Origin of the sequence: Frigoribacterium sp. PvP032 (genome assembly GCF_017833035.1) — a bacterium.
Classification (GTDB): Bacteria; Actinomycetota; Actinomycetes; order Actinomycetales; family Microbacteriaceae; genus Frigoribacterium.
On sequence record NZ_JAFIBM010000001.1, the window covers coordinates 339,022 to 795,154 of the forward strand.

Below are 456,133 nucleotides of genomic sequence, written 5' to 3' on the forward strand. Positions count from 1 at the left end.
GATCGGCATCCTCGGAGCGCTCATCCCGCTCGCCGTGCCCCTGCTGATCCCCGGCGGAGGCCTCGAGATGACCGGCTTCATCTACGCGCTGGCGATCTCGGCCTCGCTGGTCGACTGCGCCCCGTTCGGCACGACGGGCGCGACGATCGTCGCCTCGGGAGTCGAGGAGGAGCGGCCGCGCCTCTACCGCCACCTCATGCTCTGGGGGCTCTCGATGGTGATCATCGGACCGGTCGTGACGCTGCTGCTGTTCGTGGTGCCCTTCCTCTGGGCGTAGCTCGGCGGGGCCGCCGTCGACCCTGACCCGACGCAAGAGCGACGAACCTCCGTGATCTTCCACGGAGGTTCGTCGCTCTCGCGTCGGTACCCGCACCTACTCGCCCTCGACCGCTGTGACCCGCCCTCGACGGAACGTGGTGCGTGCGGACCGTCAGCCGCAGGAGGCGCGGGTCAGGCCGCGGGGGACCCGCCCGTCACGGGACGCAGCAGCGCCGCGACGACGTCGCCCATCAGGTCGCCGGGCGCGACGTCGCCGGTGGCCGGCGCGTCGAAGGCCGAGCCGACCGAGATGGTGATGAGGAGGCGCGCCAGCTGGTCGGAGGAGAGCCCGGTCGCGTCCGGGGTGCGTCCCTGGAACACCTGCTCAACGAGGCCGCGCAGCGTGTCGAGCACGGCCCGCCGCTGCTCGACGAAGACCTCCATCACGCGGGGGTCGGCGAGCGCCTGCGAGCGGATCTCGGACATCAGGCTGAAGTCGTCGGCCGTGCCCGGCCCGTAGGGGGCGAACGCCGCACGGATCGTCGCGGGCAGGTCGGGCAGGTCGGTGCCGGGCACGCGCATCTCGTGCAGCGCCCGGAGCGCCCCGTCCGTCTCGCGCCGCAGCAGGGTCACCACGAGGTCGGCCTTGGAGTCGAAGTTCGAGTAGACCGCGCCCTTGCTGAACCCGGCTGCCCTGGCGACGTCGTCGAGGGTGGTCGTGTGGACGCCGTGCCGGGCGAAGAGCCGGCTCGCGGCCTCGATCAGGCGCTCGCGCACCTCCGCGCGCGGCGGGCGCTTGGTGGGGGCGCTCCCCGTCGTGGACATGCCGTCACCATAACGTCCGCACGACGGCTGTCGTCTGCGACGCGCAGGACGCCGACTCTTTGCATACTCGCAGGTATCGAGGCGCTACGATCGTCCTGCCTGGTGGACCCGAAGCACCAGGACCGACCGAGTGCGCGTCGAGCGAGGCCGCCCGAACGAGCCTCGCTCCGCGCGCTCGGTCCCCTCCTCCCGCTGTGGACGGAGGAGGCGCCTGTCCCTGTGCAGTTGTCCACAGGCCGGCCGTCGGCAAAAGTCCAGATCAGGGCCGTGTCCGTGAGTTACACCCGTGTAATTTCCACATCTCGATCCACAGTTCGCCGTAGTTATCCCCGGAAACGGTCCCTCACGACACAAGTTCTCCACACAGTTCTCCACAGGCTGTGGGGAGGCAGGCCTCGTGCGCCCGTCACCCCCGTGCTGGGTGTGCCGACCCCTCGCGTCCGGGCATGGGCGCTCGCTAGGCTCCCGACCGTGTACGTCCTCTTCACCGTGGCGATGTTCGCCGTCAGCCTCATCGCCCTCGTCGACATCGTGTCGCGCGACGACTCGCAGGTGCGCGGCTTGCCCAAGCTCGTGTGGGTGCTGCTCGTGATCTTCGTCCCGCTGCTCGGCAGCGCCCTCTGGTTCATCGTCGGCCACGACTGGAGCGCCGCCCGCGGGGGCGGGTCGTCCGGGGCGGGATCGCTCGGCGGGCTCTCGTTCGGGGACCCGCGCCGAGCGGAACGGCTCGGCTCCGGGGGCTCGCGCCGCGCCTCATCGTGGTCGTCGCAGCCGACCGCACCGCGGCAGAAGACGACCGAGGAGCAGCTCGCCGACCTCGACCGGGAGATCGAGTTCCACGAGCAGCAGGCTCGCCTGCGCGCCCTCGAGGTCGAGGTGGAGAAGCGCAAGCGCCTCGAGTGACTCCGGGCTCGGCCTGACGTGCCGCCGGGCTCGACCCGCGACGCGGCCTGACCAGGCGGCCGGCTCGACCGCGATCGGGCCTCAGTCGTAGACGCGCCCGAGCACCCACTGCCCTGCGTCGTCGCGCAGCACCTCGAACATGTGCGTCGTGCCGACGCCGTCGGTTGCCTGGAACCGCCAGCCCACGAACTGCTGCGGCGGGTGCGTGATCAGGGCGGGCACGAAGGCCGGCTCGTGCCACATCTCGGTCGGGGTGTCCGTCACGCGCCAGCGGGTGCCGTCGTGCACGAGCCGGTCGGGCGTGCCGTCGACGAACCAGAGCGCGACGGCCGACCGGGTGGTGGAGATGTTCATCGGGGCCGCCTCTCTCTCGAACACGTGTTCGAACAGGAGGCGAGTGTAGGCAGGCCGGATCGGCTCGCGCAACCGCCCCGGCGTGTCGCCAGCCGCGCCTTCTCGATGCCGGCCTCAGCGTGCCTCGAACCACGTTCCGAACCATGAACCGCGTTTTATCGCAGTTCATGGTTCGGAACTCGGTTCATGGTGTGAGGGGCCCGCTCACCGCGCGGGCGGGCAGCGTCAGCGGCGCGCGGGCAGCGCCCCGAGCGGCATCCCGAGCGCGGCCGCGACGCCCGGCGCGACTACCGCGCCCGCGACCACGTTGAGCCCGGCGGCCAGGGCCGGGTCCGCCGCCGTGGCCGCCTCCCACCCCTGGTCGGCCAGCGCCACGACGTACGGCAGGGTCGCGTTGGTCAGCGCCCGCGTCGACGTCTCCGGCACGGCGCCCGGCATGTTGGCGACGCAGTAGTAGACGGTGTCGTGCACAGCGAAGGTGGGGTCGTCGTGGGTGGTCGGGCGCGACCCCTCGAAGCAGCCGCCCTGGTCGATCGCGATGTCGACGAGCACGGCGCCCGGCTTCATCGTCGCGACCATCTCGTCCGTGACGAGCTTCGGCGCCGCCGCGCCCGGGATCAGCACGGAGCCGATCACGAGGTCCGCCTCGCGCACCTGCGCGGCGATCTCGAACGGCGACGAGTGCCGCGTGGCGACCCGGCCGTCGAACCGCGTCTCGAGCGCACGGAGGCGCGGCAGCGACAGGTCGACCACGGTCACGTCGGCGCCCAGGCCGAGCGCGTTCGCGGCCGCGTGCTCGCCGGCGACCCCGCCGCCGATCACGACGACCTTCGCGGAGGGCGTGCCGGGCACGCCGCCGAGCAGGGTGCCGCGACCGCCGGAGGCGCGCATCAGGTGGTACGCCCCGACGGTGATCGACAGGCGCCCTGCCACCTCGCTCATCGGCTGCAGCAGCGGCAGCGAGCGGTCGGGCAGCTGCACCGTCTCGTAGGCGATCGCGGTCGTGCCGGACGTGACCAGCGCCTCCGTCAGGGCCCTGTCGGCCGCGAGGTGCAGGTAGGTGAAGACGACCTGGTCGGCGCGCAGGTGCCGGTGCTCGGAGCTGATGGGCTCCTTGACCTTGAGCAGCAGGTCGGCACCGGACCAGACCTCGTCGGCGGTGTCGACGATCGTCGCGCCGACCGCGGCGAAGTCGTCGTCGTGGATGCGAGAGCCCAGGCCCGCGCCCGCCTGCACGAGCACCTCGTGGCCGCGACGCACCAGGGCGTCGGCCCCGGCAGGCGTGAGCGCCACCCGGTTCTCGTTGTTCTTGATCTCGGTGGGGACTCCGACGCGCAAGGCTGCTCCGATCTTCGTCAGGGGCGCCTCGTCGCGACCCTGCTCATCCAGTGTGACCCGATGCTGGCGATCGTTCGTTTCGGACCTGTTTCAACCGAAGGATCTTCTGCGAGGATGCCCCCATGGCTCCCTCCGACCCGAGAGAAGACGTCCCCGCAAGTGCAGGGCCGAACGATCTTCGCGCCTCCGGCCCGCTCGACGAGCTCGACCTGCGCCTCCTCGACGTGCTCGGCACTGACGCGCGCATCTCGAACGCGGCGCTCGCCGCAGCGGTCGGCATCGCGCCCTCGACGGCGCACGTGCGGCTGCGGTCGCTGATCGACCGCGGGGTCGTGACGGGGTTCCTGACGAGCATCGACCAGCGGAGCCTCGGGCTGCCGCTGCAGGCGATCGTCGGCGTGACGCTGCGGCCGGGGTCGCGCCAGGCGGCGATCACGGCCTTCTCGGAGGCGGTGCGGAGCCTGCCCCAGGTGCTGCAGGTGTTCTTCCTCGGCGGGCACGACGACTTCATCGTGCACATCGCCGTCGCCGACTCGAGCGAGATTCGCACCTTCGTGGTCGACCACCTCTCGGCCCAGCCGTCGGTCGCCTCGACCCGCACGAGCATCGTGTTCGACTACCACCGCAACGGGGTCGCGGCTTCGTTCCGCTGAGGTCGGGCACGAGGAGGCGCGGGTCACGACCCGGCAGGAGGCGCGGGTCACGACCCGGCAGGAGGCGCGGGTCACGGTCCCCTGGGAGTCGCGGTCGGCCCCCGCCCGGCTCGCCTACCGTCCGCCCCATGAGAACGACACGAGCAGCCCTCATCACCAAGACCCCTGCCCGCACACCCTCCAGCCGCACGCCCTCCGCCCGCGCGGCCCTCACCGGCGCGGCGCTCGCCGTCGCCGTGCTCGGCGTCACCGCCGGCTGCACGTCCGGCACCGCGGAGGCGGAGGGCACGGCCCCCACGGTGACCGTCACGTCCACCCCCGATCCCGTCCCGTCCGAGTCGGCGACGTCGACCGCGTCGCCGGCGGTCGAGCTCGTCCGCGAGTACCTCGACGCCGCGGCGGCCGGGGACGCGGCCGCCGCCTGGGCCCTGCTGACGCCCGAGGCGCAGGCCTTCTACCCGTCCGAGCAGCAGTTCACGTCCGCCTTCGGCCGCGACGGCACGGTGACGCCCGAGGCGGCCGGCCAGCTCGCCGGTGCGACCTTCGACGAGGCCGAGGCCCTCGAGGGCGCCGTCACCGTCGTCAGCGCGACGACCGACGCGGAGGCCGACGCGTGGGTCGTCCGCGAGTCGTCGGCGGGCCTCCGCATCGACGACGCCGGGGTGCCGTCGACCGGCGACTCCGTCTACGAGTGGACCAACCCTGCCGCAGGGGCGGAGGACGTGCAGTCCGACGCGGGCGCCGCCTCCTTCGACGACTCGGCTCCGGCCTCCCTCTCGTTCGCGTCGCCGGCCTCGGCCGACGCGACGGGGCCGTCCACGGTGGGCTACCCGACCGGCCTCTTCGCCTTCGTCGACGGGGTCGAGACGCCCGTCGACGAGCCCGTCTCGGCCGGCTCGGGCAGGGAGTTCACGATCCCGGTGGGCTCGGCCTCGACCGACGGGGCCCCACGCGGGCTGACCGTCGTGTGGCAGGTGGGCGACGCACCGGCGTCCTTCCGCAGCAGCACGGTGCTGCTCTGACGGCGACGGTGACGGCAGCGGCGGCGGCGACGGCGGCAGCTGCCGCGCCCGCCGCTGTCCGTCCGGCGCACTGACCCCCACCGTGCCCGTCCAGGCAGGTAGCCTCGCACTCATGGACGACAGCGACCTCGCGGGCTCCCTGCTCGCGGCCCTGCCCGTGTCGGGGGTGTCCGTCGCGACGATGGGCGGGCTGCTGCGCACCGAGACGGTGTCGGCGAGCGACCCGGTCGCGGCGCGGCTCGACGAGCTGCAGTTCGACCTCGGCGAGGGGCCCTGCTGGGACGCCGTCAGCGAGCGCCGCCCCGTCTTCGAGGCCAACCTCAGGATCGCGCCGCGTCGCACCTGGCCGGCCTTCTCCCGGGCCCTGCTCGAACACGGCTCCGTCGAGGCCCTGCACGCGTTCCCCCTGCTGCTCGGGCCCCTCGCCCTCGGCGCGATGGAGCTCTGGTGCGACCGCCCGGGCGACCTCCCCGACGAGAGCGCGCGCCGCGCCTCCGCCCTGGCCGGGCAGGTCAGCCGCCACCTGCTGCGGCGCGCGGTCAGCGACGTGGCGGACGACCAGGCCGAGGAGGTGCGGGTCGACAAGTACTCCCGGCGTCGCATCCACCAGGCGACCGGCATGGTGCTCGCCCAGGCCGACCTCTCGGCCGAGGACGCCGAGCTGCTGCTGCAGGGCCACGCCTTCGCGGAGGGCGTGCCGATGAGTGAGGTCGCCGACGCCGTGCTCTCGGGCCGGCTCCGCTTCTCCTCCGAGCCCGACGGGATCGAGGAGCGATGAGCGACGCCGGCCGCGACGCCACAGGGGAGGCCGGCCGCGAGGCCGTGCTCGTCGACACCTTCGCCGCCCTGGCCGACAGCCTCGTCGCCGGGTTCGACGTCATCGAGCTGCTGCAGACGCTCGTCGAGACCTGCCAGCGGGTGCTCGACGTCGATGAGGCGGGCATCCTGCTGGCCGACGACGAGGGCGACCTCGAGGTCGTCGCGTCGACCAGCGAGGCGAGCACCCTCGTCGAGACCATGCAGCTCGACGCCCGGTCCGGCCCCTGCTGGACGAGCTTCACGACCGCCGAGCCCGTCTCGCTGCCCGACGTCGACGTCGACGAGGCGCGCTGGCCCGAGTTCGCGGGCGTCGCCCGGCAGCAGGGCTTCCGCTCGGTGCACGCCGTGCCGCTGCGCCTCCGCGGCACCGTCATCGGCACCCTCAACCTGCTCCGCACCTCCGTCGGTGCCCTCAACGAGCGCGACGTGCGGGTCGCTCAGGCGCTCGCCGACGTCGCGACGATCGGCATCCTGCAGGAACGCACCCTGCGCGAGAGCGCCGTCGTGCAGAAGCAGCTGCAGGGCGCCCTCGACACCCGTGTCGTCATCGAGCAGGCCAAGGGCGTCGTGGCGCACGTGCGGGGCGTGACCACGGACGAGGCGTTCGTCCTGATCCGCCGCCACGCCCGCGACCACCGGCTGAAGCTGGCCGACGTCGCCGCGCAGCTCGTGGAGCGCCGCCTGACGCTGTAGCGCTGCGCTGCACTGCGCTGCGCCGCGACGCGCCGTGCGCCCACGTCGTGCTCCGCACCCGGCGAACCCGCGCACACCCCTCGGCGCGAGCGCGGGTCTGCGCGGGTCCCGAGGGTGCGGACGCCGCTCGCACGGCGAACGGAGCGGCGTCGGGTCGCGCCTCCGTGAACCGCGACGACGGCAGCGCCGTACATTCGAGAGATGCTCCTCTCGCACGAGGTCGATCCCCGGTCGGCCACGGCTGTCGTCCGCGCACGCCTGCCGCGCACGGTCGCCGACTCCCTCGCCCTCGCCGCCGACCTGACCAGCCGAGGAGGTGCGGCGCCCGTCCCCGGAGCAGGCTCCACCGCCGACCTGTGGCTGGCCCTCGCCACCCTCGCGGCCCACGACGTCGGAGCGGCCAGGGCCGTCGAGCCGCACCTCGACGCCGTCGCGATCCTCGACCAGGCGCGGGAGGCAGGCGTGGTCGCGTTGCCGGCCCGCGCCTCCTCGTCCGAGCGGTTCACCTGGGGAGTGTTCGCGGCCGAGGGGCCCGGCGCGAAGCTCGTCGCGGAGCCGGTCGAGCCGTCGGCCGACGCGGGTGCCGACGCGGGCGCCTCGGGTGCTCGCGAGCCGGCCGGCGCCTCCTGGACCCTCAGCGGCACGAAGCCGTGGTGCTCGCTCGCGGGAGTCCTCGACGGCGCCCTCGTGACCGCCTGGGTCGGCGACGAGCGTCGCCTGTTCGCCGTCGACCTGCGCCAGGCCGGCGTCGAGGTCGTGCCCGGCGCCTGGCACGCGCGCGGGCTCGTCGAGATCCCGTCGGGGCCGGTGGCGTTCGAGGCCGTGCCGGCGACGCCTGTCGGAGAGCCCGGCTGGTACCTCCGCCGCCCCGGCTTCGAGTGGGGCGGCATCGCCGTCGCCGCCTGCTGGTACGGCGGGGCGGTCGGCGTGGCCGGCGCCCTCCTGAGGTCGGCCGTCGCGCGTGAGCCCGATCCGTGGCTGCTGCGGGCGCTCGGCGTCGTCGACGAGCGTCTCGGCGACGCGCGTCGCGCACTCGAGGAGGCGGCCGTCGCCGTCGACTCCGGCCGTGCCGTCGGGCAGGAGGCGCGGCTCCTGGCGAAGAGGACGCGCGCGACGGTCGCCTACGCGGCCGAGGACGTGCTCGCCGCCGTCGGGGGAGCGCTCGGCCCGGCGCCGCTCGCTTCGGACCCGGAGCACGCCAAGCGCGTCGCCGACCTCGAGCTGTACCTCCGGCAGCGGCACGCCCTCAAGGACGACGCGTCGCTCGGCGGAGCCGTGCGCGACGCGGCCGTCGCCTCTGCTGCCACCGCCGGCACCGCCGGGATCGCCCCGTGGTGAGCTTCGACGCCCGCGAGCCCGGCACCTCCGTGGCGACCTGGCGCTCCGACCCGCGCTGGGCGACCCTGCCCGCACCGCGTCCCCTCGATCCAGCGACCGTGCCCGCCGTCGCCGAGCCGGACGTGCCCGGCGCGTTCGACCTGGTGGGCGCCTCCGGGCCTGTGGTCGTCCTCGCCGCGCACCCCGACGACGAGACCCTGGGCGCCGGCTCCCTGATCGCGCAGCTCGTGCGGCACGGCCGTGCCGTGACGGTCGTCGTCGTGACCGACGGGGCGGCGTCGCACCCGCGCTCGACGTCGACGTCTGCCGGGTCGCTGCGCGAGCTGCGCCTGGCCGAGGCCCGGGCCGCGCTCGACGAGCTGGCCGGGCTCGGCGGTTCCTCCGAGCTCGCCGGTCTCGCCGGCTCCGGCACCGCGATCGAGCTCATCGCCCTGGGCGTCGCCGACGGAGCCCTTCGTGAGGCCCGCGACGACGTCCGCCGCCAGCTCGGCGACCTGCTCGCCGAGCGTCGGCCCGTGCTCGTCGTCGCCCCGTGGCGGGGCGACGGGCACCGCGACCACCGGGTGCTCGGCGAGGTCGCGGCGGAGCTCGTGGGAGGCGACGGGTCCGCACTGCCGGACGCCCGCCTCCTCGAGTACCCGATCTGGATGTGGCACTGGGGCGGGCCCGACCACCCGGACGTGCCGTGGGACGCGCTCGTGCGCGTCGACGGCGACGAGGAGGCGGGCCTCGCGAAGCAGCGCGCGCTCGCCCGGTACTCGTCGCAGGTGCAGCCCCTTAGCGACCGGCCCGGAGACGAGGCCGTGCTGCGGCCCGACTTCGTCGAGCACTTCGTCGGCGGCGCGGAGGTCTTCGTCGAGGCTCCCGCTCCCGCTCCCGCTCCCGACCCCGCGCCTGCGCCTGCGCCCGCGCCCGCGCCCGCAGTTTCCCTCGAGGGCGGGTCGTCTTCGTCGAGGGCGGGTCGTGCGGAACCCGCCCTCGACGCAGCCGACCCGCCCTCGACGGACAGCACGCTCGCACTCGCACCTGCGCCTGAGCGCGTGCCCGCCGACACGCTCGCGCCCTCGTTCGACGCGACGCACGCTCGCCGCGACGACCCGTGGGGCGTCACGACGCGCTGGTACGAGCGCCGCAAGCGCGCGCTCGTGCTCGCCTCCCTGCCCGACGAGCGACTCGGCCGTGTGCTCGAGATCGGCTGCTCGATCGGCGTCGTGACCGAGCAGCTGGCCCTCCGTGCGGACACCGTCCTGGCCGTCGACGTGTCGTCGGTCGCCGTCGAGCGTGCCCGCGAACGCCTGGCCGCCCACCCGCACGTGCGCGTGGAGGTCGCCGACGTCTCGTCCGGCCTAGCCCAGGACGACGACGCCCTCGACCTGGTCGTGCTCGGCGAGGTCGGCTACTACCTGGCGCCCGAGGCGCTCGCTACGCTGCTCGCCGACGTCGACCGGGTGCTCGCGCCCGGCGGCTCGCTCGTCGCCTGCCACTGGCGGCACGGCGCCGACGACTTCGCGCAGGGAGGCGACGAGGTGCACGAGCAGCTCGCCGCCTGGGCCAGGGGCGCCGGCCTGACACGCGTGGTCGGCCACGTCGAGGAGGACTTCCTGCTCGACGTCCTCTCGCGCGACCCCCGCTCGGTCGCGACCCGGACGGGCCTCCGATGACCGCGCAGCGCACGACCCCGCAGCGCACGACCCCGCCGCGGATCGCGGGCGTCGCGGTCGTCGTCCCCGCGCGCGACGAGGCCGAGCTGATCGCGCGGTGCCTGGCCTCGATCCGGGAGGCGCGCCTCCTGCTGGCCGGTCGTGTCGCAGCAGGCAGCCCGGCAGCCGGCAGCCCGGCAGCTGGCAGCCCGGCCGCTGGCAGCCCGGCCGCAGCGGCAGGGCAGGCCCGAGACGAGGAGGTGCGGGTCGTCACGGTCGTCGTCGCCGACGACTGCTCGGACGACACGGCCGCGATCGCGGCCGCCGTGCCGGACGTGACGGTGGTCGAGACCCGCCTCCGCTCCGTCGGTGCCGCCCGCTCGGAGGGCGCCAGGGTCGCCTTCGCCCGGCTCGCCGAGCTCGGCGTCGCCCCCGACGCCGTCTGGCTGGCCGCGACGGACGCGGACTCGGCCGTCCCGCCCGCGTGGCTGACGTCGCAGCTCGACCTCGCCGACCGCGAGGGCGCCGACGTGGTCGTGGGGACGGTGCGCCCCGACTTCGCCGACCTGTCGGACGCCCAGGTCGCGGCCTGGCTGTCGCGGCACACCCCCGGTCGCCCGAACGGGCACGTGCACGGCGCCAACCTCGGCCTGCGCGCGACGGTCTACGACGCCGCCGGCGGCTTCGGCGACCTCGACCTGCACGAGGACGTCGAGCTCGTCGCCCGCGCCCGCGCCGCCGGGGCGGTCGTCGTCGCGTCGGAGGCCGGGGAGGTCCTCACGTCGGGCCGCCAGGTCGGCCGGACCCGCGGCGGCTACGCCGGCTACCTCGCGCACGACCTGCTCGCGTAGCCGCGGCCGCGGCCGCTTCCGCGTCGCCTAGGCCTGCTGCGGCAGCGCCGCCTCGATCACGCCGACGATCGCGGGGTCGTCGGGCTCGGTCGTCGGCCGGAAGCGGTGCACGTCGCCCGACGGCGTGACGACGAACTTCTCGAAGTTCCACTTCACCTTGCCGGCCTTGCCCTCGGCGTCGGCGGTCTTCTTCAGCTCCGTGTAGAGCGGGTGCTCGGAGCGTCCGTTGACGCGCACCTTCTCCATCATCGGGAACGTCACGCCCCACGTCGCCGAGCAGTACTCGTCGATGGCCTCCGACGAGCCGAGCTCCTGCAGGAACTGGTTGCTGGGGAACCCGACGACGGTGAAGCCGCGCTCGCCGTAGGTCTTCTGCAGCTGCTCGAGCTTCTCGTACTGCGGAGCGAGCCCGCAGCGCGACGCCACGTTCACGACGAGCACCACCTTGTCGGTGAAGGCGCCGAAGCGGGTGTGCTCGCCGCGGAGGGTGGTCAGGTCGATGTCGTCGAGGTCGCTCATGGGCGCGACGCTACTCGCACACCCGACGAGCGACCCGACGAGCGACCCGACGAGCGCGACCTGCCGAACGACTTGACGAGCCGCCTCCGCCACAGCACGTCCCCCGTCCTCTCGTCAACCCCCTCCTCGCGACTTGTCCCGGCCCCGGCGGCCCGCCAAGATCAGAGGGATGTCCGCCGACCCCCGACGCCGAGTCCTGGTGGAGGCGCAGGGCGACGACCTCGCCGGGGCCGCCCGGTTCTTCGGCTCGGGCTACGGCGAGGTGGGCGGGCTCCGCTTCGCCGAGAGCGGCGGCGTCTTCCACTGGCGGCACACGACGCGCGGCGACGGCGAGCTGACGATCCGCACGACGCACTTCTCCGGCGACGTCACCGGCACCATCCAGCCCAGGGGCGAGCGGATCGTCCAGTGGCTCGGGCGCGGCTCGGCCGTGATGGACATCGGGCGCGACGAGGTCGTGCCCGAGATCGGGCAGCCCGTGCCGTTCCCGCACGCCCGGCCCTTCTCGTTCCGGATGACCGACGTCGAGCAGAACCTGCTGCACCTCTCCGACAGCGTCCTCGACGAGGTCGCGTCCGCACGCGAGGACGCCTACCCGGGCTCCGTGCGCTTCGACCACACGGCCGTGATCGACGACGAGGGCCGCGCCCGCTTCAACGCCGCCCTGCGCCGCATCGCGCGGGCCTACCTCGACGACTCGTCCGACGACGCGGTGCGGGCCGAGACGGCGCGCTACGCGGCGATGATCCTGCTCGACACGTTCCCGCACACGTCCCGGCGCCTCCCCGAGGAGGTGCTGGCGCCGCGGAACGCGTCCCTCCGACAGGCGGTCGAGTACGTGCACGGCCGCGCACACGAGCCGATCACCCCGAGCGGCGTCGCGAAGCACGCCGGCCTGACGCCGCGCGGGCTGCAGCAGGCGTTCAGCCGGCACCTCGACACGACCCCGTCCGAGTACCTGCGCGCCGTTCGGCTCGACCGCGTGCGGGACGAGCTCGTCGAGGGCAGGGCGGACACCGTGACGGTCGCCGAGGTGGCCCAGCGGTGGGCGTTCGCGCACCTGGGACGTTTCTCCGCCTCCTACGTGCAGCGCTTCGGCGAGTACCCGCGCGAGACGCTGCACCGAGCCTGACCCGGCCGCACCCGGCTGCGCCCGGCCCGCCGGGATCCCGACCAGGTCGCAGGAGGTGCGGTGCGCGTACCGTGGGACGCTCGCCCCGAGAGCCGGAAGAGCCCCATGAAGCGCATCAGCTACGCCGAGGACCACCTGGTCACCGGCGACGACATCGCCGACGCGGTCATGGCCTACGCGCAGGCCCTCGCGATGAAGGGGCGGTCGGACTCGATCGAGGTCCCGGCCGTGGACGCCGGCGGCTCACCTCGGCTCTTCACCGTCCTCATCGGGCCCGCGAGCCAGATGCTGACCTCCGACGCGCTGACCGTGGACGAGGCCAGGGGCGACGAGATCAGGGACGAGCGCATCGTCGCCGACCTCATGGCTCGTACCGCTGCGCTGGCCGGCCCGTCGCCCGTCGCCGTGCCGCAGGGCACCGACGTCGTCGACCTCGAGACCGAGCAGTTCGGCGTCGCCGAGCTCGGCAGCGTCGCGCCGGACCAGGACGGCGACCGCCCCAGCCGTTAACCCGGCGGCCATCTCCGCGGCACGTGTCGTGCATATGGTCGTGGCGTCCCGACGCCCGACCGCACCAGAGAGACTTCCCGCATGCGCGCACGCCGCCCGGCCTCCCGCCCCACGTCCAGCACCGCGAGCGATCCGCGCGCCCCCCGTGTCCGGCGGCCGCTCGGCGCCGTCGCGCTCAGCGGCACCGCGGCCCTCGCCGCCGCCGGCCTGATCGGCCTCGCGGCACCCGCGAGCGCGGCCGTCGTCGCTGCCCCGGTCCAGGTCTTCGCCGACCAGGAGGCCTTCGACCTGCAGCCGGTCGGCTCGTACGAGACCGGCACCTTCGACGCCAGCGCGGCCGAGATCGTCGAGCACTGGACCGGCCCGGCGCGGGACGCCTCCGGCACGACGCTGCACCGCCTCCTCGTCGTCAACGCGGCGGAGGCCGTCGTCGAGGTCCTCGACGTCGGCACGCCCGCGGCGCCCGTCTCGGCCGGCTTCACGGTGCAGACCACGGGAGTCGTCGCCGCCGACGGCTCGGTCGTCCCCGCGGGTGCAGTCGCCAACTCGGTCTCCGTGCGTGCCGACGGCCTCGGCGCCGTCGCGGTCGAGTCCGACGACAAGACCGACCTCGGCTGGGTCGTCTTCTTCGACGCCGCGGGCGACGGAGGCGCCCTGGGCGCCGTGCGCGTCGGCTCGCTGCCCGACATGGTCGCCTTCAGCCCCGACGGCACCCGGGTGATCGTCGCGAACGAGGGGGAGCCCGCCGAGGACTACTCGGTCGACCCCGAGGGCACGATCAGCCTCGTCGCCGTGCCCGCCACCGTCGCCGCGCCCGCGCAGTCCGCGGTGAGCACGGCCGACTTCCACGACTTCGAGGCGGGCGGCAGCTCGGTGCTCGACCCCGAGGTGCGGATCTTCGGCGGCCGCGAGGACGCCGGCACGGTCACGCCCGAGTCGCCCCTGACGTTCCCCGTCTCCGAGAACCTCGAGCCCGAGTACGCGACGTTCTCGGCCGACGGCGCCACCGCGTGGGTGTCGCTGCAGGAGGCGAACGCCCTCGCGATCGTCGACGTCGCCGCGGCGACCGTCACCGACGTCGTCCCGCTCGGCACCGTCGACCGTTCGGTCGTGCCGTTCGACCCGTCCGACCGCGACGGTGCCGACGGCGGCCCGGCGATCGCGATCGACACCTGGGCCGGCGTCGAGGGCTACCTGATGCCCGACACGATCGCGAGCTACGAGGTCGGCGGCTCGACCTACGTCGTCACCGCGAACGAGGGCGACTCGCGCGACTGGGACGGCTACAGCGAGGTGTCCCGCGTCAGCGCGCTCGGCCGCGGCGGCGTCCCGCCGGTCTGCGCCACGTCGCCCGCCGCCGGGTCGCTGGCGCCCGCCGCCCTGGGCCGCCTCAACGTCACCACGGCGAACGGCCTCAGCGCCGACGGTTCCTGCTACGAGACGCTGTACACGTTCGGGTCGCGGTCGTTCAGCATCCTGGAAGCCAACGGCCAGCAGGTCTTCGACTCGGGCTCCGACTTCGAGGAGATCACCGCGGCCGCCGCTCCCGACTTCTTCAACTCGAACCACACCGAGTCGAACCTCGACGGACGCAGCGACGACAAGGGCCCCGAGCCGGAGGGCGTCGCCCTGGGCGAGATCGACGGACGCACCTACGCCTTCATCGGCTTCGAGCGCGTGGGCGGGATCGCCGTCTACGACGTGACCGTGCCGACCGCCGCCTCCTTCGTCGCCTACGTCAACGACAGGGACTTCACGGCGCCGCCGGCCGACGCCTCTCCTGCCGCGCTCTCGGCCGCGGGCGACCTCGGGCCGGAGGGGCTCGCGTTCATCCCCGCCGCCGACTCGGCGACCGGTGAGCCCATGCTCGCCGTCGGCAACGAGGTCTCGGGCACGACGACGCTGTTCGCGATCACGGTGCCCGCGGCGGTCGAGCCGCCCGTCGTCGTGCCGCCGGTCGACCCGCCCGTCGTGGTGCAGCCGCCCGTCGTCGCGCCGGGCGACGGCGCCGGTGCTCCGGGCGCGGGTGCGCCGGGTGCGGGTGCCGGTGCCGGGAACGGTGCAGGCGCAGGAGGCGCGGGCACGTCGACCGCAGCCGGCACGACCAGCGACGGCCTCGCCTACACCGGCTCGGAGCTTGCCGCCTGGGCCCTGCCCCTCGCCGGCGGACTCGTCGCCCTCGGCGCCGTGCTGCTGCTCCGCGCTCGTCGCAGGGCGGCCCGCCTGCGCGGCTGACGCCTCCTCGGCCCTCACGAGAGGCCCCGGATCTACCTCCCCTCACGGGCGACGGTCGATCCGGGGCCTCTCGTCTGTCCGGGGCCTCTCGTCTGTTCCCTGCCGAGGAGGTCGGGGTCGGGCGTGCCGAGTGGTCCGATCTGGTTCCCCTCGACCTGCCGGCCGGGACGGGAGGAAGAGGAGGGGCGGTGCGAGGCGCGCCCTCAGGCAAGAGGTGTCAGGTGCGAGGCGCGCCCTCAGGCGGAGGCCGAGGAGGCCGGCGCGATGACGTGCAGCACGCCGGGGGCGACCTCGACCGTGACGGGCAGCGGCCCGACCCGCTCGCCGTCGGCGTAGGCGATGATGCCGTCCTCCGACTCGATGACGACCTTGCGCACCCGGTGCACGTGCACCCGCGGGTCGGCGAGGTGCGTGCCCTTGGCGACCTTGAGGAACAGCCGCAGGAACTGCAGCCGCCCCAGCCGCTCCACGATCAGCACGTCGAGCAGGCCGTCGTCGAGGCGCGCGTCGGGCAGCACGGTCATGCCCCCGCCGAACGAGCGTCCGTTGCCGACCGTGACGAGCGTGCCCTGCACCTCGCGGGCTGCGCCGTCGAGCTCGAGCCGGTACGACAGCGGCCGCAGGCGGAGCAGCTCGATCAGCAGCGCGAGGTCGTAGCGTCGCCGCCCCTTCGGCCAGCGGAGTGCGTTGGTCCGCTCGTTGACGACCGCGTCGAAGCCCGCCGAGACGATGCAGCCGAACCAGGTGGACTCGTCGCCGCGCGTCACCCTGCCCGCGTCGATCACGAGGGGCGGCCGGTCGAGCAGCGAGACGAGGAGGCGCGTCGCCGCCTCGGGGTCGTCGTGCGGGATCCCGAGGGTGCGGGCCATGTCGTTGCCGGTGCCGGTCGGCACGATCCCCAGCGCGACCGGCACCCCCACGACGAGCCCGACGCCGAGGTTGACGACGCCGTCGCCGCCCACGACGACCAGCGCGTGGGGGAGGGTCAGCACCTGGGCCCGAGCGGCCGCGGCGAGGGCCTCGACGGTGGGCTCGCGGAGCGGCACGACGTCGTGGCCCGCCGCGCGGAGGGCGTCGACCACGGCGTCGCCGACGCTCCGCCCGCTGCCGGCGGACGCGGACGGGTTGATCGCGACGACGACGCGACGGCGGGGAGTCGGTTCCATCCCCCGATCATGTCAGCGCGGGCGCGGCGCCGCCCCGGCGGCTCGGCCTGGCGGCGGCTGCGCCCGCCGGGCCGGAGGGCCAGCGGGGCTCTGTAGGCGAGAAGGGAGGCAGGAGGCGTGGGCCCGCGCCGTCCCCGTCCCTTCTCCCCACCGATCTAGGCCCGCGGTGCGCGGCAGCGCACTGCACCGGGAAACGAACACTGCACCGGGTCTGGACCCGGTGCAGTGCACGAAACGCGGTGCGATGCCGCACGGCAGCGGCGGCGGCGGCGGCAGCGCGGCGGCTCAGCGGCGGCGGCAGCGCGGCGGCTCAGCGGCGGCGGCGGCGCTCCGCACCGATCGCGGTGAGCAGCAGCACGGCGCCGGCGACCAGGTGCAGGATGTCGTCGCCCAGGTTGAGCGCCAGGAAGTTGACCTCGGTGTCCCGAACGAGGAACCCGGCGACGCCCAGCACCACGAAGAGCAGGCCGACGGCGGCGTTGATCGTGCGGGCAGGGGCACTGCCGGAGGCGCCCGCGATCAGCAGCGCCGCGCCCGAGAGCACCCAGATGACGACGAGCGCGGGGTTGACGTTGAGGAATCCGAACGCCGCTCCGGTCGTGTCGAAGAACGAGCCCATGTTCTCCGCGAGGAAGGCGCAGGCGCCGACGAGGAGGACGATCGTGCCGATCGTCAGTGCGGCCGCGCGGTTCGGCGACTCGCGGATCGTGGGCTCGTAGGCGGCAGGAGTCGTCGTGGTCATCCCCCGATCATGCCAGAGCACCCGCGTGGGAGGTGCGGAGCGGCTGCCGCCGCGGCCCCTCCTGCCGCCTGCGGCACCCCGGAGCTCTCGTGCACCCGCACCCAGTCGCCGCGTCGACGATGTGCACCGCACCGCACCGAGTCTCGTGCAGTGCACCGCGTCTAGTCCTGGTGCGGTGCACGGAACGCGGTGCGGCTCGCGCCGCGGCCCTCAGCTGGCGGCGTCCGCCGCCGCAGCGGGCGCGGCGGCCGCCCCGGCCGCGCCGCCCGCGCCGCCCGCTCCGCCGGCGTCCGCGCCCGCCGCGCCCGCGCCCTCCGCGCCGCCCGCAGCCGCGTCCTCCGCCGCACGGATCGCGGGCACGCGCGTCGCCTGGCTCATGAACCGCCGCACGTCGAGGTCGACGATGATGTCCGCGGGCCGCAGCGGCCGGGTCAGGTACAGCCCGTTGAGGGCGGTGATGCGGCTGAGCGCGACGTAGGTCTGCCCGGCGCTGAAGACGCGAGTGCCCAGGTCGACGATGGCGCTGTCGTAGGTCTTGCCCTGCGACTTGTGGATCGTCACGGCCCAGGCCAGTCGCAGCGGGAACTGGGTGAACTCGGCCACCACGTCCTTGCGGAGCTGCTTGGTCGACGCCGACCACGAGTACGCGAACTTCTCCCACACGGCGGGCTGCACCTCGTGCTCCTCGCCGTCGACCTCGACGAAGACGGTGTCGCGCACCTTCGTGACGGTGCCGGTGGTGCCGTTGACCCAGCGCTGGTCAGGGTCGTTGCGGAGGAACATCACGCGGGCCCCGCGCTTCAGCTCGAGCGCCTCGTCGGCGGGGAAGGTGCGCCCGCCGAACTCGCCGCTGACCTCGGCCTTGGCCGTCAGCACGCGCCCGGGCAGCCGCTCGAGCTCGACCTTGTTGATGCGGGTCACGGTGTCGTTGCGGGTCGCGAGCGTGATGGCGGTGCCGTCGGTCGGCGCGGGTCGTGCACCGGCCCCGTTCAGCGCGCCGGCGATCTCGGCGGTGACGCGGCCGTGGCGGACGGCGTTGAGCATCTCCTTGAAGTCGCCCTCGGTCTGCCGGTGGATGAACGCCAGCTCGTAGATGCGCAGCGAGGCTTCTTGCCAGACGTGCGCGTCGAAGAACCACATCGACCGGTAGTTGTCACGGAAGTATGCCCGCTCCTCGGCGTCGCCGGGCACCGGGGGCAGCTGGTACGGGTCGCCGAAGAGGACGACCTGCACGCCGCCGAACGGTTCGGACCGACGCTGGCGGGCCTGGCGCAGCGAGCGGTCGATCGCGTCCATCAGGTCGGCGTTGACCATCGAGACCTCGTCGATCACGAGGGTGTCGATCGTGTTCAGCAGCTTGCGCAGCTCGCTCTTCTGCTCGATGTCGTGGTCGGCGATCAGACCGATCGACAGCCGGAAGAGCGAGTGGATCGTCTGCCCGCCGACGTTGAGGGCGGCGACGCCGGTCGGCGCGCAGATGACGACCTGCTTCGACGTGTTCCACGACAGGTGGTTGAGCAGGGTCGACTTGCCGGTGCCGGCCCGGCCGGTGACGAAGATGTGCTCCTTCGTGTCCTCGATGGCGTCGAACACGGCCTGCTGCTCGGCGGAGAGGGCGACGGACACGGGCGGCACGGACCTTTCGGGCGGGGGGAGGCGGAACACCCAACCTACCCGCGCCTCCTCGGCTGCACGGCGGATCGTGACCTCGGCCGACCTATGCTGTGGACATGTCTTCGTCCGTGGGGGAGAGGAGGCGACCGTCGTCGTGGTGGCCCTTCGTCGCCATCTGGGGCGGCGCCGCGCTCTTCGTGGTCATCGGGTTCGCCGTGACCGTCGTGGCGCTGAACGCGACCGTGTACAGCGCCGGCGGCTTCGCGCGCGGCTACCTCGACGCCATCGACCGCGGCGACACCGCCAGCGCGCTCACCCTCGCCGGCATCGAGCCGACGGGCGAGCTCGAGGACGCCCTGCTCACCGTGCCCTCGCTCGGCGGCCTCGCCGACGTGCAGGAGGAGAGCGAGCTCGACCTCGGCGACGGCACCCGCACCGTGACGCTCTCGTACACGCTCGACGGCACGCCCGGCCAGTCGCAGTTCGTCGTGCAGCAGGCCGGCACGCGCTTCGGCTTCTTCCGTGCCTGGAGCTTCGCGCAGACCCCGACCGCGACCCTCGACGTCACGCCGATGAACGACCCGCGCTTCACGGTCGACGGCCGTCTCGTGACCACCGAGAGCGGCGACGTCGCGACGCGCTTCGAGGTGCTGGCGCCCTCGCGTTTCGTGCTCTCGCACGAGAGCGCCTACCTCGAGGCGCCGACCGTCGGGGTGACGGTGATCAGCGCGGGAGGCACCTCCTCGGCCAGCGTCGCGACCGTGGCCCGCGCCTCCTTCTCGCAGGTGCTGCAGGAGCAGCTCGACACGATGCTCGACACCGACTGCGTGACGCAGCCGGTGCTGCTGCCCGCGGGCTGCCCCTTCGGACGGCAGGTCGACGACCGCGTCACGGGCGAGCCGGCGTGGAGCATCGTCGCCTACCCGCAGGTGGACGTGCAGCCCGGCACCGTCTCGGGCCAGTGGCTCGTCACCGACGCAGCGGGCACGGCGCACCTCGTCGTCGACGCGCAGTCGCTCTTCGACGGGGGCCGCTACACGATCGACGAAGACGTCCCCTTCACCGTCAGCTACACGATGAACATCGGCACCGACGACGTCCTGACCTTCCAGCAATAGGCCCCGAGGTGCGTGTCGTGAACCGCCACGAAGCGCTCGCCATCGTCCTGCGAGCAGCAGTTCGTGCCGGTTCACCGACGGCCGGCGAGGGGCCGGGCCGGGCCGGGTCCGATCAGGCGCGGGACGCGACGTGCGCGGCGAGGACGTCGCGGGTCGACGTCCACTCGCGGCCCTCGCCCCAGCGGTCGTTGTCGACGCGCCGCAGCTGGCCGTCGCCGCTGTACATGCTCACGAGGTACTGCATGCCCTGCCAGGCGGGGAACGCCTCGTCGGTCTCGCGCGAGAACCGGCGCATGCCCTTGCTCATCGCCGAGAGCAGGCCCGTCGTGCCGGCCCACTGCACACGGAACGACTCGCCTGTCAGCGACGACATCGTGCGGGCGAGCTCGCGGGCGGTGACGCGGTCGCCGGCCACCTCGACGTAGCGCGGAGCCGAGGCGTCGAGCGCGACGGCGGCCGTGACGGCGGCGGTGTCGTCCTTCGAGGTGAAGTCGAGCACCTGGTCGGCGTCCGACCAGAACAGCACGAGCTTGCGGTCGGCCAGCACGATGGGCGCCTGCCCGGTGAGCATGTCGGCGAACGCGCCGTTCAGCACGGACGAGGCGCGGATCGGGGAGGCGTCGAGCACGCCCGCGAACTCCCGCCGGAACTCGAGGTTCCGGTTCGACCGCGGCGGCAGGGACCGGTAGTCGGCCGAGTAGTCGGACGGGACGAAGCGCGGCACGCCCTCGGCGACCGCCGCCTCGAGCAGCGCCGTCTGCGCGTCGACGATCACGTCGCGCACCCCGCTGACCGTCGACACGACGACGTCGACGCCGCGGACCGCGCCGCGCAGCGCCGCGGGGTCCCCGTAGGAGGCGCGGGTCACGACCACGCCCTCCGTCCCGGCGAACAGGCGGTCGGTCGCGCTGCTCGCGGGGCGGGTGAGCACGCGGACGTCGGCGCCCCTGGCGAGCAGCTCGCGGACGACGCGGCGACCGAGGTCGCCGGTCGCTCCGGCGACGAGGACTGTGGGCATGGGGGCTCCTGACGTGGGTCCCCACACGACGTGGGTCCTCCATCAGTACGCGCCCCGCGCCTCCTGCGCCTGTGCGCGCCGCGCTGCGCTGCGCTGCGGCTGCGGCTGCCGCCCGCCGGCGTCCGTCCGCACCCTCGGAACCCGCGCACACCCGCGCTCGCGCCCGCGGGTGTGCGCAGGTTCGGAGGGTGTGGGGCCGGGCCAGCCGCTGCGGAGTGCGTGCTCTGGCGCTGAGACGACGGAAAGCGCCCTCCGCGTGGTCGCGGAGGGCGCTTCTCGTCGTGTCGCCGGCTAGGCCGGAGCCGGGGTCAGTCGGCGTCGATGACGACCGTCGTGATGACGGGCGTACGGCGGTGGCGACGGAAGAACCAGCGGCTCAGGCCGTCCTCGATGGCGCGCTCGGCGGCCTCGCCGTCGACGTGGCCGCGAGCGGTGGCCTGCTCGAGGGCCTTGGCCGCGACGTCCTCGGCCTGGTCCTCCCAGCCGACGGCCTCGACGAAGCCGCGCGGGATGAACTCGACGGGCTCGACCAGCTTCTGCGTCGCGAGGTCGAAGATGCCGAGCACCGTGATGTGGCCCTCCTCGGCGAGCGACAGCCTGTCCTTGAGGGCGTCCTCGGTGGCGACGCCGATCGTGGCGCCGTCGACGAAGACGTAGGGAGCGGGGATGCGCCCGGCGATGCTGGCGCGGCCGCGGTCGAGGTCGACGACCACGCCGTCCTCGACGACGAGCACCCTGTCCTCGGCGACGCCGGTGGCGATGGCGAGGTCGGCGTTGGCCGTGAGGTGGCGCCACTCGCCGTGCACGGGCAGCACGTTCTTGGGCTTGACGATGTTGTAGCAGTAGGTCAGCTCGCCGGCGCTGGCGTGGCCGGAGACGTGCACCTTCGCGTTGCCCTTGTGGACGACGGTCGCGCCCCAGCGGATCAGGCTGTTGATGACGCCGTAGATCGCGTTCTCGTTGCCGGGGATGAGCGAGCTCGCGAGGAGGATCGTGTCGCCCTCGCCGACCTTGATGATGTGCTCGCGGTTGGCCATGCGCGACAGGGCCGCCATCGGCTCGCCCTGCGAGCCGGTGCAGATCAGGACGATCTTGTTGTCCTGCATCTTGCTGAGCTGCTTGAGGTCGACGACCAGGCCCTTGGGGATGTTCAGGTAGCCGAGGTCGGAGGCGATGCCCATGTTGCGGACCATCGAGCGGCCGACGAAGGCGACCTTGCGGCCGTGCTTGTGGGCGGTGTCGAGCACCTGCTGGATGCGGTGCACGTGGCTGGCGAAGCTCGAGACGACGATGCGCTTCGGCGCCTCGCGGAAGACGCGGTCGATCGCGGCGCCCAGGTCCTTCTCGGCGGTGGTGAAGCCGGGGACCTCGGCGTTGGTCGAGTCGGTCATGAACAGGTCGACGCCCTCGTCGCCAAGGCGGGCGAAGTGGTTGAGGTCGGTGATCCGCTTGTCCATCGGGAACTGGTCCATCTTGAAGTCGCCCGTGTGCAGCACGAGACCGGCGCTCGTGCGGAGCGCGACGGCGAGGCCGTCGGGGATGGAGTGGTTCACGGCCACGAACTCGAGGTCGAACGGGCCGGCCTGGTGGTGGTCGCCCGCGGCGACCTCGTGGGTGATCGGCGTGATCTTGTGCTCCTGCAGCTTCGCCGTGATGAAGGCGAGGGTGAGCTTCGAGCCGACCAGGGGGATGTCGGGGCGCTCCTTGAGGAGGTAGGGCACGCCTCCGATGTGGTCCTCGTGGCCGTGCGTCAGCACGATGGCCTCGACGTCCTTGAGGCGATCGCGCAGCGGCGTGAAGTCGGGCAGGATCACGTCGATGCCGGGCTGCGTCTCTTCGGGGAAGAGCACGCCGCAGTCGACGACGACGAGCTTGCCCTTGTGCTCGAAGAGGGTCATGTTGCGGCCGACGTCGCCGAGGCCGCCGAGCGGGGTGACGCGCAGCGCGCCGCGCTTCAGGGGCTGGGGCTTCTTGAGGTCGAGGGAGTGCTTGGTCGCTACGTTCGGCATGCTTGGCCGCTTTCTGTGGGGGAGTCGCGCGAGGTGTGCCCGCACGGAGGTGTCGGTGTTCTGCCGGCGTCGGCCCGCGCGGCGGGCTGCCCGGCCCGCTGTGGCGGGACCGGCGAAGGAGGCTCAGGTCTCGTGCGGCGGCTCGCTGTCGAGTGCCGTCGAGATCGACCACGTGGCGATCCGCCTCGCCGCCCGTGTGGGTTTCGGCGGAGGCGTCCGTTGCGTCCACTGGCGTGGTCGCGCCGACCACAGAGAGCGTGGCCTGACGAACTGTTGGACCGCAGTCTAGGCCACCCGGCCCTGCACCCGCCTCCTGCTCTCCCCCATCTCTCCTCCGCCGGCCCGCCCCGCGCCTCCCGCCCCTCTCCTCATTCAGGAAGATCCGTCCTGATCCGCGCACCGGGGGGACTCGCAGTCCTGAATCGCGCACGACTCAGGACCCGAGCCCCCCGGCTTCCTGCATCAGCCCTTCGCGAGCTGCGGGTACAGAGCCTCGAGCGGTGCCGACAGCGCGGCCCGCACCTGACGCGAGGTCTCGTCCGCGAGCACCTCGTACTCGCCGGCCTCGAGAGCGTCGAGGACGTCGGAGACGAGGGCGGCGGGGTCGGTCTTCGCGTCGGTGACGCCCGCGGCCATGGCGGTGTCGACGTACCCGACGTGCACGCCGACGACCTGCACGCCTGCGGGCTGCAGCTCGAGGCGCAGCGAGTTGGTCGCCGACCAGAGCGCGGCCTTCGTCGCCGAGTAGATGCCGGCGACGGCGTACCAGGAGAGGGCGGAGTGGATGTCGATGATCGCCGTGCCGCCCCCGTGGGCCGAGAGGAGGGGCGCGTAGGCCCGAGCGAGGAACAGCGGCCCGAGGAAGTTGGTCTCGACGTTCGCGCGGATCTCGTCGTCGGTGTGGCTGAGGATGCCCGGCGTGGGGGCGTTCGCCCCGGCGTTGTTCACCAGGACGGTCACGTCGGGCGCGGCCTCGACGACCGCGGCGATCGAGGAGGCGTCGGTCACGTCGAGCGTCAGGGGCACGACGCGCTCGTCGTCCCAGGTGCGCGGGGTGCGGGCCGTGGCGTAGACCTTGGCGGCGCCGCGGGCGAGGGCGGCCTCGACGAAGCGCGTGCCGATGCCCCCGTTCGCTCCGGTGACGAGGACGACGGAGCCGGTGATGTCGGTCATGGGTGTTCCTTCCGAGGGTGGTGCGAGGATGAGGCGACCCGAGACCGGGTCGTCGTAGCTGACTCATGTCATAATTGAGTTTAGTCAGTTTCTATTCCGACCAGCGTGCATCCGAGGAGAACCCATGTCGTCGTCCGCCCCGTCGCTCGGCCGGCGCGAGCGCAACAAACAGGAGAAGCTCGAGCGCATCACGCGCGCCGCGTCCGACCTGTTCTCCCGGCACGGGGTCGACGAGGTGACGACGCAGCAGATCGCCGAGGCGGCCGACGTGGGCGCCGGCACGCTGTTCCTCTACGCCCGCACGAAGGGCGAGCTGCTGCTGCTGGCGCAGAACGCGGCGTACGCGCGCGCCCTCGACGACGGGATCCGCGCCTCCTCGGCCGCCTCGACGGCGCTCGACGCGGTCGTCGCCGTCCTCGAGCCGATCGTGCACTGCAACCGGGCCCAGGTCGAGAACGGCCGCACCTACCTCCGCGAGATGGTGTTCGGCGACGCGACGGAGCCGCACCACGCCGAGGCGCTCACGATCGTGGCCCGCACCGAGGAGGCGGTGGCCGGGATCGTCGAGCGCCTCACCTCGGCGACGCCCTCCGACGCGGCCGCGCTCGCGCACGCGGTGTCGGCGGTCATGATGCTCGCGATGTCGTCGGCGGTCGACGAGTCCGTCCCCGACGCGGAGATCGTCGCCGACGTGCGCCGTCAGCTCGCGGTGATCCTGCCGCGCTGACCGCTCGCTCACGTCCAGCCCGCGGGAGGTGGGCGCCGAGTGGTCAGTTGCGGTCGCTCACGGCATCGGCGACGACCGGAACCGACCAGTCGGCGCACGGACGCGGCGCAGACGCGCGCGGGAGGCGCACGCCCGCCGACCCTGGGCGCCAGCCCCGCTCCCGCCGAGGCCCGAGGTATATCGTTCGGGCATCGCTCGACCCTCGACAGGAGATCATCATGGGCACCTCGCGCACACCCGGCACCTTCGGCATGGACCTCGACGGGATGTGGCAGGCCATGGACCAGCTCCGCTCCACCTTCGACCGTCGTGACGGCGCCCGTGCGCCGCGCGGCGAGGTCCGCGCGGCGATCCTCGCCCTGCTCGGTGAGCGGCCGATGCACGGCTACCAGATCATCCACGAGATCGACGAGCGCAGCGGCGGCGACTGGAAGCCGAGCGCCGGCTCCGTCTACCCGACCCTGCAGCTGCTCGCCGACGAGGGCCTGATCGTCGCCGAGGAGACCGACGGCCGCAAGGTCTGGTCGCTCACCGACTCGGGCCGCGCCGCCGCCGGCGTCGATCCCTCCGACCCGTGGGCCGCCCCGCGCTCCTCCGGCGACCGTCGCACCGCCCTGCCCAAGGTCGGTGTCGAGCTCGCCCGCGCGACCGCCCAGATCGGCCGCACCGGCACCTCCGCGCAGGTCGACGAGGCGGTGGCGGTCCTCGACGAGGCACGTCGGCGCATCTACTCGATCCTCGCTCGAGACTGACGCGGGTGGCGTCGCCCCGTCCCGACGAGGCCAGCTCCGCGGCAGGAGACCGCGGCCCCGCGGACCGCGACCCCGCGGTTCGTGACCGGGCCGGTCGCGCCCGCTACCGCCGCATCCTGCGGTTCGCGTCCCGCCACCTCGCGGTGACGTGGTGGTTCGAGCTCGTGCTGCCCCGGTTCGGCCTGCGCTGGGTCGCCGAGCGCACGCGTGCCCGGCGGATGCAGCGCTTCGCCCGTGGCTTCCACGGGCTCGCGCTCGACCTCGGCGGCCTGATGATCAAGGTCGGACAGTACCTGTCGTCGCGCCTCGACGTGCTCCCGCCCGAGATCACGAAGGAGCTGGAGGGGCTGCAGGACGAGGTCACGCCCGTGCCCTTCCCCGAGATCCGGGCGCTCGCCGAGGCCGAGCTGGGCATGCCCCTCGACCGGGTGTTCGCCTCCGTGTCCCCCGAGCCGATCGCGGCCGCCTCCCTCGGCCAGGCGCACCGAGCCGTGCTCGGTCCGGTCGACTCGGCCGACACCGGTCTCCGCGACGTGGTGCTCAAGGTGCAGCGCCCCGGCATCGACCGCATCGTCGACGTTGACCTCGCCGCGCTCCGCAAGGTGGGCGGCTGGCTGAGCCACGTCCGGCTCGTCTACGACCGCGTCGACGCGCCCGCGCTGGTCGAGGAGTTCGCCCGCACCAGCCTGGAGGAGATCGACTACCTGCACGAGGCCGCCAACTCGGCCCGCTTCGCCGCGGACTTCGCCGACGACGACCGGGTCGGCGTCCCCGACGTCGTCTGGGAGCGCTCCACCCGCCGCGTGCTCGTGCTCGAGGACGTCTCCGCGATCAAGATCACCGACGCCGAGGGCCTGCGCGCCGCCGGCATCGACCCGGCCGAGGTCGCCCCCGTCTTCGCCGCGGTGATGTTCGACCAGCTCTTCGGCAACGGCTTCTTCCACGCCGACCCGCACCCCGGCAACATCTTCGTCACGCCCGTGGAGGCAGCCGAGGGCGAGCGCCCCTGGCGCCTCACCTTCATCGACTTCGGGATGATGGGGGAGGTGCCCACCGGTACCCGGAACGGCCTCCGTCAGCTGCTCATCGCGGCCGCGTCGCGCGACGGCAGCGGCATGGTGAACGCCATGCGCGACCTCGGGGTGCTGCTGCCCACCGCCGACACCGTCGGCCTCGAGCGGGCCGTGACCGCGACCTTCGCCCGCTTCGGCGGCATGGGCTTCGCGGAGCTGCGCGAGGTCGACCCCCGCGAGTACCGCGAGTTCGCCGGGCAGTTCGGCGACCTGATCCGGTCGTTGCCGTTCCAGCTGCCCGAGGACTTCCTGCTCGTCCTGCGGGCGGTGACCCTCACCTCCGGCGTGGCCAGCGCCCTCGACCCCGTCTTCAACCTCTGGGACTCGGTCGAGCCCTACGCCGCCCGGCTCGTCCGCGACGAGCGCGGCAACGCCGTGCAGGACGTCGCACGCCGCGCGGCCGACGCGGTCGGCGTCGCCGCCCGCCTGCCCGGCCGGCTCGACCACCTCGTCGGCCGCCTCGAGGACGGCACGCTCGAGGTCGGCAGCCCCCGCATCGAGCGGCAGCTCGGCCGGATCGAGCGCACCGCCCGGCGCGTGCTGGCCGCCGTCCTGTTCGGCGGGCTGCTCATCGCGGGTGCCGTGCTGCGCTCCGACGGCGACGTGCTCGGCACGGTGCTGATGGCCGCCTCCGCGGTGCCGCTGCTGTACGCCCTGCTGGCAGGGCGGCTCCCCGGGTAGGAGGCGGCGCCTCCTTCGCTGCCCGCCCCCGCCCCGCGTACGGCTGGCGGGCATGTCCGCCTCAGGCGGTCGCGGTCTCGTGCAGCACCTTGCGGGCCACGACGTTGCCGAGCAGCTGCGCTACCTGCACCAGCACGATGATCAGCACGATCACCGTCACCATGACGAACGTGTCGAAGCGCTGGTAGCCGTAGGTGATGGCGAGGTTGCCGAGCCCGCCGCCGCCGACGAGGCCGGCGACCGCCGTCGCGTCGACCAGGGCGACGAAGATGTAGGTGAGGCCGAGCACGAGGGGGCCGAGCGCTTCCGGCACGACGATGGTGACGAGCACCCGCAGGGGCGACGCTCCCATGGCGGCGCCCGCCTCCACCGATCCGCGGTCGACCGCGACGAGGTTGGTCTCGGCGATGCGCGCGATCGAGAAGGTCGCGACGATCGTCAGCGCGAAGATGGCGGCGCCCGTGCCGATGCTCGTGCCGATCACGACGCGGGTGAGCGGCGAGATGGCGACGATCAGGATGATGAACGGGATCGGCCTGATCACGTTGATGACCGCGTTGAGGGTGGTGAAGACCGCCGCGTTCTGCAGCAGGTTGCCGCGCCTCGTCGAGTAGAGCACCAGCCCCAGCACGACGCCCAGCACGGTCGCCAGCACGAACGACACCGTCACCATCTGCAGGGTCTGGAGCAGCGCGGTCCAGATCTTCGGCCAGAGCACGGCCGGCTCGATGTCACGCACCGGCGACCACCTCCGTCACGCTCGTGGTGCGGCGGAGGTCGACGACGGCCGCGTCGATCGCGGCGTCGTCGCCGAGCAGCTCGACCGTGAGGTCGCCGAACAGCCGCGACTGCAGCTCGCTGACGCCGCCGTAGACGACGTTGAAGTCGACGCCGTGGGTGCGTGCGACGCGGGAGAGGAACGGGTCGTTCGACTCGCGGTCCTCCACGTGGAGGCGCACGATGCGTCCCGTGTGCACCCTGCGGATGCGCTCGAGGACGCCGGGCGTCGCCTCGTGGTGCAGCACGGACGACACGAACCGCCGCGACGTGGGGTGCTGCGGGTCGGCGAAGAGGTCGTAGACCGAGCCGGTCTCGACGACCTCGCCGCCCTGCATCACGGCGACGCTGTCGGCGAGCTCGCGGATCACGTCCATCTCGTGGGTGACCAGCAAGATCGAGAGGCCTTGCTCGTCGTTGACGCGGCGCAGCAGGTCGAGCACCTCGCCGGTGGTCTGCGGGTCGAGGGCGCTCGTCGCCTCGTCCGAGATGAGCACGTCGGGGCGGTTCGCCAGCGCGCGGGCGATGCCGACGCGCTGCTTCTGGCCGCCCGACAGCTTCGCCGGGTACTCGAGCGCCTTGTCGCTCAGCCCGACGAAGTCGAGCAGCTCCTCGACCCGGTCGACGGTCTCGTCGCGGGAGAGGCCGGAGAGGCGCAGCGGGTAGGCGACGTTGCCGTAGACGGTGCGCGACGAGAGCAGGTTGAACTGCTGGAAGATCATGCCGATCCGCCGGCGGGCCGCGTACAGCTCCCCGCCGCGGAGGGCGGAGACCTCGCGCCCATCGACGACGACCCGGCCGCTCGTCGGCCGCTCGAGGGCGTTCACGGTGCGCAGCAGCGTCGACTTGCCTGCTCCGGACCAGCCGACGATGCCGAAGACCTCGCCGCGCGCCACCTCCAGGCTGACGTCGCGGAGGGCGTCGAACCGGCGCCCCTGCACCGTGTACGACTTCGAGACGTGCTCGAACGAGACGACCGGGTCCGCGCTCACGAGGTCAGCTCGCGGGCGGCGGTCTCGAGGTCGGCGAGGGTGCTGCGCAGGTCGGCCGCAGAGACGTCGACGAGCACCGTGTTGCCGAACGACTCCTTCTCCAGGGCCTCGGCGACGCGCGGGTCGGCGTAGGCGTCGGCCAGCTTCGTCCAGGCCTCGTCGTCGGCGTTGTCGGCCCGTGTGACCACGGCGTTGACGTACGGCCGCGACTCGTCGCTGAGCGAGTCGTCGAGGTAGAGCGCGTCCTCGGCGTCGATCTGCTGCGAGGGGTCGAAGTACGAGGTGCCGACCACGACCGCGTCGAGGCTCGGGTCGTCGAACTGGGTGGGGATCGTCGTCGCGCCGATCGGCACGAACTCGAGGCCGAGGTCGTTCGAGGTGACGTCGTCGACGGTCGGGTAGACGCCGACGTCCGGGCCGAGCTCGATCAGCCCCGCCGCCTGCAGGATGAACAGTGCTCGCGCGCCGTTCGAGGCGTCGTCGGGGATCGCGATCCGCGCGCCCTGGCCGAGGTCGGCGAGGTCGTCGATCGTCGCGGAGAAGATCCCCCACTGGGTGATCGTCGTCGAGAACACCGGCGTCAGGTCGGTGTCGTTCGCGACGTTGTAGGCGCTGAGGAACGCCGTGTGCTGGAACGCGTTCGCGTCGACCTCGCCGGCCACGAGGGCCGAGTTCGGCAGGGTCCAGTCGTCGAAGTTGACCCAGGTGACGTCGAGGCCGTCCTCGGCGGCGACCGTCTTCACGGCGTCCTGCAGGTCGCTCTCGCCGCTGCCGGCGATCTTCACGCTGATGCGGTCGGCGCCGCCTCCCGCGCCTCCTCCGGTGGCGGCCTGGGCGCCGTCACCGGCCCCTGCGGTCGCCGACCCGGCCCAGAATCCACCGCCGACGAGGGCTGCGGCGACGACCACGCCGAGCCCGGCCAGGAGGCCGCGTCGGCGCTTGCGGCGGGAGTCGTCGAGGGAGGCGCGGAGCCCGGCCGGCGCACCGGTGGGCGGGTCGGCCGGCGGGCCTGCGGCGGGGCTGGGCTGCGGTGCGTCGTGATCGGACATGGTTGCTCCTCGGGGCTGTGGGCGATGTGCTGTGGACGGTGCTGCGGGTCGTGCTGTGGCCGGTGCCGGGGTGATGGCTGCCGACCCTGCCACGGCCCCGGAGCCCTCCGCGAGGACTCTTGCGACATGTGTCGTGACGTGTCGTCATGTGTCGTCGGCCCTGTCGCAGGAGGCGCGGGCATGACACAAAGGAGCGCATGACCCACAGCACGAGCGACCCCACGGCAGGCCCCGGTACGCGGCACCTCGACGACCGCATCGAGGCGGTCTTCGGCCCCCTGGTCGACGAGATCGCGGCGGGCGCGGTCGCCAGGGAGCGTGACCGCCGCCTCCCCGTCGACGAGGTCGACCTGCTGCGCCGCGCAGGCTTCGGCGCGCTGCGGGTGCCGGTCGAGCACGGCGGCTGGGGAGCGTCCCTGGAGCAGGAGTTCCGCCTCCTCGTGCGACTCGGCGCCGCTGACTCGAACCTGCCGCAGCTGCTGCGCGGGCACGTGGCGTTCGTCGAGACGCAGCGGGCTCAGCCGGACGGCCCGCTCCGCACCGAGTGGCTCGAGCGGCTGGCGGCCGGCGACGTGCTCGTCGGCAACGCGCAGGCCGAGCGCGGCGACGCGACCGCCGTGGCCACGCGCCTGACGGAGGTGGACGGGCGGCTCCGTCTCGACGGACGCAAGTTCTACAGCACCGGCACCCTCTACGCCGACTGGATCTGGGTCGGTGCGGTGCGCGGCGACGAGCCCGTCGCCCTGGCCGTGCGTGCCGACGCGCCTGGCGTCACGCGGCTCGACGACTGGGACGGCTTCGGCCAGCGCCTCACCGGCAGCGGCACGACGATCTTCGACGACGTGACGGTCGACCCGGCCCAGGTGCTGCCCTGGAGCGACAACGCCGAGCGCCGCCCGCTCGCCTACACGCAGGCGCTCTACCAGCTGGTGCTGCTGGCGGCCGAGACGGGGATCGCCCGTGCGGTGCTGCGCGACGCCGTCGAGTTCGTCCGGCCCCGCACGCGCACCTTCGGCGTGGCCGGGGTGTCGCTGCCGCGCGAGGACCCGCTCGTGCAGCGCGTCGTCGGCCGGTTGTCGAGCATCGGGTCGGCCGTCGAGGCGGTGACGCTGTCCGCGGTGCGCGCGCTGGAGGCGGCGGACGACCGCGCGTCGGGCGACGCGTCCGGCTCGGGCGGCACGTCTGCCTCGGACGACGACTACCAGGAGGCGCTGGCCACGGCCTTCGAGGCGCAGCAGGTCGTGCTGCCGCTCGTCCTCGAGGCCGCGACCGCGCTGTTCGAGGTGGGAGGCGCCTCCGCCGTGGACTCCGACCGGGCCCTCGACCGGCACTGGCGGAACGCCCGCACGATCGCGTCGCACAACCCCGCGATCCACCGCGAGCGGGCCCTCGGCGACCGGCGCCTCAACGGGACGCCGTTCCGCACGGGCCCGCAGGCTGCTGCCGTGGCGTCCGCTGCCGCTGCGCCGGCCACCTCGCACCCGGACCTCGTCCGCACCCCCTAGACCCGCGCGCACCCTCCGGCGCGCACGAGGGTGTCCGCGGTTCCCGAGGGTCCGTCCCCGTCCCGGGCACGAGCGACCCGCCGAACCGGCAGGAAGTGCTCTCCCGGCGGGCAACGAGAGCGCATCCTGCCGGTTCAGCGCGCGATGCCGTGGAGCTGGGGGCGAGGAGGTGGTGGTCCCGTCGCCGACGCCCGCCCTCGACGGCAGCGGGGGTCGTCGGTACGGTGGGCGGACGTCGTCGAGGGGACACCCCATGAACACCGCCACAGTCGTCATCGCCCTGATCGTGCTCGCGATCGTCGCGGCCGCCGTCGCCGTCGTCGTGCGCGAGCGTCGCGACCGCGCACTAGCCGCCCGGCTCGACGAGTCCGACCCGGGGGCCGGGGTCCGCGCCCAGGCCGACGCCGAGCGGCAGCAGGCCGGTCCGCGGGGCGAGGCCGGCGGTTCGTCGTGGTCGGCCGCCGGCCAGAACTCGGCCTGATCCAGGGCCGGGCCGGCTCCGTGCACCAGCACCAGCACCAGCACCAGCACCCGCACGACGACGGCCACGAGGCTGTTGCCGCCATCGAGTCGGACTCTTCTCCTGAGCCCGATCCGGACGAGCCGTCCTTGGTCTCCTTCGCCGCCCTGGCAGTCGAGAAGCTCGTCTCTCCCGCTCGCGGCACCCGGCAGGGCGCCCTCCTGCCCGGCGTCGACACCCACGTCGTCCGGATCTGGGGCGACGGCGTCGACGTCGTCGTGCGCACGCCGCGCGGTCCCGTCGGGTCGGCGCCCGACACCTACCCGGCCGAGCGATGGGCCGCCGAGCACGCTGCACGCCACGGAGTGCCGACACCTCGCGTGCTCGCCTACGAGCCCAGGTTCGGGGAGGGGCCGCTCATGATCGTCGAGCACGTCACCTCGATCGCCTCCGACCGCGACCCGTGGCACGACCTAGGCCGCGTCGCCACGGCGCTCGCCGAGGTGCCGCTCGACTCCGCCACGGCGGGCGCGTCCAGGGACGTCGACTCTCGCCTGCCTGACGCGCTCCTCACCCGCTTCGGCCCCGACCTGCCGGAGGCCTGGCGCCGCCACCTGCGGTACGGCCTCGACTCCCTGGTGCCTGGCGACCGCCTCCTCGGCCTCGGGGTCTACGCCGAGCAGCAGCGCGATCCGCTGCGGGCGGCCCTCGAGCAGCTCGCGGTCGAGAGCGCGAGGTGGCGGCACGGACTCGTGCACGGCGACCTCGCACCCCGCAACCTCGTGCCCCGTGGTGCCGACGATCCCGTGCTGATCGACTGGGGCACGGCGCGGACGGGCCCTGTGCCGTGGCTCGAGCTCGACCGCGTGCACCGCTGGAGCGCCCTCGACGGCATCGTCAGCGCAGACGAGCTGCGGCGCTTCGCCGACGGACTCGGGGTCGACCTCGACGCCTCCCTGCCGACCCTGCGACGGCTCGCCCTGCTGCACCACCTCGACCTGGTGCGCTGGGCCCTCGAGCGCCGGCCCGACCGGCTCGCCCGTGAGGTCGAGGAGGCGCGGCGAGCGACCGCCCGCTGCCTGCGCTGACGGCCCGGCCGGCCCGGCAGCCGTGGTCCCCGTTCTGCCTGGTTCGGCTGGCGAGTGGTCAGCAACTGCCCTTCCGGCCTGCCTCATGGACACTTCCAGACCACTCGGCGCTGCGCAGCGCGTCCGGCGGGCACAGGGGCGCCCGCACCCGCAGGCGCACGCGCAGGCTCGACATTTGCATGCCGTGCATGATTCTCCCGTTGTTCACCGACGCGGCCCGCAGCCGGGCCTAGCGTCGCCGGTGCAGGAGGAGCGCCCGTCACCGCGACGGCCCCGCACGCCTGCCTCCGGACGGGCACCTGCCGCGGAGCGGACGACAAGAGGGGCGACATCGATGGACGTCTTCGTCACGGTCACGCTGGTGATCGTCGTGGCGCTCGTGTTCGACTTCACGAACGGGTTCCACGACACGGCCAACGCGATGGCCACCTCCGTCGCCACCGGGGCCCTGAAGCCCAAGGTGGCGGTGCTCATCTCGGCCGTGTTGAACCTGGTCGGGGCGTTCCTGTCGACCGAGGTCGCGAGCACCGTCTCGAACGGCATCATCCGCGAGGGCGACGGGGGAGTGCAGGTCACCCCGACGATGATCTTCGCCGGGCTCGTCGGCGCCGTGATCTGGAACCTCGCGACCTGGTACCTCGGCCTGCCGTCGAGCTCGTCGCACGCCCTGTTCGGCGGGCTGATCGGCGCCGCCGTGATCGGTGCGGGCGTCGGCTCGGTCGACTTCGGCGTCGTCCTCTCGAAGGTCGTGCTGCCCGCGCTCATCTCGCCCCTGGTGGCCGGCACGGTGGCGCTGGTCGCGACCTACGCGGCGTACCGGATCACGAAGCAGGCGACGCTGCGTGGCTCGACGGCCGGCTTCCGGCACGGCCAGACGATCAGCGCCTCCCTCGTCTCGCTGGCGCACGGCACGAACGACGCCCAGAAGACGATGGGCGTCATCACGCTGACCCTCATCGCCGCCGGCTACCAGGGCGCGGGCACGACGCCGCAGCTCTGGGTCGTCCTCGCCTGCGGCCTCGCGATCGCGCTCGGCACCTACCTCGGCGGCTGGCGCATCATGCGCACCGTCGGCAAGCGCATCACCGACGTCCAGGCGCCGCAGGGCTTCGCGGCGGAGACGAGCTCGGCCGCGACGATCCTCATCTCGTCGCACCTCGGCTTCGCGCTCTCGACGACCCAGGTGACCTCCGGCTCGATCGTCGGCGCCGGCCTCGGCAAGAAGCTCGCGACCGTGCACTGGGGGGTCGTCGGCAAGATCGCCTCCGCCTGGGTGATCACGCTGCCCGCCGCGGCGCTCGTCGGCGGCGTCAGCGCCTGGCTCGCCAGCACCAGCACCGTCGGGCTCGTCCTCGTGGCGGTCCTCGCGCTCGCCGGGGGCTCGGCATTCGTGTTCCTCGCCCGTCGCCACCCGGTGACGCACGAGACCGTCAACGACAGCGAGGAGGCGCCCGCCGCTGCCCAGCCGGCCGGCGCCTCCCGCGGACAAGGAGAGTGACCGTGTTCCTCGGAGTGGACTGGGGCGCCTTCGTGGTCGTCTTCGTGGTGGCGCTCGCCGCGACCGCCGTCATCGTCACGTTCTTCGCGCTCGGCATCCGCCTCTTCGCCGCGGGCGCGACCGAGCCCGTCGACTCCGGGCCGGTGCCGGCCGGGGCCGGAGGTGCCGGCGGCGCAGGTGCTGCAGGAGGTGCTGCGCCCGCAGGAGGTGCTGGTCGCCTCACCGGAGCGCCGGCGGCCCCGCGGTCCCTCCCCGCCACCGTCGGAGGTGCGGCCTGCTTCGCGGTCGGCATCGCCGCGGTGCTCGCCGGGCTGTGGCTGATCGTGCCGCAGTTCCACTGACGCCGGTCCGTGGTCCCTGCCCGCGCCTCCTCCGCTCGGTCCGCGGGGCCCGCGCAGGTCAGGCGGCGGCGTCCGCGTCCACGTCGGCCCCGCGGAACGTCGCCCTGTACGCGCGCGGCGTCGTCCCGAGCACCCGCGCGAAGTGGTGCCGCAGCACCGCGGCCGAGCCGAACCCGGCCTGGCCGGCGATCGCGTCGAGCCCCAGACCGGTGACCTCGAGCAGGTGCTGTGCCCGCAGGAGGCGCTGCCTCGTCAGCCAGGCAGCCGGCGTCGTGCCCAGCTCGGCCCTGAACCGGCGGGCGAAGGTGCGGGGCGACATGTGGGCCCGCGCGGCGAGGGCGTCGACGGGCTGCTCGTCGCCGAGGTGCGCGAGCATCCAGTCGGTGAGGGGCGCGAGGGAGGTGTCGGCCTCCTTCGGCAGCGGAGTCTCGATGAACTGGCTCTGGCCGCCGTCGCGGTGCGCGGGGACGACCATGCGGCGGGCGACGACGTTCGCGGCGGCGGCCCCGGCGACCCGGCGGACGAAGTGCAGGCACGCGTCGATCCCGGCGGCGGTGCCGGCGCTCGTGATGACCTTCCTGTCCTCGACGAAGAGCACGTCGGGGTCGACGGTCGTGCCGGGGTGCTCGCGCTGCAGCCGCTCGGCGTACATCCAGTGCGTCGTGGCGCGTCGGCCCTCGAGGATCCCCGCGTCGGCGAGCACGAACGCGCCGCTGCAGACGCTGATCAGCCAGGCTCCGCGGGCCTCGGCGTCGACTAGCAGGTCGCGGACGGCAGGCGAGAGCGTCCCGTCGGCCCCGTAGCTGCCGAGCGCCGGGACGCAGATCACGTCGGCGTCGGCCGCCGCCGCGAGGTCGTCGACGACGGTGATGCCGAAGCCCTGGTTCGTGGTGACGACGCCCGGCTGCTCGGTGACGATCCTGTGCTCGAACAGCGGGCCGCCGTCGGCGCTGCGGTCCAGGCCGAAGACCTCGCAGAGCACGCCGAACTCGAACGGGGCGACGCCGTCGGCGACGAGGGTGGCGACCTTCATGCGGTCCATGGTGCCTCCGGAGTGATCTGGCAGGAACGGGCAGCTCGTTGGCGATCCTGCCACTGGTCGGGGCGCTCGTCCACTCCTAGGTTCGGGGCATGACCACTCCCAGGGCCGCCGCCTCCCCGTCCGCCGTCGCGCGCCTCCTCGTGCCGCCCACCGCGGTCGCCGCCCGCGCCCGCGAGGTCTCCGCGGCCCACGCCAGCCCGGCCCTGCTCGGCCACAGCGAGCGCTCGTGGGCGCTCGCCGCCGAGCTCGGCCGGAGCGAGTCCGTCGAGTTCGACGCCGAGCTGCTCTTCGTCGCCTCGCTGCTGCACGACCTCGGCCTCGTGCCCTCGTTCGACGCGCACGCCGTCGACTTCGAGCACGCCGGAGGGGCCGTCGCTCGGGTCTTCGCCGCCGGAGCCGGCTGGTCCGAGACGCGGCAGCGCCGCCTCGCCGAGGTGATCGAGCGACACATGTGGGAGTCGGTCGACGTCGCCCTCGACCCGGAGGCGCACCTCCTCGAGCGGGCGACCAGCCTCGACGTCAGCGGCACAGGAGGCGCGGACTGGGACGACGCGTTCGTCGCCTCCCTGGTCGCGGCCGTCCCGCGGCTCGGCTTCGCCGCCGAGTTCGCCGCGGCGATCGGCGACCAGGCCGTGCGCAAGCCCGCGGGCCAGGCGGGGCGCACCGTGCGCGGGGGCATGCCCGGCCGCATCGCGGCGAACCCGCTCGACCGCCTCCCCTCTGCCTGACCCGTGGCCCCTCGGGCCCGATCCGCGCTCGGGCTGAGGAGTTCGGCGGGTTCCCGTAGCTCCCGGCGGGTCAGCGCCCGCCCGCCGCGGGCTCCGGGAGCCCGCCGCGCGCGACAGGAACCCGCCGACTCCCGCGCCCGCCCGTGGAATGCCGAGGGCGCACCCACGGTTCATCCCGTAAGATCATGCGCACGCATGAAACGCAGCGGATCGGAGCGCACCCCATGGCACACCCCCTCGAGTTCGGACTCGACACCTTCGGCGACGTCACCGAGCGCCCGGCCGGCGTCGACGGCGCCGGCGAGCTCATCTCGCACGCCCAGTCCATCCGCGACCTCGTCGACCAGGCGGTCCTCGCCGACCAGGTCGGCCTCGACTTTATCGGCGTCGGCGAGCACCACCGGGTCGACTTCGCGGTGAGCGCGCCAGAGGTCGTCCTCGCGGCGATCGCGGCCCGCACCGAGAAGATCCGGCTGGGCTCGGCCGTGACCGTGCTCAGCTCGGACGACCCCGTCCGCGTCTACGAGCGCTTCGCGACGGTCGACGCCCTCTCGAACGGGCGGGCCGAGGTCATCCTCGGGCGCGGCTCGTTCACCGAGTCGTTCCCCCTCTTCGGCCTCGACCTGCAGGACTACGAGGTGCTCTTCGAGGAGAAGATCCAGCTCTTCGCCGAGCTCCTCAAGGACGAGCCCGTCACCTGGCAGGGCACCAAGCGCGGTGCGCTGAGCGACCAGTGGGTCTACCCGCGTCCCGAGAGCGGCACGCTGAAGACCTGGGTCGGCGTCGGCGGCTCGCCCCAGTCCGTCATCCGGGCGGCGCACTACGGCCTGCCCCTCTTCCTCGCGATCATCGGCGGCCAGCCCGCCCAGTTCGCGCCCTACGCCGACCTGTACCGCCGTGCCCTCGGCGAGTTCGGCAAGGAGTCGCAGCCCATCGCGATGCACTCGCCCGGCTTCGTCCTCGAGACCGACGCCGAGGCGAAGGAGGTGCTGTTCCCCTACCAGGAGGCGCAGACGAACCAGCTCGGCAGCGAGCGCGGCTGGCCGCCCTACTCGCGTGCGCAGTACGAGCAGAGCGCGGGCCCGCAGGGTGCCCTCTACGTCGGCGCGCCCGAGACGGTCGCGGCGAAGATCGCGCAGAACATGGCGCTGCTCGGGGCCACGCGCTTCGACATGCGCTACAGCATGGGCCGCCTGCCTCACGCGGAGATGATGCGCAGCATCGAGCTCTACGGCACGAAGGTGGTCCCCCTGGTGCGCGAGATGCTGGCCTAGCCGACCCGCGCCTCCTCGGACCCTGCGCCCGGCCCCGTGCGCCTCGCACGCGGCCGGGCGCTCTGCTGCCTGCCCGGCCCCGGGCTCGACGTCGATGGCCGCAAATGCCGACAGCCAGGCATCGAAACGGCGTTCTGCGACCGGAAATGCCACTATTACGGGCTCGCCGGTCGGCATTTGCGGTCTTCCCTACGCCCGGCTCCGTGGCACCTCGCACGTGGCCGGGCGCACTGCTGCCCGCCCTGGTTCGACACCGTGGCGGCAAATGCCGACCGTCAGGCCGCGAGAACCCGTTCTGCGACCGAAAATGCCACTGTCGCGGGCTCCCCGGTCGGCATTTGCGGTCCTCCCTGCGTCAGAGCTCCGAGAGCGGCGAGGAGGCGGCAGCCGCGTCGGGGGACCCGCCCGCGTCCCCGAACGCTCCGGCGGCGCCCACGGCTCCGACCCGCAGGAAGTCGAGGGCAGCGGCCGCGGGCGACCCCTCGGCGGCCGTGTACGCGACGATCGCGAGCTCGCTGCCGGGCACGGTGAAGACGTCGCAGTCGAGCTCGAGCGGGCCGACGAGCGGGTGGTCCATCACCTTGCGGGCAGATTCGTGCACGCCGACGGCACCCTGGGCCCAGAGCTCCGCGAAGGCGGGCTCGGAGGCGAGCAGGCCGTCGACCAGGCCCCGGAGGTGCGGGTCGGCCGGGTGGTCGACCAGCGCCCGGCGCAGGTCGGCGACCAGCGCGGCCCGGAAGCGGGCTCCGCTGGCCCCGTCGAGGTGACGGGTGCGGACGGCCGTGTCCGCGCCTCCTGCGGGCTCGGGCGTCGGCGGCTCGCCGTCAGGGCCCGACGCGCGACGGGCGTCGCGGAACGCCCGGACGACGATGTTCCGCTCACCGGCGGGCCAGCCCTCGGGGTCGCCGAGCAGGGCGCCCCAGAGCGGGCTATAGGTGAGCAGGTCCCAGGAGGCGCTGAAGACCGCCACGGGCGTCTCGCGCAGCCGTCCCACCAGCCGCTGCACGCCGGGCGGGATGTGCCGCGACACGACGGCCGACGTCGGGGGCAGCAGCCCGGCGCTGCGGAACAGGTGGTCGCGCTCGGCGTCGTCGAGCTGCAGGGCGCGGGCGAGTGCCGTGGCGACCTGGTCGGAGGGGTGCCGGGCACGACCCTGCTCGAGGCGGACGACGTAGTCGACCGACAGCCCGGCGAGGGCGGCGAGCTCTTCTCGGCGCAGGCCGACAGCGCGGCGTGCGCCCCCGGCGGGCAGGCCGGCATCGGAGGGTGCCAGGCGCGCGCGCCAGGTCTTCAGCAGCCAGCCGAGCTGGTCGTCCTGTGCAGGCATGCGCTCATCCTCTCCTCCCCAGGGAGGCGCTGCCTGGTACTGGCAGTCCTCCCGCCGGGCCGGGCCACGCGCGTGTCGGCGGCTGCGCGCAGACTCGTCCCATGACCACGACACTCATCACCGGATCCAACAAGGGCCTCGGCCTCGAGACCGCCCGCCGCCTGCTGGCCGAGGGGCACACCGTCTGGATGGCGGCACGTGACGCCTCGCGGGGCCAGGCGGCGGCCGACGAGCTCGGCGCGCGCTTCGTGCAGCTCGACGTCACCGACGACGCCTCGGTCGCGGCGGCCGCCGAGCTCGTCGGGGCCGAGGGCGGGCTCGACGTCCTCGTCAACAACGCGGGCATCACGGGGTCGCACGCCGACCCCGCCGACCTGACGGGCGCCGACGCGCTGCACGTCCTCGACACCAACGTCGCCGGCATCGTCCGCACGACGCACGCGTTCCTCCCGCTGCTCCGCGCCTCGTCGGCACCGGCGATCGTCAACGTGACGAGCGGGCTCGGCTCGTTCACCGCGGTGCACGACCCCGACCGCGTCGAGTCGACCGTGGTGGCACCGCTCTACACGGCGTCGAAGTCGGCCGTGACGATGCTCACCGTCCAGTACGCCAAGGCGCTGCCGGGCATCCGGGTCAACGCGGCCGACCCCGGCTACACGGCGACCGACCTCAACGGCAACAGCGGTCACCAGACCGTCACCGAGGGCACCGACGCGATCGTCGAGCTGGCGACGCAGGGGGCGGACGGGCCCACGGGCACGTTCATCGACCGCGGCGGTGTCGCGCCCTTCTAGGCGGTCGCGCTGCGGGCCCCGGTGCTAGCGCGAGCCCGCGTCGGGCGTCTGAGCCGTGTCGGAGGCCGACTGCTGCTGCTGCGCTGGCTGCGGCGCGGCGGTCCCTCCTGCGTCGCGGTGCGGCAGCGTGCCGCCGAACAGGGTCGCGGCGGCGATGCCGAGCACGACGACCCCGAGCTGAGTGCGTGCGATCGTGCTCGCCATGGGGCGTCCTCTCGGTCCGGAGCGCCTGCTGACGTCCGGGTCCGATCCAAGCCGCCCCGCGCCTCCTGCACGACCCCCAGAGGGAGCGCCCCTCGCACGGGGTGCAGCCGGGAAACACGCTCGAAGGGACGAAACACCCTCGGGCCCGGCCGTGTCTCGTCCCTTCGAGCGTGTTCCTGGGGAGCCAGGTGCGCGGCGCGCACGCCCGCGCACGCACGCACGCCCGCAGCTCAGCCCCGGTCGCTCCGCGCCAGGGACTCGAGCTGCTCGTTGTAGGCGGTCAGCTCGGCGTCGCCGTCGCGGTCGGCCTGGCGGTCCTTGCGCTTGGCCTCGCGCCCGTCGCTGCGGCTCCACATGATCGCGACGATGATCGCCATGGTGACGGTCGGGATCTCGCCGACGCTCCAGGCTATGCCGCCGGCGGCGTACTGGTCCTGCATCGGGGTCGGGCCCCAGGTGCGGCCCATCGCACCGTACCAGTCGGCCAGGAACAACCCGGTGGCCGTCATGATGCCGATGCCGAAGAACGCGTGGAACCCCATGGTCGCCAGCAGCACGACGAGGCGCATCGGGTACGGCAGGCGTCCCTTCACGGGGTCGATGCCGATCATCGACTGCACGAAGAGGTACCCGACGATCAAGAAGTGCACGATCATCCAGTAGTGGCCGAGGTGCGTCGTGGTCGCCCAGCTGAACAGCGACGTGTAGTAGAAGACGAAGAGCGACCCGGCGAAGAGCACGGCGGCGACGATCGGGTTGCTGATCACGTGCGCGTAGCCCGAGTGCACCAGGATCATGATCCACTCGCGCGGCCCCCGTGTGCCGTCCGTCCGCTTGCGGATCGCCCGCAGCGCGAGCGTGGCCGGGGCACCGGGGACCAGCAGCAGCGGGATCACCATGCCGAGCACCATGTGCGACAGCATGTGCGTGCTGAACAGGTACGACTCGTAGACGTTCGGGGCGCCGCTCGTCACGTAGAACAGCACGACCAGGCCGGCGACCCACGAGACCGTGCGGCCGAGCGACCAGCTGTCGCCGCGGCGTCGCAGGCGCACGACGCCCGCGATGTAGAAGAAGATGCCGAAGGCACAGACGAGGGCCCAGAGCAGGTCGACGTTCCACTCCGTCAGGTAACGCATCGGCGTCAACTCAGGAGGCAGCGGCTCCTCCGTGAGGATCTCTGCCGGTGACGGGGCGGCCAGGTCGGTGACCGCCACCTCCTCGACCGGGGTCGCCGTGCGGGCGAGCGCCGACGCGACGCCGGAGGCCAGGCCCATGAAGGCCAGCTCGGCCGTGACGAACCACCAGAAGAACCGGGCCGTCCTGGCCGGCTGCGTCTCCATGCGGCGCACGAGGTACTGCCGCTGCACCACGCCGAACAGCCCGAGCGCGACGAGGGCGAAGGTCTTGACCAGCACGAGCACGCCGTAGCCCGTCGACAGCGCGGCCCAGTCGCCGATGCGCAGCGCCGCGCTGCCGATGCCCGAGACGGCGACGACGACGAAGCAGATGATGGCGATGGTCGAGTACCGCGCGAGGACGACGCCGATGCGGCCCTTCTCGAGCGTGCTCCGCAGCAGGACGAGCGCGACGAGTCCGCCCAGCCAGACGGAGGCGCCCTCGAGGTGCAGCGCGAGGTCGGTGACGGCTGCGTCGTGGCCGCTCGAGCCCGCGGCGTGGCCCTGCTGGGCCAGGGGGATGAGCCCGCCGCCCGCGAGCACGGTGAGGGCGACGAGCGCCCAGATGTTCCGCAGCACGAAGCTGAGCACGGTGACCGCCGCCGCGATCAGGGTCGTGATGAGCCAGGCGCGGCCGAGCTCGGTGTCGGTGAGGAAGAACGCCAGCGTCCGGCCGAACTGCTCGTCGAGGGTGACGGGCACGTTGGCGACGCTGAGGAACGTGAAGAAGCTGGTCGCCGCGGAGGCGACGGTCCAGAACCCGGCGGCGCCGGCGGCGATGTCCATGGCCCGCTCGAACTCGGGCCGGTCGCGCGAGAGCGCGAAGCAGGTGAGGAACAGCGTGCCGATCGTGACGGCCGCACCGATGTTGCCGAGCATCTTGGCCATCGGCAGCCCGTAGCGGACGACCTGCCCGGGGTCGACGACGAGCGGCGCGTCGGCGGCGCCGCCGAACTTCAGGGCGGCGAGGAGGGCCGCGAACGCGACGACCACGAGCAGTGCGGGCCCGGCCGTGCGGGAGAGTCTGGGCATCGCTCCCATGGTAGGTCGCCCCGACTGGGAGCGGGAGCGGTCCGCTCGCCCCCGAGCGACCTCCTCCTCATTCAGGAAGATCGCTCCTGATCCTCGCGACGGGGGAGGCGGAGTCCTGATCCGTGCACGGATCAGGAACCAGGTGTGGCGAGTTCCTGCGTTCGGCGGCGGCCCCGGCAGCAGCGAACGGGAGGCGGCCCCGGCAGCGGAAGGACCCCGGGCGCACGAAAGAGGGCGGCGACCGGAGTCGCCGCCCTCTCCCGGGTGCTTCGTGAGAAGCGGAGGACTACTTGACCGCAGCCTTGAGCTTGCTGCCGGCGCTGACCTTGACCGAGTCGCTCGCGGCGATCTCGAGGGCCTCGCCCGTCTGCGGGTTGCGACCCGTGCGGGCGGCGCGGTGCGTCTTCTCGAAGGCGATCCACCCGGGGATGGTGACCTTCGTGCCGTCGGCGACGGACTTCGACACGACGGAGAAGAAAGCGTCGACGACGCCGCTGACGGCGGCCTGGCTCTGGCCGGACTCGGAAGCGACAGCTGCGACGAGCTCGGTGCGGTTCAGTGACTTGTCAGCCATGTGGTGTCCTCCTCGGACTTCGTTCGGTGAGACATGACACGGCGTTCACCGTGCCTGTTCGGATCAGGCGGCAGGGCCGAGGGCCCTTCGCCCGTGTAGCTCAACCCCGGGGCCGAGGCCCCGGGAAACGGCTCGAACCTACCAGGAAGACTTCGTGATGCCCGGAAGCTCACCACGGTGAGCCATGTCGCGGAAGCGCACACGGCTGATGCCGTACTCCTTGAGGTGGCCGCGGGGACGACCGTCGATCGCGTCGCGGTTGCGGAGGCGGACCGGCGACGCGTCGCGCGGCAGCTTCTGCAGGCCGAGGCGAGCGGCCTCACGGCTCTCGTCGGTGCCGGCCGGGTCGACCAGGGCCTTCTTCAGCTCGAGGCGCTTCTCGGCGTAGCGAGCGACGATGACGGCGCGCTGGTCGTTCTTGGCGATCTTGCTCTTCTTGGCCATGCTTAGCGCTCCTCGCGGAATTCGACGTGCTTACGAATCACCGGGTCGTACTTCTTGAGCACGAGGCGGTCGGGGTTGTTGCGACGGTTCTTCTTGGTCACGTACGTGAAACCGGTGCCCGCCGTCGAGCGGAGCTTGATGATGGGACGGACGTCCTGCTGACGAGCCATTAGATCTTCTCCCCACGAGCGAGCAGGTCCTTGACGACCGACTCGATGCCACGAGCGTCGATGACCTTGATGCCCTTGGCGCTGAGCTGGAGGGTCACCTTCCGGCGCAGCGACGGCACGTAGTACGTCTTCTTCTGGATGTTCGGGTCGAAACGACGCTTGGTGCGTCGGTGCGAGTGCGAGATGTTGTGGCCGAAACCAGGAATGGCTCCGGTCACCTGGCAGGTTGCTGCCATGATTTCCTCCGTAGGTACCGTAGGAGCTCGCCGTCCGTGGACGACCGACTCCTACCCAAGGTCACTTGTCGGCGCGCGTCACCCCGCTCGGTCCGCATGGCGGGCCGTGGTGCTCAGGGATCGGTGCACATGGGCGCAGAGAGCGCCCAACCAAAGAGCGAGCTTACGCGACGCGCTCGGCCCCGGTCAACCGCAGGAGGCGCGGCTCAGCCGCCGGCCCCGCCGCGGGTCACGGCAGGGTCGCGTCCCGCGGCCTTCTCTGCCGTGCACGCCGCGCAGGTGCCGAACACGTCGACGATGTGCTGCGCCTCGGTGAAGCCGTGCTGGGCGGCGACCTGGCGGGCCCAGGTCTCGACGGCGTCGGCCTCGATCTCGACGGTGGTGCCGCAGGTGCGGCAGATCAGGTGGTGGTGGTGCGTGCCCGGCGTGCAGGCGCGATAGAGGCTCTCGCCCTCCTGCTGCAGCGAGTCGGCGGCGCCGTCGGTGGCGAGGTCGGACAGGGCGCGGTAGACGGTCGCGAGCCCGATCGGCGACCCGGTGTCGCGGAGCTTGCCGTGCAGCGACTGGGCGCTGACGAAGCCCTCCGACCGGCCCAGAGCCTCGCGCACGGCCTCGCGCTGCCAGGTGTTCCGCTTCGCTACCACTTCGCTCCTCCGTGCATCGCTCGTGCAGGTCCGGCCACGTCAGGCCTCCTTCGTCGTCGCCGAGGGTACCGGGGCGGCCTGGGGTCGCCCGGCGGCGCCTCCTCGGCGGTCGCGTCGCCCGCCGACGATGCGGCAGACGAGCCAGATCAGGAACGAGATGGTGGTGACGTACGGGCTGATCGGCAGGCCGCCGCCCAGTGCCAGCAGGATGCCGCCCACCACCGACACGACGGCGAAGACGACGCTGAGCACGGGCACGAGACGCGGGTCCACGGTGAGCCGCAGGGCGGCCGCCGCCGGCGTCACGAGCAGCGCGAGCACGAGCAGCGCCCCCACGATCTGCACCGAGACGGCCACGGCGAGCCCGAGCACGAGCATGAAGACGAGCCCGAGCGCCCGCACCGGGATGCCCGCGGCCGCTGCGACGTCGGGGTCGACGCTGGCGAACGTCAGCGGCCGCCAGATCACGAGCAGCACCACGATCACGACGGCGGAGATGGCGATGAGCCAGCCCAGCTGCGGGTTGTCGACCGAGACGATCTGGCCGGTGAGCAAGCCGAACTTGTTCGCCGAGCGCCCGCGGTACAGCGCGAGGAAGAGGATGCCGAGGCCGAGCCCCGCGGGCATCAGCACCGCGATGATCGAGTTGCGCTCGCGTGCCCGTGAGCCGAGCAAGCCGATCAGCAGGGCTGCGACGACGCTGCCGACGACCGAGCCGCCGACGACGTTCGCGCCGATCAGCAGTGCCGCAGAGGCCCCGGCGAACGAGAGCTCGCTGATGCCGTGCACGGCGAAGGGCAGGTTGCGCGTGATGACGAACGGCCCGATCAGGCCGCCGACGAGGCCGAGCACGGCGCCCGCGATGATCGAGTTGCGCACCAGGACGACGAGCTCGCCGAAGTCCTGGAACGAGAACAGCTGGGTCCAGAGATCGGTCACCGTACGAGTCCCCCGTCGTCGTCGTGCCCGTCGGCGTGGTGGTCGTCGTGCCCCTGGCCGCCGACGATCACGATGCGCCCCATGGTGCGCACCACGTCGACGGGCGTGCCGTACAGCTCGCTGAGCACGGGCGCCTGCAGCACCTCGTCGGGCGTGCCGACGCGGAACCTGCCGCCGGCGAGGTAGAGCACCCGGTCGACGACGTCGAGGATCGGGTTCACGTCGTGGGTCACGAACACGACTGCGGCCCCGCGTGCGCGTCGCTGTCGGTCGATCAGCTCGGTGACGCCGCGCTGGTGCCGCAGGTCGAGCGAGATCAGGGGCTCGTCGCAGAGCAGCAGCGCCGGCTCGGCCGCGAGGGCCTGGCCGACACGGGCGCGCTGCTGCTCGCCGCCCGAGAGGCTGGCGACGGGGGCCGAGGCGAACGAGGAGGCGCCCACCTCGTCCACGAGGGCGTCGATCGTCGCGCGCTCGGCGGCCGACTCGCGGCGAAGGCCCCAGCGGTGCCCGGTGACGCCGAGGGCGATCATGTCGCGGGTGCGGAGCGGGGTGCCGGCCTCCATCAGCCGCTGCTGCGGCACGTACCCGATGCGGCGGTGACCGCGGCCGACGGACCGTCCGAGGAACTCGAGGGTGCCCTCCGTGAGCTGCTGCTGGCCGAGGATCGCCCGCAGCAGCGTGGTCTTGCCTGCGCCGTTCGGTCCGAGCACGGCGAGGAACTCGCCCGGGGCCACGTCGAGGTCGAGCCCCGACCAGAGCGTGCGGTCGCCGAACGAGACGCCCGCGCCGCGCAGGCGCAGCACGGCGTCGCCGCCGCCCCCGGCCGAGGAGGCGCGGTGGGCGGCGGCGACGGAGGCGTCGGTCGTGCCGGGGGTCACTTCTCGAGCGCCGCCGTGATCGCGTCGATGTTGCTCTGCTGCCACGAGACGTAATCATCCCCTGTCGGGAGCAGCTCCGTCACCGGGACGATCGCGACGCCGGCGTCGGTGGCGGCCTCCTCGACCTGCTCGGTCTCGGGGCTGGAGGTCTGCTCGTTGTAGGCGAGCAGGTCGACGGACCCGTCCGAGAACAGCTGCAGGGTCTCGTTCAGGGCGGCGGGCGACACGTCGTCGCCCTGCTCGATGGCCTCGGTGAAGTCGGCGGGGGTCACGTTCACGAGGCCCATGGCGTCGAAGAGGTAGCCGGGCACGGGCTCGGTGTAGGCGACCGACTCGCCGTCGTGGGCGGTCTTCACGTCCGCGGCCTGCGCCTCCAGGTCGGCGATCTGCTCGCCGAACGAGGCCGCGTTCACAGTGAACGTGTCGGCCTGGGCAGGGTCGACCGAGCCCAGCTCGTCGGCGATCGCGGTGGCGAGGGCGGCCATCGAGGGGAGGCTGTAGAAGACGTGCTCGTTGAACTCGCCGTGGTCGTCGCCCTCGTCGGCCCCGGCCGTCTCGTCGGAGTGCTCGTCGGCGCCGTGCTCGTCGGCGCCGTGCTCGTCCCCGTCCAGCCCGCTCACCTCGACGGCGTCGATCACTGCCGCGTCCGACCCGCTGGCGTCGAGCAGCGTGTGCATGAACTCGTCGTAGCCGCCGCCGTTCTGGATCACGACGTCGGCGCGCGAGACGGCGAGCTGCGTGCGGGCGTCGGCCTCGTACGAGTGCGGGTCCTGTGAGGGGTCGCTGATGACGCTGGTGACGTCGACCGCGTCGCCGCCGACCGTCTTCGCGATGTCGCCGAAGACGTTCGTCGACGCGACGACGGCGATCGCGCCGCCGTCGTCCGACGACGAGCCGGCGGCACCGGCGCCGGCGCCCCCGCCGTCGCCCGAGGCGCAGCCGCTCAGCACGAGTACGGCGGCGGCGGGCAGGGCGAGCAGCGACAGGGCGCGCGGTGTCTTCATGCCGCCACGCTATTGCTACTGATAATGATTGTCAAAACAGGCTGCCGCGACGGGCGGAGCCGAGGAGGCGCCCGCTCAGTCGAGCAGCAGCGCCGGCTCCTCGAGCACGCTCGCCACGTCGGCCACGAACCGGCTCGCCACGTCGCCGTCGACGACGCGGTGGTCGAAGCTCGCGCCGATCGTCGTCACCATGCGCGAGCGCACCTCGCCGTCGACGACCCACGGCTTCGGCTTGATCGTGCCGAGGGCGACGATCGCGACCTCGCCGGGGTTGAGGATCGGCGTGCCGGTGTCCATGCCGAAGACGCCGATGTTCGTGATCGTGATGGTGCCGTCGCGCATGTCGGCCGGGCTGGTCTTGCCGTCGCGGGCCGTCAGCGTCAGCTGCTCGAGCGCCTGGGCGAGCTCGAGCAGGCTCATCGACTGCGCCTCCTTGACGTTCGGCACGATCAGGCCGCGGGGCGTCGCCGCGGCGATGCCGAGGTTGACGAAGTGGTGCACGAGGATCTCGCGGTCGGTCCAGGCCGAGTTCACCATCGGGTTGCGGCGCACCGCCCAGATGATCGCCTTCGCCATGATCAGCAGCGGCGAGACCTTGACGCCGGCGAACTGCGGGGACGCCTTGAGGCGCTTCACGAACTCCATGGTGCGGGTCGCGTCGACGTCGACGAAGAGGCTGACGTGCGGGGCGGTGAACGCGGACGAGGTCATCGCGGCGGCGATGGCCTTGCGGACGCCCTTGACCGGGATGCGCTCGACCCGCTCCTCGCTCCACTCGGGCGTCTCGATGTTGCGGAAGACGCTGGCCTGCTGCGCGTGGCGGATGACGTCGTCGCGCGTGACCTCGCCGGCGAGGCCGGTGGGCTGCACGGTCGTGAGGTCGACCTCGAGGTCTTTCGCGAGCTTGCGGATCGGCGGCTTCGCGATGATCGGCAGCGCGAGCGCGGCAGGAACCGAGGTGGTCGGCCGGCGTCGGGCCTGCTCGGCCACGCGCAGCTGGCGTGCGTCGACCTCGCCCTGCGACGGCTTGCGGCGGCGGGTCTGGCCGCTGCCGCCCGCGGCGCCGTAGCCCACGAGCACGGCTCCCGAGCCGGAGTCGGCGTCGGCCGACCCGGCAGACGCAGGCGACGCAGACGCGGGCGACGCGGCGGACGGCACGGAGCCCGTGCTGCCCGACGCGGCCACCTCGTCGGCCGAGGGCGCAGGAGGCGCGGGCGGGGCAGCAGGAGCGGGCGCCGACTGGCGGGCGCGCTGCTCGGACAGGGCCGCCTCCTCCTGCGCGATGATCTGGGCGGTGCGGGCCAGGGCGCCGGACTCGCCCGACGCGGCCTCGGCGGCCCGGTCGGACGGCGTGGCCGGCCCGGTCCCGTCGGCGATGGTGATGATGGGGGTGCCGACGTCGACGGTCTCGCCGCTGGCGACGAGCACGCTCTCGACGACGCCCGCGTAGGGCGAGGGCAGCTCGACGAGCGACTTGGCCGTCTCGATCTCGACCAGCACCTGGTTGATCTGGACGGTGTCGCCCGGGGCGACCTTCCACTCGACGATCTCGGCCTCTGTCAGGCCCTCGCCGACGTCGGGAAGGGAGAACTCACTGGTCACGGAGGTGTTCCTCTCAGTACGCGAGAGCGCGGTCGACGGCCTCGAGCACGCGGTCCGCGTCGGGCAGGTAGAGGGTCTCGAGCTTGGCGGGCGGGAAGGGCGTGTCGAACCCGCTCACTCGCAGCACCGGCGCCTCGAGCGAGTAGAACGCCTTCTCGGCGACGGTCGCGGCGATCTCGGAGCCGACGCTGACGAAGCCGGGCGCCTCCTGTGCGACGACGAGGCGGCCGGTCTTGCGGACCGACTCGAGGATCGGCGCGTAGTCGATCGGCGAGAGCGACCGCAGGTCGACGACCTCGGCCGAGATGCCCTCGGCGGCGGCGATCTCGGCGGCCTGCAGCAGCACGCTGACCATGGCGCCGTGGCCGAGCAGGGTGACCTCGGTGCCGGTGCGGACGACGCGGCTGGCGTGCAGCGGCGCGTGCGGCTCGGCGAGGTCGACCTCGCCCTTCGGCCAGTAGCGGCTCTTGGGCTCGAAGAACATGACCGGGTCGTTCGACGCGATCGCCTCCTGGATCATCCAGTAGGCGTCGTGCGGCGTGCTCGGGCTGACGACCCGCAGGCCGGCCGTGTGCGCGAAGTAGGCCTCGGGGCTCTCCTGGTGGTGCTCGACGGCGCCGATGTGCCCGCCGTAGGGCACCCGGATGACGACGGGCATCGTGACCGAGCCCTCGTGGCGGTTGGTCATCTTGGCGAGCTGCGACACGATCTGGTCGAAGCCGGGGTAGATGAAGCCGTCGAACTGGATCTCGACGACGGGGCGGAAGCCGGCCATCGCGAGGCCGATGGCGCTGCCGATGATGCCCGACTCGGCGAGGGGCGTGTCGATCACCCTGTTCTCGCCGAACTCGGCCTGCAGCCCCTCGGTCACGCGGAAGACGCCGCCGAGCGTGCCGATGTCCTCGCCCATCAGCAGCACGCGCGGGTCGTCGGCCATCGCGCGGCGGAGGCCGGCGTTGATCGCCTTGCCGAGCGGCATGGTCTCGAGGGAGGCGCGGGTCGGCTCGACGACGTCGGAGCCGCCCTGCGGACCGGCGGCCGGCGCGGCGGCAGCGGGGGTGGTCGTCACGTCGCTCATGCGCGTCCTCCTGCGGGCTCGGAGCCGGCGTCGCCGCCGAGGCCCTGTTCGTAGTGGGTGAGCCACTCGTGCTGCTCGCGCATCACCGGGTGCGGCTCGCTGTAGACGTGCTCGAACATCAGCGACGGGTCGGGGGAGGGCAGGGACGTCGTGCGGGTGCGGACGTCGTGGCCGAGGTCGTCGCCCTCGGCCTCGAGCTGCGCGAAGAACGCGTCGCCCTCGCCGCGCGAGCGGAGGAACGCCTCGAAGCGGTCGATCGGGTCGCGGGCGATCCAGCCCTGCAGCTCGTCGTCGGTGCGGTACTTCGTCGGGTCGTCGGACGAGGTGTGCGCACCGATCCGGTACGTCATCGCCTCGATGAACCGCGGGCCGGAGCCCGAGCGGGCGGCCTCGAGGTCGCGGCGGCTGACGGCGTAGCTCGCGAGCACGTCGTTGCCGTCGATCTGGGTGGCAGGCAGGCCGAAGCCCGCGGCGCGGTCGACGAGCGGCGTGCGCGACTGGCGCGACACCGGCACGCTGATCGCCCACTGGTTGTTCTGCAGGAAGAACAGCTCGGGCGTCTGGAAGCTCGTCGCGAAGATCATCGCCTCGTTGACGTCGCCCTGGCTGGTCGCGCCGTCGCCGAAGAAGGTGACGACGGCCTCGTCGACCTCGGGGTCGCCCGTGCCGCTCTTGCCGTCGAGGCCGAGGCCCATCGCGTAGCCCGTGGCGTGCAGCGTCTGCGACCCGATCACGAGCGTGTACACGTGGAAGTTCTGGTGCTCGGCGGGCACCCAGCCGCCGTGCGTGTGGCCGCGCAGCAGGCGGAGGATGTCGACCGGGTCGACGCCGCGGGCGAGGGCGACCGCGTGCTCGCGGTACGAGGGGAACAGGTGGTCCTGCGGGCGGGTGGCGTGCGCCAGGCCGACCTGGGCGCCCTCCTGGCCGTGGCTCGGCACCCACAGGGCGAGCTGGCCCTGGCGGGCGAGGGCGGCGGCTTCGCGGTCGAAGCAACGCGTCAGCACCATGTCGCGGTGCATCGCGCGCAGCTGGTCGTCGCTCAGCGCGTCGACCCAGGGCAGGAACTCGGCCGTGTCGTCGGTGCGGACCAGCTCGCCGGCGGGCGTCAGCAGCTGGACCGTGCCGGGGCGCCGGCTCGTTTCGCTCGGGGACATGCGCACCAACCTACTAGGGCACGCATGCCCTCACACGGATGTGTTGCCCAGCACTTCCTGCGCCGCCCGCAGCACCCGCTCGGCCGACTCGGGCTCGCCGATCGTGATGCGGAGTCCCTCGGGCGCGAAGGCACGCACCACCAGGCCGTGGGCCTCGAACACCTCGACCGCGTGGGCCGTGTGCTCGCCGGTCGGCAGCCAGACGAAGTTGCCCTGGGCGAGCGGCGGCTCCCAGCCCTGGTCGACCAGGGCGCGCCAGACCTGGTCGCGCTGGACCGCGATCCTGTCCACCCGCGCGAGCAGCTCCTCCTCGTGTGCCAGCGACGCCAGGGCGGCGGCCTGGCCCTGCGCGGTGACGGCCAGGGGGATCGCCGTCGAGCGCGCGGCGTCGAGCACCGAGGAGGCGCCGATCGCGTACCCGACGCGGAGCGCCGCCAGGCCGTGCGCCTTCGAGAACGTCCGCAGCACGACCAGGTTCGGGTGACGCTCGGTGAGCGACGGGCCGTCGACGGCGTGCTCGTCGGTGACGAACTCGGCGTAGGCCTCGTCGAGCACGACCAGCAGGTCGTCGGGGACGGCCGACATGAACTGCTCGAACTCGGTCGTCGTGACGACCGTGCCGGTGGGGTTGTTGGGCGAGCAGACGATCACCATGCGGGTGCGCTCGCCGATGGCCGCGGCCATCGCGACGAGGTCGTGGCTGCCGTCCTCGCGGAGGGGCACCTGCACGCTGGTCGCGCCGCTGACGGTGACCAGCCCGGGGTAGGCCTCGAACGACCGCCACGCGTAGACGACCTCGTCGCCGGGGGCCGCGGCGGCGAGCACGAGCTGCTGCAGCAGCGAGACGCTGCCGGCGCCCACGTGTACCTCGTCGGTGGTGACGCCGAACTTGTCGGCGAGGGCGGCGCGCAGGCCGGCGGCCGTCGCGTCGGGGTAGCGGTTGACCGCGACGGCGTCGCGGAGCGCGTCGATCACGGCGGGCAGCGGCTCGAACGGGTTCTCGTTCGACGAGAGCTTGAACGCGTCGGGCGCGGCCTGCTTCCCCTGGCGGTAGGCGGGCAGGGCGGCGATCTCGGGACGGAGCCTGACGGGAGCGTTCACCCGGCCACCTTAGGACGGCATGATGGACCCATGCGATTCCTCGTGCGGCTGCTGATCAACGCCCTCGCCCTCTGGGCGACCACGTTCGTCGTCGGGGGAGTGCGCGTGGACGCGTACGGCGACGGCGGCACCACCGAGACGGTGCTCACCTACCTGCTCGTCGCGCTGATCTTCGGCATCGTGAACGGGATCGTCGGCACGGTCATCCGCGTCGTCGCTTTCCCCCTCTACGTGCTGACCCTCGGTCTGCTCTCGCTGATCGTCAACGGCCTGCTGCTCGGCATCGTGGCCTGGATCTCGGGGCAGATCGGCTTCGGCCTCGTCGTCGACGGCTTCTGGTGGGGCGTGCTCGGCGCGCTCGTCCTCGCGGTCGTCGCCTGGCTGATCGGGATCGTGATCCGCCCGATCGTCGAGCCGAGCGACCGCCGGCGGTGAGCCGCCTCAGCGTCGTCTTCGTCTGCACCGGCAACATCTGCCGGTCGCCGATGGCCGAGGTGGTCCTCCGCGAGGTCGCCCGCAGGGCCGGCCACGCCGACTCCCTCGACGTCTCGTCGTCGGGCACGGGCGACTGGCACGTCGGCGAGGGGGCCGACCCGCGCACCGTCGAGGCCCTCCGGGCCCGTGGCTACGATGGCTCCCGGCACCGGGCGCAGCAGTTCTCGACCGCCGACTTCGCGCGTCACGACCTCGTGGTCGCGCTCGACCGGGGGCACGAGCGCGTGCTGCGGTCGTGGGCCGAGAACGAGTCTGACCGCTCGAAGGTGCAGCTGCTCATGTCGTTCGACCCGCAGGGCGCGGCGCAGGGCGGCTCGGACGTGCCAGACCCCTACTACTCGGACCCGGCCATGTTCGACACCGTGCTCGCCATGGTCGAGCGAGCCTGCACCGCCCTCTTCCGCCAGATCGAACCCGCACTCCGCAAGGGACCCTCATGACGTTGCCCCCTCAGCCCCTCAGCCCGCTCGACGGCCGCTACCGCGCCTCCGTGGGGCAGCTCGGCGACCACCTCAGCGAGGCGGGGCTCAACCGGGCCCGCGTGCACGTCGAGGTCGAGTGGCTGATAGCGCAGACCGACCGCGGCGCGTTCGGCGCCCAGGCGCTCGCCGCCGACCAGAAGGAGGCGCTGCGAGCGATCGTCACCGACTTCGGGCAGCCCGCGATCGACGAGCTCGCCGGGCTCGAGGCCACGACCCGTCACGACGTCAAGGCGGTCGAGTACTACGTCCGCGCCCGCCTCTCCGAGCTGGGCCTCGACCCGATCGCCGAGCTCACGCACTTCGCCTGCACCAGCGAGGACATCAACAACCTCTCGTACGCGGTGACCGTCAAGGCCGCAGTGGCCGAGGTCTGGCTCCCGGCCCTCGACGCCGTGGTCGACGCCCTGACGACCTGGGCCACGGATGCCCGCGACGTGCCGATGCTCGCCCACACCCACGGCCAGCCCGCGACCCCGACGACCGTCGGCAAGGAGTTCGCGGTCTTCGTGCACCGCCTCCAGCGCCTCCGTGCCCAGGTGGCCGGCACCGAGTACCTCGGCAAGTTCAGCGGCGCCACCGGCACCTTCTCGGCACACGTCGTCGCCGACCCGGACGCCGACTGGCCCGAGATCTCGCGTGCCTTCGTCGAGGACGCCCTGGGCCTCAGCTGGAACCCCCTCACGACCCAGATCGAGTCGCACGACTGGCAGGCCGAGCTCTACTCGCGCGTCGCCCACGTCAACCGCGTGCTGCACAACCTCGCGACCGACGTCTGGTCGTACATCTCGATGGGCTACTTCACGCAGATCCCGCAGGCGGGCGCCACCGGGTCGTCGACCATGCCGCACAAGATCAACCCGATCAAGTTCGAGAACGCCGAGGCCAACCTCGAGCTGTCGTGCGCCCTGCTCGACTCGCTCGCGGCGACCCTGGTCACGTCGCGCCAGCAGCGCGACCTCACCGACTCGTCGGCGCAGCGCAACATCGGCGTCGCCCTCGGCCACTCGGTGCTCGCGCTCGACAACCTCCGTCGCGGGCTGGGCGAGATCGCCGTCGGCACCGCGGCCCTCGAGGCCGACCTCGACGGCAACTGGGAGGTGCTCGGCGAGGCGATCCAGACGGTGATCCGTGCCGAGGTCGTGGCCGGCCGTTCGTCGATCGCCGACCCCTACGCGATGCTCAAGGAGCTGACCCGCGGCAAGCGCGTCTCGCAGGCCGACCTCGTCGCGTTCGTCGAGGGGCTCGACATCGGTGCCGACGCGAAGGCCCGCCTCGTGGCGCTCACCCCCGCGACCTACACGGGCCTCGCCTCGGACCTCGTCACCCGCCTCCGCTAGCCGCCCCGCGCGCGGGCTGCCCGTCCGCGCCCACCCACCCACCCGCGCACGGCTCGGTCCCGGCCCGCAAATGCCGACCGCGGTTCCTCCGACAACGGCATTTCGCTGCTCCCGAGCGTGCTCGGCGACCTATCCGTCGGCATTTGCGGTGCGGACGTCCGCACGAGCAGCCCGCACGTGGTCAGTGGCCGCAAATGCCGACAGTAGAGCACGCAATAGCTGCTTTTCCCGGTACACGGAGTGGCCCCTTCACCATCGGTCGGCATTTGCGACAGAAGGCCGGGCGCAAGCACGCGGGGTTACCCGGCGGGGCAGCGGGCGCGGGTCAGTGGCCCTTGGGGCGGTCCCGGTCAGACTCGTCGATCTCGTGGCGCTCGTCCTCGTTGGGCTTGGCGGCGAGGGCGAGCATCGCGATGACGACGAGCGCGACGATGAACGCGATGCAGAGGAAGATCAGCGCGAGCTCGAGCTCGCGGGTGGTCATCAGGACGACGAGTCCGACGAACACGGCGAACACGCCGCTGAGGCCCAGGAACTCGGCGGGACGGACGCGCTCGCGCCAGCTGGGTGTGGTCATGCGTGCTGTCCCTCGTCGGAAGTCGGTTCGGTGCTGCTGGTGCTGCTGGTGCTGCTGGTGCTGCTGGTGCCGCTGGTCATGCTGGTGCCGCTCGTGTCGCCGGTCCTGCCGACGCTGCCTGCGTCCGTCTGCCACCGGAGCGACAGCCCGGCGATCACCAGGAACACCCCGACGACCGCGGCCCAAGCCCCGAGCACCCCGACGAGCACGGTGGACGAGGTGAGCTCGCCCTCGATCTGCTCGACCCCGCCGAGCGGCTGCGCGTAGTCGAGCGGCACGACCAGGAACACCACGGCCAGCGCGAGCGTGAGCACCGCCACGCTGATCCAGTCGCGGGCCAGCGGCGAGCGGCCGCGGCGGCGCAGGCCGGCGACGAGCTCGAGGGCCCCGGCGACGAGCGCCCAGCCCGACACGAGGGCGACGAAGAACGCGAGCCCGGCCGACGAGGCGGCGAGGGCGACCACTCCGGCGACGACGGTCGTCACGCCCTGCACGACCTGCAGCGTGCGGCTGCTGCGGTCGTCGAGGCGCAGCAGCACGCCGACGGTGAGCAGCAGGCCGCCCACGACGGCGGCGACGCCGAACGAGACGAGGCCGACGAACGGCGAGTGGTCACGCGAGAAGGTCACGACGGCGGCCGTCACGAGGAGGGGCACGGCGCGCACCAGGGGCACCGGCCAGTAAGACGAAGAGGCACCCGAGGAGGCGCGGCCCCGGTCGGCCGTGTCGGCGCCGGACGGCACAGGAGGCACGGAGGCAGACGGCACGGTACTTCTTCCTTGGCGGGGCGGACCCGAGGAGTTTACCGCCCCCTCCTGGCAGGACCCGTTCCGCACGGCGGCGGTCGCTCGCCGTCGAGCGAGGGCACCTCGCCGGCCCGGTGCGCGACCGTCCGTTCCACCTGTGCATCCGCCCGGCATCGCTGTGCATCGCCGCCTGCGGTGGCGCTGCCCCCGCCCGTGCCCCTAGCGTCGGAGGCATCCGGGCACATCGCTCACGTCACGCGGCTGGGAAGTCGACCATCCCCGCGGGAGCTCCATGTCCGTCATCGCACCCCCCACCGGCGCCTCCGGCCCGGTCTCGTCCGGCTTCCGCCCGACCGTCGCCGGTCGTGCCAGCAAGCCGACCAGCACCTACTCGGCCCTGCTCGCCAGCGTGCGCGAGGCGGGCCTGCTGCGCCGCCGCACCGGCTTCTACGTCACGGTCTTCGCGATCCTCGTGGCCTGCCTCGGCGGCGCCGCGACCGGTTTCGTCCTGCTCGGCTCGAGCTGGTTCCAGCTGCTCATCGCCGCGGCCCTCGGCATCATCCTCACGCAGTTCGCGTTCCTCACCCACGAGGCCGCGCACCGCCAGGTCTTCGACTCCGGCACGCGCAACGACAAGGTCGGCCGCGTGCTCGCCGCCGGCGTCGTCGGCATGAGCTACGCCTGGTGGATGTCGAAGCACACCCGGCACCACGCCAACCCGAACACCAAGGGCAAAGACCCCGACATCGCGTTCGACACGGTCTCGTTCCTCGAAGAAGACGCGGCGAAGCAGACCGGCCTGATGAAGCACCTGACCCGTCGACAGGGATACTTCTTCTTCCCGCTGCTGCTCGGCGAGGGCGTCAACCTGCACGTGCACTCGTTCAAGGTGCTGCTGACCAAGGAGAAGATCGAGGGCCGTGCGCTTGAGATCTCGCTGATCGCGACGCGCATGGTGCTCTACTTCGGCGCCGTCTTCTTCTTCCTTCCCGTCGGGATGGCCTTCGCCTTCATCGGCGTGCAGATGGCCGTCTTCGGCCTCTACATGGGCTCGTCGTTCGCGCCGAACCACAAGGGCATGCCGATCATCCCCGAGGGCGCCAAGGTCGACTTCCTCAGCAAGCAGGTGCTCACCTCGCGCAACATCACGGGTCGCTTCTCGACCGCGTTCATGGGCGGCCTGAACTACCAGATCGAGCACCACCTCTTCCCGAGCATGGCGAGGCCGCACCTGCGTGCCGCGTCGAAGCTGGTCAAGGCGCACTGCGCCGCGCACGAGATCCCCTACCAGGAGACGACGGCCGTCAAGTCGTACGGCATCGTCATCCGCTACCTGAACCGCGTCGGCCTCGCCGCGGGCGGCGACCCCTTCGACTGCCCGGCCGCGGCCCAGCTCCGCCCCCGCTGAGCGACGCACGGTCCTGAGTGCGACGGCGCCTTTCCCCCAGGGGGCAGGCGCCGTCGTGCTGTCCGGCTCGGCGGCTAGCCCTGCGGCGTCGGCCAGGCCTCGAGCTGCCAGCCGAGCCACGGGCTGAACGCGAACGGCGTCGCGGCGACCGCGTCGCGCAGCGCCGCCGGGTCGGTCCAGGCCCACTCGGCCACCTCGTCGGGCGACGGGTCGGGCACGCCGACCGCGCGTGCGGTGAACACGGGGCAGATCTCGTTCTCCACCACGCCGGAGGCGTCGGTCGCGAGGTACCGGAACTCCGGCAGCACGCTGGTCACGTCCGTGACCTCGATGCCGAGCTCCTGCGAGGCGCGCCGGGCCACCGCCTCCTCGGGGGTCTCGCCCGGTGCGGGGTGTCCGCAGAACGAGTTCGTCCAGACGCCGGGCCAGGTCTTCTTCGACAGGGCGCGACGGGTCACGAGCACGCGGCCGCGGTCGTCGAGCACGTGGCAGCTGAAGGCGAGGTGCAGCGGCGTCGTCGCCGTGTGCACAGTCGCCTTGAGGTGCGTGCCGCAGGGCTCGCCGGCCTCGTCGAGCAGTACCACGAGCTCGTCGCCGCCGCTCGCGACGGGGCTGCGGAGCGCCTGGGGATGCACGGAGGTCTCGGGTGTCATGAGAGGTAGTCTGCCCTGGTGAGCGGTGAACACCAGCGTGCGGCGGCGCACGACCGGCAGGGCCGCGTCGACGGCGACCTCGTCGAGCGTGAGGCGCGAGACCAGTCCCGTGTCGACGCCGTGCTCGACGACTTCTTCCGGCTGGCCAAGCGCCGGGCCGAGTCGGTCGGCTACCGGTACGTCGACCTCTGGAAGGTCCTCGAGCGCAACACCAGCGGCGGCAAGCGGTTCCGCCCCCGCATGGTCTTCACGACCTACACGGCCCTCGGCGGCCGCGACGACGAGGCCGCGGCCCGCGTCGGCGCCGCCTTCGAGCTGCTGCACACCGCGCTGATCGTCCACGACGACGTCATCGACCGCGACTTCTCCCGCCGCGGCATCCCCAACGTCTCGGGCAGCTACCGCGACGAGGCGACCACGGCGGGCATCCCCACGCCGACCGCCGAGCACCGCGGCATGTCGGCCGCCGTGATCGCGGGCGACCTGGCGCTGACGGGTGCGAGCCGCCTCCTCTTGCAGGTGCCCTGCGACGGCCCGGTCCAGGCGCGTCTCCTCGACCTGCTCGACGAGGCCGTCTTCGTCAGCGCCGGCGGCGAGATGATCGACGTCGAGCTCTCGCTCTCGGACGACCTGCCGACCGTCGACGAGATCCTCGACATGGAGCGCGCGAAGACCGCCGTCTACTCGTTCGAGGCGCCGCTGCAGGCCGGCGCCGTGCTGGCCCAGGCTCCGGAGGCGGTCGTCAGGGCCCTGGGCGAGTTCGGCCGCGAGGTCGGCGTCGCGTACCAGGTCGTCGACGACCTGCTCGGCGTCTTCGGCACGCAGTCCGACACCGGCAAGACCACGCTGGGCGACCTCCGCGAGGGCAAGCGCACGGTGCTCGTCGCGCACGCGGCCACGACGGACGACTGGTTCGGCATCCAGCCCTTCATCGGCAAGGCCGACCTGTCCGAGGCCGAGGCCGAGGTGGTGCGCGGCCGGCTCGAGGCCTGCGGCGCGCGGCGCTTCGCCGAGCAGCTCGTCGAGGAACATGCGCGACGCGCCCTCGACGTGCTCGACGGGCCCGACGTCGGCGGGGCCCTGCGCGACGCGCTCGCTCCTCTCGTCCAGGTCGTGCTGGAGCGCGTGCGATGACCGGTCTCTCGCTCTACGACGCGACCGCCGACGGCACCGCGTCCGGCGTCATCCGCCGCTACTCCACGTCGTTCGGGCTCGCCTCGAGGCTGCTCGGCCCGGCCGTGCGCCAGCACGTCGAGAACGTCTACGCGCTCGTGCGGGTCGCCGACGAGGTCGTCGACGGGCCGGCGACGGAGGCGGGCCTGACGGCAGACGAGTCACGTCGCTGCCTCGACGAGCTCGAGGCCGAGACCGAGCGCGCGATGGCGCAGGGCTTCAGCGCCAACCTCGTCGTGCACGCCTTCGCGCGCACCGCGCGGGCGACCGGCTTCGGCGCCGAGCTGACCCGCCCGTTCTTCGAGTCGATGCGCGCCGACCTGAGCGCGAGCGAGCACGACCAGGAGTCGTTCGACCGCTACGTGCACGGCTCGGCCGAGGTCGTCGGGCTGATGTGCCTGCGCGCTTTCCTCGTCGGCCACAGCTACCCGGACTCGACGAGGGCCCTGCTCGACGAGGGCGCCACGCGGCTCGGGGCGGCGTTCCAGAAGGTGAACTTCCTCCGCGACCTCGCGGCCGACTTCGAGCACCTGGGACGCAGCTACTTCCCCGGTGTCGACGTGACGACCTTCGACGAGGCCACGAAGCTGCGGCTCGTCGCCGACATCGACGACGACCTCCGCGTCTCGGGCGAGGTGATCCCCGTGCTGCCTGCCTCGTCGCGCCGCGCGGTGGCGCTCGCCCACGGCCTGTTCGCCGAGCTGAACCGGCGTCTCGAGGCGACCCCCGCCTCCTCGCTCATCAGGGCGCGCGTCCGCGTGCCCGATCCCGTCAAGGTGCGGATCGCGCTGCAGGCCACGGCCGGCCGCGTCGCCTCCGTCCCCGACCACCGAACCCCACCTCCTGGAGCATCCCTGTGACGACCCCCTGGCTGAAGCGTGCCGTCGGCGACACGAGCGTCGAGCGGCACGGCCGCCGGGTGGTCGTGATCGGCGGCGGCATCTCCGGGCTCGCGAGCGCCGCGCTGCTCGCCCGCGAGGGGCACGACGTCACCGTGCTCGAGAAGAACGACCAGGTCGGCGGTCGCGCGGGCAGCTGGGAGCAGGACGGCTTCCGCTTCGACCTCGGCCCGAGCTGGTACCTGATGCCCGAGGTGTTCGACCACTTCTTCAGGCTCATGGGCACGTCGGCCGACGAGCAGCTCGACCTCGTGCCGCTCGACCCCGGGTACCGCGTGCTGTTCGAGCCCGGAGCGGACGGCACCCGAGAGGAGCCGATCGTCGTGCCGCGCGGCCTCGAGGAGAACATCGCGCTCTTCGACGGGATCGAGCCGGGCAGCGGCGACCGCATGCGCGGCTACCTGCGGTCGGCGCGCGACACCTACGAGCTCGCCAAGCAGCGGTTCCTCTACACGAGCTTCGAGACCGTCGGCCCGCTGCTGCGCGGCGACGTCGTCGTGCGGCTGCCGAAGCTCGGCCGGCTGCTGCTGCAGGATCTGGACGCGTTCGCGTCGCGCGCCGTGAAGGAGCCGCGCCTGCGGCAGATCCTCGGCTACCCGGCCGTGTTCCTCGGGTCGTCGCCCTTCGCGACCCCGAGCATGTACCACCTGATGAGCACGCTCGACCTCGACGACGGCGTGCTCTACCCGCAGGGCGGCCTGACGACGGTGATCCAGCGCATCGCGGCGGTCGCCGAGGAGGCGGGAGTCCGCATCGTCACCGAGGCTCCCGTCACCCGTGTCCTCACGTCGCCGGGGCCAGGGCGCTCCGCCGTCGTGCGCGGCGTCGAGCACGGCGACGCCGACGGCGGGCAGCACGTGCTCGAGGCCGACGTGGTCGTGGGCGCTGCCGACCTCGAGCACCTCGAGACGCAGCTGCTGCCCGAGGGGCTGCGCACCTACGACTCCGACTACTGGGCCACCCGCGACCCCGGGCCGAGCGCCCTGCTGCTGTACCTGGGCGTCGAGGGCGAGGTGCCGGAGCTCGAGCACCACACGCTGTTCTTCGCCCGCGACTGGCACGAGAACTTCGACCGCATCTTCGGCGACGACAAGCGCATCCCCGACCCGCCCTCGCTCTACGTCTGCAAGCCGAGCACGGTCGACCCGTCGACGGCGCCCGCCGGGCACACGAACCTGTTCGTGCTCGTGCCGCTGCCCGCCGACCCGGCCCTCGGCCGCGGCGACGTCGGCGGCGACGGGGACCCGCTGATCGAGCGGCTCGCCGACCAGGTGATCGAGCAGATCGCCGACTGGGCCGGGATCCCCGACCTCGCGTCGCGCGTCGTCCTTCGCCGCACGCGAGGGCCGCGCGACTTCGTCGACGACGTCAACGCGTGGAGCGGCAGCATGCTCGGCCCGGCGCACACGCTCTCGCAGAGCGCGATGTTCCGCGCCGGCAACACCTCCGAGCACGTGCAGGGCCTGTTCTACGCGGGCGGGTCGGTGCGACCGGGCATCGGCCTGCCGATGTGCCTGATCAGCGCCGAGATCCTGCTCAAGAACATGCGCGGCGACACGAGCACGGGGCCGGTGGCCGAGCCGGTCGTGGGCGCGCGCGCGGGCGCGGGATCCGGGGTCACGCCCGGCGCGAGCGGCGACGCCTGATGGGCTTCGCGTACCTGATCGCCCTGCTGATCTCGATCTTCGGCATGGCGATGCTCGACCGGCGCTTCGGCCTGTTCTTCTGGCGGGACGGCTGGCGTGCGTTCGTCACGCTGCTCGTCGGTGTCGTGTTCTTCCTCATCTGGGACATCGTCGGCATCGACGCGGGCGTCTTCTTCCGCGGCGAGACGTCGTTCATGACGGGCGTGCAGCTGGCGCCCGAGCTGCCCGTCGAAGAGGTCTTCTTCCTCGTGCTGCTCTGCTGGCTCACGATGAACCTGCTCGCCGGCTCGCGCCTCGTGCTCGACGCGCTCGAGCGACGCCGGGCCGCGTCGGCCGCCATCTCGACGGGTGGTGACCGCTCGTGACCTACTGGGCGATCAACGCGGTGTTCCTCGGGCTCGTGGCCGTGACGGCGGGGGCCGCGCTGCTGCTGAGCTGGGCGCGCACCCGGTCGACCCGCGCCTCCTCAGCCCGTGGCTCGCTCGCGCCCGTGGTGCGCGCCGCCGGTCTCTCGACGGCGGTGCTGCTCGTGATGACGGCCGTCTTCGACAACGTCATGATCGGCGTCGGGCTCGTCGGCTACGACGAGTCGCGGATCAGCGGCGCCTTCGTCGGCATCGCTCCGCTCGAGGACTTCGCCTACGCGGTCGCGGCGCTCGTGCTGCTGCCGAGCGTCTGGACGCTGCTCGGGTCGCGCCGCGAGACGGAGGCCGCGAAGGCCGCGAGGGCGTCCCGTCGCGCCGGCAGCGGCGCCGGCACCAGCACGGCAGACGCCGAGGAGGCGCGGTGACCGCGACCCTGAGGGCCCTGTTCTGGTCGTCCCGGCCCCTCAGCTGGATCAACACGGCGTTCCCGTTCGCGGCGGCGTACATACTGACCGCGGCCAGTGCGCCGCAGGTCGTGGCCGACGGCGCGTACGTGCCGCTCTCGCAGGTGCAGCAGGCGACGGCTGAGGGCACCTCGGCCACCATCGTCTTCAGCGGGCCGAGCCCCGCCTTCGACTTCGCGCAGGTTGACTGGCTCGTCGCGGTCGTCGGGATCCTGTTCTTCCTGGTGCCGTACAACCTCGCGATGTACGGCATCAACGACGTCTTCGACTACGAGAGCGACCTGCGGAACCCGCGCAAGGGCGGGGTCGAGGGCGCCCTGCTCGACCGGAGCATGCACCGCACGACCCTCTGGGCGGCCGTGCTCACGTGCCTGCCGTTCGTGCTGTTCCTCGTGGCGGTGGGCAGCCCGCTCAGCTGGCTGGTGCTCGCCGTCAGCCTGTTCGCGGTCGTGGCCTACTCGGCGAAGGGCCTGCGCTTCAAGGAGCGACCGTTCGTCGACTCAGTCACGTCGAGCACGCACTTCGTCAGCCCGGCCGTCTACGGCCTCGTGCTCGCCGGGGCCACCTTCACCCCGCAGCTCTGGGCGCTGCTCGGGGCGTTCTTCCTCTGGGGCGCGGCCAGCCACGCCTTCGGCGCCGTGCAGGACGTCATCGCCGACCGCGAGGGCGGCATCGCGTCGATCGCGACCGTGATCGGCGCCCGCACCACGGTCCGGCTCGCGGTGGTCGCCTACCTGCTCGCGGGCATCCTGCTCACCTTCACCGACGCTCCCGGCCCGTTCGCAGCGATCATCCCCGTGGCGTACGCCCTCAACTGCGCCCCCTGGTGGAACATCACCGACGCCGAGGCCGAGGGCGCGAACAAGGGCTGGAAGCGGTTCCTCTGGCTCAACTTCGTGTCGGGCTTCGTCACGACGATGCTGCTGATCGGGTGGGTGGCCCTGCGCTAGCTGCAGCCGCCTCCCTCGCCAGCCTCCTCATCCGCCGAGGTTGGCGGCGGCCCTCCGCAGCACGCGCAGCGCCGTCTCGCGGTCGTCGGCAGTGACGCCGGCGAAGGCGTCCGCGCCGATGCCGAGCACCACGTCGCGCAGCTTCGCGTGCGCCGCCGTGCCCCGCTCGGTGAGCGAGTGGCGGCTGGCGCCGAGGCCGTCGGTCTCGACCGCGACCCAGCCGCTCTCGACGAGCTCGCCGAGGTCGTCGACCAGCGACTGGTCGTCGTCGGCCGGTCCGTCCGCCGACGCGGTCGAGCCGCTCGCAGCCGCGAGGGACTCGTCGGCGCCGGGCTGGACGCCGCGCTCGAGGGCCTCGAGCACCTGCCACTGACGGCGCGTCACGCCGTGTTCGTCGAGCGCCTCGGCGAACCGCTGGTCGAGCAGCCTCTCTACCCGGGTCAGCCACCAGCCGACCGGCCGGTCGTCGTCGCGCGTCGGCTGGTCGTCCTCTGGCCCTGGCGCAGCCGTGCGCGGGTCGTCGTCGGAGCTCCGTCGGTCCATGCGCGGCATCGTACGCCCGACGTTCACCTCGTCGAAAGGTGCGCGCCCTAGCGTCCGCAGGGTGAGCTCGCGAGCGCCCTGGACCACCGCCTCCTCGTCCCGTCGCGCCCGCGAGGGCCTGGGCCACCTGGGCCGGGTCTGGGAGCTGTTCCGCCAGCAGCCCCGCGCGATCTGGTGGACCTTCGCGGCCCTGCACGCCGCCGTCTTCGTCGCCCTGACCCCGCTGATGCTGCGAGGAGGCGCGGAGGGCGACCTGCCCCTGTACCGCACCTGGGCCACCGGAGCCCTCAGCGAAGGGCGCTGGCCCGTCATGGACTTCGCCTGGGTCTACCCGGCCGGCGCGCTGCTGCCCGTCGTGCTGCCGAACGTGCTGGGCGAGTCGCTCTACCAGCTCGTCTGGCTCGTGCTGGTGACCGCGGCGAACGCCGCCTCCCTCTGGCTGCTCACCGACCGCGGACGCCGCACGGTCGACGCCCCGGCGGCGTGGTGGTGGCTGCTCGTGCTGTTCCTGCTGAGCCCGGTCGCGTTCCTCAGGCTCGAGGCGTTCAGCGCCCCCGCCGTGGTCGCGGCCCTGCTGCTGCTCGCCACCCGGCCCCGCGTCGCCGGCGCCCTGCTCGCCGCGGCGACCTGGGTGAAGGTCTGGCCGGCGGCCGTCATCGCGGCGGTCGTGGTCGCGAGCCGAGGCCGTGCGGCCGTCGTGCGGGCCTGCCTCTGGGTGACGCTCGTCGTCGTCGCGGTCGTCGCCGTCGGGGGCGGCCTCTCGTCGGTCGACAGCTTCGTCACGATGCAGTCCGACCGGGCGCTGCAGCTCGAGGCGCCGCTCGCGACCCCGTGGCTGTGGATGGCGATGCTGGGGTTGCCGGGCGCCTCCGTGTACGAGAACGTCGGCCTCGCGACCCGAGAGGTGATGGGGCCGGGCGACACCTGGGCGGTGCACGGCAGCACACAGGCCATGGGCGTCGTGATGATCGCGCTCGTCGGGCTGCTGGCGGTCGCGGCGGCCGGGCGGGCACGGGCCGGTCGTTCCCAGGCGGGTCGTGCCGGGCGCAGCTCCCCTGACGACAGCGGCAGCGGCACAAGCACCGGAACCGGCACCGGGCACGAGTCGCGCCTCGTCCTGCTGGGCGCGCTGACGCTCACGATCACGCTGATCGTCTTCAACAAGGTGGGCTCGCCCCAGTACGTCCTGTGGATCGCGCCGGTCGTCGCGGCGGGCCTGTGGGCGGATGCCGCCGCGTTCCGCACCCCGGCGCGGATCGTCGCGTGGGCGGCCGGGCTGACGACGCTGGTGTTCCCCGTGCTGTACCTGCCGTTGATCGACCTGAACCCCGTGGCCGTGGCGGTGCTCGGTGCGCGCAACGTGCTGCTGGTCGCGCTCTTCGGCTGGTGCGTGCTGCGCCTGGTCGAGGAGGCGATGGCCGCGTGGGGCCGTGAGCTCCCGCCCCGCTGGTGGTCGCGACGGGTGCGGTCGGTCCCCGTCGCCGTCCTGGCGGACGCGACCGCCGCCTCCTCGGCCCCTTCGCTGCCCGTCGTCCACAGCCGGGGTCGTCGTCCCTCCTCCTGAGAGCCCGTCGTTGTACCCCTGGCCGCGTCGCCGCACTGGGAATCTGGTCTCTGTCCGGGGGTCTGTGCCAGCGTTGGTGTCCTGGGCCGCTGGGGCCCGGTCGACCTCGAACTGAATGGAGCACTCATGAAGGGCAAGATCCTCTTCGTCGCCGGAGCAGCTGTGGGCTACGTGCTGGGAGCACGTGCCGGACGCGGGGCCTACGTCAAGATCAAGTCGCAGGCCGAGAGCCTGTGGGAGAACCCCTCCGTGCAGAAGACGGTCCACCAGGCCGAGGGCTTCGTCAAGGAGAACGCCCCGGTCGTGGGCAAGAAGCTGCAGGACGCCGCCGGCGACGCCGCCTCGAGGGCCAAGTCCGTCGCCTCGAAGGCGTCCGACAAGGCCGACGACGTGAAGGACAACGCCAAGAGCGCCGCGTCCGACGCTGCCCGCTCCGACAGCGAGGGCGCCGCGAAGCTGCCCGGGGTGAACGTCGGTGAGTGACCTCAAGGCACCGGAACAGAGCACCAAGAAGTCGCTCGGCTCGCTGCTCGGCAGCCTGCCCGAGCTCATCTCTCGTCTCGTCAGGGGCGAGATCCAGCTCGCCAAGACCGAGCTCGTCACCAAGCTGAAGGAGGCGGGGGTCGGCGCAGGGCTGCTGGTCGGCGCCGCGCTCTTCGGCTTCTTCCTGCTCGCCGTGCTGATCACCGCCGGCGTGCTGGGGCTCGCCACCGTGGTGGCGCCGTGGCTGGCCGCGCTGATCGTGGCGGCCGTGCTGTTGGTGATCACCGGCGTGCTCGCGCTGCTGGGCGTGAAGGCGCTCAAGAAGGGCGTCCCGCCCGTGCCACAGCAGGCCGTCGACAGCGTCAAGGCCGACGTGGCCGCGCTGAAGGGGACCAGCACCAAGGGCACGAGCACCAAGGGGGCGAGCGACTGATGAGCGACGACAAGAGCGAGCAGAAGCCCGGTCCTCGCGAGGGCGCGAGCATCCCCGAGATCGAGCTGGACATCGCTCGCACCCGCGAGCAGTTCAAGGAGACCCTCGACGCCATCGAGGACAAGCTGAGCGTGCCGGCTCACGCCCGGCGGCTCAAGGCGAGCGTGAAGCGTCGTCTCGACGACGACCCGGCGCCCGTGATCGCCACGGCGGCCGCGGGGGTGGCCGGCGTCGCCGCGATCGTCGCCGGCGTCGTCAAGATCGCCCGCCGCTGAGCCGGCACTCGGCGCGACGCTGACGGACGGCAGGGGGCGCGCCTCCTGCCGTCTTCAGCATCACCGGCACCGCATCCGGCCGCCCGGCGACACCAAGCCGGCAAGGCACCCCACCCGGCAACACCCCTCTCCGCATCACCTCTCGTCCACAGGACAGGAACACGAGACCCCATGGCACAGACCAGCACGCGCCGGGACCAGACGGCGCCCGAGCCGAACGACTCGCGCAAGCCCGACAGCCCCGACGACCTGCACGCCCGGTCGTGGGGCTACGTGCTGAAGAAGACCCTGCGCGAGTTCGGCTCCGACCAGTGCACCGACCTGGCGGCGTCCCTGACGTACTACGCCGTGCTGGCGATCTTCCCCGGCCTGCTGGCGATCGTCGCTCTGCTGGGCGTGGTCGGCCAGGCCGGGCCGACGACCGACGCCGTCCTCGAGCTCCTGACGCAGCTCGGCGGCGCCTCCGTGGCCGCCACCCTGCGCGGCCCCATCCAGGAGCTGATCGGCTCGCAGGCGGCGGGCTTCGCCCTCGTCGCCGGTGTGCTCGGCGCGCTCTGGTCGGCCTCGGGCTACGTCGGCGGCTTCGGCCGCGCGATGAACCGCATCTACAACGTCGACGAGGGGCGCCCGATCTGGAAGCTCCGTCCGACCATGCTCGCCATCACGGCCTTCACCGTGGTGCTGATCGTCGTCGCGGGGCTCATCCTCGTGCTGAGCGGCGACGTCGCGCAGACGGTCGGCGACGTGGTCGGCCTCGGCTCGACGACGGTCTTCGTCTGGGGCATCGTCAAGTGGCCGGTGCTGCTGGTCATCGTCGTGGTGGTCGTCGCGGTGCTCTACTACTTCTCGCCGAACATCCGCCAGCCGAAGTTCCGCTGGATGAGCCTCGGCTCGGTCACGGCGATCGTCATCTGGGGCCTCGCCAGCGCCGGCTTCGGCTTCTACGTGGCGAACTTCTCGAACTACAACAAGACGTACGGCTCGCTCGGTGCCGTCATCGTGTTCCTCCTGTGGCTCTGGATCACCAACCTCGCGCTGCTCTTCGGCGCGGAGTTCGACGCCGAGATCGAGCGAGGCCGCGAGCTGCAGGCCGGCATGAAGGCCGAGAAGGACATCCTGCTGCCGCCCCGCGACACCGCCCAGAGCGAGAAGAAGCAGGCCGTCGCGGCCCAGGACGAGCTCGACGGCCTGCGGCTGCGCCAGGCGGCCGCCGAGTCGATCGAGCGGCAGGAGGCGGAGGAGGAGCGCGCGGGCCACGGTCGTCGTGGCGACGACCACGCCGACGCCGACTCCGACGACCTCGACCGCGCGAAGGCGGAGGACGACGCCGCCGACGACACCGCGAAGGCGAAGGCCAAGGCGAAGCGCAAGGCCGACAAGGCCGAGGCGAAGGCAGCCGCGAAGGACCGCGACTGATCCCGTCGCCCACGCACGCACGAGGCCCCGACGACGTGAGTCGTCGGGGCCTCGTGCGTGCGTGGGCCGCTTGCTGTCGACGGGCGAGAGCGGGCGAGTCCGTCGTGCACGGTCCGTCACGACGGACCGGCTGCGACGAACCCGCCCGCCGGCGCCGCCCGCTGCCGGCTAGAAGCTGAAGCCGAGCTCGCGGGGGTAGTCGCCTCGGGCGGTGAGCTGCTCGGCGGCGTCGCGCAGGTGCGACAGCGTCAGGCCCATCGTCATCGGGCCGAAGCTGACGCGTGAGACGCCCAGCTCGGCGAGGCGCGCGAGCGGCACGGAGTCGGGGCCCGAGATGACGCTGACCTTGCCGTGGATCTCGTCGAGCGCCCGCTTCACGAGGTCCTCGGTGCCGAGGCCGAGCACGAAGGCGCAGTCGGCGCCGGCGTCGAGGTAGGCGTTCGCGCGCAGCACCGCGTCGTCGAAGCTGTCCGGGTCGCCGGCCAGCGAGTCGACGCGCGCGTTGATGACGATGGGCACGCCAGCGCGGTCGCCGGCCTGGCGGGCGGCGGCGACCTTCGACACCTGGGTGTCGACGTCGTACAGCGGAGCCTTGGCCTGGCCCACGCTGTCCTCGATGTTGAGGCCGGCGGCACCCTCCTCGATCAGGCGCCACACGTTGTCGAGCGTGCCAGCGGCGTCGGTCGCGTAGGCCTTCTCGAAGTCGACGGACACGGGCAGGTCGACCGCGCGGATCACGAGCCGGACGGCGTCGAGCATCTGGTCGACGTCGAGTCCCTCGCCGTCCTCGACGCCGTGGGCCTCGCTGATCGAGTGCGAGGCGGTGGCCAGGGCCTTCACGCCGGGCGCCCCGGCGACGACGCGGGCGGTGATGCTGTCCCACACGTTGGTGACCACGAGCGGGTCGCCGGGCACGTGCAGCGAGCGGAGCAGGTCGGCCTTCGCGGCCGTGGAGGAGATCGACATGGTCCCAGCCAACCGCACCCGCGCCTCCTGCGCCATCAGGGGACGAGGAGGTGCGGGTGCGGTCGGTGCCCCGGCCCGGTCAGCGGACGGTCCAGTCCCAGGTCGTGGTGACGCTCGTGAGCGCGCGCTCGGCGGCGGCACGGGCGGCGGCGGTACGGGCCGCGGCGGACGCACCGTCCGCCGAGCCGTAGCCGAGGTCCGTGTCCGTGTCCGTGTCCGAGCCGACGGTCACGAGGGTGAGCGAGGAGGCGCCGGTCGCGTCGGCGGGGGACCACGCGACGACCACGGCGGCGGGCGTGCCGAGGTCGTTCCCGGCAGCGAGCCGGACGAGGGCGGCGGGCTGGCCGTCGAGCGTGGTCGGCTCGGGCTCGCCGAGCACCGTGCCGACGCCCGGCAGCCAGCTCGGGCGCAGGGCGGCGACGGCGTCGGCGACACGGTCGGCGCTCGTCGCAGGGACGAGGTCGGCAGCGACGGCGGCGGGCACGGTCACGACCTGCACGGGCGTGACGGCGGTGTCGTCGGCCACGCCGAAGGACGTGGCGCAGGCGTCGGCGTCGCTGTCGTCACCGGACACCCAGGCGTCGTCGGGCAGCGAGAACGACCAGCACGAGGTCGTCACCGCGACGGGGTCGGCGGCGCCGTCGCCGTCGGCGTCGTCGTACCCGGAGCCCTGGCCGGACCCGTACGGGTCGCCGTCGAGGCCCTGCCCGGTGTCCCAGCCGTACCAGCTGCTCGCAGCCTCGTCGGCGAGGCGGGCCCCGACGGGCACGGCCACGACGAGCACGGCCACGACGGCGACGTTCGTCACCGCCGCGAGGCCCGACAGCACCACGCCCGTGACGCCGAGGCCGAGACCGGTCTGCGCTCGGCGCCGACGGACCAGGGCCACGACACCGAGGGCGACGCCGGCCAGCGCGACCAGCAGGCCGACGACGGGGACGAGCCCCAGCAGGAACGCCCCGATGCCGACGACGAGCGCGGCGACGGCCCAGCCGCTCGCTCCGCTCCGTGGCTGCGAGGCCTGCGTGGCCGGCGCGGCCGGCGCGGGCTGTGCGGCCTGTGGGCCCGGCGCGGGCTGCGGGGCCAGGTCCGGCACCGGGTGCCCGAGGTCCTCGGTCGCCTGCCGGTCAGCGTCCCGCTGGTCGGCGTCCTGCTGGTCGGCGTCGGCGTCGTCGGAGGGCGTGCGGTCGTCGGTCATGGTGTCTCCTCGCGTGCGCGGCCGGCGTCCACCGGCCCGTCCTCGACGCTACGGAGCCGCGCCTCCTCGGTCGTCCGCCGCCGGTGGCACGGGGGCGGTCCTGCAGGATGACCCGCGCCTCCTGCGCCGTCGCCCCAGCGGATGAGGCGGCGCCGAACGGCCGAGACCCCTCGGACCCGCGCGCACCCTCGCTCGCGCGGAGGGGTGCACGCGGGTCCGAGGGGTTCGGACGGCAGCGCTCGCTGCGGGCTAGTCGCGGCGCAGCACCAGCTCGTCGAGCGACAGGCGCACGCGGGGAGCGGTCTCGCGCTCGGCCAGCGCCTCGATCAGCTTGTCGGCCTCGTCGACGACGCCCACGGCGGTGACCGTGACGGGCTTCAGGTTCGCGGGCAGGTCGAACGCCGCGACCAGCTTCTCCCACTCGACGCCGGCCATCTGGTGGGTGTGGAAGCCCTCCGCGTGTGCCTGGACGCTCAGGTGCGCGACGGCCTGGCCGAGGTCGTACTCGGCGGTCGGGCGGTCGTCCCCCTCGACGGTCGACGTCTCGGCCAGCGCGACGATCAGCGCGGAGGCGTTGCCGGCCCACATCGCGTTGAAGCTGAGCAGGGCGCCGACGATCGTGTCGAAGGTCTCGGTGCCGCGGCGGGCGACGACGAAGCGGCGGGGCTGGTGGTTCTGCGCCGAGGGAGCCCAGCGGGCGGCCTCGAGCAGGGCGTCGAGCTGACGGTCGCTGATCTCGGCGGTCGGGTCGAACGAGCGAGGGCTCCACCGCTCGTCGAGCAGGTCGACGATCGGCACGCTGGTCTCGGCGGTGCGGATGGTGGAGGGAGAAGAGGTGGAGGTGGTCTCGGAGATCGACACGGTGAACCGGCTTTCGTGGTGGGGGTGACGGGGGAGCGGCCGGCGCGTCGTCGGGCCACCGAGGTGAACCGTTGCCCTGCGCGCAAGATTCCCGGGGCGCCCCGTGGTGTCCCGGCGCGCCGCGACCGCACCGAGTGGTCAGGAAGTGTCCCCCCGTGCCCCGGGAGGACGTCTCCTGACCACTCGGCGCCGCAGTGCCGACAGGCGACCCTAGGAGGCGCCCCGCACCTCCTCGAGCACCGCAGCGATGCGTCCCGGCACCGACGAGTCCTGCAGCGACGTCGTGTCGCCGAGCTCGCGCCCCTCCGAGACGTCGCCCAGCAGGCGCCGCATGATCTTGCCCGAGCGGGTCTTCGGCAGGTCGGGGACGACCAGCACGGTCGCGGGCTTCGCCACGGGGCCGATCTTTTCGGCGACGTGGGCGCGCAGCAGGGGCGACAGCGAGCCTGGCGCCGACCCCGAGAGCGGGGCCCACACCTGCGGTTCGGAGGCGGTGCCGGCGTCGCGCACCGCGCCTCCTGCGGGGCGGGTCGCGGGCACGACGAACGCGGCGATCGCCTGCCCGGTGCGGGCGTCCGAGACGCCGACGACGGCCGCCTCGGCGACGAGGGGGTGGGCGACGAGCGACGACTCGATCTCGATCGTCGAGAGGCGGTGGCCCGACACGTTGATGACGTCGTCCACGCGGCCGAGCAGCCAGATGTCGCCGTCGTCGTCGTACTTGGCGCCGTCGCCCGAGAAGAACCAGCCCTGCCGCCAGTACTTCGCCCAGTAGCTGTCGCGGTAGCGCCCGGGGTCGCCCCAGACCGTCCGGGCCAGCGACGGCGGGGTCTGCTGCACGACGAGGTAGCCGCCCGAGCCGTTCGGCACGCGCTCGCCGGCCTCGTCGACGATCGCCGTCGAGACGCCGGGCAGCGCGCGCAGCGACGACCCGGGCTTGAGGGTGTCGACGCCGGGCAGCGGCGCCATCACGGCCGCGCCCGTCTCGGACTGCCACCAGGTGTCGACGATCGGCAGCTCGCCCCGGCCGAACTGGTCGCGGAACCAGACCCACGCCTCCGGGTTGATCGCCTCGCCGACGGTGCCGAGCAGCCGCAGCGAGCTGAGGTCGAAGTCGGTGGGCAGCCCGTCGGGGAACCACGACGCCAGCGTCCGCACGAGGGTCGGCGCCGTGTAGTACGTCGTCACGCCGTAGCGCTCGATGATCTCGAGGTGCCGGGCAGGGTGCGGGGTGTCGGGCGTGCCCTCGTAGATCACCTGCGTGAGGCCGTTCGAGAGCGGGCCGTAGATCTCGTACGTGTGCGCCGTCACCCAGGCGAGGTCGGCCGTGCACCAGTGCACGTCGTCGGGCTTGGCGTCGAAGACGGCCCAGTGGGTCCAGCTCGCGGCGGTGAGGTAGCCGCCGCTCGTGTGCACGAGCCCCTTCGGCTTCCCGGTCGTGCCGCTCGTGTACATGATGAACAGGGGCGTCTCGGCGTCGAACGCCTCCGGCTCGTCCGTGTCGGGCTGCGGGTCGACCACGTCGTGCCACCAGAGGTCGCGGCCCTCCGTCCACGGGACGTCGGGGGTCTCGTCGCCGGTGCGCCGCACGACGAGGACGTGCTCGACCTGGTTCTCGCCGCTGACCGCGTGGTCGGCGTTCGCCTTGACCGGCACAGCGCCTCCTCGACGGAACTGCCCGTCGGTGGTGACGAGCAGCTTCGCGCCCGTGTCCTCGACGCGGAACTTCAGCGCCTCGCCCGAGAAGCCGCCGAAGACGAGCGAGTGGATCGCGCCGATCCGCGCGATCGCGAGCGTCACGACGATCGTCTCGGCGATGACCGGCAGGTAGACGACGACGCGGTCGCCCTTGCCGACGCCCAGGCTGCGCAGGCCGTTCGCGGCCTTCACGACCTCGCGCTGCAGCTGCGCGTAGGTGACGTCACGCCGGTCGCCGGGCTCGCCCTCGACGTGCAGCGCGACCTTCTCGCCGGCGCCCGCGGCGACGTGGCGGTCGACGCAGTTGACGGCGACGTTCAGTCGGCCGCCCTCGAACCAGGTCGCCTCTGGCACCGTGAGGCTGCCGTCGGCGAGCTCGCGCACCGGCGACCAGGTGTGGGCGGTGTGCCACGGCGTCTCCCACTCGAGCCGGCGGGCTTGCTCCTCCCAGAAGGCGACGGGGTCGGCCGCGGCACGGGCGTGCTCGGCGCTGGTGACGTTCGCGGCGGCTACCAGCTCGCTCGGCGCAGGGAACGTCCGCCGCTCGTCGAGCAGGTTCGAGATGGTGTCGCGGGCGGTCGTGGTGGTGTCGCTCGGGGCCATCACCCGAGCGTACGGAGGTGCGGGCCGGCCCACCGGGACGGCGTCACGCCGCGTAACCGCCCGCGCCGCCTCCTCGTGGTCGGGTGCGGTCCTCAGGACGCGGAGGAGCGACCCTTCCTGACCACTCGACCGCTGGGACGGGCGCGCGGACGCGGGGTACAGCGGGCAGGCCAGATCGCGCATCTGTAACGCGGCCGAAACAGCAGCCCCCTACTCTGGGGTACATCCGGCCTCGGGGGCCGCTCGACCAGGGGGCCGAGCGACCTGGTTCCCCAGGCTCGCGCCCGTCGCCGTGCGCCCGACATCAGGAGTCACCACGTGATCAGAACCACCCGACGCCGGGGAGCGCGCTGGGCGACCGCCCTGGCGCTCACGAGCGCCCTCGTGCTCGCACCCACCGCCGCGTTCGCCGCCGACGGCGACGACGTCGCCCCCGCGACGACCGACCCGGCCGCGACGCCCGTGACGGTCGGCGCGACCGGCGGCGACGCCGTCGAGCCCGCCGCCGCGGCACCGGAGTCGTCGGCCCCGGCCGCCGCTCCGGAGGAGGCTGCGGCACCTGCCGAGGCCCCCGTCGTCGAGTCGTCCGCAGCGCCGGCGCCCGCACCCGAGGCACCCGCTGCCGACAGTGCTGCCGGCAGCGCGGCCGAGACCGAGGCCGTGACGGCCGAGGTCCCCGCCGCGTCGGCCCTCGTGGCCGACGGCATCGTCATGAACTACGTCGTCAACACCACCGTCCGCAGTGCGGACGCCGTCGCGGACGCCTCCGCCGCGGTCGTCGCCGCCGGCGGCGTGGTCCTCTCCCAGTACCCCGAGATCGGCGTCGTCACGGCCCAGTCCCGTGACGGCGACTTCCTCGCCGAGATGCGCGCGACGGCTGGCGTCGAGTCGGCCGGGCCGACCCGCACGGCCGAGGTCGTCGGCGACGAGGTCGAGGTGCCCGCAGAGGCGCCCGCGACCTCCGGCGCGACCGCGCCCGCCGCCGGCGCGACCGGCGCCGGCCCCCAGTCCCTCGACCGCCCCCTGGGAACCGAGGTCGCCCCGGTCGACCCGCTCGAGGCTCAGCAGTGGGACATGGACGTCATCGGAGCCCCTGAGGCCCGCGAGCTCGACGCGGGCGACGGTGTCGTCGTCGGCGTGCTCGACAGCGGCATCGACGTCTCGCACCCGGACCTCGCGGGCCAGGTCGACGCCTCCGAGTCGGTCGGCTGTGCCGTCAACGGGCAGCCCGACCAGACGCAGGCCGCCTGGGTGCCGGTCGACGACAGCGAGTCGCACGGCACGCACGTCGCCGGCACGATCGCCGCGGCCGACAACGGCGTGGGCATCGTCGGCGTCGCGCCCGACGCGACGCTCGCCAGCGTCAAGGTCGTCAACTACGACGGCTTCATCTACCCCGAGTACGCCCTCTGCGGCTTCATGTGGGCTGCAGGCCAGGGCTTCGACGTGACGAACAACAGCTACTACGTCGACCCGTGGGAGTTCTGGTGCACGACCGAGCCCGACCAGGCCCCGGCGCTCGAGTCCGTGACCCGCGCCGTCGACTTCTCCGAGCAGCAGGGCGTGCTCAACGTCGCCGCCGCGGGCAACTCGAACTACGACCTCGCGAACAAGACGACGAGCGACTCGGGCCCGAACGACACGACGCCAGTCGTCCGTGACGTCTCGACCGGCTGCTCCGACATCCCCGCCGAGATCGACGGAGTGGTCACGGTCGCGTCCGTGGCGCAGCAGGCCGACGGCTCCGTGGTCAAGTCGTCGTTCTCCAACTACGGAGAGGGCGTCATCGACGTCGCCGCCCCGGGCTCGAACATCCTCAGCACCGTCTTCGGCGGCAAGTACGAGAGCTACAACGGCACCTCGATGGCCTCGCCGCACGTCGCCGGCGTCGCCGCGCTGCTCGCCGCGACCCACCCTGGTGCCACGCCCGCCGAGCTGCAGGTGCTGCTGAAGCAGCAGGCCTCGCCGATCGGCGACAGCGCTCTCTACGGCTCGGGTCTCGTGAACGCCTTCGCGGCGGTCTCGGAGGGCGTCGTCCCGGCACTCGGCCCGGTCGCGGCCGTGGCCGACGGCACGGTCCAGGCCGGTCGCCCGTTCCGCGTGCTCGGCGCGAACTTCGTGCCCGGCGAGACCGTCACGGTCCGCGGCCCTGGCGGGCAGCCCCTCAACGGTCCCTTCGTGGCCGACGATCGCGGCCGCATCTCCGACGTCACTGCCCTCGAGCCGTTCGTGCCCGCCGGGGTGAGCACCGTCGTGCTCACCGGCGACGCAGGCAGCCGCGTGACGCTCGACCTGCTGGTCGAGGAGGCGGTGGCCGGGCCCGCGATCACCGCTCCCGTCGCCGGGTCGACCGTCGAGACCGGCACCGTGACGGTGACGGGCACGGCGCAGCCGGGCGCCCTCGTCACGGTCGTCCTCGCCACCGCCGACCAGTTCGAGGGCCTGGAGCAGTTGGGGGCGACCACGTCGCCGTCGGCCAGGGCGCTCGACGTCGCCGCCGACCCGGTCGCCTTCGACCCCGAGCTCGGGTTCGCGGTGTCGACCATCCAGACGGACGGGACGGGCACGTTCTCCGCGACCTTCACGGGCGTCCCCGAGGGCGACTTCGGCGTCACGGCGCTCCAGGTGCTCCTGGACGGCACCTCGTCGACGTTCGCTGACCCGGTGCTGTTCGCCGTCACCGCGGCCGCCGTCGTGCCCCCGGTCACCACGCCCGGCACCGGAGTCGACCCCGGCGTCCCCGTCACCACGCCCGCGGGCACCGGCGTCGTGCCGGTGACCTCGACTCGTGCCGGCGCCCTGGCCTACACCGGCTCGGAGCCGGCCGCGCCCCTGTCGGCCGCGTTGCTCCTCCTCGTGGCCGGTGCCGGGACGCTCGTCGTGGCCCGCCGCCTGGGCCGTCGCGCCGCAGCGCGGACCGACGGCTAGGCTGCCGGGCCGCCCTGCGACCAGGTCAGCACGTCGGAGCCGCTCGTCCCTCCCGGGGCGGGCGGCTCCGTCGTGCTGCACCTGCACCTGCACCTGCACCGTGACCGGCACCGGCACCGGCACCGTGGCCGGCACGGCCCCCGGCTGCCGACGCCGGCCCCCGGCCCCCGGCCCCGCCGCGTCCTCGTGCCTAGGATGGACGCCATGCCCTGCGCCGGACGGACCCCGTGACCAAGGCCCCCACCGTCTACGACGTGGCCGCCCACGCCGGCGTCTCGATCGCCACCGTCTCGCGGGTGCTCCGTCGCCCCGACGACGTCCGCCCCGAGACCCGTGTCCGCGTGCTCGACTCGGTCCGGTCGCTCGGCTACGTGCCGAGCGGCGCCGCGCGCGGCCTGGCGGGCCGTCGCCACGGCGTGCTCGGCCTGTTCCTCCCCGGCCACGACGGCATCGACCTGCCGGAGCCCGACTGGGAGCGCGTCGCGGACGCGAGCCGCATCCCGCTGATCGACGACCGCGAGGGGCGACCGACGCCTCCTGCGCCGGCCGGCACCGGCACCGGCATCGACGCCCCTCGCACCGCGTCGAACCCGGCAAACCTCTACTTCGACGAGGTGCTCCGCGGCGCCGAGGTCGAGTCCTGGAGGCGTGGCTTCGCCCTCATGGTCGCCGCCGGCCGGGGCTCCAGCCGCGAGGTCATGCTCAACGACATCGCGGGGCGGGTCGACGGCCTCGCGGTGCTCGCCCAGACCGTGCCCGACGACCTGCTCGCGCACGTGTCGCGGCGGATCCCCGTGGTCGTGCTCGCGGACTCCCGTCCGGGCGACGAGCTCGACCACGTCAGCGTCGACAACGCCGCGGGCATGCGCGCCCTGACGGAGTTCGTCCTGGGTCGTGCGGCGGCGGACGGGGCGCCCGGGGCGGTCGGCCGTGTCTCCGACGTCGTCTACGTCGCCGGCCCCGGCGACTCCCCGGACGAGGCAGACCGGCACCGCGGCTTCGACGAGGCCGTGGCGGCGGCGACGGCCTCAGCCTCGACGACGACGACGACAGCCTCGGCCGTCGACCGCGACCGCGGCCCGATCCGCGTCCGGGTCGAGCGTGGCGACTTCTCCCGCGAGGGCGGCAGGCGAGCCGGGGAGGCGCTGGTCGCCTCCTCCGACCCGCTCCCGCAGGCCGTCGTCTGCGCCAACGACCAGTCGGCGCTCGGCGTGCTCGACGCGTTCGTCGCGCACGGGGTCGACGTGCCGGGCCGCGTCGCCGTGACGGGCTTCGACGGCATCGAGGCGGGCCGCTTCTCGACGCCGCGCCTGACGACGGTGCGCCAGCCCATGAACGACCTCGGCCGGGTCGCGGTGCGCACCATCGTGACGCGGCTGACCGACCCGACCGCGCCTCCTCAGCGGGTGACCCTGCCCGTTGAGGTCCTGCTGCGCGAGAGCTGCCCCGCCCGCTGACCTGCTCGGCCCCGCCCCGCCCCGCGCTGCCAGCGCTGCCCTGCCCGCCCCGAACCGCATTCCGAACCATGAACCGCGTTTTATCTCGGTTCATGGTTCGGAACGCAGTTCATGCCACCGCACTGCGGGCCTACCGCGCTGCACCGCCGCCGCGCCGCAGCTGCGCCCCCGCCACACCGCCGTTGCGCCACACCGATGTATGCGCTTACACTGACGATGCTCACCTCGACGACGAATGAGAGAACCGTGGCGATGACGCACACGCACAGACACCGCGCCCGAGCGCGCACCGCCGTGGCGGCCCTGGCCGCCGCCACCGCAGCGGTCCTCGTGGCCACCGGCTGCAGCATCCAGATCCGCAGCGAGCCCGACCCGACGATCGGCGCCGACACGATGCTGATCAACGCCGACAAGGGCAACCCGCAGTTCGAGCGGAACTTCAACCCGTTCCTCACGAACAAGCGCACCGCCTCCACGTGGATCTACGAGCCCCTGCTCGAGATCAACCCGCTCGACGGCGAGATCACGCCGTGGCTCGCGAGCGAGACGACGCTGCCCGACGCGCGCACGGTCGACATGACGATCCGCGACGGCGTCGAGTGGTCCGACGGCGAGCCGATGACGCCCGACGACGTCGTGTACACGTTCGACCTGATCAAGGCGAACCCCGCGCTCGACCTCAAGGGCGCCTGGCAGCACATCGACACGATCGAGCAGCAGGGCGACCACGTCGTGTTCCACCTGCAGACCGACGACGTGCCGGCGATGGAGATCATCGGCCAGACGACGATCGTGCCCGAGCACCTGTGGAGCAAGGTCGCCGACCCGACGACGTACCGCAACCCCGACCCCGTCGGCACCGGCCCGTTCACGCTCGGCAACTACTCGGCGCTGCAGTACTCGATGGACAAGAACGAGTCCTACTGGCAGGCCGAGAAGATCGACATCGCGCACCTGATCCTGCCCGCGACCAACAACCAGCTCGACACCGTCACGCGCGGCTACGACTGGGCGTACTCGTTCATCAGCGACGTCGAGGGCACCTGGGGCGCGGCCAGCGACACCAACTCGTACTGGTTCCCGCCGGGCGGCGTGATCGGCCTCATGCCGAACCTCACCAAGGCGCCCTTCGACGACGTCAACGTGCGGAACGGCATCGCGCTGGCGCTCGACCGCGACCAGATCGCCGAGTCGGCGACCGAGGGCTACCTCGAGCCCGCCGGCCAGACCGGCCTGATCCTGCCCAACCAGCAGGACGACCTCGACCCGTCCATCCCCGACCAGGGAGTGATCGGCCAGGACGTCGACGGCGCCCTCGCCGCCTTCGCCCAGGCCGGCTACACGCAGCAGGGCGACCAGCTGGTCGGCCCCGACGGCCAGCAGCTGCGCATCACGATCCTCACCGCGAACGGCTACACCGACTGGCTGAGGGCCGTGCAGGAGGTGCGGGCACAGCTGGGCGCGATCGGCATCGACGTGCAGATCCAGGCCCCCCAGCCTGCCGGCTACCAGTCGGCCATCGCCAACGGCGAGTTCGACATGGCGCTCGGCGGCATGGGCAACGGCAACACCTACCAGGCCTACAACACGCTGCTCAACAGCGCGTTCGCGACGCCGGTCGGCGAGACCACGGCCTCGAACTTCGGCCGCTTCAGCGACCCTGCCGTCGACGAGCTGCTCGACGAGTGGAAGGCCGCGATCGACCCCGCCGAGCAGCAGCGCCTGTCGTACGCGCTGCAGAACGTCGTCTACGAGCAGAAACCGGTCATCGGCCTCTACTACGGCGGCCTCTGGGGCCTCTTCAACGACTCGAAGTTCACCGGCTGGCCGAGCGAGAAGGACCCGTACATGGCCCCGCAGAACTACGACCAGGCGCCGCTGCTGATCTTCACGAAGCTGAAGCGCGTCGACCAGGGAGCTGAGGGCTGATGAAGTACGCAGCCCAGAAACTCGGCCTCTTCGTCCTCACCCTGTGGGCGGCGGTGACGCTCAACTTCATCCTGCCGCGGCTGATGCCCGGCGACCCCACCGACGCCGCCATCGCGAAGCTCTCGCAGAACGGCCCGGTCACCGAGGCGACCCGCGCCGCCATCGAGGCCCAGCTCGGCGTGCCCGACGGCAACGTGCTGCAGCAGTACGTCGCCTACCTCGGCCAGGTCGTCCGGCTCGACTTCGGGACGAGCTACACGTTCTTCCCCGAGACGGTCGGGCACCTCGTCGGGCAGGCGCTGCCGTACACGCTGATCCTCGTCGGCGCGTGCACCGTGATCGCCTTCGTGGTCGGCACCCTGATCGGCGTGGCCGCGGCCTGGAAGCGCGGCACCTGGCTCGACTCGCTGCCCACGCTCTCCGGCAGCTTCATGAGCACGTTCCCGTACTTCTGGACGGCCCTCCTCCTCCTCTTCTTCCTGGGCTACGTGCTGCACTGGTTCCCGACCACGGGGGCCTACGGCGCGACGACCACGCCGGGCTTCACGCCCGAGTTCGTCGGCGACGCCCTGCTGCACGCGGTGCTGCCGGCGGTGACGATCCTCGTCACGAGCCTCGGCGGCTGGATCCTCGGCATGCGGAACGCGATGATCAACACGCTCGGCGACGACTACGTCACCTTCGCCGAGGCGAACGGACTCAAGGGCCGCACGGTCGCGGTCCGCTACGCCGCCCGCAACGCGATCCTGCCGAACCTCACCGGCTTCGGCCTCGCCCTCGGCGGGGTGGTCGGCGGCTCGATCCTCGTCGAGCAGGTCTTCGGCTACCCCGGCATCGGCTACCTGCTGTTCAACGCCGTCATCGGCCAGGACTACCCGCTGATGCAGGCCCTCTTCCTGATGATCACCGTGAGCGTGCTCGTCGCCAACTTCCTCGTCGACATCTTGTACGGCGTGCTCGACCCAAGGACCCGCCGATGACCTCCACCGTGTCCGTCCGCCTCCCCGAGGGCGGCGACCCTGCCGGCCCCGCCGCCGAGCAGGCCGCGCCCAGCACCTGGAAGACCGTGCTGCGCACCGCCGGCGTCGTCTGGTCGAACCCCAAGGCCAAGATCGGCATCGTCATCCTCGGCGTCTTCGTGCTGATGGCCGTCTTCGCCCCGCTGATCGCCCCGTACGGCGGCAGCGAGAACGGGTTCGAGCGCAACCAGGACGCCTCCTGGGCCCACTGGATGGGCACGACCGCCGCCGGCGAGGACGTCCTCAGCCAGCTGATCTGGGGCGCCCGCATCAGCGTCTTCGTCGGCTTCGTGGCGGGCATCGCCGCGACGCTCGTCGCCGTCGCGATCGGCCTCAGCTGGGGCTACATGCGCGGCCCGGCCGCCGAGGTGGTCGGCTTCGTCGTCAACCTGTTCCTCGTCATCCCCGGCCTGCCGCTGATGATCGTCATCGCGGCCTACCTGCAGAACGGCGGCATCGCGGTCATCATCGCGGTGATCGTCGTCACCGGCTGGGCCTGGGGCGCCCGCGTGCTGCGCAGCCAGACGCAGTCGCTGCGCTCGCGCGACTTCGTCGAGGCCGCCCGGTTCTCGGGCGAGGGCGCGACGCGCATCGTGTTCCGCGAGATCCTCCCGAACATGACGTCGCTCATCGTCGGCTCGTTCTTCGGCGCCGCGACCAGCGCGATCCTGGCGGAGGCGGGCCTCGAGTTCCTGGGGCTCGGCGACTCCTCGATCGTCAGCTGGGGCACCATCCTCTACTGGGCGCAGAACTCCAACGCCCTGCTCACCGGGCAGTGGATCCTCCTGTTCGCCCCCGGCCTCTGCATCGCCCTGCTCGCGATGAGCCTCACGCTGATCAACTTCGGCGTCGACGCCGTCAGCAACCCCCGCCTGCGCGAGGGCACCGCGAAGAAGAAGACGAAGGAGGCGCGTCGATGACCGCCGCAGACCTCACGAACCAGCCCGCCGCCTCCTCGACGACGGCCGCTGGCGACGCCCCGTTGCTCGACGTTCGCGACCTCAGCGTCGTCTACGAGTCGGCCGCCTCGACGCCGGTGCAGGCCGTCGACCACGTCTCGTTCTCGCTGCGCCGCGGCGAGTTCGTCGGCCTGGTGGGCGAGTCCGGCTCGGGCAAGTCGACGCTCGGCTACGCGCTGACGCGGCTGCAGAAGCCGCCGGCGCGCACCAACGGCGGCAGCATCGTCTTCGACGGCTCGGACATCCGCGACCTCGACGCCGAGGCCCTGCGACAGCAGCGCCAGGGCGGCTTCGCGATGGTGCTGCAGTCGGGGATGAACGCGCTGAACCCGGTGCGCACGATCCACAAGCACTTCGTCGACATCTTCAAGGCGCACGGCCACGTGCCGCGCGAGCGCTGGGACGCCCGCGCCGCCGAGCTCGTGCAGAAGGTCGAGCTCGACCCCAAGGTGCTCGCCCGGTTCCCCGGCGAGCTGAGCGGCGGCATGCGCCAGCGCGTCTCGATCGCCCTCGCCCTGTCGCTCGAGCCGCAGCTGATGGTCTTCGACGAGCCGACGACCGCCCTCGACGTTCTGGTGCAGCACGCGGTGATGGACACGATCATCTCGCTGCAGCAGAGCGAGGGCTTCACGGCCGTGCTGATCAGCCACGACCTCGGCATCGTGCTGGAGGCGACCGAGCGGGTGCTCGTCATGCACGAGGGCCGCATCGTCGAGGACGGCCGCTCCGCCGACGTGCTCGCCGACCCGCAGCACGAGTACACGCAGATGCTGCTCTCGCACTACGCCGACCCCCGCGCCGAGGTCGTCTCGCTGCCCGGTTTCGAGGACCGCGCGGTGCGGCGGGCCCGAGGTGAGCGCCGCGTCGACACGACCACCAGCACGCCGAGCGTCAGCACGCGCAGCACGAAGGTGGCCCAGAGCGCGATCACCGTGACCGGTGTCAGCAAGACCTACGCGCCTCCTCGTCGGGGCGAAGATCCCGTGCGGGCCGTCCGCGACGTGTCGTTCACCCTCGAGCCGGGGCAGTCGCTCGCGCTCGTCGGCCAGTCGGGCTCGGGCAAGAGCACGATCGCGCGCATGGTCACCGGCGTCGAGAAGCCGACCGAGGGCACGATCACGTTCGGCGACGTCGACGTCACGAAGGTCCGCGGGCGCGGCCTCCGCGACCTGCGGAGCGACGTGCAGATGGTCTTCCAGGATCCGTACTCGGCCCTCAACCCGCTGCACACCGTCGAGTACACGCTCACCCGGCCGGTCGTGAACTACACGGGGCTGCGAGGGCAGGAGGCGCGGCGCCGCGTCCTGGAGCTGCTCGAGACCGTCGGTCTGACGCCGGTCGAGCAGTTCGCGGCGAAGCTGCCGCACCAGCTGTCCGGCGGTCAGCGGCAGCGCGTCGTCATCGCCCGCGCGCTCGCGAGCGACCCGCAGGTGATCATCGCGGACGAGCCCGTCTCGATGCTCGACGTGTCGCTGCGGGCCGGCGTGCTCGCCCTGCTCGAGGACCTGCGCGAGCAGTGGGGCGTCTCGATGCTCTACATCACGCACGACCTGCTCAGCGCGCGGCTCATCACGGACGACGTCATGGTGCTGCACGACGGCGCCGTGGTCGAGCGCGGCCGCACCGCCGAGGTGCTGCAGCGGCCGACGGATCCGTACACGGTGCGCCTGCTCGACGCCGTGCCGAATCCGCGGCGCACGCACCGCGCCTCCTGACCCGCGCCTCCTCCCCCTCCCGCGCCTCCTCCCCCTTCCCGTCGAGGGCGGGTCATCTCGGTCGAGGGCGGGTCCGCCGCGACCCGCCCTCGACGCAGACGACCCGCCCTCGACCCTCACGACGCAGAACGGACACCCGATGCTGACCTTCCCCGACGGCTTCCTCTGGGGCGCCGCGACCGCCGCGCACCAGATCGAGGGCAACAACGTGAACTCGAACTGGTGGGTGCACGAGCACGCCCCCGGCACGACGATCGTCGAGCCGAGCGGCGACGCTGCCGACAGCTACCACCGGTTCCGCGACGACATCCGGATCCTCGCCGAGCTCGGCCTCAACAGCTACCGCTTCAGCATCGAGTGGGCGCGCATCGAGCCGGAGCGCGGCGTCGTCTCCAAGGCCGAGATCGCGCACTACCGCCGCATGGTCGAGACCTGCCACGAGTTCGGCATCGAGCCGATCGTCACGCTGATGCACTTCACCGTGCCGCGCTGGTTCGAGCGCGACGGCTTCTGGCGTGCGCCCGACGCCGCCGACCTCTTCGCTCGGTACACCGAGCTCGCGCTCCCCGTCGTCAGTGAGGGCGTGAGATACGTCTGCACCATCAACGAGCCGAACATCGCCGCGATGCTCGCCGGGGGAGAGGACGCCTCGAACCTGGTCGCGTACGGTCTGCCGAACCCCGACCTGCAGGTCGCCGACGCCCTGCTCGCGTCGCACAGGCGCAGCCGCGAGGTGCTGTCACAGGTCGACGGCCTGAAGTCGGGCTGGACCGTCGCCACCCAGGCGTTCAAGGCCGTCGACGAGCCGGGCGCCGCGGAGAAGACCCGCGAGTACGGCTACGTCCGCGACGACTGGTACAGCGAGATGGCGGCGGGCGACGACTTCGTCGGCGTGCAGGCCTACACGCAGACCTTCGTCGGGCCGGAGGGCCCGCGTCCCGTCGCCGAGGGGCTCGAGACGACCCTGACCGGCTGGGAGTTCTGGCCCGCCGCCGCCGCCGAGGGCATCCGCAGCGCCTGGGAGCTCAGCGGCCACGTGCCCGTCATGGTCACCGAGAACGGCATCGCGACCGCCGACGACAGCCGCCGGATCGCCTACACGCAGGGCGCGCTCGAGGGGATCCACGCGACGATCGAGGAGGGCATCGAGGTGCTCGGCTACCAGCACTGGAGCGCCCTCGACAACTACGAGTGGGCCAGCGGGTTCCGCCCGACCTTCGGGCTCATCGGCTGGGACCGCGACACGTTCGAGCGCACGCCGAAGCCCAGCGCCCGCTGGTACGGCGAGGTCGCGAAGGCGAACGGCCTGCCCGCGGCGTCTTAGCGGCGCCGGTCAGAACGACGTGACGCCGTAGAGCGGGCGCTCGGGTCGGAGCATCGCGCGCAGTTCCTGCACCGCTCCGGCCCGCAGCTCGCGCACGAGTCCCGCTGCGGTCAGCGTCACGGGGTCGACCCCGCCGAGCCACAGCGAGCCGAGGGTCGCGACGTCGAGCTGCAGGTCTGCGTGGCCGTCGGCGGTGCGCTCGGCCGTGCCCGCGCCTCCTGCGCTCGCCAGTCGCCAGGTGCCCCTGGCGTGGCCGAGACCGTCCGACACGGCGACCGTCACGACGCCGTCGGCAGCCCACGGGCGTGCGGAGAACGCGGCGGCCACGTCGAGCAGGCGCAGCCAGATGTGGTCCTGCTCGTGCGTGACCCGGACGGCCCGCGCGTCGTCGATCGCGTGCACGAGCGGGTCGTCGAGGGGCGCGGCCGCCCACGTGACCGACGTGACGAGGTCGATCGTGAGCAGCAGTTCCCACAGGGCGAGGTAGGCCTCGTCGGTGGACGTCACGAGGTCGACGACCTCGAGCACGGTCTCGGTCGCCCTCTCGCCCGCCTTCTCGGTCACCCGGTAGGTGACGTACCCGTCGACCTGACCCGAGGAGGCGCGGTGCACGGCCGCCCGCAGGCTGCGGTCGGGCTTCTGGTCGTCGCCCGTCGCGAGCCCGAGCCGCCCGTTCCAGCTGCCGGCGTGCCGGTCGATCGAGCCGGGCGTCCGCGCGTGGAAGCCGGCGAACACCTCGCGGGCGACGGGCTCGAGGCCGGTGACGGGGACGAGCTCGACGGTGCCCGTGGTCGGGGCGAGCAGCCGGACGGGCCGGCGGCGGTCGATCGTCACGGTGCGCTCGCGGGTCGCCGTGCCGAAGCCGAACCGGCGGTAGATGCTCGCCTCGCTCGCGGTCAGCGCCGCGACGGCGAGGCCTGCCTCAGCGGCTCGGGCGAGGTCGTCGGTCATCATCCGCCGCAGGATGCCGCGACGTCGGTGGGTCGGCTGCACGGTGACGCCCGAGATCAGGTGCGCGGGCAGCAGCGTGCCGCCGCCGACGTGCAGGGTCTTGGTGAACGACTCGAACGTCGCGACGGGCCAGGCGTCGTCGTCGAGGCTGCCGGGACGCGGCTCGCGCGGGTGCACTCCCGTCAGCACGCGGCCGTCGGCGGCCGCGCGTCGGGCGTCACCGGCCGCCCCCTCGGCGGTGTCCGTGCTCTCGTGGAACCCCAGGCGGCAGGAGGCGAGCCAGGCGTCGGTCGCCGCGTCGTCGGTCGCGGCGGGGAAGGTGCGGAGCTCGTAGGCGTCGTCGAATGAAGTCACCCGACCAGGCTAGGGCGCGGGCCGCCCGCCGTGCGGTGCCGGGCCAGACTCGTGCTCTGTGCCTGTGCGGGGCATGACAGGTGCACGCCCCCTCGCCGCCGCCGCCGCCTCCTCATTCAGGAACTCCTGTCCTGAGCCGTGCGGCGGTGGGAGTGCGAGTCCTGAGTCGTGCACGAGTCAGGAACCGCGCAGCCTAGGTTCCTGAATCCTGCGCAGGCGGAGGAACCCGGGGCACTCGATCGTCACCGAGCCGCATTCAGGAACGCGGCCCTCGTGCTTCCTGATCTGTGCACAAGACAGGAGCCACGATCCTGATTCCGCACGACTCAGGACCGATCTTCCTGAATGAGGAGGGGGCGGAGGAGGCGGAGGAGGGGGAGGAGGAGGAGCGGCGGCAGCAGCAGCCGGGTCAGTCGATCGCGCGCTGCACCGTCTTGACCGGCAGCATCAGCACGAGGCCGGCGAGCAGCACGAGCGCGATGCCGATGATCCCGAACCGGGTGTCGCCCGTCAGCCCGACGAACAGCGTGAAGAGCCCCGGCGCCAGGAAGCTCACCGCGCGCCCGGTCGTCGCGTAGAGCCCGAAGATCTCGCCCTCGCGTCCGGGAGGCGTCACCCGCGCCAGGAACGACCTGCTCGCCGACTGGATCGGCCCGACGAAGAGCGCGAGCGCGAGCCCGAACACCCAGAACAGGTTCGTCGAGGTGCCGATCGCGAGCACTGCGAAGGCAGCGACGACGAGCCCGGCGAGGGCCCCCACGATGATGGTCTTCGCGCCGACCTTGTCGTCCAGCCAGCCGCCCACGAAGGTGCCGATCCCGGCGACGAGGTTCGCCCCGACCGCGAAGTAGATCACCATGCTCGGCGTGAAGCCGAACACCTGGGCGGCGATGATCGCGCCGAAAGTGAACACGGCGGCGAGCCCGTCGCGGAACACCGCGCTCGCCAGCAGGAACAGCAGCACCTGGCGGTTGGTGCGCCAGAGCTTCGCGATGGTCGAGCCGAGGAGGCGGTACGAGCCCACGATCCCGACCCGCGGTCGTCCCGGCGCGGCAGGCAGCTCGGGCACGCTGAGCAGCACCGGCACCGCGAAGACGGCGAACCACACGGCCGCGACGACGATCGAGAGGCGGACGTCCCACGCGCCGCCCTCGGTGCCGGTCGCGACGCCGAACAGGCCGCCCCGCCCCTCCTCGCCGAAGCTCTGCAAGAACGCGACGAGCAGCAGCAACAGCAGCACGATGCCGCCGACGTAGCCGAGGCCCCAGCCGAAGCCGGACACCTTGCCGATGGTCTTGGGCGTCGAGACCTGCACGAGCATCGCGTTGTAGCTGACGCTCGCGAACTCGAAGAAGAGGTTGCCGACGGCGAGCAGCGCGGCGCCGAAGACGAGGTAGCCGGGCGCGGGCGCGACGAACACCATGGCGAGCATCGCCAGCACGACGAGGCCCGTGTTGATCGCCAGCCAGAGCTTGCGGCGGCCGGAGCCGTCGCTGCGCTGCCCGAGCACGGGGGCGAGCAGCGCGATCAGCACGCCGGCGATCGTGAGCGCGGTCGAGATGACCGTCGCGTTCTCGGCCTTGGCGAGCACGAGCGCGGGGTTGCGGGTGTCGTCGCCCGCCGCGGCGACGATCTCGGGGTCGACGAAGGCGCCGCTCGCCAGGTACGTGCTGAACACGAACGAGGTGACGACGGCGTTGAACGCGGCCGAGCCCCAGTCCCACAGCGCCCACGAGACGACCCGGCGGCGGGGGATCGGGGTGGCGTCGGCGAGCGTCTGCGCTGCGGTCATGGGGGTCAACCTAGTCGGCGCCGGTGACGCGCAGGAGGTGGTGCACCTGCACTGGGGGCGAGGGCGGGTCCCGCAGACCCGCACCGCACCTCCTTGAGTCGTTCTGGCTCAACTTTCAGGTTCACGGCTTGACTCGAACGGCACCGTGAGTAAAGTTGATGCCAGCGGACTCAAGGTCCGCGGACCACTTCCCGGCGAGCCGGGCGAAGCACCAGAGACAAGGAGAGCCACCCATGGCACGTGCAGTAGGAATCGACCTCGGAACCACCAACTCGGTCGTCAGCGTCCTCGAGGGCGGCGAGCCCACGGTCATCGCGAACGCCGAGGGCCTCCGCACGACCCCCTCGGTCGTCGCCTTCACGAAGGACGGCGAGGTGCTGGTCGGCGAGACCGCCAAGCGCCAGGCCGTCACCAACGTCGACCGCACCATCGCGAGCGTCAAGCGCCACGTCGGCACCGACTGGAAGGTCGAGATCGACGACAAGAAGTACACCCCGCAGGAGATCAGCGCCCGCATCCTCGGCAAGCTGAAGCGCGACGCCGAGCAGTACCTCGGCGAGGACGTGACCGACGCCGTCGTCACGGTGCCCGCGTACTTCAACGACTCCGAGCGCCAGGCCACGAAGGAGGCCGGCGAGATCGCGGGCCTCAACGTGCTCCGCATCATCAACGAGCCCACCGCTGCGGCGCTCGCCTACGGCCTCGACAAGGGCAAGGAGGACGAGCTCATCCTCGTCTTCGACCTCGGTGGCGGCACGTTCGACGTGTCCCTCCTCGAGGTGGGCAAGGACGACGACTTCTCGACGATCCAGGTCCGCAGCACCTCCGGCGACAACCGCCTCGGCGGCGACGACTGGGACAACCGCATCGTCGAGCACCTGATCAAGAAGTTCAAGGACGCTCACGGTGTCGACCTCTCGGCCGACAAGATCGCGAAGCAGCGCCTGAAGGAGGCGGCCGAGCAGGCCAAGAAGGAGCTCAGCTCCTCCACGTCCACCTCCATCCAGCTGCCGTACCTGACGCTCACCGCCGACGGCCCGCTCAACCTGGACGAGACCATCTCGCGCTCGCAGTTCGAGCAGTGGACCTCCGACCTGCTCGACCGCACCAAGAAGCCCTTCAACGACGTCATCAAGGAGGCGGGCGTCAAGGTCTCCGACATCGCGCACGTCGTGCTCGTCGGCGGCTCCACCCGCATGCCCGCCGTCACCGAGGTCGTCAAGTCGCTGACCGGCGGCCAGGAGCCCAACAAGGGCGTCAACCCTGACGAGGTCGTCGCCGTCGGCGCCGCGCTGCAGGCCGGCGTGCTGAAGGGCGAGCGCAAGGACGTCCTCCTCATCGACGTCACCCCCCTGAGCCTCGGCATCGAGACCAAGGGCGGCGCGATGACGAAGCTCATCGAGCGCAACACGGCCATCCCGACCAAGCGCAGCGAGACCTTCACCACGGCCGACGACAACCAGCCGTCCGTCGCGATCCAGGTCTTCCAGGGCGAGCGCGAGTTCACCCGCGACAACAAGAACCTCGGCACCTTCGAGCTGACCGGCATCGCACCGGCCCCCCGCGGCGTGCCGCAGGTCGAGGTCACCTTCGACATCGACGCCAACGGCATCGTGCACGTGTCCGCGAAGGACAAGGGCACCGGCAAGGAGCAGTCGATGGTCATCTCGGGCGGCTCGTCGCTCTCGAAGGACGACATCGAGCGCATGGTCCGCGAGGCCGAGGAGAACGCGGCAGAGGACAAGGCGCGTCGCGAGGCGAACGAGACCCGCAACAACGCCGAGCAGCTCGTCTACTCGATCGAGAAGCTCATCAAGGAGAACGACGACAAGCTGCCCGACGACGTCAAGTCCGAGGTCCAGGCCGACGTCGACTCGCTGAAGACCGCGCTCGCCGGCGACGACGACACCGCGATCAAGCCCGCCTTCGACAAGCTGAACGAGAGCCAGTCGAAGCTCGGCCAGGCGATCTACTCGCAGAGCCAGGGCGACCAGGCCGGTGCCGCGGGCGCGGCCGGTGCCGACGGCGCCCCCGCCGACGGCCAGGCCCAGGGCGACGACGAGGACATCGTCGACGCCGAGGTCGTGGACGACGACGACAACGACAAGAAGTAGGGGCCCCCGATGGCAGACCAGAACGACAAGACGCCTGACGAGCCGGTGGTGAACGACAAGCGCCGCATCGACCCCGAGACGGGCGAGGTGCGTCCCGAGCCGGCCGCCCCCTCCGAGGACGGCGGCACCGCCGCGGTCACCGACCCCGACGAGCTGATCGAGGCCGAGGCCCCCGACGTCGAGGTGCCCGAGGGCGCCGAGGCGCCGGAGGGCGCGGCCGAGGCGGCCGCCGAGATGGCAGCCGAGGGCGAGGCCGAAGGGGCCGAGCCGCTCAGCGCCGACGACGAGGCCATCCTCGACGCGGCCAGCCGCGACCTCGTCGCGGACATGCGCCAGGACATGCTGCGGGCGCAGGCCGAGCTGGTGAACTTCCGGAGGCGCGTCGAGCGCGACCGCGAGGCGAACCGCGAGGCGGTCGTCGCCGAGGTCGTGCGCTCGCTCCTCCCCGCGCTCGACGACCTGGCCCGTGCCGAGAAGCACGGCGACCTGGCCGAGGGCCCGATGGTGATCGTGGCGCAGAAGATCCGCGGCGGGCTCGACAAGTTCGGGCTCGTGCAGGTCGGCGAGAAGGGCGAGGTCTTCGACCCCACCATGCACGACGCGCTGGTCCAGCTGCCGAGCGCCGACGTCACGGTCAACACCGTGGCCGACGTGATCGAGCCGGGCTACAAGATCGGCGACCGGGTCATCCGGGCCGCCAAGGTCGCGGTGCACACGCCGCAGTAGCGGCATCCGCGACGCGAGTCGCGACGGGCGGTGGGCTCCTCGAGAAGGGGCCCGCCGCCTCCCACATTCCCCGGCCTTCCGCTCTCGAGCGGGGCCGCATACACGAGAGAGGAGGTGCCGGATGGCCAGCCAGGACTGGTTCGACAAGGACTTCTACGCCGTTCTCGGTGTCTCCAAGGACGTGACTCCGGCAGAGCTCAAGAAGGTCTACCGCAAGCTCGCCCGCAAGTACCACCCCGACTCCAACCCGGGCGACGCGGCCTCAGAGGCGAAGTTCAAAGAGGTGAGCGAGGCCAACTCGGTGCTCTCCGACCCCGAGCAGCGTCGCGAGTACGACCAGGTCCGTGCCATGGGCTCCGGAGCGCGCTTCACGGCGGGCAGCGGCGGCCCAGGAGGCGGTGGCGGCGGCTTCGAGGACGTCTTCGGCGGCATGTTCGGCCAGGGCGGCCAGCGCCCGCAGTACCGCCAGCAGGGCGGCGGTGGCGGCGGCTTCGACGACATCTTCGGCGGCATGTTCGGCGGCGGCGGCTTCGGCCAGACGAGCGGCGGCTTCCGCGGCTACGGCGGCCCGCAGAAGGGCCGCGACATGACGGCCACGACGACGCTCGACTTCCAGACCGCGGTCGTCGGCGAGACGATCTCGCTGCAGGGCGCGAACGGTCGGCCGATGAAGGTCCGGATCCCCGCCGGCGTGCACGACGGGCAGAAGATCCGGCTCCGCGGCAAGGGCGAGCCCAGCCCCGACGGCGGCGAGGGCGGCGACATGGTCCTCACCATCGCCGTGCGCAAGCACCCGGTGTTCGAGCTCGACGGCCAGAACCTGCGCCTCGACGTGCCGGTCACGTTCGCGGAGGCGGCGCTCGGCGCGACCATCGAGGTGCCGACCCTCGGCGGCGATCCCGTGCGGCTGCGCGTCGCGCCGGGCACCCCGTCCGGGCGCGTGCTGCGTGTCAAGGGCCGCGGCGTCGTCACCAAGACGGGCACCGGCGACCTGCTCGCCACCGTCCAGGTGGCCGTGCCGTCGCACCTCAGCGACAAGGCGAAGGAGGCGGTCGAGGCCCTGGCCGCGGCCCTCCCGGCCGAGAACCCCCGCGACGACCTCATCGTCAGGGCCCGCGCGCAGGCGTGACCACCATGGACACCGTGGACGAGAACTCGCCGCTCTTCGCCATCGCGACCGCCGCGGAGCTCGCGGGCATGCACGCCCAGACGCTGCGGCAGTACGACCGGCTCGGCCTCGTCGTCCCGCAGCGGACGGCGGGCAAGTCGCGTCGTTACTCGATGCGCGACGTCGTCCAGCTGCGCGAGATCGGCCGGCTGGGCGGCGAGGGAGTCTCGCTCGAGGGCATCAAGCGCATCCTCGAGCTCGAGAACCAGGTGACCTCCCTGCAGTCCCGCGTGCGCGAGCTCGAGCGAGCCCTCGCCGACGAGCTGGTCAACCGGCCCGGCGCCCGGGTCTTCGCGGCGGGCGAGAGCGGCGTGGTGCCGCTGCGCCAGGGCATGCGTCCCCGACGTCAGACGGCCGTGGTGGTCTGGCGCCCCGAGCGCTGACCCGGATCCCGGCGTCGTGGACGGTGCACCCCGAAGTGGACCATGCACCGCGTCGTTCGGGGGTGCACCGTCCACTCCGGGGTGTCTCGCCCCGCGTGCCCGGTAGCCTCGTGGCGTGATCGACTTCGACCAGCTCCGCCGGTGGCCCGACGTCGAGGCCCCCGAGCTGGTGGCGCACGACGCGACCGACCGCCTCCTGCTCGACGAGGCCGAGCCGCGCCTCCTCGACGGCCCGCCGGTCGTGGTGATCGGCGACCGGTACGGGGCGCTGACGCTCGGAGCGATCGCAGGAGGCGCCTCCTCCGTCCGCGTGCACCAGGACGCGCTCTCGGGTGAGCGTGCCCTCGTCGCCAACGCCGCCAGGCTCGGCGTGCCGCTCGACGCCGTCGTGCACCACGACCTCGACCCCGCGCTCGTCGACGGGGCCCGTCTCGTGCTCGTGCAGCTGCCGCGTTCCCTCGACGCGCTCGACGAGGTCGCCGCGCTCGTGGCGGCCCACGCCGACCCCGGCGTCGTCGTGCTCGCCGGCGGCCGGCTCAAGCACATGACCCGCGCGATGAACGACGTGCTCGGCCGCCACCTCGGCCAGGTGTCCGCGGGGCTGGCCCGGCAGAAGTCGAGGCTGCTGACGGCCTCCGGACCGCGCCCGGGCGGCTCGGCGCCGTGGCCGCGGTCGCAGCACCACGCCGACCTCGGCCTCACCGTGGTCGCCCACGGCGCCGCGTTCGCCGGGTCGGGCGTCGACATCGGCACCCGCCAGCTGCTGGCTCTCGTCGACCGGATGCCAGAGGTCGCCTCGGTCGTCGACCTCGGCTGCGGCACGGGCCTCCTCGCCGCGGCCTACGCACGACGCGCACCCGCGGCGCTGGTCGTGGCGACCGACCAGTCGTCCGCGGCCGTCTCCTCCGCGCGGGCGACGATCGCCGCCGCAGGGCTGGCCGACCGGGTGGAGGTGCGGCGTGCGGACGGGGGCGACTCCCTCCCCGAGGGCGCGGCCGACCTGGTGCTGCTCAACCCGCCGTTCCACGTGGGCGCCACGGTCCACACCGCGATCGCGCAGAAGCTCTTCGACGACGCCGCGAGGCTGCTGCGCCCCGGCGGCGAGCTCTGGACGGTCTACAACTCGTCGCTCGCGTACCGGGCTGCGCTCGAACGCACCGTGGGGCCGACCCGCCAGGTGTCGCGGTCGCCCAAGTTCACGGTCACGGCCAGCACGCGCCGCTGAGCAGCACGCGCCGCTGAGCAGCCCACGCTGCCGAGCGGCCCACGAGTGCGCCGTCAGTCGACCTCGCTGATCTCGTCGATCCGCAGGGAGGCGTCTAGGTAGGCGAGCAGGGCTAGCGCGTAGGCGCTCTCGGCGTCGTCGGCGACGTGACGGCTGTCTCCGTCGCCGACGGCCTCGGGGCGGAGCAGCACGGTCCACGCGATGTGCTCGCCGTCGTCGACCTGGTGCGTCAGCGACACGAAGGCGGGGCCGAGCAGGGTGCGCAGCTGGTCCTCCCGCGGCAGCCAGAGCGCGACGTCCGCGGAGACGGAGTCCAGTGCCCACTCGGTGGTGCCGTTGAAGCCGAGCTCGGTGCCGGTCGGGTAGTGGTGCGCCTCGATGGTCATGTCGCTGAGGGTGAAGACGTCGAGGGGCTCGTCTACCTCGGCGAGGTGCTCGACGACGAATCGGTCTCCGGAGGCGGGGCGCCAGCGCAGCCCGGCGGTGCGCAGGCTGCGGGCGAGGTCGACGGTGATCATCGAGTCATCGTGCCCCTGCCGCCTCCGGCCTCGCTGAGCGGGCGTGGACGGCGTGGCCGACCCGCGGGACCACGGAGCACGGCCCCCGACTCGTGGTCGGGGGCCGTGCGGGTGTCGCGGGGGTGTGGGGGCTCGGCGGCCCTTCGCTCTGTCAGCTGGCGGTGGCGGTGTTGCCGTCGCCGTCGGTGGTGCCGCCGATCTCGGGGGCGTCGCCGGTGTAGGTGACGGTGTTGCCGGTGCCCTCGAAGAACAGCTTCGTGACGGGGCCGAGGTCGACGGTGGCGTCGCTGGTGACGATGTAGACGGTGTCGCAGCCGTCGGGCAGGCTCACGGTCTTCTCGCCGCCGGAGATGACGGCCTGGCCGTCGACGCACTCGTTGACGGTCGGTGCGCCGTCGTCGGCGGCGTCCGCGCTGGCGTCGGCCTCGGCGGTGGCGGAGGGGGTCGTGCTGGGCGTCGGCGTGGTGTCGGCGTCGCTCGAGGTGCAGGCGGCGAGGCCGGCGACGAGGGCGAGGGCGGCGAGGCCGCCGAGGGCCAGGCGGGTGGTGGGGCGAGTGCTCATGGGTTCGGGGTCTTTCTCGGGGAGGTGGCCCGCGGGGGCAGGTGGTGTGCCTGCCCCCGCGGTGGGGTGTCGGCGCCCGGGGTGCCGGGCGCCGACGGGGGAGTGTCGGCGCGGAGGGTTACTGCGCGGCGACGGTGACGGTGACGGTGCCGGTGGCGGGGGTGCCGCCGAGGGCGCCGGGGGTGTGGACGTACGCCAGCGGGTAGGTCTGGAACCCGAGGCCGCCGGTGGCGGTCCAGGTGCCGTCGGACTTCACCGTGGCGCGGGCGACGACGCGCTCGAAGCTGCCGCCGAGGTCGTTGATCAGCTCGACGGTGGCGCCGGCGGCGCCGGTGCCCGTGAAGGTGACCATGTTGTTCGGCGCCACGACGGTGGAGCCGTCGGCCGGGGTCTGGATCACGAACGGGTTGATGACGTCCGCGCTGGCGAGGACGGTGAGGGAGGTCTTGCCGGTGACGGGGGTGCCGCCGACGAGGGTGTAGCTGGTGCCAAGCTCGTACCACTGGTGCGAGAGGAAGCCGGTCGCCGACCAGTTGCCGTGGCCGTCGACGATCGTGTTGATCACCTGTCGGCCGGTGCCGGCGGTGAAGATCACCCGGGCGCCGGTGGTGCCGGTGCCGCTGAACGTGACGCGGTTGTCGGGGGCGACGACCGTGCTGCCGTCGACGGGAGCGGTCAGCGTGTACGGCTGCACGATGCCGGCGGTGGGGTTCACCGTGATGGTGAGGGGGTGGTCGGTGCCGACGCCGGCGTGGGTGACGGTGGCTCGCAGGTTCTGCACCCCGAAGCCGACGCTGCCGATGCCGGACCAGTTGCCGGCGCCGTCGATGGTGGTGCTGGCGACGACTCGGCCGTTGTAGGTGTTGACGATCGAGACCGTGTCGCCGGTGGTGCCGGTGCCCGTGAAGGTGACCTGGTTCGTCGGGGCGATGACGGTGGCCCCGTTCACGGGTGCGGTCAGCGCGAACGGCTGGTCGACGCCGGCGGAGGCGTTCACCGTGATGGTGAGGGGGTGGTCGGTGCCGACGCCGGCGTGGGTGACGGTGGCCTTGAGGTTCTGCACGCCGAAGCCGATCATGCCGGTGCCGGACCAGTTGCCCTCGTCGTCGATCGTGGCGGTGGCCACGACGCGGCCGTTGTAGGTGTTGACGACGTCCACGGTGTCGCCGGTGGTGCCGGTGCCGGTGAAGGCGACCTGGTTCGTCGGGGCGACGACGGTGTCACCGTCCTGGGGTGCGGTCAGCGCGAAGGGCTGGTCGACGCCGTCGCCCTCCGGGTTCAGGGTGACCGAGGAGGTGGTGACGTTGTTGCCCTTGCCGGCCTGGGTGGCCTCGAGGACGTGCTTGCGGTCGTCGACGGCGGTCGTGCTGAGGTTCCAGCTGCCGTTGGCGAGCACGGTCGCGTTGCCGATGACGGTCGTGCGTCCCTGCTCGCGGACGGTGACCTGGGCTCCGGCCTCGCCGGTGCCGCGCATGGCGACGGGGCCGCCGTCGTGGGCCATGTCGTCGACGGGTGCGGTGATCGACACTGCGGCGCCGTAGGCGACGGTCTGACTGATCTCGCCGTTGGCCTCGCCGTCGATCTCCTGGTGGATCGTGACGGGGTAGTCGCCGCCGGTGTTCGGGGCGGGGATCTCCACGCTCCAGGCGCCGTCGTCGTTGGTAGAGGCGGTGGTGCGGGCGATCTCGGTGCCCTCGGCGTCGCGGATCACGACGACGGCGCCGGGGTGAGCGGTGCCCGAGGTGATGGCGTTCTGCGCGCGGTCGGCGGGGAACGACGTCGTGGCGATGACTGGGGCGACGTCAATCGTGGCGTCGACGCTGAAGTCAGCGGTCTTGACGCCGTCTTCCCACTGCTCCAAAGTAATCGTGTTCGTGCCGAGGTTGAGACCGCTCACGCTGGCCGACCAGGTTCCGGTCTCACTGGGGACGACCTGCTGGTCGCCGTTGACGATCACGGTCGAGCCTGGAGCGGCTCTGCCCGAGAGATGGGCGACGCGTCCGGCCGCGTCAATGGAATCGACCTGGCCGCGGAGGGATACGCGCAGTGCCTCGAATCGAAGAGCCGAGTTGAGACTGGAAGTCATAGTGAAGTAATTCCAGTCCACAACGAAGGCGGGAGCGGCTACCATGCGGCCGGTCATCTCGGAAACGACCCGCCCCTCGCCGTCCGTGCTGAACAGGGTTGCCTCTGTGCCACATTCCGTACTGAGGGGTACCAGGACGCCACCATTACCATAGTTAGGCATAACCGAGAGGCAGCCTGCGCGCGGGCCGTTCACCATCTTCATGGTGAAGTGGGCGCCCTCGTCCTCGATCTCGAAACTTGCAGCCTGGGCTTCTGCTGCTGCTCGGGTCGAGAAACGCCGAACGTCGAGCGGTTGTCCGGTCCTTGGGTCGACGAATGCCCAGAACGTGGAGGGACCTGCTTCGCCTACCAGCTTGATGTGGCGGGGGTCGCCGGCTACGGCGGAGGCTGCGATTGGGGGATCCGTGGGTGTCGCGTTCGCTGCGCCAGTGCCGAATGACAGCCCGGTGAGGATGGTGGCCGCGGCGAGCCCGAGGGCTCCTGCGGTCTTGAGGTTCTTCTTCATGTGTATGGGGGGTTCTCCCGGTCGGGGCAGCAGGCTGCCGCGGTGATCAACTAGTGAAATGTTAGACACGGCATGAGCAATGCACAACCTGACGAGTGCTATGCCTTGCGCCGCGCCTCCTTCGGCGTAAACTTGAGCCAGATCAACTCAAGTTCGAGAAAGGCACACCCGTGGCGAACATGCAGGGCGCTCCCGCCTCCACCGAGAAGCAGAAGAGCGCGCTCGAGAAGTACGGCGTCGACCTCACGGCGATCGCCCGCAGCGGCAAGCTCGACCCCGTCATCGGCCGTGACGCCGAGATCCGTCGCATCAGCCAGGTGCTGACCCGGCGCACGAAGAACAACCCTGTGCTGATCGGCGAGCCCGGCGTCGGCAAGACGGCCGTGGTCGAGGGGCTCGCCCAGCGCATCGTCGAGGGCGACGTCGCCGACTCCCTCAAGGACAAGCGGCTGATCAGCCTCGACCTCGCCGCCCTCGTCGCCGGCGCGAAGTACCGCGGCGAGTTCGAGGAGCGCCTCAAGGACGTCCTCAAGGAGATCACCCAGAGCGACGGCCAGGTCATCACCTTCATCGACGAGCTGCACACCCTCATGGGCGCGGGCGGCGGCGAGGGCTCGGTCGCCGCCTCCAACATGCTCAAGCCGATGCTCGCCCGCGGCGAGCTGCGGCTGATCGGCGCCACCACGCTCGACGAGTACCGCCAGTACATCGAGAAAGATGCCGCGCTCGAGCGCCGGTTCCAGCAGGTGTACGTGGGGGAGCCGACGGTGGAGGACACGGTCGCGATCCTCCGTGGCCTCAAGGAGAGGTACGAGGCGCACCACGGCGTCACCATCACCGACGGCGCCCTCGTGGCTGCCGCCTCCTTGTCGAACCGGTACATCCCCAGCCGCCAGCTGCCCGACAAGGCGATCGACCTCGTCGACGAGGCGGGCTCCCGCCTCAAGATGGAGATCGACTCGTCGCCGGTCGAGCTCGACCAGCTCTACCGCGGCCTCGTCCGCCTGCAGATCGAAGAACTCGCGCTCAAGAAGGAGAAGGACGACGCCTCGCTCACCCGCCTCGCGACCCTGCGCGAGACGATCGCCGAGCAGCAGGCGGCCTTCGACGACCTGAACGCACGGTGGCAGGCCGAGAAGGCGGCGCTGCAGGGCGTCGGCACGCTCCGCAGCGACCTCAACGAGGCGCGCATCGACGCCGACCGTGCCCTCCGCGAGGGCCGCTACGAGGACGCGGCGCGCATCAGCTACGAGCGCATCCCCGACATCGAGAAGCGCCTCGCCGACGCCGAGTCGTTCGAGCAGAGCGACGAGCGGCTCGTGAGCGACAGCGTCACCGACTCCGACATCGCCGAGGTCGTCGCCGCCTGGACGGGCATCCCCGTCGGCCGGCTGCTCAGCGGCGAGACCGAGAAGCTGCTGCACCTCGAGAGCGAGCTCGGGAGGCGCCTGATCGGCCAGCGCAAGGCGGTCGCGGCCGTCAGCGAGGCCGTCCGCCGTACCCGCGCCGGCATCAGCGACCCGGACCGCCCGACCGGCTCGTTCCTGTTCCTCGGCCCGACCGGGGTCGGCAAGACCGAGCTGGCGAAGGCTCTCGCCGACTTCCTCTTCGACGACGAGAAGGCCCTCGTCCGCATCGACATGAGCGAGTACGGCGAGAAGCACAGCGTGTCCCGGCTCGTGGGCGCGCCTCCTGGGTACGTCGGCTACGAGGCCGGCGGCCAGCTCACGGAGGCGGTGCGCCGTCGCCCCTACAGCGTCGTGCTGATGGACGAGGTCGAGAAGGCGCACCCCGAGGTGTTCGACATCCTGCTGCAGGTGCTCGACGACGGCCGCCTGACCGACGGGCAGGGTCGCACGGTCGACTTCCGCAACACGATCCTCGTGCTCACGTCGAACCTCGGCTCGCAGGTGATCACCGACCCCGGCCTCAGCGACCCCGAGAAGGAGGAGCTGGTGCAGGGCATGGTCCGCCAGGCCTTCAAGCCCGAGTTCGTCAACCGGCTCGACGACATCGTCGTGTTCTCGACGCTGTCGACCGACGACCTCGGCCAGATCGTGTCGCTCTACGTCGACCGGCTCGGCCGTCGCCTGACGGACCGCCGGCTGTCGCTCGCGGTCACGCCCGATGCCCGGGCCTGGCTCGCCGAGCGCGGCTACGACCCGATCTACGGCGCCCGGCCGCTGCGTCGGCTCATGCAGAGGCAGATCGACGACCAGCTCGCCATGGCGCTGCTCGGGGGCTCGATCGCCGACGGCGACACGGTGCTGGTCGACGTGGCGCCCGACGGGGAGTCGCTGAGCGTCGCGCAGCAGGTCGTGGCGGAGCCGTCGGCAGAGGTGCTCGACGACCTCGACTGAGCCGCGGCCGGTCCGCACGCAGGGCACACTGGGGCACATGAGCACCTGGGTGAAGATCTGCGGACTGTCCACTCCCGAGACGGTCGACGCGGCCGTCACGGCGGGTGCGGACGCCGTCGGGTTCGTCTTCGCGCCGGGCAGTCCGCGCACGGTCGACCCGGCGACCGCCCGTGCGCTGGTCGCTCGCGTGCCCGAGGGCGTCGAGACCGTCGGCGTGTTCCGCGGCCAGGGCGTGGCGGCGGTGCTCGAGCTGGCCCGCGCCTCCGGCGTCTCGACCGTCCAGCTGCACGGCGACGAGACCCCTGCGGACGTCGCGGCCGTGCGCGCCGCGGGGTTCCGGGTGATCCGCGCCGTCAGCGCGTCGCGCTACGCCGACGAGGCCGAGGAGGTGCGGGTCGCGTTCGGCGAGGACGCCCTGCTGCTCGACGCGGTCGACCCCGGTGCCGGGGCCGTGTTCGACGCGGCGCCGCTGCTCTCCTCGCCGCCATCGCGCCCGTGGTTGCTCGCGGGCGGTCTCACGCCCTCGAACGTCGCCGGCCTGCTCGGCTCGCTCCGCACCTCCGGTGCGGTCGGGGTCGACGTCAGCTCAGGCGTCGAGGCGTCCCGCGGCGTCAAGGACGTCGCGCTCATCGCCGACTTCGTCGCCGCGGCCCGCACGCCCTGACCGCTCTCGGTCAGCCGAGCAGGGCCCGGAGGTCGGCGACCAGGCGGTCGACGTGCTCCTCGGTGGTGTCGAACGAGCACATGAGGCGCACCTCGCCGGTCGCCCTGTTCCAGTCGTAGAAGTGGTGCGCCTCCCGCAGCGGCTCGACCGTCGGGCGCGGCAGCACGACGAACACGGCGTTGGCCTCGACCGCCTGCGTGATCGTCACTCCGGGCAGCTCTGCGAGCGCCGCCGCCAGGCGGGTCGCCATCGCGTTGGCACGGGTCGCGGAGCGCAGCCAGAGCTCGTCCTCGAACATCGCGAGGAACTGCGCCGACGTGAAGCGCATCTTCGAGGCCAGCTGCGCGTCCATCTTGCGGAGGAAGACCAGGCCGGCCCGCGCCTCCTCGGTGAAGGTCACCACCGACTCGCCGAGCACGAGCCCGTTCTTCGTGCCGCCCAGCGAGACGGAGTCGACGCCGGCATCGCGCGTCAGCGACCGCAGCGAGACCCCGAGCGAGGCGGCCGCGTTGGCGAGCCGGGCTCCGTCGAGGTGCACGGCCATCCCGTGCGCGTGTGCGCGGTCGGTGATCGCCCGCAGCTCGTCGGGCGTGTAGACCGTGCCGAGCTCGGTGCTCTGCGTGATCGTGACCGCGAGGGGCTGGGGACGCTGCTGGTCTCCCCAGCCGTAGGCCTGGCGGTCGATCAGCTCGGGAGTCAGCTTGCCGTCGGGCGTCGGCACCGTGAGCAGCTTGATGCCGCCGAGGCGCTCGGGCGCGCCGCCCTCGTCGGTGTAGACGTGCGCGGTGGTCGCGCAGATCACGGCGCCCCAGCGGGGCACGAGCGCCTGCAGAGCGGCCACGTTGGCCCCCGTGCCGGTGAGGACCGGGTCGAGGGAGGCGCCCTCGCCGAAGACCTCGCCGACCACCTCGCCGAGACGGCGCGTGTAGGGATCGGCACCGTAGGAGGCGACGTGCCCGCCGTTCGCGTCGACCATCGCCTGCAGGACCTCGGGGTGGGCCCCGGCGTAGTTGTCGGAGGCGAAGGAGTGGGCGGCAGGGTCGTGGAGTCGTGTCACGGGTCCATCTTGCCGTCCGCCGCGGGGGAGGCGACCGGAGGCGCGGATCTCGACGAGAACTCGATGATCTCTTGTGAAATGCGAATGTCACACATAGAGTGATGCCCAGCACCGCAGCTCGTCTCCTCGGCGGTGCGCCTGGCGCCTGCCCCACCCGAGAGGTCCGCCATGTACTTCCTCCACACTCCCAAGCTCGTGCTCACCGGCTCGTCGCCCTCGCTCCGCGAGACGGCCGACCGAGCCGCCGCCCTCGGCGCCGAGGTCGTCGTCGTCGATCCGGCCTCCGTCGCCGCCGTCGGCACCTCGACGGTCGGCGCCCCGCCCGCCGATGCCGCGTCCGCGGAGGCCGCGTCCGCCGATGCCCCGCTCGCGGAGGCCCTGCTGGCCGTCGCCGACCTCGACGGCTTCGACGTAGCCGTGGTCGGGATCGCGCCGACCGGCTCGGCGGGCGACGACCTGCCCGCCGCAGCGGCCCTCCTCGGCCCCGGCCTCCGTCACGGGGCGCTGGTCATCGTCAGCAGCGCGTCGTCCGTCGAGCTCGACGGACGACGCCTCGCTCACGACCTCGCGGAGCGTTCCGGCCTCGAGCCCGGCGTCCAGTTCGACGTCGTCGGGGTCGAGGGTGTCGACGTGCGCTGGTCCACCGGCGACGAGGGGGAGCAGATCACCCGCTTCCTCGTGGCCCAGCTGGGAGTGGGTGCGCCCGTCCAGCGGGGCTGAGTCCGCGACCGTCCTGCCCGGCGAGGTCCGCCCCACGGCGTCCGCCCCTCCCTCTTGCGCCACCCGTGTCGGTCGCCGACGTCGGCGGCCTGCACCAGGATGGTCACATGGGCGGAGTGCTGATCGGGTTCGGGATCATCGGGGTGATCATCGCCGCCGGCTGGGTGGTCGGGCGCATCGACCTGCTCGGCCCGACCGGACACCAGGTGCTGTCCCGCCTCGTCTTCTTCGTCCTCACCCCGTGCCTGCTCTTCTCCACGATCTCGCGCGCCGACGTGCACGTGCTCTTCTCGGACCTCCTCGTGGTCTCGGCCCTCGCCTCCTTGGCGGCTGCCGTGATCTCGGTGGTGCTGCTGCGGTTCGTGCTGCGCCGCTCGGCCGCCGAGACGACCATCGGCACGATGGGCGGCGCCTACGTCAACGCGAACAACATCGGACTGCCCGTCGCGACCTACGTGCTCGGCAGCGCCACCTTCGTCGCCCCGGTGCTGCTGTACCAGCTGCTCGTGCTGACCCCGATCGTGCTCTCGGTGATGGACACGGTGACGAACCGAGGCAGCAGCCTGGGGCGCGCGATCGTCCGGCCGCTGCTCAACCCGCTGTTGATCGGGTCGGCGCTCGGGGTGCTCGTCGCGGTGCTCGAGATCGAGGTGCCCGACCCCGTCATGCAGCCGTTGCTGCTCGTCGGCGGCGCCGCGGTGCCCGTCGTCCTGATCTCGTTCGGCATGTCGCTGTCGGGCTCGAAGCCGCTGCAGGCGCGCGAGGGCCGGGTCGACATCGCGATCGCGACCGCCTTGAAGCTCGTGGTGATGCCGGTCGTCGCGTGGCTGCTCGGTGCCTTCGTCTTCGACCTCGGGCACGACCAGCTGTTCGTCGCGGTCGTCCTGGCCGGCCTGCCGAGCGCCCAGAACGTCTTCAACTACGCCCAGCGGTACCAGACCGGGGTCACCGTGGCGCGCGACACCGTGCTCGTGACGACCATCGGGTCGGTGCCCCTGCTGGTGCTGGTGGCGGCGCTGCTCAAGTAGGAGGCGCCTCCTCGGCTGGCAGGCCGGGTCAGAAGATCATCGGGCGGTCGTCGTCGAGCTCGGTGTCGAGCTCGAGGTCGACGACGACGGGCACGTGGTCGCTCGGGGCGTCGCCCTTGCGCTCGTCGCGGTGGATCGAGGCGTCGGTGACGAGGTCGGCGAACGGCGCCGAGCCCATGATGAAGTCGATCCGCATGCCCTCGTTCTTCGGGAACCGCAGCTGCTTGTAGTCCCAGTAGGTGTAGCCCTCTGGCAGGCGCGGGCGCACGACGTCGGTCAGGCCGGCCGCCTCGAACGCGGCGAAGGCGTCGCGCTCGGGCTGGCTGACGTGGGTGTGGCCCTCGAAGACGGACATGTCCCACACGTCGGTGTCGAGCGGCGCGACGTTCCAGTCGCCCATCAGCGCCAGCGGCTGGTCGGGGCGCTCGGCGATCCAGGCCTCGGTCTCCGCGGCGAGGGCGGCCAGCCAGTCGAGCTTGTAGTCGTAGTGGGGGTCGCCGAGCTCACGGCCGTTCGGCACGTAGAGCGACCAGAGGCGGACGCCCTCGACCGTGACGCCGATCGCGCGCGCCTCCTTGGGCTGGTCGGGCCCCTCCTGTCCCTTGGCGAAGCCGGGCTGGGTCGGGAACGTGATCGTGACGTCGTCCATCGGGAGGCGGCTCGCGAAGGCGACGCCGTTCCACTGGCTGAGGCCGTGCAGCTCGACCTCGTAGCCCGCCTCGCGGAACGCGTCGAACGGGAACTGCTCCGGCTTGCACTTGATCTCCTGCAGGCCCACGACGTCGACGTCCTCCCGGACGAGCCAGTCGACGACCCTGCCGACTCGGGCACGGACGGAGTTGACGTTCCAGGTCGCGACGCGCATGCCGACCACGCTACCGGCAGGAGGCGGACCCGGCCTGGGCGGAGCCTCCTGCCCTACCATTGGTCACCGTGACCGACGCACGAACGCAGCTCATCGACTACATCCGCTCCGAGGCCGTCTTCCACGGTGACTTCACGCTCACGAGCGGCAAGAAGGCGAGCTACTACATCGACCTCCGCAAGGTCAGCCTCGACCACCGCGTCGCGCCCCTGATCGGCCAGGTCATGGTCGACCTGATCGCCGAGGTGCCCGACGTGTTCGCCGTGGGCGGCCTGACGATGGGCGCCGACCCCATCGCGTCCGCCGTGCTGCACCAGGGCGTGGCGCTCGGCCGCGACTACGACGCCTTCGTCGTCCGCAAGGAGCCCAAGGACCACGGCCGCGGCAAGCAGGTCGAGGGCCCCGACCTCGAGGGGAGGCGCGTCGTCGTCCTCGAGGACACGTCGACCACCGGGGGCTCGCCGCTGGCCGCCGCGAAGGCGCTGGAGGCGGTGGGCGCGGTGATCGCGGGCATCGCGGTCGTCGTCGACCGCAGCACCGGCGCCCGCGAGGTCATCGAGGCCGCGGGCTACCCCTACTACGCGGCCATCGGGCTGGACGACCTGGGGCTGCAGCCGTGAGCGATGGCGACGACCGCCGCGGACGCGACGACGACGAGGAGGCGGGCCGCGACCCGGCCGCCGACACGTCGGGCCTCGACGCGGGCGACTGGCTCGCCGCGCAGTTCGACGACGACGCGGACGAGGCGGACGCGGAGGCCGACGCGGACGCAGAGGTCGACGCGGCTGACGAGGTCGATGCCGGTGCCGACGAGGTCGACGGGGGCTCCGACGGCGCCGGGCGACCCGAGCCGGTGACGGCCGCGACGCCGATCTCGCCCGAGACGGTCAGCTCGCCGCCGTTCACCGTGCCGCCGGCCCCCACCGCCGAGTCGGACGTCGTCAAGAACTCGGGCCACCCGATGGCGCTGGACCTCTCCGCGCTCGCCGGGGCCGTGCCCCCGCCGTCGACCGAGCCCACGCTGTCCGCCGAGCCGGTGCCGTCCGCCGATGAGGCCGAGGGTGACGAGCACGTCCCCGCCGAGGAGGCGGCACCTGCTGCCGAGCCCGCTGCGCCGCCGCGCCGTCAGGTGCCGCTCGCGGTCGCCCCGCGCCCCGTCGTGGCTCCTCCCGTCGAGCCGCCGCACGCACCCGCTGAGCCGGCAGCTGACGAGCACTCCGACGCTGTCGCCGCCGATGCGTCGGCGCACCCCGACGAGCCCGGCCCCTTCACGGCCCTGATCTCGCCTCCCGTCGCTCCGGAGCCCGTCTTCCCGTCGTCCTTCGACTGGAGCGCGCCGGCTGAGCCCGACGACCGGGGCGAGGGCATCGACCAGGCCGAGCACTCCCCGGACGACGACGACCTGGGCGCTGCCGAGATCGAGCCCGCCGAGGAGGCGCCCGTCACGTCGGACGAGGCTGCCGACGACGCGCAGACGCGCGCGTTCGACCTGCCGGCGGCCGAGGCCGAGCCCGAGCCTGAGGCCGAGCCCGAGCCCGAGGTCGAGGTCGAGGTCGAGCCTGAGCCCGAGCCCGAGCCCAAGCCCGAGGTCGAGATGCCCGCCTCGGAGCCAGAGGCAGCGGAGACTGCGGCTCAGCCGGAGCCCGCAGCTGAGCCGGAGCCCGCAGCTCAGCCGGAGCCTGCAGAGGAGCCGGAGCCGGAGCCGCCGTCCGCCGACGAGGCGACGACCCCGGAGCCCTGGTGGATCGCCGAGCACCACGAGATGACTCGTCGTGAGCGCCGCGAGGCGGAGGCCGCCGGGGTCGTCGTGCCGCCCGCGGTCGCGGCCGAGCCGGACGGTGGCCCCGCCGCTGCGGGAGCCGACGACGTCGGCGACCAGAGCGGTGCCGGCACCGTCGCCGCGCCTCCTGCCGGGCTGCCGTTCGGTGCGCCGACGTCCGCGCCGCCCGCGTCCAGGCCGTCGGGCGTCGAGCAGGAGCCCACGTTCACCGAGCTGCTGGGAATCGTGCGTCCCTCGTCCGACACGCCCGAGACCGTCGAGGACACCCCGGGCGACCCGTCGGCCGACGCCGGTCGCAGCGACCTCGTGGACCCGGGGCCGCTGCCCACTGGCGGGTCCTGGGCGCTGAGCGACGAGCTGCCTGCGGAGGAGACCGCGGCCCGTGCGGGCGAGGAGCCGGTGACCGAGGCCGTCGCGCCGGTCGACGAACGGGCCGAGGAGCCGGTGGAGCCGGTCGATCTCGACGATCCCTTCGCCGCCCTCCGGGTCGAGGCCGAGGAGGACGCTCCGGACGCCGCCACGGCGGCGCTGCCCCTGGCCGGCGCCACGACGGCGACCCCGTCGGCCCCGGCTGCGGAACGACCCCGCTCTGCGTCGCACGGCGAGGGCGAGCTGCCCGGGCTGAGCGTCGGCGGGGCGTCGGCAGCGGTGCCGGCGACCGCCTCCTCGGCTGCCGCGCCCGCCGTGAGCCGAGGCGGTCAGTCGGCGTCGTCCGCGGCGTCGGGTCTCGGGACGGGCTCGTCCGCGACAGGGTCCGGGGGCGGCATCGCGTCGTGGTCTCGAGGCCGCAAGGTGCTGCTCGGCGTGGCCGCGGCACTCGTGATCGTCCTCGCTCTCGTCGCGCTCTTCGTCCTCAGCAGGTCGCTGTTCGCCGGCACGCCGCAGCCGACCGAGGCCCCGGCTGCGGCCGTCGCCACCCGCACCGTCACCGCCGTGCCGGCCGAGGTCGCGCAGGAGGCGCCCGTCGGGCCGCTCGCCACGGGCACGCACCCGTGGAACGACCTGCTGGGAGGCGAGTGCTTCTCCGCATTCGAGAGTGCGTGGCAGCAGGACTACGAGGTCGTCGACTGCGGCCAGCCGCACGTCGCCCAGCTCGCGTCGATCGGTGCGCTCGACGCCGACCCGGCTGCGCCGTACCCGGGGAGCGACGCGCTGCAGTCGCAGATGTCCGTGCTCTGCACCGGGGCGAGCGCCCTCGACCTCGCGGCCGCTTCCACCTACCCCGACGCGCAGTTCAGCGCGAGCTGGCCGTCGACCGATGCCGAGTGGGCCGCCGGGGTCCGCTCGTACTGGTGCTTCGTCGACCGCGCCGGCGGCGAAGCGATGACGACCAGCGTGGCGCCGACCGCGGCCTGATCCGGCCGACCCGGCCCGCGCCTCCTGCGCTCTGCCGCTCGCGGATGCCGACGACGAGGCTCGATCGCCGCAAATGCCGACCGCGGGGCCTGCAACAGCGGGATATCCACTCGATGCAGAGGCGCAGCGGGCCGATCGGTCGGCATTTGCGGCGCCCGCTCCCGCGCCCGCGCCCGCTCCCGCCCCCGCTCACTCTCAAATTTGAGAGTGATCGGTCGTGCGGCGGCCGCGCCTGCAGGGCTGACGGCCGTGTCGACCGTGGATCTGTCTCGCTTCGGGGAGGCGGCAGCGGAGCCGGAGGCGGCTGAGGCGGCACCGGCGCCCGAGGCGGCAGCGGAGCTAGAGCTCGCTCGGCACCACGTCGGTCTCGAGCGGCTCCGCACGGACCAGCTCGTGCACGCCGCTCAGCACCTCGTTCGGCCTGAACGGGTAGCGGTCGATCTCGGCCTGGTCGCTGATGCCGGTCATGACGAGGATCGTGTGCAGCCCCGCCTCGATGCCCGCGACGACGTCGGTGTCCATCCGGTCGCCGATCATCGCCGTGTTCTCGCTGTGGGCGCCGATCCGGTTCATCGCCGAGCGGAACATCATCGGGTTCGGCTTGCCGACGACGTAGGGCGACTTGTTCGTCGCGGCCGTGATCATCGCGGCGATGGCCCCGGTCGCGGGCATCGGGCCGTCGGCGCTCGGGCCGGTCGTGTCGGGGTTCGTGACGATGAACCGGGCGCCGCCGAGGATCAGCCGCACCGCCTTCGTGATCGCGTCGAACGAGTAGTTGCGGGTCTCGCCGACGACCACGTAGTCGGGGTCGGTCTCGGTCATGATGAAGCCGGCCTCGTGCAGCGCGGTCGTCATGCCGGCCTCGCCGATCACGAACGCCGAGCCGCCGGGCATCTGCGAGCGGCAGAAGTCGGCGGTCGCGAGCGCGCTCGTCCAGATGCGCTCCTCCGGCACGTGCAGGCCGGACGCGCGGAGCCGCGCGCTCAGGTCACGCGGCGTGAAGATCGAGTTGTTCGTCAGCACGAGGTAGGGCGTCCCCTCGTCCTGCCACTGCTGGATCAGCGCCGCCGCACCGGGCAGCGCCTGGTTCTCGTGCACCAGCACGCCGTCCATGTCGGTCAGCCAGCATTCGACCTCGTCGCGAGTACCCATGGGCACACCTTACTGAGGGCAGGCGAACGCAGGAGGCGCGGTGCTCGTCGGCCCTGCACCCTACGCTGGCCGTCGTGACCGACCACGACGCCCGACCTGCCGAGTCCGCCGCCGACCCTGCCGCCGAGCCTCTCGTCGAGCACGGCGTCGGCCCGTGGCCCGGCGGCGAGGCCGCGTGGCCCGCCGGCGACCACTGGGACCCCGAGCTGCTGCGCGAGGGCGACCGCCGCAACGTCGTCGACCGCTACCGGTACTGGTCGCTCGACGCGATCGTCGCCGACCTCGACCTGGTGCGGAACCCGTTCCACGTGGCGATCGAGAACTGGCAGCACGACATGAACATCGGCTCGATCGTGCGGAGCGCCAACGCGTTCGCGGCCGAGGCGGTCCACATCGTCGGGCGCCGACGCTGGAACAAGCGGGGCGCGATGGTGACCGACCGGTATCAGCACGTCCTGCACCACCCGGACGTCGCCTCCTTCGTGGCCTGGGCGAAGGAGGCCGGGCTGGTCGTCGTCGCCGTCGACAACGTCGACGGCTCGGTGCCGCTCGAGACGACGGCGCTGCCCGAGCGCTGCGTCCTCGTGTTCGGCCAGGAGGGCCCGGGCCTCAGCCCTGCGGTGCTGGAGGCCGCCGAGCTGGTGGTCGAGATCTCGCAGTTCGGCTCCACCCGCAGCATCAACGCCTCCGCCGCCGGGGCGGTCGTCATGCACGAGTGGGTGCGGCAGCACCGGTTCTAGGACGCCGGGGCGGGCGGCGAGGCCGAGCCGAGGAGGCGGTCGGCCAGCAGGTCCCGTGTCGCGAGCGACGTCGCCTCGGTCAGGTGCGAGCGGTCCGTGCGCACGAGCCTGCCGCCCAGCACGGCCGGGCAGCGCCCGTCGACGCAGAACCACGCCGTCACATCGACGTGCTCGACCCGGGCCCCCACCGCCGCGGCCGCGGCTCGCTCGGCCGCGACCTGAGCGTGCTGCGACGCGGTGGTCGTCACGACGCAGGCGTCGGGACCGTCGTGGCGCGTCGCGCAGTCGCGCACGGCCGGGCCCGCCGGAGGGGCGCCGAGGAGCACCACACGCGGCGCGGCCGCCGTGAGGCGGCGCAGGCTCGACTCGGCGGCCTCTCGCCACTCGCGCTCCGCCGCCTCGGGTCCGATCGCCTCCGCCCGGCGGTCGAGCACGTTGACGCCGCCCGTGACGACGACGAGATCGGCTCCCTCGTCGGCGGCGAGGGCGAACATGGCCTCGCGGTCCGTGGCGCAGGCGGCCTCGAAGTCCTCGTCGTCATAGCGCGCGCCCGGTGGCAGGTCGACCGGCGTGCAGCCCGCGAAGGCGAGTGCGACGACGGCCCAGCCCGCGGGGACGAGCGCCTCGGCCACCCCGCTCGTCCAGCTCGCGGCGACGGAGTCCCCGATGACGACGGCCGTCCGCTCGGCGTCGACGGAGCCCCAGCGGCAGACCCGTGCGCGCGCGGGATCGGGGGTCGGGTCGTGCCGGCAGCCGGTGCGAGGGTCCATCGCCGGGGGCAGCGAGCGGGCGAACGCCGTGTCGACCTCGCGGAGCTCGCCCTCGGACCAGGTGGTCGCCTGCAGGCCGGCGAGCGCCGTCTGCTCAGGGGCGGACACGGGGAGCGGCGGCACGTCGGCGACGCCGGGCGGGGCAGCGGAGAGGCCGAGCGCGCCGGCGAGCGCGGACGGGTCGCCGAGCTTCGTGGGCGAGCGGACCTGGGCCGCGGAGGCGGCCACGACGACGAGGGCGACCGCGAGGGCCACCGCGAGGCCGCGGGGAGCTCGGGCGGGCGCGGACGTGGTCGCGGGTGTGGGTGTGGGTGTGGACGTGGGTGTGGGCGCGGCGACCGGCTCGGGCGCCGGTGAGCGGCGCCTCCTGCCGGGGCTCTCCACCCACCGGTAGGAGGCGGCGCTCAGCACCAGGGTGAGCACGACCGAGACGGGCACCCGCCACCACGTCTCGACCAGCGCGCCGCCGATGACGGCCACGGGGAAGTGCCACAGGTAGATCGAGTACGACCGGCGCCCCGCCCAGACGAGGACGGAGCCGTTCAGGAGGCGGGGCAGGCCGCGCAGCTCGGTCGACCCGAACGAGACGACGAGGGCCGCGCCGACCACTGCGGGCAGCGCACCCGGCCACGGGAAGGCGACGGTCGGCTGGGTGGCGACCAGGGAACCGGCGATGAGGAGGACGCCGAGGCTGGTCGCCGGGCCCCGCCAGGTCGCCAGGCGCCTGGCGACGACGGGTACGAACGCGGCGCAGGCGGCGCCGACGCCGATCTCCCAGGCCCGGCCGAAGGTGTCGAAGTAGGCGGCCTCGATGTCGGTCGCCGTGACGTGCCACGACCAGGTGGCCGAGGCCACGGACGCGACGAGGGCGACGCAGCCGACGACCACGCGCCTCCTCGCTGCGTCCCCACGCCGGACGGCAGCCAGCACGAGCACGAGCAGGAGCGGCCAGACGGCGTAGAACTGCTCCTCGACCGCGAGCGACCAGAAGTGCTGGAGCGGCGAGGGCAGGCTGTCGTGCTGGAGGTAGTCGGTGCCCGCCGCGACCAGGTGCCAGTTGGCGCTGGAGGTCGCGGCGGCCACCGCGTCGAGCACGACGTCGAGGGCCTTCGGCGTCGACCAGACGATCCAGGACGCGGCGACGGTCACCACGAGGACGACGGCGGCGACAGGGAGCAGGCGACGTGCCCGGCGGACGAAGAAGGCGCGCAGGTCGACCCGGCCGGCGCGGTCGTGCTCGTCGAGGAGGAGGCGGGTGATCAGGTACCCCGAGATGACGAAGAAGACGTCGACGCCGATCACGCCGCCGACCGGCACGAAGAGGAGGTGGTACACCACGATCGCCAGGGCCAGCCAGCCCTTGAGCCCCTCGAGGTCACGGCGGTGGCTGAGCGGCGCGATCGTATCCGGGCATCTAGGCATGCAGCATATGTACCTGATCCGCCGCTCTTCTGCAATTCATGTTCCACAGGTAGAATATCGGCGACCGTGCCGGTGGATCAGACCGGGATGCCCCCACCCGACCCGAACGGCCCCGATGACGACCACGCAGCGCACCGCCTTCCGACCCGACGTCGAGGGGCTCAGGGCGATCGCCGTCCTCGTGGTGGTGGCCGAGCACCTCGTCGGGTGGCCGGCGGGCGGCTTCGTCGGGGTCGACGTCTTCTTCGTCGTGTCCGGCTTCGTCATCACCGCGGTGCTGCTCGCCGAGCTCGACGCCGCGGGCAGCGTGTCGCTGACCGCGTTCTACGCTCGTCGCGCCCGGCGGGTGCTCCCCGCGGCCGGGGTCGTCGTCGGCGTGGTCGTGGTCGCGGCGTGGGTGCTGTGGCTGGCGCCGCGTGCCTGGGCGACCGTGCTCGACGCGGTCGCCGCGGCGCTGTTCGTCGAGAACTGGCACCTCGTGGCCCTCGGCACCGACTACCTCGCCGCGGACGGGGCCGTCTCGCCCCTGCAGCACTTCTGGTCGCTGGCCGTCGAGGAGCAGTTCTACCTCGTCTGGCCCCTCCTCGTGATCGCGGTCGCGCTGGCGGTCCGCGTCCTGCGGAGGCCAGGGGCGGCCAGGGCCCTGCTCGCGGTCGTGTTCTCCGGCGTGCTGCTGGGCTCGGCCGTCTGGAGCGCCTGGCGCACGGACGTCGCACCGTCCGCCGCCTACTTCGACTCCGTCGGCCGTGCGTGGGAACTCGCGGCCGGCGGCCTGGCCGCGCTCGCCGTCCCCGTGGCACGTCGTGTCCCCGTGACCGTCCGCCGGGCGCTGACGCTCGTCGGGCAGCTCGTGATCGTCGGGTCGGCGCTGTTCGTCGGGTCCGCCCTGGCGAGCGGCTCGGAGGCGGCCGGCGCCGTGACGGCGTTCCCGTGGCCGTGGGCGCTGCTCCCCGTCCTGGGGACCGTCCTCGTCGTGACCGCGGGGTCGGGCACGCTCGGCCGTGTGGAGGCCGTTCTCGTCTCCCGACCTGCCCGGTGGGTCGGTCGGCGGTCGTACTCCCTCTACCTCTGGCACTTCCCCGTGATCGTCTTCGCCGCCTCCTTCGGGCTCGACGGCCCGGCGTGGGTCGTCGCCCAGCTGGCGCTGACCCTGGCGCTGACCGTCGCCTCCTACCGCCTGGTCGAGCAGCGCGTGCAGCGCTCCGGCTGGCTGCGGCGCGCTGCGCACCCGGCCCCGGCCTCGGCCCCGGCCTCGGACTCGGGGAGGCGCGGTGCCGGAGGGCCTGTCGCCCAGGCTGCGCTCGCGGTCCTGGTGGGCGTCGTCGTGATCGGGACCTCGGCGGCACAGCTCAGGGGGCCGGCGTGGCTGGTCGACCCCGCGGCTGCGCGCGAAGTGAGCTCGGCTGGCGCGCCCGGCTCGGCCGGGGCGCCCGAGGCACCGGGTTCGCACGGTTCGCTCGGCGACGGCCCGGTCTCGTGGGACGCGGCGTCGCTCCGAGCTGCCCTCGACGCTGCCGTCTCAGGCTCGGGAGACGTCCCGGTCGACGTTCTCGACGAGGCCTTCTCGTCGTCGTCCGTGCCGCAGATCGGCCCCGGGGGGTGCCGCTACGACGTGGGGACCGCCCCGGACCTGCTCGAGCCGTGCCTGGCCGGACCGGCCTCCGCCGAGCACGTGGCCGTCGTGGTCGGCGACTCGATCGCCCTCAGCTGGATGCCTGCCGTCGTCGAGGCCCTCGGCCCGGGCTGGCGGGTGCTGGGGCTCGGCATCGGGAGCTGCTCGACCGTGGACGCCCGGTTCCACGGCGGGGACGGACGCACGGCCTTCGCCGACGAGTGCGCGCGCAGCCGCTCGCACCTCGCGGAGCTCGTCGAGCGCACCGCGCCCGATCTCGTCGTCACCTCGTCGAGCGCCGCGGGCGTCGAGCGCCTCCTGAGCGGCGCCGACGGGGCAGAGGCGGCCGCCGAGTGGCGGCGTGGCACGACGTCGGCGGTGGCGAGGCTCTCCCGAGCTGGCGACGGTGCTCGTGTCGTGGTCCTGGGGGCGCCTCCTCGAGGGGCCTCGCCTGCGGACTGCGCGACGCGCGCGACCCGTGCGGGGCTGTGCTCGACGCAGGTGGAGCCGCGGTCGATCGCGGCCGCTGCGGCCGAGGCCGCGGGCGTGGCGGACGCCCTGACGGCCGGAGTCGACGCCGACTGGGTCGACGTCACGGACTGGTTCACGTCGGCCGACGGGCTCGTGCCGGTGACGGCAGGGCCCCTCCTCGTCCGCTCGGACGCACAGCACCTCACCACGGAGATGTCGCGCTCGCTCGCGGGCCTCGTCCGCCCGCACCTCGTCCCGGGGGCAGCCGCCGGAGGCTGACGCCCGCGGGCACGGCGGGGCCGCGCCCGTGAGCACGACGGGGCCGCGCCGAGAGGTGCCGTCGCCCGGCGCGAGCTTTCGACGTGTCCGTGTGGCCCGCCGTCCCCTGCGCGAGCCCGTTGAGCACGCGTGAGGCGCGCGGGTTCGGCGGGTCGCTGTCGTCGGTGGCGGGTCCGCGGCCGCCCGCCGTGCACAGCGGGAACCCGCCGCACCCGCGGGCAGCCCGCCGCACGCGCGTGGCACGCGCGTGTGGGGCACGCGCCTGGCGCCCGCCGCACGCGAGTGGCGGCCGCCGCACGCGCGGGGCAGCCGCCGCACGTGCGTGAGGGCCGCCGCGCGTTCGGGAGCTGCAGGGGTTCGGCGGGTCGCTGTCGTCGGTGGCGGGTCAGCGCCCGCCCGCCGTGCACGACGGGAACCCGCCGTGCACGACGGGAACCCGCCGCACCCGCGGGGAGCCCGCCGCACGTGCGTGAGGCCCGCCGTGCACCACGGGGACCCGCCGACATCGGCGGTGACGGGTCAGGGGCGGGTCGCCGCCCGGCGTCCGTGGCCCGGGTCGGGGAGATCGATCCCGGACGCCGCCGGATCGGATGCCGCAGCGCGCACGCGCGGACTCTGAGCCGATGCGCCCGAGACCCCCGCGCTGACCGTGCTGGCCGCACTCGGCGCCCCGACCGCGCTGGCCGCGCTCGCCGCGCCGACCGTGCGGGCAGGGCCTGTGGTGGCGACGACACCGTCGACGGCCGAGGACTCGTGCCGGCCGTCCTCGCCGCGCCGCCAGCCTCGGTCGGAGAGGCAGACCACCACGGTGAGCAGCAGCACCATCGTCGTCATCTTGAAGAAGTCGAAGGTCATCAGCGCCGACGCGAAGACGATCAGGCCCGCACGCACGTCGCGACCTCCGCGGACGGCCGCGACGACGAAGAGCGCGACGACGAGCCCGGCCCCGACGAGCCCCTGGGTGGCGAGCGACGACAACAGCTGGTTGTCGACGACGTTGAAGCCGGTGCCGAAGAAGTAGCCCTGGGCGAAGAGACGGCTCTCGCTCGACTCCCCGCTGCCGAAGAGCGCCTCGGCGGCGGGGCGGCCGATGAGCCGGGGCACAGCGGCCAGGTGGCCGGAGCGGTTGAGGAACGACCCGGACGACAACAGGGCGTCCACGGTCTGGGCGATGACCGTCCAGCTGACGAGTGTGATCGCCGCGGCGGCGGCGGCCAGGACGGCGCCGCGCTGCCAGGTCGCCGCACGCCGCGAGCTCAGGAGGAGGTAGGCGAGCGCGAGGACCGCGGCGACGACCGCGCTCCGCGACCCCGACAGGACGACGCAGGTGCACAGCAGGGCGAACGCGGACCAGCGTGTGCCGGGCCCCCGTCGGTGCCAGGTGGTCAGCAGCAGCACGAGCCCCACCAGCAGCAGTGTGCCGTAGGGCAGGGCGTGCGACATCGTGCCCTGGACACGGACGAGGTCGCCGCCGAGGAGGTGGTTCTCGTTCCACAGCCCGCGTCCGGTCGCATAGACCTTGTAGCCCCAGAGCAGCGGCGCGCCGCGGGCGAACTCGACCAGGCCGGCGAGCGCCTGGAGCACCGCGACGACGACGACTCCGTCGACCAGGCGACGACGGTCGGCGGGGCTCGCCTGGCTGAGCACCAGCACCACGAGACCGGAGAGCAGCGCCATGCGCAGGACGAGGCCGAGCCCCGCCGGGTAGGCGACGAACGTGATGAGCGAGGCGCTGGCGAACAGCGCCACGAGCACCAGGGGGGCGGCCGTGACGTGGATCGCCGCCCCGCCGCGCGGCGAGGCGGCCGTCAAGAGCAGGAGCACCAGGGTCGCGACGACGACGGCGTCGCACACCGGCTGGGGCACCAGCGGCGACCAGGCGAAGCAGTGCACGCCGAGCACCAGCGCGACGACCGTGCCGCGGAGGACGTCACGACGCACCATCCTGGCCAGCACGAAGAACAGGGGGACGGCGAGGCCGCCGGCCGCCGCCGCGAGCATCACGAGCCCATGCCCCGGTGGGAAAAGAGGGCCGTGACGGGCACACCGTGCGCCCGGGCGGCGCCCTGTCGTGCGGCGGTCTCGAGGCGGACCCGTGCCCGGCCCTGCAACGCGCGCCGCAGGTGTGCGCCCTGCACGGCTGCTCCGACGCCCTCGGCGAGGACGAGGGCGAGCACGGCGCCGACGGCCCCGCCCGTCGCGCCCCCCAGCACGAGCGCCGGCAGGCCCACCAGGGCCGCGGCGGTGACGGCGGCGGTGATGCGCTCGGCCTCGCCGAGCGAGACGAGGCCGAGTGCGGTGCCCCGGGAGACGGACATCACGAGCAGCAGCGCGGCGACCGCGACGAGGAGGGGCGTCTCGAGCGCGACGGTCCCGCTGAACAACACGGGCGCGACGACGGGCATCAGCAGGACGAAGCACGCCGCCGCGACGGTGCCGGCGACCGTGTTGAGGAGGATCGCGACGACGACACGGCGTGTCCGCTCGGACGCCGGTGCGGAGCCGAGCCAGTTCTGCAGACGGGCCGGGAGTGCCCCGAGCACGGCGAAGCCCATGCGCATCGGACGGTCCGCAGCCGAGAACGCCGCCACGGCGGCCGGGGAGACCAGGCCGAGCACCGCGGCCGGCAGCATCGTGTAGACGGTGCTGATCGCGCGGCCGCGGAGGATCGTGACCCGTGTGCCGACGATCCGGGGCGCAGAACGGACCGCGTGGAGCGAGGGCAGGGCTGGGAGGCGCCCCACGAGGGAGGCGACCGTCACGCTCACGACGGGGACCACCAGGAGGAGCAGCCCGTAGACGACGAGGCCGGCGCCGGCCGTCATCGCGGCGGCGGCGACGAGCAGGAGCGCGACTCGGGGCAGGGCGTCTGAGACGAGCGACGCTCCTGGTCTGCCGGCCCCGATGAAGAACCAGGCCGGCGACGCGGCACCGGTCAGCACCGTGCCGCCCGCGACGAGGGCCGCGGCGAGCGCGTGCTCGCCCACGACGAGCGCGGCGACCAGGCCGCACGCCGGCGCGACGACGGAGGCGGCGACGAGCTTGGCCGCGAGGCCCGCCTCCCACAGCTCTCGGCGTCCCTCGGCGTCGGCCCGGGCGACGGCCTGCACCTGGTCGAGCGACCAGCCGAGCTCGGCCACGACGTGGCCGGCGCCGCCGACGGCGAGCGCCACCGCGACGGCGGCCCAGCCGGCCGCCCCCGCGGTCGCCGTGACGGCCGGCATCACGAGCACGGGAGCGAGCGAGGCGACGAGAGGCGCGAGGACGAACAGGCCGAGGTGGCGCGCCTGTGCCGCGGCGCGCCTCATCGGGGGGACCGCACGGCCAGGCGGGACCAGCCGAGCCGGACCACCTCGGCGAGCCGTCTGTCGACGTCGGGCACGGCGCGCGACGCGGCGACGGGGTCGACCGAGCACAGCGCGTCGGCGAGCGACGCCGCCGACCCCGGCGCGGTCGTGACGAGCAGGGGCCCGGCGGCCTCGGCGATCTCGGCCAGGGCCGGCGTCTCGGCGGTGACGACGACGCGTCCGCACGAGAGCCCCTGCCACACCTTGTTCGCGATGACGGAGCGCGCCTTCTCGGACGACCCGAAGATGCCCAGGGCGACGTCGGCGGAGGCGATGAGGCCGGCCAGCTCGCTCTCGGGCACCGGCCCCAGGAAGGTGCAGAGGCCGTCGAGGCCTCGTTCTCGGACGGCGTGCTCGGTCGCCGCGCGGGTGCCGCCGTCGCCGACGAGGGTGAGGTGCACGTCGCGGCGGCCCACGGTCAGGGCCAGGGCCTCGACCACGAGGTCGAGCCCGTGCAGGGGGATGTAGTTGCCGTACCAGAGCAAGTGGAGCGTCTCGCCGGGACCGCGGGGCGGGACCGCGACGGCCCAGTCGGGCGCGCCCACCGGCAGCGCGACGACGCGGGTCCGGACGGCGGCGCGGCTCGCGGCCGCCCGGCGCGCCCTGACATCGGTGTCGACGAGCCAGACGTGGGCGGCGCGGAGCGCGAGTTCGTCCTGGAGGCGGAGGGCACTTGCGCGCAGCGAGCCGGGGCGCACGCGGCCCCAGTCGCCGACCTCGGTCTCGTGCAGGCCGACGAAGCCGTCGACCACCACCGTCGACCGGGTGAGCCTGCCGACCACGCCCACGTACGGGGCGTGCGCCAGGCGCAGCTCGCTCAGCACGACGACGTCGTGCCGCAGACAGCCCCTGGCGAGGCGGACGACGTCGCGGAGGAGGCGCAGGGCGCGCGGGCCCCCACGGCTCGCCGTCAGCACGGTCACCTCGCACCCCTCGGCGCGGAGGTGCTCGCGGAGGCGGCGGTTGCGCGGGTAGGACGTGTCGTGGACCCGGTACTGCAGCACGCGCAGGGGGCGGCTCATCGTGAGCCCGCCGACCTGTGCAGCCAGCGCGAGACCGACTCCACGGCTGTCCCGACGAGGAGGTGCGCTGCGTCGTAGGCGCGCTCGTCGCGGCCCCAGGGGTCGGGGACGTCGTCGAGGTCGGGAGCCGAGGGGGGCACGGTCGAGCCGCGCTCGGCGACGGCGAGCCGGACGGCCTCGCGGAGCCGCCCCTCGGCGTCGGGGGCGGCGGACCGGGCCTCGTCGGCGATCACGTCGCCGTGCTGCCCGACGACGCGGGCGAGCTCGAGCAGGGTCATCGCTTGGCGGACGACGCGCGGGTGCAGCTCGATGGCGGCCCGTCGGTGCTCGCGGGCGAGGCCGAGCACCAGGTCGGCGCCCGCGAGGTGCTCGACGGTGACCTGTGCAGCGACGTGGGCCGGGTCGAGCCCCGCCGCGGCGACGGCGACGGACACGTGCGGTGCCATGGGCTCGCCCACCACGGCCCGGGTGCCGGCGCTCGTGACGACGACGGGGAGGTCGGCGAGGCGGTCGCGGAGCAGCACCTCGGCGAGGGGAGATCGGCAGATGTTGCCGGTGCAGAGCACGAGCAGGGCGACGGGGGCGGTCATCACGAGGAGGTCGTCAGGCCGGCGGTGCCGGCGGGGACTGCCTGGACCGCGGGGACGGCGGTGCCGCGATCGCCGCGTCGGCCCGACCCCGGCAGCACGTCGACCGCCGTCGGCACGGTCGCCGTCGTCGGCGAGTCGCCGTAGTACGACTCGTAGCTCGTGTAGCCGTACGCGGCGGCCCCCTTGGCGGGGACCATGGTCAACACGATGCCGAGCACCCTGCTGCCGACGCGGTCGAGCACGCCCAGGGCGTGCGTGAGCTGCCCGCCGGTGACCCGGCCGGCCCCGACGACCACGATGGTGCCCGAGGTCATCGTGCTGATGACGGCGGCGTCGGTCACGGGGAGGAGAGGCGGGGCGTCGATGATGACGTGGTCGAAGGTCGCGGTCAGCTCGTCGACGAGGGCGGCCATGGCGCGGGAGCCGAGAAGCTCGCTCGGGTTCGGCGGCGTGGTGCCGGCCGCGAGCACGGACAGGCGTCCACGGCCCCAGGGCTGGAGCACGTCCACGAGCTCGGTCCGCCCGATCAGCACGTCGGTGAGGCCCACCGCCCCGTCGAGGCCCATCACCTCGGCGAGCCGGGGGCGCCTCAGGTCGCCGTCGACGACGACGACGCTGGCGCCGGTCTCGGCGATGGCGATGGCGAGGTTCGCGCTCGTCGTCGACTTGCCCTCTGAGGGCAGCGCAGAGGTGAGCACGACGCTGCGGCCGTGCGTGTCGACGTCGAGGAACTGCAGGTTGGTGCGGAGGCTGCGGAAGGCCTCGGCACGGGGGCTGCGGGGGTCGGTGTGCACGAAGAGCGGGCGAGAGACGACGGTGGCGTCGTAGCCGACGGCGCCGATCACGGCGGCGTCGGTGACCTGTGCCACGTCGGCGAGGCCGCGGATCTTCGTGTCCAGCACGGCTCGGAGGGCCGCTCCGGCGAGGCCGAGCACGAGGCCGCCGAGCAGGCCGAGGCCGAGGGTGGTGGCCAGCCGCGGGCTCGCCGGATCGGTCGGCGCGGAGGCCGGCTCGATGGTCTCGACCCTGACGGGAGTCGGCCCCCCGCCGACCGGCAGCTCGAGCTCGTCGGCCACGACCGTCGTGAAGCTGGCCCCGACGGCGGCGGCGATGCGCTGGGCGACCGCGGGGTCGCTGTCCACGGCCGACACGACCACGATCACCGTGTTGGCCGGTGAGGTCGCCGTGACCCGCGAGGCGAGCTCGGTCGTGCTCGTGTCGAGCCCCAGCTCGTCGATGACCGGCTGGAGCACCCGTGCGCTCGTGGCCACGGCGAGGTACGACGTCACCTTCTGCTGGGCGGCGCTGCTGCCCTGCACGATCTCCTGTGCGCTCGACTGGTCGACGCCCTGGACGGACACGAACACCTGCGTCGTCGAGACCCAGGAGGCGGGCAGCAGCACGAGGGCGAGGACGCCCGCCCCGAGGCCGAGGAGCACCCCGGCCGCGACGAGCGACCATCCCTTGCGCACGATGCGGACGTAGTCGGAGAGCTCCATGTGATCCTCGCTTCGGGGCGACGGCCCGCCGACGATCATCGACTGGGGCACGCTCAGTGCGGGATCAATCTAACATTTCTCATTCAGATGTCAATGGTCGGGCCGGGGTCGGGTCCCGGCCGTCGGCTCGCCGTCAGCGGCGCAGCGACCGGCGGAGCGCCTCCTCGTAGGCGTCGCAGACCGACTGCCAGGTGTACGCGGCCTCGGCACGTGCCGCCGCCGCCTCCCGCAGGCGCTGCTGCTCGGCGGGGTCGTCGAGCAGGGCGACGACCGCCTCCGCGATCGCCTCCGGCTCGGGCGGGACGAAGACGCCCGCGTCGGCGAGCACCTCGCGGTTGTAGACCGTGTCGCGCGCGATCACCGGCGCACCGGTGAACATCGCCTGGACGAGGGCGGGGTTGGTGCCCCCGACGCTGTGGCCGTGGAAGTACGCGCCCGCGTGCTGCCAGAGCGCGAAGAGCCGGTCGTCGTCGCTGACGTGGCCGAGCCAGCGGACCCGGTCGTGCTCGGCGGCGAGGTCGCGGACGAGGTCGTCGAGCTCGCCGCCGTAGCCCGTCGACCCCACGATCACGACGTCGTGGTCGACGGCGATGCGTCGTGCGGCCTCGACGAACTCGACGATCGAGTTCTCGGGCACGAAGCGGGCGACGACCAGGGCGTAGCCGCCGTGGGTCAGGCCCGGCTCGACGGGCAGCTCGCGCACGGGGTCGCCGCCGTAGGGGATGAAGGTGCCCTCGACGCCGAACTCGTCCCGCCAGCGGCGCACGATCTCGACGGCGTCGCAGACGAGGGCGTCCGCGAACCGGGCGGAGGCGCGGGCCCCGAGCTTGAAGACGGTCTTGGCCGCCCGGCCCCACTTGGCCCGCTCCCACTCGATGCCGTCGACGTTGATGATCACGGGCACGCCCCGGAGGCGGAGCAACGGCAGCCAGAACCCGTTCGCGACGTTCATCATCAGCACCGCGTCCGGCCTGCGCACGACGGCGTCGAGCACGGCCGTCAGCCCGTAGCTCAGGGTGCTCAGCGACCGGCTCTCGACGCCGCGCGTCGTGCGGGTGCGGACCCGGGGGTCGCGGGCGGGGTCGTCCTCGCGAACCGCCCCGTGCCGGCCGTAGACCGTGACGTCCCACCCGGCGTCGACGAGCGCCGGCGCGATGCGGCGGACGGCGGTCTCGAAGCCGCCGTAGTAGCTCGGGTAGCCCCGCGTGCCGATCACGGCCACGGAGCGCCTGCGGCCGTCGGGGCGGCCGTCGAGGTCGCCGGAGGAGGGGCGGGGGCGAGGCGACATGGACGTCCGTTCCGAGAGGGGGCGCGCGGCGCACCACGGTACCGCAGGGCTGCCCGCCGACAGTGCTCGACCCGGGTGGGGACAGCTGCCGCGGGGCGTGTGCTCCTCCCCGTCCCGGGCTCTCCCCATCTCGGCCTCTCCTCATTCAGGAACGTGAGTCCTGAGTTCGCACTGCGCAGGAGGCGCGCTCCTGATCCGTGCACAGCTCAGGACCCGAGAGGCGCGACTTCCTGAATCCCGACGCCGCGACGCGAGAGGATGGGCGCATGTCCTCCACGAACCTCCTCGGCGTGCCCGAGACCCTCCTGCCCGCCGACCCTGCCGTGACGGCCGACCTCGAGACGCTGTCGCTCGCCGAGGTCGTCGTCGCCCACCCGACGTCGTCGCTCGCCTGGGCCCTGCTCAGCGACGAGGCCTCCGCGCGGGGCGCCGACCTCGAGGCCTACGCGTACGCGCGGGTCGGCTACCACCGCGGTCTCGACGCGCTGCGCGGAGCCGGCTGGCGCGGACAGGGCCCCGTCCCGTGGTCGCACGAGCCGAACCGCGGCGTGCTGCGCTCGCTCTTCGCCCTGCGCCGCGGAGCCGCCGCGATCGGCGAGACCGCCGAGGTCGAGCGGCTCGGCACGTTCCTGGCCGACGCCGACCCCGCGGCTTCCCAGGCCATCGAGGCCGAGGAGGCGGGCCGACGCTGACGACCGTCGGTCGCGCCTCCTGCGCTCTCACGATCCAGGACGAGGCCGCTCGCGCCTCCTGCCCTCTCGCAATTCAGGACATGGCTGCTCGCGCGTCCTGATCAGTGCACGGTTCAGGACTCGCGATCCTGAGCAGTGCGGACTCAGGACTGATGTTCCTGAATGAGGAGAGGCAGAGGCAGAGGCAGAGGCGAGGCCCGGGCAGCGCGCCCGCGCCTCAGCCGATCAGCGAGGGGCGCAGGTCGCGCAGCGTCCGCTGACGCGTCATGCGGGCCGTGGCGAGCAGCGACACCAGCAGCGCCCCGAGCATCCAGAGCGCGAGCACGCCCGCGTCGGTCCAGGCGGTCGCCGTGCTGCCGCCGTACATCAGCTGGCGCAGGCCGTCGGTCGCGTAGCTCATCGGCAGCACGAAGTGCAGCGCGGCGAGGGGCCCCGGCAGCGTCTGCCACGGGAACGTCCCGCCGGCGGTGACCAGCTGCACGACCATGAGCACCAGCCCGAGGAACTGCCCGACGCTCCCGAGCAGCACGTTGAGCATCATGATGATCGCCGCGAACGTCACGCTCGCGAGCGCCATCAGCCCGAGCATCCCCCAGGTGTGGGCGACCTCGAAGCCGAGCGCCCCGCGCACGATCGCGAACAGCGCGACCATCTGCAGCACGCCGAGCAGCGCGGGCGTCAGCCAGCCGGCCGCGACCACCCGCACCGGCGCCTTGACGGCGGTGATCGCCCGCTTCGACACGGGCTTCACGATCAGGAACAGCGCGTAGATGCCGATCCACGCGGCAAGGCTGATGAAGAAGGGGGCGAGCCCTGCGCCGTAGGTCCCGGCGCTCGTGAGCGGCTGGTCGGCGACGTCGACCGGGTCGCTGATCGCAGAGGCCTGGTCGTCGCGGCTCTGCTCGGTGCTCGCGGGGATCTCGCCGAGGCCGCTCTGCAGGCCGTCCCGCAGCTGCACCGCGCCGTCGTTGAGGCTGACGAGCCCGTCGCGCAGGCTGACGGTGCCGGTGCTCAGCGTGCCGAGCCCGGTCGACAGCGAGGCCGCTCCGGTCTCGAGGGTGTCGAGCCCCGACGACAACGAGGAGGCGCCCGAGGCAGCGCTCTGCGCTCCCGTCGCCAGCGTGGCGGCTCCCGAGGCCGCGTCGGAGATGCCGCCCGTCAGCGCCGGCGTCGCCGAGGCCAGCGCGGCCGCGCCCGCTGAGACCTTGTCGGCGCCCGCCGAGAGCGTCCCCACCTGCCCGTTCAGCTGCTGCACCTGCGTGTTCGCGTCGGCCAGCCCGTCGGTGACGGGGGCGAAGTAGGAGGCGACCTCGGCCGCCGAGGCGAGCGCCTCCTCCTGCGTCTGGCCTTGTGAGACGAAGAGGGCGACGAGCTGGCGGCCGATGGCGGCCTGCGTCTCGGGGGCGGCGTCGGCGGCCGCCTGGCTGGCCGTCGCGGCGTCGCCGACCGCGGTGGCGAGCTTCCGGTTGCCGTCGGCGACCTGGGCCGCGCCGTCGGCGAGCTGCTGCGTGCTGGCGGGCAGGCCGGCGGTCTGGTCGCGCAGCTGGTCGAGCCCGGTCGACAGGGTCGACGCGCCCGCGCTCAGCTGGGAGGTGCCGGTCGCGAGCGAACGCGCACCCGTCGCCGCGGTGCTCGCGCCCGTCGAGAGCTGGTCCGCACCCGACGACGCGTCGGCCGCCCCGGTCACGAGCTGGTCGGCGCCCGACACGGCGGAGTCCGCTCCGCTGACCAGCTGCGACGCCCCGTCGACCGCGCTGCCGAGGTTCGTCCGGATGTCGGCGAGGCCGACGAGCAGGGTGGAGGCCGCCTCCTTGCCGACCTTCTCGGCCACCGAGGCGCGGATCGTCTTGCCGGCCTGCCCGGCGATCGTCGTCGACAGGTAGCTGTTCGAGTCGTTCGTCGCGAGCACGATCTGGGCGCGCTGCGGGTCGTCCGAGCTCGCCGAGGTCAGGTCGGCGCTGAAGTCGCGCGGGATGGTGAACGTGAAGTCGTACGTGCCGTCGCGCAGCCCGGCCGCGGCCTCGGCGGACGAGACCGTGTGCCAGTCGAAGTCGCCGCCGTCGACGACCTCGTCGGTCACCTGGTCGCCGTAGTTCGTGGCGCTGCCGTCGACGACGGCGCCCTGGTCCTCGTTCACGAGGGCCGCGGGCACCTGGTCGAGGTTCGCGTACGGATCCTGGTTGGCCCAGAGGTAGAGGCCGCCGTAGAGCAGCGGCACCGTCATCAGGGCGACGAGCGCGAGGCGCGCCAGCCCGGTCGAGGTCAGCCGCTGCAGCTCGGCTCGGACGATGGCGATGATCTTCACGGTCAGCGGTCCTCTCGTGTCGAGGCGACCGCGTTGTCGTCGAGGGTGGTGTCGAAGGAGGTGGTGTCGAGGTCGTCGGGACCGGTCGCGTCGTCAGCGTCAGCGTCCGCGTCCGCGTCCGCGTCCGCGTCCGCGTCCGCGTCTCCGGCGGCGTGCTCGCCGTGCTCGGCGAAGTCGGGCACCGGCAGCGCCTCGACGGCGGCCAGCGCCGCGAACCCGGTGATCGTCAGCACGGTGACCCCGCGCGCGACGAGGTCGTGCACGACGGCGAGCCAGGCGGCGACGTCGCCGCCGTGCCGCTCGGGCGACGTGAGCACGAGGCCGTCGACGCCCTCTCGCAGCACGGCGAGCTCGCAGAGCAGGCGCACGCGCAGCTCGGTGGGCAGTGCCTGCAGCCGGGTGCTCCGGTGCTCGGCGAGGCCGATCTCGTCGAGCAGCAGGGCGGTCGAGGCGCGGTCGCTGCGGAGGCCGGCGAGCGCCAGCTCCTCGCGGGCGACCTGGGCGACGGTCAGCGAGCTGAAGGGCTCGGCGACCGACGGGGTGTCGACCAGCGCGAAGGAGGCGCGGATCGCGGCCGCGTCGTCGCTCCCGTCGAGCGTCACCCGGCCCTGCGTCGGTGCCATGCGCCCCCCGGCGACCAGCGAGGCGAGCACGGGGGCGTCGACCGTCTCGACGGCGACGAAGCCGGGCGAGAAGCGGTCCGCGACGACGGTCAGCTCGGGCAGCGGCGCCCCTGGCCCCTCGCCGACGGCGACGTGGTCGAGCTCGAGCCTCACGAGCGGTCCTCCGGGGTGCGCAGGGCGAGCGCGGGCGTGCTGCGGACGAGCTCGCCTGCCTCCCGCCAGCCGAGCCCGACCATGCCGAGCACGGCGAGCATCACGAGGCGGTGCCCCTCGGCGCGGTCGAGGTCGCGCACGGTCGCCTCGTCGAGCACGGCCAGCGCCGACCCCTCGACGAGGTGGGCGAGGGTCTGGACGTCGACGTCGTCGCGCATCCGGCCCTCGGCGACTCCGCGGCGGACCGTCTCGAGCAGGAACGCCCGCAGCGGTGCGAGCGCCGTGGCCACGTCGCGCATCAGCGGCCCGCGCACGGTGAGCTGCGCCATGACGCGCACGTGCTCGACCTCGGCCCAGAGCCGCGCGCCGAGCTCGGCGAGCTGCACGACCGGGTCGTCGGACGGAGCCGGCACCGCCGCGGCGCCGATGCGGGCCGCGCCGCGCAGGGTCACCTCGCGCACGAGGTCGTCCCGGGTCGCGAAGTGCCCGTAGACGCTGCGTCGCGAGAGGCCCGCCTCGGCGGCGATCGCCTCGAGCGGCACGGCAGGGTCGACGTTGAGGAGGCGCACGGCGGCCGCCATCAGGGCCTCGCGGTTCGCGGCGGCGTCGCGCCGGGGCGCCCGGGTGGGGGCGGAAGGGGAAGACGGGGAGTGCACGTCCCCGATCATACGATCTTGCACACTGGTGTGCAAGATCGTGACGATGGGATGCGACGAGGAGGCGTCGGTAGGGTCGGGCGATGACCCTCGAGGAGGCGGCGCGGCAGCTCTACGTCCTGCCGCCGCAGCAGTTCACGGCCGCGCGCGACGCCCGGGCGGCCGAGGCGAAGTCGACCGGCGACGCCGCCATGGCGGCCTCCGTGCGCTCGTTGCGCCGCGCCTCCGCGTCGGCCTGGGCCGTCGACCTGCTCGCCCGGGAGGCCCCCGACGATCTCGCCGCCCTGGCCGGCCTCGGCGACCGGTTCCGCACCGCCCAGTCCGACGGCGACCGCGCCGCCCTCTCCGCCCTCACCCGCGATCGGAAGGAGGCGCTGGCCGCTCTCGTCTCCCGCGCCCGCCTCCTCGCGTCCGACGCCGGCCACCCGCTCTCCGCCGCGGCGCTCGCCGAGGTCGACCAGACCCTCCGCGCGGCCGTGGCCGACGCGACCGCGGCTCTGGCCGTGCGCAGCGGTCGCCTCGTGCGGGCGCTCGCCGCCGACGGCCTCGAGGAGGCGGACCTCACCGACGCCGTCGCCGGCCCTGCCCCCGAGGGCGTCGCCCCGGCACGGCTCCGCGCGGCCTCTGCCGCAGCGCCCTCGGCCGTCGACGGGGGCGAGGGGGAGGCCGGACCTGCTTCGGGCGGGCGATCCGGGGCGCGCGACCGCAAAGAGGCACGGAAGGCAGCTGCCGAGGCTGCCCGACGAGCCGCCGAGCAGGCGGCCGCGGATGCCGAGCACGAGGCCGACGACGCGGAGGCGGCGCTCGCCGAGGTCGACGAGCGCGCCACCCGGCTGGCTCACGACCGTGACGACGTCCTCGGGCAGCTGCGCCGCCTCCGGGACGAGTTCGCCGCTGCCGAGCGTCGCGGCGCCGAGCTCGACGACCGCGAGAAGTTCCTCACCCGCGAGCGCCGCCGTGCCGCCGCCGACGCGGCCGCCGCCCGCCAGGCCGCCACCCGAGCCCGGGCCGCCCTCGACTGACGCGGCGCCTGTCCTGCTCTGCTCGCGCCTCACGCCTCGCGCCGGCGCCGCAGCGAAACACCCCGGTGTGGACGATGCACCCCGAAACGACGGGGTGCATCGTCCACACCGGGGTGCGAGACGGCCGAGCGACTAGCCCCGAGCGCCCATGAGGTGCTCGAGCGCGAGCTGCTGCAGGCGGACGAACCCGTACCCGTGGCCGCCGAAGTGCTGCCCCGCGTCGTAGTCCTCGTACGAGGCGCGGTCGGCGAGCAGCTGCTCGTAGCCCTCGCCCTCGCCGAGCGTCGGCGTCGACAGCTCCGCGACCTGGGAGGCGGCCAGCGCCTCCTGCACGTCGGGGTCGGCACGGAACGCCTGGGCGCGCTCCTTCAGCAGCAGGTACATGCGCATGTTGGCGGCGGCGGAGTCCCACACGCCCGAGATGTCCTCGGTGCGCGACGGCTTGTAGTCGAAGTGGCGAGGGCCGTCGTAGGTCGGGCCGCCCTGGGGCGAGCCGTGCTCGAGCAGGTCGACGAGCGAGAACGCGTTCTGCAGGTCGCCGTGGCCGAAGACCAGGTCCTGGTCGTACTTGATGCCGCGCTGGCCGTTGAGGTCGATGTGGAAGAGCTTGCCCTGGTAGAGCGCCTGGGCGATGCCGGCCGTGAAGTTGAGGCCCGCCATCTGCTCGTGGCCGACCTCGGGGTTCACGCCCGCCATCTCGGGGTGCTCGAGCGTCTCGATGAACGCGATGGCGTGGCCGAGCGTCGGCAGCAGGATGTCGCCGCGGGGCTCGTTCGGCTTGGGCTCGATCGCGAAGCGCAGGTCGTAGCCCTTGTCGAGCACGTACTGCGAGAGCATGTCGACGCCCTCCTTGTAGCGGGACAGGGCCGCCTGCACGTCCTTGGCGGAGTCGTACTCGGCGCCCTCGCGGCCGCCCCACATGACGAAGGTCTTGGCGCCCAGCTCGGCGGCGAGGTCGATGTTGCGGAGCACCTTGCGGAGCGCGAAGCGGCGGACGCCGCGGTCGTTGGAGGTGAAGCCGCCGTCCTTGAAGACGGGCGCGCTGAAGAGGTTGGTCGTCACCATCGGCACGATGATGCCGGTCGCCTCGAGCGCGCCCTTGAGGCGGTCGATCTGCTTCTGGCGCTCCGCGTCGGTCGAGCCGAACGCGAAGAGGTCGTCGTCGTGGAAGGTCAGGCCGTAGGCGCCCAGGCGGTCAAGGTTCTCGACGGCCTCGACCACGTCGAGGTCGGGGCGGGTCGGCCCGCCGAACGGGTCGGCGCCGGTGTAGCCGATCGTCCAGAGTCCGAAGGAGAACTTGTCGTCGCGGGTGGGAGTGGTCGTCATGTCCGGGGTCCTCGTCGTCGAGAGCGTTTGTTGTCGTCTCCAACATATGCGTTCGGGCCGTCGATCACAAGGGCCTGCCCGTCGCCCCTCCCCACCCTGCGCCAGGCGGCAGAGCATCCCTCATGACCATGGAGAGGGTTGCGCCCCGATCTGCCCGCGCCTACTTTGTTGTTGACCACAACGAATGTGGTGACGAATGACGAAGGAGTCAGATGTCCCCCCACGAGACCCTGCACGAGACCCGACGCGACCTCGGCGTCGCCATGGTCGGCCACGGCTTCATGGGCGCCGCCCACTCGCAGGCCTGGCGCACGGTGCCCGCGTTCTTCGACCTGCCGCTCGCGCCGCGGATGACCGCCATCGTCGGTCGCGACGCCGACGCGACCCGTGCCGCGGCGGCCCGGTGGGGCTGGGGCCGGGCCGAGTCCGACTGGAGGCGCGTGGTCGAGAGCGACGACGTCCAGCTCGTCGACATCTGCTCGCCCGGCTCGACGCACGTCGAGATCGCGGTCGCCGCCCTCGAGGCCGGCAAGCACGTGCTCTGCGAGAAGCCGCTCGCCAACACCGTGGCCGAGGCCGAGCTCATGGCCGAGGCCGCGGCCCGGGCCGCCGAGCGCGGCGTCCTCGCGATGGTCGGCTTCAGCTACCGCCGGGTGCCCGCCATCACCTTCGCCCGCGACCTCGTCGCGCGGGGCGCGATCGGGGAGCTGCGCCAGGTGCGGGCCCTCTACCTCCAGGACTGGCTGGTCGACCCCGAGGGCCCGATGACCTGGCGCCTCGACAAGAGCGTGGCGGGCTCCGGCTCGCTCGGCGACATCGGCGCGCACCTCGTCGACGCCGTGCAGTTCGTCACGGGCCGGGCGCTGACCGACGTCAGCGGCCTGCTGCACACGTTCACGACCGAGCGCCCCCTGCTCGGCGAGGTCCGCGGCCTCGGCGGCACCGCCTCCTCCGAGCGCGGGCAGGTCACGGTCGACGACGCGGCCCTCTTCACCGCGAAGATCGCAGGAGGCGCCCTCGCGACCTTCGAGGCCACCCGCGTCGCGACCGGCCGCAAGAACGCGCTGCGGCTCGAGTTCAGCGGCACGGGCGGCGCGATCGCCTTCGACCTCGAGCGGATGAACGAGCTCGAGGTCTACGACGCCGGCGCCCCGGTCGACCGGCTCGGCTTCCGGCGCGTGCTCGTCACTGAGCCGGATCACCCCTACACGGGCTCGTGGTGGCCGACCGGCCACGGCCTCGGCTACGAGCACGCCTTCAGCCACCAGGCCCGCGACCTCGTCACCGCGATCGCCGCGGGGGAGCAGCCGACCCCCTCCTTCGCCGAGGGCCTCCAGGTGCAGCGCGTGCTCGACGCCGTCGAGCGCAGCGCCGCCGACGGCAGCCGCTGGCTCGCGACCGACCCGACCGAGCCGACCGACCCGGCCGACGCGACCGACCCGGCCGCGGCCACCGCGGCGACAGCCCCGGCCGAGGCAGCCCGGTGACCCGCCGACGCAAGAGCAGCCTCGGCCTCGCGGTCGCCGCCGTGACCGCCGTCGCGCTCACGGGCTGTGCGGTCGACACCTCGTCCCCTCCCGGCCACGTGTCGGTGCTCGACAGCTACGGCGACGGCAACGACAACGTCGTGATCGGCGCGACGCTCGAGGCCTGCGGCCGAGAGCTGGGCGTCACGATCGACCGCACCTCGGTGCCGGGGTCGTCGCTGATCCAGAAGACCCTGCAGCAGGCGTCGTCGAGGACGCTCCCCGACGTGCTCATGCTCGACAACCCCGACCTGCAGCAGATCGCGGAGACGGGAGCGCTGTCGCCGCTGACCGACTACGGCATCTCGACCGAGGGCTACGCCGACGGGGTGCTCGACGCGGGCACCTACGACGGCGAGGTCTACGGCCTCGCGCCCACGGTCAACACCATCGCCCTCTTCTACGACCGTGACGCGCTCGCCGCGGCGGGCATCGCCCCGCCGACCACCTGGGCCGAGCTGACCGAGGCTGCGGCGGAGCTGACCGAGGGCGACCGCTACGGGCTCGCCTTCGCGGCGCCCGCCGCCTACGAGGGCGCCTGGCAGTTCCTCCCCTTCATGTGGTCGAACGGAGGCGACGAGCGCGACATCGCCACCGACGGGACGGCCGAGGCACTCCAGCTGATGACCGACTTCGTGGCCGACGGCTCGGCCTCGCGCAGCGTCGTGAACTGGACGCAGGCCGACGTCAACGACCAGTTCATGGCCGGCCGTGCGGCGATGATGGTCAACGGCCCCTGGCAGATCCCCGCCCTGCAGGCCGACAGCGACGTCGACTACGGGATCGCGACCCTGCCGGTGCCCGAGGCAGGCGACACCCCCGTCGCGCCCCTCGGCGGCGAGGTCTGGACGGTGCCCCGCACGGGCGACGCCGAGAAGCAGGCCCTCGCGGCGCAGGTCGTCGAGTGCCTCAACACCGACGAGAACCAGCTCGACATGGCCACGAAGCGATTCACGATCCCCTCGAAGACCGCCGTCGCGACCGAGTTCGGCCAGCAGGTGCCCGAGGAGCAGGTCTTCGTCGACCTCGTCGCCGACGCCCGCGCCCGCACGGCCCAGCTGGGCGTCGAGTGGCCGACCCAGGCGACCAAGATCTACACCGCCGTGCAGTCCGCACTGACGGGGCAGGCGACTCCCTCACGTGCCCTCGAGAGAGCGGAGGAAGGCTGAGATGGCGACCACCACGACCACGACCACCGCGCAGGAGGCGGTCCGCGCCTCCCGCAGCCGCTCCTCCGTCGGGGCCGCGTCGGCCCCCGCACCTGCCTCAACGCGTCGGCGCGGACGCCGCGAGCGCACCGCGCAGCTGATGTTCCTCGTCCCGGCGCTCGTCTACATGGTGCTGTTCTTCGGCTACCCCGTCGTGCAGAACGTCGTGATGGGGTTCCAGGCGTACACGACCAAGACCTTCTACACGGGCGAGGCCCCCTTCGTCGGGCTGCAGAACTACGTCGAGGTGCTCGGCAGCGCCGTCTTCGGCAGCGCGCTGCTCAACACGGCGCTCTTCACGGTCGGCTCGCTGGTGGGCCAGTTCGTGCTCGGCCTGGCGTTCGCGCTGTTCTTCCGCAACCGGTTCCCGCTGAACGGCGTGCTGCGCTCGCTGATGCTGCTGCCCTGGCTGCTGCCGCTGATCGTCTCCAGCGCCGTGTGGAAGTGGATCCTCGACCAGGACAGCGGGGTGCTGAACCAGTTCCTCACCGGCACAGGCCTGGTCGCAGACCCGGTGCCCTGGCTGAACAGCCCGTCGCTGGCGCTCGTGACCGTGATCGCCGTCAACATCTGGATCGGCATCCCGTTCAACATGACCATCCTCTACAGCGGGCTGCAGGGCATCCCCGACGAGCTGTACGAGGCAGGCTCGCTCGACGGCGCCACCCGCTGGCGCGCGTTCCGCCACATCACGTGGCCGCTGCTCAGGCCTGTCGTGATGGTCGTCCTCGTGCTCGGCGTCGTCTACACGATCAAGGTGCTCGACATCATCCTCGGCCTCACCAACGGCGGGCCCGCGAACTCGACGGCGACCCTCGCGACCGAGTCGTACAAGCTCTCGTTCACGCAGTTCGACTTCGGGGCGGGCGCGGCGCTCAGCAACGTCCTCATCGTCATCTCGGCGGTGTTCGCGATCGTCTACCTCCGCCTCAACAGGAAGGCCGTCGATGACTGACGCGACCCTCTCGCCGACCCTCGTCGCCCGAGGCGGCGAGCCGCGCCTCCGGAAGCCCAGGGGCAGGCACGCCTGGGTGAACACGATCATCGGGGTCGTGCTGCTCGGCATCATGTTGTTCCCCGTCTACTGGATGGTCAACATCTCTCTCCAGCCGGCGGGTGCTGCGGTCGAGGCCGCCTGGTTCCCGTTCGAGGCGCAGCTCGGCGGGTACGCCACCGCGATCGCCGAGCAGTCCGGCAACCTGCTGACGAGCCTGCTCGTCGCGCTCGGCAGCGTCGTGCTCAGCCTCGCGATCGCGACGCCGGCCGCGTACGCCCTGGCACAGTTCCGCCTCCGGTACGTCGACGTCGTGCTGCTCGCGATCCTCGTCGCCCAGATGATCCCGGGCATCGTCGTCGCGAACGCGCTGTACTCGGCGTTCAACACGCTCGGCCTGCTCAACTCGATCGGCGGGCTGATCCTGGCCGACTCGACCGCGGGCATCCCGTTCGCGATCCTCATCATGCGGGCGTTCATGCTCGGCATCCCGCCGTCGATCATCGAGGCGGCCAAGGTCGACGGCGCCGGTGCCTTCAGGGCCTTCCGGTCGATCGTCGTCCCGATCTCGCGCGACGCCCTCATCACCGCCGGGCTGTTCACGTTCCTCTTCACCTGGAGCGACTTCCTCTTCGGCCTCACGCTCACCACCACCGAGCAGGTCCGGCCGATCACCCTCGGCATCTACCAGTACATCGGCACGTACACGTCCGACTGGAGCACCGTCATGGCCACCGCCGTGCTGGCGTCCCTGCCGGCCATCGTGCTGCTCGTCGTCGCGCAGAAGTTCGTCGCGGCCGGGGCGACCGGCGGCGCCGTCAAGTAGCGACCCGACCCGACCCGATCCACAGAGAACAGAGAGAAGACCCATGACCACCCCCACCACCCCGCTCCGCGTCACCGTCTGGGGCGAGAACCGCCACGAGCAGATCGAGCAGCACGTCGCCGAGCGCTACCCCACCGGCATGCACGGTGCGATCGCCGAGGGCATCGGCGAGAACCTGCCCGACGCGCAGATCACCGTCGCGACGATGGACATGCCCGAGCACGGCCTCACCGACGAGGCCCTGGAGCAGACCGACGTGCTCACCTGGTGGGGCCACGCCGCGCACGCCGAGGTGAGCGACGAGGTCGTCGAGCGGGTGCACCGCCACGTCCTCGCCGGCATGGGCCTGATCGTGCTGCACTCCGGCCACTGGTCGAAGATCTTCACGAAGCTGATGGGCACGACCTGCACCCTCCGCTGGCGCAGCGAGCACGACCAGGAGCTCGTCTGGACCGTCAACCCGCAGCACCCGATCACGCGCGGCGTGCCGAACCCGATCGTGATCCCCGAACAGGAGATGTACGGCGAGTACTTCGACGTGCCGACCCCCGACGAGCTGATCTTCATCTCGGGCTTCACGGGCGGCGAGGTGTTCCGCAGCGGCATGACCTACCGGCGCGGCTTCGGCAAGGTCTTCTTCTTCAGCCCCGGCGACCAGGACTTCCCCGTCTACCACCACCGCGACGTCCGCCGCGTGATCGCGAACGGCGTCGAGTGGGCGCGCCCCGAGCGCGAGCGCGAGACGCCGACGCTGCTGCGCTACGAGAGCGGCCAGTACTTCCAGGGCGCCGACTACGAAGGGGCGCTCGAGCGATGACGTTCCGCACGGTCGACAGCCGAGGAGGCGCGCTGCGCGTCGTCCAGGTCGGCGCGGGAGGCATGGGGCGGGCCTGGCTCCGCGCGCTCGCCGACAGCGCGGACGTCGAGCTGGTCGGCGTCGTCGACCTCGACCTCGACGCCGCCAGGGCGGGCGCCGAGCACCACGGCGACGCCTCGCTGCCCGTCTCGACCGACCTCGGCGCGATGGTGGCCGACCTCGCGCCCGACGCGGTGGTCGACGTGACGGTGCCGGTGGCCCACCACCCCGTCACGACGCAGTCGCTGTTCGCGGGCCTGCCCGTACTCGGCGAGAAGCCGGTCGCGCTCGACGTGGCCGAGGGCCTCTCGCTCGCGGCCGCCGCCGAGGTGACGGGCGAGCTGTTCATGGTCAGCCAGTCGCGTCGCTACGACGACCACCTGGTCGCCCTCAAGCAGCAGATCGGCCAGCTCGAGACGGTCGGGGCCGTGACGACGGAGTTCTTCAAGGCCCCGCACTTCGGCGGCTTCCGCGAGCAGATGGACGACGTGCTGCTGCTCGACATGGCCGTGCACCCGTTCGACTCGGTGCGCTGGCTGCTCGACGCCGACCCGGTGTCGGTCTGGTGCGAGTCGTTCAGCCCGGCATGGAGCTGGTACCGCGGCGACGCCGCCGCGAACGCCGTCTTCGAGTTCGAGGGCGGGGTCCGGTACGCGTACTCGGGCAGCTGGTGCAGCCCGGGCGCCGAGACCTCGTGGAACGGCTCGTGGCGCGTCAGCGGCTCGGCCGGCACCGCGCTCTGGGACGGCGACGAGGCTCCCGTGCTCTCCCTCGCGGACGAGACCGGCGCCTCCTCGTCGCCTCAGCTGCCGCAGCTGCCGACCGTCGGCGACGGCATCGAGGGGTCGCTCGCGGCCTTCGTCGGCGCCCTGCGCACCGGCGCCGTGCCGCACGGCGAGGTGCACGAGAACGTGATGAGCCTGGCGATGGTCGAGGCGGCGATCGAGTCGACCCGCACCGGGCAGCGGGTCGTGATCGACGACCTGCTCGAGCGGGCGCTCGCGACGGCGATCGAACGGGAGGCGCGCGACGACGTCCGCGCCCGGCTCGAGTCGTGGACGTCGGTGCGTGCGGCCCTGCAGGCCGGGCCGACGACGGCGGCGACGACCTCGGCGACGACGGCGGCGAGCTCGTGACGCGCCGGGCGCTGGTGGTCCGCGGCGGCTGGGAGGGCCACGACCCGATCGGCACGACCGACTCGTTCGTGCCGTTCCTCGAGCGGTCGGGCTTCGAGGTCAGCCTGCACGACGGCCCGGCGGTCTACGCCGACGCCGACGTGATGCGCACCGCTGACCTCGTGCTGCAGAACGTCACGATGTCGACGATCGAGGGCGCGCAGACCGCGGGGCTCCGCGCGGCCGTCGAGGCGGGCACCGGCCTGGCGGGCTGGCACGGCGGCATCGCGGACTCGTTCCGCGGCGACGCCGACTACCTGCACCTGATCGGCGGGCAGTTCGCCGCACATCCCGGCAAGGCCGCGGCCGACCGGGTCGGCGACGAGACTGACGGCTTCGTGCGGCACGCGATCCGCTTCACCGAGGCGGCCGCGTCGCACCCGGTCACCGAGGGCCTCGACGACTTCGAGGTCGAGAGCGAGCAGTACTGGCTGCTGCACGACGACTACCTCGACGTGCTCGCGACGACCACGCAGGAGGCGCGGGCCGGCGACCCCTGGACGCGCCCGGTGACCTCCCCCGCCGTCTGGACCCGCCAGTGGGGACTCGGCCGCATCGCGGTCGTCACCCCGGGGCACTCGCAGGCCGTGCTCGACCACCCGACCGTCCGCACGCTCGTCGAGCGCGGCCTGCTGTGGGCCTCGCGATGAGCGGCACGGGCACGGTCCCGATGCGCGTCGGCGTCGTCGGCGTGGGCGTGATCAGCGAGCAGTACTTCGCCTCGTTCGGGCGGCTGCCCGGCCTCGCCCTCGAGGCCGTGGCCGACCTCGACCAGGCGCGGGCCGCCTCCGTCGCGGACCGTCTCGGCGTGCGGGCCCTCACCGTCGACGAGCTGCTCGCCGACGACCGGGTCGACGTCGTGCTCAACCTCACGATCCCGGCGGCGCACGCCGAGATCGCGCTACGGGCGATCGCCGCCGGCAAGCACGTCTACGGCGAGAAGCCGCTCGCTCTCACGGTCGCCGACGGCACGGCGGTGCTCGAGGCGGCCAGGGCGGCCGGCGTGCGGGTGGGCTCGGCGCCGGACACGGTGCTCGGCACCGGGGTGCAGACCGCCGCGCAGCTCGTCGCCTCGGGAGCGGTCGGCGAGCCCGTCGGCGCCGCCGTCTCGTGGACCGCGTCCGGCCACGAGGCCTGGCACCCTGCGCCGGACTTCTACTACCGGGCAGGAGGCGGCCCCCTCTTCGACATGGGCCCCTACTACCTGACGACGCTCGTGCACCTGCTCGGCCCGGTCGTCTCGGTGTCCGGCCTGGTCTCGCGCTCGACCCGGCGCCGCACGATCGGCACCGGTCCCCGTGCCGGCGAGCAGCTCGAGGTCGACGTCGACACGCACGCGAGCGCGCTGCTGCGGCACGACTCTGGAGCGACGTCGACCGTGACGGTGAGCTTCGAGGTGTGGGGATCGCGGGCGCCGATCACGGAGTTCTACGGCACGCTCGGCACGATCGCCGTCCCCGACGCCAACATGTTCGGCGACCCCGTCGAGCTGCTGACCGCCGACGACCGCACCTGGCGCGCGGTCCCGCCGACCGCGGGCTACCGCGACGCCGGACGCGGGTACGGCCTGGCCGACCTCGCCAGGGCGGTCGCCTCGGGGGAGCCGCACCGCGCCTCCGGCGACGTCGCCCTGCACGTGCTCGAGATCACGGAGGCGGTGGCCGCGTCGAGCGCCTCCGGCACCGTCGTGACGCTGGTCACGCGTCCGGAGGTGCCGCGGGTGGTGCCGCTCGGCGCCGAGCCGCACCTCGCGTGACCGCCCCGATAGCCTGGTGACCAGGGAGGCCGCGGTGCAGGACGAGGCGAATGGCAGGACAGGCGCTCTGGCGACGGCGCTGCCCGATGCAGGAGGCGCCCCTCCCGCCGGTCGCGCCCGCCCCCTCCTCGACCGCCCTCGCGGCTCGAACCTCTCCACGGTGCTCGGCATCGTGCACGGCGCCGGACCGACCTCTCGCAGCGAGCTGACGCGCCTGACCGGCCTCAACCGCTCGACCATCGCCGCCCTCGTGGGCGAGCTCGTCGAGCGCGGCCTCGCCGTCGAGTCGGAGCCCGTCGCGGCCAACCGGGTCGGCCGCCCCAGCCCGGTCGTCAGCGCCTCACCTGATGTCGTGGCCTTCGCAGTGAACCCTGAGATCGACGCCGTGACCGTCGGCCGGGTCGGGCTCGACGGGGTCGTGCAGCGCAGGGTCCGGCACGAGACCGACGGCGTGCCCACGGCGCTCGAGGCGGCCGAGATCGCGGCCCGCCTCGTCCGGGAGCTCGTCGACGAGGTGCCCGCAGCCCGGGTCGTCGGCGTCGGCGCCGCCGTGCCGGGCCTCGTGCACGCGGACGGCGGCCTCGTCCGGCTCGCGCCGCACCTCGGCTGGGTCGACGAGCCGTTCGCGCGCCTCCTGTCAGACGCCACCGGCCTGCCCGCCCGGGCCGCCAACGACGCGAGCACCGCCGTCGTCGCCGAGGGCCTCTTCGGCGCCGGCGCCGGGGCGAGCGACCTCGTGTTCCTCAACGGAGGCGCGAGCGGCGTCGGCGGGGGAGTGGTCGTCGACGGCCACCCCCTGCGCGGCCGCGACGGCTTCGCCGGCGAGATCGGCCACACGCTCGTCGAGTCGGCCGGGCGGCTCTGCCACTGCGGCGCCGTCGGCTGCCTCGAGACCGAGGTCGGCCAGGCGGAGCTGCTGACCGTCACCGGCCTGTCCCGCGCCCAGGCCGACGAGCTCGACGCCGCGCTCGCGACGGCGCTCGCCGAGGGCGACGCCGACGTGCGGCGCGAGGTCGAGCGGCAGGTCGACTACGTGGCGGTCGCGCTCCGCAACGTGCTCAACGCCTTCAACCCGTCGGTGATCGTGCTCGGCGGGTTCCTCGGGTCGCTGCAGGCCGCGGCGCCGGACCGGCTGCTCGACCGCGTGACCGCACAGGCGCTGCCCGGGCCGCGCGACGGCGTGCAGCTGCGACGTGCCGCGCTCGGCGCCGACCGGCTGATGATCGGGGCCGCGGAGCTGGCGTTCGCCGACCTCCTGGCCGACCCGGCCCGCGCCTCCTGACCCGGCGTCAGGCGGAGGCGGCCGCCGCGTGCCCGTGCTCGTCGCGCGTCGCCCAGACGGCGACCGCGGCCGGCCCGGCGAGGTCGACCGTGCCGTCGTCGAGCTCGACCCGCAGCGACCCCGCGTAGTCGCGGCGCTCGGCGACCCTGACGTGCGCGCCGACCCGCAGCTGCAGCGAGCCGAGGTAGCGGAGCAGCTCGGGCTCGTCGTCCGAGACGCGGACCACGTGGCCGCACTCGCCCTCGACGAACTCCTGCAGCGTGTGGGCGACGGGCCGCACGACGGTGCCGTCGGCCTGCGGGATCGGGTCGCCGTGCGGGTCCGCCGTGGGGCGCCCCAGCTCGACGTCGAAGGCCTCGAGCAGGCGGTCGCTGACGGCGTGCTCGAGCACCTCGGCCTCGTCGTGCACCTCGTCCCACGCGTAGCCGAGCCGCTCGACGAGGTACGTCTCGATCAGGCGGTGGCGGCGCACCATGCCGACGGCGACGTGCCGGCCGAGCTCGCTCAGCGCGATGCTGCGGTACGGCGTGTAGTCGATGAACCCGTCGCGCTCGAGCTTGCGGAGGTTGCCCGACACCGTCGACGCGCCCACCCCGAGCGTCGCCGCGATCTCGTTCGTCGTGATGCCGGGGGAGCCCTCTGCCGCCCACTCCTCGGCCTTCCAGATGACCTTGAGGTAGTCCTCGGTCATCGTCGAGCGGGTGGGTCCCGGTTCCGGTGGCATGTCCCGATCCTAGGTCCCGCCTCCTGCGCCCCCACGCCCCTGCGCCCCCTCGTGCGCCCCCTCCTGCGCGTCCCGTCCGTCGAGGGCGGGTCGTCGTGCTCGAGGGCGGGTCGCCGCGGACCCGCCCTCGACCACTCTGACCCGCCCTCGACCGACAGCAGCGTGCAGCGTGCGCCGCAGGGCCGCGGCGTGCGGCTCAGCGCGGCGCTCAGCGCGGCAGCGACCCCAGCGCCTGGGCCGCCCGGTAGCGCTCGCCGATCGCGGGCACGAGGTCCGGCTCCGAGGAGGCGCGGGTCGACACCGCCCACCCCGGTCGCGTCCCGGAGAGGGCCCAGGCCGCCTGCCGTGCCGCACCGTCCGCGACGTACTCGCCCGGCGCGGGCACCGTCACCGGCACGTCGAGCACCTGGGCCGCGACGGCCTGCACGGCCGGGTTCAGCGCGGCGCCGCCGATCAGCAGCACGCGCCGCACCTCCACCCCCTGGTCGCGCACGGCGGCGGCACCGTCGGCGAGGGCGGACAGCATCCCCTCGACGGCAGCCCTCGCGAGGTTCTCGCGGGTGGTCGAGGCGAGCGTCAGCCCCGAGAGCGTCGCCGTCGCGTCGGGCAGGTCGGGCGTGCGCTCGCCCTCGAAGTACGGCACGAGCGAGACCCCGCCGGCACCGGGCTCCGCGGCGAGCGCGAGCCGGGCGAACTCGTCGTGGTCGACGCCGAGCAGCGTGCCGACCGACGACAGCACGCGGGCTGCGTTGAGGGTGGCGACGAGCGGCAGGAACCCGCCGGCCGCGTCGGCGAACCCGGCGACCGTGCCCGAGCCGTCGCGGACGGGCGCGTCCGTCACGGCGAACGCCGTCCCGCTGGTCCCGATGCTGATGACGAGGTCGCCGACGCCGGCGTCCAGCCCGAGGGCCGCGCCGGCGTTGTCGCCGGCGCCCGCCCCGACCAGGACCCCCTCGGGGACCGGCCCGTGCGCGACCGTCGTGCCTGCCGCCTCCGACGGTCCCAGCACCCGCGGCAGCACGACGGCGTCGCCGGAACCGGCCCCCGCGGTCGCTTCCCGCCCGGCCCGCCCGAGCGCCCGCTCGAACAGCTCCAGGTCGTACGCCTCGTCGCCCGGGCTCCAGTACGAGGTGCCGCTGGCGTCGCTGCGGTCGGTGACGAGCGCCTCCAGGTCGGGGCCGAGCGGCGAGGAGGCGGCGGGCCCGTGCCCGAGGAGCCGCCAGGTCAGCCAGTCGTGCGGCAGCGCCACCGCGGCGACGCGTGCCGCGTTCGCGGGCTCGGCGTCGCGCAGCCAGCGCAGCTTCGTGGCCGTGAAGGAGGCGACGGGCACCGAGCCGGTCCGTCGCGCCCACTCCTCGGCCCCGAGCTCGGCGGTCAGGTCGCGTGCGGCGGGGGCGCTGCGGGTGTCGTTCCAGAGCAGCGCGTCGCGTACGACCACGCCGTCGGAGTCGAGCACGACCATGCCGTGCTGCTGCCCGGCGACCGAGATCGCGGCGACGTCGTCGAGGCCGCCGGCCGCGTCGATCGCCTCGACGAGGGCGTCCCACCAGGCGTCGGGCGGCACCTCGGTGCCCTCCGGGTGCCGGGCGGTGCCCTGGCGCACCAGCTCTCCGGTGACGGTGTCGCGGATCACGACCTTGCAACTCTGGGTCGAGGAGTCGACCCCGGCGACGAGACTCATGGCCGTAGTTTGTCGTATCGCGCAACGAATTCCTAGAGCGGTGCCGGGCGGCGTGGCGCGCCTCCTCGTCGGTAGACTCAAGTGCACCTGACACGGTGCACGCGTGCCTCACCCAGGTGCGATCGCCGACCGCGAGGAGACGACCATGCCCGCAGTAGTCATCATCGGAGCCCAGTGGGGCGACGAAGGCAAGGGCAAGGCGACCGACCTGCTCGGCAGCCGCATCGACTACGTCGTCAAGTTCAACGGCGGCAACAACGCGGGCCACACGGTCGTCATCGGCGACCAGAAGTACGCCCTGCACCTGCTGCCCTCCGGCATCCTGTCGCCCGGCGTCACGCCGGTCATCGGCAACGGCGTCGTCATCGACATCGAGGTGCTCTTCGACGAGCTCGACGCGCTGATCGCCCGTGGCGTCGACGTCTCGAAGCTCAAGGTCAGCGCCAACGCGCACGTCATCACGCACTACCACCGCACCCTCGACAAGGTGACCGAGCGGTTCCTCGGCAAGCGCCAGATCGGCACGACCGGTCGCGGCATCGGCCCGACCTACGCCGACAAGATCAACCGCGTCGGCATCCGTGTGCAGGACATCTTCGACGAGGGCATCCTGCGCCAGAAGGTCGAGGCGGCCCTCGACCAGAAGAACCACCTGCTCGTCAAGATCTACAACCGCCGTGCGATCGAGGCCGACGAGATCGTCGACTCGCTGCTCTCGTACGCCGAGCGGCTGAAGCCCATGGTGGCCGACACGGCGCTCGAGATCCACCAGGCGCTCGAGGCCGACAAGACCGTCCTCTTCGAGGCCGGCCAGGCGACCATGCTCGACGTCGACCACGGCACGTACCCGTTCGTCACGTCGTCCTCCGCGACCGCAGGAGGCGCCTCCACCGGCTCCGGCATCGGTCCCGGCCGCATCCAGCGCGTCATCGGGATCGTCAAGGCGTACACGACCCGTGTCGGCGCCGGTCCCTTCCCGACCGAGCTGTTCGACGCCTCCGGCGAGTTCCTCCGGGCCAACGGCTTCGAGTTCGGCACGACCACCGGTCGTCCGCGTCGCTGCGGCTGGTACGACGCCCCGATCGCCCGGTACTCGGCGCGGATCAACGGCGTGACCGACTTCGTCCTGACCAAGCTCGACGTGCTCACGGGCCTCGAGACGATCCCGGTCTGCGTCGCCTACGACGTCGACGGCGTGCGTCACGACGAGGTCCCGGTGTCGCAGAGCGACTTCCACCACGCCGTGCCGATCTACGAGGAGTTCCCCGGCTGGAGCGAGGACATCACCGGAGCACGCGAGTTCAGCGACCTGCCGCAGGCCGCACAGGACTACGTCCTCGCCGTCGAGGCGATGAGCGGCGCCCGCATCTCGGCGATCGGGGTCGGCCCCGGTCGCGAGGCCGTCGTCGTCCGCCACGACCTCCTCCCCTGACCCGCCCCAGCCCGCCCAGCACCTGGCACGTGGCCCCGGCCCGCGGCGCTGGTCGTCCGGGCGCTGGTCGTCCGCCTCCGCCTCCGCCTCTCCTCATTCAGGAACGTGAGTCCTGAGTTCGCACAGCTCGGGACTCCCGCTCCTGATCCGTGCACGATTCAGGAACCAGCACGCCCAACTTCCTGAATAGCGCTGCAACCGAGCCAGACGCAGAGCCGGCAGCCGAGGAGGCGCCGCCCGCCTCAGACGACGCTGAACCCGTCCCCGAGCCGGCCGCGTCCCGTCAGCGCGAGCAGCACCTCCTCGCCGTGGCCCTGCATCGTCGCGGTCCGGGCGGCGAGCGCCGCGGTGTCGGCGACGGCAGCCGACGGCAGCGTGTGCGTCAGCCCGGTCGCGCGAGACAGGTCGATCGTGTGCACGACGAGCTCGAACACGCGAGTCCGCAGGTACTCGCCGAGCGGGATCCCCATGCCGCCGAGCGACACGATCCGGTTGCCCGGAGCCCGGTCGAGAGCCGCACGCGACTCGGCGAGCGCCTCGGCGACCCGGCCGGCGGGGTCGTCGCCGAGCCAGCGGCCGGCCTCGACGCCCCGGGCGTGCACGCCGTCCGCGTCCGTGAACTGCGATGCGTACGCCGAGTACCAGGCCTCGGCCGACGGGATGGTCACGTCGCTCGGCTCGTCGAGCCCGAGGTAGGTCGAGACGGTGAGCACGGCCCGGGAGGCGTGCCCTGCCAGGTCGCGGACGGTCCAGCGGTCGAGGCCGGGCTCGTCCCACTGCTCGGGGCGGACTCGCGACAGGAGGTCGACGAACGACTCGGCCGACTGGCCGAAGGTGCGGGGAGTGGTCACGTGCACATCCTGCTCCGCCCCTGCCAGGATCGACCCATGTCGCTGTCCGGCCCGCTGCCCCCCGTCCCCCTCGTCGGCCGTCTCGTGACGGTCGCCCCGCTCAGCCGCGACGACCTGCCCGAGCTGCACCGGGCGATCGGCCGGCCCGAGGTCTTCGCCGGCGGCTGGGGCGGCGGCGCGGCGGCGTACCGCGACGGCTACGACGCGTGGGCCGAGTTCATGCGCGGCTACCTGCTCTGGGACGAGGGCCTCGTCTACGGCGTCCGTCGCGCCGTCCCGGCAGGGGAGGCCCCGGGTGAGCTCGTCGGCACGACCACCGTCGGCCTCGTCGACCTCCGCTGCGAGAGCGCGCACGTCGGCTGGACCGCCTACGCACCCGAGGTCTGGGGCACCGGCGTCAACGTCGAGACGAAGCTCCTCGTGCTCGGCTCGCTCTTCGAGCACGGCCTCGGGCGTGTCCAGCTCCAGGCCGACGCGCTCAACGTGCGGTCGCGCGCGGCGATCACCAAGCTCGGCGCGACCCTCGAGGGAGTGCTCCGCCGGGCCCAGCCGCGGGCCGACGGCTCGTGGCGCGACACCGCCGTCTACTCGATCCTCGCCGACGAGTGGCCGGGCGTCCGGGATGGTCTCACGCGCCGTCTGGAGACTGTTCAGCAACCGTCCAGATGAGGGGTCGACTGTTGCTCTCATGACTCTGGAGATCGCTTACACCGCCATCGCCCACGCCACCGGCGGGGGCCGTGACGGCCACGTCCGCAGCGAGGACGACACCCTGGACTTCGAGACGCGTCCTCCCAAGGAGATGGGCGGGTCCGGCGAGGGCACCAACCCCGAGCAGCTCTTCGCAGCCGGCTACGCCGCGTGCTTCCTCAGCGCGATGCACGCGGTCGCCCGCAAGCTCGAGGTCGACACGAAGGACTCGTCGGTCAGCGCGAGCGTCGGCATCGGCCCGAACGGCGAGGGCGGCTTCGGCCTCGCCGTCGAGCTCGACATCTACACGCCGAACGTCCCGGCCGACCGCCGCCAGGAGCTCGCCGACGCCGCGCACCACGTGTGCCCGTACTCGAACGCCACCCGCGGCAACGTCGAGGTCACGCTGACCCTCGTCGACTGACGCAGCAGCAGCAGCAGCACAGCAGCAGCGAAGGAGGCGCGTCCCGCGATCGCGGGACGCGCCTCCTCGTCTGCCCGCCCGCCCTCGCGGTCGGCCCCGACGCGTCGCATCACGTTCCGAGCATCACGTCCCGCCCCCGTGGGACGCGATGCTCGGAACACGATGCGGCACGCCCCGCCGCGGGGGCGCCCCGATAGGGTCGGTGCATGGCACTCGACAGTCCCCTCGGCGCGGACAGCCCCCTCACGACCGACGACCGCGAGGCGATCGACGAGCTCTCGAGCATCCGTCAGAGCATCGACAACATCGACGCAGCGCTCGTGCACCTGCTCGCCGAGCGCTTCAAGTTCACGCAGTCGGTGGGGCACCTCAAGGCCGCGGCGGGCATGCCGGCCAGCGACCCCGAGCGCGAGCGCGTGCAGATCCAGCGCCTCCGTCAGCTCGCCGAGGAGTCGCACCTCGACCCGGCCTTCGCCGAGAAGTTCCTCGGCTTCATCGTCGGCGAGGTCATCCAGCACCACCAGCGCATCGCGAACGACGCCGCAGGGTCCTCGTCCGAGGGCCGGGCGTGAGCGACGCCGCAGCCGGGCGAGACTCCGCAGCCGGGCAGGGTGCCCCGGCGATCGACTTCCCCGCGGCCGACGGAGGCTCGCCGCAGCGCCTCTACGTCGGCTCGTACACCCCGTCGAGCGGCGGCTCCGGCGCGGGCATCACCGTGCTCGAGCGCACGGCTCCCGGCCAGCCGTGGCAGTCGGTGCAGACCGTCGAGGCCGACGACCCCTCCTTCCTGGTCGCGACCGAGGGCGCGCTGCACGCCGTGTCCGAGACGACGGAGGGGCGGGTCCTGTCGTACACCGTCTCCGCCGGTCGCCTGGTGGCCGCGTCGAGTGTCGCCTCCGGGGGATCCGCGCCCTGTCACGTGCTGTTCGACCCCGCGTCCGGCGCGCTGGTCGTGACGAACTACGTGGGCGGGACGGTCTCCGTCCTCTCGAGCGACCCGTCGCTCACGAGCCGGGTCGCGCACACGGTCGCGCTGCCCGTCGGGCACGGCCCCGTGCAGGAGCGCCAGGAGCGCCCGCACGCGCACCAGGCCTCGCCCACCCCGTGGGGCACCCTGTTGGTCAGCGACCTCGGGACCGACCGCCTGGTCGAGATCGCCGTCGACCCCGTCGCCCTCGTGCCCGAGATCGTCGGCGTGCACCTGCTGCCCGCCGGGGCAGGCCCGCGCCACGTCGTGTGGCTCGGCGACCGCCTCGTCGTGGCCGGCGAGCTCGACGCGCGGCTGCACGTGCTCCAGCGCGTCGGCGAGAAGCTGGTCGTCGACCACAGCGTCGAGGTCTTCGAGGGCTCGGCGTCGGCGTCGGGAGTCTTCCCGTCGCACCTCGACGTCGACGGCGGACGTGTCTACGTCGCCACCCGTGGGCGCGACAGCATCAGCGTCCTCGCGCCCGGCGACGACGGCCGGCTCCAGCTCGTCGGAGAGGCCCCCTGCGGCGGCACCTGGCCGCGGCACTTCGCGATCACGCCCGGAGTGATGTACGTCGCGAACCAGGGCTCGGACACGGTCGCCGTGCTGCCGCTCGACCCCGAGACGGGCGTCCCCGGCGAGCCCCTCGACGTGTTCACGCTCGGCAGCCCCGCCTGCATCCTCCCCGCCTGACCCTCCCGCCCCGCCGCTCAGCGCGCGAGGCTGCGCAGCAGCGCGACGACCTCGTCGACGGAGGCGCGGCCGCGGTGCGAGGCGCCGGCCGAGCCCGGTGCACCAGCCGCGACCGACGCCTCCTCGAACTGGGCGGGGGTGAAGTAGAGCCCGTCCGAGACGAGGCAGACGAGGCTGGCGACGGCGGGGTCGCCGACCTCGTCGAGCACGACCGCGTACCAGCGGTCCTGCATGGCGGTCAGCGCGGCGACGGCCTGCGGCCAGCGTCCGCTCGCGCCGAGCCCGGCCACGGCGGTGATGCACCGGTCGAGCGGGTCGTCCTCGGGGATGGCCGACCTCGAGGAGGTGCGGATGAAGTAGTCGACGACGCCGTCGGCAGCCGAGGTCATCCGTGCCACGTCGTCCTCGAGGAGTGCGCCGAGGCGGGCGACGAGCCCGTCGACGAGCGCCTCGCGTGAGGGGAAGTGGTAGAGCAGCCCGCCCTTCGAGACGTCGGCGGCGGCGGCCACGGCGTCGAACGTGGCGCTGCGCTCGCCGGTCTCGACGACGAGGTGCTCGAACGAGTCGAGCATCTTCTCTCGGGCTGACGGACGCGGGCTCATCCTGTTACTGTACCGTCTGGACGGTGAAGCTGTACCGTCCGGACGGTACAGCCAGCCCCGACGCCCACCACGACCATCGAGAGCCCCATGAGCACCCGCGACGCCCGCCGCACCCCCGACGCGACGACCCCCGCACAGACGACCCCGACCACGACGCCCCCAGCGCCGACCAAGGCCGGCGCCCGCCAGTGGGCCGCCCTCGTCGTCCTGATGCTCCCGGTCCTCCTCGTCTCGGTCGACAACACGGTGCTGAGCTTCGCCCTCCCCGAGATCTCGACCGCGCTGCAGCCCTCCGCGGCCGCGCAGCTCTGGATCGTCGACGTCTACTCCCTCGTCCTCGCGGGCCTGCTCGTCGCGATGGGCTCGCTCGGCGACCGCTTCGGCCGCCGACGCCTCCTCCTCATAGGGGCCAGCGGCTTCGCGGCCGTGTCGGTCGTCGCCGCGTTCGCGCCGAGCGCCGAGGCGCTGATCGCGGCCCGTGCCGTGCTCGGCTTCTTCGGCGCGATGATCATGCCCGCCACGCTGTCGCTGCTGCGCAGCACCTTCACCGACCGCGATCAGCGCCGCCTGGCCATCGCGATCTGGGCGAGCGGCTTCGCGGCCGGCTCCGCGCTCGGCCCGATCGTCGGGGGAGTCCTGCTCGAGCACTTCGCCTGGGGCTCGATCTTCCTCATCGCCGTGCCGGTGCTGCTGCCCCTGCTCGTCGCCGCGCCGATCCTCGTCGTCGAGAGCCGTGACCCTGCCCCCGGTCCGTTCGACCTCGTCTCGGTCCTGCTCTCCCTGCTCGCGATGGCCCCGGTCGTCGCCGCGATCAAGCAGCTCGCGACGCACGGTCCCGGCCTCGACGTGCTGGCCCTCGCGGTCGTCGGCGTCACGGCGGGCTGGTTGTTCGTCCGCCGTCAGCTTCGGCGTCCGCGCCCGCTGCTCGACGTGCGGCTGTTCACGAACCCGGTCTTCGCGGGCTCGATCGTCGTCAACCTGCTGGCCATCACCTCCCTGGTGGGCTTCCTGTTCTTCACGACGCAGCACCTGCAGCTCGTCGTGGGCCTCCGTCCGCTGCACGCTGCGCTGACCCTGTTGCCCGGCCTCGTCGTCATGGTGCTGTCCGGGCTCGCGGTCGTGCCGCTCGTCCGCCGGGTAGCACCGCGCAGCATCGTCGCCGTCGGCCTCGCAGCCGCGGCCGTCGCCTACGGAGCGGTCTGGCTGTCCGGCGCCGACGCCCCGGTGTGGGTCTTCGTCGTCAGCTTCGCCCTGGTCGGCCTCGGCGTCGGGGCCGCCGAGACCATCTCGAACGACCTGATCATCGCGGCGGTCCCCGCCGACCGCGCGGGAGCCGCCTCGGCCGTCTCCGAGACCGCCTACGAGGTCGGGGCGGTGCTCGGCACGGCCGTCCTCGGCAGCATGCTCACGGCGATCTACCGCGGCGCCCTCGTGGTGCCCGACTCGGTGCCCGCCGACGCCGCCTCTGCCGCCCGCGAGACCCTCGGCGGAGCCGTCGCCGCCGCCGAGCCCCTCGAGCCGTCGCTCGCGACAGCCCTGCTCGACGCCGCGACGCACGCCTTCGACACCGGTCTCGTCGCGACCGCCGCGGTCGGCGCCGGCGTGATGGTGCTCGCCGTCGTGGTCGCCCTCGTGGCCCTCCGTCGGGCCTCCGCGCACGACTGACCCGCAGGAGGCGCGAGGCACGCCCCGCAGGAGGCGCGAGCCAGCTCTCCCAGGAGGCGCGAGTCGCTCCCCGGCGACCGCCCGCGACCCCCTGCAGGAGGCGCGGCGCCCCTCCCCGCGCAGGTACAGTGAAGGGTCACCCGCCTCGCCGACCCCAGGAGTCCCATGTCGCGCACCGTCCGCCTCGCCGCCGTCCCCGGCGACGGCATCGGCCCCGAGGTCGTCGCCGAGGCGCTGAAGGTGCTCGAGGTCGCGGCAGGTGCCGACGCCTCCTTCGAGGTGACGCCGTTCGAGCTCGGCGCGACGCGCTACCTCGAGACCGGCGACATCCTCACCGACGACGACCTGGCGGCGCTCGCCTCGCACGACGCGATCCTGCTCGGCGCCGTCGGCGGCGACCCGCGTGACCCCCGCCTCAAGGGCGGCATCATCGAGCGCGGCCTGCTGCTGAAGCTCCGCTTCGCGTTCGACCACTACGTCAACCTCCGCCCGACGACCGTGTACCCGGGTGTCCCGTCGCCGCTGTCGGACCCGGGCGAGGTCGACTTCGTCGTCGTCCGCGAGGGCACAGAGGGCCCCTACGTCGGCAACGGCGGCTCGCTCCGTGCCGGCACGCCGCACGAGATCGCCAACGAGGTGAGCGTCAACACCGCGCACGGCGTCGAGCGCGTCGTCCGCTTCGCGTTCGAGAAGGCGCGCAGCCGCCGGGGTCGCCTGACCCTGGTGCACAAGACCAACGTCCTCGTCTTCGCGGGCGGCCTCTGGCAGCGGATCGTCGACGCCGTCGCCGCCGAGTACCCCGACGTCGAGGTCGACTACCAGCACGTCGACGCGGCGACCATCCACCTGGTCGTCGACCCGGCCCGCTTCGACGTGATCGTCACCGACAACCTGTTCGGCGACATCCTCACCGACCTCGCCGGAGCGATCAGCGGCGGCATCGGGCTCGCGGCATCGGGCAACCTCAACCCGAGCGGGGCGTTCCCGAGCATGTTCGAGCCCGTGCACGGCTCGGCGCCGGACATCGCCGGCCAGCAGCTCGCCGATCCGACCGCTGCGGTCCTGTCCGTCGCGCTCCTCCTCGACCACCTGGGCCTCGAGGAGGCGGCGGCACGGGTCCGCGAGGCCGTCGAGGCCGACATCGCCTCGCGTCAGCAGTCCGCGGGCACCCGCCGCAGCACGTCCGAGATCGGCACGGCGATCGCCGACCGCGTCGCCGCCCTCACCCGCCAGGAGGCCGCATCATGAGCCAGACCCCCGACACCGCCACGACAGCCGACGCCACGACCGCCGAGTTCGGCCTCAGCTTCGAGCTGACCCCGTCCGAGTCGGTCCGCGACAGCGCCGAGCGCGAGGTCATCCTCAGCGATCCCGGCTTCGGCAAGCACTTCACCGACCACATGGTCTCGATCCGCTGGACCCTCGACGAGGGCTGGCACGCCGCGCGCGTGCACCCGTACGGGCCGCTCCAGCTCGACCCGGCGGCGTCGGTGCTGCACTACGCACAAGAGATCTTCGAGGGCATGAAGGCCTACCGCCACGCGGACGGCTCGATCTGGTCCTTCCGCCCCGACGCGAACGGCCGCCGCCTCCAGCGCTCGGCCCGGCGCCTGGCGCTGCCCGAGCTCTCGACCGACGACTTCGTCGAGAGCGTCAAGCAGCTGGTGCGGGTCGACAGCTCATGGGTGCCGAGCGCGCCCGAGACGAGCCTCTACCTGCGGCCGTTCATGATCGCGAGCGAGAGCTTCCTCGGCGTCCGCGCGGCCCAGCAGGTCGACTACCACGTGATCGCGAGCCCGGCCGGCGCGTACTTCACCGGAGGCGTGGCCCCGGTCTCGATCTGGCTCACCACGAACTACGCCCGCGCGGGCAAGGGCGGCACGGGGGCCGCCAAGACGGGCGGCAACTACGCCTCGTCGCTGCTGCCGCAGCAGGAGGCCTACGAGAACGGCTGCCAGCAGGTGCTGTTCCTCGACTCGTCCGAGAGCACCTACATCGAAGAGCTCGGCGGCATGAACGTCGTGCTCGTCTACGCGGACGGCACCCTGGTCACCCCCGACAGCGACTCGATCCTCGAGGGCATCACCCGCGACTCGATCCTCGAGCTCGCCGAGGCGCGTGGCCACCGGGTCGAGCGCCGCCGGGTGTCGCTCGACGAGTGGCGTGACGGGGTCGAGAACGGCGACATCGTCGAGGTCTTCGCCTGCGGCACCGCCGCCGTGGTCGTCCCGATCGCCGAGCTCAAGGGCGAGGGCTTCCTCGTGGGCTCGCCCGCCGCCGAGGGCGGACCCCTCACGATGTCGCTGCGCGAAGAGCTCACCGACATCCAGTACGGGCGTCGTGAAGACGTCCACGGATGGATGACGAGGCTCGACGCATGAAGATCGCACGGTTCGCGACCCCCGGAGAAGACCCCCGCTACGGCATCGTCGACGAGCGCGAGCTGATCGTGCTCGCGGGCGACCCGATGTACAGCGGCTACGAGACCACGGGCGAGCGCGTCTCGCTCCGCTCGGCCAAGCTGCTCGCGCCGGTCATCCCGCGCTCGAAGGTGGTGGGCGTGGGCCTGAACTACCACGACCACGCCGACGAGCTGGGGCAGACCCCGCCGGAGGCGCCCCTGCTGTTCCTGAAGCCGAACACGACCGTCATCGGCTTCGGCGACTCCATCCAGCTGCCGCCCGACATCGGGCAGGTCGACTTCGAGGGCGAGCTCGCCATCGTGATCGGCTCGATCGCCAAGCGCGTCAAGGCCGAGGACTACCAGGACGTGGTCTTCGGCTACACGATCGCGAACGACGTCACCGCCCGCGACGTCCAGTCGGCCGACGGCCAGTGGACGCGCGCGAAGGGCTACGACACGTTCCTGCCGCTCGGCCCGTACATCGAGAACGAGTTCGACTGGAGCGACGCGACCATCGAGACCCGAGTCGACGGCGAGGTCAAGCAGCGCGAGTCGACGATGCAGATGATCCACAAGATCCCCGAGCTGATCGAGTACGTGACCGACGTGTTCACGCTGCTGCCCGGCGACGTGATCCTCACCGGCACGCCGGCCGGCATCGGCCCGTTCACCGCCGGCGAGACCGTCGAGGTCGCGATCTCGGGCATCGGCTCGCTGATCAACCCCGCCAAGAACCGCGTCTAGGCACCGTCGGTGACGACCCCGGCACCGTCCGCCGCGCCTCCGCGTCGACGGGTCCTCCCCGGGGTCGGCCTCGCGGCTGCGGTGCTCGCGGTCGCGTGGCTGCTGCACCTGGTGCTGCCGGCGGTCCCGGTCCTGACCGGCTGCGTCGTCCTCGGCATCGCCCTCGGTCAGGTCCCGGTGTTCCGACCAGCACTCGACGGGGTGCTCGCACCCGGGCTGACGCTCTCGGCCAAGCGCCTGCTCCGCATCGGGGTGGTCCTGCTGGGGCTCAAGTTGAGCCTGGTCGACGTCGCCGGGCTCGGCTGGGCCACGGTGCTCAGCGTGGTCGGGATCCTGGTCGCGACGTTCTTCGTGACCTGGCTGCTCGGGAGGTGGGCGAGGCTCCCCGGTGACCAGCCCCTCCTGCTCGCGGCCGGCTTCTCGATCTGCGGGGCGTCGGCGATCGGCGCGATGTCGGCGGTGACCCGCGACCGCGGCAAGGACGCGGCGACCCCGGTGGCCTTGGTCACCCTGTGCGGGACCGCGGCGATCGCGGTCCTCCCCGCGCTCGGCTCGGCGCTCGGCCTGACGCCGGTGCAGTTCGGCGCGTGGACCGGGGCGAGCGTGCACGACGTCGGCCAGGTGGTCGCGACCGCGCAGACCGCCGGCGCCTCGGCACTGGCGATCGCGGTGGTGGTCAAGCTCACGCGGGTGGTGATGCTCGCGCCCGTGGTCGCGATCACCTCCGCGGTGGTCCGTCGCGGGGGTGGCGACGCCGGCACCCGACCTCCCCTGGTGCCCCTGTTCGTGATCGGCTTCCTGGCCGCGGTCGTGCTGCGCACCCTGGTCGACCTGCCGGAGGCGGTCGTCACCGGAGCCGACACGGTCCAGACGGTGCTGCTCGGCCTGGCACTCGTCGGGCTCGGGTCGAGCGTCCGGCTCGAGCGCCTCGCCCGCACCGGTGGTCGCGCCGTCCTGGTCGGCCTCGGCTCCTGGGTCTTCGTCGCGGGGCTGTCGCTGCTCGTGGTCCTCGCGCTTCCCCTCGCCTGATCGAGGGCCAGGGTCGCGCCCGTCACCATGCCCTGGGATGCCCTGTGCCGGGCGCTGACGGCCGATCGGGCCCTGGAACCTTGATTTTCCGGGGATCCGCGTTGCGACACGCCCGGGATGTGGCAGGGTTTGGACGATGTGGCTGGTGTGCCTGTAATGTTTCCTCTTGTCACCACGGAGGTGCGGCGGAGCGAAGCTTCACCGGCCTTCTTGTGACACTGACCTCCAAGTCCTCGAGTTGCTGCTGGTTCTGCTAGCTGGCCTCGGACCAAGTGGGTTGCGAACACTGATCCAGATGGTGTAGCGTCATGGCTCGTCGTGAGAACGGCACCGGCTCTCAGGAGTCGAAGAGCGATGGTCTTGCAACTGGAAGATCGGTGCTAAGGTTTCACAGCCGCTCCGGGCGATGGTCTTATATGAGATCGGGTCTCTGATGCGTTTGGTCCTTGAGAACTCAACAGCGTGCACATTGTCAAATGCCAAATTATACCCTGGCATTGTCGGCGGCTTCGGTCGCTGATGGTGTTTAGGTTTCTTTGAGATTGACGGACAATCAACAATCGTCAGATTGTTTTGTTCTTTCAGTCAGCATCAAATTCAGCAGTTATCACCTTTTTCCGGTGGTTCTGTTTTTTCTTTTACGGAGAGTTTGATCCTGGCTCAGGACGAACGCTGGCGGCGTGCTTAACACATGCAAGTCGAACGATGAACTCCAGCTTGCTGGGGGGATTAGTGGCGAACGGGTGAGTAACACGTGAGTAACCTGCCCTTGACTCTGGGATAAGCGCTGGAAACGGCGTCTAATACCGGATACGAGCTTCAGCCGCATGGCTAGGAGTTGGAAAGAATTTTGGTCAAGGATGGACTCGCGGCCTATCAGCTAGTTGGTGAGGTAATGGCTCACCAAGGCGACGACGGGTAGCCGGCCTGAGAGGGTGACCGGCCACACTGGGACTGAGACACGGCCCAGACTCCTACGGGAGGCAGCAGTGGGGAATATTGCACAATGGGCGCAAGCCTGATGCAGCAACGCCGCGTGAGGGACGACGGCCTTCGGGTTGTAAACCTCTTTTAGTAGGGAAGAAGCGAAAGTGACGGTACCTGCAGAAAAAGCACCGGCTAACTACGTGCCAGCAGCCGCGGTAATACGTAGGGTGCAAGCGTTGTCCGGAATTATTGGGCGTAAAGAGCTCGTAGGCGGTTTGTCGCGTCTGCTGTGAAATCTGGGGGCTCAACCCCCAGCCTGCAGTGGGTACGGGCAGACTAGAGTGCGGTAGGGGAGATTGGAATTCCTGGTGTAGCGGTGGAATGCGCAGATATCAGGAGGAACACCGATGGCGAAGGCAGATCTCTGGGCCGTAACTGACGCTGAGGAGCGAAAGCATGGGGAGCGAACAGGATTAGATACCCTGGTAGTCCATGCCGTAAACGTTGGGAACTAGATGTGGGGACCATTCCACGGTCTCCGTGTCGCAGCTAACGCATTAAGTTCCCCGCCTGGGGAGTACGGCCGCAAGGCTAAAACTCAAAGGAATTGACGGGGGCCCGCACAAGCGGCGGAGCATGCGGATTAATTCGATGCAACGCGAAGAACCTTACCAAGGCTTGACATATACCGGAAACGGCCAGAGATGGTCGCCCCGCAAGGTCGGTATACAGGTGGTGCATGGTTGTCGTCAGCTCGTGTCGTGAGATGTTGGGTTAAGTCCCGCAACGAGCGCAACCCTCGTTCTATGTTGCCAGCACGTTATGGTGGGAACTCATAGGAGACTGCCGGGGTCAACTCGGAGGAAGGTGGGGATGACGTCAAATCATCATGCCCCTTATGTCTTGGGCTTCACGCATGCTACAATGGCCGGTACAAAGGGCTGCGATACCGTAAGGTGGAGCGAATCCCAAAAAGCCGGTCTCAGTTCGGATTGAGGTCTGCAACTCGACCTCATGAAGTCGGAGTCGCTAGTAATCGCAGATCAGCAACGCTGCGGTGAATACGTTCCCGGGCCTTGTACACACCGCCCGTCAAGTCATGAAAGTCGGTAACACCCGAAGCCAGTGGCCTAACCCCTTGTGGGATGGAGCTGTCGAAGGTGGGATCGGTGATTAGGACTAAGTCGTAACAAGGTAGCCGTACCGGAAGGTGCGGCTGGATCACCTCCTTTCTAAGGAGCATGTACCAGCCCCGCGGTATACACGGGGAACTTCTGGTCAAGTCAGTTCCGAAGCGAATGTCTTCGGCTGACGCTCATGGGTGGAACATTGACAATGACTTTCCGGTGAGCCGGTCAGCTTTAGTACGTCACCTTTTAGGTGTCTGGAACGGGAGGGCTGGGGAGCTGGTTGGTGTGCACGCTGTTGGGTCCTGAGGGACCAAACCGGTTGGTCGGAAGATCAACGGGTTGAACTCCTCTGGGCCAGGAAAGTCCTGCATCAATCGCAGGGTGATTCTGGTGCCGCCCGTATTTTGAGAACTACACAGTGGACGCGAGCATCTTAGTCGCAAGCAAGTGCCGGCCTTCGGGTTGGGTGCGAGTTTGTGATACTAAGTGCAATTTCTTAGACCAACCCGCCCTTTGGGGTGTGGTTGGCGAATGAGATAACACTGAGCTGCCAGCTAAGGCTGGTGGCAACTTTGTGGTCAAGTTTCTAAGAGCAAACGGTGGATGCCTTGGCATCTGGAGCCGAAGAAGGACGTAGAAATCTGCGATAAGCCTCGGGGAGCTGATAATCGAGCCCTGATCCGAGGATGTCCGAATGGGGAAACCCCGCCAGGCGTTTTGACCTGGTGACTCCCGCCTGAATATATAGGGCGGGTAGAGGGAACGTGGGGAAGTGAAACATCTCAGTACCCACAGGAAGAGAAAACAACAGTGATTCCGTCAGTAGTGGCGAGCGAAATCGGAAGAGGCTAAACCGGTCATGTGTGATAGACGGCGGTCGTTGCATGGTCGGGGTTGTGGGACCCGTTGTCCTGTTCTGCCGGACAGGAGCAGTTACAGCGCAGTATAGGCGAACAGCTTTGAATGGCTGGTCATAGAGGGTGCGAACCCCGTAGCCGAAATGCTGGCGCTGGCTGAATGGGGATCCCAAGTAGCTCGGGGCCCGAGAAATCCCGTGTGAATCTGTCAGGACCACCTGATAAGCCTAAATACTCCCAGATGACCGATAGCGGACAAGTACCGTGAGGGAAAGGTGAAAAGTACCCCGGGAGGGGAGTGAAATAGTACCTGAAACCGTTTGCTTACAAACCGTTGGAGCCTCCTTGTAGGGGTGACAGCGTGCCTTTTGAAGAATGAGCCTGCGAGTTAGCGATATGTGGCGAGGTTAACCCGTGTGGGGTAGCCGTAGCGAAAGCGAGTCTTAAGAGGGCGATACAGTCGCATGTCCTAGACCCGAAGCGAAGTGATCTATCCATGGCCAGGTTGAAGCGACGGTAAGACGTCGTGGAGGACCGAACCCACTTCAGTTGAAAATGGAGGGGATGAGCTGTGGATAGGGGTGAAAGGCCAATCAAACTTCGTGATAGCTGGTTCTCTCCGAAATGCATTTAGGTGCAGCGTTGCGTGTTTCTTGCCGGAGGTAGAGCTACTGGATGGCCGATGGGGCCCAAAAGCTTACTGACGTCAGCCAAACTCCGAATGCCGGTAAGTGAGAGCGCAGCAGTGAGACAGTGGGGGATAAGCTTCATTGTCGAGAGGGAAACAACCCAGACTACCAGCTAAGGTCCCTAAGCGTGTGCTAAGTGGGAAAGGATGTGGAGTTGCAGAGACAACCAGGAGGTTGGCTTAGAAGCAGCCACCCTTGAAAGAGTGCGTAATAGCTCACTGGTCAAGTGATTCCGCGCCGACAATGTAACGGGGCTCAAGCACACCACCGAAGCTGTAGATTTCGTATTATAGACAAGCCTTCGTGGTTCAGTCGTACGGAGTGGTAGGAGAGCGTCGTGTGGCCAGTGAAGCGGCGGTGTAAACCAGCCGTGGAGGCCACACGAGTGAGAATGCAGGCATGAGTAGCGAAAGACGGGTGAGAAACCCGTCCTCCGAAAGACCAAGGGTTCCAGGGCCAGGTTAATCCGCCCTGGGTAAGTCGGGACCTAAGGCGAGGCCGACAGGCGTAGTCGATGGACAACGGGTTGATATTCCCGTACCGGCGAAGAACCGCCCAAGATAATCCAGTGGTGCTAAGAGTCCTAACCCGGCTGAGCGGATCCCTTCGGGGTGATGCCGGCCGGTCTAACGCTCGACCCCATGCTGGTGCGTTTAGCGTATTAACAGGTGTGACGCAGGAAGGTAGCTGAGCCAGGCGATGGTATCCGTAAGGTGAACCTGGTGTAAGGATGTAGGGCTGACGATAGGCAAATCCGTCGTCAATGCGCCTGAGATCCGATGCGTACCCCGATTGGGGGAAATCAGTGATCCTATGCTGCCGAGAAAAGCATCGACGCGAGGTTCAAGCCGCCCGTACCCCAAACCGACTCAGGTGGTCAGGTAGAGAATACCAAGGAGATCGAGAGAATCGTGGTTAAGGAACTCGGCAAAATGCCCCCGTAACTTCGGGAGAAGGGGGGCCGGAACCGTGATGGGATTTACTCCCGGAGCGGGAAAGGCCGCAGAGACCAGTGGGAAGCGACTGTTTACTAAAAACACAGGTCCGTGCCAAGTCGCAAGACGATGTATACGGACTGACGCCTGCCCGGTGCTGGAAGGTTAAGAGGAACGGTTAGCGCAAGCGAAGCTGAGAATTTAAGCCCCAGTAAACGGCGGTGGTAACTATAACCATCCTAAGGTAGCGAAATTCCTTGTCGGGTAAGTTCCGACCTGCACGAATGGCGTAACGACTTCCCAGCTGTCTCAACCGCGAACTCGGCGAAATTGCACTACGAGTAAAGATGCTCGTTACGCGCAGCAGGACGGAAAGACCCCGTGACCTTTACTACAGCTTGGTATTGGTGTTCGGAGTGGCTTGTGTAGGATAGGTGGGAGACTGTGAAGCTTGGACGCTAGTTCAGGTGGAGTCATTGTTGAAATACCACTCTGGTCACTTTGGATATCTAACTACGAACCGTGATCCGGTTCTGGGACAGTGCCTGGTGGGTAGTTTAACTGGGGCGGTTGCCTCCTAAAGAGTAACGGAGGCGCCCAAAGGTTCCCTCAACCTGGTTGGCAATCAGGTGTCGAGTGTAAGTGCACAAGGGAGCTTGACTGTAAGACTGACAAGTCGAGCAGGGACGAAAGTCGGGACTAGTGATCCGGCAGTGGCTTGTGGAAGCGCTGTCGCTCAACGGATAAAAGGTACCTCGGGGATAACAGGCTGATCTTGCCCAAGAGTCCATATCGACGGCATGGTTTGGCACCTCGATGTCGGCTCGTCGCATCCTGGGGCTGGAGTAGGTCCCAAGGGTTGGGCTGTTCGCCCATTAAAGCGGTACGCGAGCTGGGTTTAGAACGTCGTGAGACAGTTCGGTCCCTATCCGCTGCGCGCGTAGGAAATTTGAGAAGATCTATCCCTAGTACGAGAGGACCGGGATGGACGAACCTCTGGTGTGTCAGTTGTTCTGCCAAGAGCACCGCTGATTAGCTACGTTCGGAACGGATAACCGCTGAAAGCATCTAAGCGGGAAGCCGGCTTCGAGATGAGATTTCCATACCCTTCGGGGTGAGAGGCTCCCAGCTAGACTACTGGGTTGATAGGCCGGATGTGGAAGTGGGGACTAACGACCCATGGAGCTGACCGGTACTAATAAGCCGATAACTTGACAACACTCTTCCCCTGTAGAGGAGGAAGAAAGATTGCTACGCGTCCACTATGTGGTTCCCGAAAGACGGTCGGCAACGACTGCTTTACGGAACACCCCTCACACCACCACGTCCTGTGCGGTGTGGGGACAACAGAACAGACAAGTCCCACTGACAGCGTTGGTGGGCATGGTCTGAAACAGACTTCACCCTCACCCGAGGCTCAAGTTTCGGGGGTTGTGTGGTAAATGTTTCGGCGGCCATAGCGAGAGGGAAACGCCCGGTCCCATTCCGAACCCGGAAGCTAAGACTCTCAGCGCCGATGGTACTGCAAGGGGGACCTTGTGGGAGAGTAGGACACCGCCGGACTCCTTTTGATAGAAGAGCCCCTCCACTGGAGGGGCTCTTCTTGTTTAACCCGCACCTCCCTCTGACGGACCGGCTGTACGCCGGTAGGATCGTGACCGATGTCTGCTCCCTTCTCCACCGCCTCCGGCGCCGATGTGCGCGTGCGGTTCTGCCCCTCTCCCACCGGGACTCCCCACGTGGGTCTCATCCGTACCGCCCTGTTCAACTGGGCCTACGCGAGGCACCACGGCGGCAAGTTGATCTTCCGCATCGAGGACACCGACGCCAGCCGTGACAGCGAGGAGAGCTACGAGCAGATCCTCGACGGTCTGCGCTGGCTCAGGCTCGACTGGGACGAGGGCGTCGACGTCGGCGGTCCGCACGCTCCCTACCGTCAGTCGTTGCGTCACGACATCTACCGCGACATCATCGACCGGCTCCTCGAGCGCGGCCTGCTGTACGAGAGCTACGCCACGGGCGAGGAGATCGAGGCGCGCAACGTCGCCGCCGGTCGAGACCCCAAGCAGGGCTACGACAACTTCGAGCGCGACCTCACGGATGAGCAGCGCGCTGCCTACAAGGAGGAGGGGCGTCAGCCGGCCCTCCGCCTGCGCGTGCCCGACCGCGACCTGAGTTTCGACGACCTGGTGCGCGGCGAGATCACCTTCCCCGCCGGCTCGTTCTCCGACTTCGTCGTGGTGCGTCCGAACGGCGTGCCGCTCTACACGTTCGTCAATCCCGTCGACGACGCGCTGATGGGCATCACCCACGTGCTGCGCGGCGAGGACCTGCTCTCGTCGACTCCTCGTCAGATCGCGCTCTACGAGGCGCTGGTCGAGCTGGGCATCACCGAGTTCGTGCCCCGCTTCGGCCACCTGCCGTACGTGATGGGCGACGGCAACAAGAAGTTGTCCAAGCGCGACCCTGCCTCGAACCTGTTCCACCACCGCGACCGCGGCTTCATCCCCGAGGGCCTGGTCAACTACCTGTCCCTGCTCGGCTGGTCCTTCTCCCACGACCGTGACGTGTTCAGCCTCGACGAGATGGTCGCGGCCTTCGACGTGACGGACGTGAACCCCAACCCGGCTCGCTTCGACATCAAGAAGGCGGAGTCGATCAACGGGGACCACGTCCGCCTCCTCGAGGTCGGTGACTTCACGCAGCGCCTGCTGCCCTATCTCGACGGTGTCGTCAGCGACCCGCCCACCGAGGCCGAGGCTGCCGTGCTCGCCCAGGCCGCACCGCTCGTGCAGGAGCGCATGACGCTGCTCGGCGAGGCGAAAGGGATGCTGTCGTTCCTCTTCACGGCCGACGACGAGCTCGAGTACGACGAGGACGCGACGGCCTCGCTGCCGGAGTCCTCCGCCGACGTGCTGCGCGCCTCCTCGGCTGCCCTCGACGGTGTTCAGGACTGGACGCACGAGGCGATCCAGGACGCGCTCAAGGCGGCACTCGTCGACGAGCTCGGGCTGAAGCCTCGGGTGGCCTACGGCCCGCTGCGCGTCGCGCTCTCGGGGCGTCGGGTCAGCCCGCCGCTGTTCGAGTCGATGGAGATCCTGGGGCGGGAGTCGACGCAGGCGCGCATCCGGCGCCTCCTCGAGCGGTCATGACCGAGCACGGTGTCGACGGGACCCCGGCTGACCAGCGCTTCGACGTCGTCGTCGTCGGGGGAGGGCCGGCGGGGCTGAGCGCTGCACTCAACCTCGTCCGTGCCCGGCGCCGGGTGCTGCTCGTCGACAGCAACCGCCCTCGCAACTCGGCGACCCTGCTGTCGCACGGGTACCTCACCCGCGACGGCATCTCGCCGCTCGAGCTGCGCAAGCTCGGTCGCGACGAGTTCCTGTCGTATGAGGAGGGCGAGCACTGGCAGACGATCGCCACGAGCATCAGCCGGGGCGACGACGGATTCGTCGTCGACTGCGAGTTCCGTGGGCAGCAGAAGCAGGCCCTCGCCGACGTCGTGCTCGTCGCAACCGGCCTTCACGAGACCCTGCCGGCCATCGACGGCCTGAGGGCCTTCTACGGGACCTTCGTGCACAGCTGCATCGAGTGCGACGGCTACGGCAAGCGCGACCAGGCCCTCGCCGTGATCGGGGAGCACCCCGACCTGGCCGAGCGCGCCCTGCTGCTCTCGCAGTGGAGCGACGACCTGATCGTCTTCACCCACGGCTCTGCCGATGCGGTGACCGAGTCCGAGGAGGCGCAGCTCGCCTCCCGCGGGATCCGCGTCGACCGCCGCCCGATCGCGGCGCTGCAGGGCGGCCGCGAGGGGCTCACGGGAGTCGAGCTCGAGGGCGGCGAGGTCGTGCCGCGCGAGGGTGGCTTCGTGAGGCCCGCCTGGGCCGGCAAGCTCGAGTACGTCGCGCCGCTGGGTGCCGACCTCGACGACGACGGCCTGCTCGTCGTCGACGACCACGGTCGCACCACAGTGCCCGGGCTGTACGCCGCGGGTGAGTCCACGGCACCGGGGCCCCAGCAGCTGATCGTGGCGGCAGGGTCGGGCGCGCGCGTCGCCGCGGTGATCAACCGCGACCTGATCGGTGGCCTCGACGAGCTCGGAGATCGTGTACAGTAGACGCTGGCTCATTTGATGGGCCACAGTGATGTAGACCTCACGGTCGATATCATTGGGGTATGGTGTAATTGGCAACACGACTGATTCTGGTTCAGTTGTTCTTGGTTCGAGTCCAGGTACCCCAGCAAATTCATCCCCCGTGTCCTTGTCGGACCGGGGGATTTGCTGTTGGCGCTCGTCTGGCCGCCTGTCGGCGGCTGCCGGGCTGCGCCCGGCGGGCCTTCGGCCGGCGGCGCTTCGCGCGCCTCCTTCGGCGAGGGGAGCGGTGGCGGCGGCGCCTCGCGCGCCGGTGCGGGGTCGGGATGCGCGAAGGCCCCTGCCGGGGGGCAGGGGCCTTCGCGGGCGGGGCGGGGCGGCGGGACGCGCCTACTGCGGGATGGTGGCCCCGAAGCGGGAGGGGAGCGTGCCCTGGTGCGTGCTGCGGAGCTCGTCGAGCGAGACCGTGAAGACGTCCTGGATCTCGAGCGACTGCGACGAGGCGTCCGTCACGCCGATGCGCGCGACCGGGTAGCCCCGGCCCTCGCAGAGGCCGCGGAACTTGACGTCGTCCTCACGGGGCACCGACACGACCACGCGACCGGTCGACTCCGTGAAGAGCGTCGCGGCGACGTCGAGGCCGTCGCGCTCGAGCAGCTCGCCCAGGTACACGCGGGCACCGACGCCGAAGCGCAGCACCATCTCGGCCAGGGCCTGCGCCAGGCCGCCGTCGCTGAGGTCGTGTGCGGCGGCGATCAGCGACTGGTCGGCACCCGCGGCGAGCAGGCCCGCGAGCTGCTTCTCGCCCGCCAGGTCGACGGCAGGCGGACGTCCGCCGAGGTGGTCGTGCACGGTGCCGGCCCAGGCCGACCCGTCGAGCTCCAAGGAGGAGGTGCCGAGCAGGTAGATGTTGTCGCCGTCGTCCTGCCAGCCGGAGGGCACGCGCTTCGCGACGTCCTGGATGACGCCGAGCACGCCGACCACAGGGGTCGGGAAGATCGGCTTCGTGCCCGTCTGGTTGTAGAACGAGACGTTCCCGCCCGTGACGGGGATCTCGAGCTCGAGGCATGCGTCGGACAGGCCCTCGACGGCCTGGGAGAACTGCCACATGACCTCAGGGTCCTCCGGGCTGCCGAAGTTGAGGCAGTCGGTGACGGCGGCCGGCACGGCACCCGTGACGGCGACGTTGCGGTAGGCCTCGGCGAGGGCCAGGCGGGCGCCCTGCTTCGGGTCGAGCTGGCACCAGCGGCCGTTGGCGTCCGTCGCGATCGCGAAGCCGAGCCCTGACTCCTCGTCGACGCGGACCATGCCGCCGTCGTCGGGGAAGCTGAGGGCCGTGTTGCCGAGCACGTACGTGTCGTACTGGTTCGTGACCCAGCTCTTGTCGGCCAGGTTGGGAGAGCCGAGCAGCTGCAGGAACTGGGCCCGCACCTCCTCGGGGGCAGTCGGACGCGGCAGGGTCGCGGCCGTGTCGGCCTGCAGGGCGTCGATCCAGGACGGGTAGGCGACGGGGCGCTCGTAGACGGGGCCGTCGACGGCGACCGTGCGCGGGTCGACGTTGACGATCTCTTCGCCGTGCCAGTTGATGACCAGCCGGCCGGTGTCGGTGACCTCGCCGAGCACGCTCGTCTCGACGTCCCACTTGGCGGTGACGGCGAGGAAGGCGTCGAGCTTGTCAGGGCTGACGACCGCCATCATCCGCTCCTGGCTCTCGCTCATCAGGATCTCTTCTGCGGTGAGCGAGGGGTCGCGGAGCAGCACGTCGTCGAGCTCGATGAACATGCCGCCGTCGCCGTTCGAGGCCAGCTCGGAGGTGGCGCAGCTGATGCCGGCTGCCCCCAGGTCTTGGATGCCCTCGACCAGCTCGCCGCGGAAAAGCTCGAGGCAGCACTCGATGAGCACCTTCTCGGCGAACGGGTCGCCGACCTGCACCGAGGGGCGCTTCGTCGGGCCGCCCGACGAGAACGTGTCGGAGGCGAGGATGGAGGCGCCGCCGATGCCGTCGCCGCCGGTGCGGGCCCCGAAGAGGACGACCTTGTTGCCGACGCCCTTCGCGTTCGCGAGGTGCAGGTCCTCGTGGCGGAGGACGCCGACCGCGAGCGCGTTGACCAGCGGGTTGCCCTGGTAGACCGCGTCGAAGTACGTCTCGCCGCCGATGTTCGGCAGGCCGAGGCAGTTCGCGTAGAAGCTGATGCCCTGCACGACGCCGTCGACGACTCGCTGGGTGTCGGGGGCGTCGATCGCGCCGAAGCGCAGCTGGTCCATCACCGCGACGGGGCGGGCGCCCATCGAGATGATGTCGCGGACGATGCCGCCGACGCCGGTCGCGGCGCCCTGGAACGGCTCGATGTAGCTGGGGTGGTTGTGGGACTCGACCTTGAAGGTCACCGCCCAGCCGCCTCCTACGTCGACGACGCCGGCGTTCTCGCCCATGCCGACCATCAGGTTCTTGGTCATCGCCGGCGAGACCTTCTGGCCGAACTGGCGGAGGTAGATCTTGCTCGACTTGTAGGAGCAGTGCTCGCTCCACATCACCGAGTACATCGCGAGCTCGCCGCTCGTGGGGCGGCGGCCCAGGATCTCGCGGATCTGCGCGTACTCGTCGGCCTTGAGCCCGAGCGCCTCGTAGGGCTGGTGCTTGTCGGGCGTCGCGGCCGCGTCGGCCGTGGTGTCGGGCTTGGGGCCCTCGGGACGGACGTCGATCAGCTCGGCGCGGTCGTTCTCGGTGCTCACTTGGACAGGGCCCTCTCGATGACGGACGTGAAGAACGTGAGGCCGTCGACGCCGCTCGACATGGCGTCGGGCATGTCGGGGCCGAAGCCGGGCTCGGTGGCGTGCTCGGGGTGGGGCATCAGGCCGACGACGTTGCCGCGGGCGTTCGAGACGCCGGCGATGTCGTCCATGGAGCCGTTCGGGTTGACGCCGACGTAGCGGAAGGCGACCTGGCCCTCGCCCTCGATCCGCTTGATCGTCTCGTCGTCCGCGACGAAGCGGCCGTCGGCGTTCTTGAGGGGGATCGTGATCTCCTGGCCCTCGGCGAAGCCGTTCGTCCAGTCGGTCGACGCGTTCTCGACGCGGAGCAGCTGGTCGCGACGGATGAACTGCTGGTGTGCGTTGCGGGTGTGCGCGCCGGGGATGAGCCGCGCCTCCGCCAGCATCTGGAAGCCGTTGCAGATGCCGAGCACGGGCATGCCCGCGTTCGCCGCGTCGACGACCTCGGTCATGATCGGCGACAAGGAGGCGATGGCACCGGCGCGCAGGTAGTCGCCGTAGCTGAACCCGCCGGGCAGGATGATCGCCTCGACGCCCTGCAGGTCGTGGTCGCCGTGCCAGAGCGCGACGGGCTCGCCGCCCGCGAGGCGGACCGCGCGCTGGGCGTCGCGGTCGTCGAGCGAGCCGGGGAAGGTGACGACGCCGACGCGCATCAGACGGTGGGAGCGGCGTCGAGCACGGTGATGCTCACCACGTCTTCGATGACCGAGTTCGAGAGCACGTCGTCGGCGAGGGTGCGCACGTCGGCGAGCACCGCCTCCGTCACCTCGCCCTCGACGGTCAGCTCGAAGCGCTTGCCGATGCGCACGTCGGTGAACTGCTGGCGGCCGAGACGGGAGAGGGCGCCGACGACGGCCTTGCCCTGAGGATCGAGCAGTTCAGCCTTGGGCATGACCTCGACGACGATTGTGGGCACGTTTCAACTCCTGCGGGATGGCAGCGGGTGGACGCAGCGAGTCTATCGGGACGGTGCCCGCCGACCAGGCGTCGACGACGGGCAGCAGCGGTCAGCAGATCCCGAGGCGGCTCCCAGCGTCGTCATCGGATCGGGACGCACCATTGATCTCAGCAGCGGGAACAAGACCTTGTGATCGGGTCTCCTGCCGCTCCGGTCGAGGGTTCCTGATCCGCCCGACGCCGTTGGACGCCCGGCCGATCCCCCCGTCGGCCGGGCGTCACCCTTCTCCCCGGCAAGCCCGGCAAGCCCGGCAAGCCCGGCAAGCCCGGCTGCCCCCGGCTACGGCCGGGCGCGGGTGCGGCCGAGCAGCCAGAGCGCCGCCGGCAGCGCCACGGCACCGGCGACCGCGTTCCGCAGGTCGAGCCCGTCGAGCATCACCGCGAACGGCGGCGCGATCACGAGCACGGCCGCCAGCGCGACGACGAGCGTGCTCGGACGGCGTCGGCCCGGCGGCACGGGGCGCGGCGGCCCCTCGAGGCGCCCCACGACGAGCGACAGCGCGCACGCGAGGCCGAGCACGAGCAGCACGACGGGGATCCGCGTCCACCACCAGGCCGCCGACGCCGGCTCGGGCAGCGGCCCGCCGGTCGCCAGCACGAGGCCCGTGATGGCGATCAGCAGCGGCAGGTGCCACAGGTAGATCGTCATGCCCCGGCTGCCGACCGCGAACACCACGGCGCGCGCGGCTCGGGTCTGCATCAGCCGCACCAGCGCGGGGTGCAGCAGCGTCAGCACGCAGATCTGCCCGACGCCGAGCACCATCAGCGGCACGGCCGGCGGGTTGAGGTTGGTGAGCATGTCGTCCGACCACGGTCCGATGGCCGTCAGCACCGGCAGCGACCCTGCACACGCGAGCGCGATCCCCGCCAGCAGGAGGCGCGGCGCGCGTCCGAACCACCCGCTCGCGTACGCGAACCCCAGCTGCTGCACGAACAGCCAGACGAACACGAGGTTCAGCAGTCCCACCTCGGTCACGAGGGTCGTGTACCGGACCGAGTCGACGAGCAGGGCCGCCGTCGCGAGCCCGACGAAGGTCGCCGCGGGGCGGGTCTCGTGCAGCCGGGCCATCACGGGGACGGCCACCTGCGTGATGCCGTAGGCGGCCAGGAACCAGAGCGGCGTGCCGATGCCGGTGACGGCGGTGTCGAGCAGGGCAGGGTCGACGCCGACCAACGTCGCGACGACCAGCGCGACGGCGAGCACCACGAAGAGGGCGGCGGCGGGACGGGCCAGGCGGAGGAGGCGACCGCGCACGAAGTCCGCACCGTCGCCTCCTCGTCGCCGTGTGCTGGCCCAGGCGGTCGCGCTCGCGAAGCCGCCCACGACGAAGAAGAGGGGCATGATCTGGCCGACCCAGGTGGAGAACGCGAACCACGGCTGCTGCTGCAGCGGCTGAGACGCGACGATCGCGCCGTCGGGGGCACGGCCGACGCCGACCATGAGCACGTGGATGACGACCACGAGCAGCACGCAGACGACGCGGGCGAGGTCGACGACCAGGTCGCGGCCCGCGAGGGCGTCGGCGGGGGCAGCCGAGGAGGCGCCCGCCGGGTCGGTGGCGTCCGGTGCAGCACCCGAGGTGCGGCCTTGGCCCTGAGAGTGACGCTCCGTCGACGTGCTCATCTCCGCACCGTAGCGATCACCGGCGCCCGGCGGGGAGACCGGTCGGTGAATTCCTCCTCGGGGCGGAGCGCGGCGCCCGCCGCCGCCCCGGCCCCGCCGCGTTCAGCGGACGACGGCGCCCACGAACTCGATCTCGACGCGGGCGCCCTTCGGCAGGGCGCCGACCTGGTACGCGGCGCGAGCCGGCAGCACGCCGCCGGCACCGGCGAACACCTCGGCGTAGACCTCGTTCACGTCCGCGAAGTCGGCGATGTCGGCCAGCAGCACCGTCGTCTTGACGACGTGGGCGATGCCCGACCCGGCCGCCTCGAGCACGGCGGCGCCGTTGCGGAGCGACTGGGCCGCCTCCTCGCGCACCCCCGGCCCGGCGAACTCGCCCGTCGCCGGGTCGATCGGCAGCTGGCCGGAGACGAAGACGAGGTCGCCGGCGACGACGGCCTGCGAGTAGGCGCCCACGGCGGCGGGGGCGGCGTCGGTGTGCACGGCACGGACGGAGGCGTCGGTGCCGACGGCGGTGTCGGGGCGGGCGTCGGTGCGGGTGTCGGCTGGAGTGGTCATGCGCGTCCTCCCAGGACGGTCAGGGCCGCGTCGAGCGCGGCAGGGGTGGTGGTGGCGTGCACGCTGAGGCGCAGGCGGTCGTCGCCGTGCACGGTCGCCGTGACGCCCGCGGCCTCGAGCCGTGCGCCGACGGCGGCGGCCTCGCCGGCAGGCACGCCCGCGACGACGATGCCGGCCCGTCGCTCGCGCTCGACGGGGGAGAGCACGGGCACGTCCGCCGCGTCGAGGCGGGCGATCAGGTCGCCGGCGGTGTCGGCGACCCGCGACGCGACGACGTCCACGCCGACCTGCTCCAGCTGCTCGAGGGCGGTGGCGAGGGCGCCCGAGGCGAACGGCGAGCCGTTCGTGACCGAGAAGCGCTGCGCCCCCGGCAGGGGAGCGTGCGGCACGCCGTCGTAGCGTGACGGCCCCTCGACGCCGGTCCAGCCGCCGAGCACCGGACGGAGGCGGTCGAGGGCTCGAGGGGACAGCGCGACGAAGCCGGTGCCCCAGCCGGCCCGCAGCCACTTCTGGCCGCCGACGACGAGGGCGTCGGCCAGCGACCAGTCGGCGTCGACGACGCCGAGCCCCTGGATGCCGTCGACCACGAGGAGGCGGTCGCCCGCCGCCTCCCGGAGGCCGGCGAGGTCGGCGACCGTGCCGGTGCGGAAGTCGACCGCGCTCACGGCGACGGCGACGGTGTAGGGACCGACGGCGTCGGCCACGCGCTCGGGCGTCACCGGCGCGAGCGGCTGCCCCGGCACCGGGGGCAGCGGGCGCACCGTCGTGAGGCCTGCCTCCTCCGAGCGCCACCAGGCGTACAGGTTCGACGGGAACTCGGCCTCGCTCACGACGACCTCGCCGCGCGGCAGGCCGAACGCGACCTGCATCAGCCCGAGGGAGGTGCTGCCTGCGAGAGCGACACCGGCCCGGTCGACGCCGGTGAGGCGCGAGACCGCGGCGAGGGCGCGCTCGTCCTCGGCGTGCAGGCCGGCCGACGGGACCCCGGCGCTCGCCGCGGCCGCGAGGCGCCCGATCGTCTCGACGACGTCGCGGGACGGCGGCCCGTAGCTGCCGAAGTTCAGGTAGCCGACCGGCTCCGCGAACGACGACAGGTAGGTGTCGAGTGCGCCCGACGTCCCGGGGCGGTTCGAGCTCACTGCAGCACCCGCTGGAGGAACTGCTTGGTGCGCGCCTCGCGCGGGGCCCCGAGCACCTGCTCGACCGGGCCCTGCTCGACGATGCCGCCGTCGGCCATGAAGACGACGCGGTCGGCGACCTCGCGGGCGAACTGCATCTCGTGGGTCACGACCAGCATGGTCATGCCGTCGCTGGCCAGGTCGCCCATCACCTTCAGCACCTCGCCGACGAGCTCGGGGTCGAGGGCGGACGTCGGCTCGTCGAAGAGCAGGAACAGCGGCTTCATCGCCACGGCCCGCGCTATGGCGACCCGCTGCCGCTGCCCGCCCGAGAGCTGGCCGGGGTAGGCGTCGACCTTGTCGCCGAGGCCCACCCGCTCGAGGATGGCGACGGCCTCGGCACGCGCCTCCCCGGCGGATCTGCGCTGCACGCGCACCGGGCCCTCGAGCACGTTGCCGAGCACCGTCAGGTGCGGGAACAGGTTGAAGTGCTGGAACACCATCGCCGTGCGGGCCCGCTGCGCGGACAGCCTGCGCTCGCTCAGCTCGTGCAGCACGCCGTCGCGCAGCTCGAAGCCCATCGGCTCGCCGCCGACCCAGACCTCGCCGGCGTCCGGTTCTTCGAGGCGGTTGAGCGTGCGGAGGAACGTCGACTTGCCGGCGCCGGATGGGCCGATGATGCAGACGACCTCGCCGCTCCGCACCGTCATCGAGACGTCGCGCAGCACCTCGTGGCTGCCGTACGACTTGCCGATGCCGATGGCCTCGAGGACGGGGGCCGCCTCGGCGGCGGGCGCCGCGCCTCCTGCGGTCGGGGTGGGCGTCGCGGTCACGGGGTGCTCCTCACGAGGGGGGCGCGGCCGAGGTCGGCAGCGACCTTGCGGCGCAGCGCGCGGGCGTTCGGCGGGCCGCCGGGGCGGCGGTCCTGCCGGTCGAAGCTGCGCTCGAGGTAGAACTGGCCGACGCTCGCGACGCTGACGATGACCATGTACCAGATGGCCGCGGCGATCAGGGTCTCCATCACCTGGAGGTTGAACGACGAGATGTTGTTGGCGGCCTTGATCAGCTCGAGGTAGCCGATGACCGAGGCCATCGCCGTGCCCTTGAGCATGTTGATGAAGTCGTTGCCGGTCGGCGGGATGATGATGCGCATCGCCTGGGGCAGCACGATACGGGCCATGCGCTGCATCGGGGTCTGCCCGATCGACTGCGCCGCCTCGATCTGGCCCCGGTCGACGCTCTTCAGCCCCGCCCGGACGATCTCGGCCATGTAGGCGCTCTCGTTGAGGGCCAGGCCGAGGAAGGCGGCGACGAAGGTCGTCATGACGTCGTTCGTGCTGACGTCGAGGAACACCACGTCGGTGAACGGCACCCCGACGGTCAGCCGCGGGAAGATCAGCGCCAGGTTGTACCAGAGCAGGATCTGCAGCAGCACGGGCAGGCCGCGGAACAGCCAGGTGTACCCGGCCGCGAAGGCCTGCGCCACGGGGTTCTTCGAGATGCGCATCAGGGCGATCACGACGCCGATGACGACGGCGCTGACCTGCGCGGCCACCGCCAGCACGATGGTGCCGACGAGGCCCTGCAGGATGATCGGCGAGATCAGGTAGTACGGGATGTCGCCGTACGCGATGTCGCCCTGCGACGCCCCGTAGGCGAGCGCGACGAGCGCCACGACGATGACCGCCGCGCTGACCCAGCGACCCCAGTGCTTCAGGCGCACCTGCGGCAGCAGCTCACGCCCCGCCGAGGAGGTGCGGGCCGGGTCGACCGTGTCGGCCCCGGCCCCCGATCCGGGCGCCGTCACGGCTACTTGCCCCCGTTGACGGTCGCCTCGGTGACGCTGCCGGAGGTGATGCCCCAGGCGTCGAGGACCTCGCCGTAGGTGCCGTCCTCGATCAGCGAGTCGAGCGCGGCGGCGACGGCGTCGCGCAGCTCGGGGTCGTCCTTGTTGACGCCGATGCCGTAGGGGGCGCCGTCGATGACGTCGCCGGGGACGACCTCGAACGCCTGGCCGTCCTGGGCGGTCTTCGAGATGTAGACGGCGCTCGGCAGGTCGTTGACGATGGCGTCGATGCGGCCGGTGCGGAGCTGGGTCTGGTTCTGGCTGTCGCTGTCGGTGACGGTGATGTCGAGCGGCTCCTCGCCGTCCGACTCGCACTGCGTGCTCGTCGCCTCGGCGAACTCCTGCTGGCTCGTGCCGGTGACGACCGCGATGGTCTTGCCGCAGAGCGTGTCGGGGCCGGTGATGTCGGCCGGGTTGCCCTTCTGCACCATCAGGGTGATGCCCGAGGTGAGGTAGTCGACGAAGTCGATGGCCTGCTGGCGCTCGGCGGTGTCGTTCATCGCCGCGATCGTGACGTCGACGCGGCCGGACTGGAGGCTGGTGATCAACGAGCCGAAGTCCTGGTTCTGGTACTCTACCTCGAGGCCGAGCTTCTTGCCGACCGCCGTGATCAGGTCGTGGTCCGAGCCGATCACGGTGGAGCCGTCGGCCGCGTAGAAGTTGTTGGGCGCGGACTGCACGAACGAGCCGACGGTCAAGGTGCCGGAGTCGGCGATGTCGGAGGGCAGCTGCGAGGCGAGCGAGTCGTCCACCTCGACGCCGTCGAGCAGCGCGCTCGTGTCGGGGATGGTCGACGAGGCCGACGACGAGGCGTCGCCCGTCGCGTCGCCGGGCTGCGGGGCGCTCGGGCCGCCGCACGCGGTGAGCGTCAGGGCCAGCACGGCACCCGTCGCGACGGAGCCCCAGAGGGCGGGGCGGAGGCGGGGCCTGATGGTGGTCGATCGGGTCATGGTCGAGCCTTTCGTGAGCGTCGTCGGTCATCGGAAGCAAGCCGATCTCTCGGCACGATGAGAGAAAATTATCACAATGCGACGATTCTGTTGCACACCGGTAACCTGGGGGCCATGACGACAGCCAGCAGCGCCACCGTGGTCGACCGCAGCCGCGTGCTCCGGGCGGAGTTCGGGCCGTACCTGCCGCTGATGGACTTCCTCGCCGAGCTGCTCGGCCCGCGCACCGAGATCGTGCTGCACGACACGAGCGACCTCAGCCGCTCGATCGTCGCCCTGACGAACGGCCACGTGAGCGGCCGCAGCGTGGGCGGCCCCGCGACCGACCTGGTGCTCAAGGTGCTGCAGAACCACGAGCACGACGACCGCGACTACCTCGCGAACTACTTGGCCGAGTCGCGCACGGGCGGCACGTTCCGCTCGTCGACCTTCTTCATCCGCGACGCGAGCGGCGACGTCGTCGGGATGCTCTGCCTCAACATCGACGACGAGCCGCTGACCCGAGCCCGCGACCTGCTCGCGGCCATCACCGCGACGACCGGGCTCGTGAAGGGAGCCGAGGCCGGAGGGGCGGGCACGGCGGGCGGCACAGGCGGCACGGGAGGCGGCGAGGGCGCCGGCTCGGGCGGGCGCGCCACGTCGACGGCCGGGGTCGCCGAGCGGCTCAGCACGAACGTCGACGAGCTCGCCCTCGACGGCGTCGCCCGGATCGTCGCGGCGCAGGGCGTCGAGCCGCACCGCATGACCCCCGACGAGAAGGTGGCGGCCGTGCGCGAGCTCGAGCGGGCCGGCGTGTTCCTGCTCAAGGGCGCGGTGGCGCAGGTCGCCGACGCGCTGCACGTGTCCGAGCCCACCGTGTACCGCTACGTCAAGCAGGTGCGGCGCGCCGACTGAGTGCTAGGAGATCGACCCTGCGGCCGCGGCCGCCGCGCGCTCCTCGGCCTCGCGGCGGGCCCGTCGCGTCAGCGGCTGGGGAGCCGCGGGCGCGGGCTCGTAGCTCTGCAGCTCGGCCTCGGCCCGCAGCGCGAACTCGCGCAGCTTCTCGGGCGACACCGACGAGGCCTTGCGCGGACGGGTGTTGTGCAGGCAGAACGTGCCGATCGTCTCGCCGGTCGACGAGTGGATCGGGTGCCCCGCGTAGAAGTAGCCGTGGTTCAGGTCGAGGTACGGGTTGTCGGCGAAGCGCTCGTCCTTGCGGGCGTCCTCGACGACCACCACGTCGTCGGCGGCGACGGTGACGTCGCAGAAGGTCAGCTCGCGCGGGATCGACACGGGCAGCAGCTCCGTGTTCATCGCGTACCAGAGCTTGCTGCCGTCGAGCATGCTGACGACCGCGACGTCGACGCCGAACTCGGCCTCCGCCTCCTTCGCCAGGTCCTTGAGCGCGTCGGAGCCGCCGGTCGCGGCCTGCTCGACGAGGCGCTCGCCGCCGCTCCACTCGAAGCTGCGCTGCGGCAGGTGCCGCGGCAGGCGCTCGTCGAGCTGGCCCTGGTGCACGCGGTCGAGGGTGGGTGCGATGCGGTGCGCGATGGTCTGCGCCCAGCGGCGGTAGCCCTCGGCGCAGCCGTGCGGCGAGTCGGGGCGGCGGAGGCCGGCGGGCAGGCGGAAGTACTCGAGGCCCGACTCGCCCGCGACCAGCTCGGTGAGGGCGTTCATGCGCTCGCCGTGCTGCTCGGCGACGCAGCCCAGCAGGTTGTCGAACGCCTTCGCCGAGCGGACCGGCGGCACGCCGATCAGCACCGTGCGCGCGGTCGGGTGGCTGCGGCGGGCGATGGTCGAGACGAGGAGGCGCAGCTCGCGCTCCCAGACGTCAAGGGGCGTCAGGCGGACGGCGTCGTTCAGGCCGACCAGCACCACGACGGTGTCGTAGAGGCCGAGGTCGGTGTCGCGGATCCAGGCCCGCGACGACTCGATGCTCATCATCTCGTCGCCCACGTAGTCGACCGAGCACGGACGACCGGTGGCCTCAGAGGAGGCGCGCGACAGCTGGCCGACGAGCGCCTGGTCGTGGGTGGAGACTCCCCAGCCGTGCGCGGGGCCGTTGCCGACGATGAGGACGGTGTCCGCGTCGCGGGCCGAGGTGCGGGCGGTGGGCTCGTCGCGAGGAGACAGGACGTGGCGCGACCGGGAGAGCCACCAGAGGTACCAGAGCTTCATCACCGGGCGCAGCCGCTCGTAGCCGTGCTGGTGCACGGTGGCGACGCCGCCGCCCGTGGCTGCGTCCGCGCTCGTGCGGGCGCCGGGTGTGCCGGTGTTGTCGTGGTCGACCGTCCTGGTCACGTGGTGCTCCTCGGGTGTCGTGCGGGTGCCATCCCGCGATCAACGGTAGGCGGGGCGTGCCGCGCGCGACATCCCCCAGAACGGGCCGGGTGCGCGGTGCGGCTCTCACGGCGGGCGTGATCGTCGTCGCCGGGCTGCTGTGGCGGCCCGCCCGCGACGAACACGCCCGCCCTCGGCCTGTTTTGAACCACTCAAGGAAAGCGTGCTTAGATGGGGGCATGACGACGACGAGCGAGAGCACCGAGCGCCTCCGGGCTGCCGGGCTCCGGGTGACCGGCCCGCGCCTCGCCGTCCTCGACGCCCTGGACGGCCTGCCGCACGCGCCGGCCGACGCCGTGTTCGCGCGCGTCGCGCTGGGTCTGCCCGGCACCTCCCTGCAGGCGGTCTACGGCGTGCTCGCCGCCCTCACGGGCGCCGGCCTCGTCCGCCGGATCGAGCCGGCCGGCTCCGCCGCCCTCTACGAGCTGCGCACCGGCGACAACCACCACCACGTCGTCTGCTCCGTCTGCGGCAGCGTCGCCGACGTCGACTGCGTCGTCGGCCACGCGCCGTGCCTGACGCCGTCGAACGACTCGGGCTTCACCGTGCAGACCGCCGAGGTCACCTTCTGGGGCCTCTGCCCGGCCTGCCGCGCCGCGGAGGACGCGCCGCTCGACGGCGAGGCGACGAACGGCACGAGCGGCGCGAGCGGGCCGAGCGGGCCGATCAGCACCGGGGCCGTGGTCGACGCGACCGGCCTCGCCGACGCGAGGCCCGCCTCCTGAGCTGCGCCGCACCTCCTGCGCAGGGCGTCGCCCTCCCCTTCTTCCCGGCCGTGTGCCGGGTCTCACGCAACCCGCGACTGAACACCGAACGGAAAGAGGAGTCATGACCGACACGACACCGATCACGACCACCGACAACGGCGCGCCCATCGCCAGCGACGAGCACTCGCAGAGCGTCGGGGCCGACGGCCCCATCGTGCTGCACGACCACGCGCTGGTCGAGAAGCTCGCCAACTTCAACCGCGAGAAGGTGCCGGAGCGCATCGTGCACGCCAAGGGCGGCGGCGCGTTCGGCACGTTCCGCACCACCGGCGACGTCTCGCAGTACACCCGCGCGGCGCTGTTCCAGCCCGGCGTCGAGACCGAGATGCTCGCCCGCTTCTCGACCGTCGCCGGCGAGCAGGGCAGCCCCGACACGTGGCGCGACCCCCGCGGCTTCGCGCTGAAGTTCTACACGAGCGAGGGCAACTACGACCTCGTCGGCAACAACACGCCCGTCTTCTTCATCCGCGACGGCATCAAGTTCCCCGACTTCATCCACTCGCAGAAGCGCCTGCCCGGCTCGCACCTGCGCGACCACGACATGCAGTGGGACTTCTGGACCCTGTCGCCCGAGTCGGCCCACCAGGTCACCTGGCTGATGGGCGACCGCGGCCTGCCCGCGTCGTGGCGCATGATGGACGGCTTCGGCTCGCACACCTACCAGTGGATCAACGCCGCGGGCGAGCGCTCGTGGGTCAAGTACCACTTCAAGTCCGACCAGGGCAACGAGATCCTCACGCAGGCCGACGCCGACCGCATCGCCGGCGAGGACGCGGACTTCCACATCCGCGACCTCTCCGCCGCGATCGAGCGCGAGGAGTTCCCGACCTGGACGATGTCCGTGCAGGTCATGCCCTACGCCGACGCCGCGAGCTACCGCTTCAACCCGTTCGACCTGACGAAGGTGTGGCCGCACAGCGACTACCCGCTGATCGAGGTCGGCACGATGACCCTGAACAGGAACCCGGAGAACTACTTCGCGCAGATCGAGCAGGCCGCCTTCGCGCCCTCGAACTTCGTGCCCGGCATCGCGACCAGCCCCGACAAGATGCTGCTCGCGCGCATCTTCAGCTACGCCGACGCGCACCGCTACCGCGTGGGCGTCAACCACCAGCAGCTGCCCGTCAACGCGCCGAAGAACGAGGTGCACTCGTACTCGAAGGACGGTGCCGCGCGCTACAGCTTCAGCGACGCGACGGTGCCGGTCTACGCGCCCAACTCGGTCGGCGGCCCCGCGGGCTCGCCCCAGGCCGCGGGCGAGACCGGCGGCTGGGAGAGCGACGGTGAGCTCGTCCGCTCGGCTGCCACGCTGCACCCGGAGGACGACGACTTCGGCCAGGCCGGCGCGCTCGTCCGCGACGTGATGGACGATGAGCAGCGTGACCGCCTGGTCGCCAACATCGTCGGCCACGTGTCGAAGGTGACCCGCCCCGACCTGCTCGAGCGCGTGTTCCAGTACTGGAACTCCGTCGACCCGATCCTCGGCTCGCGCGTTCGTGCCGGCGTCTCGCCCGAGGCGCCCGGCTCGAACGAGGACCCGGCGACCGTGGGCGTGCCCGCGTAGTCATCGGCCGCCGCTGACCAGCATCGCTGGTCGGCTCCGCAGCGCAGGAGGCGCGGTGCCCGCTGGTCGGGCACCGCGCCTCCTGCGTGCGTCCGCGCTCTGCGCGTTGCGTCCCGGCGTGAAAGCGACAAGACGACGCGGAACATCGCGTCGCTTCGTCGCCATCGCGTCGGGACGCGTCCGCGTGGGTGCGTTCCGTCGGCCTCTCTCGCGAGCCGGGGTGTGCCGGGGTGTGCCCGTGATGTGAGTGTGATCGGGGCCTGCAGGGCCGGCGAGCCCAGGAGGTGCGGGCCCGGACGGGCAGATCCCTCTCGCTTTGTCGGCGGCGCGCGGTCAGACCATCTGGCCGTTCCAGCGGATGTCGCCGGCGGGCCACTCGGCTGCCGTCGCGCCGACCTCGCGGATGAGCCAGCCCTCGTCCTGGCTGACGAGCACGCCTGCCCCGTCGGCCGAGAAGGCGGTGTAGTGACCAGTCACTGCGTGGCCCGTGACTGCGTCCCCGCTCGCGTCACCCAGCGGCAGCCAGCCGGCGCCGCGGTAGAAGCCCTGCACGGCCTCCCCGGTCTCGAGCAGGCCGAATCGGGTGCCGAGGCGCGCGAGGGCGGCGTCGACCTGGCGGAGCAGCTCGCCTCCGAGTCCGGTGCCCTGCGCGGCGGGGCTGACGGCGACCATCCCGACCGCGGTGATCAGCAGGTCGGTCTCGCCGACCGTGACGAACTGGCGTCGGAGCCCGGCGTGCGCGACGACCACGTCCCCGTCGCGGGCGACGACGCGGAGCTCCGGCTGCATGCCCGCCCAGCTGCGAGCCCCGGCGTACCAGTGGTCGTAGGCGTCGAAGGTGCGGGCGAGCATCGCCGCGAGGGCCTCGTGGTCGTCGAGCGTGAGGTCGCCCTCGGCGACGATGCTCCAGATGGGGGAGGCGGCGGCCTTGGCGGTGGCGGTGGCGTGTTGTGCGGCATCGGACATGCCTGCGACGCTATCCCCTCTCCTCGTCTCTCCTCGTCTCTCCTCATTCAGGAACATGAGTCCTGAGCTGGCGTTGCTCAGGACCGTGAGTCCTGAGTCGTGCACAGTTCAGGCGAACGGGTCGAGCGGTTCCTGAATCGGGGCGGCCGTCAGGCGCGCAGCGCGCGGGCCGTGACCTCGATCTGGTTCGCCCACGGGTCGTCGAACGCGAGAACGCGGCCGTCGTCCCGCGTCGCGACCCGGTGGTGCGCGAGGCGCTCGCCGAGGGCGCCCAGGTCGTCGAGGCCCGGCACCTCGATGCGGACGAGTCCGAGGCCGAGGGCCAGCTGCCGCCTCCCTGCGCCGGCGCTCTGCCAGGTGTTCATCGCCATGTGGTGGTGGTAGCCGCCGGCGCTGACGAAGAGCGCCTGCGGCCCGAAGCGCGTCGTCGTCTCGAAGCCGAGCTGCTCGACGTAGAAGTGCTGGGCGCGGTCGACGTCCCCGACGCTGAGGTGGACGTGGCCCACGGAGGCCGGGCGGGAGGCGGTGCCGGCCAGCGCCTCCTCGGTCACGTTCTGCTGCAGGAAGGCGTTCGGGTCGAGGGCGAGGGTGGCCATGTCGACCTGGCCGTGGGTCCACGACCAGGCGGTGCGGTCGCGGTCCCAGTAGAGCTCGACGCCGTTGCCCTCCGGGTCGGTGAAGTAGAAGGCCTTGCTCACCAGGTGGTCGGCGCTGCCCGTGAAGCTGCCCGGGTGGCGGCTCGCGACGCTGTACACGGAGGCCGCGAGGTCGGCCTCGGTCTCGAACAGGATCGCGGTGTGGAACAGACCGGCCTCGCGGGGACTGGCGTGCCGGAGCTCCGGCGCGTGCTCGAGCACCACGATCGGCGTCGTGCCGCGACCGAGGACGGTACGGCCCGCCGCGGGGTCGTGGCTCAGCACGGCGAGGGTGACGGCGTCGCGGTAGTACGCGGTCATCGCGTCGAGGTCGGCGACGCGGAGCGTGACCGCGCCCATGCCCGTGTCGGCGGCGAGCAGGTCCGCGGCGATCCGGTCTGCTGCGTTGCGGTCAGCTGCGATGCGGTCAGCTGCGTTGCGGTCAGCCGAGGAGGCGCGGGTCACGTCGCTGCTGCTGGTGTCGGTCATCGGGGCCCTCGGTTCTCGTGCGGTCACGGTCTCGTGTCACGCCGGTCGATGACGTGTCACCGATCAGAACCCGCTAGTGCGCTCGAGCATTCCACCGGTCCCTCGGCGGGGTCACGATGAACCGAGTTCCGAACCATGAACCGCGATAAAACGCGGTTCATGGTTCGGAACTCGGTTCATGGTCGTGCGGGCACGGGCGCGGGCGCGTGAGCCGCGACGCGCAGGGCGCTGGCCGCAGGTCAGTGGGCGGTGAGGCGCTCGATCAGCTCGCGGTAGCGGGCTGCCGTGCGCTCGACGATCTCGGGCGGCAGGGACGGCGGGGTGCCGGTCTTGTCCCATGCGCTGCTGAGCCAGTTGCGCACGATCTGCTTGTCGAAGCTGTCGGTGCGGCTGCTCGTGCTCGGGCCGGCCCCCGCGGCCTCGGCGCCCGCCTCAGCGTCCCAGAAGCGGCTGCTGTCGCTGGTGAGCACCTCGTCCCCGAGGGTCAGCTCGCCGGTGACGCGGTCGGCCCCGAACTCGAACTTAGTGTCGGCGAGGATGACGCCCCGCGCCTCCGCGACGCCGGAGGCCCTGCGGTAGATCTCGAGCGACGTGTCGCGCAGCGCCGCCGCGACGTCCGCGCCGACGAGCTCGACCGTGCGCTCGAACGAGATGTTCTCGTCGTGCTCGCCGAGCGGCGCCTTGTAGGCGGGGGTGTAGATCGGCTCGGGCAGGCGATCTCCGTCGTGCAGGCCCGCGGGCAGCTCGATGCCGCAGACCCGGCCGGTCTCGCGGTACTCGAGCCAGCCGCTGCCCACGAGCCAGCCGCGCACGACGCACTCGACCGGGTACATGTCGAGGGGCTTGACCAGCATCGCGCGGTCGCGGACCGAGCCGGGCACCGACACGGAGGCGGTGGTCGGGTCGACGAGGTGGTTCGGCACGCCCTCGAGCTGGTCGAACCACCACGTGCTGAGCTGCGTGAGCAGGGCGCCCTTGCCCGGGATGCCGGGCTCGAGCACGACGTCGAAGGCACTGACGCGGTCGCTGGCGACGACGAGCAGGTGCTCGGCGGTGTCGAGGGCGGACGCAGTGTCCAGGGCGGACGCCGTGTCGAGGGTGGACGCCGTGTCGAGGGTGGCGGCACCGCCGGCCGATCCCGCGACGGGGGCCGGCACGTAGAGGTCGCGGACCTTGCCCGAGTAGGCGTGCACCCAGCCGGCGAGCTCGGGCGCCTCGGCGGTCATCGGGCGACCCGCTCGGCGATGTCGCGGCGGTACTGGCCGCCCTCGAGCCGGATGCGGAGCATCGCGTCGTAGGCGCGCCCCCTGGCCTCGGCGAAGTCGGCGCCTTCGGCGACGACGCTCAGCACGCGTCCGCCCGTGGCGATGAGGCGGTCGTCGAGGCGGGCTGTGGCGGCGTGGGCGACGTGCACCCCCGCGATGGTGGTCGCCTCGTCGAGGCCGGTGAGGGGCCGACCGCTGACGGCGCCCTCGGGGTAGCCCTCGCTCGCGAGCACGACGGTGACTGCGGGAGTCGGCACGAAGCGCGGCGACTCGTGGTTGCCGAGCGAGCCGGTCGCGGCGGCGAGCAGCAGGCCGCTCAGCGGCGTGATGAGGCGCGGCAGCACGACCTGCGTCTCGGGGTCGCCGAAGCGGGCGTTGAACTCGATCACGCGGACGCCCTGCTCGGTCAGGATCAGCCCGGCGTAGAGCAGCCCGATGAACGGCGTGCCCTCCGACTCGAGCTGGCGCACCGTGGGGGTCGCGATGGTGTCGAGCACCTCGTCGACGAAGTCCTTCTCGCTGCCGAAGCGGTCGGCGAGCCACGGCAGCGGCGAGTAGGCGCCCATGCCGCCGGTGTTCGGTCCGGCGTCGCCGTCGAGGAGGCGCTTGTAGTCCTGGGCGGGCGACAGCGGCACGACCGTGTGCCCGTCGCTGAGGAAGAAGAGGGAGACCTCCGGGCCGTCGAGGAACTCCTCGACGAGCACGGGCCCGTGCTGCAGCCAGTAGGTGGTGTGCTCGACGGCCGCGTCGCGGCTCTCGGTGACGAGCACGCCCTTGCCTGCCGCGAGGCCGTCGGCCTTGATGACGTAGGGAGCGCCGAACTCGTCGAGCACCGCGACCGCCTCGTCGAGGGTCCCGACACGGGTGGCGCGTCCCGTCGGGACGCCCGCCTCCTCCATGATCCGCTTCGCGAAGGTCTTGCTGCCCTCGAGCGCCGCGGCCTTGCGACCGGGGCCGAAGACGGGCACGCCGCGGGTGCGCAGCGCGTCGGCGACACCGGCGACGAGGGGCGCCTCTGGGCCGATCACGACCAGCTCGACGTCGTTCTCGAGCGCGTACTCGGCGACCACGGAGCCGTTCGACGGGTCGAGGTGCACCACCTCTACCTGGGCGGCGATGCCCGCGTTGCCGGGGGCGGCGACGATCTCGTGCCCCGCGTCCTCACGCAGCAACGCGGTGATGATGGCGTGCTCGCGAGCACCGGAACCGAGGACGAGTATGCGCACCCGATGGATCCTACCGAGCCGCGCCTCCTGGGCGTCGGTGCGACCAGCTCGTGCGCGGGTAGCGTGACGACATGGCCAGGGCGAGGATCGACGACGCAGCAGGCGCGGCAGCCGTGCAGGAGGCGGTGGTCGCGCTCGCCGAGGGCGGCTCGGCACCGCGGACGGTCACCGCCACCGCAGTGCGCTGGCTGCTGCAGGTGCTCGCCGACGGCGAGCCCGGGGCCACGGTGGAGGTGCGGGTGCCGCCGTTCGGCGCCGTGCAGTTCCGCGAGGGGCTGAGCCACACGCGCGGCACGCCGCCCAACGTCGTCGAGACCGACCCCTCCACCTTCATCCGGCTCGCGACGGGGGCCCTGAGCTGGGACGAGGCCGTCGCCGGCGCGCTCGTGTCGGCGTCGGGCAGCCGCGCCGACCTGCGCGGGTACGTGCCCGTGCGGCTGCCGCCGGCCTGAGGCACGACAAGCACTCCGACGTCGAGGGATGCGGCGGAGCTCGGGCACGCGCTCTGGGACAATGGGGGCGTGACCCACGCACCCGACGAACCGCAGCAGCCCGACGAGGCCGTCTCCCCGGAGGCGCCGGAGCAGCCGGTCGTCGAGCCCGAGCAGTCCGAGCAGACCGATGGTGCGGCGGCACCGAGCGCGAACGAGGCCGAGGAGATCGCGTCGGACGACGAGGTCACGGTGCGCCGTGCCCCGAAGATGTTCGCCTTCCTCCTGATGGGCGGGGCCCTCGGCGTGCTCGTCTCGCTGATCCTGACGTCGCTGTTCCCCTTCGACCCCGGCACCAGCCCGGCCTCGACCTACGGCTACTTCTCGCTCTGGGGGCTGACGTTCGGTGCGGCGTTCGGCGCCGTCGTCGCCATCGTGATCGACCGGGTGTCGCTCCGCCGGGCCAAGACCCTGCGGGCCGAGCGCCGTCGCGTGGACGCTCCCGAGCCTCCTGCGGTCGAGGGCGAGCTCGAGTAGATCGACCTAGGCCCCTCGTGCCGCCCGCAGCCGTGTGAGCAGCTCAGGCCCGCGGGCGTCGAGCAGCTTGCCGCCCCGGTCGACGCCGACCACCAGCAGCACCGTGCCGAGCACGACCCCGACGACGAGGGCGAGCACCCCGAGCAGCACGCTGCCGGTGACGAGCGACGCGATGCCGAGCGCGAGCTCCGGCACCGCCAGGCCGAACGAGATCAGCCAGGTGGCGTACATGCCGAGCGTCGAGGTGACCGACGCCCCGGGAGGCGACTTGAACGGGCTCTCGCCCGCGGCCGGCACAGGCATGAGGAACTTCGCCGACGCCACGCTCGACGCGCCGAAGCCCGTCAGCATCACGCCGAGCCCCATGCCGAGCAGGGCGGGCAGCACCTGCCAGGCGCCGAGAACGGCGAGCGGCAGGATCGTCGCGAGCAGCACGATCGGCACCGCGAAGAGCGACAGCGTGAGCACGCGACCCGCTCGGTCGGCCCTGCCGGAGACTCCCGTCGACAGGTGCGCCGCGAACGCGGTCCCGTCGTACGAGACGTCGGCGCACAGGGTCACGGCGAGCAGAGCAGCGATGCCCGGCCCGATCGCGTAGAGCAGCCACGTGTTGCCGCCGCTCCAGGCGAGGAACACGGCGAGCACGGGCAGCAGCGGGACGACGACGAGCGAGCCGCCGTAGCGCGGGTCGCGCAGCCAGTAGACGGCGGCGCGGGCCGCGACCGCGCCGGTGGGCGTGCCCGGGAACCAGCGGAACGGCCCGAGCCCCTTCGAGGTCGCGGCCCGCTCCTCGACCGGAGGCGCGATCAGGGCGGACGCCAGGGCCCGACGCCACGCGAGCAGCAACAGGGCGAGGGTCGCGAGTGCGATCGCCGCCTTGCCCAGCGCCTCCAGCGGTCGTCCGAGGGCGAGCTCGCCGGGCACGGCCCAGGCGGCGCCGAGGGGGGTCCACGCGGCGACCGCGGCGATGCGCGGCAGCTGGTCGATCGCCGAGCCGATGCCCTGCCCGGCGAAGCCGATGATCGGGCCGGCGAGGATGACCGGCACGAACACGACGACGCCCATCACCTCGCGGTAGCGCCGACGCGACGCCAGGGCGCTCGTCAGCGACTCGAGCACCCGCGACGCGGCGACGCAGGTGAGCACGCCGACGAGCCCGCTGATCGGGGCGATCACCGCGGAGAGCGGGTGCTGCAGCCAGCTCAGCGACGTCGCGAGGGCGGCGATCGTCGTGACGATCCCGGGGATGCCGAGCACGCCGCAGACCAGCAGGGCCACGAGGAGGCGGTCGGCCGGGATCGGGAACGACCGCAGCTTCTCGACGCTGAGCGTCTGGTCGACCCCGCGGGCCAGCAGCGGCACGACCGCCCAGCCCAGCACCGCGACGGAGCCGACGAGCACCGCGGCCGTCCAGGCCCACTGCGCCGGGGCGAACGACAGGGCGACGAGCCCGGCGACCAGCGCGGCGAGGATGCCGACTCCGTAGAGCCCGCCGATGACGAGGGCGACGACCTGCCAGACGCTGCGCTTCAGGCCGTTGCGCATGACCCGCCAGCGGAGGCTCAGGAGGTGCGCAACCACGACGGCCCCTCGTTGTGCTGGCGGCCGCCGACGAGCTCGACGAACCGGTCTTCGAGGGTGGACCCTGCGCGCACGTCGTCGGTGGTGCCGGCGGCGAGCACCCGGCCGGCCGCGACCACGGCGACGTGGTCGCACATGCGCTGCACGAGGTCCATCGAGTGGCTCGAGACGATGACCGTGCCGCCGCCCTGCACGTAGCCGTGCAGGATGTCGCGGATGTTCGCCGCCGAGATCGGGTCGACCGACTCGAACGGCTCGTCGAGCACGAGGAGGCGCGGCGCGTGCACCAGGGCGCACGCCAGCGCCGCCTTCTTGGTCATGCCCGCGCTGTAGTCGACGACGAGCGTGCCGCCGGCCTCGCGGAGGTCGAGCAGGTCGAGCAGGTCGGCGACGCGGGAGGCGACGGTCTCGCGATCGATGCCGTTGAGGAGGCCGTGGTACGTGATCAGCTGCTCGCCGGTGAGCCGGTCGAAGAGGGCGATGCCGTCGCTCAGCACGCCGACCAGCGACTTCGCGTGCGTCGGGTCGCGCCAGACGTCGTGCCCGAGCACCTCGATGCTGCCCGCGTCGGGTCGCAGCAGGCCGGTCGCCATCGACAGGGTCGTCGTCTTGCCTGCACCGTTCGGCCCGACCAGGCCGTAGAAGGAGCCGGCCGGCACCTCGAGGTCGACGCCGTCGACCGCGACCTTCTGGCCGAAGCGCTTGCGGAGGCCCGTGATGCGGAGGGCGGGGACCGCGCCCGGGCCCGTGGGCGCGGGATCGGCGGGCGTGAGCACGTCGGGGACGGGCATGGCCGGCTGCTGTGGGTCGGAAGTAGCCGAGTGGTCGGTGGGGGAGCTGTCGTCGCTCATGGGGACGAGCCTATTGACCGCCGCCGACAGGGGCCACCGCCTCCTGGGTGAAGGGCCGCCCGTCGCACGGGTGAGCCGGCCGCGGCGCTGGCGGGGCTGTGGGACGGCGAAGGCGCCTCCTCGGCTCGGGTTTCAGGAAGAGGCGAGCCGAGGTGCCTGGATCGTGCACAGATCAGGATCCACAGTCCTGCATCGTGCGCGCTCAGGACCGATGTTCCTGAATGAGGAGAGGGAACGGGCAGCGTCGGGTGGGCGTCGTCAGCTGAGCTGGTTGGCCTCGACCCAGGCGAGGTACTCGGGGCTGACCGTGCCGGTGACGTAGTCGCCCGTGAAGCAGCTCATCTCGAGGTCGGTGACGTCGCTGCCCTCGATGATGGCGGCCTGCATGTCCGCCACCTCTTGGTAGATCAGGTGGTCGGCGCCTAGCTCGCGGGCGATCTCGGGGATCTTGCGGTCGTGGGCGACCAGCTCGTGACGCGACGGCATGTTGATGCCGTACACGTGCGGGTAGCGCACCGGAGGCGCGGCGGAGGTGAACGTGACCTCGTTCGCCCCGGCGGCACGCGCCATCTCGACGATCTCGCGCGAGGTGGTGCCGCGGACGATCGAGTCGTCGACGATCAGGATGTTCTTGCCCTTGAACTCGCTCGACATGGCGTTGAGCTTCTGGCGCACGGAGCGCTTGCGCTCGGCCTGGCCGGGCATGATGAAGGTGCGGCCGACGTAGCGGTTCTTGTAGAAGCCCTCGCGGTACTCGATGCCGAGCTTCTGGGCGACCTGCATGGCGGCGGGCCGCGACGAGTCGGGGATCGGCATGACGACGTCGATGTCGCCGGTCGGCGCGTACTGCGCGATCGTGTCGGCCAGGCGGTCGCCGAGACGGAGGCGTGCGTCGTAGACCGAGATGCCGTTCATGACGGAGTCGGGACGCGCGAGGTAGACGTACTCGAACGAGCAGGGGATCAGCCGCGGCCGTGCGTGGCACTGCTTCGACACCATCTCGCCGTCGAGCGAGACGAAGACGGCCTCGCCGGGGGCGACGTCGCGGACGATCTCGTAGCCGCCCGACTCGAGCACGAGGGACTCGCTCGCGACGATCCACTCGTCGCGCTGCCCGTCGGCGGCCTTGCGGCGGCCGAGCACGAGGGGACGGATGCCGAACGGGTCGCGGAACGCGAGCAGCCCGTGGCCGGCGATCATCGCGATGGCCGCGTACGAGCCCTCGACGCGCTCGTGCACGCGGGCGACGGCGGCGAAGATCTGCTCGGGGTCGAGGTCGGTGCCGTTGACCTGTTCTTGCAGCTCGTGCGCCAGGACGTTGACCAACAGCTCGGTGTCGCTGTTGGTGTTGAGGTGACGACGGTCGACGTGGAACAGCTCGCTCGTGAGCTCGCGCGTGTTCGTCAGGTTGCCGTTGTGCACGAGGACGATGCCGTAGGGCGCGTTCACGTAGAACGGCTGCGCCTCCTGCTCGTTGGTCGCCGCCCCCTTGGTGGCGTAGCGCACGTGGCCGAGGCCCATCGTGCCGAGGAGCCCGCGCATGTCGCGGGTGCGGAAGCCCTCGCGGACCTGCCCCTTGGTCTTGTGCACGTGGAAGATGCCGCGCTCGGCGGTCGCGATGCCGGTCGAGTCCTGACCGCGGTGCTGCAGCAGGAGGAGGGAGTCGTAGACGAGTTGATTAGCTGGCTCGTGCGCGACGAGACCGACGATGCCGCACATGCGGATCTGGCTCCAGACCGTAGAGTTGGGGTTACCGCGTCAGTCTAGAGCGACACCGAACGGATGAACGAATGGCGACTCCCGCTGCCCACTCGACCAGCGCCTCCTACGCCGCCGCGGGGGTCGACACGGCCGCGGGCGACCGCGCCGTCGCCCTGATGAAGGAGGCGGTCAGCGCCACCCACGGACCGGGTGTGGTCGGCGGCTTCGGCGGCTTCGCGGGCATGTTCGACGTGTCGTTCCTCAAGTCGTACGAGCGTCCGCTGCTCGCCACCTCGACCGACGGCGTCGGCACGAAGGTCGCCATCGCGCAGGCCCTCGACAAGCACGACACCATCGGGCAGGACCTCGTCGGCATGGTCGTCGACGACATCGTCGTGGTCGGCGCACGTCCGCTGATGATGACCGACTACATCGCCTGCGGCCGCGTCGTGCCGGCGCGCATCGCCTCCATCGTCGAGGGCATCGCCCGCGCCTGCAGCGCCACCGGCACCGCCCTCGTCGGCGGCGAGACCGCGGAGCACCCCGGCCTGCTCGGCCCGGACGACTACGACGTCGCCGGTGCCGCCGTCGGCGCGGTCGAGGCCGGCCAGCAGCTCGGCTCGCACCTCGTGCGCGACGGGGACGTCGTGCTCGCGATGGCGTCGTCGGGGCTGCACTCGAACGGATTCTCGCTCGTCCGCCACATCCTGGCGTCCGCCGACCTCGGCTACGACGACTCGCTCGCCGAGCTGTCGGGCACGATCGGCGAGGCCCTGCTCGAGCCGACCCGCCTGTACACGTCCCCGCTGCTGCGCGTGCTCGACGACCCGGCGCTCGCCGGAGCCGTGCACTCGCTCAGCCACGTCACCGGCGGCGGCATCGCGGCGAACCTCGCCCGCGTGCTGCCGCTCGGCTCGTCGACCGAGGTCGATCGCGGCACCTGGTCGCCCGACCCCGTGTTCCGCGTGCTGAGCGACCTCGCCGGCTCGACGCTCGAGTCGAGCGAGGGCACCTGGAACCTCGGCATCGGCATGATCGCCGTCGTGGACGCCTCCTCGGCCGACGCCGTCACGGCGGCGCTGGTCGCCGACGGCATCGCCACGTGGCAGGTCGGCACGGTCTCGACCGCGGCCCGCGACCTGGCCGGGTTCGAGCAGGGCGCCAAGGGAGTCGACGGCGGGGCCGTGCGCCTCGTCGGCGGCTTCCGCAGCTAGCCGCCCGCCGCCCGCCGCCTGCTGCCTGCCGCCTGCTCGCGGGCACCCGTCCGTGCGTGTCTCTCCTCATTCAGGAACATGAGGCCTGAGTTGCGCAGGGAGAGGACTCCTGGTCCTGAATCGTGCACGGGTCAGGAACGCCGCGACGTGAGTTCCTGAACTATGCGGGGCGCGGAGGCGAGTGGGCGCCAACGGGTTCGACGCGCGGTCGGGCGGGGAGGGCGCGGAAGCGCGGGTCGTGCCCGGCATGAGCCGCGTGTCGTGCCCGGCATGAGCCGCGGGCACGGTCCGGACGTATGATCGACCCATGCCTCAAGGGGCGGACTCGACGACGATGTCGGGACGGACGACGAAGGAGTCGACCAGCATGACAACTCACACTCACCCTCACACCAGCACCCTTTCCGCACGGGTCAGCCGGGTGCCCCTCGCTCCTGCGCCCCGGCGGGGCGTCTCGCCCGTGACGGGCGGCAGGCGCGTGGCGTTCCTCACCGCCGGCGGGCTCGTGCTCGTCGTCGCGATGGGCCTCATGCCCGTGCTGGGACAGCTCGTCGGCTAGTTACCGGGCTGCCGCCTCCTCGGGGCGAGACGGGCCCGAAGCAACGCGAGAGCGACTGACCGACGCGAAGTATCGCGTCGGTCAGTCGCTTTCCCGTCGTCGCACGACGTCTGACGGCGCCCGCGGGCGCGTGAGCGGGCCGGGCCGGGCCGACTCGACCCGAGCCGTGCCCTAGGAGGTGCGGCGCGAGCCGAGCACGCAGAACTCGTTGCCCTCAGGGTCGGCGAGCACCACCCAGGAGGCGCCGGCCTGGCCGACGTCGACACGCACGGCACCGAGGGCCTCGAGGCGAGCGACCTCGGCGGCCTGGTCGTCGGGACGGAAGTCGAGGTGCAGCCGGTCCTTGACGGTCTTGGCCTCAGGCACCCGCACGAACAGCAGCCCGGGGAGCGACTCAGGAGCCGGTCGCAGCTCGGGCTCGTCGCCGGGGTCGCTGATGTCGACCCAGCCGAGGGCCTCGCGCCACCAGGCGGCGAGGGCGTCGGGGTCGACTGCGTCGACCACGACCTGTTCCCACTCGAGCGCCATGGTCGTGCCTAGGCGCTCTTGCTCTGGTCGTGGTCGTCCCGGCCCTCGTCGAGGCCGGTGTCCACGTCGGAGTCGTCCTCGAAGTCGTCGGCCCACCGGTCGACGTACTCGTCGGAATCGCTCTTGGTCGCAAGCTCTTTTTCGAGCGCACCGTAGTTGGTGTCAGGGCTGAAGTACTTCAGCTCTCTGGCGACCTTGGTGTGCTTGGCTTTTTGACGGCCGCGCCCCATGCGTGACCCCCTCGTGAATTCGGCCCGGAAACGGTGTCGGACGAACCGGGAACTACCGACAGGTGACGTTGCAAAACTGCATCGATCTTAGCATGTGCCCCCAGCCCTGACGGCCTGTCACGGGCGGCCGCCACGGGCGTCGAGGAACGCTCGCACCTGGTCGTCGCGCAGGGCGTCGCCGAGCTCGGAGACGGCCGCGTCGTCGGGGAGGACGATCGACTGGCCGTCGTCCGAGGTGCCGGTGCCGGCGGTCGGCACGGTGAAGAAGTCGACGTCGTCCGGGTTCAGGCCACGGAGGCCGAACCCGAGCGAGACGAGGGCGGCGGCGTCGAGGCCGGAGTCGACCGTCACGTACGGCGCGGTCGCGGTCAGGAAGCCGGTGACGCGCGTCGGGTCGGTGAGTGTCGCTCGGCTGACGAGGGTGCGCAGGATCCCCTGGAGGAACGCCTGCTGGTTCTTCACCCGCTGGAAGTCGGCGTCGGCGAAGGCGCTGCGCTCGCGGACGAAGTCGAGGGCCGCGGCGCCCTCGAGGTGGTTGACGCCCTTCACGTAGTCGTGCGGGGCTTCTCGGTCGAGCGCCGTGCTGCGGAACGCCCGGTCGCTGACGACGTCGACCCCGCCGAGCGCGGTCGTCATGCCGGCGAACCCCTCGAAGTCGATGATCGCCACGTGGTCGATGCGCACCCCGAGCAGCGCCTCGACGGTCTGCACCGTGAGCGGGCTGCCGCCGAGTGCGAAGGCGGAGTTCACCTTGCCCACGCCGTGGCCGGGGATCGGCACCCACAGGTCGCGCATGACGGACATGACCGAGGCGTGCTGGCGATCGCCGTCGACGTGCAGCACCATCAAGGTGTCGGTGCGCTGCCCCGAGGGCGCCGTGTCGTCGAGCGTCGTCTCGTCGCCGCGCGAGTCGGAGCCCATCAGCAGCAGGTTGAGCGACCCGTCGGTCGCCGCGGCGGGGCGGCCGGCGTCGGCGGGGAAGGCGTTGTCGAGGGTCTTCGTCGAGTCGTCCCACGACGACGCCAGGTGCAGCGCGAAGCCGCCTGCGACGACCCCCGCGGCGACGAGCAGGGCGACGAGCGCGACGGCGGTGACGAGGAGCGCCCGAGCAGCGCGCGAACGGGGCCCGCGTCGCGTGCGCCGACCCTCGCCAGGGTCGCGAGGTCCGCCGGACGAGGAGGCGTCGGCTGCGTCGTCGTCGTCGACGCCGAGCCCGAGGGATGAGAGATCGTTCATGGGCGTGCTCCGGGAGGCGTCGTCGGGAGCCCTGCCGGTCGAGGAGGGCGTGTCCCCGTGCTGGGCTGGGGGCTGACGATATCTCACGGGTGATACGTCAGTCTAGATCTTGTCGTCGATCCGGGGTCGATGCCCAGCTACGCCGGCCGCTCGCTACTTCTTGCGGCGGGGCCCCGTGCTGTTCCGCGCGGCCGATCGGGCCTTGCGGGCCGCGTCGCCGCGCCGGGCGTTGCCCACGTTCTGGCCCTTGCCGGGAGCGCGCGGGGTCTGCTTCGGCCCTGGTTCGTGAGCGGTGTCCGAGGGATCGGCGGTGGAGTCGCCCAGCCCGGCGTCGTGGCGCTCGGCGTCGACCACGAGGCCGCGGTGGACGGCGCCGCCCTCGACGGCCGCGCCGGCACGGCCTGCCGGACCCGCGCCTCCCGCGGGCACGGACCCCGTCGCCTCTGCGGTGCCCGCCGAGCCTGCCGGCACGAGCGGGCGACGCGGCAGGGGCCGGATCGGCTCGCCACGACGGTCCTGGCCGGGGACCGGCCGCGACCGGCGGCCGTAGAGCATCTCGGACGAGTCGAGCAGCCACGGAACGAGCGAGATCGTGACGCCGTGCACGAGCATGAGTCGCTGGCGGATGCGGCGGCTCTTGTGGTTGTGCAGGGCCGCCTCCCACCAGTGGCCGACGATGTAGATCGGCGTGTAGATGGTGACGACCTCGGAGCCGTGCTCGTCCCGGTGCGCCTTGATGTACTTGATCAGCGGCATGCTGATGTCGCGGTACGGCGACGCGACGATGCGCAGCGGCACCTCGATGCCCTGCTCGTCCCACTGGCGCTGCAGCAGCGCGGTGGCCTCGTCGTCGATGCCGACGTGGATCGCCTCGAGCGACTCGTGCCGCGCCGCGATGGCGTAGTCGAGCGCCTTCAGCACCGGCTTCTGCATCGTGCCGACGAGCACGATCGCGTGGTCGCCGTGCGAGCCGAACTGCGTCGTCGCGTCGGGCTCGATCTCGACCCTGACGTCGCGGTAGTACCGGTTCACGCCGAGCATCAGCGTGAACAGGATCGGCATGATGACGAACACGAGCCACGCGCCGTGCGTGAACTTGGTCACGGTCACGACGATGAGCACGGAGGCGGTGAGCAGGGCTCCGAAGGCGTTGATGCCCCGAGCTCGGTAGACGGCACCGCGGTCGGCGCAGCCCTCGCGCAGCATGCGCGTCCAGTGCACGACCATGCCGGTCTGCCCGAGCGTGAACGAGACGAAGACGCCGATGATGTAGAGCTGGATCAGCCCGGTGACGCTGGCCTGGTAGACGAGCAGGATGGCGCAGGCGACGAGCGCCAGGACGATGACGCCGTTCGAGTAGATGAGGCGGTCGCCGCGGGTGTTGAGCGCCTTGGGCGCGTACTGGTCGCGGGCCAGGATCGAGCCGAGCAGCGGGAACCCGTTGAACGCCGTGTTGGCGGCCAGCAGCAGCACCGCGGCCGTGCACGCCTGGATCAGGTAGAAGGGGATCCCGAACAGCGAGCCGCCGAACACCGCGCTCGCGATCTGGGCGATGAGGCTGCGCTGCGGGGTTCCGGCGCAGTCGACGAAGCCCTGCAGGTCGCAGGCGTCCTCGGCGTAGTGCACCTTGGCGATCAGGGCCACGGCGACGAGCCCGGCGAACAGCACGATCGCGATGCTGCCCATCAGCACGAGCGTCTTCTGGGCGTTCTGCACCTTGGGCCGGCGGAACGCGGGCACGCCGTTCGCGATCGCCTCGACGCCGGTCAGGGCCGAGCAGCCGCTCGAGAAGGCGCGGAGCAGCAGCAGGATGAACGCGGCCTGCGTCAGCTGGTCGGCCTGCACCGTGTACTCGGCGCTCTCGGCGACGGGCGGGTCGCCGAGCGCGGTGCGGACGAGCGCGATCACGATCATCACGAACACGCTCGAGACGAAGAGGTAGGTCGGCACGGCGAAGGCCTTGCTCGACTCGCGCACGCCACGCAGGTTCACCGCGGCCAGCGCGATGACGAAGAAGATCGCCAGCTCGACCCGCACGGGGGCCAGCTCGGGCACGGCCGAGATGATGTTGTCCACGCCCGACGCGACCGAGACGGCGACCGTCATCACGTAGTCGACCAGCAGGGCGGAGGCCACGACGAGGCCGGCCTTCTCGCCGAGGTTGCGGTGGGCGACCTCGTAGTCGCCGCCTCCTGAGGGGTACGCCTTGATCAGCTGGCGGTACGACGCCACGACGACCAGCAGCAGCACGACGACCGCGACCGCGACCCACGGCGCGAGGGTGAGGAACCCGAGCCCGCCGATCAGCAGGATCATCAACAGTTCCTGCGGCGCGTAGGCCACCGAGCTCAGCGGGTCGCTGGCGAAGATCGGCAGGGCGAGGTGCTTGGGGAGCAGCTGGCCCTCGAGCTTCTCCGAGGGGAGGGGTTCACCGATCAGCCACCGCTTCGGCGACCTGGTGTCGTCAGTCACGAGCGGCGACTCTACTCCGCGGCGAGGGCCTGTCAACTCGCGGCGGGGACGAGGCATTCCCGATTCGTCAGGCGGCTGTCGAGGTGGTCGTCGGCACCGGGCCGGTGGGGGTGCCGGTCGGAGTGCCGGAGGTGGTGGTCGAGTCGGTCGCAGGGTCGGCGACACGTGTCGCTCGTGGTGCGAAGAGCGGCAGCGCGAACGCCACCATCGGCCCGATCAGGACGGCCTCGAGCGCGGTGCCGATGCCGACCTGGCCGCCCAGCAGCCAGCCGATCGCGAGCACGGTCACCTCGATGGCGGTGCGGGCCACCCCGACCCTGACGCCGAACCGGCGGTGCAGCCCGAGCATCAGGCCGTCGCGCGGACCGGGCCCGAACGAGGCGCCGATGTACAGGCCGCTGGCGACGGCGAGCAGCAGCAGCCCGAGCGCGAAGGTGAGGCCCTGCGCCCACCACACGGTCTGCTGCGGCAGCACGTGCAGGCCCAGGTCGGCGAACGGCCCGACCAGCAGCGCGTTGGCGATCGTGCCGAACCGCGGCCTCTGGCGCAGCGGGATCCAGAGCAGCAGCACCAGCACGCTCGTGAGGAACACGACGAGGCCGAAGCCGAGGCCCGTCTGCTTCACGATGCCCTGCGTCAGCACGTCCCACGGGGCGACCCCGATCGCGGCGCGGACCATCAGCGCGATGGCGATGCCGTAGAGGAAGAGGCCCACGAAGAGCTGCAGGAGGCGGCGGGTGAGGAGCATGGACCGATCCAATCGGGCGAGCGGCCTGGTAGCAAGAGTCCAATCGGCCTAGTGTGGCTGCATGAGAGCTGTCGTCGTTGAGGATCGTCGCCGCCCGAGGGGCGCCCGCGCATGAGCATCGTCACGAGCGGACCAGCCGTGTCGTCGCGGGCGCTGGGGGTGCTGCTCGACTCGTGGCGCGCCTCCTCGTCGCCCGGCTACGCCGCTCTCGCCGACCGCATCCGCCTGCTCGTGCTCGACGGCCGGCTCTCGGTCGGCACACGCCTGCCGAGCGAGCGCGACCTCGCCGCGCACCTCGGGGTGAGCCGCACCACCGTCGCCGCCGCGTACTCCGCGCTGCGCGACGCGGGCCACGTCACGAGCCTGCGCGGCAGCGGCAGCGTCGTGCGGCTGCCCGACCAGGGCAGGGCGGCGAGGGCGGCCCGGCCCGCCGACGAGGACGACGTGCTCGACTTCACGAAGGCGGCGATGCCGGCCGTCGACGGCATCGCGGAGGCGGCGCAGCGCGCCGCGGGACGCCTCGGCGCCTACCTGTCCGAGCCCGGCTACGACACCGTGGGTCGCCCGGTGCTGCGCGAGGCCATCGCGGCCCGGTACCGCGCCCGCGGCCTCGAGACGAGCGCCGACCAGATCGTCGTCACCCTCGGCGCCCAGCACGCCATCGCCCTGCTGGCCCGCGTGCTCGTCGGCCGGGGCGACCGCGCCGTCGTCGAGACGCCCGGCTACCCGCACGCGTTCGAGGCGCTGCGGGCGGTGGGCGCGCGGCTCGCACCGGTCAGCGTGACCGTGGACGAGGGGTGGGACGAGTCGGCGCTGCTGCAGACGCTGCGGCGCACCAGCCCGCCCGTCGCCTACCTGATGCCCGACTTCCACAACCCGACCGGGGCGACGATGCCCGAGGCGCAGCGGGTGCGCGTGCTCGAGGCCGCGGCGGACGAGGGGACGATCGTGATCGCCGACGAGACGATGGCCGAGCTCGTCGTCGGGGGGCCGCGGGGCGCCTCCTTCGCTGGTGCTGGTGCAGGTGCCGGTGCCGGTGCTGGTGCTGGTGCCGGTGCCAGGGCCCGGCCGCTGCCGATGGCGGCGTACGGGCCCGCCGTGACGATCGGCTCGGTCGGCAAGTCGCTCTGGGGCGGCCTGCGGATCGGCTGGATCCGGGCCGAGCGGCCGCTCGTCGAGCGCCTCGTGCGTGCCCGCTCGGCCGGCGACCTCGGCACCCCCGTGCTCGAGCAGCTGATCGTCGCCGACCTGCTCGGCGACATGGACGGCGTGCTGGAGGCGCGCTCCCGGCAGCTGAGGCACGGTCGCGACCGGCTGGTCGCCGGTCTCCGCAGCGCGTTCCCCGGCTGGAGCGTGCCCTCGCCTGCCGGTGGTCTCACCACGTGGGTGGGCCTCGGCGCGCCCGTCAGCTCGCAGCTCGTGCTCGCCGCCCGCCGCCACGGGCTGCTGCTCGCGGCCGGGCCGATGTTCGGCGTCGACGGGGCGTTCGAGCGGTTCCTGCGGGTGCCGTACTCGTACCCGGACGACGAGACCGACCGCGCGCTCGCGGCGCTCGCCGCCGCCTGGGACGGCATCGACGGGGTGCAGGCGCCGCGCGGGGCGCTCATGGCCGAGGTCGTCTAGCCCGTCCCGTCGGCGAGGGGCGGCGGTTCCTCCACGTCGAGACACCTGGGGCCACCTCTGCACAGCGTGTAAGAAAGCGCCGCCAGTTCCCAGAGAGGCTGGTGACAATGGAGGCGCGGTGCACGTCGTCACCGTCGCCTCCTTCGTTCTCCTCCCTCTCACCACCGGAGCCTCGTGCATCTTCTGTCCGTCTTCAGCCTGCGCAACCGCGCGCTGATCGCCCTCGTCACCATCGTCGTCGCCGTCTTCGGCGGCATCGCGCTGACGTCGCTCAAGCAGGAGCTCGCGCCCAACGTGCAGTTCCCGCAGATCGCCATCGTCAGCTCGTACCCGGGCGCGACGCCCGAGGTGGTGAACGACGACGTCTCGACGCCGATCGAGCAGGCGGTGCAGATCATCCCGGGGCTCGAGGGCACGACCGCGACGTCGAGCACGTCACAGAGCACCGTCTCGGCCGAGTTCACCTACGGCACCGACCTCGGCGCGGCCGAGCAGAAGATCCAGTCGGCGATCAACCGGCTGACGCTGCCCGACAGCGTCGACACCCAGGTGGTCACCGGCAGCCTCGACGACCTGCCCATCGTGCAGATCGCCGTCACCGGCTACTCGGCCGACGACACCCAAGCGCTCGTCGACCGGCTCACCAACACGACCGTGCCCGACCTGCAGAAGCTCGACGGGGTCCGCGAGGCCTCGATCTACGGCGACGCCGGCCAGCGCGTCGTCATCACGCCCGACACCACGGCGCTCGCCGCGGCGGGCCTGACGACGCAGGCGTTCCAGGACGCGCTCGACGCCAACGGCACGCTGATCCCGGGCGGCACCCTCACCGAGAACGGCCAGACGCTCTCGATCCAGGCCGGCCAGCGCCTCACGAGCACCGACGAGGTCGCTGCCCTGCCGCTGCTCGGCGGCACCTCTGCGGTCACGATCGACGACGTCGCCGACGTGGCCCTCAGCGGCGCGCCGGTCACCTCGATCAGCCGCGTCGACGGCCAGGACGCCCTCACGATCGCGGTCACCAAGACGCTCGACGCCAACACCGTCGACGTGTCGACCACGGTGCAGGACGCGCTGCCGTCGCTCGCCGCCGACCTCGGCTCGGACGTCGACCTGTCGATCGTCTTCGACCAGGCGCCGTTCATCCAGCAGTCGATCGACGCGCTGGCTGAGGAGGGCCTGCTCGGCCTGGTCTTCGCCGTGATCGTGATCCTCGTGTTCCTGCTGTCGGTGCGCTCGACGATCGTCACCGCGATCAGCATCCCGACGAGCGTGCTCATCACCTTCATCGGCCTGCAGGCAGCCGGCTACACGCTCAACATCCTCACGCTGGGCGCGCTCACGATCGCCATCGGGCGCGTGGTCGACGACTCGATCGTCGTCATCGAGAACATCAAGAGGCACCTCGCAGGAGGCGACGGCCGCGTCGCGTCGATCACCACCGCCGTCCGCGAGGTCGCGGGCGCCGTCACGGCCTCGACCGTCACGACGGTCGTCGTCTTCCTGCCGCTCGCCTTCGTCGGCAACATCACCGGCGAGCTGTTCCGGCCCTTCGCGCTGACGGTGACCATCGCCCTGCTCGCGTCGCTGTTCGTGTCGCTGACGATCGTGCCGGTGCTGGCGTACTGGTTCCTCCGGGCGCCGAAGGTGCACAAGCACGCGCCCGGGGCTGTCGGCGCCGGTGCTGGTGCGGGCGAGCAGGTGCAGGAGCGGCTGACGACCGCCGCCTCCGACCCGACCGACCCGGCGCCGCTCGACCGGCTGCGTCGCGTCTACGTGCCGGTGCTGCGCGGCACGCTCCGCCACCCCGTCGTGACTCTGCTGGTCGCCGTGCTCGTGCTCGGCGGCACGGCTGCCGCGATCCCGCTGATGAAGACGAACTTCCTCGGGGCGAGCGGGCAGAACACGTTCACCGTCACGCAGACCCTGGCGCCGGCGTCGAGCCTGCAGGTGCTCTCGGACGCCGCCTCGAAGGTCGAGACCGAGCTCGACGGTGTCGACGGGATCGAGACCGTGCAGCTCACGATCGGCTCGAGCGGCACCTCCATCGCCAGCTTCTTCGGCGGCACCGGCGACAGCACCGTCACGTACTCGATCACCACGAACGAGGACGCCGACCAGGACGCGCTGCAGGCCGAGGTGCGCTCGCGCCTCGACGACGTCGCCGATGCCGGCGACATCGAGCTGACCGCGTCGAGCGGCTTCGGCACGAGCAACGACATCACCGTCGACGTGACCGCGCCCGACCCCGACACCCTGCAGACGGCGACCGAGACGGTGCTCACCGCTGTCGGCGACCTGCCCGGCACGGCCGAGGCCGGATCGAACCTGCAGGCCGCCCAGCCGGTGATCGGCGTCGTCGTCGACCGTGCCGCGGCGGCGGACATCGGGCTGAGCGAGGTCGCCGTCGGCGGCATCGTCTCGCAGGCGGTGCAGCCGTTCAGGGTCGGCTCGCTCGAGATCGACAACAGCTCGGTCGACATCTACACCGTCGACCCAACGCCCCCCGCGACGCTCGACGAGCTCCGCGCACTCGAGCTGCCGAGCGCGACCGGGCCCGTGCGCCTCGACTCGATCGCCACGGTCGAGCAGACGAACGGCCCCACCTCGGTCACCACGACCGACGCCGTCCGGAGCGCCACCGTCACCGTCACCCCGTCGAGCGACGACCTGTCGAGCGCCGGCACCGAGGTCGACGACGCGATCGCCGGGCTCGACCTGCCCGCCGGGGCGGACGCCGTCGTCGGCGGCGCCGTCGCCGACCAGTCGAACGCCTTCTCGCAGCTGTTCCTCGCGGTCCTCATCGCGATCCTGATCGTGTACATCGTCATGGTGGCGACGTTCCGCAGCCTGGCCCAGCCGCTCCTCCTGCTGGTGTCGATCCCGTTCGCGGCGACCGGCGCGATCCTGCTGCAGCTCGCCTCCGGCATCCCGCTCGGCGTCGCGTCGCTGATCGGGGTGCTGATGCTCGTCGGCATCGTGGTCACCAACGCGATCGTGCTGATCGACCTCGTGAACCAGTACCGGACACGGGGGCTGCGCGTGCGCGAGGCGTTGCTCGAGGGTGCGTCGCGCAGGCTGCGGCCGATCTTGATGACCGCGACCGCGACGATCTTCGCCCTCACCCCGATGGCGCTCGGCATCACCGGCCACGGCGGGTTCATCTCGCAGCCGCTGGCCGTCGTCGTGATCGGCGGGCTCGTGTCGTCGACCGTGCTGACGCTGGTCGTGCTGCCGGTGCTGTACTCGCTGTACGAGGGCTGGAGGGAGCGGCGGGCGGACCGGCGTGCGGGCGTCTCGGGCGCCTCCTCGGCCGGTGGCTCGGGTGGAGCGTCGGCCGACACCTCGGCGTAGCGACGCGACGACGACGAACCTCCGCGGAACATGGCGGAGGTTCGTCGTTTCCGCGTCGGGACAGCGCCGCAGATCTCCCGTCGGGCCCGCAGCGGGCCTAGATACGGCAAAGCGAGACAGATCGCGTCGGCGGCGGCCAGTGTGCAGGGATCCTGAGTCTCGAGAACCCGGATCACTCTCAAATTACGGGCCGCTGGGCAGGGGCGGTGCGTGACTCGGTCGGATCACTCTCGAATCACGGGGTGGGCGAGCAGAGAGGGGGCGGGCAGGGCGGCAAGTCGAGGAGGCGGGGGTTCTGTTCCGGGGGAGGGTCGGGTATCGTGGACGGGTCGGCTCAAGACCGCGCGCCTGTGGCGCGCACGTCCTGCGGCGTCGCTCCCCGGACAACCACCGGACGCGACGAGCAGGGCACATGAGGGTTTGTACGTCTTGTGGGCCGGATTCACGACGGATCTCGTCGGGATGAATTCACGTATGTGAACGGTCCTGGTCAATGGCTGCCCGGGTATTTCTTCGCGTCATCGCACAAGCCCGGAAAGAACACCATGCCCCCCTACGACAAGACTCCTTCACGCTCGCGAGGCACCGACCCGCACCGCAAGCCGGGCTCCAAGAGCTCCTCGCACCGCGGCCACCGCCCCGACGAGGCCGGCGCCCCCGAGCGCAAGAACCGCTGGAACTCCGACGCACGCGCCGAGCACCGCGGCGAGGCCCCCCGCAGCGGCAGCAGCCGCCCCAACTGGGAGCCCCGCGAGAAGACCTCGAACAGCCGCTTCGCCCCCCGCGACCACGACGCCCGCAACGCCGAGCGAGGCCGCGACGGAGGCGCCCCCCGCTTCGGCAGGGACGGAGGCAAGGAGGCGGCCCGCGCCGGACGCGACGGACGCCCCGCCCGCAGCTGGGACCGCGACGCCCGTCCGGCCCGCGACTCCGGCGGACGCGACGACCGCGGCGGCCGTTCGTACGGCCGCGACGACCGCGACGCCCGTCCTGCACGCGACGATCGCGCCCCGCGCAGCTGGGACCGCGGCGACCGCAACGACCGTCCCGCACGCGACGACCGCGCCCCGCGCTCGTACGACCGCGACGACCGTGCTCCGCGCCGCGACGACCGCGACGCCCGTCCCGCCCGCCGCGACGACCGCGCCCCCAAGAACTACACGCCCGCCGGGCGCCCGCCCCGCGACGACCAGCCGGCCCGTTCGTACGGTGACCGTCCTGAGCGCGGCGGACGCACCTCCGGCGGCTCGTACGACCGCGACAGCCGCGGCGGCCGCGACGACCGCGCCCCCCGCAGCTTCGACCGCGGCGACCGCGGCCCCGGCGCAGCCGAGCGCAACGATCGCAGCGACTTCTACCCGAAGCGCGACCAGGGTGCGCACTACTCGCCCGAGGACGACGTCAAGCTCGAGAAGCTGCAGGCGGAGGTGCTCACGGCGCAGGACGTCGAGGGCGTCAGCTTCGGCGACCTCGGCCTCGGCGACAACATCGAGCGCCAGCTGGCCTCGATGGGCGCTGCCGCTCCGTTCGCGATCCAGGCCGCGACGATCCCGGACGTGCTCGCAGGTCGCGACGTGCTCGGCCGCGGTCGCACCGGCTCCGGCAAGACCATCGCCTTCGGCGCCCCGCTCGTCGAGAAGCTGATGGAGAACAACGGCGGGAAGAACCGCAAGATGGGCCGTCGGCCCCGTGCGCTGATCCTCGCCCCGACGCGTGAGCTCGCGATGCAGATCGACCGCACCGTGCAGCCCATCGCCCGCTCGGTCGGCCTGTTCACCACGCAGGTCTACGGAGGCGTGCCCCAGGCCCGCCAGGTCGGCGCGCTGAACCGCGGCGTCGACATCGTGATCGGCACCCCCGGCCGCATCGAGGACCTGATCGACCAGGGCCGCCTCGACCTCAGCGAGGTCGTCATCACGGTGCTCGACGAGGCCGACCACATGTGCGACCTCGGGTTCCTCGAGCCGGTGCAGCGCATCATCCGCGAGACCGCGCAGGTCAAGCCGAACGGCGACCGCGCCCAGAAGCTGCTCTTCAGCGCGACCCTCGACAAGGGCGTGGCGAAGCTCGTCGACGAGTTCCTCGTGAAGCCCGCCGTGCACGAGGTCGCCGGAGAAGACCAGGCCAGCTCGACGATCGACCACCGCGTGCTCGTCATCGAGCAGCGCGACAAGACGGCCGTCATCGAGCAGCTCGCGTCGGGCCCTGGCAAGACGCTCGTCTTCGCCCGCACCCGTGCGTTCGCCGAGCAGCTCACCGACCAGCTCGAGGACGCGGGCATCCGCGCCACCAGCCTGCACGGCGACCTGAACCAGGCCCGCCGCACGCGCAACCTCGGCCTGCTCACCAGCGGCAAGGTCAACGTGCTCGTCGCGACCGACGTCGCCGCCCGCGGCATCCACGTCGACGACATCGAGCTGGTCGTCCAGGCCGACATGCCCGACGAGTACAAGACGTACCTGCACCGTTCGGGCCGCACCGGCCGTGCCGGCAAGGAGGGCACCGTGGTCACGCTGATCACGCGCCCCCGTCGCCGCCGCATGGAGGAGCTGCTCGACCGCGCCGAGATCGAGGCCGAGATGATCGACGCCCGCTCGGGCGACGCCCTCGTCGACCAGCTGGCCGGCGTCTAGGCCGCACCGCGCCTCCTTCGGGGCCCTAGGCGGCGTGAGAGCGACGAACCTCCGTGGAACACCACGGCGGTTCGTCGCTTTCGCGTAGGCCCTCGCGGCGCCGCAGCGGGAACCGCGCTCGCACCCGCGGAACCCGCGCGGACCCAGCGGCGCGCGGGAGGGTGCGCGCGGGTTCGCCGGGTGCGGACCCGGGCCCGGGCACAGGTGCGCCGCGCTGCGGCCTAGGCTCGCAGCGTGGCACCGACCCGCGAGAGACCCGGCATCGTCCGTGTCCGCATCAGCGACCGCGAGGTCTGGCACGTCGCCGACCCGGCGCTGACCGAGGCCGAGGCCGAGGAGGCGGTGCGCGCGCACCGCGCCGCGAACGCTCCCACGAACCGCAGCGTGGTGCGTCGCGTGCTGGCCTGGAGCCCGGGGGCTGTGGCGCTCCTCCTGCTGGTCGGGGCCGTGGTGGGCACCGTGGCCATCATGAGCGAGCTCGACCTCGCCGAGCTGCCCGCCCGGTTCGCCGTCGCCGTGGTGTTGAGCGTGGTCGGGCTGGTCGTCGTGGCGGTCGTGGGCATCGTGCTGGTCGAGGCGCCCTGGCGACGAGGCGAGGCGGACGTCGGCGGGCCCGGGCCTGCGACCAGCCGGAGCGTCGTGCCGATCGAGGGCGCTGCGCTCGACTGGGCGTCCGACGCCACGAGTCCCGCGGACCTCTGGCGCGTGCTCGACGCGCTGTCTCTGCTGGCGGAGCTCGACGGGGCGCAGTGGCGACTGGTCGACGTCCTGTACGGGCGACTGGACGAGTGGGACGAGTGGGACGGCGGCGACGGCTCGGGTGTGGCGGCCAGGGGGCCACACCCGGCCCAGGCGGCCCTGCGTGCGGCCCAGGACCGAGCCTCCGCCGAGCTGATCGCGCTGGGACGCGAGGTCGGGCTACCTGCGATGGCGCTGATCCGTCCCGTGACGGATCGCTCGTGAGCCGCTTCGTGGACGACGTGCCGGAGGGCACTCCCGGGCACGGCGACGAGTTCGATCGTGAGGCGAGCGCGGCGCATCGTGACCGCAGCCACGACGCCGACGCTGGCGCGCGCAGCCGCTGGCTGATCGCCGACCCCGATCTGTCGAGGGACGAGGCTGCAGCGGCACTCCGCGACGCGCTCACCTGGCCCCGAGCCGGCGGCGCGGCGGGCCCCGCCGTCGCGGGGCTCGCGGCCGTCGCCGGCGGACTGCTCGGCATCGCCGCGGCCGTCTGGCTGCTCGACCTCGTCGAGTGGCCCTCGTGGGCCGCCCTCGGCGCCGTGGGCGCGGCGGCCGTCGGCATCCCCGTCTGGGCGGCGACCGAGCGGCGCGCGAACGGTCGGGCTCGAGCGCGGCAGCAGGTCGCGACGGCGACGGCACGCAAGTCCCTCGTGGAGGTGCCCGCGAGCTTCGCGACGTGGGCCGAGTCCGATGGGCGGTCGCTCGGACACGGCGACCTGGTCGCCCTCGCGCGGGCGGTCAGCGCGACCCGGACGGCCGCGTCTGCCCTCGACGCCTGGCGCTGGGGCGACCCCGAGGTCGACTGGCCGCACGCCCACGCCGTCGTCGATCCCGTCCTCGTGGCCGAGTACGAGGCCGCCCGGGCGGCGCTCGACGTGCTGGCCGGGCCGCTGGGCTACGAGGTGCCCGCGGAGATCGTGCCCGAGTCCCTGCGGTAGGCAGGCGGTCCGGGGGGAGGCGATCCGCGCCTCCTGCAGGGCCTGCCGGTGTCGCCACCCCTCGAAACCGCGCGCACCCGCCGGCGCGCGCGAGGGTGTGCGCGGGTTCAAGGGGTGCGGACGGCGCCTCACGACGAGACCCGGCCGCGGCACGGGGGCGGGCGCTAGCGCTAGCGGCGGTCGAGCAGGCCGCGCACGTACGACGCCTGGCCGAGGTGCTGCGTGCAGTCGCCGAGGATGCTGACGAGGCGCGAGCCGGCGGTGACGGGCGGGTCCCAGGCGTCGTCGACGACGTCCGTGTACGAGGCGGCGTCGAGCCCCTCGAGGTAGCCGCGCGTGCGCAGCGTGACCGCCTCGAGGTAGGCGACGAGGAGGTGCGGCTCGACACGCACCTCGCCCACCTCCGCTGGTGCCTGGCCATAGCCCATCTCGGCGTGGTCGAAGGGGAGCGCGAAGCGGTCGGCCCAGCCGTCGGCGGTCCAGACCTGGTCGGAGGCGGCGAGGTCGGCGATCTGCACGTCCTGTCCGCGGGCGGTGTGCCAGACGAGCCAGGCGATCGTGTTCGCCTCGGCGTCCGGACGCCAGGCCAGGTCGTCGACCGAGAGGCCGTCGACGGCGGCGGAGGCGATGGCGGGGAGGCGGTCGAACGCCTCGATGAGCACGTCGGAGGGAGTCATCGCGCCACCCTACGACCGGGGGCGCGCAGCCGACTCAGGCGGGCTGCGCGCCCGTCGTGCCGTCCTCGACCGCACGGCGCGTCAGCGAGTCGCCGATCGCGCGCATCACCGACGCGAGGAAGTCGAGCTGGCGCGGGTCGATCGCGTCGCGGAAGGCGCTGCGGTAGAACTCGCCCGTCTCGGCGACGGCGGCCTGGCCGGAGGGGGCGAGCTCGAGCACGACGCTGCGGCGGTCGGTGGGGTGCGCGCGACGGGAGACGAAGCCGGCCTTCTCGAGCCGGTCGATGAGGCTGGTGGTCGCACCGGTCGACAGCTCGAGCGCCTCCGCGGCGAGCTTGGGGGTGCTGTCGGGGTTGTTCGCGACGAAGACGAGGCAGGTGAGGTCGGTCGTGCCGATGCCGAAGTGGGTGGCGACGAGCCGCTCGACGCGGGCGTTCTGTGCGAGGAGCGTCGAGAAGGCGCCGAGCACGCCGTCGACGTCGACGAGGCCGTCGTCGCCGAGGGGAGGCGCGGTGCCGGCGGCCGGCTGGGGGGAGATGTCGGTCATGCGTGCGCTCCAGAGGGGGAGGAGGTGCGGCGGAAGAAGAAGGGATCGCGTGCGGCAGGTGAGTCCGCGCGATGTCTCGATCTCACTATAGCTCGCCTGTCAAGCAACACGGCGAACGAGGTACCCCCCACCACTGGGGGCATCCCTCGGCTTGCAAGCTACTCGACACCCGAATAACTTGATTGTCGTACCACTTGGGCACCGAGCCACACGGACACCGAACCTCTCGACCACCGGGAGACACGGAGATCGAGATGCTCAGGCCCCCACGAACTTCCGAACTGACTCACCACCACTTCTCACACCCTGGAGCCCACGATGTCCCGTCCCACCCCCCGCGCCGCCCGCCTCGCCGCCTGGATCGCCATCCCCGCCGCCCTCGTCGCCAGCGGCGTCGTCGTCTCGCAGGCCTCGTACTCGGCCTTCTCGTCGACCACGGTCAACCCGACCAGCAACTGGACCGCCGGCTCCGTCGCCCTGACCGACGACGACTCGAACACCGCGCTGTTCACGGCCACCAACCTCAAGCCCGGCTCGACCGGCAGCAACTGCATCGCCGTCACCTCGACCGGCACGCTCGCCTCGGCCGTCAAGCTCTACGGCACCGCCGCCGCGACGACGAACAACCTGGCCTCGAACATCACGCTCAGCGTCGTGCAGGGCACCGGCGGCGGCTTCGGCTCCTGCTCGGGCTTCACCCCCCTCGCCGCGGGCTCGTCGCTCTACAACGGCACGCTCGCCGGCTTCGGCACCAGCTACACGAACTTCAGCAACGGCGTCGGCAACTGGGCCCCCACGGGCACCACCGGCACCCAGACCACGACCTCGGAGACCCGCGTCTACCAGGTCACCTACACGGTCTCGAACGCTGCGCCCAACACGACGCAGTCCGGCACCGCCTCGCTCGGCCTCACCTGGGAAGCCCAGAACAGCTAGAGCCCCGCTCGACTCCCGCCGGCGTCCCGAACCCGCCGGCGGGGCAGGGGTCCGTGGGATGCCCGACGCCCCACGGCCCCCTGCACAGCTCCACCCGCACCACCGCACGATCAGCACCAGCACCAGCACCAGCACCACCCGCACCGCCAGCACCGCACCCGCGCCCCACCAGCGCGGGCACCCGCACCGACCAGACAGGAGGACGCCATGACCACCTACGACGTCCCCCGTCACACGGCCACCGCCTCCGTCACGGTCGCCGGCGCCCGCCGCGACGGCCACGAGACCAGCACGACCGGCACCAGCAGCGCCCGTCTCGCCTGGCTCCGCATCGTCGTCGGCATCCTGTCGCGCACCGTGCTCGGCACCCTCGTCGGCCTGCTGCTCTGGGCCGCCGTCCCCGCCGTGATCGGCTGGACCCCCACCACCGTCATGACCGGCTCGATGGAGCCGCGCATCCACCCCGGCGACGTCGTCGTCGCCCGCCCGGTGCCTGCGTCGTCGATCCACCGCGGCCAGGTGCTGCTGTTCCAGGACCCCGACCGCGCCGACCACCTCCGCCTGCACCGCTACGACGACAACGGCCAGGGCACGCAGATCGTCACCAAGGGCGACGCGAACCAGGCCGCGGACTCGACCCCGATCGACCGCAGCGCCGTCGTCGGCGTCGGCTACCTCCGCGTGCCGTACATCGGCACCCCCTTCGTCTGGGCCGCCGGCCACCAGCGGGGCCACCTGCTCGTCACCGGCAGCGCGCTGATGCTGCTCGTGCTCGGCGCACAGGCCGACCGCTCGCTGCGCCGCGACCCGAAGGGCGAGGGCCGAGGCGAAGGAGGCGCCGCCAGCGCTCCCGAGGACGCGACCGGCACCTCCTCCACGACCGGCACCTCCTCGCTGCCCGTCCTGGCCCCCGTCCTGGCGCCCGTCTTCGCCTCGCTCGCAGCCTCGGCCGCCGTCGACCCGGCCTCGCGCCGCGGCCTCCGCCTCGCCGGCCGTCGTGAGCGCCGCCTCCGTCGCCTGCGCGGCGCCGCCAGCACCCTCGCGGTCGCCGGCCTGGTCGGCGGACTCGCCCTCACGCTCGTCGTCTCCGGCGGCGCCGGCGCGGCCTTCTCGTCGCAGGCCGCCAACAAGACGAGCAACTTCTCGTCCGCCGCGGCCTACGACTGCCTGATGCCCGCCGTGACCGACTCGCCCGTCTTCTCGTACGGCTACAACGAGGCGTCGGGCACCGCCGCCCTCGACAGCAGCGCGACCGGCCGCGCCGGCACGCTCTCGGGCGGCGTCACCCGCGTCGCCGGAGCCTGCGGCTCGAGCCCCTACGTCACGCTGAACGGCACCTCCGGCCAGGTCACGACCAACGCGCCCGCCGTCGCGGCGCCCACCGCGTTCACGGTCGAGTCGTGGATCAACCTGCCCACGAACAGCGCCGGCGGCAAGATCATCGGCTTCGGCAACCAGGCCACGGGCATGTCCGGACAGTACGACCGCCAGCTCTGGGCCTCGGGCACCGGCGTGATCACCTTCGGCACCTACAACGGCGGCACGAAGACCGTGAGCACCACCAAGACCTACCGCGACGGAGCCTGGCACCACGTCGCCGGCACCGTCACCACGGCGGGCGTCATGACCCTGTACGTCGACGGCGCGGTCGTCGGCACGCAGACGAACGCCGTCGGCGAGCCGACCAACGGCTACTGGCGCGTCGGGTACGACAACCTCGCCGGCTGGCCGAACATCCCCGCGAGCTCCGCGAACTACTTCTTCGGCGGCAGCCTGGACGACACGGCGGCGTACAACACGGCCCTCTCGGCCGCGACGATCACGCAGCACGTCAAGAACGGCCGCTGAGGCGCCTCCTCCTCGGCCCGGCCCTCTGGCCCTCCGGCCTTCCGGCCCTCCGGCCCGGCCGGTGAACCGGCGGGAAGTGTCCTCTCCGACCTCGGCGAGGACACTTCGCGTCGTCTCGTCGCCTCTCGAAGAGGGCCCAGGGTCGAGGAGGCGCGGCGCGGCCCCGGCCCTCCGGGCTGCGACACTGGGCGGATGCCCCTGCTGATCAACGACGTCTACGTCGACGGACGAGTCGCCGCGAGCCCCGACACGCTCGACGAGACCTACGCGGCCCTCGCCGAGACGCACGGCACCGCCTGGGTGGTGCTGAGCGAGCCCGACGAGGCCGAGCTCGCCTCCTTGGCCGCCCGCTTCGACCTGCACGAGCTCGCCGTCGAGGACGCGGGCCACGGCCACCAGCGCGCCAAGCTCGAGCGCTACGGCACGACCCTCTTCGTCGTCGTCCGCCCGGCCGTCTACATCGACAGGGAGGAGCGGGTCGCGTTCGGCGAGATCCACTTCTTCGTCGGGCCGGACTTCCTGATCGGGATCAACCACGTCTCCGACATCGACTCCCGCTACCTGGCGCGCAGCGTGACGAGGCTACGGGCCAAGCCCGACCTGTTGCGGGTGGGGCCGCAGGCGATCCTGTGGGCGGTGCTCGACGCGATCGTCGACGCCTACGCGCCGGTCGTCGAGGGGCTCGAGAACGACATCGACGAGATCGAGCAGCAGCTGTTCGCCGGCGAGGCCGGGGTCTCGCGCCGCATCTACGAGCTGTTCGGCGAGGTCGCGGACTTCCAGAAGGCCACCCGCCCGCTCGTCGGCATGCTCGACGGGCTGCTGCGCGGCGGCGAGAAGTACCAGGTCGGCACCGAGCTCGAGCGCCGGCTGCGCGACGTGCAGGACCACGTGATCCGCGTCGTCGACCGTGCCGACACGTTCCGCGCCGTGCTGCAGAACGCGCTGTCGCTGAACGCGACGCTCGTCGCCCAGGTGCAGAACGACGTCACCAAGCGCATCTCGGCCTGGGCCGCCATCCTGTTCGCGCCGACGCTGATCGGTGCGATCTACGGCATGAACTTCGACATCATGCCCGAGCTGCACTGGGAGTACGGCTACCCGTTCGCCCTCGCGCTGATGGTCGGCATCGGCGGCGGGCTCTGGGGCGCGTTCAAGCTCAAGCGCTGGTTGTAGGCGGCGGCACCCCTCCCTCGATCTCGCGCGCACCTCCTGCGGGATCCAGGAAGGCCAGCCACGGGGTTCCTGAACCGTGCACGGATCAGGAACCCCGTGCCCCCTCCCGCGCGGATCAGGACGGATCTTCCTGAATGAGGAGGGGACGGGCGGGGGCGAGGAGGCGGGGGTCAGGCGCGCAGGATGCGCACCTCCCAGGGGGCGAGCGTGAGTGAGCCGGGGCCGTGCGGCACGTTGCTGACGAGCACCTCGGGGATCGACCGGCGCCGCAGCACCGGGTCGAGCCCTGGGTCGAGGTCGTACGGCTCGCCCGACCAGTTCGCGAGCACGAGCAGCCGCTCGTCGCCGAGCGTGCGGGTGAACGCGTAGAGCCGCTCGTCGTCGGGGGCCAGCATCGCGAAGTCGCCGAGCTGCACCACCGGCAGCTCGTGCCGCAGCGCGATCAGCCGCCGGTAGAACTCGAAGACGCTGCGGTCGCCGGAGGCGCGGTCGGCCTCCACGTTCAGCTCGGAGCTGTTCGGGTTGACGCCGATCCACGGGGTCCCCGTCGTGAAGCCCGCGGAGGCGCCCGCCGACCACTGCACCGGCGTGCGGGCGTTGTCGCGGCTGCGGAACCGCAGCGCCTCGAGGACGTCGGCCTCCGAGGCTCCGTCGGCCAGCGCCTCCTCGTGCCAGTTCAGCGACTCGATGTCGCGGTACTGGTCGATCGAGGTGAAGCCGGCGTTCGTCATGCCGATCTCGTCGCCCTGGTAGACGTAGGGAGTGCCGCGGTGGAGGTGCAGCACGGCGGCCAGCATCGTCGCCGACTCGTACCGGTGGGCACCGTCCTCGCCGAAGCGCGAGACGCTGCGGGGCTGGTCGTGGTTGCCGAGGTACAGGCTGTTCCAGCCGCGCTCGGCGAGTCCCTCCTGCCAGCGGCCGAGCGACCGCTTCAGGTCGGTCAGCGCCAGCGGCACGTTGTCGAACTTCGAGTCGGGGCCGCGGTCGAGGTCGACGTGCTCGAACTGGAACACCATGTCGAGCTCGCTGCGCGCCTGGTCGGTGAACAGCGCGGCGTCGTCGACCGTCACGCCGGGCATCTCGCCGACCGTGATGAGCTGGCGGTCGCCGCGGTGCGCGAAGACCTCGCGGTGCATCTCCTGGAGGTGGTCGTGGATCGCCGGGTCCATCTCGAAGCTGACCGAGCCGGGCTCGAGCGACGCGGGGGTCTTGGCGATGAAGTTGATGACGTCCATCCGGAAGCCGTCGACGCCGCGGTCGAGCCAGCGGTTCATCATCGCGTAGACCGCGGCGCGCATGTCCGCGTTCTGCCAGTTCAGGTCGGGCTGCTTGGTCGCGAACATGTGCAGGTACCACTCGCCGGTCGCCTCGTCGAGCTGCCAGGCGGGGCCGCTGAAGGCGCTGCGCCACTCGGTCGGCAGCGACCCGTCGTCCGACTGCGGACGCCAGACGTACCAGTCGCGCTTCGGGTTGTCGACGGACGACCGGGACTCGGCGAACCAGGCGTGCTCGTCGCTCGTGTGGTTCACGACGAGGTCCATCACGAGCTTCATGCCGAGGCCGTGCACCTCGGCCAGCAGCTCGTCGAACTCGTCCAGCGTGCCGAACAGCGGGTCGATGTCGTCGTAGTCGCTGATGTCGTAGCCGGCGTCGGCCTGCGGCGAGCGGTAGATCGGCGACAGCCAGATCACGTCGACGCCGAGGTCGTGCAGGTGCCCCAGCTTGCTGCGGATGCCCGCCAGGTCGCCCACGCCGTCGCCGTTGCCGTCGGCGAAGCTGCGGGGCCAGATCTGGTAGACGGTGGCGGACGTCCACCAGGGTGCGTCGGTGTGCGGCACCGCTCCTCCTTCGTTCGTGCTGGTCATGTCTCGAGTGTGGTCTCGGCCGCCGTCATCGGCCTGCGGCGTGCTCGCGTCGGTCACTTGGTCGACCCCCGCATCACGCCGCTGACGACCCACTTCTGCGCCACGATGTAGACGACCAGCAGCGGCGCCAGCGCCATCAGGTACGAGGCGAAGGCCACCGTGTAGTTCGTGTTGAACTGGCCCTGGAAGATGAACTGCGCCAGGGGCAGCGTGCGCGCCGACGGGTCGGAGAGGATCACGAGCGGCAGCAGGAAGTCGTTCCACGCCCAGACGCAGGTGAGGATGCCGACCGTGGCGTTCATCGGCGCCAGCAGCGGGAAGACGACCTTCCAGAAGACGCCCCAGGTGCTGGCGCCGTCCATGCGCGCCGCCTCCTCGAGCTCGATCGGGATCGAGTTGATGTACGCGGTGAAGATGAAGATGTTGAACGAGAGCCCGTAGACGGTATAGAGCAGCACGAGCCCGACGGGGGTGTCGAGGCCGAGCAGCGCGGTCTCCTTCACCACCGGCAGCATGATGATCGGGAACGGCACGAAGATCGCGGCCAGGAAGTAGAAGTACAGCCCGCGGAAGAACTTCTTGTGCATGTTGCGCGCGATGGCGTAGGCCACCAGCGAGTTGGTGAAGAGCGTGAGGACGACGGCCCCGACGGTGATCAGCGCCGTGTTGAGCAGCGCCTGCGGGAAGTTCGTCAGCTGGTACGCGTCGGCGAAGTTCTGCCAGCGGATCTCGGTCGGCAGCTCGAAGCCGGTTCCGCCCAGCTGGTCGGGGGTCTTCAGCGACGTCACGATCGTGAAGTACAGGGGGAGGAGCACCGTCAGCGAGCAGACCGCGATCAGTGCGGTGAGCCACCAGTTGGTGCCTCCCGTGCCGCCGTCGAGACGACGCCGTCGGCGCGACCTCGGAGGTGTGCCGGCCGGGGACGATGCCCCTGGGTCGACGGGGCTCGTGGTGGTCTGGAGGGCCTCAGCGCCCTGGATCGTCGAGCTCATCAGAACGACGCCTCTCTGCGCTGGAGGAAGCGCAACTGGATGAACGACACGAGGATGATGACGAAGAGGTACAGCACGGCGTTGGCCATCTGGTAGCCGTACTCGCCGCCCTGGAACCCGCCGCGGAAGATGACGAGCGCGATCGACTCGGTCGACGTGCCGGGGCCGCCGTTCGTCAGGGCGACGATCTGGTCGAACACCTGCAGGAACGACTTGAACGACAACACCATGTTGATGGTGAAGTAGGCGCCGATCAGCGGGAACGTGATCGAGCGGAACTGCCGCCACGACGACGCGCCGTCGATGCCGGCCGCCTCGTACAGCTCGGCGGGGATGGTCTGCAGCCCCGCCAGGTAGAGGATCACGTTGAACGCGCACGCCTGCCACACCGTCGTGATGACGATGCCGACCCAGGCCCACTGCGGGTCGGCCAGGATGTTGGCGCCCGGCAGCCCCATCGACTGCAGGATCGTCGGGAACGAGTTCGCGAACAGGTAGTTGAAGACGTAGCCGATGATGAGGATCGCCAGCACGTACGGGATGAAGAAGATGCCGCGGAACGCCGTGCGGAACTTGATCCTCGAGTTCAGGCCGAGCGCGATCGCGAGCGAGATCACGTTGACGGCGATCGTCGACACGACGGCGAACCCGAACGTGAACAGGTACGACGCGATGACACGGTCGTCGCGGAACAGGTTGAGGTAGTTCGACAGCCCGACGAAGCTCCACGTGCCGTAGCCCGCGTAGTTGGTGAGGCTGAAGAACATGCCCGTGACGACGGGGATGGTGTGCAGGCCGAAGAAGATGACGACGGCGGGCACGACCATCCAGTAGAAGGCGCGGGGCGTCCTGCCCTGGCCGGCGCGGCGCGTGGGGGCGCGCTTCGTCGAGGAGGCGCGGGTCGGCCCCTCGGGACCGGCGTCGGTCGTCGGCCGCGGTGCGGTGGCGGTCATCACTTGCCTTCTCTCTGCGTGGTGGTGCGGGCGGCGACCTTGCTCCACTCGTCGTCGAGGTCGGTGAGGAACTCGTCGACGTCGCCGGTGATGACCAGGGTCTGCAGCATGTTGACCAGCGGGATCGACGCGGGCACCTGGTGGTCGATGAAGCCGATGATCCGGCCGCTCGTGAAGTACGGCTCGAGCCCCGCGAGGGCAGGGTCGGTGTTGGGCTCGGCGTCGACGAGAGGCGAGAAGGTGGACTGCGACTCCGAGTAGGCCTGCACCACCTCGGGCGACATGAGGTAGTCGACGAAGCGCTGCGCCTCCTCCTTGTGGGGGCTGTCTCGGCCGATGCTGAGGCCGACGTCGACGCCCGAGACCGCGATGCGGTCGTCGGCGTTCTCGGTGACCGGGTAGGGGAAGGTGCCGATGGAGGCGTCGGGTGCGTTGGCGCGGATCGCCGGGATCGCGTACGAGCCCTGCAGGTACATCGCGGACTCGCCGTTCGCGAACGCGAGGTTTCCGGCGTTGTAGTCGCGGCTGGCGAAGTCGTCCTGGCAGTAGGAGAAGAGCTGCACCTCCTTCTCCATGGCGGGGCCGAAGTCCTTGTTGAACGACACGGCGCCGTCCTGCACGTCGGATCCCTCGGCTCGCAGGTCGTCGAAGAACCCGTCGGGCATCAGTGCGCCGCCGAGGTTGACGAAGGCGGGGCCGGCCGTCCACGCGTCCTTCATCGTGCAGTAGAACGGCGCGATGCCGGCCTGCTCGAAGGTGTCGGCGGCGGCGACCAGCTCGGTCCACGTGGTGGGGACCTCGACGCCCTGCGCCGCGAAGATGTCGGGGTTGTAGATGATGCCGGACGCGTTGTTGGCGAAGGGGAGGGCGTTGACCTCCGGGCTGCCGCTGCCTCCGTCGGCGCTGCTCTGGTCGCAGCTGCCCAGGTCTTGCACGATCTCCTGCACCGCGGGGTTCACCGTGTCGGCCGAGGGTTCGTCCGCGAGGTCGGCGAAGACGCAGGCCCGCGCCAGCTCGGCGAAGTTGCCGCTGACGTTGAGCGTCAGCACGTCGGGCACCTTGTTCTTGACGAGCAGGGTGCGGATCGCCGTGTCGGGGTCGGGCACCGCGTTCTGCACCACGCGGATGTCGGGGTTCTCGGCCTCGAAGTCCGTGATGATGTCGGCGAAGTCCTGCACCGCCTCCGGCTTGAACTGGAAGAAGTCGAGCGTCGTGACGCCGTCGGCGTCGGGGCCGCTGCCGGGCGCGCAGCCGGTGAGGCCGGCGAGGACGACGGCCGTGCCGAGGGCTGCGGCGGCCAGGCGGCCGCGGTGCTTGGCGTTGGTCGGACCAGGCCTGTTCCGGTCAGTGAAGGGGGATCGGGGACTCACTGTGCGCCTCCTTGCGCTGGGGGTGCGGCCGGGGCCGCGTGGGTCGTGCTGCGATGCGGGGTCGTGCGGAGCGCCTCCTCGGAATTCAGGAGGTGCGGGTCGGGGAGTCCTGAGTGGTGCACGGATCAGGACGATCGGTCTCCCCCTCGCGAGGATCAGGCTTGATGTTCCTGAATGAGGAGGGGGAGCGGCGGACTCGGGGCGGGCGCGAGACGGGGTGGGGGAAGAGACGCGGGGCTAGAGGGCGGTGGCCGAGAGGAGGACTAGCTGCTCGGGGAAGAGGACCGGGGCCTGCACGCCGCCGAGGCGGAGGGCGCGACCCGTGAGGACGACCCCGTCGAGTGCCCAGGCGAGCGGGGACTGGCCGGGGCCGCCGACGGTGGCGGTCGGCGCCTCGAGGGCGACGCGGTACTCGCGGTCGTCGTCGAGGCCGGGCAGCGTGACGGGGCCCGCCGGGTACATCGCGCTCGTCGCGACCTGCGTGAACGTGTAGAGCGCGCGGCTGCGGTCGGCGGCGACGACTCCGCGCAGGTCCATGCCGGGGTCGGGCAGGTCGGCGTGGACGACGGCTCCCGTGTGGAGGAGCGACCGGTTGGCCTTGTGCACAGAGATCCAGGCGGCGAGCTCGTCGAGGGTGGCGTCGTCGACGTCGGGCGAGCTGATGTCCCACTCGACGCCGAAGTGGCCGGGCAGGGCGACTCCCGCACGGAACGACAGGTCGTGGCGACGACCGGTCGAGTGCGAACGGGGTCCGCTGACGTGGGCGCCCATCAGCTCGTGGGGCACGAGCAGGCCGGTGTGCTTCTGGTTGACGAGGCGCTCCATCGGGTCGATGCAGTCGCTGGTCCAGATGCGGTCGGTGTGGTCGAGGATCCCCAGGTCGACCCGGGCCCCGCCGGAGGCGCAGCTCTCGATCTCGACGCCGGGGTGACGGCTGCGCAGCTCGTCGAGCAGGCGGTAGAGCGCGACGACGTTCTCGTGGACCGCCGGTCGTGCCGGGGCGCCGGCGCCCGCCTCCAGCAGGTCGCGGTTGTGGTCCCACTTCAGGTAGGCGATGTCGTGGTCGCTGAGCAGCGCGTCGAGCTTGCCGAGGATGTACGCGAACGCGTCGGGGTTCGACAGGTCGAGCACCTGCTGCTGGCGGGCGATCTTCGGCAGGCGCCCCTCGCCGGGGCCGAGGATCCACTCGGGGTGCGCCCGCGCGAGCTCGCTGTCGGGGCTGACCATCTCGGGCTCGACCCAGATGCCGAACTGCATGCCGAGGTCGGTGACGTGGTCGATGATCGGCGCGAGCCCGTCGGGCCAGACCGTCTCGTCGACCCACCAGTCGCCGAGCGCGGTGGTGTCGTCACGACGGCCGTGGAACCAGCCGTCGTCGAGCACGAAGCGCTCGATCCCGACACGGGCCCCGGCGTCGGCGAGGGCGCTGAGGCGGCCGAGGTCGTGGTCGAAGTAGACGGCCTCCCACGTGTTGAGGGTCACGGGACGCGGCGTCGCCGGGTGGATCGGCCGGGCGCGCAGGAGGCGGTGGAACCGTGCCGAGAGCTCGGTGAGCCCGTCTCCCCACGAGCCGAGCGCCTCCGGCGTCTCGTAGCTCTCGCCCGGCCCGAGCCGGATCTCGCCCGGGGCCAGCAGCTCGGCCACGCGGGTGTGGGTGGCGCCGGTGACGATGCGCTCGACGCTGACGCGGTGGTTGCCGCTCCACGCGAGGTGGGCGGCGTGGACGAGGCCGCGCTCGAAGCCGAAGCCGGGCGTGCCGGTGGCGATGAACAGGGTGGCGTCGGCTCCGGGACGGCCGCGGCGGCTCTCGCGGTCGTAGCGGCCGATCGTGAGGTCGTGGCGCTGCGGGGTGCGCTCGCGGAGGTGGCGACCGGTGGTGTCGAGCACCTCGCCGGCGGTGTGCGGCAGGGGGAAGCTCGCCGCGAGCTCGCCGAGCTCGTAGGTGGCGGCGGTGTCGAGCGCGGCGGCGGCGGAGGCGTCGAGCTCGCGGGCGTCGTCGCTGGTCGAGCCGGCCGCGGTGTTGGTGAGGCGGAGGCGCTGGTGCAGCAGGCCGTGGGGGTCGAGACGCAGGGTGATGCTGATGCGGAGCTCGGCGGCGGCGTCGTCGGCCGTGATGGTGAGGGTGGTGCCGGAGGTGCCCCTAACGCCGGTGTTGCCGGGGCTGACACCGGTCTCGGCGGTGTCGTGCGCCTCCTCGGTGTCTTCGGTCACGTCGAGGTCGGTCACGGTGAAGGCAGGCGAGAAGGAGGCGCCGGCACGGCTGCCGAGGAGGCCGGGGGTGCCCTGCCAGCCGTCGGACTCGAAGGGGAGGAGCGTGAGGCGGGCGGGCTCGTCGATGGCGCCCGAGGTGCGCTGGGGGCGGGAGGCGAGGACGACTCCGGCGAGGGCGGCGGCGCTGAGCTCGCCGAGGTCGGGGCCCCAGTGGACGATGCTCGGGAGGCCGGGGCCGGAGGTGTCGAGGACGACGCTCGTGCCTCCCTGGCGGAGGTGGAGCTCGGTCGTGCGGACTTCGGTGCGACGCTGCATGGGTTAGTTCTACGACGGAAGTAATAGGCGTGTCAAGTGATCCAGGAAAGCCGAATGGCGCCTCCTTTTCGTTCGGCCTGGAAGATATGCTCGGTCGCATGACGACGACGGAGCCGGTGCTGGGCGAGTCCGGGCGTGAGCTGGTGCGCGAGGTGCTGATCCACGGGCCGATCGCGCGGGCGGAGCTCGGACGCCGGCTGGGGCTGTCGCCGGCGAGCCTGACGCGGCTGAGCAAGCCGTTCTTGGATCGCGGACTCTTCGTCGAGGGAGCCGTCGAGCTCGCCGGAGCCGTCGGCCGCCCTGCCAAGCCGCTCGACGTGCGCGTCGACCTGCAGTGCTTCGTCGGCATCAAGCTGACCGGCGACCAGGCGCTCGGCGTGCTGACCGACCTGCGGGCCAAGACGCTGGGCGAGCACGTCGCCGACCTCGCCGGGCACTCGCCCGAGGAGGTGGTGGAGGCGCTGGCCGCGGTGGTGGAGGCGCTCGCCGGGTCGGGCGGTGACGGTCGCGCTGTCGGGGGTGGTGTTTCTGCTGAGGCTGATCCGTCACGTGACGGATCAACCGAGGCGAGCGTGGCCGGCGCTGGTGCTGGTGGTGTCGCCGAGCTCGCGGGTGTCGGGGTGAGCATCGGCGGCAAGGTGACCGGGCAACAGGTGGTGCTGCGCGCGCCTTTCCTCGAGTGGCGTGAGGTGGACCTCGGCGGGATGCTGTCGCGGCGGCTCGGGCTGCCGGTCGTGGTCGAGAACGACGTGGTGGCGCTGACGGAAGCGGAGCGGTGGTTCGGCCTCGGGCGGGGGATCGACGACTTCGCGGTGGTGACGACGGGGGCCGGTGTCGGCTACGGGCTGGTGATCCACGGGAGGCAGGTCATCACGCCCGACACGGGTCTCGGGCTCGGAGGGCACTTCCCCCTCGATCCCACTGGTCCGATCTGTGCCGACGGCCACCGGGGCTGTTCGACGGCGATGCTGTCGACGACGAGCATGTGCGCCTCGGCGGCCGTCGGTCTCGGTCGGCTCGTCAGCTACGAGGAGCTGCTGGCGCTCGCCGCCTCGGGCAATGCCGTCGCGGTGCAGGTCGTCGGCACGGCCGGCCGGTCGCTCGGGCGCATGATCGCCGCGGTGGCGAACCTCACGATGGTCGGGACCGTGGTGCTCTCGGGCGAGGGCATCGGGCTGGTCGACGTCCCCGTCGCGGCGTCGGAGATGCGCGCCGGCATCGCCGCCGACCGAGACCCCGACGCGTCGGAGGTGCGCGTCCTCACCGGGGACGCCGACTTCGGCGCCTGGGCGCGTGGTGCTGCCGCGGTCGCTGTGCAGGCGCGGATCGGGGCCTTGGGGGCGTGAACAGAACCCCTCGAGCTAGCAAAGCGCCTAAGCCTAGATTTGAGCGTGAGCCAGAGGTGTGCTCAGTTGTCGCCACTAATCAAGTTAAGGAAAAGCAATTATCCAATAAATCTGCTATCTACGGTCGCTCGACATACTTATTTTGACTGTTGAATCTACCGATCAGCTGTGCTGCGGTAGCCCATCCCTCTCCCGTCAAGCGGGCTGTACCGTCAAGATCTTGCCAGGTCGTGGGATGGTCAATCCAAGACTGAATGTAGGCCCGTCGAATGTCGACGAGTACATCCAGCAGGTGATAGTCGCTGGGGGCAGACTCGTGCGGAACTTCGGTCATTATTGACTCAATAAAGATAACCAGATCAAGACCGTTTTCCTGACGAGACGCTGCCGCTCGTGAATCGACCTCGGCTCGCAAATCGTCGGATCGCTCTGAACTTTCCATGTGGCCAGTCCAGACGGGTTGTCCTCGTATTTCTTCCACAAGACGATCCGACCATCGAGACACTAGCGTCCCAAACGTAGCCCGATTATCTCGCTCGTCAGCGGTATTTCGACGGGTTTGCAGGTTGTGATCCCTACTGGTGATATTGCTCGCCACCTTGTTGCTGCTGAGAGCCACGGCGATAGCACCCACGCCGACGGCGATGGTGCCGACAGCTCCGAGCACTGGTACGCCGATGTCGCTCCACCACTGGTAGGAGAAGACTGTAATCCAGTCGGTATTCACGTTCTGCCATCGATTCTTTACCCAAATTGAGCAGGTATATCATGGAAAATATGTTCGTCGCTCAGTTATAGCCAGCGCCTTCAGTGTCCTGCTCGAGATCACGCACCTCGCGACGAACTCGAGCGGCAAATATGCGGTCTACGTCTAGGTCGTTTGTAAGCCTCGCCGCCGAGACGCCAAACACGTTCATCAGACATTGCCGTTTGTCATCCACGACCCACGCGTCGAAATTGGGAATGTAGCCAGTTACATCTCCATGGCGACTTGCGAGCAGCCGGTATGCCTTCGTGAAGCTCTTAAACTGTACATCTGTGACTGCAAACCTTTTTGACCGGTCCTCGATAAGCCAGTCTAAATGTGCGAGCAGTTGCTGATGTCTTATCTGAGAAAAATACACAAGCCATCCCACGGCGTGGCTGTCGAAACGGCAGCCAGTAACAACCAAGTCTACGTGCCACTGGAGTCGCCTCTTGGCGACCTCAACGCGAGCGGCATCGCCTCCCGCGCGCTGGCGCGCGTATTTGTAAGCGGTGAAGGCGCGCGCCAATCGCCCCTCAATTCTACTTACAGACCCAGACCTCACCGTCACTCGAGGCCACACAAACTTGTAGCCCAGGTATTCAAAGCTGTCAGCGATTCGGCCAACACTAGACTTATTGGCCCCCAGCTTGACAGGATGAATCTTCACCCCGGCCAATGCCATGAGTTGCTTAATGTCCATTACGAGCTTATTTGTACTGCGTCGTGGTAGCAATATGAGGATGTCATCGACGAAGCGAAAGTAGGCCAGGCCATCACGCTTCCGCAAACTGCTATCCAGGTGCGCCAGGCTGAGTTCGGCTATGCCATTGGATATTGCTAGTCCCTGAGGGACACCGGACGTCGACGGAGAATCCGCCTTTCGACCCTCTGGTGCAGCCGATTGTTCGACGGCTCGCATGAACAAGTCGACAATGGGAGGTGATGCTATTTTTCTCGTAAGTGAAGCTCGGACCCACTCGTGGGACAGTGTTGGGTAAAAATTGATGATGTCGATTTTTATGAAATAGCGGTACTTGCCCGACGACAGGCTTGCGAGCACGTCAGCAATGACATCTTGTGCAAGAGGTGCCGATGATTCGGGTGCCACGGCCTGCAGGTATTCGGCCATACATCGCAGAACGACCCGGTCCTGAAAGCGAGGCCGGGCGATTTCACGGGGAGCTTTTCCTCGGCCCTTGCTCTTAAGTAGAAGATCGTACGTGCTAAAACGGTATCTATGGCCTAAGAGAGAAGAATTAACCCATCTAAGATTGCGATCTAGTTGGCTTCCCCATTTCTCGGCTGTCACACCGTCCCGGGAAGCTAGAGCGTTCTTCTCTTCCAAGCGCCTAAAAGCTTTTTCAAGTTGCACTTTCCGAACTGCGGACTTCCAGGCTCTTTCAGACGCCCGAGACTGGCTAACCACGAATCGCCCACAAGGCTATAGGGGTCACGGAGAGCACTGATGCAGCAATTAGTACGGCCGGAAGGGAAGACAGTGCCGTACTCCAGAATCGGTCGAGCTGCCGGCGCGCCATCTCTGTTGGAGTCACGTAGTTAACGAGGGGTGTCTCGATATTTGTCCCCTGCTTCCGGATGCTCTTCCACTGAACGGCCCAGGCGAAGTCACCTGTGGAATGGTTTGCTGTTCTGTCCAAAAGCAGTTGGTACTCCGCGTTAAGGCGCCTGAATGAACGCCTACGGCGACGTCCGGAATTGTGCGATGCATCTGCGAAGGCGGCGTCAACGGCTATTCGCTGAAAATCGCGGTACGCCTCGAATCCGAGAGTGGATTTCTCGCTGTAACCAGCGCTGCCCAGCACGAGGGAAGCAGTCAATGTCAGCACGCCGACGGCGCACCATAGGAAGGGGCCTCTGTCGCCATAGAGGCTGGGTTCTTGCAGGAGTGCAATACTTACCAATGTTGAGGCGAGGCTCAATGAGATAAGAGCAGCAGTCCAGGAGCGTCCGCGAGACTGTAGGCGTTTCGCGTAGCGGAGGCGCGCCGCGTAGTTCCTCTCCGAACGCCAGGCAAACTGGCTTAATTGATCGTTCATGCGATGCTTCGGCCGCCTTCGATTTCCGCTGCGCGACAAGTCGCGCGTTCCAGTGCTCAACGCCCGTAGGCTCAGCCGGCGAGCCAGCTCGCAATGAGAAGCACTTCGACGAGGTCGAAGTCCCCCTCATGCATCTTTCACATCACCCCGTCGCCAAAGCCGCACGACTGAGGTGGCGGCCGAAGCTTTATCAACTTAGCAGATCAAGTGATTTACTTGAGGTTCCGTCGTTCTCAAAGGCCGGCTCCCCTTAGAGGACGCCGACACGGAAAACCGTGCTCGGGCCCGCCGCCAAATCGCCGTCAAAACTCCACCACCTACCCGCCCACAGGAAACAGCACTGAGTACGGTACCCCCAGCCTCTGACCCTGTCACCGGACCCACCACCCGCCGACGCATCATCGGCCGCGTAAAAATCATCGCCAACCGGGCCGTGACCCCGGCCGCGATCGTTGCCGTCGTGAGCGTGGCCGTCCCGGTGCTGGTGGGCCTAATCACGGCTGCCGTCCCCGAGAAATCCACCCTCACGAAAACGGCCAACAGTGCCGCGTCGCTGCTCGGGCTGCTGACACTGCCGGCACTGGGGCTGTTGCCCATCATGCGGCGTCTGTTCCCTCCCCCCATCGCCGAGCAGTCCGAGGCTCTCGCGCGGGTGGACCGTGACCCCTGGCACACGGTCGTCCGGGTGGTCAGGCCCGCCCAGCACGCACGCACCGGCACGAAAGCGTTCGTGCAGTTGCGAGACGGCACACAGTTCGCCGCCTGGTTCCCGGGACGACGTGTCGCCAGGAATCAGGTGTTCGCCGTTCAAGGCCGAACCGGGTACGGCGAGTACCGCCACCAGTCCGTGTTCTACGTCAACGCGGTGACCCACCAGTTCTCGTTCAAGTCCTGGAACCGTGCACGCCGGCTGAGATGACCTTGAGGCGGCATCATGGCGGGGTGCTGCTCGAACCGAATGACCTCGCCAACCTCCTCGCCGTGCGGAACCTGCGCAACCTCGCCGCCTCCCACGCCCGCATACCCGGTCGAGCTCAGCACGACACCGCCGTTCTCCTGCTCGACGCAGCCATCGAACGTGCGGTCTTCACTGCATGCGGGTTCAAGCAGATCGACCTGGGTGTCAAAGACACCTTGGAGTCAGCGCTCTCGAAACTCGGCAACACCGGCTTCACCACCCCGGCAGGGCTCTCCACTGACCGCATGCGACTCCACAAGGCGCGAAACGGCGTTCAGCACTCCGGATTGAGTGTCGACCCGGGGTCCGTCCCGACGTGGGTGGTGACGACCGACAAGTTCATCACGCACGTCGTCACCTACGCCTACGGCGTGGACATCGATGACGTGCGACTGTCCACCGCCATCCGCGACCCAGAGATCAAGGCTCACCTTGACGCAGCCGAGGCCCGCCTCGACGCCGACGACACCACAGCCGCTGTCAGCGCCATCTCCGAGGCATACAAGATCGCCCGGAAGACGTGGAATCGGTTCGTCGAATCGAGCCAGATGTTCCTCCGTCATCGAACAAGGCCCTACAGCGCATCACTCAGCGGCGACGACGGGGACCAGATCAAGGCGCTCCAGCAGGTGACGTTCGTCACGTCGATTGCACCCGACCCTGCAGAAGCCATCTGGTTCTTGGCCGCGCTTCGAGAGCAAACCCTGCTGACGACGGAGGAGGCACGTCGTGCTCTTGCCTTCGCCTTCACGTTCGCGACGGCCGTGGAAGCAAGCCCTGCCGTTCGCCGGGAGAACAGGCGAAATGTCCGCGACCAGCAGGCGCGTCACGTCAGGGCTGACCCGGCCGCGCACACACGGCTTGGGCCTTTCTCGCTGAACCCTGACGGGTGGCGAGGGATCGCTGAAATTACCATTACCTTGATCGATGTTCCCGGCGCAGACGAATTCAACGGCTGGAGTCGGCTTCTCAACGACCTCATCAACCCACGCGGAAACCCCAGCGAGCACATTTACGTCAATGACGACGGAACGATCCGCTTCTACGCTGACTCCGACACCGAGAGCACCCTCACACGGATCGAAGAGGCCGTCGCTGCCGTTGATGGCACGTTCGAGACGCGCAAGGCCGAGGAAGCCGCGGCCACACACGCGCGCGAGACCGGACTCCGTCAGGCTCAAGACCGGCTGAACGAGATGATGGACGCCCTGCCCGAATGGATACGCCTTTACGCAATCGAGGGGGGGCACTCCGATGCGGGCCCGGAAGTCGTGCTGAACCTCACTCCCCCGCTCCGGGGCAATCTGCCATACAGGGAGCTCGCTGACGCTATTAGCGGCAGTGGAGACGTCGGCCTGTCCAACACCTCACACGGCCTCACCATCCAAACCGACCTCGACGACATCCCTGAACTGCTCACCTCGCTAGTCCCAGCCCTAGAAGCCCTCTTGGCCGAAGCGCAAGCCAAGGAAGCAGACGACGCCGCGGCGGTAGACGCCCTCGAGCAGAAGCTCCTCAAGCACGGGCTGCGTCCGCACTGACCCACCAGCAGAAATAGCAGCGGCGCCTTCCCTGGTGGGGAAGGCGCCATCACTGCAGGCGACTACTAAGCAGACGTGATCCAGGTGGACCACTGTGCGGGCGGAGTCTGCAGCGCCTGCTCCCGGTACGTGCAGAACCCCTCGGCCTTGCGGAGCCGATCGGTGGCTAGGGCAAAGCTCATGCCACCGCAGCGGCCCCATGCCGTTGTCGCGCTCGTCGAAGCACACCAGCCAGGCCGTGTGCAGGGCGGAGTACTCCTCCACCAACGCACCGTGCGATGCCCAGCAACACTCCGAGGGTTTGCTCCTAACGACAGTGAGGGTGGTCGCGCTCTGGAGCCACTCTCCGTCGCTCGAGAGCGGCACTCGCACACGAATCCGCCCCCACCCGAGTTGACTCGTACTGCCCCCATCTCGCCGCCCAGGGGGTGAACCGCGAACCCCGGGGCGGCCCGCCGCAGACGTCGGGCCTGCACCCCACGGAAGGAACCACCCATGAGCATGGAAGGCGCGGCCTGGAGCTCGCTCTACAAGATTTCGTCCGCGAGGGACGGCAAGCACGGCATCTCCCGCGAGTCCGTCAAGCGGATCATGACATTCGCCGTGCCCTACCGGGCGAAGCTCGTCATCTTCATCGCGCTCTCCGTCGTGGGGGCGTTCCTCGCCGTCGCGACACCGGTGCTGGCGGGCCGCGTGGTCGACGTCATCGTCGCGAAGGGCGAGGTCTCGATGATCGTCCGGCTCGCCGTCCTCATCGCCGCTGTGGCGGTGGCCGACGCCGTCGTGTCGCTCATCACCCGCTGGTTCTCGGCCCGGATCGGCGAGGGCGTCATCCTCGACCTCCGCACCGCCGTCTTCAACCACGTCCAGAAGATGCCGATCGCGTTCTTCACCCGCACCCGCACCGGCGCCCTCGTCAGCCGCCTCAACAACGACGTCATCGGCGCCCAGCAGGCCTTCAGCGGCACCCTCTCCGGCGTCGTCACCAACGTCGTCGCACTGATCCTCACCCTCATCGTCATGCTCAGCACCTCCTGGCTGGTGACGGTGCTCGCCGTCATCATGCTGCCGATCTTCCTGATCCCCGCACGCCGAATGGGCAGCCGCCTCGCCGCCCTGCGCCGCGAGGCCGCCGACCACAACTCCGCGATGAGCACCCAGATGACCGAGCGCTTCTCGGCCCCGGGCGCCACCCTCGTCAAGCTCTTCGGCCGCCCCGACGAGGAGGCGGAGGAGTTCCGCGTGCGCGCCGCCCGCGTCCGAGACATCGGGGTCCGCAGCGCGCTGCTGCAGTTCGTCTTCGTCACCGCGCTCACGCTCGTCTCCGCCCTGGCCCTCGCCCTCGTCTACGGCCTCGGCGGCTTCCTGGCCCTCGCCGGCCAGCTCGACACCGGCGAGGTCGTCACCCTGGCGCTCCTCCTCACCCGCCTCTACGTGCCGTTGACCGGCCTCGCGAGCGCCCGCGTCGAGATCATGAGCGCCGTCGTCAGCTTCGAGCGCGTCTTCGAGGTGCTCGACCTCGAGCCGCTGATCCAGGAGAAGCCGACCGCCACCTCCGTCCCCGAGGGCCCGGTGAGCGTCGAGTTCGACGACGTCCGGTTCGCGTACCCGTCCGCGGACAAGGTGTCGCTCGCCTCCTTGGAGGAGGTCTCGACCCTCGACACCCGCGGCGGCGAGGAGGTGCTGCACGGCGTCTCGTTCCGCATCGAGCCGGGACAGACGGTCGCGCTCGTGGGCACGTCGGGTGCGGGCAAGTCCACGATCGCCCAGCTGCTCTCGCGCCTGTACGACGTCGACAGCGGTGCCGTGCGCCTCGCCGGCGCGGACGTGCGCGACGTGACCTTCGCCTCCATGCGCCACACCCTGGGCATGGTCACGCAGGACGGCCACCTGTTCCACGAGACCATCCTCAGCAACCTGCGCCTCGCGCGGCCGGAGGCGACCGAGGACGAGGTGTGGGACGCCGTCCGTCGTGCACGGCTCGAGCCGCTGCTCCGCTCGCTGCCGGACCAGCTCGACACGATGGTGGGGGAGCGGGGCTACCGGCTCTCGGGAGGCGAGCGTCAGCGGATGACGATCGCGCGCCTCCTGCTGGCCCAGCCTCGCGTCGTCATCCTCGACGAGGCGACCGCGGCGCTCGACTCGACCTCGGAGGCCGCCGTGCAGGCGGCGCTGAGCGAGGCGCTCGAGGGGCGGACGGCGATGGTGATCGCCCACCGCCTCTCCACGATCCGCAGCGCCGACCTGATCCTCGTGGTCGAGGACGGCTCCATCGTCGAGCGCGGCACGCACGACGAGCTGCTCGCCGCGGCCGGCCGCTACGAGGAGCTGCACCGCACCCAGTTCGCCGTGCAGAAGGACGTCGCGCCCGACGAGGAGGCGGCGGTCCGGCCGTAGGACCGGCGCGGCGAGTGGTTCGATGACCCTCATGACGGACCCGCCGAACATCGCACGAGTCACGGTCCAGGGCGCCGAGGTCTCCCGTGACCACGACCTCGGCGCCGAGCCGGTGTTCGAGTTCGAGACCGATCGGGGCAACTCGTACCGTGTCACGGCCGAGGAGGCGGGACGGCAGCAGACGTGGACCGTCACCCGCCTGCTGCCCTCAGGGGAAGAACCTGCGGGAACCGTCCGGCATGAGAAGCCGTGGTTGATCTTCGGCTCGAGCGCCCACCACTACTACGCGCCGGGAGCCCGCACCTCGTCGGGCTTCCAGAACGACCTCTGGAACGCCGTGCAGTCACTCGCCGAGTGAGGACGACCCTCGCCCGGAGGCAACGGGCCATGCTGGAGCTCAGGCGTGCGCGGCCTTGACGTAGGCGACGATGGCGTTCGCGTGGCCGTGGCCCATGCCGCGCTCGGACTTCAGCCAGGTGACGACCTGCATGTGCGGCTCGTGCTCGAGCCGCTCGTTCACGAGGTCGAGCCACTCCTGAATCGGGCGCCCGTAAGTCTTCTCGATGCTCGGGAAGTACGACGCGGGGCCCTTCGGCTTCGACCCGTCGGCGGGCGGCTCGGGGGCGAGGACACGGTCTCCGGTCATGGCTCAGAGGGTAGCGCCCGGACCCGCCGGCGCCCAGGGGCGCGCAGCCTGCCGTGTCGCATCACGTTCCGAGCATCACGCCTCACTCGGGCGCGACGTGATGCTCGGAACACGATGCGACACCTCGAGGAGCACGGTCGGCCGCGGCCATCGTCGTCCAGAAAAGTAAATAAAGTAAATACGGTTTGGGCATGGGATCGACCATCCAGACTCATGCGGACTTCGACTGGGGCGACTGACGCGGTCGACCTGTCGGCGGCACCGGTGACCTCGGCGGCACCTCCGGTATCGGGCTCGGGCACGAGTCACCGATGCCGGCTCACGCCCTTGAGCACGCGGTCGACCTGGTTCTTGGCTCCGTGCACGGCGACGCCGACGAGGTCGAGGTCGTCGCCGGCTGCTGCGGCGACGACCTCGCGGTTCGCCGCGTCGTGACCGGTGCTGAACATCCCGGCGTCGAAGACGGCGGTGAGCAGCTCACGGGCGACCGCACGGGAGCGGACGCTCCTCAGCACCTCGCGGTCGCCCTCGAGCACCACGATCGGCTGGCCCAGCAGAGGCGCGTACGAGGTCCCGTCAGCGTCGACGTAGGCGGCGCCGGCCAGTTCGGGATCGGAGGCGACGCCGCTGGCGAGGAACGCCGCGACGTTCGCCACCTGCCAGGGCTCGAGGTCGTCGCGCAGCACCAGCGCGACGCGGGTCGGGAAGCGGACGGGCTCATCGGTCATCTCCCGATCATCGGGTGACGCGGGGCCGCGCGTCTTGTACGTTCCTCGCATGACGGACGCGACCTCGCTGCGTGCCTGGCACCCCGCGGTGCCAGGGGTACGCGAGGTGCTGCACGCCCGCATGACCAACCACGCCTACCCGGCGCACGCCCACGCCGACTGGGCCCTCATGCTCGTCGACGAGGGAGCGGTCGTCTACGACCTCGGCGGCCGACGCCGGATCGCCGACGCGACCTCGGCGACCCTGCTGCCGCCGGGCGTCGCCCACGACGGTCGGGCCGCCCCGGGCGCGACGGGCTTCCGCAAGCGCGTCGCCTACCTCGACGCGTCCTGGGCGTCCGAGTCGCTGGCCGGTGCCGCGGTCGACCGGCCGGCACGCGCCGACCTCCTTGCCGCGACCCGCCGGGCTCACCGCGCACTGGCCACGCCGGGGGAGGAGCTCGCCGCCGAGGCGGCGCTCGTCGCACTGGCCGAGGAGGTGCGGGCTGGGTCGGACGGGCCTGCTCCCGTGCGCGACGCCTCCTTGGCTCGTCGGCTGCGAGACCTGCTCGAGAGCGACGTCGCCGGAGGCATGACGCTCGCCGAGGCAGGCCGGGTGCTCGGCGCGCACCCCGCCCACCTGTCGCGGTCGTTCTCGGCGACGTACGGCCTGCCGCCGCACCGCTACCTCACGAGCCGTCGCGTCGACCTCGCCCGGGGGCTGCTCGTCGGCGGGGCCCGCCCGGCCGACGTCGCGACCGCCGTCGGCTTCCACGACCAGGCGCACCTGACGCGGCACTTCCGGCGGGTGCTCGGGACGACGCCGGGCCGGTTCGCCTCGTCGTCCGATGAGCGGCGCCTCAGCCCAGGCGGGGGCTCTGCTCGCGCTGCCGGCCTGCCCGCTGCCGGCCTGCCCGCTGCTTGACGGCCGACAGGACGTACGCAGCGGCGAGGGCTGCGTAGACCACGGCGGAGAGGACCGTGTCGGAGGCGCCGCCGTCGCCTGCGGACAGGGCCAGGACGGTGGTCAGCCCCTGGATCGTGAAGAACACGGCCATGACGACGCTGGAGGTCACCCCGCCGGTGAGGCGCCACGCCGGACGAGGATGCGCGGTCGGCTCGCCGTCCGCCCGGAAGGTCCGCCCGCAGAAGACGACCGTGGCGACGGTCAGGGCCAGGAGCATCAGGGCACCGGCCGTGGGGCCGAGCAGGAGCACGGCGAGGAACCCGAGGGCGAGGCCCAGGATGGCCGCCACCAGGACGATGCCGACCTTCGTGGTGGACGCGGTGATGCGGAGTGCCATGTCGCTCCCGTCGAGGTGGGACGTGTGGGTCACTCGACTCTAGGGGCCCCGCCGGTCCCGCCCCGCCGACCATGAGGGCACTGACGAGCGAGTGGTGCCATGGGCGCACTCCGCTGGCCGGGCTTGTCATCTGGGTGCCGCTGCGGTTATGGTCTCGCTACCTGCACTAGCGTAGGTAGTCCACCACTTCTTGATCGAAGGCTGTTCAATGTCGAACGAACCGCAGCTCACCACCTCCTCGCTGACCACGCCCACGAGCTGGCGGCCCGTCCGGGCCGCTCTCGCTCTGGTGATCGGGTCCCTCCTCGCGCTCGGGCCGTTCATGGCCTTCAACGGCATCCTCATGCCAGCTCGCGTCCAAGCCATCGCGCCGGATGACAAGATCGCGATCGTCGGGCTCATCGCAGCCTCCGGAGTGATCGTCGCGACCGTCGCGAACGTCATCTTCGGTGCGCTGTCCGATCTCACCCGCACACGCTTCGGTCGACGCTCGCCCTGGATCCTCGTCGGTTCGATCGGCGCCGGAGCTTCCCTCCTGTTCGTCTCGTCGGCCGAGACGATCCCGCTGATCATCCTCGGGTGGTGCTTCTTCCAGCTGTTCCTGAACGCGATGATCGCCTCCCTCATCGCGCTCCTTCCCGACCGCGTACCCGTGAAGCGGCGAGGTACCTTCTCGGCGCTGTACGGCCTCGGGCAGATCATCGGCATCTCGACGGCGCAGATCGTCGCACCGTTCTTCCTGCAGGACATCACGACGGGGATGATCGTATTCTCGGTCGCGTTCCTCGCGGCCGGCCCCGTCGTCGCGCTCCTGGCCATCGACAACGACAATCGTGACGTCGAGCGGGAGCGCATCTCGCCTCGAATGCTTGCGCAGTCGTTCTCGCCTCCGACACGCGATGCGAAGGACTACTACCTCGTCTTCACCGGACGTGTCCTCAACATCGTCGGAACTTATGTGGTCAGCGGCTACCAACTGTTCATCGTTCAGGACTACCTGGGTGCGAGCCAAGAAGAGACCGCCACGATCCTCTCCCTGCTCGGAGTCGTGTCGCTGATCAGTGCCGTCGTCATCGGCACCGCCGCAGGGCCCATCTCGGACCTGGCCAAGCGCAGGAAGGTCTTCATCATCGGAGCCTCCGTCCTCATGGCCGGCGGAGTCCTCTTCCTCTTCTTCGTTCCGACTCCCTGGGCGATGTTCGTGTGGGCCGCATGCAACGGACTCGGCGGTGGCGTCTACAACTCGGTGGAACAGGTCGTCAGTACCGAGGTCCTGCCCGAGACCGGAACGTCCGCGAAGGACCTCGGCTTCCTCAACATCGCCGCTACAGGCGGGCAAGCCATCGCACCAGCCGCCACATCAGCTGTCATCGCGATCACCGGCACCTTCGGCCCGATCTTCCTTTTCGGCGGGGGATGCCTCCTCATCGCATCGGTCTGCTTCGGGCGGCTCAAGAAAGTGAGATGAGAGACCAAGACCGACTTGGTCCTCCAGCCCAGCCCCACCGCTCCCCGTTCGACAAGCAGAAAGCAGTCAGCAACCTCATGACGTCCTCCTCAGAAGCCCCTTACCGCGACTCTTCCCTCTCCGTAGAGCAGCGGGTAGACGATCTTCTTCGCCGCATGACGCCTCGCGAGAAGGCTGGGCTGATGTTCCACCCTCGGGGCGGGCACGCGGCGTTCGAAGCGCCAGGCATCTTCGGGTCCGCCTCGACCCAGCAGCACATTCGCGACGGCATCAACCACTTCAACACCCTGCAGTCCGGACCCGCACGGAAGATGGCGGCCTGGCACAACGAGGCCCAAGCCGAAGCTCAGAAGACGCGACTCGGCATCCCCGTGACCTTCTCCACCGACCCTCGGCATGCCTTCGGCTTCAACCCCGGCACGTCGCTGTCCACTGACGCTTTCAGCAAGTGGCCTGAAGCCCTCGGGTTCGGGGCCCTCGATGATCCCGACCTCATCCGTCAGTTCGGAGAAACGGTTCGCAGGGAGTATCTCGCCGTCGGCATCCGGGTAGCTCTGCACCCACAGATCGATCTCGCCACCGACCCTCGCTGGGCTCGGGCAACAGGCACGTACGGTGAGGACGTCGACATCGTCACACGCCTCGGAGTCGCCTTCCTTCAGGGGCTCCAGGGAGAAGAACTCAGCGAGACGTCCGTTGCGGGCATGATCAAGCACTTCCCCGGGGGCGGCGCCCAGAAGGACGGTGAGGATCCGCACTTCTCCTACGGCAGGGAGCAGGTGTACCCGGGCGGGAAGTTCGACCTCCACCTCCAGCCCTTCATCGCGGCGATCGCTGCCGGAGCCACCCAGATGATGCCGTACTACGGCATGCCTGTCGGAACGAAGTACGAGGAGGTCGGCTTCGGCTTCAACCGCCAGATCCTCACAGGGCTGCTCCGGGAGGAACTGGGCTTCGAGGGCATCATCTGTGCCGACTGGAGCATCATCACCCGGAACTACTGGGGAGTTGAACACCTCACTGAGGACGAACGGGTCGTCAAAGCCGTCGAGGCAGGGATCGACCAGTTCGGAGGTGAATACGACGTTGACAGGCTCGAGCGGCTCATCACATCCGGTGCTCTTGCGGATGCTCGCATCGACGCGTCCGTCCGGCGTCTGCTAGCCGAGAAGTTCCGCCTCGGGCTGTTCGATCGACCTTTCGTCGACGAGGAGGCGGCGGACGCAGGAACCGGACGCGCCGAAGACCGAGAGGCGGGAATCGCTGCGCAGGCAGCTGCCGTCACGCTGCTTGAGATCGGGGAGTCCGCTCCTCTCCCTGTGGCGCGGGGCACCCGGGTCTATGCCGAGGGCCTGGACAGCGACCTGCTGTCTCGGTACGCCACGGTGGTCACGACTCCGGAGGAGGCCGACCTTGCCATCCTGCGCCTGGCTGCACCGTGGGAGCAGAGAGGGGAACCCGGAACGCTGGAGTCGTACTTCCACGCTGGCTCGCTCGCTTTCCCCGACTCAGAGGTAGCACGCATCAAGGCCATCGCTGCCAAGGTGCCCACGCTCGCCGACGTGTACCTCGACCGCCCGGCGCTGCTGGGGGACCTCCTGCCCGCCGTCGCCACGCTCATGGTCGACTTCGGAGCCAGCGACGAAGCCCTCGTCCGTGTGCTCTTCGGTGAAGCAGCACCCCTCGGACGTCTGCCCTTCGACATCCCCTCGTCCCAGGAAGCGATCCTCGTCAGCCGCCCGGACGTGCCCTTCGACACCGCGAACCCGCTTTACCCCCACGGGCACGGACTCACCATCTGAGACCTGAGGTGACGATCGCAGGTCGACCAGTCTGAGTGACCACGAAGCCCCCGGCTGACGCCGGGGGCTTCGCTCGTTCCCGACAGCCGTGAGAGGGCAGGAGAAGGGCTCCCGGCAGTAGCCGGGGGCCTCGTTCATTCCCGACAGCCGTAAGGGGGCAAGAAGAAGGCCCCCGGCAGCAGCCGGGGGCCTTCTTCGTCAGTTCTAGGGACGCTCTTCATCCAAGGTGGTGCCGTCACCCCCTGCCGCGTCCACGGCCGTGCTCGCCTCACGCTCCGCGATTCGTTGCGCCCTCGTCTTGGTGTTGAGAGGCAGGTTCGGCAGAGCGATGATCGCCAGGAGGCTGAGCAGCGCCAACGGAACCGATGCCAGGAAGACGCTGGCTGCTCCGGAGGCGTAGGCGGCCTCGACAGCGGTACGCACTGCGTCCGGAAGCGTCGCAGGGTCTGGCAGCGCGGCCAGGTCTACGTCAGGTGTGGCTACGCCCGCTCCGCGAAGTGCCGCCGACGACTCTTCGAAGACTGCGCTGCTGCGCGCGCTCAGGAGCGCGCCCAGGACCGTGACGCCGATGGTTCCCCCGAGCGTCCTGAAGAAGGCGACACCCGCACTGGTCACGCCCATGTGGGAGACATCAGCGGCGTTCTCGGCGACGAGGACGAGGTTCTGCATGACGATGCCGATCCCGAGCCCCACGGCCGCCTGGTAGAGCCAGAGCAGCGGCATCGCGGTCGTCGCATCGATGGTCGCCAGCCCTCCCAGGCCGATGGCCAAGAGGGCAGAACCCGTGATCATCCAGGGTTTCCACCTGCCGGAGCGGCTGACGAGGGCCCCGATGACGGTCGAAGAGATCACGACGGCGATGAGCTGCGGCAGCACGAGCAAGCCGGCCTCGGTGGGTGAGGCCGACCTCGACAGCTGGAGGTACTGACTGACGAAGACCGATGTCCCGTACACCGCTACCCCGACGGAGAGGCTCGCCACGACGGTCAGGACGAAGGTTCGGTTCTGGAACAGCGCCGGAGGGATGATCGGTTCCGCAGCCCTCCGCTCGACGAAGATGGCGGCCGCGATGAGGACGAGTGTGCCACCAGCAAGGAGAAGCGACGGCACGGACAACCACGGGAAGCTCTCACCGGCGAGCGTGATCCAGATGAGGAGCAGCGACACCGCTCCCGAGATGACCACGGCTCCGGCGACGTCGATCCGTGCCTTCCTGGTCGTGGTGGGCAGGTGGAGGGTCAGCTGGATGATCACGAGGGCTGCAAGCGCGATCGGCACGGACCCGTAGAAGTTCCACCGCCACCCGACGGCGTCTGTCACCAACCCGCCGACGAGTGGTCCACCGGCTGTGCCCAGGGTCATGACGGCGCCGAACAGGCCCATGTATTTTCCGCGTTCGCGGGGGCTGATGATATCGGCCATGACGATCTGGACGAGGGCCATGAGGCCGCCCGCGCCGATCCCTTGGAGGACTCTCCCTGAGATCAGGACGCCTTCGGCAGGGGCGGCACCGACGAGGCAGGCTCCGACGATGAAGATCGTCAATGCCACCTGGATGAGGATCTTCCGGTTGAGGAGGTCCGACAGTTTGCCCCAGAGGGGAGTGCTCACCGTGATGGCGAGCAACGTGCCAGTGACGGCCCAGGTGAACGTCGCCTGCGACCCTCCGACATCTCGCACGATGCTCGGCAACGAGGTCGAGACGATCGAGCTGGCCAGGAGGGCGACGAGGAGCGCCATCAGGAGCCCAATGAGAGTGCGCAGAACAGGTGTGCGTTCTGTTTCGACGACTGCAGTGGTCATGCAATCCTCCCCGCGGGGGCCTCGAGGTCGCTGAGCAGAGCCTGAACTCGGGCTAGAGCACGGTCGAGGACGCCGGCGCCAGGAGCGACGTGGACCAATCCCGCCTCGATCGCGGCGAGGGCGGACCGGGCCACTTCGTCGGGAGTGAGGGCGGACAAGCCGAGGTCACTGATCGTTCCCGTGGGTGCGTCCACGGCCCCCAGTTCTGCCGAGTTGCGACCGAGATCCGTGTCGATGAGTCCAGGGCAGAGCACGGTTGCGCCGAACCCCTGCTTGGTGGCCCGCAGCTCGGCGTCCAGGGTCTCGGTCAGGCCGACGACGGCGTGCATAGTCGTTGTGTAGGGAGTTCGCATCGGCAGCGGGGCCAGGCCACCCGAGGATGCCGTGTTCAACACGTGTCCCTGCGACTGCTCCAGCATGCGGGGTACGAAGGATCGAACGCCGTTGACTGTCCCCATGAGCTTGACTCTCACCATGCGGTCCCAGGTGCCGATGTCCTGCTCCCAAAGAGGCACGGCCGGTGAGACGAGACCGGCGTTGTTGCAGAGCAAGTCGACTCGGCCGAAACGATCGAAGGCCGCATCTGCCAAGGCTTCTACAGAGCGCGAGTCTCCCACGTCGGTGACGACGGCGAGGGCGTCTGCACCTTCTGCTCGCAGACTCACGGTGGCTGCCTCGAGTGCGGCGTCCCGGACGTCAGCTAAGACGAGCTTCGCGCCGCATGCAGCCGCAGCTCGAGCTAGGCCCAAGCCGATGCCGCTGGCCGCACCCGTGACGACGATGACGCTTCCTGCGTGGATGCGAAAGGTGGACGATCCTGCCCGCGTGACACTCATCGTGTCTCTCCGTTCGCCAGAGCCAGGAGGTCGTCCAACTGGTCAGGAGTCATTCCTCGGCCTCCGCTCAACGAACGGATGCGGTTGACCGGGATTCGGAGCGCCGACGTGTTCGCGTCGATGCCGAGTTCCTGAGAGGCGACGCTCGCTCGGCCAGCACCGTTCTCGCGCATGATCTCGTTCAGGAACGCCGCGCAGGCGGGCACGGCGAGCAGTTCCGCAACGGTGGAGTTGCCCGTGTAAGCCGGCCGGATCTCATGCCCCTCGATGTCGACATGGGCGGCGCTGCGGAGGTCGCGGCTGGACGCGGCCGCGTGGAACGTGTACCTGCCGCTCTCGAGCAGCCAAGCATCTGACCTCACGTCCCAGATCCGGAGGTCGGACAGATCGAACGCGATCTCGACGTCTTGCGTTGCTCCCGCGGCGATGCTGACAGCCGCGAACCCACGAAGTTCGACGGGTGCCCGAGACGCCCCGTCGTCCTTGGAGGAGTAGAGCTGGACGATCTCGCGACCGTCGCGCGACCCGCTGTTGGTGATGGACAATCTGGCAATGACGGTGTCACCGTGGGCCTGGATGTCCAGATCGCCGTAGGTGAAGGTGGTGAAGGAGAGCCCATGGCCGAAGGGGAACTCGACCTCTCGGCGCATGCGGTCATAGCCGCGATATCCGACGAAGATGCCCTCGCCGTATCGGACTCGAAGCCCGTCACCGGGAAAGTTGAGGAACGACGGGGCGTCCTCGAGTCGCTGCGGGATCGTCTCCGCGAGGCGGCCCGATGGGTTGACACGGCCGAACAAGACATCGGCGGTCGCGCCACCGCCGGCCTGGCCCAAGATGCTCGCGTCGACGAGCGCCGGGACGCCGCGAAGCTCGTTCAGTTCGACGACACCACCGTGAACGAGGACGACGACCGTACGGGGCTGTGCCTCCCGAACCGCCTGCACCAGCTCGAGTTGTGCTTCTGGAAGGCGTAGGTGCTGCCTGTCCGTTCCCTCGATCTCCTCGTGACTCCCGAGCCCCACGAACACGACTGCCGCGGCGGCAGCTCGGGCTGAGGCGACGGCCTCAGCGCGCAGGTCAGACCCGTCTGTGGCATCCATGCGGTAGCCCTCGGAGTAACTGACGGAACCACTAGCGATCGCACCGATCTCGTTCAGGGCGACATCGACGCGTGTGGGGTTGACGCGCGAGCTGCCACCTCCCTGAATTCGTGGCTCCTGAGCGAATGCACCGATGACCGCAAGGTCGTCTGATGTCGGAAGGGGCAGGAAGCCACCGTCGTTGCGGAGGAGAACGATGGCGCGACCCGCGATCATCCGGGCGAGGTCGTGATGGTCGTCGAAGGGCGGCACGGTACTGGGGTGCTCTGCTGACGAGGATCTCGCCTGTTCCGCCAGGGCCGCGACGCGCGTCGCGCTCTGCGTGACTGCGTGCTCATCCAGTCGGCCTTCACGCACGGCTGCAGCTACCTCTGCATCAGCGACTCCATCGCCTCCAGGCATCTGAAGATCGAGGCCCGCCGCGATCGCCGCAGCACGATCACTGACCGCGCCCCAGTCACTGACCACCGCGCCCTCGAACCCCCACTCATCCCGAAGGATGTCAGTGAGCAGCCAGCGATGCTGCGTCGTCGGCACCCCGTTCAGACGGTTGTACGACGCCATGACCGTCCATGGGGCTGCTTCTCGGACGACACGTTCGAACGAGCGCAAGTAGATCTCTCTGAGCGGCCTCTCGTCCACATCGGCGCTCACGCGCATGCGTTCGGACTCTTGGTTGTTGGCGGCAAAGTGCTTCAAGGAAGCGCCGACGCCGCCGCCCTGCAGGCCACGGACCCAGGACGTCGCCAGCCGTCCGCTGAGGTATGGGTCTTCGGAGAAGTACTCGAAGTTTCTACCGCACCGCGGGTCGCGCTTGATGTTCACTCCAGGACCGAGGAGCACGTCGACCCCGTAATGGCGAGCCTCGGCAGCGAGTGCCGCGCCGAGTCGCTCGATGAGAGCCGGGTCCCAGGTCTGTGCCAAGGCCGTTGCTGGCGGGAAGCACGTGGCCGGCTCGCTCGGCGAGATGCCAAGGTGATCCGCGTGCCCAGTCTGGTGTCGGACCCCGTGAGGGCCGTCCTCCAACGTCGCCCCTGGGATGGCACCCGGTGTCTTGGTCGTCCAGAATGATGCTCCGCTGGTGAGCGCCGCGCGCTCTTCCAGGCTCAACGTCGATACGGATTGAGCCACCGTGTCGTTGGTTCCCATTGCGTGTCTCCTCGCTCCAGTGCGGTTAGGCCTCTAGTACTGCTACCTACACTAGTGTGGGTAGTGCGGATGCGGCAGAGATGGACATCTCATGGCCAGGAATGCGATGGACTGAGCACATGCAGAAAACGGCGAGGATCAGACTGACCGCAGACGGTCGCCGGGCGCAGCTCGTCGACGAAGCGGAGGCGATGATCGCCCAGGAAGGCTTCAGCAACTTCTCGATCGCCGGTCTCGCTGAGCGCGCCGGCATCAGTCGCGCAGGCGTGCTGCACCACTTCGCAGGAAGGGAGGACTTGCTCATCGCCGTGCTCGATCGCAAGGAGCGAGAATCTGCCGCTCTGTCGTCGCGCTACATCTCAGATCGCGGTGCCCCAGACGCTCGTGCCATCTTGGATCTGCTCGTCCGGCACAACATCGAGCGGCCCGAAGTCATTCGTCTCTTCTCTATGCTCGCGGCCGAATCGATCGCCCCCGAACATCCAGCGCACGAGCACTTCAAGCGTCGGCTCCACAGGGGCGCTGAGCAACTCGAGCCGCTTCTCACCGGCTACAGCCGTTCACCTCAAAGCATCGCTGTCGAACTGCTGTCGTTCATGGATGGCATGCAACTCAACTGGCTCCGCGACCCGACCCTCGACCTCTGGGAGCACTGGACTGGTTTCGCGGACGCCTACTTCGAAGGTCTTGCCGAGACTGAACGGAACCGCCCGGCTGCCACCTAGCTGAGGGCTGCGGGCTTTTCGATCAGAGCGAGGCGACGGCCTCGATCTCGATTCGTGCCCCAAGAGGCAACCCCGCGACTGCAACCGTGGTGCGGGCGGGGTAGGGGGCCTCCAGCAGTGACTCGTACATGTCGTTCATCTCGGCGAAGTCGTCCATGGTCGTCAGGTAGACCGTGAGCTTGACAACATCGGCGAGGGACCCTCCGGCGGACGAGAGAACTGCGTCGAGGTTCGCGAACACCTGCTGTGTCTGCGCGCCGAGGTCACCGTCGACGAGTCGACCCGTACGAGGATCGATGGGCGTCTGCCCGGACAGGAACAACGATCGATTGCCCGACGGTTCCGCGGCGTGTGCGTACGGGCCGATGGCGGCAGGGGCGCCAGGGGCGAACAGTGATGAGCGGGGCATGTTCTCTCCATCAGTTTCGGGGGATGACTGCGCGTCCGATTGTCAGGTCATGCGCCGGCCCGGTCAGGCGGTCGCTGGGCCGCCGAGCGTGCGAGCCTCGATGAGCACGTCCGGTCCGAGCCGAGTCAGGTGCGACGCCAGGTCGTCCGTCGCGGCCCGGAGCTGCTCGTCGGTCATGGGTGCCAGGGCGTCGAGGATGAACAGGGCGCTCGTCGTGGTGTCGCGCAGCTGCGTCCGTCGGCCCTGGCGCCAGTTCCACCGCCGGCAGGTGACGCCGGCGTCGTCGCGCCAGACGACCTCGCCGGCGTCGGGGTGCTCGGTCACGTCGGCGCCGCCGGCGGCCGTGTCGAAGTCCTCGTCGCCGGAGGCGCAGGTCAGGTGGGGCGCGCCGACGTAGTGGTCGAGGTCCTCGCCGCCGAGGGGCACCTGGTGCAGGACGGAGATGGCGTTGTAGACGTCGGTCAGCCTGTTCACCCGCGGCAGGCCGCCCTCGGCGCGGCGGAGGAGTGCCTCGAGGCTGTTCCGGGTGCGCTGGGGCTTCGCCCCGAAGCTGCGATAGGCGTCGCGCCACGCGGCGACATGGGGCAGCTCCTCCACGGGGGAGGCCGCGAGCATCGCACGAGCCTTCTCCTCGGCGGTGGCCAGGAGATCGTCGGTCGCCTGGTCGCTCTCGCCGGGCGTGAGACCAGACACGGCGAGGAGGGACACCCGGTAGTCGGGCCGCAGCGCCAGGACGGTGTCGTCGATCCGGGCCTGATCGAGCAGGGCGAAGGTGGTCATGAAGGGTCCTCTCGTGCAGACTTGGTGCCGACGTCGGGCTCGAACACGGCGAGGGTAAAGGTCGCCTGGTGGTCGGAAGTGTTGGCATACGAATGCCGTTGGTCACCGTCGAAGGCGTAGGTATCTCCCACGGCCAATGCGATTGTGTCGAGACCTGTCCTGAGGGTCACCGCCCCGGCTGACACGTGCAGGATCTCTCGTGTTCCAGGGGTGTGGGCGGGGCTCTCGTGGATGTCGAGCGGTTGCAAGGTCCACGCCCACAGCTCGAGGACGTCGGGGGACGGTGTCCCTGCCAGGAGCACACCCGATCCACCTCGTTCGCTCGTCCAGAGGGGCGTTCCGTTGCCTGCGCGAGTGTGGGAGGCGGGAACACCGTTCCGTTCGGCAACCAGGGTCGGCAGCCCGATGCCGAGGGCGTCACTCAGCCGCAGCAGGGTCGTCACACTTGGATTGGTCTGGCCCTTCTCCACCATGACGACCATCCGGCGGCTGACGCTTGATGCCTCGGCCATCTGATCGAGCGTCCATTCTCGAGCAAGGCGAGCCTCTTGGATGCGCTGTCCGAGGCGGATCGCTAAACCACCGTCGCGACCCGTCATGTAGTGCAGCATAGTGCACTGTCCCTCGCGGTGGTGCCGCATTCGGGGGCTGACTCCTTTGATCGGGGTTGCTGGTGCTTATCGCCGCCCGGCAACGTCGACGCCGTGCAGGCGCGCTAGCGGCAGTTCCAGGGCCTCGAAGATGCTAAGAATGACGAACACATTCGGGCCGCTGAGTTCTCCGCATTCGATTCGCCGCAAGGTGGCGATACCGATTCCGACCTCACGGGCGAGGTCCTGTTGTCGCAGTCCCAGCTGAGCGCGGGCGTCCCTGATCGTGCAGCCCAGTTGGGCCGCGGGGGTGGTGGTCGAGAGCAAAGACCGGGGCACTGATACGACCTTCCACGAAGCCACTCTGCTGACAGCCAGTCATCGACCGGCCCCTAGTTCGGGATCTATCGCTGGAAAAGGGGCACCTGGCGTCCCGAACGGCAGGTGCCCCAGACGGGCCCGGCTAGCTCTCCGGTTTGCCCGTCCCAATGGCCCCGGATTGTGCACGGGGCGTGTCCCGCCCTTGTGACCGCAACCGGTTCACGAGGGCGGAAGAAGATCACTCAGCGCTAGAGCAGCAGCGGAATGGTGACAACGGTCCAGGACACGGCCGGCAAGGCAACGATGGCCCGCGTGTCCTCGAAGATCAGCGAGGTGGCCTTCGGGGTCACTCGCTCCGGCCGTTCCAGCGTGTTCTTGGCGTAGGGATCGTCCGCATGAAGAAGGTGGGCCCGCGCCGTGCCGGTGTCCGGGTGGAGGTCGCGAAGGTCGATCTCGAGATCGATGCTCGAGTCGGGGTTCCTGTTGACGGCAAAGACGTGAATTGCGTCGCCGTCCTCGCTGAGGACCGCGACGGAGTCGATCGATGCCACTGTTCCGTGGTCGGCTGTCGAATGTTCAGGGCTCGACAGCCGCGGTCGCAGAGCGGTGCCGCGGGCGAGTCGGGAAGCGTCAGCGAAGGGGAAGAAGGTCGTCTGCCGCCACGCCGGGCCGCCGGGCTCGGTCATGATCGGGGCGATGACGTTCACGAGCTGAGCCAAGGAGGCGGCGGTGACTCGATCTGCATGCTTGAGGAGCGAGATGAGGAGGCCTCCGACCACCACGGCATCGGCTACCGAGTAGCTGTCCTCGAGGAGACGCGGCGCCTCTGGCCAGTTGTCGATGTCGGTGATCCGTTCCTCGTTCTCGAAGCGAGTGTTGTACCAGACGTTCCATTCGTCGAAGGAGATGTTGATCTGGCGATCAGAGCGGCGAGCTGCTTTGACGCTGTCGATGGTGGCGACGATCTCCTCGATGAAGGAATCCATAGCGGAGCCGGAGGCGAGGAAGCTGGCGAGGTCGCCGTCTTTCTCTTCGTAGTAGACGTGGCAGGAGATGTAGTCGACTTCGTCATAGGCGTGCTCGAGGACGGTCCGCTCCCACGTGCCGAATGACGGCATCTCGGCGTTCGACGAGCCGCAGACGATGAGTTCGACGCGTGGATCGAGCTGGCGGATGGCGCGCGCGACCTGAACGGCCAGGGCACCGTATTCCTGGGCTGTGCGGTGTCCGAGCTGCCAAGGACCGTCCATCTCGTTACCGAGGCACCACATGCGAACGTCGAATGGTTCGGCACGGCCGTTGTCGATGCGTTGCTGCGACAGTGCGGTCCCACTGCGCACGTTGGCGTATTCGACGAGATCGAGTGCTTCTTGCGTCCCGCGAGTTCCGAGGTTGACTGCGAGCATGAGTTCGGCACCAGTTCGTTCGAGCCACTCGGCGAATTCATGCAGGCCGACCTGGTTGGTCTCGGTGGAGTGCCAGGCGAGGTCGAGCCGTCGAGGGCGATCCTCGCGTGGGCCGACTCCGTCCTCCCATCGGTAGCCACTGACGAAGTTGCCACCTGGGTACCGCACGGTGGTCACGCCGAGTTCGTGCACTAGTTCCAGGACGTCGGCTCGGAATCCTTTGTCGTCTGCTGTGGGGTGCCCCGGTTCGTAGATGCCGTCGTACACGCATCGGCCGAGGTGTTCGACGAAGCTGCCGAACAGTCGTCGATTTACGGGGCCGATGGCTACCGCTTCGTCGACGACGAGCACTGCTCGCGAGCGAGGGGGAACGCTCTCGCTGGCTGAGGAGCGAGTGTCGGTGGTCGTCATCTGTGGCTCCCGAGAGATGAGGTTCGACATCGGAGGTCGAGCCGGATTTACATCGTCTTCTTCAACGATGTACTCGCGAGTATCTGGGGAGCGGTAGGCTGATGTCAACACCTAGTCCGAAAGGGACAGAACGTGGCCGTCACGATGAAAGACGTCGCCCGAGAAGCGGGCGTGTCGATCAAGACAGTCTCGAATGTCTTCAATGACTACCCGTTCATGCGACCTGAGACGCGTCAGCGGGTCCTCGTTGCCGCCGAGCGTCTCTCCTATGTGATGAATCAATCGGCCAGATCTCTGCGCTCTGGTCGAAGTGGCGTGATCGGTCTTGCCATCCCGGAGCTGCGGAACGCCTACTTCGCGGAACTTGCTGATGCGGTGATGGAAGCGGCTGATCGACGAGGCTGGACGGTCGTCATCCGACTCACCGCCGGGGAGCGTCAGCGGGAAGTCGATGTCCTCCACGGCTCGGCGGCGACCACCTACGACGGGCTGCTGCTGAACGCCTTGGCGCTGAGCGACGGTGATGCCGAACTGCTCGGAGGCCAAGTGCCCACCGTCCTTCTCGGTGACCATGTCGCCCAGGCGCCCATCGATCACGTCACCATGCCCAACATCGCCGCCGCACGGGCAGTCACGGCCCACCTTCTCGAGCAGGGCCGCCAACGGATCGCTGTCATCGGTGCACACGAGGGAGAAGTGGTGGGCTCGGCGGGGCTGCGACTGCAGGGCTATCGCGACGCCCATCAGGCGGCCGGCCTCGCCGTGGATGAAGGTCTCATCGGATACGTCCAGCGGTGGCACCGTTCCGACGGCGCCATCACGATGCAGACGGTCCTCGACCGTGGCGCCCCCGTCGATGCGGTCTTCGGCCTCAACGACATGCTCGCGCTCGGCGCGATGCGAACGCTCCAGGACAACGGATTCGTTGTCCCGCGAGATGTCGCAGTCGCCGGTTTCGACAATCTCGAGGAGTCGCGCTACTCCTTGCCCACGCTGACGACCGTCGATCCAGGTGTCGCCGAGATCGCGGAGCGATCCCTGATGATCCTCGAGAACCGTCTGGCCGGGAACACCGACCCAGTAGGCCAGGTGCAGTCCGCATTCTCCCTCGCCGTACGCGGATCGACCGACCCCGAGGCCAGTGACGTGCTGGCTCCGCCTTCTCTCGTAGTCCAGCCGTCCTGAGTCAGTCCTGCCGACCACGGAAGCGTGGCGGCTGACGGAGGGTCATCAGCGACCTGCGCTGTTCGGCTACGGCGTTGACAGGGCCTTGTCCATGGAGTTGACTCCGCTCTACATCGTTAAATGCAACGATGTAGAAGCGCATTCACGAAGGAGTGAAGATGTCAGTCGACTCACTGGCCCCACGTACCGGTCACCGAAAGGGGCGTCGTACTCTGGCGGCCTTCCTGGCGGCAGCCACCGCGGCGGCAGCCGTTGTCACCGGGGTCGTCGGGGGCCCGGCCCCAGCCCAGGCGGAGACGTACGGGCCATCGACGATGTACACCCCGCCGGCGGACGCACCTTCTCCGAAAGTTCTCTATCCGCGGGCCATCACGTTGCAGAACGGGAACATGCTCGCCACCTTCGAGCAGTACACGACTGGCAAGCCCGTGTTCCCGATCTTCCGCAGCACGGACAAGGGCCGGACTTGGTCCCAGATCTCGAGCGTCCAAGACACCGTCAACGGTTGGGGCCTGCGCTTTCAGCCGGAACTGTTCCAGCTCCCCACCGCTGTCGGTTCCTACCCTGCGGGAACGATCCTTGCCGCCGGCAACTCCATTCCTAATGACTTCTCGCAGACGAAGCTCGACGTCTACGCCAGCCGCGACGGCGGAGCGAGCTGGGAGTTCGTTAGCAGCGTCGCCCGAGGGGGAGCTGCCTCCATCGACAACGGCCAGACACCCGTGTGGGAGCCCTACTTCCTCGTCAACAACGGCAGGCTCAGCGTCTTCTACTCCGATCAGCGAGACCCGGCCTACGGCCAGAAGATCGTCCACCAGACCACGACCAACCTCACCTCCTGGGGCGGTGTCGTGAACGACGTGGCGAACACCCGTTACTCGGACCGCCCCGGAATGCCGATCATCACCAAGCTTCCCGACGGCCGCTGGATGATGACCTACGAGAACGGAGGCGCACCCGAGGGGAACTTCGCCGTCTACTACAAGTTCTCCAACGACCCCGAGAACTGGGGTGACAAGCCCACGCAGGTCCTTCGCACGACGGACGGCGTCGTCCCGACGAGTTCGCCCTTCGTCACCTGGATCCCTTCCGGCGGACCGCAGGGAACGATCGTGGTGTCGGCCTACAGCAGCAGTGATCTGTTCCTGAACACGAGCGGCGGCACCCAGGACACGTGGACCCGCGTGCCCACCCAGGTCGGTGGCGGCTATTCCCGCTCCCTCACTGCCATGCCCGACGGCCGCACCGTTTTCATCATGAACGCCGGCGTCCTGAACGGGAACAACACCGTCACCTACGGCGCCGTCGACCTCGGCTCCACCATCACCTCGGGAACCACCTACGAAGTCGCCAACCGCAACAGCGGACTCGTCCTCGGCATCGAGAACGCTTCCCGTGAGCCCGGCGCCGGCGCCCTGCAGTGGGCCGACAACGGAACTGCCGACCACAACTGGCGATTCGAGCGCCTCAGCAACGGCTACTGGAAGATCCGGAACCAGAACAGCGGACTCGTTCTCGGGGTCACGAACCAGTCCCGCGACAACGGTGCACGCGCTGTGCAGTGGAGCGACAACGGGACAGCCGACCACGAATGGGTCATCACTCCCTTCCCGGGCGGCGGGTTCTCCATCAGCAACCGCGTCAGCGGCAAGCGTCTCGAGATCGGCAACGCGTCGACAACCCTCGGAGCCGCCGCCATCCAGTGGGAGAACACCGCAAACCCCTGCCAGGTCTGGGTTCTCCGCCAGCCCTAGAGATTCGTTGATCGAGGAGGCGGGCCAGGAGCTGTAGTCGGCCCGCCTCCTCGCTTCGACCTGCCCGACAAACAACGGCACACAGCCACGCTGTCCGCTGATACGCGATCGAAGGAAGTCTCCATGTCACGCCCAGAACGGCTCTCCGCACCACGACTGCAACGAAGTGTCCTCGCCGCTTTCGTGACCGTCCTCATTGCCCTATCCGGGGTGATCACAGCACCTCCGCCACCCGCCGCTGCCATCGGCGAGACCACCTTCACCAACCCCCTCATCGAGGACGGCGCCGACCCGACCATCGAGTACTTCAACGGCAATTACTACGCGGTCGTCACCACGTGGGACAACCGCGTCGTGATGAGGAAGGCGCCAACGCTCGAGGGGCTCAAAACGGCGGCACCGACCGCAGTGTTCTCCGACACGACGCCCGGACGAAACGGGAACATGTGGGCGCCGGAACTCAAGCGGCTCACCGGCCCCAACGGTACCCGCTGGTATCTGATGTACACCATGGGCGCGGCCGGCAGCTTCGACAAGCAGCACCTTCAGGTCATCGAATCGACCGGAGACGATCCGATGGGCCCGTACACGTACAAAGGCCGACCCATCCCCACCGACGCGTGGAACATCGATGGTTCGTACGTCGAGATGAACGGCGAGTTGTTCGTCACCTGGTCGGCGTTCGGAACCGACGGCCTCCAGAGCAACTTCATCGCCAGGATGTCCAACCCGTGGACTGCCGTCGGCCCACTCAACGTCCTCTCCCGGCCGACCGCAGCTTGGGAGACGATCGGGCAGCCCGTCAACGAAGGCCCCGTGCCCTTGCAGAAGGACGGCAAGACCTGGATCGTCTTCTCCGCCAGCTACTGCGGCACCGAGGACTACCAGCTGGGCACGCTGCGGTACACGGGTGGTGACCCGGTCCTTGCATCGTCGTGGAACAAGAGCGCCGGCCCGGTCTTCTCCAAGGGCAACGGAGTGTTCGGGCCGGGGCACAACGACTTCTTCACCTCCCCCGACGGAACCCAGACCTGGAACCTCTACCACGGCAACTCGCGAGCGGACGGAGGTTGCGCTCGTCAGCGGTCAGCCCGCGCGCAGCAGGTCACCTGGAACACGAACGGTGATCCGGTCTTCGGGCAACCCGTTGCCACAGGGGCACCGATCGCCGTGCCCTCGGGAGAGCGTGGACCGATCACGACCACGGTGCAGGGTGCCGCCTATGAAGTCGTGAACCGCAACAGCGGTTTGTGCCTCACCGTGGCGGGTGCATCGACGGCCGATGGCGGAGACGTGGTGCAGGGCGCTTGCGCCGACGGCGTCAAGAGCGGCTCCAGCTGGACCATGGACCCCACGGCAGACGGCGCCTACCGCTTCGTCAACGCGGCGAGCAACAAGGTCCTCGATTCGGCGGGCTGCGGCTCTGCTGACGGGACGGACGCGCGACAGTGGGCCTGGCTCGCGAACTCCTGCCAGGAGTGGCAGCCATCACCGACCGGAGACGGTGGGTACTTGACCATCACGAACCGGGCGAACGGGAAGCTGCTCGATGTCGCGAACTGCGCGACGGCGTCCGGAGCTGACGTGCGCCAGTGGCGTTCCCTTGGTAACGCCTGTCAGCAGTGGTCGATCCGACCGGTGGGCACGAGCGCCGTTCTCAGCAACCAGAGTGGCAAGTCCTTCGACGTCGCCTCCTGCTCCACCGCGGCAGGTGCGGCGCTCCAGCAGTTCGCGTACCTCGGCTCTCCCTGCCAAAGGTTCGCCTTCACCTCGACCACTGCCGGCGCCGTGCAGATCCGACCCACATCCGCTCCTGGGCTCTGCCTCGGTGTCGCCGGCGGGTCGTCCGCTGACGGAACGGCGGTCACCCAGGGTGCTTGCGGTGCGTCGGCATCGTGGAGGCTCGTCCCGCTGCCCGACGGGGCCATGCGCATGGTCTCTGCTCTCACAGGGAAGTCGCTAGACCTCGACGGCTGCTCCACTGCGGACGGGGCGAAGTTGCAGCAGTACTCGGCCTTCGACAACACCTGCCAGCGCTTCCGAATCGTGAGGTGAGGAACGGTGCTGGTGCCGTCGCCTCATGGCGCAGGCACCAGCACCATCGGCTGCTGGCCTTGGGAGCGGGTACAGGACACGACTTCGCCGCAAGGTCACCGGAGGAGCGCCAGGGCCAGCTGTGAAGGCCGGCGAGGAGTCTCAGGCGCCATCCGGGTCGGCAGTCGGGGAGACGTGTTCAGGGTGTCCGGTGGAAAGACGGGGCACGACACGTGTCGGAACAGTGTGGGCCCCGGTTTCGCGGACCCCGTCGATGGCGTGGAACAGAAGTCGCGCTGCCGTGCGCCCCAGTTCTCGGAGGTCCATGTTGATCGAGGAAAGCGGCGGGCGGGCTTGAGTGGCGATGTGTCGCCAGTCGTCGTGACCCATGACTGCTACATCCGCCGGAACTTGCACCCCAGCCTCACGGAGAGCATCGAGGACGCCCCGGGCCAACTGGTCTGCCCCGCACGCGATCGCGTCAATAGGTTCTCCAGAGGCAAGGAGCCGACGAGTCTCCATGCGGCCCCATGCCTCTGACCAATTTCCGAAGACAGGGCCACCTCCGACAAACGTCAGCCCCAAGGCAGCCATGGCGGCGGTCGCACCGGCCGCCCGGTCGACGGCGGCCGAGAAAGTTGGATCCCCGGCGATGTAGGCGATGCGCCGCCGTCCGTTGCTGACGAGGTGCTCCACGACGTGCCGACCGGCGCCGTGGCAGTCACTGATGACGCTGATGTCTGCCGGATCGATGCTGGGCGAGTACGCGTAGACGACGGGCACACGGAGGTCCCGCCCGACGCTGGGCCGCGGATTCGTCGTGTCACCCACGAAGATGAACCCGTCGACGCGTCGCGCCAAGAGGGCGCGCACTTGCTCTCGCTCCTTGGCGGCGTCACCGCGGGCGTCGCAGAGGAAAGCCTGAATTCCCCCGGTGCCGAAGGCGTCCTCAGCACCCATCATGATCGGGATGGAGAACCGACCTTCGAGGTCGTTGGTGATGAGGCCGACCGTACCCGAACGGCCGTGGCCAAGATCTGATGGCGGCCGACTCGGTGTGAAGCGCAATGCCTCGGCGGCCCTTTCGACACGGCCCCGCGTCGCCGCGTGGACCTTGTAGCCGCCCCGGAGCGCCTTGGAAGCGGTGGCTATCGACACACCAGCGGCCGCGGCTACGTCTTTGAGGGTGGCAGGACGGTCTGGACGTCGAGAATCACCCATGCCAGCCTCCATCTCGTCCTGCCTGCGCCGACGGTAGCGGCGCCACCAGTCCGCCAGCCCAATGGCCGGGGCTGCGAGGAAGTATTCCATGCGCGCCCCGGCCCCGCTCTTTAGAGCCCCTCGCGAACCCAGACGCGCATCTCGCCCTCGCCCCGGTTCGCCCAGCTGAAGTAAGGCACGAAGGTGAGGTCTGCCGACTCGTCGATCGGGTCGGCCGTGCGGTAGAGACCTTCGCCAGGAATGCTTGTTCTGATTCCCGCGGCGTGCACCGTGTTGAGGTCCCCTGCATGACCGGTGGACAGTACAGAGTCGCGGGGGAGCGTCAGCATCTGCAGCTCGTGCCCGTTGTCGACCTCCTCGAGCGCATACACGAGAGGGCCACGAGCGACAGCGACCTGACCGGCGTGGTCCGCCAGTCGGGCATCGGGTCGCAGCCGGCGCGGTGTCGTGTCGAGCTGGAGCACGATCCGGTCGCCGACCGCCCAGGTGCGCGTGACGCTGACGTACCCGTCCTCGCCGAGGACCGTCTCGTCGGTGAGGTCGATCTCCTCGCCCGCAACCGTCAGGGTCGACCTCGATGACCAGGCAGGGACACGCAGGGACACGGTGAACGGCGACGTGGTGGTCGCCTCGACGTTCAGCTCGATGCGTCCGCTGCCGAGGACGTCTGCGTCGACAGCCACCAGCGCTTCCTCGTCCCCGACCGGCACACGCACCTCACCCGAGACGGCGACGTGCATGACGAGTTCGTCGTCGCCGAAGGCGTAGGCGTAGGAGCCCAGGGAGGTCAGGAGGCGTGCGACGTTGGGCGGGCAGCAGGCGACCTCGAACCATTCGTTCCGTCCGACACCGCCCCTGCTCGACAGGGGGTTGTCGTAGAAGAAGCAGCGTCCGTCGTGTGACAGGCCCGCAAGGACACCGTTGTGCAGCGCCAGTTCGAGGATGTCGCCGTAGCGGCGGTGCCGGTCGATGCGAAGGAGGCGCTGTGCCCACATGGCCAGGCCGATGGCGGCGCACGTCTCGGCGTAGGCCGTGCCGTCCGGCAGGTCGAAATCCTCCGTGAAGCCTTCGTTCACGGCTGATGTGCCGATGCCTGCCGTGACGTACATGCGGCGACTCGTCAGATGGTTCCAGAGGCGACGGCATGCCTCGAGCAGTGAGTCGTCGCTTTGCTCACGTGCCAGGTCTGCCATCGCGGAGTAGAGGTACATGGCCCGGACGGCGTGGCCGACGGCCTCCGTCTGCTCGCGTACGGGGGCGTGACCTTGCAGGTACTCCCGTCGACGACCCGGGTGGTCTGCAGTGGGAAAGTGGAAGCCGAACCAGCCCTCAGTGCCTCGACGTTCCTTCTCGAGGTCGAAGAAGTAGGGCTCCTGGCCGCGCTCCTCGACGAAGTAGGAAGCCAGTTCCAGGTATCGGGCTTCGCCCGTGGCGGCTGCGAGTTTCACCAGGGCGAGTTCGATCTCCTCGTGGCCGTCGTACCCGCGGAGCTGCCCGTCGCCGCGGCCGAAGACCTTCTCGATGAGGTCCACGTAGCGGCGCATGATGTTCAGGAGGCTTGTCTTGCCGGTTGCGGCGTGATGCGCGACGGCGGCCTCGATGAGGTGCCCGGCGCAGTACAGCTCGTGGGCATCACGGAGGTCGGTGAACCGCGCCTGCGGGTCGACTGTCTGGAAGTACGTGTTGAGGTAGCCGTCGTCGTCCTGCGCGGAGGCGAGGAGCGCGATGACGTCGTCGAGCTGGGCATCTAGGTCGGCGTCGGGGTGGTGCACGAGGCTGTTGCTCGCAGCCTCGATCCACTTGGCCACATCGCTGTCCCAGAAGATGTGCGGGACCGGGTCGCCGTCCTTCGGCTCGTGCCGCAATGCCTGTAGGTGTCCAACCGTGTCGAGCTGGTGGCGCTGGAACGGGATCGTCTCGGTGATGACGGTCTCGATGCGAGGCGACCAGAAGGTGTCGTTGACGGTGACGGCAGCCAGGGGCGCTGGGCGGGACGGGTGACTTGCGCCGGCCCCACGGGTCGTTGTGTCGTCGTGGTCGATGGTGTGGGTCATGGTCAGCCCTTCAGAGCGCCGGAGGTGAATCCGCGGACGTAGTACCGCTGGAGGAGGAGGAACAGGAACAAGCAGGGGATCGCGGAGATGATGACGCCGGCCTGGAGCGCGCCGTAGTCGACCTGGCCGAGGCTGCCGCTGCGGAGGCTGACGAGGGCGACGGGCAGGGTGAAGCGAGATCCGTCGGTGAGGAAGATCAGCGGTGCGATGAACTCGTTCCAGGAGGCGAGGAATGCGTAGAGGCAAACGGTGACGACGCCGGGGACGGTTCCCGGCAGGAGCACCTTGAGGAAAGCCGTCCGGCTGCTGCAGCCGTCGACGTAGGCGGCTTCGTCGAGTTCCCGGGGCAGGGACTCGAACGAGTTGCGCATCATGAACAGGCTGAACGGCAGCTGCAGCATCACCAGCACCAAGGCAAGCCCCACGAGGCTGTCCTGCAGACCGATCCAGCCGAGCAGGACGTACAGCGGGATGAGGATCGTGGCGTAGGGCACCATCAGGATCGCGAGGGCCAGGACGAAGAGCACGTTCTTGCCCGGGAAGGTCAGCCGTGCGAAGGCGTAGCCGGCGGGCACGGAGACGATGAGGACGCCCGCGACGGTCATGAGGGCGACGGCTCCGGTGTTGAGCACGTACGTGCCGAGGCCGCTGCCGTAGTCCACGACCCGGCTGTAGTTAGCGAACCCGAAGCCGCCGTCGGGCGAGGCGCCTGAGTCGGTGAGGGAAGACCAGAGGGTCCAGGCGAGGGGCAGCAGGAACGCCAGGGCGATGACGATCGAGACGACGTGCCAGGCGGTGGCACCGAGAGTGCGTCGGAGTTTCATGGTCGGCGCCTACTTGGTGTTGTCGCGTCGGAGGAGCGCGAACTGGGCGAGGTTGAGGACGAGTAGGAACGCAAGCACGACGACCGACAGGGCGGCGGCGGTGCCGAGGTCATACTGCACGAAGGCCTTGCGGTACAGGGCGATCACGAGGGTCACCGTCGAGTTGTCGGGCCCGCCGCTCGTGAGGACGTAGAACTGGTCGAACGCCAGCACGCTGCCCGTGACCGAGAGGATGAGCATCAACGCCAGGGACGGGCGCAGCAGCGGCACCGTGACGGACCAGAAGGTCCGCATCGGCCCCGCGCCGTCGACACGGGCCGCTTCGTAGACCTCATCGGGGATTGCCTGCAGCCCTGTGAGCAGGATCAGCATGAAGAAGCCGGAGAAGCGCCAGATGACGAGCAGGAGGGTCGACCAGAACGCCCCTGCCGGGGTCGCTATCCAGGCGACCGGGCCGATGCCGAACGTGGCGAGGAGTTCATTGAGGCCGCTCGTCGGCTGGGTGTAGAGGCCGTAGAAGATAAGGGCGCTCGAGGAGATGCCGATGGCGGCGGGGATGAAGAACGCCGTGCGGTACAGGGCCGTTCCACGTCGCGCCTGCTGGATGAGCAGGGCGAGACCGAGCGCGATGACGCTGAGCACGACGGTCGTGACGATCGTGTAGATGAGCGTGAACCCGGCAGCCTTGACGAAGAGGGGGTCTGAGAGGCCGGCGAAGTTAGCTCCCCAGTTGGGCTTCGAGACGCCGATGAGTGGCCAGTCGTTCAGCGACATCCAGAAGAGCAGCCCCAGCGGGAGGACGAAGACGACCCCGACGACGAGCGCGGTGGGGGCGGCGAAGAGGAGTCCGGTGCGTCGTTGCTCGGCGAGGTGGGCTGAGGTGCCTGCCCGGGAGCGTCGTGTGGTTCTGGGGGTGGCGTCTGGTGGCGCGGCGAGAGTGACCATGGTCGTCCTTGACTTGTGGTGGGGGTGGCGTACGGGGGCCGGCGGGGCCCAGGATGCTGGGCCCCGCCGGCTGGTGCTCACTGGCTCAGTGCTGCGGAGATGGCGTCGTTGTCGGCGCCTCGCTCGGAGGCGTCACCGAAGACCTGGTTTCGGACGTACGCGGTCCAGGGACCGTTGGCGTCGTTGAAGGTCGAGCCGAACGCGGCCGAGACGGGGGTCTGGCCGACGGAGACGAGTCGCGACAGCTCGGCGACGTTGGGGTCGGCCTCGGAGTACTCGTTGTCAGCGAGGTCGGTACGAGAAGGCAAGGCGCCGCTCTTGGCCACGACATCGATCTGGGCTTCGTCCCCGATGGTCCAGGACAGGAAGTCCCAGGCGGCGGCCGCCTTGTCGCTGGTCGACGCGATGCTCAGCGTGTCGCCGCCGAGGAACGTGCTCTCACCGCCGTCGATGCCGGGTACCGGGGCGATGCCGACGTCCAGGGTGTCGTTCTTGGGGAAGCTGCCGTAGCCGGCGGCGCCGAGGATCTGCCAGCCGATCTTGCCCTCCGTGAAGGCGGTCCCAAAGGTGGCACCTGTCTCGGTCTGAGCAGCTTCGGGAGCGAGGCCGTCTTCCCATGCCGTGCGGTACTGGTCGTAGACAGAGCCGGCTGTGTCGGTGTCGAGTTCGGCTTCGGTTCCGTCATCGTTGAGGACTTCTCCGCCGTCGGCCCAGATGCTCGGCCAGGTGGTGAACAGCATGCAGCCGCCGCAGTTGCCGCCGAAGTAGAAGCCGTCGGCGCCCTCGACGCCGTCGATCGCCTTGGCCGCCTCGAACCAGCCGGCGAGGTCGGTGGGCGGGGAGTCGGGGTCGAGGCCCGCCTTCTCGAAGAGCACCTTGTTGTAGAACACCGCGGAGAGGTCGATGTCGTGCGGGACGGCGTACTTCTTGCCGTCGGTCGACGTCCCCACCGCGATGTGTCCTTCGGCGAGGTCGTCGGCGAAGGGGAGGGCGTCGATCTCCGCGGTCAGGTCACGGAATAGCCCCTTGGTGACGTAGTCGGGGGTGAAGACGACGTCGGACGAGACGATGTCGGGCAGCTGGCCAGCACCCGCAGCGCTCGCGACCTTCTGCTGGTATGCATCGAAAGGGACCACTGTCAGCTCGACCTGGTTTTCGTGGCTGTCGTTGTATGCGTCGACGAGGGCCTGGGTGTAGTCGCTGGTAGCGGACCGGGTCCACATCGTGACTGTCGTGCCGTCGTCGGTGGCTTCGAGAACTCCACCCGTCGACGCTGCAGGCCCGGTCTGACAAGCGCTCATGAGAAGTGCCACGGCGACGGCTGAGGCCGAGGCCACCGCGAGGCGGCGAGGGGCAGAGGAACGTGGCACGAGATCTCCTTTGATCGACCGAGGTGAATCCCCGATTCCGATAACGTTGTAGTGAAAGTAAGTCCCGGGCTAGATTTTCGTCAAGAAACGAAAATCGACGAATGTGGAAGGTGGGTAGCCGTGGGTCGCATAAGGCTCGTCGACCTCGCGGCGGACCTCCAGGTCTCGGTCTCGACAGTGTCGAAAGCTCTGGCAGAGAGTTCGGAGATCAGCCTGGAGACGCGGGCTCGTGTGCGGTCGCGTGCGGGCGAGCTTGGATATCGGCCCAACGGTGCGGCTCGCCGCCTCCGGACGGGAACAACACGCGCGATCGGTCTTGTGAGCCATGACAGCATCGGGTGGCAAAGCCTGCCAGTCCTGTTGGGCGCGGAAGAGGCCTTCGGCTCTGAGGAGACAGCGGTTCTCCTCAGTGATGGGCGCGGAGACCCTGTCCGTACCCGGCATCACATCCGGACCCTCCTTGATCACGGGATCGATGGGCTCATCTCGCTCGCGCACAGCACCGATGACCAGGCTTCCTTAGGTGCGCTAGGCGTGCCCGTCGTCTACGCCTACGGCGCCTCCGACTGCGAGACCGACCATTCCGTCGTGCCGGACGAGGCCAAGGGCGCACGTGAAGCTGTCAACTTGCTCATCAGTCTCGGCAGAACGCGCATCGGCCACGTCTCGGGCCCTGACACGTTTGCCGCCACTCGCCGCCGTGCTCGAGCAGCTGGAGAAGTGCTGCACTCGCACGGGCTCGAGTTCGCCGGGGGGCGCCCGCTCCTGGGTGACTGGACCGAGCACTGGGGGAGGGCGGGAACCGAAGCGCTCCTCGAAGCGGTCCCGGATCTCGATGCCCTCTTCTGCGGCAGCGACGCCATTGCCCGGGGGGCCCTCGACATGCTCGCGCGCCACGGACGAGCCGTGCCGTCGGATGTGGCTGTGGTCGGTTACGACAACTGGGAGTCGCTGGCAGCGGGAAGCGAGCCAGCGCTCACGACCGTCGACATGAACCTCCGGGAGGTCGGGCGAGTTGCGGCGGAGGGCCTCGCGAGACTCATCAGCGGCGAGGAGCTGCACGGGGTCGTCCGCCTGGACAGTGCACTCGTCATCCGCCGATCGACATAGCCGACGCTGATCTGTCGCAGGGGAACGAGCTTGCCCTATTGACAGGACATTACGGCATGACTAGTCTCGTCCTGTCGCTGGCACCAGGGCGATGCACCCGCACCGATGCGCGGCGCAGTCACCACAACCAATGGAGGAATCGTGGTCACCAACACGTCCGGGAGCAGCCCTCGCACGGCGCTCCCCGCCCTGGTCTCAGGGCCGCACACGAAGAGACTGGGCACGGTCGCGGTCATCGCCACCTTCGGCGGCCTCCTCTTCGGCTACGACACCGGCGTCATCAACGGTGCGCTCGACTCGATGGAGGAGAGCCTGGGGCTGACCCCCGCCAGCGAGGGGATCATGGTCTCGGCCATCCTCATCGGCGCCGCCGTGGGCGCGTTCTTCATCGGCCGCATCTCCGACGCCTTCGGTCGCAAGCCCACGATCAACACCCTCGCGATCCTCTTCTTCTTCGCCGCTCTTGCGTGTGTGCTCGCCCCGACCTGGGAGTTCCTGACCGGAGCGCGGTTCTTCCTCGGCATCGCCGTCGGCGGAGCGTCGGTCACCGTCCCGGTGTTCCTCGCCGAGCTCGCTCCGACCGAGCAGCGCGGCGGGCTCGTCAGCCGCAACGAGCTCATGATCGTCTCCGGCCAGCTGGCCGCGTTCACCATCAACGCCGTCATCGGCAGCGTCTGGGGCGAGCACGACAACGTGTGGCGCTACATGCTCTCCGTCGCCGTCCTGCCGGCCATCGCGCTGTTCATCGGCATGTTCCGGGTCCCCGAGAGCCCTCGTTGGCTCATCGCCAAGGGCCGTGACGACGACGCGCTCGCCGTGCTCAAGCAGATCCGTGCCGACGACAGGGCCGTCGCCGAGATGGCCGAGGTCCGCCTCCTCGCCGCGGAGGAGAAGGAAGCCAAGAGCGCCCGTCTCGCCGACCTCGTGGCCGAGCCCTGGCTCCGCAAGATCCTGTTCATCGGGATCGGGCTGGCCGTCGCCCAGCAGCTGACCGGCATCAACTCGATCATGTACTACGGCACCCAGGTGCTGCAGCAGTCCGGCTTCTCGCAGAGCGGTGCGCTGATCGCCAACGTCGGTGCCGGCGTCATCGCGGTCGTCGCGATGCTCGTCGCCCTGCGCGTGATCAACAAGGTCGGCCGCCGCAACATGCTCATGTTCGGCTTCGCCGGCGTGACCGTTTTCCATCTGCTGATCGGCCTGTCGTCCCTGCTCATCCCCGAGGGCCTGGGCCGCGCGATCGTCGTCCTGATCTTCGTCATCTGCTTCGTCGGCACCATGCAGGGCACCATCGGCCCGCTGGTCTGGCTGATGCTCTCCGAGATCTTCCCGCTGAAGCTCCGCGGCGTCGGGATGGGCCTGACCGTGCTCATCCTCTGGCTGACCAACTTCGCCGTCAGCCTGCTGTTCCCCATCCTCGTGGCGGGCATCGGCATCTCGACGACCTTCTTCATCTTCGCGGTGCTGAACGCCGCCTCCCTCGTCTTCGCCGCCACTCGCGTGCCCGAGACGAACGGTCGCTCGCTCGAGCAGCTCGAGGAGGACTTCAGCACCGGAGCCATCTACGTCGTGAAGGACAAGAAGTGACGACCGACGAGACCACCACGAGCCCGCTCGACGTCCTCACCATGGGGCGGATCGGCGTCGACATCTACCCGCAGCAGTCCGGGGTCCCGCTCGAGCAGGTCGAGACGTTCAGCAAGTCGGTCGGCGGCAGCGCCACGAACGTGGCCATCGCCGCCGCGCGGTACGGGCGCCGATCAGCTGTCCTGACGCGGACCGGCAACGACCCGTTCGGCCGCTACGCCGTGCAGGAGCTCGAGCGGCTCGGCGTCTCTACCCGGTTGATCTCGACGGTGGAGGGCCTCCCCACGCCCGTCACGTTCTGCGAGATCTTCCCGCCCGACGACTTCCCGCTCTACTTCTACCGCCAGCCCAAGGCTCCCGACCTGATGATCAGCGCGGGCAAGCTCGACCTCGCAGCCATCGAGCAGGCCGGTGTGTTCTGGACTACCGTCACCGGCCTCAGCGAGGAGCCGAGCCGCCAGGCGCACCACGTGGCGTGGCAGACCCGGGCGCGTCGGCCTCTCACGATCCTCGACCTGGACTACCGGCCGATGTTCTGGAGCAGCCCCGAGGTCGCCCACCGCGAGGTCGAGCGGGCGCTCGAGCACGTCACGGTCGCCGTCGGCAACCGCGAGGAGTGCGAGGTCGCCGTCGGCGAGACCGACCCCGACCGGGCCGCCGACGCGCTGCTCGAGCGCGGCGTCGAGATCGCCGTCGTGAAGCAGGGCCCGAGGGGCGTGCTGGCCAAGACCCGCGACGAGCGCGTCGAGGTGCCCGCGCACCTGGTCGAGGTCATCAACGGGCTCGGCTCGGGCGACGGCTTCGGCGGCGCCCTCTGCCACGGCCTGCTCGAGGGCTGGTCGCTCGACCGCACCCTCCGCTTCGCGAACGCGGCCGGCGGCATCGTCGCCACCCGCTTCGAGTGCTCCACCGCCATGCCCACGACCGCCGAGGTCGAGGCCGTCCTCGAGGAGGCGCACCGTGTCTGACCTCACAGCCCGCGACATCGACTTCGACGAGCTCCGTACCGTGCGGGCCACCGAGCCCGAGCGCATCGCGAAGACCCTCGCGGCGCGGAGGGGCCCGGCACCGTTGCAGCCCGACGGACGACTGTTCATCATCGCCGCCGACCACCCCGCCCGTGGCGCCCTCGGCGTCCGCGACGACGCCATTGCGATGGCGGACCGATACGACCTGCTCCGGCGCCTGGTCGTCGCCCTCGGGCGGCCCGGCGTGGACGGGGTCCTCGGGACCCCGGACATCCTCGAGGACCTCGCGCTCCTGGGGGCTCTCGAGGGCAAGGTCGTCGTGGGCAGCATGAACCGGGGTGGGCTGCAGGGCGCCGTCTTCGAGATGGACGACCGGTTCACCGCCTACTCCGCTGCCTCGATCGCCGAGTCCCAGTTCGACTTCGCGAAGCTCCTCGTCCGCATCGCCCTCGACGACGCAGGCACCGCGGCGACCCTCGAGGCGACCGCCCGCGCCGTGACGGAGTCGGCGAGGCTGCGCCTCCCGATCATGCTCGAGCCCTTCATGAGCGAGTGGCGCGACGGCCGGGTGGTCAACGACCTCACCGCCGATGCCGTCATCAAGTCGGTGGCCGTCGCCTCCGGCCTCGGGGAGTCGTCGGCCTACAGCTGGCTCAAGCTGCCCGTCGTCGACGAGATGGAGCGGGTGATGGCGTCGACGACGCTGCCGACCCTCCTGCTCGGGGGCGACCCGACCGGCCACCCCGACGAGACGTACGCCCGCTGGGGCGACGCGCTCGCCCTCCCCGGCGTCCGCGGCCTCGTCGTCGGCCGCACCCTGCTCTACCCCGCCGACGGCGACGTCGCCGCGGCGGTCGACGTGGCCGCCGGGCTCGTGCACGCCACCGTGCCCGCCCGACGCTGACCGCGCCTCCTCTCGAGATACGGAACGGAACCACCATGACCACCACCAGCCCCACCACGTCTGCCGAGGGCACCGTCGCCGCCGACGGCCGCCCCCTCGTCGCGCACTGGATCGACAACGCCGAGGTGCCCGGCACGAGCGGCCGCACCGCCCCCGTGTACGACCCCGCCCTCGGCGTCGTCACGAAGGACGTCTCGCTCGCCGACCAGTCCGAGATCGACGCGGCCGTCGCCTCCGCCGCCAGGGCGTTCCCCGCCTGGCGTGACCTGTCGATCACGAAGCGGCAGCAGATCATGTTCCGCTTCCGCGAGCTGCTCAACGAGCGCAAGGGGGAGCTCGCCGAGATCCTCACGTCCGAGCACGGCAAGGTGCTCAGCGACGCCCTCGGCGAGATCACCCGCGGCCTCGAGGTCGTCGAGCTGGCGACGGGGTTCCCGCACCTCATCAAGGGCGAGTTCTCCCAGCAGGTCTCGACCGGGGTCGACGTCTACTCGACGAAGGCGCCGCTCGGCGTCGTCGGCATCATCAGCCCGTTCAACTTCCCTGCGATGGTGCCGATGTGGTTCTTCCCGATCGCGATCGCGGTCGGCAACACCGTCGTCCTCAAGCCCAGCGAGAAGGACCCGTCCAGCGCGATGTTCCTCGCTCGCCTCTTCGCCGAGGCCGGCCTGCCCGAGGGCGTCTTCAACGTCCTCCACGGCGACAAGGAGGCCGTCGACGGCCTGCTCACCCACCCCGAGGTCAAGAGCATCTCGTTCGTCGGCTCGACCCCGATCGCGCAGTACATCTACGAGACCGCGGCCAAGCACGGCAAGCGCGTCCAGGCGCTCGGCGGCGCCAAGAACCACATGCTCGTGCTGCCCGACGCCGACCTCGACCTCGTCGCCGACAGCGCGATCAACGCCGGCTTCGGGTCGGCCGGCGAGCGCTGCATGGCGATCAGCGTCGTCGTCGCGGTGGAGCCGGTGGTCGACGAGCTGATCGAGAAGATCACCGCCCGCATGTCGGGCCTCACGGTCGGCGACGGGCGCCGCAGCTGCGACATGGGCCCGCTCGTCACCGAGCAGCACCGCGACAAGGTCGCCAGCTACATCGACATCGCCCTCGAGGACGGCGCCGACGTCGTCGTCGACGGCCGCGGGGTCGAGGTCGACGGCGAGGCCGACGGCTTCTGGCTCGGCCCCACCCTGATCGACAAGGTGCCGCTGACCAGCCGCGTCTACACGGAGGAGATCTTCGGGCCCGTGCTCTCGGTCGTGAGGGTCGCCTCCTACGAGGACGGCGTCGCGCTAATCAACGCTGGCGCGTACGGCAACGGCACCGCGATCTTCACCAACGACGGAGGTGCGGCGCGGCGCTTCCAGGCCGAGATCGAGGTCGGGATGATCGGCATCAACGTGCCCATCCCCGTGCCTGTCGCCTACTACTCGTTCGGCGGCTTCAAGGACAGCATCTTCGGGTCGGACAAGGCCTACGGCATGCAGGGCTTCGAGTTCTTCACCCGCGAGAAGGCGATCACGTCGCGCTGGCTCGACCCCAGCCACGGCGGCGTCGACCTGGGGTTCCCCCAGAACTGACCGACCGGCAGGCTTCTCCCCAGGCTGCACGCCCGCGACCCCACGGCCGCGGCACTCGATGATGAGGTGGACGACATGAACGACGACACACGCTGGTTCTTCCCGCGAGGGGGCCTGGCACGAGGCGGCTGGCAGACCGTCGTCGACGGCGAGGTCGACGGCTGGCAGCACACCGGCCTCCGCATCGGCGAGCTGGTCGGCGGTGCCGAGCTCCGCCTCCCGGCACGGCAGGTCGAGCGCATGGTCGTGCCGCTCTCGGGCGACGTCGTCGTCGAGTGGAGCGACGGCCGCGGCGGCTCGGGCACGGTCGAGCTCGCAGGGCGACCGTCGGTCTTCGACGGCCCTGCCGACGTCGTGTACCTGGGCGTCCACACGGAGGCGCGGGTCACCGGGTCGGGTCGCGTCGCGGTCGCCGAGGCGCCCGCCGACCAGGTGCTCGACGTGCAGGTGCTGCGCGCCGCCGACATCCCCGTCGAGATCCGGGGTGCAGGTCGCTCCACCCGGCAGGTGCACAACTTCGGCACGCCGGCGGGGCTGCACGCCCAGAAGCTGATCGTCTGCGAGGTGGTGACGCCGGCCGAGAACTGGTCGTCGTACCCGCCGCACAAGCACGACGAGTCGGTGCCGGGGACGGAGTCCCGGCTCGAGGAGATCTACTACTTCGAGTCCGCCGTCAGCCGGGGCCTCGAGGCCCCCGAGCAGGCCGACCCGTTCGGCATGTTCGCGACCTACGGCTCACCTGCCGGGCAGATCGACGTGGACCGGCGCGTGCGCACCGGCGACGTCGCCCTCGTGCCCTTCGGCTACCACGGCCCGGCCGTCGCCGCCCCCGGGTACGACCTCTACTACCTCAACGTCATGGCCGGCCCCGACCCCGAGCGGGCCTGGCTCATCACCGACGACCCGGCCCACGGCTGGGTGCGCACCCAGTGGGAGTCGCAGGACCCAGACCCGCGCCTCCCCTACCTCCCCTCAGCAGCACCGAAAGGACCCCGCCCGTGACGACGAAGCGACTCACCGTCGGCCAGGCACTGGTCGAGTTCCTCGCCAACCAGTGGACAGTCGACGGCGACGTGCGTGAACGCACGATCCCCGGCATGTTCGGCATCTTCGGCCACGGCAACGTCGCCGGCGTCGGCCAGGCCCTGAAGCAGTACCACGTCGACCGCCCCGGCCTGATGCCCTACCTGCAGGCGCGCAACGAACAGGCCATGGTCCACGAGGCCGTCGGCTACGCCCGGATGCACCGGAGGCGCGCCACCTACGCGAGCACCGCCTCCGTCGGCCCCGGGGCCGCCAACATGCTGACCGCAGCCGCCCTGGCGACGACCAACCGCCTGCCTGCGCTGCTGCTGCCGAGCGACACCTTCGCGACACGGGTCAGCGACCCCGTGCTGCAGCAGATCGAGATGCCGCACGACACCTCGCTGCAGGTCACCGACGCGTTCCGGCCGCTGTCGCGCTTCTTCGACCGGGTCGACCGGCCGGAGCAGCTCTTCTCGATCGCCCTCGCCGCCATGAGGGTGCTGACCGACCCTGCCGAGACCGGTGCCGTCACGATCGCCCTCCCCGAGGACGTCCAGGCCGAGTGGCTCGACGTCCCCGAGGAGTTCCTGCAGCCACGGGAGTGGCACATCCGCCGTCCCGTCCCCGAGCGATCGCCGCTCGAGCGGGCCGTCGCCGCCATCCGCTCCGCGAAGCGTCCCGTCATCGTCGCCGGCGGGGGAGTGCTCTACTCGGGTGCCGAGCAGCAGCTCGACGCCTTCGCCCGCACGACGGGGATCCCCGTCGGGACCACGCAGGCCGGCGGCGGATCACTCGTCTGGGACCACCCCCAGTACCTCGGCGGCATCGGCGCCACCGGCACGACCGCCGCGAACCGCATCGCCGCCGAGGCGGACGTCGTCATCGGCATCGGCACCCGGTACAGCGACTTCACCACCGCCTCCCGCACTGCCTTCCAGGGCGAGGGCGTGCAGTTCGTGAACGTCAACATCGCCTCCTTCGACGCCTACAAGCACGGCTCGCAGCTGCCCGTCGTGGCCGACGCCCGCGAGGCGCTCGACGCCTTCGGCGCAGCACTCGCCGAGTACACGGTCCCCGACGAGCACTCGACACGCGTCGCCGCCGAGAAGGCCGCGTGGGACGACCTGGTCGACGAGGCGTTCCTGCCGTCCGGGCTCGCCCTGCCCGGTCAGCCGGAGATCATCGGCGCCGTCCAGGCGGCCAGCGACCCCACCGACGTCGTCGTCCAGGCAGCCGGGTCGCTCCCCGGCGACCTGCACAAGCTCTGGCGCGTCCGCGACCCGCTCGGCTACCACGTCGAGTACGCGTTCTCGTGCATGGGCTACGAGATCGCCGGCGGCCTCGGCGTCAAGCGGGGCGCACCCGACCGCGACGTGATCGTGATGATCGGCGACGGCTCGTACCTCATGCTCCACACCGAGCTCGTCACCGCCGTCGCCGAGGGCATCAAGATCATCGTCGTGCTCGTCCAGAACCACGGCTACGCCTCGATCGGGCACCTGTCAGAGACGGTCGGCGCCGACCGCTTCGGCACCCTCTACCGCAAGCTCGACCCCGACGCCCTCGACTTCCAGGGCACAGAGGTCCTCCCGGTCGACCTGGCGATGAACGCCCGCAGCTACGGGGTCGACGTCATCGAGGTCGAGCCCACCGAGAACTCCGTCGCCGACCTCACCGCCGCGCTCGCCACGGCTAAGGCGTCGCCGACGAGCACCCTCATCCACATCAACAGCGACCCGCTCGTCTACGCCCCCGACGGCGAGGGCTGGTGGGACGTCCCCGTCGCCCAGGTCTCCACCCTCGAGGCGACCGAGGAGGCGCTCGCCGACTACCGCGAGCACCGGTCGTCCCAGCGCCCGCTCCTCGGCTGACTCCCTCACCTCGACCTCACGACACGCTCACGAAAGGCACTGCCGCCATGACCGACACCGTCACCGATCCCGACGCCACACCCGTCGAGACCTCCTCCGCGTCGAACGACCGCGGGCTGCGCATCGGCACCGCCCCCGACTCGTGGGGGGTGTGGTTCCCCGAGCACCCCAGCCAGATCCCGTGGCCGCGGTTCCTCGACGAGGTGCAGCAGGCCGGGTACCGGTGGATCGAGCTGGGCCCCTACGGCTACCTCCCCACCGACCCCCACCAGCTCGAGGACGAACTCGGCAAGCGCGACCTGCTGCTGTCGGCCGGGACCGTCTTCACCGGCTTCCACAAGGGCGACGACCAGTGGCAGCGCGCCTGGGACCAGGCGCTCGCCGTCGCGGGGCTGGCCTCGGCGCTCGGCGCCGAGCACCTGGTCGTCATCCCCGACCTCTGGCGCAGCGACGCCACCACCGAGGTCCTCGAGGCCCGCACCCTCACCGACGACCAGTGGTCGGCGCTCGGCGCCGGACACGACAAGCTCGGCAAGGCGCTGCTCGAGGAGTTCGGGGTCAAGCAGCAGTTCCACACCCACGCCGACAGCCACGTGGGGACCTACCAGGAGACCGAGCGGTTCCTTGCCGAGACCGACTCCCGCTACACGAACCTCTGCCTCGACACCGGCCACTTCGCCTACTACGGCGGAGACAACGTCCGCCTCATCGAGGCCCACCCCGACCGGATCGGCTACCTGCACCTCAAGCAGGTCGACTCCGATCTCCGCTTCACCGTCTTGAAGAACGACGTGCCCTTCGGCGACGCCGTCGCGATGGGCGTGATGGTCGAGCCGCCGAAGGGAGTGCCCGAGCTGGCGCCCGTGCTCGAGGCCGTGAGCCGGATCGACCCCGACATCTTCGCCATCGTCGAGCAGGACATGTTCCCGGTGGAGTCGATCGACCTGCCCCTCGGCATCGCCACCCGCACCCGCGAGCACATCTTCAGCTGCTCGCCCCGCGCCCGCCTCGTCTGACGACACCGCCCCCGAAGAGAGAACTGCCATGACCTCCACCTCCCAGGACCTCCGCGTCGCCGTCGTCGGCGCCGGCATGATGGGCGCCGACCACGTCGCCCGCATCACCTCGACCATCAGCGGCGCCACGGTCGTCGCCGTCGTCGACCCCGACACCGCACGAGCGACCGCCGCCGCGGCGACCGCGCCGGGCGCCGTCACGGCCGCCGACTTCGAGGAGGCCCTCGCCACGACCGAGATCGACGCGGTCATAATCGCGACGCCCGGCTTCCTCCACGAGGCCGTGCTGATGCCCGCCCTCGAGCGGGGACTCGCGATCCTCTGCGAGAAGCCCCTCACGACCGACGAGGCGGCCTCGTTGCGCGTCCTCGAGGCGGAGCAGGCGCTCGACCGGCCCCACATCCAGGTCGGGTTCATGCGCCGCTTCGACCAGGGCTACCAGGACCTCCGCGCCCTCGTCGCCTCCGGCGACAACGGAGCCCTGCTCGCCCTGCACTGCGCCCACCGCAACGCGACGACCCCGCCGAGCTACTCGGAGGAGATGCTGATCCTCGACTCCGTCATCCACGAGATCGACGCCGTCCCCTTCATCGCCGGCGAGCCGATCGTCGCCGTCGAGGTCAAGAAGCCCCGCCGCAACTCGCTGGCGCCCGACGGGCTCCGCGACCCGCAGTTCGTCCTCCTCGAGACCGCGTCGGGCACTCTGGCCGTCGTCGAGATCAACGTCAACATCCAGTTCGGCTACCAGGTCACGACCGACGCCGTGTTCGAGAGCGGCGTCGCCTCGATCGGTCGTGAGTCGGGCCTGCAGCTGACGAACGCCGGCCGCACCGGGCACGCAGTCTCGCCGACCTTCAAGGAGCGCTTCGGCGCCGCCTACGACACGCAGGTGCAGCGGTGGGTCGACGCGGCCCGCCGAGGCACGATCGACGGCCCGAGCGCCTGGGACGGCTACCTCGCCAGCGTGGTCGCGACCGCAGGCGTGGAGGCCCAGAAGACCGGTCGCCGTGTCGAGGTCGACTACGCGATGGCCAAGCCGGCCTTCTACGACCTGGACGCCCGCGTCGACGCCGTCCCGACGGAGGCGTGACCGATGGTGAAGATCGCTCTCGATCCGACGCCGCTGCACCACAGCCACTCGCTGCTCGAGATCCCGGCGAAGGTCCGCGAGCTGGGCTACGACCACCTGCAGCTGACGCCGCACGCCGACTTCATCCCCTTCTTCCGGCACCCGAAGGCCGACGACGACCTGGTCGACGCCTTCGCGGCCGCCTGCCGCGACGCCGACGTGCAGATCGCGTCGGTGCTGCCCGTGCTCCGTTGGTCAGGACCCGACGAGGAGTCGCGCCGAGCGGCGGTCAAGCAGTGGAAGCGCGTCCTCGAGATCACCGCGCGACTCGGCGTCGGCGTCGTCAACACCGAGTTCAGCGGACGCCCCGAGCTGCAGGAAGAGTCGGAGCGACAGTTCTACTGGTCGATGGAGGAGCTGCTCCCGATCATCGAGCGCGAGGGGATCCAGGTCTTCATCGACCCGCACCCCGACGACTTCGTCGAGGACGGCCTCGAGGCGCTCCGCGTCATCCGCGGGCTGAATTCCTCCCACGTCGGCCTCGCCTACGTGGCCTGCCACACGTTCCACTACGGCGGCAACACGGCCGAGATCATGGCGGCCGCAGGTCAGTCGCTCGGGCTCGTCCACATCGCCGACACCTTCGACCACCACCGGTCGCACGGCCTGCGCTACATCACGAACCCGCCCGGCAACGCCGCCCGCGTGCACCAGCACCTCAGGATCGGCGACGGCGACGTCGACTGGGACGGCTTCTTCGGCGGTCTCGGCAAGCTCGGGTTCCTCGACCGCGACGACACCGTCGCCGTCTCGAGCGTCTTCGCCGAGGACGAGGACGTCGATGCCGTGAGCCGCTACCAGCGAGAGCAGATCTTGTCCCGGATCGCCTCCGCGCCCCGTCACTGAGCGTCGTCGCCCTGCGACGACCGACCCCTCCGGAGAAGAACGATGACAACTCAGACCGACCCGACCACGACCACGACCCCGACCCCGACCGACGAGCGGCCGACCCTGCTCCGTGCGGTGCAGGACACCCCCACCAGTCTCTGGAACGACTCGGCCGACCTCACCGAGCTGGCCGCCTCCATCGAGTTCGGGGCGGTGGGCGCGACCTGCAACCCGGTCATCGCCTACACGGTCATCAAGAACGACCTCGACACCTGGGCTCCCCGCCTCCGCGAGATCGCCGACGCCAACCCCACCGCGGGCGAGTCCGAGATCGGCTGGCTCGCCGTCGAGCAGCTGAGCATCGAGGCCGCCGCCCTGCTCGAGGCCGAGTTCGAGGCCTCGGGCGGCCGCAACGGACGCCTGTCGATGCAGACCGACCCTCGCCTGCACCGAGACGCCGCCGCGCTCGTCGAGCAGGCCGTGCACTTCTCGTCGCTGGCGAAGAACATCATCGTGAAGATCCCGGCCACCAAGACCGGCATCGAGGCGATGGAGGAAGCCACCTACCGTGGCGTCAGCATCAACGCGACGGTCTCGTTCACGGTCGCCCAGGCCGTCGCCGTCGGAGCTGCCATCGAGCGCGGCCTCGACCGCCGCACCGCGGAGGGCATCGAGAACCACGAGTTCGGCTCGGTCGTCACCATCATGGGAGGCCGCCTCGACGACTGGCTGAAGGCGGTCGTCAAGCGCGACCACGTCATGATCGACCCCGGCCACCTCGAGTGGGCAGGCGTCGCGGCCCTCAAGAAGGCGCACCACGAGTTCGTCGCCCGCGGCTATCGCTCGCGAGTCCTGTCGGCCGCGTTCAGGAACCACCTGCAGTGGTCCGAGCTCGTCGGCGGAGACCTCGTGGTGTCGCCTCCGTTCCCGTGGCAGGTCGACATCAACGCCGCCGCGCTGCCCGTCGAGAACCGCATCGACGTCCCCGTCGACCCCCGGGTGCTCGAGTCGTTGGCCGCGGGGATCCCCGAGGAGTGGCACCGCGCCTACGACGTCGACGGCATGAGCCTCGACGAGTTCGAGCGCTTCGGCGCGACCGTGCGGACCCTCCGTCAGTTCCTGGAGGCGGACGCCCAGCTCGACGCCCTCGTCCGCGACGTGATCGTGCCCGCGATCTGATCTGCGGCTGGGGGGCGAAGGAGGCGCGGTGTCCGTGGACGGGCACCGCGCCTCCTCGTGTCGGGCCTGGCACCTTGGTTCGATTTTTGTTAGTATGTCCTTACATTTGACCGACGGTAAGGAACCCCACATGCCCCTCGTCCGCATCGACCTGATGACCGGCCGCACCCCCGAGCAGATCACCGCGATCGCCGACGCGATCCACGAGGCGATCGTCGAGGTGTACGGCATCCCGGTCCGAGACCGCTTCCAGGTCGTCAACGAGCTGCCCGCGGGGCGCATCGTCGCCGAGGACGCGGGGCTCGGCTTCGAGCGCACCGGCAGCGTCGTGATGATCCAGATCTTCACCCAGCGCGGCCGCAGCGACGAGACGAAGCAGGCCCTCTACGCGCGCATCGCCGCCGGGCTCGAGGCGGCCGGCGTGGCGGGCGAGGACGTCTTCATCGGCTATGTCGAGAACGGGCCGCAAGACTGGTCGTTCGGCTTCGGCGTCGCCCAGTACATGAACGGCGAGCTGAAGGTCCCCGCCGCGGCCCCCGACCTCGGCTGACCGAGACCCGGCCCCGGACGCTGTCGATGCGGCCTCGGACGCTACTTGTCGACGAGGGTGATCGAGAACGAGTAGAGGTCGGGCCGATAGCAGTGGTGCCCGACCTCGACGGCTCGGCCCGAGGCGTCGTAGGCGGTGCGGGTCATCGTCAGCACGGCGCCCCGGGGCTCGATCTCCAGCAGCTGGGCCTCGTCCCCGTGGGCGGCCCGGGCGCCGATGTTCTGCTTCGCGACCCGCATCGTCACGCCGTGGGAGCGAAGGAGCTGATAGAGGCCACGGGCCGCGAGATCGGCGTCGGAGAACGGCGCGAGGTCGAGGGGCAGGTAGTTCTCGAGGATCGCGACGGGCACGTCGTCTGCCAGGCGGAGTCGGCGGACGTGGCTCACCTGAGCACCTGTCTCGACGCCCAGTGCGGTCGCCGTCTTCTCGTCCGCGGGGGTGATGTCGTGCGTGAGGAGGCGTGTCGTCGGTGACTGACCGGTCTGGGCGAGGTCCTCGAACAAGCTCGTCAGCTCGACGTTGCGCGTGACCGGCCCGTGCACCACCTGCGTCCCGATGCCCCGTCGACGGACGACGAGGCCCTTGTCGACGAGCTCCTGGATGGCCCGGCGGATGGTCGGGCGAGACAGGCCGAGCCTCTCGCCGAGCCCGACCTCGTTCTCGAGCCGCGCACCGGCGGGCAGCTGACCGCTCAGGATCGAGGCCTCGAGGCGAGTGGAGATCTGGTACCAGAGAGGCACCGGGCCGCCTCTGTCCAGGTCAGCGAAGAGGTCGTCGGGAAGAGTCGTGTCTGTCATCTGCTGCACCGCCCCAGGTCATGTCGTGACAACCCTACGGGTCGATCTTCGCCGTGCGGGCGGACTGGCCGGGCGGGCCCGCTTCGGGCGGCCGAGCCGCGCCGCCACGGGGTGACGATCACGGCTGACGACCCGGGCCTCGCGAGTCGCGCAGCCGCCGTGCCAGCTCCTGCCCTGCCTCGACGAGAGCCGGCGGCCCCTCGAGCGTCAGGTCCGCGTCGAACCCGGCGAACCGGGCCGCGAGGGCACGCCACGACCACGAGCCCGTCGTGAGCCTCGTGCGGCCGTCGTCCTGCTGCTCGACGAGCGCGTCGGCGTCGACGTAGGGCACGACCTCGCGAGCGGGGAGGTCGAGCAGTGCCGTGCCGACGCAGGGCCAGGAGGCGTCGGTCGACCCCCGGAACCGCGCCGCGACGAAGGCGACCAGGTCGTCCCCGGGCACGGGGCGCCGGCTGAACGACCGGCGCGTGGCCGACCGCGGGTGCATCCTGTCGACGCGGTAGGTGCGCCAGTCGGCCGCGGCGGGCGCCCATGCCAGGAGGTACCACCGGCCGTTGCTCGTGACGACGGCGTGCGGCTCGACCGAGAGCGGCGGGCGGACCTCAGCCTCTCCCCAGGCGGGCGCGTAGTCGAAGCGCAGCACCTCGTGGGCGGTGGTCGCCTCGATCACCGCGACCAGCACCTCCGGGTCGACGACCACCGACGACGGCGTGCTGAGGACCTCGATCGAGTCCATCCGGTGCCGCAGCCGAGACGGCATCACCTGCCGCACGGTGCCGAGTGCACGAGCCGCCGCCTCGCCGATGGCGGTGCCGGAGGCGGGCGCCACCGCGAGGGCGAGCGCGACGGCCACGGCCTGGTCGTCGTCGAAGAGCAGGGGCGGCAGCTCGGCCCCCGCCGACAAGCGGTAGCCGCCGGCCGGCCCCCGCAGGGTCGCCACCGTGTAGCCCAGCTCGCGCAGGCGCTCGACGTCGCGGCGGACCGTGCGGGGGCTCACGCCGAGCCGCTCTGCCAGGAACGTCGCCGAGCTCTCCTGTCGCGCCTGCAGCAGCGAGAGGAGCGTGAGGATCCGCGAGGAGGGGCTGGTCACGTTCTGATGGTCGCACCGGATGCGGTCACGATCTGACCGCATCGGGGTGGAGAGTCGCCTTCGACGCAGGACTCACCACCGAGGACCGCGCGACGACGAGGAGACAGACATGACCATCTCGACCACCCCGCACCTCAACTTCGACGGCGACGCCCGCCAGGCTCTCGACTTCTGGGCCGCCGCACTCGGCACCGAGGCGACCGCCATGACCTACGGACAGATGGGCGCCTCCGACGACCCGGCGTGGGCGGACCGCATCGTCTGGGGGCAGGTCGAGACTTCGAGCGGAGTCCGGGTCATGGCGTTCGACGTCTGGCCGCACCAGGAGTACGACCAGGGGACGAACTCGTCCTACGTCTACCTCAGCGGCGACGACGCGGCCGAGATCACGGCGGTGTGGGAGGGGCTCGTCGACGGGGCCGAGATCAGGCAGCCGCTGGGCGCCTCCGCGTGGTCGCCGTTGGCGGGGCAGCTCCGCGACCGGTTCGGGGTCGTGTGGGCGCTCGACGTCCGGGCTCCGCAGCTGGGGGCCTGACGGGAGGCGGGCTACTCGCTGACGCTGTCGCTCTCGCCCGCGAGCTCGCCGCCGTCGATCACGAACTCGGCTCCGGTCTGGAAGCTGGACTCGTCGCTGGCCAGGTAGACGACGAGGTTCGACACCTCCTGGGGCTCACCGATGCGGTGCAGGGCGCCGAGCTGGTCGCCGAGCTCGAGGCCGTCGGTCATCGGGGTGCGGATGACGCCGGGGTGCACGGAGTTCGAGCGGACGTTCGCCGAGCCGAGCTCGAGCGCGACCGACTTGGTGAGCCCGCGGAGGGCGAACTTCGAGGCCACGTAGCCGTGCAGCGCCGTGGTGCCCTGCAGCCCTGCGGTGGAGGAGATGTTGACGATGCTCGACGGGGCGGACGCGACCAGCGCCTCCTTCGCCGCGGTGATGCCGATGAAGGCTCCCGTGACGTTGATGCCGAGGATGAGGTTCCACTGGTCGAGCGTGTACGTGCCGAGGCGGCCGAAGTTGACGATGCCGGCGTTGTTCACGAGCACGTTGAGGCCGCCGAACTCGCTGACGGCGGTGGCGACGGCCGCCTCCCAGTCGCCAGGCGAGGTCACGTCGAGGTGCACGTAGCGCGCGGCGTCGCCGAGCTCGTCTGCCAGGGCGCGGCCCTCGTCGTCGAGCAGGTCGCCGATGACGACCTTGCCTCCCTCGGCCACGATCGCACGGGCGTGCGAGGCGCCCATGCCTCGCGCGCCTCCGCTGATGAGGGCGATCTTGCTGGTCAGTCTGTCCATGAGTGGCTCCTTTGCCATCGGGTGTGCGTGGTGCGGGTTCGCGAGCGTCTGTGCTCTGCGTGTCTCGGCAGGTGTCGCGTTGAGCGACGGGTGTTGCCGTGCCACGAGAGTAGCGACCGAACCGTCGCGTTCGCTGAGGATGCCTCGACGGTGTGGCGTACTTCGCCGGCCGGAGGGCATGCTGATGCCGGACGCGACCGATACATGAAGGGCTCCGCGATGGAACTGACGAAGTCTGACGATCCCGAGGAGGTGCACCTGACGCTGTCGCGGGCCGAGTTCGACATGATCTCGGGCTGTGTGATGGCGGCGATCCAGGAGGTGCCCGACTGGGAGTTCTCGAGTCGACTGCCCGGCGACGTGGACGCGGCGCGCGCCGTGCGGAACTCTCTCTGGGGCGTCCACGACCAGCTGCCGCCGCGAGGCGTGGTCTAGCGGCCGATCGCCGCTAGGGTCACTCCATGCACGAGCCCGTCCACGTCGCCGTCCTCGAGGACCAGAAGGTCTGGGGCATGATCCCGCGTGAGCTCGCGGACACCGCGGGGAAGGTCTCGTGGCTGCTGGCTCTGGGGTTCGGCATCGCCGCGATCGTGTCTGGGCAGTGGTGGTTCCTGGCGGGGAGCGCGCTCGCCGTCGTCAACTCGCTCGCGCTGCAGGCACTCGCGTCGTACCTGCGCGAGCTGGCCTACGCGAATGCTGACCTTCTCGACGACCAGCCGGGCGCAGGGGACGTTCCGCGCGAGTGATGCACCCTGTCGCATCGTGTTCCGAGCATCGCGTCTCGCTGTAACTCGAAGTGATGCACGGAACGTGATGCGCCGGGCCTGCGCGCGGGCGCTCGGGCGTGGACGCGGCCCGCGCGGCCGTCACTGCTCGGTCAGGGCCGCCGCGTACGCCTTCACCGAGCGGTGGTACCGCGGCAGGGTCGGCTCGAGCGCCTCGATCGCGACCCTGAGCGCCTCGTCCGCGCGGCCGGCGCTGTGCAGCGCGAACGCGAGGAACACCCTCGGCGCGGCCCCGGTGGCGGGGTGCTCGGGGGCGTCACGCAACATCGCGATCGCCTCGTCGAGCCGGCCGAGGTTGCGAAGGGTGGAGGCGTGCTGCACCACCAGCTGCGCGGCCCGAGCCGGGTCGGCCGTGTCGAGACCCGCTGCGGTCGCCGCCGCGTAGTGGATGTCGGCCGCCGCCTCCTGCCCGCCCGAGTCGTGGGCGCCGCCCAGCTCGAACGAGCCCAGGGCCGGGTGGGGCGCAGCGGCCGCCAGCGCCTCCATCTGCGTGATCCGCTGCTCGTCGTCGATCTCGGTGTCGGCCCAGAGGGCGGCGACGCGGACTTCCCAGTCGTGGATGCTCATCCGGTCGTCGGTTCTTATCCGGTCGTCGGTGCTCATACGCCGAGGCTAGGGCGTGCGGCCCGTCTCGAGGCGGACCGCCCCGCGCTCCATCAGTCGCCACGACCCGCCCGCCAGAGGTGTGAGCGTCACCGCCACGTAGACCGCCGTGACGATGCCGAAGGCGACGGCGAGGCCGATGGTGTCGGCGGCGACACCTCCGAGGAGGGCTCCGAACGGGACCCCGGCCCAGGCTCCCGCGTTGAGGAGGCCGAACACGCGGCCGCGCAGGTGCTCGGGCACCCGCTCGAGCTCGACCGTCGCGAGGATCGGGTTGAGCGCGCCCGCCGCCAGCCCCGACAGAGCGGTCGCGGCGACCAGCACGGGCAGCGGGGCGCCCAGCGCGAACGCCAGGCTCGAGGGGCCGCCAGCCAGCGCGAAGCAGAGCGCGAACGTGATGCGCCGCGGCACCCGGTGCGCGACGAAGCCGAACGCGACGTTGCCGAGCAGGGCGCAGCCGCCCATGGTCGCGACCAGCAGCCCGAGGCTCGCCGCGCCTCCTAGTCGGTCGCTGGCGTACAGGGGCAGCAGGGTCGATCCGCGCGCCGCGTCGAGGAGGTTCGTCACCAGCACCAGCGCCACGATCAGCCGCATCAGGGGGTCGCGGACGACGAAGCGGGCTCCCTCGGCGAGGTCCTGCCAGTAGGAGGCGCGGGCCGGCTCGGTGTTGTCGCTGCGGCTGCGGCCGCGGCTGCGGCCGCGACTGCGGCGGCCGGGCCCCGTAGCGCGCTCGCCAGCGGGCGCTGCGGGGTGGGTGCCCGCCGTGCTGGCTGATCCGTCACGGGACGGATCAGGCCCAGGGACCAGCGTCCAGGTCAGCACCGCCGAGACGGCGAAGGTCGCCGCGTTGACGAACAGCGACGGGATCGGCCCGACGGCGGCGACGAGCAGGCCGGCCAGCGACGCCCCGATCAGCTTCGCGAAGCGCTCGGAGCCGTCGAGCAGGCCGACGCTCCGCTCGATGCGGATGCCGGCGCGCTCGGTGAGGCCGGGCAGCATCACGCGACGCGCGGTCTGGCCGGGGGTGTCGAGCAGACCAGCGACGAAGACGAGCGCCAGCAGCGCCCAGAACGGCAGGCCGACGGTCGACGCCAGCACCGGCATCGCCAGCACGGAGGCGCCGCTCACGACGTCCGCCACGATCGCGGCGCGACGATGGCCGACCCGGTCGACGACGACTCCGCCGAGCGGTCCGCCGATGATCACCGGCGCGGTCGCGAAGGCCGCGGCGACGCCGATCTCGACCCCGGAGCCGCCCAGTGCGAGGACGTAGAAGGGGACCGCGAACGCCGTGACGACGTTGCCCGTCTGCGAGATCGCGTGGGCGGCGACGAGGGCCGAGAGGGCGGTGCGGGAGGCGCGGGTCGGGGTGCGCGGGCTGGCCGGGCCGGCCGGGCTGGCCGGGGTGGTCGGTCGGGCTGTGGCGGTGTCGGTGTCGGGCTCGCCGGGATGGGGTGAGGCTGCCGTCTCGGTGCGGGGCGCGTCCTCGGTCACGCGCCCGCGCCTCCTGGGCGGCGGTAGGCCTGGTAGACGACGGTGACCGGCTCGGCCCCGTCGTCGGCGGCGGGATCGTGCGCGGCGCTCGCGTCGAGCCAGCGGGCGACGACGGACTCGAGGTCGGCGCGCAGGGCGGCCAGCTCGGCGGAGGTGAGGCGGAGGCTGCGGTCGCCGGACGCCGCCGCGGCGACCCACTCGCGCGGCAGGGTCGGCGACTCGTCGACGTACTCGACGTAGCGCGCGGCGTAGGTGTGCGCGATCTGCCTCTGCAGCGCGGCCGACGCCCTGAGCTGGTCGGGGTCGTCGAGGAGGTCGGCCGGCTCCCACGAGGTGACCGACGTCGTGGCCTGCCACCAGCGCTCGCGGCGGTCGGCGCTCTGCGGCTCGGCCGGCTGGATCAGGTCGATCGACGCCAGCTTGGACAGGTGGTAGCTGACCGTGCCCGGCGCCTCGTCGACCACGTCGCCGAGCTGCGCCGCGGTCTGTGGGCCGCGCTCGCGCAGCATGCCGAGGAGGCGCAGCCGCGTCGGGTGGGCCAGCACCCGCATCGAGGCGGCGTCGGTGAGGAGGGAGCGGGTGGTGTCGCGGGGTGTGCTGCTGGGGACCATGGGGCAACGGTAGGTGCACAAGAAGTGTTGCGCAAGAGGCGTTGTGGATTGGCGGCGATCACGCACCCCGGACCGATCGTGCCTCGCGCCTCGTGCCTCGCGCCTCGTGCCTCGCGCCTCGTGCCTCGCGCCTCGTGCCTCAGCAATTGGCGCTCGAGGGGTCGGTGCGCGGGGGTCAGTGGCTCAGTTGCTCCCTGATCAACCGGTCGATCTCGGTGGCGACCGCGCGGGGCTCGGTCGAGACGAGGGCGATGGCGTTGCCGTGCTCCCTGCCGATCACCGCCCAGTACGCCGAGGGCCAGGCGCGGCCCGAGCTCGGTGTCACGTGGGCGCCGGTGAGCGACCGGGTCGGCCACTCCTCGGGGGTCGCGCCTCGCAGGCTCGCGATCAGGCCCGGCGTGTACCGCAACCGGTGGGTGGAGAGGGAGAACCGGCCCCCGTAGCCGACGCCGCCGGTGGGGCGGACAAGCACGGCCGACGTGCCCCACAGCATCGTCTCGTCGCCACGGACGGGGTCCGCCCGCCACGATCCGAGAGACCGGAACCGGGCGACGAGGGCGACGAAGGAGGCGCCCCAGACGGCGAGGAGCCACAGGCGGAACACGTCGGTGTCGTCGCCGCCGCCCAGCAGGAGCGGCGAGAAGACCAGGATGCCGAGCGCGCCCTGGATGACCAGCTGGATCAGCACGGCCCTGCGGAGGGCGGTCTCGGAGGTGCCGGGCGCGGGCTCGAGGGGGCGGCGGGGCATGCGGTCAGCCTCGCAGGTCGACGCCGGCGTCGGAGGCCCTCCTGCTGTCCGGGGTGCGGCCCCGATCCTCTAGCCGAGTCGCCGATGTCAGAACGCGACGACGTCGTTTTCTGAGATAATGCGTCATCTGAGAAAATTGCTGGGCTCGGACTGAGGAGGCACCGTGGCGGCGACACCATCGTCCTGGCCTGCGATCAGCCACGAGACGCTCGAGTGGACGAGCCGCTCCGCCTCGTTCGGGCCGCGTGCTGCTCGGCAGGGCCCGTTGCGCGCGAGCTATCAGGCAGCAGTCCCTCCTCGCATCGCCGATCTGTCGCCCGTCGTCAGCCCCGAGGTGGCGACCCTCGCGGATGAGGCGTCCACGGCCTTGGCGGTCTTCGATGCCGAGCTCGGCTCGGACGTCGCGCCCTTCGCCTCCTTGTTGCTGCGTTCCGAGGCTGCCGCCTCGTCGCAGATCGAGCAGCTCACGGCCAGCGCGCGCCAGATCCTCACGGCAGAACTAGGAGGCGGCAACCGGCGGAACGCCTCCGCGATCGTCTCGAACACGCGAGCCATGCGTCGAGCCGTCGAGCTCTCCGACGAACTGGATGCTGCAGCCGTCCTCGCGATGCACGAGGTGCTGCTCGAGCACGACGCGCAGCACGATGCGGGGCAGTTCCGGAAGGAGGCCGTCTGGATCGGGTCGCGCTCCGACAGCCCCGTGGGCGCCGACTTCGTCGGGCCACGGTGGGAGCGCATCCCCGATCTGATCGACGACGTGCTCGCCTTCGCGCGCCGGCTCGACGTGCCGCGCCTGATCCAGGTGACCGTCACGCACGCGCAGTTCGAGACCATCCACCCGTTCACCGACGGCAACGGTCGCACGGGACGCGCGCTGCTCCAGTCCATGCTGCGGGCCAACGAGCTGACTCGGAACGTCACCGTGCCGGTGTCCGCGGGCCTGCTCGGCGACACCGCCGGATACTACGACGCTCTGACCGCGTATCGCCGAGGCGAGCTGGACCCGATCACCCGGCTCGTCGCCGAGGCGTCGTTCGAGGCGGTGCACAACGCCCGCGAGCTCGTGGCCGAGATCAGCGGCATCAGGGAGGGCTGGCGCGAGCGCCTTCGCGCCCGCCGGGACTCGGGCATCTGGAGAGCACTGGACGTGGTCGCACGGCAGCCCGTTCTCAACCCGAAGGTGCTCGCCGCCGAGATGGGCATCGAGCCCAAGAATGCCTACCCGCACCTGCGGCGACTCGCGGAGGCGGGCATCCTGGTGTCGAAGACGGAGCACGTCGGCGGCCAGATGTTCCGGAGCGACGAGATCCTGGCGGCGCTCGACGCGTTCGCGGCACGGTCGGGGCGTCGCCGCCGTTCGGCCTGAGCCTGTCACCAGTGTCCCGGGCGGGCGATGTCGCTGGGCAGGGTCGTGTGCACGTCTCCCCGCGCCGCGTTCACCTGTGCTTGCGTGAGGAAGAGCGCCCCCGCGAGATCGGCACCCTCCAGTCGAGCGTCGCGGAGGTCGGCGCCGAGCAGGTCGACTCCGGCCAGGTCACGTCCGCGGAGGTCGGCCGCGATCACCAGGGCTCCTCGGAGATCCGCACCGCAGAGCACCCGGGCACGCAGGTCACGTCCGACCAGATCGGCCCCCGGGTGCAGGTCCCCGGCCGTGTCGTCGCCGTGGCCCGCGAGGTATCCGGCGCGCGCCTCCTCGCTGACGGTCATGAGGGTCTGCCGGACCTCCGCCCGGAGCCCGTCCGCGTCGACGGCGAGCATCTCGGTCGGGGTGCCGTCGAGGAGGTGGTCGATGCGACGGGCGAGCCCGGTCGCCTCGTCCGCGGAGTCGGGTGTGGTCGCTCGGGCCTCGGCCTCGGCGAGGTACCAGAGCATCTCGTGCAGCTGACGGACGACCGCGAAGACGGCGAACATCTCCGCGCTCGTCTCGGGGGCGTCCCGCCAGCTCGTCCCGTCGAAGAGCTGCTGCGAGACTCGCTGGCCGGCGCCGAAGCAGTCGAAGACGGTGCAGCCACGGAAGCCGCGGCCCCGGAGGGTCCGGTGGATGGTGCAGGAGAAATCGTCCGCCAGGTTCAGGCACGGGGTGCCGGCGGGCTTGTCGACGGGGAAGTCCGCCGAGCGCTGGAAGCCGAGCGCAGTGCAGCAGAGGGCGAAGCAGTTGGTGCAGTCGGCGCGGAGCGCTCGACGAGCGTCGTTCTCAGGAACGGGGGAGTGCGTGGGAGACATGGGCGGACGGTCTTTCTGGAGTGATCTCGACAGGTGGCCGGGGTGCAGGGGAGCTCCTGGTGGAGGTCCCCGTCCGGGCACACGAGATCACCGCCTCTCGTCCGAGGCGCGTGCTGATGCAGCGTGAGGGGCTCTGGGTCACAGAGAGATGTCGTGAGTCACTGGCAGCCACGGTAGCGGGTGCGCTGTGGTCGCGCGGTGCGCCGGCTGGCCGGAGGCGACAGCGGGCGGGTTCGTCGGGGGCGGGCCGTCACGACGGCCCGCCGGCGACGGACTCGCCCGCCTGCCGTCGTTCGGTCGCGGGTCTCGTGCCCAGCACGCCGGCGAGCAGGACCGTGGTGCCGACAAGGGTGCCCACCGCGGACAGCGCCAGGACGGCCGCGTCGCCGGGGAGCATCGCACACGCGGACGGGGTGTCGTCGTACGAGCACGTCCTCCACGGCTGCAGCAGGTAGAGGAGCGTGAGGCCCGCGCCGACGGCGGTCACGACGCCGCCCACGACGAGGAGGAGCGCGCGCAGCCGACGGGTCATGCTCCGACCGTAGGTCGGCGAGGAGGCGCGGCGCGTCCGCCGAGAGGGTGACGACTCGACGGGTGCGAGGCCCCGCGAGCGAGCGAGCGGGCGTGCCCGCGTGCGAGCGAGCGGGCACGACGAGTTGCCCCGATCTGTCGGGTGAGAGCGGGGGAGGCAGCGTTTCGGGGCAACTCGATCTGGGGGGCGCGGGCGTGCCTTCGGGGGCGGCGGGCGCCTCCTCGGCTGTCCGGATCGCGCAGGACCGAACGGGGGGTGTCTCGACGATCGAGATTCTCGCTAATCTAATGGTCGGCACGGATGCCGATCTCAGCGCAGGAGCGAACATGACCACCCCGACACTCTCGACCCGACCCAGGCACATGACTTCTCAGGACCGTTCCCCGGCCTCAGGCACTTCTTCCCCCTCTTCCTCTTCCCCTTCTTCCTCTTCCCCTGCTCCGTCGCTCGACGGGGGAGCAGGCCACGACTCCGGTGTCGGCCCCGACACCGTCACCGGGTTCATGCAGGCCTTCGGCGCGGCCCAGATGCGCGCCGAGACCCTGATGAAGATCGTGGCGACCGACCACGGCATCGGCGTCTCGGACCTCCGCGCGCTGTACTTCGTGCACGGCGGCACCGACGTCACGCCGCGCGAGCTCGCCGCGTACCTCGAGCTCTCGTCCGGCTCCGTCACGAGCCTCGTCGACCGGATGGCCGACGCCGGGTTCCTCGCCCGTGCGGCCCACCCGACGGATCGCCGCAGCAGCGTCCTCGTGATCGCCCCCGACGGCGTCTCGCTGATCGAGGGCGAGATCGGCTACTACCTCGAGGTCTTCGACGGGCTCGCGTCGCGGCCCGAGCTGGCCGTCGTGACCGCCGCGCTCGCCGAGCTCGCGCAGTCGATGACGCGCCACGCGGCCGCGCGCGCGAAGGGTGCCGCTTCGTCGTAGTCCGTCAGCTGCGGGGTGAGCGGGCCCCCGCGAGCGCTTGGACACCCGCGACCACGAGGCCAGCGCCGATCACGAGCACCAGGACGGTGCCGAGGCTGACCACGTGCTGCAGGTCGAGCGCGGCGAAGCCGACGAGGAAGAGGCCGGCGGCGCCCTTGACCAGCGCGACTGCGAGCGCGACCCCGCGAGAGCGGCGCGTCATCGGCGTGCGTCGTCGTCGTCGGGCTGCTGCCCGGGCGGCATGAAGGGGGCGAAGGAGGCGGCCGTCCCGTCCCGCAGGGAGCGTGCCGAGGGCGGTGCCACGTGCGCGTCGCGGGGCTGGGGTCGTCGTCCTGGCTGGTCGGGCGCCTCCTGCGGGGGTGCTCGGCGTTCATCGCGCTGGGGGTGCGGCTGCTGCTGCGGCTGAGTGAGCCGCTGAGGCTGGGGCTGCGAGGCCGCTCGGCGGGCACGGAGCGCGATGCCGAGCAGCAGGCCCGTCGTGCCCGAGCCCAGGGCGGGCAGGGCCAGAGCGTAGGCGAGGCTGCCCGTCGCGAGGGTCCACGGGCAGGGGCCGGCGTCCGTCTCGCATGAGCTCATACGGCCCGTCTCGGGGTCCATCTCGAGAGTCGACGAAGTGAGCCCTGTGTCGAACGAGCCGTTCGCGTTCGACTGCCACAGCAGGGCCGCGCCCGAGGCGACGAGGGCGGCGGAGACGATCCAGAGGAGCAGCTCCCAGGAGGGGCGGCGGGGTCGATCCGCGCCGGTGCTCCCCGCAGCAGTGTCGGCGAGGTCGTCAGCCGGGGGAGCCTGGTGCTCGAGTGCGCTCACGCCGGGCTCCTTCGGGGTGGTCAGATCTGTCTGGGGACCGTCCCATCATGGGATGCACCGGCGGCGGGCGCGAGGGGCGCGCCGGGTCGGGCCAGGGAGGCGGGGTGGGCGGCGCCTCCTTGGGTCCCGTTCGCGTGCGTCGCCGTCGTCGCCGCGGTCCGCTCGCAGAACCCGACCGGTGAGGCGCGACAGGTCCTGCAATACGGGGAAGAACCCGTTTTGCAGCCCGCGCGGTCGGCATTTGCGGACCTGGACCCGGACCTGGACCTGGACCTGCGGCCGGGCCTGCGGCGTGGCCTGCGGCGGGAACCGAGGTCAGCGGGGGTCGGGCGCGGCGCCGAAGGCCTTGCGGCCGTTGTAGACGTCGATGGCCAGCACGAAGAGCGTGAAGAGGACCGAGAAGACGACGCCGGGCTGGATGACGAGCCAGACGACGGCGATGATCCCGACGCTGACGACGAGGCTGATGCCGTACATGATGCGCCCGAGGCGCGTGTTCATCTTCATGGTCACTGTCTACACAGGCGCGGCGGATGCAGTGCGGCGCATCCAGCGCGGCGGATTCAGCCCTGCGGGCGAAGCGGGCGGCGGCGACCCGGCGCGAGACTGGCTGCCGAAGGGAAGGAACCCATGCTCGCCTCCTCGTTCCACGTCGTCCTCCCGGCGCTCGCGACCGTCGTCCCCGTGACGATCGTCGCCGTCGTGCTCGTCGGGCTGCGCTCGCGGCGGGCCGGGGCAGGGCTCGGGACGATCCTGTGGCGGACGTCGTTCGTCGCGTACCTCGGGGCGCTGGTCGCGGTCACGTTCTTCCCGTTCGTGATCGACCTCGACCCGCCGCCGGACTCGCCCTGGCACCCGATGATGAACCTCGACGCGCTCAGCTCGACGCACCTCCGGTCGTTCTGGCTGAACATCCTGATGACCGTGCCGCTCGGCGCGTACCTGACGGGCCGGGCGCGTGCCGGACGCGGGCAGGCCGGGCGGCGTCGTCTCCGCGGCATCGTGCAGGTCGGCCTGGTCGCGCTGATCGCCAGCGTGTCGGTCGAGCTGCTGCAGCTGGCGCTGCACCTGTCGATCGGCGGCAACCGCGCGACCGACATCGATGACGTGATCGCGAACACCACCGGAGCCGTCGTCGGCGCGGTGCTCTGGCGGGCGGTGCTGCTCGTCGGGCGCGTCGCGCCGTCGCGGGTGCGTCCACACCCGTCGGACCCGTTGGACCCGCGCGCACCCGTCGGCGCGCGCGAGGGTGTGCGCGGGTCCTGAGGGTGCGAGCGCCAGCGCGCGCGCCAGCGGACGCCAGCGCCGCGCATTCGGCGACACCTGTCGCGTGACTCGGGCGTAGGGTCGGGGCGACCGAGGAGGCGCCGTGACCGATCCCCGGACTCGCCGTGGGGAGCCGACGACCGGCCGTGCCGATCAGCGACTCCAGCCGCGCGACGTCGTGTGGGCCTGCGTCCGGCCGGCGCTGAGGCTGCGGCTCGCGGTGTTCCGCCGGGCTGTGCGGTCGGGGACGTTCCCGCCGGCCGTCACCGCGCCTCCTGCAGGGCTCGACGACGTCACCGCCGACCGGGTCGCCTACGTCGGCAACGCGGCCGCCGCGCGCTTCGGCGTGCTCGAGGAGGAGCTGACGACGCTCAGCCGCGTCGCCGCCGCGGTCAGTGCTGCGCGGGGGCGTCCGTTCGTCTGGGTCGAGGGGCCGGCCCAGGTGCTGACCGTGCGGGAGGCGGCCGACGAGCCCACGTCGGCGGTCCCGGACGTCGACGCCGTCGTCGTCGCGCTCGGCTTCAGCGACGTGCTGCTGATGACCTCCGCCGCCGCGTGGCGCCGCGATCTCGACCGGCTGCTCGACGCTGCTCGGCACCCGGGGAGCGTGCTCAGCCCCGTGCTCGTCGCGGGGATCCCGCCGATCGACCGCCTGCGGCTCACGTCGCGTGGGGCGAGAGGTCGCGTCCACGGGCAGATCGCGCGGCTCAACGCCGAGTCCGAGCGGCTCGTCCAGGAGCGCGGGGACTGCGTGTTCGTGCCGTTCCCCGAGCCGGAGCCGGCCGTCGGCAGCGCACGGCTCAACGGGCAGTTGTGGTCGTGGCGGCGCGTGCACGAGCTGTGGGCGGGGAGCCTCTGGCCCGAGCTGGCGAGGGTGCTCGACGAGTCGAGCTGAGGAGGTGCAGTCTCGACGAGTCGAGCTGAGGAGGCGCGGGGCGGGTCGACGGGGCCGGTCTGCAACGAGAAGGACGGTGTCCCCACGTGAAAGCGACGAACCTCCGTGGAAGATCGCGGAGGTTCGTCGCTCCCGCGTGGGTTCGCCGCTTGCGCGCCGCGGGCGGTCCCGGCTAGCGGGCCGCCGCCTCCTCGGCGTCACGGGCGCGCTTGCGCTCGTTCAGCGCGCGCTCGTCGCGGCCGACGACCGCCAGCAGCACGATCGCGAGCACGACGCAGGCGAGGATGAGCACGAACGTGACGTCCCAGCCGAACGCGTGCACGGACAGGCCGATGCCGGTGGAGGCGAGGGTCGCGCCGAGCACGTAGCCGAACAGCCCCGTGAACCCGGCCGCGGTCCCGGCGACCGAACGCGGGCTGAGGTCGAGCGCCTGCAGGCCGATCAGCATGACCGGGCCGTAGATGAGGCCGCCGATGGCGACGAGCATCGCGAGCGAGATCCAGAGCGGGCCCTCGACCGGCGACAGCCAGTAGATCGCGACGGCGACGCCGACCGCGGTCATGAACAGGATGCCCGTGGGGGAGCGGCGGCCCTTGAACACCTTGTCGCTGATGTAGCCGCAGAGCAGGGTGCCGGGGATGCCGGCCAGCTCGAACAGCGAGAACCCGGCGATGCCCTCGCCGAGGCTCGCGCCGCGCACCTCGGACAGGTAGACCGGCGCCCAGACGAGCACCCCGTAGCGCAGCGTGTAGACGAAGACGTTCGCGAGGGCCAGGTTCACCATGGTGCGGTTCGTGAGCACGTAGCGGCGGATGGTCGACCAGGTCGAGGCGCCCTCGTCGGCGGCGTCGGTCTCGACGGGGGCCGGGTCGTGCCGGTATTCCTCGATGGGCGGCAGGCCCTCGGACTCGGGGGTGTCGCGCAGCAGCACCAGCGCGACGACCGCGATGACGAGGCAGACGACCGCGGGGAACCAGAACACGCTCTGCCAGGTGCCGAACGACGCGAGCGCGACACCGGCGAGGCCACCGGCACCGGCGCCTCCCACGTTGTGCGCGACGTTCCAGATCGCGGTCTTGCCGCCGCGCTCGGAGGTCGAGAACCAGTGCACGAGGGTGCGCCCGCTGGGCGGCCAGCCCATGCCCTGGAAGAACCCGTTGAAGATCATCACCACGGCGAAGAACGCGACGGAGGCGCCCACCGCGGGGACGAAGGCGATGAAGAGGTTCGCGAGGGCCGACAGCGCGAGGCCGATCGGCAGGAAGAACCGCGCGCTGCTCTTGTCGCTGACGATCGCGCTGAGGAACTTGCTGAAGCCGTAGGCGAGCAGCACGCCGTTGGTGATGACGCCGAGGCCGACGGTGCTGAAGCCGTTCTCGTCCTTGAGGATCGTCGACACGAGCGGCACGTTGTTGCGGATCAGGTAGTAGGCGGCGTAGCCGATGAAGATGCCCAGGAACACCTGCAGCCGGAGGCGCGGGTAACGACGCGCGACGGTCGCGTCGTCGAGTCGGGGAGCGGGCGGCGGGGCCGCGAGGAAGGCGGTCAGCCCTCGTCTCGACGGCGCCTCGGCGGGGGAGCGGGGGGTGCGGTGATCAGTGGTCATCTCGGCCTTCCTCGTCCACGGCGGTGTGGGCGAACTCATAGCTGATCACGAGGTTGCAGTTCACGCAAACGACATCTGGTGTTCAGGCGCACGACATCTGGAGTTCACCGGCCTGCGATGCAGGCACCTCCTCGGCTCGACGGGTGGGGTGCCCTGGCAGTGCCTGTCACGGCAGGGCCTGTCGGCGTGCGGTGCGCGTCCGTAGCGTGGGACGCGACGCCGCAGGTCGGCGTCGCCCCCTCCTCCTGCTCCCTGCCTCCATCCCCGAGAGGATCCGTCGTGACGAACGCCCCTGCGCCCGCTGCCGCCGCCTCCCCGGCCGTCGAACCCGGCACGTCGGGCCAGGCCCGGATCCCCGACCCGAGCGCGACCCCGACGCCGACGCCGACCCGCCTGCCCCTCTTCTCCCTGGTCGTGCTCGCGACGATCGGCTTCGTGCTCGTCGCGATGGAGACGATGCCCGCCGGGCTCCTGCCGCAGATCGCCACAGGGCTCGACACCGGCGAGGGCACCGTCGGCCTGCTGATCAGCGCGTACGCCCTCGGCACCGTCGTCGCGACGGTCCCCGCGATCGCCCTGACCCGCGGGCTGCGGCGTCGACCGGTGCTCGCGGCGGCGCTCGCCGGCCTCGTGCTCGCGAACGTCGTGACGGCCTTCGCGCCGACGGTCGGCGTCGCCCTCGCGTCCCGGTTCGTCGCCGGTGCCTTCTCGGGGACGATCTGGGGCATGCTCGCCGTGCACGGACGCCGCATCAGCCCGCCAGGCAGCGCGGGGCGGGCGCTCGCGATCGTCTCGGCCGGCGCTCCCGTCGGATTCGCGTTCGGGACCCCGCTCGGATCCTGGATCGGCACGGCCCTCGACTGGCGCTGGTCGTTCGGCGGGCTCAGCCTGATCGGGCTCGTCGCCCTCGTGCTCGTGCTCACCGTGGTGCCCGACGCGACCCCGGCCTCCGCCGTCGGCAGCGCGGCGAAGCCAGGAACCGCCTCCGACAGTGCCGTCGACAGCACCTCCGGCGCCAGCGCCCCTGGCACGGGGCGCCTCTCGCTGGGGCGCGTGCTCCGCCTCCCCGGGATCCTGCTGATCCTCGCCGTCATCGCCGCGTGGATGATCGCGCACAACACGATCTACACCTACGTCGCGCCGTACCTGCGCGAGGGCGGATCCGGGCTCGGCGTCGACCTGACGCTGCTCGTCTACGGGGTCTCGTCGATCGGCGGCATCGTCGTCACCGGCGCGCTGCTCGACCGGCACCCTCGCCCGCTGCTGCACGGCAGCGTCGCCCTCTTCGTCGTCGCGGGAGCCGTGCTGCTGGTCGGCCAGGCGTCCCCGGTCGCGGTGCTCGCCGCCTCCGTGCTCTGGGGGCTGACGTTCGGCGGGGCCTCGGCCCAGCTGCAGGCTGCGCTGACCACCGCAGGAGGCGCGGAGGCGGACGTCGCGAACTCGTTCCTGCCGGTCGCCTTCAACGTCGCCATCTTCGCCGCGGGTGTCCTCGGAGCGCTGCTGCTCGACGGGGTCGGCCCTCTCGTGCTCCCCGTCGTCATGATGGGAGCAGGGCTCGTCGCCCTCGGGCTCACGGTCTGGGGCCGGCGCAGCGCGTTCCCGGCGCGGTACTGAGCGACCTGGCCCGCGCCTCCTTCACTTTCTTCTTCTTCTTCCCGCTCTCTTCTCCACTTCCCCGACATCACCACCGAACACGAACACAGGAGCACACATGCGCACCGTCAAGGCCTACGCGGCACCGTCCGCCACCGAGCCCCTCGTCCCGACGACCATCGAGCGCCGCGACGTCGGCCCGAAGGACGTCATGATCGACATCGCCTACGCCGGCATCTGCCACAGCGACATCCACACCGTCCGTGGCGAGTGGGGCGAGATCCAGTACCCGCAGGTCGTCGGCCACGAGATCGTCGGCACCGTCTCGGAGGTCGGCTCCGAGGTCACGAAGCACAAGGTCGGCGACCGCGTCGGCGTCGGCTGCATGGTGAACTCGTGCGGCGAGTGCGAGTACTGCAAGCGCGGTGACGAGCAGTACTGCGCGAAGGGCAACACCGGCACCTACACGAGCGTCGACCCGGCTGATGGCACCGTCACCCAGGGCGGCTACTCGCAGGCCGTCGTCGTCACCGAGGACTTCGTCCTGCGCGTGCCCGAGTCGCTCGACTACGACAAGGTCGCGCCGCTGCTCTGCGCCGGCATCACGCTCTACTCGCCGCTGCACCACTGGGGCGTGACCGAGGGCACCAAGGTCGCCATCGTCGGCATGGGCGGCCTCGGCCACATGGGCGTCAAGATCGCCGCCGCGCTCGGCGCCGACGTCACCGTGCTGTCGCAGACGACCTCGAAGGAGGAGGACTCGCTGCGCTTCGGCGCGAAGGCGCACTACGCGACCAGCGACGAGCAGACCTTCACCGACCTGGCGAACTCGTTCGACCTGATCGTCAACACCGTCTCGGCCAAGATCGACATGGGCGCGTACCTCGGCCTGCTGGCCGTCGACGGCACCCTCGTCAACGTCGGCGCCCCCTCGGAGCCCCTCGAGGTGCCCGCGTTCGCGCTGATCCCGGCTCGCCGCAGCTGGGCCGGCTCGGCCATCGGCGGCATCCGCGAGACCCAGGAGATGCTCGACTTCTGCGCCGAGCACGGCATCCTGCCCGAGACGGAGCTGATCAGCGCCGACCAGATCAACGAGGCCTACGACCGCGTGCTCAAGTCGGACGTGCGCTACCGCTTCGTGATCGACGCCGCGACGTTCGAGTAGGTCGCGCGCTGCGCGGTGCGCGCTGCGCGCCGCTCGGTGCACGGTGCGCGGTGCTTGCTGCACGCCGCGCGCTGCACGTCTCGCGCTGAGCACCGCCGAGACCCCTCGGACCCGCGGGCACCCTCGCTCGCGCCGAGGGGTGTGCGCGGTTCCGCCTGGTCTCGACGCACGAACGCCCTCGCCCTGTGCGGGGGCGTTCGTGCGTGTGCGGGCGGTGGTCGCCCGGCGTTCCCCGTGCAGACCCCTCGGACCCGCGCACACCCTCGGGCGCGCCGAGGGGTGTGCGCGGGTTCGCCGGGTGCAGGAGGCCGGGCGGGGGGTGCGACCCGCCGGGAGCCGGTGCGGTGCGTCAGGGGGAGGCGCGGGCGTCGGCGCGGAGTCAGCGGCGCAGCGCCAGCAGCGCGAGGTGTGCGTCGAGAGCCGTGACCGCCCAGGAGGCGTCGGTCCCGACGACCTGGGCGAGCAGGTGCAGGGCCAGGCCGTCCACGACGGCGTGGGTGAGCTCGACGTCCACGCCGGCCGTCGCGGGGGCGCCGGGGGCGCGGGTCGCGGGGCCGCCTGCCGCGCCGCCGCCGCCGCCTCCTGCTGCTGCGCCGCCGCCTCCTGCGCCGCCGCCTCCTGCGGCGCCGGCGCTGGCGACGTCCGCGTCGAGGTGCGCCAGCGCCAGCGCGCAGACGTCGTGCACCGCGGCGTGCGTCTGCTCGTGCGCGGCCCGGAGCGAGGCGTCGGTCAGGGCGAGGGCGGCGAAGGCGACGGTCACCTCCATCTCCGCACGACGCTCGTCGTCGAGGGGGAGCAGCTCGAGGAGGACGGCCCGGGCCGCGTCGTGCCCGCCGGTCGCCGACGCCGCCCGCGCGACGCGCTCACGCAGCCGCGACACGAGCAGGGAGACGGCGGCGTCGCGCACGCTCGCCTGCGTCGGGAACGTGTAGCGGAGCGACGAGGGAGGCAGGCCGGCCTCGGCGGCGACCTTGCGGACGGAGACCTCCGTGGGTCCGTCGCGGACGAGCACCCGCCAGGCGGCTTCGCCGACGATGCGGCGGCGATCGTCGAGGTCCACGGTGCGGGGCATCCCCCAATTCTGGCACGACTGTGCGAAAACGTGCTAGAACTAATTCCGCACGACTGTGCGACTACGGGTCGCACAGGGCTGCCGACATCTGATCGGCTCGGTGCGAGGAGGAGAGGGGCTCGTCATGGCCTGGTTGCTGCTGATCGTCGCGGGGGTGCTCGAGGCCGTCTGGGCGTCGGCCCTCGGTGCCTCGAGGAACTTCACGAAGAAGGGGCCGACCGTGCTGTTCGTCGTCGCGCTGGTCCTGAGCATGGTCGGCCTCGCGCTGGCGATGAACGACCTGCCCGTCGGCACCGCCTACGCCGTGTGGGTCGGGATCGGTGCGGTGCTGACGGTGGTCATCGCGGTCGTCCGCCGCCAGGAGGTGCTGACCGTCGCCCGGGCCCTGCTGCTCGCCGTGCTGATCGGCTGCGTCGTCGGCCTCAAGGTGGTCAGCTGATGCCGTGGGTCGTGCTCGTCGTCAGCGCCGTGCTCGAGGCGGTGTGGGCGACCGCGCTGGGTCGGAGCGAGGGGCTCTCGGTGCTCGCCCCCTCCGTCGTCTTCGTGCTCGGCCTCGCCGCCTCGATGGCGACGCTCGGCTGGGTCACGCGGCACATCCCGATCAGCACCGCCTACGCGATCTGGGCCGGCCTCGGCGCGGCCTTCACGGTCACCTGGAGCATGCTCACCGGGGGCGAGGCCGTCACCGTCGTGCGGGTGCTGCTGCTCGCGGGGATCGTCGGCAGCGTCGTCGGGCTGAAGTTGCTGAAGTCGGGGCCGGCTGCGGCTGCGGCTGCGGGGCCGTCGTCGACCGAAGATCAGGCTGCTGCCGACGACGTCGCCCCTGGTGCGGGCGACGGGGGCGCGGTGCCTACGCGCTGAGCCCGAGGAGGAACAGCATCCCGACGACGAGGCTCGCGCAGGTCGCGACCGCCGACGAGGCGACCATGAACAGCGTCACCTGACGCTCGTGGTCGCGCACCTCGGAGAAGCTGCTCGTGGGACGGATGATGCTCATGGGGGCTCCTCTCGGCAGCGTCGTGCTGCGTGGGGTCGACGTCGCATGTCTATGCATGTGCATCTTGTCACGGGCGGTCGGATCGGTCCGCGACGTCGTCGGGGGCCTTCGCGAAGTGGACAGCATGCGCCCGCGACGAAGTCGAGTTGCCCCGAACTGCTGCCTGCGCGGCCCGGAGGCAGCAGTTCGGGGCAACTCGACGAGACGCCGCCTAGGAGGCGGGGGTCGGGGAGGCGTCGGAGGCGCCCGGCAGCACCGCGGCCAGCTGCGCCAGGAAGGCGCGAACCGCCTCCAGCGCGTCGTCGTCCCAGTCGTCGAGGGCCGCCTCGAGCGCGGCTCCGCCCCGGCGGAGGAACGGGGCGATGCGCTCGTGCGCCTGCTCGGTCGGGCGCAGCGTCACGACGCGGCGGTCGGTGCTCTCGCGGCTGCGGGCGACCAGGCCCTGCGCCTCGAGTCGGTTGAGCAGGGCCGTGGTCGCGCCCGAGGTCAGTCCGATGCGGGACGAGAGCCTCGCCGGCGTCAGCGGCGCGCCTTCGCGCTCGGCCCAGATGACCTCGCCGAGGGCCGTGCCGTCGACGATCGGCAGGTCCATCCAGCGGGCCAGCTGGTGGGCCGACTCCTGGTAGGTCACGGCGTAGTGGCGCAGGGCCTCGAGCACCTGCGTCCGCGGCGTCGGCGGAGTCGTCGGCGTCGGCTGCGTCGGCGTCGTCATGGGTCGATCCTCCCACCCGCCCGCGTCGGCCCTGACGGACGTGCTGCAGGCGTCACGCGCGCAGCTGCGGGTACTCGGCCAGCACCGGCACGTGCTTCTCGCTCGTCAGCAGGTTCGCCTGGAAGAACTTGCGCACCGGTCGCGACGCGGTGACGCGGTGCATCGTCTGGATCGCCTTCACGCCCGCGCCCGACGACGGGTGCAGCAGCTTCGCCCCGCCGCGAGGCAGACCCTGCGCACTGTCGGCGTAGCGGCGCATCTGCCGCTCGTACCGGGCGAACGCAGCGCCCGGGCGGTCGGGGGACGCGGCGAGCTCGCCGACGAGGATGTGCGCCCCGACCAGCGACAGGGTCGTGCCCATGCCGGTCGGGCCCGAGCCCCAGGCGGCGTCGCCGACCAGCGCGATGCGGCCCCGGCTCCAGGTCGACATCACGACCTGCTCCATCCGCTGCGTGTAGAACTCGTCCGGGCGAGCGTCGAAGCCATCGAGGATGCGCTCGGTCTGCCAGCCCGCGCCTCGGAACCGCTCCCTCAGGATCTGCAGCTGCGCCTCCACCGGGAGCCCCTCGAAGCCCATCGGCTCGGACTCGAACGACATGCTCGCCCTGATCGTGCCCTCGTTGTCGGGCCGCACCGAGGCGACACGGCCCCGGCCGGCCGTGAACCAGTCCCAGTGGTCGACGTCGTCGGGTCGGCGGTCGATCGTGCCGTACGCGATGCTGACGCCGAAGTCGCGCAGCTCGGTCTCGTCCGCGAAGAGGAGGCGGCGGGTGCGCGAGCTGCGCCCCTCGGCCACCAAGAACAGGTCGAAGCGCTCCTCGGTGCCGCTGTCGAAGGTGACGTCGACGCCCGTCGCGTCCTGCTCGGCCGCCACGACGAAGTCGCCGAAGCGGCGCTCGACGTCGGCGGGGACGACGTCGCCGAGGATGCCGGCGAGCCGCCCGCGCAGGATCTCGACCTCGGCGGTCGGGCCGTCCTGCCCCTCCTCCGTCGGGAACACGGCGTAGGGGCGGCCGGACTCGTCGACGAAGCGCGTGCCGTCCTCGCCGGTCAGGTTCGCGAGCACCGCCTCCTCGACGCCCATGCGGGTCAGGATCTCGCGACCGAGGCCACGGACGTCGATGTTCTGGCCGGTCTCGCGGGGCTCGGCGGAGCGCTCGAGGAGGACGGCGTCGAAGCCGGACTTCGCGAGGCCCCAGGCGAGTGCGGGGCCGGCGATGCTCGCGCCGGTGACGAGGACGCGGGGGCGCGAGGCCGAGGAGGAGTCGTGTGTGGACATCGTGGTGCCTTCCGTCGGGGAGGCCGGGGTCGGCCGCACGACGTCAGACTAGCTTCACCATGATGAGACTTCACAGTGAAAGCACATGCTGCGGACCGTGGGCGTGGCGCGGCTGCGCACTCGCTCGCGCATTCAGGAGTTCGCGACTGGTGCCTCCTGAACTGTGCACGGTTCAGGAGGCTGAGTCCTGAGCAGTGCCAGCTCAGGACTCGGCTTCCTGAATGAGGAGAGCGAGCGGCGGGCAGGGTCGGGCTACTCGGCGGGGATCTCGCCCGTGGCGACGAGCGTGGCGCGAGCGATGATGTGCGACGCGATCGTGAAGTTCAGGTACGCAGGCGTGCCGTCGGCGGGCACCTCGATGTCCTCGACGTCGAGCGCGTGGACCGTGATGAAGTAGCGGTGCTGACCGTGGCCCGCAGGAGGTGCGGCGCCGATGAACGAGGGAGCCCGCGAGTCGTTCGGCAGCTGGTACGCACCCTCGGGGAGCTGCGCGCCGGTCGCGTCTCCGGCTCCTTCGGGCAGGTCGGTCACGGACGCCGGGATGTTCGCGACGGCCCAGTGCCAGAAGCCGGACTGCGTGGGGGCGTCAGGGTCGTAGACGGTGACGGCGTAGCTCTTGGTGCCCTCGGGGGCGCCCGACCACGAGAGCTGCGGCGAGACGTCCTGGCCGCCGGGGACGCCGAACGCCCCGGAGTACTGCTGCTGCGCGAAGGGGGCGCCGTCCTCGACGGTGGCGCTTGTGACGGTGAAGCTCGGCACCTTGGGGAGGCGGGCGAACGGGTCGTTTCCGGTGGTGTCGCTCATGGCGTTCCTTTCCTGGGGCGGCCGGGTGGCGCCTCCTGGAGGATCATGCTCCGGCACCCTCGGAAACCGCGCAGACCCTCGTGCGCGCGCGAGGGTCTGCGCGAGTTCGGCGGGTGCGACGGTCCGGCGGGTGCGGCCGAAGGAACGGGCGCAGGAGGCGCGACTAGCGGTCGAAGAGGCCGCCGAGGTCGCCCAGCCCGGGGATCTGGAAGCCCTCGCCGAGACCGCCGACCTGCTCGCCGAGGCCGGTGAGGTACTCCTCGCCGCCCTGGGCGATTCCGTCGACTCCCTCGGTCAGGCCGCCGAGACCCTCAGAGAGCCCGGCGATGCCCTCGAGCCCGAAGTTCTCGGCGAGGCCGCCGAAGTCGACGCCGTTCGCGAGCGCTCCGGAGAGGAGCGGGCCCGCGACGCTGCTGACCGCGGCGCCGCCGGCCACGGCCAGGGCGAGGCCGCCGAGGGCGGCGACTCCTGCGCCAGCGGCTGCACCGGCGGCGAACTTGCCGGCGCCCGAGCCCTGACGGGCGCCGGTCGCGTGGCCGCCAGTGGCGCCGCCCGAGTTCTGGCCCGGGCGTCCGTGGCCGCCGAAGACGCGCTGCATCAGGCCCGGGTGCACGGTCTCGCCGCGGGTGGCGGCGCGGGCGAGGTCGTCGGTGCTGCCGCTTCGGGGCTGCTCGTGCGCGGGGAGCTCCTCGACGAGGCGCGCCTGCACGAGCTCGCGCTGCTGCGGGGTCAGGCGCGCGAACGCGTCGCGGTGCACCTGCTCGAGCTGCTCGGGCTCAGCCGTGCGGAGCAGGTAGTCGTACTTGCCGAGGGCGACGCGGTCGGCCTCGGTCGCGCGGGGAGCGCCGGCGGCGCCGGCGGCGCCGTGCTGCTGGGCCGGGCGCTGTTGACCCTGCTGGCGCTGGTCGTAGCCGCCCTGCTGGCGCTGGTCGTAGCCGCCCTGCTGGCTCTGCCGCTGCTGGCCCTGCTGGCCGTAGCCCTGCTGGCCTTGCTGGCCGTAGCCCTGCCTGTCCAGCTGGTCGTAGCCCTGCCCCTGCTGCTGGCCGTAGCCGGCCTGCCCCTGCTGCGGGCCGCCTCCTCGCTGGTCGCCGTGCTGCTGCTGGCTGCCGTCGCCGGTCAGCTTGTCGGCCGCCGTGCGGACGAGGTCGCGCCAGTCGGTGCCCGAGCCGGAGCCGGAGCCGGCGCCCGGTCGAGGCGGCTGGCCGTTGCGGGAGGACGAGGAGGAGTTCGAGTCGCCGAGCGCTTTCGCGGCGGCGCCCAGGAGGCGCTTGAAGTCGGGCATGCCCTCATCGTGCTGGCCCCCGATGTGCAGACCCCCGGGAAGACCTGCGGAAGTCATCCGAACCGGCTCGTCTGTTCGCCCGCCTCCTCGTCCGCTCGGCCGCCTCCTCGTCTGGTCGCTCGCTCGCTCTGCGAGAGGTGAGTTGCCGTTTCGCGGGGTTCTGGGCGCGGTGAGGCCCCGCGAAGTGGCAACTCGCGGTGTGAGGACGAGCACGACGACGCCCGCCCCGGGCGGCGACCGACGGGAGTCCGTGGTGCCGCCCGGGGCGGGCGAGGTGAGGCGAGGTGCAGCGACGTGCGGTGCGGTGCGGTGCGGTGCGCTCGGCACCGCGGGGTGCTACTCGGCCGAGTCGACCGTCAGCGCGCGACGGCGACGGGCGGCGACGAGCAGCCCTCCGCCGACGAGCAGCAGCAGCGCGGCGCCGACGACGCCCTGCGACGCCTCGGAACCGGTGTACGCGAGACCGGCGGGACGCGTGACGGGTGCGGCCGGGGTCACGACGGGCGGGGCCACGGCGGCGGCGACCAGCGAGAAGGCGACGGTGTTCGAGAAGGCGGACACGCCCCCGGTCTCGTCGACGGAGCCGTCGGCGTTCAGCTCGGCCGCGATCGCCTGCGTCAGGTACTCACCGGGGAGCAGCGAGATGCTGACGGTCCAGTTGCCCTGCGCGTCGACCAGGATCGGGTCGGCGAGGTCGGTCACGTAGTAGCGGCCCTCGGCCGGGGTCTCCGTGGCGGTGCCGTCGAAGTACGAGGCGTCGCCGACCTGCAGCACGATGCCCGTGCCGACCGGACCGGTGCCCGAGATCACGACGGTGCCGCCCGTGACGACCTGCCCCTCCGTGGGGCTGGTGATCACCGGGGTGGGCGTGAGCAGGACGATCTCGTCGGCGACCGTGACGTCGACGGCCTGGACGATGCCCGACCGGACGCCCGTCAGCGTGATCGTGTAGTCGTCGGCGACGACGTCGTCGGCGAAGACGATCGTGTCGGCGTAGGCGCCCACGCTGTCGTCCGCGTAGTAGTTCAGCGCACGGTCGGCGAGGGTCACGACGGCGCCCTCGGAGTCGGTCACGACGGTGGTGACCTCCTCGCCGGGGCTGAAGCCGGTCGCGGCGACGGCGATGCCGGTGGTGCTCGCCTCGTCGACGGTCACCTCGGCGGGCGTCGCCGTGATCGTCGGGGCGATCGTGGGCACGGGCGGCTCGGCGAACGTGAAGGCCACGCCCAGCGTGCCGACCTGCGCGGCCGGGTTCGACTGGGTGACGTTCGCACCCGAGCCGAGCGAGCCGGGCGCGAGGTCGAGGAACGTCGTCGGGACCGCGAAGGTGCCGTCGGGGCGCGCGGTCGCGGTGCCGGCGACCGAGTTGCCGAGGTTCTTGTTGCTGTAGGTCACCGTGACGGTGCTGTTCGGCGCCGCGACGCCCGTGAAGACCGGGTTCGTCGTGTCGACGACCGTGCCGACGCCGGGGTAGTCGACCCTGAAGGGGAAGCCGGGGTTCGGCGCGACGGCGAGCTCGAACGTGTAGGTCGAGGGCGTGACCTCGGGGTCGGCGACACCCGACTGGGCGTTCGCTCCCGAGAGGTTCGCGACGACGGTGGTCTCGCCCGGCAGCAGGTCGCCGAAGTTGGCGTTGGTGCTGAACGAGGTGTCGGCGTTCGTCGTGGTGCCGCCGAAGATGCCGTTGACGAAGGTGCCGTCGCCCCGGTCGTACGTGAGCACGAGGGTGTCGGCCTGGGGCAGGCCGGTGCCCGTGATCGGCACGACCTGGGGCAGGCCGGTCGAGTTGTCGTAGGTGGAGCCGGGCGCCGGCGACGTGATCGTCACGGGGGCGGCCGCGGAGGCGGGACCTGCGGCGAGCAGGACGCCTCCGAGGGCGAGTGCGAGGGCCGTCGGCGCAGCGACGAGGCCCCTTCTGGCTGATGAGCGCAAGGGCGTTCTTTCTCTCGAGGTGGATACGTGCGTCATTGCAGGTCCATCGCGGCCCAGCGCCCCGAGGGAGGTGGGGCGAGCCCCAGCCCGGAATGTAACAGAACCTCATCGATCCGGTAAGAGGGTCCTGCGAATGCGTTCGCCCACCGGCGAGGGCGAACGCGGAGGGGACGGGCGAGTTGCCCCGAACGGTCGCCTCCGGCCGAGCCAGGTGACGATTCGGGGCAGCTCGCGGCTCTGCGGAGCGCGGCCTGCGGGGACCGCGGGAGGCGCGCGGCTAGAGCACGTCGGCGATGAGGGCGTACGTGCGGTCGGGCGCCTCGAGGTGCATGTCGTGGTGCACGCCCGGCAGGCGGCGCAGCTCCCAGCCGTCGCCCTCGAGCGAGCGGGCCACGGCGTCGGGCAGCACGGCCGGGCTGTCGTCCGAGAGCACCACGACCGAGGGCACCGCAGGAGGCGCCACCTCGACGGGCGCGTGCGCCACGTCACGGAACACCCCGATCGCCATCCCGGTGTCGAAGCGCTCGCGGGCGCCGTCGAGCAGCGCGACCGTCGCTGCGTCGTAGCGCGCGCGCACCGCCTTGGTCTTGCGGGCCTGGGCGAGCGACGCGACGCCGAGCGTCAGCGGCGGCACGGCCCAGAACAGCCGCCCGGCGATCCCGGTCGTCGGCAGCGCGAGGTGGAACCCCGGGTCGAGGTAGATCGCCCTGAGGGGCTGCAGCCGCGCGACGGCCCGCACGAGCACCGCCCCGCCGAGCGAGTGCCCGACCACGCTGTGCAGGCCGGTCGGCAGGGCCTCCGCCAGGTCCGTCGCGAACTCGTCGAGACGGTACGACGACGCTCGGCCGCTGTGGCCGTGGCCGCGCAGGTCGACCGTGGTGACCGTGTACCGACCCGACGCGAGCATCCTGTCGACGAGCGGCTGCCAGGTCGCCCCGTCGCCGCCGAGCCCGTGCACCAGCCCCACGTGCCGCTCGCCGTCGCCGGTGGTGGTCGTGTGCAGCTGCATGGGGTTCCTCTGGGGTCGGAGCGGTCGGAGCGGTCTGGGCAGGTCGGAGCGGGACGCCGCCTCACCGCACCGACTTGATCGGGATCACGGCGAGGGCGCCGAGCACCACGAACACGATGCCCGAGATGAAGAGCACCGGGTAGCCCCCGGTGATCGACACGAGGCCAGCGGCGATCGAGGGGCTGAGGGCCTGGGGCAGCGTCGTGGCGAGGCCGAGGATGGCCAGGTCGCGCCCTGCGCTGCTGGCGCCCGACGTCAGGGAGGTGGGCAGCACCTCCGTCATGAGGGCCAGGTCGATCGAGATGTAGGCGCCGAAGCCGAGGCCGAGCAGGAAGCTGTAGATCAGGATGCCGGTCGTCGTCGGCATCACGAGCGGCACGACGAGGCCGATCGCCATGATCACCGAGGCCCAGACGATGAAGGGCTTGCGGCGGCCGATCCGGTCAGAGAGCACGCCGCTGGCCAGCGCCGAGATGAGCACCCCGAGCAGCAGCACGACACCGATCTGGGCGGCGAAGGCGTTGGAGGCGGCGTCGCTCAGCCCGATGTAGTCGCGCAGGATGTACAGGCCGAACGTCTGCGCGCCGTAGAAGCCGATCACCATGAGGAACCGCGCCGCGAAGGCCCAGGCGAAGTCGGGGTGCTTGCGCGGCGAGACCCAGAAGCCGCGGGCGAACTCGCGGAGGGTCGGGCGGGGCGCAGCCGCGTCCGTGCCGCCGGGGACCGTCTCGACGAGGCTCGAGCGGTCGGGGTTCACCACGACGAACACGGCGACGACCACGAGCACGAGGGCGGCGAGCACGAGGTAGGGCAGGGCTCCCGCACCCGAGGCCGAGCCGGCGACGACGGCCCCCACCGCGTTGCCGACGGTGATGCCGAGGCCGATCAGGCCGGAGACGCCGCCGCGCTTGGCCGCCGGGAACCGGTCGGGCACGAGCGCCGTGGCCGCTGCCTGCAGCGCGTTCAGCCCGAGCTGCACGACGAGCCAGATCAGCGCGACGGTGACGATCGAGCTCGCCAGCGGCAGGCCGGCGAAGAAGCCGGCGGCGAGCAGGGCGCCGCCGACCATCCAGGGCGAGCGCCGGCCGAAGCGCGAGCGGGTCGCGTCGGAGAGGGCTCCGGCGATGGGCTGCGCGAACACGTTCGCGAGGAAAGCCGCCGTCGTCACGATCGCCAGGTTGCCGATCTTCGACGCCTCGTCGATGTCGGCCACGAGGTTCGGGATGAGGATGCCGAGGCCGCCGGAGTTGATCGCGAGGATCGACACGTAGACGAGCGCGAGGCCGATCGAGAGCCGACGGAGGCGCGGGGGGCCGACGCTGACGTCGGCCGCCTCGGCCACGGCGGCGATCCCGGCGGGACCGGCCGAGCCGGGGGTGGGCGCGACGAGGGACGGCGCGGTGCCGGCTGCGGTGCCGGCGGGGGCGGTGGGGTGGTCGTCGGTCATGGGGACTCCTGAGCTGAGGGGCGGCGCTGCCGCTCGGGTACGTCTGACCCTGCGCCACGGCACCCTGTCGCCACAACGGCCGTTCCGTCTACTCTCGACGCAGCGGATGGAGGGAACCACCATGACGACACGTGACCCGGAGGGGCCTGGCTGGCTGCAGCTGCTCGTCGACCAGGCAGGGGTGCCCGAGCTCGAGGCGCACCGCCGCCTCCTCGTCTCGGGCGGTGCCGACGAGGCACTCGCCGACCAGGAGGCGCGCTCGGCCGTCGAGGTCGCGTTGCTGCTGCAGGAACGCCGGCAGCGCGCGGTCGAGCTCGCCGCCCTCAACGACATCGCCGGCCGCCTCGCCGCCGTGGCCGACCCGGCCGACCTGCTGACGGAGGTCGTCGACCAGGCCCGCCGCCTCCTCGGGGTCGACCTCACCTACGTCGCGCTGCTCGTGGGCGACGACCTGCGCATCGAGGTCGCGAGCGGCGACCGCTCGTCCGACCTCGTCGGGATCCGCCTGCCCCGCACCGCCGGCCTCGTCGGCAGCGTCGCCGCCAGCGGGACGCCGCGCTGGACCTCCGACTACGCCGCCGACCCCGAGCTCGTGCACGAGGAGGGCGCCGACCGGGCCGCCAGGGCCGAGTCGATCAGGGGCCTGCTCGGCGTGCCGCTCGCCGTGCGGGGCCGGGTGCTCGGAGTGCTGCTCGCCGCCAAGCGCGAGGAACGCCGCTTCGGCGCGCACGAGATCAGCCTGCTCAGCGGGCTCGGCGCGCACGCCGCCGTCGCGATCCACAACGCGCGGGCGGCCGCCGAGCTCCGTGACGCCAAGGAGGGCCTCGAGACGACCCTCCGTCTCGACGCCGACCTGACCCGCGCCGTGCTCGCCGGGGGCGACCCCGAGGCGCTCGTCGAGCGGGTGCAGGCGCTCACCGACGTGCCCGTGCGGTGGGTCGCGCACCCTGCCGACGGGCCCCTGGGGGCGGCGCTCGCCACGGTCGGCGCGGCCGTGCGGAGCGCCGACGCGGCGGAGGTCGGACCGGTCGTCGTGGGCGCTGAGACGGTGCAGCCGGTGGCGGCCGCGGGGCAGCTGTTCGGGGCTCTGGTCGCGGGCGGGCTCGGGGACGTGACGGGCGTGGCCGCCGACGCCGCACCTCCTGGGGGCGGGCTCGGGGGCCGGATGCCTGCCGACGCGCTCCTGTTGCTCGAGCGGGCCGCTCCGCTGATCGCGCTGACGCTCGTCGGCGCGAGGGCGACCGCGCGTGCCGCCCAGCTCGGCCGGGACATCGCCGCCGTCGACCTGCTCAGCCGGGTCGAGTCGGACGAGGCCGCCGACCACCGACGCTGGCGTGGAGCCGGGCTCGACCCCCGCCGGCCGCACGTCGTCGTCGTGGTCGAGGGCGACCCGGAGGCAGCCCGACGGCACGTCGAGGGGCTGGGGCTGGGCGGGCAGGTCGCGTCGGCCGTGCACCGCGACCGGTTCGTGCTGGTCGCTCCTGCATCGGTCGACCTCGAGGCGCGGTGGGGAGCGCAGGAGGCGCCCGTCGCGGGCCTCGCCGGTCCCGTCGTCGAGACGGCCGGGCTCCGCGCCGCGTGGGGCGAGGCCGCACGGACGGCCCGGGCGCTCACGGCGCTCGGCCGCCGCCCTGGCAGCGGCGGCGGGCTCTCGCGGGGCGACGACCTCGGGGTCTTCGCGGTGCTGCTGAGCCGGGCCGGCAGCCGCGAGCTGCAGTCACAGGTCGAGCGCGAGCTCGGGGCGGTCCTCGCCGAGGAGGCGCGGCGTGGCGTGCCCCTCGTCGAGACCCTCGAGGTGTTCCTCGACCAGGGACGGCGGCCGACGGCGACGGCCTCCGCGCTGCGGGTGCACGTGAACACGGTCTACCAGCGGCTCGCGACGCTCGACGAGCTGCTCGGGCGGGCGTGGCGGGAGCGGGCGCTCGAGCTGCAGGTGCTGCTGCGGCTGAGCCGGGCGGCGCGCGAGCTGGACGGGCCCGCGCCTGCGCCGGCGCGCTCGCGGTGAGTCGTCCGGACCCTCGGAACCCGCGCGCACCCTCGTGCGCGCCGGCGGGTGCGCGCGGGTTCGGCGGGTGCGGGCGGGTGCGCGCGCGGGTTCGAGGGGTGCGGGCGGGTGCGGGCGGGTGCGCGCGCGGGTTCGAGGGGTGCGGGCGGGTGCGGGCGGGTGCGCGCGCGAGCTCGTGCGGCCTCAGAGGCTCGCGACGAACGCGAGCAGCACCCCGTTCAACTCGTCGGGGCGGTCGAAGTTGGTCGCGTGCCCGGCGTCGTCGATGACGACCGACCGGCCGAGCGCGTGGTCGCCGACCGCCGCCTCCGCGTGGCTGCAGGGCCAGAGCTGGCTGTCGCGGCCGGCGACCATCGTGAACGGCACGTCGAGGCGGGCGATCACGTCGCGCCAGTCCTGCAGGCCGTGGTCGCGGAGCAGCCGGCGTGTCTCGGGCGCGTTCGCCTGCCGCACGGCGGGCGGGCCGCCGAGCCGCTCGAACAGCCGGGCGACCCCGGTGTTCGCCGGGTCGACGCGGGCGCCGCGACCGGTGTCGGGGATGCCGTCGTCGAAGAAGACGCCGCTGTTCTCGGGCGTCATGCCGTAGAAGCCGTGGCTCCACTCGGCGTCGTTCACGAGCTTCGGCGTCTGGTCGATCGTCAGCACGCCGGCGACGCGATCGGTGCCGAAGAGGTCGATCGCGGCCCAGACCGTGCTCGCGCCCATCGACTGGCCGACGAGCACCACGTCGTGGAGGTCGAGGTGCACCAGCAGCTCGTGCAGGTCGGCGCCGTGACGAGCGATGCGCTGGCCGTGCAGCACGTCCTCGCTGGCTCCGTGCGACCGCCGGTCGAACTCGACCACGCGGTGCCCGGCGACGACGAGCGCGTCGGTCTGCAGCGCCCAGGCCACGGCGGGCATCGCGTAGCCGGCCACGAGCACGACGGTGCGGGAAGCGGCGGTGCGGGAGGCGGTCGACCCGGGGGAGGCGGCGGTCGCGCCGGTCCTGCGGGTCGCGCCGGGCGCCTCCTGCGAGTCCGTGTACGCGAGGGTCACGCCGTCGCTGCTGACGAACGTGCCTGCGGTGCGAGTGGTGCCGGCCGTGCCGTCGGCAGCAGGATCTGGAGGGTTCATCAGAAGGCCTTCCCGGGGTTGAGGGTGCCGGAGGGGTCGAGCGCGTCCTTGACGGAGCGGTGCATCGCGAGCACGCGGTCGCCCAGCTCGGCGCGGAGGCCCGGCAGCTTGAGCAGGCCGACGCCGTGCTCACCGGTGACGGTGCCGCCGAGGTCGAGGCAGTCGGCGACGATGGCGTCGAACGCGGTCTTCGCCCTGGCCTTCGCGGCCTCGTCCCCCTCGGGAGCGATGATCAGCGGGTGCAGGTTGCCGTCGCCCGCGTGCGCGATGTTCGCGATGACGACGTCGGCGCTCGCCGCGGTCGCCTGGATGCGCCGGAGCATCTCGGGCACGGCGGAGCGCGGCACGCAGATGTCCTCGGTGAGCACCGGGCCGAGCCGCTCGAGCGCCGGGTAGGCGAGCCGCCGAGCCTGGAACAGCCGGTCGATCTCGGCCGGGTCCGTGGCCAGCTCGACGTCGGTGCCGCCCGCCTCGGCGAACACCGTCGCGACCTGGTCGGCGAGTTCGTCGCCGGCCGCGCCGCGCTCGTCGACCCTGGCCAGCAGCAGGGTGTCGACGTCGGACGGCAGCCCGAGGTGCACCCAGTCGTCGACCGCCCGGAGGCAGGTGCGGTCGAGGATCTCGAGCGCGGCGGGGATGATCCCGGCCCGCGAGATCGCCGCCACGGCGTCGCCCGCCGCGACCAGCGAGGGGAAGTAGCCGATCACCGCGCGCTCGTCCCGCCCGGCGAGCGGCAGGAGCCGCACGGTCACCGAGGTGACGACGCCGAGCGTCCCCTCCGAGCCGACCATCAGGCCGACGAGGTCGTAGCCGGCGACGCCCTTCGCGGTGCGTCGCCCGAGCTCGACCACGGAGCCGTCGGCGAGCACGACAGTGAGGCCCAGCACGTAGTCGCGGGTCACGCCGTACTTGACGCAGCAGATGCCGCCCGCGTTCGTGGCGACGTTGCCGCCGATGGTCGAGATCGCCGAGCTGGCAGGGTCGGGCGGGTACCAGAGGCCGTGCTCGGCGACCGCGGCGCGCAGGGCGTCGTTGATCACCCCTGGCTGCACCACGGCGTAGCGCTCGTCGACGTCGATCTCGGTGATGGCGTCCATCAGCTCGAGCGACAGCACGACGCAGTTCGCGACGGCGTTCGCACCGCCCGAGAGGCCGGTGCCCGCCCCCCGCGGCACCACCCGGACCCCGGAGGCGGCGGCCAGGCGGAGCACCGCGCTCACCTCGTCCGTGCTGCGGGCGAGCGCCACCGCGAGGGGCGCCTCGAACGGCGCCCACTCGGCGTCGTCGTGGCTGTACCTGGCGAGCGACTCGGGGTCGCGGAGCACGCGGTCGGCGTCGAGCGCCGCCGCGAGGTCGGCGACGAGCGCGTCGACGGCCTCGGCGGCGGGGGGCTGGGCAGCGGACGCAGACGCGGGTGCTGGCGCGGGCGCGGGCGCTGACGCTGGCGTGTGCGCAGGCGCGTGCGCGTGCGCAGGTGCGTGTGCGGAGGAGGCGGTGCTGGCGTCCGCCTCGGTGGTGACGGTCATGCGGCGTCCTCCTGGCTCGGCTCGGTGCGGACCGACTGTAGCGCCGCTCCCTGCTTCTCGGCCCGCGCCTCCTGCGGGCAGCTCTTCACACGCGCGAGACCCCTCCGAACCCGCGCGCACCCGCAAGCGCGCACGAGGGTGCGCGCGGCTTCGAGGGGTGCGGCCGTGCGTGCCCGCGACTGCTCGCGGGCACGACGGACGAGTTGCCCCGATCTGTCGCTCTGACGAGGCGAGAGCGACAGTTCGGGGCAACTCGATGCCGCCCGACACGCGCGGGCGCGGGCGCGGGCTGGCGGGTGCCTTACGGGACGATGACCGCGCGGCCGCGGACCGTGCCGGCGGCGAGGGCCTCGTACGCCGCCGGGCCGTCGGCCAGCGAGTAGCGCTGCGTCTCGACTGAGACACGACCCGACCTGGCGAGGTCGAGCACCTCGATCAGCTCGGAGCGGCTGCCCCAGTACGGCACCCGCACGGCGGCGTCGTACGCGATGGAGCCGAAGCCGACCTGTGCGGTGCCGCCGCCGATCCCGACGATGGTGACGTCCGCCTCTGAGGCGGCCACCGACGTGGCGAGGGCCACCGTGGGAGGCGCCCCCACGAAGTCGAAGACCGCGTTCGCGCCCAGCCCGCCCGTGAGCTCGCGGATGCCGTCGGCCGCCTTCTCGTCGCTGATCAGCACGTGGTCGGCACCGACGTGGGTGGCCAGCTCGAGCTTCTCGTCGCTCACGTCGAGGGCGATGATCTGCGCGCCCGAGAGCGCCTTGAGGATCTGGATGCCGACGTGGCCGAGGCCGCCAGTGCCGATGACGACCGCGAAGGTGCCGGCGCCGAGCTTCGGCAGCGACGTCTTGATCGCGTGGTACGGCGTGAGGCCGGCATCGGTGAGCGACACGTTCTGGACGGGGTCGAGGTCGCCGAGCGGCACCAGGTGGCGCGGGTCGTCGACGATCATGTACTCGGCCATCGAGCCGGGCGCGCCGAGGCCGGGAGGCTTGATGCCCTCGGCGGTCGCGTTGACGCAGTAGTTCTCCTTGCCCTGCGAGCAGGGACGGCAGCGGCCGCAGCCCCACGGCCCGTAGACGGCGAGGGCGTCGCCGACCTGGAGGTGCTCGACGCCCTCGCCGAGCTCCTCGACGACGCCGGCGCCCTCGTGGCCGAGCGTGAGGGGGAGGGGGTAGCCGCCAGCCGTGTAGTCCTCCTCGCTGAGGCCCATGACGAACTCGTCGCTGTGGCAGACGCCGGCCGCGGTGATCCTGAGCAGCACCTGGCCGGGGCCGGGCGACGGCTTCTCGATCTCGACGACCTCGGGGTGCTGACCGATCTTCGTGTACTGGAGTGCCTTCATGGCCAGAGGCTACGCCGGGCGCACGGCCCGTGCCCGACACCTGTCGGCTTGCGGGTGCGGGTGCGGGTGCGGGTGCGGGTGCCGGTCCCGGTGCCGAGGCTGGTCAGAGGGGGCCTGGTCAGGCGGGGCCGGTCAGGTGGGGCCCGGTCCGCTCCTGCCCGAACAGCCCTCGATCACGGCCTCGAGGGCCCGGTGGAGCACGCCGTCGTCGGCTGCCTCCAGCAGCACCCCCTCTGAGAACCGATTCGCCCTGACGGCCGTCACGAGCGTCTTCACGCCGTCGACGGGCGTCATCTCCGGCCAGGTGGTCGGGTCCTGCAGGTAGCGACGGCCCTTCTCCCAGGTCGTCCAGGCGAACGGGACGAGGAGGCCCGCCTCCGCAAGCGCATCGACGGCACGGCTCAGCTCCGGCCCGAGGCTCGTGTACGGCATCTGGATCGCGCCGGACGCCATGCGCTGTCCGCCCTTCCACTCGCCGAAGGAGGCGCCCCGCGGCGCGAGCTCGTCACGGGTCCGCTCGAGGTCCCGCCGCTGCTCGGCCGTGACGGCGGCCAAGGCCTCGAGGATCTGAGCGTCCGTCTCGCGTTCGTCCATCCGTCGAGTCTCGCGCGTTCGGGGCCCGTCCGGCCAGAGGCTGGCGGCTCAGGCGCTGGCGGGCAGCTCGCGCAGGACGAGGTTCATCATCACCTGCGACATGACGACCTCGTCGCGCTGGTTGAGCATCTCGATGCGCGTGCGCACGAGGCCGCGGTCGGGCTTCGACGCGGAGACCCGTGACGAGAGGACGGTGAACCGCGCGCGGAGCAGGTCGCCCGGCCGCACCGGCAGCAGCCAGCGCAGCTCGTCGACCCCGGGCGAGGCGACGCTCGCGCGCTGGTTCAGGAACCCGCCCACCATCAGCCGCATCATGATCGCCGTCGTGTGCCAGCCGCTGGCGATGAGGCCGCCGAACGCGCCCCTCCTCGCCGCCTCGGGGTCGACGTGCATGTCGTGGGGATCGAACGAGGAGGCGAACGCCACGATCTCGGACTCGGTCACCTCGAGCGGCCCGTGCGTCTCCACCAGCCCGGGCACGTAGTCGTCGAGGGTGCGGTCGGCGAGCGGGGGCGAGGCGTGTGCGGTCATCACGGAGATCCTGCACCTCCACGACCGAGCAGGTTCACGGAACTTCCCCCCGACGAGGCGGAACGCAAGTCCCGTTCATCACGATCAGGCCTCGATCGCGACGCATCGGTCGCGCATCGGGGACAATGATCGATGAATGGCTGTTCTACCGGTCATGTCGAACACCCGGCCACCACGGTTCCGACAGGCAAGGAGAACAGATGATCACGTTCGAGGGCGTCAGCAAGGTCTATCCCGACGGCACGGTCGCCGTCGAGCAGCTCGACATGACTCTGCCGACCGGCGAGCTCACCGTGCTGGTCGGCCCGTCCGGCTGCGGCAAGACCACCTCGCTCCGGATGATCAACCGCATGGTCACCCCCTCGACCGGCCGCGTGCTGATCGACGGCGTCGACGTCGCCGGGCAGGACGAAGCCCTGCTGCGCCGCGGCATCGGCTACGTCATCCAGGCCGCCGGCCTGTTCCCGCACCGCACGATCGTCGAGAACATCATGACCGTGCCTGCCCTGGTCGGCACGAACAAGAAGGCGGCCCGCGCCACCGCGGTCGAGCTGATGGAGCGCGTCGGGCTGACCCCGGCGATGGCCGACCGCTACCCGGTGCAGCTGTCGGGCGGTCAGCAGCAGCGCGTCGGCGTCGCCCGCGCACTCGCCGCCGACCCGCCGGTGATGATCATGGACGAGCCCTTCAGCGCCGTCGACCCGATCGTCCGCGAGGGCCTGCAGGCCGAGTTCCTCCGCCTGCAGCGCGACCTCGGCAAGACCATCGCGATGGTCACCCACGACATCGACGAGGCGATCAAGCTCGGCGACAACGTCGCCGTGTTCCAGGAGGGCGGCCGCCTCGCCCAGTTCGCCACTCCGCGCGAGCTTCTGGCGAACCCGGCCGACGACTTCGTCGCGGGCTTCGTCGGTCGCGACCGCGGCTTCCGCAGCCTCTCGTTCGACTCGGCCGCCGGGCTCGACGTCGCGCCCCTGTCCGAGGTCACGACCGGCCCCGAGCAGCTCGTGCTCGACCAGGCCGGCCGGCCGCTCGGCTGGACCGGCCCCGGTCTCGGGTCGACCGCCTCCCCGACGCCCCACGGAGGCGCGTTCCGGTCGACGGACTCGCTGCGCCTCGTGACCGACCTCGCGATCACGTCGCCGGTCGGAGTGGTCGTCCGCGTCGACGAGGACGGGGTGGCCGACGGCGTGATCCGCCACACCAGCCTCATGCAGCAGCTGGAAGCCCGCCGTCGACGGGAGGTCGACCCGGCGTGATCCAGTACCTGCAGAACAACGTCGCGGTGATCCAGGCCGCCCTGTCGCAGCACGTGTTCCTCGCGCTGGTGCCGGTGCTGATCGGCATCGTCGTGTCCCTGCCGATCGGCTACCTCGCCGTCCGCTTCGGGTTCCTCTACCACCCGCTGCTCAACCTCAGCGGCATCCTCTACGCGGTGCCGTCGATCGCGCTGATCGTGCTCGTGCCGACCATCGTCGGCATCCGCATCCTGTCGCCGCTCAACATCATCATCGCCCTCACCGTGTACACGGTCGCGCTGCTCGTGCGGGTCGTGGCCGACGGGCTCAAGTCGGTCGACCCGCTCGTGACCGAGGCCGCGTCCGCGATGGGCTACCGCCGCCTCCGGCGCCTCGTCTCGGTCGAGCTGCCGATCGCGCTGCCGGTGATGCTCGCGGGGCTCCGCGTCGCGACCGTCGCCAACGTCAGCCTCGTCAGCGTCGGCGCCCTGATCGGCGTCGGCGGCCTCGGCGCCCTCTTCACCCGCGGCCAGCAGCTCGACTACGCGCCGCCGATCGTCGTCGGCATCGTGCTCTCGGTGCTGCTCGCCGCCGTCTGCGACGGCGTCATCGTGCTGATCCAGCGTCGCGTGACGCCCTGGACGCGCGCGGCAGGGAGGATCGCCGCATGAGCGACGGACTGCTCGGCTACCTGCTCGACCCCGCCAACTGGCAGGGCGGGGGCGTGCGCGCCTCCATCCCCGCGCTGATCGGCACGCACCTCTGGTACACGGTGCAGGCGCTCGTCGTCGCGGCCGTGATCGCGCTGCCGCTCGGGCTCTACATCGGCCACACCGGCAAGGGCTCGTTCATCGCGATCAACGCCGCGAACGCGGGCCGGTCGCTGCCGACGCTCGGCCTGATCATCCTGCTCGTCGTGATCATGGGCCTCGGCTTCGGCCCCGTGCTGATCGCCCTCGTCGTGCTGGCCATCCCGCCGATCCTCACCACGACGTACGCGGGCATCCGCGCCGTCGACCCCGCCGCGATCGACGCCGCGCGGGGCATGGGGATGCGGCCGCTGCAGGTGCTCTTCAAGGTCGAGGTGCCGATCGCGCTGCCGCTGATCTCGTCGGGCCTCCGCAACGCGCTGCTGCAGGTCGTCGCCACCTCGACGGTCGCCGCGTACGTCGGCATCGGCGGGCTCGGCCGGCTGCTGATCGACGGGTTGTCGCTCAACGACTACGGCCGCGTCGTCGCCGGTGCCGTCGTCGTCGCCGCGCTGGCGATCGTGCTCGACCTGCTCGCCGCGGGCACGCAGCGGCTCGTCGTGTCGCCCGGGCTGACCGGGCGCATCCCGCGTCGGCTGCGGCGCGCCGCACCTGCCGCATCCGCTCCGGCTCTGGCCCCTGCCGACGGGGTCGCGGCCACGACCTCGACGCCCGAGCCCGTCTCCTCGGGGCGCGACGGCGCGTCCTCCTGACCCGGCGCGCGCCTCCCGGCCCGCGCCTCCTCGACCCGACCAGCACCTCCTGGTCATCCCCTCACACCCAGACCCGCACCCGGACGACCGATCGTCCGGTGCACGAGAGCAAAGGCTCACATCCCATGAAGAAGACCCTCCTCGGCGCCATCGGCGTCATCGGCGTCGGCGTCCTCGCGCTGTCCGCCTGCTCCGACCCCACCGCCAGCACCGGCGGCGGCTCGTCGTCCGACAGCGACACGATCGCCATCGGCTCGGCGAACTTCCCTGAGAGCGAGCTGCTCGGCGAGATCTACGCCCAGGCACTCGAGGCCAAGGACGTGAAGGTCAGCCGCACCTTCAACATCGGCGCCCGCGAGGTCTACCTCAAGGCGCTCGAGGACGGCTCGATCGACCTGCTGCCCGAGTACAACGGCGCGCTGCTCGCCGCGCTGTCGACCGACGGCGTCGACGAGGGCGTCACCTCGCCCGACGACGTCTACGACGCGCTGCAGGACGTGCTGCCCGACGGCATCGTCTCGCTGCCGCAGTCCGAGGCCGAGGACAAGGACACGCTCACCGTCACCCGCGCGACGGCCGACCAGTACAGCCTCAGCACCATCGAGGACCTCGAGCCCGTCGCGGGCGAGCTGCGCCTCGCCGGCGGCCCCGAGTTCGCGGAGCGCCAGCAGGGCGTCGTCGGCCTCGAGTCGGTCTACGGCCTCACCTTCAAGGAGTTCGTGCCCCTCGACGCCGGCGGACCGCTGACGCTCGCCGCGCTCGAGAACGGCGACGTCGAGGTCGCGAACCTCTTCTCGACCGACTCCGCCATCACGACGAACGACCTCGTCACCCTCGAGGACACGAAGAACCTCTTCCTGTCGGAGAACATCGTGCCGATCATCCGCGAGGACAAGTCGAGCGACACCGTCGAGGAGGCGCTGAACGGCGTCTCGGAGGCGCTCACCACCGAGAACCTCACCGAGTACCTCGCCATGGTGCAGGTCGACAAGAAGGACTCGGCGAGCGTCGCCACCGCGTTCCTCACGGAGTACGACCTCCTGTAGGTCGCTCTGCCCCCTGGGTCGCTCACGCGAACCGACGAAGAAGGTCCTCCCCGGTCTCGGGGAGGACCTTCTTCGTCGTCTCGACCCCTGTCCGCCTCGCTCTCCTCATTCAGGAAGATGCGGCCTGAGTTGCGCAACGGGGGGAGCCGCAGTCCTGAGTCGTGCACATTTCAGGAGGTGCGGCCCGCGTTCTCCTGAATGCGGAGGCAGTAGGCAGGAGCTGAGGCCCGGGCTGGGCGGGTTGCTCTCCTCATTCAGGAACATGAGTCCTGAGTTGCGCAACGGAGGGAGCCGCAGTCCTGAGTCGTGCACAGTTCAGGAGGTGCGGGTCGCGTTCTCCTGAATGCAGAGAGCTGCTGAGCACGAGGAGGCGCGGGCCGGGCGAGGCGGGATGCCTCGGCCGGCAGGGTGCGGGGCCGGATCCGGCGGGAGACGCGGGAAGCCCCGTCCCGCAGGGTGCGGGACGGGGCTTCACCGGGAACGTCGGCGGGTGCCGACGGGGGACGCCAGCCGGGTGAGGTGCTCGAGGAGCCTTCCTCGATGAGTACTACTCGGTGGCGACGGTGATCTTCGCGACGCCGACGAGCATCTCGTCCTGGACGGCGTCGGTGTTGAAGGTCTGGTTCAGCAGGGCTGCGGCGTCGGGGCTGATGTGGACGGTGGTGCCCTCGAGGACGGCGTTGGTGCCCTCCATCTGGAGGGGCTTCAGGGTGCCGCCGTAGAGGTTGAAGAGGTAGGCGTCTTCTGCTGCGACGGTGCCGTTGGCGGTGACGGTGCCGTAGAGCTTGCTCTCGCCCGGGTCGATGCGGAAGTCGGTGAGCTCGACGACGGTGCCGTCGGCAGCGGTCAGCGACAGGCCGGAGCCGTCGTGGTCGATCTCGCCCTGGACGTAGGGGCGGACGTCGCTGGCGGGGTCGTAGTAGTCGACGTTGCCGCCGGTGATGGGGAAGGAGAAGGTGCCGTCGGTGAAGCCGGCGGTGCCGACGACTCCGGGGGTGAGGCCGAGGGTGCCGAGGGCGTCGACGAAGGACGCGTCGACGGCGACCTGGGTGTCGACTCCCTTGCTGAGGTCGGGGAGCGAGGCCAGGGGCTCGGTGGACGCGGCCGACGAGGACGACGAGGGGGCGGCGGACGACGACGAGGTCGAGCCGGCGTCGCTGGAGGAGCAGGCGGCGAGGCTGAAGATGAGGGCGCCGGAGGCGACGATGCCGAAGGCGGACTTGGTGATGGTCTTGCGTGAGATGTTCACGATGGTTCTCCTTGTCTGTGGTTCCCGGTGGGGAGTTGACAGGGGTTCGCCACCCTCGCGCAGAACGACTGGTCCCGTTATGAGTCCGTGACCTTCGGGTCGTGAGGCGGCTGCTCTGGACGGCCGCGCCTACTCGTCGTGGGCTCGTGTGGCACCCGCCCCCGCAGCCGGATCGCGATCTCGGACGCGTCGAGATCGGCCAGGGACTCGGCCAGCACGTCGGCGTCGAACGTGCCGGCGTCGCGAGCGTCGAGCAGCGCGGCCCGCTGTGCTGCGAGCACGGCGAGCGTGTGCCGGACGGCGGCGTCGATCCGGGCGCGCCTGGCGTCGTCGTCCAGGTCGGCGTCCGCGTCCTGGCCTGCGTCCTGGCCCGCGTCCTGCTCCGGTCGCTCCCCGATCCGTCGCGCCGCGTCGCGCACCGCCTCGCCGCCGGGCACCGTGGCAGCCGTGTCGCGGAGCAGCACCACGAGGCGGCGCCGTTCCGACTCCGTCTGCCGGTGTGCCGCCTCCTCGTCGACGGGTGCCGCGATGCGACGCAGCAGCGGCCCGATCGTGCCGCCCTGCACCAGCAGCGACAGCGCTGCCACCGCGTACGCGATCAACACGAGCACCGGACGCTGCGGGGTGTCGTCGGGCAGCGTCTGTGCCGCCGCGACCGTGACCGCGCCGCGCATGCCGGCCCAGACCACGGCGGTGCCGTCCCGCCAGCCGAGGGGCTGAGCGCGGAAGTACTCGATGTCGGCGAGCCCCTGCGTGACCCGGCGGGCGAACTGGTCGAGGGCCCGGGGCGACGGCGTCCGTCTGCCTCGGTTCATCTCCGCGAAGGACTCTTGCGTGCCCTCGCTGGTCGAGATCCGTTCGTGCATGTCGCGGACCCGTGGACGCATCGACTCGGCGTGCCGGGCCCGTGCCGCGAGCACGCGCAGCAGCGGCGCCACGTACGCGGCCCGGACGAGCACCGTCAGCACCAGCGCCCCCACGGCGATGAGGAGGGCAGGGGCGAGGCCCGCGTGGTCCTGCTCGACGGCGATCACGATCGACCGGATCTGCAGCCCCATCGTCAGGAACACCGCGCCCTCGAGCACGAGCTCGACGGTGCGCCAGTTCTGCCCGTCCGACAGGCGCGACTGCGGCGACAGCTCGCGCGGCCCCCGCACGCCGGTCACCAGCCCGGCGACCACCGCGGCGACCAGTCCGGACGCGCCCACCGCACCGGCCGGCACCGAGGCCAGGAACGGCACCGCGAACGAGATGACCGTGTTGACGGTCGGGTCGGTCAGCCGTCGCCGCACCGCGAGGTTCACGGCGCCGACCACCAGCCCGATCACGACAGCCACGACGACCGAGTACGCGAAGCTGCCGACGGCGCCCCAGAACGAGAAGGAGGCGGCGGTCGCCACGATCGCCGTCCGCAGCAGCACCAGCGCGGTCGCGTCGTTGAGCAGGCTCTCGCCGTCGAGCATGGCGACCACCCGGCGCGACACCGACGTCTGCTTGACGATCGACGTCGCGACCGCGTCGGTGGGGCTGACGATCGCGCCGAGGGCGACGCCCCACGCGAAGCCGAGGTCGGGCAGCGCCAACGAGAAGAACAGGCCGAGCAGCAGCGAGCTGGCGACGACCAGCAGCACCGACAGGCCGCTGATCGCGCCGAACTCCCGCCGGAAGTTCATCGCCGGCATCGACACCGCCGACGAGTACAGCAGCGGCGGCAGCACCCCCGCGAGGATCAGCTCGGGATCGATCTCGACCGAGTCGAGCGCCGGGAGGAAGCTGGCGCCCACCCCGACGGCCACGAGGAGGAGCGGCGCGGCCACGCCGAGCCGCGGCCCGACGACCGTCGAGGCCGCGATCACCACGAGGCCGGCCACGAGCAGGAGGAGGGTCTCGGTCACGGCACCACTGTGGCACGGGCGCATCGTGCCGCACGAGCTCCGGTCGAGGGCGGGTGTTCCGGGCCGAGGGCGGGTCCGCCGCGACCCGCCCTCGGCCCGGACGACCCGCCCTCGAGAGGATCCTCAGGCGGGCAGGCGGGCAGGCGGGCAGGCGGGCAGGCGGGTAGGCGGTCAGGCGCGGGGCGCGACCACGGCCCAGCCGTGCGGGCCGACGACGAGCACGTCGCCGTCGAGCCCGGCGTCGCGGCCGGCGACCCAGCCGTCGGCGGCGGGCGCGGGGTCCGCGACGCGAAGGGGCTCGTCGCCGAGGTTGAGCGCGACGACGAGCACCTCGTCGGCGCCGTCGGACCGGGTGCCAGCCCCGCGCACCTCGAGCACGAGCGTCTCGTTCGTCACCGACACCGCGCGCGAGCGCGCAGCGTGCAGCCACGGGTGACGGCGACGGACGCCGACCATCTCCTGGTGCAGGGCCAGGACGGCAGGGTCGGCACCGGCCACGAGCGACACGACACCGTCAGCGGCGCCGTCGCCGTCGCCCGACCAGCGGGGGAACGCGGGACGCACCGCGTCGTCGCCGCCGACCCGCTCCTCCTTCAGTCCCGTCAGCCCGAGCTCGTCGCCGTAGTAGACGGACGGCACGCCGCCTAGGGTGAAGAGCAGCACGACGGCGTGGGCGTGGTGGCGCTCGTCGTCGATCTGGCTGGCGATGCGAGTGACGTCGTGGTTGCCGACGAACGTGAGCGGCGCGAACTCGTCGAGAAACTCGTCGTGGCGGGTGAGGGCCCAGGCGAGCTCGTGCAGGTTGACGTCCTGGATGCCGTGCCAGGTGCCCTGCCAGAGCTCGTACTGGGTGACGCTGTCGAGGCCTCCGTCGCGGACGGCCGCGGCGTAGTCGCCGTGCAGCACCTCGCCGACGACCCACACGTCGGGGTGGCGCTCGCGCAGCGGCGGCAGCACCTCGGCCCACAACGACGACGGCACCGAGTAGGCGGCGTCGAGGCGCCAGGCGTCCGCGCCGCGGTCGGCCCAGTGCACGAGCACGTCGGCGACGGTGCGGACGACCTCGGGCGAGGAGTGGTCGAGCGCGATCAGCCCGCCGTGCCCCTCGAAGGTCGCCAGCTCGCCGTGCTCGTCGCGACGGAACAGGGCGGCGGCCGGCGAGGACGAGTCGGCCCGCGCCTCCTGCAGGGCCGGGAACTCGGGGCCGACGTGGTTGAAGACGCCGTCGAGCATCACCCGCACGCCCTTGGCGTGAGCGGCCTCGATCAGCGTCACGAGGTCGTCGTCGGTGCCGAGGCGCGGGTCGACGCGGAACCAGTCGATCGTGTCGTAGCCGTGCGTCGACGACGCGAAGACGGGTCCGAGCGCGAGCCCGTTCGCGCCCAGCGCGAGCAGGTGGTCGAGCCACGGCACGAGATCGAGGAGGCGCGGCTGCGGCGAGCGGTCCGCCCCGGTCGTGTCGGCCCCGCCGAACCCCAGCGGGTAGACGTGCCACCAGATGACGTGCTCGGTCCAGGCGCGGCCGGAGGCGATCGGGGTGCGGGCGCCGCTGGTGCCGGAGCTGGTGCTGGCGGGGGTGGTCGGGGTGCTGTGCTGCATGCGGGCCACGGTAGCGGCGGGCGCTCGGGCTGGTCCGCGCGCACGTCGTCGTGTGCGCTGCGCGGCCTCGGGGGTCGCGGGTCAGTCCGCGTCGAGCTCGATCGGGTCGCTGAGGCCGAGCGACCAGACGGCGACGCCGGCCAGCCCGAGGCCGCGGGCGAGCGACACGCGCGTGTCGAGCGAGCGGGCGTCCGACCACCAGAGCACCTCGCCGTCGTCGAGGGTCGCGGTCTGCTCGGCGGCCGTGGAGTCCCAGCGGGCGTCGCCGCCGGCGTCCTCGACGCGGTCGCGCGCCTCCTCGTCGGTCAGCGGGCCGGTAGCAGCAGGGCCCGTGCCGCCCCAGCGGTAGCCGTAGCCACCGACGCCGAGCACGACCTGGTCGGTCGGCGCGAGCTCCGTGAGGGCGGCGAGGGAGTCGATCGTCCAGTCGAGGGCGCCGACGGGACCGGGCGTGTCCGGGTCCCACAGGCCGTGCTGGTCGTAGGCCATCAGGGCGAGGTGGTCGAGCGACAGGGCGAGGGCCGGGACGTCGTAGCCGCGCTCGGCGTAGCCCTCGACCGTCGTCGAGGCCTGCATTGCCAGGTCGAGCCGCACGTCGGGCCCGACGGCGGTGCGCAGCTCGCCGGCGAACGCCGTGAGGCCGGCGGCGTGGGTCCTCGTGAGGCTCTCGAGGTCGATCATCAGCGAGTCCCAGCCGCCGGTCTGCACGCGCGAAACGAGGTCGGCGACGACGGCCGAGCGGTTGGCCTGGCTCGTCAGCAGGGCGGTCGCGATCGGCGTGCTGAAGTCGCCGAGGGCGTCGTCGTAGTTGCTCACGAGCAGCTGCGCCTGCAGACCCTGCGCGTGGGCGGCGTCGCGTTGCGCCTCGGCCTCGAGCGAGGGGGCGCTGACGCTCGCGCCGTCGGCGGCCAGCAGCACGCCGTCGACGCTGACCACGTCGAGGGAGGCGGCGCTCGCGTCCACGAGGCCGAGGTCGTCGCCCTCGAGCACGAAGCCCGTCACGTCGAGGGTTGGGGCCGTCGCGACGGCATCGGCCGGTTCGGCGTCGGCCGCAGCGGCGTCGTCGTCGAGCGCCGCCCCCGACGAGGAGGTGGACGGCGCCCCGGACGAGGAGACGCCGGTCGCCGAGGTGCACCCGCCCAGCACCAGGGCGAGCAGAGCGATGACGGCGACCCGGGCGGAGCGTGTGCGGACGGACGTCGGTGTCATGGACGGAGCGTACGACGACTTGCGGCCGATGCGCACTCACGCTGCAGGATGACGCGCCGACCCGCCCCGCCGCCTAGCGTGGGCAGCGCGACCCGAGGCCTCCGACCCCGGGGGCCGAGACCGTCCGGGGGGACCCACGCCATGAGGAACACGCACTCGATCACCGTCGTCACGACACTAGGCGCCGTCGCGGCGCTCGCCCTCTCGCTGGCAGGGTGCGCCGGCGGGGCAGGCAGCGCAGGAGGCGCCTCCTCGGAGACGCCTCGGCCCACGGCCACCGACACGGCCGCGAGCCCGTCGCCGTCGACGGCGGCACCGTCTCCCTCGCCCGAGCCGACGCCCGCCGTGGCCTCGATCCCCACGGACTGCACGGACATCGTCGACCCGGCGACCTACGCCGCGACGATGGGGGACACGCCGCTGAACGACCCGGACTTCTTCACGGGACAGACGGGCCAGCTCCAGCCGAGCCCGGCACCCGAGGGCGCCGACCCTGGCGAGGTCGTCCGGGCCGCGACCCAGCTGACCTGCGGCTGGCGCGACCCTCGGGCCGACATCACGGGCCTGTTCGTCGACGTGGCCACGGTCGACTCCGCGACCGCCGCCTCCTACCCGGCCTGGCTGGCCGACCCGGCTGCCGCCCAGAGCGAGTTGCGGAACGGCGTCGTGTACGACTGCACGGACCGCCTCGGCGGCACGGTGTGCCAGTACAGCCGCGTCGAGGAGCAGTACGGGACGACCTCGGCCGAGACCGTCCTCGTGCGGGACGACGTGGTCGTGAGCGTGACCCAGTCGAACTACCCCACGGACGACCTGCTCGGCGCGATCGTCACCCGCATCTGGGGCTGACGCCCGCGTTCGCGCTCGCGCCCGCCCCCTCGCGCTCGCGCTCGCGCTCGCGCGCCGGCGGGATGCGTCGAGTTGCCCCGAAGGGCTGCTCTCGCGGCCGTCGGGCCGCACATCGGGGCAACTCGACGGGTCAGGCGCGACCGCCGGGACGGGCGGCGGCGAGTTCGAGGGCGACGTCGTCGGGATCCTGCAGCGACAGGACGACGAGGCCGAACGCGGGCAGGTCGGTGACCTCGCCGTGCACGATGCCAGCGGCCTCCAGCCGCTCGGCCGCCGCGTGCAGCTCGTCGACGGAGCCGACGCGGAGGCTCAGGTGGTCGAGCCCGACCCGGTCGGGGTCGAAGCGGTCGCCGGCCGGAGCGACCGGACGCAGCCCCAGGGTCTGGCCGCCGAACGTGAACGAGCAGCCGCCGTAGGTGCGCTGCGGGTCGTCGTGGATCGTCGGGTCGTCGATCTGGTCGCTGAAGTCGCTGCCGGGAGGCATGCCGAACAGCTGCTCGTAGAAGGCCTTGCTGCGCCGGATGTCCGTGACGGTGAGGCGCACGTGCGAGAAGCCGAGCGGGGTGACGACGGGGTCGGTCATGGGGCCATCATCGGCCTCCGGTCTCGACGTCGCCCGCTTCCGCCCCTGAGGGCGGGCGAGTTCGACGGGGGCGGGCGGTCGTGACGGCCCGCCCCCGACGAACTCGCCCGTCGTGTGCTGTCGCCGCGCGCAGGCGCAGGTGCAGGCGCAGGCTCAGCGGAGCGGGCTCAGCGGAGCAGGCCCGAGCGCCAGGCCCAGACGACGGTCTGCAGCCGGTCGCGGGTGTCGAGCTTCGTCATGACCCTGGTCAGGTGCGACTTGACCGTGCTCGTCTCGATCACGAGGCGGGCACCGATCTCGTCGTTCGACAGGCCCTCGCCGAGCAGCCGGACGATCTCCTGCTCGCGCGGCGTCAGCACGTCGGCCGAGACCCCCGTCGAGGAGGCGGCCCGCCGTCGCGTGAACTCCGCGATGACGCGGCGGGTGGTGGCGCCGTCGATCGCGGCGTGCCCCGACGCCAGCGCGCGGACGGCGGCGACGAACTCGTCGGGCTCCGCGTCCTTGAGGACGAAGCCGCTCGCCCCCGCCTCGAGGGCGCCGAACACGTACTCGTCGAGGTCGAACGTCGTCGCGACGAGGACGGCAGGACCCCTCCGTTCGTCGCCGGGCGCCGACGACTGCGCCCCCGCCGACGCGGCGCCCGTGATCGCCCGGGTCGCCTCGATGCCGTCGCCGCCGGGCATCCGCACGTCCATCACGACGACGTCGGGGCGGGTGCGCTGCACGACCTCGACGCCCTCACGGCCGCCGGAGGCCTCGCCCACGACCTCGATCCCCCCGGCGGTCTCGAGCACGATGCGGAACCCGGCCCGCACGATCGACTGGTCGTCGACCAGCACGACGCGGATCACGAGACGGCCCCGGCAGTCCCGGCGGCCCCGGCAGCAGCGGAGTCGGGCTCCCTCTCGACCGGCAGCTCGAGCCGTACGCGCCACGTGCTCGCGTCCGTCTCGACGGCGCCGGCCTCGAGCACCCCGCCGACCAGGGCGGCGCGCTCGCGCATCCCCACCAGCCCGTACCCGGCAGGCGCGGAGCTCACCGGGACGCGGGGCACCTCGTTCTCGACGACGAGCACGAGCCGCCCGGGTCGTGCGGTCGTGGTCAGCAGCACCCGCGCGCCGGGGGCGTGCCTGCGGGCGTTGGCCAGCGCCTCCTGCACGGTGCGGTAGGCCGTGACGTCGGCGAGCGGCGCCAGCGAGGGCGGGGCGCCCTCGACCCGTTCGTCGACGACGGTGCCGACCGCCCGGGCCGCCGCGACGAGCTCGCCGACGTCGCGCAGCCCGGGCACCGGAGCCGTGCCGGTGGCGTCGTCGCCCGTCTCGCGCAGGATCCCCACGATCGACCGCAGCGAGTCGAGCGTCTCGCGCCCCTGCGACCGGACGCTGCGGAGCGACTCCTTCGCGCGCTCGGGATCGACGTCGACGAGGCGCTCGGCGGCCCCCGCCTGCACGACGAGGCCGGTGAGGTGGTGCGCCGCGATGTCGTGCAGCTCGCGGGCCATGCGCGTGCGTTCCGCCGCGACGGCCGACCGGGTCAGCGTCTCGTGGTGCTCGACCGACTCGGCGGCCCGAGCCCGGCTGTCGGCCTCGTGCCGACGTCGCAGGGCGACCCACGAGCCGACGGAGGCGCTGATCCCGTTCACGAGGACGGCCGTCGCCACGAGGGCGAGCGCCTCGACGGCGGCGCCGACGGGGCTGAGCCCGTCGACCCCGCCGAGGCCGCCGAGCCCCGGCTCGGCGCCCAGGAGCTGCTTGACGGCGCCCGTCGCGCCGACCACGGCACCGGCCGTCTCGAGGCCGACCGCGACCAGCAGCCAGCCGACGGCAGCCCGCGTCGACAGGATGGTGCCCACCGTGTAGGCGGCGACGACGGGCGCGGACGTCCAGACCGCGAGCCCCGTGGGCAGCACCGTCAGGAGGCCCGCCTGGACGACGCTGATCGCCAGCAGCGTCGCGACCGGCGACCGTCGGCGGAACGCCAGGGGGACGCACTGCACGACGGCGAGCACGAGCACCGCCACGACCTGGGCGACGGGGACGCTGCGCGAGGCGCCCGAGAACTCGCCCACGCCCACGAGCGCGGCGAGCAGGAGGACGGTCACGATCGTCCACACCGCGGCCAGCACGACGTCCCGGCCGAACGGCGTCCGCACCCCGACCCGGGCGAGCAGCCGGCGCGTCGCGGCGAAGCCCGGCCCCGACCCCTCGTGCTCCGCCGCGCCGGGCAGACCGGCGACGGCGGCGAGGGAGGCGGAGGAGGAGGTGGTCACGTCCCGAGCATGCCAGGTGGCATCGACCTCGTGGTCGCGGGGCGCACCTCCCTGTGGACGGGTCATCAGAAGCTCACGCTCGGGGAGAGGAGACGCCACGTGACTGCGAACACGGCCAGCACGACGAGCGCCGCGACGACGAGCACGCGCCCGGTCACCGAGGCCCAGCCGCGGCGTTCGCGCACGGCCTGCACGGCGGCGACGGCCGCGGGCACGATCGCGACGACGCCCAGCAGCTGGAACACCTGCAGCACGCGCATCGACCCGGCCGACACCTCCTGGAAAGCCATGGCCTGCACGGCCGTGATCGCCCAGCCGACGAGGGCGAGCAGCACGGAGGCCTGACCGAGCCGCGACAGCAGCAGCGCACGGCGGCGTCGACCGGTCTCGGGACGGCGTGCGGCGACGAGGTCGCGGCGTCCGGTACGGCGGCCGAGCCCGACGAGCGCGGCGGTCGGCCACGCGACCACCGACACGAGCAGCACCGCGACCGCGGCGAGCACGAGCGGCAGGGCCGTCGAGGCGACCTGCCAGGGCTGCGCCCGCAGCATGGTGAAGGAGGCGCCCCACGAGATCGCCTGGACGGTCGCGTCCGCGTCGTCCGCGCCAGCGCCGGTTCTGTCGCCCTCGCCGGCGGTCCGCGTCGCGAGCACGGCGTCGCCGCCGACCTCGCGCCACAGGTGCTCGTCCACCAGCTCGTACACGCCGGTCGTGGTCGAGAGCGGCTTCGGGGTCACCGCGATCGTGCCGTCAGAGCGAGGCACGATCGTCGTCTGCCCGCTCAGCGCGAGGAGCGCGCCCGGGTTCGTGACCGGCGAGCGGGAGGAGGTGTACGTGCCGGCCATCGCGGCGGCCGCGGCGGCGCTGTCGAGCTGACCCGCGCCTCCTGCGGTCTCGTCCGACCCGTCCGACGTCGCTGAGGAGGGGCCGGCGTCTCGTGCGGCTGATCCGTCTCGAGACGGATCAGCCGCAGCAGCGACCGTGTCCGCCCCGGTCCCCGCGAGGTCGGCCTCAGCCGAGGCGTCGCGCAGGTACCGGTCCGCGAAGCCCTGCAGCAGCGTCGTGCGCAGGTCGAGGGTGGCGGTCGGGGTGCGTCCCGAGGCGTTGAACGACACGAAGATGCCCGCGTCGGCCTCGGGGAACATCCGCATCGCGCTGTGGAACACCGTCGTGTCGCCGTCGTGCCCGAAGGCCGGCACGCCGGGGGTGCTGTCGTCGAAGAAGCCGAGGTCCATGCGCTGGCCGACGGCGAGGGTGCCGAGCTGGTCGGCGCCGAGCGCGGGGCGGTGCATCTCGTCGAGGGTCGCGGGCTCGAGCAGGGACTGCTCGGCGGGCAGGTCGCCCAGGTGCGCGAGCATGAAGCGCGCCATGTCGGTCGCGGTGGCCGACATCGCCCCGGCGGGTGCCGCGTTCACGACCTCGGTCGGCACGGACGGCGCCGAGTCGTCCGGGTAGCCCTTCGCGAGCCGGGCCTGCAGGTCTTCGGGCAGGGGCTGCTCGAAGGTCGACGAGGTCATCCCTGCACGCTCGAGGACCTGCTCCTGCACCAGCTCGGCGAACGGCTTCCCGCTCACCCGCTCGGCGACGTAGCCGGCCAGCGTGGCGCCGTAGTTCGAGTACGCGGGAGTCGTGCCGGGCTCGTAGACCTGCGCCGGGGGAGCGGTCGTCACCGCCTCACGCAGCGTCTGCTCGCTGCCGGGGGTGCCGATCAGGCCGGCGATCACCTCCTCGAAGCCGGCCGTGTGGGTCAGCAGGTGGCGCAGCGTGATCGCGCCCTCCGGGGTGTCGAGGTCGAAGTCGAGGTACTGCTGCACGTCGGCGTCGAGGTCGAGCTTCCCTGCCTCGACGAGCTGCATGATCGCGGTCGCCGAGACCACCTTCGAGACGGAGCCGATGCGGAACAGGGTGTCGTCGGGGTCGACCGGGCGGGTCGGGTCGCCGTCCGTGCCGGTGTCGGCGAGGCCGTAGCCGCGTGCGGTGAGCAGCTGCCCGTCGGAGACGACCGAGACCGTCGCGCCGGGGATGCCGGTCGTCTGCAGCGCCGAGCCGAGCGCGCCGTCGAGCCAGGCGTCGACGTCGTCCTGCGTCAGGGAGTGGCCGCCGGGCTGGCGCTGGGGGGCCGCAGGAGGCGCGGGCTCGGACGTCCGGGAGGTCGCGCCGGTCGCGGAGCCGGCCGCGGTGCCGGATGCGGTGCCGGACGCGTCGGCCGCGCCCGCGGAGCACGCGGCGAGCGGCACGGCGAGGGCGACGACGGCCGCTGCGGCGGCGAGTCGGGGCAGGAGGCGGCGGGCGCGGAGGCCCGTCCGCTGCGGGTCGTGGAGGGGTGTCGATGTCATGCCTCCACGCTCGCCGGTCGGGCGCCGGGGCACAGCGTGCGCAGGTCGGGACCTCGCCTGCGACCTGAGTCGCAGGCGAGGTCTCGACCTCCGCCTCCTGCCGCCCGCCTCCTGCTCGCTGCTCGGGCTGTCGCATCACGTTCCGAGCATCACGTCCTGCCATGACGAGACGCGATGCTCGGAACCCGATGCGACACGTGCGGCACGCGTCCTGCGCGCGCACACCCGTCGAACCCGCGCGGACCCGTCGGCGCGCGCGAGGGTGCGCGCGGGTTCGACGGGTGCGGAGTGCGCTGCGCACTGCGGCCCGCCCTGGCGCGCTGCAATAGTGTCGGGACGTGACGATCACTCCGCGGGCCGGCCGCCGCCTCCTGCGGGCCGCCGTCGCGCTGGCCGCTGCCGGTGCGGTGATGCTCGGGCTCGCGGTGCTCCTGACCTGGTGGACCGACCTCACGGCCGGCGGCTCCGCCCGGTACAGCTCGGTGCCGCAGCCGGACTGGTCCACCGTCCGGCTGATCGCGGGCAACGCGCTGACCCTCGGCGCGGGCGTCCTCCTCGCGACGACCCTCGTCGTCGGCGTCGTGGGACTCGTCCGCCTCGTGCGCGTGCGGCGGCCGCGGCGGCACGACGACGTACGCCGGCTGCCGTCCGACGAGAGCCCCGCATGACCGGCGACACCGGCGACACCGGCACGCCCGCACCCGACGAGCCAGGCGCACCGGACGCACCCGTCGAGCCCGAGCCCGACGCACCCCTCCCCTCCGGCTGGGTGCGGATCGGCGAGCGCGGCTGGTGGTCGTCGTGGGCCGGCTACAGCGCGGTCTTCGTCGTCACGATGATCGCCTACTTCGGCGCGCAGGCCGGCCGGTTCTTCGACGGCCTCGTGCCGTTCCCGAGCAACCTGCTGCTCGGCGCCGTGCTGATCGCGGCCCTGATGTGGGTCGTCACGGCGGTGCGGAACGCGATCTACCCACAGCCCTGGGTGAACCTCGACACGGATCAGCTCCGTGCCGGCAGCCGCCGCACCGTCGCGCTCGCCGACGTCGACCGCGCACTCGTGCCGCTCGACCCTGCCTTGCGGTCGGACGTGCTCGTGCTCCGCCTGACCGCGAAGGAGGCGCGGGTCGAGATCATCCTGCGCGACCGGCGGGGCCCACGCCTCGACGGCACCTCCACCCGGGTGCTCGCGGAGGCGCTCCGCCGCACCGCCGTCGCGATGCCGACCTCGTCGAACGACCCGACGGGCCGCTTCGGCCGCTACAACTTCCCCGGGCACATCGGCCTCCACGACGCGATCGCGCTCGTGGAGCACCCGCCCGCGCCCGGAGCGCCGCTGCCCGCCTCCTGGTGAGCTCGCGCTGCCGCACCCGCCGCAGCCGCAGCCGCAGCCGCGGTACGCGCTGACCCGCCGGCACCCGCCGAACCCGCGCGGACCCGCCGGGGCCGCGCGGACCCGGCGAACCCGCGCGGACCCCTCCGCGCGCTCGAGGGTGCGCGCGGGTTCGACGGGTGCGGCCGTGAGCCGCGCAGCGCAGCGGTGCGGCAGCGGCGCGCGGCTAGCGCAGGCGCGCGGCGCGCGCGGCCCACGCGCGGCGGCTGGTCTTGCCGGCGTCGTCGCGCACGGGCTCGTCCACGAGCCACAGCGCAGCCGGACGCCGCTCGGGGTCCAGCCGCTGCCGCGCCCACGCGAGCAGCACCTCCGCGGTCACGTCAGCACCAGCACACCCGCCAGCACCGGCACCCTGGCCAGCACCAGCACCAGCACCAGCACCAGCACCAGCACCAGCACCAGCACCCGCACCCGCACCAGAGCCAGCACCCACGCCCGCCACGTCGACCACGGCCTCGATCCGCTGGCCGAGGTCGTCGTCGGCGACTCCGAACGCGACCGCGCCGCGCACGGCGGGATGCGCCTCCAGCACCCGCTCGACCTCGGTCGGGTGCACGTTGACGCCGCCGCGCAGCACGACGTCGTCGGCGCGGTCCACCAGGTGCAGCCACCCGTCGTCGTCGAGGAGGCCGAGGTCGCCGAGGGTGTCCCAGCCGTCCTCGGTCCGGGCGGAGCGGCCGCCGAGGTACCGGTACGTCGGGTCTCCCGCGCGCCGGAGCCACACCTGCCCGACCGTGCCCGCGGGCAGGTCGTCGCCGGCGGCCGAGCGGACGGCGACGCTCGTGCCGCCGCCCGGCCGCCCCACGCTGCCGGGGTGCTCGAGCCACTCGTCGCCGCGGATCGACAGGACGCCGTTCGACTCGCTCCCGGCGTAGACCTCGACGACGCGCTCGGCACCGACCCAGTCCATGAACCGGCGCTTGAGGTCGGGCGGGCACGGCGCTCCTAGGTGCAGCACCGTCTCGAGCGACGAGAGGTCGGCGGCGGTGCGTTCGTCGGCGGGCAGGCGCAGCAGCCGGTGCATCATCGTCGGGACGAGCAGCGCCCAGGTCACCCCGTGCGCCGCGATCGCCCGAAGCACCCGCCGCTCGTCGAAGCGCGGCAGCAGCACGAGCTCGTGCCCCGTCAGCAGCCCGCGGAACGCGTACGTGAAGGTCGCCGAGTGCGTCAGCGGCCCGGTGACGAGCTGCACCCGGTCGCGCGGCAGGAACGACGCGACGGCGACCGACGGGTCGAGCAGCGCGGGCGCGGCCGCCAGCACGACCTTGGGCCGGCCGGTCGACCCCGACGAGGTCGGCGCCTTCCAGCTCGAGGCCCATGCGTCCGGCAGAGGAGGCGCGTCACCGGCCACCGGGGGAGGCGCCCAGCCCGCAGGCACCCACGGCACCTCCCCGGCACCACCGGCACCGGCGCCACCAGCAGCCGCGTCGGCACCGGCGCCACCAGCACCCGCGCCGGCACCCGCACCCGCACCCGCACACGCCGACCGCACCCCCACCACCAACGCCGGCCGCACCAGCGCCTCCAGCTCGGCTCGCTCCGCGGCGTCGAGCCCGAGCGAGATCGGCTGCGGCGTCGCCCCGCACTTCCAGATCGCGGCGCAGACGACGATCATCTCGACCGTGTTCGGCAGGGCGACCGTCAAGAGCGAGTCCTGGCCGACGCCGAGGTCGACGTAGGCGCTGGCGAGCACCGAGGAGGCGCGATCGAGCTGGGAGGCGGTCAGCGTCCCCGCGTCGTCGCGGGCCACCACGCGGTCGGGGTCGGCCTCAGCGAGCCCCGTGACGATGCGCGAGATCGACTGCCGCGCCATGGTCGCCCTCCCCGCCGACGGCCTCGTAGAACTGCTCGTGGAGCAGGGCGACGTCGTCCCACGAGTGCGACGCCGCGAGGTCACGGCCGGGACCGGCTGCGGGGCCGGACCCGTCGAGCGCGGCGACCAGCGCCTCCTCGATCGACGGGGGGTCGGCCGCGTAGGCGACCGTCGGGCCGAAGACCTCGCGCAGCACCGGCAGGTCGCGGGCGACGACGGGCACGCCGGCGGCGAGGGCCTCCATCGCGGCGAGGCCGAAGCCCTCCTTGGTCGAGACGAAGGCGAGCGCGCCGGCGGCGGCCACGAGCGAGGGCAGCTCGTCGTCGTCGACCACGCCGAGCACGACGGGGTCGAGGCCGAGCTCGGCGATGCGGGCGTCGACCCTGGCGCGGTAGTCGCGGTAGTCGAACAGGGTCTCGCCGCCGCCGAAGACGAGGCGCACGTCGGGCCGGCGACGCTGCAGCAGCGCGAACGCCTCGACCAGGTCGAGGCTTCCCTTGCGCGGCTCGATGCCGCCGAGCGCCAGGACGTACTCGCCGAGCCGGTCGCGCCAGCGTGTCCGGTCGCCGTCGCCCGAGGGGCCGGCCGCCGCGGCGAACCGCGCCGAGTCGACGCCGTTCGGGATCACCGTCGGCGTGAGTCCCCAGCCGCGCTCGACGTCGGCGGCGACGGCGGCGGACACGCAGATGCGGGCGAGCGGGCCGCGGACCGCCTCGTCGTGGCAGCGCACGAGCTCGGGCGTCGTGAACTCGTCGAGGTGGTGGATCGTCCGGAGGCACGGGCCGACCGCGTTGGCCGAGATGCAGTCCTGCGCGTGCACGACGTCGTGCTGCTCGCGCACGCGGGCGTCCGCGAACGCGGCCCCCATCGTCTCGATCGACCGGGCGATGCGGTCGCCGACGGACTCGTCGTCGCGTGCCTCGAACGGCACCACGCGGATGCGCACGGCTGGGTCGACACGGCGGAAGAACGCCTGGTCGCCGCCGCGTCCGAGGGTCCAGACCGTGACGTCGTGGCCTCGCCGGGCCAGCGCCTCCGACAGGGCCAGTGCGTGCACGACGCCGCCACGCGGCTTCGTCGAGTAGGTCACCTGCGCGATCCGCATCAGCGCACCGGCCGCATCAGCGCGCAGCCGGCATCAGCACAGCCCGCATCAGCGCAGCCCGCATCAGCGCAGGCCGCTCTCGTAGGCGGCCGGCACGCGCTGGCGGAGGTGGTCCATGGTGCGGCGGGCCCGAGCGGCGTCGGCGGCGACGTCCGCCGTGGCGACGGCCAGGCCGCCCTTCGCCCACGTCTTGGCGACGATCTCGCCGGCCGGGTCGACGACCTTCGCCTGCCCGAGGAACCTCAGCCCGCCGAGCACCCCCGTCTGGTTCGACGACACGAGCCAGAGCTGGTTCTCGGCGGCCCTGGCGCAGTCGTAGAGGTCGAAGAGGTGGGCCTGGCGGTCGTTCCGGAGGCGGTCCGAACGGTCCGTGACGCTGGCCGGCCAGGCGCTCAGGCAGACGAGCAGCTCGGCGTCCGCGAGCGCCAGGGTGCGCGACGACTCGGGGAACGTCTTGTCGAAGTCGATCATCAGGCCGAGGCGGCCGACGGGGGTGTCGACCGGGACGAACCCGGTGCCGGCGCGGTACACCTCGGACTCGCCGAGGGGCAGGTGCACCTTGCGGTGCGAGCCGAGCACGCGGCCGCCCTGCACGCAGACGGCGCTGTTGTAGCGGACGTCCTCGCCGCCCTCGAGGGCCCGCTCGGTGACGCCGAAGCAGACCGTCATGTCGCCGGCGAGGTCGGCGACGACCTGCACCTCGGGCCCGTCGATCTCGACCGCGGGCGGCAGCAGGGAATCCGGATCCGAGGAGGCGCCGCCAGGATGCACGAGGTCGAGCAGGTACCCGCCCACGGTCGCGTCGGGCAGCACGAGCAGGTCGACCCCGCGGGCGCGCGCCTGCTCGACCATGCCGGGCAGCTTCGCGAGCGTCCGCTCGACGTCCCGGCCGAAGTGCGCGGCGACGGCTCCCATCGTGATCTCGGCCATGGCGTCAGGCTAGCCCGCGGCCACGGCCTCCTCCGCGAGCACGGACCGGCCCTCGAGCGACGACCGACCCGCCGGCTCCGCGCGTCCCGACCGCCCCGCCCGCGCCGCGATGCTCTCGGCGACGTGCGCCGCGTCGCGGGCGATCGCCTCGAAGCGCCCCGACCCCCAGGTGTGCAGCCACGGCAGCCCGAGGAAGTGCAGGCCCGGCGCGGTGGTGCTGCCGCGCTGGTGGGTCGGGGTGCCGCCTCCGTCGAAGACCCCGACCTGCACCCACGACCAGTCGGCCTCGAACCCGGCCGACCACACGACGCTCGTGATGCCCGCCTCGCGGAGGTCGAGGCCCGTCACCTCGGCCTCGGGTCGCCAGACCGGCACGTAGCGCGGCTCGACGGGCGCGTCGACGCCGGTGCGCTCGATGAACCGGTCGATGTCGGTCTTGATCGACTCCATCACCGAGTCCGCGTGGTCGAGCGACGCCTCCGCGGTCGGGCTGAAGGTCAGCGCGGTGCCCTCGGCGCCGGTCAGCCGGCCGTAGAGCCGCATGCCCTCGAGCGCGAACGCTCGCAGGTCGATGTCGCGGCCGCCGTCGCGACCGGTCATGTAGTGGTTGGTCGACTCGCGCTTGGTGAGGCCGCCGACCTGGGCCTGCACCGGGATGTCGTAGACGCCCATGTCGCTCAGCCAGGCGATGCAGTCGCGCCCGCGGTAGAAGCGGGCGCAGCGAGGAGCCGAGCCGAGCGCGAGGTGCACCTGGCGCCCGGCGAGGTGCAGGTCCTCGGCGATCTGGGCGCCCGACTGGCCGGAGCCGACGACGAGCACGCCGCCCTCGGGCAGCGCCTGCGGCGAGCGGTAGTCGGCGGAGTGCACCTGCACGACGTCGTCCGACACCCCCGCGGCGACCGCCGGCAGCACCGGCCGGTGGTAGCCGCCGGTGGCGAGCACGACCTGGTCGGCGACGATCGTGCCCTGGTCGGTGACGACCTCGAACCCGCCCGCGGCCGACTCCCGCAGCCGGGTGACGAGCACGCCCTCGACGACGGGGGCGTCGAAGGAGGCGGCGTACCGGCGGATCCAGGCGTGCACCTCGTCGCGGCCCATGAAGCCGTCGGGGTCGTCGCCGTCGTAGGCGAAGCCCGGCAGCACGCACTGCCAGTTCGGGGTCACGAGCGTGAAGGCGTCCCAGCGGCGGTCGATCCAGTCGTGGGCGATCGTGTCGCGCTCGAGGACGACGTGGTCGACTCCCTGGCGCGTCAGGTGCCAGCTGATCGAGAGCCCCGCCTGGCCGCCGCCGACGACGGCGACCTCGACGTGCGTGCCGTCGACGACGCGGCGCGGGGCGGTCACGACGACGATCCCGAGGCGCTCGCGACGATCGTCGCAGACGATCCTGCAGGAGGCGCGGCTGCGGTCGCCGGGGCAGGCAGCGGCGGGTGCATCTCGAGCACCCGCACCGCGCCTCCTGCGTGCGTCGCCGCGATCGCGACGATCTCGGCCTGCTGCTGCATCGCGGAGGTGCAGGCGAAGCCGTAGGCCGCGGCGACGCGCTGGCTGGCGATCTGCAACGCGGTCGTCGAGCGGTCGACGAACTCGGCTAGCGGGTACTCGGCGCCGGGCGCGAGCCAGTCGTGCATCACGAGGCTGGGCGAGTAGCACGACGTCTCGGAGCCGTCGGGCCAGCGCACCTGGAAGGTCATCTCAGGCACGGGCGAGGCTCCCCTCGGCGATGCTCCGGCCAGCGGCGGACGCCGCCTCGGCCTCGCCGGTGCGGTACGCGTCGGGCCGCCGGTCGCGCAGGTGGAACATGCCGCCGCGCATCGCCCGGAACGTGCCCTCGACGTCGATCTCGGCGATCGCGAGGCCCGCCTCGAGCAGGGTCGTGGCGAGCACGACGCCGCCGGGGTCGACCACCTTCGCGTTGCCCACGTAGCGGAGCGAGCCGAAGGTGCCGGCCTGGTTCGAGGCGATCCAGAAGACCTGGTTGTCGAGCGCGCGGGCAGTGTCGAGCAGGTTGAAGCGGTACGTCCAGCGGTCGTCCTGCAGGTTCTCGGCGGTGGCCGTGCGGGCCACGGGCCAGGCCGACATGCTGACGATGATCTCCGCGCCGTCCAGGGCCAGCGACCGGGCCGCCTCCGGGAACGCCTTGTCGTAGCAGATCTGCATGCCCAGGCGGCCGACGGGGGTGTCGAAGGCCTCGTAGACGTCGCCGGCCGAGTACGACATCGCCTCGCCGAGGGGCTGGTGCACCTTGCGGTACGAGCCGTAGATCTGGCTCCCGTCGAGGCAGACCGCGGCGTTGTAGCGCGTCTCGCCGTCGGCGGCGAGCTCGCAGAAGCCGATGCAGACGACCATGTCGCCGACGAGCTGCTGCACGCGGCGCAGCTCGGGGCCGTCGAGCGCGACCGCCGGGGGCAGCGAGCGCGTCGTGGTCTTGAGGGTGTCGCCGTGGTTGCCGAGCGACGACAGGTAGCCGCCGATCGCGGCCTCGGGGAAGACGAGCAGCTGCACGCCGGCCGCCCTCGCCTCGCCGACGAGGGTCTCGATGAGCTCGTAGTTCTGGTCGAGGTCCCGGGTGAAGTTCGCCGAGACGGCGGCGACGGTCGTCGACATCGTGTCTCCTCTGGTCGGTGGAGGCGGTGGCGCAGGTTCCTGCGGTGCGTCCATCAGACGCCAGGACCTGTTTCCGATTGGTTACAGCCGGAATAAGAACTCGTGTCGCAGGTCGGGGCCGCAATAGAGAGGCACGATCCGCGCCGCCGAAACAAAACGGCGAATCCTCGTAATCCGCCTGCAACACGGCGGTCGAAGACTCGGGACCAGATCCAGGCACCGCAGTTCGACCGGCACCGTCTCGTCCCGACCCCGCAAGGAGCCCGCACCATGAGCGACAACGACATCGACTTCGACCAGCAGGTCCTCGACAACATCGAGATCTCCCGCAACGAGATCGCGCACCCCTCGCTGCCGAAGGGGAGCAACATCTACGGCTCGACCAAGATCTTCCCCGACTACACGGCCACGAAGGACGAGCACTACTTCCAGCTCGTGCACGGCATCGCCCACGAGTCGTCGGTGAGCTTCGTCGCCGTGCTGCAGGCGACCAGGGCCCTCCGCAAGGGCTTCACGAGCGTGCTCTACTTCTACGGCCCCGGCTCGATGAACTGCATCGCCAACCGCGGGTTCCCGACGACGGGCTCGGACGGGTTCCCCGGCGAGAACAACATCAACAACGCGCTCGAGACGTTCATCGCCGAGGGCGGGACGGTGTTCTGCTGTCGCTTCGGCCTCGCGCTGCACGGCAACCGCGAGGAGGACCTGATCGCCGGCGTGATCCCGTGCCACCCCCTCGACGTGCAGGACGCCGTCATCCACTACGCCCGCAAGGGCGCCATCATCAACAGCACCTACATGGTCTGAGCCGGTGACCGCGTGACGATCACGAACGAGCCGCAGGCCCCCGCGCGCGGTGCCGTCGGCATCTCGAACGGCGGGGCGCTCTCCACCCGCGTCGACGTCGCCATCCGCGGCATCCGGGTCGCCGCCCCCGTGCACCGGGAAGGAGGCGCTGGTCCGAGCGACGACGGACACGTGCTGTTCCAGGGCCTGCAGTCCGCGATCCCGCAGAGCCAGGACAGCCCGTACCTCGTCGACGACGGGCGACTGCTGCTCGACGGCGAGGACACGGGCATCGAGGTCACGCCGGTGGCCCGCCCCCGGTTCTACGACCTGGCGACGGCCGACGGCGTCTCCTACGAGGCGATCGCGCGCCTCCACGGGGCCAAGGTGCTGGCGACCACCGTCGTCCAGACCTGCGTGCGCTACGACGTCGCCGAGCGCTGCCGGTTCTGCTCGATCGAGGAGTCGCTGAACGCCGGCGCGACCGTCGCCGTCAAGACGCCGTCGATGATCGCGGAGGTGGCCGAGGCCGCCTGGCGACTGGACGGCGTCGAGCAGATGGTGATGACCACCGGCACCTCGAAGGGGCGCGACCGCGGCGCGACGCACCTGGCCCGCTGCGTGCGTGCGATCAAGGCCGTGGTGCCGGAGCTCGAGATCCAGGTGCAGTGCGAGCCGCCGGGCGACCTCGCCACCATCACCGACCTGTGGGAGGCCGGCGCGCGCTCGATCGGCATCCACGTCGAGTCGATGGACGACGACGTGCGCCGCCGCTGGATGCCGGGCAAGTCGCGCGTGTCGATGGACGAGTACCGGGCCGCGTGGCGCGAGGCCGTGCGCGTCTTCGGCCGCAACCAGGTGTCGACCTACCTGCTCGTCGGCCTCGGCGAGGACCCGGACGAGATGGTCGCCGGCGCCCAGGAGCTGATCGACATGGGCGTCTACCCGTTCATCGTGCCGTTCCGTCCGCTGCGGGGGACGCTTGCGACCGACGTCGACCACGTGCCCGCGCCGCACGGCTCGGTGCTGCACGACATCACCTTCCGGGTGTCGGAGGCGCTGATCGCGGCCGGCATGAAGGGCACCGACCAGAAGGCCGGCTGCGCGGCGTGCGGCGCGTGCTCGGCGCTGCAGACGGCCGGGGGCTGACGTGGCGCTGCTCGACGTGCCCGCGCTGATGGGGCCGCGGGTCGTCACGCCGCCCGCCGCCCAGCTCGCGGCTCAGCCCGCCGCTCCGCCCGCCGCGGAGTTCATCGTGGGGGTCGCGGACCGCGCCGAGGTCGAGGCGTACCGGCGGCTGCGGCGCGACGCGTTCGTCGACGAGCAGGGGCTGTTCGAGGGCACCGACCGCGACGAGCTCGACGACGACCCGCGCACCGTCGTGCTCGTCGCCCGGGCCGGCGGAGGCGTCGTCGGCGGGGTGCGCCTCGCGCCCGTCGGCTCGGAGGACATCGGCTGGTGGACGGGCTCGCGGCTCGTCGTCGCGCCGTCGGCCCGGAGCGCCCTCGGCGTCGGGTCGGCACTCGTCCGGGCCGCGTCGGCGCTCGCCGAGCAGCTCGGGGTGCTCCGCTTCGACGCGACCGTGCAGGTGCGCTCGTCGGTGCTGTTCCGGCGTCTCGGCTGGGAGCAGACCGGCCGCTGCGTGATCGGCGGCGTCGACCACCTCCGGATGCGCTGGCCGATCGACCGGCACCAGCGGCTCGTCGACGCGACGAAGTCGGTGCTCGAGGCCGTGCTCGAGCCGCACACCGCGTGGGCGGCGTCGCCCGACGGCTCCCTGGGAGGCGCGGGCTGGGTCGGCGACGACGGGGCGCCCGTGCCGGGCACCGACGTCGTCGCGGCCTGCGACGCGATCCTGCCCTCGATGGTCGAGCGCGACCCCGAGTGGGCCGGCTGGTGCGGCGTGCTCGTCAACGTGAACGACCTCAGCGCGATGGGCGCCGCGCCCGTCGGGCTGCTCGACGCGGTCGCGGGCCGCGACGCGGCGTTCGTCCGACGGGTGCTCGCCGGGGTGCGCCGCGGCGCCGAGGCCTGGGGCGTGCCGCTGCTCGGCGGGCACACGCAGGTCGGGGTGCCCGCCGCGCTCAGCGTCACGGCCCTCGGCCGGACCACGCACCCCGTGCCCGGCGGAGGCGGCCGGTACGGCGACGCCCTCAGCCTCACGGTCGACGTGAGCGGCTCGTGGCGGGAGGAGCACCACGGCAGCCAGTGGAACTCGACCGAGGGGCGCCGCTCGCACGAGCTGCGCGACCTCGCGGGCACCGTCGCACGGGCACGTCCCGCCGCGGCGAAGGACGTCAGCATGGCCGGCATCGTCGGCACCGTCGGGATGCTCGCGGAGGCGAGCGGGTACGGCGCCGTCGTCGACGTGGCGTCCGTGCCCAGGCCGGGAGGCGCCTCCTCGGGGGCAGCTGCCTCGTCTGGCTCGGGCTCCTCGCACGTGACCGTGGGGGACTGGCTGAGCTGCTTCCCCGGCTTCGGCATGGTGACCGCCGACCGGCCAGGGGAGTCGCGGATGCACTCGCCCCACGCGGTCACGGCCGAGATCGGCGAGCTGTCGCTGCAGCGCGGAGTCGCCCTGCGGTGGCCCGACGGCGAGGTCACGCGTGCGGTCAGCGGCGGCGTGACGGGCCTCGGCCCCGCCTGAGCGGCGCGCGCTGCTGCCCGCTGCCCGCTGCCCGCTGCCCCCTGACCGCCGCCCGCTGACCGCCGCCCCGACCCCTCGAACCCGCGCGCACCCCTCGGCGCGCTCGCGGGTGCGCGCGGGCCTCGCGGGTGCGGACGGCCGGCGCTCTGCGACACCCGACGGGAAACACGACCGTAACGACACTGCGCGTCTGCTGGAAACACCCGATGAATACGGTGTGGACCGTGTGATCCACACGAGCGGACCGACGGCGATCTGCGAGGCACGAGGCCGTCCCGTCGGCCTCGTCGTGCAGCCCGGCCGTGCGTCCGAGCAGCGTTCCCCGCCTCGCAGCCGACGTCGAGCCGCGCTCGACCTCGACCGAAGGAACCTGCCCCGATGCAGCACACCACCCGGCGTCCAGCACGCCCCCGACAGTCCGCGGCTGCTCGCGGCGTCATCGCCCGATCCCTCTGTGCCCGGACCCTCGCCGCCGGAGCGCTGGCCGTCGGCTCGGTCGCCCTCGCCGCGACCCCGGCCCTCGCCGCGCCCGCCCCGATCGCGCCCGGGATCACGTCCGGGTCGATCACGGCCCCGGCCACCGCCACGGTCGGCGACGTCGTCGACGCGTCGATCGCGCTGACCGGCACCAGCGCCGTCTACGCCTACGAGCTCGTGGTCGACTACGACCCCGCCGTGCTCGACTACGTCGACGGCAGCGCGACCGCTCCCGACGGCGGCTTCGACGCGGTCGACGAGCAGGACGGCACCCTCACCGTCACGCACACCCGGCTCGGCACCTCGCCCGAGCTCGCGGGCGACCTCGCCGTCGACCTGCAGTTCGCCGCGATCGGCGCCGGCGACGGCACGCTCGGGTTCTCCTCGGTCACCCTCGTCTCGTCCGAGGGACTGACGACGACGCTCGCGGCGCCGTCCGCGGCGCCCCTCGCGGTGACCGCCGCGGCCGTGCCCCCGGTCGACCCGGCACCCGTGCCGGTGCCCGACCCGAGCACGCCTGCAGGAGGCGGCACCGCGCCGGTGCCCTCGCCCACGTCGAGCGCGGCCAGCGCCTCCTCGGCCTCGGGGCCCCTCGCCTTCACCGGAGCAGAGGTGCTGCCCGGCATCCTCGCGGGCGCCGCCGTGCTGCTCGCGGGCGTCGCCGCCGTGGTCGTCGCCCAGGTGCGTCGTCGCCGCTCGGCGGGCACCCGATGAGCGCGCCGCGCCCCGGCGCTCGCCGCCGCACCTCTCTCCTGCCCGCCTCGCCCACCTCCTGGAGGACCACCCCCGTGACAGCCCCCCGACGCCGCGCCCTCGCCGCGACCACCGTCACCTGCGCCCTGGCGCTCGGCGGCCTCGTGGCCGTGCCGGCCGCGAACGCCGCCGACGCTGCTGCTGCTGCTGCTGCTGCTGCTGCGGCCGTCGCGCCCGCGCCCGCCGCCGGCACGTTCCTCGCCCCGTACTGGGTCGAGCTCGACCTGACCGACGACCGCCAGGTCACGGCCGACGACCTCGAGGTGCTGAGCTCCGCGCTCGGGGCGACCAGCGCCTCCTCGGCGTGGGGTCAGGTGTCGGTCGCCGACACGGACGCCGACGGGGTCATCACCGTCTCCGACGTCGCCGCCCTGTCGCAGCGCATCGTCTACGACGACGGCCCCTTCGAGATCGTCGAGGCGTCGGTCGTCGAGATGCAGGCCGCGATGAACGCCGGGGTCACGACCTCGGTCGAGCTGACGCAGGACTACCTCGACCGCATCGCCGCCTACGACACGGCCAAGGTCGACCCGGCGTCCACCGGTCGTCCGCTGCGCTCGATCATCACGACCAGCGGGGTCGCGCTCGCCGCGGCCGCCGAGGCCGACGCGACCCGCGCCTCCGACGGGATGACCGACATGCTGCTCGGCGTGCCGATCGCGGTGAAGGACAACTACGACACCGTCGACATGCCGACCACCGGCGGCTGCGGCTGCTGGGACGGCAACCAGACCTCGACCGACGCGGCGATGGTCGCGGGGCTCCGCGCGTCGGGCGCCGTCATCCTGGCCAAGGCGAGCCTCGACGAGTTCGCGTTCGGCTTCGCGTCGGAGTTCTCGTCGTACCAGCCCGCCGGCACGAGCACCCTCGTCGCCAGCCCCTACGTCACCAGCCAGACGGCCGGCGGCTCGAGCGGCGGCACCGGCGCGGCGATCGCGGCGAACCTCGCCGGCATCGGGTTCGGCACCGACACGGGCGGCTCGATCCGCATCCCGTCGTCGTACAACCAGCTCGTCGGCGTCCGTCCGACGGTGGGCCTCGCCAGCCGCGACGGCATCATCCCGCTGGCGCTCTCGCAGGACACCGGCGGACCGATCGCCCGCAGCGTCACCGACGCCGCCGTGGCCCTCGACTCGGTGACCGGCGTCGACGCCGCCGACCCGGTCACCGCCGAGCAGCAGGGCCTCGTGCCGGAGTCGTACACGAGCTTCCTCGACGCGGACGCCCTCGCCGGCACCCGCATCGGCTACGTGACGTCGATGGTCAGCACGAACCCGACCACGTCGCGGCTCTTCGCGGAGGCTCTCGTCACCCTGCAGGCGCAGGGCGCGACCATCGTCCCGATCGCGACGCCGCCGGCCGGGTTCGCGGCCGTGCTCGCCGAGAGCAGCGGCAGCACGAACGAGTTCAAGCACGACCTGGACGCCTACGTCGCGAAGCACCTGGCGCCGAACGTCGAGGCGCGCTCGTTGCAGGGCGTGCTGGCCTCGGGCAAGTTCGTCCCGTCGCGGGCGGGCACCTACCGCTCGCGCGACGCCGTCACCGAGGCGACCTACCAGGGCTGGGCGGGCCCGAGCGGCACGCACACCACGGCCATCGCGAACGGGCACACCCTGGTCACGGCGATGCTCGACGCCCAGGACCTCGACACGCTGATCTACCCGTCGGGCAACCCGTACTCGTCGTTCAGCACGAACATGCGCCTCAGCCCGAACACGGGCATGCCGGCCGTGACGGTGCCGATGGGGCAGGCGACCGCGGCCGACGGCACCATCACCGGCGCCGGCGTGAACCTCGAGTTCCTCGGGCGGGACTACGCCGAGGGCGACCTGCTCGGCCTCGCCTACGCGTTCGAGCAGGCCACGGCGGGGACGCCGCAGGGGCGCACGTCGCCGAGCCTGTACGGGCCGCTGCCGGCGGGCTGAGCCCTGGCCTGAGCCGCAGGAGGCGCGGGTCCCGTCCGCAGGACGGGGCCCGTTCCCTGCGTGCGGGCTCCCGCGCGCCGCCCGCGCCCCCGCGTGCACCCGGACCCCTCGAACCCGCGCGGACCCCTCGGCGCGCTCGGGGGTGTGCGCGGGTTCCGCGGGTGCGGAGGCCCCGCCTCCTGCGCGAAGCCTGGCCGACTGGCGAGCTACACCCCCGAACCGGCGCTACACCCCTGGAACGCGTGGTTCAGCGCGGGTCTGGGGGTGTAGCTCGGGCGCCCGCGCCCCCGCGTGCACCCGGACCCCTCGAACCCGCGCGGACCCCCCGGCGCGCTCGAGGGTGTGCGCGGGTCCGAGGGGTGCAGCGGCCTGCGACGCGCGCGCGCGGGCGGGGGGGCGCCGCGCGCGGGCGCAGCGGGCGCCGCGCGGGCGGGCGCGCCTCAGACGAGGCCGTGCTCGTACGCGAGGATCACGACCTGAACACGGTCGCGCAGGTCGAGCTTGGCGAGCACCCGGCCCACGTGCGTCTTGACCGTGGACTCGCTGACGACGAGCCGCGCGGCGATCTCGGCGTTGTTGAGGCCCTGCGCGACCGCGAGGAACACGTCGTGCTCGCGCTCGGTGAGCGCCGCGAACGGGCTCGAGGAGGCGGCGGCCCCGCCGCTGAGGTCGGCCCCGGCCCCGGCCCCGGCACCGCCACCGGCACCTGCGCCTGCGCCCGCGCCGACGCCGGCATGGCCGCCTGCACTGCCGACAGCACCGCCACCAGCACCGCCACCGGCACCGGCTCCGCCGCCGGCACTGCCGCCAGCACCGCCGGCGCCGCGGGGGAGGCGCGGCAGCGCCACGTCGAGCACCGCCCGCGTGACCCGCGGCGAGACGACGGCGTCGCCCACGGCGATCGACCGGATGCCCGCGAGTAGCTCGGCCCGCGGCGCGCTCTTCACGAGGAACCCGCTCGCCCCTGCCCGCAGCCCCGCGAAGGCGTACTCGTCGAGGTCGAACGTCGTGAGGATGAGCACACGGCTCGCGGGCGTCTCGCGGACGATCCGCCGGGTCGCCTCGATGCCGCCGATGCCGGGCATGCGGACGTCCATGACGACCACGTCGGGCGACAGGTCCGCGGCCTGGACCACCGCCTCCTCGCCGGTCGCCGCCTCGCCGACGACGACGAGGTCGTCGGTCGAGTCGACGATCATCGCCATGCCGCGCCGGACCAGCTCCTGGTCGTCGACGAGCAGGATCCTGATGTCGGTCACCGCGCCTCCTCCGTGTCGGTCAGCACGACGGCGACGCGCCAGCCGCCGCCGCTGCCGTCACCGTCGCCCGGAAGCGGCCCCGCCGCGACGGTGCCGCCGTACATCCTCGCGCGCTCGCGCATGCCGACGAGGCCGCGGCCCGCGCCCGCCAGCGGCGGAGCGGCGTCCGCCCCATCGTCTCCGTCGGCTGCGCCCTCCCGACGGCCGGTCCCGTCGTCGGTCACCGTCACGGACACCTCCTCGCCCCAGTCGAGCTCGACGAGCACCCGGCTCGGCGAGCCGGCGTGCCGGAGGGCGTTCGTCAGCGACTCCTGCACGATCCGGTGCACGGCCGTCTGCAGGGCCTCGGAGGCGGCAGGCACGCCCCGCGACTCGACCACCACCGGCAGCCCCGCGGCCCGGAACGAGGCCACCAGCTCGGGCAGCTGGTCGATCCCCGGCAGGGGCTGCGCCGGGAGCTCGGCTCCAGCTCCGGCTCCGGCTGCTGCTCCGTTCGCTGCCGCCGCCGACCCGTCGGCGACGCCTGCCGCCGACAGGTCGTCGTCGTCGCCCAGCGCCCCGAGCAGCCGACGCATGTCGCCGAGCGACCGCCGGCCGACCTGCACGATCTCGGCCACCGCCTCCTGCGACCTGGCCGAGTCCTTTCGGGCGAGGGCGTCGGCGCCCTCGGCGAGCGTGACCATCACGGAGATGCCGTGCGAGACGATGTCGTGCACCTCGCGGGTGATGCGCGCACGCTCGGCCGCGGTGGCGAGCCGCGCCTGCTGGTCGCGCTCGCGCTCGAGGCGCTCTGCGCGCTCGACCAGCGCCTCCAGCCGTCGTCGACGGGAGCCGACGTCGGAGCCGATCAGCACGGCGACGAGCAGGAGCAGCACCGTGACGAAGGAGGCGCCCGTCGCCTCCCCGAGGACGACCCTCGACAGCACCGCGACCAGCACGACGACGGCGGCCGAGACGCCGAGACCGATCCAGGCAGCCCGGACCGAGCGGTGCACGGCGAGGGCGTAGAGGGCGAGGCAGACGGCGAGCGGGTCGAGCCCGCCGTCGACGAGCGCGGCGACGGCCGTGGCGACGGTCACGACCGCGAAGGTCAGCCAGGGGCGCCGGCGCCGCACGAGCAGCGCGGCTGCCGAGACGACGACCCCTGCGCCGAGGACGACGTCGACGCCGAGCGGCCGGCCGGTGCCGGTGGCGAGCCAGACGAGCGCGAGGCTCGTGCCGCTGACGAGCAGGTAGCCGAGGGCGACGAGGGCGTCCACGACGGTCGGACGCGACACGGCCCAGCGGCGCACGGCGCCCGGCGGGCGGGGGCTGTCGGGCATGGTCCGACTCTACGCAGCGGCCCGGACGGAGGCGCGGGTGCGGTCGGCCTCCGCGGGGTGGCTGCGGCCTCGCACCGGGCCTGTCTGCGAGCCGGTCCCCAGCGTCGAGACCCCGAGCACGATCAGCCAGCCGATCGCGATCGTCGTGGCGACGAGCTCGAGGACGCCCCCGACGTCGGTGCCGACGCGCAGCAGCGAGAGCAGCCCGCCGGCTGCCGCGATCAGCGCCACCGAGACGCCGCTCAGCATCGAGAGCACTCGCAGGCGGCGACGTCCGGCGACGAACGACGCCTGCAGCATCGCGACGCAGGCCGCCGTGAAGGCGAGCACGGCCGAGGTCGTGTGGACGAGGTCCTGCACCGTGAAGGTCGCGCCGACGGGCAGCGGGCAGCCCGCCGTGCAGGGCACCTGCGACGCCACCAGGAACAGCCCCGACGCGGTCGCGATCGACGTCGACACCGTCCAGGCCCCGAGGAGGCGCCCCGCGGCCCGCATGCCCCGCCCGGCGCGCAGCCCCCGCGCCGCCCACGCGACGAGCAGCCCGCCGGCGACGACGAGCAGCAGCGCCGCCTCGAACAGCGCGGCCGTCGGCTCCCCGTCGGCGCCGAGCTCGCTGACGTACACGGGCCGGTCGACCCGGCTGCGCGCGACCCAGATCAGGACGAGCGCGACAGCCGTGAGAGCACTGCCGACGCCCGCGGCGACGGTGCGGGAGGTGGTGCAGGAGGTGGTGCTGCGCGCACTGCCGGAGGCGGTCGCGCCGCCGGTCGGGCGGGCTGCGGACGGTGAGGTGCGGGACACGGTGGAAGCCATGTCCCGACGCTAAGAAGAGCCCCGCCCCGACCGCGTCGGCCCGTGGTGCACGCCCGACGTCTACGTAGCACCTGGGTACCACGCGCCTCCGCGAGGGCGGGCCGACGCGCAGCGGACCCTGTCGTCAGACCTCGTCGTGGACGGCGTCCCAGATCTCGCGTGCCAGCCAACGTTCCTTGCCGCCCTGCCCCCACCGTCCCATGGAGACGAGCCAACCGCGTTCCTGCGCCTTCCTGAGGACGGTGGACGCTGTCGGCTGAGAGACGTCGAGAGCTCTCTGCACGGAGCCGACCGTGACGACGGGGTTCCTGAAGATGACGTCGACGAGCCCGGCGAGCGCGGACCGGTCGGCACGGACCTCGGCTCTGTACCGCTCCCGGATCTGGACGAGGAGGGTGATCCTGGAGGCGCTCTCCGTGGCCTGCTCCGTGACGCCGTCGGCGAAGAAGCGGATCCATTCTTCGATCTCTCCGCGTTCACGCACCGCCTGGAGTCGCTCGTAGTACTCGACCCTGTGCCGTTCGAAGAATCCGGAGATGTGGAGGATCGGAGCCGGCAGGACGCCGTCGTTCACCAGCATCAGCCCGATGAGCAGTCGACCGATCCGGCCGTTTCCGTCGAGGAAGGGGTGGATGGTCTCGAACTGGTAGTGCATGAGCGCGCACTTGACGACGACGGGAACGGTTCCGCTGTCCTCGTTGACGAAGGACTCCCAGTCGGCGAGCAGCTCAGGGATGTGGTCTTGGTGGGGCGGGATGAACCTCGCGGACTCAGGGCTCGCGTTCGGGCTGCCGATCCAGACAGGTGACCGTCGGAGCTCGCCAGGTGCCTTCTCCTCTCCCCGGACGTCGCTCATCAACGTCGCGTGCGTCGCACAGAACAGTCGCTGTGTCACGGGGAGCGACCCGAGCAGCGCGTTCCCCTCGCGTGCGGCTCGCAGGTAGTTGTCGACCTCCCTGAGGTTCTCGTCCACGATCGGGGCGCCTCCGCTCTCGGCCGAGAGGACGTCGCTGAGTGACGCTTGCGTTCCCTCGATGCGGGAGCTCGACAGGGCTTCCTGCGCCATGGAGGGACCGAGCAGCAACTCGGGATCCTGGACGAGCTGCCCGAGCCCGGACAGGCGACCCAGGGAGATGTCCGCCCGTGATACCGCGAGTCCGACTGACGGAGGGAGGGGCAGCTCGCGGGGGAGTCTCGCCGGCATGAAGTAGGGGTGCGTCCAGGACGACAGCGGTCTCGTCTGGAGGCCGCCGAAGCGGTCGGAGGTGAAGGCGGCCGGTTCCATGGCTCGAAGATATAGGTGAAAGCTCCTGTTTCTTATTAGTTCGACTGTCGGCTCGCCACCGACTTATAAGTTCCCCCGATCCAGATGAGGAAGTTCTGCCTGCTCGCCAGTTCCCCACGTTCAGGAAGTGAAGGAGGCGGGGGCTGGCCGAGCAGGTCAGCGCACGCTGAGCAGGGCGGCGCCCGGGAGCTCGACGTCGTCGGGCGAGCCGGTGCTGAGCACGGCGGCTCCGTCGCGGCGGGCGGCGTCGACGACGTCCTGGACGACCGCCGCGCTGGCCGGGTCGAGCTCGCTCGTGGGGTCGTCGAGGCAGAGCACGGCGGGTCGCGCGACCAGGGCGCGCGCGACGGCGACCCGCTGTTGCTGGCCGCCGGAGAGCTGCTCGAGCAGGTTGTGCCAGCTGGCCTCCGGCACGCCGAGGCGGCCGAGCAGCTGCTCGATCTCGGTCCACGAGCCGAGTGCTCCCGACGACCGTGCCAGCAGCGGCAGGGCGACGTTCTCCGCCGCCGTGAGCGAGCCGAGCAGCTCGTGCTGGCGGGTCACCAGCCCGACGTCGGGACGGCCGGCGTGGCCGCCGTGGCCGCCGCGGCCTCCGCCTCCCCCCTTGCCCGCACCCGCACCCGCGTCTGTCCCGTTGCCGAACGACACGTCCCCGGCGAGGGGCCGCTCGAGCCCGGCCACCACCCGCAGCACCGCCGACGGCACCCCGTCGGGGTCGCCGAGCAGCACTGCCGCTCCGCCCCTCTCGACGACCAGGTCGATCGGGGCCGAGGGCGAGCCGTCGGGACGACGCACGACGAGACCGACGAGACGCAGCGCGGGGGAGCCGGTCCGCGCCTCCTGGGCAGTGAGCTCCGGCTGCCCGGACAGCCCCGCGCCCGCATCGCCCTCACTCATGTCCGGCACCGCCCGTCGCGCCTCGCGTCGCGCCGCCCGTCGCACCGCCCACCTCGTCGACCCGGCGCACGCGCAGCTCGCCGGGCGCCACCTCCTCGACCGAGACGAGCGCCCCGTCCGACCAGTCGGCCCGCAGGGCCTGCGGCAGCTGCAGCGAGCCGTCGGTGCCGACGACCGACCAGCGTCCCTCGGCGGTGGCCTCCTCGCCGACGCGCCCGTCGCGGAGGTGCACCATGCGCTGCATCCGTGCCGCGACCGCGTCGTCGTGGGTGACGACGAGCACCGCGGTGCCCGCCTCCGAGGTCGTCTCGACGAGCAGGTCGAGCAGGGCGTCGCGCGCCTCCGGCCCGAGCCGGCTGGTGGGCTCGTCGGCCAGCAGGAGGCGCGGGCGCGGCGCCAGCGCCACGGCCAGCGCGACGACCTGCTGCTCGGTCGGCGTCAGCTGCCCGACGGGTCGCCGGTCGCCGACCAGCCCGGCGGCGCGCAGCACGCGTCGGCCGACGCGGAGGTCGTCCCGCTCGCGGCTGCCGACGGCCCACGCGACGTTGCCGACGGCGTCGTCGTGCAGGAGGAGGTTCGCCGGGGCTCCCTGCATCATCAGGCCCAGCGTGCCCCGGCGGAGGCGGGTGATCGTGCTCGCCCGCGCCGTCGCGAGGTCCGTGCCGAACACCTCGGCGCGGCCCGCCGAGGGCCGCGTCACTCCCGCGACGATCGAGAGCAGCGTCGACTTGCCCGAGCCCGACGGGCCGAGCACGGCGACGCGCTGACCGGCGGGCACGACGAGGTCGACGCCGCGCAGGGCGGCGACGTCGGTGCCTGCCTCGCGGTAGACGTGCACGAGCCCACGGCAGAGCAGGGCGAGGTCGTCGGTCATCGAGGCTCCTTCCCGTCGCCGAGCTCGACGCGCCCCGCGACCACGGCCACGCCGGCCAGCAGCGCCAGCGTGCCCAGGACCAGCAGCACCAGCGGTCCCCACGACGGCACGAGGTCGGGCGGCGGCGTCCGCCCCGACCCGACGACGAGCGGCAGCCGCGACACTGTCAGCAGGTAGGCGACGAGCCCGGCCGCCCCGCCGAGCACCGTGCCGACCGCGGGAGGCAGGAACACCTCGAGCGCCGCCGCCCGCCGCAGGCGCCGTCGCGGCACCCCGGCCGACTCGAGCGCCGCACGGTCGCCTCGCCGCGACGGTGCCGACACGACGCGCGCGGCCACGGTGGCGGCGAGCGTCAGCAGCAGCGCGGCGGCGCCCACGACGAGCGCCAACGAGGAGGCGCGGGTCGGCGACGCGTGCCGGTACCCGGCCGTCACCTCCTGCAGGGTCCTGGTGCCGACGACCTCGACGCCCTGGTCGGACAGGGCCGAGACGACCCGCGCCTCCTCGGCGGTCGTCATCGGCGCGAGCCACACCTCGTGCTGGGCCTCGGACGCACCGGGATCGCTGACCCGGTCGAGCAGCGGCAGGTCGATGAGGATCCCCTCGCCGCCGATCCGCGGCAGGACCCGGGCGTGGCCGACCTGGGCGAGCACGCGCGACGTCAGGTCGGGGGCGACGCCGACGAGGCCGCCCTCGACCCCGGCGAACGGGGTCGTCGCGGTGCCGTCGGCGACGACGACGGGCAGCGGCTCGGGCGCGTCGAGCGGCGCGATCGACGCTGTGTTGCCGCCCTGCTGGTCGAGGAACGACAGCGCCAGCCCGGGAACCGCGCCGCCCCGGTCGACCGCGTCGGCGATCGCGGTCGTCGCCGGGCGGGTGGGGTCGACGGCCTCGCCGACGCGGTCGCGCCACCGGTCGGGGGCGAGCCAGTCCGCCGTGTCGGCCGCCGCCTCCTGGTCGGTCGAGATGCCGGTCACGGTGAGCGCGACGCCGAACGTCGGGGTCGTCGCCCGCGAGCTGGTGAGGCCGAGCCAGACGACCCGGCAGCCGGCCTCGCACGGGAACCGGCCGGGCACGCTCGTGAGGGTGCCGTCGCGCGGGTCGCCGAGGTCGACCGTGTGCCAGCCGTCGGCCGCCTGCACCACCACGCGCAGCGACACGTCGGCGAGGTCGGTCGGGAAGCCGTCGACGGTGAGGCCCTGCGGCGCGATCGTCGTGACGTCGGCGACGTCGAGCGACAGGCTCGAGCCGGTCAGCACGAACGAGTCGCCGACCGGCGGGACGAGCAGCTCGGCGAGTCGGTCGGGGGTGCCGGCGGAGCTCCAGCCGGCCGACCAGGCGGACACCGCCCCGAGGCGTTCCGTGTCGACGGCGACGATGCGGCCGACGCCCTGCCCGCGGCGCAGCACGTCGACGGCCATCGCCCGGTCGCCGTCGGGATCCGCGGCACGGACCGCGTCGACGAAGTCCACGTCGTCGCGGACGCCGACGCTCAGCACGGTCGAGGCCCCGACGGAGGCGCGGGCCCGGTCGACCTGCAGCCGGTCGGCCGTGACGGCGACCTGGCTCGCCCAGCCCGTGACGGCGACGCCGAGGCAGACGAGCACCGCCGCCGTCAGCACCGACGGCGTCCGGCCGAGCCGTCGCGTGACGAGCAGCGCCGTGAGCGACCGTGGCGGGCGCCGGGTCGAGCGGCCCGCGAGCAGGGCCACGAGTCGCAGCGCACCGACGCCGACGAGCACCGCGACGAGGCTGGGCGCGAGCAGTGCGACGCCCGGGCCGGTGGCCTCGCCCTGCGTGACGAGCGCGACGAGCACGGTCACGGTGACGAGCGCGAGGCCGGCCTGCACGACGACGCCGAGCCGCCCGAGCCGGCGCGGGTCGGCCGCCCCGCCGAGCAGCTGGTCGAGGGGCACCCGCGCCGAGCGCAGGCTCGCGACGCCGAGCGCGGCCAACGACCCCACGAGCGCCAAGGAGGCGGCGCCCACCACGAGCGGGCTGGTCGGCTCCACGCGCACCTCGTCGCCCAGCCAGGCCCGGGCCGCGACGGCGGCGGAGCCCCAGCCGGCCAGCGCCCCGAGCACGGCGCCGAGCACGATCGCGAGGGCGGGCTCGGTGAAGACCGTGGCCAGCCAGCGGCCGCGCGTCAGGCCGCGCAGCCGTGCGAGTCCCCACTCGGCCGAGCGGACGCGGGCGAGGCGCTGCACGACGAGGGCGACCGCGAACCAGGCGAGCGCGAGGGCCTGCAGCGCCGTGGCCGCCGCGATGACGGCGGCCGCGTCGGCCTGCCGGTCGACCTGGCCGAGCACGCCGGTGAGGCCGGTGCGCAGGCTGGCACGGGCGGCGGCACCGTCCGTGCCGAGGGTCGCCTCCTCGAGGGCGGCGGCGTCGGCACGGACCCGAGCGACGTCGTCGAGGGCCAGCGGACGGGACGGGATGAGTGCGGCGTAGACCTTGGCGTCCAGCAGCAGCGCGTCGAAGCCGTCCGAGGTCACCACGAGGTCGTCGGCGCCCGGGACGTCGACCCGCACTGCGCGCGAGGGGGCGGCGAAGAACCGGCCGTCGTCCCGCATCGGGTCGTAGCGCCCGCTGACTGTCAGCTCGACCTGGTCGCCGTCCGTGACGACCACGAGGACGTCGCCGACGGCCACGCCCTCGACGGCGGACGACACCATCACCTGGTCGCTGCCGACGGGGCAGGTGCCCTCGTCGAGCACAGCGTCGCCGCAGTCGTCGCGGAGGAGGCTCGCGACGCGGGCGCCGCCCGTCACGTCGGCGTCGCTCGTCGACGTCCAGAGCACGTCGGCGGCCGACTCCGCCGCCACCACGGGGGCACGCCACACGGGGCCCGCGTCGACCGACTCGACGACGTCGCGCGCGTTCGACATCCCCACGAGGGTCGAGTCGCCGTAGAGGTCGGACACGACGACGAGGCTCAGGTCGTCGACCCTCGACAGGGCGGTCGCCTCGGCGAGGCCCTGCTGCTGGACGGCCCGGAGCAGCATCGGCGCGAGCACCGAGATCAGCACGGCGAGAGCCGAGAGCACGACGAGGGAGGCGGCGCCCGCGGGACGGCGGCGCACGCTCGTGACCCAGGCAGGTCGAGCCACCGGGCACCTCCTCGTGCGGTCGCGGACGGCCCGACCCTACCGCCGAACGGTGCCGACCCTGCACGTTCCCGGGCGCGGGGGCCGCGCGGGGCAGGCGTGGGCCCACGCCTGTCTCGTCCCACGCCGCCGGCGTGACGACGCACGTGGCGCAGCCGCCCCTGCGAGACTCAGGACATGCCCGAACACGGTTTCCCCCTGCAGCGCCTCGGCTTCCTCACGATCGGGTCGTTCGAGCCCGCGTCCCCGGCCGGCGGCCACGAGGACACGCTGCGCGTCATCGAGCGCGGCGAGCAGCTCGGCCTCGACAGCGCGTGGCTGCGGCACCGGCACCTGCAGCCCGGCATCTCGTCGCCCGTCGCGATCATGGCCGCGGCGTCGCAGCGCACCAGCCGCATCGAGCTCGGCACCGCCGTCACCCCGATCGGCGCCGAGAACCCGTTCCGCCTCGCCGAGGACCTCGGCACCGTCGACGTGCTGCTCGGCGGCCGCCTGAACCCCGGCTTCTCGACGGGCACGCCGATGAACTTCGACCTGTACCGCGACGCGATCTACCCCGACACCCTCGACCAGGAGGACCTCGGTCCCGACCGGCTCCTCCGTCTCCGCGACCTCGTGCGCGGCGACGTGGTCAGCGCCTCGCCGGGCCGCCGCGGCATCGAGGAGTTCAGCGACGTCGTGCAGCCGCACAGCCCGGGCCTCGTCGACCGGCTCTGGTGCGGCGTCGGCAGCACCCGGTCGGCGGTGTGGGCCGGCGAGCACCGGTTCCACCTGCTGGCGTCGAGCGTGACGAAGGCCGAGCAGGGCACCGACTTCGCCGTGAACCAGCGCGCCCAGATCGACGCGTACCGCGACGCCCACCCGGCCGGCGCCTCCGCCCGGGTCTCGCAGGGCCTCGTCGTCGTGCCGACCGACTCGGCGACCCCCGATCAGCGCGCCCGCTACGCCGCGTACGCCGAGTCACGCGCCGGACGAGTAGGCGTGCCTCAGGGCCCGGGACAGCTGCTGTTCGCCGCCGACCTCGTCGGCACCTCGGCCGAGATCGCCGACGCGCTGCACGCCGACCCGGCCTACCAGGCGGTCGACGAGGTCGCCTTCGCGCTGCCCTTCTCCCTCGAGCCGGACGACTACGCGCAGATCCTCACGGACCTTGCCGAGCACCTCGGGCCCGAGCTCGGCTGGTCGCCCGCGGGCTGACGCCTGAGCCGCGAACCGCGTTCCGAATCATGAACCGTGTTCTATCGCGGTTCATGGTTCGGAACGCGGTTCATCGTGGGGCGGTGCCCGTTCAGCTGCTGCCGCTGCCGCGCACCACGCGCTCGAGCAGCTCGAGGTCGATGCCGACGTGCGCCCGGGCGAGCGACGCCGCCTCGCGCGCACGTCCGGCGCTGATCGCGTCGACGATCGCCTCGTGCTCGGCGAGCGCGCGCAGCTCCATCGCGCGCATGCCGTCCTGGCCGCCCCAGGGGTGGGCGGGCGCGGCGATGCTGACCCGCGCCTCCAGCTCGAACAGCACGTCGCGCAGGACCGCGTTGTGGGCCGTCTCGGCGATCGCGACGTGCAGCAGCTCGTCCGCCTTCTGAGACGCGAGCCCGGAGTCGGCCGCCCGGTAGGCCTCGAGTCGGTCGCGCAGCAGGGCGACGTCGGCGTCCGTGCGGTTCTCGGCCGCCGCCTCCGCGACGGTGCCGTGCAGCCGGCCGATGGCCGCGCTCGTGTCGCTGAGGTCCGACCAGCGGGCAGCGAGGGTGCGCTGCGCGACAGCGGACGCCGACCGGGCGTCCTGCTCGGGGCGGGAGTCCTGGGCGAGCACGAACGACCCGCCACCCCGCCCGCGCTGAGTCTCGATCAGCCCCTGCTCGACGAGCCGCGCGAGCGCCTGGCGCACCGTCATCCGTCCGACGCGCAGCGAGGTCGCGAGCTCCCGCTCGGCAGGGAGGCGCTGGCCGGGCAGGTACTCGCCGGTCGCGATGGCCGTGACCAGGCGGTCGGTGATGTCGTCGGCGCGCGTGGTCGGCTCGAGCGGAGCGTCGAGGGCGCCGGAGGCGGTCGTCTCGCTCGTCGTCATCCGCCCTGCCCCTGCCTGCGTCCGTTGTGCTGCGTCTCTTTGTTACCGCCACATTAAGTCACGAAGAAAGGTCTTGGCACGAGACCTTTGTGGGTGCATGCTCTCACGCATGTCCACGAGCACCGCCGACGTCCTCCCCTTCCGTGACGGCCACACCTGGCTCCAGGTGACCACGCCCGACGAGCCGCGCGAGGGCGCCCTGCCCCTCGTCGTCCTGCACGGCGGCCCGGGCATGGCACACGACTACCTCCGCAACCTCGCGGCGCTCGCCGACGAGACCGGCCGCACGGTCGTCCACTACGACCAGTTCGGCTGCGGCCGCAGCAGCCACCGCCCCGGCGCCCCGGTCGAGACCTGGACCCCGGCGCTCTTCGTCGCCGAGTTCGACGCCGTCGTGGCGCACCTCGGCCTCGAGCGCTTCCACGTGCTCGGCCAGTCGTGGGGCGGCATGCTCGGCGCCGAGATCGCGGTGCGGCAGCCCGCGGGCCTCGCCAGCCTCGCGATCTGCAACTCGCCCGCCTCGATGCAGCTGTGGGTCGAGGGCGCGGCCGAGCTGCGTGCCCAGCTGCCGACCGAGACGCAGGAGGCGCTGCAGCGTCACGAGGACGCCGGCACCACCACCGACCCCGACTACCTCGCCGCGACGCAGGTCTTCTACGAGCGCCACGTCTGCCGCGTGGTCCCGATGCCCCAGGACTTCGTCGACAGCGAGGAGCAGATGGAGGCCGAGCCGACGGTCTACCACACCATGAACGGGCCGAACGAGTTCCACGTCATCGGCACGATGCGCGACTGGAGCATCGTCGACCGGCTGCCGCGCGTCGCCGCCCCGACCCTCGTCGTCGCCGGCGAGCACGACGAGGCGACGCCCGCCACCTGGCAGCCCTTCGTCGACGGAATCGCCGACGTCCGCTCGCACGTCTTCGCCGGCGCCAGCCACTGCAGCCACCTCGAGCAGCCCGAGGAGTTCCGCCGCGTCGTCGCGAAGTTCTTCAGCGAGCACGACTTCGCGGCGCACGACGCCTGACCCGCGTCCCTCGTCGGCGCCCCCTGACCGGCGCGGGTCGCGCTCCCTGAACCGACTCGACCCGCGCCTCCTCCGCCCCACCCCCACCGCACCTCCTCGTCGTTCACCCGCCTCGACCCGAGAAGAGACACCATGTCCGAGAAGACCGCGTCACCCGAGCTGAGCAACCAGCAGCAGCTCGAGCAGTACGGCTACAAGCAAGAGCTGAAGCGGTCGGTCTCGACCGTCGACCTGCTGATCTACGGCCTGATCTTCATGGTGCCCATCGCGCCGTGGGCGATCTTCGGCACCGTCTACAACGCGTCGTCGGGCATGGTGCCGCTGGTCTACCTCGTCGGCCTCGTGGCGATGATCTTCACGGCGCTCGCCTACGCGCAGATGGCGAAGTCGATCCCGCTCGCCGGCTCGGTCTTCTCGTACGTCGGCCGGGGCATCCACCCGATCGCCGGGTTCTTCGCGGGCTGGGCGATCCTGCTCGACTACCTGCTCGTGCCGACGCTGCTCTACGTGTTCGCGGCCGAGTCGATGATCGGCATCTTCCCGGGCAGCGCCCGCTGGATGTGGGCGCTGATCTTCGTCGCGATCAACACCGCGGTGAACCTGCTCGGCATCAGCTCGATCAAGATGATGAACCGGGTGTTCCTCGCGATCGAGGTCGTGTTCATCGCGATCTTCGTGATCATCGCCGTGGTCGCCCTCAACAACGGCACCATCCCCGGCGCCGAGTTCACGACCGACCCGATCTGGGACTCCAGCAAGGTCACCGCGCCCCTGATCGCCTCGGCGCTGTCGATCGCGGTGCTGAGCTTCCTGGGCTTCGACGGCATCTCGACCCTGTCGGAGGAGAGCACCGGCAAGCGAGGAGGCGCGGGCAAGGCGATGATCATCGCCCTGTTCATCGTCGCGTTCTGCTTCGTCCTGCAGACCTGGCTGGCGAGCGCGCTCGCGGGCGGCCGGGACTCGTTCCCCGAGGGCGAGGCCGGCAACGCGTTCTTCGACCTGGTGAGGGCCGCGTCGAACAGCGGCTGGGCGACGGCGTTCTTCGTCGTGAACGTGCTCGCGGTGGGCATCGCCAACGCGATGGCGGCGCAGGCCGCGACCTCGCGCCTCCTGTTCTCCATGAGCCGTGACAAGCAGCTGCCCGCGTTCCTGTCGAAGATCAACACCCGCAAGGTGCCGCAGGCCGCGATCCTCGTCGTCTCGGCCCTGTCGGCCGTGCTGGTGCTGTTCTTCGTGGGGCAGATCAACCTGATCGCGTCGCTGGTGAACTTCGGCGCGCTGTTCGGCTTTATGCTGCTGCACGTGTCGGTCGTCGTGCACTACGTCGTCAAGAAGAAGTCGCGCAACTGGCTGCTGCACCTCGTCGTGCCCGTGATCGGGTTCCTGATCATCGGGTACGTGCTGGTCAACGCGGCACCCGAGGCGAAGATCGGCGGGCTGGTCTGGCTCGTGCTCGGCGCCGGGGTGTTCCTGTACTACCGCAGCCGAGGAGGCGCCGCCCCGACCCTGGGACAGGGCGCCGACGACGCCGCGGTCGCGTCGACCCCGGCCGCCGACTCCGAGCGGCACGACGCGTGAGCGGCGGCGTGACCGACCAGCGCGACGGCATCGACCACTTCCTCGGCAACGAGCTCGGCCGGCCCGGCTTCACCGCGGCCGTCGAGCCCGTGCTGCGGATCACGCCGGGCACCGGCGAGACGATCGGCTTCGAGACGAGCGACGCGGTCTACGCCGAGCTGCACGAGCACCACGACCTGGCGCAGCTGTCGGTGCCGATCAACCCGGTCACCGGGCCGGTCTTCGTCGAGGGTGCGATGCCCGGCGACGCGCTCGCCGTGACCGTGCACGACATCCGCCTCGTCGACCACGGCTGGTCGGTCAGCCTGCCCGGCTCGGGCGCGCTGCAGCACGTGATGGGCGACGAGATGTTCACCCGCCGCGTGCCGATCGACGCCGACGGGGTGCACGTGACGCCGCGGCACACGTTCGAGGCACGGCCGATGATCGGCTGCATGGGCACCGCGCCCGCCGAGGGCGAGAACTCGACGATCATGCCCGCGTACCCCCAGGGCGGCAACATGGACGTCACCGAGAACACCGTCGGCTCGACCGTCTACCTGCCCGTCATGGTCGAGGGTGCGTACCTCTCGATCGGCGACGTGCACGCGATCATGGCCGAGGGCGAGTCGTCGTTCGTGGCGATCGAGGCGCAGGGCACCGCGGTGGTGTCGATCGACCTCGTGAAGGGCCTCGGGCTGCGTGCCCCGCGGATCGAGACGGCCGACGACTGGATCTTCGTCGGCCTCGGCGACCCCGTGCAGGAGAGCGTCCGGCGGGGCTACGAGGACGCGTTCTCGTTCTTGGTGGACGACCACGGCTGGTCGCGGGGCGACGCCTACGCCGTGCTCAGCGCGGTCGGGCACTCCCGGCTGGGCGGGCCGACGGGGTCGGTCGCGCCGGATCCGCTGCACCCGTTCGCGGCGGTCGGCGCGGTGACGCTGCACCGCGTGCCGAAGAGCGTGCTGTAGGGCGTCTGGCGAGCGGGCACCCGCTCGGGGGCGCCTCCTCGAACCGCGTTCCGAACCATGAACCGTGTTCTATCCCGGTTCATGGTTCGGAACGCGGTCCTTCGCGCGCTGGGTCAGCTCTCGAGGTGCGCGAGCATCGAGCCGATCAGGTCGTTCGTGGGCACGTTGTACTGCACGACGGCGATGTAGAGGTCACCACGCACGAACCACGTGTGGGCCGCCTCGATCGGGTACTGCTCGACCTCGATGGGCTGCTGGCAGAGCTGGCCGCCGTGCGCCTCCTGGCAGGTCGCGCCTGCGGCGGTCACCTGATCGAGCAAGGAGGCGGCGGTCGGCTGGTCGAGACGGCCGAGGATCACGAAGATGCCCGAGACGTCTGCCTGAGGCTCCCGCCAGACGCAGTCGAGCTCGGCGGCGGCGTCCACGATCTGGAACGGCTGAGCACCGGCCTCGGGCACGGAGGGCGTCCGCGAGCCGCGAGCGGTGCCGTCCCGCCGCAGCCAGCTCTCGGGGTTGAGCGGGATGCTGCCGAAGGTCGTCGCGTAGGTCGAGGCGTCGACGATCTGGGTGCAGTCGGTCGGGATGGTCACGAGGGGAGCGGCGACCGCCGTCTCGGTCGGCTCGGCCGTGTCCGTCGGCTCCGTGGGCTCTGCCGTCGGCGACGGGGTCGCGCCCGGCGTCGTCGTCGGCGCGGGCACGGTGACGGTCTCGGTGGGGTCGGCGGCCACGTCGTCGCCGGCTGCCCCGCCGGCGCACCCGGTCAGCCCGATCAGCGTGGCGGCCACGAAGGCCGCGGCCCCCAGCGTCGTGCTGCGTCGTCGAGTCATGTCGTTCCCCTGCCTGCCGTGCGCCCGTCGGTGCGGGCGCCTGCGCTCACGGTACCGAGCACGAGGAGGCGGTCGATCGTCCCCGAGGATGACATCCGCCCCGGTCCGATCACGATCAGGTCACGCCGCACGCCGCACGCCTCGCGATGCCGGGACAGCCCGGTTCGCCCTAGGCCAGCTCGACGAACAGCGCCGAGACGAACTCGGTGCGCTCGACCATCCCGCCGAGGCTGATCCACTCGTGGCGGGCGTGCGCCCCGCCGCCGACCCCGCCGACCCCGTCGAGCACCGCACAGCCGAGCGCCGCGGCGAAGTTGCCGTCGCTGGCGCCGCCGACCGAGACCTCGCGCAGCTCGAAGCCGAGCGAGTCGGCCACGGCCGCGGCGCGTCCGTAGAGCGCGGCCGTCGCCTCCGTGCGCTCCATCGGCGGGCGGTTCCAGCCGCCGGTGACCTCGACGCGGGCGACCGGGTCGTGCGGCGCGAGGGCCGCGAAGACCGCCTCGACCCGGGCCGCCTCGTCGGCGGAGGTGACCCGCACGTCGACCGAGGCCCTGGCGTGGCCGGCTCGGACGTTGGTGCGGGTGCCGCCCTGCACGATGCCGACGTTGAGCGAGGTGCCGGCGTCGATGTCGGCCGCGCCGTGCAGCTGCAGGATGATCCGGGCCATCTCGTCGACGGCGCTCGCCCCCGAGCGCGGGTGCAGCCCCGCGTGCACCTCGACGCCGAACGTCTCGACCTCGAAGATGCCCACGCCCTTGCGGGCGGTCTTGACGGCGCCCTCCGCAGCGGACTCGAAGACGAGCACCGCGCCTCCTCGGGAGACCTCGGCCTCGATGGCGGTGCGCGACGCGAGGCTGCCGATCTCCTCGTCGCCGTTGAGCAGCAGTCGGACGCCCGGCCGGGGCAGCCCCAGGGCGTCGGAGGCGGCGATCGCGTGCCCCAGCTGGATCAGCCCCGACTTCATGTCGAAGACGCCAGGCCCGGTCATGTGGTCGCCGTCGATCGTGACGGGCCAGTCGGCCAGCGTGCCCTCTGACCAGACGGTGTCGTAGTGGCAGAGCGCCGAGACCCACTCGGTCGACCCGGTGGGCGACGGGTACTCGAGGGTGACGGTGTCGCCGTAGCCCTCGACGACGTGCACGCGTCGCTCGGCGGGCGGCCCGACGGTGCGGCCGAGCCAGTGCTCGATCCAGTCGAGGCCGCGGGCGAGCAGGTCGACGTCGTCGGAGGGCGTCTCGAGCGACGCGTAGGTGACCAGGTCGGCGACCATCGCCTCGCGCCGCTGCTCGATGCGCTCGCGCAGGGCGGTGATGTCGAGGTCTGTCACGGGGGTGCCTCCGGGGGAGTGGCGGCGCGGACGCCGACGTCGCTCGCCAGGAGGACGCACCCCCAGGGTAGGAGGCGCGGGTCGTGACCGCCCGCCGGTCCGGACCACCTGGGGGCGGCGCGGGCCCGCGTGGCCGCTGTGGAGGAGCGGCCAGCGGCCGTCTGCGGGGCTCGGCGACCGCCTCCTGCGGGCACGGGTCAGGGCGCGGGCTCGCCCGCTGCCGGAGGCTGCAGGACGACCTGCTCTGCCCCCTCGCGGTCGAGCGTGCCGGGGAAGTTGAAGCGGCCGAACGCGCCCGTGGGGTCGTGCGGGCTGACTGGCCGGGCGATCTGCGAACCACGGATCACGGCGAGCAACAGCTCGCGCCGGTCGTCGTCGAGGACGGGCTCGGCGCGGTCGCGCAGCAGCACGGACGCCTTGCGTCCCTTCTTCTGACCGAACCTCAGCAGCAGCCCCAACGCGTCGTCCCTCGACAGGGGGAGCAGCTCGGCCGAGTCGACCTGCTCGAAGGCGAGCACCTTCCCGCGGATCCGGAGGCGCCTCCCCACGACGTCCACCGCGAAGGGCCGTGAGAGGCGCAGCACGACGTTCCAGGTGATCGCGGCCGCCGTGCTCCAGCCGACGAACCAGATCGGCACCGTGATCAGGCCCCAGGTCTGGAACGGCGACTCGCCCGACTTCGAGAAGAAGGCGCTCGCCGTGCCGACGAGCACCATGATCGGCAGGACGGTCCGCATGAGCCGGAGGAACGCTCGCTGCTTCGGGGCGTCGGTGAACTCGACCCAGGTGCCGGCGTCGTCGGACATGCGCTCGAGGGTACGGGAACGGTGCCGGGCCGGTCCGGATCCCCGAGTCGCCGACCTGGCGGTGCCGGCTGTCCCAGCGGTGTCGGAGGCCGCCGATACAGTGACGGCGATCTGACGACGGCCGTGACGACCACACCGACCACGACGAGAGGGCGACCGTGCGCATCCTGCACACCAGCGACTGGCACCTCGGGCGCACCCTGCACGGGGTCGACCTGCTCGAGCACCAGGCCGCGTTCGTCGACCACCTCGTCGAGCTCGTCACGGAGCGCGACGTCGACGTCGTCGTGGTGGCGGGCGACGTGTACGACCGGGCCGTGCCCTCGGTGCCGAGCGTCCGCCTCCTCGGCTCGGCCCTGCGGCGCCTGAGCGAGCACGCGGTCGTCGTCGTCACGCCCGGCAACCACGACAGCGCCGTGCGGCTCGGCTTCGCGGCCGAGCTGATGCGGCCGGGGCTGCACGTGCTCGCGTCGGTCGAGGCCCTCGACCAGCCCGTCGTCGTCGCCGACGAGCACGGGCCGGTCGCGTTCTACGGGCTGCCGTACCTGGATCCGGACACGGTGCGGCACACGCTCGCGCCGAGTGTCGACGCAAGCGCCGACGCAGGTGCCGCCGCCAGCTCAGGCACCGACGCGGGCCCCGCAGCCGAGCGCCTGCCCCTGCCGCGGTCGCACGAGGCCGTCGTCGCCGCCGCGATGGACAGGGTGCGTGCCGATCTGGCCTCGCGCCCCGGCACCCGCTCGGTCGTCGTCGCGCACGCGTTCGTCAGCGGCGGCGAGGCCAGCGAGAGCGAGCGCGACATCCGGGTCGGCGGGGTCGACTCCGTGCCCTCGGCGGTGCTCGACGGCGTCGACTACGTCGCGCTCGGCCACCTGCACGGCGCACAGCGCATCGGCGCCTCTCGCGGCGAGCGACCCGTCATCCGGTACTCGGGCTCGCCCGTGGCCTTCTCGTTCGGCGAGCTCGGGCACGTCAAGTCGACCGCGCTCGTCGACCTCGACGGCGCGGGAGGCGTGACCGTCGAGCTCGTCCCTGCTCCCGTCCCGCGAAGGCTGGCTGAGGTGACCGACACGCTCGATCACCTGCTCGACGGTCGGCACGACGGCCTGCGCGACGCGTGGCTGCGTGTGCACGTGACCGACCCGGTGCACCCCGAGCGGCTGTACAGCCGGGTGAAGGCGCACTTCCCGCACGCGCTCGTCGTGCTGCACGAGCCCGTCGGCGCCGTCGACGCCCCGACGCTGCGCCTCGTGACCGCCGAGACCGACCCGCTCGAGGTGGCCGCCGACTTCGTCGCCTTCGCGTCGGGCGCCGTCGTGACCGACGCCGAGCTCGCGGCCGTGCGGGACGCCTACGAGTCCGCCCGCAGCGCCGAGGAGTCCGCGTGAACCTGCACCGCCTCACCCTCCGCGCCATCGGCCCGTACGCAGGCGAGCACACGGTCGACTTCGCCGAGCTGGGCGCGTCGGGCACGTTCCTGCTCGAGGGGCCGACCGGCGCCGGCAAGTCCACGGTCATCGACGCGATCGTCTTCGCCCTCTACGGGTCGCTCGCCGGCGAGGGCGCGAGCCGCGACCGGCTGCGCAGCCACCACGCCGCCCCCGAGGTCGAGCCCTTCGTCGAGCTCGTCTTCGAGACCGCCGCGGGCATCCACCGGGTGCGGCGCACCCCGGCCTGGCGCCGGCCGAAGAAGACCGGTACGGGCACGACCCCGGCGAACGCCACGGCGACCCTCGTCCGCCTGACGTCTCCCGACGCGACCGCGGGCGAGCCGGTCTCGACCAGCACGCAGGAGGTCGGCGGCGAGATCGGGCGCATCCTCGGCCTGACGCGCCAGCAGTTCGTGCAGACCGTCGTGCTGCCCCAGGGCGAGTTCGCGGCGTTCCTCCGCTCGACCGGCGAAGAACGCCGCACGATGTTGCAGTCGCTCTTCGGCACTGAGATCTACGAGGCGACGACGGCGCAGCTCGTCGAGGCCCGACGCTCGGCGAACACCGAGGTGGCCGCAGCCGACCACGCCGTCGAGCTCGGCTGGGCGCGGCTGCGCGAGGCCGCCGGCGTCGGCAGCGACGACGAGCTCGCCGGTTCCGCGGCCCAGGGCGACGGGACGTCCGCCGACGCCCAGGCCGACTCCGGCCCCGATGCCGACACGGACACCGACACCGACACCGACACCGACATCGACACAGGCGCAGCGACCGTCGGCGTCCGCGACCTCGCGGAGCGGCTCGATGCCGGGCCCGACTCCGACCCGGACGCGGTCGTCGCCGATCTCGCGGCCGCGGCCGCCACGGCGCAGGCCGGACGTGACGTGCGAGCGGCCCGTCGCGACGAGCTGAGGGCGACCCTCGAGGCTCGGCGTCGGCTCCGCGCGGCCCTCGACCGCCGGGCGTCGCTGCTCGTCCGGGCAGCCGAGCTCGAGGCCGCCGAGCCGGCCGCCCGTGAGGTACGCGACGACCTCGACGCCGCGGCTCGTGCGGACCTGGTCACGGGGGCAGCCCGAGGTGCAGCCCGAGCCGAGGAGGCGGTCCGCGCGACCGCGGACGAGCTCGCCCTGGCGGCGCGCTCGGCTCCCGCAGCCGGGGTCGCCGCCGCCGAGCTCGACGAACCCGAGCTCGACGAACCCGACCTCGACGCCGCCAGGCTGGCCGCCGAGCGTGACCGCCTCCGGTCCGAGCTGGCCGTGCTCGCCGAGACGGCCAAGGTCGAGGCGGGACTGCCTGCTCGACGAGCTGCCGTCGAGTCCACGCGAGCGCGCCTGTCGGCCCTCGACGCATCCCGCGAGGAGGCCGACGCCGAGCTCGCCGGCCGGCCCGCGGCTCGCGAGGCGCTCGTCGTCGAGCGAGACGAGGCGGCCCGCCGGGCCGGCGGCCGCTCCGCCGCCGAGCAGGCGCTCGCCGCCGCCGAGCAGCGGGTGACCGCCCTGGAGCGCGTCCGCGTCCTCGACCGGGACGCCGAGCAGGCGGCCGCCGTGCTGGTGTCCGCCAGCCGTGACGCGGTCTCGGCCGTCGAGGCCGAGTCCGCCCTCCGCCTCCGCCAGGTAGCGGGGATCGCGGGTCAGCTCGCGACGACCCTCGCCTCAGGCGAGCCCTGCCCGGTCTGCGGCTCCGTCGAGCACCCCGCACCGGCCGCCCTCACCGACGAGCACCCGAGCGACGACGACGTCGACCGCGCCGCCGCCGGCGCCCGCTCTGCGCAGGACGCGCAGCGCCGTGCTGCCGGGCTCGCCTCCGCGGCCGAGGCCCGACGCGACGACGCGCGCGCCGCCCTCGGCGACCTCGAGGCCGACTCGGCCGGCGCGGCCGTCGACCTCGCCCGGCTCGCCCTGCGCGACGCCGTCGAGGCCGAGCAGCTCCTCATCGCGGCCGAGCGCGCGCTCGCCGCGTTCGACGCCGACACCGAGCGGCGTCGCTCCGCGCTCGCCTCGGTCCTGACCGAGCACGCGACCCTGGCCGAGCGCCTCGTCGGCGAACAGCGTCGGGTCGACGACGACGCGGCCGTGGTCGAGGCCGCGCTGGCGGGGGCAGGCGAGTCCGTCGCCGGCATCGTCGCCGAGCGTCGGGCCAGGGCCGAGGCCGTCGAGCGCCTCCTGCGGGCTGTCGACGCCCACGAGACCGCGGTCGACGCGAGGGTGCAGCGCACGGCCGAGCTGGACGCGGCGCTGGCCGAGTCGGGCTTCGACGACGCGTCCGCCGCGGCGCGAGCTGTGCTGCCGACGCCCGAGCGGGACGCCCTGCGCGCCCGGGTCGGACGGCACGAGGCCGACCTCGCCGTCGTCGCCTCCGGCCTGGCCGAGGCCGAGGTCGCGAGCCTGTCAGGCGACGAGGAGGTCGACGTCGATAGCTCCGTCGAGGCGCTGGCCGAGGCCGAGGTCGCCCTCGGCGCGGCATCCGAGCTGGCCACCCGACGTGCCGCCAGGGCGACCGCGTCGGCGGCGGCCCTCGACGACCTCCGGCGTGCCCAGCGGGCAGGGGCCGAGGTCGCGGACGAGGCCAGGGCAGTCGTGCGCATGGCCGACCTGGCCAGCGCCACCGGCTCGGTCAACGTCAAGGGCGTGACGCTCGGCACCTACGTGCTGCTGCGGCGGTTCGACGACGTCGTCGCCGCGGCCAACGCCCGGCTCGGCGTCATGTCGAGCGGACGGTACGCGCTGGAGGCGTCCGACGAGCGCGAGCAGCGGTCACGATCGCGTCGGGTGGGCCTCGCCCTCGCCATCCGCGACCACGCGACGGACACGACGCGCGACCCCGCGAGCTTCTCGGGCGGCGAGACCTTCTACGCGTCGCTCAGCCTGGCGCTGGGGCTCGCCGACGTCGTCCAGGCCGAGGCAGGCGGGCTCGAGCTCGGCACCCTGTTCGTCGACGAGGGCTTCGGGTCGCTCGACCCCGAGACCCTCGACGCGGTGATGACCGAGCTCGGGCGGCTCTCCGACACGGGGCGCGTGATCGGCATCGTCAGCCACGTCGACGAGCTCAAGCAGCGCATCGCCGATCGCATCGAGGTGCGCCGCCAGCCTGACGGCTCGTCCGTGCTGCGCACGACCGTCGGTTCCTGAGGGTCACCGTGCCCACGGCCCCCCCTCGCTCCGCACCGGGCACACGCGGACGGGCGGGTCCGTCGCGACCGGGCGCTCGTGAGCGCCCGCCCGGGACGAACCCGCCCGTCAGGAGGGTGCGTGTCGGCAGGTCCGGTCAGACGACCGGGCCGCCGCCGTCCTGCGTCGAGCGACGCGTGACCTGCTCGCCGCTGGCCGGGTCGACGGCCGTGCGCGCCTCGGTCACGGTGCGGCGACGACGCGTCGCGAACACGATGCCGAGGATCGTCACGAGGACGCCCGCCGCGATGAGGATGTAGCCGATCAGCATGATGTCGATGCCCGCGACCTGGAAGTCCAGGGCGTACGCGAGGATCGCGCCGATCACGATCAAGGCGATTCCGCCGCCGATGCTCATGGTGTCTCCTTCGTCGAGCGGGGGAGTGTCCACCGCGGTGGGCCACGGTACCGACGTCGCGCCTCCTGCGTCACCCCTTCTTCGGGCGGCCCCCGGCCGACGCGACGACGCCCGTCGTGCAACCACTTCGCGTGACCTGCTCCCGCTGGGCAGCGTCCCCGCGCTATCCTCGACTCACTTCGGCGGATCCCCGGCCCTGGAGTCCCTGTTCAGCGACGTCCGTCGCTCGTGTTTCCCGGTGTGGGACACAGGGCCGGGTCCGTCGGAGCCCTGGGCGTGACAGATGATCCGGCGGCACGGCAGGGGGTCACGACTCGGCTGTCGCCGTCTCGTGCAGCAGGTCGAGCGCCGCGCGCACGCCCGCGGCGTCGAGCTGTCCGGGTGCACTCGCGCCGTCGGCCGTGGCCGCGGCGAAGGTCAGGCACGACCCGAAGGTCTCGCCGACGAGCCGGGACGCGGCCCCCAGCGGGCCCATCGACATGGTGACCGCCGGCACGAGCCCGGGCCCCGACCGGAAGTCGTCCGTCGCCGCCAGCAGGGTGAGCACGTCGGCCGGGTTCGTCGGCATCGCCGCGAGCTTGACGACGTCGGCACCGTGCTCCTGCTGCTGCAGCAGGCGCGAGAGGATCTCGGCGCGGGGAGGCGTGCCCACGAAGTCGTGCGACGACATGACGACGACGACGCCGGCGTGGTGCGCGGTCTCGACCACCGCCTCCCGGATGTCGGGCTGCGTGAACATCTCGACGTCGACCGCGTCGACGACCCCGTCGCGGATCGTGCGGGTGAGCAGCTCGCCGTACTCCTCTGGCGTGATGTCGCGGTCGCCGCCCTCCTGCTTGGTGCGGAACGTGAAGAGCACGGGCACGTCGTCGGGCAGCGCGGCCCTGACCGCCGCCACCGCCTCGCGGACCTTCTCGGCGTCGTCGACGGCCGTCAGGTGGTCGACGCGCAGCTCGACCAGGTCGTAGGAGGCGCGGGTCAGCGAGCCGGCCGCCTCGCCGAGTGCCGAGGCGGTCCGGGCGACCAGCGGCACGCACACCGCCGGCCTGCCGTCGCCGAGCACGAGCGACCGCAGCGTCGCGGGCTGGGGCGTCGGACGCACGTCAGGCCACCGCGGAGCTGGTCGCGGCGGTCTTCGCCGACGTGGTCGTGGGCTCCGCCGGCAGGCCCACGGCCGCTCGCATCGCGGCGCGCACGCGGTTCTCGTCGTCGAGCCGCTCCTCCTGCGGGAGTCCCGTGAAGAGACGCACCTGCGACACGGCCTGCTCGAAGAGCATGTCGAGCCCGCTGAACGCGATGCCGCCGTCGGCCGTCCAGGTCGACGCGACACGGGTCGGCCACGGCTCGTAGGCGACGTCGAACAGAATGGACGCCGTGCTCCTCGGGCGCAGGGGCAGATCGTCGGCGACTCCGCCGGGGAGGGTGCTGATGACGAAGTCGAGCGGCGCCAGCGTGCCCAGCTCGGTCAGGGGGGCGATGCTGACGTCGCAGCCCAGCTCGCTGGCCAACGAGGTCAGCTCGCCGGCGCGCATGGGGTTCCGCAGGTGCACCGAGAACGAGCGGGCGCCGAGCTGCCACGCGGCCCACATCGCCGAGGAGGCGGTGGCCCCGCCGCCGAGGATCGTCGCGCTCGCGGGGCGGGCGTCGTGGTGCGCCTCGACGGTGCGGACGATGCCGTCGACGTCGGTGTTGTGGCCGTGGCGGCGTCCGTCGTCGTCGATGACGACCGTGTTCGCGACGCCGAGGGCTGCGGCGAGCGGCGAGATCGTGTCGAGCAGGGGCAGGACCTCGCGCTTCAGCGGCATCGTCAGGCTGAGGCCGCGCCAGGGGCGGGCGGCGGCCTCGGTGGTGGCGGCCGCGGCGGAGTCGGTGGCGTCAGTGGCGGCGTCGGTGGTCTCAGCGGCGGCGTCGGTGGTCTCGTCGAGGAACTGCCCGAGCTCGCCCGAGGCGACCTCCGCACGGTCGTACTGCCAGTCGAGCCCGAGCTCTGCGTAGGCCGCGCGGTGCAGGGCGGGCGACAAGGAGTGGGCGATCGGCGAGCCGAGCACGGCCAGGCGGCGGGGAGCAGCGGACAAATCAGGCACCTCTCGGACGGCGGACGGACGCGACACAGTATGCCCGGAGCCCCTGGGTCGCCCCTGCTCCCGTCGTTCCTCCGGCCCGTGCGCCGCGACCCGGCCGTGCCGGCACGCGTGCCAGCATCGTCGGATGCAGATCCGCGCCTTCGACCCCGCCGACACCGAGTCCGTCGTCGCCCTCTGGCACGAGTGCGGCCTCACCCGCCCCTGGAACGACCCGCACCGCGACATCGAGCGCAAGCTCGCGGTGCAGCCCGAGCTGTTCCTCGTCGGCACCGAGCTCGTCGACGTCGACGGCGAGCGCGGCACCGGCAGCCCGAAGGAGGTGCTGGTCGCGACCGCCATGGCCGGCCACGAGGGCCATCGCGGCTGGCTCTACTACGTCGCCGTCGCCCCCGAGCACCGCGGCGGGGGCCGGGCCAGGCAGATCGTCGCCGAGGCCGAGCGGCTGCTCACGGAGGCCGGCTGCCCGAAGGTGCAGCTGATGGTGCGCTCCGGCAACGACACCGCCGAGGCGACCTGGGGCAGTCTCGGCTACGAGCCGAGCGACGTCGTCGTGTACGGCAAGCGCCTGATCGAGGACTGACCCGAGCGCCCGCCAGCCGCGCAGCCGCTCAGTCGAGCGCCAGCAGCACCGCCGCGCCGAGGGCGAGCACCAGCCCGCCCACCTGCGTCCGCGTCAGCCGCTCGCGCAGCACGACGGCCGCGAGCACCACCGTCGCCGCCGAGTAGAGCGCCGTGAGCACGCTCATCACGGTGAGGTCGCCGACCCGCAGCCCCACGAGGATCAGCACGTTCGCCCCGCTGTCCGCGACGCCGCAGGCGACGGCCAGCCACAGGGCGCGGCGCAGGGGCAGGAGGTGCGGGGCGTCCTCGGCGACCGGCGCCGCGCCTCCTCGTGTCGCCGACCGCGCCCCGACCCGAGCCCGCGCCCGAGCACCAGCCCGTGCCCGCGCGACCAGCAGCAGCACCAGCACCGCCCCGCCCGTCAGCACCAGGTTCGCCGACCTGTTGGCGACGAGCGGCACCAGCCCGGAGTCGTCCGGCGTCCGGTCGAGGAACACCAGCACCAGCCCGATGCCCGCACCGGCGCCGAGGGCCATCAGCAGCCCTCGCGCGCTGGGGCGGGGCGCGGCAGGGTCGGGCACGAAGCCGACCAGCACGACGGCGACGAGCGCGAGCGCGATGCCCGCCCAGCCAGCGCCTCCCAGTCGGGAGCCCTGCGCCAGCCCGACGCCCACCGGCACGATCGCCGAGACCACCGCCGTGAGGGGCGAGAGGATGCTCATCGGCCCGAGGGCGAGGCAGGCGTAGAGCAGGGCGAGGGCGACGGCTCCCGCGACGCCGCTGAGCAGGCCCCAGCCGACCGCGGCCGTCGAGGCCGTGCCGGGCACGACGAGCAGCAACAGTGCGAGCAGCACCAGCCCGCTCGCGGCGGCGATCGCCGTGACGCGCAGCGGGGCGATCCGCCGGGCGGCGAGCCCGCCGAGGAAATCGGCCGAGCCGTAGGAGGCGGCGGCCAGCAGGCCGAGGACGGCGGCGATCACGGCGACTCCAAGAGGTGCGGGGCGAGCCAGGACGACAGCTGTCGCCTCGCGAGACGGCCGTCGTGTTAACAACGGGTGACGAACGTGCGGGAGCCCTTGTCGGACTCCCAGCTGGATCTTATGGTCGTGGGGGCCGTCCCTCGACCGGGGGCCAGGCCGTCAGGGCCGATCCGGCCCCTCCACCTCGCAGCCTCCAGGAGACACACTCGTCATGCGCCCCCGTCCCACTGCCTCACCTCAGCGCGAGAACGGGGGCGGGCGTCGTCGCCGCGCCGCCCTCTCGCTCGTCGCCGTCACCACGATGGGACTCGGCGTGCTCGTCGCGGCCCCGGCCGCCCAGGCCGAGACGAAGACGATCGACGTCCTCGGGATCAACGACTTCCACGGTCGCCTCGAGCGCGGGACCGACCCCGTCGCCGGTGCCGCCGCCATGGCCGGCACGGTGAACCAGTTCCGTGCCGCCAACCCGAACACGCTGTTCGTGTCGTCCGGCGACAACATCGGGGCGTCGACCTTCACCTCGTTCATCCAGGACGACGAGCCGACGCTCGACGCCCTCAACGCCATGGGCCTCGACGTCAGCACCCCGGGCAACCACGAGTTCGACAAGGGCCAGGACGACTTCAACGGTCGCGTCCAGGAGAACAGCGAGTTCCCGTACGTCAACGCGAACATCTACTCGACGGCGACCGGGGCGCGCGCCTACGACCCCTACTACGTCCAGGACGTGGACGGGGTCAAGGTCGGGTTCATCGGGGCGATCACCGAGCTGATGCCCGAGCTCGTGAGCCCGGCCGGCATCGAGGGCCTCGAATTCCGTGACATCACGGACTCGGTCAACGACGCTGCGGCAGAGCTGACCGACGGCGTGGACGACGGGGTGAACGGCGAGGCCGACGTCATCGTCCTCCTCGTGCACGAGGGGAACGCCTCCGCGAACCAGGCCGACGCCACGGGCGACTCGGACTTCGCGGACATCGCGCTGAACGTCACGCCGAAGGTCGACGCCATCCTGTCGGCGCACACGCACGCCACCTACAACTTCACCGGCATCGTCCCGACCGGCGGCACGAAGGCCCGCCCGGTCGTGCAGACCGGCAGCTACGGCGCGAACCTGAGCCACCTGACGATCCAGCACGACGACGTGACGGGCGAGAACACGGTGACCAGCGAGCTCGTGCCGCTGTTCACCTCGACCGCCGCGCCCGACCCGACGGTCGCGGGGATCGTCGCCGACGCCGTGGAGGTCGCCAGGGTCGAGGGCCGCAAGCCCGTCGGGACCATCACGGGCGACCTGCGCCGTGCGGTCCAGACCAACGGGTCGGAGAACCGCGGCGGGGAGTCGACGCTCGGCAACCTCGTCGCCGACGCCCAGCTCGCTGCCACGCAGGACCAGCAGTCGCAGATCGCGTTCATGAACCCCGGCGGCCTCCGAGCCGACCTGGCCTACGCGTCGAGCGGCACCGAGGGCGACGCCGACGGCGTCGTCACCTACCAGGAGGCGGCGGCCGTGCAGCCCTTCGCCAACACGCTCGTCGTGTCCACCCTGACCGGCGCCCAGATCCGGGCGACCCTCGAGCAGCAGTGGCAGCCCGCGGGCTCGAGCCGCCCGTTCCTGAAGCTCGGCGTCTCGAAGGGGCTGGCCTACACCTACGACCCGACCGCGGCCGCCGGCTCGCGCATCGGCACGATCACGCTGAACGGCGCCGTCCTCGACGAGGCCGCCAGCTACAAGGTCACCGTGAACTCGTTCCTCGCGTCCGGCGGCGACAACTTCACCGCGCTGAACGACGCCTCGGCGAAGGCCGACAGCGGCAAGATCGACCTGCAGAGCCAGGTCGACTACTTCACGGCCAACGGCGTCGTCTCGCCCGATCTCGCTCAGCGCGCGGTGGGCGTCACCACGACCCCTGCCCCCGAGGCCGGCTTCGCCGCCGGCGACGAGGTCAGCGTCGCACTCTCGTCGCTGCTCTTCAGCTCGCAGGACGCGGCGGCGGCAGGCGACGTGTCCGTCAGCCTGGACGGCGTCGTGCTCGCCTCGAGCGTCGTCGACGCGTCGGTCGTCGACACCACCGACGAGCAGGGCCGCGCCACGCTGGCCTTCGCCGTCCCCGAGGGCATCACCGCGCCCGAGGCCGGGCCGGTCACGCGCTCGCTGCGCGTCACGGTCGAGGGCACGGGCACCGCGTTCGACGTGCCGGTCGTGTTCGCGGCCGCGGCGGCTCCTGTCATCGTCGACCCGACCCCGGGCGACCCGGGCACGCCCGGCTACCCGGGCACGCCCGGCGACCCGGGCACGCCCGGCACGCCCGGTGACGGGTCGGGTGCCGCACCCGGCGCCGGGAACGGCACGGGCTCCGGCACAGGCGCGACCCCGCGCCCCGCAGCCGCGGGCGACCTCGCCTTCACCGGCTCGGACGCGGCCACGACGGGCCTCCTCGCGGCACTCGCGCTGATGCTCGCCGGAGCCGGCGTGCTCACGGCCACGCGCCTCCGTCGCCGTCGTGCCCTGCTCGCCGGGACGACGGACTGACCAGCACCACCCGCACGACCCGTACGACCCGACGGCCCGGCCGCACCCGCACAGGTGCGACCGGGCCGCCGGCGTTAACCTCGGGGGCGTGACCACCGCCTCCGTCGAGTACCACCGGCTGTTCCGCACGCTGCCGAGCTGGCGGTGGTGGCGGCCGCTGCTCGCGGCGGTGATCGGCGCCGTCCTCTACTGGGTGCTCGCCAACGCGGTCGTGCTGGCGATCTTCGCGGTCCTGCGGGCGATCGGCGGCCAGGAGCTGACGTCGACGGTCGCGCAGGGCGTCCAGGACGACCCGCTCGACGCCTCCCAGCCGCTCGTCCTGCTGACGACCCTGGCGTCGATCGCGACGCTGCTGCCTGCCGCGCTGCTCGCGACGAAGCTCGCGGGCCTCGGTCGACTCGGCCAGCTGTCGAGCGTCACCGGCCGCCTCCGCTGGCGCTGGATGCTCCGCACCCTGCCCGCTGCCGTCGTGCTCATGGCGCTGACGGTCGGGCTCAGCTACCTCGTCCTGCCGCCGCTGACGGGGCAGGCGATCGGCACGGGGCCGGTCACGACCCCGCCCGCAACGATCATCTGGTCGACGCTCGTGATCCTCCTGCTCGTGCCGTTGCAGGCCTCCGCCGAGGAGTTCGTCTTCCGCGGCTTCACGATGCAGGCGCTCGGGTCGTGGACCGTCTGGCCCGTGGTCGCGATCGTGCTGCCGACGGCCGCGTTCGCGCTGTCGCACGCCTACAACCCGTGGGGGATGCTCGACGTCGCCGTGTTCGGGGTGGCGGCGGCGTGGCTGACCTGGCGCACCGGAGGGCTCGAGGCCGCGATCGTCGGGCACGTGCTCAACAACACGGTGCTCTTCCTGCTGCTCGCGCCGTTCGCCGGCACCGAGACGAGCGACGGCAGCCCGCTGGGGCTGGCCGTCACGGTCGTCTGCACCCCGGTCTGGGCGTGGCTCGTGACCCGTGCGTTCCACAGGTCGGGTGAGCGTCGCACCTCCCCAGGGCTGCCCGCCGGCGGCACTGTCCACGAGGAGGCGCGGGTCGGCTGAGCCTGTCGGCCCGGCCTCCTAGACTCGTCGCGTGACCGACCCCGCCGCACCCTCCGCCCTCGCCGAGCCTCCCGTGGCACCTCTCGAGGTGCTGCAGCGCGTCTTCGGCTACGACGACTTCCGGGGCGACCAGGCGGCGATCATCGACCAGGTGGTCGGCGGCGGCGACGCCCTCGTGCTGATGCCCACCGGCGGCGGCAAGTCGCTGTGCTACCAGGTGCCGGCGATCGTCCGGCCGGGCACGGGCGTCGTCGTCTCGCCCCTCATCGCGCTGATGCAAGACCAGGTCGACGCCCTCGAGGCTGTCGGCGTGCGGGCCTCGTTCCTGAACTCGACGCAAGACCCCGACCAGCGTCGCGCCGTCGAGCAGGCCTTCGTCTCGGGCGAGCTCGACATGCTCTACCTCGCTCCCGAGCGGCTCAAGCTCGACTCGACCAAGTCGCTGCTCGACCGGGGCAGGGTCTCGCTCTTCGCCATCGACGAGGCGCACTGCGTGGCGCAGTGGGGGCACGACTTCCGGCCCGACTACCTCGAGCTCTCGGTGCTGCACGAGCGCTGGCCCGACGTGCCGCGCATCGCCCTCACGGCGACCGCGACCGAGACGACCCACCGCGAGATCTCGCGCCGGCTCGAGCTCGACGACGCGGCGCACTTCGTCGCCGACTTCGACCGCCCCAACATCCAGTACCGCATCGAGGCGAAGGACGGCCCGCAGCAGCAGCTGCTGCGCTTCATCCGTGCCGAGCACCAGGGCGACGCGGGCATCGTCTACTGCCTCTCGCGCAAGTCCGTCGAGGGCACGGCCGAGTTCCTGGTCAAGCAGGGCATCGCCGCACTGCCGTACCACGCGGGTCTCGACGCGGGCACGCGAGCCCGCAACCAGTCGCGGTTCCTCCGAGAGGACGGCATCGTGATGGTCGCGACCATCGCCTTCGGCATGGGCATCGACAAGCCCGACGTGCGGTTCGTCGCCCACCTCGACCTGCCCAAGTCGGTCGAGGGCTACTACCAAGAGACGGGTCGAGCGGGGCGCGACGGCCTGCCGTCGACCGCGTGGCTCGCCTACGGGCTCCAGGACGTGATGCAGCAGCGCCGCATGATCGACCAGTCAGAGGGCGACGCCGAGCACCGACGCAAGCTCGGCGCGCACCTCGACGCGATGCTCGCGCTCTGCGAGACCGTCGAGTGCCGCCGGGTGCAGCTGCTCGGCTACTTCGGCCAGGCCAGCACGCCCTGCCACAACTGCGACACCTGCCTGAACCCGCCGCAGTCGCTCGACGGCACCGTCCCCGCACAGAAGCTGCTGTCGACGATCGTGCGGCTCAAGCGCGAGCGCGACCAGCAGTTCGGCGCGGGCCAGATCATCGACATCCTGCTCGGGCGCACCACCCCGCGCATCACCCAGAACCGGCACGAGCAGCTCTCGACGTTCGGCATCGGAGCCGAGCTCAGCGAGATCGAGTGGCGCGGCGTGGTCCGCCAGCTGCTCGCCCAGTCGGTGCTGGCCGTCTCGCCCGACGGGTACGGCACCCTGCTCATCACCGCCGCCGCCGCCGAGGTGCTGTCGGGCACCAAGCAGGTCCGCCTCCGCAAGGAGCCCGAGCGGGCTCCGCGCGTGCGGGGCGCCCGCGGGTCCTCCGGCTCGGGCTCGTCGCGCGGATCGCGTGGGGGCTCGGGCGCGGCCGACCTCGACGCGGCCGACGTGCCGCTCTTCGAGACGCTGCGCCAGTGGCGTGCGGGCATCGCGAAGGCGCAGGGCGTCCCGGCCTACGTCGTCTTCGGCGACGTCACGCTGCGCGGCATCGCGTCGACTCGGCCCAGCTCCGTGGGCGAGCTCGCCGGCATCAGCGGCGTCGGGCAGAAGAAGCTCGACACCTACGGCCAGCAGGTGCTGGACGTGGTCTCGGGGGTCGCCCCCGAGGAGGCGGCGGCCCGGGCAGCCGAGTCCGCCGGCGGGTCAGGCGCGGGCGGCTTCCGCTCGTCCTCGGGCTCGGGCTCGACCCCGTCGTTCCGGGCGGAGGCGAGCTCGAGCAGCCGTCCTGCTGCCGCCGCCACGCGGGGTTCCCGCCCTGCGCCGGCCGCGACCGCGGCGTCGGCACCGGTCGACTCCGAGCCGTTCCCGTTCGACGACGAGCCGCCCTGGGACCCGTACGACGAGTCCGCCCCGCCCCACGACAACTACTGACGCGAACCGCCGCTAGCTGACGCGAGCTGCCGCGAGCTGCCGCGCTGCCGCGCTGCCGCGCTGGCCGGCCTGCTCGGCCCGACCTCCGCCTCCTCGACCGGCTCCGCACGAGTCCCCACGTGGAAGCGACAAAACGACGCCGAAGATCGCGTCGCTTTGTCGCTCTCACGTCGTGACGGCGGCTTTGACGGCGGGGTGGCCGGGCAGGCGGCGTCCGGCGGCCGAGCTGGCGGCGCAGCAGGTCGGACGCCGCACGAGTCCCCACGTGGAAGCGACGAAGCGACGCGGAAGATCGCGTCGCTTTGTCGCTCTGGCGTCGTTTCCCGCGAGTGGCTAGCGGAGCGGCGCGGCGGCGTCGTCGGGGGCGGCGACCGTGGCCGCGGCGGCGGCAGCCGCCGCAGGCACGACCGCGACGGGCGCCGTCGGCGTCCGCCGTTCCGAGACCGGCCCGGCCGACCCGAGCCGCAGCTCCGTCGTCCGCTGTGCGAGCATCACGAGCGCGACGGTCAGCGCCACCATCGCGCCGAACCCGCCGAGGAAGGGCCCGCCGCCCAGCCGTGTCACGTACGCGGCCGAGAGCAGCAGAGCGCTCGCCAGCGGCGTGGCCAGGTAGGCCGCGCGCACCGGGACCAACGGCACCGCGCCTCCTCTGGTCCCCTGCACGCGCAGGGCGACGAGCGTCGCGGCCACAGCAGTGAAGAGCGCTCCGGCGGTCGCGTAGAGGGCCGTGGCCGCGAGCGGGGCCACGGTGCCGACGTGCCCCGCGTGGGCGGCTCCGAGCACCGAGAGCACGGCGAAGCCGACGTGCCAGACAGGAGCGAGCAGCCAGGCGGCCCGGCGCAGACGGCCGGCGGGCAGGGGGAGCAGGCCGTCGAGCGGCACGTCGACGAGGTCGCCCTGAGGCCGTCGTCGATCGCCGAGCGTCAGCCCCCGCTGCGCTCCTGTGCCTCGTCCAGTCCCCACGCCGCGAGCCTAGGGACGGGCTCGGACGACCCGCAATCCTCCCTGAGGAGGACACCCGTTGTCCCCGGAGGGGGCGACTGCGGGCGGGTCCGTGAGCATCCCGCGCCACCCCCTCGGCCCTCGTGGGCGACCAGAAGGGTGAGCGGATCTCGCTTCTTGCGGACGTGGCGGCGAGACCGACGGGGCACGTGCTGGCCGTCGCCACCGGTCCCGCATGCCCTGCCGGGCATGCGCAGTGCGTCACAGTGGTGCCGTGCTCACCTTCCTCAGCCGCGTCGTGCTCGTGCCCCTCGTCCGGCTGCTCTGGCGCCCGACGGTGAAGGGGCGCAAGAACGTCCCCCGCCGCGGCGCCGTCATCCTGGCCAGCAACCACCTCTCGTTCATGGACAGCGTCGTCATCACGCTGATGGCTCCGCGCGAGGTCTCGTTCCTCGCGAAGAACGCCTACTTCACGGGCACGGGCGTGAAGGGCCGACTCAGCCGGTCGTTCTTCTCCGGCATCGGCGCGATCGGCGTCGAGCGCGGAGCCGGCGCCGCCGCGCAGCAGGCGCTCGACCTCGGCCTGGGACGGCTCACCGAGGGCCACGCCTTCGCGATCTATCCCGAGGGCACCCGCTCGCTCGACGGTCGCCTCTACAAGGGCCGGACCGGGGTCGCGTGGCTCGCGCTCACGAGCGGAGCACCGGTCGTCCCCGTCGCGCTGACCGGCACCCAGGAGCTGCAGCCGGTGGGCACGACCGTCCCGCGCCTCCGTCGCTTCACCGTCGAGTTCGGCGAGCCGATCGACCTGTCGCACCACGGCGACGCGAAGTCGGGCCGCGCCCGGCGGCACGCGACGGACGAGGTGATGGCCGCGATCCAGCGCCTCGGCGGACAGGAGGAGGCAGGCACGTACAACGAGCCGCCGACGCCGTCGGTCGTCGAGCGGGTCCGCCGCGCGATCCGCCGCGACCCCCTCGGCACCGACGCGATCGACTGACCAGGGCAGCACCTCCTTCGGTCGTCGAGGAGGCGCCGCCCCCGTCACGGGTCCGGTGTCGGCGGCCCGGCGTACGGTCGACCCCGGCGGAGCGCAGGCCCGCCGAGGACGAACACGACGACGAACACGACGTCGAACACGACGACGAACACGACGAACACGACGACGCGGCCCGGCGAGACCCCGGCCGCAGGCGAGGAGCAGGCATGAAGATCGCGGTGCTGGGCACGGGGATCATGGGGCAGGGCGTCGTCCGCACGTTGCTGCGCGAGGGTCACGACGTCACGGCGTGGAACCGCACCCGCGACAAGGCCGAGCCGCTCGCGGACGACGGGGCGACCGTCGTCGACACGGCCCGCGAGGCGGTCGCCGGGGCCGAGGTCGTCGTCACGGTGCTGTTCGACGGCGAGGCCGTGCTGAGCGTGCTGCGCGACGCGACCGGCGCAGCCGACGCGACTTCCGCCTCCGGCCAGGCGACCGCGACCTCCGCCTCCGGCCAGGCGACGTCCGGTCCCGTCTGGGTCCAGGCGAGCACGATCGGCGCCGCCGACACCGCTCGGGTCGTCGGCCTCGCCGCCGAGCGCGGCGTGCCTCTCGTCGAGGCGATGATGCTCGGGACGAAGAAGCCCGCGGAGACCGGCAAGCTGGTCATGCTGGCCGCTGGCGACCCCGAGCTCCTCGCCCGTGTGCAGCCCGTGCTCGACGCCATGGGTGCGAAGACGATCACCGCCGGCGACACCGTCGGCCAAGGCACGGCCCTGAAGCTCGCCGCCAACGCGTGGATCGCGTCGGTCACCGCCGCGACCGCCCAGTCGCTGGCGCTCACGAGCGCGCTCGGGCTCGACCCGCAGCTGTTCCTCGACGCGATCGAGGGCGGGCAGGCCGACACGCCCTACGCGCATCTGAAGGGCGCGAGCATGATCGCCGGCGAGTACCCCGCACAGTTCGCGCTCGACGGCCTCCGCAAGGACGTGTCGCTGATGCGCGAGGCCGCGACCGCAGCCGTCGCCGCCGACGGCACGGGCACGGGCTTCGACACCTCGCTGCTGGAGGCGCTGGCCGGCCTCTACGGGAAGGCCTCCGAGCGCGGCCACGGCGGCGACGACATCGCGGCGGTGCGGACGGCCTTCACCGGCTGACCGCCACTCAGAAGTCGAGGCCCTCGGCGGCGAGCAGCTCCCGGAACGCCGGTGCGACCTCGACCGCCGCAGCCAGGGTGAGGTGGGCGAAGTCGAACTTCGTCGGCGTCGTGCCGATGAATGCGGGGCAACGGGTGTCGACGCACCAGAGCGACTCGGTCGCCACGAAGACCCCGCCGACCTGCTCTGACACCTGCGCGTCGACCGCCGCGTGCTTGCGGTACGCCCCTGGCGGGGTGCTCACGCAGTCGGCGGGCGAGCTCGTGCGGGTGTAGCACTCCTTGACGTTGGCCGAGCTCGGGGGCGGCGTCGCCAACACGATCTGGGTGCCCGCGGCGGCGAGGGGCTCGAGCAGCGCGAGGAGGCCACGCCGCCATCCGGCGGGCGTGACGTCCGAGCCGGAGCCGTCGCGGGCCTGCACGTACGTGTTCGAGACGACGAGGCGGTCCGGGGGATCGGCGAGCAGCCTCTCCTGCAGAGCGCGGACGTGCTCGCGGCAGGGGGCGATCGGCTCTCCGAGGTCGACCTCGACGTCGACGAAGGGGCACGCGTGACGGGCTGCGTTCTCGAGCGACCAGGTCGTCGACCCGTCGAGGACGGCGGCCCAGGTCGGGAACGCGAAGCCCGCCATCGAGTCGCCCACGAGCACTGCTCGTCGAGCCGGCTCCGCCGCCCCGACGGTGCACGACGCACGGTCGGGCTTGTCGGCGCTGTAGCTGGCGCACGCGAGCAGCTGCTTCTCGGCCGGGTCGACCGTCGAGTCGAAGGCGGTGCCCGCGGCGAGCAGGTCGTCGAGGCTGGGGACCAGCGTCGGCCAGGTCGTGGCCGCGAGTGCCGACTCGACCTCGGCCTGCCGGGCGGCGCGCGCCGGCGTCGCCGTGTCCGGATCGGAGCCCGGGGCGTCCGCGGCGTCGGCGTCGTTCGCGACGACCGTCGGGGGGAGCGGACCCGTTGCTCGCTGGGCCAGGGCGAAGGGCAGCAGTCCCAGGGTCACGGCGGCGACGACCGCGAGGCCGCCGTTGCGGTAGCGGGCGGCGTGCTGCCGGCGCCACCTCCGCCACCGTTCCGACCGTGGCTCGCGCGTCGTGGCGGGGCGGCCGTCGAGCCACGGGGACAGCAGCACGGGCTGCTCGACGAGCAGGTACGAGCCCGTCGAGGCGGCGGCGGTGAGGCCGAGCACGACCGCGACGAGGGCCAGCCCGTCGAGCGAGGGCATCGCGGCGGAGGCGAGCACGAGCACGGGGAAGTGCCAGAGGTAGAGGGAGTACGAGGCGGCGGCCAGCCCGGCGCCGGGGCCGAGGCCGAGGCGGGCGACGCCGGTCCGCGACCCCGGCACGCTCGTCGCGATCACGAGGGCCGCGCCGACGACAGGCAGGGCGGCGCCCGGCGCGGGGAAGGGCGTCGACGGCGTGAGCGCGACCGCTGACGCCACGATCAGCGCCAGGCCGACCCAGCCGAGGAGGCGCCGCGCCAGCTCGGGCAGGCGAGGCACCGTCGGCAGCGCGGCGGCGAGGACCGCGCCGACGGCCAGCTCCCACGCCCGGGTCAGCGGCGAGAACCAGGCCTCGTCGGGTGTGGTCGCGGTGGCGACGACGCCCCAGGCGAACGAGGCGGCCACCACCACGGACAGGAGCGCGACCACCTGACGTCGGAGGTCGTCTCGCCGACCGAGCGACGTGAGCACGAGCACGAGGACGGCGAGCACCGCCGGCCAGACGAGGTAGAACTGCTCCTCGACGGCGAGCGACCAGAAGTGCTGCAGGGCAGAGGCCGGCTCGTCGGCGTCGAAGTAGCCGGCTCCCTGCATCGAGCGGAAGTTCGAGACGAGCCCGGCCGCCCAGCCTGCGTCGACCAGGAGGGACGTGAACCGTCCGGGCGGCAGGACCGCCCAGCCGACGGCGACGGTGCTGACGAGCACGACCGCGGCCGAGGGGCCCAGGCGGCGTACGCGTCGTCGGGAGAACGCGCCGAGCGCGATGCGCCCCGGTCGCTCAGCCTCGCCGAGCAGCTGCCCCGTGATGAGGAACCCGGAGATGACGAAGAAGACGTCGACCCCGACGAAGCCGCCCGTCGGCACGTGGAGCACGTGCTCGAGGACGACGGCGACGACCGCCACGGCGCGCAGGGCCTGGACGTCGTGGCGCACGACTCCGCCCGCGGGCCGGGAGCCGCCGGGCGAGGGGTCGGGCCGGGGCGCGAGCCGACGCGCGGGCCGACGCGGGTCGGGCCGACGCGGGTCGGCTGGTGGGACAGGCTGCACGGGTCTCCTCGACGGGGGCGGGGCCGGATCGCCTGATGGTACATCACACACGGATGTCTCATTCCCGAGGGGTTCCTGATCGCGGGTCTGTCTCCGGAATGTTCCTCGTCATGGTCGTCTTGGACCGGTGGGCCTGTCGACGCGTGTCTTCCTGTCCGCTCCTCCGTTCCCTCCCTCCCCACCGGAAAGGACCCCTTCGTGGATCTCTTCTCCTCCGCCGTCCTCGGCGACCTCGTCCTCTCGAACCGCGTCACGATGGCGCCGCTGACCCGCACCCGCGCCGACGCCGGCGACGTGCCCGGCGACGTCGTCGTCGAGCACTACGGCCAGCGCGCCACCCTCGGCATGATCGTCACCGAGGGCACCTACCCGACCCAGGAGGGCAAGGGCTACACCGGCCAGCCCGGCATCGTCACCGACGAGCAGGTCGCCGGCTGGAAGCGCGTCGCCGATGAGGTGCACGCCAAGGGCGGCACCATCGTCATGCAGGTGATGCACGCTGGCCGTGTCTCGCACCCCGAGGTCACCGGCACCGACCGCATCGTCGCCCCGAGTGCCGTGGCCATCGACGGCCAGGTGCACGTCCCCTCCGGCAAGGCCGAGTTCCCCGAGCCGCACGCCCTCACGACCGAGGAGGTGCGCCAGACCGTGCAGGACTTCGTCACCGCCTCGAAGCGCGCCGTCCTCGAGGCCGGCCTCGACGGCGTCGAGCTGCACAGCGCCAACGGCTACCTGCTGCACGAGTTCCTCTCGCCCGTGTCGAACGTCCGCACCGACGAGTACGGCGGCAGCCCTGCCGCGCGCGCCCGTCTCGGCATCGAGGTCGCCGAGGCCGTCTCCGCGGCGATCGGCGCCGGCCGCGTCGGCATCCGCATCTCGCCGATGCACAACATCCAGGACGTCGTCGAGACCGACCTCGACGACGTCACCGCGACCTACGACGCGCTGATGGACGGCCTCGCCCCCCTCGGCCTCGCGTACATGAGCGTCCTGCACTCCGACCCGCGCGGCGAGCTCGTCCAGCGCCTGCGCCGCCGCTTCGGCCAGGCGGTCGTCCTCAACAGCGGCTTCGGCACGGTCACCGACCTGGCCGAGGCGAAGGACCTGGTCGAGAACGGCCACGCCGACGCCGTCGCCGTGGGCCGCATGGCGATCGCGAACCCCGACCTCGTCGCCCGCTGGGAGCGCGAGACCGAGCTGAACGAGCCGAACCCGGCCACGTTCTACGCCGACGGAGCGACCGGCTACACCGACTACCCGACGCTCGAGTCCGTCTCGCGCTGACCTCGGGGCGCCCTCCGCGCCTCCTGTGCTCGCTCGCCGGACGCGAGCTGGCATGCTGCCCCGGCACCCCCGGACACGCCACGGCGTGCGCCCTGCACCAGCAGGGCGCACGCCGTCGTGCGTCCGCCCCCGATCGAGGCCTGTCCGACGTCGGCGGCTCGGGATACGATCCTCCCGGCGGACGCACCCGGCCGCCGCCCAGGAGCCGTCGCACCCGGCCCCGCCCGTCAGGAGCAGCCCGTGTCGCCGTCGATCCCTCCCTCGCCCGCCGACCTCGAGCGCCTCGCCGGCCTGCTGCGCCACGAGCTGACGGGCGCCGAGGTCGTCGTCGTCCCGTCCGCGTACTCGGCCGACCCGCGGGGAGCAGTCCGGGTCCGCCTCGGCCACCGCGCCTTCCTCGACCTCGCCGACGACGGGTCCTCCTGGTTCGTCGCCGGCCTGTGGGCCGACCAGGGCGGCGAGACCCCTCAGGCCGAGCGTCGTCGCGAGCTCCTGGCCGTGCCGCTCCAGGCTGACGTCCCCGTCGTCGCGACCGCGGCCGTCGCCTCCGTCTGGCGCTGGGTCGAGGCGATCGGCGCCCAGGAGGCCGACGCCCCGTTCACGCGCACGTCCCGTTCCGCGCCTCCCGCGATCCCCGGCCCGGCCGTCTTCGGCGCGCCCGCTCCGGCGCCGTACGCGACGGCCCCTCAGTACGCGCCATACGAGACGGCGGGGCCCGCGAAGGCCTGGTCGGCTCCGACCGCTCGGCCTGCACGCCGTCGCAAGGGCCTCCTGATCGGCGGCCTCGTCGCCGCGGGCCTGCTCGTCCTCACGGGCGGCACGGTCGCCGCCGTGGCCGTCGCGCACACCGCGGCCGAGCTCGCGTCCGCGTCGTCGTCGCCCGGCGGCGGGTCCGGCGAGACGGACGGCTGGTCCGGCCAGACGGGCGGCGACCCCGACGAGTCAGGGGGCGACCCCGGTGACACGGGCGGCGACCCCGGCACGACCGGGGGCGTCCCCGACACCTCCGCGTTCGACCTCGTGGTGGGCGACTGCTTCGCCCTGGGGGAGGGCGACGCGACGGGGTCCGGCGAGATCGACGGTGTCGAGCTCCAGTCGTGCGACGACCGGCACGACAACGAGGCGTACCTGGTCTTCGACGCGACGCCGGCGAGCTGGCCGGGCGAGCGAGCCCTGTGGGACCTCGCCGACAAGGGCTGCTACGAGGGCTTCGAGGAGTTCGTCGGCATCCCGTGGGACGACTCGGTGGCCGACTACGCCTACCTGACGCCCACCGAGCAGAGCTGGGCCGCCGGCGACCGCGAGGTCCTCTGCTACGCGTGGATCGAGGGCGACACGTCACCCGGCACCCTCAAGGGCTACGGGTACTGACGACCGCCGCCGGGCCTCCGACCGCGCGCCGCGAGCCGCCGCCTAGGATCGTCAGGACGCCCGACCCCGATCGTCGCCGAATCGCCCCGTGACCCCAGGAGCCCCCGTGCAGCTCGTCGACCGCCTCTTCCGCACCGACGAGTGGCGCACCGTGCCGAACGCGATCACGGCCCTCCGCCTCCTGCTGCTGCCGGTCTTCGTCGTGCTGATCGTCGGAGAGCACTACTGGTCGTCGATGGTCGTCATCGCGATCGTGTTCCTCACCGACTTCGTCGACGGCTTCGTGGCGCGCCGCACCCACACCACCTCCGAGCTCGGCGCCTGGCTCGACCCGGTGGCCGACCGGCTCACCGTCATCGTCGTGGTGCTGGCCTTCTGGCTGGGCGGGCTGCTCAGCTGGCCGGTGTTCGTGCTGATCCTTCTGCCCGACGTGGTGCTGAGCCTCGTGGCGCTGATCGCGTTCGGGGGCGCCTCCTTCCCCGTGACGTGGGTGGGCAAGGTCCGCACGGCGCTGATCTTCGTCGGGCTGCTGATGCTGCTCGTCGGCGTCGCCGTCGTCGACCAGTGGCGCGGTGCCGACGGCGGCGACGGCCTCGAGGTGCTCGGCCAGCTGCTCGTCGTCGTGAGCAGCTTCGTGCTGCTGCTCGGGCTCGTCGGGCACTACGTCGCCGCGGTGCTCTACGGCCGCGACCTCGCCCGCCGCTGGCGAGCGCGCGGCCGCGCAGCCGCCTGACCCGCTGCAGACCGACGCGATGGCGACGAGGCGACGTGGTCTTCCGCGTCGTCTTGTCGCTCTCGGGGAGGGAGAGCGCGGCAGCGCGCGTCCTGGCCGACGGACACCGCGCCTCCTAGGCTCGGGCCATGTCGTCGCGCACCCTCGCCGCCGCCCGCGAGCCCGGCTCGCCCGTCGCCCTGCTGCTGCCCGGAGCCGGCTACCCGGTCACGGCGCCGTTGCTCGCCTGGTCGGGGGCCGTGCTCGCCGCCCGCGGCTGGCACGTGGAGGCGGTCACGTGGTCGTTCGACGCCCGGTCCGGTGAGGGCGACCCCGTCCCGCTGATCGAGGAGGAGGCGGTCGCGGCCCGCGAGTCCGCCCGCGCCGTCGGGGCGCGCGGCCCGTGCGTCGTCGTGGCGAAGTCGCTCGGGACCCTCGCCCTGCCGTGGGCGCTCCGCGAGGGCGTGCCGGGTGCCTGGCTGACGCCGCTCAGCACCGACGCCGCGGTCCGTGCTGCGCTCGGCGACGCCGGGCCGGAGCACCTCGTCGTGGCCGGCGACGTCGACTCGTTCTGGCAGCCCGCCGGGCTGGTCACCCGAGCACGCGTCGTCACCGTCCCCGGGGCTGATCACGGACTCGCGCTCGGCGACGACTGGCGCGCCTCGCTCGCGGCCCAGTCCGACCTCTTCGAGCGCCTCGACGCCTGGGCCGCGCGCGTCGAGAGCTAGTCGGCGGGTTCACGTCGCTCCCGGCGGGTCAGCGCTGACCCGCCGTGGGCGACGTGAACCCGCCGCACGCCACCAGGACCCGCCGTGGGCGACGGCAACCCGCCGGCTCCGACGGGGCCGGACGCCGTGCCCCGGGGGCTGCGTGTCGTGGGTCGTCCGCCTCCAAGCCGACGTGAAAGCGACGAAACGACGTGGAAGATCACGTCGTCTTGTCGCTTTCGCGGAGGGACCCGGCCCGCTCGCGGGACGTGGCCCGCGGGACGGGCAGCAGCGCCTCAGGTCGCGTTCCAGAGCCCGCGGTAGAAGGCGGTCCGCACGGGGTCGGGGTCGATCCCGTAGGCGTCGAGCCAGGCCGCCTCCCAGCCGGGTCCGTAGTTCCACTCCAGGCTCATCGTCGCGACGGCGATGTCGGCCCAGCGGTCGGCGACCCCGAGCGCGTCGAGGTCGACGTGCCCCGACCACGTCCCGTCGTCGAGCAGCAGCGTGTTGGGCACGCAGGCATCCCCGTGGCAGACGACGAGCAGGTCCACGTCGGGAGCCAGCCCGAGCGAGTCGGGATGCGAGGCCGGAGGCGCGGTGCGCGCACGCGCACTCGTCGCGATCCGGTCCTCCACCGACCAGCTGAACGGGCAATCGTCCACCGGCAAGGTGTCGTGCAGCACCCGGAGCCCGTGCCCCGCCGCCCGCACGGCCCGCTCCGGGTCGCGCACCCACCGCAGGTCGACGGCGCTGCGCCCGGGCAGGCCGGCCGTCACGAGGTGCTCGCCCTCGTCGTCGCTGCCGATCTCGAGCACGCGAGGCACCGTGGCGAAGTCGACGGCCCAGCGCAGGCGCATCTCCTCGGCGTGCAGGTCGAGGCCGCTGCCGTGCGGCGCCCACTTGGCGAAGCGCCGGTCGGGGCCGTCCCCGAGGCGGTACGTCACGCCTCCTGCCTCGTTCAGCCACACCGGCGTGACGGTGTCGCCGTCGGCCGCGGCGAGCACGGGCTCCGGCACCACGAGGAGGCGGCCGTCACCGGCCGAGGACGCGTCGGGGATCATCCGCCCACGCTACGGCAGCGCCCGCTGCGCGCGCCGCACCTGCCGCGCCCGCAGCGCCCGCAGCGGGTGCCGGCCGCCCGCGGCGCCCGCGCCCGCACCCGTCGAACCCGCGCGCACCCCTCGGCGCGCACGAGGGTGCGGGCGGGTTCGACGGGTCCGGACGCCCGTGGGCGGCAGCGGCAGCGGCAGCGCCACCGCCAGCCCCCGCGCACACGACGAGGCCCGCCCCGCTCAGCGGGACGGGCCTCGTCGACGTGCGTGCGCTCAGGTCAGCGCGAGGCCTTCTTGGCCTTCTTGATCGCGGCCTTGCGGGCCGTCGCGACGTTCTTCTTGGCGCTCTTGCGCGCCTTCTTCACCTGGGGGTCGTTCCAGAACGAGCCGACGTAGCCCGAGATCTGCTTGTAGCGACCGTGCCCGGCCTTCGCGCCGAAGGTGTAGGCGATGAACGCGATGATGGCGATGAGCAAGAAGCGGAAACTCATGGGTCCTCCCAGGGAACGTTGACGTGTGGTCCCGACGCTAGTCCCCGCGCCTGTACGGCGTCTCGTCCGTGCGGATGAGACCGCGGCCAGCGGCCAGCGACAGGGCCCCGGCCCCCGGCCCCCGGCCTCACCGGCACCCGGCCCGCCCCCGTCCCTCGCCCGCAACCACCCGGAAACACCCTCGCAACACCCCGTCGCTAGCGTCGTGCCATGGCAGACCTCTTCGATCGCTACGCCGCCGGCACCGCCGCCCGGGGCGTCTCCGAGGGCCAGCCCGCGGGGCCCGGCCAGCCCGGCCAGCCAGCGCCTCCCTGGGACGAGATGTTCGCCTCCGAACGGGAGGTGCGCCGGGCCTACCAGGAGATCCACGCGACCCTCGAGGGGATGACGCAGGACGACCTGCGCGGCCGCACCGCCGCCCTCGCCGACTCGTACCTCGCGCAGGGCGTCACCTTCGACTTCGCCGGCGAGGAGCGGCCGTTCCCTCTCGACGCGGTGCCGCGGGTGATCGAGCACGACGAGTGGCTGGACGTCGAGAAGGGCGTGAAGCAGCGCGTCAAGGCGCTCGAGGCGTTCCTCGCCGACGTCTACGGGCCGCAGCGCGCCGTGGCCGACGGGGTCATCCCGGCCGGCCTCATCACGAGCTCGAGCCACTTCCACCGCCAGGCCGCGGGCATCGACCCGGCGAACGGCGTGCGCATCCAGGTCAGCGGCATCGACCTGATCCGTGACGAGGCCGGCGCCTGGTGCGTCCTCGAGGACAACGTCCGCGTGCCCAGCGGCGTCAGCTACGTGATCTCGAACCGGCGGGTGATGGCACAGACGCTGCCCGAGCTCTTCGTCTCGATGAAGGTCCGCCCCGTGGGCGACTATCCCGCGCGCCTCCTGGCGGCCCTGAAGAAGAGCGCGCCGTCGGGGGTCGACGAGCCGACCGTGGTCGTGCTGACCCCCGGGGTCTTCAACTCGGCGTACTACGAGCACACCCTGCTGGCCCGGCTGATGGGCGTCGAGCTCGTCGAGGGCCGCGACCTCTACTGCTCGGGCGGGCGGGTGTTCATGCGCACCACGGGCGGTCCCGAGCGGGTCGACGTGATCTACCGCCGGGTCGACGACGAGTTCCTCGACCCGCTGCAGTTCAGGGCCGACTCCGTGCTCGGCTCGCCCGGCCTCCTGATGGCCGCGCGCCTCGGCACGGTCACCATCGCCAACGCGGTCGGCAACGGCGTCGCCGACGACAAGCTCGTCTACACGTACCTGCCCGAGCTGATCCGCTACTACCTGGGCGAGGAGGCGCTGCTTCCGAACGTGCGCACCTGGCGCCTCGAAGACCCCGGCGCCCTCGAGGAGGTGCTCGACCGCCTCGACGAGCTGGTCGTCAAGCCCGTCGACGGCTCTGGCGGCAAGGGCCTCGTCGTGGGGCCGGCCGCGAGCCGGCGCGAGCTCGACGAGCTCCGCACCCGCCTGCAGCAGGACCCGCGCGGCTGGATCGCCCAGCCCGTCGTGCAGCTGAGCACCATCCCGACCCTCGTCGACGACGGCCTGCAGCCCCGGCACGCCGACCTGCGCCCCTTCGCCGTGCACGACGGCGACGACGTCTGGGTCCTGCCCGGCGGACTGACTCGGGTGGCCCTGCCCGCGGGCCAGCTCGTCGTGAACAGCAGCCAGGGAGGCGGGTCGAAGGACACCTGGATCGTCGGCGGCGACGTGGCGGCCTGGGCAGGGCACGACGTGAGCGCCCTGATCGCCGAGCAGACGACGCCGACGCAGTCGATCCCGGTGATCACGCCGGAGGCGGCGGCCGCGGCGGCAGCGGCGGCCGCGGACCACACGCCCGACCACGCCCCGCAGGACGACCCCCGCAACGACCAGCAGGCCCAGCAGCAACAGCAACAACAGCAGCAGCAGCAGCAACAGCACCAGCAAGCCGAGCAGCAGAGACCCACGATCACGACCGAAGGACGACCATGCTGAGCCGCATCGCCGAGAGCCTCTTCTGGATCGGCCGGTACATCGAGCGGTCCGACGGGACGGCGCGAATCCTCGACGTGCACCTGCAGCTGCTGCTCGAGGACCCGTGGATCGACGAGGACACCGCCTGCCGCAGCCTGCTCGCGGTCATGGGCAGCGACGCCGCCTCGGACGAAGCGCTGACGAGGGGAGACGTGCTCGCCCGGCTGGCCGTCGACCGGCACGACCCGGCCTCCATCGCCTACTCGCTCGGCGCCGCCAGGGAGAACGCCCGACGGGCCCGCGAGATCGTCTCGACCGAGCTGTGGGAGTGCCTCAACACGACCCGCGCCCGCATGCCGCGCAAGGTCGCGGACGACAAGGTGCACGAGTTCTTCGCCTGGGTGCGGGAGCGGAGCGCGCTCGCCGTGGGGATCATCGAGAGCGCCACGAGCCGCGACGAGGTGTGGCAGTTCTTCACGCTCGGCCGGTCGATCGAGCGTGCGGACATGACGGCGCGGCTGCTCGCGACGCGCACCCTGACCGAGGCATCCGGGCCGTCGTGGACGACGATCCTGCGTTCGTGCGGCGCCTACGAGGCGTACCTGCGCACCTACCGGGGCGTGCCGAGCGCCCGCAACGCGGCGGAGTTCCTGCTGCTCGACCGGCTGTTCCCGCGCAGCGTGATGTTCGCGGTCAGCCGTGCCGAGGCGTGCCTCCGCGAGGTCGAGCCGTCGAACGGACGCGTCATCGCCACCGACGGCGGAGTGCGGATCCTCGGGCAGATGCGCAGCGAGCTCGAGTTCCGGCCGATCGGCGACATACTCGACGACCTGCCTGCCCAGATGGACGCCGTCCAGGCGGCGACGAGTGCCGCCTCCGAGGCCATCAGGCAGCGGTACTTCCCGACCAGCGCGGCGCCGACCTGGGTCGGTGAGCGATCGTGAGCCGGCTGCGGATCCGCCACCACACCGGCTTCTCGTACGCCGGCGAGGCCGTCGCGAGCTACAACGAGGCGCGCATGCTGCCGGCGCACGCCGAGGGGCAGTTCGTGCTGTCGTCGCACCTGCGGATCGACCCGGCCGCGGGCACGCACGAGTACGTCGACTACTGGGGCACCAGGGTGTCGGCGTTCGAGGTGCTGCTGCCGCACCGTCAGCTGTCGCTCACGGCGACCTCGACCGTCGAGCTGCGGCCGGTGCTGCACCCCGAGACGGCCACGGGCTGGGACGACCTCGCCCGCGTCGCCGGCGCCACGGCCCAGTTCGTCGAGCACCTCGAGCAGACGCCGCTGACCGCGCCGCCGCCCGACCTCGTCGACCTCGCGCTCGAGGCGAAGGGGGCCACGACGTCGCCCTGCTCGACCGCGATGGAGATCTGCCAGCGCGTAGGAGGCGCGGTGCAGTACCTGCCCGGCGTCACCAACGTGAAGACGACGGCCGCCGAGAGCTGGGCCGCACGGGCCGGGGTCTGCCAGGACATCGCGCACGTCACCGTGGGGGCGCTCCGCGCGGCGGGGATCCCGGCGCGGTACGTCAGCGGGTACCTGCACCCGAGGCCGTCGGCGGAGCTCCGCGAGACCGTCACGGGCGAGTCGCACGCCTGGATCGAGTGGTTCTGCGGCGCGTGGCACGGCTACGACCCCACCAACCTGATCGACATCGGCGAACGGCACGTGGTCGTCGGCCACGGGCGCGACTACCGCGACGTGCCGCCGCTGCGCGGGGTGTACGCGGGGTCGGGCGCGTCGTCGCTGTTCGTGACCGTGGAGATCACGCGCGAGGCGTAGCGCCGTCAGCAGCGGGCGAACGAGTACGCGGCGTCGTCGGGGGTGACGAGGTCGCGATCGCGAACGACCGTGCTGCGCGGCGTCGACCCGCGTGAGCACAGCCCCTCGACGGTGTCGCGCAGGTCGTCCGTGTACTCGATCGCGAGCACGCGCTGCCCGTAGACCGACGTGTAGACGTCGCACTCGGAGTAGCGGTCGCACTCCTCGACGACGGCGAAGTCGAAGCCGATCTCGTCGCGGCCCCGCGCCTCCAGCTCGGCGGTGTTCTTCTGGCCGGCGAGCAGTCCCGCGTCGTGGGCCTGCCCGACCAGCAGGGTCGCGAACGCTGTCGCGTCGTCGAGGTCGAAGGCGCCGTCCGAGCGCGTGTACGAGTCGAGGTTGTCGAACTCGACGGCGTCGAAGCCGTCGTCCGCGCAGCCCTGGATCGTCGTGTGCATCCGCTCGGCGACCGCCTCGCGCGCGGTCGCGTCGGCGAGGTCGAAGAGGTGCTCGTCGGGCCAGCCGGGGTCGACCAGCAGCCCGCCGGAGGCGTCGTGCAGCAGCAGGGACTCCGGCCACTCCACGCCGGGCTGGGTCTGGAACCCGTTCACGTAGCAGACGTCCCACACACCGGAGCCAGGCTGCTCGGTGCTGTCGCGCACAACGATGCCGGTGCCGCTCGGCGGGTCGTACGCGCCGCCCAGCTGGTAGTCGAGTGCCGCGCCGACGGGGAAGCCGTCGGCGTCGGGGGTGGCCACCGGGGCCGCCTCGGGTGCCGCGGCGGGCGTGGCCGCGGGTGCCGCGCCTCCGTCGAGATCCGCGTCGGGGCCGTCCCCGCAGCCGACGAGCACCAGGGAGAGGACGACGGAGAGGGCGACGGCCGTGGCCGTGGCTGTCCTGGGGGCTCGCATCAGGCGAGCATAGGTCCCCGGACGGCCGCGGCCGCAGCCCGGACCGACTCCCTAGAACGTGCGCAGCGGGATCTCCGCCGGCGCCGCCAGCAGGTGCTTCACCTCGTCGTCGAGCTTGACGAGCGTGATGGACGCTCCGGCCATGTCGAGCGACGTGCAGTACTCGCCGACGTAGCTGCGGACCGGGGTGATGCCCTGGGCGACGAGCTTCTCGTGGGCGATGCCGTAGAGCAGGTACAGCTCGCTGATCGGCGTGCCGCCGAGGCCGTTCACCATCAGCGCGACCTCGTCGCCGTCCGAGAACGGCAGGTCGGAGACGATCGGGTCGAGCAGCAAGTCGACGATCTCGTCGGCGGGCACGATCTTCTGACGGGCGCGGCCCGGCTCGCCGTGGATGCCCACGCCGACCTCGATCTCGTCGTCGCCCAGCTCGAACAGGGGCGAGCCCTTCGACGGGGGAGTGCAGGCCGTCAGGGCCACGCCCATCGTGCGCGTGACCGAGTTGACCTTCTCGCCGACTCGGACGACCTCGTCGAGGTCGGCGCCCTCCTCGGCGGCCGCCCCGACCGCCTTGATCACGAAGAAGTTGCCGGCGACCCCGCGGCGGCCGATCGTGTAGGTGGAGTCCTTGACGGCGACGTCGTCGTCGATGAACAGGGTCTTGACCTTGATGCCCTCGGCGTCGGCGAGCTCCTCGGCCATCTCGAAGGCCATCTTGTCGCCGGTGTAGTTGTTGACCAGCAGCAGCACGCCCTTCTCGCTCTGGACCCGACGTGCCGCCTCGACCACGTAGTCGGTCGGCGGGGCCGCGAACACGTCGCCGGGGCAGGCGGCGTCGAGCATCCCTTTGCCGACGACCATCACGTGGGCGGGCTCGTGCCCGGAGCCGGAGCCCTGCACGATCGAGACCTTGTCCTGCCTCGGCGCGTCCGCGCGGACGATCAGGTTGTACTTCGGGTCGTAGGTGAGCGTGTCGGGGTTGGCCAGGGCGAGGCCCTTGAGCATGTCCGGGACGAACGACTTCGGGTCGTTGATGAACTTCTTCATTGCGGGTGCCTCACTTCGTCGTGTGTCGCAGTGGTGGAAGGGGAAGTCGGTCGGCCGCGCGGGTCACCACGCGTCCGCGACGCGCTCGGCGAGCACGGCGACGGCGATCGCCCCGGGGTCGGGCGACCCGATGCTCCGCTCGCCCGTGTAGGAGGCGCGGCCGCGTCGTGCCTGGAGGCTCGCGGTGGCCTCGGCGGCGGCTCGGGCGACCTCGGCGGCGTGCCGTGCCGCCCCGGCCGCGTCGCTGCCCGCGGCCACGTCGGCCTCCACGGCGTCGGCGAGCGGCACCAGCGCGTCGAGCAGGGTCTTGTCGCCGACGTCGGCGCCGCCGCGCTTCCTGATGCCCTCGATCGCGGCCCGGAGCATCGCGACCGTGTCGTCGGGCGAGGTCTCGCCCTTGCCCTTCATCGTGATCGCGGCCCGGAGGAAGGCAGTGCCCCAGATCGGGCCCGAGGTGCCGCCCATCCGGCTGCTCATCGTCGTGGCCACCTTCTGCAAGAAGGCCCCGAGGTCGTCGTGGTCGAACTGGTCGACGTCGGCGAGGACGGTCTCGAAGCCGCGCGCCAGGGAGTAGCCGAAGTCGCCGTCGCCCGCGACCGCGTCGAGGTCGCAGAAGTACGCCTCGTTGTCGACGCAGGTCTGGGCGATCAGCCGGACGACGTCGACGAGACGGGACGAGTTCGTGTCGGCGGGGGGAGCGTCGTTGCTCATGTGTTCCTCGGTCTCCTGTGTTCGGGGTTCGGGGTTCGGGGTTCGGGTCAGTGCGTCAGCGCGACGAGGGTGCCGAGGTCCACGAGGTCGAGGGGACCGACGCCGTGCGGGTCCGCGAGCACCCGGCTCGGGGCATCGGGCAGGTCGCCCAGGCTGTCGACGACGAGCGCGGCGCCCGAGAAGTCCTCGTCGACGGTGAAGCTGCTCGTCGTCACGACGGTCGCGAGTCCGGCGGCGACCGCGGCACGCAGGCCGTTGGCGCTGTCCTCGACGACGACGGCGTCGTCGGCGGACACCCCCAGCTCGCGGAGCGCGAGCTCGTAGATGTCCGGGGCCGGCTTCTTGCGGGGGACGACGTCCCCCGCGAACACGGCGAACCGGGACGCGGCGTCCGGCCCCACCACGTGCTCCAGCACGGCACGGACGGACTCCTCGGCCGAGGTCGACGCGACAGCGAGCAGCCAGCCCGCGGCGTATGCCTCGTCGACGATGCGGGCGACGCCCGGACGGCCGGGCAGCTCGCCTGCCCGCACCTTCGCGGTGTACCGGCGGGTCTTCTCGGCGTGCCACTCCGCGATCGTCGTGCGCTGCGCCTCCTCGTCCTCAGGCAGTCCTGCACGCTCGACGAACTCGGGCGTCAGCAGCGAGGCGAGGCGCTCCTTGCCGCCGCCGATGCGCAGCACGCGGGCGTAGTCGTCGACGCTCCACCGGACGGGCAGGCCGAAGTGCTCGAACGTCTCGTTGAACGCGGGGAGGTGGCCGTCGCGCTCGGTGTCGGCGAGCACCCCGTCGCAGTCGAACACGAGCGCCCTGGTCACCGGGTGCCCCCGGCGGAGGCGGCCCTGCCGTCGGCCCCGAACCAGGCCACGTGCTCGGCGATGACGTCGGTCACCGCTGCGGAGATGTCGGCGATCAGCCGGGGCGGGTCCCAGCGGTCCTTCGCGCGGGCCATCTCGAGGTGCGCCAGTGAGGCCTGCATGTAGGCGTGCTTGACCGCCGTGGAGATGTTGATCTTCGAGACCCCCGCGTCGATGAACGACCGGAAGTCCGCCTCCGAGAGGCCGGTCCCGCCGTGCAGCACGATCGGCCGGTCGGTCAGCGCGGCCAGCTCGGCCGCGCGCTCGGGCAGCAGCTGCGGATGCGCCTTGTAGAGCCCGTGGCTCGTGCCGAGCTGCGGGGCGAGCAGGTCGCTGCCGGTGCTCTCCGCGATCTCGGCGAGCTGCTCGACCGAGTAGGCGTGCTGCGACTCGTCACTGCCGACGCCGTCCTCGACGCCGAGGATGTTCTCGATCTCTGACTCGACGTCCACCCCGGCAGCGTGCGCCTCGGCGGTGACCTCGTGCGTCTCGCGCACGGCGTCGTCGAGGTCGCGGTCGGAGGCGTCGAAGAGCACCGAGGACCAGCCGGCGCCGATGACCTCGGTGAGGACCGCCCGGTCGGGGCAGTGGTCGAGGTGCAGCGCCACCGGCACCGTCACGTCGCGCGCGAGGGCGGCGAAGAGGTCGGTGATGAACGCGCAACCGGCGGTGCGGACGGTCTTGGTCGAGATCTGGACGATGAGGGGAGACGAGGTGCGCTCGGCCGCGGCCAGGACGGCGCGCATGCTGATCTCGTCGAAGACGTTGACGGCCGGGACGGCCCAGCCGCCTTCTCGGGCGGCTCGGGTCATGGACAGCGTCGATGCGACCACGTGTTCGTCCTCACTTCCTCGTGGGGTGGTGCCGCCTCCGGCACCTGCTCGGAATGTACATGTCCATACAGGACTAGACAAGTAGACTCCGCCAGAATTCGCCGTGAGTGATCTGAGAGGGTGGTGCTCGTGTCCGACGTCGTCGACCGGGACTCGCTCGTCCCCCTCTACCAGCAGCTCGAGGAGATCTTCCGCGCGCGAATCGCGAGCGGCGAGTGGGCCCCGAGCCAGCGCATCCCGTCCGAGAACGAGCTCAACCGGCTGTTCGGCCTCAGCCGGATGACGGTCAGGGGGGTCCTCACGAAGCTCACCGCCGACGGGCTGCTGGTGCGGGTCCAAGGCAAGGGCACCTACGTCGCCCCGGACAAGATCACGGCCGTCTCGCCGGCGTACCAGGGCATCCGCGAGCAGCTCGAGGTGCTCGGCTACGACATCTCGACCGAGCTCGTCTCGCTGGTCTGCGAGCCGGCGCCGACGCGCGTCCGCGAGCGGCTGAGGCTGCCGCCGGGCGCCCTCGTCTTCGCGATCGTCCGGCTGCGCTCCGTCGACGGGCAGCCGCTGAGCGTCCACCGCTCGTTCGTTCCCGCCGACCTCGCGCCGACCCTCGACCGGCTCGACGTCGTGGGCGAGCAGCTCTGCGTCGTGCTCGAGTCGGCGTTCGACCTGGCCATGCACGACGTCGCCGAGTCGCTCGAGGCGGTGGCCGTGACCTCGACCGATGCCGAGCTGCTGCACCTGCAGCCGCGCGACCCGGTCCTGCAGCTGACCGACGTCATCTCGGACGCCGAGGGCGGCGCCTTCGAGTACTCGACGATCGTGTTCCGGGGCGACCGGATGCGGCTCTCGTTCGACTACAGCAAGCGCTGAGGCTCCGGGCTGTCGGTCTGCTCGGACTCGTCGACAGGCGGCTGGGCGAGCGGGGAAGCGTGCGCGGCCGCGGACCGCGCGAGGCCGGCGGCACGTGCAGCGGCCACCGACCGCGTGACCGTGTCCGTGAGGGACGTCGTCGCTGATCGTCGTGCCGCCGCCGCACGGTGGGTCGCCGTAGTCGCTGTCCGCCCCGCCGCCTGCCCCGCCCTCGCGGCGTGACGACGCGTGGTGGTCCACGCCGCCGCGAGAGCAGCGGGCTCCGGCACGGATGCGGGCGCGCGGGTCGGATCCGCCTCGGAGGTCATCGCGCGGGCCAGGTCCGCCTCCGAGGCCATCGTGCCGACCGCCTCCTCGGGGGCCGACCGCACCGACGAGGCGGGAACGGGCGACGCGGGCATCCGCCCGAGCAGGCGGTCGGCCAGCGCGACGAGCAGCACGACGACGCCCCCGACGACCAGCGCGGACGCCAACAGCAGGAACGCGACGGCGACGTAGTCGTACGGGCCGTCTGCGGCACGGGCCTCCGCTGCCAGGCCGAGTGCGCCTCCTGCGACCACGGCGCCGAGGGCCGCCACCGCGCACCGCGCTGTCCTGCCCATGTCGGGACCCTCCACGACGGTCCGCCGCAGGCCGGCTCAGACCCGAGGACTCGTCATGGGCGGACTGTACGCCGGGCGGCCGGGCCGCGGTAGCCCCCTGCGCTCAGCGGACACGGGCCAGCCCTCGGGCGCCGGGCGTCGGCACCCCTCGAACCCGCGCGCACCCTCGCGCGCGCCGAGGTGTGTGCGCGGGTTCGAGGGGCGCGGCCGCCCGTGCCGCCGCCGCAGCCGCCGCCGCCGCAGCACCCGCAGCCGCAGCCGCGGGCTCAGCTCACGACGTGCGCGCGGCGACCTCGTCGGCGGCGAGCACCGCGGCCGCCTCGTCCCGGCGCTCGCGCGCGGGCCGGCCCCCGTCGCCGTCGTGCTCGACGGTGAAGTGCGGCACGAGCCGCGGCGCGATCCGTCGCACGACGCCGGCGTCCGCAGCCGCGGCGACCGGCGCCACGCGGCGCACCCGCAGGTGCTGGCGTCGCACGAGCCACACGACGGCGATCCCGGCGGCGACGAAGCCAGCCGCGGCGCCCACGCCGATGGCCCAGCGGGGCCCGGCCGTGTCGGCCACCCAGCCCACGATCGGGGCGCCGAGCGGCGTGCCGCCCGTGAAGATCGCCATGTACAGCGCCATCACGCGGCCGCGCATCTCGGGGGCGGTCGACAGCTGCACCGTGCTGTTGGCGGTGGTCATCAGCGTGATCGACGACAGCCCGACGGCGACGAGCACGGCGGCGAACGTCCAGTAGCTGGGCATCAGCGCGGCGACCGTGCAGGTCACCCCGAAGGAGGCGGCGGCCAGCACCAGCACCCGCATCCGCGGGCGCTCCCGTCGCGCCGAGAGCAGTGCACCGGTCAGCGACCCCACGGCGATGCACGACGACAGCAGGCCGAACCCGCTCGCGTCGACGCCGAACTCGACGCTCGCCATCGTCGAGGTGAAGATCGGGAAGTTGAGGCCGAAGGTGCCGATCACGAAGATCATCGTGAACACGACGAGCAGGTCGGGGCGCTCCTTCACGTACCGGAACCCCTCGCGGATCTGGCCCTTCGCCCGCGAGACCGGCGGCTTGTGCTCGAGCTGCGACACCCTGATGAACCGCAGCGAGAGCAGCACCGCGGCGAACGACGCCGCGTTGATCAGGAACACCCAGCCGGTGCCGACGCTCGCGATCAGCACGCCGGCGACGGCCGGGCCGAGGAGGCGCGCGCCGTTGAACGAGGCCGAGTTCAGCGAGACGGCGTTCGAGAGGTGCCCAGGGGGGACGAGCTCGGAGACGAAGCTCTGTCGGATCGGCGCGTCGATCGCGTTCACCGTGCCGAGCAGCAGGGCGAAGACCCAGACCATCCAGAGCTGCGCGACGTCGGTGAGCACCAGCAGGCCGAGGGCCAGGCCGAGCAGCGCCATCGTGCCCTGCGTGAGCATGAGCATGCGGCGGCGGTCGAACCGGTCGGCGATGAGGCCCGTGACGGGCACGAGCAGGATCGGCGGCGCGAACTGCAGCGCCATCGTGATGCCGACGGCGGTCGCGTCGTGGTCGGTGAGGTGGGTGAGCACCAGCCAGTCCTGCGCGGTGGCCTGCATCCACGTGCCCGTGTTCGAGACGAGCGCGCCGCCGAACCAGAGCCGGTAGTTGTAGAGGCCGAGCGAGCGGAACATGGCGCTCACGAGCGGTTCAGCTTCCGGAGGATCTCGGTCGCGTCGGCCAGGGTGCGGCGCTCGTCGGCGGTCAGCGCGGCCAGCCGCGGCACCAGCCACTCGTCGCGGCGGCGTCGGGTCTCGAACACGAACGCGGCACCCGCCTCCGTCGTCTCGAGCACCACCCGGCGACGGTCGTCGTCGTCGACCCGGCGGCTGAGCAGGCCGGCGTCCACGAGCTTGCCGACCGTGCGGTTCATCGACGGGGGAGTGACGCCCTCGTGCTCGGTCAGGGCGCCGATGGTGAGGGGCTGCTCCTGGAACACGTAGCCGAGCGCGGCCATCTGCGCGTCGGAGACGTCGACGTCGGCCTTCTGCTGACGCATCCGGCGGGCGAGGCGCAGCACGGAGCCGCGCACGTCGCTCGCGAGCTGGGCGTGCGGGACGGTGCGGCGTGCGGGTGCTGCGGGTGTGGGGGCTGCAGTCTCGGTCATCGCCGCCAGCCTAATCATTTAGCTCGCCTAAGTAAACGATCTGCCCCGATGTCCGACACCTGTTGCTCCCAGGTCCATGCAGGCGTATCGTCGAGGGCGGCTCATCGAGGAGCCCCACACGACACGAGGAAGAAGCGACAGCATGGGCAAGTTCAGCGGCAAGACGGCGATCGTCACGGGCGGCGGGAGCGGCATCGGCGCCGAAGTCTCGCGCCAGCTCGCGGCGGAGGGCGCGTCGGTCGTGGTGACCGACATCAACCTCGACGCGGCGAAGTCGATCGTCGACGAGATCACCTCGGCCGGCGGCACCGCCGCCGCGTTCGAGCAGAACACCGCGAAGTGGGAGCAGTCGGAGGCGGCCGTCGAGTTCGCCAAGGCGACCTACGGAGCCCTGCACCTCGCCGTCAACAACGCCGGCATCGGCGCCGCGCCGCAGACCATCGGCGACTACGACATCGCCGCCTGGGACAGGGTCCGCTCGGTCGACCTCGACGGCGTCTTCTACGGCCTGAAGTTCCAGCTGCCCGCGATGGTGGAGGCCGGCGGCGGAGCCGTCGTCAACATGGCCTCGGTGCTCGGCTCGGTCGGCATCGCGAAGAACGCGGCCTACGTCACGTCGAAGCACGCCCTGATCGGCCTGACCAAGGTCGCGGCGCTCGAGTACACCGCGCAGGGCGTCCGCACCAACGCCGTCGGGCCCGGCTTCATCGACACGCCGCTCGTCCGCTCGTCGATGTCGACGGACGAGCTGCATGCCCTCGAGGGCCAGCACGCGTCGGGCCGCCTCGGCACCGACTCGGAGGTCGCGGCGCTCGTGCTGTTCCTCCTCAGCCCCGAGGCCTCGTTCATCTCGGGCAGCTACCACCTCGTCGACGGCGGCTACTCGGCCCACTAGCCCGCGCCTCCCGTGCTCGCGTCCGCGCGGCCGCGTGGATGGGGTGCGGCGGGTTCCCGTCGCCGCCGGCGGGTCCGCGCTGACCCGCCGGCGGCGACGGGAACCCGCCGCACCTCCTTCCGAGCGTGCAGGAGGCGGTAGCCAAGCGTGCAGGAGGCGGTAGTCGAGCGTGAAGGAGGCGCTGGCCGGCCCCGCGAGGCCGCCCCGCACCTCCTTCGCACGTGCACGACCCCGGAGCAGCTCGAGGGCGGGTCTTCCGGGCCGAGGGCGGGTTCCGAACAACCCGCCCTCGACCCAGAAGACCCGCCCTCGACGTGTCTCGGCAGCTCGCGCGGCCGCGTCGGCGTTGCGGCGTCGGCGACGGCGGCGCCGCTTCAGCGCCGCTTCAGCGCGCCCGCGCCAGGATGGGCACGCGGGCAGGGTGCGCGCGAGGAAGGGGCTGCCGTGCGCGTGCTCGTCGTCGAGGACCAGCCGACCCTGGCCGAGGGGCTCCGCGTCGGGCTCGAGGCCGAGGGCATGGCCGTCGACGTGGCCGGCAACGGCACCGACGCTCTCTGGCGCACCCGCGAGGGCAGCTACGACGTGGTCGTCCTCGACATCATGCTGCCCGGCATGAGCGGCTACGCCGTCTGCCGGGCGATGCGCGAAGGAGGCGACTGGACGCCGGTCATCATGCTCACGGCCAAGGACGGCGAGTGGGACCAGGTCGAGGCCCTCGACACCGGTGCCGACGACTACCTCACGAAGCCGTTCTCGTTCGCGGTGCTGCTGGCGCGCCTCCGTGCGCTCGTCCGCCGCGGGGCCCGGGAGCGGCCGGTCGTGCTCGAGGCGGGCGACCTCAGGCTCGACCCGGCGTCGCGCGACGTCCGGCGCGGCGACGAGCAGATCGAGCTGACGAGCCGCGAGTTCGCCGTGCTCGAGTTCCTGATGCGGCGGGCGGGCAGCGTCGTCACGAAGCGCGAGGTGCTCGACGGCGTCTGGAACGACGACTTCGAGGGCGACCCCAACATCGTCGAGGTGTACGTCCGGCACCTCCGCAACAAGGTCGACCGGCCGTTCGGCCGGGAGTCGATCGTCACCCTGCGCGGTGCCGGCTACCGGCTGGAGGCGCGGGGTGGCTGACGGGGCGGGTCGCGTCGGCCGCCGTGGCCGTCGCGGTCCTGGTGGCCGTCGCGGTCCTGGCGGTCGCCGCGGCTCGCTGCGCCTGCGCATCACCGCGGCCGCCGTGCTCGCCGTCGCGCTCACGCTCGGCGCGTTCGCGCTCGTCTTCGCTCTGGTGCAGCAGGCGGTGCTCGCGGACGCCCCGCGCTCGGCCGCGTCCGCCGACGTCGACCGTGCCGTGGCCGCGCTCGCGGGCGGGTCGAGCCCGGCCGTCGCCGTCTCCGGCGACGCGGACGGAGCCCTGGTAGCCGTCTTCGACTCCGCGGGGCAGCTCGTCGCGACGGGCGGCGACGACGACCTCGCCGGGTACGCGCGACAGCTCGCGGGGGCCGCCTCGGGCAGCCGGGTCTCGCTCGACGGGGACGACTTCGTCGTCGAGACCGACGGTGCGGAGTCGGTGAGCACGACCACGTCGACTCCCTCGCCGTCGTCGAGCCCGAGCCCGAGCCCGTCGGCCGAGCCCGCGCCGTCGGAGTCCTCGACCGGCGACGACGACGACGCGCTCGACGAGGACGACGCCGCCGAGGCGGCCCGCGACGCTGCCGACGACGCCCGCGAGGCCGCCGACGAGGCGAGCGCCGCCGCTGCCGACGCCGACGCCTCCTCCCAGAACGACGACGACCTCGACGTCCAGACCGTCACGACACGGTGGGACGTCGTGGCCGCGCGCTCCCTCGACGAGGCGCAGGCCGCCTCCTCGGCCAGCCTGCTCACGCTCGGCGTGGCCGTCCCCGTGGCGCTGCTCGTGTTGGGCGTGACGACCTGGTTCGTGGTCGGGCGGGCGCTGCGCCCGGTCGAGTCGATGCGTCGCGAGGTCGCCGACGTGACGGCGGCGAACCTGTCGCACCGCCTGGCCGACCCGGGTGGGGGAGACGAGATCTCGCGGCTCGCCTCGACCCTGAACGGCATGCTCGACCGGCTCGACGCCTCCGCGACGGCGCAGCGGCGCTTCGTCGGCGACGCCTCGCACGAGCTCAAGACGCCGCTCGCGACGATCCGACAGCACGCGGAGGTGGCCCTGCTGCACCCCGAGAGCATCGACGGACGCGCGCTCGCCGGCACCGTGCTCGGCGAGGAGGCGCGTCTCACCTCCCTGGTGCAGGGCCTGCTGGTCCTGGCGCGAGCCGACGAGGGCGCGCTCGGCGTCGCTCGCCGGCCCGTCGACCTCGACGACCTCGTCCTGACGGAGGCGGCGCGGCTGCGATCGGGCGCGGGTTCGGGTGCCGGTGCGAGTGGGGGCCCGGGCGAAGGCGCCGGCGCCCGCGCGGGCGTCTCCGTCGACGCGACTGCGGTCGGCCCGGCGCGAGTGCGCGGCGACGAGGGACTGCTCGGCCAGGTCGTCCGCAACCTCGTGGTGAACGCGTCCCGGCACGCCCGCTCGACCGTGGCCGTCGGGCTCGTCGACACCGCCGAGGGGCGCGCCGTGCTGACCGTCGACGACGACGGCGCCGGAGTCGCGCCGGAGGACCGCGCGCGCATCTTCGAGCGCTTCGTCCGGCTCGACGAGGCCCGCGACCGCGACGGGGGCGGCAGCGGCCTCGGGCTCGCCATCGTCGCCGAGATCGTCCGCGTGCACGGAGGCGCGGTGCAGGTCGAGACGTCGCCGCTCGGTGGTGCGCGCTTCGTCGTCGACCTGCCCGCCGACCCGGCCTGACCCGCGCCGACCCGGCCCGAGCCGCGCCGACCCGGCCCGGCCCGACCTGCCTGCCGTGCCCGCGCCTCCTCGTCGCCCGGACACCCCGCAGTGGACGATGCATCGCGAAACGACGGGGTGCATAGTCCACTCCGGGGTGCGGGGCCGAGGCGCGGGGCCGGCGTGCGGCGGCCGACAGCAGGCGTGCGGCTCCGGGATGCGCGCTGAACGTTCCTTCAGGTCGCTTCAGGGTCGGTTCAGCGCCCGCTCGAGACAGTGGGGTCATCGCTCGAGAGAGCACCACCCGCCGCACCGCGGCCCCACGATCGGAGACACCGTGAAGAACGTCCTGAAGAGCAAGAAGTCCCTCCTCATCGCCGGCGGCGTCGTCGGGGTCCTCGTGCTCGGCGGCGGAGGCGTGGCCGTCGCGTCGACCCTCGACGACCGGGTCGGCGGCGCGGCGAACGACCGTGCGCAGGAGGCGGCGCTCGCCGAGACCGGCGGAGGCACCGTCACCGACGTCGACCGTCTCGACGACGGCCTGCCCGGCTACGAGGTCGACGTCGTGCTGCCCGACGGCCGCGAGAGCACGGTGCTGCTGGGCGACGACTTCAGCGTCTCGTCGTCGCGGATCGACGACGACCGCGACGACCGCAGCGACCGCTCGGGCAGCGACGACCGCGACAGCCGCTACAGCCGTGACGACGACGACCTCTCCGACGACTCGACGTCGACGCCGGGCGCCTCGAGCACGCCCGGCTCGGCCAGCACCTCCGGCGCCGACGACGACGACCTCGTCGGAGCCGACTTCGACCAGGCGGCCGCCGCCGCGATCGCCGCTGCCGGCGGAGGCACCGTGACCGACGCCGACCGCAGCGACGACGGCACCACGGCGTACGAGGTCGACGTGCGCCTCGACGACGGGACCGAGGTCGACGTCGACCTCGACGCCTCCTTCGGGGTGCTGCGCACCGACGTCGACGACCGCCGCTGACCTGCCCGGCGCGCCCCCCGCCTCCTCCGCACCCTCCGGACCCGCGCACACCCCCGTGCGCGCCGGAGGGTGCGCGCGGTTCCCGCGGGTCTCGACGACGACCAGCGCCGCCCGACGATGCGAGGATGACACCGTGCCCACCTTCTCCGCCGCCCGAGGCGACCACACGTTCGTCGACGCGCACGGCGTCACCGTCCACTGGTACGTCTGGCGGGCGGCCGACCCGCGCGGCTCCGTGCAGCTGATGCACGGCGTCGGCGAGCACGCGCTCCGCTACGAGGAGCTGGCGCAGGAGCTCGTCCGCGCCGGCTGGACGGTCTACGCCGACGACCACCTCGGCCACGGCGCGACCGGTCTCGGCCAGTACGGAGGCGACCACACGAAGCTCGGCCGGCTCGGCCCGTCGGGGCTGCGGGGGGCGGTGGAGGCGGTCGTCCAGTTCACCGGCATCATCCGCGACGACGCCCCCGGCCTGCCCCTCGTGGCGCTCGGCCACTCGTGGGGGTCCTTGATGCTGCAGAAGATCGTCGACGAGCGCGCCTCGCTCTACGACGCCGTCGTGCTCAGCGGGACCGCGTACCGGGTGCCCGGCAGCATGAACGGCGGCGACCTCAACGCCCGGCACGCGCACCTCGGCACGACCGGCTTCGAGTGGCTGAGCCGCGACCCGGCCGTCGCCGCCGAGATGGCCGCCGACCCGCTCGCCGTCGACGCCAAGGTCGCGACCCTGTTCGGCTGGCGGGACGCGCTGAGGCTGCTCGGGCGTCCGGCGAGGCACCTCGACGCCGACGTGCCGCTGCTGATCCAAGTCGGGAGCGACGACCCGCTCGGCGGCGAGGTGAGCGCCCGCAAGCTCGCCACGGCGTACGCGACGCGCTCGGGCCTCACCGACGTCGAGCTCGTCGTCTACGACGGCGCCCGGCACGAGGTGTTCAAGGAGACGAACCGGGCCCAGGTCTTCGCCGACCTCGTCGCGTGGCTCGACGCCCGCCTCCCGCGCCCCCGCCCCTGACCTGCCTGCACCCGCAGCTGCGGACACGGCAGGCATAGGCTGCAGCCATGCACGGTGAGTACAAGGTCCCTGGCGGCAAGCTCGTGGTGGTCGACCTGGAGGTGCGCGAGGGCCGCATCGCCGAGTTCCGGCTCGCGGGCGACTTCTTCCTCGAGCCCGACACGGCGCTCGACGCCATCGACCGTGCGGTGAACGGCCTGCCGGTCGAGTCCGACGCGGCGACGATCGCTGCCGCGATCAAGACGGGCCTCCCCGACGACGCAGTCCTGCTGGGCTTCTCGCCCGACGCGGTCGCCACGGCGATCCGCCGCAGCCTGTCGAAGGCGACCGACTGGCGCGACCACGACTGGCAGATCATCCACGACGCGCCCGTCTCGCCGAACATGCACCTCGCTCTCGACCAGGTCCTGACCGAGGAGGTGGGGGCCGGCCGCCGCCAGCCCACCCTGCGCTTCTGGGAGTGGGACCAGCCCGCCGTCGTCATCGGCAGCTTCCAGTCGCTCCGCAACGAGGTCGACCTCGACGCGGCCGCCGAGCACGGCTTCGAGGTCGTGCGGCGCATCAGCGGCGGCGGCGCCATGTTCATGGACGCGCAGTCGATCGTCACCTACTCGCTCTACGCGCCGGGCGAGCTCGTGCAGGGCATGAGCTTCGCCGACAGCTACGCGTACCTCGACGAGTGGGTCATCACGGCCCTCAAGTCGCTCGGGATCGACGCGTTCTACCAGCCGCTCAACGACATCACGAGCGCCAAGGGCAAGATCGGCGGGGCCGCCCAGAAGCGCCTCGGCAACGGGGCCCTGCTGCACCACGCCACGATGTCGTACGACATGGACGGCGAGAAGATGGTGAAGGTGCTCCGCATCGGCCGCGAGAAGATGAGCGACAAGGGCACGACCAGCGCCGCCAAGCGCGTCGACCCGCTGCGCAGCCAGACGGGCCTGGCGCGCGCCGAGATCATCGAGCGCATGAAGCAGACCTTCACCGGCCTCTACGGCGCCGAGGTCGGGCACGTCACCGACGACGAGCTCGAGAAGGCCGAGCAGCTCGTCACGACCAAGTTCGCGACGCCGGAGTGGCTCCGCCGCGTCCCCTGATCAGCGCGTCAGCAGCTCCTGGTAGTCGACGTGGTCGTCGACCCAGTCGACGACGAACGGGCACATCGGCACCACGCGCAGCGACGTCTCCGAGCGGACGTCGTCGAGCGCGCCCTGCACGAGCTGGGCTCCGAGGCCTGCGCCGCGGCGGGCAGGCTCGATCTCGGTGTGCGTGAAGCGGATCTCGTCGCCGACGATCTCGTAGGCGGCGAGCCCGATGGTGCGGCCGTCCTCGAGGAGGACGTACTGGGCCTGCTCGGGACGGTTCTCGACTGCGGTGCTCATCCCGACACGGTACGCCGGGTGGCTCTGGGGGTGTCCCCCGGTGCGAGAGGATGGCGACCATGCCCGTCGACTGGACCCGCGCCTCCTCGAGTCTCGTGGTCCACGGCGACAACCTCGACGCGACCTCGACGCTGCCCGACGGGGCGTTCACGGTCGTCTACCTCGACCCGCCGTTCAACACGGGCCGGCCACAGACCCGTCGCTCGACGACGTCGGTGCGCAGCGTGCCCGCGTCCGTGACCGCCGTGACCGGCTTCAAGGGCCTCGGCTACGAGCGCATCCGCGGCGACCTGATGCGCTACGACGACCGGTTCGACGACTACTGGTCGTTCCTCGAGCCGCGGCTGGCCGAGGCGTGGCGGCTGCTCGCCGACGACGGCACGCTCTACCTGCACCTCGACTACCGCGAGGCGCACTACGCGAAGGTGCTGCTGGACGCGCTCTTCGGCCGTGACTCGTTCCTCAACGAGATCATCTGGGCCTACGACTACGGCGCCAAGAGCCGCAACCGGTGGCCGACGAAGCACGACACGATCCTCGTCTACGTGAAGAGCCCGAAGGGGTACTTCTTCGACTCGGAGACGGTCGACCGGGAGCCGTACATGGCGCCCGGCCTGGTCACGCCCGAGAAGGTCGCGCGCGGCAAGCTGCCGACCGACGTCTGGTGGCACACGATCGTGTCGCCGACGGGGCGCGAGAAGACCGGCTACCCGACGCAGAAGCCAGAGGGGGTGCTGCGGCGCATGGTGCAGGCCTCGTCGCGGGAGGGCGACTGGGTGCTCGACTTCTTCGCCGGCAGCGGCACGCTCGGCGCGGTCGCGTCGGCGTTGGGCCGCCGCTACGTCCTGGTCGACAGCAACGAGGAGGCGGTGGCCGTCATGCGCAGACGCCTCCCGGACGCGACGTTCGTCGTGGCCGACCCGCCCCGGGCCTCGACAGCCAGCTAGGCGGTGTGGGCGGGGGCGGCGCTGCGGCCCTCGAGCTCGGCGACGGCCTCCGCCTCAGCCTCGGCGCGGGCCTCGGCGAGGGCGATCTCGGCGAGGGCGTGGTCGTCGACGTCGACGGCGGCCGTCATGGCCTCGAGGAACGAGACGACGGCTGCGGTCTCGTCGGGCGAGAGGCCCTGCGCCGCCGTGATCATGCGGCCGTGCATGCCGGAGAGCGTGTCGGTGACCTCGGCGTGCGTGCCCTCGGTCGCCCGCAGCAGGACGCCGCGCTTGTCGGTGGGGTGGGGCAGGCGCTCGACGTGGCCGCTGGCGACGAGCCGGTTGATCAGCACGGACGTGGACGCGGAGGTGATGGCGAGGTGCTCGGCGAGCACCTTGGCGCTGACGGGCTCGTGCTTGCGGCCGGCCCGCACGAGGAACCTGAGCGCGGCGAGGTCGGTCTCGTTCATCTTCATGCTGTCGCGGGTGCGACGGCGCATGTCCGACTCGGCGGCGCGGTAACGACGGAGGGCGTTCAGCACGGCGACTCCGCGCTCGCTGGCGCTGGAGCCGTACCAGTACCCCGTCGCGTCGTAGTTACGCCGGGTCGGCTCGGGAGGCATGCTAGAGAGTGTAGCTAAGCCGTTCAGGGAGTTCCAGGTTGAGGCAGGCGTCGCGAGGCGTTCCCAGCCAGTTCATGGCGGGTGCGACCAGCCCCGGTCAGCTCGAGGCGGGCCGGTCCGAAGACGGCGCGCTCGACGTCGGTCGATCCGAGGACGGCGCGCTCGACGCGGGTCGCTCCGACGACGGCCCGTCGCCCTCGACGACCGGGACGCTCCCCGTGGTCGGCGCGACCAGAGCGCCCGACCCGGCCGCCGCCTCCTGCGCGGCCAGCTCTGCCGCGAGCCGGTCGTCGTTCGCCTCGTCGATGGCCGACTTCTGTCGCAACGGCGACGCCTTGAGGAAGAAGCTGAGCACGAAGGCGACCAGCACGATGCCGAGCGCCACCCAGAACACGGTGACGGTCGCCTGCGCGAAGCCGTCGAGGAACGGCGCCGCGAGCCGGCTGTCGGCCGTGTTGAGGAACGACGTGTTGCCGTTCAGCGCCCCGCCGACCTGCGACGTGTCGCCGTTCTGTGCCGCCTGGTAGAGGCCGAGGATGCTCGCGTTCGCGCTGTCGGCGGTGACGCTCGGGTCGGCCAGCGCGGCCTGGGCGTCGCGCTGCAGGGCCGGGTCGGCGAACGCCGCGGCGATCGTCTGCGGGATGCGTGAGAAGAGCACCGAGAACAGCACGGCCGTGCCGAGCGTGCCGCCGATCTGACGGAAGAACGTCGAGGCCGACGTGGCCACGCCGATGTCGCGCGGGCCCACCGAGTTCTGCGACGCGATGGTCAGCGTCTGCATCAGCTGGCCGAGGCCCAGGCCGATCAGCAGCATGCCGATCATCATGAACCAGTAGGGCTTGTCGTACGACAGGTTCGTGAACCAGAAGAAGCCCAGCGACATGAACGCGGTGCCGGTGATGGGGAAGATGCGGTAGCGGCCCGTCCGCGAGATGAGCTGGCCCGACACGATCGACGAGATCATCAGCCCGGCGATCATCGGCAGCATCTGGAACCCGCTCTCGGTCGGCGTCGAGCCGAGCACGAGCTGCAGGTAGAGCGGCACGGTAAGCAGCGCGCCGAACATGCCGAAGCCGACCAGAACGCCGAGCACGGTCGCCATCGAGAAGGTGGCGTTGCGGAACAGCTTCAGCGGGATGAGCGCGTCGTCGCCCATCGCGCGCTCGACCATGACGAACGACACGATCCCGACGGCACCGATCACGTAGCAGGCGAAGGCGCCGGGCGACGACCAGCCCCACTCGCGGCCCTGCTCGGCGACGAGCAGCAGGGGCACGGCTGCGACGATGACCGAGGCGGCGCCCCACCAGTCGATCCGGACGTTCTGGCGGCGCACCTGGCCGGGGATGTGCAGGAACTTCACGACGATCGCCAGGGCCACGACGCCGATCGGCAGGTTGACGAGGAACACCCAGCGCCAGCCGGTGATGAACAGGATCTGGTCGGCACCCGCGAAGAGCCCGCCGACCAGCGGGCCGATCACGCTCGAGATGCCGAACACGGCGAGGAAGTAGCCCTGGTACTTGGCACGCTCGCGCGGGGCGAGGATGTCGCCCATGATCGTCAGCGGCAGCGCCATCAGGCCGCCGGCGCCCATGCCCTGCACGGCGCGGAAGATCGCGAGCTGGTACATGCTCGTCGAGAAGCCGGCCAGCACCGAGCCCAGCAGGAAGATCGAGATCGCGATCAGGAACAGCGGCCGCCGCCCGAAGATGTCGGACAACTTGCCGTAGATCGGCGTCGAGATCGTCGAGACGATCAGGTACGCGGTGGTCACCCACGCCTGCAGGCTCAGTCCGTCGAGGTCGTCGGCGATGGTGCGCATCGACGTGCCGACGATCGTCTGGTCGAGCGCCGACAGGAACATGCCTGCCATCAGCCCGAAGATCACGAACAGGATCTGGCGGTGGGTCATCAGCCCCTGTCGCTCCGCGGGCGCGGCCGACGACGCCGAGGAGGCGGCGGTCGCGGCGGAGGAGGAGGCGGTGGTTCTCGACATGGTGCGGCGTCCTTCGGGAGGCGCACCGAACGTGCGCAGACCGCAAAAGTACTGCACGCGCAGGGCTTCCACCAGACGTGGCGGCGAGCCTGTGGACGGGTCGGGCCGCGCTGGCACCGGGGGAGGGGCCGTAGCCTTGTGCGATGCCGTTCCCCCTCCGTCGCCGACCGTCGCATCGCACGGCCGTGGCCGCGCTCGCGCTGGCCCTGGTGACGGCTGCGCTCGCGGGGTGCACCTCGGGTGCCGCCCCTGACATGAGCACGAGCGCGAGGCCGAGCGCGCCTCCTTCGTCGTCTGCTCCCGCCGCGACCGCCGAGCCCTCCGAGGAGCCTGCCCCCGTGACCAGCCCCGCCGAGCCCCCGACGCCCGCCGCTCCCGCCTTCGACAAGTCGGCGTTGTCGATCGACGACCCCGCGAGCCTCTGGGTCGTGACGGACAAGCTGCGGACGGTGAACCCGATCGACTACGTGCCGAGCGACCTCGTCACGGTCGACGTGGCGTCGCAGAACCCTCCGGTGTTCCGGCGTGAGGCCGGCGACGCCCTGCTCGCGTTGTTCGCCGCGGGGGAGGCGGAGGGGGCCGGTCAGTTCCAGGTGCAGAGCGCGTACCGGTCGTACGCCACGCAGGTGAGCGTCTACCAGGGCTGGGTCGACCGGCTCGGACAGGCGCAGGCCGACATCCAGAGCGCACGCCCCGGGCACAGCGAGCACCAGACCGGGCTCGTCGCCGACATCAGCCCGATCCCGCTGAGCTGCGCGCTGCAGGCGTGCTTCGGCGACACGGCCCAGGGGCAGTGGCTCGCGGCCAACGCGTGGCGCTACGGGTGGCTGCTGCGCTACCCGGCCGACAAGACGGCGGTCACCGGCTTCACCTACGAGCCGTGGCACTTCCGCTACGTCGGGGTGCCGCTCGCGACCGAGATGCACACCACGGGCGTCACCACCCTCGAGGAGTTCTTCGGGCTGCCGGCCGCGCCGACCTACGCCGGCTGAGCCCCCGTCGCTGAGGCCGCGGCCGCCACCGCCGTGAACCTTCGCGAAAGCGACAACCCTCCGCGATGTTCCGCGTCGTCTCGTCGCTGCCGCGTCGCTTCTCTCCCACGCGGGGGTCTGGCAGGCCGACGGCGGTCCCTCCTCCCCAGCCGCGCCTCCTCGACGGGGTGTCCCCAGCGACGTGCGACGTCGGAGCGCCCGCGGTCGACCGGCCGTCAGGGTGGGCGCATGATCGACCTCGCCGACCTGACGTCCGACCTCCTCACCGCGAAGGAGGCGTGGGTCGGCGTCGGCGACTCACGTGCCCTCCAGCGCGACGCCGCCGCCGGACGCCTCGTCCGCATCGCCCACGGCGCGTACGTGGAGGCCGGGCGATGGTCGTCGCTGCTGCCCAGCCAGCGCTTCGTCTATCGGATCGCCGCGGCACAGCGGACGGCCGTCCGGCCGCTCGTCTTCTCCCACGCGGCCGCGGCCGCATTGTGGGGGCTGCCGTGGTGGGGCGCACCGCCCGGCCTGGTCGAGGTCACCGACCCGACGGCTCGCACGTCACGGGCCCACCGGCTGACCCGGGTGCACGCTCAGCCGCTGACGGACGTCGACGTCGTCGAGCACCTCGGCGTCCGGGCGACCGGCCTCGCCCGCACCTGCGCCGACGTCCTGCTCGACCACCCGAGCCTGGACGCGACCGTGGTCGTCGACGGCGCCCTGCACGGCGGGGCGACGGGATCGGCGGGGATCGCGGACCTCCTCGAGCAGCGTCCCGCCCCGAGGGCCCACGCGCGAGCCCGACGGACGCTCGAGCTCTGCCGGCCCGGCGCCGACTCGGCCGGCGAGTCGGTCAGCCGGGTGCTCGTCCTCGGGTTCGGCTTCCCCGCTCCCGTGCTGCAGCAGCCGTGGCGCGACACCTTCGGGCTGATCGGCGTGACGGACATGTGGTGGCCCGAGCTCGGCGTGATCGGCGAGTACGACGGCGACGTCAAGTACCTCAGCGACCGGTGGCGCCGCGGGCGGACGCCTGAGCAGGTCGTCAAGGACGAGAAGGACCGCGAGGACAGGCTGCGCGCGCTGCCCGAGGTGCGGGGCTTCGCCCGCTGGGGGACCGCCGACCTCCGCTCGCCGGAGCGTCTGCGGCGGATCTTGCTCGCCGCCGGCCTCGAGGCCGGACGGTGAGCCGCCGAACCTCGGCGGAACCTCCGCCGAACCGACGCGGGAGCGACGAACCGACGCGGAAGATCGCGTCGGTTCGTCGCTCCCGCGTCGGGAAGCCGCTCGGCGGCGGGCGGCGGCGGCCGCTTCGGCCGACGGCGCGCGGGCTAGGCGCCGAGCGCCGCGTCGACGATCTGCTTCGCCTCGGCCTGGACCCGCGCGAGGTGCTCGGGGCCCTCGAACGACTCGGCGTAGATCTTGTAGACGTCCTCGGTGCCGCTCGGGCGGGCCGCGAACCAGGCCTTGTCGGTGACCACCTTGAGGCCGCCCACGGCAGCCCCGTTGCCGGGCGCCTCCGCCAGCTTGGCCGTGATGGGGTCGCCGGCGAGCTCGGTCGCGGTGATGTCGTCGCCGCTGAGCTTGCCCAGGCGTGCCTTCTGCTCCTTGCTGGCGGCGGCGTCGACCCGCTCGTAGACGGGGTCGCCGAACTCCTCGGTCAGCTCGGCGTACAGCTGCGACGGGGTCTTGCCCGTGACGGCGATGATCTCGCTGGCGAGCAGCGCGAGCAGGATGCCGTCCTTGTCGGTCGTCCAGACCGTGCCGTCCTTGCGGAGGAACGACGCCCCCGCGCTCTCTTCTCCGCCGAAGGCGACCGAGCCGTCGACCAGGCCGGGCACGAACCACTTGAAGCCGACCGGCACCTCCCAGAGGCGGCGGCCGTGCTTCTCGGCGACCTTGTCGATGATGCTCGACGAGACGAGGGTCTTGCCGATCGCGGCGTCGTCGCGCCACTGCGGGCGGTGCGTGTAGAGGTAGTCGATGGCGACCGCGAGGTAGTGGTTCGGGTTCATCAGGCCGCCGTCGGGCGTGACGATGCCGTGACGGTCCGCGTCGGCGTCGTTGCCCGTGAGCACGTCGAACTCGTCCTTGCGGTGCACGACGCTGGCCATCGCGGACGCGCTGGACGGGTCCATCCGGATCTTGCCGTCCCAGTCGAGCGTCATGAAGCGCCAGGTCGGGTCGACGCCGGGGTTCGTGACGGTCAGGTCGAGGCCGTAGACGTCGCGGATGGCGCCCCAGTACTCGACGCTGGCGCCGCCCAGCGGGTCGGCGCCGATCTTGACCCCGGCCGCCTTGATGGCGTCGATGTCGATGACGTTGATCAGGTCGCCCACGTAGCCGCGCAGGAAGTCGTGGCGGCCGGCGCTGCCGTCGGCCTTGACGACGTCGACGTTGCCCGCGGCGATGATCTCGTTCGCGCGGTCGGCGATCCACTTCGTGGCGTCGCCGTCGGCCGGGCCGCCGTGCGGGGGGTTGTACTTGAAGCCGCCGTCGCGGGGCGGGTTGTGGCTGGGGGTGACGACGATGCCGTCGGCCTTCTCGGTGTTGGCCGGGTCGGCGTTGTGCACCAGGATCGCGTGGCTCAGCGCGGGCGTCGGCACGTAGCCGCCGTCGGCGTCGGCGAGCACGTGCACGCCGTTGCCGACGAGCACCTCGATCGCGGTGCGCTCGGCGGGGGCGCTCAGCATGTGGGTGTCGCGCCCGATGAAGAGCGGCCCGGTGATGCCCTGGCCGGCGCGGTACTCGACGATCGCCTGCGTGATCGCGGCGATGTGCGTCTCGTTGAAGGCGGTGTCGAGCGACGAGCCTCGGTGGCCGGAGGTGCCGAAGACGACCTTCTGCTCGGGCACCGACACGTCGGGGACGAGCGAGTAGTAGGCGTCGACGAGCTCACCGGTGTCGATGAGGTCGCTGTCGAGTGCGGGGGTGCCTGCGCGATCGGTCATGGGCTCATCCTGGCACCAGCCGCCGACCTCCGTCGCTGCCCGGCCAGGGCGCTCAGCAGCCTCTCGGACATCAGCAGGCTCCGGGTCGTCAGTAGGCTCTCCGTCATGCCGACCCCCGCCTCCTCGTCGACCTACAGCTACCTCGGCCCGGCCGGCACCTTCACGGAGGCGGCCCTCAAGCAGGTGCCCGAGGCCGCGGGCGCCGAGTGGCGCAGCGTCAACAACGTGGGCGAGGCGCTCGCCGACGTCGTGTCCGGCCGCAGCGCCGCCGCGATGATCGCGATCGAGAACAGCGTCGAGGGCGGCGTCTCGGCCACGCAGGACGCGCTGGCGACCGTGCCCGGCCTCCGAATCGTCGGCGAGTACCTGGTCGCGGTCGACTTCGTGCTGGTCGCACGACCGGGCACCCGCCTCGAGGAGGTGCGGGTCGTCAACGCGCACCCCGTGGCCTACGCGCAGACGCACCTGTGGCTCGAGGCGAACCTGCCAGGCCACGGGCACCTGCCGGCGACCTCGAACGTCGCCGCGGCCGCCGACCTGCTGTCGACCCCTGCGGGTGCCGGCCGGGCCGACGCCGCCGTGGCCCCGCCGACGATCACCGAGCACCACGACGTCGAGGTGCTGGCCCGCGAGATCGGCGACAACCGCAACGCCGTGACGCGCTTCGTGCTCGTCAGCCGCACCGTGCCGGTGCCGCCCGCCACCGGCGCCGACAAGACGAGCATCATCGTCGAGCTGCCGGAGGACGGCGCCGGAGCGCTCGTCGACATGCTCGAGCAGTTCGCGACCCGTGGCATCAACCTGAGCCTGATCCAGTCGCGGCCGATCGGCGACGCCCTCGGCCGCTACCGGTTCGTGATCGACCTCGACGGCCACGTGCTCGACGAGCGCGTGGCCGACGCGCTGCTCGGGCTCAAGAGGTTCAGCCCGAACGTGATGTTCCTCGGGTCGTACCCCCGGGCCGACGGCCGCCCGGTGGTCGTCGTGCCGCGCTACGACGACGACGCGTTCGTCGACGCGCGCGACTGGCTGCGCGGGCTGGTCTCGGGAGCCTGAGCCCCGCCTCCTCGGGTCGCGCGCGTCCCTTGGTCCGGCGTGCTCGACCGGGGAGCGGAGGAGGCGCCGGTCGTCAGGCCGGGACGCGCACCGTCAGCGCCCCGGGGTCGACCCACGTCTTGATGGCGACGGCCTTGCCGACCGAGTCGCCGTCCATCTCGAAGTCCTGCGGCTCGTCGAGGCGCACGACGATCTCGCGCCCCTTGGAGTAGCGGACCGTGCGCACCTCGCGGCTGTGCGCCATGATCTTGCGTCCGACGGAGCTGCGACGCAGCACTCCGTTCTCCCACACGATCTTGACCCAGATCTGCACCCAGCCGAAGAAGCCGTCGGGGCGCAGGGCGACGATGTCGAAGACGCCGTCGTCGACCGCGGCGTCGGGCAGCAGCATGATGTTGCCGGGCAGCAGGCCGCAGTTGCCGACGAGCACCGTGTGGGCGCGCATGGTCTTGCGGCCCTGGCCGTCGAGGTCGTAGCGGATCACCATGCTGTTGTCGTCGCGGAGCGACCGGGCGATGGCGTCGACGTAGGCGAGCCAGCCGACGCGGGCCTTGAGCTTCGGGTTCGTGTTGGCGAGCATCTTGGCGTCGAGGCCGATGCCGGCCATCACCACGAAGGCGAAGCGCTCGCGCTCGCCGTTCTCGCGCTCGACGTCGACGAGGCCGAGGTCGATCGCGCGGTCGCGGCCCGTGAAGGCCGTCGCGACCGAGCCGTCGAGGTGGTCGAGATCGAGGTCCAGGTTGCGGGCGAGCAGGTTGCCCGTGCCGCTCGGCAGCAGGGCGATGGCGGCGTGCGAGCCCCGCAGCGCCTCGGCGACGGCGCGGACCGTGCCGTCGCCTCCTGCCGCGATGACGACGTCAGCGCCCTCGGCCACGGCCGTCGCGGTGATGCCGCCGCCGGGATCCTCGACGCTGGTCTCGTAGAAGCGGGTCGGCCCCCAGCCGGCCTCGGCCTCGTGGCGCTGCACCGCCGCGCGGATCTTGGCGACGTCGACCTTGATCGGGTTGTAGACGACAGCTGCCGTCTTCGTGGCCGTCGCGGCGTCGGGCGTCGAGGGGTGCTCGGCGGGCGAGGCGGCGGGGGAGGTCGTCATCCGCCCACCGTAACCGCCAGGGCGGTCTGCAGGAGGTCGGTCGCCAGAAGGTCGGTGCCGTCTCCACAGAACGTCAGGGGGTCTCCATAAGATGGACCCGTGATCGATCCCCAGCTGCTGCGCGATGCCCCCGACGTGATCAAGACGAGCCAGCGTGCCCGGGGTGAGTCGGAGTCGCTGGTCGACGACGCGGTCGCCGCCGACACCGCCCGCCGCGCGGCCATCGCCTCGTTCGAGGAGCTGCGGGCCGAGCAGAACGCGTTCGGCAAGACCGTCGCGAAGGCCCCGAGAGACGAGAAGGCCGCTCTCGTCGCCCAGGCCCAGCAGCTGGCCGCGAAGGTGAAGGAGGCGCAGGCCGCGTCCACCGAGGCCGACACCGTCTTCGACAAGGCCGTCCGCTCGCTCGGCAACGTGATCGTCGACGGCGTGCCTGCCGGCGGGGAGGAGAACTTCGCGACCCTCCGCGAGGTCGGCACCCGCCCCTCCTTCGACTTCGAGCCCCTCGACCACGCCGATCTCGGCGAGAAGCTGGGCGCGATCGACATCAAGCGCGGCACGAAGGTGTCGGGCTCGCGCTTCTACTTCCTCCGCGGCATCGGTGCGCGGCTCGAGCTGGCCCTGATGAACATGGCGCTCGACAAGGCGATCGCGAACGACTTCACACCGCTGATCACGCCGACCCTGGTGCGGCCCGAGATCATGGCCGGCACCGGGTTCCTCGGCTCGCACTCCGACGAGGTCTACCACCTGCCCGCCGACGACCTCTACCTGACCGGCACGAGCGAGGTCGCGCTCGCGGGGTACCACTCCGACGAGATCCTCGACGTGACGGCCGGGCCGATCCGCTACGCCGGCTGGTCGACCTGCTACCGCCGCGAGGCGGGCGCCGCCGGCAAGGACAACCGCGGCATCCTCCGCGTGCACCAGTTCAACAAGCTCGAGATGTTCAGCTACGTGCACCCCGACCAGGCCGAGCAGGAGCACGACGCGCTCGTCGCCCTGCAGGAATCGATGATGCAGGCGCTCGGCCTCAACTACCGCGTGATCGACGTCGCCGCGGGCGACCTCGGCTCGAGCGCCGCACGCAAGTTCGACATCGAGGCGTGGGTCCCGACGCAGGGCACCTACCGCGAGCTCAGCAGCACCTCGAACTGCACCACGTTCCAGGCCCGCCGCCTCGACACCCGCTACCGCACCGAGAGCGGCAAGACCGCTCCCGTCGCGACGCTGAACGGAACGCTGGCGACGACTCGCTGGCTGGTGGCGATCCTCGAGACGCACCAGCAGGCCGACGGGTCGGTCGTCGTGCCCGAGGCGCTGCGTCCGTGGCTCGGCGGCCTCGAGGTCATCGAGCCGGTCGCGTGAGCGCCGACGACATGACGGCGGCGGGCGAGAGCTCGAGCTGGGACGACGACACCCGCCACCGGTCGGCCCCCGTGGCGGCGACCGTCTCGGCCGACGAGCGCTGGCTCGTCGCGCTCGACGTCGACGGCACGATCATGCAAGAGGGCGGCACCATCTCGGAGGCGGTGGCCGGCGAGATCACCCGCCTCGCCTCCCAGGGGCACTCGGTCATGATCGCGACCGGGCGGTCCGTCTCGATGACGCTGCCCGTGATGGACCGCCTCGGCCTCGTGTCCGAGTACGTGGTCTGTGCGAACGGGGCGATCACGCTCGGCCGTGTCGAGAAGGCCCCGACCGGGTACTCGCAGTTCCACGTCGAGGAGTTCGACCCGACCGACGTGCTGACCACCATCCGCGAGGGGCTGAACGAGGCGGCCTACGCCGTCGAGGATCGCGACGGCGTGATGCGCTACTGCGGCTCTTTCCCGCAAGTGGAGCACACCGGCGGTGCCGAGAAGGTCGAGTTCGAGCAGCTCTTCGAGATCGCGGCGACGCGCGTCGTCGTGGTGTCGCCGTCGCACGACACTGACGACTTCCTCGAGGTGGTCGAGCGGATGGGGCTGCAGAAGGTGAACTACAACGTCGGCTGGACGGCGTGGCTCGACATCGCGCCCGACGGCGTGACGAAGGCCACCGCTCTCGAGCGCGTGCGTGCCGAGCTCGGCATCCCGCGCGAGCGCGTGCTCGCCGTCGGCGACGGCCGCAACGACATCGCCATGCTGCAGTGGGCCTCCGCCGAGGGCCGCGGCGTCTCGATGGGCCAGGCGCCCGACGACGTGCACGAGGTCGCCAACGAGCGCACCCGCACCGACCTCGACGACGGCCTCGCGGAGGCGCTCGCGCAGCTCTGAGCTGCTGCTGGCGCTGATCGTGCCGAGACCCGTCGAACCCGCGCGGAACCTCGCTCGCGCAGAGGGGTGCGCGCGGGTTCGGCGGGTGCGGACGCACCAGCCCCATGGTGCCCGACGTGCGGGGCAGGCGGCGCGACGATCCTGCCCGGCTGGTGGGGCGCCTCCTCGGCTAGACTCGGCGCGGCTGCACCGGCTCCGGCAGGTGCGCCGGGAGGGCTGTCCGAGCGGCCGATGGAGCTTGTCTTGAAAACAAGTGGGCAGAGATGTCTCGTGGGTTCGAATCCCACGCCCTCCGCCAGAGACTCAGCACCGACACCGACACCGACGCCGACACCGATGCCGACAGCAGCACGGGCGCCGCGACGCGCTAGTCGTCCGACGGGCGGCGGCGCTGCTGCTTCGTGGCCGAGCGCTCGTTCTTCGCAGTGAGCCGGCGGCGGTCCGAGCCGCGGGTGCGCCGGGTCGGACGCCGAGGCGCCGCGTCGGGAGCGAGTCCCGCAGCGACGACCTCGGCGAGCTTCGCCAGCGCGGTCTCGCGGTTGCGCAGCTGCGACCGCTGCTCGGACGACGTGACCGTCAGCACCCCGCCGACGAGCCGGCCGCCGAGCCGCGCCAGCAGCAGATCGCGCTGATCGTCGCTGAGGGCCGCGGAGGAGGCGACGTCCCACGAGAGCTGCACCCGGCTGTCGGACGTGTTCACGTGCTGGCCTCCCGGTCCTGACGAGCGCGAGAAACGCCAGACGAGCTCTGCCGCGGGCACGGTGAGCGCGCGCGACACGACGAGGTCCATGCGGTCAGCTTCGCACGCGGGAGGCGCGGGCAGGACGGCAGCAGCGCAGCCAGGCGCGGCTGCTCACGGCTACGCGCCCTGCCCGGTCGCCTTCCGCAGCAGCGCCGCGATCACGGGACTCGTCGTCTCGTCGACGCTCGCGAGCGCGTACGACGTCGGCCACATGTCGCCGTCGTCGAGCTGAGCCGCGTCCTGGAACCCCATCGTCGAGTAGCGGCCGCCGAACTTCGAGCCGGGCTGGAAGAACACGACGATCTTGCCGTCCGCGTCGGCGTACGACGGGAACCCGTACCAGGTCTTGGGGGCGAGCATCGGAGCGTGCTCGAGGACCAGGGCGTGGAGCCCCTCGGCCACGGCCCGCTCCTCCTCGGTCATCGCGGCGTGCGCGTCGAGGACCGCCTGCAGCTCGGCAGCCGCCTTGTCGGCGGACTTCTGTCGCTTGGCCTCGGCGCGCAGCTCGGCCGCGCGCTCCTTCATGGCCGCGCGCTCCTCCTTGCTGAAGCCCTGGTCGCTTGACGCCATGATGCGTTCCTCTCGTCGTGGACCCGTCGCCGCCGTCCGTGCTGCTGCAGCAGTCGCCGTCGGTGCAGCAGTCGCCGTCGCAGTCGATGCGGCGCCGGCCGCAGCCACGAGGCAGGCGGGTCGCGCTCATCCTGGCGGCGTGCTCCCGGCGCCACAAGTGCCACCCGTCACGCATCCGTCGCGCATCCGTCACGCCGCCGTCGACACCGCCGCCACGATCCGCTCGGCCCCGAACCGCCAGGCGGCGTCGACGTCGCCGCCGAGGCCGAAGCCGCCGGCGAGCTCCATGCTCACGAAGCCGGCGGCCCACGCGGTCACCGTGCGCGCCGCCTCCAGCGCCCTGTCCTCGCCCGCGAGCGCACCCGCGTGACGCAGGATCGGCCGGCTCGTAGCCGCCCCGAACTCGGGCCGCGCGGTCGGGACGCCCGGCCCCGGCGTCATCACCAGCTGGAACGCCGCCGGCCGCTCGTGCCCGAAGGCGCGGAACCGGTCGACCAGGTCGCCCAGGTCGGCGCTCTGCTCGAGCCGGACGCCCACCTCCTCGAGGGTCGCCTCCGCCACCAGCTGCACGAGCTGGTCCCTGCCCTGCACGCGCTTGTACAAGGAGGGGGCGCGCACGCCGACCCGCTGGGCCACGGCCTGCATGGTGAGGCCGGCCAGCCCCTCCGTCTCGAGCAGGTCGCGGGCGGCGGTGACGATGGCCTCCAAGGAGGTGCGGTCGGGAGTCGGCATCCGTCCACCATACCTATTGACCATAGCCATGATGGCTATGTATCGTAGCCATCATGAAGATCAGCGAGCACGTCCACCGCCTCGGCAACGACATCGTCGCCTCCTACCTCGTCGTCACGCCCGAGGGCGTCACGGCGGTCGACGCCGGCCTGCCCGGCCACCGCCGCGAGCTGCTCGCCGAGCTCGCCCTGCTCGGCCTCGGCCCGGCCGACGTCGCCGGGGTCGTGCTGACGCACGGCGACTCCGACCACGTGGGCTTCGCCGAGTGGCTGCGCCGCGAGCACGGCGTGCCGGTGTACGTCCACCCGGCCGACGCCTCCCGCGCGAAGGGCGGCGGCAAGCCGGCTGGCCTCAAGCAGCAGATGAAGATCGGGGCGATGCTCGGGTTCCTCACCTACTTCGTCCGCAAGGGCGGCGCGCGGTCCGCGTGGCTCACCGAGGTGGTCGAGGTGCACGACGGCGACGTGCTCGACCTGCCCGGCTCGCCGCGCGTGATCAGCGTGCCCGGACACTCGGAGGGCAGCGTCGCCGTGCACGTGCCCCTCGCCGACGCGCTCTTCGTGGGCGACGCCCTCACGACCCGCCACGTGCTCACCGGTGCCGAGGGGCCCCAGCCGGCGCCCTTCACGGACGAGCCCGAGCGCGCCGTCGCGTCGCTGCGGGCCCTGGTCGACACCGGGGCGACGTGGGTGCTGCCCGGACACGGCGCGCCCTGGGGCGGAGGAGTCGCCGCCGCGGTCGCCGCCGTCGAGGCCGCCGCCGCGCACCGCGCCTGATCTGCGCCGTTGCCCGTCGCACCCCGGAGTGGACCATGAACCCCGTCATCACGGGGTGCATCGTCCACTCCGAGGTGTTCGCCGTCGCCCAGCTCTCGTCGCCCAGCGCGCAGACCGCGCGCAGGCAGCATGCGTGCCGCGAGCATCGAGGAGGCGCGGAGGCGACGCGCAGGATCGCTCCCGACGGTCCGCCTCACCGAGGACGCGCGACGTACCCCCACCCCCGAAGACGGGCGACGACCGCCTCCGGACGGGGGGTGTGAGCGGCCCCGCCGTCGTGGTGCACTGACGTCGTCGCCAGGCTCGCCGTTCCGGGCCGCAGGCCGGCGCCGAGGTCCAGCCCACGGCGCAGCACCTCCTCGCACGCTCGCTCGCTCCCTCCTCACACCGAAGGACCCTCCCGTGATCGACCTCGCCCGCGCGGGCGTCGTCGCCGGGGCCGTCGTCGCGCTCGCGGCCGGTCTCGTCGTCGCGCCCCCCGCCTCCTCGTCCCGTGTCTCGACCGCGGAGGCTGCGGAGGCCGCGGCTCCCCGCACGACCGCGACCACCACCTCCTCGACGATCCGCACCGCGTCGGCCGCGACCGTCTTCAAGGGCGGGCTGCACGTCGAGCAGCAAGGCCCGGCGGCCATCGCCGCGACCCAGCTCGCCGCCCAGGGGCGCACCGCCGACGCCGCCGCTGCCCGCACGATCGCGGCGCAGCCGATCGCGATCTGGCTCGGCTCCTGGTACGACGACGCGATGCTGGTGAAGGTGATCCAGCGCAACCTGGCGGCCGCCGAGAAGAAGGGCACGACGCCGGTCTTCGTCACCTACGACATCCCCGGCCGCGACTGCGGCGGGCACTCTTCAGGAGGCGCGGCGAACGACGCCGCCTACCTGGCCTGGAACCAGAAGGTCGCGACGGCACTCGCGGGGCACCGTGCCGTCGTGCTGGTCGAGCCCGACTCGCTGGGGCACCTCAGCTCGTGCCCGGCGATGACCACGACCCGGACCGCGACCATCGCGAGCGCCGTCGCCGCGTTCTCGCGCGCCGGGGTTCCCGCGTACCTCGACGGGGGCAACTCGAACTGGGTGAAGCCCGCCGACATGGCCGCGCGGCTGAGGGCGGCGGGGATCGGGAAGGCGAGGGGCTTCTACACGAACGTCGCGAACTACTACACGGTCGACCAGGAGAGGGCCTACGCCGAGAAGGTCTCCGCCGCGACGGGCGGGGCCAGGTACGTGATCGACGTCGGGCGGAACGGGCGCGGCTGGAAGGGCACCTGGTGCAACGCTCCCGGCGCGGGGCTCGGACAGACGCCGCGCGTGGCGACGTCCGGGACGACCCGGCTCGACGCCCTGCTCTGGGTCAAGACGCCCGGCGCGAGCGACGGCACCTGCGGCGGCGGGCCGGCGGCGGGCACGTGGTTCCCGTCGTACGCGACGGCGTTGGTCGCGAACCGGCGCTGAGCGCCCGCTGGCCCGTCGCGCGCTGGTCGACTTCCTGCCCGTGTGCGCTGCCGGGGCCACAAATGCCGACCGCAGGCGTCATGCAGTTCGGATCCTGACGGGAAAAGCCGCTGTTGCAGCGCGCGCGGTCGGCATTTGCGGAAGACAGGCCGCCGTGCTCGCGGATCGCTCTCAAAGGACGCGGGCAGTGGGCAGCGTGCAGGGGCCGCAGACGCGCAGGAGGCGCGGTGCGAGCCTCGCTCGCACCGCGCCTCCTGCAGGCGGCCGGGTCGTCCCGGCGGGGCCGACCTAGAGGGTCGGCTCCGACGGGTCCCAGGCCTCGGCGAGCGGCTCCGGCTTCGCGACCGTCGAGGCGACCTCGACGACCGAGCGCGACTCCGCGGCCTCGCTGACGGCGAGCAGCACGTCGAGCACGTGCGACGCGACCGCGCCGCTGGCACGCTCGGCGTCGCCGCCGCGCAGCGCACGGGCGAGGTCGAGCACGCCCGAGCCGCGTCCGTACGTCGAGCCGGCTGCCGCGAGGGTGCTCGGCTCGTCCTGGCCGAAGCGCCAGATCGTCGAGTCGCCCTCGAAGGTGTTCGGGTCTGGGAGCACGATGGTGCCCTCGGTGCCGCTGATCTCGACGAAGCCCATGCGGGGCAGCGCGTTCTGGAACGAGAAGGTCGACTGCGCCGACTGCCCGCCCTCGAACGAGATGAGCGCCGCGTGGTGCGTCGGCACCTCGACGGGGAACTCGGTGCCGGCGCGGGGGCCGCTGCCGATCGAGCGGGTCGTGCGCGACGTCGACGAGACGGCGCTGACCGAGCTGGCGGCGCCGAACGCGTGCACGAGCGTCGTCACGTAGTAGGGGCCCATGTCGAACAGCGGGCCCGCGCCCTTCGCGAAGAGGAACTCGGGGTCCGGGTGCCACGCGTCCGGCCCCGGCACGTGGAACAGCGTCGTCGCGGTCAGCGGCTCGCCGATGTCGCCGCGAGCGATGGCGCGCATCGCCGACTGGATGCCGGCGCCGAGCACGGTGTCGGGCGCGCAGGCGACCCTGACCCCTGCGGCGTCGGCCGCGGCCAGCAGGTCGCTGCCCGACGTGTGGTCGAGGGCGAGCGGCTTCTCGCTCCAGACGCTCTTGCCGGCGGCGACGACCTGACGACCGACCTCGGCGTGCACGGCGGGGATCGTCAGGTTGACGACGATCTCGATCTCGTCGATCGCGAGCAGCTCCTCGACAGTGCCGTGGCCGGGCACGCCGTACTCCTCGGCGCGCGAGCGGGCGCGGTCGGCGATCAGGTCGGCGACGAAGAGGACCTCGAGGTCGGGGAACCTCGTCATGTTCTCGAGGTACGTGCCGCTGATGACGCCCGCGCCGATGACGCCGACGCCGACGCGACCCGTGCGGCCGGCGCCGGTCACTTGTCGTTCTCCGCGAGCCACGCGAGCGACTCGGCGATGCCGTCGAACACGTCCTTGCCGTAGTCGTCGAACTCGACCACGCGCAGCGCGTGCGGCGCGGCGGCGAGCACGGCCGCCACGTCGACGTCGCCCTGGCCGGCCGGCTTCTGGTTCTTGAACGCGGCGGCGAGGGCCTCCGGCACCTCCAGGGCGCTCTCGCTGCTCGGCAGCGCGGTGGCGATGTCGCCCGAGATCAGACCGTCCTTGATGTGCAGGAACTGCACGCGGTCGCCCAGCGAGCGCAGCAGGGCAGGGGTGTCCATGCCGCCGACGGTCGACCAGAAGGTGTCGATCTCGAGGACGACGTCGTCGTTCAGGCGCTCGAGGAAGAACTCGTAGACGGGGCGCCCGTCGACCTTGTTCGCGAACTCCCACTGGTGGTTGTGATAGCCGAACGCCAGCCCTGCGGCCGCGGCCTGCACCTGCAGCTCGTTGACGCGGTCGGCGATCGCGCGGGCGTCGTCGGCGGTCTGCCAGCGGTCGCTCGGGATGAAGGGGTCGATCACGGTTCCGACGCCGAGCTGGGCGGCGGCGGCGAAGGCACGCTCGGGCTCCGTCGAGTCGATGACCGGCGCGTGCGCGGACGGCGCGGTGACGCCCGAGGCGGCGAAGGCCTTCTCGAGCTCGTCGGCGCGAGCCACGAAGTCGTAGGGCTCGACCTTGGTGAAGCCGATCTCGGCGACGCGGGCGACGGCGCCCTGCAGGTCGGCCGAGATGGCGTCCCTGACCGTGTAGAGCTGGACGGAGGGTGACGAGGTCATGGCGAACTCCTTTGTCGTGGTGGATCTCGTGGGCGTGGCGCCGACGGCGGCCGGCGCGGTGACGGTCGAGGGCGTGCACGCCAACTCTGTCACTTCTGTCGAGCGATGACAAAAGGTCTACGAAGATCGACAGGATCGGTCTCGGGATCGAGGAGGCGCCTCCTAGGCTGACGGGGTGCGCCAGCGACTCAGCACCCGGCTGCGGGACGCCCCTCCCGTGGTCGTCGTGCTCGTGCTCTACGCCGTCTCGCGACTCGTCTCGAGCGCGTGGCTCGGCGGTCTCTTCTCGCTCGCGACCTCGCAGGGCTGGGCGTTCGCGAGCCACCGCGCCGACCCGAGCTTCGCCTCCTTCTCGGGCTCGTGGGACGCCAGCTTCTACCGCACCATCGCGCAGCAGGGCTACCCGACCGAGCTGCCCGTCGACGACGACGGGCACGTGCTGCCGAACCCCTGGGCGTTCCTGCCGGCGTTCCCCTGGCTGGTGCGCGGCGTGGCTGCCGTGCTCGGCGTCGACCTCGCCGGGAACGCGTTCTTCGCGATCGGCCTCGTCGTGGCCGTGATCGCAGGAGGCGGCGCCGCGGTGCTGCTGCACCGTGTCGTCCTCGAGACGGTCGGCCCGCAGAGCGCCCTCTGGGCCGCGGCCCTCTTCTGCTTCGGCCCGCTCTCGTTCGTGCTGCAGGTCGCCTACGCCGAGAGCTTGCTGCTGCTGCTCACCTTCGGGGCGCTGCTCGCGATGATCCGGCAGCGGTACCTGCTGATGGTGCCGCTCGGCGTCGTCGCCGCGTTCACCCGACCGGGCGTGCTCGCCCTCGCGTTGGCGCTCGCCGTGACGGCGATCATGCGGCTGCGTCGCGAGGGGAAGGCGTTCAGGAGGCGCGAACGGGTCTCGGTCGTCGTGGCAGGGCTGCTGATCTCGGCGGCGGGCCTCGCCTGGCCCGTGATCGCTGACCACGTCACCGGGCGGTCGGGCGCGTACCTCGACACCGAGCTCTCGTGGTGGGTCGGCTTCGTCGGCCGCCAGCACTTCGCGCCGCTGACTCCCTGGTTCGTGATGGCCGGCACGTTCCTCGGCGTCGCGGGGATCGTGCTCGTCGGGGTGCTGCTCGGCGCCGTGACCTGGGCGTTCACCCGCCGCTCGACGCAGGCGATGGGCGTCGAGGTCGTCTCGTACGCCGCGAGCTACCTGCTCTACCTCGTCGCCGTGTTCCTGCCGCAGCAGAGCCTGCCGAGGCTGCTGCTGCCCGTCGCGCCGCTGCTCGGCCACCCCGCGGTCGTGGCCGTGCCGCGCCTCCGGTGGGTCCTGCTCTGGGCAGGCGTCGCGCTGCAGCCGGTCGCGGTCGTGCTGCTCTGGTTCGTCGGCTACCCCTGACCGTCGTCAGGCCCCCCGTTCAGGGCGACCCACCGTCCCGTGGAGTTCCAGCGGTTACGATGCCGTTCTGCCCGCCCATCGCGCAGGCACGAACCCCGCCGACCGTCACCGGGTCTGCGCCGTGCCCGCGTCGACCGAGAGGACTCCGCGTGACCGACGACCGCGACCGCACCGCCAGCCGCACCGAGAGGGCCCCCCGCACCCGAGCCGAGGCGCTCGCGGGGAGCCGGTCGGGCAGCCGCACGGGCCGCCGCGCCGCCGAGGCCTCCAGCCGAGGAGTCGCCCGTCACGGCCGCCTCCGCGCCACCGGCCCGCTGGGCACGATCGGCAAGGTCGTCGCCGGTGCGCTCGCCGTCGTCCTCGTGAGCGGGGCCTCCGTGGGGGCCATCGCGGCCTACCAGGTGCGCTCCGACCTCGGCACGGGCGTCGCCCTGCCCGCGGCGAAGGGCCAGTCGCCCGTCGTCGCGTCGCCGCCCACGATCGACGCGTTCCCCGGCGGCTTCAACGTGCTGATCGTCGGCACGGACAACGACGCCGCACAGGACGAGGGCGAGTTCGGCAAGCGCGACGCGACCCTGAACGACGTCAACATCCTGCTGCACGTCTCGGCCGACCACTCGAACGCGACGGCCGTGAGCATCCCCCGCGACATGGTCGTGCCCATCCCCGCCTGCGCCCGCGAGGACGGCAGCGGCTACTACTCGGCGATGTCGGCCCGCCCCATGAACGAGGCCTACTCGTACGGCGGCCTCAGCTGCGTCGTCTCGACGGTCTCCGAGCTCACCGGGCTCGAGATCCCCTTCGCCGGGATGATCTCCTTCAACGGCGTCATCGAGATGTCGAACGCCGTCGGCGGGGTGCCCGTCTGCGCGGCGACCCCCATCAAGGACCGCTACACCGGCCTCGACATCCAGGCCGGCGAGACGGTGCTGCAGGGCGAGCAGGCGCTGCAGTTCCTCCGTACCCGCCACGGCGTCGGCGACGGCTCGGACCTCGGCCGGATCAGCAGCCAGCAGGTCTACCTGTCGTCGCTGCTGCGCACGGTCAAGAGTGCCGACACGCTCACGAACCCGACGAAGCTGTACTCGCTCGCCCGTGCGGCGGCGAGCAACATGACGCTCTCCGAGGGGCTCACCGACGTCAACACCATGGTGCAGATCGGCTCGGCGCTGCGCGACCTCCCCCTCGACCAGGTCAACTTCGTCCAGTACCCCGGCACGACCGGCGGCAGCGGCGTCTACGAGGGCAAGGTCCAGCCGATCACGTCGGTCGCGGAGCGGCTGTTCGACGCCGTCCGGGCCGACCAGCCGTTCACGCTCGAGGCCGGCAGCGAGGGGCTCGGCGCCGCGTCCGCCGCCGGCGACGCTGCTGCTGGCGATGCTGCGGCCGGCGACGCTGCTGCTGGCGACGCTGCGGCCGGTGCTGCTGCGGGAGGCGCGTCGGCGGCTCCCGAGGCGCCCGCCGCCTCCGTGTCCGGTACGCCTGCCCCCACGGCCCCGGCCGCCGGCACCCCGACCGACCCTGCGGCGGCTCCCTCGGGCCCCGAGGTCATCTCCGGCCTGACGGGCCAGTCGGCTGCGGAGCAGACCTGCTCGGTCGGCTTCCTGCAGAAGTAGCGCCGCTTCCTCCGCTGCACCTCGCGTGCCCTGCGTGCCTGCCCGCGCGTCGGGGTGCGCACCGGGAGGGGGAGGGCGCCCCGGCGAGTAACCAGCTCGCCGGGACGACCGGGGATCCCGCGCGGGCGCCCGAACGCGCCGCGGGGGCCCTGCGGTGCCGGGATCAGGGGTTCGGCACCGCAGGGGGTGTGACGTCGACGTCGTCGTCGACAGAGATGCCTCCGGCCGGTGCCGCGTCGGATGCGGCACTCCGTCGGGAAGTGCGTCGGAGGTCTGTGTCGGTGCCGGCGGGGGAGAGTCGCTGCGTCCGGGGACGCCCCGTGCTGCCGGGTGGTGCACGACTCCGCCGTCTCCGGCGCCAGGGGTACTCTATGAGTCGGCATATAGGTGGACAAGGCCGCAGTGCCCCCCGAACGGGGGATCACCGGGTGAAACACGGGTGACCAGGGCTCCGGCAGGTGCCGAGGAGGCGCGGCTCGGCCCCTCCAGGAGGCGCAGTTCGGCAGATCGCGTCCGGCCCGCTATGATCGTGGGTGCGCCGTCACGTCCCGCACGAGACTGCGCATGGAGCCGTCGCATAGTTCGGCCTAGTGCACCACCCTGCTAAGGTGGAGTTCCCTTTGTGGGAACCGTGGGTTCAAATCCCACCGGCTCCGCGGGGCCCCGTCGCGTTGTGATCTCGCCAGATCGATGCACGGGGCCTTTTTCTTTGCCCTGGTGCTTTCTCGGCCGGCCGCCGGCCCGGCTCGGCCAGGTCCCGGGTCAGACGCGTGCGAGCCAGCCGCTCCGCGTCAGCGAACCGCGAGGATGCCGCTCGCCGCCGTAGGGAACCCGTGAGGAACGCCGTCCGGGGCCGTCCCGCGGTGTCTGCTGGGTGACCGTGCCCCAGTCGGGCACGCGACCGGCGCCGCCGGCCGCACCCGCTCCTCCTGGACTCGGAGTCACCACCGTGCTCGACCTCGTCTACCTGCTCGCCATCGTCGCCGTCATGGCGGTCGTCGCCCTCGTGGCGAAGGGGGTGGAGCGCCTGTGACCGTCCTCGGCATCGTCGCGGTCGTCCTCGCCGTCGCCGCCCTCGTCTACCTCGTGGTCGCGCTCGTCGCGCCCGAGAAGTTCTAGGCGGCCGGTGTGAACGACACCCTCGCGGGCCTCCTCCAGATCGCCACCGTCGTGCTGGTGCTCGTGGTGCTGCACCGGCCGCTCGGCGACCACATGGCGCGCACCTTCACGAGCACCCGCGACCTCGCGGCCGAGCGGTTGCTCTATCGGGTCATCGGCGTCGACAGCTCGTCCGAGCAGACCTGGCGGGCGTACCTCCGCGGCGTCCTCGCCTTCTCGGTCGTCGGCCTGCTCTTCCTCTACCTGCTGCAGCGCACGCAGGCGCTGCTGCCTGCCTCCCTCGGCCTGCCCGCCGTGCCGCCCGACCTCGCGTTCAACACCGCCGCGAGCTTCGTCGCCAACACGAACTGGCAGTCGTACTCGCCCGAGCTGACGATGGGCTACGCCGTCCAGCTCGCCGGGCTCGCCGTGCAGAACTTCGTCTCGGCCGCCGTCGGGATCGCCGTCGCCGTCGCGCTGATCCGCGGCCTCGCCCGCGCCCGCAGCGGCACCCTCGGCAACTTCTGGGTCGACCTGACCCGGTCGGTGACGCGCATCCTGCTGCCGCTCGCGGTCGTCGCGGCCTTCGTGCTGCTCGCCGGCGGCGTCGTGCAGACGTTCGCCGCGCCCGAGACGGTCGGCACGCTGACCGGCGGCTCGGCCGTGATCCCGGGCGGGCCGGTGGCCTCCCAGGAGGCGATCAAGCTGCTGGGCACGAACGGCGGCGGCTTCTTCAACGCCAACAGCGCGCACCCGTTCGAGAACCCGAGCGCCTGGACGAACCTGTTCCAGGTCGTGCTGATGCTCGTCATCCCGTTCTCGCTGCCGCGCACCCTCGGCCGCATGGTCGGCTCGACCCGAGAGGGCCGGGCGATCGCGGCCGTCATGACGACCATCGCGGTCGTCTCGCTCACCGCGATGACCTGGGCAGAGGTCCGCGGCGCGGGCACCGCTCCGGAGCTCGCCGGCGGCGCCCTCGAGGGCAAGGAGGTGCGGTTCGGCGTCTGGGGATCGACCCTGTTCGGCTCGACCTCGACCCTCACCTCGACGGGCGCCGTCGACTCGATGCACGACTCGTACACGGCGCTCGGCGGCATGGTCGCGATGATCAACATGATGCTCGGCGAGATCGCCCCCGGCGGCGTCGGCTCGGGGCTCTACGGGATCCTCGTGCTCGCCGTCATCACCGTGTTCATCGCGGGGCTGCTCGTCGGCCGGACGCCCGAGTACCTCGGCAAGGCGATCGGGCCTCGCGAGATCAAGCTCGCCAGCCTGTACATCCTCGTCACGCCGACGCTCGTGCTGACGGGCACGGCGCTGAGCTTCGCGATCCCCGCGGTGCGCGCCGACGTCGAGGGCACGTCGATCTGGAACCCCGGCCTGCACGGCTTCAGCGAGGTGCTCTACGCCTTCACCTCGGCCGCGAACAACAACGGCTCGGCCTTCGCGGGCCTCACGGCGAACACGCCCTGGTTCAACACGGCCCTCGGCGTCGCGATGCTGCTCGGCCGGTTCGTGCCGATAGTGCTCGTGCTCGCCCTCGCCGGCTCGTTCGCCGCCCAGGGCAAGGCGCCCGCGACCGCGGGCACCCTGCCGACCCACCGCCCGCAGTTCGTGGGCCTCCTCACCGGCGTCTCCGTGATCGTCACGGCGCTGACCTACTTCCCCGTGCTCGCGCTGGGGCCGCTCGCCGAAGGGCTGAACTGACCATGACCACCTCCACCGAGACACCGACCGGCTCACCGGCCGACACACCCACCGACACCCCTCAGGAGGCGGACGGCACGACCGGCTCGGGCTCCGGGTCCTCGCGCGGCGGCAACGGCGGCGACGGCGGCAGCGCCTTCAGCGCCGCCCAGCTCGCCGCGGCCCTGCCCGGCGCCCTGCGCAAGCTCGACCCCCGCCTGATGTGGCGGAACCCCGTCATGTTCATCGTCGAGGTCGGCGCCGCCTACACGACGGTGCTCGCCGTCGCGGGCCCCTTCACCGGCCCGCAGACCTCGGGCGGCTCGGCCGTGCCCGGCTCGTTCACCTGGGCCATCGCGCTCTGGCTCTGGGCGACCGTCGTCTTCGCGAACCTCGCCGAGTCCGTGGCCGAGGGACGCGGCAAGGCGCAGGCCGAGACGCTCCGGGCCACCAGGACCAGCACGACGGCGCGACGCGTGAACTCGTGGGACGAGACCGGCGACCCCTCGGCCGAGCGCGCCTCCACGGAGCAGGTGTCGTCGGCCGACCTCGTGCTCGGCGACGTCGTCGTGGTCGTGGCCGGCGAGGTCGTGCCGGGCGACGGCGACGTCGTCTGGGGCATCGCGAGCGTCGACGAGTCGGCCATCACGGGCGAGTCCGCCCCGGTGATCCGCGAGTCGGGCGGCGACCGCAGCGCCGTCACCGGCGGCACCCGCGTGCTGTCCGACCGCGTCGTCGTGCGCATCACGAGCAAGCCCGGCGAGACCTTCGTCGACCGGATGATCCGCCTCGTCGAAGGCGCCTCGCGGCAGAAGACGCCGAACGAGATCGCGCTCAACATCCTGCTCGCGAGCCTGTCGGTCGTGTTCGTCGTCGTGACGCTGACGCTGAACCCCATCGCCGCCTACAGCGACGCGTCGGTGAGCATCCCGGTGCTGATCGCCCTGCTGGTCTGCCTCATCCCCACGACGATCGGCGCGCTGCTCAGCGCCATCGGCATCGCCGGCATGGACCGTCTCGTGCAGCGGAACGTGCTCGCGATGTCGGGCCGCGCCGTCGAGGCTGCGGGCGACGTCACGACCCTGCTGCTCGACAAGACCGGCACCATCACCTACGGCAACCGACGCGCGTCGGAGTTCGTGCCGCTCGACGGCGTCGCCCCGGCCGAGCTCGTCGACGCCGCGGCCACCGCCTCGCTCAGCGACCCGACCCCCGAGGGGCGCTCGATCGTCGACCTCGCCCTCACGACGGGCTGGCACGAGGAGGGCGCGTCCGGCGTCGCAGGCTCCGCCGGCAGCGTCGTCGTGCCGTTCACTGCGCAGACCCGCATGAGCGGCCTGGACCTGCCCGACGGGAGCGTCGTGCGCAAGGGGGCCGCCGCCTCCGTCGTCGCCTGGGCCGAGGAGGCGCGCGCCCTGCCCGCAGACCGGCGCGAGCAGCTGCGGGGCCTGGTCGACGCCGTCTCGGAGGCGGGCGGCACGCCGCTGGTCGTCGCCGTCGCGGACGCCTCGGGCGAGCGCCGCGTGCTGGGCGTCGTGCAGCTCAAGGACGTCGTCAAGGACGGCCTGCGAGAGCGCTTCGCCGAGCTGCGCACGATGGGGATCCGCACCGTGATGATCACGGGCGACAACCCGCTCACGGCGAAGGCCATCGCGGCCGAGGCCGGCGTCGACGACTACCTCGCCGAGGCCACCCCTGAGGACAAGCTCGCTCTGATCCGTCGCGAGCAGGAGGGCGGGGCGCTCGTCGCCATGACCGGCGACGGCACCAACGACGCCCCGGCCCTCGCCCAGGCCGACGTCGGCGTCGCGATGAACACCGGCACGTCGGCCGCCAAGGAGGCCGGCAACATGGTCGACCTCGACAGCGACCCGACGAAGCTGATCGACATCGTCCGCATCGGCAAGCAGCTGCTGATCACCCGCGGCGCCCTGACGACGTTCTCGATCGCGAACGACGTGGCGAAGTACTTCGCGATCATCCCCGCCATGTTCGCCGGGGTGTTCCCGGGGCTCGGGGTGCTGAACGTGATGCAGCTGAGCTCGCCGGCCTCGGCGATCCTCTCGGCGATCGTCTTCAACGCGCTCGTCATCGTCGTGCTCATCCCGCTCGCGCTGCGGGGAGTCGCGTACCGCGCTGCCTCGGCCTCGCAGGTGCTCAGCCGCAACCTGCTCGTCTACGGCGTCGGCGGGGTCGTCGCGCCGTTCGTCGGGATCAAGCTGATCGACCTCGTGGTCGCGCTGATCCCCGGGTACTGACGCACCGCCTCCTGCACCGCCTCCTGCACCACGTCACCAGAAGAAGGAACCCCATGGACACCCGCTCGACGCTTCGCCAGTACGGCACGGCCCTCCGCGCGATGGTCGTCGCGACCGTCGTGCTCGGCCTCGGCTACACCCTGCTCGTCACCGGCGTCGGACAGCTGGTGCTGCCGCACCAGGCCGACGGCTCCCGCCTCACGGTCGACGGCCAGGTCGTCGGCTCGTCGCTGCTCGGCCAGTCGTTCGTCGACGCCGACGGCGCGGCCCTGCCCGAGTGGTTCCAGTCGCGTCCCTCCGCGGCGGGCGACGGCTGGGACGCCGGCGCCTCGAGCGGCAGCAACCTCGGGCCGGAGAACGCCGACCTGATCGCCGCGATCGAGGAGCGCCGCGCCGCCGTCGCCTCGCTCGACGGGGTGGGCCCCGCGTCGGTGCCCGTCGACGCGCTGACCGCCTCGGCCTCGGGCCTCGACCCGGACATCTCCCCCGAGTGGGCCCGCCACCAGGTCGAGCGGGTCGCCGCCGCCCGGTCGTTGCCCGTCGACGAGGTGCGCGACCTGGTCGAGCAGCACGTCCGGGGACGCGAGCTCGGCTACCTGGGGGAGCCGACGGTCGACGTGCTCGAGCTGAACGCCGCGCTGGCGGGGCTGGGGTCGTGAGCGCGGCTGGGGTCGTGAGCGGAGCTGGGTTCGTGCGCGCGGCGGGAGCCGTGAGCGCGGCGCGGGCCGTGTCGGCGGCTCGTGCGAAGCTGAGCGCATGACACGAGGTCGGCTGCGGGTGCTGCTCGGCGCCGCTCCCGGTGTCGGCAAGACCTTCACGATGCTCGAAGAGGGCGCGAGGCTGCGCGACGAGGGCAAGGACGTCGTCGTGGCCGTCGTCGAGACCCACGGGCGCGCGGCCACCGCGGCCCGGCTCGGCGACCTCGAGGTGGTGCCGCGCGAGCGGCACGTGCACCGCGGCGTCGAGCTCGACGAGATGGACCTGGAGGCGGTGCTCGCCAGGGCCCCGCAGGTCGCGCTCGTCGACGAGCTCGCGCACAGCAACGCCCCTGGCTCCCGGCACGACAAGCGCTGGCGCGACGTGCAGGCCCTGCTCGACGCCGGCATCTCCGTCGTCTCGACCGTCAACGTGCAGCACGTCGAGTCGCTGGCCGACGTCGTCGAGCAGATCACCGGTGCGGCACAGCACGAGACCGTGCCCGACGCGGTGCTGCGGTCCGCCGACCAGATCGAGGTCGTCGACCTGGCGCCGCAGGCGCTCCGCGACCGGCTCGCGGCGGGCGACGTCTACCCGGCCGCCCGGGTCGACGCGGCGCTCTCGAACTACTTCCGGCTGGGCAACCTCACCGCGCTGAGGGAGCTCGCCCTGCTCTGGCTCGCGGACGAGGTCGACAGCGCCCTGCGCGCCTACCGCGTCGAGCACGGCATCGACGCGGCGTGGGAGGCGCGCGAGCGCGTGGTCGTCGCCCTCACCGGAGGCGCGGAGGGCGAGACGCTGATCCGTCGCGCCGCGCGCATCGCGGCCCGCAGCGCGGGGGGCGAGCTGATCGCCGTGCACGTCAGCACCCCCGACGGCCTGCGGCAGGGCGCGCCCGGCGCGCTCGCCGCCCAGCGCGCCCTCGTCGAGAAGCTCGGCGGCAGCTACCACCAGGTGGTCGGCTCAGACGTGCCGAGGGCGCTGGTCGACTTCGCCAAGGGGGCCGACGCCTCCCAGCTGGTGATCGGCGTGAGCCGACGCAGCCGACTCGCGTCGCTCGTCACCGGCCCGGGCATCGGTGCGACGGTCATCCGGGAGTCGGGCCAGCTCGACGTGCACATGGTCACCCACTCGGCGGCGGGCCGGGGCTGGTCGCTGCCCAAGCTCGGCGGGGCGCTCTCGCGCTCGCGGGTCGTCGCGGGCTTCGTGCTCGCAGCTGTCGTCGGCCCGCTGCTCACCTGGCTGCTCGCGGGGCACCGCAGCGAAGACGGCATCGCGGGCACGGTGCTGCTGTTCCAGCTGCTCGTCGTCGTGGTCGCGGTGACCGGCGGCGTCTGGCCGGCGTTGTTCGCCGCGCTGCTGTCGGGCGTCACCCTCGACCTCTACTTCATCGCGCCGATCTACGAGCTGACCATCGCCGAGCCGCTGCACCTGCTGGCGCTCGTGCTCTACGTGCTGAACGCCGCCATCGTCAGCTGGGTCGTCGACCAGGCGGCACGGCGCAGCCGCTCCGCAGCGAGGGCGCTCGCCGAGACCGAGCTGCTCGCGACCGTGTCGGGCAGCGTGCTGCGGGGACAGGACGCACTGGAGGCGCTCGTCGCCCGTACCCGCGAAGCGTTCGGGCTGACCCGCGTGCGGGTGCTGTCGGGCGACGAGGTGCTGGGCGACAGCGACGGGGCGGGCGACGGTGCTGCTGGTTCTGGTTCTGGTGCTGGTGCTGGTGCTGGTGCGGGCGACGGCGCAGGCGCAGGTGCCCGTGCTGGTCGGGGCAGCGTCTCGACGCTGCCCGCGGGGGAGCACGGCGTGCTCGAGCTGACGGGCGAGCCGCTGCAGGCAGGCGACCGACGCCTCCTCGCCGTGGTCGCCGCCCAGGTCGAGGCGGCGCTCGAGCACTCGGCCCTGACCCGCACGGCCGGCCAGGTCGCGCCGCTCGCCGAGGTCGACCGGATGCGCAGCGCGCTGCTCGCCGCGGTCGGGCACGACCTGCGGCGCCCGCTCGCCGCGGCGACCGCCTCCGTCAGCGGCCTGCGCCAGCCCGGCGTCGAGTGGAGCGACGCCGACCGCGACGAGCTGCTCGCCACCGCGTGGGAGAGCCTCGAGTCGCTGTCGGCCCTCGTCACGAACCTGCTCGACGTCAGCCGGGTGCAGGCTGGCGCGCTCGCCGTCCGGACTGCCGTGGTCGACGTCGACGACGTCGTGCTCGGCGCGCTCGACGAGCTCGGGCTGGGGCCTGCCGACGTCGAGCTGGCGCTGCGCGCCTCGGTGCCGGCCGTCGTCGCGGACGCCGTCCTGCTGCAGCGCGTGCTGGTCAACCTGCTCGACAACGCGCTCCGCCACTCGCCCGACGGCACGCTCGTGCGCATCTCGACCAGCGGCTTCGCCGGCCGGGTGGAGGTACGGGTCGTCGACCGCGGGCCCGGTGTCCCGCCGGAGCGCCGCGACGAGATCACCGTCGCGTTCCAGCGGCTCGGCGACACCGACAACTCCACCGGCCTCGGACTCGGCCTGGCGCTGAGCAAGGGCTTCACCGAGGCGATGGGCGGCACCCTCACGATGGACGACACCCCTGGCGGCGGCCTCACCGCCGTCGTCTCCCTGCCCGAGGCCCCGGCCCCCGCAGCCGGTGCTGATCCTCACGGGATCCCTACGTCGGGAGCGCGATCGGCGCCTCCTGCGGGCGGTATCGTCGTCGAGGAGGGCCCGTGAAGATCCTGATCGCCGACGATGACCCGCAGATCCTGCGGGCGCTCAAGGTCACCCTCGGCGCCCACGGCTACGAGATCCACACCGCGTCGGACGGTCGTGAGGCACTCGACGTCGCGATGACGCAGCACCCCGACCTGATCATGCTCGACCTCGGCATGCCGAGGCTCGACGGCGTCGAGGTGATCGCCGGCCTGCGCGGCTGGTCGACGGCGCCCGTGCTCGTCGTCTCGGGCCGCACCGACGCCGCCGACAAGGTCGAGGCGCTCGACGCCGGCGCGGACGACTACGTGACGAAGCCGTTCGCGATGGAGGAGCTGCTCGCGCGGATCCGCGCGCTCACCCGCCGCCTCGCTCCCGGCGACGACGACGCCCCCGTGGTCGAGTTCGGCGACGTGCGGGTCGACCTGTCGGCCACGACCGTGACGCGCGGCGGCGAGCTGGTGCGGCTGACGCCGACCGAGTGGCGCGTGCTCGAGCTGCTGCTGCAGAGCCCCGGCAAGCTCGTCACCCGCGAGACCCTGCTGACGCAGGTGTGGGGCGCGTTCCACGCGAAGGACACGGGCTACCTCCGCCTCTACTTCGCCCAGCTGCGCAAGAAGCTCGAGCCCGTGCCGGCCGAGCCGCGCTACCTCGTCACCGAGCTGGGCATGGGCTACCGCTTCGTGCCGGACGGAGGCGCGGAGAAGTCCTGAGCGCCTTGACCGGCACGACCGCCTTGACCGGCAGGCGGTCGTGAAGTCCTCACGACATCCTTACGGCCGATCGCCCTGCGCTGGGTCACGGCGGGCGTAGCGTGGCTCCGTCGTGCCCTCCCGGTCGACGAACGACGAGAGGTCACCGTGTCCACGACGTCTGAGCAGCGCGACGCCGACGCGCTGGAACCGGCGCTCTCCCGTACGTCGGGGTCGCGCCTCCGTGGCTGGCTGCTGGGCGGCCTCTCCGAGAACAGCGGCGCCCACCAGGGCCCGCACGCCACGACCGTCGAGAAGACGCACTCGTGGTGGCGCGTCATGTGCCTCACCGGGGTCGACTACTTCTCGACCCTCGGCTACCAGCCGGCGATCGCCGCCGTCGCGGCGGGCCTGCTCTCGCCGCTGGCGACGATCGTGCTCGTGCTGCTGACCCTCTTCGGCGCGCTGCCCGTCTACCGCCGCGTGGCCCGCGAGAGCCCCCGCGGCGAGGGCTCGATCGCCATGCTCGAGCGGCTGCTGCCCTGGTGGGGCGGCAAGGTCTTCGTGCTCGTGCTGCTCGGCTTCGCCGCCACCGACTTCATGATCACCATCACCCTCTCGGCAGCCGACGCCACCGCGCACGCGGTCGAGAACCCCTTCGCGCCGACGTGGTTCCACGGCGCCGAGGTGCCGATCACGCTGTTCCTGGTGGCGCTGCTGGCCGCGGTGTTCCTCCGGGGGTTCAAGGAGGCGATCGGCATCGCCGTCGTCCTCGTCGGCGTGTTCCTGGCGCTCAACCTCGTCGTGATCGCCGTGGCGCTCGCCCACGTCGCCGAGAACCCGGTCGTCATCGGCAACTGGTGGCAGGCGCTGACCTTGCAGCACGGCAACCCGCTCGTGATGGTGGGCATCGCGCTGATCGTGTTCCCGAAGCTGGCGCTCGGTCTCTCGGGCTTCGAGACCGGCGTCGCCGTCATGCCGCAGATCACCGGCGACGCGAGCGACACCCCGCAGCAGCCCGTCGGCCGGATCCGCGGCGCGCGCCGCCTGCTCACGTCGGCTGCGATCATCATGAGCTCGTTCCTCATCCTGTCGAGCTTCGTGACCACGCTGCTGATCCCGCAGGAGGAGTTCCAGTCAGGAGGCGAGGCGAACGGCCGCGCCCTCGCCTACCTCGCGCACGCCTACCTCGGCAACGGCTTCGGCACCCTCTACGACGTCGCCACGATCTGCATCCTCTGGTTCGCCGGCGCCTCCGCGATGGCGGGCCTGCTCAACATCGTGCCGCGCTACCTGCCGCGCTACGGCATGGCGCCGCAGTGGGCGCGGGCCGTCCGCCCGCTGGTGCTCGTCTTCACTGCGATCGCCTTCGTCATCACCATCGTGTTCGACGCCGACGTGGACGCCCAGGGCGGGGCGTACGCGACGGGAGTGCTCGTGCTCATCACCAGCGCCTCCGTCGCGGTCACTCTCTCGGCCCGCCGGGCCCGTCAGCGCAAGCGGACGATCGCCTTCGGCGTCATCGCCGTCGTCTTCGTCTACACGACGGTGGTCAACGTGGTCGAGCGGCCGGACGGCGTCCGGATCGCCGCGATCTTCATCGTGGGCATCATGGCCGTGTCGCTGATCTCGCGGGTGCGGCGGTCGTTCCAGCTGCGCGCGACGTCGATCTCGTTCGACGACACGTCGCTCGGCTACGTCCGCGAGGACGCCGACGAGTACGGCTCGATCCGCATCATCGCGCACGAGCCGGGCCGCGAGGTCGCCGAGATCTACAAGAAGAAGCTCAGCGCGGAGCGCAAGTACAGCGGCATCCCGCAACGCTCGCCCGTGATATTCCTCGAGGTGCACCCCGGCGACTCGTCCGACTTCGAGGAGGACCTCGAGGTCACCGGCTGCGTCGTGCACGGCTACCGCGTGCTGCGCGTGACGAGCGGCGCCGTGCCCAACACGATCGCGTCCGTGCTGCTCGCCGTGCGCGACGAGACCGGGGTCGTGCCCGACGTCTACTTCGAGTGGACCGAGGGCAGCCCGCTGTCGAACATGGGGCGGTTCCTGGTGACGGGGGCCGGCGAGGTGGCGCCCGTGACGCGCGAGGTGCTGCGGCAGGCGGAGCCGCACCGCTCGCGCCGCCCCGACGTGCACGTCAGCTAGCCAGCGCCCGCCCGCCGCCCCGCCCGCCCGCGCGCGGGTCACCGTCTCGAACCGCGTTCCGAACCATGAACCGCGATAAAACGCGGTTCGTGGTTCGGAACGCCGTTCATTCCGCTCATCCGACGAAGCGCCTGAGGGCGATGCGGGCCGCGGCGTCGACCCGCCGCGGGTCGAGCGCCACGCCCACGCCCTGCAGCAGCCCGGCCAGCCTCCGGGGCTGAACGACGTCCAGGTACTCGCAGTGGACCACGTGCTCGATCTCGTCCGACTCGAGGAGGCGCCTGTCGCGTCGCCCACGGTCGCGCACGGCCTCGGCAGGGGTGCGTCTCGCGAGCATCGTGGGGTCGATCAGCTTGATCAGGCCGTTGAACTCGAGGGCGACGTCGTACTTCGCGAGGAAGGCGTCACACCGCCCGGCGAATCGACCCCGGCTCTCGAACGAGCGCTGCAGGTGGACGTCCGAGAGCCCTAGCTCGAAGAGAAGGAGGCGGAGCAAGGACTCACCCCCGTTCTCCGCCCAGGGCGACGCGAACTGGACGACGCGGCGGGCGGCACGGTCACCTGGTCGTGAACCGGAGCCGATGAGCCGGAAGAGCTCCGCCCGGTGCATGGTGAGACGATCGACGACGTCAGGGCCCGTCTCGTGGCCGCTAGGGAGGACGAGGCGACGCAGCACCGCGTCGACGCAGAGAACGGCGTCGGCGAAGGGCGAGGTGCGCGCCACGTCCACGGCCGTCCTGGAGAAGTCCGTGGCGCTGAGCCCGGACACGACCGCGGTCTCGCTGGCGGTGACCTGGCCCGGACGCCGGAAGAGGTGCGTCGACCGAGAGGTCGTCGAGCGGCGCGGATCGACCACGGTGACGACGTCCGGGATGGTCGGGCCCACCCTCGGGAGGTCGTGCAGGACTGCCGCCGAGGCGTGGGAGACGACGCACACGTCTGCGAGGCCGAGCGTCACCGCTCTCACGAGGACCACGTGTCGACCACGCGCATCGAGCCTGCGCAGGCCGTCCGCCGCTGCGTAGGTGCCCTGGTGGATCCTGACGAGCTGACCCCGCCGGACGCGTCGACGGAGGGCGGCCGTCTCACGGCTGCCGTCCCCGTGCGTGGCGGCGAAGAGCAGCTCGCAGCGAAAGGGGTCGGTCGTGTCGTCCACGGCCTCAGGTTCACGGAGTCCAGCGTCAGGTGCTGGCACCGCGCCTCCTCGATGTGGGTACCGGGTTGCGGTCGGCAGGTGTGGAGGAGGGACGGGTGGTCACCATGAACCGCGTTCCGAACCATGAACCGCGACAAAACCCGGTTCATGGTTCGGAACGCGGTTCGGGGCGGGCGGGAGGCGGGCGGGCGCGGGGTACAGAGGGCCGCGCGCTCAGGTTGGCCCCGCGGGCCGCTCAGCCTGTATGTCTGGTGCATGACCGCTTCTCGCTCCCTGCCCTACCCCCTCGGCGTCACGCCCCTCGAGGGCGGCGGCGCCCACGTCGCCGTGTACTCCGAGACCGCCGACCAGATCTGGTTCTGCCTGTTCGACGACGCGGAGGACGGCACCGCCGGCACCGAGACCCGCTTCGAGCTCACCGAGCGCACCGGCCACGTGTTCCACACCGTCGTCGAGGAGGCGCGCGTCGGCTCCCGCTACGGCCTGCGTGTCGCAGGCCCCTGGGACCCGGCCGCCGGCCTCCGCCACAACGTCAACAAGCTGCTGCTCGACCCGTACGCCACGGCCCTCGACGGCCGCTTCGACTGGGGCCAGGCCGTCTTCGGGCACGACATGGACGAGCCCGAGACCATGGACACGACCGACTCCGCGTCGGCCATGCCGCGCAACGTGATCGCCGACCGCGACTTCGACTGGGGCTCCGACGAGCGCCCGCTGACCACCCTCGAGGAGACGGTCGTCTACGAGGTCCACGTCAAGGGCTTCACGCAGGCGCACCCGGACGTGCCCGAGGAGATCCGCGGCACCTACGCGGGCCTCGCGCACCCGGCCGCGATCAAGTACTTCACCGACCTCGGCGTCACCGCCGTCGAGCTGCTGCCGACGCACCAGTTCGTGCAGGACAGCCACCTCGAGGAGAAGGGCCTCCGCAACTACTGGGGCTACAACTCCATCGGCTTCTTCGCGCCGCACGACGAGTACGCGTCGGAGGCGGCAGGCACGCGGGGCGGCCAGGTCGCGGAGTTCAAGGCGATGGTCAAGGCGTTCCACGAGGCCGGCCTCGAGGTGTGGATGGACGTCGTCTACAACCACACGGCGGAGGGCAACCACATGGGCCCGACGATCTCGTTCAAGGGCATCGACAACGCCGCCTACTACCGCCTGGTCGAGGGCGAGGAGTCGGCGTACTTCGACACCACCGGCACCGGCAACAGCCTGAACGTCAGCCACCCGGCGGCGCTCGGCCTGATCATGGACAGCCTCCGCTACTGGGTCACCGAGATGCACGTCGACGGCTTCCGCTTCGACCTCGCGACGACGCTGACCCGTCAGGGCGGCGAGGCCAGCGAGCACAGCGCGTTCCTCACGCTGATCCACCAGGACCCGGTGCTGCAGAGCGTCAAGATGATCGCCGAGCCGTGGGACACCGCCGGCTACCAGGTGGGCGGCTTCCCCGCCGACTGGTCGGAGTGGAACGGCAAGTTCCGCGACGACGTCCGTGAGTTCTGGAACGGCGAGCCCGGCGTCCTGTCGACCTTCTCCGACCGCGTGCTCGGCAGCCCCGACGTCTACGAGGACTCGCGCCGCTCGCCCCTGTCGAGCGTCAACTTCGTCACGGCGCACGACGGCTTCACGCTCGCCGACCTCACGATGTACGCGGAGAAGCACAACGACGCGAACGGCGAGGACAACAACGACGGCGAGAGCGACAACAAGTCGTTCAACGGCGGCGTCGAGGGGCCGACCGACGACGGTGCCGTCAACGAGTACCGCGACCGCCAGCGCCGCAACTTCCTCGGGACGCTGCTGATCAGCGCCGGCGTGCCGATGATCCTCGGCGGCGACGAGATCGCTCGCAGCCAGGGCGGCAACAACAACGCGTACTGCCAGGACAGCGAGATCTCGTGGTTCGACTGGGAGCGCGCCGACCGCGACCTGCTCGCCTTCACGACCGAGCTCATCACGCTGCGTCGTGAGAACCCGGCGCTGCGTCCCGACTGGTTCCGCTACGCGCCCGAGGTCGAGAGCGACGACCACGTGCAGGTGCGACGCGCCGACGACCACTCGTTCTCGACGGGCGACTGGCAGCAGGGCGAGAACAAGGCGATCACGTTCGTGCTGACCCACAAGAACGCTGACGCCTTCGCCTACCTCACCAACGGCTCGACCAGCGTCGTCGAGTTCCAGGTGCCCGAGGCGCCGCACGGCGAGTGGGAGCTCGCGAGCTCCAGCGATCCCGACCAGCAGGTCGAGGGGCCGGTGACGACGCTTCTCGTCCGCGACGCGAGTTTCACGCTGCTCCGCAGCCGCGCCTCCTAGGCAGGGCCGGGGCCGACCCGAGGAGGCGCGCGTCGCCTCCTCGGGTCAGGTCACGTCGGTCTCGAGAACTGGAACGAGAACGCCGGAGGGCGGGCACCCTGCGGTGCCCGCCCTCCGGCGTGTGGTGCGGGCGGCGGCGTCAGGCCGTCGCGAGCTGACGAGCCGGCTCGACGAAGAAGTCGGCGTAGGACGGGCCGGCGGAGACGACGGCCGCGCGGGGAGCTCGCGAGGTGCTGCGGCGCTTCGGGTACGCGGCGATGCGCACCGGGGCGACGCTGGACTCGCGTCGGTAGGAGCTGTCGCTCGTGACGTCGACCCGGGAGCGGACGTGCCGGACGAGCCGCTCCGGGGCGAGGGCCGCGAGGTCGCGGGCCGACAGGGAGCGGACGGGGGAGCGGGGTGTTGCTGCGGACATGTTCGGCTCATTCCCGGCGCCCTGCGAACGCCTGATCGAACTGCGGATGATGATCGTGCCGCCGTGAACCGGCACGTTCCCACTGTCGCAGTCGACCCCGAAAGTGTCTAGCTCACCTAACTATTGTTCGCGTCGCGGATACCCGTCCTGGCGTCGAGCCGAGTCGCGCCGGGTCGCGCCGGGTTGCGCCGGGTCGAGTCGAGTCGGGTCGGACCTGCCGGGTCAGGAGCGGCGGTCGACCAGGGCGTCGGCCAGCTGCCGTGTGACCTCGGCGTCGATCGCGACCGGCTCGCCGTCCAGCGACGAGAGCGGAGCCACGAGCCGGCCGCTCGACACGAGCCAGAGCGCGTCGGCACGGCGCACCTCGTCCATCGTCAGCAGCACCTCGGCGACCTCGTGCCCGAGCGAGCGGAGGATCTCGAAGGCGGCGGCCTGGGTCGTCCCCTCGAGGATCCCCTGGTCGGTGCGGGGCGTCACGTACACGCCGTCGAGGCGGGCGATCAGCGACGCCGACGGCCCCTCGAGCGCGTAGCCGTCGCTGCTCACGAAGAGCACGTCGTCGGCACCCCGGCGCGCTGCCTCGCGCAGCACGCTCTTGTTGACGGCGTACGAGAGCGTCTTGGCGCCCTGCAGCAGCCACGGCGACGTCTGCGCGACGTCGTGGCGGTAGCCGCGGTCGAGCGACACGACACGGATGCCGTGCACGCGCTCGTCGTCGTGGTCGGGCATCAGCTCGGTCCGCACCCACGCGGTCGGCGATCCGTCGCCTCCTTCGACGCCTCGCGTCACGACCAGCTTCTGCAGGAGGAGCGGCGCAGGCTCGTGCAGCCTCGCCGACTCGAGGCAGGCGGCCCGGATCACGTCGAGGTCGAGCTCGGGCAGGTCGAGCAGCGCCGCCGAGCGTGCGAGCCGGGCGAGGTGCGGCTCGAGGGCCTGGATCGAGCCGTGCGAGACGCCGAGCCCCTCGAAGATCCCGTCGCCGCGCGTGACGCCGAGGTCGGTGACGTGGATCGTGTGCTCGGACGGGTCGACGACCCGCCAGCCCGTCTCGCCGGGAGCGAGCGGCGGCCCGCCCGCAGCGGCTCGGTCGATCATCACGAGCACGGGAGGAGCGGAGGCGGTCATGGGGGCGACGCTAGCAGCGGGCCGCGGGCGGAGGGCAGGCCGCTCGACGGTCACTAGACGAACTAGTCAGACGATCTAGCGGAAATGGATGTTGACCAGGCTTTTCTCGCGGAGTCAACCCCTGTCGCGGTGTCGCGCGCGGCCGTAGGCTGGCGGAGCCCGCCTCGCGCAGGCACGTGGCTCTCCGCACCGTCGGAGCTTCACGCAGGGACGATCTCTGCGGAGGGTCACGAGGGGCCGCCTCGGTCGTGCAGGGCCATGCGCCCCTCCAGGGAGGGGCCGCGCTCCCCGAGCGAGGAGCGCGACCCGGATGCCGTTCCGCGAGCGTGAGCTTCACGGGCAGGGAACGCTCGCGGGGAGCGACATCCTGTGGGACCGGTGAGGTCCCGACCCGACAAGGCTACGCGTTCCGTCGAGTCCCCCGGAAGGGGGCCAGCGGACGCGCACGGCATGCACAGGCTGCGCGGAGCAGCCCGGCCGCGGCCCGTACCCCGGCGAGGTCCCCCGTCCTGCCCACGACCGTGCGACAGACTGGCGCCATGAGCACCGAGCAGCCCCGCACGACCCTGACCGCCCGGGCGGTCGTCTTCGACATGGACGGGACGCTCGTCGACTCGACCGCCCTGGTCGAGCGCATCTGGACCGAGTGGTGCGGCCCGCTCGGCCTGCACCCGGGCGAGGTGCTCGCCTTCGCGCACGGTCGGCAGACCGCGGACACGGTCAGGCGGTTCCTGCCCGAGCTGGACGAGGAGGCGGTGCTGCGGCACGTCGACGCGCTGCTGTCGGTCGAGGGCGAGGCCCCCGACGGCGTGGTGGAGATCCCCGGCGCCGCCGCGTTCGTCGCCGCGCTGCCCGGGCAGCTCGTCGCGCTGGTGACGAGCGCCCCGGGGGACATCGCGCGGAGCCGCACCGCCGTCGCGGGGGTCGGGCTGCCCGCGGTCGTGCTCGCCTCCGAGGACGTGCCGGCCGGCAAGCCCGCTCCCGACGGGTACCTGCGGGCGGCCGAGCTGCTGGGCGTCGAGCCGGGCGACGTCGTCGTCTTCGAGGACGCGGAGGCGGGGCTGCAGGCCGCACGCGCCTCTGGGGCCCAGGTCGTGGTCGTGGGCGACCACGGCGGGCCGGCCGCCGAGGGGCTGACGCGCATCACGGACTACCGCGGCGCCGTGGTCGAGCTCGGCGACGACGGGCTGCTCACGATCACGCTCTGAGCCAGGACGGCAGCGCCCGCGCGGCCGTCAGCCGCTGAGCGGGTGCGAGCCGGCGTGCGAGTCGCGCCGGCCGATCGCGCGGGCGAAGGCGCGCAGCGTGTCGCCGGAGGAGTGCCGCGGGGTCCAGCCGAGCTGCTCACGCGCGGCGTCCGTCGACATGACGGGGACCTTGGCGGCGATGTCGAGCCAGCCGGGCTCCGTCGGCTGCAGGCGCAGCAGCCACGTCACGAGCGCCGCAGCGCGCATCACGCGGTAGGGCACCGGCAGCAGCCGCGTGCCGAACGCCTCCGCCACCATCTGGGGATCGACGATCGGCTCGGCCGCGAGGTTGAAGGCCCCGCCGACCCGGCGGTCGATCGCGCGCCAGAAGGCGTCGGCGACGTCGTCGGCGTGCACGACCTGCGACACGAAGCGCGGCGCGAGGGGGAGGAAGGGGAGGCGGTGGTGCTGCATCCACCGGGTGGGGACCCAGCGGCCGAGGAACAGGCCGATGATCTCGCGCGCGGCGGCAGGCTGGAACACGAGCCCGGGACGCATCCGGGTCAGGACGACGTCGGGGTGCTTCACGGCCCACGCGTCCATCAGTCGTTCGTTGACCGCCTTGTGCTTCGAGTAGCTGGAGCGGCGGACGCCCTTGGTCTTGTAGGACTCCGAGACGCGACGCGACTTGGGGCCGCGGCTGTAGGCGCCGACGGACGACGCGACGAGCACGTGCGGCACCCCGGCCAGCGCGACGGCGTCGAGCACGTGCCGGGTGCCGACGACGTTGGTGCGCCACATCGCGTCGCGGTCGTGGCTCGGCTGGAGCGCCCAGCCGAGGTGCACGACGGCGTCGGCTCCGACGAACGCCCGTGCCAGCCGGTCGGGCGAGGCGTCGTCGCCGACGTCGATCGTGAACCACTGGACGTCGCCGTAGGGCGGCGAGGCCGTGCGGGGTGCACGGCGGGCGATGCCGACCAGCTCGGTGACGTCGGCTTCGGACTGGAGCCGCGTCAACAGGGCCGTGCCCAGGTTGCCGGTGGCTCCGACGACGACCACGCGCATGCTGCGGTCTCCCTCGCTTCGCTCTCGGAAAGATGTGGACGCCCTGACCTGCTCACGCTGGCCTGACGTCCCCTCGACCCTACGCGGAGCGCCTGGGCCGCCGCCCGGCGCCGCTCGCCGCGCGGCACCGCCCGTCGCGCGGCGGGCGCGTCAGTCGAGTTGCCCCGGAACGCTGCCTCGCGGCCGGCGAGGCGACATTTCGGGGCAACTCGTCTCTCACCGGCGCGAGGGAGCGAGGGCGCGAGGGAGCGAGGGAGCGAAAGGGCGGGATTGCAGGAGGTGGTCAGGAGGAGGCAGGGACGCCGGCCGCTGCGGCGATGGTGCGCACCGCCTCCTCGTCGAGGACGAACACCTCGTCGCCGTCGTGCTCGTCGTGGGCCCGCACGGGCGTCGAGCGCACCGTGCCGTCGGGCAGCAGGTCGACGACGAGGAACCCCGAGCCGCGCACGGCCCGCTCGGTGCCGTGCGGTGCGCAGACGTCGGTCTCGTTGGCGACGGCGGGCGCCACGAGCACGGGCACCCCCGCCAGGGAGCCGACCACGTGGCGGTGGTAGTGGCCGGCGAGGACGACGCGGACGTCGGTCTCCTCGACGACCGCGGCCAGCGCCTCCGGGGCCTGCAGCGCCAGCGACTGGTGCAGGGTCGTGGGCGCCGGGAGCGGCGGGTGGTGCAGCACGAGCACCGTGCCGCGCGGCGCGGGCTCGGCGAGCAGGTCGCGGAGGAGGTCGAGCTGCTCCGGGCGGAGCAGGCCGTAGCCCGCCCGCGGCACCGAGGTGTCGAGGGTCACGACGCGCCAGCCGTCGACGAGCGAGACGCCGTCGACCGGGTGCGCGGGGTCGTGCTGCGCGGGGTCGTGCTGTGCGGGCCCCGGGTGCGCGGGGTCGTGCCGGAGCGCGTCGCGCCCGAGGTGGCCGTCGCCGAGCACCTCCGTGAAGCCGGCACGCAGGTCGTGGTTGCCGGGCACGAGCACGACGTCGACCTGCTCGTCCCGGCGCGCGGCCCAGCCCGCGAGGCGATCACGCAGCAGCTCGTAGGAGGCGGTGCTCCCGTCGTCCGACAGGTCGCCCGAGCCGACCAGCAGCCGGGCGCCCTCGACCCTGGCCGCCTCGGCGAGGACGCGGTCGAGCGCGGCCAGCGTGTCGACCGAGCCCTGGTGCAGGCTCCCGTCGCCGCTCAGGTGGGAGTCGCTGAGGTGGACGACGCGCAGGGCTCCGGACGGCAGGGCGAACATGCGCCGACCCTACTGGCCGTCGCCGCGCCTCAGGTGCTGCCTAGGCCAGGAACTGCTCGACGGGGCCGAGGCGGGCGTCGAGCTTGGCTCCGAGCTCGGCGAACATCGCGGTGACCGCCTCCCACTGCTCGTGCGAGGGGTTCTGCGGCTCGACGTAGAGGCCGTAGAAACGACGGCCGAGCGCGAGGGTCTCCAGCAGGACCGTCTCGGTGTCGTCGAGGAACTGCGTGCCGTCCTTGTTCAGGTCGGAGGGCGAGACGTTCAGGCCGGTCAAGGTGCGGAATCCGTTCGCCGTGAGCGCCTTCGCGGTGGCCGAGCGCGACAGCCTGGGCAGCCGCTGCCGACCACCCTGGGGGTCGCCGTGGATCGTGCTCGCCTCGAGGCGCGCCCGCACGTGCGCGAACACGAGCTCCGGCTCGAGCACGGGGTGGGTGCCCGGGGGCGGAGGGGTGGCCATGTGTCCACTGTGGCAGGGCCTGCGTCGCGCGGTCAGGCCCAGTTCGGGGCCGACCCGGTCAGGGGTGGTGGCGCCTCCTCGACGCTGTCATCATGCCGGGAGGCAGCGCGGTCGCCGGCCCACGCCGCCCTCCCGACGTGCCGGCGACACGACCGAGGGAGCACTCGATGTCCGTCCAGCTCACGCCGTATCTCGCGTTCCGCACCCAGACCCGCGAGGCGCTCGACTTCTACGCCTCCGTGTTCGGTGGCGTCCCCACCTACAGCTCGTACAGCGAGTACGGCATGGGCGGCCAGGGGGAGGGCGACAAGATCATGCACGGGCAGCTCGCGACCCCGCACGGGCTCCTCCTCATGGCGGCCGACCGGCCCGACTCGGTCCCCCTCGAGAGCGAGAACGCGATCTCGCTCTCGCTCTTCGGAGCAGCCGAGGACGAGGACCGGCTGACCGGCTGGTTCGCCGCGCTCGCCGAGGGCGGCACGGTCCACGAGCAGCTCGCGAAGGCGCCGTGGGGTGACAGCTTCGGCCAGCTCGACGACCGGTTCGGCATCCACTGGATGGTGAACATCGGCGGCACGGCCGCCTGAGGGTCCGCGATGATGGACGGATGGACGACTCCGCGCGCTGCCCCTGCCTGAGCGGCGAGACGTACGGCGCCTGCTGCGGGCCCCTGCACGCGCACGTCGTGCCGGCTCCGACTGCCGAACGGCTGATGCGCTCGCGATACTCGGCGTTCGTGGTGGGCGACGCCGGGTGGCTGCTCGAGACGTGGCACCCGTCGACGCGCCCGGACGAGCTCGAGCTCGACCCCACGGTGCGCTGGTTCCGGCTCGACGTGCTGCGGACCGACCGCGGCGGACCGCTCGACGACCGCGGCGTGGTCGAGTTCGCCGCGCACCACCGGGTCGACGGCGTCGCCGAGGTGCAGCGCGAGGTCAGCCGCTTCGTGCGCGACCGCTCGCGTCGGTGGCTCTACGTCGACGGCGTGCCCGGCTAGCCGGCGGGTTGCCGTCGCCCGCGGCGGGTGTGTTCGGCATGCGGCGGGTTCCCGTCGTCGGTGGCGGGTGGGCGCTGACCCGCCGGGAGCTGCGGGAGCCCGCCGACTTCGGCAGTGGCCCGGCGTCTGGGGCCCAGGCGAGCGCGCGCAGGAGGTGCGGATGCGGCGACGAGGAGGCGGTTGCAGCTGCAGCTAGGGCTGCGGGGTGCCCTGCGAGTGGGCGTCGGGGTCGAGCTGCCCGCCCGTCGACGCTCGGCCGAGGGCGTGGGCGAGCTCGGCGAACGCCTCCTGCGACCGAGCCGCGCCGAGCGCGCCGCCCTTGACGAGGCCGGTGCCGAGGTCCCGGCTGAGGCGCACGACGAGCCGGCCGGAGTCGTCGACGAAGTACTGCAGCCAGAGCACGACGTGGAAGGCCTTGCCGGCGAAGACCCCCAGGAACAGCGTCTTGGTGAGATCGCCGCGCACGGCCTTGGTGCTGCCGTTCGGCATCTGCTCGAGCCGGAAGCCCTGCGCCTGGGCCACGTGGTCGACGAGCCTGCGCGAGTCGTCGTGCGGGCCTGTGAAGAAGTAGTCGTAGCTGCTGTCGGCCATGCGTCCCCCGTGTAGTTCCCCTGGCGCCCGAGCGGGCTCCGAGCCACAACTTAGCGCGAGTGCCGGCACTCGGACGCCCGCGGGCACGGCGACGCACCGCAGGCCCTGATCCGGTCTGCGGTGCGTCGCCGAGCGCCGCCGTGCGGCTGCCTCGATGCTCAGGCGCGTGCCCGGCGGCGAGCCGCGAGCAGCAGTCCGAGCCCGGCGAGCAGGGCCAGCAGGCCGGCCGCGAGGCCGCCCGTCGACTCGCCGCCGGTGAACGCGAGGGTGGAGCTGTCGGCTGCCGCCGTGAAGGGCTGACCAGCCGAGGAGGCGGTCGAGAAGGACACGGTGCGTTCGGCGGTCGAGGCGGTCACGACTCCCTCGCCGGAGTCGGTCGTCACGACGACCTCGCCGCCGCCGGTCGTCGGGACGTCGCCGTCACCCTCGGTCGTCGGGGTGGTGGGGTCCGACGGGTCGAAGGGGAAGGCGGGCGTCACGGGGATCACCGGGACGGTGGGGTCCGTCGGGTCGACCGGGTCCGTGGGGTCGACCGGGGTGCCGGGGTCGACGGGCGTCGTGCCGGTGGTGCCCGTCGTGTCGGTGCTGCTGTCGCCGACGACGCTCACCGCGTTGCCGCCCAGGTCGATCGGGATCGTGATGACCGGGACGATCTGGGTGCCGCCGAGGATGCCGTCGTCGCCCGAGGTGGTGCTGCCGGTGCCGGTGGCGGGCGTGGTGCTGGTGCCCGTGCCCGTGCCCGTGCCGGTGGTGCTGCTGTCGCCGATGATGCTGACGGCGTTGCCGCCGGCGTCGACGGGAGCGGTGACGACGGGGACGATCTGGGTGCCGCCGAGGATGCCGTCGTCGCCCGAGGTGGTGCTGCCGGTGCCGGTGGCGGGCGTGGTGCTGGTGCCCGTGCCCGTGCCCGTGCCGGTGGTGCTGCTGTCGCCGATGACGCTGACGGTGTTGCCGCCGGCGTCGACGGGAGCGGTGACGACGGGGACGATCTGGGTGCCGCCGGCGATTCCGTCGTCGCCCGAGGTGGTGCTGCCGGTGCCGGTGGCGGGCGTGGTGCCCGTGCCGATGCTGCTGCCGGTGCTGCTGCTGTCGCCGATGATGCTGACGGCGTTGCCGCCGACGGTGACAGGAGCCGTCACCACGGGGGCGATCTGGGTGCCCCCGGCGATCGAGTCGTCGCCCGAGGTGGTGCCCGTCGAGCCCGTCCCGGCCGAGCCGGAGCCCGTCGCAGGCGTCGTGCCGACGACCGGCGTGCTGCCGGTCGAGCTGCTGTCGCCCAGGACGCTGACCGCGTTGCCGCCGATCGTGACCGGCACCGAGACGCCGGGGACGATCTGCGTGCCGCCGAGGACGGAGTCCTCACCGCTCGTCGTCGCTCCGGAAGTCGCCGGGGTCGACGTGGTCGGGGTCGTCGTCGCCGGTGCGGCGGTGCCCGTGCTCGAGCTGTCGCCGAGGAGCGACAGCCCGTTGCCCGAGATCGTCACCGGGAGGGCGACGTCGACGAGGGCCTGCGTGCCTCCGCCGATCGAGTCGGTGCCGGAGGTGGTGGCCGCGGGCGCCTCGACGGGCGCGGCCGGAGCCGGGGCCGGGGCGGCAGGTGCGGCCGGTGCGGCCGGCGCCGTGCTCGCCGCGTCGCCGACGACCGAGATCGCGTTGTCGGTGACGGTGATCGGCACGTCGACCGACACGATGCCCTGCGTGCCGGAGAGCAGGCCGGAGTCACCGCTGGTCGTCGTTACCGGAGCGGGCGCCGGTGCCGGAGCGGGCGCCGAAGCGGGGGCCGGAGCCGGAGCCGGAGCGGGTGCAGGTGCAGGAGCAGGAGCAGGTGCCGCAGCCGCCGTCGCGGTGCTGTCGCCGACGACGGAGATCGCGTTGCCGAGCGCCGACAGGGGCGCGTCGACGACGGCCCCGATCTGGGTGCCCGAGAGCAGCCCGTCGTCTCCGGTGGTGGTGGGTGCCGCGTTGGCGGCGGTGGTTCCGAGGGCCCAGAGGCCTCCGACGAAGAGCGCTCCGGTGAGCCCTCTCGAGATGTACTTGTTCATGACGAACTCCAAGACGAGATGAGGTGTGGTGCCGCGGTCTCGCGGCGTGGTCGCGTGTGTCGTCGGCAGGCAGGTGCCTGCTGTCGGGCCGGCTGCGGGTGCAGCGGGGCCCTGACGACGCGACCGACCTCAGTCGGGGGAGCTGTCGGTGTCGTACGTGGGCGTCGACGGGAGGTCGTCGTCGCCGTCCGCGGAGCCCGCCGAGACGGCCAGGCCGGGAAGTGAGGAGGGGCGGGCTGCGTCGCCGACGACGGCTCCCGCCGAGCCGGCACCTGCGCCCGCGGAACCCGAGCCGGTCGACCCCGTGCTGCCCGAGGGCAGGCCCGGGAGGCCGTCGTCGCCGATCGGCGAGCGGTCGTCGGCGGGCAGCGGCGAGACGGGCGCAGCGGCGTTCGCCGCGGAGGGGGAGCCAGCGGAGGAGCTCGACGCCTGGGTCGCGATGCGGTCGCGCAGCACGCTCGCGGGGTCGGCCGCCACGACGTCGGCGGAGCCGGCGGTGGCCTCGTCGGCCAGGGCCGCCGCGGCCGTGTCGTCGCCCGCGGCGATCCCGGCGGCCGGGGTCGTCGTGCCGTCGAGCGAGACGCCGGCGGACGCGCCAGGCGCACCGGGCGTGCCGGGCAGGTCAGGAAGGGGCGTCGTGACGGGCGGGACAGGCAGACCCGGTGCCGGTGCCGCAGCGGCGTCGCCGAGGCTGCCGACAGCCGTGTCCACGACCGCGGCGACGGGCGCCGTGACGGTGGCGACCGGTGCCTGGCCCAAGACTGCGGGGACCACCGGCGTGGCTGCGACGACCGTGTCGACGACCTGCGCGACGGGGGCGACGACGCTCGAGACGGGCGCGGCCACGGCGACGTGCTGGACGACCTGCGGCACCACCGGCGCCACGGCCTGGACGACCTGCTGCACCGGGGGAGCCACCGCCGTGGCCTGGGTCGCGACCTGGGTGACCGTCGACACCGCGCCTCCTGCGGTCGTCCCGACTGCGGCGACGGGAGCGTCGAGCGACTGCACGACGCCCCCCACCGCGGACGTGACGCCGCCGAGCAGCGACGAGTCGGCCGGGGGAGCGGCCGGTGCTGCCGACGCGGACGTCGACGAGAAGAACAGGCTCAGCACCACGGCCGCGAGAGCGGCCAGGCCGGAGACCACGAGGAGGCGCACGAAGGAGAGCGCGGCCGGTCGCCGCATCGTCCCCTCGGCCGTCTGATCCACGGCGCACCTTCTTCGGTCGCTGAGCTGCCGCCGGGGTGGTTGGGCCCGGCGAGCGGGGTGGTTGGACCCGCTGTGCCCCTTTTCTACGCCTGCGGGCCGGAGATGTCCACGAAGATCCCTCATTTGTACCCCGTGACCCACCTGCGGATCACCTGGGGAGGAGGCGCCGGTCGACCTGTCGAGGAGGCGAGCGTCGCGCCCGGCGTCAGGCGAGCGGCAGCCTGAGCTCGAGCTCGAGCTCGCGGCTCTCGGGGTCGAGGACGTACGGCACGGTGACGCCGGTCGGCTCGAAGCCCCGGCGGCGGTAGTACGCCACCGCGCGCGGGTTGTCCTCGTGGACGTGCAGCGTCAGCGCCGTGCCCTCGGTGCGCGCCCACTCGATCACCGTGTCGAGCAGGGCATCGGCGACCCCCGCCTCCCTGCCTCGGCTCGTCGGGCGGACGTAGACGCCGACGAGCATCGGCGTGCCCGGCGCGTCGAGGTAGCCGCCCATCGTGCCGACCCACTCGCCGGTCGTGTCGTCGATCGCCGCCAGCATCACGCTGTGCGGCGCCTGTCCGCGGGCGCCGCGTGCGCGCCACTCTGCCTCGCCGTGCGTCAGCCCGGTGCTGAGGGACTCGCCGTAGGCGAGCGGGGTGTCCTCGAGCATCTCGAGCCGCAGGTCGCGCACCTGCTGCCAGTCGTCGGCGGTCGTGCGGCGGATCGTGACGGTGCTCGGCATGCGCGGGCTCATGCGCCCAGCGTGCCACGCGCTGCGCGACTGCCGCGCGCGGCTCGGCGCGGGGTGCGCCCGACGGGCACGGTGCCCTCGGGCGCGGCGAGCCGCTGCGAGTCGCGCGCGGGCGAGATCAGCGTCGCGCGCCGGCCGAGGGCGTCGGGCTCGGCGGCCGCCCCGAGCACCTGCATCCGCTCGGGGCGCCGTGCCCGCAGCGACGCCGTCCACGCGCAGACGAGGGCGTCGAGCAGGTCCTCGCGGTGCTTGTACGCGCGGTCGACGAGCGGCGACGGCTCGTCGACCAGGAGGCGCGACACCGGGTGCGAGAGCAGCCGCAGCGGCGGGTCGGCCGAGTCGAGGGCGGCCAGGCGCGAGATCAGGTCGTCGCAGGCGAGCGCGCGGGCGCCGCGCCGCTCCTCCTTGGCGAGGGTCGTGTCGGGACGCTTGTAGCGCGGCCGGCGGTCGTCGTAGCCGAGCTCCGGGGCGCCGACGAGCGTCGTGTACGGGTAGCACTCGAAGTACGAGACGGCGTCGGCGGCGACGGGCGCGACCCCGTCGTCGTACACGGCCCCGGCGGCGGCGAGGCGCTCGCCGAGGGTGCGTCCGCCGAGCCAGGGCAAGGAGGCGCTGGAGGCGTTCGCCGACACGTGCCACCGACCGTACGCCCGTCCCACGAGCCGTTCGCTCGGCCGCATGCCGGTCGCGTTCGGCACCAGCACGGGAGCGTCGATCGCGACGTGCGAGCCGGGGGTCGCCCAGCGCAGCGCCCACTCGGTCACCTCGTCGACGCCGCGGGCCCAGCCGGCGTCGAGCACGGTGCCGTCGGCGTCGACGACCGCGAGGCCGGTCTCGTTGGCGGGCTTCGTCGGGGTCGAGTCGCGCCAGGCGAGGTCGATTCCGAGGTAGCGCGGGGCACTGATCGAATGGTGCTCGACGTCGCCGTGGGCAGCAGCGCCGCTCACGAGCGGCGGTCGAGCTTCCAGCCGACCCAGGCGGTCACGAGCACGACCCCCGCCGCGGCGAGCCGGGCACCGGTCAGCACCCCGCTGCCGGTCGAGGTGGTCACGCTCATGTCGCTGCCGATCCCGATGCCCCAGACGAGGCCCGAGATCGTGAGGCAGGCGACGAGCGCGAGCCCCAGCAGTCCGGAAGTCAGGGCGAACGCCTTCGGGCCGACCGCGTCGACGGCGGCGGGGCTGCGCAGCCGTCCGCGGGCCCGGCCGGCGAGGCGCGAGGCCGTGAACCGCACGGCAGCGAGCCAGAAGAGGGCGACGGCGCACGCGCCGACGATGTCGCTCGAGCGGTGCCAGCCGAAGGCGACGGTCTGCTCGGCCACGATGGCGGCGAACGCGGTCCCGATCAGGAACACCAGGGGGCGCACGTGCCGGCCGAACGCGGTCATCACGGCGAAGAGAGCGGCGACGGCGATCGTGGTGTGCCCGCTCGGGAAGCTGTTGCCGTACAGCTCGCCGGTGAGGTCGGGGCGCGGCACGACCTGCTTGAGCACCTGGGTCGTGACCGTCGCGCCGATGATGAGCACGCCCGACTGCAGCGCGGCTCCCGGTCGGCGGCGGAGGAACGCGACCAGCATCGTCAGCCCGACGAGCAGCATCAGCGCCGCGGGCGAGATCGCGTCGAGCGCGGAGCCGGAGCCGAGCAGGCGGTCGTCGTCGACCGAGCTGAGGATGCTGTCCTCGACGGACTGGCCCGTCTCGGTCAGCACTGCCAGGACGTACACGCCGCCGAAGACGACGACGGACGCGCTCGCCGCGACGATCCACCGGGCCGACCCGTGTCGCCGGACGGCGCTCGGGGTCGGGAGAACGGGGGCAGCAGTCACTTCCCCATAGAACAGCACCCCTCCTGGACGCCGCCTCACACCCGCCTGGTGATGCGTCGAGAAGGGCGCGACTCACAGGCGGCGGTCGTGCCGTGCCGGGCAGCGGGCCGGCCCCTGGGGCGGCAGGCCGCCTCCTTCGCCCTCGCCCTGCGCCTGCGCGCATCGCGGCATCGCGGCCTCGCGCCTTGCGCCTGCGCGCCTGGGAGCCGCGGAGGTCGTCGGAGCATGATCGACCCACATCAGCCGACACGGTCGGCTCGACACGAGGAGGCGCTCGATGAGCACCACGAACAGCAACGAGCCGCAGCAGGGCGGGGTCACCGACGAGACCGCCGAGTTCGGCGACCGGTCGCAGGTGCCCGTCGCGGGCAGCACCGAGAACCACGGCGACGTCGAGCAGCCCGTCGCGCCCGGCACCGACGACGAGCCCGACCACCTGACCGGCCGCGAGGCCACGGGCGACGTGCTCGACCGCACGGGCTCGGTCGACTCCTCGGACGTCGACGACCTGCTCGGCCGCCGCGAGGACCGCGACGACGACCACGAGGGCCCGCGCGCCCCGTAGCTCGCGAGCTCGCGTTCTCGCCTCGAGTTGCCCCGAACGGCTGCCTCCGGGCTCCGGAAGCGACCGAACGCGGCAACTCGTCCAGGTGGGCGAGAGCACGAACACGAGGAGGCGCCCTCGATTCGCGAGGACGCCCTCGGTCGTGTAGTGTTTCCCCCGGCCATTCGGCCGGAGAAATGCGCCTGTAGCTCAACGGATAGAGCATCTGACTACGGATCAGAAGGTTGGGGGTTCGAGTCCCTCCAGGCGCACACGAATTAGAAAAGCCCTGCCCTACTCGGTAGGGCTTTTCTTCGTTTTGGTGCCTGTCCGGCCGCCTGCCGGCGGCCGGCGTCCTGCGGACGCGAGCCTGCAGGGCGGCGTGTGGCCGGCGTCCTGCGGACGCGGGCGTGGCGGCGGCGGGCGTGGGCTGCGCTAGTCGTCGACGACCGGAGGTGCGGGGCGAGGGTGACGGATCGTCGCGACGGTGCCCGTCACGCAGACGGCCGTGGCGACGACGAGCGCGACGAGGATCAGCACGTCCACGAGGGCGGTGCCTCCGGAGGCGGTCGCCATCCTGACGACGACGCTCACGACGCAGGTGAGCCACACGAATGCGGCGATGCCCCAGCCCACAGAGGAGCCGCGGAACGTCGGCTTCTGCAGCCGGAGTCGCCCCTGGTCGCGGTTCGTCTCGTCGTCCATCGTCGTGGCCCCCTCGTCGTCGTCGACCTCTCCACCGTACGTCGGGCCCCCTCGCCGGCTCAAGGGCCGGGCCGCGAGTGGGTCCTCCTCCAGGATGGCGAGCATCGTCCGCCAGAGGGTCGGCACGGGGCGGTCGACCTGTGATGCTCGCGGGATGACGCGCTCTCTCGTGACGACCCTCGGCTGGTGGCTGCTGGGCGCCTCAGCCGGTCTCGTGCTCGGGGGCGCCACCTCCTTCGGGCAGCAGCACCTGCCCGACGGGCTGCGACCCTTCGCGAACTCGAGCGGCGGGTGGACGGTCATCACCTTCGCGACGGTCGTGCTGGTCACCCGCAGGCCGAGCGCCCGGAGGTGGTGGACGGCAGCCGGGCTCGGTCTCGTCGTCTTCCACGCTGCGGTCCAGGGCTACGTCGTCGCGTCCACCCTGCGCGGGTTCCCCGACTCGTACGGCCCTGGCGACTTCTGGTTCACGGCGGCGACCCTGGCCGGGCCCGTCATCGGGCTCGCCGGGCTGTGGTGGTGGTCGCCGCGTCCCGTCCTCCGCGCGGTGGGCGTCGCGATCCTGGCCGCGGTGATGATCGGCGACGGCGTCTCGGGGCTCGTCCGCGTCGCGGAGACGACCGGGACGACCTGGTGGCTGATCAGCATCGCGGTGGGCGTGGTGGCGCTCGGGCGGGTCGTCGTCCGTCAACTCGACCGGTGGAGGGAACGCGCGCTCGCCGTCGGGCTCGCGGGCGTCGGGGCGGCGGCCTTCGTCGCCCTGTTCAGCCTGCTCTGAAGGCGGACGGAGGGGATCAGGGCTGGTAGAGCGTCGCCACGGCCCCCCGAGCTCCCGGCCGGACCGCGAAGATCGCGCCGGCCAGCGGGTGCGCGTCGCAGTCGCGGGCGGAGTAGTCCTCGCGGGACGTCGTGATGAAGAGCGTGTCCCCGTCGGGCCCGCCGAAGGCCACGCTGGAGACCTGCGGGGCGTCGACGTGGACGATGCCGATCAGCTCGCCGGCGGGGTCCTAGCGGTGCACGGCGGAGGCTCCCCACATGGCCACCCACAGGGCGCCCTCGTCGTCGATCGTCATGCCGTCCGGGCTCCCCGGCTGGGCCGAGAGGTCGAGCGAGCCGTCGAGCCGGAGGGTCGTGCTCCGCGTGAGGTACCGGTCGACGCGGCGGGTCGGGGTGTCGATGTAGTGCATCGTGCGCCCGTCAGGAGACCAGGCCAGCCCGTTGGAGATCGTGACCCCGGCAATCGCCTCCGTGACCACGCCCTGGTCGAGGACGTAGAGCGACCCGGCGCCCTGCCGCTTGTCCACGGCCATCGTGCCGAACCAGAACCGGCCGGACGGATCGACCTTCCCGTCGTTCATCCGCCGATCCACGCCGTCCCGGGGCAGGGCGTCGACGACGGGGGAGACGTCGCCGGCGGTCGAGAGGGACCAGAGGCCGTCGGCGGCCGTGACGACCCAGCCTCCGCGGACGTCGCCGACGACCGCGCCCACCGGGCCGTCGAAGCCGATCGACGGACGCAGCGAGAAGCCGTCCCGATCAGGAGCGGCCGAGCGAACGAGGCCCGCGTACTGGTCGACCCACAGCAACGAGCCGCTGCGCGTGTCCCAGAGGGGCCCCTCGGCGTGGTGCGACACGGGCGGGATGCACATGGTCGCTTCCCAGTGCGCGACGCCGGCGGGCGTCACGAGTCGTGACCCGACGTCGCCGTGACCGCGTCGCCGGTGTGCTCGGGGGTCTCGGGGGTCTCGTCGAGACGGCCGCGCGTCTGGTCGACGAGCGTGCGGGTGAGGTCTGCTGCCGCGGCGGCGTCGCGAGAGGCCAGAGCGTCCGCGAGCCGGACGTGGATGCCCACGGCCCGCTCGCCTTCGTCGTCGAAGACCGGCACGCTCCCGGAGTAGCGGAGGCGCAGGGCCGCGAGGACGGTGTCCGAGAGCTGGGCGAGGACGGAGCTCGACGCTGCGGCGACGATCGCCGAGTGGAAGTCGAGGTCGGCCTGGGCGAACGCGGCGGGGCGTCGATCCCGGTAGGTCGTCGCCATCTCCTCCGCCGCGCGGGCGATCGCTGCCAGCTGCTCCTCGGTGCCCTGTCGGGCAGCGAACTCCGCGGCGGCGGGCTCGATGATCGCGCGCAGCTGCATGAGCTCGTGGAGCTGCGTGTGCGCGTCGTCGGCCTGGGACCGCCAGGCGATGACCTGCGGATCCAGGAGTCGCCAGTGCTCGCGACCCAGGACGGTGATCCCCACTCGCTGTCGGGCGACGACCATCCCGAGCGTCTCGAGGATGCGCAGGGCCTCTCGGATGACGGAACGGGAGACACCGTGCTCGACGGACAGCGCCTGGATCTTCAGCACCGTCCCCGTCGGCAGCTCACCGCTCACGACGGCGGTGCCGAGGACCTCGTCGAGGGAGCGTCGGCGGGTCACGAGACGGAGGGGACGACGCCTTCGTACGCGCGCTGCGGCAGCTGCGTCGCGAGCTTGCCCCCGCTCACGTCGACCAGCGTGCCCGTGATGTAGCCGGCGGCGTCGCTGGCGAGGAACACGAGCAGGTCCGCGATGCTGTCCGCCGTGCCCCAGCGGCGGAGGGTGAGGGTGTCGAGCAGCCGGTCCTGCGTCGCCTGGGGCATCGTCTCGAAGCCGTTCATCGCGCTCGGCACCATGCCGGGAGCATAGGCGTTGACCGTGACGCCCCAGGGCCCGAGCTCGCCGGCGAGCACTCGCGTGAACTGCACGACGGCCGCCTTGGACGCCCCGTACGCGGCTGCTCCCACCGACGGCACGATGGCCGCGAACGAGGCCGCGTTAAGGATGCGGCCCTGACCGGAGGCCTTCACGTGCGGCAGCACGGCCTGCGACATGAGGAAGACACCCGCGACGTTGACGTCGAAGCACCGGCGCCAGTCAGCCAGGTCGAGATCATCCACCCGGCCCTCGACGTTGATCCCCGCGTTGTTGACCAGGACGTCGATGCCCCCGAACGCCTCAGCGACGCGATCGACCCCGAGCTGCACGGACGCGGGATCGGTCACGTCGCCCTCGATCTCGAGGACGCCCTCCACGGGGTCCTCCGGGAAGGCGACGTCGAATGCCGCCACGCGTGCGCCCTCGTGCACGAAGCGCTCCACCAGGGCCCGCCCGATGCCCCGTCCTCCGCCTGTCACCAGGACGACTCGGTCAGTCAGGTCCACCAGCATGCGCCACTCCCACCATCGGTAATAGTCTGCTTATCATAGAGTTCATGAGGGCGACGATGCGAGTGGCCTGGGTGACGGGAGCCGGGAGCGGAGTGGGGCGCGCGTGCGCTGAGGCCCTGGCTCAGCGGGGATGGACCGTGGCGCTCTCCGGCCGCAGGGCACCCGAGCTGGCCGAGACGGCCGATCTCGTCCGTGCCGCCGGGGGCACTCCGCTCGAGTTGCCGTTCGACGTCACCGTCGACGACGCTCGCGAACGCGTCGACGCGATCTCCGCCGCGACCGGCGGCGCCGGCCTGGACGCGGTGGTCCTCTCCGCCGGCGCGAACACCCCGCGGCGGTCGTGGGCGGATCAGTCGACGACGGAGTTCGCGACGATCGTGCAGACGAACCTCCTCGGCGTCGTCCGGAGTGCCGACGCCGCGCTCCCCGGGCTGCGCTCCGCGTCGGGCGTGCTGGTCGTCGTGTCCTCGATCGCGGGCTGGCGCCCCTCGCCGGGTGCCGGGGTCGCCTACAGCGCCAGCAAGGCGGCGCTGGCTCCCGTCGTCCGCACCATCAACGACCAGGAGGCGGAGGCGGGCGTCAGGGCCACGCTTCTCTGTCCAGGGGACATCGACAGCGACTTCCTGCGACAGCGGCCCGTGGTCCCCGGCGCAGCCGCCCGCTCGGCGATGCTCTCGCCCGCCGACGTCGCAGGCGCCGCGCTCTTCGCGATCGACGCTCCCTCCCACGTGCGCATCGACGAGCTCGTCATCTCGCCTCTCTCGCAGCGATCTTCCTGATCGGCGCCGCGATCGGCGGCGCCCTGCTCAGCCTGGTCTGACGCTGCTCCCGCGGACGATCAGGCGGGGCGGCAGGACGACCGTCTCGTGTCGGTGGGTCGACGGGTGGTCGAGCTCGTCCCTCAGGAGGCGCATGGCCTGACCGCCCATCTCCACGCCCGGCTGCCCCACGGTCGTGAGGGGGAGCGTCGTGCCCTGGGCGAAGTGGTTGTCGTCGTAGCCGGTGATCGACAGGTCGTGAGGGATGTCCACGCCGCCGAGCAGCAGCGACTGGACGATGCCCGACGCGAGGGCGTCGGAGGCGGCCACGATCCCGTCGGGCCTGTCCGCCACCTCCTGGGCGAGGAGTTCGCTGCCCACGGTGAGGCCGGCGCGCACGGTCAGCGCCGAGGTCGTCAGCAGGCGGAGCGGCACGCCTGCGTCGCGAGCGGCCGCCGAGGCGCCCTCGAAGCGGTGCCGCACGGCCGTGAGGTCGAGCGGGCCGCCGACGAAGACCAGCTCACGCCGGCCCTGCTCGAGGAGGTGCTGCGCGGCCAGGCGTCCGCCGAGCACTTCGTCGACGACGACCCCGCAGCTCTCGTCGCCGTCGCCCGGCCAGTTGACGTAGACGACGCGCAGCCCGCGACGCCGCAGTCGACGCGCCTCGTCCATCGGCCCGTCGAAGGGGGCGAGGACGATGCCCGCGGCCTGGGCCTGCTCGAACAGGTTGAGGTACCCGGTCTGCTTGTCGAGGTCGACGTCGGAGTTGCCGAGCAGCACCGACTGCTGGCCCAGGTCGGCCTCACGCTCGACGCCCCGCGCGATGTCGAGGAAGTACGAGTTGCCGAGGTCGACGGCGACGAAGCCGACCAGGGTGCCGCGGCCCGCCGCGAGCGTGCGGGCGGACGTGTTCGGCACGAAGCCCAGGGAGGCGATGGCCGACTCGACCTTGAGCCGCGTCGCAGGCCGCACCCGGTCGGGAGCGTTCACCACGTTCGAGACGGTGCCCAGCGAGACCCCGGCCAGCCTCGCCACGTCGGCCATGACCGGCGCGCGGTGCGGAGAGGAAGGGGTCGAGATGCTCATCGTGCAGCCGAGCCTAGCTCGCGTCCGGTCGAGATCGGGTGTTGACAAGCCCATGTCGCCCAGTCAATTATGAAGCGCTTCAAGTTTTTGAGGCGCCCACCATTCAAGGAGGAATGATGTCCCGCACCGCACGCCGTGTCGCTGCCTTCGCCGTCACCGGCCTGACCATCGCGGGTCTCACCGCGTGCTCGGGCGGCGGATCGGGCCAGGCAGCTACCGAGTTCTCCGTCCTCGGCAACGTCGAGAACGAGGTCGTCCCTGCAACGCTTCAGACTCTGGCTGACGGTGCGTGCGCCACGGAGAACGAGGCCATGCCGCTCAAGGTCGAGACCGTCCCGCAGACGAACCTCAACCAGCAGGTCCAGTTGCTCGCCGGCCAGGGCGGCCTCCCCGTCATGTACGCCGTCGACACGAACGAGCTCGTGCAGCAGCTCGACGACGCCGGCTTCGTCGCGCACTTCGACGAGCTGCTCGACGAGGTCGGCGCCGCCGACTCGATCGAGCCCGCCGCGCGGTCGACCGTCGAGTCGCTCTACGACGGCGAGTTCCTCGTGCTGCCGACCGAGTACAACATCGAGGGCATCTGGTACAACAAGACGCTCTTCGCCGACAACGGGGTCGACGTGCCCGAGAGCTGGGACGACGTCGTCGCCGCGGCCGGCACGTTCCAGGACGCCGGGCTCACCCCCTTCGCGGCGAGCGGCGAGCAGGGCTGGCCCCTGACTCGTCTCGTCGGCAACCTCATCGAGCGGGAGCTCGGTCCCGACGCCCTCCAGGCGGTCGCCGACGGCGACGCCGAGCTGACCGACCCCGAGTACGTCGCCGCGGCCCAGCAGGTCGCCGACCTCGGCGCGGCCGGCTACTTCGGCGAGGGAGTCGGCTCGATCGACTACGACACGTCGATCAACCAGTTCCTCAACGGCAGCTCGCCGATGCTCTACATGGGCAGCTGGGTGCTGAGCAACTTCGCCGACGACACGGCGAACCAGATCGGCGAGGACGCCATCGGCTACCTGCCGTTCCCCGCCGTCGACGGCGGCGAGGGCGACAGCAGCCAGCTCGTGGCCAACGTCGGCCTTCCCTTCACCATCAACCCGAGCGTGCTCAACGACGACAGCAAGGCCTGGGTCAAGTGCATCGCCGAGAACTACGGCCAGGTCGCTCTCGAGGACAGCAGCCGCATCTCCGGCTTCACGGTGTCGGGCGACGCCGCCGGCACGGCGCTGACGACGGAGGTGCGTGACCGCATCGCGGACACCGACACCACCATCCCCTGGTTCGAGGCGTACTTCAGCACGCAGGCGACCACGACCTCGCAGCAGAACGCCGCCCAGCTCGTCACCGGCGCCATCTCGGCCGAGGAGTTCATGATGCTGGTCCAGGGCGACCTGGGCTGACGCCTCCTCGACGGGGGCAGGGGCGCGCCGAGCGCGTCCCTGCCCCCGCCGGCCCCTCCTCGACCACAGCTCGGACCGAAGGCACCTCATGAACCCCCTGCTCGGCGACCGGCGCGCGACCCTGATCCTCATCGGGCCCGCGCTGCTCATCTACTCCGTCGTGATGCTCGTCCCGATCATCGTCTCGTTCGGGTACACCCTGACGAGCGGCAACGCGATCACGGGCTTCACGTTCTCGGGACTCGAGAACTACCAGCGCCTCCTCACCGACACCAGGGTGCGCGACGCGCTGCTGCTCACGGTCCGCTACGCCGTGCTGATGACGATCCTGCAGGTCGGCTTCGGCTACCTGCTGTCGCTCCTGTACGTCTTCGTGCTGCGGAAGTGGTCGAGCGCCGTCCGCACGCTCGTGTTCTTCCCCGTGGTCCTGCCGACCGTCGCGGTCGCGCTGCTGTTCCAGCAGATGTTCGCGATCGCGCCGCAGAACGGGCTCGTCAACACGGCCCTCGAGGCCGTGGGCCTGTCGTCCGTCGACTGGTTCGGCGACGGCGGCACGGCCTTCCTCGTGATCATCATCATGGACGTGTGGCGCTCGATGGGCTTCTACGGGGTCCTGCTCTACGCCGGACTGCTGGACATCCCCGAGGAGGTGTTCGAGTCGGCCCGCATCGACGGCGCCTCGGGCTTCGGGCTCGTCCGCCGCATCGTCCTGCCGCTCTCGCTGCCCGTGCTGGTCTCCTCGTTGATCTTCTCCGTCAACGGGACGCTCAAGGTCTTCGACAGCATCCTCGCGCTCACGAACGGCGGCCCCGGCACGTCCACCAGCCCCCTGACGATCTACATGTTCGACACGTCGTTCCGCTTCGGCCAGTACGGCTACGGCAGCACCGTCGCGTTCCTGCTCACGGTCGTGTCCCTGCTGGTGACCGTCTTCATCTTCCGCGCGAACCGCCGCGACCTCACGAAGGACTGACCGATGACCTCCGTCGACACCGCCGTCCCCGCAGTCCCCGCCGTCCCCGGGTCGGCCACGCCCCTCCGCCGTCCTGCGCCGCGGCGCCGCGGCTCGTCTCGTCGCCGCGTCGGGCAGATCGTCAGCGGCGCTCTCGTCGCGCTCCTCCTCGTCATCGTGGTGGGGCCGCTCGTCTGGATGCTCCTCGGGTCGTTCAAGACGCAGACCGAGTTCCTCGAGCAGCCCGTCTGGGCCCTGCCCCAGCAGTGGAACTTCGACAACTACGTCTTCGCGTGGACCCAGGGCAACTTCGCGCAGTACGCGTCGAACTCCGTCCTGACCGTCTTCCCGTCTCTCCTCCTGGTGCTCCTGTTCGGCTCCATGGCGGGCTTCGCGCTCGAGGTGCTCGTCTGGAAGGGCCGCGGCGCGATCCTCATCACGTTCCTCGCCGGCATCATGGTGCCGACGCAGATGATCCTGCTGCCCCTGTTCGCCGCGTACTTCAGGCTCGGGCTCACCGGGACGCTCTGGCCGTTGCTCATCACGTACACCGCGACGAGCCTGCCGCTGGCGGTCTTCCTGATGGCCACCTTCTTCAGGGCCGTCCCGCGCGAGATCTTCGAGGCGGCGATGCTCGACGGCGCCGGGCTGATCCGGTCGTTCTTCCTGGTCGGCCTGCCGATGGTGCGCAACGCGCTCTTCACCGTCGGGCTGGTGCAGTTCTTCATGCTCTGGAACGACCTGCTCATCGCGCTGACGTTCACGAACTCCGGGTCGCTCCGCACGTTGCAGGTGGGCCTGCTGAACTTCACCGGCCAGTTCGGCTCCGTGCAGTACGGCCCGTTGTTCGCGGCGATCTGCCTGAACGTCGTGGCGATCCTCGTGATCTACCTGTTCCTCAACAAGCAAGTCCAGAAGGGACTGACCGCCGGCGCGGTCAAGGGGTGACCATGACCGCGACAGTCACCCAGCTCAGGATCGAGCAGGGCCGCGAGGCGCTGGGCCTCGGCACCCCCCGTCCCCGCCTCAGCTGGCAGCTCGACGGCCCGTCCGACTGGCGGCAGGAGTCCGTCGAGATCTCCCTCGAGGCGGCTGGGCGACAGGTGGCCACCGCCGTGGTCGCGACCCGCGACCAGGTGCTCGTGCCCTGGCCCTTAGCCGACCTCGCGTCGCGGCAGCGGGTCGAGGTGCGCGTCCGCGTGACGGGCGACGACGGCTCGACGTCGTCGTGGAGCACCCCGACGACCGTCGAGGCAGGGCTCCTCGCACCGTCGGACTGGCAGGCGCGGCCGGTCGGCGGGTCCTGGGCGGAGGAGGCAGGCACGGACCGCCGCCCGTCCCGCGTCCGACGTGCCTTCCGCCTCGACGGCGAGGTGGCCTCCGCGCGTCTCTACGCGACGGCCCACGGCCTCTTCGAGGCCGAGCTCAACGGCGCCCGCGTCGGCGACGAAGAGCTCTCGCCGGGCTGGACCTCGTACGACACCCGTCTGCGCTACCGCACCTACGACGTCGCCCACCTGCTCACGGCCGGCGAGAACGTGGTCGGCGCCTGGCTCGGCGACGGCTGGTACCGGGGGCGCCTCGGCTTCAACGGCGGGTACCACGACCTCTACGGGACGGATCTGTCGTTCCTGGCCCAGCTCGAGGTCGAGCTCGTCGACGGGACGCGCGTCGTCGTCGCCACCGACGAGACGTGGGAGGCGGCGCCCAGCCCGATCTCGTTCAGCGGCCTCTACGACGGCGAACGCCACGACCTGCGGCTCGACGGTGACGGCTGGTCGAGGGCAGGGGCAGCGGCAGGTGGCGGCTACTGGACTCCCGTGGCCGTGGGCGAGCGCGACCCGCGCACGCTGGTCGCGCCCGAGCAGCCGCCGGTGCGCTGCACCGAGGAGATCGCCCCCGTCGACCACTGGACGACCGCGCACGGCACCGTCGTGCTCGACTTCGGCCAGAACCTGGTCGGCCGACTGCGCATCACGGTCGACGGCGAGGCAGGCCACGAGGTGACGCTGCGCCACGCCGAGGTGCTGCAGGAGGGCGAGCTCTACCGGCGCACGCTCCGCCTGGCCGCGGCGGAGGACGTCGTGACCCTGGGAGGCGGCGGCCCGGTCACCTGGGAGCCCCGCTTCACGATCCACGGCTTCCGCTACGCCGAGGTCGAGGGCTGGCCGGGGGAGTTCGACCCTGCCGCGGTCGTGGCGCGCGTGCTGCACACCGACATGGAGCGCACGGGCTGGTTCGCCTGCTCCGACCCCGGCCTCGAGCGCCTGCACGAGAACGTGCTGTGGAGCACCCGCGGCAACTTCGTCGACATCCCGACCGACTGCCCGCAGCGCGACGAGCGGCTGGGCTGGACGGGCGACATCCAGGTGTTCGCGCCGACCGCCTCCTACCTGTACGACTGCTCGGGCATGCTCGGCTCGTGGCTGCAGGACCTCGCCGTCGACCAGCTGCCGGACGGCACGGTGCCGTGGTTCGTGCCGCGGATCCCCGGCGGCCCGTCGTGGGAGCCGATCGAGCCGGGCGCGGTCTGGGGCGACGCCGCGGTGCTGACCCCCTGGACCCTCTGGGAGCGGTTCGGCGACGCCGGCGTGCTGGCGCGCCAGTGGGACTCGGCCAGGGCCTGGGTCGATCTCATCCTGTCGAGGGCCGGTGACGACCGCGTCTGGGACGAGGGCTTCCAGCTCGGCGACTGGCTCGACCCGGCCGCCCCGCCGGACGACCCGGCCGACGCGTCGACCGACCGCTACCTCGTCGCGACGGCCTACCTGTACTGGTCGACCCGGCACCTGGCCGCCACCGCCGGCGTGCTCGGCAAGGCTGCCGAGTCGGCCCGCTACGACGCGATCGCCGAGGAGGTGCGCGAGGCCTTCGTGGGCCGCTTCACCGACGGCCGTGGCCGGACCACGAGCGACGCGCAGACCGCCTACGGGCTCGCCGTCGAGTTCGGGCTGGTCGGGGGAGAGGACGCGCAGGCCGCCGGCGAGCGGCTCGCCGAGCTCGTCGCCGAGGCCGGCAACCGCATCGCGACGGGCTTCGCGGGGACTCCCGTCGTCGCGCCCGCCCTGACGAGGACGGGACACGTCGAGCGGGCGTACGACCTGGTCCTCGAGCGCTCGTGCCCCTCGTGGCTCTACACCGTCGACATGGGCGGGACGACGATCTGGGAGCGCTGGGACAGCATGCTGCCCGATGGCACGGTCAACCCGGGCGAGATGACGAGCTTCAACCACTACGCGCTCGGCGCCGTGGCGGACTGGATGCACGCGACCGTGGCGGGGCTCGCTCCCGCGGCGCCCGGCTGGCGCCGGGTGCGCTTCGCCCCGCGCCCCGGCGGCGGGCTGACGTGGGCCTCGGGGCGACACCTGTCGCCCTACGGCGAGGTCTCGTCGGAGTGGCGGATCGAGGGCGACGTGTTCGTGCTCACGGTCGAGCTGCCCGTCGGAACGACGGGCGAGGTCTCCCTGCCCGACGGCACGACCGTCGAGGTGACGCACGGTCGCCACGAGTTCACCTGCTCGGCGGTCGCGACCGCGGGCGTCGGCGCCGCTGCCGCCGCGGGCTGATCAGCACCCGTGCCGCCCGAGGCGCACCGTTCCGCAAATGCCGACCGCGTCGCCTGCAACAACGGGATTCCCGCGTGTTGCAGCGCCCCCATGAGGCTGCCGGTCGGCATTTGCGGAGAACGAGCGTCGGTGCGGGCGGATCAGGCGGGAGCGGCAGGCGTCAGGCGGCGGGGGTCGTGCTCGCGCGCACCACGAGCTCAGGGGCGAAGACGACCCGGCGGGGCGAGCGGCCGGGGTCGTCGATCTCGTCCTGGAGGATGTCCATCGCGGTCTGGCCGATCAGCGCGCTGGGCTGGCGGATCGAGCTGAGCGGCACCACGGCCGCGCGCGCGAAGTCGATGTCGTCGTAGCCGATCAGGGCGACGTCCTCGGGCACGCGCAGGTCGCCGAGCATCACCAGCGACTGCAGCACCCCCATCGCGACGAGGTCGTTCGCCGCGAAGACCGCGTCGGGGCGCTCGTCGGCCGGGCGGGACATGAGCTCGGCTGCGGCTGAGCGGCCGTGCTCGACCGTGAGGGCCGGGACCTCGACGACCTCGAGCGTGACCGCCGGACCGTCAGCGTCCGCGCCCTCCGCGTTCGCGCCCTCCGCGTTCGCGGCGCGCACCGCCTCCTGCGCGCCCTGCAGGCGGTCGGCGACCTGCTGCAGGTCGAGGGGTCCGCCGACGAACGCGAGACGACGGCGACCGACCGACAGGAGGTGCTCGGCAGCCAGCTGGCCCCCGCGCACGTCGTCGACCGACACCGACGAGAAGTCGGTGAGCTCGGCCTGCCGGTCGACGAGCACCGCGGGCGTGCCCCGTCGGCGCAGCCGAGCGAGTCGCGCCGTCACGTCCCCGACGGGGGAGATGAGGATGCCGAGGACGCGGTTCTCCTCGAAGAGGTCGAGGTAGTGGGCCTCGCGCTCGACCTGTTGGTCGCTGTTGCCGAGCAGGACGACGCGGCCCGCCTTCTCGGCGGCCGTCTCGGCGCCTCGCGCGACGTCGGAGAAGAACGGGTTGCCCCCGTCGAGGATCACGAGGCCGATGGCCCTGCTCGCCCCCGCGCGGAGCTGACGGGCGGCGTCGTTCCGGACGAAGCCGAGCTCGTCGATCGCCGCGTGCACGCGCTCGACCGTGGCGGGGCTGACCTTGTCGGGCCGGTTGAGCACGTTGGAGACCGTGCCGACCGAGACGCCCGCCGTCGTCGCGACGTGGCGGATGCTGACCGACTCCACCCGCGCCTCCTGCCCCTGGACCGTCCTGACCCGCTGGTCGACCGGCCGGTCGACCCGCTGACCGACACCTGGTGTCGACGGGCCGAGTCTAGGCCGGGCCCCCGCCGAGGCGGCGCGCCACGACCGGACGCTGCCGTGGCGCAACTGGTGCTTGACGCCGCCCCGGCTCGCCCCTACTGTCTTCCCCAACACCTTTTGAAACGATTCATTTCTCGATGAGGAGAACGATCGATGTCGATCGACCCCACGCCTGCCGACCTCTCGCCGACGGCCCCCGTGCTCGAGCTGAGGGGGGCCCGCAAGACGTTCGGCGCCGTGGTCGCGCTGGCCAGCGGCAGCGTCCAGCTGCGCGCCGGCGAGATCAACGCCCTCGTCGGCGAGAACGGCGCCGGCAAGTCGACGATGGTCAAGATCCTCGCCGGGGTGCACCAGCCCGACAGTGGTGAGTTCCTGTTCGACGGGCACCCGATCGTGTTCCGCACGCCCGCGGAGAGCAAGGCCGCCGGCGTGAGCGTCATCTACCAGGAGCCCACGCTGTTCCCCGACCTCACCGTCGCCGAGAACATCTTCGTCGGGCGGCAGCCCACCTCGCGCCTCGGCTTCATCGACCGCGCGAAGATGCGGTCCGACGCCCGCGCCCTCTTCGAGCGGCTCGGCGTCCCCATCGATCCCGACCGCGTCGCCGAGGGGCTGTCGATCGCCGACCAGCAGATCATCGAGATCGCGAAGGCCATCTCGCTCGACGCCAAGGTCCTGATCATGGACGAGCCGACGGCCGCCCTCAGCGGCGTCGAGGTCGAGCGCCTGTTCGGCGTCGCCCGCGCCCTGCGCGACCGCGGCAGCGCCATCATGTTCATCTCGCACCGCTTCGACGAGGTCTTCGGCCTCAGCGACCGCATCACCGTCATGCGCGACGGCGCCTTCATCTCCGAGCACACGACGGGCGACGTCACCACGGCCGAGATCGTCCGTGCGATGGTCGGCCGCGACGTCGACCAGCTGTTCCCCAAGCAGGAGGCGCGGATCGGCGAGCCCGTCGTCACCGTCGAGGGCCTGACGCGGCAGGGCGTCTTCCACGACGTGTCGTTCGAGGTGCGGGCCGGCGAGATCGTCGGCCTGGCTGGCCTCGTCGGCGCGGGCCGCACCGAGGTCGCCAGGGCGCTCTTCGGCATCGACCGCTACGACGCCGGCAGCGTCACGGTGAACGGCAGGCCGCTCGCCCGCCGCGACCCGATGGCCGCCATCACCGCGGGCATCGGCTTCGTGCCGGAGGACAGGCGCAAGCAGGGCCTCGTGATGGACATGTCGGTCAGCCGCAACACGACGCTGACGCTGCGCAGGACGCTGAGCCGGTTCGGCCTGGTCAGCGCCCGACGCGAACGGGAGGCGGCGGCCGACTGGTCGCGGCGCCTCCAGGTCAAGACCGGCAGCCAGGAGCTGCCCGTCGCGACCCTGTCGGGCGGCAACCAGCAGAAGGTCGTGCTGGCCAAGTGGCTGGCGACCGACCCGACGTTCCTCATCGTCGACGAGCCGACCCGCGGCATCGACGTCGGCACGAAGAGCGAGGTGCACCGGCTGATCAGCGACCTCGCCGGACGCGGCATCGCCGTGCTGATGATCTCGTCCGAGCTGCCCGAGGTCCTCGGCATGGCCGACCGCGTGCTCGTCATGCACGAGGGGCGGCTCACCGCGACCCTCGACCGCGCCGACGCCACCGCCGAGCGCGTCATGCACGCGGCGACCGGCTCGGACGCCGCGGACCCGACCGAGGCGGAGCCAACTACGCCGACCACGCCGTCGGCCAGCCCGACCACGCCCCCGACAGCGACCGCAGAGGCCAGCCGATGACCACCTCCCACGCCCTCGCCCCCGCGCCGACGTCGGGGCGCTCCCCGTTCGCCTCGGTCCTCAGGCAGCGCGAGGTGCCCGTAGCGTCGGCCCTCGTCGTGCTGGTGATCGTCACGACGATCGCCAACCCGCTGTTCGTCTCGCCGCAGGGCGTCAAGGACCTGATGCTCAACGCGACGATCACGGTGATCATGGCCGTGGGCCTCGGCACCGTCATCATCACGAACAACATCGACCTCTCGGTGGGCTCGATCCTCGGGCTCGTCGCCTTCGCGACGGGCACGGTGTTCGCCGCCGCCCCGGACATCCCGATCGTGTTCGTGTTCCTG

The 456,133-nt window shown here is 72.1% G+C and carries 404 protein-coding genes, 4 tRNA genes, 3 rRNA genes and 2 pseudogenes (2 of these 413 running past the window's edge); 209 read left to right on the forward strand and 204 right to left on the reverse strand.

The features are described from left to right. Window positions 1-277: the 3' portion of an SLC13 family permease gene (locus JOE35_RS01605; RefSeq protein ID WP_307802893.1), read on the forward strand. Its footprint begins 1,238 nt before the window's first position; 277 of the gene's 1,515 nt are visible here — the last part of the coding sequence; its start codon lies beyond the left edge, outside the window; the stop codon is at window positions 275-277. Between the two features lie 173 nt (window positions 278-450). On the opposite strand, the gene JOE35_RS01610 is transcribed toward JOE35_RS01605, so the two are convergent. Beyond that, a complete protein-coding gene (locus JOE35_RS01610) occupies window positions 451-1,083 on the reverse strand; it encodes a TetR/AcrR family transcriptional regulator (RefSeq protein WP_209559522.1) in 633 nt (210 codons plus the stop codon). Window positions 1,084-1,554: 471 nt separating this feature from the next. On the opposite strand from JOE35_RS01610, the gene JOE35_RS01615 reads away from it, so the two are divergent. After that, window positions 1,555-1,986: a PLD nuclease N-terminal domain-containing protein gene (locus tag JOE35_RS01615; RefSeq protein WP_209559523.1), complete on the forward strand. Its 432-nt coding sequence runs from the start codon at window positions 1,555-1,557 to the stop codon at window positions 1,984-1,986. 81 nt (window positions 1,987-2,067) lie between these two features. On the opposite strand, the gene JOE35_RS01620 is transcribed toward JOE35_RS01615, so the two are convergent. Both JOE35_RS01620 and ald read right to left on the reverse strand, forming a co-directional pair. Further along, window positions 2,068-2,340 carry a hypothetical protein gene (locus tag JOE35_RS01620; protein ID WP_209559524.1) on the reverse strand — a complete coding sequence of 91 codons (273 nt, stop codon included), beginning with the start codon at window positions 2,338-2,340 and terminating at the stop codon, window positions 2,068-2,070. A 225-nt stretch (window positions 2,341-2,565) separates the two neighbouring features. Continuing rightward, window positions 2,566-3,678, reverse strand: coding sequence for an alanine dehydrogenase (gene ald, locus JOE35_RS01625; RefSeq protein WP_209559525.1), 1,113 nt, complete (start codon window positions 3,676-3,678; stop codon window positions 2,566-2,568). A gap of 122 nt (window positions 3,679-3,800) precedes the next feature. Here ald and JOE35_RS01630 point away from each other — a divergent pair, with 122 nt between their 5' ends. From JOE35_RS01630 to JOE35_RS01660, 7 genes are all read left to right on the forward strand, one after another. Beyond that, on the forward strand, window positions 3,801-4,331 hold the full coding sequence (locus JOE35_RS01630) for an Lrp/AsnC family transcriptional regulator (protein WP_209559526.1): 531 nt from the start codon (window positions 3,801-3,803) through the stop codon (window positions 4,329-4,331). Window positions 4,332-4,459: 128 nt separating this feature from the next. Then, on the forward strand, window positions 4,460-5,353 hold the full coding sequence (locus JOE35_RS01635; RefSeq protein ID WP_209559527.1) for a hypothetical protein: 894 nt from the start codon (window positions 4,460-4,462) through the stop codon (window positions 5,351-5,353). Between the two features lie 112 nt (window positions 5,354-5,465). Continuing rightward, window positions 5,466-6,131, forward strand: a complete 666-nt coding sequence (locus JOE35_RS01640; protein WP_209559528.1) for an ANTAR domain-containing protein — start codon at window positions 5,466-5,468, stop codon at window positions 6,129-6,131. Continuing rightward, window positions 6,128-6,865 (forward strand): GAF and ANTAR domain-containing protein, encoded by a 738-nt coding sequence (locus JOE35_RS01645; RefSeq protein ID WP_209559529.1) that lies wholly within the window; start codon window positions 6,128-6,130, stop codon window positions 6,863-6,865. The genes JOE35_RS01640 and JOE35_RS01645 overlap by 4 nt, the downstream gene beginning before the upstream one ends. A 201-nt stretch (window positions 6,866-7,066) precedes the next feature. After that, window positions 7,067-8,203, forward strand: coding sequence for an acyl-CoA dehydrogenase (locus JOE35_RS01650; RefSeq protein WP_209562124.1), 1,137 nt, complete (start codon window positions 7,067-7,069; stop codon window positions 8,201-8,203). Then, complete coding sequence (locus JOE35_RS15405) at window positions 8,197-9,864, forward strand: bifunctional PIG-L family deacetylase/class I SAM-dependent methyltransferase (RefSeq protein WP_307802894.1); 1,668 nt, start codon at window positions 8,197-8,199, stop codon at window positions 9,862-9,864. The genes JOE35_RS01650 and JOE35_RS15405 overlap by 7 nt, the downstream gene beginning before the upstream one ends. Next, a complete protein-coding gene (locus JOE35_RS01660; protein ID WP_209559530.1) occupies window positions 9,861-10,694 on the forward strand; it encodes a glycosyltransferase family 2 protein in 834 nt (277 codons plus the stop codon). The genes JOE35_RS15405 and JOE35_RS01660 overlap by 4 nt, the downstream gene beginning before the upstream one ends. Before the next feature lie 27 nt (window positions 10,695-10,721). Here JOE35_RS01660 and JOE35_RS01665 read toward each other — a convergent pair whose 3' ends face one another. Further along, window positions 10,722-11,213 carry a glutathione peroxidase gene (locus tag JOE35_RS01665; protein ID WP_209559531.1) on the reverse strand — a complete coding sequence of 164 codons (492 nt, stop codon included), beginning with the start codon at window positions 11,211-11,213 and terminating at the stop codon, window positions 10,722-10,724. A 169-nt stretch (window positions 11,214-11,382) separates the two neighbouring features. On the opposite strand from JOE35_RS01665, the gene JOE35_RS01670 reads away from it, so the two are divergent. The 3 genes from JOE35_RS01670 (at window position 11,383) to JOE35_RS01680 (ending at window position 15,090) form a co-directional block, all read left to right on the forward strand. Then, window positions 11,383-12,345: a helix-turn-helix transcriptional regulator gene (locus tag JOE35_RS01670; protein ID WP_209559532.1), complete on the forward strand. Its 963-nt coding sequence runs from the start codon at window positions 11,383-11,385 to the stop codon at window positions 12,343-12,345. Between the two features lie 105 nt (window positions 12,346-12,450). Continuing rightward, window positions 12,451-12,855 carry a hypothetical protein gene (locus tag JOE35_RS01675; protein WP_209559533.1) on the forward strand — a complete coding sequence of 135 codons (405 nt, stop codon included), beginning with the start codon at window positions 12,451-12,453 and terminating at the stop codon, window positions 12,853-12,855. A gap of 81 nt (window positions 12,856-12,936) precedes the next feature. Next, window positions 12,937-15,090 (forward strand): choice-of-anchor I family protein, encoded by a 2,154-nt coding sequence (locus JOE35_RS01680; RefSeq protein WP_245186018.1) that lies wholly within the window; start codon window positions 12,937-12,939, stop codon window positions 15,088-15,090. Window positions 15,091-15,326: 236 nt separating this feature from the next. Here the strand turns inward: JOE35_RS01680 and JOE35_RS01685 are convergent, their stop codons facing one another. From JOE35_RS01685 to JOE35_RS01695, 3 genes are all read right to left on the reverse strand, one after another. Continuing rightward, complete coding sequence (locus JOE35_RS01685) at window positions 15,327-16,256, reverse strand: diacylglycerol kinase family protein (protein ID WP_209559534.1); 930 nt, start codon at window positions 16,254-16,256, stop codon at window positions 15,327-15,329. Window positions 16,257-16,566: 310 nt separating this feature from the next. Continuing rightward, on the reverse strand, window positions 16,567-16,998 hold the full coding sequence (locus JOE35_RS01690; protein WP_209559535.1) for a DUF4383 domain-containing protein: 432 nt from the start codon (window positions 16,996-16,998) through the stop codon (window positions 16,567-16,569). A 210-nt stretch (window positions 16,999-17,208) separates the two neighbouring features. Then, window positions 17,209-18,624, reverse strand: coding sequence for an ATP-dependent RecD-like DNA helicase (locus tag JOE35_RS01695; protein ID WP_209559536.1), 1,416 nt, complete (start codon window positions 18,622-18,624; stop codon window positions 17,209-17,211). 104 nt (window positions 18,625-18,728) lie between these two features. On the opposite strand from JOE35_RS01695, the gene JOE35_RS01700 reads away from it, so the two are divergent. Further along, on the forward strand, window positions 18,729-19,730 hold the full coding sequence (locus JOE35_RS01700; RefSeq protein ID WP_209559537.1) for a hypothetical protein: 1,002 nt from the start codon (window positions 18,729-18,731) through the stop codon (window positions 19,728-19,730). 112 nt (window positions 19,731-19,842) lie between these two features. Here the strand turns inward: JOE35_RS01700 and JOE35_RS01705 are convergent, their stop codons facing one another. From JOE35_RS01705 to JOE35_RS01715, 3 genes are all read right to left on the reverse strand, one after another. Then, complete coding sequence (locus tag JOE35_RS01705) at window positions 19,843-20,748, reverse strand: NmrA family NAD(P)-binding protein (protein ID WP_209559538.1); 906 nt, start codon at window positions 20,746-20,748, stop codon at window positions 19,843-19,845. 308 nt (window positions 20,749-21,056) lie between these two features. Then, window positions 21,057-22,757, reverse strand: coding sequence for a ribonuclease J (locus tag JOE35_RS01710; RefSeq protein ID WP_123548473.1), 1,701 nt, complete (start codon window positions 22,755-22,757; stop codon window positions 21,057-21,059). A 462-nt stretch (window positions 22,758-23,219) separates the two neighbouring features. Next, window positions 23,220-23,930 (reverse strand): SDR family oxidoreductase, encoded by a 711-nt coding sequence (locus JOE35_RS01715; RefSeq protein WP_209559539.1) that lies wholly within the window; start codon window positions 23,928-23,930, stop codon window positions 23,220-23,222. Between the two features lie 124 nt (window positions 23,931-24,054). Here JOE35_RS01715 and JOE35_RS01720 point away from each other — a divergent pair, with 124 nt between their 5' ends. The 3 genes from JOE35_RS01720 (at window position 24,055) to JOE35_RS01730 (ending at window position 27,163) form a co-directional block, all read left to right on the forward strand. Continuing rightward, window positions 24,055-24,657, forward strand: a complete 603-nt coding sequence (locus JOE35_RS01720) for a TetR/AcrR family transcriptional regulator (RefSeq protein WP_209559540.1) — start codon at window positions 24,055-24,057, stop codon at window positions 24,655-24,657. 218 nt (window positions 24,658-24,875) lie between these two features. Beyond that, a complete protein-coding gene (locus JOE35_RS01725; protein WP_245186019.1) occupies window positions 24,876-25,409 on the forward strand; it encodes a PadR family transcriptional regulator in 534 nt (177 codons plus the stop codon). A gap of 5 nt (window positions 25,410-25,414) precedes the next feature. Further along, window positions 25,415-27,163, forward strand: a complete 1,749-nt coding sequence (locus tag JOE35_RS01730; RefSeq protein ID WP_209559541.1) for an AarF/ABC1/UbiB kinase family protein — start codon at window positions 25,415-25,417, stop codon at window positions 27,161-27,163. Between the two features lie 61 nt (window positions 27,164-27,224). On the opposite strand, the gene JOE35_RS01735 is transcribed toward JOE35_RS01730, so the two are convergent. The 3 genes from JOE35_RS01735 to JOE35_RS01745 are packed head-to-tail and all read right to left on the reverse strand — an operon-like array spanning window position 27,225 to window position 29,981. Further along, window positions 27,225-27,902, reverse strand: coding sequence for a methionine ABC transporter permease (locus JOE35_RS01735; protein WP_233569182.1), 678 nt, complete (start codon window positions 27,900-27,902; stop codon window positions 27,225-27,227). Beyond that, window positions 27,895-28,932 (reverse strand): ATP-binding cassette domain-containing protein, encoded by a 1,038-nt coding sequence (locus tag JOE35_RS15980; RefSeq protein ID WP_307802895.1) that lies wholly within the window; start codon window positions 28,930-28,932, stop codon window positions 27,895-27,897. Before JOE35_RS15980 ends, JOE35_RS01735 begins: the two co-directional genes overlap by 8 nt. Continuing rightward, a complete protein-coding gene (locus tag JOE35_RS01745) occupies window positions 28,929-29,981 on the reverse strand; it encodes a MetQ/NlpA family ABC transporter substrate-binding protein (RefSeq protein WP_209559542.1) in 1,053 nt (350 codons plus the stop codon). The genes JOE35_RS15980 and JOE35_RS01745 overlap by 4 nt, the downstream gene beginning before the upstream one ends. Window positions 29,982-30,178: 197 nt before the next feature. Between JOE35_RS01745 and JOE35_RS01750 the strand changes: the two genes are divergently transcribed. From JOE35_RS01750 to JOE35_RS01770, 5 genes are all read left to right on the forward strand, one after another. Next, the gene (locus JOE35_RS01750; protein ID WP_209559543.1) at window positions 30,179-31,486 is read left to right on the forward strand and encodes an acyl-CoA dehydrogenase; all 1,308 of its coding nucleotides are present in this window, start codon (window positions 30,179-30,181) and stop codon (window positions 31,484-31,486) included. Between the two features lie 253 nt (window positions 31,487-31,739). Continuing rightward, a complete protein-coding gene (locus JOE35_RS01755) occupies window positions 31,740-31,967 on the forward strand; it encodes a hypothetical protein (protein ID WP_209559544.1) in 228 nt (75 codons plus the stop codon). Continuing rightward, window positions 31,937-33,034: a phosphotransferase gene (locus JOE35_RS01760; protein ID WP_209559545.1), complete on the forward strand. Its 1,098-nt coding sequence runs from the start codon at window positions 31,937-31,939 to the stop codon at window positions 33,032-33,034. The genes JOE35_RS01755 and JOE35_RS01760 overlap by 31 nt, the downstream gene beginning before the upstream one ends. Before the next feature lie 334 nt (window positions 33,035-33,368). Then, the gene (locus JOE35_RS01765; RefSeq protein WP_209559546.1) at window positions 33,369-34,532 is read left to right on the forward strand and encodes an inorganic phosphate transporter; all 1,164 of its coding nucleotides are present in this window, start codon (window positions 33,369-33,371) and stop codon (window positions 34,530-34,532) included. 2 nt (window positions 34,533-34,534) lie between these two features. Continuing rightward, window positions 34,535-34,873: a hypothetical protein gene (locus JOE35_RS01770; protein ID WP_245186020.1), complete on the forward strand. Its 339-nt coding sequence runs from the start codon at window positions 34,535-34,537 to the stop codon at window positions 34,871-34,873. 58 nt (window positions 34,874-34,931) lie between these two features. Here the strand turns inward: JOE35_RS01770 and JOE35_RS01775 are convergent, their stop codons facing one another. Continuing rightward, a complete protein-coding gene (locus JOE35_RS01775; protein ID WP_209559548.1) occupies window positions 34,932-35,906 on the reverse strand; it encodes a GlxA family transcriptional regulator in 975 nt (324 codons plus the stop codon). A gap of 98 nt (window positions 35,907-36,004) precedes the next feature. On the opposite strand from JOE35_RS01775, the gene JOE35_RS01780 reads away from it, so the two are divergent. Together JOE35_RS01780 and JOE35_RS01785 are read left to right on the forward strand one after the other, a co-directional pair. Beyond that, entirely contained in the window at window positions 36,005-36,643 is a 639-nt protein-coding gene (locus JOE35_RS01780) for an HD domain-containing protein (protein WP_209559549.1), read from the forward strand. 224 nt (window positions 36,644-36,867) lie between these two features. Next, window positions 36,868-37,917, forward strand: a complete 1,050-nt coding sequence (locus JOE35_RS01785) for an LLM class flavin-dependent oxidoreductase (protein ID WP_209559550.1) — start codon at window positions 36,868-36,870, stop codon at window positions 37,915-37,917. Window positions 37,918-38,272: 355 nt separating this feature from the next. Here JOE35_RS01785 and JOE35_RS01790 read toward each other — a convergent pair whose 3' ends face one another. Continuing rightward, window positions 38,273-39,244: a helix-turn-helix transcriptional regulator gene (locus tag JOE35_RS01790; protein WP_209559551.1), complete on the reverse strand. Its 972-nt coding sequence runs from the start codon at window positions 39,242-39,244 to the stop codon at window positions 38,273-38,275. A gap of 101 nt (window positions 39,245-39,345) precedes the next feature. Between JOE35_RS01790 and JOE35_RS01795 the strand changes: the two genes are divergently transcribed. Further along, a complete protein-coding gene (locus tag JOE35_RS01795; protein ID WP_209559552.1) occupies window positions 39,346-40,038 on the forward strand; it encodes an SDR family NAD(P)-dependent oxidoreductase in 693 nt (230 codons plus the stop codon). 24 nt (window positions 40,039-40,062) lie between these two features. On the opposite strand, the gene JOE35_RS01800 is transcribed toward JOE35_RS01795, so the two are convergent. The 14 genes from JOE35_RS01800 to JOE35_RS01865 all read right to left on the reverse strand — a co-directional run bounded on the left by JOE35_RS01800 (window position 40,063) and on the right by JOE35_RS01865 (window position 52,276). Next, window positions 40,063-40,242 carry a hypothetical protein gene (locus tag JOE35_RS01800; RefSeq protein WP_209559553.1) on the reverse strand — a complete coding sequence of 60 codons (180 nt, stop codon included), beginning with the start codon at window positions 40,240-40,242 and terminating at the stop codon, window positions 40,063-40,065. 230 nt (window positions 40,243-40,472) lie between these two features. Next, complete coding sequence (locus JOE35_RS01805) at window positions 40,473-42,452, reverse strand: cytochrome c oxidase assembly protein (protein ID WP_209559554.1); 1,980 nt, start codon at window positions 42,450-42,452, stop codon at window positions 40,473-40,475. Window positions 42,453-42,738: 286 nt separating this feature from the next. Next, window positions 42,739-43,026: an HU family DNA-binding protein gene (locus JOE35_RS01810; protein WP_043595940.1), complete on the reverse strand. Its 288-nt coding sequence runs from the start codon at window positions 43,024-43,026 to the stop codon at window positions 42,739-42,741. A gap of 138 nt (window positions 43,027-43,164) precedes the next feature. Then, window positions 43,165-43,470 (reverse strand): 30S ribosomal protein S14, encoded by a 306-nt coding sequence (rpsN, locus tag JOE35_RS01815; protein WP_056058637.1) that lies wholly within the window; start codon window positions 43,468-43,470, stop codon window positions 43,165-43,167. 2 nt (window positions 43,471-43,472) lie between these two features. Beyond that, window positions 43,473-43,640 carry a 50S ribosomal protein L33 gene (rpmG, locus tag JOE35_RS01820; RefSeq protein ID WP_043595944.1) on the reverse strand — a complete coding sequence of 56 codons (168 nt, stop codon included), beginning with the start codon at window positions 43,638-43,640 and terminating at the stop codon, window positions 43,473-43,475. Then, a complete protein-coding gene (rpmB, locus tag JOE35_RS01825) occupies window positions 43,640-43,876 on the reverse strand; it encodes a 50S ribosomal protein L28 (protein ID WP_123548488.1) in 237 nt (78 codons plus the stop codon). The genes rpmG and rpmB overlap by 1 nt, the downstream gene beginning before the upstream one ends. 206 nt (window positions 43,877-44,082) lie before the next feature. Beyond that, window positions 44,083-44,520 (reverse strand): Fur family transcriptional regulator, encoded by a 438-nt coding sequence (locus JOE35_RS01830; protein WP_209559555.1) that lies wholly within the window; start codon window positions 44,518-44,520, stop codon window positions 44,083-44,085. A 39-nt stretch (window positions 44,521-44,559) separates the two neighbouring features. Continuing rightward, window positions 44,560-45,459 (reverse strand): metal ABC transporter permease, encoded by a 900-nt coding sequence (locus tag JOE35_RS01835; protein ID WP_209559556.1) that lies wholly within the window; start codon window positions 45,457-45,459, stop codon window positions 44,560-44,562. Continuing rightward, entirely contained in the window at window positions 45,456-46,262 is an 807-nt protein-coding gene (locus JOE35_RS01840) for a metal ABC transporter ATP-binding protein (protein WP_374099718.1), read from the reverse strand. The genes JOE35_RS01835 and JOE35_RS01840 overlap by 4 nt, the downstream gene beginning before the upstream one ends. Before the next feature lie 71 nt (window positions 46,263-46,333). After that, window positions 46,334-47,341, reverse strand: coding sequence for a metal ABC transporter solute-binding protein, Zn/Mn family (locus JOE35_RS01845; protein WP_209559557.1), 1,008 nt, complete (start codon window positions 47,339-47,341; stop codon window positions 46,334-46,336). Between the two features lie 75 nt (window positions 47,342-47,416). Continuing rightward, on the reverse strand, window positions 47,417-48,943 hold the full coding sequence (locus JOE35_RS01850; RefSeq protein WP_209559558.1) for a dihydrolipoamide acetyltransferase family protein: 1,527 nt from the start codon (window positions 48,941-48,943) through the stop codon (window positions 47,417-47,419). 13 nt (window positions 48,944-48,956) lie between these two features. Then, a complete protein-coding gene (locus tag JOE35_RS01855) occupies window positions 48,957-49,922 on the reverse strand; it encodes an alpha-ketoacid dehydrogenase subunit beta (RefSeq protein ID WP_228507425.1) in 966 nt (321 codons plus the stop codon). A gap of 95 nt (window positions 49,923-50,017) precedes the next feature. Next, entirely contained in the window at window positions 50,018-51,175 is a 1,158-nt protein-coding gene (locus JOE35_RS01860; RefSeq protein WP_209559560.1) for a thiamine pyrophosphate-dependent dehydrogenase E1 component subunit alpha, read from the reverse strand. Window positions 51,176-51,205: 30 nt separating this feature from the next. Next, window positions 51,206-52,276 carry a histidinol-phosphate transaminase gene (locus JOE35_RS01865; protein WP_209559561.1) on the reverse strand — a complete coding sequence of 357 codons (1,071 nt, stop codon included), beginning with the start codon at window positions 52,274-52,276 and terminating at the stop codon, window positions 51,206-51,208. A gap of 30 nt (window positions 52,277-52,306) precedes the next feature. On the opposite strand from JOE35_RS01865, the gene JOE35_RS01870 reads away from it, so the two are divergent. Genes JOE35_RS01870 through purB form a run of 3 tightly spaced genes read left to right on the forward strand, consistent with a single transcriptional unit; the run spans window position 52,307 to window position 54,590 of the window. Beyond that, window positions 52,307-52,711: a phage holin family protein gene (locus tag JOE35_RS01870; protein ID WP_209559562.1), complete on the forward strand. Its 405-nt coding sequence runs from the start codon at window positions 52,307-52,309 to the stop codon at window positions 52,709-52,711. Between the two features lie 50 nt (window positions 52,712-52,761). Continuing rightward, complete coding sequence (locus JOE35_RS01875; RefSeq protein ID WP_209561813.1) at window positions 52,762-53,211, forward strand: low molecular weight protein-tyrosine-phosphatase; 450 nt, start codon at window positions 52,762-52,764, stop codon at window positions 53,209-53,211. Next, on the forward strand, window positions 53,208-54,590 hold the full coding sequence (purB, locus tag JOE35_RS01880) for an adenylosuccinate lyase (protein ID WP_209559563.1): 1,383 nt from the start codon (window positions 53,208-53,210) through the stop codon (window positions 54,588-54,590). The genes JOE35_RS01875 and purB overlap by 4 nt, the downstream gene beginning before the upstream one ends. Window positions 54,591-54,915: 325 nt before the next feature. On the opposite strand, the gene JOE35_RS01885 is transcribed toward purB, so the two are convergent. Continuing rightward, complete coding sequence (locus tag JOE35_RS01885; protein WP_209559564.1) at window positions 54,916-55,167, reverse strand: hypothetical protein; 252 nt, start codon at window positions 55,165-55,167, stop codon at window positions 54,916-54,918. Continuing rightward, entirely contained in the window at window positions 55,164-55,934 is a 771-nt protein-coding gene (locus tag JOE35_RS01890) for a DUF308 domain-containing protein (RefSeq protein ID WP_209559565.1), read from the reverse strand. The genes JOE35_RS01885 and JOE35_RS01890 overlap by 4 nt, the downstream gene beginning before the upstream one ends. Before the next feature lie 271 nt (window positions 55,935-56,205). Between JOE35_RS01890 and JOE35_RS01895 the strand changes: the two genes are divergently transcribed. Continuing rightward, the gene (locus JOE35_RS01895) at window positions 56,206-57,321 is read left to right on the forward strand and encodes an acyl-CoA desaturase (RefSeq protein WP_209559566.1); all 1,116 of its coding nucleotides are present in this window, start codon (window positions 56,206-56,208) and stop codon (window positions 57,319-57,321) included. Between the two features lie 74 nt (window positions 57,322-57,395). On the opposite strand, the gene idi is transcribed toward JOE35_RS01895, so the two are convergent. Continuing rightward, window positions 57,396-57,974, reverse strand: coding sequence for an isopentenyl-diphosphate Delta-isomerase (gene idi / locus JOE35_RS01900; RefSeq protein WP_209559567.1), 579 nt, complete (start codon window positions 57,972-57,974; stop codon window positions 57,396-57,398). A gap of 18 nt (window positions 57,975-57,992) precedes the next feature. On the opposite strand from idi, the gene JOE35_RS01905 reads away from it, so the two are divergent. From JOE35_RS01905 to JOE35_RS01930, 6 genes are read left to right on the forward strand one after another with little or no spacing between them, the layout of a single operon-like run. Then, window positions 57,993-59,108 (forward strand): polyprenyl synthetase family protein, encoded by a 1,116-nt coding sequence (locus JOE35_RS01905; protein ID WP_209559568.1) that lies wholly within the window; start codon window positions 57,993-57,995, stop codon window positions 59,106-59,108. After that, window positions 59,105-60,007, forward strand: a complete 903-nt coding sequence (locus tag JOE35_RS01910; RefSeq protein ID WP_209559569.1) for a phytoene/squalene synthase family protein — start codon at window positions 59,105-59,107, stop codon at window positions 60,005-60,007. Before JOE35_RS01905 ends, JOE35_RS01910 begins: the two co-directional genes overlap by 4 nt. Beyond that, window positions 60,004-61,692 (forward strand): phytoene desaturase family protein, encoded by a 1,689-nt coding sequence (crtI, locus tag JOE35_RS01915; protein ID WP_307802897.1) that lies wholly within the window; start codon window positions 60,004-60,006, stop codon window positions 61,690-61,692. Before JOE35_RS01910 ends, crtI begins: the two co-directional genes overlap by 4 nt. Then, window positions 61,692-62,057, forward strand: coding sequence for a lycopene cyclase domain-containing protein (locus tag JOE35_RS01920; protein WP_209559570.1), 366 nt, complete (start codon window positions 61,692-61,694; stop codon window positions 62,055-62,057). Before crtI ends, JOE35_RS01920 begins: the two co-directional genes overlap by 1 nt. Continuing rightward, window positions 62,054-62,482 (forward strand): lycopene cyclase domain-containing protein, encoded by a 429-nt coding sequence (locus JOE35_RS01925; protein ID WP_209559571.1) that lies wholly within the window; start codon window positions 62,054-62,056, stop codon window positions 62,480-62,482. The genes JOE35_RS01920 and JOE35_RS01925 overlap by 4 nt, the downstream gene beginning before the upstream one ends. After that, window positions 62,479-63,471, forward strand: a complete 993-nt coding sequence (locus tag JOE35_RS01930; RefSeq protein WP_307802898.1) for a prenyltransferase — start codon at window positions 62,479-62,481, stop codon at window positions 63,469-63,471. Before JOE35_RS01925 ends, JOE35_RS01930 begins: the two co-directional genes overlap by 4 nt. A 27-nt stretch (window positions 63,472-63,498) precedes the next feature. Here JOE35_RS01930 and JOE35_RS01935 read toward each other — a convergent pair whose 3' ends face one another. Then, on the reverse strand, window positions 63,499-64,014 hold the full coding sequence (locus JOE35_RS01935; RefSeq protein WP_209559572.1) for a MarR family winged helix-turn-helix transcriptional regulator: 516 nt from the start codon (window positions 64,012-64,014) through the stop codon (window positions 63,499-63,501). Between the two features lie 61 nt (window positions 64,015-64,075). Here JOE35_RS01935 and JOE35_RS01940 point away from each other — a divergent pair, with 61 nt between their 5' ends. From JOE35_RS01940 to JOE35_RS01960, 5 genes are all read left to right on the forward strand, one after another. Beyond that, window positions 64,076-65,578 (forward strand): glycosyltransferase 87 family protein, encoded by a 1,503-nt coding sequence (locus tag JOE35_RS01940; RefSeq protein ID WP_209559573.1) that lies wholly within the window; start codon window positions 64,076-64,078, stop codon window positions 65,576-65,578. Between the two features lie 126 nt (window positions 65,579-65,704). Further along, entirely contained in the window at window positions 65,705-66,061 is a 357-nt protein-coding gene (locus JOE35_RS01945; RefSeq protein ID WP_209559574.1) for a YtxH domain-containing protein, read from the forward strand. Next, window positions 66,054-66,494, forward strand: a complete 441-nt coding sequence (locus tag JOE35_RS01950) for a phage holin family protein (protein ID WP_209559575.1) — start codon at window positions 66,054-66,056, stop codon at window positions 66,492-66,494. Before JOE35_RS01945 ends, JOE35_RS01950 begins: the two co-directional genes overlap by 8 nt. Then, window positions 66,494-66,769, forward strand: a complete 276-nt coding sequence (locus tag JOE35_RS01955) for a DUF3618 domain-containing protein (RefSeq protein WP_209559576.1) — start codon at window positions 66,494-66,496, stop codon at window positions 66,767-66,769. Before JOE35_RS01950 ends, JOE35_RS01955 begins: the two co-directional genes overlap by 1 nt. Before the next feature lie 171 nt (window positions 66,770-66,940). Next, window positions 66,941-68,185, forward strand: coding sequence for a YihY/virulence factor BrkB family protein (locus JOE35_RS01960; protein ID WP_209559577.1), 1,245 nt, complete (start codon window positions 66,941-66,943; stop codon window positions 68,183-68,185). Between the two features lie 168 nt (window positions 68,186-68,353). Here JOE35_RS01960 and JOE35_RS01965 read toward each other — a convergent pair whose 3' ends face one another. From JOE35_RS01965 to acs, 4 genes are all read right to left on the reverse strand, one after another. Further along, window positions 68,354-69,151, reverse strand: a complete 798-nt coding sequence (locus JOE35_RS01965; protein WP_209559578.1) for an isocitrate lyase/phosphoenolpyruvate mutase family protein — start codon at window positions 69,149-69,151, stop codon at window positions 68,354-68,356. 79 nt (window positions 69,152-69,230) lie between these two features. Continuing rightward, a complete protein-coding gene (locus JOE35_RS01970; RefSeq protein ID WP_209559579.1) occupies window positions 69,231-70,349 on the reverse strand; it encodes a DUF4190 domain-containing protein in 1,119 nt (372 codons plus the stop codon). 249 nt (window positions 70,350-70,598) lie between these two features. Then, window positions 70,599-71,210 carry a nitroreductase family protein gene (locus tag JOE35_RS01975; RefSeq protein WP_374099690.1) on the reverse strand — a complete coding sequence of 204 codons (612 nt, stop codon included), beginning with the start codon at window positions 71,208-71,210 and terminating at the stop codon, window positions 70,599-70,601. Window positions 71,211-71,420: 210 nt separating this feature from the next. Beyond that, window positions 71,421-73,511 carry an acetate--CoA ligase gene (acs, locus tag JOE35_RS01980; protein WP_209559580.1) on the reverse strand — a complete coding sequence of 697 codons (2,091 nt, stop codon included), beginning with the start codon at window positions 73,509-73,511 and terminating at the stop codon, window positions 71,421-71,423. A gap of 318 nt (window positions 73,512-73,829) precedes the next feature. On the opposite strand from acs, the gene JOE35_RS01985 reads away from it, so the two are divergent. The 7 genes from JOE35_RS01985 (at window position 73,830) to JOE35_RS02015 (ending at window position 84,842) form a co-directional block, all read left to right on the forward strand. Further along, window positions 73,830-76,439: a S8 family serine peptidase gene (locus tag JOE35_RS01985; RefSeq protein WP_307802899.1), complete on the forward strand. Its 2,610-nt coding sequence runs from the start codon at window positions 73,830-73,832 to the stop codon at window positions 76,437-76,439. A 227-nt stretch (window positions 76,440-76,666) separates the two neighbouring features. Continuing rightward, window positions 76,667-77,896: a LacI family DNA-binding transcriptional regulator gene (locus JOE35_RS01990; RefSeq protein WP_209559581.1), complete on the forward strand. Its 1,230-nt coding sequence runs from the start codon at window positions 76,667-76,669 to the stop codon at window positions 77,894-77,896. 252 nt (window positions 77,897-78,148) lie between these two features. After that, the gene (locus tag JOE35_RS01995) at window positions 78,149-79,825 is read left to right on the forward strand and encodes an ABC transporter substrate-binding protein (protein WP_209559582.1); all 1,677 of its coding nucleotides are present in this window, start codon (window positions 78,149-78,151) and stop codon (window positions 79,823-79,825) included. Beyond that, entirely contained in the window at window positions 79,825-80,805 is a 981-nt protein-coding gene (locus JOE35_RS02000; protein ID WP_209559583.1) for an ABC transporter permease, read from the forward strand. Before JOE35_RS01995 ends, JOE35_RS02000 begins: the two co-directional genes overlap by 1 nt. Next, entirely contained in the window at window positions 80,802-81,764 is a 963-nt protein-coding gene (locus JOE35_RS02005; RefSeq protein ID WP_209559584.1) for an ABC transporter permease, read from the forward strand. The genes JOE35_RS02000 and JOE35_RS02005 overlap by 4 nt, the downstream gene beginning before the upstream one ends. Then, window positions 81,761-83,518 carry an ABC transporter ATP-binding protein gene (locus JOE35_RS02010; protein WP_209559585.1) on the forward strand — a complete coding sequence of 586 codons (1,758 nt, stop codon included), beginning with the start codon at window positions 81,761-81,763 and terminating at the stop codon, window positions 83,516-83,518. The genes JOE35_RS02005 and JOE35_RS02010 overlap by 4 nt, the downstream gene beginning before the upstream one ends. A 139-nt stretch (window positions 83,519-83,657) precedes the next feature. Further along, the gene (locus JOE35_RS02015; RefSeq protein WP_209559586.1) at window positions 83,658-84,842 is read left to right on the forward strand and encodes a glycoside hydrolase family 1 protein; all 1,185 of its coding nucleotides are present in this window, start codon (window positions 83,658-83,660) and stop codon (window positions 84,840-84,842) included. Window positions 84,843-84,851: 9 nt separating this feature from the next. On the opposite strand, the gene JOE35_RS02020 is transcribed toward JOE35_RS02015, so the two are convergent. Then, on the reverse strand, window positions 84,852-86,147 hold the full coding sequence (locus JOE35_RS02020; RefSeq protein ID WP_209559587.1) for a GNAT family N-acetyltransferase: 1,296 nt from the start codon (window positions 86,145-86,147) through the stop codon (window positions 84,852-84,854). Between the two features lie 409 nt (window positions 86,148-86,556). Then, the gene (locus JOE35_RS02025; RefSeq protein ID WP_209559588.1) at window positions 86,557-87,939 is read right to left on the reverse strand and encodes an MFS transporter; all 1,383 of its coding nucleotides are present in this window, start codon (window positions 87,937-87,939) and stop codon (window positions 86,557-86,559) included. 233 nt (window positions 87,940-88,172) lie between these two features. On the opposite strand from JOE35_RS02025, the gene dnaK reads away from it, so the two are divergent. The 5 genes from dnaK to JOE35_RS02050 all read left to right on the forward strand — a co-directional run bounded on the left by dnaK (window position 88,173) and on the right by JOE35_RS02050 (window position 93,555). Continuing rightward, the gene (gene dnaK / locus JOE35_RS02030) at window positions 88,173-90,053 is read left to right on the forward strand and encodes a molecular chaperone DnaK (protein ID WP_209559589.1); all 1,881 of its coding nucleotides are present in this window, start codon (window positions 88,173-88,175) and stop codon (window positions 90,051-90,053) included. A gap of 9 nt (window positions 90,054-90,062) precedes the next feature. Further along, a complete protein-coding gene (locus JOE35_RS02035) occupies window positions 90,063-90,779 on the forward strand; it encodes a nucleotide exchange factor GrpE (RefSeq protein ID WP_209559590.1) in 717 nt (238 codons plus the stop codon). A gap of 121 nt (window positions 90,780-90,900) precedes the next feature. Next, window positions 90,901-91,908, forward strand: a complete 1,008-nt coding sequence (locus JOE35_RS02040; protein ID WP_209559591.1) for a DnaJ C-terminal domain-containing protein — start codon at window positions 90,901-90,903, stop codon at window positions 91,906-91,908. Between the two features lie 5 nt (window positions 91,909-91,913). Further along, complete coding sequence (locus tag JOE35_RS02045; protein ID WP_209559592.1) at window positions 91,914-92,330, forward strand: heat shock protein transcriptional repressor HspR; 417 nt, start codon at window positions 91,914-91,916, stop codon at window positions 92,328-92,330. A gap of 115 nt (window positions 92,331-92,445) precedes the next feature. Next, a complete protein-coding gene (locus tag JOE35_RS02050; RefSeq protein ID WP_209559593.1) occupies window positions 92,446-93,555 on the forward strand; it encodes a class I SAM-dependent methyltransferase in 1,110 nt (369 codons plus the stop codon). A gap of 53 nt (window positions 93,556-93,608) precedes the next feature. Here JOE35_RS02050 and JOE35_RS02055 read toward each other — a convergent pair whose 3' ends face one another. The 3 genes from JOE35_RS02055 to JOE35_RS02065 all read right to left on the reverse strand — a co-directional run bounded on the left by JOE35_RS02055 (window position 93,609) and on the right by JOE35_RS02065 (window position 96,592). Beyond that, on the reverse strand, window positions 93,609-94,073 hold the full coding sequence (locus JOE35_RS02055) for a pilus assembly protein CpaE (RefSeq protein ID WP_209559594.1): 465 nt from the start codon (window positions 94,071-94,073) through the stop codon (window positions 93,609-93,611). A gap of 151 nt (window positions 94,074-94,224) precedes the next feature. Beyond that, complete coding sequence (locus JOE35_RS02060; protein WP_209559595.1) at window positions 94,225-94,635, reverse strand: DUF3060 domain-containing protein; 411 nt, start codon at window positions 94,633-94,635, stop codon at window positions 94,225-94,227. A 118-nt stretch (window positions 94,636-94,753) separates the two neighbouring features. Further along, a complete protein-coding gene (locus JOE35_RS02065; protein ID WP_209559596.1) occupies window positions 94,754-96,592 on the reverse strand; it encodes a hypothetical protein in 1,839 nt (612 codons plus the stop codon). Window positions 96,593-97,398: 806 nt separating this feature from the next. Here JOE35_RS02065 and JOE35_RS02070 point away from each other — a divergent pair. Together JOE35_RS02070 and JOE35_RS02075 are read left to right on the forward strand one after the other, a co-directional pair. Next, window positions 97,399-99,588 carry an AAA family ATPase gene (locus JOE35_RS02070; protein WP_307802900.1) on the forward strand — a complete coding sequence of 730 codons (2,190 nt, stop codon included), beginning with the start codon at window positions 97,399-97,401 and terminating at the stop codon, window positions 99,586-99,588. Between the two features lie 37 nt (window positions 99,589-99,625). Continuing rightward, complete coding sequence (locus JOE35_RS02075; RefSeq protein WP_209559597.1) at window positions 99,626-100,252, forward strand: phosphoribosylanthranilate isomerase; 627 nt, start codon at window positions 99,626-99,628, stop codon at window positions 100,250-100,252. Between the two features lie 10 nt (window positions 100,253-100,262). Here JOE35_RS02075 and JOE35_RS02080 read toward each other — a convergent pair whose 3' ends face one another. Beyond that, the gene (locus JOE35_RS02080) at window positions 100,263-101,309 is read right to left on the reverse strand and encodes a low specificity L-threonine aldolase (RefSeq protein WP_307802901.1); all 1,047 of its coding nucleotides are present in this window, start codon (window positions 101,307-101,309) and stop codon (window positions 100,263-100,265) included. Between the two features lie 168 nt (window positions 101,310-101,477). Between JOE35_RS02080 and JOE35_RS02085 the strand changes: the two genes are divergently transcribed. Further along, complete coding sequence (locus JOE35_RS02085) at window positions 101,478-102,029, forward strand: hypothetical protein (protein WP_209559598.1); 552 nt, start codon at window positions 101,478-101,480, stop codon at window positions 102,027-102,029. Window positions 102,030-102,136: 107 nt separating this feature from the next. After that, window positions 102,137-103,057, forward strand: a complete 921-nt coding sequence (locus tag JOE35_RS02090; RefSeq protein WP_209559599.1) for an AEC family transporter — start codon at window positions 102,137-102,139, stop codon at window positions 103,055-103,057. A 28-nt stretch (window positions 103,058-103,085) separates the two neighbouring features. Here the strand turns inward: JOE35_RS02090 and JOE35_RS02095 are convergent, their stop codons facing one another. Further along, window positions 103,086-103,922 carry an exodeoxyribonuclease III gene (locus JOE35_RS02095; RefSeq protein WP_209559600.1) on the reverse strand — a complete coding sequence of 279 codons (837 nt, stop codon included), beginning with the start codon at window positions 103,920-103,922 and terminating at the stop codon, window positions 103,086-103,088. A gap of 68 nt (window positions 103,923-103,990) precedes the next feature. Here JOE35_RS02095 and pyrE point away from each other — a divergent pair, with 68 nt between their 5' ends. Then, on the forward strand, window positions 103,991-104,542 hold the full coding sequence (gene pyrE, locus JOE35_RS02100; protein WP_209559601.1) for an orotate phosphoribosyltransferase: 552 nt from the start codon (window positions 103,991-103,993) through the stop codon (window positions 104,540-104,542). Further along, window positions 104,539-107,058, forward strand: coding sequence for a septum formation family protein (locus JOE35_RS15985; protein WP_209559602.1), 2,520 nt, complete (start codon window positions 104,539-104,541; stop codon window positions 107,056-107,058). Before pyrE ends, JOE35_RS15985 begins: the two co-directional genes overlap by 4 nt. 339 nt (window positions 107,059-107,397) lie before the next feature. Here JOE35_RS15985 and JOE35_RS02110 read toward each other — a convergent pair whose 3' ends face one another. Next, window positions 107,398-108,210 (reverse strand): HAD-IIA family hydrolase, encoded by an 813-nt coding sequence (locus tag JOE35_RS02110; protein ID WP_133738779.1) that lies wholly within the window; start codon window positions 108,208-108,210, stop codon window positions 107,398-107,400. A gap of 74 nt (window positions 108,211-108,284) precedes the next feature. Between JOE35_RS02110 and JOE35_RS02115 the strand changes: the two genes are divergently transcribed. Further along, window positions 108,285-108,950: an RNA methyltransferase gene (locus tag JOE35_RS02115; protein ID WP_209559603.1), complete on the forward strand. Its 666-nt coding sequence runs from the start codon at window positions 108,285-108,287 to the stop codon at window positions 108,948-108,950. On the opposite strand, the gene JOE35_RS02120 is transcribed toward JOE35_RS02115, so the two are convergent. Next, window positions 108,947-111,142, reverse strand: coding sequence for an acyltransferase family protein (locus JOE35_RS02120; RefSeq protein ID WP_209559604.1), 2,196 nt, complete (start codon window positions 111,140-111,142; stop codon window positions 108,947-108,949). The two genes, JOE35_RS02115 and JOE35_RS02120, sit on opposite strands and share 4 nt — an antisense overlap. A 115-nt stretch (window positions 111,143-111,257) precedes the next feature. On the opposite strand from JOE35_RS02120, the gene JOE35_RS02125 reads away from it, so the two are divergent. Further along, window positions 111,258-113,504, forward strand: coding sequence for an acyltransferase family protein (locus JOE35_RS02125; RefSeq protein WP_209559605.1), 2,247 nt, complete (start codon window positions 111,258-111,260; stop codon window positions 113,502-113,504). A gap of 519 nt (window positions 113,505-114,023) precedes the next feature. Here JOE35_RS02125 and JOE35_RS02130 read toward each other — a convergent pair. From JOE35_RS02130 to JOE35_RS02155, 6 genes are all read right to left on the reverse strand, one after another. Further along, window positions 114,024-115,508, reverse strand: a complete 1,485-nt coding sequence (locus JOE35_RS02130) for a hypothetical protein (protein WP_209559606.1) — start codon at window positions 115,506-115,508, stop codon at window positions 114,024-114,026. Continuing rightward, complete coding sequence (locus tag JOE35_RS02135; RefSeq protein ID WP_209559607.1) at window positions 115,505-116,812, reverse strand: hypothetical protein; 1,308 nt, start codon at window positions 116,810-116,812, stop codon at window positions 115,505-115,507. Before JOE35_RS02135 ends, JOE35_RS02130 begins: the two co-directional genes overlap by 4 nt. Continuing rightward, window positions 116,809-117,873, reverse strand: coding sequence for a glycosyltransferase (locus tag JOE35_RS02140; RefSeq protein ID WP_209559608.1), 1,065 nt, complete (start codon window positions 117,871-117,873; stop codon window positions 116,809-116,811). Before JOE35_RS02140 ends, JOE35_RS02135 begins: the two co-directional genes overlap by 4 nt. Beyond that, window positions 117,870-118,463, reverse strand: a complete 594-nt coding sequence (locus tag JOE35_RS02145; protein ID WP_245186213.1) for a low molecular weight phosphatase family protein — start codon at window positions 118,461-118,463, stop codon at window positions 117,870-117,872. The genes JOE35_RS02140 and JOE35_RS02145 overlap by 4 nt, the downstream gene beginning before the upstream one ends. Next, on the reverse strand, window positions 118,463-119,962 hold the full coding sequence (locus tag JOE35_RS02150; RefSeq protein WP_209559610.1) for a polysaccharide biosynthesis tyrosine autokinase: 1,500 nt from the start codon (window positions 119,960-119,962) through the stop codon (window positions 118,463-118,465). The genes JOE35_RS02145 and JOE35_RS02150 overlap by 1 nt, the downstream gene beginning before the upstream one ends. A 133-nt stretch (window positions 119,963-120,095) precedes the next feature. Next, window positions 120,096-121,250, reverse strand: a complete 1,155-nt coding sequence (locus JOE35_RS02155; RefSeq protein ID WP_209559611.1) for a glycosyltransferase — start codon at window positions 121,248-121,250, stop codon at window positions 120,096-120,098. 266 nt (window positions 121,251-121,516) lie between these two features. On the opposite strand from JOE35_RS02155, the gene JOE35_RS02160 reads away from it, so the two are divergent. Continuing rightward, window positions 121,517-121,942, forward strand: a complete 426-nt coding sequence (locus JOE35_RS02160; protein WP_209559612.1) for a DUF3151 domain-containing protein — start codon at window positions 121,517-121,519, stop codon at window positions 121,940-121,942. 217 nt (window positions 121,943-122,159) lie between these two features. Here JOE35_RS02160 and JOE35_RS02165 read toward each other — a convergent pair whose 3' ends face one another. Genes JOE35_RS02165 through JOE35_RS02175 form a run of 3 tightly spaced genes read right to left on the reverse strand, consistent with a single transcriptional unit; the run spans window position 122,160 to window position 125,679 of the window. Continuing rightward, window positions 122,160-124,247: a YhgE/Pip family protein gene (locus JOE35_RS02165; protein ID WP_209559613.1), complete on the reverse strand. Its 2,088-nt coding sequence runs from the start codon at window positions 124,245-124,247 to the stop codon at window positions 122,160-122,162. A 2-nt stretch (window positions 124,248-124,249) separates the two neighbouring features. Then, window positions 124,250-125,023, reverse strand: coding sequence for a hypothetical protein (locus JOE35_RS02170; RefSeq protein WP_209559614.1), 774 nt, complete (start codon window positions 125,021-125,023; stop codon window positions 124,250-124,252). After that, complete coding sequence (locus tag JOE35_RS02175) at window positions 125,020-125,679, reverse strand: helix-turn-helix domain-containing protein (RefSeq protein WP_307802902.1); 660 nt, start codon at window positions 125,677-125,679, stop codon at window positions 125,020-125,022. The genes JOE35_RS02170 and JOE35_RS02175 overlap by 4 nt, the downstream gene beginning before the upstream one ends. A gap of 83 nt (window positions 125,680-125,762) precedes the next feature. Here JOE35_RS02175 and JOE35_RS02180 point away from each other — a divergent pair, with 83 nt between their 5' ends. Next, window positions 125,763-126,701, forward strand: coding sequence for a transposase (locus tag JOE35_RS02180; protein WP_209559615.1), 939 nt, complete (start codon window positions 125,763-125,765; stop codon window positions 126,699-126,701). A 132-nt stretch (window positions 126,702-126,833) separates the two neighbouring features. Here the strand turns inward: JOE35_RS02180 and xylA are convergent, their stop codons facing one another. Beyond that, a complete protein-coding gene (xylA, locus tag JOE35_RS02185) occupies window positions 126,834-128,027 on the reverse strand; it encodes a xylose isomerase (protein ID WP_209559616.1) in 1,194 nt (397 codons plus the stop codon). Window positions 128,028-128,239: 212 nt separating this feature from the next. Here xylA and JOE35_RS02190 point away from each other — a divergent pair, with 212 nt between their 5' ends. Genes JOE35_RS02190 through JOE35_RS02230 form a run of 9 tightly spaced genes read left to right on the forward strand, consistent with a single transcriptional unit; the run spans window position 128,240 to window position 137,650 of the window. Continuing rightward, window positions 128,240-129,514 carry a Gfo/Idh/MocA family protein gene (locus JOE35_RS02190; RefSeq protein WP_245186023.1) on the forward strand — a complete coding sequence of 425 codons (1,275 nt, stop codon included), beginning with the start codon at window positions 128,240-128,242 and terminating at the stop codon, window positions 129,512-129,514. Continuing rightward, a complete protein-coding gene (locus JOE35_RS02195) occupies window positions 129,511-130,722 on the forward strand; it encodes an extracellular solute-binding protein (protein ID WP_209559617.1) in 1,212 nt (403 codons plus the stop codon). The genes JOE35_RS02190 and JOE35_RS02195 overlap by 4 nt, the downstream gene beginning before the upstream one ends. 1 nt (window position 130,723) lies before the next feature. Then, a complete protein-coding gene (locus JOE35_RS02200) occupies window positions 130,724-131,716 on the forward strand; it encodes a carbohydrate ABC transporter permease (RefSeq protein WP_209559618.1) in 993 nt (330 codons plus the stop codon). Further along, a complete protein-coding gene (locus JOE35_RS02205; protein WP_209559619.1) occupies window positions 131,709-132,581 on the forward strand; it encodes a carbohydrate ABC transporter permease in 873 nt (290 codons plus the stop codon). Before JOE35_RS02200 ends, JOE35_RS02205 begins: the two co-directional genes overlap by 8 nt. A 43-nt stretch (window positions 132,582-132,624) precedes the next feature. Continuing rightward, window positions 132,625-133,398, forward strand: coding sequence for a ThuA domain-containing protein (locus JOE35_RS02210; RefSeq protein ID WP_209559620.1), 774 nt, complete (start codon window positions 132,625-132,627; stop codon window positions 133,396-133,398). Further along, complete coding sequence (locus tag JOE35_RS02215) at window positions 133,395-134,573, forward strand: Gfo/Idh/MocA family protein (RefSeq protein ID WP_209559621.1); 1,179 nt, start codon at window positions 133,395-133,397, stop codon at window positions 134,571-134,573. The genes JOE35_RS02210 and JOE35_RS02215 overlap by 4 nt, the downstream gene beginning before the upstream one ends. Next, window positions 134,570-135,262, forward strand: coding sequence for a ThuA domain-containing protein (locus JOE35_RS02220; protein WP_209561823.1), 693 nt, complete (start codon window positions 134,570-134,572; stop codon window positions 135,260-135,262). The genes JOE35_RS02215 and JOE35_RS02220 overlap by 4 nt, the downstream gene beginning before the upstream one ends. Further along, entirely contained in the window at window positions 135,259-136,368 is a 1,110-nt protein-coding gene (locus tag JOE35_RS02225) for a Gfo/Idh/MocA family protein (protein WP_245186024.1), read from the forward strand. The genes JOE35_RS02220 and JOE35_RS02225 overlap by 4 nt, the downstream gene beginning before the upstream one ends. A gap of 16 nt (window positions 136,369-136,384) precedes the next feature. Next, window positions 136,385-137,650, forward strand: a complete 1,266-nt coding sequence (locus JOE35_RS02230) for an ROK family transcriptional regulator (RefSeq protein WP_307802903.1) — start codon at window positions 136,385-136,387, stop codon at window positions 137,648-137,650. 7 nt (window positions 137,651-137,657) lie between these two features. Here the strand turns inward: JOE35_RS02230 and JOE35_RS02235 are convergent, their stop codons facing one another. Then, window positions 137,658-138,374 (reverse strand): metal-dependent transcriptional regulator, encoded by a 717-nt coding sequence (locus tag JOE35_RS02235; protein ID WP_209559622.1) that lies wholly within the window; start codon window positions 138,372-138,374, stop codon window positions 137,658-137,660. A gap of 208 nt (window positions 138,375-138,582) precedes the next feature. Further along, window positions 138,583-140,055, reverse strand: a complete 1,473-nt coding sequence (locus JOE35_RS02240; protein WP_209559623.1) for a xylulokinase — start codon at window positions 140,053-140,055, stop codon at window positions 138,583-138,585. A gap of 145 nt (window positions 140,056-140,200) precedes the next feature. Between JOE35_RS02240 and JOE35_RS02245 the strand changes: the two genes are divergently transcribed. Beyond that, on the forward strand, window positions 140,201-141,487 hold the full coding sequence (locus JOE35_RS02245) for an adenylosuccinate synthase (RefSeq protein ID WP_209559624.1): 1,287 nt from the start codon (window positions 140,201-140,203) through the stop codon (window positions 141,485-141,487). Window positions 141,488-141,729: 242 nt separating this feature from the next. On the opposite strand, the gene JOE35_RS02250 is transcribed toward JOE35_RS02245, so the two are convergent. Beyond that, entirely contained in the window at window positions 141,730-142,338 is a 609-nt protein-coding gene (locus tag JOE35_RS02250; RefSeq protein ID WP_209559625.1) for a maleylpyruvate isomerase family mycothiol-dependent enzyme, read from the reverse strand. Between the two features lie 36 nt (window positions 142,339-142,374). Between JOE35_RS02250 and JOE35_RS02255 the strand changes: the two genes are divergently transcribed. From JOE35_RS02255 to JOE35_RS02270, 4 genes are all read left to right on the forward strand, one after another. After that, complete coding sequence (locus JOE35_RS02255) at window positions 142,375-143,007, forward strand: GNAT family N-acetyltransferase (protein ID WP_209559626.1); 633 nt, start codon at window positions 142,375-142,377, stop codon at window positions 143,005-143,007. 25 nt (window positions 143,008-143,032) lie between these two features. Then, window positions 143,033-143,452, forward strand: coding sequence for an organic hydroperoxide resistance protein (locus JOE35_RS02260; protein WP_280870235.1), 420 nt, complete (start codon window positions 143,033-143,035; stop codon window positions 143,450-143,452). A gap of 206 nt (window positions 143,453-143,658) precedes the next feature. Beyond that, window positions 143,659-144,024 carry a chorismate mutase gene (locus JOE35_RS02265; RefSeq protein ID WP_123548564.1) on the forward strand — a complete coding sequence of 122 codons (366 nt, stop codon included), beginning with the start codon at window positions 143,659-143,661 and terminating at the stop codon, window positions 144,022-144,024. Then, complete coding sequence (locus JOE35_RS02270; protein WP_209559628.1) at window positions 144,021-145,112, forward strand: beta-propeller fold lactonase family protein; 1,092 nt, start codon at window positions 144,021-144,023, stop codon at window positions 145,110-145,112. Before JOE35_RS02265 ends, JOE35_RS02270 begins: the two co-directional genes overlap by 4 nt. A 17-nt stretch (window positions 145,113-145,129) precedes the next feature. On the opposite strand, the gene JOE35_RS02275 is transcribed toward JOE35_RS02270, so the two are convergent. Continuing rightward, a complete protein-coding gene (locus JOE35_RS02275) occupies window positions 145,130-145,714 on the reverse strand; it encodes a TetR/AcrR family transcriptional regulator (protein ID WP_245186025.1) in 585 nt (194 codons plus the stop codon). A gap of 87 nt (window positions 145,715-145,801) precedes the next feature. Here JOE35_RS02275 and JOE35_RS02280 point away from each other — a divergent pair, with 87 nt between their 5' ends. The 11 genes from JOE35_RS02280 to JOE35_RS02330 all read left to right on the forward strand — a co-directional run bounded on the left by JOE35_RS02280 (window position 145,802) and on the right by JOE35_RS02330 (window position 160,336). After that, window positions 145,802-147,379 (forward strand): MFS transporter, encoded by a 1,578-nt coding sequence (locus JOE35_RS02280; protein ID WP_209559629.1) that lies wholly within the window; start codon window positions 145,802-145,804, stop codon window positions 147,377-147,379. 165 nt (window positions 147,380-147,544) lie between these two features. Further along, a complete protein-coding gene (locus JOE35_RS02285) occupies window positions 147,545-148,627 on the forward strand; it encodes a 3-isopropylmalate dehydrogenase (protein WP_209559630.1) in 1,083 nt (360 codons plus the stop codon). Beyond that, complete coding sequence (locus JOE35_RS02290; protein WP_209559631.1) at window positions 148,624-149,760, forward strand: branched-chain amino acid aminotransferase; 1,137 nt, start codon at window positions 148,624-148,626, stop codon at window positions 149,758-149,760. Before JOE35_RS02285 ends, JOE35_RS02290 begins: the two co-directional genes overlap by 4 nt. Continuing rightward, window positions 149,757-150,527 (forward strand): fumarylacetoacetate hydrolase family protein, encoded by a 771-nt coding sequence (locus JOE35_RS02295; RefSeq protein ID WP_123548570.1) that lies wholly within the window; start codon window positions 149,757-149,759, stop codon window positions 150,525-150,527. Before JOE35_RS02290 ends, JOE35_RS02295 begins: the two co-directional genes overlap by 4 nt. Before the next feature lie 9 nt (window positions 150,528-150,536). Beyond that, window positions 150,537-151,556 (forward strand): YeiH family protein, encoded by a 1,020-nt coding sequence (locus JOE35_RS02300; RefSeq protein ID WP_209559632.1) that lies wholly within the window; start codon window positions 150,537-150,539, stop codon window positions 151,554-151,556. A 637-nt stretch (window positions 151,557-152,193) separates the two neighbouring features. Beyond that, window positions 152,194-153,715: ribosomal RNA gene (locus JOE35_RS02305) — 16S ribosomal RNA — on the forward strand. Between the two features lie 474 nt (window positions 153,716-154,189). After that, window positions 154,190-157,313, forward strand: a 23S ribosomal RNA gene (locus JOE35_RS02310). A gap of 227 nt (window positions 157,314-157,540) precedes the next feature. Beyond that, window positions 157,541-157,657, forward strand: a 5S ribosomal RNA gene (gene rrf / locus JOE35_RS02315). The 16S, 23S and 5S rRNA genes sit together here, the layout of an rRNA operon. Before the next feature lie 98 nt (window positions 157,658-157,755). Next, a complete protein-coding gene (gltX, locus tag JOE35_RS02320; protein WP_209559633.1) occupies window positions 157,756-159,246 on the forward strand; it encodes a glutamate--tRNA ligase in 1,491 nt (496 codons plus the stop codon). Next, a complete protein-coding gene (locus JOE35_RS02325; protein WP_209559634.1) occupies window positions 159,243-160,211 on the forward strand; it encodes an NAD(P)/FAD-dependent oxidoreductase in 969 nt (322 codons plus the stop codon). Before gltX ends, JOE35_RS02325 begins: the two co-directional genes overlap by 4 nt. A gap of 53 nt (window positions 160,212-160,264) precedes the next feature. Further along, a tRNA-Gln gene (locus tag JOE35_RS02330) sits at window positions 160,265-160,336 on the forward strand. A 241-nt stretch (window positions 160,337-160,577) separates the two neighbouring features. Here the strand turns inward: JOE35_RS02330 and purL are convergent. The 9 genes from purL to JOE35_RS02375 all read right to left on the reverse strand — a co-directional run bounded on the left by purL (window position 160,578) and on the right by JOE35_RS02375 (window position 170,012). Continuing rightward, a complete protein-coding gene (purL, locus tag JOE35_RS02335; RefSeq protein WP_209561826.1) occupies window positions 160,578-162,890 on the reverse strand; it encodes a phosphoribosylformylglycinamidine synthase subunit PurL in 2,313 nt (770 codons plus the stop codon). A gap of 26 nt (window positions 162,891-162,916) precedes the next feature. After that, window positions 162,917-163,612 (reverse strand): phosphoribosylformylglycinamidine synthase subunit PurQ, encoded by a 696-nt coding sequence (purQ, locus tag JOE35_RS02340; protein ID WP_209559635.1) that lies wholly within the window; start codon window positions 163,610-163,612, stop codon window positions 162,917-162,919. Continuing rightward, window positions 163,612-163,875 (reverse strand): phosphoribosylformylglycinamidine synthase subunit PurS, encoded by a 264-nt coding sequence (gene purS / locus JOE35_RS02345; RefSeq protein ID WP_209559636.1) that lies wholly within the window; start codon window positions 163,873-163,875, stop codon window positions 163,612-163,614. The genes purQ and purS overlap by 1 nt, the downstream gene beginning before the upstream one ends. A gap of 321 nt (window positions 163,876-164,196) precedes the next feature. Continuing rightward, window positions 164,197-165,540 carry an acyltransferase gene (locus JOE35_RS02350; RefSeq protein ID WP_209559637.1) on the reverse strand — a complete coding sequence of 448 codons (1,344 nt, stop codon included), beginning with the start codon at window positions 165,538-165,540 and terminating at the stop codon, window positions 164,197-164,199. Between the two features lie 102 nt (window positions 165,541-165,642). Further along, window positions 165,643-166,098: a Rid family detoxifying hydrolase gene (locus tag JOE35_RS02355; protein ID WP_209559638.1), complete on the reverse strand. Its 456-nt coding sequence runs from the start codon at window positions 166,096-166,098 to the stop codon at window positions 165,643-165,645. After that, window positions 166,095-167,237 (reverse strand): aminotransferase class V-fold PLP-dependent enzyme, encoded by a 1,143-nt coding sequence (locus JOE35_RS02360; RefSeq protein WP_209559639.1) that lies wholly within the window; start codon window positions 167,235-167,237, stop codon window positions 166,095-166,097. Before JOE35_RS02360 ends, JOE35_RS02355 begins: the two co-directional genes overlap by 4 nt. Then, entirely contained in the window at window positions 167,234-168,049 is an 816-nt protein-coding gene (locus JOE35_RS02365) for an amino acid ABC transporter ATP-binding protein (RefSeq protein ID WP_307802904.1), read from the reverse strand. The genes JOE35_RS02360 and JOE35_RS02365 overlap by 4 nt, the downstream gene beginning before the upstream one ends. Next, entirely contained in the window at window positions 168,046-169,023 is a 978-nt protein-coding gene (locus tag JOE35_RS02370) for an amino acid ABC transporter permease (protein ID WP_209559640.1), read from the reverse strand. Before JOE35_RS02370 ends, JOE35_RS02365 begins: the two co-directional genes overlap by 4 nt. A 2-nt stretch (window positions 169,024-169,025) precedes the next feature. Then, on the reverse strand, window positions 169,026-170,012 hold the full coding sequence (locus JOE35_RS02375) for an ABC transporter substrate-binding protein (RefSeq protein WP_209559641.1): 987 nt from the start codon (window positions 170,010-170,012) through the stop codon (window positions 169,026-169,028). Window positions 170,013-170,126: 114 nt separating this feature from the next. Here JOE35_RS02375 and JOE35_RS02380 point away from each other — a divergent pair, with 114 nt between their 5' ends. Then, a complete protein-coding gene (locus tag JOE35_RS02380; RefSeq protein WP_209559642.1) occupies window positions 170,127-170,906 on the forward strand; it encodes a transcriptional regulator in 780 nt (259 codons plus the stop codon). A gap of 3 nt (window positions 170,907-170,909) precedes the next feature. Here JOE35_RS02380 and JOE35_RS15990 read toward each other — a convergent pair whose 3' ends face one another. Continuing rightward, window positions 170,910-172,292: a GAF domain-containing protein gene (locus JOE35_RS15990; protein WP_209559643.1), complete on the reverse strand. Its 1,383-nt coding sequence runs from the start codon at window positions 172,290-172,292 to the stop codon at window positions 170,910-170,912. A gap of 218 nt (window positions 172,293-172,510) precedes the next feature. On the opposite strand from JOE35_RS15990, the pseudogene JOE35_RS02390 reads away from it, so the two are divergent. Together JOE35_RS02390 and JOE35_RS02395 are read left to right on the forward strand one after the other, a co-directional pair. Next, window positions 172,511-172,930 (forward strand): annotated as a pseudogene (locus JOE35_RS02390) (Fur family transcriptional regulator); the annotation flags it as partial. A 229-nt stretch (window positions 172,931-173,159) separates the two neighbouring features. After that, complete coding sequence (locus JOE35_RS02395) at window positions 173,160-174,662, forward strand: catalase (protein ID WP_209559645.1); 1,503 nt, start codon at window positions 173,160-173,162, stop codon at window positions 174,660-174,662. Window positions 174,663-174,995: 333 nt separating this feature from the next. Here the strand turns inward: JOE35_RS02395 and JOE35_RS02400 are convergent, their stop codons facing one another. From JOE35_RS02400 to purD, 4 genes are all read right to left on the reverse strand, one after another. Next, complete coding sequence (locus tag JOE35_RS02400; protein WP_209559646.1) at window positions 174,996-175,628, reverse strand: GNAT family N-acetyltransferase; 633 nt, start codon at window positions 175,626-175,628, stop codon at window positions 174,996-174,998. A gap of 149 nt (window positions 175,629-175,777) precedes the next feature. Further along, window positions 175,778-176,623 carry a VOC family protein gene (locus JOE35_RS02405; RefSeq protein ID WP_209561828.1) on the reverse strand — a complete coding sequence of 282 codons (846 nt, stop codon included), beginning with the start codon at window positions 176,621-176,623 and terminating at the stop codon, window positions 175,778-175,780. Between the two features lie 368 nt (window positions 176,624-176,991). Further along, window positions 176,992-177,978, reverse strand: a complete 987-nt coding sequence (locus JOE35_RS02410; protein WP_209559647.1) for a phosphoribosylaminoimidazolesuccinocarboxamide synthase — start codon at window positions 177,976-177,978, stop codon at window positions 176,992-176,994. Beyond that, window positions 177,975-179,243 (reverse strand): phosphoribosylamine--glycine ligase, encoded by a 1,269-nt coding sequence (purD, locus tag JOE35_RS02415; protein WP_209559648.1) that lies wholly within the window; start codon window positions 179,241-179,243, stop codon window positions 177,975-177,977. The genes JOE35_RS02410 and purD overlap by 4 nt, the downstream gene beginning before the upstream one ends. Before the next feature lie 71 nt (window positions 179,244-179,314). Between purD and JOE35_RS02420 the strand changes: the two genes are divergently transcribed. After that, window positions 179,315-179,695: a sterol carrier family protein gene (locus JOE35_RS02420; protein ID WP_209559649.1), complete on the forward strand. Its 381-nt coding sequence runs from the start codon at window positions 179,315-179,317 to the stop codon at window positions 179,693-179,695. A 69-nt stretch (window positions 179,696-179,764) separates the two neighbouring features. Beyond that, complete coding sequence (locus JOE35_RS02425; protein ID WP_209559650.1) at window positions 179,765-180,211, forward strand: hypothetical protein; 447 nt, start codon at window positions 179,765-179,767, stop codon at window positions 180,209-180,211. A gap of 6 nt (window positions 180,212-180,217) precedes the next feature. Here the strand turns inward: JOE35_RS02425 and JOE35_RS02430 are convergent, their stop codons facing one another. The 3 genes from JOE35_RS02430 to purF all read right to left on the reverse strand — a co-directional run bounded on the left by JOE35_RS02430 (window position 180,218) and on the right by purF (window position 184,362). After that, entirely contained in the window at window positions 180,218-181,792 is a 1,575-nt protein-coding gene (locus JOE35_RS02430; RefSeq protein ID WP_209559651.1) for a transporter, read from the reverse strand. After that, a complete protein-coding gene (locus JOE35_RS02435; RefSeq protein WP_209561829.1) occupies window positions 181,774-182,583 on the reverse strand; it encodes an ABC transporter ATP-binding protein in 810 nt (269 codons plus the stop codon). The genes JOE35_RS02430 and JOE35_RS02435 overlap by 19 nt, the downstream gene beginning before the upstream one ends. A gap of 318 nt (window positions 182,584-182,901) precedes the next feature. Next, window positions 182,902-184,362: an amidophosphoribosyltransferase gene (gene purF, locus JOE35_RS02440; RefSeq protein ID WP_192042861.1), complete on the reverse strand. Its 1,461-nt coding sequence runs from the start codon at window positions 184,360-184,362 to the stop codon at window positions 182,902-182,904. A 71-nt stretch (window positions 184,363-184,433) separates the two neighbouring features. On the opposite strand from purF, the gene purM reads away from it, so the two are divergent. Next, window positions 184,434-185,558 carry a phosphoribosylformylglycinamidine cyclo-ligase gene (purM, locus tag JOE35_RS02445; protein ID WP_209559652.1) on the forward strand — a complete coding sequence of 375 codons (1,125 nt, stop codon included), beginning with the start codon at window positions 184,434-184,436 and terminating at the stop codon, window positions 185,556-185,558. A gap of 367 nt (window positions 185,559-185,925) precedes the next feature. Beyond that, a complete protein-coding gene (locus JOE35_RS02450; RefSeq protein ID WP_209559654.1) occupies window positions 185,926-186,117 on the forward strand; it encodes a hypothetical protein in 192 nt (63 codons plus the stop codon). 171 nt (window positions 186,118-186,288) lie between these two features. Here JOE35_RS02450 and JOE35_RS02455 read toward each other — a convergent pair whose 3' ends face one another. The 5 genes from JOE35_RS02455 to JOE35_RS02475 form a co-directional block, all read right to left on the reverse strand. Beyond that, window positions 186,289-186,645 carry a VOC family protein gene (locus JOE35_RS02455; RefSeq protein WP_209559657.1) on the reverse strand — a complete coding sequence of 119 codons (357 nt, stop codon included), beginning with the start codon at window positions 186,643-186,645 and terminating at the stop codon, window positions 186,289-186,291. Window positions 186,646-186,653: 8 nt separating this feature from the next. Then, the gene (locus JOE35_RS02460; RefSeq protein ID WP_209559661.1) at window positions 186,654-186,875 is read right to left on the reverse strand and encodes a DUF3073 domain-containing protein; all 222 of its coding nucleotides are present in this window, start codon (window positions 186,873-186,875) and stop codon (window positions 186,654-186,656) included. 117 nt (window positions 186,876-186,992) lie between these two features. Beyond that, window positions 186,993-188,111: an LCP family protein gene (locus JOE35_RS02465; protein ID WP_209559665.1), complete on the reverse strand. Its 1,119-nt coding sequence runs from the start codon at window positions 188,109-188,111 to the stop codon at window positions 186,993-186,995. Between the two features lie 153 nt (window positions 188,112-188,264). Next, a complete protein-coding gene (locus JOE35_RS02470; RefSeq protein WP_245186228.1) occupies window positions 188,265-190,550 on the reverse strand; it encodes an APC family permease in 2,286 nt (761 codons plus the stop codon). 100 nt (window positions 190,551-190,650) lie between these two features. Beyond that, entirely contained in the window at window positions 190,651-191,331 is a 681-nt protein-coding gene (locus JOE35_RS02475) for a YitT family protein (RefSeq protein ID WP_209559671.1), read from the reverse strand. A 111-nt stretch (window positions 191,332-191,442) separates the two neighbouring features. On the opposite strand from JOE35_RS02475, the gene JOE35_RS02480 reads away from it, so the two are divergent. From JOE35_RS02480 to JOE35_RS02500, 5 genes are all read left to right on the forward strand, one after another. Next, window positions 191,443-192,954, forward strand: a complete 1,512-nt coding sequence (locus JOE35_RS02480; protein WP_209559672.1) for a PLP-dependent aminotransferase family protein — start codon at window positions 191,443-191,445, stop codon at window positions 192,952-192,954. Between the two features lie 174 nt (window positions 192,955-193,128). Beyond that, window positions 193,129-196,308 (forward strand): efflux RND transporter permease subunit, encoded by a 3,180-nt coding sequence (locus tag JOE35_RS02485; protein WP_209559674.1) that lies wholly within the window; start codon window positions 193,129-193,131, stop codon window positions 196,306-196,308. Window positions 196,309-196,853: 545 nt separating this feature from the next. Further along, complete coding sequence (locus tag JOE35_RS02490; protein WP_209559675.1) at window positions 196,854-198,941, forward strand: DEAD/DEAH box helicase; 2,088 nt, start codon at window positions 196,854-196,856, stop codon at window positions 198,939-198,941. A gap of 234 nt (window positions 198,942-199,175) precedes the next feature. Continuing rightward, window positions 199,176-199,904, forward strand: a complete 729-nt coding sequence (locus JOE35_RS02495; protein WP_209559678.1) for a hypothetical protein — start codon at window positions 199,176-199,178, stop codon at window positions 199,902-199,904. Next, the gene (locus tag JOE35_RS02500; RefSeq protein WP_209559680.1) at window positions 199,901-200,623 is read left to right on the forward strand and encodes a hypothetical protein; all 723 of its coding nucleotides are present in this window, start codon (window positions 199,901-199,903) and stop codon (window positions 200,621-200,623) included. The genes JOE35_RS02495 and JOE35_RS02500 overlap by 4 nt, the downstream gene beginning before the upstream one ends. 170 nt (window positions 200,624-200,793) lie before the next feature. Here JOE35_RS02500 and JOE35_RS02505 read toward each other — a convergent pair whose 3' ends face one another. After that, the gene (locus JOE35_RS02505; RefSeq protein ID WP_209559682.1) at window positions 200,794-201,300 is read right to left on the reverse strand and encodes a DinB family protein; all 507 of its coding nucleotides are present in this window, start codon (window positions 201,298-201,300) and stop codon (window positions 200,794-200,796) included. Window positions 201,301-201,334: 34 nt separating this feature from the next. After that, a complete protein-coding gene (locus tag JOE35_RS02510; RefSeq protein ID WP_209559685.1) occupies window positions 201,335-201,847 on the reverse strand; it encodes a MarR family winged helix-turn-helix transcriptional regulator in 513 nt (170 codons plus the stop codon). 318 nt (window positions 201,848-202,165) lie between these two features. On the opposite strand from JOE35_RS02510, the gene JOE35_RS02515 reads away from it, so the two are divergent. From JOE35_RS02515 to JOE35_RS02525, 3 genes are all read left to right on the forward strand, one after another. Further along, window positions 202,166-202,783 (forward strand): hypothetical protein, encoded by a 618-nt coding sequence (locus JOE35_RS02515; protein WP_209559686.1) that lies wholly within the window; start codon window positions 202,166-202,168, stop codon window positions 202,781-202,783. A gap of 207 nt (window positions 202,784-202,990) precedes the next feature. Further along, window positions 202,991-204,631 (forward strand): signal peptidase I, encoded by a 1,641-nt coding sequence (locus JOE35_RS02520; protein WP_209559687.1) that lies wholly within the window; start codon window positions 202,991-202,993, stop codon window positions 204,629-204,631. 192 nt (window positions 204,632-204,823) lie between these two features. Beyond that, entirely contained in the window at window positions 204,824-205,807 is a 984-nt protein-coding gene (locus JOE35_RS02525) for a magnesium and cobalt transport protein CorA (RefSeq protein ID WP_209559689.1), read from the forward strand. Between the two features lie 170 nt (window positions 205,808-205,977). Here JOE35_RS02525 and JOE35_RS02530 read toward each other — a convergent pair whose 3' ends face one another. The 5 genes from JOE35_RS02530 to JOE35_RS02550 all read right to left on the reverse strand — a co-directional run bounded on the left by JOE35_RS02530 (window position 205,978) and on the right by JOE35_RS02550 (window position 213,513). Continuing rightward, window positions 205,978-207,672: an alpha-glucosidase gene (locus tag JOE35_RS02530; RefSeq protein WP_209559691.1), complete on the reverse strand. Its 1,695-nt coding sequence runs from the start codon at window positions 207,670-207,672 to the stop codon at window positions 205,978-205,980. Between the two features lie 53 nt (window positions 207,673-207,725). Then, window positions 207,726-208,664: a carbohydrate ABC transporter permease gene (locus JOE35_RS02535; protein WP_209559692.1), complete on the reverse strand. Its 939-nt coding sequence runs from the start codon at window positions 208,662-208,664 to the stop codon at window positions 207,726-207,728. Continuing rightward, a complete protein-coding gene (locus tag JOE35_RS02540) occupies window positions 208,664-209,617 on the reverse strand; it encodes a carbohydrate ABC transporter permease (RefSeq protein WP_245186026.1) in 954 nt (317 codons plus the stop codon). The genes JOE35_RS02535 and JOE35_RS02540 overlap by 1 nt, the downstream gene beginning before the upstream one ends. Then, window positions 209,617-210,987, reverse strand: a complete 1,371-nt coding sequence (locus tag JOE35_RS02545; protein ID WP_209559693.1) for an ABC transporter substrate-binding protein — start codon at window positions 210,985-210,987, stop codon at window positions 209,617-209,619. The genes JOE35_RS02540 and JOE35_RS02545 overlap by 1 nt, the downstream gene beginning before the upstream one ends. 237 nt (window positions 210,988-211,224) lie before the next feature. Then, on the reverse strand, window positions 211,225-213,513 hold the full coding sequence (locus JOE35_RS02550; RefSeq protein WP_209559695.1) for an alpha-galactosidase: 2,289 nt from the start codon (window positions 213,511-213,513) through the stop codon (window positions 211,225-211,227). Between the two features lie 98 nt (window positions 213,514-213,611). Between JOE35_RS02550 and JOE35_RS02555 the strand changes: the two genes are divergently transcribed. Continuing rightward, window positions 213,612-214,859 carry an ROK family transcriptional regulator gene (locus JOE35_RS02555; RefSeq protein WP_209559697.1) on the forward strand — a complete coding sequence of 416 codons (1,248 nt, stop codon included), beginning with the start codon at window positions 213,612-213,614 and terminating at the stop codon, window positions 214,857-214,859. Between the two features lie 118 nt (window positions 214,860-214,977). On the opposite strand, the gene JOE35_RS02560 is transcribed toward JOE35_RS02555, so the two are convergent. The 3 genes from JOE35_RS02560 to JOE35_RS16175 all read right to left on the reverse strand — a co-directional run bounded on the left by JOE35_RS02560 (window position 214,978) and on the right by JOE35_RS16175 (window position 217,664). Further along, window positions 214,978-215,586: a hypothetical protein gene (locus JOE35_RS02560; protein WP_209559698.1), complete on the reverse strand. Its 609-nt coding sequence runs from the start codon at window positions 215,584-215,586 to the stop codon at window positions 214,978-214,980. A gap of 61 nt (window positions 215,587-215,647) precedes the next feature. Continuing rightward, window positions 215,648-217,033, reverse strand: coding sequence for a reverse transcriptase domain-containing protein (locus JOE35_RS02565; RefSeq protein ID WP_307802905.1), 1,386 nt, complete (start codon window positions 217,031-217,033; stop codon window positions 215,648-215,650). Further along, entirely contained in the window at window positions 217,026-217,664 is a 639-nt protein-coding gene (locus JOE35_RS16175) for a hypothetical protein (protein WP_209559701.1), read from the reverse strand. The genes JOE35_RS02565 and JOE35_RS16175 overlap by 8 nt, the downstream gene beginning before the upstream one ends. Window positions 217,665-218,124: 460 nt before the next feature. Here JOE35_RS16175 and JOE35_RS02575 point away from each other — a divergent pair, with 460 nt between their 5' ends. The 4 genes from JOE35_RS02575 to JOE35_RS02590 all read left to right on the forward strand — a co-directional run bounded on the left by JOE35_RS02575 (window position 218,125) and on the right by JOE35_RS02590 (window position 222,918). Next, window positions 218,125-218,583 carry a hypothetical protein gene (locus JOE35_RS02575; protein ID WP_209559702.1) on the forward strand — a complete coding sequence of 153 codons (459 nt, stop codon included), beginning with the start codon at window positions 218,125-218,127 and terminating at the stop codon, window positions 218,581-218,583. Window positions 218,584-218,606: 23 nt separating this feature from the next. Then, complete coding sequence (locus JOE35_RS02580; RefSeq protein ID WP_209559704.1) at window positions 218,607-220,163, forward strand: hypothetical protein; 1,557 nt, start codon at window positions 218,607-218,609, stop codon at window positions 220,161-220,163. 495 nt (window positions 220,164-220,658) lie between these two features. Further along, window positions 220,659-222,560: an ABC transporter ATP-binding protein gene (locus JOE35_RS02585; RefSeq protein ID WP_209559705.1), complete on the forward strand. Its 1,902-nt coding sequence runs from the start codon at window positions 220,659-220,661 to the stop codon at window positions 222,558-222,560. A 22-nt stretch (window positions 222,561-222,582) separates the two neighbouring features. Beyond that, entirely contained in the window at window positions 222,583-222,918 is a 336-nt protein-coding gene (locus JOE35_RS02590; RefSeq protein WP_209559706.1) for a hypothetical protein, read from the forward strand. A gap of 39 nt (window positions 222,919-222,957) precedes the next feature. Here the strand turns inward: JOE35_RS02590 and JOE35_RS02595 are convergent, their stop codons facing one another. Both JOE35_RS02595 and JOE35_RS02600 read right to left on the reverse strand, forming a co-directional pair. Then, window positions 222,958-223,206, reverse strand: coding sequence for a DUF4287 domain-containing protein (locus JOE35_RS02595; RefSeq protein ID WP_209559707.1), 249 nt, complete (start codon window positions 223,204-223,206; stop codon window positions 222,958-222,960). Between the two features lie 305 nt (window positions 223,207-223,511). Continuing rightward, window positions 223,512-223,934, reverse strand: coding sequence for a DUF2000 domain-containing protein (locus tag JOE35_RS02600; RefSeq protein WP_209559708.1), 423 nt, complete (start codon window positions 223,932-223,934; stop codon window positions 223,512-223,514). 49 nt (window positions 223,935-223,983) lie between these two features. Between JOE35_RS02600 and JOE35_RS02605 the strand changes: the two genes are divergently transcribed. Beyond that, window positions 223,984-224,838 (forward strand): AraC family transcriptional regulator, encoded by an 855-nt coding sequence (locus JOE35_RS02605; RefSeq protein ID WP_209559710.1) that lies wholly within the window; start codon window positions 223,984-223,986, stop codon window positions 224,836-224,838. Here JOE35_RS02605 and JOE35_RS02610 read toward each other — a convergent pair. Continuing rightward, the gene (locus tag JOE35_RS02610; protein ID WP_209559712.1) at window positions 224,774-225,250 is read right to left on the reverse strand and encodes a hypothetical protein; all 477 of its coding nucleotides are present in this window, start codon (window positions 225,248-225,250) and stop codon (window positions 224,774-224,776) included. The two genes, JOE35_RS02605 and JOE35_RS02610, sit on opposite strands and share 65 nt — an antisense overlap. A gap of 157 nt (window positions 225,251-225,407) precedes the next feature. Between JOE35_RS02610 and JOE35_RS02615 the strand changes: the two genes are divergently transcribed. Both JOE35_RS02615 and JOE35_RS02620 read left to right on the forward strand, forming a co-directional pair. Further along, on the forward strand, window positions 225,408-226,685 hold the full coding sequence (locus JOE35_RS02615; RefSeq protein WP_209559714.1) for an MFS transporter: 1,278 nt from the start codon (window positions 225,408-225,410) through the stop codon (window positions 226,683-226,685). Beyond that, window positions 226,682-228,487: a glycoside hydrolase family 3 protein gene (locus JOE35_RS02620; RefSeq protein ID WP_245186028.1), complete on the forward strand. Its 1,806-nt coding sequence runs from the start codon at window positions 226,682-226,684 to the stop codon at window positions 228,485-228,487. The genes JOE35_RS02615 and JOE35_RS02620 overlap by 4 nt, the downstream gene beginning before the upstream one ends. Before the next feature lie 204 nt (window positions 228,488-228,691). Here the strand turns inward: JOE35_RS02620 and JOE35_RS02625 are convergent, their stop codons facing one another. The 3 genes from JOE35_RS02625 to JOE35_RS02635 are packed head-to-tail and all read right to left on the reverse strand — an operon-like array spanning window position 228,692 to window position 233,378. After that, window positions 228,692-230,290: an MFS transporter gene (locus JOE35_RS02625; RefSeq protein ID WP_209559715.1), complete on the reverse strand. Its 1,599-nt coding sequence runs from the start codon at window positions 230,288-230,290 to the stop codon at window positions 228,692-228,694. Further along, window positions 230,287-231,126, reverse strand: coding sequence for an SDR family NAD(P)-dependent oxidoreductase (locus tag JOE35_RS02630; protein ID WP_209559719.1), 840 nt, complete (start codon window positions 231,124-231,126; stop codon window positions 230,287-230,289). The genes JOE35_RS02625 and JOE35_RS02630 overlap by 4 nt, the downstream gene beginning before the upstream one ends. Beyond that, on the reverse strand, window positions 231,123-233,378 hold the full coding sequence (locus JOE35_RS02635; RefSeq protein ID WP_209559720.1) for a glycoside hydrolase family 3 protein: 2,256 nt from the start codon (window positions 233,376-233,378) through the stop codon (window positions 231,123-231,125). Before JOE35_RS02635 ends, JOE35_RS02630 begins: the two co-directional genes overlap by 4 nt. Window positions 233,379-233,497: 119 nt before the next feature. Between JOE35_RS02635 and JOE35_RS02640 the strand changes: the two genes are divergently transcribed. After that, window positions 233,498-234,103, forward strand: a complete 606-nt coding sequence (locus JOE35_RS02640; RefSeq protein ID WP_209559722.1) for a TetR/AcrR family transcriptional regulator — start codon at window positions 233,498-233,500, stop codon at window positions 234,101-234,103. 22 nt (window positions 234,104-234,125) lie between these two features. Here JOE35_RS02640 and JOE35_RS02645 read toward each other — a convergent pair whose 3' ends face one another. From JOE35_RS02645 to JOE35_RS02665, 5 genes are all read right to left on the reverse strand, one after another. Continuing rightward, complete coding sequence (locus tag JOE35_RS02645; protein ID WP_209559723.1) at window positions 234,126-234,512, reverse strand: Rid family detoxifying hydrolase; 387 nt, start codon at window positions 234,510-234,512, stop codon at window positions 234,126-234,128. A gap of 63 nt (window positions 234,513-234,575) precedes the next feature. Beyond that, the gene (locus JOE35_RS02650; protein ID WP_209559724.1) at window positions 234,576-235,292 is read right to left on the reverse strand and encodes a B3/4 domain-containing protein; all 717 of its coding nucleotides are present in this window, start codon (window positions 235,290-235,292) and stop codon (window positions 234,576-234,578) included. After that, a complete protein-coding gene (locus JOE35_RS02655) occupies window positions 235,289-235,891 on the reverse strand; it encodes a helix-turn-helix domain-containing protein (RefSeq protein ID WP_209559725.1) in 603 nt (200 codons plus the stop codon). Before JOE35_RS02655 ends, JOE35_RS02650 begins: the two co-directional genes overlap by 4 nt. A gap of 78 nt (window positions 235,892-235,969) precedes the next feature. Further along, window positions 235,970-236,245: a helix-turn-helix domain-containing protein gene (locus JOE35_RS16180; protein WP_374099691.1), complete on the reverse strand. Its 276-nt coding sequence runs from the start codon at window positions 236,243-236,245 to the stop codon at window positions 235,970-235,972. Window positions 236,246-236,451: 206 nt separating this feature from the next. Further along, on the reverse strand, window positions 236,452-238,020 hold the full coding sequence (locus tag JOE35_RS02665) for an alpha-N-arabinofuranosidase (protein WP_209559728.1): 1,569 nt from the start codon (window positions 238,018-238,020) through the stop codon (window positions 236,452-236,454). A 132-nt stretch (window positions 238,021-238,152) separates the two neighbouring features. On the opposite strand from JOE35_RS02665, the gene JOE35_RS02670 reads away from it, so the two are divergent. From JOE35_RS02670 to JOE35_RS02680, 3 genes are all read left to right on the forward strand, one after another. Continuing rightward, a complete protein-coding gene (locus JOE35_RS02670) occupies window positions 238,153-239,205 on the forward strand; it encodes a LacI family DNA-binding transcriptional regulator (RefSeq protein ID WP_209559740.1) in 1,053 nt (350 codons plus the stop codon). A gap of 389 nt (window positions 239,206-239,594) precedes the next feature. Beyond that, window positions 239,595-240,959: an RICIN domain-containing protein gene (locus JOE35_RS02675; RefSeq protein WP_209559743.1), complete on the forward strand. Its 1,365-nt coding sequence runs from the start codon at window positions 239,595-239,597 to the stop codon at window positions 240,957-240,959. Window positions 240,960-241,082: 123 nt separating this feature from the next. After that, the gene (locus tag JOE35_RS02680; RefSeq protein ID WP_209559744.1) at window positions 241,083-243,014 is read left to right on the forward strand and encodes an RICIN domain-containing protein; all 1,932 of its coding nucleotides are present in this window, start codon (window positions 241,083-241,085) and stop codon (window positions 243,012-243,014) included. 141 nt (window positions 243,015-243,155) lie between these two features. Here JOE35_RS02680 and JOE35_RS02685 read toward each other — a convergent pair whose 3' ends face one another. The 5 genes from JOE35_RS02685 to JOE35_RS02705 all read right to left on the reverse strand — a co-directional run bounded on the left by JOE35_RS02685 (window position 243,156) and on the right by JOE35_RS02705 (window position 249,260). Beyond that, window positions 243,156-244,304 carry a LacI family DNA-binding transcriptional regulator gene (locus tag JOE35_RS02685; protein ID WP_245186029.1) on the reverse strand — a complete coding sequence of 383 codons (1,149 nt, stop codon included), beginning with the start codon at window positions 244,302-244,304 and terminating at the stop codon, window positions 243,156-243,158. 20 nt (window positions 244,305-244,324) lie between these two features. Then, a complete protein-coding gene (locus JOE35_RS02690) occupies window positions 244,325-246,268 on the reverse strand; it encodes a glycoside hydrolase family 127 protein (protein WP_209559745.1) in 1,944 nt (647 codons plus the stop codon). 2 nt (window positions 246,269-246,270) lie between these two features. Then, window positions 246,271-247,092, reverse strand: a complete 822-nt coding sequence (locus tag JOE35_RS02695) for a carbohydrate ABC transporter permease (RefSeq protein WP_209559746.1) — start codon at window positions 247,090-247,092, stop codon at window positions 246,271-246,273. Between the two features lie 9 nt (window positions 247,093-247,101). Continuing rightward, window positions 247,102-248,037 (reverse strand): carbohydrate ABC transporter permease, encoded by a 936-nt coding sequence (locus JOE35_RS02700; RefSeq protein WP_245186030.1) that lies wholly within the window; start codon window positions 248,035-248,037, stop codon window positions 247,102-247,104. 77 nt (window positions 248,038-248,114) lie between these two features. Then, on the reverse strand, window positions 248,115-249,260 hold the full coding sequence (locus tag JOE35_RS02705) for a sugar ABC transporter substrate-binding protein (RefSeq protein ID WP_209559747.1): 1,146 nt from the start codon (window positions 249,258-249,260) through the stop codon (window positions 248,115-248,117). Window positions 249,261-249,527: 267 nt separating this feature from the next. Here JOE35_RS02705 and JOE35_RS02710 point away from each other — a divergent pair, with 267 nt between their 5' ends. From JOE35_RS02710 to JOE35_RS02765, 12 genes are all read left to right on the forward strand, one after another. After that, window positions 249,528-250,517: a LacI family DNA-binding transcriptional regulator gene (locus JOE35_RS02710; protein ID WP_209559748.1), complete on the forward strand. Its 990-nt coding sequence runs from the start codon at window positions 249,528-249,530 to the stop codon at window positions 250,515-250,517. Between the two features lie 141 nt (window positions 250,518-250,658). Then, window positions 250,659-252,104: a sugar porter family MFS transporter gene (locus tag JOE35_RS02715; RefSeq protein WP_307802906.1), complete on the forward strand. Its 1,446-nt coding sequence runs from the start codon at window positions 250,659-250,661 to the stop codon at window positions 252,102-252,104. A 41-nt stretch (window positions 252,105-252,145) separates the two neighbouring features. Continuing rightward, window positions 252,146-253,072 (forward strand): 5-dehydro-2-deoxygluconokinase, encoded by a 927-nt coding sequence (iolC, locus tag JOE35_RS02720; RefSeq protein ID WP_209561833.1) that lies wholly within the window; start codon window positions 252,146-252,148, stop codon window positions 253,070-253,072. Next, window positions 253,065-253,976 (forward strand): deoxyribose-phosphate aldolase, encoded by a 912-nt coding sequence (locus tag JOE35_RS02725; protein ID WP_307802908.1) that lies wholly within the window; start codon window positions 253,065-253,067, stop codon window positions 253,974-253,976. Before iolC ends, JOE35_RS02725 begins: the two co-directional genes overlap by 8 nt. A gap of 35 nt (window positions 253,977-254,011) precedes the next feature. After that, window positions 254,012-255,553: a CoA-acylating methylmalonate-semialdehyde dehydrogenase gene (locus JOE35_RS02730; protein WP_209559750.1), complete on the forward strand. Its 1,542-nt coding sequence runs from the start codon at window positions 254,012-254,014 to the stop codon at window positions 255,551-255,553. Window positions 255,554-255,628: 75 nt separating this feature from the next. Then, window positions 255,629-256,555, forward strand: coding sequence for a 5-deoxy-glucuronate isomerase (iolB, locus tag JOE35_RS02735; protein ID WP_209559751.1), 927 nt, complete (start codon window positions 255,629-255,631; stop codon window positions 256,553-256,555). Next, on the forward strand, window positions 256,552-258,450 hold the full coding sequence (gene iolD, locus JOE35_RS02740; RefSeq protein ID WP_209559752.1) for a 3D-(3,5/4)-trihydroxycyclohexane-1,2-dione acylhydrolase (decyclizing): 1,899 nt from the start codon (window positions 256,552-256,554) through the stop codon (window positions 258,448-258,450). Before iolB ends, iolD begins: the two co-directional genes overlap by 4 nt. A gap of 47 nt (window positions 258,451-258,497) precedes the next feature. Further along, complete coding sequence (locus JOE35_RS02745) at window positions 258,498-259,466, forward strand: sugar phosphate isomerase/epimerase (RefSeq protein WP_209559753.1); 969 nt, start codon at window positions 258,498-258,500, stop codon at window positions 259,464-259,466. A gap of 28 nt (window positions 259,467-259,494) precedes the next feature. Further along, window positions 259,495-260,556, forward strand: coding sequence for a Gfo/Idh/MocA family protein (locus JOE35_RS02750; RefSeq protein WP_209559754.1), 1,062 nt, complete (start codon window positions 259,495-259,497; stop codon window positions 260,554-260,556). Between the two features lie 6 nt (window positions 260,557-260,562). Further along, window positions 260,563-261,441: a sugar phosphate isomerase/epimerase family protein gene (locus tag JOE35_RS02755; RefSeq protein WP_209561835.1), complete on the forward strand. Its 879-nt coding sequence runs from the start codon at window positions 260,563-260,565 to the stop codon at window positions 261,439-261,441. A 42-nt stretch (window positions 261,442-261,483) separates the two neighbouring features. Further along, window positions 261,484-262,602: a transaldolase family protein gene (locus JOE35_RS02760; protein ID WP_209559755.1), complete on the forward strand. Its 1,119-nt coding sequence runs from the start codon at window positions 261,484-261,486 to the stop codon at window positions 262,600-262,602. A 130-nt stretch (window positions 262,603-262,732) separates the two neighbouring features. Next, on the forward strand, window positions 262,733-263,152 hold the full coding sequence (locus JOE35_RS02765) for a tautomerase family protein (protein WP_209559756.1): 420 nt from the start codon (window positions 262,733-262,735) through the stop codon (window positions 263,150-263,152). A gap of 41 nt (window positions 263,153-263,193) precedes the next feature. On the opposite strand, the gene JOE35_RS02770 is transcribed toward JOE35_RS02765, so the two are convergent. Next, window positions 263,194-263,949 (reverse strand): GntR family transcriptional regulator, encoded by a 756-nt coding sequence (locus JOE35_RS02770; protein ID WP_209559757.1) that lies wholly within the window; start codon window positions 263,947-263,949, stop codon window positions 263,194-263,196. Between the two features lie 118 nt (window positions 263,950-264,067). Beyond that, window positions 264,068-265,039 carry a YafY family protein gene (locus JOE35_RS02775; protein WP_209559758.1) on the reverse strand — a complete coding sequence of 324 codons (972 nt, stop codon included), beginning with the start codon at window positions 265,037-265,039 and terminating at the stop codon, window positions 264,068-264,070. 109 nt (window positions 265,040-265,148) lie between these two features. Here JOE35_RS02775 and JOE35_RS02780 point away from each other — a divergent pair, with 109 nt between their 5' ends. Continuing rightward, window positions 265,149-265,574 carry a VOC family protein gene (locus JOE35_RS02780; RefSeq protein WP_209559759.1) on the forward strand — a complete coding sequence of 142 codons (426 nt, stop codon included), beginning with the start codon at window positions 265,149-265,151 and terminating at the stop codon, window positions 265,572-265,574. A gap of 11 nt (window positions 265,575-265,585) precedes the next feature. Here JOE35_RS02780 and JOE35_RS02785 read toward each other — a convergent pair whose 3' ends face one another. After that, window positions 265,586-266,329 (reverse strand): SDR family oxidoreductase, encoded by a 744-nt coding sequence (locus JOE35_RS02785; RefSeq protein ID WP_209559760.1) that lies wholly within the window; start codon window positions 266,327-266,329, stop codon window positions 265,586-265,588. A 219-nt stretch (window positions 266,330-266,548) separates the two neighbouring features. On the opposite strand from JOE35_RS02785, the gene JOE35_RS02790 reads away from it, so the two are divergent. Then, the gene (locus JOE35_RS02790; RefSeq protein ID WP_209559761.1) at window positions 266,549-266,764 is read left to right on the forward strand and encodes a hypothetical protein; all 216 of its coding nucleotides are present in this window, start codon (window positions 266,549-266,551) and stop codon (window positions 266,762-266,764) included. A 26-nt stretch (window positions 266,765-266,790) separates the two neighbouring features. Then, a complete protein-coding gene (locus JOE35_RS02795) occupies window positions 266,791-267,075 on the forward strand; it encodes a hypothetical protein (RefSeq protein WP_209559762.1) in 285 nt (94 codons plus the stop codon). A 120-nt stretch (window positions 267,076-267,195) separates the two neighbouring features. On the opposite strand, the gene JOE35_RS02800 is transcribed toward JOE35_RS02795, so the two are convergent. From JOE35_RS02800 to JOE35_RS02815, 4 genes are all read right to left on the reverse strand, one after another. Continuing rightward, complete coding sequence (locus JOE35_RS02800; protein WP_245186033.1) at window positions 267,196-267,717, reverse strand: tetratricopeptide repeat protein; 522 nt, start codon at window positions 267,715-267,717, stop codon at window positions 267,196-267,198. Window positions 267,718-267,726: 9 nt separating this feature from the next. Next, on the reverse strand, window positions 267,727-269,211 hold the full coding sequence (locus JOE35_RS02805; protein ID WP_209559763.1) for an MFS transporter: 1,485 nt from the start codon (window positions 269,209-269,211) through the stop codon (window positions 267,727-267,729). After that, a complete protein-coding gene (locus JOE35_RS02810) occupies window positions 269,208-269,822 on the reverse strand; it encodes a helix-turn-helix domain-containing protein (protein WP_209559764.1) in 615 nt (204 codons plus the stop codon). The genes JOE35_RS02805 and JOE35_RS02810 overlap by 4 nt, the downstream gene beginning before the upstream one ends. 175 nt (window positions 269,823-269,997) lie before the next feature. Next, window positions 269,998-270,570, reverse strand: coding sequence for a hypothetical protein (locus JOE35_RS02815; protein WP_209559765.1), 573 nt, complete (start codon window positions 270,568-270,570; stop codon window positions 269,998-270,000). A gap of 163 nt (window positions 270,571-270,733) precedes the next feature. Here JOE35_RS02815 and JOE35_RS15420 point away from each other — a divergent pair, with 163 nt between their 5' ends. Then, on the forward strand, window positions 270,734-271,936 hold the full coding sequence (locus tag JOE35_RS15420) for a Fic family protein (protein WP_209559766.1): 1,203 nt from the start codon (window positions 270,734-270,736) through the stop codon (window positions 271,934-271,936). Window positions 271,937-271,941: 5 nt separating this feature from the next. Here JOE35_RS15420 and JOE35_RS02825 read toward each other — a convergent pair whose 3' ends face one another. Together JOE35_RS02825 and JOE35_RS02830 are read right to left on the reverse strand one after the other, a co-directional pair. Further along, window positions 271,942-272,793, reverse strand: coding sequence for a pentapeptide repeat-containing protein (locus tag JOE35_RS02825; RefSeq protein WP_209559767.1), 852 nt, complete (start codon window positions 272,791-272,793; stop codon window positions 271,942-271,944). A 250-nt stretch (window positions 272,794-273,043) separates the two neighbouring features. Continuing rightward, the gene (locus tag JOE35_RS02830; protein WP_209559768.1) at window positions 273,044-273,325 is read right to left on the reverse strand and encodes a hypothetical protein; all 282 of its coding nucleotides are present in this window, start codon (window positions 273,323-273,325) and stop codon (window positions 273,044-273,046) included. Window positions 273,326-273,651: 326 nt separating this feature from the next. On the opposite strand from JOE35_RS02830, the gene JOE35_RS02835 reads away from it, so the two are divergent. Next, complete coding sequence (locus JOE35_RS02835) at window positions 273,652-274,257, forward strand: MarR family winged helix-turn-helix transcriptional regulator (RefSeq protein WP_209559769.1); 606 nt, start codon at window positions 273,652-273,654, stop codon at window positions 274,255-274,257. A gap of 4 nt (window positions 274,258-274,261) precedes the next feature. Here JOE35_RS02835 and JOE35_RS02840 read toward each other — a convergent pair whose 3' ends face one another. The 3 genes from JOE35_RS02840 to JOE35_RS02850 form a co-directional block, all read right to left on the reverse strand. Next, window positions 274,262-274,459 (reverse strand): hypothetical protein, encoded by a 198-nt coding sequence (locus JOE35_RS02840; protein ID WP_209559770.1) that lies wholly within the window; start codon window positions 274,457-274,459, stop codon window positions 274,262-274,264. Continuing rightward, entirely contained in the window at window positions 274,456-275,064 is a 609-nt protein-coding gene (locus JOE35_RS02845) for a hypothetical protein (protein ID WP_209559771.1), read from the reverse strand. The genes JOE35_RS02840 and JOE35_RS02845 overlap by 4 nt, the downstream gene beginning before the upstream one ends. Before the next feature lie 315 nt (window positions 275,065-275,379). Next, window positions 275,380-275,571: a hypothetical protein gene (locus JOE35_RS02850; protein ID WP_209559772.1), complete on the reverse strand. Its 192-nt coding sequence runs from the start codon at window positions 275,569-275,571 to the stop codon at window positions 275,380-275,382. Window positions 275,572-275,694: 123 nt separating this feature from the next. Between JOE35_RS02850 and JOE35_RS02855 the strand changes: the two genes are divergently transcribed. Both JOE35_RS02855 and JOE35_RS02860 read left to right on the forward strand, forming a co-directional pair. Continuing rightward, the gene (locus tag JOE35_RS02855) at window positions 275,695-276,330 is read left to right on the forward strand and encodes a VanZ family protein (RefSeq protein WP_209559773.1); all 636 of its coding nucleotides are present in this window, start codon (window positions 275,695-275,697) and stop codon (window positions 276,328-276,330) included. A gap of 103 nt (window positions 276,331-276,433) precedes the next feature. Beyond that, window positions 276,434-277,225: a hypothetical protein gene (locus JOE35_RS02860; RefSeq protein ID WP_209559774.1), complete on the forward strand. Its 792-nt coding sequence runs from the start codon at window positions 276,434-276,436 to the stop codon at window positions 277,223-277,225. Window positions 277,226-277,397: 172 nt separating this feature from the next. Here the strand turns inward: JOE35_RS02860 and JOE35_RS02865 are convergent, their stop codons facing one another. Continuing rightward, window positions 277,398-278,831, reverse strand: coding sequence for an MFS transporter (locus JOE35_RS02865; RefSeq protein WP_209559775.1), 1,434 nt, complete (start codon window positions 278,829-278,831; stop codon window positions 277,398-277,400). Window positions 278,832-279,110: 279 nt separating this feature from the next. Here JOE35_RS02865 and JOE35_RS02870 point away from each other — a divergent pair, with 279 nt between their 5' ends. Then, the gene (locus tag JOE35_RS02870; protein ID WP_307802909.1) at window positions 279,111-280,445 is read left to right on the forward strand and encodes an MFS transporter; all 1,335 of its coding nucleotides are present in this window, start codon (window positions 279,111-279,113) and stop codon (window positions 280,443-280,445) included. A gap of 97 nt (window positions 280,446-280,542) precedes the next feature. Further along, window positions 280,543-281,589, forward strand: a complete 1,047-nt coding sequence (locus JOE35_RS02875; protein ID WP_209559777.1) for an NAD(P)-dependent alcohol dehydrogenase — start codon at window positions 280,543-280,545, stop codon at window positions 281,587-281,589. A gap of 379 nt (window positions 281,590-281,968) precedes the next feature. Here the strand turns inward: JOE35_RS02875 and JOE35_RS02880 are convergent, their stop codons facing one another. Then, a complete protein-coding gene (locus tag JOE35_RS02880) occupies window positions 281,969-282,661 on the reverse strand; it encodes a TetR/AcrR family transcriptional regulator (RefSeq protein ID WP_209559778.1) in 693 nt (230 codons plus the stop codon). A 124-nt stretch (window positions 282,662-282,785) separates the two neighbouring features. On the opposite strand from JOE35_RS02880, the gene JOE35_RS02885 reads away from it, so the two are divergent. Continuing rightward, window positions 282,786-283,100: a multidrug efflux SMR transporter gene (locus tag JOE35_RS02885; protein ID WP_209559779.1), complete on the forward strand. Its 315-nt coding sequence runs from the start codon at window positions 282,786-282,788 to the stop codon at window positions 283,098-283,100. Further along, on the forward strand, window positions 283,100-283,522 hold the full coding sequence (locus tag JOE35_RS02890) for a multidrug efflux SMR transporter (RefSeq protein WP_209559780.1): 423 nt from the start codon (window positions 283,100-283,102) through the stop codon (window positions 283,520-283,522). Before JOE35_RS02885 ends, JOE35_RS02890 begins: the two co-directional genes overlap by 1 nt. On the opposite strand, the gene JOE35_RS02895 is transcribed toward JOE35_RS02890, so the two are convergent. The 8 genes from JOE35_RS02895 to JOE35_RS02930 form a co-directional block, all read right to left on the reverse strand. Further along, a complete protein-coding gene (locus tag JOE35_RS02895) occupies window positions 283,512-283,658 on the reverse strand; it encodes a hypothetical protein (protein ID WP_209559781.1) in 147 nt (48 codons plus the stop codon). The two genes, JOE35_RS02890 and JOE35_RS02895, sit on opposite strands and share 11 nt — an antisense overlap. A 211-nt stretch (window positions 283,659-283,869) precedes the next feature. Then, window positions 283,870-284,370, reverse strand: a complete 501-nt coding sequence (locus JOE35_RS02900) for a MarR family winged helix-turn-helix transcriptional regulator (RefSeq protein WP_209559782.1) — start codon at window positions 284,368-284,370, stop codon at window positions 283,870-283,872. A gap of 52 nt (window positions 284,371-284,422) precedes the next feature. After that, a complete protein-coding gene (locus JOE35_RS02905; RefSeq protein ID WP_209559783.1) occupies window positions 284,423-285,649 on the reverse strand; it encodes an FAD-dependent monooxygenase in 1,227 nt (408 codons plus the stop codon). 252 nt (window positions 285,650-285,901) lie between these two features. Next, window positions 285,902-286,453 (reverse strand): YbhB/YbcL family Raf kinase inhibitor-like protein, encoded by a 552-nt coding sequence (locus JOE35_RS02910; protein ID WP_209559784.1) that lies wholly within the window; start codon window positions 286,451-286,453, stop codon window positions 285,902-285,904. A 163-nt stretch (window positions 286,454-286,616) separates the two neighbouring features. Further along, window positions 286,617-287,735 carry a hypothetical protein gene (locus tag JOE35_RS02915; RefSeq protein WP_209559785.1) on the reverse strand — a complete coding sequence of 373 codons (1,119 nt, stop codon included), beginning with the start codon at window positions 287,733-287,735 and terminating at the stop codon, window positions 286,617-286,619. 336 nt (window positions 287,736-288,071) lie between these two features. Further along, on the reverse strand, window positions 288,072-289,667 hold the full coding sequence (locus JOE35_RS02920; RefSeq protein ID WP_209559786.1) for a hypothetical protein: 1,596 nt from the start codon (window positions 289,665-289,667) through the stop codon (window positions 288,072-288,074). Between the two features lie 277 nt (window positions 289,668-289,944). Continuing rightward, complete coding sequence (locus JOE35_RS02925; protein ID WP_209559787.1) at window positions 289,945-290,676, reverse strand: alpha/beta fold hydrolase; 732 nt, start codon at window positions 290,674-290,676, stop codon at window positions 289,945-289,947. A 61-nt stretch (window positions 290,677-290,737) separates the two neighbouring features. Next, window positions 290,738-292,123, reverse strand: coding sequence for an MFS transporter (locus tag JOE35_RS02930; protein ID WP_209559788.1), 1,386 nt, complete (start codon window positions 292,121-292,123; stop codon window positions 290,738-290,740). A 121-nt stretch (window positions 292,124-292,244) separates the two neighbouring features. On the opposite strand from JOE35_RS02930, the gene JOE35_RS02935 reads away from it, so the two are divergent. After that, complete coding sequence (locus tag JOE35_RS02935; RefSeq protein ID WP_209559789.1) at window positions 292,245-294,128, forward strand: GAF domain-containing protein; 1,884 nt, start codon at window positions 292,245-292,247, stop codon at window positions 294,126-294,128. A 183-nt stretch (window positions 294,129-294,311) separates the two neighbouring features. Here the strand turns inward: JOE35_RS02935 and JOE35_RS02940 are convergent, their stop codons facing one another. From JOE35_RS02940 to JOE35_RS02960, 5 genes are all read right to left on the reverse strand, one after another. Next, window positions 294,312-295,241 carry an alpha/beta fold hydrolase gene (locus JOE35_RS02940; RefSeq protein ID WP_209559790.1) on the reverse strand — a complete coding sequence of 310 codons (930 nt, stop codon included), beginning with the start codon at window positions 295,239-295,241 and terminating at the stop codon, window positions 294,312-294,314. Then, complete coding sequence (locus JOE35_RS02945) at window positions 295,241-296,767, reverse strand: FAD-binding oxidoreductase (protein WP_245186034.1); 1,527 nt, start codon at window positions 296,765-296,767, stop codon at window positions 295,241-295,243. Before JOE35_RS02945 ends, JOE35_RS02940 begins: the two co-directional genes overlap by 1 nt. 301 nt (window positions 296,768-297,068) lie before the next feature. After that, window positions 297,069-298,112 carry an NAD(P)-dependent alcohol dehydrogenase gene (locus JOE35_RS02950; protein ID WP_209559791.1) on the reverse strand — a complete coding sequence of 348 codons (1,044 nt, stop codon included), beginning with the start codon at window positions 298,110-298,112 and terminating at the stop codon, window positions 297,069-297,071. Window positions 298,113-298,244: 132 nt separating this feature from the next. After that, window positions 298,245-298,706 (reverse strand): DUF6508 domain-containing protein, encoded by a 462-nt coding sequence (locus JOE35_RS02955; protein WP_209559792.1) that lies wholly within the window; start codon window positions 298,704-298,706, stop codon window positions 298,245-298,247. A gap of 48 nt (window positions 298,707-298,754) precedes the next feature. Further along, window positions 298,755-299,237: a MaoC family dehydratase gene (locus JOE35_RS02960; protein WP_209559793.1), complete on the reverse strand. Its 483-nt coding sequence runs from the start codon at window positions 299,235-299,237 to the stop codon at window positions 298,755-298,757. 200 nt (window positions 299,238-299,437) lie between these two features. On the opposite strand from JOE35_RS02960, the gene JOE35_RS02965 reads away from it, so the two are divergent. The 4 genes from JOE35_RS02965 (at window position 299,438) to JOE35_RS02980 (ending at window position 302,983) form a co-directional block, all read left to right on the forward strand. After that, a complete protein-coding gene (locus JOE35_RS02965) occupies window positions 299,438-300,496 on the forward strand; it encodes an ABC transporter ATP-binding protein (RefSeq protein WP_209559794.1) in 1,059 nt (352 codons plus the stop codon). Then, window positions 300,493-301,146, forward strand: coding sequence for an ABC transporter permease (locus JOE35_RS02970; RefSeq protein ID WP_307802910.1), 654 nt, complete (start codon window positions 300,493-300,495; stop codon window positions 301,144-301,146). The genes JOE35_RS02965 and JOE35_RS02970 overlap by 4 nt, the downstream gene beginning before the upstream one ends. Continuing rightward, window positions 301,143-301,937, forward strand: a complete 795-nt coding sequence (locus JOE35_RS02975) for an ABC transporter permease (protein WP_209559795.1) — start codon at window positions 301,143-301,145, stop codon at window positions 301,935-301,937. Before JOE35_RS02970 ends, JOE35_RS02975 begins: the two co-directional genes overlap by 4 nt. Window positions 301,938-302,062: 125 nt before the next feature. Further along, window positions 302,063-302,983: an ABC transporter substrate-binding protein gene (locus tag JOE35_RS02980; RefSeq protein ID WP_209559796.1), complete on the forward strand. Its 921-nt coding sequence runs from the start codon at window positions 302,063-302,065 to the stop codon at window positions 302,981-302,983. A gap of 547 nt (window positions 302,984-303,530) precedes the next feature. Here JOE35_RS02980 and JOE35_RS02985 read toward each other — a convergent pair. The 4 genes from JOE35_RS02985 to JOE35_RS03000 form a co-directional block, all read right to left on the reverse strand. Next, entirely contained in the window at window positions 303,531-304,232 is a 702-nt protein-coding gene (locus JOE35_RS02985) for a hypothetical protein (protein ID WP_245186035.1), read from the reverse strand. A 77-nt stretch (window positions 304,233-304,309) separates the two neighbouring features. Then, complete coding sequence (locus JOE35_RS02990; RefSeq protein ID WP_209559797.1) at window positions 304,310-306,127, reverse strand: sodium:proton antiporter; 1,818 nt, start codon at window positions 306,125-306,127, stop codon at window positions 304,310-304,312. Between the two features lie 171 nt (window positions 306,128-306,298). Beyond that, window positions 306,299-307,726: an alpha-amylase family glycosyl hydrolase gene (locus tag JOE35_RS02995; RefSeq protein WP_209559798.1), complete on the reverse strand. Its 1,428-nt coding sequence runs from the start codon at window positions 307,724-307,726 to the stop codon at window positions 306,299-306,301. Between the two features lie 81 nt (window positions 307,727-307,807). Further along, window positions 307,808-308,935 carry a glycosyl hydrolase family 18 protein gene (locus JOE35_RS03000; protein ID WP_209559799.1) on the reverse strand — a complete coding sequence of 376 codons (1,128 nt, stop codon included), beginning with the start codon at window positions 308,933-308,935 and terminating at the stop codon, window positions 307,808-307,810. 141 nt (window positions 308,936-309,076) lie between these two features. Between JOE35_RS03000 and JOE35_RS03005 the strand changes: the two genes are divergently transcribed. After that, window positions 309,077-309,784: a hypothetical protein gene (locus JOE35_RS03005; protein WP_209559800.1), complete on the forward strand. Its 708-nt coding sequence runs from the start codon at window positions 309,077-309,079 to the stop codon at window positions 309,782-309,784. 130 nt (window positions 309,785-309,914) lie between these two features. On the opposite strand, the gene JOE35_RS03010 is transcribed toward JOE35_RS03005, so the two are convergent. The 4 genes from JOE35_RS03010 to JOE35_RS03025 all read right to left on the reverse strand — a co-directional run bounded on the left by JOE35_RS03010 (window position 309,915) and on the right by JOE35_RS03025 (window position 314,972). Next, the gene (locus JOE35_RS03010; RefSeq protein WP_209559801.1) at window positions 309,915-310,367 is read right to left on the reverse strand and encodes a VOC family protein; all 453 of its coding nucleotides are present in this window, start codon (window positions 310,365-310,367) and stop codon (window positions 309,915-309,917) included. Window positions 310,368-310,534: 167 nt separating this feature from the next. After that, window positions 310,535-311,218 (reverse strand): response regulator transcription factor, encoded by a 684-nt coding sequence (locus JOE35_RS03015; RefSeq protein WP_209559802.1) that lies wholly within the window; start codon window positions 311,216-311,218, stop codon window positions 310,535-310,537. Further along, window positions 311,215-312,636, reverse strand: a complete 1,422-nt coding sequence (locus tag JOE35_RS03020; RefSeq protein WP_307802911.1) for a histidine kinase — start codon at window positions 312,634-312,636, stop codon at window positions 311,215-311,217. Before JOE35_RS03020 ends, JOE35_RS03015 begins: the two co-directional genes overlap by 4 nt. A gap of 65 nt (window positions 312,637-312,701) precedes the next feature. After that, entirely contained in the window at window positions 312,702-314,972 is a 2,271-nt protein-coding gene (locus tag JOE35_RS03025) for a serine hydrolase (protein ID WP_209559804.1), read from the reverse strand. Between the two features lie 338 nt (window positions 314,973-315,310). Here JOE35_RS03025 and JOE35_RS03030 point away from each other — a divergent pair, with 338 nt between their 5' ends. Both JOE35_RS03030 and JOE35_RS03035 read left to right on the forward strand, forming a co-directional pair. Beyond that, complete coding sequence (locus tag JOE35_RS03030; RefSeq protein ID WP_209559805.1) at window positions 315,311-315,640, forward strand: hypothetical protein; 330 nt, start codon at window positions 315,311-315,313, stop codon at window positions 315,638-315,640. Further along, on the forward strand, window positions 315,637-316,323 hold the full coding sequence (locus JOE35_RS03035; RefSeq protein ID WP_209559806.1) for a hypothetical protein: 687 nt from the start codon (window positions 315,637-315,639) through the stop codon (window positions 316,321-316,323). Before JOE35_RS03030 ends, JOE35_RS03035 begins: the two co-directional genes overlap by 4 nt. A 205-nt stretch (window positions 316,324-316,528) precedes the next feature. Here the strand turns inward: JOE35_RS03035 and JOE35_RS03040 are convergent, their stop codons facing one another. From JOE35_RS03040 to JOE35_RS03065, 6 genes are all read right to left on the reverse strand, one after another. Beyond that, the gene (locus JOE35_RS03040; protein ID WP_209559807.1) at window positions 316,529-318,175 is read right to left on the reverse strand and encodes an AMP-binding protein; all 1,647 of its coding nucleotides are present in this window, start codon (window positions 318,173-318,175) and stop codon (window positions 316,529-316,531) included. Then, window positions 318,132-319,265, reverse strand: coding sequence for an MSMEG_0565 family glycosyltransferase (locus JOE35_RS03045; RefSeq protein ID WP_307802912.1), 1,134 nt, complete (start codon window positions 319,263-319,265; stop codon window positions 318,132-318,134). The genes JOE35_RS03040 and JOE35_RS03045 overlap by 44 nt, the downstream gene beginning before the upstream one ends. Before the next feature lie 78 nt (window positions 319,266-319,343). After that, a complete protein-coding gene (locus tag JOE35_RS03050; protein ID WP_245186036.1) occupies window positions 319,344-320,210 on the reverse strand; it encodes a carbon-nitrogen hydrolase family protein in 867 nt (288 codons plus the stop codon). A 9-nt stretch (window positions 320,211-320,219) separates the two neighbouring features. Then, window positions 320,220-321,554 (reverse strand): MSMEG_0569 family flavin-dependent oxidoreductase, encoded by a 1,335-nt coding sequence (locus JOE35_RS03055; RefSeq protein WP_209559809.1) that lies wholly within the window; start codon window positions 321,552-321,554, stop codon window positions 320,220-320,222. After that, window positions 321,551-321,904: an MSMEG_0570 family nitrogen starvation response protein gene (locus JOE35_RS03060; RefSeq protein WP_245186247.1), complete on the reverse strand. Its 354-nt coding sequence runs from the start codon at window positions 321,902-321,904 to the stop codon at window positions 321,551-321,553. The genes JOE35_RS03055 and JOE35_RS03060 overlap by 4 nt, the downstream gene beginning before the upstream one ends. Window position 321,905: 1 nt before the next feature. Beyond that, window positions 321,906-322,817 carry a carbon-nitrogen hydrolase family protein gene (locus JOE35_RS03065; protein ID WP_209559811.1) on the reverse strand — a complete coding sequence of 304 codons (912 nt, stop codon included), beginning with the start codon at window positions 322,815-322,817 and terminating at the stop codon, window positions 321,906-321,908. A gap of 270 nt (window positions 322,818-323,087) precedes the next feature. Here JOE35_RS03065 and JOE35_RS03070 point away from each other — a divergent pair, with 270 nt between their 5' ends. The 5 genes from JOE35_RS03070 (at window position 323,088) to JOE35_RS03090 (ending at window position 329,405) form a co-directional block, all read left to right on the forward strand. After that, window positions 323,088-323,624, forward strand: a complete 537-nt coding sequence (locus JOE35_RS03070; protein WP_123547142.1) for an MSMEG_0572/Sll0783 family nitrogen starvation response protein — start codon at window positions 323,088-323,090, stop codon at window positions 323,622-323,624. 12 nt (window positions 323,625-323,636) lie between these two features. Continuing rightward, window positions 323,637-324,752: an MSMEG_0568 family radical SAM protein gene (locus JOE35_RS03075; protein ID WP_307802913.1), complete on the forward strand. Its 1,116-nt coding sequence runs from the start codon at window positions 323,637-323,639 to the stop codon at window positions 324,750-324,752. 1 nt (window position 324,753) lies between these two features. Next, the gene (locus JOE35_RS03080) at window positions 324,754-326,250 is read left to right on the forward strand and encodes an MSMEG_0567/sll0787 family protein (RefSeq protein ID WP_307802914.1); all 1,497 of its coding nucleotides are present in this window, start codon (window positions 324,754-324,756) and stop codon (window positions 326,248-326,250) included. Between the two features lie 378 nt (window positions 326,251-326,628). Further along, window positions 326,629-327,441 (forward strand): cohesin domain-containing protein, encoded by an 813-nt coding sequence (locus JOE35_RS03085; RefSeq protein WP_209559812.1) that lies wholly within the window; start codon window positions 326,629-326,631, stop codon window positions 327,439-327,441. Between the two features lie 74 nt (window positions 327,442-327,515). After that, entirely contained in the window at window positions 327,516-329,405 is a 1,890-nt protein-coding gene (locus tag JOE35_RS03090; protein WP_307802915.1) for an amidase family protein, read from the forward strand. A 440-nt stretch (window positions 329,406-329,845) separates the two neighbouring features. On the opposite strand, the gene JOE35_RS03095 is transcribed toward JOE35_RS03090, so the two are convergent. The 7 genes from JOE35_RS03095 to JOE35_RS03125 form a co-directional block, all read right to left on the reverse strand. Further along, window positions 329,846-330,664 (reverse strand): response regulator transcription factor, encoded by an 819-nt coding sequence (locus tag JOE35_RS03095; RefSeq protein ID WP_307802916.1) that lies wholly within the window; start codon window positions 330,662-330,664, stop codon window positions 329,846-329,848. After that, window positions 330,661-331,986, reverse strand: coding sequence for a sensor histidine kinase (locus tag JOE35_RS03100; RefSeq protein ID WP_209559814.1), 1,326 nt, complete (start codon window positions 331,984-331,986; stop codon window positions 330,661-330,663). Before JOE35_RS03100 ends, JOE35_RS03095 begins: the two co-directional genes overlap by 4 nt. Window positions 331,987-331,995: 9 nt before the next feature. Continuing rightward, entirely contained in the window at window positions 331,996-332,799 is an 804-nt protein-coding gene (locus JOE35_RS03105) for a DUF998 domain-containing protein (RefSeq protein ID WP_209559815.1), read from the reverse strand. A 124-nt stretch (window positions 332,800-332,923) separates the two neighbouring features. Further along, window positions 332,924-334,084, reverse strand: a complete 1,161-nt coding sequence (locus tag JOE35_RS15425) for a Fic family protein (protein ID WP_209559816.1) — start codon at window positions 334,082-334,084, stop codon at window positions 332,924-332,926. Between the two features lie 156 nt (window positions 334,085-334,240). Further along, window positions 334,241-334,981: an ATP-binding cassette domain-containing protein gene (locus JOE35_RS03115; protein ID WP_209559817.1), complete on the reverse strand. Its 741-nt coding sequence runs from the start codon at window positions 334,979-334,981 to the stop codon at window positions 334,241-334,243. Then, window positions 334,974-335,855 carry an ABC transporter ATP-binding protein gene (locus tag JOE35_RS03120; RefSeq protein ID WP_209559818.1) on the reverse strand — a complete coding sequence of 294 codons (882 nt, stop codon included), beginning with the start codon at window positions 335,853-335,855 and terminating at the stop codon, window positions 334,974-334,976. The genes JOE35_RS03115 and JOE35_RS03120 overlap by 8 nt, the downstream gene beginning before the upstream one ends. After that, entirely contained in the window at window positions 335,852-338,965 is a 3,114-nt protein-coding gene (locus JOE35_RS03125) for an ABC transporter permease (protein WP_209559819.1), read from the reverse strand. The genes JOE35_RS03120 and JOE35_RS03125 overlap by 4 nt, the downstream gene beginning before the upstream one ends. A 174-nt stretch (window positions 338,966-339,139) precedes the next feature. Here JOE35_RS03125 and JOE35_RS03130 point away from each other — a divergent pair, with 174 nt between their 5' ends. Continuing rightward, window positions 339,140-340,159 (forward strand): LLM class flavin-dependent oxidoreductase, encoded by a 1,020-nt coding sequence (locus tag JOE35_RS03130; protein ID WP_209559820.1) that lies wholly within the window; start codon window positions 339,140-339,142, stop codon window positions 340,157-340,159. Between the two features lie 91 nt (window positions 340,160-340,250). Here the strand turns inward: JOE35_RS03130 and JOE35_RS03135 are convergent, their stop codons facing one another. Then, window positions 340,251-341,027, reverse strand: coding sequence for a FadR/GntR family transcriptional regulator (locus JOE35_RS03135; protein ID WP_209559821.1), 777 nt, complete (start codon window positions 341,025-341,027; stop codon window positions 340,251-340,253). A gap of 109 nt (window positions 341,028-341,136) precedes the next feature. On the opposite strand from JOE35_RS03135, the gene JOE35_RS03140 reads away from it, so the two are divergent. From JOE35_RS03140 to JOE35_RS03150, 3 genes are all read left to right on the forward strand, one after another. After that, complete coding sequence (locus JOE35_RS03140) at window positions 341,137-342,054, forward strand: proline iminopeptidase-family hydrolase (RefSeq protein ID WP_245186037.1); 918 nt, start codon at window positions 341,137-341,139, stop codon at window positions 342,052-342,054. A gap of 132 nt (window positions 342,055-342,186) precedes the next feature. After that, on the forward strand, window positions 342,187-343,632 hold the full coding sequence (locus tag JOE35_RS03145) for an APC family permease (protein ID WP_209559823.1): 1,446 nt from the start codon (window positions 342,187-342,189) through the stop codon (window positions 343,630-343,632). An 8-nt stretch (window positions 343,633-343,640) separates the two neighbouring features. Further along, window positions 343,641-344,582: an acetamidase/formamidase family protein gene (locus JOE35_RS03150; RefSeq protein WP_307802917.1), complete on the forward strand. Its 942-nt coding sequence runs from the start codon at window positions 343,641-343,643 to the stop codon at window positions 344,580-344,582. A 113-nt stretch (window positions 344,583-344,695) separates the two neighbouring features. Here JOE35_RS03150 and JOE35_RS03155 read toward each other — a convergent pair whose 3' ends face one another. The 3 genes from JOE35_RS03155 to JOE35_RS03165 all read right to left on the reverse strand — a co-directional run bounded on the left by JOE35_RS03155 (window position 344,696) and on the right by JOE35_RS03165 (window position 347,542). Beyond that, the gene (locus JOE35_RS03155) at window positions 344,696-345,409 is read right to left on the reverse strand and encodes a hypothetical protein (protein WP_209559824.1); all 714 of its coding nucleotides are present in this window, start codon (window positions 345,407-345,409) and stop codon (window positions 344,696-344,698) included. A 169-nt stretch (window positions 345,410-345,578) separates the two neighbouring features. After that, window positions 345,579-346,736 (reverse strand): M20/M25/M40 family metallo-hydrolase, encoded by a 1,158-nt coding sequence (locus JOE35_RS03160; protein WP_209559825.1) that lies wholly within the window; start codon window positions 346,734-346,736, stop codon window positions 345,579-345,581. 197 nt (window positions 346,737-346,933) lie between these two features. Next, a complete protein-coding gene (locus JOE35_RS03165; protein ID WP_209559826.1) occupies window positions 346,934-347,542 on the reverse strand; it encodes a hypothetical protein in 609 nt (202 codons plus the stop codon). 158 nt (window positions 347,543-347,700) lie between these two features. Here JOE35_RS03165 and JOE35_RS03170 point away from each other — a divergent pair, with 158 nt between their 5' ends. After that, complete coding sequence (locus JOE35_RS03170; RefSeq protein ID WP_209559827.1) at window positions 347,701-348,930, forward strand: exonuclease SbcCD subunit D; 1,230 nt, start codon at window positions 347,701-347,703, stop codon at window positions 348,928-348,930. Further along, window positions 348,927-352,097: an AAA family ATPase gene (locus JOE35_RS03175; protein ID WP_209559828.1), complete on the forward strand. Its 3,171-nt coding sequence runs from the start codon at window positions 348,927-348,929 to the stop codon at window positions 352,095-352,097. Before JOE35_RS03170 ends, JOE35_RS03175 begins: the two co-directional genes overlap by 4 nt. A gap of 136 nt (window positions 352,098-352,233) precedes the next feature. Here JOE35_RS03175 and JOE35_RS03180 read toward each other — a convergent pair whose 3' ends face one another. The 3 genes from JOE35_RS03180 to JOE35_RS03190 form a co-directional block, all read right to left on the reverse strand. Then, on the reverse strand, window positions 352,234-352,494 hold the full coding sequence (locus JOE35_RS03180) for a DUF6458 family protein (protein WP_123547128.1): 261 nt from the start codon (window positions 352,492-352,494) through the stop codon (window positions 352,234-352,236). Window positions 352,495-352,801: 307 nt separating this feature from the next. Then, window positions 352,802-353,596 (reverse strand): type I 3-dehydroquinate dehydratase, encoded by a 795-nt coding sequence (aroD, locus tag JOE35_RS03185; RefSeq protein ID WP_209559829.1) that lies wholly within the window; start codon window positions 353,594-353,596, stop codon window positions 352,802-352,804. A 1-nt stretch (window position 353,597) separates the two neighbouring features. Further along, window positions 353,598-354,578: a shikimate dehydrogenase gene (locus tag JOE35_RS03190; RefSeq protein ID WP_307802918.1), complete on the reverse strand. Its 981-nt coding sequence runs from the start codon at window positions 354,576-354,578 to the stop codon at window positions 353,598-353,600. 124 nt (window positions 354,579-354,702) lie between these two features. Between JOE35_RS03190 and JOE35_RS03195 the strand changes: the two genes are divergently transcribed. Next, complete coding sequence (locus JOE35_RS03195; protein WP_209559831.1) at window positions 354,703-355,158, forward strand: GNAT family acetyltransferase; 456 nt, start codon at window positions 354,703-354,705, stop codon at window positions 355,156-355,158. A gap of 28 nt (window positions 355,159-355,186) precedes the next feature. Here JOE35_RS03195 and JOE35_RS03200 read toward each other — a convergent pair whose 3' ends face one another. After that, window positions 355,187-356,119, reverse strand: coding sequence for an EamA family transporter (locus JOE35_RS03200; RefSeq protein WP_209559832.1), 933 nt, complete (start codon window positions 356,117-356,119; stop codon window positions 355,187-355,189). Between the two features lie 211 nt (window positions 356,120-356,330). Between JOE35_RS03200 and JOE35_RS03205 the strand changes: the two genes are divergently transcribed. The 3 genes from JOE35_RS03205 (at window position 356,331) to recQ (ending at window position 361,879) form a co-directional block, all read left to right on the forward strand. Continuing rightward, window positions 356,331-358,652, forward strand: coding sequence for a 5'-nucleotidase C-terminal domain-containing protein (locus JOE35_RS03205; RefSeq protein ID WP_209559833.1), 2,322 nt, complete (start codon window positions 356,331-356,333; stop codon window positions 358,650-358,652). 88 nt (window positions 358,653-358,740) lie between these two features. Next, complete coding sequence (locus JOE35_RS15995) at window positions 358,741-359,694, forward strand: CPBP family intramembrane glutamic endopeptidase (protein WP_209559834.1); 954 nt, start codon at window positions 358,741-358,743, stop codon at window positions 359,692-359,694. 31 nt (window positions 359,695-359,725) lie between these two features. Next, entirely contained in the window at window positions 359,726-361,879 is a 2,154-nt protein-coding gene (gene recQ / locus JOE35_RS03215) for a DNA helicase RecQ (RefSeq protein WP_209559835.1), read from the forward strand. Window positions 361,880-362,212: 333 nt separating this feature from the next. Here the strand turns inward: recQ and JOE35_RS03220 are convergent, their stop codons facing one another. Continuing rightward, window positions 362,213-362,842 carry a hypothetical protein gene (locus tag JOE35_RS03220; protein WP_209559836.1) on the reverse strand — a complete coding sequence of 210 codons (630 nt, stop codon included), beginning with the start codon at window positions 362,840-362,842 and terminating at the stop codon, window positions 362,213-362,215. Window positions 362,843-363,056: 214 nt separating this feature from the next. Here JOE35_RS03220 and JOE35_RS03225 point away from each other — a divergent pair, with 214 nt between their 5' ends. Both JOE35_RS03225 and JOE35_RS03230 read left to right on the forward strand, forming a co-directional pair. Continuing rightward, window positions 363,057-363,821 (forward strand): 1-acyl-sn-glycerol-3-phosphate acyltransferase, encoded by a 765-nt coding sequence (locus tag JOE35_RS03225; RefSeq protein ID WP_209559837.1) that lies wholly within the window; start codon window positions 363,057-363,059, stop codon window positions 363,819-363,821. A gap of 206 nt (window positions 363,822-364,027) precedes the next feature. Continuing rightward, window positions 364,028-364,960: an NAD(P)-dependent oxidoreductase gene (locus JOE35_RS03230; RefSeq protein WP_245186038.1), complete on the forward strand. Its 933-nt coding sequence runs from the start codon at window positions 364,028-364,030 to the stop codon at window positions 364,958-364,960. 7 nt (window positions 364,961-364,967) lie between these two features. Here the strand turns inward: JOE35_RS03230 and JOE35_RS16000 are convergent, their stop codons facing one another. Continuing rightward, entirely contained in the window at window positions 364,968-367,220 is a 2,253-nt protein-coding gene (locus tag JOE35_RS16000; RefSeq protein WP_209559838.1) for an acyltransferase family protein, read from the reverse strand. Between the two features lie 198 nt (window positions 367,221-367,418). Here JOE35_RS16000 and JOE35_RS03240 point away from each other — a divergent pair, with 198 nt between their 5' ends. The 4 genes from JOE35_RS03240 to JOE35_RS03255 all read left to right on the forward strand — a co-directional run bounded on the left by JOE35_RS03240 (window position 367,419) and on the right by JOE35_RS03255 (window position 371,315). Beyond that, entirely contained in the window at window positions 367,419-368,504 is a 1,086-nt protein-coding gene (locus tag JOE35_RS03240; protein ID WP_209559839.1) for an alkene reductase, read from the forward strand. Window positions 368,505-368,744: 240 nt separating this feature from the next. Beyond that, complete coding sequence (locus JOE35_RS16005; RefSeq protein ID WP_209559840.1) at window positions 368,745-369,875, forward strand: septum formation family protein; 1,131 nt, start codon at window positions 368,745-368,747, stop codon at window positions 369,873-369,875. 88 nt (window positions 369,876-369,963) lie between these two features. Beyond that, entirely contained in the window at window positions 369,964-370,608 is a 645-nt protein-coding gene (locus tag JOE35_RS03250; RefSeq protein ID WP_209559841.1) for a CDP-alcohol phosphatidyltransferase family protein, read from the forward strand. 128 nt (window positions 370,609-370,736) lie between these two features. Next, complete coding sequence (locus JOE35_RS03255; protein ID WP_209559842.1) at window positions 370,737-371,315, forward strand: hypothetical protein; 579 nt, start codon at window positions 370,737-370,739, stop codon at window positions 371,313-371,315. Between the two features lie 275 nt (window positions 371,316-371,590). Here JOE35_RS03255 and JOE35_RS03260 read toward each other — a convergent pair whose 3' ends face one another. Both JOE35_RS03260 and JOE35_RS03265 read right to left on the reverse strand, forming a co-directional pair. Beyond that, entirely contained in the window at window positions 371,591-372,355 is a 765-nt protein-coding gene (locus JOE35_RS03260; RefSeq protein WP_209559843.1) for an aminoglycoside 3'-phosphotransferase, read from the reverse strand. A gap of 269 nt (window positions 372,356-372,624) precedes the next feature. After that, a complete protein-coding gene (locus JOE35_RS03265) occupies window positions 372,625-372,837 on the reverse strand; it encodes a hypothetical protein (RefSeq protein WP_146906159.1) in 213 nt (70 codons plus the stop codon). Between the two features lie 210 nt (window positions 372,838-373,047). On the opposite strand from JOE35_RS03265, the gene JOE35_RS03270 reads away from it, so the two are divergent. Genes JOE35_RS03270 through JOE35_RS03280 form a run of 3 tightly spaced genes read left to right on the forward strand, consistent with a single transcriptional unit; the run spans window position 373,048 to window position 376,573 of the window. Continuing rightward, window positions 373,048-374,808, forward strand: coding sequence for a circularly permuted type 2 ATP-grasp protein (locus JOE35_RS03270; RefSeq protein WP_209559844.1), 1,761 nt, complete (start codon window positions 373,048-373,050; stop codon window positions 374,806-374,808). Further along, on the forward strand, window positions 374,802-375,731 hold the full coding sequence (locus JOE35_RS03275) for an alpha-E domain-containing protein (protein WP_209559845.1): 930 nt from the start codon (window positions 374,802-374,804) through the stop codon (window positions 375,729-375,731). The genes JOE35_RS03270 and JOE35_RS03275 overlap by 7 nt, the downstream gene beginning before the upstream one ends. Then, window positions 375,728-376,573, forward strand: a complete 846-nt coding sequence (locus JOE35_RS03280) for a transglutaminase family protein (RefSeq protein WP_209559846.1) — start codon at window positions 375,728-375,730, stop codon at window positions 376,571-376,573. Before JOE35_RS03275 ends, JOE35_RS03280 begins: the two co-directional genes overlap by 4 nt. 5 nt (window positions 376,574-376,578) lie before the next feature. On the opposite strand, the gene JOE35_RS03285 is transcribed toward JOE35_RS03280, so the two are convergent. The 5 genes from JOE35_RS03285 to JOE35_RS03305 form a co-directional block, all read right to left on the reverse strand. Next, window positions 376,579-377,463 carry an endo alpha-1,4 polygalactosaminidase gene (locus tag JOE35_RS03285; protein ID WP_209559847.1) on the reverse strand — a complete coding sequence of 295 codons (885 nt, stop codon included), beginning with the start codon at window positions 377,461-377,463 and terminating at the stop codon, window positions 376,579-376,581. 51 nt (window positions 377,464-377,514) lie between these two features. After that, window positions 377,515-378,510 (reverse strand): dihydroxyacetone kinase subunit DhaK, encoded by a 996-nt coding sequence (gene dhaK / locus JOE35_RS03290; RefSeq protein ID WP_209559848.1) that lies wholly within the window; start codon window positions 378,508-378,510, stop codon window positions 377,515-377,517. A gap of 63 nt (window positions 378,511-378,573) precedes the next feature. After that, window positions 378,574-379,221, reverse strand: a complete 648-nt coding sequence (gene dhaL / locus JOE35_RS03295) for a dihydroxyacetone kinase subunit DhaL (protein WP_209559849.1) — start codon at window positions 379,219-379,221, stop codon at window positions 378,574-378,576. 47 nt (window positions 379,222-379,268) lie between these two features. Beyond that, window positions 379,269-380,039, reverse strand: a complete 771-nt coding sequence (locus JOE35_RS03300) for an HAD-IA family hydrolase (RefSeq protein WP_209559850.1) — start codon at window positions 380,037-380,039, stop codon at window positions 379,269-379,271. Beyond that, window positions 380,036-380,890: a class II fructose-bisphosphate aldolase gene (locus tag JOE35_RS03305; RefSeq protein WP_209559851.1), complete on the reverse strand. Its 855-nt coding sequence runs from the start codon at window positions 380,888-380,890 to the stop codon at window positions 380,036-380,038. The genes JOE35_RS03300 and JOE35_RS03305 overlap by 4 nt, the downstream gene beginning before the upstream one ends. A 150-nt stretch (window positions 380,891-381,040) precedes the next feature. Here JOE35_RS03305 and JOE35_RS03310 point away from each other — a divergent pair, with 150 nt between their 5' ends. Then, window positions 381,041-381,778: a GntR family transcriptional regulator gene (locus JOE35_RS03310; RefSeq protein ID WP_209559852.1), complete on the forward strand. Its 738-nt coding sequence runs from the start codon at window positions 381,041-381,043 to the stop codon at window positions 381,776-381,778. On the opposite strand, the gene JOE35_RS03315 is transcribed toward JOE35_RS03310, so the two are convergent. The 3 genes from JOE35_RS03315 to JOE35_RS03325 all read right to left on the reverse strand — a co-directional run bounded on the left by JOE35_RS03315 (window position 381,763) and on the right by JOE35_RS03325 (window position 384,504). Continuing rightward, window positions 381,763-382,380 carry a hypothetical protein gene (locus tag JOE35_RS03315; protein ID WP_209559853.1) on the reverse strand — a complete coding sequence of 206 codons (618 nt, stop codon included), beginning with the start codon at window positions 382,378-382,380 and terminating at the stop codon, window positions 381,763-381,765. The genes JOE35_RS03310 and JOE35_RS03315 overlap by 16 nt on opposite strands. Before the next feature lie 271 nt (window positions 382,381-382,651). Continuing rightward, complete coding sequence (locus JOE35_RS03320; protein ID WP_209559854.1) at window positions 382,652-384,040, reverse strand: MFS transporter; 1,389 nt, start codon at window positions 384,038-384,040, stop codon at window positions 382,652-382,654. After that, the gene (locus JOE35_RS03325; RefSeq protein ID WP_209559855.1) at window positions 384,037-384,504 is read right to left on the reverse strand and encodes a MarR family winged helix-turn-helix transcriptional regulator; all 468 of its coding nucleotides are present in this window, start codon (window positions 384,502-384,504) and stop codon (window positions 384,037-384,039) included. The genes JOE35_RS03320 and JOE35_RS03325 overlap by 4 nt, the downstream gene beginning before the upstream one ends. 142 nt (window positions 384,505-384,646) lie before the next feature. On the opposite strand from JOE35_RS03325, the gene JOE35_RS03330 reads away from it, so the two are divergent. The 6 genes from JOE35_RS03330 (at window position 384,647) to JOE35_RS03355 (ending at window position 391,296) form a co-directional block, all read left to right on the forward strand. After that, window positions 384,647-385,399, forward strand: a complete 753-nt coding sequence (locus JOE35_RS03330; protein WP_209559856.1) for an SDR family NAD(P)-dependent oxidoreductase — start codon at window positions 384,647-384,649, stop codon at window positions 385,397-385,399. Window positions 385,400-385,843: 444 nt separating this feature from the next. Next, window positions 385,844-386,521, forward strand: coding sequence for a response regulator transcription factor (locus tag JOE35_RS03335; RefSeq protein ID WP_209559857.1), 678 nt, complete (start codon window positions 385,844-385,846; stop codon window positions 386,519-386,521). Continuing rightward, window positions 386,514-388,214, forward strand: a complete 1,701-nt coding sequence (locus JOE35_RS15445) for a HAMP domain-containing sensor histidine kinase (RefSeq protein ID WP_307802919.1) — start codon at window positions 386,514-386,516, stop codon at window positions 388,212-388,214. Before JOE35_RS03335 ends, JOE35_RS15445 begins: the two co-directional genes overlap by 8 nt. Before the next feature lie 316 nt (window positions 388,215-388,530). Then, window positions 388,531-389,187 carry a PepSY domain-containing protein gene (locus JOE35_RS03345; RefSeq protein ID WP_209559858.1) on the forward strand — a complete coding sequence of 219 codons (657 nt, stop codon included), beginning with the start codon at window positions 388,531-388,533 and terminating at the stop codon, window positions 389,185-389,187. A 133-nt stretch (window positions 389,188-389,320) separates the two neighbouring features. Continuing rightward, the gene (locus JOE35_RS03350; protein ID WP_209559859.1) at window positions 389,321-390,199 is read left to right on the forward strand and encodes an alpha/beta hydrolase; all 879 of its coding nucleotides are present in this window, start codon (window positions 389,321-389,323) and stop codon (window positions 390,197-390,199) included. Between the two features lie 47 nt (window positions 390,200-390,246). Further along, the gene (locus JOE35_RS03355; protein WP_209559860.1) at window positions 390,247-391,296 is read left to right on the forward strand and encodes a biotin/lipoate A/B protein ligase family protein; all 1,050 of its coding nucleotides are present in this window, start codon (window positions 390,247-390,249) and stop codon (window positions 391,294-391,296) included. On the opposite strand, the gene JOE35_RS03360 is transcribed toward JOE35_RS03355, so the two are convergent. Next, window positions 391,297-391,581 carry a GNAT family N-acetyltransferase gene (locus JOE35_RS03360; protein ID WP_209559861.1) on the reverse strand — a complete coding sequence of 95 codons (285 nt, stop codon included), beginning with the start codon at window positions 391,579-391,581 and terminating at the stop codon, window positions 391,297-391,299. It lies immediately after the preceding gene. A gap of 59 nt (window positions 391,582-391,640) precedes the next feature. Here JOE35_RS03360 and JOE35_RS03365 point away from each other — a divergent pair, with 59 nt between their 5' ends. Next, window positions 391,641-392,528 carry a site-specific DNA-methyltransferase gene (locus tag JOE35_RS03365; protein WP_209559862.1) on the forward strand — a complete coding sequence of 296 codons (888 nt, stop codon included), beginning with the start codon at window positions 391,641-391,643 and terminating at the stop codon, window positions 392,526-392,528. Here JOE35_RS03365 and JOE35_RS03370 read toward each other — a convergent pair. Together JOE35_RS03370 and JOE35_RS03375 are read right to left on the reverse strand one after the other, a co-directional pair. After that, window positions 392,525-393,130 carry a MarR family winged helix-turn-helix transcriptional regulator gene (locus JOE35_RS03370; RefSeq protein WP_209559863.1) on the reverse strand — a complete coding sequence of 202 codons (606 nt, stop codon included), beginning with the start codon at window positions 393,128-393,130 and terminating at the stop codon, window positions 392,525-392,527. The two genes, JOE35_RS03365 and JOE35_RS03370, sit on opposite strands and share 4 nt — an antisense overlap. A 97-nt stretch (window positions 393,131-393,227) precedes the next feature. Then, window positions 393,228-395,045, reverse strand: a complete 1,818-nt coding sequence (locus JOE35_RS03375; protein WP_209561847.1) for an MDR family MFS transporter — start codon at window positions 395,043-395,045, stop codon at window positions 393,228-393,230. Between the two features lie 227 nt (window positions 395,046-395,272). Between JOE35_RS03375 and JOE35_RS03380 the strand changes: the two genes are divergently transcribed. Beyond that, complete coding sequence (locus JOE35_RS03380; protein ID WP_245186040.1) at window positions 395,273-396,121, forward strand: M15 family metallopeptidase; 849 nt, start codon at window positions 395,273-395,275, stop codon at window positions 396,119-396,121. Between the two features lie 228 nt (window positions 396,122-396,349). After that, the gene (locus JOE35_RS03385) at window positions 396,350-397,291 is read left to right on the forward strand and encodes a hypothetical protein (protein ID WP_209559864.1); all 942 of its coding nucleotides are present in this window, start codon (window positions 396,350-396,352) and stop codon (window positions 397,289-397,291) included. 143 nt (window positions 397,292-397,434) lie between these two features. Here the strand turns inward: JOE35_RS03385 and pgm are convergent, their stop codons facing one another. After that, window positions 397,435-399,054 carry a phosphoglucomutase (alpha-D-glucose-1,6-bisphosphate-dependent) gene (gene pgm / locus JOE35_RS03390; protein WP_209559865.1) on the reverse strand — a complete coding sequence of 540 codons (1,620 nt, stop codon included), beginning with the start codon at window positions 399,052-399,054 and terminating at the stop codon, window positions 397,435-397,437. Between the two features lie 105 nt (window positions 399,055-399,159). On the opposite strand from pgm, the gene pheA reads away from it, so the two are divergent. Beyond that, a complete protein-coding gene (gene pheA, locus JOE35_RS03395; protein WP_209559866.1) occupies window positions 399,160-400,110 on the forward strand; it encodes a prephenate dehydratase in 951 nt (316 codons plus the stop codon). A gap of 73 nt (window positions 400,111-400,183) precedes the next feature. Here pheA and JOE35_RS03400 read toward each other — a convergent pair whose 3' ends face one another. After that, window positions 400,184-401,203, reverse strand: a complete 1,020-nt coding sequence (locus JOE35_RS03400) for a diacylglycerol kinase family protein (protein ID WP_209559867.1) — start codon at window positions 401,201-401,203, stop codon at window positions 400,184-400,186. Between the two features lie 99 nt (window positions 401,204-401,302). On the opposite strand from JOE35_RS03400, the gene serS reads away from it, so the two are divergent. The 3 genes from serS (at window position 401,303) to JOE35_RS03415 (ending at window position 403,756) form a co-directional block, all read left to right on the forward strand. Then, complete coding sequence (serS, locus tag JOE35_RS03405; RefSeq protein ID WP_209559868.1) at window positions 401,303-402,568, forward strand: serine--tRNA ligase; 1,266 nt, start codon at window positions 401,303-401,305, stop codon at window positions 402,566-402,568. After that, window positions 402,565-403,458, forward strand: a complete 894-nt coding sequence (locus JOE35_RS03410; RefSeq protein ID WP_307802920.1) for an HAD family hydrolase — start codon at window positions 402,565-402,567, stop codon at window positions 403,456-403,458. Before serS ends, JOE35_RS03410 begins: the two co-directional genes overlap by 4 nt. A gap of 210 nt (window positions 403,459-403,668) precedes the next feature. Beyond that, window positions 403,669-403,756, forward strand: a tRNA-Ser gene (locus tag JOE35_RS03415). A 69-nt stretch (window positions 403,757-403,825) separates the two neighbouring features. Here JOE35_RS03415 and arfB read toward each other — a convergent pair. The 3 genes from arfB to JOE35_RS03430 form a co-directional block, all read right to left on the reverse strand. Beyond that, entirely contained in the window at window positions 403,826-404,248 is a 423-nt protein-coding gene (gene arfB, locus JOE35_RS03420; RefSeq protein ID WP_209559869.1) for an alternative ribosome rescue aminoacyl-tRNA hydrolase ArfB, read from the reverse strand. A gap of 69 nt (window positions 404,249-404,317) precedes the next feature. Then, on the reverse strand, window positions 404,318-404,770 hold the full coding sequence (locus tag JOE35_RS03425; protein WP_209559870.1) for a hypothetical protein: 453 nt from the start codon (window positions 404,768-404,770) through the stop codon (window positions 404,318-404,320). 189 nt (window positions 404,771-404,959) lie between these two features. Beyond that, a complete protein-coding gene (locus JOE35_RS03430; RefSeq protein ID WP_209559871.1) occupies window positions 404,960-405,502 on the reverse strand; it encodes a TetR/AcrR family transcriptional regulator in 543 nt (180 codons plus the stop codon). Between the two features lie 53 nt (window positions 405,503-405,555). On the opposite strand from JOE35_RS03430, the gene JOE35_RS03435 reads away from it, so the two are divergent. Beyond that, complete coding sequence (locus JOE35_RS03435; RefSeq protein ID WP_209559872.1) at window positions 405,556-406,278, forward strand: MBL fold metallo-hydrolase; 723 nt, start codon at window positions 405,556-405,558, stop codon at window positions 406,276-406,278. 402 nt (window positions 406,279-406,680) lie between these two features. Further along, window positions 406,681-407,730, forward strand: coding sequence for a glycoside hydrolase family 6 protein (locus JOE35_RS03440; protein ID WP_209559873.1), 1,050 nt, complete (start codon window positions 406,681-406,683; stop codon window positions 407,728-407,730). Window positions 407,731-408,018: 288 nt separating this feature from the next. On the opposite strand, the gene JOE35_RS03445 is transcribed toward JOE35_RS03440, so the two are convergent. Further along, on the reverse strand, window positions 408,019-409,134 hold the full coding sequence (locus JOE35_RS03445) for a Gfo/Idh/MocA family protein (protein ID WP_209559874.1): 1,116 nt from the start codon (window positions 409,132-409,134) through the stop codon (window positions 408,019-408,021). Continuing rightward, on the reverse strand, window positions 409,131-409,934 hold the full coding sequence (locus JOE35_RS03450; RefSeq protein WP_209559875.1) for a sugar phosphate isomerase/epimerase: 804 nt from the start codon (window positions 409,932-409,934) through the stop codon (window positions 409,131-409,133). Before JOE35_RS03450 ends, JOE35_RS03445 begins: the two co-directional genes overlap by 4 nt. A gap of 175 nt (window positions 409,935-410,109) precedes the next feature. On the opposite strand from JOE35_RS03450, the gene JOE35_RS03455 reads away from it, so the two are divergent. The 11 genes from JOE35_RS03455 (at window position 410,110) to JOE35_RS03505 (ending at window position 424,188) form a co-directional block, all read left to right on the forward strand. Further along, window positions 410,110-411,303: a mannosyltransferase family protein gene (locus JOE35_RS03455; RefSeq protein ID WP_209559876.1), complete on the forward strand. Its 1,194-nt coding sequence runs from the start codon at window positions 410,110-410,112 to the stop codon at window positions 411,301-411,303. 149 nt (window positions 411,304-411,452) lie between these two features. Next, the gene (locus JOE35_RS03460) at window positions 411,453-412,919 is read left to right on the forward strand and encodes an LCP family protein (RefSeq protein ID WP_307802921.1); all 1,467 of its coding nucleotides are present in this window, start codon (window positions 411,453-411,455) and stop codon (window positions 412,917-412,919) included. A 566-nt stretch (window positions 412,920-413,485) separates the two neighbouring features. Further along, a tRNA-Ser gene (locus JOE35_RS03465) sits at window positions 413,486-413,575 on the forward strand. Between the two features lie 218 nt (window positions 413,576-413,793). Beyond that, on the forward strand, window positions 413,794-413,952 hold the full coding sequence (locus JOE35_RS16010) for a hypothetical protein (protein WP_209559878.1): 159 nt from the start codon (window positions 413,794-413,796) through the stop codon (window positions 413,950-413,952). After that, the gene (locus tag JOE35_RS16015) at window positions 413,949-414,038 is read left to right on the forward strand and encodes a potassium-transporting ATPase subunit F (RefSeq protein WP_209559879.1); all 90 of its coding nucleotides are present in this window, start codon (window positions 413,949-413,951) and stop codon (window positions 414,036-414,038) included. The genes JOE35_RS16010 and JOE35_RS16015 overlap by 4 nt, the downstream gene beginning before the upstream one ends. Window positions 414,039-414,047: 9 nt before the next feature. Further along, window positions 414,048-415,724: a potassium-transporting ATPase subunit KdpA gene (gene kdpA, locus JOE35_RS03480; RefSeq protein ID WP_209559880.1), complete on the forward strand. Its 1,677-nt coding sequence runs from the start codon at window positions 414,048-414,050 to the stop codon at window positions 415,722-415,724. Between the two features lie 2 nt (window positions 415,725-415,726). Then, window positions 415,727-417,961, forward strand: a complete 2,235-nt coding sequence (gene kdpB / locus JOE35_RS03485; RefSeq protein ID WP_209559881.1) for a potassium-transporting ATPase subunit KdpB — start codon at window positions 415,727-415,729, stop codon at window positions 417,959-417,961. 53 nt (window positions 417,962-418,014) lie between these two features. Continuing rightward, window positions 418,015-418,620, forward strand: a complete 606-nt coding sequence (gene kdpC / locus JOE35_RS03490; protein WP_209559882.1) for a K(+)-transporting ATPase subunit C — start codon at window positions 418,015-418,017, stop codon at window positions 418,618-418,620. Between the two features lie 97 nt (window positions 418,621-418,717). Further along, window positions 418,718-421,363, forward strand: coding sequence for an ATP-binding protein (locus JOE35_RS03495; protein WP_209559883.1), 2,646 nt, complete (start codon window positions 418,718-418,720; stop codon window positions 421,361-421,363). Beyond that, window positions 421,360-422,055: a response regulator gene (locus JOE35_RS03500; protein ID WP_209559884.1), complete on the forward strand. Its 696-nt coding sequence runs from the start codon at window positions 421,360-421,362 to the stop codon at window positions 422,053-422,055. Before JOE35_RS03495 ends, JOE35_RS03500 begins: the two co-directional genes overlap by 4 nt. Before the next feature lie 183 nt (window positions 422,056-422,238). Continuing rightward, window positions 422,239-424,188 (forward strand): APC family permease, encoded by a 1,950-nt coding sequence (locus JOE35_RS03505; RefSeq protein WP_209561850.1) that lies wholly within the window; start codon window positions 422,239-422,241, stop codon window positions 424,186-424,188. Between the two features lie 115 nt (window positions 424,189-424,303). Here the strand turns inward: JOE35_RS03505 and JOE35_RS03510 are convergent, their stop codons facing one another. Then, window positions 424,304-425,344, reverse strand: a complete 1,041-nt coding sequence (locus JOE35_RS03510) for a hypothetical protein (protein WP_209559885.1) — start codon at window positions 425,342-425,344, stop codon at window positions 424,304-424,306. A 255-nt stretch (window positions 425,345-425,599) separates the two neighbouring features. On the opposite strand from JOE35_RS03510, the gene glgX reads away from it, so the two are divergent. Continuing rightward, window positions 425,600-427,663 carry a glycogen debranching protein GlgX gene (gene glgX / locus JOE35_RS03515; RefSeq protein WP_209559886.1) on the forward strand — a complete coding sequence of 688 codons (2,064 nt, stop codon included), beginning with the start codon at window positions 425,600-425,602 and terminating at the stop codon, window positions 427,661-427,663. Window positions 427,664-427,802: 139 nt separating this feature from the next. Here glgX and JOE35_RS03520 read toward each other — a convergent pair whose 3' ends face one another. Next, window positions 427,803-428,078, reverse strand: coding sequence for a hypothetical protein (locus JOE35_RS03520; RefSeq protein ID WP_209559887.1), 276 nt, complete (start codon window positions 428,076-428,078; stop codon window positions 427,803-427,805). Between the two features lie 222 nt (window positions 428,079-428,300). Beyond that, window positions 428,301-429,203, reverse strand: a complete 903-nt coding sequence (locus tag JOE35_RS03525; RefSeq protein WP_245186042.1) for an aminodeoxychorismate lyase — start codon at window positions 429,201-429,203, stop codon at window positions 428,301-428,303. Between the two features lie 539 nt (window positions 429,204-429,742). Here JOE35_RS03525 and JOE35_RS03530 point away from each other — a divergent pair. Further along, entirely contained in the window at window positions 429,743-430,411 is a 669-nt protein-coding gene (locus JOE35_RS03530; protein WP_209559888.1) for an HAD-IA family hydrolase, read from the forward strand. A 27-nt stretch (window positions 430,412-430,438) separates the two neighbouring features. On the opposite strand, the gene JOE35_RS03535 is transcribed toward JOE35_RS03530, so the two are convergent. The 3 genes from JOE35_RS03535 to JOE35_RS03545 form a co-directional block, all read right to left on the reverse strand. After that, window positions 430,439-431,455 carry an NAD-dependent epimerase/dehydratase family protein gene (locus JOE35_RS03535; protein ID WP_209559889.1) on the reverse strand — a complete coding sequence of 339 codons (1,017 nt, stop codon included), beginning with the start codon at window positions 431,453-431,455 and terminating at the stop codon, window positions 430,439-430,441. A 283-nt stretch (window positions 431,456-431,738) separates the two neighbouring features. Then, entirely contained in the window at window positions 431,739-432,686 is a 948-nt protein-coding gene (locus JOE35_RS03540; RefSeq protein WP_209559890.1) for a metallophosphoesterase, read from the reverse strand. A 40-nt stretch (window positions 432,687-432,726) separates the two neighbouring features. Then, the gene (locus tag JOE35_RS03545) at window positions 432,727-433,143 is read right to left on the reverse strand and encodes a hypothetical protein (protein WP_209559891.1); all 417 of its coding nucleotides are present in this window, start codon (window positions 433,141-433,143) and stop codon (window positions 432,727-432,729) included. A gap of 167 nt (window positions 433,144-433,310) precedes the next feature. On the opposite strand from JOE35_RS03545, the gene JOE35_RS03550 reads away from it, so the two are divergent. Both JOE35_RS03550 and JOE35_RS03555 read left to right on the forward strand, forming a co-directional pair. Beyond that, on the forward strand, window positions 433,311-433,730 hold the full coding sequence (locus tag JOE35_RS03550; RefSeq protein WP_209559892.1) for a VOC family protein: 420 nt from the start codon (window positions 433,311-433,313) through the stop codon (window positions 433,728-433,730). 20 nt (window positions 433,731-433,750) lie between these two features. Continuing rightward, on the forward strand, window positions 433,751-434,140 hold the full coding sequence (locus JOE35_RS03555; RefSeq protein WP_209559893.1) for a YchJ family protein: 390 nt from the start codon (window positions 433,751-433,753) through the stop codon (window positions 434,138-434,140). A gap of 192 nt (window positions 434,141-434,332) precedes the next feature. Here the strand turns inward: JOE35_RS03555 and JOE35_RS03560 are convergent, their stop codons facing one another. The 6 genes from JOE35_RS03560 to JOE35_RS03585 all read right to left on the reverse strand — a co-directional run bounded on the left by JOE35_RS03560 (window position 434,333) and on the right by JOE35_RS03585 (window position 440,540). Further along, entirely contained in the window at window positions 434,333-434,731 is a 399-nt protein-coding gene (locus JOE35_RS03560) for a hypothetical protein (protein ID WP_209559894.1), read from the reverse strand. A 158-nt stretch (window positions 434,732-434,889) separates the two neighbouring features. Further along, a complete protein-coding gene (locus JOE35_RS03565; RefSeq protein ID WP_209559895.1) occupies window positions 434,890-436,773 on the reverse strand; it encodes a hypothetical protein in 1,884 nt (627 codons plus the stop codon). A 129-nt stretch (window positions 436,774-436,902) separates the two neighbouring features. Continuing rightward, on the reverse strand, window positions 436,903-437,985 hold the full coding sequence (locus JOE35_RS03570) for a hypothetical protein (protein ID WP_209559896.1): 1,083 nt from the start codon (window positions 437,983-437,985) through the stop codon (window positions 436,903-436,905). A 205-nt stretch (window positions 437,986-438,190) separates the two neighbouring features. Then, complete coding sequence (locus JOE35_RS03575; RefSeq protein ID WP_245186043.1) at window positions 438,191-438,718, reverse strand: GNAT family N-acetyltransferase; 528 nt, start codon at window positions 438,716-438,718, stop codon at window positions 438,191-438,193. Then, complete coding sequence (locus JOE35_RS03580) at window positions 438,715-439,662, reverse strand: DUF429 domain-containing protein (RefSeq protein ID WP_209559897.1); 948 nt, start codon at window positions 439,660-439,662, stop codon at window positions 438,715-438,717. The genes JOE35_RS03575 and JOE35_RS03580 overlap by 4 nt, the downstream gene beginning before the upstream one ends. After that, window positions 439,659-440,540, reverse strand: a complete 882-nt coding sequence (locus JOE35_RS03585) for a phosphatase PAP2 family protein (protein WP_209559898.1) — start codon at window positions 440,538-440,540, stop codon at window positions 439,659-439,661. The genes JOE35_RS03580 and JOE35_RS03585 overlap by 4 nt, the downstream gene beginning before the upstream one ends. 277 nt (window positions 440,541-440,817) lie before the next feature. Between JOE35_RS03585 and JOE35_RS03590 the strand changes: the two genes are divergently transcribed. Together JOE35_RS03590 and JOE35_RS03595 are read left to right on the forward strand one after the other, a co-directional pair. Beyond that, complete coding sequence (locus tag JOE35_RS03590; RefSeq protein ID WP_146905267.1) at window positions 440,818-441,105, forward strand: hypothetical protein; 288 nt, start codon at window positions 440,818-440,820, stop codon at window positions 441,103-441,105. Window positions 441,106-441,283: 178 nt separating this feature from the next. Beyond that, window positions 441,284-441,356 (forward strand) — tRNA-Arg (locus tag JOE35_RS03595). A 163-nt stretch (window positions 441,357-441,519) separates the two neighbouring features. On the opposite strand, the gene JOE35_RS03600 is transcribed toward JOE35_RS03595, so the two are convergent. Beyond that, window positions 441,520-441,789 carry a hypothetical protein gene (locus JOE35_RS03600; RefSeq protein WP_209559899.1) on the reverse strand — a complete coding sequence of 90 codons (270 nt, stop codon included), beginning with the start codon at window positions 441,787-441,789 and terminating at the stop codon, window positions 441,520-441,522. Window positions 441,790-441,943: 154 nt separating this feature from the next. Between JOE35_RS03600 and JOE35_RS03605 the strand changes: the two genes are divergently transcribed. After that, a complete protein-coding gene (locus JOE35_RS03605) occupies window positions 441,944-442,567 on the forward strand; it encodes a DUF6518 family protein (protein WP_209559900.1) in 624 nt (207 codons plus the stop codon). A gap of 16 nt (window positions 442,568-442,583) precedes the next feature. Here the strand turns inward: JOE35_RS03605 and JOE35_RS03610 are convergent. From JOE35_RS03610 to JOE35_RS03620, 3 genes and pseudogenes are all read right to left on the reverse strand, one after another. Further along, window positions 442,584-443,438 (reverse strand): annotated as a pseudogene (locus JOE35_RS03610) (SMP-30/gluconolactonase/LRE family protein). A 32-nt stretch (window positions 443,439-443,470) separates the two neighbouring features. Further along, window positions 443,471-444,211, reverse strand: a complete 741-nt coding sequence (locus JOE35_RS16020) for a FadR/GntR family transcriptional regulator (protein ID WP_209559901.1) — start codon at window positions 444,209-444,211, stop codon at window positions 443,471-443,473. After that, complete coding sequence (locus tag JOE35_RS03620) at window positions 444,208-444,981, reverse strand: SDR family NAD(P)-dependent oxidoreductase (protein WP_209559902.1); 774 nt, start codon at window positions 444,979-444,981, stop codon at window positions 444,208-444,210. The genes JOE35_RS16020 and JOE35_RS03620 overlap by 4 nt, the downstream gene beginning before the upstream one ends. Before the next feature lie 56 nt (window positions 444,982-445,037). Here JOE35_RS03620 and JOE35_RS03625 point away from each other — a divergent pair, with 56 nt between their 5' ends. After that, entirely contained in the window at window positions 445,038-445,760 is a 723-nt protein-coding gene (locus tag JOE35_RS03625; RefSeq protein ID WP_209561853.1) for an SDR family oxidoreductase, read from the forward strand. A 27-nt stretch (window positions 445,761-445,787) separates the two neighbouring features. Here the strand turns inward: JOE35_RS03625 and JOE35_RS03630 are convergent, their stop codons facing one another. Further along, entirely contained in the window at window positions 445,788-446,825 is a 1,038-nt protein-coding gene (locus JOE35_RS03630) for a LacI family DNA-binding transcriptional regulator (RefSeq protein WP_209559903.1), read from the reverse strand. Window positions 446,826-446,941: 116 nt separating this feature from the next. On the opposite strand from JOE35_RS03630, the gene JOE35_RS03635 reads away from it, so the two are divergent. From JOE35_RS03635 to JOE35_RS03650, 4 genes are all read left to right on the forward strand, one after another. Next, window positions 446,942-448,222, forward strand: coding sequence for an ABC transporter substrate-binding protein (locus JOE35_RS03635; RefSeq protein ID WP_209559904.1), 1,281 nt, complete (start codon window positions 446,942-446,944; stop codon window positions 448,220-448,222). 88 nt (window positions 448,223-448,310) lie between these two features. Beyond that, the gene (locus tag JOE35_RS03640) at window positions 448,311-449,195 is read left to right on the forward strand and encodes a carbohydrate ABC transporter permease (RefSeq protein WP_209559905.1); all 885 of its coding nucleotides are present in this window, start codon (window positions 448,311-448,313) and stop codon (window positions 449,193-449,195) included. 3 nt (window positions 449,196-449,198) lie between these two features. Further along, a complete protein-coding gene (locus JOE35_RS03645) occupies window positions 449,199-450,122 on the forward strand; it encodes a carbohydrate ABC transporter permease (protein WP_209559906.1) in 924 nt (307 codons plus the stop codon). Between the two features lie 2 nt (window positions 450,123-450,124). After that, complete coding sequence (locus JOE35_RS03650) at window positions 450,125-452,740, forward strand: glycoside hydrolase family 78 protein (protein ID WP_209559907.1); 2,616 nt, start codon at window positions 450,125-450,127, stop codon at window positions 452,738-452,740. A gap of 160 nt (window positions 452,741-452,900) precedes the next feature. Here the strand turns inward: JOE35_RS03650 and JOE35_RS03655 are convergent, their stop codons facing one another. Further along, window positions 452,901-453,956 (reverse strand): LacI family DNA-binding transcriptional regulator, encoded by a 1,056-nt coding sequence (locus JOE35_RS03655; RefSeq protein ID WP_209559908.1) that lies wholly within the window; start codon window positions 453,954-453,956, stop codon window positions 452,901-452,903. 231 nt (window positions 453,957-454,187) lie between these two features. Between JOE35_RS03655 and JOE35_RS03660 the strand changes: the two genes are divergently transcribed. Beyond that, window positions 454,188-455,804, forward strand: coding sequence for a sugar ABC transporter ATP-binding protein (locus tag JOE35_RS03660; RefSeq protein WP_209559909.1), 1,617 nt, complete (start codon window positions 454,188-454,190; stop codon window positions 455,802-455,804). Next, window positions 455,801-456,133 carry the beginning of an ABC transporter permease gene (locus JOE35_RS03665; protein WP_209559910.1) on the forward strand. Its footprint extends 699 nt past the window's final position, so only the first 333 of its 1,032 coding nucleotides appear in the window; it begins with the start codon at window positions 455,801-455,803; its stop codon lies off the right edge, out of view. The genes JOE35_RS03660 and JOE35_RS03665 overlap by 4 nt, the downstream gene beginning before the upstream one ends.

Excerpts from the sequence above, each read along its gene's own strand:
- JOE35_RS02665 (WP_209559728.1), bottom strand. The coding sequence starts at position 238,020 with ATGACGACCACCGACACTCGCTCCTCAGCCAGCGAGAGCGTTCCCCCT.
- kdpC (WP_209559882.1), top strand. The coding sequence starts at position 418,015 with ATGGACACCCGCTCGACGCTTCGCCAGTACGGCACGGCCCTCCGCGCG.
- JOE35_RS02800 (WP_245186033.1), bottom strand. The coding sequence starts at position 267,717 with ATGAGCACCGACGACCGGATAAGAACCGACGACCGGATGAGCATCCAC.
- JOE35_RS02040 (WP_209559591.1), top strand. The coding sequence starts at position 90,901 with ATGGCCAGCCAGGACTGGTTCGACAAGGACTTCTACGCCGTTCTCGGT.
- JOE35_RS03565 (WP_209559895.1), bottom strand. The coding sequence starts at position 436,773 with ATGAACAAGTACATCTCGAGAGGGCTCACCGGAGCGCTCTTCGTCGGA.
- JOE35_RS02450 (WP_209559654.1), top strand. The coding sequence starts at position 185,926 with ATGACAACTCACACTCACCCTCACACCAGCACCCTTTCCGCACGGGTC.
- JOE35_RS02025 (WP_209559588.1), bottom strand. The coding sequence starts at position 87,939 with ATGACCGCAGCGCAGACGCTCGCCGACGCCACCCCGATCCCCCGCCGC.
- JOE35_RS02540 (WP_245186026.1), bottom strand. The coding sequence starts at position 209,617 with ATGACCGCCACCGCACCGCGGCCGACGACCGACGCCGGTCCCGAGGGG.
- dnaK (WP_209559589.1), top strand. The coding sequence starts at position 88,173 with ATGGCACGTGCAGTAGGAATCGACCTCGGAACCACCAACTCGGTCGTC.
- JOE35_RS02420 (WP_209559649.1), top strand. The coding sequence starts at position 179,315 with ATGGCCAGGGCGAGGATCGACGACGCAGCAGGCGCGGCAGCCGTGCAG.
- JOE35_RS02700 (WP_245186030.1), bottom strand. The coding sequence starts at position 248,037 with ATGGTCACTCTCGCCGCGCCACCAGACGCCACCCCCAGAACCACACGA.
- JOE35_RS03385 (WP_209559864.1), top strand. The coding sequence starts at position 396,350 with ATGATCGACCTCGCCGACCTGACGTCCGACCTCCTCACCGCGAAGGAG.
- JOE35_RS02895 (WP_209559781.1), bottom strand. The coding sequence starts at position 283,658 with ATGAGCATCATCCGTCCCACGAGCAGCTTCTCCGAGGTGCGCGACCAC.
- JOE35_RS03275 (WP_209559845.1), top strand. The coding sequence starts at position 374,802 with ATGCTGAGCCGCATCGCCGAGAGCCTCTTCTGGATCGGCCGGTACATC.
- JOE35_RS03450 (WP_209559875.1), bottom strand. The coding sequence starts at position 409,934 with ATGACCTCGTCACCCTCCGTCCAGCTCTACACGGTCAGGGACGCCATC.
- JOE35_RS03380 (WP_245186040.1), top strand. The coding sequence starts at position 395,273 with ATGCCGTTCCCCCTCCGTCGCCGACCGTCGCATCGCACGGCCGTGGCC.
- JOE35_RS03375 (WP_209561847.1), bottom strand. The coding sequence starts at position 395,045 with ATGACCCACCGCCAGATCCTGTTCGTGATCTTCGGGCTGATGGCAGGC.
- JOE35_RS03180 (WP_123547128.1), bottom strand. The coding sequence starts at position 352,494 with ATGAGCATCGGCGGCGGAATCGCCTTGATCGTGATCGGCGCGATCCTC.
- acs (WP_209559580.1), bottom strand. The coding sequence starts at position 73,511 with ATGGCCCCGAGCGACACCACCACGACCGCCCGCGACACCATCTCGAAC.
- JOE35_RS02015 (WP_209559586.1), top strand. The coding sequence starts at position 83,658 with ATGCTGACCTTCCCCGACGGCTTCCTCTGGGGCGCCGCGACCGCCGCG.
- JOE35_RS03400 (WP_209559867.1), bottom strand. The coding sequence starts at position 401,203 with ATGACGACCTCCCCCGCCGCCTCGCCCGCCGAGCACCCCTCGACGCCC.
- JOE35_RS02875 (WP_209559777.1), top strand. The coding sequence starts at position 280,543 with ATGCGCACCGTCAAGGCCTACGCGGCACCGTCCGCCACCGAGCCCCTC.
- JOE35_RS03620 (WP_209559902.1), bottom strand. The coding sequence starts at position 444,981 with ATGCTGGTGGACCTGACTGACCGAGTCGTCCTGGTGACAGGCGGAGGA.
- JOE35_RS02945 (WP_245186034.1), bottom strand. The coding sequence starts at position 296,767 with ATGACCGTCACCACCGAGGCGGACGCCAGCACCGCCTCCTCCGCACAC.
- JOE35_RS02290 (WP_209559631.1), top strand. The coding sequence starts at position 148,624 with ATGAGCCAGACCCCCGACACCGCCACGACAGCCGACGCCACGACCGCC.
- JOE35_RS02155 (WP_209559611.1), bottom strand. The coding sequence starts at position 121,250 with ATGTCGCCTCGCCCCCGCCCCTCCTCCGGCGACCTCGACGGCCGCCCC.
- JOE35_RS02915 (WP_209559785.1), bottom strand. The coding sequence starts at position 287,735 with ATGCCCGACTTCAAGCGCCTCCTGGGCGCCGCCGCGAAAGCGCTCGGC.
- JOE35_RS02045 (WP_209559592.1), top strand. The coding sequence starts at position 91,914 with ATGGACACCGTGGACGAGAACTCGCCGCTCTTCGCCATCGCGACCGCC.
- JOE35_RS02350 (WP_209559637.1), bottom strand. The coding sequence starts at position 165,540 with ATGAGCACGTCGACGGAGCGTCACTCTCAGGGCCAAGGCCGCACCTCG.
- JOE35_RS02325 (WP_209559634.1), top strand. The coding sequence starts at position 159,243 with ATGACCGAGCACGGTGTCGACGGGACCCCGGCTGACCAGCGCTTCGAC.
- JOE35_RS03195 (WP_209559831.1), top strand. The coding sequence starts at position 354,703 with ATGCAGATCCGCGCCTTCGACCCCGCCGACACCGAGTCCGTCGTCGCC.
- xylA (WP_209559616.1), bottom strand. The coding sequence starts at position 128,027 with ATGACGACCACTCCCACCCGCGACGACAAGTTCTCCTTCGGACTCTGG.
- JOE35_RS01775 (WP_209559548.1), bottom strand. The coding sequence starts at position 35,906 with ATGAAGGTCGCCACCCTCGTCGCCGACGGCGTCGCCCCGTTCGAGTTC.
- JOE35_RS03105 (WP_209559815.1), bottom strand. The coding sequence starts at position 332,799 with ATGGCTTCCACCGTGTCCCGCACCTCACCGTCCGCAGCCCGCCCGACC.
- JOE35_RS02375 (WP_209559641.1), bottom strand. The coding sequence starts at position 170,012 with ATGACCCGATCGACCACCATCAGGCCCCGCCTCCGCCCCGCCCTCTGG.
- JOE35_RS02975 (WP_209559795.1), top strand. The coding sequence starts at position 301,143 with ATGAGCGACGGACTGCTCGGCTACCTGCTCGACCCCGCCAACTGGCAG.
- JOE35_RS03285 (WP_209559847.1), bottom strand. The coding sequence starts at position 377,463 with ATGCGAGCCCCCAGGACAGCCACGGCCACGGCCGTCGCCCTCTCCGTC.
- JOE35_RS01810 (WP_043595940.1), bottom strand. The coding sequence starts at position 43,026 with ATGGCTGACAAGTCACTGAACCGCACCGAGCTCGTCGCAGCTGTCGCT.
- JOE35_RS02885 (WP_209559779.1), top strand. The coding sequence starts at position 282,786 with ATGGCCTGGTTGCTGCTGATCGTCGCGGGGGTGCTCGAGGCCGTCTGG.
- JOE35_RS03145 (WP_209559823.1), top strand. The coding sequence starts at position 342,187 with ATGTCCGAGAAGACCGCGTCACCCGAGCTGAGCAACCAGCAGCAGCTC.
- JOE35_RS02215 (WP_209559621.1), top strand. The coding sequence starts at position 133,395 with ATGACGTTCCGCACGGTCGACAGCCGAGGAGGCGCGCTGCGCGTCGTC.
- JOE35_RS02675 (WP_209559743.1), top strand. The coding sequence starts at position 239,595 with ATGCTCGCCACCTTCGAGCAGTACACGACTGGCAAGCCCGTGTTCCCG.
- JOE35_RS03070 (WP_123547142.1), top strand. The coding sequence starts at position 323,088 with ATGAGCGACAACGACATCGACTTCGACCAGCAGGTCCTCGACAACATC.
- JOE35_RS03520 (WP_209559887.1), bottom strand. The coding sequence starts at position 428,078 with ATGTCCGCAGCAACACCCCGCTCCCCCGTCCGCTCCCTGTCGGCCCGC.
- JOE35_RS01970 (WP_209559579.1), bottom strand. The coding sequence starts at position 70,349 with ATGACCGACGACCGCACGCCCTCCGACGACGCCGACGCCGACCAGCAG.
- JOE35_RS03065 (WP_209559811.1), bottom strand. The coding sequence starts at position 322,817 with ATGTCGACGACCGTCGCCGCCGTCTCGGCGAACTTCACCCGGGACCTC.
- JOE35_RS02745 (WP_209559753.1), top strand. The coding sequence starts at position 258,498 with ATGACCGACACCGTCACCGATCCCGACGCCACACCCGTCGAGACCTCC.
- JOE35_RS02550 (WP_209559695.1), bottom strand. The coding sequence starts at position 213,513 with ATGCAGCGTCGCACCGAAGTCCGCACGACCGAGCTCCACCTCCGCCAG.
- JOE35_RS02750 (WP_209559754.1), top strand. The coding sequence starts at position 259,495 with ATGACCTCCACCTCCCAGGACCTCCGCGTCGCCGTCGTCGGCGCCGGC.
- JOE35_RS02690 (WP_209559745.1), bottom strand. The coding sequence starts at position 246,268 with ATGACCCACACCATCGACCACGACGACACAACGACCCGTGGGGCCGGC.
- JOE35_RS02940 (WP_209559790.1), bottom strand. The coding sequence starts at position 295,241 with ATGAACCCTCCAGATCCTGCTGCCGACGGCACGGCCGGCACCACTCGC.
- purF (WP_192042861.1), bottom strand. The coding sequence starts at position 184,362 with ATGTGCGGCATCGTCGGTCTCGTCGCGCACGAGCCAGCTAATCAACTC.
- JOE35_RS02480 (WP_209559672.1), top strand. The coding sequence starts at position 191,443 with ATGAGCATCGTCACGAGCGGACCAGCCGTGTCGTCGCGGGCGCTGGGG.
- JOE35_RS02190 (WP_245186023.1), top strand. The coding sequence starts at position 128,240 with ATGTCCCCCCACGAGACCCTGCACGAGACCCGACGCGACCTCGGCGTC.
- JOE35_RS03100 (WP_209559814.1), bottom strand. The coding sequence starts at position 331,986 with ATGCCCGACAGCCCCCGCCCGCCGGGCGCCGTGCGCCGCTGGGCCGTG.
- JOE35_RS03025 (WP_209559804.1), bottom strand. The coding sequence starts at position 314,972 with ATGACATCGACACCCCTCCACGACCCGCAGCGGACGGGCCTCCGCGCC.
- JOE35_RS02850 (WP_209559772.1), bottom strand. The coding sequence starts at position 275,571 with ATGAAGATGAACACGCGCCTCGGGCGCATCATGTACGGCATCAGCCTC.
- JOE35_RS02925 (WP_209559787.1), bottom strand. The coding sequence starts at position 290,676 with ATGCAGCTGCACACGACCACCACCGGCGACGGCGAGCGGCACGTGGGG.
- JOE35_RS02835 (WP_209559769.1), top strand. The coding sequence starts at position 273,652 with ATGACCACCCCGACACTCTCGACCCGACCCAGGCACATGACTTCTCAG.
- JOE35_RS02090 (WP_209559599.1), top strand. The coding sequence starts at position 102,137 with ATGGGCGGAGTGCTGATCGGGTTCGGGATCATCGGGGTGATCATCGCC.
- JOE35_RS02795 (WP_209559762.1), top strand. The coding sequence starts at position 266,791 with ATGCACGAGCCCGTCCACGTCGCCGTCCTCGAGGACCAGAAGGTCTGG.
- JOE35_RS02525 (WP_209559689.1), top strand. The coding sequence starts at position 204,824 with ATGCCCCTGCTGATCAACGACGTCTACGTCGACGGACGAGTCGCCGCG.
- JOE35_RS01870 (WP_209559562.1), top strand. The coding sequence starts at position 52,307 with ATGCGATTCCTCGTGCGGCTGCTGATCAACGCCCTCGCCCTCTGGGCG.
- JOE35_RS02960 (WP_209559793.1), bottom strand. The coding sequence starts at position 299,237 with ATGACCGCACACGCCTCGCCCCCGCTCGCCGACCGCACCCTCGACGAC.
- JOE35_RS03330 (WP_209559856.1), top strand. The coding sequence starts at position 384,647 with ATGGGCAAGTTCAGCGGCAAGACGGCGATCGTCACGGGCGGCGGGAGC.
- JOE35_RS01720 (WP_209559540.1), top strand. The coding sequence starts at position 24,055 with ATGTCGTCGTCCGCCCCGTCGCTCGGCCGGCGCGAGCGCAACAAACAG.
- JOE35_RS03555 (WP_209559893.1), top strand. The coding sequence starts at position 433,751 with ATGGACGACTCCGCGCGCTGCCCCTGCCTGAGCGGCGAGACGTACGGC.
- JOE35_RS01790 (WP_209559551.1), bottom strand. The coding sequence starts at position 39,244 with ATGCCTGCACAGGACGACCAGCTCGGCTGGCTGCTGAAGACCTGGCGC.
- JOE35_RS02150 (WP_209559610.1), bottom strand. The coding sequence starts at position 119,962 with ATGGAGCTCTCCGACTACGTCCGCATCGTGCGCAAGGGATGGTCGCTC.
- JOE35_RS01895 (WP_209559566.1), top strand. The coding sequence starts at position 56,206 with ATGTCCGTCATCGCACCCCCCACCGGCGCCTCCGGCCCGGTCTCGTCC.
- JOE35_RS03370 (WP_209559863.1), bottom strand. The coding sequence starts at position 393,130 with ATGCCTCCCGAGCCGACCCGGCGTAACTACGACGCGACGGGGTACTGG.
- JOE35_RS01875 (WP_209561813.1), top strand. The coding sequence starts at position 52,762 with ATGGCCGAGGTGGTCCTCCGCGAGGTCGCCCGCAGGGCCGGCCACGCC.
- JOE35_RS02815 (WP_209559765.1), bottom strand. The coding sequence starts at position 270,570 with ATGCCCCGCCGCCCCCTCGAGCCCGCGCCCGGCACCTCCGAGACCGCC.
- JOE35_RS02245 (WP_209559624.1), top strand. The coding sequence starts at position 140,201 with ATGCCCGCAGTAGTCATCATCGGAGCCCAGTGGGGCGACGAAGGCAAG.
- JOE35_RS02785 (WP_209559760.1), bottom strand. The coding sequence starts at position 266,329 with ATGGACAGACTGACCAGCAAGATCGCCCTCATCAGCGGAGGCGCGCGA.
- JOE35_RS02410 (WP_209559647.1), bottom strand. The coding sequence starts at position 177,978 with ATGACCGCCGAGGCGCCCGAGCTCGCCGGCTGGGTGCACGCCTACTCG.
- JOE35_RS03325 (WP_209559855.1), bottom strand. The coding sequence starts at position 384,504 with ATGACCGAGACTGCAGCCCCCACACCCGCAGCACCCGCACGCCGCACC.
- JOE35_RS01860 (WP_209559560.1), bottom strand. The coding sequence starts at position 51,175 with ATGTCCCCGAGCGAAACGAGCCGGCGCCCCGGCACGGTCCAGCTGCTG.
- JOE35_RS03560 (WP_209559894.1), bottom strand. The coding sequence starts at position 434,731 with ATGGCCGACAGCAGCTACGACTACTTCTTCACAGGCCCGCACGACGAC.
- JOE35_RS02630 (WP_209559719.1), bottom strand. The coding sequence starts at position 231,126 with ATGAGTGTCACGCGGGCAGGATCGTCCACCTTTCGCATCCACGCAGGA.
- arfB (WP_209559869.1), bottom strand. The coding sequence starts at position 404,248 with ATGGACCTCGTCGTGTCGCGCGCGCTCACCGTGCCCGCGGCAGAGCTC.
- JOE35_RS03115 (WP_209559817.1), bottom strand. The coding sequence starts at position 334,981 with ATGAGTGAGGGCGATGCGGGCGCGGGGCTGTCCGGGCAGCCGGAGCTC.
- JOE35_RS01960 (WP_209559577.1), top strand. The coding sequence starts at position 66,941 with ATGGCACAGACCAGCACGCGCCGGGACCAGACGGCGCCCGAGCCGAAC.
- JOE35_RS03530 (WP_209559888.1), top strand. The coding sequence starts at position 429,743 with ATGAGCACCGAGCAGCCCCGCACGACCCTGACCGCCCGGGCGGTCGTC.
- JOE35_RS02395 (WP_209559645.1), top strand. The coding sequence starts at position 173,160 with ATGACCGACACGACACCGATCACGACCACCGACAACGGCGCGCCCATC.
- rpmG (WP_043595944.1), bottom strand. The coding sequence starts at position 43,640 with ATGGCTCGTCAGCAGGACGTCCGTCCCATCATCAAGCTCCGCTCGACG.
- JOE35_RS03635 (WP_209559904.1), top strand. The coding sequence starts at position 446,942 with ATGTCCCGCACCGCACGCCGTGTCGCTGCCTTCGCCGTCACCGGCCTG.
- JOE35_RS01745 (WP_209559542.1), bottom strand. The coding sequence starts at position 29,981 with ATGTCCGATCACGACGCACCGCAGCCCAGCCCCGCCGCAGGCCCGCCG.
- JOE35_RS02035 (WP_209559590.1), top strand. The coding sequence starts at position 90,063 with ATGGCAGACCAGAACGACAAGACGCCTGACGAGCCGGTGGTGAACGAC.
- JOE35_RS03165 (WP_209559826.1), bottom strand. The coding sequence starts at position 347,542 with ATGTCCGACGACGCCGGCACCTGGGTCGAGTTCACCGACGCCCCGAAG.
- JOE35_RS02240 (WP_209559623.1), bottom strand. The coding sequence starts at position 140,055 with ATGAGTCTCGTCGCCGGGGTCGACTCCTCGACCCAGAGTTGCAAGGTC.
- JOE35_RS02900 (WP_209559782.1), bottom strand. The coding sequence starts at position 284,370 with ATGACGACGCCGACGCAGCCGACGCCGACGACTCCGCCGACGCCGCGG.
- JOE35_RS02595 (WP_209559707.1), bottom strand. The coding sequence starts at position 223,206 with ATGACCGGAGACCGTGTCCTCGCCCCCGAGCCGCCCGCCGACGGGTCG.
- JOE35_RS02645 (WP_209559723.1), bottom strand. The coding sequence starts at position 234,512 with ATGCCCCGCTCATCACTGTTCGCCCCTGGCGCCCCTGCCGCCATCGGC.
- JOE35_RS03425 (WP_209559870.1), bottom strand. The coding sequence starts at position 404,770 with ATGGCGTCAAGCGACCAGGGCTTCAGCAAGGAGGAGCGCGCGGCCATG.
- JOE35_RS03535 (WP_209559889.1), bottom strand. The coding sequence starts at position 431,455 with ATGCGCGTGGTCGTCGTCGGAGCCACCGGCAACCTGGGCACGGCCCTG.
- JOE35_RS02005 (WP_209559584.1), top strand. The coding sequence starts at position 80,802 with ATGACCTCCACCGTGTCCGTCCGCCTCCCCGAGGGCGGCGACCCTGCC.
- JOE35_RS02865 (WP_209559775.1), bottom strand. The coding sequence starts at position 278,831 with ATGACCACTGATCACCGCACCCCCCGCTCCCCCGCCGAGGCGCCGTCG.
- JOE35_RS01690 (WP_209559535.1), bottom strand. The coding sequence starts at position 16,998 with ATGACCACGACGACTCCTGCCGCCTACGAGCCCACGATCCGCGAGTCG.
- JOE35_RS02685 (WP_245186029.1), bottom strand. The coding sequence starts at position 244,304 with ATGGAATACTTCCTCGCAGCCCCGGCCATTGGGCTGGCGGACTGGTGG.
- JOE35_RS02075 (WP_209559597.1), top strand. The coding sequence starts at position 99,626 with ATGAGCACCTGGGTGAAGATCTGCGGACTGTCCACTCCCGAGACGGTC.
- JOE35_RS02995 (WP_209559798.1), bottom strand. The coding sequence starts at position 307,726 with ATGCAGCACAGCACCCCGACCACCCCCGCCAGCACCAGCTCCGGCACC.
- JOE35_RS02520 (WP_209559687.1), top strand. The coding sequence starts at position 202,991 with ATGACCACCTACGACGTCCCCCGTCACACGGCCACCGCCTCCGTCACG.
- JOE35_RS02635 (WP_209559720.1), bottom strand. The coding sequence starts at position 233,378 with ATGGGAACCAACGACACGGTGGCTCAATCCGTATCGACGTTGAGCCTG.
- gltX (WP_209559633.1), top strand. The coding sequence starts at position 157,756 with ATGTCTGCTCCCTTCTCCACCGCCTCCGGCGCCGATGTGCGCGTGCGG.
- JOE35_RS01680 (WP_245186018.1), top strand. The coding sequence starts at position 12,937 with ATGCGCGCACGCCGCCCGGCCTCCCGCCCCACGTCCAGCACCGCGAGC.
- JOE35_RS03365 (WP_209559862.1), top strand. The coding sequence starts at position 391,641 with ATGCCCGTCGACTGGACCCGCGCCTCCTCGAGTCTCGTGGTCCACGGC.
- JOE35_RS03355 (WP_209559860.1), top strand. The coding sequence starts at position 390,247 with ATGCACGGTGAGTACAAGGTCCCTGGCGGCAAGCTCGTGGTGGTCGAC.
- JOE35_RS01755 (WP_209559544.1), top strand. The coding sequence starts at position 31,740 with ATGAACACCGCCACAGTCGTCATCGCCCTGATCGTGCTCGCGATCGTC.
- JOE35_RS02180 (WP_209559615.1), top strand. The coding sequence starts at position 125,763 with ATGACCCTCGAGGAGGCGGCGCGGCAGCTCTACGTCCTGCCGCCGCAG.
- JOE35_RS03270 (WP_209559844.1), top strand. The coding sequence starts at position 373,048 with ATGGCAGACCTCTTCGATCGCTACGCCGCCGGCACCGCCGCCCGGGGC.
- JOE35_RS03545 (WP_209559891.1), bottom strand. The coding sequence starts at position 433,143 with ATGGCCACCCCTCCGCCCCCGGGCACCCACCCCGTGCTCGAGCCGGAG.
- JOE35_RS02120 (WP_209559604.1), bottom strand. The coding sequence starts at position 111,142 with ATGCCTAGATGCCCGGATACGATCGCGCCGCTCAGCCACCGCCGTGAC.
- JOE35_RS03600 (WP_209559899.1), bottom strand. The coding sequence starts at position 441,789 with ATGGACGACGAGACGAACCGCGACCAGGGGCGACTCCGGCTGCAGAAG.
- JOE35_RS02965 (WP_209559794.1), top strand. The coding sequence starts at position 299,438 with ATGATCACGTTCGAGGGCGTCAGCAAGGTCTATCCCGACGGCACGGTC.
- JOE35_RS03640 (WP_209559905.1), top strand. The coding sequence starts at position 448,311 with ATGAACCCCCTGCTCGGCGACCGGCGCGCGACCCTGATCCTCATCGGG.
- JOE35_RS01715 (WP_209559539.1), bottom strand. The coding sequence starts at position 23,930 with ATGACCGACATCACCGGCTCCGTCGTCCTCGTCACCGGAGCGAACGGG.
- JOE35_RS01805 (WP_209559554.1), bottom strand. The coding sequence starts at position 42,452 with ATGCCCAGACTCTCCCGCACGGCCGGGCCCGCACTGCTCGTGGTCGTC.
- JOE35_RS03130 (WP_209559820.1), top strand. The coding sequence starts at position 339,140 with ATGCCCGAACACGGTTTCCCCCTGCAGCGCCTCGGCTTCCTCACGATC.
- JOE35_RS03360 (WP_209559861.1), bottom strand. The coding sequence starts at position 391,581 with ATGAGCACCGCAGTCGAGAACCGTCCCGAGCAGGCCCAGTACGTCCTC.
- iolC (WP_209561833.1), top strand. The coding sequence starts at position 252,146 with ATGGGGCGGATCGGCGTCGACATCTACCCGCAGCAGTCCGGGGTCCCG.
- JOE35_RS02810 (WP_209559764.1), bottom strand. The coding sequence starts at position 269,822 with ATGGTCCCCAGCAGCACACCCCGCGACACCACCCGCTCCCTCCTCACC.
- JOE35_RS02650 (WP_209559724.1), bottom strand. The coding sequence starts at position 235,292 with ATGACCACCTTCGCCCTGCTCGATCAGGCCCGGATCGACGACACCGTC.
- JOE35_RS02145 (WP_245186213.1), bottom strand. The coding sequence starts at position 118,463 with ATGACCGCCCCCGTCGCCCTGCTCGTGCTCTGCACCGGCAACATCTGC.
- JOE35_RS02295 (WP_123548570.1), top strand. The coding sequence starts at position 149,757 with ATGAAGATCGCACGGTTCGCGACCCCCGGAGAAGACCCCCGCTACGGC.
- JOE35_RS02730 (WP_209559750.1), top strand. The coding sequence starts at position 254,012 with ATGACCACCACCAGCCCCACCACGTCTGCCGAGGGCACCGTCGCCGCC.
- JOE35_RS01640 (WP_209559528.1), top strand. The coding sequence starts at position 5,466 with ATGGACGACAGCGACCTCGCGGGCTCCCTGCTCGCGGCCCTGCCCGTG.
- JOE35_RS03205 (WP_209559833.1), top strand. The coding sequence starts at position 356,331 with ATGCGCCCCCGTCCCACTGCCTCACCTCAGCGCGAGAACGGGGGCGGG.
- JOE35_RS01635 (WP_209559527.1), top strand. The coding sequence starts at position 4,460 with ATGAGAACGACACGAGCAGCCCTCATCACCAAGACCCCTGCCCGCACA.
- JOE35_RS03575 (WP_245186043.1), bottom strand. The coding sequence starts at position 438,718 with ATGAGCCCGCGCATGCCGAGCACCGTCACGATCCGCCGCACGACCGCC.
- JOE35_RS01910 (WP_209559569.1), top strand. The coding sequence starts at position 59,105 with ATGACCGGTCTCTCGCTCTACGACGCGACCGCCGACGGCACCGCGTCC.
- JOE35_RS03305 (WP_209559851.1), bottom strand. The coding sequence starts at position 380,890 with ATGACCCGAGCCGCCCGAGAAGGCGGCTGGGCCGTCCCGGCCGTCAAC.
- JOE35_RS03495 (WP_209559883.1), top strand. The coding sequence starts at position 418,718 with ATGACACGAGGTCGGCTGCGGGTGCTGCTCGGCGCCGCTCCCGGTGTC.
- JOE35_RS01935 (WP_209559572.1), bottom strand. The coding sequence starts at position 64,014 with ATGGACCGACGGAGCTCCGACGACGACCCGCGCACGGCTGCGCCAGGG.
- JOE35_RS02640 (WP_209559722.1), top strand. The coding sequence starts at position 233,498 with ATGCAGAAAACGGCGAGGATCAGACTGACCGCAGACGGTCGCCGGGCG.
- JOE35_RS01795 (WP_209559552.1), top strand. The coding sequence starts at position 39,346 with ATGACCACGACACTCATCACCGGATCCAACAAGGGCCTCGGCCTCGAG.
- JOE35_RS02980 (WP_209559796.1), top strand. The coding sequence starts at position 302,063 with ATGAAGAAGACCCTCCTCGGCGCCATCGGCGTCATCGGCGTCGGCGTC.
- JOE35_RS02790 (WP_209559761.1), top strand. The coding sequence starts at position 266,549 with ATGGAACTGACGAAGTCTGACGATCCCGAGGAGGTGCACCTGACGCTG.
- JOE35_RS02530 (WP_209559691.1), bottom strand. The coding sequence starts at position 207,672 with ATGACCAGCACGAACGAAGGAGGAGCGGTGCCGCACACCGACGCACCC.
- JOE35_RS03225 (WP_209559837.1), top strand. The coding sequence starts at position 363,057 with ATGCCCTGCCGGGCATGCGCAGTGCGTCACAGTGGTGCCGTGCTCACC.
- JOE35_RS03435 (WP_209559872.1), top strand. The coding sequence starts at position 405,556 with ATGAAGATCAGCGAGCACGTCCACCGCCTCGGCAACGACATCGTCGCC.
- JOE35_RS02585 (WP_209559705.1), top strand. The coding sequence starts at position 220,659 with ATGAGCATGGAAGGCGCGGCCTGGAGCTCGCTCTACAAGATTTCGTCC.
- JOE35_RS02600 (WP_209559708.1), bottom strand. The coding sequence starts at position 223,934 with ATGACCGATGAGCCCGTCCGCTTCCCGACCCGCGTCGCGCTGGTGCTG.
- JOE35_RS03035 (WP_209559806.1), top strand. The coding sequence starts at position 315,637 with ATGACCGGCGACACCGGCGACACCGGCACGCCCGCACCCGACGAGCCA.
- JOE35_RS02825 (WP_209559767.1), bottom strand. The coding sequence starts at position 272,793 with ATGTCTCCCACGCACTCCCCCGTTCCTGAGAACGACGCTCGTCGAGCG.
- JOE35_RS01725 (WP_245186019.1), top strand. The coding sequence starts at position 24,876 with ATGGGCACCTCGCGCACACCCGGCACCTTCGGCATGGACCTCGACGGG.
- JOE35_RS03430 (WP_209559871.1), bottom strand. The coding sequence starts at position 405,502 with ATGCCGACTCCCGACCGCACCTCCTTGGAGGCCATCGTCACCGCCGCC.
- pheA (WP_209559866.1), top strand. The coding sequence starts at position 399,160 with ATGCCGACCCCCGCCTCCTCGTCGACCTACAGCTACCTCGGCCCGGCC.
- glgX (WP_209559886.1), top strand. The coding sequence starts at position 425,600 with ATGACCGCTTCTCGCTCCCTGCCCTACCCCCTCGGCGTCACGCCCCTC.
- pgm (WP_209559865.1), bottom strand. The coding sequence starts at position 399,054 with ATGACCGATCGCGCAGGCACCCCCGCACTCGACAGCGACCTCATCGAC.
- JOE35_RS02905 (WP_209559783.1), bottom strand. The coding sequence starts at position 285,649 with ATGTCCACACACGACTCCTCCTCGGCCTCGCGCCCCCGCGTCCTCGTC.
- JOE35_RS01945 (WP_209559574.1), top strand. The coding sequence starts at position 65,705 with ATGAAGGGCAAGATCCTCTTCGTCGCCGGAGCAGCTGTGGGCTACGTG.
- JOE35_RS01955 (WP_209559576.1), top strand. The coding sequence starts at position 66,494 with ATGAGCGACGACAAGAGCGAGCAGAAGCCCGGTCCTCGCGAGGGCGCG.
- JOE35_RS03550 (WP_209559892.1), top strand. The coding sequence starts at position 433,311 with ATGTCCGTCCAGCTCACGCCGTATCTCGCGTTCCGCACCCAGACCCGC.
- JOE35_RS15425 (WP_209559816.1), bottom strand. The coding sequence starts at position 334,084 with ATGGAACCGGCCGCCTTCACCTCCGACCGCTTCGGCGGCCTCCAGACG.
- JOE35_RS02140 (WP_209559608.1), bottom strand. The coding sequence starts at position 117,873 with ATGAGCCGCCCCCTGCGCGTGCTGCAGTACCGGGTCCACGACACGTCC.
- JOE35_RS01710 (WP_123548473.1), bottom strand. The coding sequence starts at position 22,757 with ATGCCGAACGTAGCGACCAAGCACTCCCTCGACCTCAAGAAGCCCCAG.
- JOE35_RS02110 (WP_133738779.1), bottom strand. The coding sequence starts at position 108,210 with ATGGGTACTCGCGACGAGGTCGAATGCTGGCTGACCGACATGGACGGC.
- JOE35_RS02655 (WP_209559725.1), bottom strand. The coding sequence starts at position 235,891 with ATGACGGGTCGCGACGGTGGTTTAGCGATCCGCCTCGGACAGCGCATC.
- JOE35_RS03140 (WP_245186037.1), top strand. The coding sequence starts at position 341,137 with ATGTCCACGAGCACCGCCGACGTCCTCCCCTTCCGTGACGGCCACACC.
- JOE35_RS02210 (WP_209559620.1), top strand. The coding sequence starts at position 132,625 with ATGACCACCCCCACCACCCCGCTCCGCGTCACCGTCTGGGGCGAGAAC.
- JOE35_RS02770 (WP_209559757.1), bottom strand. The coding sequence starts at position 263,949 with ATGACAGACACGACTCTTCCCGACGACCTCTTCGCTGACCTGGACAGA.
- JOE35_RS02405 (WP_209561828.1), bottom strand. The coding sequence starts at position 176,623 with ATGGGCGCGGTCACGCTCCGCGTCGCCGACCTCGACGCGATGACCGCG.
- JOE35_RS02780 (WP_209559759.1), top strand. The coding sequence starts at position 265,149 with ATGACCATCTCGACCACCCCGCACCTCAACTTCGACGGCGACGCCCGC.
- JOE35_RS03265 (WP_146906159.1), bottom strand. The coding sequence starts at position 372,837 with ATGAGTTTCCGCTTCTTGCTCATCGCCATCATCGCGTTCATCGCCTAC.
- JOE35_RS02760 (WP_209559755.1), top strand. The coding sequence starts at position 261,484 with ATGACAACTCAGACCGACCCGACCACGACCACGACCCCGACCCCGACC.
- JOE35_RS02705 (WP_209559747.1), bottom strand. The coding sequence starts at position 249,260 with ATGTGGACCCGGTCCGCTACCAGCGACTACACCCAGGCCCTCGTCGAC.
- JOE35_RS02095 (WP_209559600.1), bottom strand. The coding sequence starts at position 103,922 with ATGCGCGTCGCGACCTGGAACGTCAACTCCGTCCGTGCCCGAGTCGGC.
- JOE35_RS02255 (WP_209559626.1), top strand. The coding sequence starts at position 142,375 with ATGTCGCTGTCCGGCCCGCTGCCCCCCGTCCCCCTCGTCGGCCGTCTC.
- JOE35_RS02555 (WP_209559697.1), top strand. The coding sequence starts at position 213,612 with ATGACGACGACGGAGCCGGTGCTGGGCGAGTCCGGGCGTGAGCTGGTG.
- JOE35_RS01665 (WP_209559531.1), bottom strand. The coding sequence starts at position 11,213 with ATGAGCGACCTCGACGACATCGACCTGACCACCCTCCGCGGCGAGCAC.
- JOE35_RS02625 (WP_209559715.1), bottom strand. The coding sequence starts at position 230,290 with ATGACCACTGCAGTCGTCGAAACAGAACGCACACCTGTTCTGCGCACT.
- JOE35_RS02355 (WP_209559638.1), bottom strand. The coding sequence starts at position 166,098 with ATGACCACTCCAGCCGACACCCGCACCGACGCCCGCCCCGACACCGCC.
- JOE35_RS02380 (WP_209559642.1), top strand. The coding sequence starts at position 170,127 with ATGACGACAGCCAGCAGCGCCACCGTGGTCGACCGCAGCCGCGTGCTC.
- JOE35_RS01885 (WP_209559564.1), bottom strand. The coding sequence starts at position 55,167 with ATGACCACACCCAGCTGGCGCGAGCGCGTCCGTCCCGCCGAGTTCCTG.
- JOE35_RS01610 (WP_209559522.1), bottom strand. The coding sequence starts at position 1,083 with ATGTCCACGACGGGGAGCGCCCCCACCAAGCGCCCGCCGCGCGCGGAG.
- JOE35_RS03000 (WP_209559799.1), bottom strand. The coding sequence starts at position 308,935 with ATGACACCGACGTCCGTCCGCACACGCTCCGCCCGGGTCGCCGTCATC.
- JOE35_RS02200 (WP_209559618.1), top strand. The coding sequence starts at position 130,724 with ATGGCGACCACCACGACCACGACCACCGCGCAGGAGGCGGTCCGCGCC.
- JOE35_RS03660 (WP_209559909.1), top strand. The coding sequence starts at position 454,188 with ATGTCGATCGACCCCACGCCTGCCGACCTCTCGCCGACGGCCCCCGTG.
- JOE35_RS02225 (WP_245186024.1), top strand. The coding sequence starts at position 135,259 with ATGAGCGGCACGGGCACGGTCCCGATGCGCGTCGGCGTCGTCGGCGTG.
- JOE35_RS01995 (WP_209559582.1), top strand. The coding sequence starts at position 78,149 with ATGACGCACACGCACAGACACCGCGCCCGAGCGCGCACCGCCGTGGCG.
- purM (WP_209559652.1), top strand. The coding sequence starts at position 184,434 with ATGGCGACTCCCGCTGCCCACTCGACCAGCGCCTCCTACGCCGCCGCG.
- JOE35_RS02205 (WP_209559619.1), top strand. The coding sequence starts at position 131,709 with ATGACTGACGCGACCCTCTCGCCGACCCTCGTCGCCCGAGGCGGCGAG.
- JOE35_RS03050 (WP_245186036.1), bottom strand. The coding sequence starts at position 320,210 with ATGGCCGAGATCACGATGGGAGCCGTCGCCGCGCACTTCGGCCGGGAC.
- JOE35_RS01620 (WP_209559524.1), bottom strand. The coding sequence starts at position 2,340 with ATGAACATCTCCACCACCCGGTCGGCCGTCGCGCTCTGGTTCGTCGAC.
- JOE35_RS01965 (WP_209559578.1), bottom strand. The coding sequence starts at position 69,151 with ATGTCGATCTCCTCCACGGCCGCGAAGGCCGACCTGCTCCGCTCGCTG.
- JOE35_RS02060 (WP_209559595.1), bottom strand. The coding sequence starts at position 94,635 with ATGAGCACTCGCCCCACCACCCGCCTGGCCCTCGGCGGCCTCGCCGCC.
- JOE35_RS02930 (WP_209559788.1), bottom strand. The coding sequence starts at position 292,123 with ATGACCGACGACCACCCCACCGCCCCCGCCGGCACCGCAGCCGGCACC.
- JOE35_RS02680 (WP_209559744.1), top strand. The coding sequence starts at position 241,083 with ATGTCACGCCCAGAACGGCTCTCCGCACCACGACTGCAACGAAGTGTC.
- JOE35_RS02235 (WP_209559622.1), bottom strand. The coding sequence starts at position 138,374 with ATGCCACCGGAACCGGGACCCACCCGCTCGACGATGACCGAGGACTAC.
- JOE35_RS02505 (WP_209559682.1), bottom strand. The coding sequence starts at position 201,300 with ATGACTCCCTCCGACGTGCTCATCGAGGCGTTCGACCGCCTCCCCGCC.
- JOE35_RS02620 (WP_245186028.1), top strand. The coding sequence starts at position 226,682 with ATGAGAGACCAAGACCGACTTGGTCCTCCAGCCCAGCCCCACCGCTCC.
- JOE35_RS03260 (WP_209559843.1), bottom strand. The coding sequence starts at position 372,355 with ATGATCCCCGACGCGTCCTCGGCCGGTGACGGCCGCCTCCTCGTGGTG.
- JOE35_RS02510 (WP_209559685.1), bottom strand. The coding sequence starts at position 201,847 with ATGACCGACATCTCCCCCCAGCCGGCCGCCGGCACCGCGCCTCCCCTC.
- JOE35_RS01705 (WP_209559538.1), bottom strand. The coding sequence starts at position 20,748 with ATGCCCACAGTCCTCGTCGCCGGAGCGACCGGCGACCTCGGTCGCCGC.
- JOE35_RS01765 (WP_209559546.1), top strand. The coding sequence starts at position 33,369 with ATGGACGTCTTCGTCACGGTCACGCTGGTGATCGTCGTGGCGCTCGTG.
- dhaL (WP_209559849.1), bottom strand. The coding sequence starts at position 379,221 with ATGAGCAACGACGCTCCCCCCGCCGACACGAACTCGTCCCGTCTCGTC.
- JOE35_RS02695 (WP_209559746.1), bottom strand. The coding sequence starts at position 247,092 with ATGAAACTCCGACGCACTCTCGGTGCCACCGCCTGGCACGTCGTCTCG.
- JOE35_RS03040 (WP_209559807.1), bottom strand. The coding sequence starts at position 318,175 with ATGGCGCGGCAGTCGATCTCGCGCATCGTCACGGGGCTCGCTGAGGCC.
- JOE35_RS02285 (WP_209559630.1), top strand. The coding sequence starts at position 147,545 with ATGTCGCGCACCGTCCGCCTCGCCGCCGTCCCCGGCGACGGCATCGGC.
- JOE35_RS03650 (WP_209559907.1), top strand. The coding sequence starts at position 450,125 with ATGACCGCGACAGTCACCCAGCTCAGGATCGAGCAGGGCCGCGAGGCG.
- purQ (WP_209559635.1), bottom strand. The coding sequence starts at position 163,612 with ATGCGCGTCGGCGTCGTCACCTTCCCCGGCTCGCTCGACGACCGCGAC.
- JOE35_RS03010 (WP_209559801.1), bottom strand. The coding sequence starts at position 310,367 with ATGACCGACCCCGTCGTCACCCCGCTCGGCTTCTCGCACGTGCGCCTC.
- JOE35_RS02000 (WP_209559583.1), top strand. The coding sequence starts at position 79,825 with ATGAAGTACGCAGCCCAGAAACTCGGCCTCTTCGTCCTCACCCTGTGG.
- JOE35_RS02765 (WP_209559756.1), top strand. The coding sequence starts at position 262,733 with ATGCCCCTCGTCCGCATCGACCTGATGACCGGCCGCACCCCCGAGCAG.
- JOE35_RS03315 (WP_209559853.1), bottom strand. The coding sequence starts at position 382,380 with ATGGGCAGGACAGCGCGGTGCGCGGTGGCGGCCCTCGGCGCCGTGGTC.
- JOE35_RS03230 (WP_245186038.1), top strand. The coding sequence starts at position 364,028 with ATGAAGATCGCGGTGCTGGGCACGGGGATCATGGGGCAGGGCGTCGTC.
- JOE35_RS02855 (WP_209559773.1), top strand. The coding sequence starts at position 275,695 with ATGCTCGCCTCCTCGTTCCACGTCGTCCTCCCGGCGCTCGCGACCGTC.
- JOE35_RS02830 (WP_209559768.1), bottom strand. The coding sequence starts at position 273,325 with ATGACCCGTCGGCTGCGCGCGCTCCTCCTCGTCGTGGGCGGCGTCGTG.
- JOE35_RS01855 (WP_228507425.1), bottom strand. The coding sequence starts at position 49,922 with ATGCCGCTCGGCAAGGCGATCAACGCCGGCCTCCGCCGCGCGATGGCC.
- JOE35_RS02935 (WP_209559789.1), top strand. The coding sequence starts at position 292,245 with ATGACGACACGTGACCCGGAGGGGCCTGGCTGGCTGCAGCTGCTCGTC.
- JOE35_RS02435 (WP_209561829.1), bottom strand. The coding sequence starts at position 182,583 with ATGCCCGTCCCCGACGTGCTCACGCCCGCCGATCCCGCGCCCACGGGC.
- JOE35_RS01645 (WP_209559529.1), top strand. The coding sequence starts at position 6,128 with ATGAGCGACGCCGGCCGCGACGCCACAGGGGAGGCCGGCCGCGAGGCC.
- JOE35_RS01650 (WP_209562124.1), top strand. The coding sequence starts at position 7,067 with ATGCTCCTCTCGCACGAGGTCGATCCCCGGTCGGCCACGGCTGTCGTC.
- JOE35_RS03590 (WP_146905267.1), top strand. The coding sequence starts at position 440,818 with ATGAGCACCACGAACAGCAACGAGCCGCAGCAGGGCGGGGTCACCGAC.
- JOE35_RS02160 (WP_209559612.1), top strand. The coding sequence starts at position 121,517 with ATGTCCTCCACGAACCTCCTCGGCGTGCCCGAGACCCTCCTGCCCGCC.
- JOE35_RS02275 (WP_245186025.1), bottom strand. The coding sequence starts at position 145,714 with ATGAGCCCGCGTCCGTCAGCCCGAGAGAAGATGCTCGACTCGTTCGAG.
- JOE35_RS02010 (WP_209559585.1), top strand. The coding sequence starts at position 81,761 with ATGACCGCCGCAGACCTCACGAACCAGCCCGCCGCCTCCTCGACGACG.
- JOE35_RS02910 (WP_209559784.1), bottom strand. The coding sequence starts at position 286,453 with ATGAGCGACACCACCGGAAACGACCCGTTCGCCCGCCTCCCCAAGGTG.
- JOE35_RS02590 (WP_209559706.1), top strand. The coding sequence starts at position 222,583 with ATGACCCTCATGACGGACCCGCCGAACATCGCACGAGTCACGGTCCAG.
- JOE35_RS03625 (WP_209561853.1), top strand. The coding sequence starts at position 445,038 with ATGCGAGTGGCCTGGGTGACGGGAGCCGGGAGCGGAGTGGGGCGCGCG.
- rpsN (WP_056058637.1), bottom strand. The coding sequence starts at position 43,470 with ATGGCCAAGAAGAGCAAGATCGCCAAGAACGACCAGCGCGCCGTCATC.
- JOE35_RS01660 (WP_209559530.1), top strand. The coding sequence starts at position 9,861 with ATGACCGCGCAGCGCACGACCCCGCAGCGCACGACCCCGCCGCGGATC.
- JOE35_RS01675 (WP_209559533.1), top strand. The coding sequence starts at position 12,451 with ATGAAGCGCATCAGCTACGCCGAGGACCACCTGGTCACCGGCGACGAC.
- JOE35_RS02280 (WP_209559629.1), top strand. The coding sequence starts at position 145,802 with ATGAGCACCCGCGACGCCCGCCGCACCCCCGACGCGACGACCCCCGCA.
- JOE35_RS03120 (WP_209559818.1), bottom strand. The coding sequence starts at position 335,855 with ATGACCGACGACCTCGCCCTGCTCTGCCGTGGGCTCGTGCACGTCTAC.
- JOE35_RS02085 (WP_209559598.1), top strand. The coding sequence starts at position 101,478 with ATGTACTTCCTCCACACTCCCAAGCTCGTGCTCACCGGCTCGTCGCCC.
- JOE35_RS03135 (WP_209559821.1), bottom strand. The coding sequence starts at position 341,027 with ATGACGACGAGCGAGACGACCGCCTCCGGCGCCCTCGACGCTCCGCTC.
- JOE35_RS02135 (WP_209559607.1), bottom strand. The coding sequence starts at position 116,812 with ATGAGGCGCGCCGCGGCACAGGCGCGCCACCTCGGCCTGTTCGTCCTC.
- JOE35_RS02890 (WP_209559780.1), top strand. The coding sequence starts at position 283,100 with ATGCCGTGGGTCGTGCTCGTCGTCAGCGCCGTGCTCGAGGCGGTGTGG.
- JOE35_RS03255 (WP_209559842.1), top strand. The coding sequence starts at position 370,737 with ATGTCGTCGCGCACCCTCGCCGCCGCCCGCGAGCCCGGCTCGCCCGTC.
- dhaK (WP_209559848.1), bottom strand. The coding sequence starts at position 378,510 with ATGAAGAAGTTCATCAACGACCCGAAGTCGTTCGTCCCGGACATGCTC.
- JOE35_RS02840 (WP_209559770.1), bottom strand. The coding sequence starts at position 274,459 with ATGACGCGCCGCTCTCGCGGGGTCGCGCTCGCAGTCGCGCTGGTCAAG.
- JOE35_RS02950 (WP_209559791.1), bottom strand. The coding sequence starts at position 298,112 with ATGAAGGCACTCCAGTACACGAAGATCGGTCAGCACCCCGAGGTCGTC.
- JOE35_RS03005 (WP_209559800.1), top strand. The coding sequence starts at position 309,077 with ATGAGGAACACGCACTCGATCACCGTCGTCACGACACTAGGCGCCGTC.
- JOE35_RS02955 (WP_209559792.1), bottom strand. The coding sequence starts at position 298,706 with ATGGACGAACGCGAGACGGACGCTCAGATCCTCGAGGCCTTGGCCGCC.
- JOE35_RS02490 (WP_209559675.1), top strand. The coding sequence starts at position 196,854 with ATGCCCCCCTACGACAAGACTCCTTCACGCTCGCGAGGCACCGACCCG.
- JOE35_RS01845 (WP_209559557.1), bottom strand. The coding sequence starts at position 47,341 with ATGAAGACACCGCGCGCCCTGTCGCTGCTCGCCCTGCCCGCCGCCGCC.
- JOE35_RS01800 (WP_209559553.1), bottom strand. The coding sequence starts at position 40,242 with ATGGCGAGCACGATCGCACGCACTCAGCTCGGGGTCGTCGTGCTCGGC.
- JOE35_RS03085 (WP_209559812.1), top strand. The coding sequence starts at position 326,629 with ATGCAGCACACCACCCGGCGTCCAGCACGCCCCCGACAGTCCGCGGCT.
- JOE35_RS03605 (WP_209559900.1), top strand. The coding sequence starts at position 441,944 with ATGACGCGCTCTCTCGTGACGACCCTCGGCTGGTGGCTGCTGGGCGCC.
- JOE35_RS03060 (WP_245186247.1), bottom strand. The coding sequence starts at position 321,904 with ATGACCTTCCAGGTGCGCTGGCCCGACGGCTCCGAGACGTCGTGCTAC.
- JOE35_RS02265 (WP_123548564.1), top strand. The coding sequence starts at position 143,659 with ATGGCACTCGACAGTCCCCTCGGCGCGGACAGCCCCCTCACGACCGAC.
- JOE35_RS02880 (WP_209559778.1), bottom strand. The coding sequence starts at position 282,661 with ATGCCCCGCACCGTGGACCTCGACGATCGCCGCCGCATCGTCGGCGAA.
- JOE35_RS02125 (WP_209559605.1), top strand. The coding sequence starts at position 111,258 with ATGACGACCACGCAGCGCACCGCCTTCCGACCCGACGTCGAGGGGCTC.
- JOE35_RS03155 (WP_209559824.1), bottom strand. The coding sequence starts at position 345,409 with ATGACTCGACGACGCAGCACGACGCTGGGGGCCGCGGCCTTCGTGGCC.
- JOE35_RS01700 (WP_209559537.1), top strand. The coding sequence starts at position 18,729 with ATGTCTTCGTCCGTGGGGGAGAGGAGGCGACCGTCGTCGTGGTGGCCC.
- JOE35_RS02460 (WP_209559661.1), bottom strand. The coding sequence starts at position 186,875 with ATGGGGCGCGGCCGTCAAAAAGCCAAGCACACCAAGGTCGCCAGAGAG.
- JOE35_RS02515 (WP_209559686.1), top strand. The coding sequence starts at position 202,166 with ATGTCCCGTCCCACCCCCCGCGCCGCCCGCCTCGCCGCCTGGATCGCC.
- JOE35_RS03525 (WP_245186042.1), bottom strand. The coding sequence starts at position 429,203 with ATGACCGCCTCCGCTCCTCCCGTGCTCGTGATGATCGACCGAGCCGCT.
- JOE35_RS03645 (WP_209559906.1), top strand. The coding sequence starts at position 449,199 with ATGACCTCCGTCGACACCGCCGTCCCCGCAGTCCCCGCCGTCCCCGGG.
- JOE35_RS01750 (WP_209559543.1), top strand. The coding sequence starts at position 30,179 with ATGACCCACAGCACGAGCGACCCCACGGCAGGCCCCGGTACGCGGCAC.
- JOE35_RS01920 (WP_209559570.1), top strand. The coding sequence starts at position 61,692 with ATGGGCTTCGCGTACCTGATCGCCCTGCTGATCTCGATCTTCGGCATG.
- iolB (WP_209559751.1), top strand. The coding sequence starts at position 255,629 with ATGAACGACGACACACGCTGGTTCTTCCCGCGAGGGGGCCTGGCACGA.
- JOE35_RS16175 (WP_209559701.1), bottom strand. The coding sequence starts at position 217,664 with ATGAACGATCAATTAAGCCAGTTTGCCTGGCGTTCGGAGAGGAACTAC.
- kdpB (WP_209559881.1), top strand. The coding sequence starts at position 415,727 with ATGACCACCTCCACCGAGACACCGACCGGCTCACCGGCCGACACACCC.
- JOE35_RS02605 (WP_209559710.1), top strand. The coding sequence starts at position 223,984 with ATGACGGACGCGACCTCGCTGCGTGCCTGGCACCCCGCGGTGCCAGGG.
- idi (WP_209559567.1), bottom strand. The coding sequence starts at position 57,974 with ATGACACCCGAGACCTCCGTGCATCCCCAGGCGCTCCGCAGCCCCGTC.
- JOE35_RS01685 (WP_209559534.1), bottom strand. The coding sequence starts at position 16,256 with ATGGAACCGACTCCCCGCCGTCGCGTCGTCGTCGCGATCAACCCGTCC.
- JOE35_RS02475 (WP_209559671.1), bottom strand. The coding sequence starts at position 191,331 with ATGCTCCTCACCCGCCGCCTCCTGCAGCTCTTCGTGGGCCTCTTCCTC.
- JOE35_RS01785 (WP_209559550.1), top strand. The coding sequence starts at position 36,868 with ATGGCACACCCCCTCGAGTTCGGACTCGACACCTTCGGCGACGTCACC.
- JOE35_RS03540 (WP_209559890.1), bottom strand. The coding sequence starts at position 432,686 with ATGTTCGCCCTGCCGTCCGGAGCCCTGCGCGTCGTCCACCTCAGCGAC.
- JOE35_RS02465 (WP_209559665.1), bottom strand. The coding sequence starts at position 188,111 with ATGAACGATCTCTCATCCCTCGGGCTCGGCGTCGACGACGACGACGCA.
- JOE35_RS01630 (WP_209559526.1), top strand. The coding sequence starts at position 3,801 with ATGGCTCCCTCCGACCCGAGAGAAGACGTCCCCGCAAGTGCAGGGCCG.
- JOE35_RS03630 (WP_209559903.1), bottom strand. The coding sequence starts at position 446,825 with ATGAGCATCTCGACCCCTTCCTCTCCGCACCGCGCGCCGGTCATGGCC.
- JOE35_RS01670 (WP_209559532.1), top strand. The coding sequence starts at position 11,383 with ATGTCCGCCGACCCCCGACGCCGAGTCCTGGTGGAGGCGCAGGGCGAC.
- JOE35_RS02535 (WP_209559692.1), bottom strand. The coding sequence starts at position 208,664 with ATGAGCTCGACGATCCAGGGCGCTGAGGCCCTCCAGACCACCACGAGC.
- JOE35_RS02400 (WP_209559646.1), bottom strand. The coding sequence starts at position 175,628 with ATGTCCGATGCCGCACAACACGCCACCGCCACCGCCAAGGCCGCCGCC.
- JOE35_RS02455 (WP_209559657.1), bottom strand. The coding sequence starts at position 186,645 with ATGGCGCTCGAGTGGGAACAGGTCGTGGTCGACGCAGTCGACCCCGAC.
- JOE35_RS01780 (WP_209559549.1), top strand. The coding sequence starts at position 36,005 with ATGACCACTCCCAGGGCCGCCGCCTCCCCGTCCGCCGTCGCGCGCCTC.
- purB (WP_209559563.1), top strand. The coding sequence starts at position 53,208 with ATGACGTTGCCCCCTCAGCCCCTCAGCCCGCTCGACGGCCGCTACCGC.
- JOE35_RS02055 (WP_209559594.1), bottom strand. The coding sequence starts at position 94,073 with ATGATCACCGTCGACCTCGCCCGCAGCCTGCGCACCGCCGGGCTGCGC.
- rpmB (WP_123548488.1), bottom strand. The coding sequence starts at position 43,876 with ATGGCAGCAACCTGCCAGGTGACCGGAGCCATTCCTGGTTTCGGCCAC.